Below are 459,560 nucleotides of genomic sequence, written 5' to 3' on the forward strand. Positions count from 1 at the left end.
GCTCGGGGGATATCGGTCGACGTGCGGTCGTTGTTCGCGGCGCCCACGGCTGCCGGACTGGCCGCGTCGGACGGCCGGGCCGAGGTGGCGGTGCCGGAGAACCGGATTCCGGAAAATGCCCTGACCATTTCTCCGGACATGCTCCCCCTGGCGGATCTGACTCGCGGGGAGATCGGCCGGATCGTGGCCCGGGTTCCCGGCGGAGCGGGCAACGTGGCGGATGTGTACCCGCTGGCTCCGCTGCAGGAAGGGATCCTCTTCCACCACCTGATGGGTGACGCCGGGGACGGGACCGATGTGTCCGGGGACGGGACCGATGTGTACGTGCTGCCGGTGCTGCTGGGGTTCGATTCCCGGCAGCGGCTCGACGGATTCGTGGACGCACTCCAGAAGGTCGTCGACCGGCACGACATCCTGCGGACCGCCGTCCTGTGGGAAGGACTCCGCGAACCGGTTCAGGTGGTGGTGCGCCGTGCCGCGATCCCGGTGGAAAGCGTCGATCTGCCCGAGGGGCCCGACGACGACGTGACCGGCCGGATGCTGGCCGCCTGTCCTGGATCGATGGACATCGGCCAGGCACCGCTGATCCGCGTATACACGGCGACCAACCCGGTGACCGGTCAGTGGCTCGCACTCGTTCAGGCCCATCACCTGATCTCGGACCACACCACCCTGGATGTGCTGCTGCAGGAGGTGCGCTCGTTCGTCACGGGCCGCGAGGACACCCTGCCTGCTCCTCTGCCCTTCCGGAACTTCGTTGCCCAGGCCCGCCTGCGGGTGGCGCAGGAGGAACACCAGAGGTACTTCTCCACCCTGCTGGGGGACGTGACCGAGCCGACCGCGCCGTTCGGCCTGCTCGACGTCCGCGGCGACGGCACCGGCGTGACGGAGTCCCGTCGCGTGATGGACGCGGAACTCGCGCGGCGACTGCGGGACCAGTCCCGCCGGCTGGGCGTGAGCCCGGCCACGGTCCTGCACGTGGTGTGGGCGCGGGTTCTGGCGGCCACCGCGGGCCGGGACGACGTCGTCTTCGGCACAGTCCTGTTCGGCCGCATGGCCGCGGGAAGCGGTGCGGACCGCGTTCTGGGCCTGTTCATCAACTCCCTGCCGGTACGGGTGCGGACGCACGGCGCGCAGGTGATGGACACGGTCCGGTCGGTGCAGAACCAGCTGGCGGACCTGCTCGTCCACGAACACGCCCCCTTGAAACTCGCCCGGCAGGCCAGCGGCATCAAGGCGGACACCCCGCTGTTCACCTCCCTCTTCAACTACCGGCACTCCAGGAGCTCTGAGCCGGAAACGGACAGCCGCCTCGACGGCATCGAGTTGCTCTACGACCAGGAGCGGACGAACTACCCGATCGGGCTGAGCGTCGACGACACCGGTGACGGTTTCACCCTCACCGTTCAGGTCGCCGAACCCGTCTCGGGCGCATCACTGTGCGCCATGGTCCACACCGCCGCCGAAGGTGTCGTCACCGCCCTGGAAACAGCACCACACCAGCGGATCAGCACGGTGGACGTCCTAGGTCCCGCGGAGCGGCACCGGATCCTGGCCGAATGGAACGACACCGCCCGCGACGTGCCTGCCGCGACGCTGCCGGGACTGTTCCAGGCCCAGGCCGCCCGCACCCCGGATGCGACCGCCCTCGTCTTCGAGGACGTGGAGCTGAGTTATACGGAACTCAACGCCCGCGCCAACCGCCTCGCCAGGCTGCTGATCGACCGCGGAGTGGGACCCGAGTCGCTGGTCGCAGTCATGCTGGTGCGCTCCATCGACCTGATCGTCGCCTCACTTGCAGTGACGAAGGCAGGCGGCGCCTACCTTCCCATCGACCCCGACTACCCAACCGACCGCATCACTTACATGCTCACTGATGCCGAGCCCCTCTTGGTGCTCACCAGTACGGATCTGGCCTCCCGTCTCACCGACGGCCACCCGCCGCATGTGGCCGTCGACGACCCCGGGACCACCACCGCACTTGAGGATTTCGACGACTCGGATCCCACGGACGCCGAGCGCCGTACCGCCCTGCTGCCCGCTCACCCCGCGTACGTCATCTACACGTCCGGCTCCACCGGGCGGCCGAAGGGCGTGGCCGTTACTCACCAGGGTCTGCCGAGCCTGGCCACCGTGCAGGCGGAGGAGTTCGGGATCGCAGCGGGTAGCCGGGTGTTGCAGTTCGCCTCGGCGAGTTTTGACGCGGCGGTCTGGGAGATGGTGATGGCTTTGTGCAATGGGGCGTGCCTCGTGTCGGCGGCGTCGCACGATCTGCTGCCGGGCCAGGCGCTCGTCCGTCTGGTCGCGGAGCGTTCGGTCACACACGCCACCCTGCCCCCGGCCGCACTGGCTCTCCTGGAACCGGACAGCCTGCCGTCGATCACGACCCTCATCACCGCCGGCGAAGCCCTGAACCAGAACTTGGTTGCCGATTGGGCCGGCAGCCGCAGTCTCATCAATGCCTACGGACCGACGGAATCCACCGTCTGCGCCACCACCACGGCCCCACTGTCCGCCCACGACCACGACACCCCGCCCATCGGCACACCCATAGCCAACAACCGGGTCTACGTACTGGACTCGGCTCTGCGGCCGGTTCCACCGGGGGTGGCGGGTGAGCTGTACCTCGTCGGCGCGAGCCTGGCCCGCGGCTACCACGCTCGGCCGGGGCTGACCGCTCAACGATTCGTCGCCAACCCCTTCACCCCGGGCGAGCGGATGTACCGCACCGGCGACCTCGCGAAATGGCGACCGGACGGTGTCCTGGACTTCGTGGGCCGTGCGGATGACCAGGTGAAGGTTCGTGGGTTCCGTATCGAGCTGGGTGAGGTCGAGGCCGCGTTGACCGCGCACCCGTCCGTGGCCCAAGCCGCGGTGATGGCGTGTGAGGACCGTCCGGGTGACAAGCGCCTGGTCGGCTACCTCGTCCCGGCGAGTGGTCCGGAGGGTGCGGACATCGCTGTCATACGTAGGCATCTGCGGAGTGTGCTGCCGGAGTACATGGTGCCGTCCGCGCTGGTGGTCCTGGACGAGCTGCCGCTGACGGTGAACGGCAAGCTGGACCGCAGGGCCCTGCCCGTTCCGGACTACCAGGCGGCGGACCGCGGCCGGGGGCCGGCCACGGTGCAGGAGGAGCTCCTGTGCTCGGTGTTCGCCGAGGTCCTGGGCCTGCCCACGGTCGGCGTGGACGACAACTTCTTCGAACTGGGCGGCCACTCACTCCTCGCGGTACAGCTGACCAACAGGATCCGTACGGCTCTGGGGGTGGAAGTTGCGATGCGGGCGCTGTTCGAGGCGCCGACCGTGGCCGGACTCGCGCAGCGGCTGACGGATTCGGGTGCGGCACGTCCCGCGCTGGTGGCGATGACACGGCCCGGAGCGCTACCGGTCTCGTACGCGCAACAACGCTTGTGGTTCCTGGGGGAGTTGGAGGGCCCGTCGGCGACCTACAACATTCCCGTGGCTCTGCGCCTGACCGGTGATGTGGACGTCGAGGCGTTGCGGTTGGCGTTGGGCGATGTGGTGGGCCGACACGAGGTGCTGCGGACGGTCTTCGCGTCCGATGAGGGCAGGCCGTATCAGCGGGTCCTTCCCTCGCCTGCCTCTTTTGATCTGCCGGTGGTCGGCGTCGAGGAGGAGGGTCTGGCGGGGGTGGTCGCCGAGCTGGCGGGTCATGCGTTTGATCTGGCGGCTGAGGTTCCGTTGCGGGCGTGGCTGCTGCGGGTGGGGCCGGGTGAGTGTGTGCTGGTGATGGTGGTGCACCACATTGCCGGTGACGGGTGGTCGATGGGGCCGCTGGCGCGGGATGTGTCGGTCGCGTACGCGGCCCGTGCCACCGGGCAGGCACCCGACTGGGAGCCGTTGGAGGTGCAGTACGCGGACTACACGCTGTGGCAGCGCGAGCTGCTCGGTGAGGAGAGTGACCCGGACAGTGTGCTGAACGAGCAACTGGCCTACTGGCGCAAGGCTTTGGACGGGGTGCCGCAGGAGCTGGTGCTGCCGTTCGACCGGCCGCGTCCGGCGGTGGCTTCGCATCGCGGGGGCCGGGTGGAGGTCCATGTACCGGGCGAGGTGCATGCCCGGGTCGCCGAACTGGCCCGCGCCCAGGGTGTGACGGTGTTCATGGTGCTCCAGGCGGCGCTGGCGGTTCTACTCTCCCGGGTGGGCGCGGGCAGCGACATCCCCGTGGGCACCCCGGTCGCCGGACGCACCGACGAGGCGCTGGACGACCTGGTCGGATTCTTCGTCAACACGCTGGTGATGCGCACCGACCTGTCCGGTGATCCCACGTTCGCCGGCCTGTTGGAGCAGGTCCGGGAGAACGGCCTGGCGGCGTTCGCGCATCAGGATGTGCCCTTCGAGCGGCTGGTCGAGGATCTGGCACCGGCCCGCTCGATGGCCCGGCACCCGCTGTTCCAGGTCATGCTCGCCTTGCAGAACACTGCCCAGGCGGTACTGGACCTGCCCGGCATCGACGCCGAACCGCTGCCCACCGGCGAACCGGCAGCCAAATTCGACCTGTTCTTCAGCCTGAGCGAAACCTTCCACACCAACACCAACACCAACACCAACACCAACACCGATACCGATACCGATACCGACTCCCGCGCCGAGACCAACGCCCCTACCGAGAAGGGAAAGCGCAGCAGCAATCGTCCGGCCGGTCTGCACGGCGGTGTCGACTACGCCCTCGACCTGTTCGACCGCGAAACGGTGGAGACGCTCGCCGAACGGTTCGTCCGCGTCCTGGACACCGTCACCAGGGCACCGCACCAGCGGGTCAGCGGCGTGGAGGTGCTGTCGGCGGAGGAGCGGCACCGGGTTGTGGCGGAGTGGAACGACACCGTCCAGGAGGTGCCCGGGGCGGCGCTGCCGGAGCTGTTCCAGGCCCGGGTCGCGAAGCATCCTGATTCGGTCGCGGTGGTCTTCGGTGGCGCTGAGGTGACTTACGCGGAGCTCGACGAGCGTGCCAACCGGCTTGCCCGGCTGCTGATTCGTCGCGGTATCGGTCCCGAGCGCATCGTCGGGCTGGCCGTGCCTCGCTCGGTGGACCTGATCGTCGGTCTGCTGGCGGTGCTGAAGTCGGGCGCGGGTTACCTGCCGATCGATCCGGAGTACCCGGCCGAGCGGATCGCCTTCATGCTGGCCGATGCCGTCCCCTCGCTGACGCTGACCACCACAGAGGTCGCCGGGCGCATGTCCACCGGGCCCGCGCTGTTGCTGGACGACCCTGCGGTTGTCGCCGAACTCGGCGCACTGCCGACCGATGCTCCGGGCGATGGGGAGCGGACCGGTCCGCTGCTGCCGGAGCATCCCGCGTACCTGATCTACACCTCCGGCTCGACCGGGCGTCCCAAGGGTGTGGTGATGTCCTGTGGCGCGCTGGTCAACCTGATGTCCTGGCACGCTTCCGCCATCCCCGCCGAGGCCGGTTCGCGGGTCGCTCAGTTCACCGCGCTCAGCTTCGACGTCTCCGCCCAGGAGATCCTCTCGACCCTCTTGGACGGCAAGACCCTCGTGATACCGGCCGAGGAGATCCGACGTGACCCGGAAGAGTTCGTGGCATGGCTGAGGGAGCAGAAGGCCACTGAGCTGTACGCCCCCAACATGATGGTGGACGCCCTTGGTGAGGCCCTGGCGGAGCAGGGCACGGACCTCCCGCAGCTCCGTCATGTTTCCCAGGCCGGCGAGGCACTTGTGCTCAGTGACCGGGTCCGTGACCTGTGCGGGGCGGGTGGGACGGTGCTGCACAACCACTACGGTCCGTCCGAGACCCATGTGGTCACCGCCCATACCCTGTCGGCGGACCGGGCGGCCTGGCCCGGGGGCAGCGCGCCGATCGGCCGTCCCGTGTGGAACACCCGGGTCTACGTCCTGGACCCGGCTCTGCGGCCGATGCCGGTGGGTGTCGCGGGCGAGTTGTACGTCTCCGGCGCCCAACTGGCCCGCGGCTACCACGCCCGGCCGGGGCTGACCGCGCAGCGGTTCGTCGCCAACCCCTTCGCCCCGGGCGAGCGGATGTACCGCACCGGCGACCTGGCCCGCTGGAACGCCGAGGGACAACTGGAGTATCTGGGACGTACGGACGGCCAGGTGAAGGTTCGTGGGTTCCGTGTCGAGCTGGGTGAGGTCGAGGCCGCGCTGAGCACACATCCGTCCGTGGCCCAGGCAGCGGTGATGGTTCGTGAGGACCGACCAGGTGACGAGCGCCTGGTCGGCTACCTCGTCCCCAACAGCGGCAGCACCAGCAGTGACGGCGAAACCGCCGGCGTCGACCTGGCCGCCCTGCGCGCCCATCTCGGCGCGATGCTGCCGGAATACATGGTGCCGTCCGCGCTGGTGGTCCTGGAGAGCCTGCCGCTGACGGCGAACGGGAAACTGAACCGACGGGAACTCCCGGCGCCGGACCACACCGTGTCCGTGCCGAGCCCGGAGCCCTCCTCGGTCCAGGAGGAAATCCTGTGCAGACTCTTCGCCGAAGAACTGAATGTGCCTCACATCGGAGTCGAGGACAACTTCTTCGAACGCGGTGGACATTCACTTCTGGCGGTCAAGCTGGTGCGTCGAATACGTACGGTCATGGGCGTCGATGTCTCCCTTCGGATGCTGATGGAAGCACCCAGCGTCGCAGGACTCGCACATCGGCTCAGTCTTCCCGAGATGACGGAATCCCTTCGTACGCTTCTTCCCATCAGGACACACGGGAGCAGGCCCCCCCTCTTCTGTGTCCACCCACGATCCGGGTTGAGCTGGTGCTTCGCACCCCTGGCCGGATTCGTACCGCCTGACATTCCCTTGTACGGCGTGCAGGCGCGGGATGTCGACGGTTCGGGCGAGTTTCCGGGATCCATCCGGGAAATGGCGGAGGAATACCTGAAAGAGCTGCGCACGGTGCAACCGTCCGGTCCGTATCATCTGCTGGGGTGGTCAATGGGGGGCCGCGTGGCGCAGGAGATGGCCGTGCAACTGCAGGAAGACGGCCAGCAAGTGGCACTCGTCATCATGGGAGGCTACGCGCCTGCGCCACTCGACACACTCGACTCGGACAAGACCGTCCGGGACGATCATGAGAGTGCGTCGGACGTGCTCGACGAGGCGCCCTCTCTCCGCGATCTCGCCGGACTTCCGGACTACTTCCGAAGCGAGATCTCAGACGAAGAGGCTGAAGTGCGGGCGAGAATCATCGCGAACAATACCCGCATCTATGTGAATCACTATCCTCGCGGATTCCGCGGCGATCTCCTCTTCATCTCGTCGGACGAACTCGAGGACGGTTGGGGCCGTGCGATGTGGCAGCCTTATACCTCCGGTCACATAAGCGAGTCGCGGTTGCCTTGTTCTCACGACGAAATGGCGGACCCTCCCATGCTCTCGCTGCTGTGGAATTCAATTGCTGATTGGCTGTCCCTACCTTCGAACTTCAAGTGACAGAAAGGACTGAATGATGACGAACCCTTTTGAGGACGAGGACGCCAACTATCTTGTTCTGAGGAACGAGGAGGGCCAGTTCTCGCTTTGGCCCACATTCGTCGACGTGCCGGACGGGTGGGAGCTGGTCTTCGGAGAGGCAGCGCGGCAGGCGTGCCTTGACTTCATCGAGGAGACCTGGACCGATATGCGCCCCAAGAGCTTGATAGACGCCATGAACGCCGACCGAGCGGGGAGACCGGCGTGACGGAGATCGCTGTGGCGGGGGAGGCGGTGGCATAGGCACCGCGTACGCCCCCGCCGTACCCTGACGGCGTCGGCGCGTACCCGCACCCGGGACGCGACCCTCTCACCCCAGGAGCAACGCCTCATGCTGCGCACCATGTTCAAGTCCAAGATCCACCGCGCCACGGTCACCCAGGCCGACCTGCACTACGTCGGATCCGTGACCATCGACGCCGATCTCCTCGACGCGGCCGATTTGCTGCCGGGCGAGCTGGTCCACATCGTCGACATCGACAACGGATCCCGCCTGGAGACGTACGTCATCGAGGGCGAGCGGGGGTCCGGTGTCATCGGTATCAACGGGGCCGCGGCGCACCTCGTGCACCCCGGAGACCTGGTGATCATCATCAGTTACGCTCAGGTCTCCGACGCCGAGGCCCGGTCGCTGAGGCCGCGGGTCGTGCATGTGGACGCCGGGAACCGGATCGTGGCCCTCGGAGCGGATCCGTCCGAGCCGGTGCCGGGCTCGGACCAGGAGCGCAGTCCCCAGGCCGTCCCGGCCTGAGCGCCATCCGCATCCGCATCCGCGAGGAGAGACCATGAGCGACACCGCGATCCGCGACGACCGGGCGGCCGGCCGCCTGGAGGCGTACGCCGGTGACGAAGTAGTCGGCCACATCGAGTACTTCGTCCTCGAAAGCCCGGGTCGCGCACTCGTCCCGGTCCACACGATCGTGGAGCCCGCCCATGAGGGCAAGGGCATCGCGGGCTCCCTCGCCCGCGAGCTGTACGCCATGTCGGCCCGCGAGGGAGTCCCGGTCGCCCCGCTCTGCCCGTACGTCGTCAAGTGGGCCGCACGCCACCCCGACGAGGCCCCGGCCGCCGACCCCGAGCTGCTGAGCGCGGCGAAGGCATGGCTGGCCGCCCACCCGGGCCGGTTCTGATGAGCCGGCTCGCCCTGCTGCACACCTCGCCCGTCCACATCCCCGTCTTCGACGCGCTCCGCGACGAGGACCACCCGGCCCTGGAGCTACGGCACTTCGTGTCCGAGGAGCTCCTGGAGCGGGCCCGGGCGGAAGGGCCGGAGGCGGTGGCCGACGAGGTGCGCGCGATGCTGGACCGGGCCGTCGCCGACGGGGCGGTCGCGGTCCTCTGCACCTGCTCCACCATCGGCGCGGTCGCCGAGGCCGCCGGCCCCGGTGTGTCCGTGCTCCGGGTGGACCGTCCGATGGCAGCCGCGGCGGTGGCGGCCGGCCCGCGTGTCGTCGTGCTCGCCACGGTGGAGAGCACCCTCGGCCCCACGGTTGCCCTCGTCGAGGAGGAGGCCGCCCGCGCGGGATCCCCGACCGCCGTACGCACCCTGCTGGCGGCCGACGCCTGGGACCACTTCAAGGCGGGAGACATGGACGCGTACGCCCGCGCAGTCGCGTCCGCGGCCGACAAGGTTACGGACGCCGACGCGATCGTGCTCGCCCAGGCCTCGATGACCCCGGCCCAGCACCTGACCACGACCGCCGTACCGGTGCTGTCCAGCCCGCGCCCCGGCCTGGCCGCGGGAGCGGTGGCGGCCGCCGGGGCGTAGGCCCACCTGGTCCCGCGTTCGTCCCGCGACGGGGTGAGTGGGCGCGCGGGGCACGGGTACGCGTGGGAGAAGTCCAGGGCCGACGTACCGACTGGCTGGAGGACGCCATGACGCATCCGTACCCCGACCCCGTGAAGCCGGGACCCACACCGGGCCCGGGCCCCGACCAACCCCAACCCTTCCCGGAACCGGACCCGGTCCCGTCCCCCAAACCCCAACCGGTCCCAGAACCGTCCCCGTCCCCGCTGCCTCAGCCCCCGGATCCGTCCCCGGCCCCATCCCCCGAGCCCCAGCCGGGCCCGCTGGGCTGAGACGCCAACAAAAGATCGGGTGGCCCGATGCGGAGAATCCGCATCGGGCCACCCGATCTTTCAGGGGCGCGGGGCCGTCACATCGTGCGGCTCCGCCGCGGGGGCGCGACCAGCCCCCACACACCCGCAGCCCGAATCCGAACCTCAGCCGGCAACCTCGGACCGGTCCCCGCCCCACAGCGTGTGGAACGACCCCTCCCGGTCGGTCCGCCGGTACGTGTGCGCACCGAAGAAGTCCCGCTGTCCCTGGGTGAGCGCCGCAGGCAACCGCTCCGCACGCAGCGCGTCGTAGTACGCCAGCGCCGCCGCGAACCCGGGCGTGGGCACCCCCTGCTGCACGGCGGAGACGAGCACGGCCCGCCAGTCGTCCTGCGCCGCCGCGATCTCCGTCGCGAACGTCTCGTCGGCCAGCAGGCTCGGCAGATCGGCGCGCGCGTCGTACGCGGCACGGATCCGGTCGAGGAAGGCCGCCCGGATGATGCACCCGCCACGCCAGATCGCGGAGACCGCGCCCAGGTCGACGTTCCAGTCGTACTCGGCGCTGCCGGCCGCGATCTCGTGGAAGCCCTGCGTGTAGGACACGATCTTCGACGCGTAGAGCGCCTGCTCCACCTGGTCGGCGAAGGCCGCGGCCTCGGCCTCGCTCAGCGCCGTGGCCTTGGGCCCGGCCAGGTCCCGCGAGGCCTCACGCAGCTCGGTGTGGCCCGACAGGGACCGCGCGAAGACGGCCTCGGCGATGCCCGACACGGGAACGCCCAGGTCGAGGGCGATCTGCACGGTCCACCGCCCCGTGCCCTTCTGCTCCGCCTGGTCCTGCACGACGTCCACGAAGGCCTTGCCCGTCGCCGCGTCCACGTGGGACAGGACCTCGGCGGTGATCTCGATCAGGTAGGAGTCGAGCCGCCCGGTGTTCCAGGTGCGGAAGATGTCGGCGATCTGCGCGGGGGAGTAGCCCGCCACGTCACGCAGCAGCTGGTACGCCTCGCCGATCAGCTGCATGTCGGCGTACTCGATGCCGTTGTGCACCATCTTCACGAAGTGTCCGGCACCGTCGGGACCGACGTGCGTGACACACGGGGCGCCGTCGGCGGCCTTCGCGGAGATCTTCTCCAGCATCGGGCCGAGCGACTCGTACGACTCCACCGGGCCACCGGGCATGATGCTCGGGCCGTGCAGCGCGCCCTCCTCGCCGCCGGAGATGCCCGCGCCGACGAAGTGGATGCCCTGCTCGCGCAGTTCGCGCTCCCGGCGCCGGGTGTCCGCGAAGTGGGCGTTGCCACCGTCGATGATCATGTCGCCGGGCTCCAGGAGCGGGGCGAACTCCTGGATCACCGCGTCGGTCGGCTCGCCGGCCTTCACCATGATCACAAGGCGGCGCGGGCGTTCCAGCGCGGCCACGAACTCCTTGGCGGTCTCCGTCGCGACAAAGGTGCCCTCGCTGCCGAACTCCTCCACCAGCGCGTGCGTACGCGCCGCCGTCCGGTTGTGCAGGGCGACCGCGTATCCGTTGCGCGCGAAGTTACGGGCGAGATTGCGCCCCATGACCGCGAGTCCCGTGACGCCGATCTGGGCTGAAGTGCTCATACGGTTGGCTCCTAGAGGTGCTGAATCGGTAGTGCCGGTCATGCCTGCCAGTTTGCCCCACCGACCATCCTGACTTGCAGGTTCGCCGACCGCACATCCTGACTTTCCGACGGTGTGTACGCAGCGGAGCGGCCCCCGCCTCAGTGCCCGGCCGAACTTCGCCGTCACATCTGCCCCGGGCATACGTGCCGACAGTCGTGAACGAGGGGCGATTCCTGGTCACTTGGCGGGATAGGGCGGCCGATTGCCCCCTTGTCACGGCCTGTTAGGAGCGTTTACTTTTGCCGCTCCTGACGCTTGTCGAGGGGGCACCTTCATGGCCGTACGCGGCCGGCACCGCCGGTATCAGCCGAACAGGATCAACCGCGCCTCACTCACCGTCACGGTGGGGGGCGCCGGGATGGCGATACCGCTCATCGGTACCGGCGTCGCGAACGCGGCAGACGTGGACACCTGGAACAAGGTGGCCGCCTGCGAGTCCACCAACAACTGGCAGATCAACACCGGCAACGGCTACTACGGCGGGCTGCAGTTCACCCAGTCCACCTGGGAGGCCTACGGCGGCAGGGCCTACGCGGCACGCGCCGACCTCGCCACCAAGGACCAGCAGATAGCCGTCGCCGAGAAGGTCCTGAAGGGCCAGGGTCCCGGCGCCTGGCCGACCTGCTCGGTGCGGGCCGGCCTCACCCGCGGCGGCGACACCCCCGACATCAACCCCTCGGGCAAGTCCGCCCAGCCTGCCAAGCGCACCGTCCGCGACGTACAGCCGCAGACCACGCCCCAGTCGCAGGCCGGCACCGCCGAGATGTACACCGTCGTCCGCGGCGACACGCTCTCCGGCATCGCGGGCTCCCGCGATGTCCAGGGCGGCTGGCGGCAGTTGTACGACGCCAACCGCAGGACGGTCGGCGCCGACCCGGACATGATCATTCCCGGTCAGCGGCTGAGCCTGAAGCCGACAGCGTCGCCGGGCACGGGATCCGCCTCCGACACGTCGGAGAAGACGGAGAAGAAGCCGAAGGAAAAGGCGAAGGCCAAGGCAAAGGTCGAGGAGAAGTCGGAGAAGAAGACCCACTCGACCACGCGCGGCCTCACCGCCCCGGTGAGCGCCGGTACGGGAACGCCGTACCACGCCGCGGGTTCCTCCTGGTCGAAGGGCTACCACACGGGCGTCGACTTCCCGGTGCCCACCGGTACGTCCGTCAAATCGGTCGGCGCGGGCAGCGTGGTGACCGCGGGCTGGGGCGGTTCCTTCGGCTACCAGGTGGTCATCCGGCACGGCGACGGCCGCTACACCCAGTACGCCCACCTGTCGGCGATCTCCGTGAAGGCCGGACAGAGCGTGGTGAGCGGCCAGCGCATCGGCCGCTCCGGTTCCACGGGCAACAGCACGGGCCCGCATCTGCACTTCGAGGTGCGGACGGGGCCCGGTTTCGGCAGCGACGTCGATCCTGTCGCCTATCTGCGTGCGGGTGGCGTCACGATTTGACGCTGGAGCGGATCACCACCGGGGCGGGGAGTAACGGCAGGAAGGGAAGGCCGTAGTACCCGCCGTTGGGCCAGGACGGTTCGTCGATGCCCTCGATGTCGTCCGGCGTGTCGCCGGACGGCGGGGGCCCGTTGGATCCGGGCGGCGGCAGGAGCGCGTCCTGCCGCGCCGAGGCGGAGGCGAACATCCCGGCGGGCGCGAGCGTCTCCTCCCGGGTGCGCGTCTCGTCCCGTACCCCCGCCGAGACCACCAGCCGCTCCGCCGGGACAAGCTGCTCCGGTAGTGCGCGGTCGGGCGGAACGGCGGCGGGCTCCTCGATACGGCTCGGCTCGGCAGCCGGGCCCGGCTGGGTCATGACGGTCGCGTCCGCCATCGCTCCGGCCACTGCCTGGACAGGCACGGATGCAGGTGCGGGGGCGGGCACGGACACCGGCGTCGTACGCTCCGAACCGCTGATGCGCTCCGTCGTGAGCAGGATCAGGCCGCCCGCGGCGACGACCCCGCAGCCCAGCGCGAGGGCGGTGCCCGTCTCGCCGTAGCGGAACGTCTCGCCGAACATCGTGATACCGACAGCGGCCGCCACGATGGGGTTGATGACCGTCAGCGTGGCCAGCGGTGCGGCGAGGCCTGCGCCTCGGTAGGAAGCCTGCGACAGGAGCATTCCGGCGGTCGCCAGGACACCGATCACGGCGAGGCTCGGCACATCGGCGAGCGAGACGCCGCCCGTCCAGTCGACCGCGACCGTCTTCGTGAACACCGACGACATACCGAAGGCGACACCCGCGGCGGTCGCGAGCAGCACGCTGCGCACGGCCGGGTGCCGGTGCACGGCTCGGGCGGCCATCATCAGGGCCACCACGGCGCCGCCGGTGACCAGGGCCACCACCACACGCTGGGTGCTGTTCAGGGACTGCGAATCGGCCGTACCGACCAGTGCGAGCAGACCGGCCAGGCCGACCGTCGCCATGATCGCGCCGCGCCATGCCGTCGCCCCGGCCCTGCGGCGTACGAAGACGGCAGCCATCGGCAGCGCGAAGACAATGGTCAGAGCGCCCAGCGGCTGGACCAGGCTGAGCGGTCCGTAGGCGAGCGCCACGACGTGCAGAAGCCCGCCGAGGGCGTTGAGGCCGACCGCGATCCACCAGACGAGCTGGCGCATGGGTGCGTACGTCGTGCCGGGCGTGTTCGCCGCGACCCGTTCCTGCACGATCGCCCCGCCGGCGTACGCGACGGCGGAGACGAGAGAGAGCAGCACAGACAGCACGAGTGCGTTCATGTGTCGCTCCTCCTCTGCATGTGACGGACGTTCTCCCGAAGGCGGGGAGTCCGGTGCGACGATCGGTCGGCTTCCATGGTTAATACGATCCCTTTTGAAAGCGCCCGTGTCGTCGTACCTGAGCAGTCATTGGGTCCTACTGCCGATGGAGTACGTCTTGGGCCTAGTCCTCCCCAGGTCGGGTGACACCGGGTACAACCCCCCTAGTGGCTCCGTTATGCCCCCTTGGTGTACTTGGTCTCCGTGAACCTCGATCCGGATCTCAATCGACTCGCCTCTCTCGAAGGTTTCTTCGCCCTGCGCACGGGACGGCCGTCGCTGCCGACCCTCACGGAGGCGTATGGGATACGGAGTGTCACCGAAGAGTCGGATCCGCTCACTTTCCGTGTTCGTAAGGTCGTGCGGCTGCTGGACGCGCCCGAGGCGCGCATCGGGGCCTCGGTGGCGCAGCAGGGACTCGCCGCCCGGCTGTGGTCGGTGGCCCTGGGGTCGGCAGCCCTCTACGGGCAGATTCCCGACCTCGACCCCCGGCTGCTGCGCTGGGACGCGGACGGCAGCGCGCCCGACGACCTGTGGCTGGCCGAGACACGCCCCCTGCCCGGCGACGCGGCCACCGTCCGGCGCGTCGTACAGGACGGCCATCTCGAACCCCTCGCGGCGGCGCTGCGGGCCCGGCAGCCCGTCTCCGCGGCACTGTTGCGGGGCAACGCGGCCTCCGCGCTCGCGGGCGCCGCACGCGAACTCGACCGCTGGGCCCGCGCCAACGGCCACCCCGAGGTGGGAGACCGGGCCCGCTCACTCGCCGCCGAGCTCCTCGACCACCCCGACCTGCGGGACACCGGCACCCTGAACGGCACGGCGTTCCGCCGGCGCAGCTGCTGCCTCTACTACCGGGTGCCCGGCGGCGGAGTGTGCGGCGACTGCTGCTTCGTACGTCCCCCGCGCCGACTCTGAGCACGGTGTCGCCGCGACTCCGAGCACCGTGCTGCCGCGACTCCCATCGTGCCGCGCTGTGAGGCGTGCCTTCCTCTGTGGTCTTCCCCAAGGGCCACTTCTGGGTGACCATGTGGGAACCAGCCGCTGAGACAGGGGGTTCCGGGTGCGTGTGGGACTGCTTTCCCGGGAGTACCCGCCGGATGTGTACGGCGGTGCGGGGGTACATGTCGAGTTCCTCGCCCGGGAGTTGAGGCCCCTCACCGACCTGGACGTGCACTGCTGGGGCGAGGGCGCCGCAGGCGGAGTCGTACGCCACCGGCCCTGGCCCACGCTCGACGGCGCGAACGACGCGCTGCGCACCTTCTCCGTCGACCTCGCCATCACCGCCGCTCTCGAAGGCCGCGAGCTCGTCCACTCGCACACCTGGTACGCCAACCTCGCGGGCCACATGGCGAAGCTGCTCTACGGCATTCCGCATGTGATGACCGCACACTCCCTGGAGCCGCTGCGCCCCTGGAAGGCCGAGCAGCTCGGCGGCGGCTACGCCCTCTCCAGCTGGGCCGAGCGCACCGCCATAGAAGCCGCGGACGCCGTGATCGCCGTCTCCACGGCCATGCGCGAGGACATCCTCGGCTGCTACACGTCCCTGGACCCGGCGAAGGTGCGCGTCCTGCACAACGGCATCGACACCTCCCTCTACCGGCCGGATCACGGCACGGACGTGATCGACCGCATCGGGCTCGACCTCAGCCGCCCCTACGTCCTGTTCGTCGGCCGCATCACCCGCCAGAAGGGCGTGCCCCATCTGCTGCGCGCGGTCCGGGACATCGACCCGGCCGCCCAGGTCGTCCTCTGCGCGGGAGCCCCCGACACACCGGAGATCGACCAGGAGTTCCGCGACCTCTTCCAGGAGCTCAGCGGTGTCCGCGAGGGCGTGCACTGGATCCCGCAGATGCTGCCGCGCCCGGACGTGATCCAACTCCTCACGCACGCCGCCGTGTTCGTCTGCCCCTCCGTGTACGAGCCCCTGGGCATCGTCAACCTGGAGGCGATGGCCTGCGGCACGGCCGTCGTGGCCTCGCGGGTGGGCGGGATTCCCGAGGTCGTCGCAGACGGCGAGACCGGCCTGCTGGTGTCCGTCGAGGACGACTTCGAGGCGCAGCTCGCGCGTGCCCTCGACTTGCTGCTCGCCGACCCGCAGGCAGCCCGGCGCATGGGCGAGGCGGGCCGGGAACGGGCGGTGCGGGAGTTCGGCTGGGACGCCGTGGCCCGGCGAACCGTCCAGCTGTACGAGGAAATCCTCAAACAGGGGTAGTCCGCGGGCGCGGATCGCCCTCTCACGGGGGTAGTCCTCTGGCAGGTGTAGTTCAAGAACGTGGCCCGAACCGGGCGGTAGAGGGGCGGCGGCATGCGACGCGGTGGACCTTCGGTACTGGGAATCGTACTGGCGGGCGGCGAGGGCAAGAGGCTGATGCCCCTGACCGCCGACCGGGCGAAACCCGCGGTGACTTTCGGCGGCACGTACCGCCTCGTGGACTTCGTACTCTCCAACCTCGTCAACGCCGACATCCTGCGCATCTGCGTCCTGACGCAGTACAAGTCGCACTCGCTCGACCGGCACATCACCACGACCTGGCGGATGTCCAGCCTGCTCGGCAACTATGTGACGCCGGTCCCGGCCCAGCAGCGGCTCGGCCCGCGCTGGTACCTGGGCAGCGCCGACGCGCTCCTGCAGTCGCTGAACCTCGTGCACGACGAACAGCCCGACTACATCGCGGTGTTCGGCGCCGACCACGTCTACCGCATGGACCCGCGGCAGATGCTGACCCAGCACATCGACAGCGGCGCGGGAGTGACCGTCGCGGGCATCCGCGTGCCCCGGAGCGAGTCGTCGGCCTTCGGCGTCATCTCTCCCGGGACGGACGGCCAGAGCGTCCGGGGCTTCCTGGAGAAGCCTGCCGACCCGCCGGGCCTCCCGGACGACCCGGAGTGCGTCTTCGCCTCCATGGGCAACTACATCTTCACCACCAAGACCCTGGTGGAGGCGTTGCACCGGGACGCCGAGGACGAGAACTCCGTGCACGACATGGGCGGCTCGATCCTGCCCACGCTCACCGACCGCGGCGAGGCCCAGCTGTACGACTTCAGCCAGAACCACGTGCCCGGTGAGACGGTCCGGGACCAGGGCTACTGGCGTGACGTCGGGACGCTCGACGCGTACTACGACGCCCACATGGACCTGATCGCCGAGCGGCCCGCATTCAACCTCTACAACCGCAGCTGGCCCATCTACACGCACTCCGGCCAGCTGTCGCCCGCCCGCTTCAACGCAGGCGGCATGGCGAGCGAGTCCATCATCAGCGCGGGCTGCCTGATCCGCGGCCAGGTCACCCGCTCGGTCCTCTCGCCGGGCGTCGTCGTCGACCCGGGCGCGGTCGTCCAGGGCTCGGTGCTCCACGACAACGTGCACATCGGACGGGGCGCGGTCGTGCGCGGCGCGGTCCTCGACAAGAACGTACAGGTGCCCCCGGGAGCCACGATCGGCGTCAACCCGGAGCGGGACCAGGAGCTCTACACGGTCTCCAAGGGCGGCGTGATCGGGCTCGGGAAGGGCCAGCACGTGTCGTAGCGGCCGGGCACGTTGGGCTGCCGGGGTGGCAATGGCGCGGCCCACCCCGGCAGGTCCGAGGTGATGGGCGTGCCGAGCGGTCTTATTAGTACGACCGCACGGTGATCGAGCCCGACACGGAGGACCTGCGTATGAGATGGACCGGACGCCCGCGCCCGCGTACGGCGGCGGTGATCGCTGCCGCCCTGCTCGGGCTGGTCGGCGGCCTCACCGCTCCCTCCGTTCGGGCCGCCGAGCCGGGGGAGGGCAGCCTCACCGAGCTGGTCAACCCGTTCATCGGCACCCAGAACGAGGGCAACACCTTCCCGGGCGCCGCCGTGCCCTTCGGCATGGTGCAGTTGTCCCCGGACACCGGGCACAACACCGGCTACGACTACTCGCAGCGCCACATCCGCGGCTTCTCCCTCGTCCACCTGTCCGGTGTCGGCTGTCGCCTGGGCGGGGATCTGCCCGTCCTGCCGACCACGGGTGACGTCACACAGACCGACTACGCGAAGTACGCCGCAGAGTTCGGCCACGACTCGGAGAAGGCGAGCCCCGGCCACTACAAGGTCGGCCTGAAGAGCGGCATCGACGCCGAACTGACCGCCACCGCGCGCACCGGTGTGCAGCGCTACACCTTTCCGGCCACGGACAAGGCGAACGTCCTCCTGAACGCCGGCCAGTCGCTGCACAAGACGGTCTCCGCGACGATCGAGATCCTCGACGACCGCACCGTACGCAGCTCGATCACCGGCAGCGGCTTCTGCCGCGCCACCGGGCCGTACACCGTCCACACCCTCACCCGCTTCGACCGGCCGTTCACCACGTCCGGCACCTGGCAGGGCGACACGGTCACCGAGGGCTCGAACCGCTCGGCCGGCCCGGGCCGCACCGGCGCGTACCTCCGCTTCGACACGACGAAGGACCGCACGGTCGAGGCGACCACCGCGCTGTCGTACGTGGACGCGCGCGGCGCCGCCGCGAACCTCCGCTCCGAAGGAGACCGTTCCTTCGACAGCGTCCGGGACTCGGCGCGGCGGGCCTGGGAGGACCGGCTCGACGACGTACGGGTGAGAGGCGGCGCAGACACGCAACGGCGCACCTTCTACTCCTCTCTCTACCGGTCCTTCCTCGCCCCGAACATCGGCAGCGACGCGGACGGCCGCTACACCGGCTGGGACGGGAAGGTCCACCGCGAGAAGGGCTTCACCTACTACCAGAACTGGTCGCTGTGGGACACGTACCGCACCCAGGCGCAGCTCCTGGCCCTGCTCGCGCCGCGCGAGTCGCGTGACATGGCACTCTCCGTCCTGAAGATCGACGAGGAGGGCGGCTGGCTGCCCAAGTGGGGCTACGGGACGATCGAGACCAACATCATGACCGGCGACCCGGTCACCCCGTTCCTCACCAACGCCTACCAGCAGGGACTGCTGGACGGGCACGAGGAGGAGACCTACCGGGCCCTGAAGAAGAACGCCGACGGGGTGCCGCCCGCCGGCTCGCCCGCGCTCGGGCGGGAGGGCAACAAGGAGTACATCGCCGACGGATTCGTGCCCCGCCTCAAGGGCCGCCCGCACGCCAAGCCCGGCGACTCGGACTACGACCACGGGGCGTCCGCGACGCTGGAGTACGCCCTGTCCGACGCCATGCTCGCCCAGATGGCACGGGACCTCGGGCACGAGGCGGACGCCGAGCGGTACGCCGCACGCGCGCAGAACTACCGCCGGATCTTCGACCCCTCGACCGGCTTCTTCCGGGCCCGGGACGGCTCGGGCGCCTTCACGGGCGCGGCCGATCCGGCCCGGACCGAGGGATTCCACGAGGGCACGTCCTGGCAGTACCAGTGGCTGGTTCCGCAGGACCTGCCCGGGATGATCGACCTGATCGGCGGAAGGCAGGCCGCGAACGAGCGACTCGACGCGTTCTTCGCGTACGACCAGTTGATGAAGGACCCCGCGAAGACCGCCCGCGAGGTGTGGGTCAACGGGCCGTACGCCTACTACAACGCCGACAAGTACAACCCCCAGAACGAGCCCGACCTGATCGCCCCCTACACCTATCTGTCGACCGGCACGCCCTGGAAGACCACCGACGTGGTGCACGCCGCGCTGACCCTCTTCACGGACGCGCCGACCGGCATGACCGGCAACGACGACCTGGGGACCATGTCCGCCTGGCACGTCCTGTCGTCGATCGGGATCTTCCCGGTGCAGCCCGGATTCGACACCTGGGGCCTGTCCACACCGGTCTTCGAACGGGTGGACATCACGCTCGACCGCCGCTACCACCCGATCGGCGCGCTGACCGTGACGGCCGGGCCGGACGTCTCCGACGGACGCCGTTACATCCGGTCGGTACGTGGTGACGGGGCCGCGCACGACCGTACGTACCTGACGACCGGTGAGCTGCGGGGCATCCGCGAACTGGCCTTCACCCTGGGCGGGAAACCGTCCGACTGGGGCACGGCCTCGGACGCCGCTCCGCCCGTCCTGAAGTGACATCGCCCACTGAGCCGACCCCATAGACCACAGGAGTCCCGCCACCGCCACCGGTGGCGGGACTTAATCTGCTGTTAACTGAGCGTAGCTTGATCGTACTTGACCGTAATCGCCTGCCCGGGATTGACTGCTTGCTCACCCGTCGTCGACGCGAGAGCCAAGCCCTTGACCTCTGACCTTCTCGCACCTCTCGACCTGGCGTTCTGGAACATCGAGTCCGCGGAGCACCCGATGCACCTCGGGGCCCTCGGCGTCTTCGCGGCCAACTCGCCCGCCGCGGCCGCGCACGCGGCCGACCTCCTCGCGGCCCGCGCGGCCGGCGTCCCCGGGCTGCGGATGCGGATCCGCGACATCTGGCAGCCGTTCGACCCGCGGCAGCCGCTGGCCTTCGCCTTCGGCGGCGCGACCCGCGAACCCGCGACCGACTTCGAACCTTTCGACCACATCCGGCTGCACGCACCCGTCGCGGACTTCCACGCCGCCGCGGGCGCGATCATGCAACGCCCCCTGGAGCGCGGAAAGCCCCCGTGGGAGGCCCATGTGGTGCCCGGCGTGGACGGCACCTCGTTCGCCGTGCTCTTCAAGTTCCACCACGCCCTGGCCGACGGACTGCGGGCACTGACGCTCGCCGCGGCCCTCATGGACCCCATGGACATGCCGACGCCCCGCCCCCGCCCCAAGGAGGCCTCGCGCGGCTTACTCCCCGACGTGCGCAAGCTGCCCGGACTCGTCCGCGGCACGCTCTCCGACGTGGGCCGGGCCCTCGACATCGGCGCCTCCGTCGCCCGCGCCACCTGGGGCGTACGCTCCTCCGCCGCCCTGGTTTCCGAGCCGACCGGCACCCGCCGGGTCGCCGGCGTGAACGTGGACCTCGACGAGATCCACAAGATCCGCAAGAGCGCGGGCGGCACCGTCAACGACGTACTGATCGCCGTCGTCGCCGGGGCCCTGCGCCGCTGGCTGGACGAGCGCGGCGACGGCAGCGAGGGCGTGGCGCCCCGCGCCCTCATCCCCGTCTCACGGCGCCGCCCGCGCACCGCCCACCCGCAGGGCAACCGGCTCTCCGGCTACTTGATACGGCTTCCCGTCGACGACCCGGACCCGCTCGGACGGCTCTCCACGGTCCGAACGGCCATGAACCGCAACAAGGACGCGGGCCCCAACCGGGGCGCGGGCGCCGTCGCCCTGCTCGCCGACCACGTGCCCGCGCTCGGCCACCGGCTCGGCGGGCCCGTCGTCGGCCAGGCCGCCCGGCTGCTCTTCGACATCCTCGTCACCAGCGTGCCGCTGCCCAGCCTCGGCATGAAGCTCGGCGGCTGCCCGCTCACGGAGGTCTATCCCCTCGCGCCGCTGGCCCGCGGCCAGTCCCTCGCGGTCGCGGTCTCCACCTTCCGCGGACGGGTCCACTACGGTCTCGTCGCCGACGCGGAGGCCGTGCCGGACCTCGACCGGTTCGCCAAGTCGCTCACCGCCGAGGTGGAGGAACTGCTCGCCGCCTGCACGCCCTGAGGCGCCGTTTCCGGGTCCCGTGGACCACCCGCCACGGGCCCGGAAGAGACCGGTGATCATCGCGGGTTTGGTGCCTTTGCCCTGTGCTCCGTAAAATTCCGCCTTCGAAAGCGATCGCGGTTCGAGCGCGGCGCGGAACCTTAGGAACGGCAACGGCGATGACGGTGACAGAGGACAGCCAGGCGGCCCCCGCCGTGGACACGGCAGAGGCTCCGGAGGGCTCGTACGGTCCCGGTATCGACCCGGAGCGGTTGGCCGTCTGCCTCAGCGTGCTCGACGAACTCGAGAAGATCGAGGTCGACCACCCCGACGCCATCGCCGTGCGCCGCGCCACCGCGGGCGTCTACCGCACGGTCAAGCAGCGCCGCCGCCAGGAGCGCCGGGCCGCCAAGACCGCCCACGACAAGGCGGTCACCGAGTCCACGGCCACCGGCTCCGCCCAGCGCATCGACGACGAGACCGAGGGCATCCTGCCGTCGTCGGTGACGGACGAGGGCCAGATCGCCGGGATACTCCAACGCCCCCGCTCCTGCTACATCTGCAAGGCGCGGTACGTCGAGGTCGACTACTTCTACCACCAGCTCTGCCAGAACTGCGCCGCCGAGAACCGCGCCCGCCGTGACGCCCGCGCGGACCTCACCGGCAAGCGGGCGCTGCTCACCGGCGGCCGGGCCAAGATCGGCATGTACATCGCCCTCCGGCTGCTCCGGGACGGCGCGCACACCACGATCACCACGCGCTTCCCGAACGACGCCATCCGCCGCTTCAAGGCCATGCCCGACAGCGACGAGTGGATCGGCCGCCTGAAGATCGTCGGCATCGACCTGCGCGACCCCGCCCAGGTCGTCGCGCTCGCCGACTCGGTCTCCGCCGAGGGCCCGCTCGACATCCTGATCAACAACGCCGCCCAGACCGTACGCCGCTCCCCGGGGGCCTACAGCGAGCTGCTCGCCGCCGAGTCGGGACCGCTGCCCGCCGGTGAACTGCCGCCCGCCGAGGTGATCGGCACGTTCGGCTCCGGAGCGGTGTCCGCGCTTCCGGTCGCCGGGGGTGGCGCGCTGACCGCCGACGACGTCACCGGCCTGGCTCTCGTCTCCGGCTCGGCGTCCCTGGAGCGGATCGCGGCCGGTACGGCCATCGACGCGGGCGGCCTGGTGCCCGACCTGCACGACACCAACAGCTGGATCCAGGCGGTCGAGGAGGTCACGCCGGTCGAGCTGCTTGAGGTGCAGCTCTGCAACTCCACCGCGCCGTTCATCCTCATCAGCCGGCTGCGGGCGGCGATGTCGGCCGCGGGGGCCGACCGTACGTACATCGTGAACGTCTCCGCCATGGAGGGCGTCTTCAACCGCGGCTACAAGGGCGCGGGCCACCCGCACACCAACATGGCCAAGGCCGCGCTCAACATGCTCACGCGCACCAGCGCCCAGGAGATGTTCGAGAAGGACCGCATCCTGATGACCGCCGTCGACACCGGGTGGATCACCGACGAGCGGCCGCATCCGGACAAGATGCGGCTCGCGGACGCGGGCTTTCACGCGCCGCTCGATCTGATCGACGGGGCGGCTCGGGTGTACGACCCGATCGTTCGGGGGGAGCAGGGCGAGGACCTGTACGGGGTGTTCTTGAAGGACTACGCGCCCGGCAAGTGGTAGGTGAAGGGGGCTTCGGAGGGGGCTCTTCGCGCAGTTCCCCGCGCCCCTTACGGGGCGCTCCGGCCGCCCGGGGTTTGTGAGCGTAGGCGGTCGTGCACGGCGTACGGGGTTGCCGCCGTGTGCGCTGCTCCTACCCTCGTGCCGCCGTCAACCAGTAGGTCCGTCCCCGTGATCCACTCCGCCGCGTCCGAGGCCAGCCAGACCACCGCGCGGGCGATGTCCTCCGGTTCGCCGATGCGGCCCAGTGGGAGGCCGGCCGCGAGTTCTTCCTCGGCCTGTTCCCATACGAAGCGGGCCATCTCGGTGCGGACGAGGCCGGGGGAGACGGAGTTGACCCGGACGCCGGGGGCCAGTTCGCCCGCGAGTTGCTGGGTCAGATGGAGCAGGGCTGCCTTGCTCGTGGAGTAGGCGCCGACGTTCGGTCCCACGTGTGTCGCGCCCTCGGTGCAGATGTTGATCACCGAGCCGCCGTGGTCGGCCATCCAGGCCCGCCACGCGTACTGGACCAGCCGGAGCGGTGCCTCGACGTTGACCGTGAACGCCTCGCGCCAGAGGTCCGGGTCGGCGTCCATGAGCGGGCCGTAGGGCTGGTTGGTCGCCGCGTTGTTCACCACGATGTCGATACGGCCGAACTCGTCCATCGCCAGCTCGGTCAGCTCCCGCAGATGGGCCGGGTCGGCGACGGTGCCTGCCAGCCCCACTGCACCCAGCTTCGCCGCGGCCCGGCGCACCCCCTCGGCGTCCCGGCCCGTGACACACACCCGTGCCCCCGCGGCCACCAGCCCCTCGGCGACGGCCAGCCCGATCCCGCGCGAGGCCCCGGTGATGACGGCGACCCTGCCCTGAAGTCCGTACGACGACGTCATCCGCGTACGGTCTCATGACGGACCGTCAGTCAACAGGCTTCGGTTGGACCGTCCTTGAGCGGTGGACGTGCGGCCGTCAGCCGACGGTCCTGGGGCGTGCGTGACGTGCCGCGACCAGCTCCAGCACCGTGCGCCAGTCCTCCAGGACCCCGGCGTCGAGGCCGGACGCCCACGAGGCCTCGTCCGCCTGCCGCAGGGTCTGGACGTCCTCCATGACCGGGTCGTCCTCCCACCCGTCCTTGTGGAGGCGTACGAGACGGGAGACGCGCTCGCCCAGCAGTGGGCGGACCGTGTCTGCCGCGTGGTCGGCGTGCCCCGCGACATCACCGGGCCGCAACAGCTGCCCGATGACATGCACCAGGCCCGCCACCTGGAGTTCCTTGTCGGCGGGGCGACTTCGACGCAGCAGCGCCGCGGTCTGCAGCGCGTGGTCGTGGAGATCGACCGGAGGGCCGCCGTGGCCGGCGGAGTTCCGGGAACCTCGGCAGGCGTGCAGCAGATCCATCAGCTCTTCGACACTGCGCAGCTCCATGCGCCAGTCCTCCCTGCGGGCGAGAAAGGCCGTTGCCACGCGTCAGCAGATCATGGCCAGCTTTCGACCGAACCAACGGGAACTGAACTGCGAGCCGTGTAGTGCCCGGATGCCCGGCGCCCGCCCGATCCGGACCCACCTTGCCCGCCCCGGGCCACGGTTCCCGGAGCGGGCAGTGCTGTCTCTCGGCGGGCTCCGCTCAGTGCCCTCGGTCGATCCACTCCTGAAGGTGCGGGGCCTCGGCGCCGACCGTCGTCGAGTCGCCGTGGCCCGTACGGACCGTCGTCTCCGGAGGCAGGGCGAGCAGCCGCGTCCGGATCGACTCGACGATCGTCGGGAAGTGGGAGAACGACCGGCCCGTCGCACCCGGCCCGCCCTGGAACAGGGTGTCCCCGGTGAAGACCGCGCCCAGCTCCGGGGCGTACAGGCACACGGCGCCCGGCGCGTGCCCCGGCGTGTGCAGGACGGTCAGCTCCACGCCCGCGACGGAGAGCTGCTGTCCGTCGGTGAGTTCGCCGTCCGGCAGGCGGTCCGGGTGGGTCTGCTTCCACAGGGGGAGGTCGTCCGGGTGGAGCAGGATCGGGGCGCCGGTGCGGGCCGCGAGGGCGGGGGCCGCGTCGATGTGGTCGTTGTGGGCGTGGGTGCAGACGATGGCCCGCAGTGTGCGGTCGCCGAGCGCCTCGGCGATGGCGTCGGCGTCGTGCGCCGCGTCGATCACCATCGCCTCGGAGTCGTCACCCACGATCCAGACGTTGTTGTCGACGTCCCAGGTGCCGCCGTCCAGGCTGAACGTGCCCGACGTGACCAGATGCTCGATACGGGCCGCCGTCACAGTTCCACCACCGAGCGCAGGACGTCGCCCTGGTGCATGCGGTCGAAGGCCTGCTCCACCGCGTCCAGTTCGATCGTCTCCGTCACGAAGGCCGCCAGGTCGAGGCGCCCCTGCTGGTGGAGGTCGATCAGCATCGGGAAGTCGCGCGAGGGCAGGCAGTCGCCGTACCAGGACGACTTGAGGGCGCCGCCGCGGCCGAAGACGTCCAGCAGGGGCAGCTCCAGCTTCATCTCAGGCGTCGGCACACCGACCAGGACCACCGTGCCCGCGAGGTCCCGGGCGTAGAACGCCTGCTTGTACGTCTCGGGGCGGCCCACCGCCTCGATGACGACATCGGCGCCGAAGCCGCCGGTCAGCTCGCGGATCGCCTCGACGGGGTCCGTCTCCTTGGAGTTGACCGTGTGGGTGGCGCCCATCGTGCGGGCCTTCTCCAGCTTCCGGTCGTCGATGTCGACGGCGATGATCCGCGCGGCACCGGCGAGGTTCGCACCGGCGATCGCCGCGTCCCCGACGCCGCCGCAGCCGATCACGGCCACCGAGTCACCACGGCCCACGTTGCCGGTGTTGATGGCGGCGCCGATGCCGGCCATCACACCGCAGCCGAGGAGGCCCGCGACCGCGGGGGACACCGACGGGTCGACCTTGGTGCACTGGCCGGCCGCGACCAGGGTCTTCTCGGCGAAGGCACCGATGCCCAGGGCGGGGGAGAGCTCCGTGCCGTCCTCCAGGGTCATCTTCTGCTTGGCGTTGTGGGTGTTGAAGCAGTACCAGGGGCGGCCGCGCAGACAGGCGCGGCACTGGCCGCACACCGCGCGCCAGTTGAGGACGACGAAGTCGCCGGGCGCCACATCGGTGACGCCCTCGCCGACCGCCTCCACCACACCGGCCGCCTCGTGGCCGAGGAGGAAGGGGTAGTCGTCGCTGATGCCGCCCTGCTTGTAGTGCAGGTCGGTATGACAGACCCCGCAGGCCTGCACCTTCACGACGGCCTCGCCGGGACCCGGGTCCGGGATGAGAATCGTCCGGATCTCCACCGGTTCGTTCTTACCGGGGGCGATGACACCGCGTACCTGCTGGGCGGCCATGTCGGGCTCCTTCGCGTGGACAATGGGGCGTTGATCATGTTGGCACAGGGCCGGTCGAGTGGATCCGTGCCTGTGGACAACCGAGTGAAACACGCTCGACCGGGGCCTGAACGGACCCTGAAAGACTTCAGACGGTTACACCTTGTTTTCAGCCCCATCGAGCGGGCGCCCGCTCATTTGGTTACCCTGTACGGGACGGACAGCTTATTTGGGTCCCACCCACACCCACGGTCCGTCCCGGGACAAGCCGGTCACCACGGCCTGCTCTCATACGAGTTGACTGGCGCCACCGCGTCCGAACGGCCTCTACTCAGACCCGAGCGGGCGTCAGGCGACCAGTAGCAGAGTGGTCCTGCACGCCCCGAGGGTGACCGACACAAAAGGAGTGCGCGGTGACACCGGAGAAGACGAATCTCGATCAGGGCCCCAAGGAACGTACGGAGCACGCAGGCCGGGCGGAGAAGCTCGGCAGCCTCGACGTCTGGGCCAGGTCCGCACCCATCCGCCTGGCGGGCTACGAGGACGACCTCGCGGAGCCCCACATCCTGCCCAGCGTGGACTGACCGCCCAGGTCCACGGCAGGACCCGCAGGACCCGCAGGATCGCTGATCGGCATGGGCGTGCAAGACTCACGTCCATGCTGATCAGAGAAGCCGCGGCCAGTGACTGGCCGCGGATCTGGCCTTTCTGGCACCGCATCGTCGCCGCCGCCGAGACCTACGCCTGGGACCCGGACACGTCCGAAGAGGACGCCCGCGCCCTGTGGATGGCTCGGGGCAAGCGCGTGTATGTCGCCGAGGACGCCACGGGAGCGGTGGTCGGCTCGGCCTACGTCACCCCCAACTACGGCGGCCCCGCCTCCCACATCGCCAACGCCGGTTTCATGGTCGACCCCGCCCACTCGGGCCGGGGCATCGGCCGGGCGCTGGCCAACCACGTCCTGGAAACGGCCAAGGCCGACGGCTACCGCGCGATGGTCTTCAACGCCGTCGTCGAAACCAACCCCGCCGTCAACCTCTGGCTCTCCCTGGGCTTCACGATCGTGGGCACGATCCCGGAGGCCTACGCCCACCCGACCAAGGGCAGGGTGGGCTTGCACGTGATGCACCGGGCTCTCTGACCGGTCGGGGGTACGGGGCCCCGACCAGCCACAGCCGACGCGCAGCCGACCTACGACCCTTCCCCCGAACCCTCCATCGGAGCCGTCCGCGTCCAAGGCCGCAGCTCCTCCAACTGCCCTGCCAACTCCAGCAACACCGCCTCACTCCCGGGCCGCCCGACCAGCTGGACAGCACCCGGAACCCCCGACGCCAGCGTGCCGAACGGCACAGCCATCGCCGGCCACCCCGTCAGATTCCACGGCGGCGTCAACGGCGAATAGTTCGTGTTGACCAGCACATTCCGCAGCCACCCCCGCCGGTGCCACTCCGCCGCCGCGGGCCCCCGCCGAGCAAGCGCGGGCGTGAGCAGCACCTCGTGCTCCGCGAAGAACGGCTCGAACCTCTCCCGCAACTGCTCCCGCCGCACCCCTCCCCGCACCGACCCCACGAACCGCCGCCCCAGGGCAGCGTGCACGCGGGTCCGCCGAGCGAGCAGCCGCGGATCGAGCCCCTCCGCATCCACCGCCGTACCCGCGGTCCAGTGCGCGAGCGAGGTCGTCCCCAGCCACACGGGATACGGCGGATCCGCCCGCCGGACCCGATGCCCGGCTCCCGCCAGCAACTCGCCCGCCTCACGGGCCGCGTCGGCGTAGGGCCGGCTGACGGTAACCCCCATCAGAGGGCTCCGCACGGAGACGGCGACCGTTCGGGTGACGGGATCCCCGGCCCGTACGACGTCGGTCGCGGCCACCGCCGAGCCCGCCGTCGCGGCCTCCGTCCCGGCCAGGACCGAGAACATCAACCGCGCGTCCTCGACCGTCGTCGCCAGGGGCCCGTTCTCGGACATCCCGAACCAGTCACCGTGGCCGATGCCCGCCGGGACGACACCGTGCCCCGGCTTCAGCCCGACCAGCCCGCAGTTGGCGGCGGGAATGCGCAGCGACCCCATGCCGTCGTTGCCGAGCGCGATGGGCACCATGCCGGCGGCGACCGCGGCCGCGCTCCCACCGGACGAGCCGCCCGCCGTGCGCGTGGTGTCCCACGGATTGCGGGCCGTGCCGTGCACGCCCTCCGTGGTGCCGAAGACGCAGAGTTCCGGGCAGTTCGTCAGACCCACCACGACCGCGCCCGCCGCCCGCAGCCGCGCCACGGTGACATGGTCCTCGTCGGCCGGAGTGTCCGGGCTCGCGGCTGTGCCGTTGCGGGTGGACTCGCCGCGTACGGCCAGATTGTCCTTGACCGCCACCGGCACGCCCGCGAGGGGGAGTTCGGCCAGGTCGGCGCGGGCCGCCACCTCGTCCGCCTCGGCGAGCGCCGCCGTCGCGCGCAGCGTGCGGAAGGCACCCACGCGGGCGTCGAGCAGCTCGATCCGGGCGAGGTGCTCGGCCACCACCTCGCGGGGCGTGACCCGCTTCTCGCGTACGGCGGCGGCGATCTCGGCGGCGGTCCGGCCGGCCCAGCTGGTCACGATGGCTCCTCGGGGCGTGCGATTACCGGTGAGTACTGATGGGGTACGTGGAGCACTGTGCCCCGGCGCGGGGCATCCCGTCGAGAGGCGCCGGGCTTGGACATTCGCTCCGGTCCTCTTGGACTTTTCGCGCCGAGGTTGTCGCACTGTTCGCGCGGAGTGGCAGGTCATCCGACCACTGGGTCAACTTGGCTGACTTCAGACCCCATTGACAGGCCCTGAAGCCAGCTCAATCATCACACCTCCGATGATTGGGAGGTGCCCGTGCGCACGGATGCCAGGAGTACGTATCCAAGACGGTCCCGGCTGGTCGGCGTCGTGGCGGCGCTGCTGCTGCTCGCGGCTCCGGTCCCGGTGGCCCAGGCGGCCGGCGGGGCTGAGAAGGCGGCCCCGGCGACCCCGGTCACCGTCCCCGCGCTGACCGACTGGGCGCCGGAATCAGGACAGTACGTCTACGGCCGCGGCACGCGTCTCGTGGCGGACGGCAAGGCCGAGCGCCGCGTCGCCGACACCCTCGCCGACGACCTGCGCGCGGCGGGCCACGGCAGCGTCCCCGTCGTCGGCGGGGGAGCGCGTACGGGAGACATCGTTGTCGATGTCGCGCCGAAGCGGGCCGCGCTCGGCAAGGAGGGGTACGAACTCCGTGCGGGCAAACGCCTGTCGGTGACGGGCGCCACCGAGACCGGCGCCTTCTACGGCACCCGGACCATCCTCCAACTCCTGGCCCAGGGCGACAGGTTGCCCGCCGGACGCACCGTCGACGTGCCGCAGTACGAGGAGCGCGGCGTCGGGGTCTGCGCCTGCTACATCCACATCACGACGGACTGGCTGGAGAACCTCGTACGCGACATGGCGTACAACAAGCTCAACCAGCTGCTGCTCGAACTGAAGGTGAAGAGCGACGCGCACCCCGAGGCCAACACCTGGGGCTACTACACCAAGGACGAGATACGTCGCCTCGTCGCTCTCGGCGAGAAGTACCATGTCACGATCATTCCGGAGATCAACTCCCCGGGGCACATGGACCCCTGGATCGAGAACCGCCCGGATCTCCAGCTCACCGACTCCGACGGCAACAAGCAGCCGTCCCGTCTCGACATCACGCGCCCCGAGGCCTTCGCCTACTACACGAGCCTGATGGACGAGTACGCGGAGGTCTTCAAGGGCGGCTCGTGGCACATGGGCGCCGACGAGTACATGCTCGGCTCCGACTTCGCCAAGTACCCGCAGGTCCTGGAGTACGCCCGGGCGAAGTACGGCGCGAACGCCACGCCTCAGGACGCGTTCATCGACTTCGTCAACCGGGTCCACGCCTACGCGGCGGACAAGGGCAAGAAGCTGCGCATCTGGAACGACGGGCTCACCGGCGCCAACACCGTGCCCGTCACGGCCGGGACGACGGTCGAGCACTGGCTGAACGTGGCGACGAAGCCCAGCCAACTCCGGTCCCAGGGCTACCCATTGATGAACGCGGCCTACGCCCTCTACCTCGTGCGCGGCGGCTTCCACTCGGACACCAAGGGCCTGTACGACCAGAGTTGGGACCCGCGCAGCTTCGAGGGCGAGAAGCTCGCCTCGCGCGAGGGCATCACCGGGGCGAAGATCAGCCTCTGGCCCGACAACGGGCGCGGCGAGACCGAGAACGAGGTCGCGGTCGACACGGATCCGGCACTGCGGCACGTCGCGCAGGCCACCTGGGGCAGCCCTCACCCGGACGCCACCTACGCGCAGTTCACCGCTCGCGCGGCGGCCGTGGGCCACGCGCCCGGATGGCGGGACCTCACCCGCGTACCGGTCGCGGACGGGACGTACACCTTCCGTGCAGGGAGCGCGACCGTGACGGCCGAGGTGAAGCGCACCCCGGACGGTTACGTGACCTTGAAGACCGCGAACGGCTGCCTCGAAGTACGCGGCGGCAAGCTCACCCTCAACGTGCCGCTCCAGCCCGGCGTCGAGGTGTCCCGGCAGACCTGCGACCCCGCGAACACCCTGCAGCGCTGGCAGTTGGCGCCCGTGCAGGACGGCGGCTACCGGCTCGTCAACGCGATCACGCAGATGGCCGTGCACGTGACCGACGACGGTCGGCTCGTGCAGTACCCGCCGGACCAACAGTCGCCCGCCGTATGGCAGTTGACCGCCGGATGACCCGTAAAGCCGACGCCCGCAGCCCCGTTGACCACCTGACCTGAGGAGTCCGACCCGCATGGCAGTCTCCAGACGTCTCTTCGTCACGGCCGCCGCCTCGCTCGTGGCGTCCAGCGGTACGTCCCCGGCGCTCGCGCCTTCCGCATCCGCCTCCGCGCCCACGGTCTCTGGCTCGGCCACCGCCTCGGCCGAAGAGCCGTGGTACCGGATCCCCGTGAGCTCCGACGACACCCCGGAGGAGCTGGTCCGCAAGGCCTCCCAAGTCCGGCCCACGGAACGGCAGATCGCCTGGCAGGCCCTCGAACGCACCGCCTTCCTGCACTTCGGTGTGAACACCTTCACCGGCCTCGAATGGGGCACGGGGGACGAGGACCCCGACGTCTTCCAGCCGGTCGGCCTCGACACCGACCAGTGGGCGCGCGCCCTGCGCGACGGCGGCTTCAAGCTCGCCATCCTCACCGTCAAGCACCACGACGGTTTCGTGCTCTACCAGTCCCGCTACACCAACCACTCGGTGGCGTCGAGCAGTTGGCAGGGCGGACAGGGTGACGTCCTGCGCTCGTTCGCCGACTCGATGCGGCGTCACGGTCTCAAGGTCGGGGTCTACATCTCACCGGCCGACGAGAACCAGTACCTGCACGGCGTGTACGCCAACGGCAGCGCCCGCTCCGAGCGCACCATCCCCACCCGCGTCCCGGGTGACGACCGCCCGGACGGGCCCACCTTCACGCTCCCGGCCACCGACTACGGCGCCCACATGCTCGACCAGCTCTACGAGGTCCTCACCGAGTACGGGCCCGTCGACGAGGTGTGGTTCGACGGCGCCCAGGGCCGTATCCCGCCGGACAAGGTCGAGAAGTACGACTGGGACAGCTGGTACACGCTGATCCGGACCCTCGTGCCGGACGCCACGGTCGCGGTGTCCGGACCCGACGTGCGCTGGGTCGGCAACGAGGGCGGATTCGCCCGCGAGAACGAGTGGAGCGTCGTCCCCGTCCAGGAGAAGGACAACGGGCGCATGGACTTCGCGCTCTCGTACGACGCACCCGACATGGGCGGCCGGGACGCCCTGGTCGCCGCCCAGCCCGTGGCCGACTACCTCCAGTGGTGGCCGGCCGAGGCAGACGTCTCCATCCGCGACGGCTGGTTCTACCACGCCGACCAACAGCCCAAGTCCGTACAGCAGTTGATGGACATCTACTTCGGCTCGGTGGGCCGCAACTCGGTACTCCTGCTCAACATCCCCCCGGACAAGCAGGGCCTCCTCCCGGCCGCCGACGTCACCCGCCTACGGGAGTTCCGCGAACGAATCGACCGCGAACTGCCGGAGGACCTGGCCCGCGGCGCCCGGGTCACCACCTCCCCGGGCACGATCACGGTCGACCTAGGCCGGACCCGCGAGGTGAACCGCATTCGCCTCGCCGAGGACATCCGGCACGGGCAACAGGTGGAGGGCTTCGTGGTCGAGGCCCAGTCAGGCGGGGCCTGGACACGGGTGGCCGAAGCGGGCACGCTCGGCGCGAGCCGCATCCTGCTTTTGCCGACTCCCGTACGGGCAAGGCACTGGCGAGTACGGGTGACACGCTCGCGCCGACCGGCACACCTGGCCCAGTTCGAGCTGCACCGCTCGCGCCCTTAATTAGGAGTGCTGGGCTGGCCCCGCGCCCCTTTCAAGGGGCGCGGGGAACTGCGCACCCAGCCACTCCAACCCGCAGGCAGAACACACCCCCGCCCTAACCCCCTCCCGCTCAAGCCCGGCAGGGCCCCGTACTCTCCCGGGAAATCAACCGCGGCACCGGCACCCGCACAGCCCGCGCCGGCCCCCCGTCCAGCAGCGAGGTCAGCTCCTTCGCGGCCGTCCGGCCGAACTCCACCGTGTCGCGGGAGAGCGCCGACAGCCACGGCTTGACCATGCGGCACAGCGCCGAGTCCTCCCAGGCGACGACCGAGACGTCACCCGGCACCGAGAAGCCCAGCTCCGTCGCCGCGGCGACTCCGGCGACGGCCATCACGTCGTTGTCATAGATCAGCGCGGTTGGCCGCGAACCGCCCTCCACAACGCCGTCCTCCACCGTGCCGCCCGCTGGAATCTCGCCCTCCAGGACCCCGCCTTGCAGGACCCGCCGCGTGACGGCGGCCCCCTCCGCGTCCGAGTAGTCCGTGGTCACCGAGCGCACCTCGGCGAGTCCGCGCCGATCGGCCTCGGCGCGCAGCGTACGGATGCGGCGCTCGGTGTGTGCGAGGCCGGGCAGGCCCGCGATGTGCACGATCCGGCGGTGCCCCAGCGCGGACAGCTCGTCCACGACGGCGGCCATGGCGCCCGCGTCGTCCGCCCAGACGGTGGACAGACCCGGGTGCCGCGCGTCCGGCGCCCCGCCGATGACCACCGCGGGCAGTCCCAGTTCGTCCAGCAGGTCCGGGCGCGCGTCGTCCGTCCGGGGGTCGACGACCAGCACCCCGTCCACACGGTGCTCCGCCCACCAGCGCCGGTACACCGCGCACTCGTCGTCGACGTCCTCGACCACCTGGAAGAGCAGGCCGAGATGACGCTCCGCCAGGACCTCCTGGATGCCGGAGATGAGCTGCAGGAAGAACGAGTCCACGCCCAGGGTGTCCGCGGGCCTGGCCAGGACGAGACCGACCGTCGCCGCACCTTCGCCGGACAGTTGGCGCGCCGCCGTGCTGGGCCGCCAGCCCAGTTGCTCGGCGACCCGGCGCACCCGGTCACGGGTGATCTCGGAGACCCCCGGCCGGTCGTTGAGCGCGAAGGAGACCGCGCTCTCGGAGACCCCGGCGCGCTGCGCGATGTCCTTCATCGTCGGCCGGCGCGCGGGAGACCGCTTGGCTGGCAACCTTGCTCCCCATTTCATGAAGCCGTGCTCAATGAAGCCCTGCTCAATGGGGCTCCGCACTAATGCGCTTGAGTCAGGTCACTCTAAAGCGCATTAGTGATCGGTTGCAAGAGGCGATGCACAAGCTTGTGACCTGGTCTTATGTGCAGCTAATGAATTTAGCGGGGCGGAATCCATTGACTTCCCCACCGGGATGGATGCAAGGTCTGCCCGTCACCCCTGACCCACACCGTCGCAAAGGAGCCCGGTCACCGTGCGCATGCCCCGCAGAGCACTCGCCGCCGCTGTCGTCGCCCTAGCCCTGCCGCTCAGCGCCTGCGGCTCGGGAGGTGACGAGGGCGGTTCCACGGACGCCTCTGGCAAGGTCGAGGGCGACATCACCTTCCAGACCTGGAACCTGAGGGCCAACTTCAAGCCGTACTTCGAGGGCCTGATCGCCGACTTCGAGAAGAAGTACCCCGGCACGAACGTGAAGTGGGTCGACCAGCCCGCCGAGGGTTACGCCGACAAGATCAGCGCGGACGCGGCCGGCGGCACCCTGCCCGACGTCGTGAACGTCTCGCCGGACCTCGTCGCCCCGCTCGCCAAGGCGGGCCTCGCGCTCGACCTCGACAAGTCCGCCGCGAAGTACAAGAAGGAGTACCTGCCGGGCGCCTGGGCCAGCCACGAGATACCGGGCATGGAGGGCACGTACGCCTTCCCCTGGTATCTGAACACCGGCCCGCTGTTCTACAACAAGTCGCTGTTCAAGGAGGCCGGCCTGGACGCCTCGAAGCCGCCGAAGACGTACGACGAACTCTTCGACGACGCCCTGGAGCTGGCGGACAAGAGCGACGGCAAGGTCGCCACCCTCGCGAACGTGCCCACCATCGAGGACTTCGGCCGCTACGGCGTCGAGCTGATGAACAAGGAGGGCACCGCCTTCGCGTTCAACGACGCCAAGGGGGTCGAACTCCTCACCAAGTACAAGGAGTTGTACGACGCCAAGGCGCTCGACTCGCAGGCGCTGACCGCGACCCCGGAGTCGTCCGGCAAGAAGTTCCTGACCGAGGCCGTCGCCATGAACCCGGGCAGCGCCCTGGACCTCGGCAACTTCAAGAAGCAGGCGCCGAACCTCTACAAGAACATCGGCATCACCGACCAGATCACCAGCACCGGCAAGGTCAACATGTACGTGATGGGTGTGATGGTCAACGCCCAGACCAAGCGGACGCCCGCCGCGGTCGCCTTCGCGCACTTCGTCACCGACGCGCAGAACCAGATGTCGTTCGCCAAGAAGGTCGCGATCTTCCCGAGCACCGCCGGTTCGCTGGACGACCCGTACTTCACGAAGGAGGACGGCACGGACGAGACCCGCGTCCGGATCGCCGCCGCCAAGTCCCTGAAGAACGCGGTCAATTACACCCCGGTCCTGTTCAGCGAGCAGATGAAGACCGAGCTGCGGAACTCCGTCGCCAAGGCGCTCCAGGGCAAGGTGAGCCCCCAGGAAGCCCTCGACAACGCTGTCAAGGCGTGCGACCGGCTGCTCAAGCAGCAGGGCTGACCGGCATGGCGAGTTCCTCCAGCACCGCTTCCTCCGGCACCGCCCCTCACCGTGCCGTCACCACGCGGGTGCGGCGCCAACTGCCCACCAGTCCCTGGCTGTTCGCCGCCCCGGGGCTGCTGGTCGTCGGCATCTTCATCCTGTACCCGTTCGTCTCGACGCTGGTCAACGCCTTCACGGACCGCCGGACCCTGATCCCCGGCGAGTTCGTGGGCCTGGCCAACTTCCGGGAGCTGCTGCACGACGAGATGTTCTGGATCGGCCTGCGCAACAGCACGCTGTACGTCCTCGGGGTGGTCCCCGCGCTCGTGCTGCTGCCCCTGCTGCTCGCACTCCTGGTCCAGAAGAACATCCCCGGCATCGCCTTCTTCCGGTCGGCCTTCTACACCCCGGTCGTGGCGTCCATCGTCGTGGTGGGACTCATCTGGGTGTGGCTGCTCGACGAACGCGGCCTGGTGAACTCGCTGTTGGAGACGATCGGCGTCGGCAGGGTCGGCTTCCTCAGCGACCAGTGGCTGCTCCTGCTGAGCGCCATGGCCGTCACGGTCTGGAAGGGCCTCGGCTACTACATGATCATTTATCTGGCCGCGCTCGCCAACGTGCCGCGCGAGCTGCACGAGGCCGCGTCGGTGGACGGCGCGGGCGCGTTCCGCCGCTTCCTCACGGTCACCGTGCCCGCCGTCCGCTCCACGATGGTGCTGGTCGGCGCGCTCTCCTCGGTCGCCGCCTTCAAGGTGTTCTCCGAGGTCTATCTGATGGCCGGCCCGGACGGCGGCCCGGCGGGCGAGGACACCACACTCGTGATGCTCGTGCAGCGCACCGGCACCGGCCTGACCGGCCGGGTCGGCTACGCCTCCGCCATCTCGGTCGTCGTCTTCGTCGTCACCGTCGCGCTGATGCTGCTCGTGCTGCGCGCCGACCGGAAGGAGGACGCGTGAGCATCGCAGAGAAGGTGCGCGAGGAACCGGCCGTCACCGAGGCGGCGCCCCGCCGCAAGCGCGTCACCGACGAGCACGGCCGAAGCGTCCGGGTGTGGGAACTCGCCCTGCGCTACCTGCTGTTGATCGCCGTCCTCGCGCTGACCGTCGGGCCGTTCGTGTGGCAGCTGTCCACCTCGCTGAAGGGCCCGACCGAGGACATCTTCAGCTCGCCGCCCAAGTTCCTGCCGAGTGACCCGACCCTGCACAACTACGAACGGGTCGCCGAGACCATCCCCGTATGGGACTACGCGTTCAACTCGCTGAAGGTCGCCACCACCAACGTCGTGACGAACTGCGTCGGTTCGGCGCTCGCGGGCTACGCACTCGCCCGGCTGCGCTACCGCGGACGCAAGGTGACCACGCTTGTGTTCATCCTCGCGATGCTCGTGCCCGTGGAGGGCATCATCATCGCCCAGTTCACGACCATGCGTGAGCTCGGTCTGAACAACACCCTCATCGGGGTCGTCCTGCCCGGCTGCATCGGCGCGATGAACGTCCTGCTGATGCGCAACGCGTTCCTCAACCTCCCCTACGAGATCGAGGAGGCGGCCTACGTGGACGGGGCGAACGTCTGGCAGCGGTTCCTGCGGATCGCCCTGCCCTCGGTGAAGGGCACCCTCGCCGTCGTCGCGATCTTCGCCTTCATGGGCGCCTGGGACGACTTCCTGTGGCCGCTCATCGTGCTCAGCGACCCGGACAAGTTCACCCTGACCATCGGCCTCAACTACCTGCACGGCACCTTCGCCAACGACGAACGGCTCGTCGCCGCGGGCACGATCATCGCCGTGGCACCGCTGATCGCCCTCTTCGCCTGCCTCCAGCGGTACTTCTTCCGCGGTGTCGGCGAGGGCGCGGTCAAGGGCTGAGCCCTCGGCAACCACGGGCTCGCCCGCCCACACCACCACGGGCTCAGCCGCCCACGCCGACCCCGGGCTGAGCCGCCCGCAAGACCCACACACACCCCCACGTACGCACCCCAGAACCAGGACTCCTGCATGCCGCCTTCTGTCGTGCGCTTCGGCGTCAACTACACCCCGAGTGAAGGGTGGTTCCACCACTGGCTGGACTTCGACCTCGACTCCGTACGGGCCGACCTCGACTCCATCGCCGCACTCGGCCTGGACCACATCCGGGTCTTCCCGATCTGGCCCTACTTCCAGCCGAACCGTTCGCTGATCCGCCCGCGGGCCGTCGAGCAGCTCGTCGCCCTCGCGGACGCGGCGGCCGAGCGCGGCCTCGACGTCAACGTCGACGGTCTGCAAGGGCACTTGTCCAGCTTCGACTTCCTGCCCGCGTGGACGCAGACCTGGCACCGGCGCAGTCTGTTCACCGACCCCGAGGTCGTCGAGGGGCAGGCGGAGTATCTGCGGACCCTCGCGGCGGCACTCGCGGACCGGCCCAACTTCATCGGCATGACCGTCGGCAACGAGGTCAACCAGTTCTCGGCGGGCCCCCATCCCGACCCCGACCGGGCGGAGCCGGCCCAGATCGACGCCTGGCTGGAGCGGATGCTCACCGCCTGCGAGAAGGGCGCGCCGGGCAAACTGCATCTGCACGCGGAGTACGACGCGGCCTGGTACCAGGACGACATGCCGTTCACCCCGGCCCAGGCCGCCCGGCGCGGCGCGGTGACCGCCGTCCACTCGTGGGTCTTCAACGGCACGGCCCAGCGGCACGGACGTACCGGAGTCGCGACCGAACACCACGCCGCCTATCTGATCGAGCTGTCCAAGGCCTGGGCCGACGACCCGTCCCGCCCGGTCTGGCTCCAGGAGGTCGGCGCCCCGGCGCCGCTGGTCCCCGCCGAGCACGCCGCCGCCTTCACCGCGGCGACCGTCGCGAACGCGCTCGACTGCACCGACCTGTGGGGCATCACCTGGTGGTGCTCCCACGACGTGTCCCGCGATCTCGCCGACTTCCCCGAACTCGAATACGGGCTCGGCCTGTTGACCAACGACCGCCGCCCCAAGGACAGTGCACGGGCGCTGGCCCGCACGGCCCGCGAGCACACCTACGCCCCCAAGACCCGTACCACCGCGCTCGTCGTCCCCGACGACCCCGCCGGCCGCTCGCTCTGCGCGCCCGGCGGGCCCGTCTTCGAGGCGTTCTTCCGGCTCACCGCGGACGGCGCCCGCCCGGCCACCGTGCTCGCCTCACGCGCGGACGACGAGGAACACCTCGCCGCCCGTGGCATCACCGAAGTCGTCACACCCGATCAGGTTCCGTAGTCCCCCACAAGAACTCCCACAAGGAGGCACTTGCTCGTGAACCCCACCAGACGCACCGTCCTGCTCGCCGCCGGTACCGGGGCGGCAGCCGCGCTGCTCCCGGTCTCGTCCGCCACCGCCGGGCCGAGGGCCGCCGCGGCACTCCAGCCGTACGCGTCCTACTGGTACCCGGACTCGTTCCCCTCGGGCACCCCGGGCGCCGGCATCACCTGGCGCAGCCTGAAGGCATGGCGTGCCGCCGACGACACCGACCTGGCGTTCAACGCGGCGTCCGTGCCGCTCGCCACGCGCTTCACCCCGACACCGGCGAACACGACGGCCCGCTCGGGCCAGGCCCGTATCCAGTCCCTGGTCTCCTTCGGCCCGACCGCGAGCAACCCCTCGCAGGGCGCGGCCAACGCCGACTACTACGCCCTCACCCACTGGTCGTACGTCGACGAGCTGATCTTCTGGGGTGGCTCCTCCGGCGAGGGCCTGATCCTCGCCCCGAACGCGCCGATCGTGGACGCCGCACACCGGCACGGCGTGCCCGTCCTCGGCAATGTCTTCCTGCCGCCCACCGCGTTCGGCGGACAACTGCAGTGGACCCGTGACCTGGTGCAGAAGGACGCGTCCGGGCACTATCCGCTGGCCGCGCAGCTCGTGGCGGTCGCGGAGGCGTACGGGTTCGACGGCTGGTTCATCAACGCTGAGACCAGTGGCGGGAACGCCGCCCTGGCCACCGACATGCTCGGCTTCCTCACCGAGCTCAAGACGCTCGGATCGGCGAAGGGGCAGCGCGTCACCTGGTACGACTCCATGACCGTGAGCGGCTCGGTGAGCTGGCAGGGCGCCCTCAACAACCAGAACAGGGTGTTCTTCCAGGCCGCCGACTCGATGTTCGTCGACTTCCGCTGGTCGTCGAGCAGTCTCGCCTCCTCGGGCACGACGGCCCAGCAACTCGGCCGCAGCCGCTACGAGTTGTGGGCCGGTGTCGATGTGGAGGCCAACGGCTGGAACCGCTCCGTGAACTGGGACGCCATGGTGCCCAGCGGCTCGGCCCATGTCGTCTCGGTGGGCTTCTACCGGCCCGAGTGGACCCGCAACCACCTGCCCGCCGGGCGCACCCCCGGCGACTTCCACGCCGCCGACGACCGCTTCTGGACCGGACGCTCGCTCGATCCGGCGAAGCCCGACGCCACCGACACCTGGCGGGCCCCCGCCGTCTCCGTCGCCGACCGCTCGACGGTGACCTCGGTCCCCTTCGCGAGCACCTTCAACACCGGGCACGGACTGCGCTGGTACGAGGAGGGCAAGGTCACCTCGACCGCCGCCTGGAACCATCTCGGCCTCCAGGACCGGCTGCCCTCCCGGCGCTGGGTCGTGCGCACGACGGGCGCGCGTCCCGCCGTCACCTTCGACTTCGCGGACGCCTGGAGCGGCGGCAGCAGCGTCCTGGTCGCCGGAGCCCTCGACGCCCCCGCCACCCTGGACCTCTACGCGACCAGGCTCCCCATCGGCGAGGACACGGTCGTCGAACTGACCCACCGTGCCGAATCGGGGAGCGTGACGGTCGAACTGGCCGTCGCCACCGCCGAGCCGTCGGCCGCGGGCCAGCCGTACGCGTACACGTACTTCCCGGTCACCGTGGGCAGCGGCTGGGGGACCTCGACCGTACGGCTGACCGGTCTTCCGGCGGGCGGCACGGTGCACGGCCTCGGTGTCCGGCTCACCGGGGGCGGTGGCGCGGTGAAGTGGCGGCTCGGCGGTATAGCCGTACGGAACCAGGCCGCCCAGAGCCCCTCCGTCCCGGCCGACCTGGCCATCACCGGCGCCACTGGAGGCGACCTGCGCTTCGCGTGGCGGGCCGTCCCCGGTGACATACGCCACTACACGCTGCACCGGGTCCTGCCCGACGGCACCCGGCGGTTCCTCGGCGGCACCGCCCAGCGGGCCTTCTTCGTCGGCGGATTGACACCCGAGGGCGGTGAGTCCACGGCGAGGTTCGAACTGCGGGCCGTGGGGGAGCTTTACACCGCGTCGGCCCCCGCTACCGTCACACACACCTGGTGACCGCCGACCAGGTGGTCACCATCGAAAGCCGGTGTTGACCACCGACACCGAGCAGCAACCCGCACAACGGAGTTACGGAGCACCTCACATGCATGACGACCGCAGCCTGGTCGAAGCCCGCCTCAAGCGTGTGCTCGACGAGCGCATACGACCCGCCGTGTACCCCGAGTCGGTACCCCTGGAAGTGGCGGTGTGGAACGCGCCCGGCGAGCCCGTGCCGGTCGACGAAGGGCTGTCCGCCCCGGTCGAACTGATCGAGGCGGGCGCGCGGTGGGGTGCTCCGTGGGGCACCAGCTGGTTCCGGGTGACCGGGACCGTGCCCCAGGAATGGGCCGGGAAGACCGTCGAGGCGATCCTCGACCTCGGCTTCGACGAGAACATGCCCGGCTTCCAGTGCGAGGGCCTCGTCTACCGGCCCGACGGCACGCCGGTGAAGGGCCTGAACCCGCGCAACCAGTGGGTGCGGATCGGCGCCCCGGTCGAGGGTGGCGAGGAGGTGCGGCTGCACGTCGAGGCCGCGTCCAACCCCGTCATCCTCGACTACCACCCCTTCCAGCCCACGCAGTTGGGCGACAAGGAGACCGCGGGCAGCGAACCGCAGTACAAGCTGGAGCGGATGGACCTCGCCGTCCTCGACGAGTCGGTGTGGCAGCTGGTCATCGACCTGGAGGTGCTCGGCGAGCTGATGGCCGAGCTGCCGGTGGAGTCCGCCCGACGCTGGGACATCCTCCGGGCCGTGGAGAAGGCCCTCGACGCCGTCGACCTGCAGAACGTGGGCGGCACGGCGGCAGCGGCCCGCACGTACCTCGAAGGGGTGCTGTCCGCCCCCGCCGTCCCCTCCGCCCACCGCATCAGCGCCATCGGCCATGCCCACATCGACTCGGCGTGGCTGTGGCCGCTGCGCGAGACCGTACGCAAGGTCGCCCGGACCACCTCCAACATGACGGCCCTGCTGGAGGACGAGCCCGACTTCGTCTTCGCCATGTCGCAGGCCCAGCAGTGGGCCTGGGTGAAGGAGCACCGGCCCGAGGTGTGGGCGAAGGTGAAGAAGGCCGTCGCCGACGGGCGGTTCGTGCCGGCCGGCGGCATGTGGGTCGAGTCGGACACCAACATGCCGGGCTCGGAGGCGATGGCCCGTCAGTTCGTGCACGGCAAACGGTTCTTCCTCGACGAGTTCGGCGTCGAGAACGAGGAGGCGTGGCTGCCCGACACCTTCGGCTTCGCCGCCGGACTGCCGCAGATCATCAAGGCGGCGGGCTCCAAGTGGCTGCTCACGCAGAAGATCTCGTGGTCCCAGACCAACAAGTTCCCGCACCACACCTTCCAGTGGGAGGGCATCGACGGCACGCGGATCTTCACGCACTTCCCGCCCGTGGACACGTACAACTGCTCCATGAAGGGCAGCGAGATCGCCCACGCGGCGAAGAACTTCAAGGACAAGGGCGTCGCCCGGCACTCCCTCGCGCCGACCGGCTGGGGCGACGGAGGCGGTGGCACGACCCGCGAGATGGTCGCCAAGGCGGCCCGGCTGCGGGACCTCGAAGGCTCGGCGACCGTCGTCTGGGAGACCCCGGAGAAGTTCTTCGAGAAGGCGGAGGCCGAGTACCCCAACGCCCCTGTGTGGGTGGGTGAGTTGTACCTGGAGCTGCACCGCGCCACGCTCACCAGCCAGGCCAAGACCAAGCAGGGCAACCGCCGCAGCGAACACCTCCTGCGCGAGGCCGAGTTGTGGGCGGCGACCGCGGCCGTCCGGACCAAATTCACGTACCCGTACGAGGAGTTGGACCGGCTCTGGAAGACGGTGCTGCTCCACCAGTTCCACGACATCCTGCCGGGCTCGTCCATCGCGTGGGTGCACCGTGAGGCCCGTAAGACGTACGAGGCGGTCGCCGAGGAGCTGAAAGGCATCATCGGCGCCGCCCAGCGCGCGCTGGCCGGTGAGGGCACGACCGCCCTCGCCTTCAACTCGGCGCCCCACATCCGCGACGGGGTGCCCGCCGGCGGAGCGCGGACCCCGGCCGTCGGCGGCGAGTGCACGCTGGTGCCTCGCACGGACGGCGGCTATGTGATCGAGAACGGACGGCTGCGGATCGAGATCGACGAGCGCGGACTCGTGGTCTCCGCGTTCGACCTCGCCGCGGACCGCGAGACCCTCGCGCCCGGCAAGGCGGCCAACCTGCTCCAGATCCACCCCGACTTCCCCAACATGTGGGACGCCTGGGACGTCGACGAGTTCTACCGGAACACGGTCACCGACCTGGTCGACGCCGACGAGGTCGCCCCCGGTGACGACGGCGTCTCGGTCCGGATCGTACGGACCTTCGGGGCGTCGAAGGTCACGCAGGTGCTGTCGCTCGCGCCGGGGGAGTGGCGGCTCGACATCGCCACCGAGGTCGACTGGCACGAGACGGAGAAGTTCCTGAAGCTGGCCTTCCCGCTCGACGTGCACGCCGAGCGGTACGCCTCCGAGACGCAGTTCGGGCACTTCTTCCGGCCGACGCACACCAACACGTCCTGGGAGTCCGCCAAGTTCGAGGCCTGCAACCACCGGTTCGTCCACATGGAGGAGCCCGGCTGGGGTGTGGCGGTCGTCAACGACTCGACGTACGGCCATGACGTGACGCGGGCCGTGCGCGACGACGGTGGTACGACCACCACGGTCCGCGTCTCGCTGCTGCGTGCCCCGCGCTTCCCCGACCCCGAGACCGACCAGGGCGTCCACCGTTTCCGGCACGCGCTGGTGCCCGGTGCCGCGATCGGCGACGCGGTGCGCGAGGGCTGGCGGATCAACCTGCCGGAGCGGAAGGTCGTGGGCGGGGCCTCGGAGGTCGCGCCCCTGGTGGCCGTCGCCCAGGACGCGGTCGTGGTGACCGCGGTGAAGCTCGCCGACGACGGCAGCGGTGATGTGATCGTCCGCTTCCACGAGTCCCGCGGTGGCCGCAGCCGGGCCACCCTCACGGCGGGCTTCGATGTCGAGGCCGTCACGGTGACGGACCTGCTGGAACGGCCGCTGGCCGACGCGGTCGCCCCGGAGCGGGATGGCAACAGGCTCACGCTGAAGCTCCGGCCGTTCGAGCTGGTGACGCTGCGACTCAAGCGAGCCTGAGGTTCCTTTCAGGGTGCGGGTGGGCTGTGGTTGCTCGCGCAGTTCCCCGCGCCCTTAAAAGCGAAGACCGAGACGCGGCCCCGTCTTTGAGGGGCGCGACAAGCGCCCACCGGCCCGCAGGTAAGTCACATCGGACCCGGTTCCAGCCCCTAAGGCTGGAGCTGGGTCCGAAGCCACTGCTCCACCTCACCCACATGCGCAGCCGCAGCCGCCCGGGCGGTCTCGGGATCGCGGGCGACCAGCGCACGGTGGATGGCCGCATGCTCCCGCCGGGTGCGCTCGAACGCGCCCTCCTCCTGGTACCCGCGCCAGACCCGGGCGCGGAACGTGCGCGACGAGAGTCCCTCCAGGATGGCCGCCATCGTGTCGTTGCCCGCGGCGACACCGATCGCGCGGTGGAACGCCAGGTCGTGGGAGAGGATCTCCTCCGGATCGTCCGTCGCGTTCATGGCCGTCAAGTGCTTCTCGACCTCGGCCAGTTGGTCGGCGGTGATCCGTGCGGCGGCGAGCGCGGTCGCCGTCGACTCCAGGATGCGCCGCACTTCGAGGAGCTCGACCAGCCCCGGGCCCCGGGAGAGGTCCGCGACCACGCCGAAGGTCTCCAGCAGGTCGCCGGCCTCCAGTTGCGTGACGTAGATCCCGGACCCGTGACGGGCCTCCAGGACGCCCAGGACCGTGAGGGCCCGGATCGCCTCGCGCATCGAGCTGCGCGAGATGCCCAGCTGTGACGCCAGATCCCGCTCGGTCGGCAGCCGCGCGCCGGGCTCCAGACGGCCCTCGCCGATCATCGCCTTGATCTGGTCAATGGCGCGCTGCGTCACGCTCTCCTTCTGCGGGGCCGCCGTCGTCCCCTGGGGCAGGCTCTCGTCCACGCCATGTCCTCCTGTTGCCGGGTGCGCCGCAGTCTAACCACTGAGGTGGTCCGACCACTACGCATGAAAACCAGGGAAAATTGCGGTCCAGGGGTGTTGTCAGGGGGAAGTGGTCTGATAAATATGCGTGGCACCTGCTCGATCACGCTCAACGAGGAGCCGATACATGGCCGGCAGAACAGTGCGGTACCGGAACGGTCGAAACACCTCACGGGCGATACGTGCGGCGGCCGTTGCCGCCTGCGCCACGCTCGTACTCGCGGCATGCGGCAGCACCAAGGACAACGTCGCCTCCAAGGGCGACGGCGGAGGCGACGGCAGCGGCAAGGTCGGCGTGATCCTGCCCCTGCTGACCTCGCCGTTCTGGCAGTCCTACAACGACTACGTGCCCAAGATGGCGAAGACCGAGGACGTCGACGCCCTCAAGACCGTCAACTCCAACAGCGACCCGACGCAGCAGATCACGGACATCAACAACCAGCTCAACCAGGGTGTGAAGGGCCTCGTCGTGGCCCCCCTGGACAGCGCCGCGATCTCCGCCGGCCTCGACCAGGCCGAGCGCAAGGGCGTGCCCGTGGTCGCCGTGGACGTGGCGCCCGAGAAGGGCAAGGTCGCGATGGTCGTACGCGCCAACAACGTCGCGTACGGGGAGAAGGCCTGCGAGTACCTCGGCAAGCAGATCCCCTCCGGCAAGGTCGTGCAGATCATGGGCGACCTGGCCTCGGTCAACGGCCGGGACCGCTCCGAGGCCTTCCGGGCCTGCGTCAAGGAGAAGTTCCCGAAGCTGAAGGTCCTGGAGATCCCCGCGAAGTGGGAGTCCGACACGGCGGCCTCCAAGCTGGACACGCTCCTCAACGCCAACCCGGACATCAAGGGCATCTACATGCAGGCGGGCGGCGTCTACCTCGCGCCCACGCTGCAGACCCTGAAGTCCAAGGGGCTGCTGAAGACGGTCGGCCAGAAGGGCCACATCGCGATCGTCTCGAACGACGGCATCCCGCAGGAGTACGACGCCATCCGCAAGGGCCAGATCGACGCCACCGTCTCGCAGCCGGCCGACCTCTACGCCAAGTACGGCATGTACTACATCAAGGCCGCGATGGAGGGGAAGACCTTCAAGCCCGGCCCGACCGACCACGACTCCGAGATCGTCAAGCTGCCCAGCGGCATCCTCGAGGACCAGCTGCCCGCGCCGCTGGTGACCAAGGAGAACGTCGACGACCCCGAGCTGTGGGGCAACACGGTCAAATGAGCACACCACTCGTTGAGGCGCGGGGCATAGCCAAGCGGTACGGCCCCACGGTCGCCCTCGCCGACGGACAGCTGACCGTGCACGCGGGCGAGTCCCATGCCCTCGTCGGCCGCAACGGCGCGGGCAAGTCCACCCTCGTCACCGTACTCACCGGCCTCCAGGCCCCCGACGAGGGCACGGTCAGCTTCGACGGCGAGCCCGCGCCCGCCCTCACCGACCGGGACGCCTGGCGCCGCAAGGTGGCCTGCGTCTACCAGAAGCCCACCGTGGTCCCCGAGCTGACGGTCGCCGAGAACCTCTTCATCAACCGGCAGCCGCAGGGCCGCGGCGGCTTCATCAGCTGGCGCCGCCTGAAGACCGAGGCCGCCGAGGTCCTCGACACCTGGGACGTCCACGTCGACCCGGACGCGCGGACCGCCGACCTCAAGGTCGAGGACCGCCAAATGGTGGAGATCGCCCGGGCGTTGAGCTTCGGCGCCCGGTTCATCGTCCTCGACGAACCGACCGCCCAGCTCGACAACCGGGAGATCGAGCGCCTCTTCACCCGCATGCGCGCGCTCCAGGAGTCCGGCGTCACGTTCCTGTTCATCTCGCACCACCTCCAGGAGGTGTACGAGGTGTGCCAGACCGTGACGGTCCTGCGCGACGCCCGCTGGATCACCACGGCCCCCGTGGCCGAGCTGCCGCGGGCGGCCCTGGTCGAGGCCATGGCGGGGGAGTCCATCGCCGCCGTGGAGGAGAAGGCCTCCCGCGGCGACGTGGACGCGGGCGCGCCCGTCGTCCTCGAAGCACACGGGCTCACCTCGGAGTCGTACGAGAGCATCGACCTCACCGTCCGCGGTGGTGAGGTCGTCGGTCTCGCCGGATCCAGCGGCAGCGGCAAGATCGAACTGGCCGAGTCCTTCGCGGGGCTGCACACGCCGACCGGCGGCACCGCCCAACTGGACGGCAGGCAGCTGCCGTTCGGCGATGTGACGGCCGCGCTGCGTGCCGGAGTCGGGTGTGTCCCGCGCGACCGGCACGGGCAGGGGCTCGTCTTCGGCATGACCGTCGGCGACAACGCCACGATGAGCGTCCTGGACCGCCTCGGCCGGTACGGATTCGTCGGCACCGACCGCAAGCGGGGCTTCGCCGACGAGCTGATCGACCGCCTCGACATCCACACCGAGGGGCCCGACCAGCCCGTGTCCGACCTCTCCGGCGGCAACGCGCAGAAGGTCGTCATGGCCCGGGCCCTCGCGTCCGACCCCCGGCTGCTGGTCCTGATCAACCCCACCGCGGGCGTCGACGTGAAGTCCAAGGAGTCCCTGCTCTCCCGTATGGACTCGGCCCGGGACGACGGCACCGCCGTCCTCGTCGTCTCCGACGAACTCGACGACCTGCGCCGCTGCGACCGCGTCCTCGTCCTCTTCCACGGCCGCGTCGTCGCCGAGCACCCGGCGGGCTGGCGCGACCACGAGCTGATCGCCTCCATCGAAGGAGTGGACCACCATGGCTGACACGAAGGCCCCGTCGGCCTCGGCCTCCACCCCCCTACGGCCACTCAAGAGCAAGGCCGACGCCAAGGCCGTACTCCTGCGCAGGGCGCGCGAACTCGCCCTCGTACCGGCCCTGTTGCTGCTGCTCGTGCTCGGTGCGTTCGTCAACGACGCCTTCCTCACCGAGCAGAACATCATCTCCATCCTGGGCGCCTCGGCCGCCCTCGCGATGGTGGTCCTCGCCGAGTCGCTCGTGCTCATCACCGGCAAGTTCGACCTGTCGCTGGAGTCGGTCGTCGGCATCGCGCCCGCCGTCGGCGCGCTGTTGCTGCTGCCCGCCGCGCAGTCGGGCTGGGGCACGGAACTGCCCGCCCCAGTCGCCCTGCTCGCGATCCTCGTGGTGGGCGCGATCATCGGCGGCTTCAACGGCATCCTCGTGGTGAAGCTCAAGCTCAACGCGTTCATCGTGACGCTGGCGATGCTGATCATCCTGCGCGGTCTGCTGGTCGGCGCGACCGAGGGCAAGACGCTGTTCGGGATGCCCGACGCCTTCTACACCCTGGCCACCACCACCTTCCTGACCGTGCCGATCTCGGTGTGGCTGGCGGCGGCGTCGTTCGGCGTCGCCGGGTTCTTCCTCAAGTACCACCGCCTGGGGCGCGCGCTGTACGCGATCGGCGGCAACGCGGACGCGGCGCGCGCGGCCGGCATCCGGGTCGAGCGCGTGATGCTCGGCGTGTTCGTCGTCGCCGGGACGCTCGCCGCGGTCGGCGGGCTGATGCAGACCGGCTACGTCGGCGCGATCAACGCCAACCAGGGTCAGAACATGATCTTCACGGTGTTCGCGGCGGCGGTCATCGGCGGCATCAGTCTCGACGGTGGCAAGGGCACGATGTTCGGTGCCCTTACGGGCGTCCTGCTTCTTGGGGTGGTCCAGAACTTGCTCACTCTTGCCCAGGTTCCGTCCTTCTGGATCCAGGCCATTTACGGGGGAATCATCCTGGTTGCCCTGATGATCGCCCGTGTTACCACCGGCCGTGCACAGGACTAGGCGTGGTGTGCACCGCGGGTCCGTTGTGGCTGAGCGCGCAGTTCCCCGCGCCCCTTGAGGGGCGCGCCCTGGGTGCACCGGGCTTCGGTAGTCCGCCTCCTCGTCCCTGACCGAAAGGCACTTCTGTGTCCTCATCCGCCGCCTCCCGCATCACCGCGGTCGACACCTACGACATTCGTTTCCCCACCTCGCGTGAGCTCGACGGCTCCGACGCGATGAATCCGGACCCCGACTACTCGGCCGCGTACGTCGTGCTGCGTACGGACAGCGACGACACGGCCGGTGGCCTGGAGGGGCACGGGTTCACCTTCACCATCGGGCGGGGCAACGACGTCCAGGTCGCCGCGATCGAGGCGCTGCGCCCGCACATCCTGGGCCGGCCGGTGGACGAACTGTGCGCGGATCCCGGCGCGTTGAGCCGGGACCTGATCGGGGACAGCCAACTGCGGTGGCTCGGGCCCGAGAAGGGCGTGATGCACATGGCGATCGGCGCCGTCGTCAACGCCGTCTGGGACCTGGCCGCCAAGCGCGCGGAGAAGCCGCTGTGGCAGCTGCTCGCCGACGCCACGCCCGAATGGCTCGTGTCCCAGGTGGACTTCCGCTACATCGCGGACGTCCTCACCCCCGAGGACGCGCTCCGCCTGCTGAACGAGGGCCGGGAAGGCGTGACGGAACGTGTCGCGCTGCTGAAGGAGCGCGGCTTCCCCGGCTACACGACCTCGCCCGGCTGGCTCGGCTACTCCGACGAGAAGCTGACCCGGCTGGCCCGCCAGGCCGTCGCCGACGGCTTCACCCAGATCAAGCTGAAGGTCGGCGCGGACCTCGCGGACGACGTACGCCGCTGCCGGGTGGCCCGTTCCGTCGTCGGCCCCGACATCCGTGTCGCCATCGACGCCAACCAGCGCTGGAACGTCGACGAGGCCATCGAGTGGACCAAGGCGCTCGCCGAGTTCGACCCGTACTGGATCGAGGAGCCGACCAGTCCCGACGACGTCCTCGGCCACGCCGCGATCCGCAAGGCGATCGCCCCGGTCAAGGTCGCCACCGGCGAGCACGTACAGAACCGGATCATCTTCAAGCAGCTGCTCCAGGCGGGCTCCATCGACGTCCTGCAGATCGACGCGGCCCGAGTCGGCGGAGTCAACGAGAACCTCGCGATCCTGCTCCTGGCGGCCAAGTTCGGCGTGCCGGTCTGCCCGCACGCCGGCGGCGTCGGCCTGTGCGAACTGGTCCAGCACCTCTCGATGTTCGACTACGTGGCACTGTCCGGAACGACCGAGGACCGCGTGATCGAATACGTCGATCATCTGCACGCCCACTTCCTCGACCCTGTGGTGATCAGAGAGGGTCACTACATGGCACCCACCTCACCGGGCTTCTCGGCGACCATGCGGCCGGAGTCCATCGCGGAGTTCACGTTCCCCGGCGGCACCTTCTGGGCCGCCGACCTCGACCGGCAGAAGGAGCAGGCGGCATGAGCGACTTCGAGGGCCTCAAGGCCCTGGTGACGGGCGGCGCCTCCGGCATCGGCCGCGCCACCGCGGAACTCCTCGCCTCCCGCGGCGCCCAGGTCGCCGTCCTCGACCTGGACCCCACCAGCGTCGAGAAGCCCCTGCTCGGCTACGAGGCGGACGTCACCGACGACGACTCCGTACGCCGGGCCGTCACCGCTGCGGTCGCCGACCTGGGCGGTCTCGACGTGCTGATCAACAACGCGGGCATCGGCGCCCAGGGCACCGTCGAGGACAACGACGACGAGGTCTGGCACCGCGTGCTGGACGTCAACGTCGTCGGCATGGTCCGCACCGCCCGCGCGGCCCTGCCGCACCTGCGGAAGTCCTCGCACGCGGCCATCGTGAACACCTGCTCCATCGCGGCCACCGCGGGCCTCCCGATGCGCGCCCTGTACTCCGCGTCCAAGGGTGCCGTCCTGTCGCTGACCCTCGCCATGGCCGCCGACCACGTCCGCGAGGGCATCCGCGTCAACTGCGTGAACCCCGGCACGGTCGACACCCCCTGGGTCGGCCGCCTCCTGGACGCCGCGACGGACCCGGCCGCCGAACGGGCCGCGCTGGAGGCCCGCCAGCCCACCGGCCGCCTCGTCACCGCGTCCGAAGTCGCGGGCGCCGTCGCCTACTTGGCGAGCCCGCTGTCCGGCGCCACCACCGGCACCGCGCTCGCCGTCGACGGCGGAATGCAGGGGCTGCGACTGCGTCCGGCGGGCCAGTGAGCGGGGCAGCGAGCGAGCCGGTGAACCGACTCGGCCGCAGCAACGTCGAGATCACCGCCCTCGCCCTCGGCGCCGCCGGCATCGGCAACCTCTTCACGGAGGTCCCCGACCAGCAGGCGTACGAGACCGTGGGCGCCGCCTGGGACGCGGGCGTCCGGTACTTCGACACCGCGCCCCACTACGGCATCGGCCTCTCCGAACGCCGCCTGGGCGCCGCCCTGAGCGAGCGCCCCCGGTCGGCGTACACCATCTCGACCAAGGTGGGCCGCCGTCTGGAGCCCAGCGACGCGGGCGGCGACGACCTCGCCAACGGTTTCGCCGTGCCCGCCACACACCGCCGTGTTTGGGACTTCAGCGCGGACGGCGTACGCCGCAGCCTGGACGCCAGCCTGGAACGGCTCGGCCTCGACCGGGTCGACGTCGTCTACCTCCACGACCCGGACGACCACGCCGAACAGGCCTTCCGGGAGGGCTATCCGGCGCTGGAGAAACTCCGCGCGGAGGGCGTGGTGGGCGCGATCGGCGCGGGCATGAACCAGGCCGAGCTGCTCACCCGCTTCATCCTCGACACCGACGTCGACGTGGTGCTGTGCGCCGGGCGCTACACCCTCCTCGACCAGGGCGCGCTGACCGACCTGCTGCCGGCCGCGCAGGAGCGCGGGACCTCGGTCGTCATCGGTGGCGCCTTCAACTCCGGTCTGCTGGCCGACCCGAGGCCGGGAGCGACGTACAACTACACGGCCGCACCGCCCGAGATGCTGGAGCGCGCCCTCGCTCTCAACGCCATGGCCGACCGGCACGGCACCACCCTGCGCGCCGCCGCCCTGGCCTTCTGCGCCGCCCATCCGGCCGTCGCGGGCGTCCTCGTGGGAGCCAAGTCGCCGCACGAAGTCCGCGACTGCGCCGAGCAGTTCGCGACGCCCGTGCCCGCCGCCTTCTGGCAGGAGGTGCGGGACGCGGACCTCCTGCCCGCCGACGCCCCCGTACCCGGCGAGAACGCGTCGGAGCCGAAGGAGCCGAAGGAGCCGTCATGAGAGTGGCCCTGCACACCAAGGTCCGCGCCGACCGCATCACCGAGTACGACGCCGCCCACCGCGAGGTCCCCGAGAAGCTCACGGACGCGATCCGCGCCGCCGGAGCCACCTCCTGGACGATCTGGCGCAGCGGCACCGACCTCTTCCACCTCCTGGAGTGCGAGGACTACCCCCGACTCCTCGCCGAACTGGAGCAACTGCCCATCAACGTCGCCTGGCAGGCCCGGATGGCGGAGCTCCTCGACGTGGTGCACGACTACTCGGCCGAGGGCTCCGGGGCGGAGCTGCCGGTCGTATGGGAGCTGCCATGACCGCCGCACGCACGGGCGTCGTCGACGCCCACCATCACGTCTGGGACCTCTCCGTTCGGGACCAGGACTGGATCACCGGCCCCGAACTGGCGCCCCTGAGAAGGAACTTCACCGTCGAGGACCTGGAACCGGAGGCGCGTGCCGTCGGAGTCACCCGGACCGTCCTCGTGCAGACGGTCACGGTGGCGGAGGAGACCCCGGAGTTTCTGGCCCTCGCGGAGGCACACGACCTGATCGGCGGAGTCGTCGGCTGGACCGACCTCACCCGCCCCGACGTGGCCGACGAACTGGCCCGGCTGCGCGAACTGCCGGGTGGCCGCCACCTCAAGGGCATCCGCCACCAGGTCCAGGGCGAACCGGACCCCGAGTGGCTCCTGCGCGAGGACGTACGCCGGGGACTGGCGGCGGTCGCCGAGGCGGGCCTGGTCTACGACCTGGTGGTCCTCCCGAGCCAACTCCCGGCCTGCGCGAGGGCGGCGGAGCTCCACCCCGAACTCACCTTCGTCCTGGACCACTTGGGCAAACCCCCGATCGCCGCGGGCGAGCCGGAGCCCTGGGCCACCGGCATCCACGCCCTCGCCGCCCTGCCGAACACCGTCTGCAAGCTCTCCGGAATGGTCACGGAGGCGGACCCGAAGGGCTGGAAGGTGGGCGATCTGACCCGCTACTCGGACACCGTGCTGGAAGCCTTCGGCCCCGGCCGGCTCATGTTCGGCTCCGACTGGCCGGTGTGCCTGCTCGTCGCCTCGTACACCGAAGTGGCGGACATCGCGGGCCAGTTGACCGGGAAACTCAGCGAGAACGAACAGAAGGAGATCTTCGCGGCGACCGCTACCCGCGTCTACGGGATCTGACGCACAGTGCGGATCTACTTCTACGACTGCTGGACCACCACGTCGAGCCGCGTCGGCGGTAGGAATTCCCGTACGTACGTCCGCTCCCAGCAGGCGCCCGTCGCCCGCAATTCCTGCCAGGTCGTGTACCGGTAGCGGAAGAGGCGGGCCCGGACGTACCGGGGCGGTGCGTCCGGCGGGAACGGGGAGCTGCGCAGGAGACGCAGGGTGTCCCGGTCGTTCTCCAGCAGCCGCTCCACCAGCGCGCCGAACCACGGTTCGGCGTAGGCGGGGGAGAGCGCGGCGAACCACATCATCCAGTCGAGCCGCAGGTGGTACGGGGCGAACTGACGCGGCCAGCGCCGCGGATCGCCGGGCTTGCCCCTGAACTCGTACTCCCGCCAGTCGGAGTCCTCGTGGGGTACGGCGTCGGCCGTGCCCTCGACCACCACCTCGTACCGGATACGGCTGACGCTGCCGAACGCCCCGTAGGTGTTCACCAGGTGGAGGGGGTCGAAGGAGCGGTTCATGACCTGGCGGCGGGAGATCATGTTGCGGACCGGTCGGTAGCTCAGTGTCACGAGCAGCGCGGCGACCGCGAGGACCACGACCTCGTACCAGAGCGGGGCGCCGGGGACGTCCGGGGCCGTGCCCGGGAGCTCCAGTGCCGAGAGTGCCAGCACGATCGTGATCCAGTTCAGCCAGGAGAAGTTGCCGGACAGGATCAGCCACAGCTGGGTGAGGATCATCAGGGCTGCGGCGGCCGTGGCGACGGGCTGAGGCGTGAACAGCAGGACGGGCACGACGAGTTGGGTGAAGTGGTTGGCGGCCACCTCGACCCGGTGCAGCGGCTTCGGCAGATGGTGGAAGAACCAGCTCAGCGGGCCCGGCATCGGCTGGGTCTCGTGGTGGTGGTCGAGGCAGGTCAGCTTGCGCCAGCACGCGTCACCGCGCATCTTGATCAGCCCCGCGCCGAACTCGACGCGGAACAGGATCCAGCGCAGCAGGAAGAGCACCACGACCGGCGGCGCGACCTCGTCGTTGCCCAGGAAGATGGCGAGGAAGCCGGTCTCCAGGAGCAGGGACTCCCAGCCGAACGAGTACCAGGTCTGGCCGACGTTCACGATCGACAGATACATGAGCCAGGGCACCAGCCAGAGCAGCATGCCGCCCCAGAGCGGCAGCAGACCGTCCAGCCCGGCGACGAGCGCCACCGACACCGCACAGCCGGTCCACGCCCAGGCCGCGAAGAAGCGGTCGGAACAGCGGAGATGGAACACGCTCGGCGACCGCCGGAACGGCACCCGCGCCACGAACCGGGACACCGGCAGCATCCCGCGCTCGCCGATCAGCGCTCGGAACTGCAGCGCCGCGCCCAGGAACGCGACGAGATAGATCACGGCCAGAGCCTTCTGGAGGACCAGCTGGCTCATCCAGTACTCGGGGGCTGTGAACCACTCCACGGAGGCCGCTCCCTTCCCTTCCATTGTGACGCTGTGTGACTCTCTCCGGCTTGCGGGGTTCCCGGGACCGACGCAGACAATGGGGGACATATTGCCCGGGCTGGACCGGGACGGACGGGAGAACGTGGTGCGCATACCCACCAGAACCCTCGTCACGGCCTGCGTGCTCTCCGCGGCGCTCCTCACCGGGGGCTGCGGCGGCGACGGGGACAAGGCGTCCGACTCCGCCACCTCCGGCGGAGAGGTCTTCCTCCAGCCGGTCGCGGACCAGGGCCCGGACCCCTTCACCGACTCCACGGCCACCACGACCGCGACCCCGCCGCCCGTCACCCGTACACCCCAGTCCACGCCCACCGGAAACGCCACGGCCACGACGGAGGGCGTCCGGTCCGTCTCCGGCGGCACCCCGGGCCTCTACGGCGGCACCCGGCGCGTCGGCAGCTGTGACGTCGACCGGCAGATCCGCTTCCTCACCGCCGACCAGGTCAAGGCGCGCGCCTTCGCACAGGCCGCGGGCATCGCCCAGGCAGGCATCCCCGATTATCTGCGCCGGCTGACCTCAGTCGTGCTGCGCGCCGACACCAGGGTCACGAACCACGGCTTCCGGGACGGGCGCGCGACCGAATACCAGGCCGTGCTCCAGACGGGCACCGCCGTCCTCGTCGACAACCGGGGCGTACCGCGTGTCCGCTGCGCGTGCGGGAACCCCCTCAAGCCGCCGGTCGCCCTCCAGGGAACCCCCGGGCACAACGGCCGCCCGTGGTCCGGCTACGAGCCGACCAAGGTCGTCGTGGTCACTCCGGCTCCGAAGGTGATCGTCAACATCACGATCATCAACATCCAGAACAACACCTGGATCGAGCGGCGGATCGGCGACCACCACGGCGACGAGGACCGCATCGTGCCCGCACCCGTCGTCGACCCGCACAGCCCCCGCCCGGACGGATCCTCGCCGTCGCCGGACGAGTCGTCGTCCGACCGGCCGTCGCCCGACGGGTCGTCGTCGGAAAGCTCCTCGGAGAGCTCGGAGAGCTCCTCGGAGAGCGCCGAGGACTCCGCGAGCGCCTGCGTGACAGCGACCGTGACCATCACCCCCGGCACCGCCGAGGACACTCCGACGGACGACTCCACGGACACCACGTCCCCGGACCCCTCGGACTGCCCCACGATCACCGAGACGGCCACCCCGGACCCCTCCGACGGCCTGGTGTCACCCCCGGACGGCACGGACACGGGCACGCCGCCCGACGTGGACGTCCCCGACTAGGCCGGGCCGTGCGCAACCTGCCGTGCATCCGTCGTCCGAGCGGTCCCCGGGGGCGTCCCACGGGTCGAAGAATCGCCCAAATCCTGGCAAGGTGGGCCCATGGTTGATCGGGGAGCGAGCGCCCTGTCACTCCCGGACGACTGGCCCGCCCACCCGGACCCGATCCTGGCGCTCAACCGCATGGGCAGCTTCGACTGGGACCTGGACGCCGGAACCTTTCAGATGGACGCCCTGGCCCACGAGATCTTCGACGTGCGCCCCGACGAGTTCGACGGCCGCCCCGAATCGCTGAGCCCCCGGGTGCCACCGACCGAGGGCCGCCGCCTGGACGCCCACGTCTCCCAGGCCATCAAGGACGGCAGCGAGAACTACGGGGCGTACTTCCGGGTCCGCCGCCGTGACGGCACCCTGCGCTGGACCCACACCCAGGGCTACATCCGCCGTGACGAGACGGGCCGTCCGCGCCGCATCATCGGCATCGTCCGCGACGCCACGGAGGAACTGGGCGAGGCCGAGGCCCGCCGCGAGCAGGCCGCCCAGGACGAGGCCCGCCGCCAGCAGACGAACGTCGTGCAGATCACCACCGCGGCCCTCGCGCACGCCCACACCGTCCAGGACGTCATCGACGTCCTCAAGGACACCCACGGGGTCACCCATCTGGGCGCCAAGAGCCTCGTCATGGGCCTGGTCGAGGCCGGCCGCATCCGGCTCGTCGCCGAGGGCCCCGCGGGCAGCTTCGTACCGGGCACGCTGGTCACCCGTATCGACGAGCAGTACCCGATGAGCGAGGTCGTGCGCACGCTCGCCCCGCGCTTCATCGAGTCGCCGGAGGAGTTCGCCGAGTCGTACCCGCTGCTCTGGCCGCACATCACCGATCTGGAGATCACCTCGGCCGCCTATCTGCCGCTCATCGCCCAGGCCAGGCCCATCGGCGCCATCGGACTGCTCTACAACGACCGGCAGGGCTTCTCGTCGGAGGACCGCAACGTCCTGGTCGCGCTGGGCAGCAGCATCGCGCAGAGCCTCCAGCGGGCCATGTTCTACGAGCAGGAGAAGGATCTCGCCCAGGGCCTCCAGCAGGCCATGCTGCCGCGCTCCATCCCCAGCGTCCCCGGCGCCGACATCGCGGTCCGCTACCGCTCCGGCTCCCTCGGCCGGGACATCGGCGGCGACTGGTACGACGTGATCCCGCTGCCCGGCGGTCGTGTCGGGGCCGTCATCGGCGACGTCCAGGGCCACGACACGCACGCCGCCGCCGTCATGGGCCAGCTGCGCATCGTCCTGCGCGCCTACGCGGCCGAGGGCCACACCCCCGCCACCGTCATGGCCCGTGCCTCCGTCTTCCTGCACGAACTCGACACCGAGCGCTTTGCGACCTGCCTGTACGCGGAGGTCGACCTGTCCACCGGTGTGATGCAGGTCGTCCGGGCGGGCCACATCGACCCGCTCGTCCGTGACACCGACGGCAGCTGCCGCAGACTGCCCGTCGAAGGAGGCCTGCCACTCGGCCTCTCCGCCCTGTTCGGGCGCCTCGAATACCCGGTCAACACCCTCGAACTCGACCCCGGCCAGACCCTGCTGCTGTGCACCGACGGCCTCGTCGAACAGCCCGGGATCGACCTCGACGACGGCATGCAGACCCTGCGCGCGCTCATCTCCACGGGCCCCGACGACGTACGCGACCTCGCGGACCGGCTCATCGACGTCGCCGAGGAACGCGGCGGCGAGGACGACGTGGCGCTGCTCCTGATGCGACGCCTCGGCCTCGACGCGCAGCGCCCCGGAGGCCGGCTCCAGCAGCACGTCGGACCCGGCGACCCGGAGGCGCTCGCCGAGGCGCGGCACATGATCCGTGCGGCCGTACGGGCCTGGGGCGCGCGTGAGAAGGCCGACGAGATCGAGCTGATCGCGGACGAGCTGATCACCAACGCCCTGATGCACACGGAGGGCTCCGCCATCGTGACGTTGCGTGTCCTCACCGGGCTCGACCGGCGACTCCGTGTGGAGGTCGAGGACGCGTCGAGCGCGTTGCCGCGGCGGCGGGAGGCCGGGGAGTCCGGGGTCTCCGGGCGGGGGCTGCTGCTGGTGGACCGGCTCGCGGACGTGTGGGGCGTGGAGGCGCGGGGCGGTGGCAAGTGCGTGTGGTGCGAGTTCCTTGTGCCTGACCGGGAGTGAGTGGGTCCGGGGGCTAGCGGGTGCGGTGTGGCGTGCGGGGCGCGGGGGCTTGTCGCTCGGTTCCCCGCGCCCCTGACGGGGCGGTGGTGGCACCCTGGGATCTATGCCGGAGCTTCCCGAGGTCGAAGCCTTGAAGGACTTCTTGGTCGATCATCTGGTCGGTCACGAGATCGTGCGGGTGCTGCCCGTCGCGATCAGTGTGCTGAAGACGTACGAGCCGCCGTTGAGCGCCCTCGAAGGGCGGGAGGTCGTCGCCGTGCACCGGCACGGGAAGTTTCTGGACCTGGAGACGGACGGCGGGCCGCGCTTCGTGACGCATCTGGCACGGGCGGGGTGGCTGCACTGGAAGGACCGGCTCCCGGACGGGCCCCCGAGGCCCGGCAAGGGCCCGCTGGCGATGCGCGTCGCCCTGGAGACCGGCGAGGGCTTCGACCTCACCGAGGCGGGCACCCAGAAGCGGCTGGCCGTGTACGTCGTACGGGATCCGGGTGAGGTCCCGGGTGTCGCCCGGCTAGGCCCGGACCCACTGGCCGACGATTTCGACGAGGCCCGTTTCGCGAAGCTCCTGCACGGAGAGCGGCGGCAACTGAAGGGCGCCCTGCGCGACCAGAGCCTGATCGCGGGAGTGGGGAACGCCTACAGCGACGAGATCCTGCACGCCGCGAAGATGTCGCCCTTCAAGCTCGCCTCGTCCCTCACGCCGGAGGAGACGGGGCGGCTGTACGAGGCCCTGCGGACGACGCTCGCCGAAGCCGTCGAGCGCTCCCACGGAATCGCCGCGGGCCGGCTGAAGGCCGAGAAGAAGAGCGGCCTGCGGGTCCACGGCCGCACCGGACAGCCCTGCCCGGTCTGTGGCGACACCATCCGCGAGGTCTCCTTCAGCGACTCGTCCCTCCAGTACTGCCCGACCTGCCAGACGGGCGGCAAGCCCCTAGCGGACCGCAGGATGTCGAAGTTCCTGAAGTGACCCACGGTGGGCCGTGACCGGCCGTCAGGCGCCCGTGCAGGGGCCGTCGGGACCCGCTTACGGGCCCGTCGGACACCTCCGCCTCAGGGGGCCTTGAGTGTCACCAGGGCCTTCCCGTCCGGGTTGCGCACCTCGTACCGGACGACCTCCTCGGGATGCATCGCCGCCGCGCCCTGCATGGGATCGGACGGCTTGCTCTCGACGGCATCGCCGGTCTTCTCGGGCACGGTCCAGCTGAGTACGACCTGCTCCGATTCGTCGCGGCCGATGGCCACGAGCTGACAGCGCAGGAGACTCGGAGCGTTCTTGACCTTCAGGTCCACTTCGCTGCCCCAGGCGCGGTTCAGGGTGGTGACCTCGGCCCATACGCCCGACGACGGGTCGGTCGCCGCGACAGTCTCGCCGCCGGAGGACTCGTCCCCGGTGAAGACCGCGACCGCGGGGCCGCCCACGGCGAAAGCCACGGCCGCGGCGACCGCGTACAGCCAGCGCCTGCGTCCGCTGCGGCGTGTCGCGGCGACATCGTCCAGGAGCCGGTCCAGCAGGGCCGGCCCGGCCTGCGTCATGGGATGCACCGCACGTGGCGTCGCTTGGGCGTATGCCCGCAACGACCGTGTGGTGGCTGCCAGTTCATGTATCTGAACCGCACACTGGGGACACTCCGTGAGGTGGTCCTCGAAGCGGAAGGCATCCGCCTCGTCCAGCACGCCGAGCGCATATGCGCCGACGTCGCGGTGGCGTTCCAGCGACCTCATACCAAATCCTCGGTGCCGATGGGGTGTGTGTGCGGGGAGTAGTTGCTTGCCCACCGGTACGCAGGAGACCGCCGAATCACTCAAGTCCCGCAGGAAACGAACCAAGAGATTCGGAGCGGACGGGCCCGCGGATTGGTCGAGGTTCAGAAAAAACTGGTCAGGGTAGTTAGGGACGGAAGTCTGTCGGAAAATCGCTCAGAAAAGATGGATCGCCAGGTGCCCCAGCGGCAGCCCCAGCTGCCAGGCGGGTGTCCAGACCTTGGGACCGTCGTCCTCCCCGATGACCGGACCGCCGCCCGGCACCGCGTCCAGGTCCGGCGCGAGCAGCTCGGTCTCCTCCAGCCAGCGCCAGGCCGCCGTCGCCAGGTCCAGGTCCGGCGCCGGACCGCCCGCGTCGATCGCCTCGGCGGCGAGTCCGGCCATGCGCTCGCGCACCCAGTCCTGCCACGGCTGGTCGTACGCCGTCAGCGACAGCCACGTCTCCAGCTGTGAGACGACCCGGATGCCGGAGAGCTCACCGCTCGTGTCCGACAGGAAGATGGTGAGCGCCAGGGCGTCGCGCCCGGCGCGGAACTCGAAGGACGTCGGCGGCATCAGGTCGCCCGTCCGCAGCAGTTCGTCGGCGATGTACTCGGCGTACAACCACGCCATGGGGACGGTGAGTTCACCACCGCCCGCGCCGTCCGTGCTCTCTTGACCTCTGTGCAGCATCCCTTCCTGCCTTCCTCCGGTGCGTGCGCGTCGCCCGACCCCGGGCCCCAGTCCGGAACACGGATGAAGACAGCTGATTGCTCAACCATGGTCCTCGGCAAGGCGCTTTACGGAGGCTTGACCTAGCCTCCGGTTTCACCGCAGGTCGGCCGCGTATCCCGGAAGAACCCGGCGCAGGGCGCGCAGCGCGTAGTACGCGCGAGATTTCACGGTACCGGGCGGAATACCCAGGGCCTCGGCGGCCTCCGCCACACTCGCCCCCCGGAAATACACCTGCACCAGGACTTCACGGTGCTCCGGAGTGAGTGTCTTCACAGCCTCTCGCACATCGAGGGTCGCCACCGAGCGTTCCGCGTGATCGGCCGCGACCCGTGCGCTCTCCAGTACGGCGTCGCCGACCTCGGCGGGGCGCGCCTGACGGGCCCGCCGCGCGTCTATGGCCAGCCGCCGGCCCACCGTCAGCAGCCAGGGGCGTACTGACTCGAAGTCGTCGGCGCGCAGCGCCTCGGGATGCTGCCAGGCGCGTACGAACGTCTCCTGCACCAGATCCTCGGCACGCTGGCGGTCTCCGTCGGAGAGCCTCAGCATCAGGGCGAAGAGCGGTGCGCCGTGCTCCCGCTGCAATTCGGCCAGCTCGTGCTCGGCGGTCGTCCTGCTGGTCATGGTCGTGGCGGCCGTCATGGCCGTATGCCAGCGCAGGGCGACCCGCCGGGACAGGCCACGGACACGGCTCGTCGGCAGACGGTCGAACCCGTCGACGAACGGTACGACGAACGGTCAACCGGGACGGAAGGCTCCGCCTCCGCATCTCGGTTCGCCCCAATGGCCCCGTCCTGGAACCCCGTTCGGGCCAGTGGCGGTGGCGCCTTCTTGACTCCCGTCGGCACTCTTGTCTGGACACGTATCGGTTCGTACGCAAATACGACCGCATGGAGTGGTATTGAGCCGCAGGGGAGCGAGGCCGAGAATGGCGAGGACACCACGCACCCGACAGGCGGCAACGGTCCTCGCGGTCCTGTGCTGCGCCGCCGTTGTCGCGAGCTGTCAAGGGCAGGACGGGCCGAAACGCCCAGGGAGCCCGGTCGGGGGCGGATCGTCGGCGCAGGGCTTCACCCTCGTCGCCTCCGGTGACGTCCTCCCGCACAGCTCGATCATCGACCGGGCGCAGGCCGACGCGGGCGGGTACGGCTACGACTTCCGCCCCATGCTGTCGGGGGTCAAACCCGTCGTGGCCCGCGCCGACCTGGCGATCTGTCACATGGAGACGGTGTACGGAGCGGACGGCCACTACACCGGCTACCCCACCTTCAAGTCCCCGCCACAGGTGGCCCAGGCCCTCGCCGCGACCGGCTACGACGCCTGCTCGACCGCCTCCAACCACACCCTGGACGACGGCGCCGCCGGTATCCACCGCACCCTCGACGCCCTCGACCGGGCCGGGGTGCGGCACGCCGGGTCCGCCCGCAGCGCCGCCGAGGCGGACGCGCCCACGATCATGCAGACGGGCACCGCCAAGGTCGCCCACCTCGCCTACACCTACGGCACGAACGGCTTCCCGCTCCCGGCCGGCGAACCCTGGGCCGTCAACCTCATCGACCCCGACCGGATCGTCACGGACGCCCGGGCCGCCCGGAAGGCCGGCGCCGACGTCGTGGTCGTGTCCCTGCACTGGGGCACCGAATGGCAGGACGAGCCCGACGCCCAGCAGCTGGAACTGAGCGAGCGGCTCACCGGGGCCCGCACGGACGGCCGCCCCGACATCGACCTGATCCTCGGCACCCACGCCCACGTCCCCCAGGCGTACGAGAAGGTCAACGGCACCTGGGTGATCTACGGGATGGGCGACCAGATCGCCGGCAGCATGACCAACCACGGCGGCGCCCAGGACCCCCGCGGCAACGAGAGCACCATCGGCCGCTTCACCTTCGCGCCGCCGGAGAGGTCCGGCGACCGCTGGCGGGTGGAGAAGGCCGAATTCGTACCCCAGTGGTTCGACGTCGGCTCGGGCCGCGTGGTCGACCTCAACAGCGCGATCGGCCAAGGAGCGGACGTGACGGCCGTACGGGACCGGATCCGCCGCGTCGTCCTCAGCCGGGGCGCGGCCGCCGACGGCCTCGTCATGGGGAAGCCGGCGAAGTAGGTGAAGTAGCGGGGCGCGTTGAAGCGCCTCGCGGGCGTGCACGCCCGGGGAGCGCGTTCCGTACCCCCGGCGCTCGCCCCGATGGCACCGCCCGGCGCTCTACGGCACCACCGTCACCGGCCACCGCCCCGCCTTCACCAGGCGGATCGCGACGGAACCGACGATCCGGTGGCCCGCCTGCTCGGAGGCGCCCACGACGACGGCGTCCGCCTTCAGCTGGTCCGCCGCCGAGACGAGCCCGTTGTACGGGTCGCCGCGGAAGGTGTGGAACTCCCAGCGCACATCGAATATGCCCTTGACCTGCTCGGTCCCCTCCCGGATCTGCTGGATCAGATCCTCGGCGATCTGGTCGGTCGTCTCGGCGACCGGAACGCCGAGCGCGGCCCCGGCCGCCATCACCGGCTGGATGTAGACCAGAGCGAGCAGCGCCCGCTGGCGCCGGGCCAGCCCCGCGGCGTAGGCGGCGGCGCGCAGCGACGAGTCGGAGCCGTCCACGCCGACCACGATGACCTTGGGCCCGTCGGTGCCCCGTTCGAACTGGTGGGGGTGCTGTTCCGTCACGGCGCAGAGGCTATCGGAACAGCCCGCTGCCGCAGTCGCCCGGGATCGCGACCGGCCGCGCTCGACAGGCGGCCCGGCCCCGCTCTTCCTACAGTCGAGAGCATGAGTGCCGGCGCCCGGGCGGAAGCCCCGAGGGACCCGAGAGACACGACAGGTCCGATACGCCCGTCGCGGGACGGTCTCCTCAGCAAGGTGCCCGAGGGATTCGCGGTCTTCTTCGCCGCCCTCGGGCTGCTCTGTCTGGTGCTGGCGTTCATCCCGCCGCTGCGCCGGCTGCTGCGCCCGGTCGTCCATGTGCTGAACCTGGTCGTGGTCCCGGTCAGCGCGAACCTCGCGTACGCCGTCTTCCTGTTCCTCCTGGCCGCCGCCATCGCGGCCCGCAAGAAGATCGCCTGGTGGCTGGTAGTCGTCTATCTCGGACTGCTGGTCCTCGCCGACGTGCTGGGCACCGCGATGGGCCAGTACGCCGACTCCGTCCCCTCGCTCGTGGTCTGCGCCCTCGCACTCGCCCTGCTGATCGTGGCCCGGCGGGAGTTCTACGCGGACTCGCGCAGGGCCGCCGTGCGCCGGGCCCTCGGCGTGCTGCTCGCCGGGCTGGTCGTGGCGATCCTCGTCGGCTGGGGGCTCGTCGAACTCTTCCCCGGCACACTGCCGCGCGGCCAGCGGCTGCTGTGGGCCGCCGACCGGGTCTGCGGCGGACTGATCTCGGGCGGCGCCTTCGACGGGCGGCCACCCCGCCCGCTGTTCTTCTTCCTCGGCCTGTTCGGCGCGCTCGCCCTGCTGAACGCGGCGGCCACCCTCTTCCGCTCCCAGCGCATGGAGGCGGCCCTGCACGGCGACGAGGAGCGCCGCATCCGCGCCCTGCTGAAGGCGTACGGGGCGGACGACTCGCTCGGCTACTTCGCGACCCGCCGCGACAAGGCCGTCGTCTTCTCGCCCAGCGGCAAGGCCGCCGTCACCTACCGCGTCGAGGCCGGCGTGTGCCTCGCCAGTGGTGACCCCGTCGGCGACCGCGAGGCCTGGCAGCACGCCATCGGCGCCTGGCTCGACGTGGCCCGCCGCTACGCCTGGGCGCCCGCCGTCATGGGCGCCTCCGAGGAGGGCGCGAAGGCGTACGCACGCTCCGGGCTCGGCGCTCTGCAACTCGGCGACGAGGCGATCCTGCACGTCGCCGCCTTCGACCTCGACGGCCGCGACATGCGGGTGGCCCGACAGGCGGTGGGCCGCGTCCGCCGCACCGGCGCCACCTGCCGCGTCCGCAGACACTCCACCCTCACCGACGAGGAGATGGAGGAGATCGTGAACAGGGCGGACGCCTGGCGGGACACCGAGACCGAGCGCGGCTTCTCCATGGCCCTGGACCGGCTCGGCGACCCCGAGGACGGCGACTGCCTCCTCGTCGAGGCCCTCGATTCCGACGGCAAGCTGCTGGCGCTGCTGTCCCTCGTGCCCTGGGGCCGCGACGGCGTCTCGCTCGACCTGATGCGCCGGGACCGCAGCGCACCCAACGGCGTCATGGAGTTCATGGTCGCCGAGCTGTGCGCGGTGGCCGGAAAGCTCGGCGTACGCCGGATCTCCCTCAACTTCGCCGTGTTCCGCTCGGTCTTCGAGGAGGGCGCCCGCATCGGCGCCGGACCGGTCCTCAGACTCTGGCGCCGCCTGCTGCTGTTCTTCTCCAAGTGGTGGCAGCTGGAGGCCCTCTACCGGTCCAACGCCAAGTACCACCCCGAGTGGTATCCGCGCTTCATCTGTTACGGAGACACCGCGGCCCTCGCCCGGATCGGACTGGCCTCGGGCATCGCGGAGGGCTTCGTCTCCGTACCGTCGCTGCGCACGCTCTGGGGCAGGGGGCACGCGAAGGGCGGGCCGAAACCGGCGAGCACCGAGGGTCTGCCGTCGCTGTCGGCACTCGGCCTCGACGGAGGGGACGGGGCCGAGGCCGCCGATCCGACCGCGGGACTGCCCGAACAGGTCCGCATCCGGCACCGCAAACTCGACCGGCTCCGCGCCGACGGCATCGACCCCTACCCGGTCGGCATCCCGCCCCGCACCCACACCCTCGCCGAGGTCCGCGAGGGGCAGCACGTGACGGTCGCGGGCCGCGTCATGCTCGTACGCGACTTCGGAGGCATCGTCTTCGCCGTCCTGCGCGACTGGTCCGGCGACTTCCAGCTCGCCCTCACCCGCAAGGACGCCGGGCCCGCGCTCGACCGGTTCCGCAAGGACGTCGACATCGGCGACCACATCACCGTCACCGGCCTCACCGGTGTCAGCGACAAGGGGCAGCCCACGGTGTTCGTGAGCTCCTGGCAGCTCATCGGCAAGTGTCTGCGCCCCCTGCCGGACAAGCGGCGCGGTCTCGCCGACCCGGAGGCCAAGGTGCGCCGCCGCTACCTCGACCTGGTCGCGAGCCCGGACACCCGGGACGTCGTACGCGCCAGGTCCACCGCCGTCCAGGCGCTGCGGCAGGGCCTTCTGGAGCGCGGCTATCTGGAGGTCGAGACACCGATGCTCCAGCAGATCCACGGCGGCGCCAACGCCCGGCCCTTCACCACCCACATCAACGCCTACGACCTCGACCTCTATCTGCGGATCGCTCCCGAGCTGTATCTGAAGCGGCTGTGCGTCGGCGGCATGGAGAAGGTCTTCGAGATGGGCCGCACCTTCCGCAACGAGGGAGTCTCCTACAAGCACAACCCCGAGTTCACGATGCTGGAGGCCTACCAGGCCTTCGCCGACTACGACGTGATGCTCGACCTCACCCGCGAACTGATCCAGGGCGCGGCGACAGCGGCCTTCGGCTCGCCGATCGCCCGCAAGGACGGCACCGAGTACGACATCTCCGGAACCTGGCCCGTCAGGACGGTCTACGGGGCGATCTCCGAGGCTCTGGGGGAGGAGATCGACGCCGACACACCCCTGGAGTCCCTGCACCGGCTGTGCGACCGGGCGGACGTCCCGTACACCGCCGAACACGGCCGCGGCGATGTCGTCCTGGAGATGTACGAGCGGCTGGTCGAGGAGAAGACCGAGCTGCCGACCTTCTACAAGGACTTCCCGACCGACGTCTCCCCGCTCACCCGGCAGCACCGCGTGGACCCGCGGCTCGCCGAGCGCTGGGACCTCGTGGCCTTCGGCACCGAGCTGGGGACCGCCTACTCCGAGTTGACCGACCCGGTCGAGCAGCGCCGGCGGCTCACCGCGCAGTCGCTGCTCGCCGCCGGGGGAGACCCGGAGGCGATGGAGCTGGACGAGGACTTCCTCGACGCCCTGGAGTACGCCATGCCGCCCACCGGAGGGCTCGGTATCGGCGTCGACCGGCTCGTCATGTTCCTCACCGGGCTCACCATCCGAGAGACGCTGCCCTTCCCGCTCGTACGACGCCGTTGAGCCGTTCCCGGCGCCCGGGAGCTGCTCTCAACGGGTGCTTTCGTGCGTCCGCATCGGTGGACATGTGCTGCGGCACACGTCGGCCGGGCGACTGATTACTCATGAATAAGGATCAGTTCCTCTCGCGGCGCCGGGCGTTGCTCGCCGGTGCCGCCGTGCTGGGAGCGGCGGGCGCGGCCGGCACCGTACAGGTGCTCACCGCCGACCCGGGCTCCCCGGTCCGGTCCTCCGCCGCTCCCGCCGCCGGCGCCCAGGCGAAGCGCGCGGCCCTGAGACCCTCCGCCTACCGTCTTCAGCCCATCGCCGGATACGGGCCGGTCCGCGGCACGGCCGCGCGGACCCTCGTACGGCACCAGCCGTTCCTGCGTATGTCGGGGCGCGGCAAGACCATGGTGCTGACCTTCGACGACGGGCCCGACCCCCGCTTCACCCCGCAGATCCTGCGCACGCTCAAGGCCCACAAGGTGCGCGCCATGTTCTTCGTGTGCGGGGAGATGGCCGCGGGCCACAAGGACCTGCTGCGCCGGATGGCCGACGAGGGACACGTGGTGGGCAACCACACCTGGTCCCATCCGCTGCTGACCCGGCTGACCCGGGCCGAGATCCGCTCCCAGATGGAGCGCACCTGCGATGTCATCGAGGAGGGCACCGGAGAGCGGCCGGGCTGGTTCCGTGCGCCGTACGGGGCCTGGAACCGGGCCGCCTTCCAGATCGGCGCCGAACTCGGCATGGAGCCGCTCGCCTGGACCGTCGACACCCTCGACTGGACATCGCCGGGGGCCGAGGCGATCGAGAGCCGGGTCGTCAAGGGCGCGGCCCCGGGCGTCGTGGTCCTCGGACATGACGCGGGCGGGGACCGTACGCAGAGTGTGACGGCGCTGCGCGACTATCTGCCCCGGCTGCTGGACTCGGGCTATCACATCATCGTGCCCCGACGGCAGTCCGTGTAGACGTCGGCACACATAGGCTTCGGCAGTCCACAAAGAGCCGCGGAGTTCCACGGAACCGAAAGGGTTCCGTGGAACTCCGCTGGATTTCCCGGGATTTCCCGGGATTTCGGCCGTCCGGCCGGGGAACGCTCAGCGAACCTCGATCAGGCGGGCGAACACGACGACGTTCCCGTCGTAGCCGTTCTGCTTGGAGAAACCGCCCCCGCAGGTGATGACACGAATTTCGGGGGTTCCGGTGTTCCCGTAGACACGGTCTCCGGGGAAGTTGTTCTTCTCGAAGACCTCGATGCCGTAGATCTCGAACACGGCGGTCTTTCCGTCCTTGCGCAGGACCTCCACGCGATGTCCCTTTTTGAGGGCCCCGAGTCCGTAGAAGACGGCGGGACCCTGCCGGTTGTCGACGTGCCCGACCATGACGGCCGTGCCCTTCTCGCCGGGCGAGACCGCGCCCGAGAACCAGCCCGCGAGGTTCGGGTCCTCCGGCGGCGGCGCGTCCACCCAGCCCTCCATGTCGAGGCCCACGGGTGTGGCGGGGGCGTCGACCCGGATGGCCGGGATCCTGATGCGGTCGGCCACGGAGAACGGCAGGGGCGCCGGAGCGCCGCCCGTGCGGGTCGTGTCGCCGGTGACGTGGTTGTCCGCGGCGGCGGCCGTCGCGGGTTGTGGGGGCCCGACGTCGAACTCTCCCGAACCATTCCGAATGAGAGCGAGGCCGGTCAGCAGGACAAGCGCTATCACGCCCCAAGGAGCGCGCTTCTTGGGGCGCTCCTCCTCTTCCGCCAGCTCGGACACGAACATTCGCAATCCCCTCTCGACGTGGCCGTCGCCACGTCCGTCGCGCATACGAGAACGCTAAGCGCAGCGCGCGCACAGGGCGACGGGAGAAGCGCGAACGGGTGGTGGAGCCGGCTGCCGTGAGCCATCCGAGTTGCCATCGTCAGGAAATTTCTGACGGTCCGTGACCTGCGGCAATATCCGATTGTGTTCCTTTCTGTCGGCGTGTCCTCTCACCGGTACGGAGCATTCTCGAAATGCGGCCCTGTGCACGGCAACTGAGGGTCTGTCTGGGAGGCGTTTTCTCGCCGATCGACTCGGGGACGGTTCCCGGGGCGCCTTCCGCGGAGGATCACATGCGTACCAATCGTGCCCTGGCGGTCTCTGCGGTGGCGTTCGCCGCCGTCGGACTCGCCGCTCCCACGGCCGCGGCCTGGGACAACCCGAGCAACATCACCGCGATGCCCAGCGTCATCGCCCGCGGCGGCCAGCTGTCGGTCACCGTGGACGGCTGCCCGAACGGCGGCTCCATGACGTCGACGGCGTTCCCACAGGCCAGACTCTCGCCGGTCAGCGGCAACAACGAGACCTCGAAGGGGACCGCCACCATCAACAGCTCGGCCAACCCGGGCTCGTACGACATCACGGTCCACTGCAGCGGCAAGACCCTCACCAAGCCGCAGGCCTTCACCGTCATCGGTGGTGTCCGAGGCGGTCTCGGCGGCAGCAGCTCCACCGGTGCCACCCCGACCGACATCGCGATCGGCGGCGGCCTCGTCGGCCTCGCCCTCATCGGCGGCGGGGTGTTCTGGATGCGCCGCCGCTCCGAGAACAAGATCTGAGCGTGAACAGCCCTTCGCCCCGGACCCTCAAGGGTTCCGGGGCGAAGGGCTGTCCGGTGCGTCCGGGGTGTGCGGCGCGTCAGCCGCCGTGCTCGCCGGTGCGCCGCCGCGACCAGTAGTACGCCGCGCCGACCGAGCCCGCGATGAGCGCGGCGCCGAGGCCGATCTCGCTCAGGTCGAAGCCGCCCGCGCTGCCGCCGACGCCCGCCTTGACGCCCCGGTGGACGGGGGTGTGCGTCGGGTCGTCCGGACGGCCGGTGGCGATGGTGAGGTCCGTGTGGCCGGACTCGTTGCCGCACTGGAACGTCACCTCGTACACCGCGCCGGGCTTGGCGTCCCAGTCGACGGTGGCCGTGGCGGAGCCCTGTCCCTTGGGGATCGTCACCGTGTCGAAGACGCCCGAGGAGACCTTGGTGTCCGACTTGCAGCCGTTGACGGACAGCGAGACGCGCCCGCCCGCGGCGATGGTCGTGGGCGAGACGTTGAAGCCGAACGAGGTGATGTTGCGCTCCTCCCCGTCGTCCCGGGCGGCGGCCACGGGTGCGGTGAGGGTCAGGGCGGTCATGCCCAGCAGTGCGGCCGAAGCGACGCGTATCGCGCGCATGGTGAGTCCTCCGGGTCCCCGAGGCGCAGCCGCGGACCTTTTCCGCTGCGCCGTACATGCACCTCGATGATCGAAACGCTAGGAAGGTGCGGGCGTCGGCGCGATCGCAGTCGCGCGAATGGGGCAACCGTGTGGGCCGAACCGGGTATCGGATGCGTGCGGTTGGGGGACGGGCGCGGCGTGGCGTCCGTCCCCCGGTGAAGCGGGCTCGTAGGGGTCCGTCACTCACCGGCCTTCGGGAAGAGCGTGAGGAACGGATCGGCCGTCGCCGTGATCCCGCGGCTGTAGGGAGCGTCGAAGTCCCAGATCAGGAAGAGCAGGAAGGCGATCAGGGCGGCGAACAGGCCCGCCAGGATCACCTCGCGCAGGGTGCGGCGGATCTGCAGCGCGAAGATCAGCCCGACGGTGACCACGGCTCCGGTGATCAGACCGAACCACACGACGCCCGGCATGGTCGGGGCCGTCGACTCGGCGCGGGCCGTGCGCGCGTTGTCCGCGGCGGTGACCTGGTCGAGGAGCGGCTGGTAGGCCTGGGCCTCGAAGTCCGTCCGCGGCTCGTAGTCGGTGACGTCGTTGCGGATCCTGGCCAGCAGCTTCGTCCCCTCGTCGGTGACTTTGCCGTCGTCGGCCATGGCCTTCCACTCGGTGGTGACGACGTGGCCGACATAGACGTTGACGTCGTCCCGGATGCGGTCGCGCACGTCGGGCGGGTACACCCGGACGCGTTCGGAGATCTCGTGCAGTGCGTACGCCTCGTTCTGGACGTGATCCTGGGCGACGCCGCGCGCCTCCCAGACACCGGCGATGGCCAGGCCGAGCACGATGGCGTACACCACGCCGATCATCATCGTCATGTACTCGATCACGTCCGGAGTCTCGGACGGATCGTCGTCGTCGGCGGCGGTGTGGTGCCGCACGACGGTGACGATGAGGACGACGACGCTGGCCGCCGCCATCGCGAGGGCGAGAACAAGCCATTCCGACAAAGGATTCCTCCAGGGGTCATCGCGGGCGCAGCGCGGCGACGGCGAACACCGCGGGCGCGGTGATGAGCAGGGTGAGCGAGACCAGGGACGGGCCGCCGCGGGGAGGCGCCTTGCGCGGCCTGGTGCGGTACGGCGGGTAACTCACCGGAGTCGGCGAGGGGCTGGGACGCACGGTGGGGGTCGGCGTCGGTGTCGGAGTGGGCTTCGGAGTCGGCACGGGTGCCGCCGGGCGCGGTACGACGGGGGCCGGCCGTGGTGGGGCGGGCGCCGGCGGTGCCACGGTCGGCGGGTCAGGTGCAGGCCGCGGTGGGGGAGGCGGCGGGTCGGGCGTCGGTGTGGGCGTCGGAGTCGGTTTGGGCGGCGGCTTCGGCGGAGGGGACGGTTCCGGAGTCGGGCACGGCGGGGTCGGTGTGGGTGTCGGGGTCGGTGTCGGCGTGGGGCAGGTCCCCGCGACGGCCACCGCCACCGTGCCGTTGCCGCCGGGCCCCGTGGCCGCGTACGCGCAGGAGTCGGCCGCCGCGGGAGCGGGCGCGCCGCCTGCGATCCAGGTCAGCGCGAGCAGCATCAGCAGGCGTATGACGAGGGCGCATCCGGTCCGTGGCTGAGTTCGTAGTGGTCCAGGCACGACGGCGATCATCGGTCCCCACGCGCTCGCGCGCGCGAGAGTGCGCCCAGGTTGCCCCGAAGGAGGGACAAGGGGCTCGCGCGCTTGCCGTCACGCGCCGCAAAACGGCCTCCCGCGCCCCACCAAAAGCAGGCTTCCCGGGCGTTACCAGAAAGAAATTTGTGCGCGCTTTGAACACTCACCGCACTCCCACCCGTACCTAGGGCCATACGCGGTGTGGATCAGCGCCGCAACACCTAAGCAGACAGCGGGAGTTACCAATGAAGACCTCCTGGCGGAGCGCCTCACTCGTAGCGTCAGCTGCGGCAGTGCTGGTGCTGACGACGGCGTGCGGTCAGGACAAGGCGGACACTTCGACCGGCAGCCAGAACGTGGGCGCGGCTCCCGCGGCCAATGGTTACGGTTCCGCGGGAGCCGCGGCCAGCCCGAGCACCGGCACCAACACCGGTGCCGGCGCCCAGACGCAGAGCGCCGGACAGCTTGCCGTGGCGGACACCGACAAGCTCGGTGAGGTTGTCACGGACAGCGCGGGCATGACGCTCTACCGCTTCGACAAGGACACGGCCGAGCCGCCGAAGTCGAACTGTGACGGCGACTGCGCCACTGCCTGGCCTCCGGTTCCGGCTTCGGGCGCCACCGCGCCGATCGGCGTTGACAAGACCCTGCTCGGCGAGGTCACCCGTACCGACGGTTCCAAGCAGCTGACCTACGAGGGCTGGCCGCTGTACCGCTTCGCGAAGGACACCAAGGCCGGTGACACCAAGGGCCAGGGTGTGGGCGGCACTTGGTACGCGACGGCCCCCGACGGCAAGAAGGCCTCCGGTGGCGGAGAGGCCGCGGCCGGCGGCAGCGCGGAAGCCGCGGACCTGCCGGGTCTGTCGACCCGTAACGACCCCGAGCTCGGTGAGGTCGTCGTCGACAAGAACGGCATGACCGTCTACCGGTTCGAGAAGGACGTCCCCTGGCCGATGAAGTCGAACTGTGTCGGCGAGTGCCTGGAGAAGTGGCCGGTCGTCGCGCCGGTCGACGCCGCCGACACCAAGGGCATCGACAACAAGAACGACGGCCGGCGCGGATACGTCGTCAACAACCGCCCGGACGGCCTGAAGCAGCAGAGCATCGACTGCTGGCCGCTCTACACCTTCGCGGGCGACAAGAAGCCCGGTGACACCAACGGCCAGGGCGTCGGCGGCACGTGGTACGCCATCTCCCCGGAGGGCAAGCCGCTCGGCAAGCCGAAGTAGCCCGGCCGAAGCAACCAAGCAGAGTTGTGAACGCACAGAGAACGTGAACGCACAGAGAACGAGAGTGCCGAAAGTTCGGAAAACGTGTGCACAACCACCGGTTCGCCCCCTCCGCACCGCGCGGAGGGGGCGAAGCGGCTTTTTCACATCCGGCCGGACCCGGTCGCGTGAACGGTTTTCCACACGCTTCTTCGTAACGCTGCGCAGTTTCTCCGGAACTCTTTGGAATGCTTCGGTGCGTTTTCGTAAGGCAGTCAATTCGGCACGTGCCGGAGGCAGTGACCTGGAACGGACGGTCAATTTCCGTTTCCACTCGCTCCTTTGGCGGGCGATCAGTAGCCTCAGCTCGAACACCGGATCGTCTACGCCTTGGAGAGATAGATGGAGCGTCCCGCCTGGGCCCCGCGTGGCATCGACATCTCGGTGCCCAGCGTGAGCCGCGTCTACGACTACTACCTGGGCGGATCGCACAATTTCGAGGTCGACCGGGAAGCCGCGCGCCGGGCCATGGAGTTCATGCCGGGACTTCCCAAGATCATGCAGGCGAACCGCGCGTTCCTGCGCCGAGCCGTGCGCTTCGCGGCCGACGAGGGCATCGACCAGTTCCTCGACATCGGTTCGGGCATCCCCACCTTCGGCAACGTCCACGAGGTGGCTCAGAGTGCCCGCCCCGGCGCACGCGTCATGTACGTCGACCACGACCCGGTCGCCGTCGCGCACAGCACGGCCGTACTGGCCGGCAACGAGGACGCGGACGTGGTCACCGCCGACCTCCGCAAGCCCCGGGAGATCCTGGCGAGTCCTCAGGTTCAGCGCCTGATAGACCTGAATCAGCCAGTCGCACTCCTTCTCGTTGCCATACTTCACTTCGTGGAGGACACGGACGACCCGTACGGGGCGGTGGCAGAGCTGAGGGACGCGCTAGCGCCCGGCAGCCTGTTCGTCGTCTCGCACGCCTCGTACGAGGGACTCCCGCTCTCCCAGGAGCGGGCCGAGGGCGCCGTCGACGTCTACAAGGACATCCGCAACCCGCTGATCATGCGCTCGCGCGAGGACGTCGCGCGGTTCTTCGAGGGGTACGACATGGTGGAACCCGGACTGGTGCCGATGGCGAAATGGCGGCCCGACTCGGCGTCCGAGGACGAGGATCCTTATTCCTACTCGGGTTTCGCGGGCGTGGGGCGCAAGGCGTGACCGCCGAGCCGGACGGGCCGGAGGACAGACTGCGCAGGTTCGCGACGATCTGGAGCCGGGCCGTGTTCCCGGCGACCGCGACATCGCTGACCCGGCCGGAGTTCGAGCAGCGCCTGGTGCCGCTCGCCCGGCGGCTCAGTGACGCGCTGCGGGCCAGGACGTTCGAGGCGGCCGAGGGCCAGGCCGTCGGTGCCGCGCTCATCGACGCGCACTGCACCGAACCCGAGGCGCTCAGCCGCACACTCGACTGCGTCGACGCCTACCTGGTGCTCTACTGCGGCGGCGACGGGTCCCAGGAGGCCCTGCGCACCCGCTCCGCGCGCCTGCAGCACGCCATGGCCGCCGGGTTCGCGCACGCGCTGCGTGAACGGACGCTGGCCGAGCAGGAGTCCATCGCACGCGCCGCCCTCCAGGCCCAGGGCGTCGTGGCCGACGCGCTGCACGCCACCGAGGCACGCTTCCGCGCGGTCTTCGAGGGCGCCGCGATAGGCATCGGCGTCGCCGACCTCGACGGCAACATCCTTCAGGTGAACAACGCCCTGCTGCGGATGTTCGGCGGCACCGAGCAGTTGATGCGCGGCCGTAACGTCACCGAGTGGACCCACCCCGAGGACGCCCCCCAGGTGTGGCGGCTCTACGAGGAGTTGGTGCGCGGCGACCGCGAGCACTACCACGTGGAGAAGGCCTTCTACCGCCCCGACGGAACGGTTCTGTGGACCAACCTGACCGTCTCCCTGCTGCGTGACGCGGACGGCCGGCCCCAGTTCCAGCTCGCACTCATGGAGGACACCACCGAGCGGCGGCTGCTCAATCTGCGGCTGCGGTACGAGGCCACGCACGACGCGCTCACCGGACTGCCCAACCGGACGCTGTTCTTCGAGCGGCTCGACAAGGCGCTCGCGGCGGGCGACGGCATGCGCTTCGGTCTCTGCTACCTCGACCTCGACGGCTTCAAGACCATCAACGACAGCCTCGGGCACGCGGCCGGCGACCGGCTGCTCGTCGAGGTCGCCGACCGGCTGCAGTCCTGCGCGACCGCGCCCGGTGAGATGGTCGCCCGGCTCGGCGGCGACGAGTTCGTCGCCCTGACGACCGGGCCCGACACCGAGAGCGAGGTCGACGCGCTCGCCGACCGCATCATGAACGCCCTGATCACACCGGTGCGCATCGACGGCAGGGAACTGACCGTCCGCGGCAGCATCGGCATAGTCGAGGGCCCGGCGGGCGAGCGCGGCCCGGCCGAGGTGCTGCGCAGCGCCGACATCACGATGTACCGCGCCAAGTCGGCGGGCGGCAACCGCTACGAACTCGCCGACCCCGAGGCCGACGCCCGTGCCATCACCCGGCACGGGCTCACCACGGCGCTGCCCGCGGCCCTGGACCGCAACGAGTTCTTCATCGAGTACCAGCCGCTCGTCCACCTCGGCGACGGCAGTGTGCGCGGTGCGGAGGCGCTCGTGCGCTGGCTGCATCCGCAGCACGGTGTGCTCGGGCCCGACCGGTTCATCCCGCTCGCCGAGCACACCGGCCTGATCGTGCCGCTCGGCCGCTGGGTCCTGGAGCAGTCGGTCCGCCAGGCCCGCGAGTGGCAGGAACGTCACGCCGAGGCGGGTCCGCTGCGCATCAACGTGAACCTCTCGCCGTGCCAGCTGACCCATCCCGGCCTGGTCGCCGACACCGTCGACATCCTGGAGCGCATCGGGCTCGACCCGTCCTCGCTCTGCCTGGAGGTCACCGAGTCCGCCCTGATCGGCGCCGACGACGACCTGCTGAAGCCGCTGCGCCGGCTCGCCGAGATGGGCGTCGACATCGCCCTCGACGACTTCGGCACGGGCTATTCGAACCTCGCCAACCTGCGTCGCCTCCCGGTGAGCATCCTCAAGCTGGACCGTTCCTTCACCCAGGGCATGCAGCAGTTCCCCGCGGATCCCGTCGACCTCAAGATCGTCGAAGGGATCGTTACTCTGGCCCACAGCCTGGACCTCGCGGTCACGGTCGAGGGCGTCGAAACTGCCGCCCAGGCCGAACAACTCCGCATACTCGGCTGCGACACGGCCCAGGGCTGGTACTACGCCCGCCCGGGCCCCCCGGACCGCCTCCACGAACTGGCGCTGGTGGACGCGACGGGCTGAGCGGGACCGCTCCGCGGGGGCTCCGTTTTGGGGTGCGGGGTGCGGGCGTGCTGTGGCCGGCCGCGCAGTTCCCCGCGCCCCTGAAAAACGGGGCTGCGCCCCTGGCTTTTGCCTTCCAGGGGCGCGCACCTACACCCAACACCCCACGGCAACCTCCACCCCCTCAGGGGCGCGAGGAACCGCGCACTGAGCTGAAACGAACCCGCACCCAACACCCACGCTGACCCCCACCCACCTAGGGGCGCGAGGAACTGCGCGACCAGCCGAAACCGACCCGCACCCCCGAACGCCGCTCCACCAAAACGGAGCCACCCCGCACCCCGGCGGAGCCTCACCGCTCCAACAACATCCGCTGAAGCTCCCGAGCCGCCCGAGGCGGAGCCACATCACTGCGATGCGCCAACGCGATGGTCCGAGCCAGCCCGGGCCGCGCAAGCGGCGTCACCCGCAACCCCCGCCCGGTCCGCGCAGCGACCATCCGCGGCACCACAGCCACCCCCAGCCCCGCCCGGACAAACCCCAACACCGCGTCCATCTCCCCACCCTCCACCGCGAAATCCGGCTCGAACCCCGCGGAGCGACACGCGGCGACGGTCAGCTCCCGCAGGTCGTACCCGTGCCGGAACATCACCAGCCGCTCACCCTCCAGGTCGGAAACCCGCACGGACCGCCGCCCACCCCCCGGCGCCGAAGCCTCCGGCGACGACACCACCACCAGGTCCTCCCGCAGTACCTCCACCGTGGTCAGCGCGGGCGACGGCGTGGGCAGCGGCAGCACGACGAGAGCGAGATCGAGCGCCCCGCGCGCAAGCTCCCGTACGAGATCGTGCGAGCCCCCCTCCTCGATCAGCAGCCGGATGCCGGGATACCGGTCGTGGAAGGCACGCAGCACATCCGGCAGCAGACCCGTGCACAGGCTCGGCGTCGCCCCCAGCCGGACCCGCCCGCTGCGCAGCTGGGCCAGCTCCTGGACCTCGTGCCGGGCCGTGTCCGCGTCGGCCAGGATGCGGCGGGCCAGCGGCAGCAGCGCCTCGCCCGCGTCCGTGAGCGTGATGTTCCCGCGCGCCCGGAGGAAGAGATCGGCGCCCAACTCCCGCTCCAGCGCCTTGATCTGCTGGGAGAGCGACGGCTGAGCGACATGGACCAGATCGGCGGCCCGGGTGAAGTGCCGGGTCTCGGCGACGGCCACGAAGTACTGGAGCTGCTGGAACTGCATCCCTCAAGAATACGCCCACGATAGCCAGGGCCTATCGAAACGAGCCGGACCATGTCTTGGACCGATCGGCACTCCCGGCCCTAGCGTGCGTTCCATGGCTCTGGCAACGCGGACGGAACGAAAACCGTCCATGACGCGCACCATGTGGGACTCGTCCGTCGGCAAGAAGACCGTGATGGCCGTCAGCGGCCTGATCATGCTGGGGTACCTGGTCGTCCACATGCTGGGCAACCTGAAGATCTTCTTCGGGTCGGACGAGTTCAACCACTACGCGCACTGGCTGCGCACCATCGGCGAGCCCTTCCTGCACTACGAGTGGGCGCTGTGGATCATCCGCGTGGTCCTGGTCGCCGCCGTCGTCGCCCACGCCGTCTCCGCGTACCAGCTCAGCCGCCGCGACATCAAAGCGCGCCCCACCAAGTACGTACACAAGAAGCCCCGGGCCAGCTACGCCACCCGCACCATGCGCTGGGGCGGGATCATCCTCGGCCTGTTCATCGTCTGGCACATCCTCGACCTGACGACCGGCACCGTGCACCCGGGCGGCTTCCAGCACGGACACCCGTACCAGAACGTGATCGACACCTTCTCCACCTGGTATGGCAACGCCATCTACATCGTCGCGATGCTCGCGCTCGGCCTGCACGTACAGCACGGCTTCTGGAGCGCGGCACAGACTCTCGGCGTGGGCAGCCGCACCCGCGACCGGGCCTTCAAGACCATCGCCAACGTGCTCGCGGTGGTGCTGACGGCGGGCTTCATCGCCGTACCCGTGGGCGTGATGACCGGAGTGGTGAGCTGACATGACCGCTGAATTCGCCGAGTACACGACCGGAGAGCCGGTCGTCGACACCAAGGCCCCCGAGGGACCGGTCGGTGAGCGCTGGGACACCCGCCGCTTCGAGGCCAAGCTGGTCAACCCCGCCAACCGCCGCAAGCACACCGTGATAGTTGTCGGCACGGGTCTGGCGGGCGGCTCCGCCGGCGCCACGCTCGCCGAACAGGGTTACCACGTCGTGCAGTTCTGCTACCAGGACTCCCCGCGCCGCGCCCACTCGATCGCCGCGCAGGGCGGCATCAACGCCGCCAAGAACTACCGCAACGACGGCGACTCGATCCACCGGCTGTTCTACGACACCGTCAAGGGCGGCGACTTCAGGGCGCGCGAGTCCAACGTCCACCGCCTGGCGCAGATCTCCGTCGAGATCATCGACCAGTGCGTCGCTCAGGGCGTGCCCTTCGCCCGCGAGTACGGCGGCCTCCTCGACACCCGTTCCTTCGGCGGCGTCCAGGTGTCCCGCACCTTCTACGCCCGCGGCCAGACGGGCCAGCAACTCCTGCTCGGCGCCTATCAGGCGCTGTCCCGGCAGATCGCCGCCGGGAACATCGAGATGCATCCGCGTACCGAGATGCTCGACCTGATCGTGGTCGACGGACGGGCGCGCGGCATCGTCGCCCGCGATCTGATCACCGGGAAGATCGATACGTACTACGCGGACGCCGTCGTGCTCGCGAGCGGCGGTTACGGCAACGTCTTCTACCTCTCCACGAACGCCATGAACTCCAACGCCACCGCGATCTGGCGGGCCCACCGGCGCGGCGCCTACTTCGCCAACCCGTGCTTCACCCAGATCCACCCCACCTGCATTCCGCGCACCGGCGAGCACCAGTCCAAGCTCACGCTGATGAGCGAGTCGCTGCGCAACGACGGCCGGATCTGGGTCCCGAAGGCGAAGGGCGACGACCGCCCCGCGAACGAGATCCCCGAGGCCGAGCGCGACTACTACCTGGAGCGCATCTACCCCTCCTTCGGCAACCTCGTCCCGCGCGACATCGCCTCCCGCGCCGCGAAGAACGTCTGCGACGAGGGCAGGGGAGTGGGCCCCGGCGGCCAGGGCGTGTACCTCGACTTCGCCGACGCCATCGGGCGTATGGGCCGCAAGGCGGTCGAGGCCAAGTACGGCAACCTCTTCGACATGTACCAGCGGATCACCGACGAGGATCCGTACGAGGTGCCGATGCGGATCTACCCCGCCGTGCACTACACGATGGGCGGCCTTTGGGTCGACTACGACCTCCAGACCACCGTCCCGGGCCTGTTCGCGATCGGCGAGGCCAACTTCTCGGACCACGGCGCGAACCGGCTCGGCGCGTCCGCGCTGATGCAGGGCCTCGCCGACGGCTACTTCGTCCTCCCGTCGACCATCAACGACTACCTCGCCCGCAACCCGCACCACGAGGAGGTGGATGACGAACACCCCGTCGTCCAGGAGGTGTTGGCCGACACCGAGGACCGGCTGCGGCTGCTCCTCGCCGTCGACGGCGACCGCACCCCCGACTCCTTCCACCGCGAACTCGGCGAGCTGATGTGGGAGTTCTGCGGAATGGCGCGTACGGACTCGGGGCTGCGCAAGGCCCTGGAGCGCATCCCGCAGATCCGCGAGGAGTTCTGGCGGCGCATCAAGGTCCCCGGCACCGGTGAGGAGTTCAACCAGTCGCTGGAGAAGGCCAACCGCATCGTCGACTACCTGGAGCTCGCCGAGCTGATGTGCCTCGACGCGCTGCACCGCGACGAGTCCTGCGGCGGCCACTTCCGCGAGGAGTCCCAGACCCCGGACGGCGAGGCGGAGCGCCGGGACGAGGAGTTCTCGTACGCGGCCGCCTGGGAGTTCACCGAGACGGGCTCTTCCCCCGTGCTCCACAAGGAAGAGCTGACCTTCGAGTACGTCCACCCCACCCAGCGGAGCTACGCATGAAGCTCACCCTGCGCGTCTGGCGGCAGCGCAACGCCGACGCCGACGGAGCGATGTCCACGTACGAAGTGGACGACATCTCGGCAGACATGTCCTTCCTGGAGATGCTGGACACCCTCAACGAGGAGCTCATCCTCAAGGGCGAGGACCCCGTCGCCTTCGACCACGACTGCCGCGAGGGCATCTGCGGTGCGTGCTCGCTCGTCATCAACGGCGACGCGCACGGGCCGGAACGCACGACCTCCTGCCAGCTGCACATGCGGTCCTTCGAGGACGGCGACACGATCGACATCGAGCCGTGGCGCGCCTCCGCCTTCCCGGTCGTCAAGGACCTGGTCGTCGACCGGTCCGCCTTCGACCGGATCATCCAGGCCGGCGGCTACGTCACCGCCCCGACCGGCGCCGCACCCGAGGCCCACGCCACGCCCGTGCCGAAGCCGGACGCCGATTTCGCCTTCGAGCACGCCGAATGCATCGGCTGCGGGGCATGTGTGGCGGCCTGCCCGAACGGCGCGGCGATGCTCTTCACCTCGGCGAAGATCAACCACCTGAACGTGCTGCCGCAGGGCGCGCCGGAGCGGGAGACCCGGGTGCTGGACATGGTGGCGCAGATGGACGAGGAGGGATTCGGCGGGTGCACGCTCGCCGGGGAGTGCGCGACGGCCTGCCCGAAGGGAATTCCACTGGTATCCATCACGGGCATGAACAAGGAGTGGCTGCGGGCCACCCGGAAGGCCGGAAAGCGGTAGCGCTCCGCCGGCGCGTCGCTATTCGGCTGCGGGGCGTGGGGGCTGGTCACGCAGTTCCCCGCGCCCATTTCGTGCGCGGCCGGCCGCGGTTCTTTCGGGGCGCGGTTCGCCGCGGTCTTACGGGGGCTTTAGTGGGCGTTCGCCTAAGGTGCGGACGGGCGGGCCGGAGTGTATTCAACCTCGGCCCTGCCGGGCACCCCTGGCATTCAACAAGCTCACACCCGGTCTCTCTCCGGGGGTTACTCGCCGGTCAGCCGGCGTCGGAAGAACAGGAGCGCACGGACCGTTCGTTTCGGTCCGCCGCGCCGCTCCGCCGAACCGGCCCGTGACCAGGAGAGTGCCATGACCGGCGTTTCCACGCTCGACAGCCCCCCACTGTCGACGGCCCCCACCCGCTACACCGTCACCCTCGCCCGCGACGAGGCGGACGTCCGCGCCGCCCAGCGGCTGCGTCACGATGTCTTCGCCGGGGAGATGGGCGCACTGCTCTCCTCCTCGCAGCCGGGCCTCGACGTCGACGCCTTCGACGCGTACTGCGACCACCTGCTCGTACGCGACACCACGACCGGGCAGGTGGTCGGCACGTACCGGCTGCTGCCGCCCGACCGCGCGGCGATCGCCGGACGGCTCTACTCGGAGGGTGAGTTCGACCTCGGACCGCTGGCCGGGATCCGCTCCGGGCTCGTCGAGGTCGGCCGCTCCTGCGTCCACCCCGACCACCGCGACGGCGCGGTCATCGGTCTCATATGGGCCGGGATCGCCCGCTACATGGTCGACGGCGGCCACGAGTGGCTGGCCGGCTGCTGCTCCATCCCGCTCGCCGACGGCGGCACGCTCGCCGCGGGCACCTGGGACCGGGTGCGGGACAAGCACCTGGCGCCCGAGGAGTACCGGATACGTCCGCTGCTGCCGTGGAGCGCTGAGGGCGTCACCCGCCCCGTCCGCACCGAGCTGCCCCCGCTGCTGCGCGGCTACCTCCGCCTCGGCGCCTGGGTCTGCGCGGAACCGGCCCACGACCCCGACTTCGGCGTCGCCGACCTGTACGTGCTGCTGTCGATGCGCCGGGTCAACCCGCGCTACCTGCGGCACTTCCTGTCGCTCGTGCCGGCGTGATCACCGTGTCCCGCATGGGTGCGATGGGTGCCACGGGTGTGTCTCGTGTGGCCGTGAAGCTCCGCCCGCGCCGGGGCGGCACCACGACGCTCGTGAGCCCGGGCGTGAGCACTCCGGTGTTCCCGGGCACGGGCCTCGGGAAGGTGCCGCGACCTCGGCGCGGCGGGGTGCGCGTCGGGGCAGGGGAACGTCCTGGCGGGGCCGGGGAACGTCCGGTCGCGGGGCCCTCGGCACCCGCCCCGGTGAGCGCGTGGCTGCCCAGCGCCCCGTGCTCCCGGGTCTGTGTGGAGTCCGTCGGGTCGCCGGCCGCCGTGCCGCGCGCCCTGGTGCGGCTGGCCGCGCTCCTGGCCGTGCTCCTCTTCGGGATCGTGCTGATCCCGGTCGTGGGGCGGCTCGCCGCCGTGTGGCGCGACCGGCTCACCCGGACGTGGTGCCGGACGATCGTGCGCGCCACGGGCGTCCGGCTGCGGATCACCGGGGCGGCCCCGCCCGGCGGCGGACTGCTCCTCGTGGCCAACCACATCTCCTGGCTGGACATCCCCCTGCTCGCCGCCGTCCGCCCCGCCCGGATGCTCGCCAAGGCGGAGATCAGGCAGTGGCCCGTGGCCGGCGTGCTCACCGCGAGCAGCGGCGCGCTGTTCATCCAGCGTGACCGTCTGCGCGCGCTGCCGAGGACGGTCGAACGGATCGCGGACTCCCTGCGCGGCGGATCGGCCGTCGTGGTCTTCCCGGAAGGGAGCACCTGGTGCGGCCGAGCCCAGGGCCGCTTCCGCAGAGCCGCCTTCCAGGCCGCCCTGGACGCCGGCGTGCCCGTCCAGCCGGTGCACCTCCACTACCGGTTCGACGGGGGAGCGGCGACCACCGCGCCCGCGTTCGTCGGGAGCGACTCGCTGCTCACCTCGGTCTGGCGGGTCCTGTCGGCCCGCGCCCTCGTGGCCGAGGTACGCGTCGAGCCGGTGCTCGGGGCGGGCAGCGCGCCCGACCGGCGAACGCTTGCCCTCGCCGCCGAGACCGCCACCAATGGGGCTGCCACCAATGGGGCGGCCGACACCGGGACGGCCGTCGTCGAGACCGCCGACGCCCACCGGAGGAGCGCCGAAGCCCGCCGGAGGAGCACCGACGCCCACGGAATGAGCGCGAACTCGGAGGCGTATGCACATCTCTGACGTACCGTCACAGCCGCGGGGTACCGTCCCCGCATGTATCCCGGAGCGTACGACCCCGCCAGGCCGGCCGTCGTCACCGCGGACGGCGGCCGGACCCTCACCTACGGCCAACTCGAAGATCGTTCCCTGCGCCTCGCGGACCACCTGCGGACCGCCGGACTGCGCCCGGGCGACCATCTGGCGCTCCTCTCCGACAACGACCCACGCGTCCTGGAGGTCTACTGGGCGGCCGTCCGCTCCGGCCTCTACCTCACCGTCGTCAACCATCACCTGACCGCCGACGAGGCCGCGTACATCGTCCGCGACTGCGGTGCGAGCGCACTCGTCGTCTCCGGACCGCTCACCGAACTCGGGGAGCGAATACGGCAGTTGGTGCCCGGCCCGGCCGCGCACCTGGGCTTCGACGACGGCTCGTACGAGCGGGCGCTTGCCGCCGCCTCCCCCGAACCCCCGGACCACCAGCCCCGCGGCGCCGACATGCTCTACTCCTCCGGCACCACCGGCCGCCCCAAGGGCATCGCACCGGCGCTCCCCGAGGGTGACGTCCGCGAGGTGATGACGATGTACCAGTTGCTCTTCCAGCCCATGTACGGCTTCGGCGAGGACACCGTCTACCTCTGCCCGGCCCCGCTCTACCACGCCGCGCCCCTCCGCTTCAGCCATGTCGTCACGGCGACCGGCGGCACGATCGTTCTCATGAACTCCTTCGATCCACAAGGGGCGTTGGAGGCGATCGAGCGCCACCGGGTGACGCACAGCCAGTGGGTGCCCACCATGTTCGTACGGATGCTGAAGCTGCCGCGCGAGGTGCGGGAGGCGTACGACGTGTCGTCGCTGAAGGTCGCCATCCACGCCGCCGCGCCCTGCCCCGTCGAGGTCAAATGGCGGATGATGGCCTGGTGGGGTTCCGTCCTGTACGAGTACTACGCGGCGACGGAGGCCAACGGGATCACGTTCATCGGGCCCGAGGAGTGGCTGCGCAAACCGGGTTCCGTGGGCCGCGGCGGACTCCTCGGCGAGCTGCGCATCTGCGGCGAGGACGGCAAGGTGCTGCCGGTCGGAGAGACCGGAACCGTGTACTTCGAGCGTGAGGAACTCCCGTTCAGGTACCACAACGACGACGCGCGCACCCGTGAGGCGCAGCACCCCGAGCACCCCAACTGGACGACCACCGGCGACATCGGACACGTCGACGAGGACGGCTACCTCTTCCTCACCGACCGCAGGGCCTTCACGATCATCTCCGGCGGCGTGAACATCTACCCGCAGGAGATCGAGGACTGTCTGACCCTGCACCCCAAGGTCACCGACGTCGCGGTCGTCGGTGTCCCGGACGCGGAGATGGGCGAGGCGGTCAAGGCGGTCGTCCAGCCCGCCCCCGGCGCGGCCCCCGGCCCCGAACTCGAACGCGAGCTCCTCGACTTCGTCCGCGACCGCATCGCCCACTACAAGTCGCCCCGCAGCGTGGACTTCACGGACGCGCTGCCGCGCACGCCCACGGGCAAACTGGCCAAGTCCCATCTCAGGAAGGCCTATTGGGACTGAGAGGCCTCGGTGCCCAGCGCACGGGCGAGGTACGGAGCCGTGGTGCTCGACTCCGCCCGTGCGACCTCCGCCGGAGGCCCCGCCGCCACGATCCGGCCGCCCGCGTCGCCGCCGCCCGGCCCCAGGTCGATCACCCAGTCCGCACCCGCCACCACCGCCATGTCGTGCTCCACGACCACGACGCTGTGCCCGCCGTCCACCAGACCGTGCAACTGCCGCATCAGGACCTCGACATCGGCCGGGTGCAGACCGGTCGTCGGCTCGTCGAGCAGATAGAGCGTGTGACCCCTGCGTACGCGCTGGAGTTCGCTCGCCAGCTTGATGCGCTGCGCCTCGCCGCCGGACAGCTCGGTCGCCGGCTGCCCGAGCCGCAGATAGCCGAGCCCGACATCGAGGAGGGTGGCGAGGCTGCGCGCGACGGCCGGAGTGTCCGCGAAGAACTCCGCCGCGGCCTCGACCGTCAGGTCCAGCACCTGCGCGATGTTCCGTTCCCTGTATGTGACTTCGAGCGTCTCGGGGTTGTAGCGCGCCCCGCCGCAGTCCGGGCACGGGGCATAGGTGCTCGGCAGGAAGAGCAGCTCGACGCTGACGAACCCCTCGCCCTGACAGGTCTCGCAGCGCCCGCCCGCCACGTTGAACGAGAACCGCCCCACCCCGTAACCGCGCCGGTGCGCCTCCTCCGTGGCCGCGAAGACCTTCCGCACGACGTCGAACAGCCCCGTGTACGTCGCCAGATTCGAGCGGGGCGTACGGCCGATGGGCTTCTGGTCGACAGCGACCAGCCGTCCCACGCCCGGAAGTTCCTCCGTGATCTCCCCGATGAGCGTGGACTTGCCCGAGCCGGAAACACCGGTGACCGCGGTGAGCACGCCGAGCGGGAACTCGGCGGTCACCCCGCGCAGGTTGTGCCGTGTCACCGGGCCGACCTTCAACTGGCCGCGCGGCGCCCGGACTTTACGTACCGGAGCGGGGGAGCGGTCGAAGAGGAACCGGGCCGTCGCCGACTCCGCGACACTCTCCAGCTCCGCCACCGGGCCGCTGTGCAACACCTCTCCGCCGTGCTCGCCCGCCTTCGGCCCCACGTCGACGAGCCAGTCGGCGCCACGCATGACATCGAGATGGTGCTCCACGACGAACACCGAGTTGCCGGACGCCTTCAGCCGGTCGAGGACGGTGAGCAGCGCCTCCGTGTCCGCCGGGTGCAGTCCGGCGGACGGCTCGTCGAGGACGTACACGACCCCGAAGAGACCGGAACGCAACTGCGTGGCCAGACGCAGCCGTTGAAGCTCACCCGCCGACAGCGTCGGGGTGGCGCGGTCGAGGCTGAGATAGCCGAGGCCCAGCTCGGTGACGGGGCCGATACGCGCGAGCAGATCCTCGGTGAGGACGCGGGAGGTCTCCGAATCGCCATGTCCGGTGAGGGAGTCGGCCAGTTCGACGAGCGGCAGCGCGGCCAGCTCCGCGATGTTCCGGCCCGCGAACGTCACCGCGAGCGCCTCGGCCCGCAGCCGCCTACCACCGCACACCGGACAGGGCGCGGCCTCCAGAAACCGCTCGGCCTTCGCCCGCAGCGTCTGACTCTTGGAGTCCGAGAAGGTCTTCATGACATAGCGCCGAGCGCTCATGTACGTGCCCTGGTACGGGCGTTGGATCCGCTCGGCGTCCCGCACCGGATGCACGGTCACGACCGGCTGCTCGTCCGTGAACAGGATCCACTCGCGCTGCTCGGCGGGCAGCTCGCGCCACGGCCGGTCCACGTCGTACCCCAGCGCGTCGAGGACATCGCGCAGGTTCTTGCCCTGCCATGCGCCCGGCCACGCGGCGATCGCACCCTCGCGGATCGACAGTGACGGGTCGGGCACCAGCGACTCCTCGGTCGTACGGTGCACCCGGCCGAGCCCGTGACACTCCGGGCAGGCCCCGGCGGCCGTGTTCGACGAGAAGGAGTCCGAGTCGAGACGCTCGGCCCCCGGCGGGTAGTCGCCCGCGCGCGAGAACAGCATCCGCAGCGAGTTGGAGAGGTTGGTGACCGTGCCCACCGAGGAGCGCGAGGTCGGCGTCGACCGCCGCTGCTGCAACGACACCGCCGGCGGCAGCCCGCTGATGTCCCCGACCTTCGGCGCCCCCACCTGATGGATCAGGCGCCGCGCGTACGGGGCCACCGACTCGAAGTACCGCCGCTGCGCCTCCGCGTAGATCGTCCCGAAGGCGAGCGAGGACTTCCCGGACCCGGACACCCCCGTGAAGACCGCCAGCACATCCCGCGGAACATCGACATCGACCCCCTTGAGATTGTGCTCACGGGCACCACGCACACGGACGTACGGGTCGTGGGGGCTGTGCATGTGACGGACTCCGGCTGGCTAGAGGCAAGGGACACGATACAAGGGGGGACTGTTCCATCTGTGCTCTCGCCTGCAGTGATGCGCCCATCGAATGTTGAGGAAAACGCGGTCCGCATGCTGGTCACATCGGCCGGATTCGGCGGTGCGCGGGCGACATCGAGCCGGGACCATATGGGTCTGGTACCGGAAGCGTCGCAGAGGGTCGCCATCGCACTTCAGGCTGCCTTCTCGGGGGAGGGCGTTGTGGTGGGTATCTCTACGCAGGAACGACGAGAGCGTTATTTCCAGGCCATTTCGATCCATTCCCCGACGCCGGAAGAGACGACCCCCGACAAGCCTCGGGCCGAATCGGTCGAGAACGAGAATCGAGCCTCGCGCACAGAGGTGACCAGACGACTGTGCGCAGCCGCCCACGCCCGCCCCGACCGGGTGGAGCCGATCCGGACAGGATGGAGACACCTTCGGACCCACGGTTTCGGGCTCAACTCGGTGCGCGCCCTGCGGAACAACGAGCGACCCCGGTGGCAGCACCCGGAACCGACCTGTCCGCCGCTGGGCGAACCCCTCGCCAAATGGGCGATCGGGAAGGTACTCCTGTCCCGAATACGCGTGGTGCCCTCCTTCGGATTTGATCTCGGGCCTGTGCTCGCGCATTGTCTTGCGGCGCGTAGACAATGGCGCGTTCGTCGTGCAGTACTCACTGTTGTGCTGAGTTGGATCGCCTACCAGTTTCCGCTCGGCGTCGGTGTATGGGCGCTTACAGCTGGTCTCGCGTTGGTGGTTGCCCTGCCTACGAGGCGGAATTCGTGGCGCTCTGTGCGGCGACGTCGTTGGGCAGGGCGGGCCTGGGTAGCGGCGCTCCTACTGTTGCTGCTTCCACTGCTGGTGACAGTGTTACGTCCGACTAGCCGGATCGGCTCGGAGACCTTCTGGGCGGCCGAGTTCGCCACGCTCGCATTCGTTGTTGTGCGGATAGCGGACCGGCTCGTCGCGATCGGCTATGCCTTGATGTGCGACCTGGACCGGCGTAATCCATGGACTGGGCCGCGAAACCGCAGCCGAATCGCCGTGATCGAACGGGCACAGGAACACAATGCCCTCCCGTATGAGCTCTACGCGACACGCTGGCGTTTCATCGGAGCCGGCAAGTCTCCATGGGGCCGGTCGACCGTCAGCATCAAGCTGCAGGGTGAGAAGGACGACGAGGACGAAACGGTCCGCAAGGAATTCGAGGCATTCGACACCGAAGAGCTCCTCGCCGCTGTGAGCGAAGACCTGGAGGACCTGCGCCTCGGCGAGCCGCCCTTCCACCCGCTCCGCTGCGAGGTCGAGGACGTGTGGGGTGTGCCGGACCGGCGATGGGCGCGTCTGTCGAAAAGTCCCGGCGCCAACGGTCCGAGCGAGGAGGACGACTGGGGACAGGCGCAGGACGTGACTGTGTCCGGGCTCGAAATCCGACGGTATCTGTGCGCGCAGGTGCGTACTTGGTCGGGGCAACTGGTCGTCACAGTTCTGGGGTCTGCGGTGATCGAAGGACAGGAACTGCACTTCGTCGTGCGGCCGCATGTGCTGTCGCCCCTGTTCGAAGAGGTCGAAGAGGCGGTGGACCCGGACCTGCTCCGTCGGATCACCACCTTCGCCTTGGTTCCGCTGCAGGCGCTGGCGGACCTCCTGGCTCTAGGCCTCGCTGGCTGGCGCTTTCTGAGGTGGTGGACGCGTGAACACCAGGAGGTGACGTCGGACGAACCGTTGTCGACGGTTCCGAAGAGGCCGATGCCGACAAGCCTGCGAGAGCGCTATTCGCCCGTGTATACGAGAGATATGCACGTGTCCGAGGACGCTGTGCGACATGTGGCGATCGTCCAGTCGTCCATGTTCGCCACAGTTGAGGAATTCCTTGAGAACAAGGGTGTCGACGTCACGGAATTCCAGCGGCAGGTACAGAAGATCATGACGGTCATCCACGCCGGCGACAACAACATCATCCAAGCCGTCACCGCTGGGAGGGATGTGCAGGACGTGCGCCAGGGGCAGGACGAGTCTCAAGACCGGCAGCCGAGCCGACAGGACGACCGAGAGCAGAGCGACAAGGAATCGACGAAGGGTGATGTGAAATGAACCGTTTCCGGCGCGAGGGCGGCTGGAGGAGCAAGAAGGACCGTTCACAGGTGTCCTCGAACGTGAGGGCTGGGGACAACAACGTCATCCAGGCACTGAGTGCTGGAAGGGACATGAGCGGAGTCAGTCAGACCACGTCAGCACCTGCGGGGAATTCCGCGGTGGAGGAAGTTCGTTCCAGTCTCGACGAGTTCCGGGTCGCCCTCGAACGGCTGGACGCGAGCGACAACCGTGATGCCGGCCTGCGTGCGGTCGACAGGATCGAGCGCAGCCTCGAAGACCCGGCCGGGCGGCGCGACACCATTGAAGGCGCGGCCGACACGATCGCCGTCATGGGCCGATCGGTCGGTGCTCTGGCCGGGGCGGCCACAGCGGTGCACCAGGCCGTGGCGGCACTTTTGTCCTGACGCCGGCCCGACCGTGCGCTAGGCGCCCGGAAATCCGCCTAGCCCCGCAACCCGGGCCAACCGCCGATACGAGTCCACCAGTGCCTCCCGGTCGTACGTGCTGGTCGTGACCAGCACCTCGTCCGCCGAGGTCTCCTTGATCACCGTCTCCAGCTCGTGGGCGACCTGCTCCTCCGTCCCGACGACATGGCCGGAGAGACCGGATTCGTAGAACCCGCGCTCCCTGTCCGTCATCGTCAGAGATTCGACGCGCTCGGCCGGCGGCAGTGGCGGAAACGTGCCGTGCGTGCGCGAGTACGCCATCGACCAGGCCTCCGGGACCAGGAGCCGCCGAGCCTCCTCCGGGGTCTCCGCGACGGCGACCGTGCCGGAGATGACCACGTACGGCTCCGACGCCCAGGCGGACGGCCGGAACGTCTCGCGGTAGTGGTCGATGCCGCGGCGCATCTTGTCGCGGTTCCTGAGGTCGCCGATCACCATGGGGAGGCCGGACCGGGCGGCGATCGTGGCGCCCTCGCCCATGGCCAGCACGAACGGCGGCACGGTCAGGCCCTCGGCGGGGCGGGCGTGCACACCGGTCGGGGACGTGCCGCGGAACCAGCCGAGCAGTTCGTCGAGCTGCGCCGCGAAGTCGTCGGCCACGTCCTTGTCCCGGCCCAGCGCCTTCCGTACGCCGTCCGTGAACCCGACGGAACGGCCTAGGCCCATGTCGATGCGCCCGGGGAACAGGGACTCCAGGACGCCGAACTGCTCGGCCACGACCAGGGGTTGGTGGTTGGGCAGCATCACTCCGCCCGTGCCCACCCGGATCGAGCTGGTCGCGGCGGCGACCGCGGCGGCAAGGACCGTCGGCGCTGAACCGGCCACACCGGGCACGCCGTGGTGCTCCGAGACCCAGATCCGGTGGTAGCCGAGCCCCTCCAGCTCCCGCGCCATCCCGACGGTGTCGCGCAGCGCCTCGGGGGCGTCGTGTCCCTCCCGGGTGCGCGAGCGGTCGAGCACGGAGAACCGTGTCGATCCAAGACGAGAGCCCAGGTCCGGGTCTCGTCGGGCTTCTTGATCCTGCTCGCTCACCATGGTCTCTCCGCTGGAAGAACTGGGCTCTGTTCTCTCAACAGTCGTCCCGCTGTTTTCTTCCGCGCCCGCCGGGACGGGCGATCAGGATGATGGGAAAAAGATGGTGTGAATGATGGCCTATTGAGGGATCCCACCCCTTCAGTATTCCGCCGGGACGCACCTAACGTTGCGCCCACGTAAACGGCCTGGCCGTCGGTCGCTCGCCACTTTCCCGCTCACTCTCGGGGTCTCGCGAGAGCCGCGTTCCAGCGCCGACGGCTGTCTGAAGGGAGAACGCGATGGCACCGACGGAGCTGCTCATCGGAAGCCGGTGGCAAGCGTCGACAGGGCCGGGACTGACGCGGGAGGTCAGGTCCCCCTTCGACGGTTCGACCGTCGGAACCGTGGCACTCGCCGGCCCCGAGGACGTCGACGTGGCCCTGGCCGCGGCGGTACGGGGTGCCGCGGTGTGGCGGCGCACACCCGCCCACGAGCGGATGACCATCCTGCTGCGGGCCGCCGAGCTGGCCGACGAACGGGCCGACAGGATCGCGCGGACCATCAGCGCGGAGTCCGGCAAGACCATCACCGAGGCCACCGGTGAGGCATCGCGCTCCGGAGACCTCATCCGTCTCGCGGCCTTCGAGGGGACCCAGCTCTACGGCGAGACGCTGCCCCTGGACGCGAACCGTGGCACCGGCTTCGACAAGGTGGGCTTCACGCTGCGCCAGCCCTGCGGTGTCGTGGTGGCCATCACGCCGTTCAACTACCCGGCCCTCCTCGTCCTGCACAAACTGGCACCGGCTCTCGCGGCGGGCAACGCCGTCGTCCTCAAGCCGGCCACCTCGACCCCGCTGACCGCGCTGGAACTCGCCTCGTGCTTCGTCGACGCCGGGATCCCCGAGGGCGTGCTCTCGGTGCTCGTCGGATCCGGCGGGGTGCTGGGGGACGCGCTGGTCACCGACCCCCGGGTACGGAAGATCTCCTTCACAGGGTCCACCGCCACCGGCGAGCACATCGCGCGGGTCGCCGGCGTGAAGAAGCTCTCCCTCGAACTGGGCGCCTCCTGCCCGGTCGTGGTCCTGCCGGACGCGGATCTCGAACTCGCCGCGAGCGCGGTCGCGTTGGGCGGTTATGTGAACGCCGGGCAGGTGTGCATCTCCGTCCAGCGGGTGATCACCCACCCCTCGGTGACCTCCGACTTCCTCGACGCACTCGTCCCCAAGGTCAAGGCCATCAGGACCGGCGACCCGTCGTCCCCCGAGACGACGATGGGCGCGCTGATCACGACCGCCGAGGCGGAGCGGGTCGAGCGGGCCATCGCCCAGGCCGCCACCGACGGCGCCCGGATCCTGACCGGCGGCGAGCGCGACGGAGCCGTCGTGAGCCCCGCCGTCGTGGCCGACGTGGACCCCGACTCCCCGTTCAGCCAGCAGGAGTTGTTCGGACCCGCCGTCGCCGTCAGCTCGGCCGCGGACTGGGAGTCCGCGATCGCCCAGGCCAACGGCACGGCGTACGGCCTGGGGGCGGGCGTGTTCACCTCCGACGTGGCCGGCGCGATCCGGGCCGTACGGGAGATCGACGCGGGCTCGGTGCACATCAACTGGACACCGCTGTGGCGCGCCGACCTGATGCCGTACGGCGGACTGAAGGGCAGCGGCTACGGCAAGGAAGGCCCGCGCGCGGCGGTCAGTGAGATGACCGAGGTGAAGACCATCGTGCTGCACGGCCGTCCCTGGTGAGTTCGCGGCCCTCCGAATCCCCTCCCCATCTGAACTTTCTGAAGATCCACGCCGCCCGAGAGCCGTGGGCATCTCCCCAACAGGAGCCCGACCATGACTGACCCGACGACCCGGCGCACCGTGCGCCTGACGGTGGCCCAGGCACTCGTCACCTATCTCTCCCGCCAGTACTCGGTGGCCGACGGCGAGCGACGCCGTCTGATACCCGCCGCCCTCGGCATCTTCGGCCACGGCAACGTGGCAGGACTCGGCCAGGCGCTGGACCAGCTCAGCGACGAACTCCCCTTCGTCCAGGGCCGCAACGAGCAGGCACTCGTCCACATCGCGACGGCCTACGCCAAGGCGTCCACCCGGCATGCCACCCTGGCGGTCACCGCCTCCATCGGCCCGGGCGCGCTCAACATGATCACCGGCGCCGGCCTCGCGACCGTCAACCGGCTGCCCGTCCTGCTGCTGCCCGGCGACACCTACGCGACCCGCCACCAGGGCCCCGTACTCCAGCAGTTGCAGCACCCCATTGAGGCGGACACCTCCGTCAACGACGCCTTCCGGCCCGTCTCCCGGTTCTTCGACCGCATCACCAGGCCCGAGCAGCTGCTCACCGCGCTGCCCGCGGCGATGCGCGCCCTCACCGACGTGGACACCGGCGCGGTCGTCGTCTCCCTGCCGCAGGACATCCAGTCCCACGCGTACGACTACCCGGTGGAGTTCTTCGCCGAGCGTGACTGGCCGATCCGGCGCCCCGCGGCGGACGCCGACGAGGTCGCCGCGGTGGCGCGGCTGCTCGCCGAGGCGGAGAAGCCGCTGATCATCGCCGGTGGCGGTGTCGTGTACTCCGGTGCCACCGAGGAGCTGGAGGCGCTGGCCGACGCGGCGGGGATCCCCGTGGCGGAGACGTTCGCGGGCAAGGGAGCGGTCCAGCGCCGGGCCTGGTGGCAACTGGGCGGCATCGGCCTGGAAGGCACCCCGGCCGTCAACACCCTGGCCCGGGAAGCCGACTTCGTGTTGACCGTGGGCTCACGACTGACGGACTTCTCCACGGCCTCACAGTCGATCTTCCAGAACCCGGACGTGCGGTTCGCCGCCGTCAACGTCAACGTGCACGACGTGAGCCGCCTGGGCGCCACCGGGATCGTGGCCGACGCCAAGCGGGCCCTCGCCGCACTCACGGAGGCGGTCCGCGCGAACGGCACCACCACCTCCCCGGCCTGGCAGGACAAGGCACGTGCCCTGCACGAGACGTGGTGGACGCAGCGCGCCGCGGCCCTCGACCCCGACACACCCTTCGACCTCTCGGCCGAACCGGCAGACTCGGACGTCGTACGCGACACCGACGCGGTGCTCACCCAGGGCCAGTTGATCGGCCTGCTCCAGGAGCACGCACAGGACGGCGACACGATCACCGCCGCCGCCGGTGGTCCGCCCGGCGATCTGCAGAAGGTGTGGGACGCCACCGAAGGCCGCCGCGCCCACCTGGAGTTCGGCTTCTCCTGCATGGGCTACGAACTGCCCGCGGCGATCGGCGTACGGTTCGCGATCCCCGACCCGGCCCGCCGGGTGCTGTCCCTGCTGGGCGACGGCACGTTCCTCATGGCACCGACCGAACTGGTCACCGCGGCCCAGGAGAAGCTCCCGCTCACCATCGTGATCCCGGAGAACCACGGGTACCAGGTCATCCACCGCCTCCAAATGGTGCGCAACGGACGGGAGTTCGGCAACGAGTTCCGCTACCGCGAAGGCGGCCTGCAGCTGGCGGAGACCGGCGGCGACACCAAGCCGGCCCGCCTGGAGGGCGACTACCTCAAGGTCGACCTCGTCCAGACCGCGACGGGACTCGGCGCCCGCGCCATCCGTGCCACCACCGCCGCCGAGGTGCGCACCGCACTGGCCGACACCCGCGATCACGCGGGCCCCGTCGTCCTCGTCGTACCCGTGATCCCGCACGCGGACCTGCCCGGCTCGGGCGTGTGGTGGGACGTGGCACCCGCCGAGGTGTCCGAGCAGGAGTCGGTCGCCCAGCTGCGCCGCGAGTACGAAGAGGGCCTGACGTCCCAGAGGTGGTACGGATGAACCGCTCCCCGCTGGACCACGGCCGACTGCGCGCCCGGCTCGCCGCGGGAGAGCTCACCCTGGGCACCTTCGTGGGAACGGCCTCTTCGGTGACGGCCGAGGTGTGTGCGGCCTCGGGCGCCGACTGGCTGCTCCTCGACCTCGAACACGGCGCCGGGGGAGAGGAACAGGCCCGCACGACCGTCCCGGTGGCGGCGGCCTACGGAGTCCCCACCGTCGTACGCGTCGAGTCCGCGGCCCGGATCCGCATCGGCCGCGTACTCGACCTGGGCGTCGCCGGGGTCATGCTGCCGCGCCTCGACACGGCGGCCGAAGTCCGGGAAGCCCTACGGCACTTGAGGTACCCGCCCGCGGGCGACCGGGGCGTGGCCACGTACAACCGGGCCTGTCGTTTCGGGCTCGACTCCGCCGCCCTGGACCGGGAGGGCGAGATCCTCGGTGTGGTCCAGATCGAGTCGGCGAGCGCCCTGGCGGAGGTCGAGACGATCGCGGTCCTGGACGGTGTCGACGTGCTGTTCGTCGGCCCCCGCGACCTCAGCCACGACCTCGGCGTGCCGGGCGACTTCGCGGCCCCGGTCTACCGCGAGGCCCTGGAACGCGTACGCAAGGCCGCCGCCGCACACGGCAAGGCGTGCGGACTGCTCGTACCCGACGGCGCGGCGGCTGCCGCCAAACGCGCCGAGGGCTGGACGTTCATCGCCATCGGATCCGACTCGACCCTGCTCGCAGCCGCCCTGTCCGCCGCGCTCGGCGAAGCCCGGCCGGGGCCCCGGGACCACCAGGAGACACAGTCATGACCACAACCCCCTCGGGAGCCGCACGCGAGATCGGCGTCGGCCTGATCAGCGTCGGCTGGATGGGCAAGCTGCACAGCCGCGCCTACCAGGCACTGCCCTCCGTCTACCCCGAGCTGGGCCTCAAGCCCCGGCTCGTCCACGCGGCGGACACGGCCGAGGACCGCGCGGCCTACGCCCGTGACGTGCTCGGCTACGAGAAGGCCGGCACCGACTACCGCGCCGTACTGGACGACCCGGACGTCGAGGTCGTGTCGATCTGCGCGCCGAACGTGCTGCACCACGAGATAGGCATCGCCGCCGCCAAGGCGGGCAAGCCCTTCTGGATCGAGAAGCCCGTCGGACGCGGCGCCGAGGAGACCGCCGAGGTCGCCGCGGCGGCCCGCGCGGCCGGCGTCGTCACCTCCATCGGCTACAACTACCGGCACGCCCCCGCCGTGGAGCGGGCCCGCGAGCTGATCGCCGAGGGCCGCCTGGGCCGTATCACCAACGTGCGCGCCACCTTCTTCTCCGGCTACGCATCCGAGCCCAAGGGCGCCCTGTCCTGGCGCTTCAAGCGGGACCTGGCCGGACACGGCGCGCTCGGCGACCTGATGAGCCACGTCGTGGACCTCGTCAGCTATGTCGTCGCCCCGATCAGCGAGGTCTCCGCGCTCACCAGCACCGTCTACACCGAGCGCCCGATCCTCCCGATGGGCTCGGGCACGCACTTCGCCGTCATCGAGGACGGCGAGATGGCACAGGTCGAGAACGACGACTACGCCGCCGCCCTCGTCCGCTTCCACGGTGACGCCGTCGGCACACTGGAGGCCTCCCGCACCATCGTCGGCCCGCAGTGCGGCATCGGCTTCGAGATCTACGGCACCGACGGCTCGCTCACCTGGAACTTCGAGCGAATGAACGAGCTGCGCGTCGCCCTGGACCGCAGCGGCCCGAACCAGGGGTACACCACCGTGCTCGGCAACGGCCACATGGGCGACTACGCCAGCTTCCAGCCCGGACCCGGCAACAGCATGGGCTACGACGACCTGAAGGTCATCGAGGCGAAGAAGTTCCTCGCCGCCGTCGCAGGCATCGAGCACCACAACTCCACGATCGAGGACGCGCATGCCGTCGCCGAGGTGATCTCCGCTGCTGCCGCCTCCGCCGGGAGCGGCACCTGGGAGCCGGTGCCGGATGTCGCCGGGGCGACCTTCGGTCACCAGGCACGGAGCTGATCGCGTGGACGGTCATGTCGTAGTGGCCCTCGGCCCGGTCGACCCGGACACCGTCGTCGGCGTCCTCGGCGACCGGGTCACCTTCGTCACCCACCCCACGCCCGACGACCTCGCGGTCGCGGAGGGCGCCATCGTCCGCGCCGACCGGATCGTCGACGAGGACTTCCTCGTACGAGCCCCGCGGCTGCGCGTCATCGCCCGCACCGGAGTCGGTGTGGACCTCGTCGACGTGGCCGCGGCGACCGCCCGGGGCATCCCCGTGGTCATCACCCCGCAGAGCGGCTCGCGGGCCGTGGCCGAGGGCGTCGTCGCCATGACCCTGCACCTGGTCAAACGGCTGCGCCCGCTCACCGACCTGGTGCGCGAGGGCCGTTGGGCCGAGCGGAACGCCCTGCCCGTCGGCGACCTCGACGGCGCCACCATGGGCATCGTCGGCCACGGCCGCATCGGCCGCCGGGTCGGTGAACTCGCCTCCGCCTTCGGGATGCGGACCCTGGCGTACGACCCGTACAGCCCGCCCCCGCCCGAGGTCGCCTGCGCCGATCTCGGTGAACTGGCCGAAGTGAGCGACGTACTGACCCTGCACGTCCCGCTCACCGAGAGCACGCACCACCTGGTCGGCGAGGAACTGCTGTCCCGGGTGAAGCCGGGGACGTTCCTCGTCAACTGCGGGCGGGGCGGCCTGCTCGACCCGGACGCAACCCTGATCGCCCTGGAACTCGGCCGGCTGTCCGGTGTCGGACTGGACGTCTTCGATCCCGAACCAGCCGTGCACCACCCGCTGTTCGACCACCCCGACGTCGTCCTCACCCCGCATCTGATGGGCATGACGAACAGGGCCATGGCCCTGACCTTCATCGACGCCGCCCGCGGTGTCGCGGACGTGCTGGCGGGCCGTCCGCCGGCCGCGGTCGCCAACCCCGACTGGAACCACCGAAAGGCCACGGCATGAACACTCAAGCGCACCGGATCGCTGGAGCGCCCATTTCGTGGGGCGTGTGCGAAGTACCCGGCTGGGGCTACCAGTTGACGCCCGAGCGCGTCCTGAAGGAGATGCGCGAGGTGGGTCTCGCCGCCACCGAGATCGGGCCCGAGGGCTTCCTGCCCGGCGAGCCGCAGGCCATGGCGCAGGTCCTCGACCACCACGACCTCCAGGCCGTCGGCGGCTTCACCCCGCTCCTGCTGCACGTGCCCGGGCACGACCCGCTGCCCGAGGTCGAGACGCTCCTGGAGAGCTACGCCGCCTCCAAGGCCGACGTCCTCGTCCTGTCGGCCGTCACCGGGCTCGACGGCTACGACTCCCGGCCCGAACTCGACGCCGACGGCTGGAGGTTGCTCCTGTCCAACCTCGACCGGCTGTCCGCGCTGGCCGCGGAACGCGGCGTACGGGCCGTGCTGCACCCGCACGTCGGCACGATGATCGAGAACGGCGACGAGGTCCAGCGCGTGCTGGAGCACTCCGCGATCTCCCTCTGCCTGGACACCGGTCATCTGCTCATCGGCGGCACCGACCCCGCCGAACTCACCCGGCAGGCACCCGAGCGGATCGCCCACACCCACATGAAGGACGTGAACGCCGCCCTCGCCGCCAAGGTCCAGTCGGGCCGCCTCACCTACACCGAGGCCGTCCGGGAGGGCATGTACCGCCCGCTCGGCGCCGGCGACGTGGACGTCCGGGCCATCGTGACCCACCTCGGGGCCCGCGGCTACGACGGCTGGTACGTCCTGGAACAGGACACCATCCTCACCGAGGAGCCCGCGGGCCGAGGGCCCCTGGACGACGTATGGGCGAGCGCGGAACACCTGCGCTCGGTACTGGGAGAGGCTCAACAATGATGTGTTTTTGATGGGTTCCAGGGAATTGACTTTCGGATTCGAATCAACCGGGACCCGGTTGATTCGAATGCGGCTCGGATTTATCTTCTGTTCGCCGTATCGACGTGGATGAGAATCATCGGAATGGCCTCGCAGAGGAATGGTCTTGATGGAGGTCCGGACGGGTTCTCTGAAACAGTTACGAAGAGGAAACAGGTATGACTACTGAAGACCTGCTGGCCACCTGTTGGACCACCGCGGGCGATGCCGCACCCGGGCAGCCCGACCAGCGCAGCCCACTGACGCTGCGGGAACGGGTGGAGGCGGCCGGCTCCGCCGGATACAAGGGCTTCGGCCTGCTGCATGCGGATCTGGTGGAGGCCGAGCGCGCGTACGGACTGTCCGGCATCCGGTCCCTCTTCGAGGACAACGGACTCGTCCACCTGGAACTGGAGCTCCTGGTCGACTGGTGGGCCGACGGACCACGGCGTGCCGCGTCGGACGCCGTCCGCCTGGATCTTCTGCGGACCGCCGAGGCGCTCGGCGCGAGCCATCTCAAGATCGGGCCGGACGTCGAGGACCGACCGTGGGAACTCGACCACTGGGCCGAGGAGTTCGCCGCGCTGGCGGCTCAGGCCGACGGAGCGGGCGCCCGGCTCGCGATCGAGTTCCTGCCCTGGTCCAACCTCAAGACCGTGCACGACGGCCTGCGGCTGGTCGAGACCGCCGGGCATCCCGCGGGCGGCCTCATCATCGACGTCTGGCACACCGAGCGCGCCCACACGCCACCGGCCGATCTGGCGTCCGTACCCGCTTCGCGCATCGTGGGTGTGGAGCTCAACGACGCGGACAGCGAGGTGATCGGCACCCTCTTCGAGGACACGGTCCGGCGCCGGCGCCTGTGCGGCGAGGGCTCCTTCGACCTGACGGGGATCATCTCCGCGCTCCGCACGGCCGGCTGGACCGGTCCATGGGGGGTGGAGATCCTCTCCGACGCGCACCGCGCGCTTCCCGTGCGCGAGGCCGCCGAAGCGGCGTACCGCACCGCCGCGGCGGTACTGAAGTAACTGCGCAGGGGAGCGGGCGGGGATGGCACGTGTGGTTTATGGGGCTCGATCGCATGAGGATTTGATAACGAAAAGGGCAGGCAACTACCCGCGACATTTCACGTGTATATGACACGGGAAATGGCTCATCAGGGAAATGCTCTGACCTTTCCCTTGATGGATAAATGATGTCTTTGCGTATGTTGACGCTGAGGTGCAACTGGGGCTTGTATCCCGTCATAGGCAACAGCCGTGTTAACGGTATGTGACCGGAGGGTCTACTCGGTCGGTCACCCGTTCCTTTCCCCAGTCGCACAGTGAGGTGCCGGAAAGATGAACCGCACAATCCTTCCCCGTTCCCGCAGAATCGTCCCCATAGTGGCCGTGGCCTCCGCGGCGGCTCTCGTCCTCGCCGGTTGCTCCAGTGACTCCGGTGGCAAGAAGGCCGAGGAGGACACGGGTGCCGTCTCGGCCGGCAAGGCCAACACTCCCCGCATGAAGGTCGCGATGATCACCCACGCGGCCCCCGGCGACACCTTCTGGGACACGATCCGCAAGGGGGCGCAGGCCGCCGCCGCGAAGGACAACGTCGAGCTGATCTACTCCAGCAGCCCCGACGGTGCCAAGCAGGCCAACCTCGTGCAGAACGCGATCGACCAGAAGGTCGACGGCATCGCGGTCACCCTGGCCAAGCCCGACGCCATGAAGTCCACGGTCGCCAAGGCCAAGAAGGCCGGCATCCCGGTCGTCGGCTTCAACGGAGGCGTGGACGACTGGAAGGGCCAGGGACTGCTGGAGTACTTCGGCCAGGACGAGTACGTCGCCGGTGAGGCCTTCGGCCGGAAGCTCAACGACGAGGGAGCCAAGCACAACATCTGCGTGATCATGGAGCAGGGACACGTTGCTCTGGAAGCGCGCTGCAAGGGTGTCAAGGAAGGCTTCAAGGGCAAGACGGACGTCCTCTACGTGAACGGCACGAACATGCCGTCCGTGAAGTCGACGATCACCGCCAAGCTCAAGCAGGACAGCTCGATCGACTACGTGGTCACGCTCGGCGCCCCCTTCGCCATGACGGCCGTGCAGTCGCTGGGTGACGCGGGCAGCAAGGCCAAGCTGGCGACCTTCGACCTCAACAAGGACCTCATCGGAGCCATCGAAGACGGCGACATCCAGTTCGCCGTGGACCAGCAGCCCTACCTTCAGGGCTACTTGTCCGTCGACTCGCTGTGGCTCTACAAGACCAACGGCAACTTCAGCGGCGGTGGCCAGGAGCCGGTGCTGACCGGTCCCGCGTTCGTCGACAAGTCGAACGTCGAGGCCATCGCGAAGTTCGCCGCGAAGGGCACGCGGTGATCCCCATGTCCCAGGCAACGGCACCGGCGACGAGCTCCTCGTCGCCGGCTCCGCCGGCCGCCCCCAAGGACGGCCGGACCTCCGAACGGTCCCTGGCCCGCAGGCTGGCGGCCCGCCCCGAGATCGGCGCACTGATCGCGGCGATCGCGGTGTACGTGTTCTTCTTCGCGGTCGCCTCCCCGTTCCGCGAGGCCAGTTCGCTGGCCAACGTGCTCTACGAGTCGTCGGTGATGGGCATCATGGCCCTCCCGGTGGCGCTGTTGATGATCGGCGGGGAGTTCGACCTGTCCGCCGGTGTGGCCGTGACGACCTCCGCTCTGACAGCCAGCATGTGGAGCTTCCAGCTCTCCATGAACGTGTGGACCGGCATCATCGTCGCCCTCGTCGTCTCCCTGGCGATCGGGGCATTCAACGGCTATCTGCTGGTCAGGACAGGGCTGCCGTCCTTCCTGATCACGCTCGGCACGTTCCTGATCCTGCAAGGCGCCAACCTCGCCATCACCAAGGTCTTCACCGGGAACGTCGCCACCGACTCGATCAGTGACATGGACGGTTTCGACCAGGCCAAGAAGGTCTTCGCGTCCGAGATCAGCATCGGCGGCGTCGATGTGAAGATCACCGTCTTCTACTGGCTGGTCTTCGCCGCGGCCGCCACCTGGCTGCTGCTGCGCACCAAGTTCGGGAACTGGATCTTCGCGACCGGCGGCAGCAAGGAATCGGCCCGTGCGGTGGGTGTGCCGGTCACCTTCACCAAGATCGCCCTGTTCATGGGGGTGGGGGCGGGTGCCTGGTTCGTCGGGATGCACATCCTGTTCTCGTTCAACACCGTCCAGTCCGGCGAGGGTGTGGGCAACGAGTTCCTGTACATCATCGCCGCGGTGATCGGCGGCTGCCTGCTCACCGGCGGCTACGGCTCGGCGATCGGCCCGGTGATCGGCGCCTTCATCTTCGGCATGGTCTCCCAGGGCATCGTCTACGCCAACTGGAACCCCGACTGGTTCAAGGCCTTCCTCGGCGTCATGCTCCTGCTCGCCGCCCTCGTCAATCTGTGGGTCCGCAGCCAGGCCACCCGGAGGTGAACTGACCCGATGACAACCAACGAAGTCTCACTCAACGGGACACACACGACGACCGCGTCCGACACCGCCGAGCCCATCGTGCAGCTGAAGGGCGCGGGCAAGGCCTACGGCAACGTCCGCGCCCTGCACACCGTGGACCTGGCCGTCTACCCCAGCCAGGTGACCTGCGTGCTGGGCGACAACGGCGCCGGCAAGTCCACACTGATCAAAATCATCTCCGGGCTGCACCAGCACACCGAGGGCGAGTTCCTCATCGACGGCCAGGCCGTCCACCTCAACACCCCACGCGAAGCCCTCGACAAGGGCATCGCCACCGTCTACCAAGACCTCGCCACCGTCCCGCTGATGCCGGTCTGGCGGAACTTCTTCCTCGGCTCCGAGATGACCAAGGGCCCCTGGCCCATCCGCCGCCTCGACATCGCCAAGATGAAGCAGACTGCGGACCAGGAACTGCGCAACATGGGCATCATCCTGGACGACCTCGACCAGCCCATCGGCACCCTCTCCGGCGGCCAGCGCCAGTCGGTCGCCATCGCCCGCGCCGTCTACTTCGGCGCCCGCGTCCTCATCCTCGACGAGCCCACCGCGGCCCTCGGCGTCAAGCAGTCCGGTGTGGTGCTGAAGTACATCGCGGCGGCCCGGGACCGGGGGCTGGGGGTCATCTTCATCACCCACAACCCGCACCACGCCTACATGGTCGGCGACCACTTCAGCGTCCTGCGCCTGGGCACCATGGAACTCTCCGCCGCCCGCGCCGACGTCACCCTCGAAGAACTCACCAACCACATGGCAGGCGGCGCCGAACTCGCCGCACTCAAACACGAACTCGCCCAGGTCCGCGGCGTCGACGTCGAAGAACTCCCCGAAGCCGAAGAGCTTCAGGTCGGCGTGCCGCACGGCAACTGACCCCCACCCATGGAAGAGACACTGCACACATGTCACCTCAGGGAGCACTCGGCGTAGCCGTCATCGGCACGGGCAAGATGGGAGCCGATCATGTGCGACGGCTCCATCACGTCATCAGCGGCGCGCGGGTGACCGCCGTCGTCGACATCGAGGCGGAGCGATGCAAGGCCCTCGCCGACGAGATCGAAGGGTGCACGGCGTACGAGGAACCCTCGGCCGCCATGGCAGCCCAGGACGTGGACGCCGTACTGATCGCCTCACCCGGGCCCGCCCACGAGGCGGCTCTGCTCGAAGCCCTCGGCCATGACCTGACGGTTCTGTGCGAGAAGCCGCTGACCCCTGACGCGGCCTCCGCGCTACGGGTCCTGGAGGCGGAACAGCGGCTCGGTCACCGTCGCGTACAGGTGGGCTTCATGCGCCGGTACGACACCGAGTACGTGAAGCTCAAGAGGCTGCTCGACGGCGGGGAGCTGGGCAGGGCCCTGATGATGCACCACCGGCACCGCAATCCCTCGATGCCGTCGTGGTTCACGAACGAGATGCTCATCAACGACTCGGTCGTACACGAGATGGACGTGACCCGCTGGCTCCTCGATCAGGAGATCACCGCGGTCACGGTACTCAAGCCGACTCCGTCCTCACTGGCGCCCGAAGGCATGAGTGACCCTCAACTCGTCCTGTTCGAGACCGAGTCGGGGGCTCTCGCCGACGTCGAGATCTTCGGCCACTGCGGCTACGGATATCAGGTGTGGGCCGAAGCCGTCTGCGAGCGGGGCGTGGTGGGCATCGGTGACGAGCACGGACCACGGCTCAGCGCCGACGGCCGGTGGGGCGGCCGTGTCACGCCCGACTACATCGAGCGGTTCGAGGACGCGTACGACCGGCAGGTGCGGGCATGGGTGGACGCCACCCGGCGCGGCGAGGTCACCGGGCCCGGCGTCTGGGACGGCTACGCGGCAGCTGCGGTCTGCGAGGCGGGCGTACGGGCCCAACGGGAGGGCCGACGCGTCGAGGTCGAGCTGATCGAACGGCCCGACCTCTATCGGTAGACCGTAGACCTGCAGACATATGGATAGCGCAACGGGAAGCAGAACGGGAGTGGGCGGTGCCGAAACGGCACCGCCCACTCCCGTTCTGCTTCCGTTCCTCTCAGTCCGTGCTCACACCGTGCTCGGAAGGACCGTCCGTGGCCGAGGCTGGAACCCGGCCCCCTGGTAGCAGTCGTCGATGAGCCGCATCGTGGCGACCGCGTCGTCGGCGTCCAGGCGAAGGGGTGTGCCCCGGCGCAGATGGGCCGCGAACGATTCGAGCTGGTAGGTGTACGAGGACCGGCGGCCGAGCATCTCGGTGCGCTCGCCCGTGGCCGTGCGGACCAGGACCCGGTCGTCCAGGTGCGGTTGGACGAAGTTCACCGCGGTGGCTTCGCCGAGTGAACCCACGATCCGGCAGCTGAACTGCCACTCGTTGTGGGCCATGTGGCAGCGGGCGGTACCGGTGGCACCGCCCGGGAACTCCAGGTCCGCGTCCAGCCACTCGTCCACTCCGGGCGTGCCCGGACGTTCGCCGCCGCGCGCCGCGACGAGCCGCGGTGCGCCGCCCGCCCAGGGAGCGAGCACCCGCTGGGCGTGCAGGCTGTAGCAGCCCAGGTCCATGAGCGCGCCGCCCGCCAGCGGGAGCGACCAGCGCACGTCGGTGTCCTCGGGCGCCGGCATGAGCATCGTGGTCTCCACATGCCGGAGTTCGCCCAGTTCCCCGCTGTCCAGCAGTTCGTGCAGGCGCCGGGTGACCGGGTGGAACAGGTAGTGGAAGCCCTCCATGAAGGCCGTGCCCGCCTTCGTGACGGCGTCCCGGACCTCGATGGCCTCCTCTGTGCTGCTCGCGGAGGGCTTCTCCGTCAGCACGTGCTTGTCAGCGGCGAGCGCGGCGAGGTTCCAGGGCCCGTGCAGGCCGTTGGCGAGGGGGTTGTACACGACCTCGACCTCGGGGTCGGCGATCACGTCGGCGTACGAGTCAAGGACCCGCTCGACATCGTGCTCGGCGGCGAATGTTTCGGCGCGGGCCCGGTCGCGGGCGGCCACCGCGACGAGGCGGTGGCCGGTCACACGAGCGGGGCCGACGATCGAGAGCTCGGCGATCCGGGCCGCGCCCAGAACACCGATCCGTAGCGGTTCGTCCGTCATGCCTTGCGTACCTCTTCCAGTCGTACGGGCCGGTGCTCCTGCAGCGACAGCGTGCACGCCTCGGCGATCCAGCTGGCTTCGAGAGCGTCGGCCACGGTGCAGGGGGAGGGGCGGGAGCCCGCCACGACCTCGGTGAACGCGCTGAGCTCGGCGCGGTAGGCGTCCGCGAAGCGGTCCATGAAGAAGTGGTGCGGGGGACCGGCCGGGAAGGTGACCCCCGGCTCGACGGACCGCAGCGGCAGCTTGTCCTCCAGGCCCACGGCGATGCTGTCCTTCATGCCGTGCACCTCCAGGCGGACGTCGTAACCGCGGGCGTTGTGCCGGGAGTTGGAGATGACGCCGATCGTGCCGTCGTCGAAGGTCAGCAGCGCGGAGGCGGTGTCGACGTCGCCCGCCGCCGCGATGTAGTCCGCGCCCCGGTTGCCGCCGGTCGCGTACACCTCGACGACCTCGCGGCCGGTGACCCAGCGCACGATGTCGAAGTCGTGCACGCTGCAGTCGCGGAAGATGCCGCCGGAGACGGCCACGTACGCGGCGGGCGGCGGGGCGGGGTCCAGGGTGGTGGACCGTACGGTGTGCAGCAGTCCGAGTTCGCCGTTCACCACGGCCTGGCGCGCGGCGACGCAGCCGGCGTCGAAGCGCCGGTTGTAGCCGATGTGCACCTCGACCCCGCCGTTCTCCACCGCACGAAGTACGTCGAGGCTCTCCTCGACGCCGCGGGCCACGGGCTTCTCGCAGAAGACCGGGATGCCCGCCTTGACGGCGGCGAGAATGAGCTCGGGGTGCGCGTCGGTCGCGGCGGCGATCACCACTCCGTCCACGCCGGCGGCCAGCACCGCGTCCGGTGAGTCCACCGCCGTGGCCCCGAACCGCTCCGCGGCGGAGGCGGCGGCCGCGGCCACCGGATCGGTGACCACCAGCGAGTCCACCGCTTCGAGTCCTGCCAGGGTTTCCGCGTGGAACGCGCCGATCCGGCCCAGCCCCATGATGCCAATACGCATGTGAATCGTGCTCCTTCAGCCCAGGGGGCGGTTCAGTCGAGTCCGCCGAAGACGATCTGGTCCCAGTCGATGACCGAGCCGGTCACCACACCGCTGCGGTCGGAGAGCAGGAAGACGACGAAATCGGCGATCTCGTCGACCTGCCCGATCTTGCCCATCGGCTGGGACGCGGCGGCCTTCTCCAGCCAGTCGTCGCCCGCACCGTGGAAGGCACGCTGGGTGGCGTCCTCGCCCTCGGTGTCGGTCCAGCCGATGTTGAGTCCGTTGATACGGACACGGTCCCAGCGGTGCGCGTGGGCCGCGTTGCGGGTCAGCCCGGCGAGCCCGGCCTTCGCCGCGACGTACGGGGCGAGGAAGGGCTGGCCGCCGTGCTGGGCGCTGGAGATGACGTTGACGACCGTGCCGGGGCCCTTGCGCGCCACCATGTCCGCCACCGCCGCCTGCATCGAGAAGAACGGCGCCCGCAGATTGATCGCGATGTGCGCGTCGAACAGCTCCGGCGTGGTGTCCAGGAGCGAACCACGTGACGTCAGCCCCGCCGCGTTGACCAGGCAGTCGACACGCCCGTACGCGTCCACGGTCTGTACGACGCTGTCGCGCGCCTGAGCGGCGTCCGACAGGTCCGCGCGTATGAAGCGGGCGCCGGTGACCGCGGCGAGTTTCTCGCCGACGTCGGCCCGGCGTCCGGTGAAGACGACGGTCGCGCCTTCGCGTACGGCCGCCCGGACGATTCCCGCGCCGACGCCCTGGCTGCCGCCGTTGACGAGGACGACCTTGTCCTCAAGCAGTCCCATGAGTGCGTTGTTCTCCTTCAGCTCCGGCGGCGCTTGGCGCCCGCCTGTAGTTCCTGGCGGAGCCGGGCCGGGGCCCAGCCCTCGGCGACTGCCTGCCAGAGGGTGTCCGCCTGGGAGGGCGGAGCGAGACCGTCGACCGGCGGGTCGAGGTCCAGGTTGGTGGGGAAGGGGTAGCCCTCGGCCGTCGCGGCGACCACGCGGCGCAGCCAGCTCTCCGGGACGCCCTCCTCCTTGCGGCGCAGCAGCACCGGGAACAGGGCCACAGCCATGGCCTCCCGGTCCACGGACTCCATGGCGCGGCCGAAGGCGGAGGAGATCTGCAGCAGGTTGGCCATGCGCTTGATGTCCGCCGAGCGGTTGTGTCCGGCGGCGTGGAAGAGCGCGGGGTTGAAGAACACCGCGTCGCCCTTCTCCAGCGGGAGCTGGACGTGATGCTCCTCGAAGTACGCGATGAACTCCGGGCGCCGCCAGGCCAGATAGCCGGGCTCGTACTTCTGAGAGTGCGGCAGGTACAGCGTGGGCCCGGACTCGACGGGCATGTCGCAGTGCGCGACCGCGCCCTGGAGCGTCAGCACGGGGGAGAGACGGTGGACGTGCGCGGGGTACGCGGCGGCGACGTCGTTGCTCAGGAAGCCCAGGTGGTAGTCGCGGTGCACGCTCTGCGCGGCGCCACCCGGGTTGACCACGTTGATCTGCGAGGTCACCTGGTAGCCGGGGCCGAGCCAGGCCTCGGCGGCCAGGGCCAGCATGTCGTTGGCGTAGTAGTCCGCGAACACCTCCGGCGCCCGCACGGCCACCTTGTCCAGGGCGTTCCACACCCGGTCGTTGGCGCCGGGCTTTGCGAAGTGGTCGCCGCGGGCCGTGCCGCTCGAACGTTCCTCCTCGATCAGCGCGTTGAAGGCGCCCGAGGCCGCGTCCACGACGGCCGGGTCCGTGAACGCGCCCTTGAGGACCACGACTCCGGGCCCGTCCAGCAGGGCCCGCACCAGTTCGGCCTGCACCTCCCGGCGCCCCTGCGGAGTGACCGCGAGATCGCGGATCCGATCACTGACGTAAACCAGGACGTTCTGTTCGATCCGCTCGGCCGTGGGATACGCCTGCGGCTCGGTGCTCTGCTCGACCAGCGAGCGGAACGCGTCGAGATCGCAGTCCTCGTCGCTCAGCCAAGTCGGTGCTCCCGCCTCCTTGGGGGACATCCCGGGTCCTTTCGCCATGCGTGCTTTTCTGCCAGTCTTGTGAACCAGAGCCCGTCATTCAATCCGCAGAGACCCATCAAAAGTCCATCATTGAGCTTTCGGGGACCGCCATGCGACATCCGTATCCGATCAGAGAGATCGCCCGCCAGGCCGGTCTGAGCGAAGCCACGGTCGACCGGGTCCTCAACGACCGGGGCGGCGTACGGGAAAGCACCGTCATGGAGGTGCGCCAGGCCATCAAGGATCTGGACCGTCAGCGCACCCAGGTACGCATCGGCGGACGCACGTTCATGATCGACATCGTGATGCAGACGCCGGAGCGGTTCTCCACCGCCGTACGGGACGCCCTGGAGGCCGAACTGCCGTCCCTGCACCCCGCCGTGGTGCGATCACGCTTCCACTTCCGGGAGGCCTGTCCCGCCTCGGACCTGATCGCGACCATGGACAAGATCGCGAAACGCGGTTCGCAGGGCGTGATCCTCAAGGCCCCCGACCTGCCGGAGATCGGCGCGGCCGTCAGCCGGCTGGTCGCGACGGGCATCCCCGTCGTCACGCTGGTCAGCGACCTGCCCAGCAGTGCGCGCATGGCGTACGTGGGAATCGACAACCGGGCCGCGGGCGCCACCGCCGCCTACCTCATCGGGCAGTGGCTCGGCGACCGGCCCGGCAACGTGCTCGCCACGATCAGCCGGGGCTCCTTCCGTGGTGAGGAGGAGCGCGAGATGGGCTTCCGCAGCGCGATGCGGATCGCGCAGCCCGGGCGTTCCCTGGTGGAGGTCACCGACAGCGACGGCCTGGACGCCACCCAGCGGGACCTCGTCCTGGAGGCCCTCAAGCGGGACGAGGACGTCATCGCCGTCTACTCCGCCGGTGGCGGCAATGCCGCGACCCTCGACGCGTTCGACACCCTCGGCCGGGAGTGCGCGGTCTTCATCGCCCACGACCTGGACCACGACAACACCCGCTTCCTGCGCGACCGTCGCCTCTCCGCCGTCCTCCACCACGACCTGCGCCAGGACATGCGCCGAGCCTGCCAAACCATCATGAGAGCCCACAAGGCCCTCCCGGACGAGGGTCCCTTCCTGCCGTCGGCGATCCAGGTGGTGACTCCTTACAACATGCCGCCGGGGGTGCCGTTGGCGGAGTACGCGGGCTGAGGCCTTTTCTTCGCCCCCGCCGCCCCTACCCATTCCCGTCCCTGCCTCAGGGGCTCCGCCCCCGAACCCCCGTATCGCGCTGCCGCGCTCGTCCTCAAACGCCGGACGGGCTGGGTGGGTGGGGGTTGGCGTGGGTGGGTGGGTTGACCGGGGGTGGGCGGAAGATCGGCCTGAACGGCCTTGTCCTCAAGCGCCGGACGGGCTGGGTGGGACGGGGCTGGCGGGGTGGGTGGGGTGACCGGGGGTGGGCGGAAGATCGGCCTGAACGGTCTCGTCCTCAAACGCCGGACGGGCTGAGATGTGCCTGGGCTGGGCTGTAGAGGTTCAGCTCAGCCCTCGAAGTCTTCAGCTCGGCCCTGCAAGTCTTCAGCGCAGCCCCCGAAGTCTTCAGCGCAGCCCTCGAAGTCCTCAGCTCGGCCCCGAATTCTTCAGCCCGGGCCGCGAATTCTTCAGCCCCTCCGGCGTTTGAGGAGCGGGGGTTCGGGGGCGGAGCCCCCGAGTAAGGGACGGGAATGGGTAGGGGCGGCGGGGGCGAAAAAACCCGCGAGCCCCCGGGATGCCAACACAAAGAAGACCCCGCCGTCTGTATATGCAGACGGTGTCCCTAATATGGAACGCCGCCGCACGCCACCCACACCCGTAAAGATCAAGAGGCCAACGTGCAAGCGCTGATAGCCGGCCCCCCAACCCCCGGCGCCGCACTCCTCCTCCTGGCCGCAGGCATAGCCTCCGGCCTGGCCGGCTCGATAGCAGGCCTGGCCTCCCTGTTCAGCTACCCCGCCCTCCTGGCCGCAGGCCTCCCACCCGTGGCGGCCAACGTCACCAACACGGTCGCCCTCTTCTCCAACACGGTCGGATCCGCGGTCGGCTCCCGCGAGGAACTACGAGGTCAACGCACCCGACTCGTCCCCCTGGCCATCACGGCGGCCCTGGGCGGCGCGACAGGCGCGGCCCTTCTCCTCGGCACCCCGTCGAAGACGTTCGAACTGGTCGTGCCGTGGCTCATAGCCCTCGGCTCGGTCCTGATCCTGGCCCGCGAACCCCTGCGTCGACTCACCGCAAGACTCAGCCCCGGCCAGGACTCCCTGCCGAAGCTCCCACTGGCCTGCGCAGTCCTGCTGGTCGGCCTGTACGGCGGCTACTTCGGCGCAGCGGCGGGCGTCCTCATGCTGGCCGTCCTCTCCCTGTCCACGACGGAACCCCTGAGGGTGACCAACGCGGTCAAGAACATCGCCACCGGCGCGGCCAACGTCACCGCGGCCGTCGCCTACGCGTTCCTGGCCCCGGTCGACTGGAGCGCGGCCCTCACGCTCGGCCTGGGCTGCTTCGCGGGCGCCTGGATGGGACCGGCCGTCGTACGCCGCCTGCCCGAGGCCCCACTCCGCATAGCGATCGCCCTCGCCGGCCTCGGACTCGCATGGAGCCTGTGGCACGAGGCAACCACATCCTGAACGCCGACCAAGCCGACCAAGCCGACCAAGCCGAATACGCAGCCCACGCAGCCCAAGCCGACCACGCAGACCGCACCGACACGGTGCGGTGCGTATGCCCGGACGTGGCCGTTTGTTTACCTTCTGGGGGTGGTTTCGCTCCTGATACCTGACAACGCTGTCAGTTCGCACCATCAGCCCCGGAGGAACAGTGAACGTCTCCCTTGGCGTGTGGGCGCTGTCTGTCGCAGTGCTCTGCGCGCTCATCGCCGTGGACTTCTTCATCGGCCGCAAACCCCATGAGGTCTCCCTCAAGGAGGCAGGCATCTGGAGCGCGGTCTGGGTCGCCCTCGCGGTGGCGTTCGGGATCGGACTGCTGGTGGTCTACGGAGGCGGGCCCGCGGGCGAGTTCTTCGCCGGATACATCACGGAGAAGTCGCTCAGCGTCGACAACCTCTTCGTCTTCGTCCTGATCATGGCGAAGTTCTCGGTGCCGGCCCAGTACCAGCAGCGCGTGCTGATGGTCGGCGTGCTGGTGGCACTCGTCCTGCGCACGATCTTCATCGCCGCCGGCGCCGCGATCATCTCGACGTTCTCCTGGGTCTTCTACATCTTCGGCGCGTTCCTGATCTGGACCGCGTGGAAGCTCGTCCAGGACGCCCGAAAGGGCCACGGGGACGAGGAGTACGAGGAGAACAAGCTGCTCAAGGCGGTCGAGCGGCGCTTCGGCGTGGCCGACCGCTACCACGGCACCAAACTGTGGATCGAGCAGAACGGCAAGCGGGTGATGACCCCGATGCTGGTGGTCATGCTGGCGATCGGTTCCACGGACGTCCTGTTCGCCCTGGACTCCATCCCGGCCATCTACGGCCTCACCGAGGAGCCGTACATCGTCTTCACCGCGAACGCCTTCGCGCTGATGGGCCTGCGGCAGCTGTACTTCCTGATCGGCGGCCTGCTCAAGAGGCTCGTCCATCTCTCGTACGGGCTGTCGATCATCCTCGGCTTCATCGGCGTCAAACTGGTGCTGCACGCCCTGCATGAGTCGGGGGTGCACGTCCCGGAGATCAGCATCCCGTTCTCGCTCGGCTTCATCGTCCTGGTGCTCGGGGTGACGACCTTCACCAGCCTGCGGGCCTCGAAGAAGCAGCAGGCGGAGACGGACTCGGAGACGGAGTCCGTGCCGTAGAGAGCGGCGCCCTAGGGTTGGCCGGGTGACGAACACCAGCAGGCCACGCCCCGGATCCGACGCGCGCGGCGGTGCCGGCGGGCGCGGGCCCCTCGCCGTATTCGACCTCGACGGCACCCTCGCCGACACCGCGCACCGGCAGAAGTTCCTGGAGCGCAAGCCGCGCGACTGGGACGCCTTCTTCGCGGCGGCGCCGGACGATCCGCCGCTCGCGGAGGGCGTCGCCCTCGCGCTGGAGCACGCGCGGGAGTGCGAGATCCTCTATCTGACCGGGCGGCCCGAGCGCTGCCGCAAGGACACGGAGGCCTGGCTCGCCGCCCAGGGCCTGCCCGAGGGCCGCATCCGGATGCGGCGCAACGACGACCGCAGGCCCGCTCGGCGCACCAAGCTGGAGATCCTCCGCGAGCTGGCCCGGAACCGTGAGATCCGGGTGCTCGTGGACGACGACGAGCTCGTGTGCGAGGACGCCGAGCGGGCCGGCTTCACCGTCGTACGGGCGCGCTGGGCGGCCGCGTCCGAGGCGTTGAAGGTGGCGCAGGAGCGGGAGGGGCGGACCTGAGGGGTCCGCGCCCCCGCTCGCCGCGGCGGTGGGGATCCGCAGAGGTCAGCCCGCGTCCTCCAGGCGGAAGCCGACCTTCAGGCCGACCTGGTAGTGCTTGATCTGCCCGTCCTCGATCTGGCCGCGGACCTGGGTGACCTCGAACCAGTCGAGGTTGCGCAGGGTCTGCGAAGCCCGGGAGATGCCGTTGCGGATCGCCTCGTCGACGCCCTCGTGCGAGCTGCCGACGATTTCGGTGATCCGGTAGGTGTGGTCGGACATGCGGGTGCTCCTCTCCGCCGTGGCCCGTGTGCCACGCGTCATTCCACGGTGCCGCACGAGGCGGGGGACCGCGAGATGTAGGCCCGAGGGACATGGGTCCGTACGGGTTCCCGGCCGGTGCTGGTCACCGGGCCGTGCTCAGCGACAGCGCGAACCTCCCCTGCGGGTCGGTCCACCAGTGCGTGAGGTCGAGTCCGGCCGCCGCCAGTTCCGTCCGTACGCCGTCCTCGCGGAACTTCGCCGACACCTCGGTGCGCATCTCCTCGCCCTCCGCGAAGTCCACGGCGAGGTCGAGCGCGGGGATCTTCACGGTCAGCGCCGAACGGGCGCGCAGCCGCATCTCGATCCACTCCCGCTCGGCGTCCCAGAGGGCGACATGGGTGAACTGGTCGGGGTCGAAGTCGGCGCCGAGTTCGCGGTCGACCACGGTCAGCACGTTCTTGTTGAACTCGGCCGTCACCCCGGCCGCGTCGTCGTAGGCGGCGACGAGGACCGACTCGTCCTTGACCAGGTCGGTGCCGAGCAGCAGGGCGTCGCCGGGCGACAGCAGGGAGCGTACGGATGCCAGGAACGCGGCGCGTTCGGCGGGCAGCAGATTGCCGATCGTGCCGCCCAGGAACGCGACGAGCCGCGGACCGGGCGTGTCGGGCAGCACGAGCCCACCGGTGAAGTCGGCGATCAGCGCGTGCACATCGAGCGAGGGACGCTCCGCGATCAGCGCCTGCCCGGCCTGGGTGAGCGCGCTCTCGCTCACGTCGACCGGCACGTACGTGTGCAGGTCGGGCATGGCGTCGAGCAGGTGACGGGTCTTGTCGGAAGACCCGGAGCCCAGCTCGACGAGCGTGCGCGCGCCGGTCGCCGCGGCGATCTCGGCGGCCCGGGCGACGAGGATCTCGCGCTCGGCCCGCGTCGGGTAGTACTCCGGCAGTTCGGTGATCTTCTCGAAGAGCTCGCTGCCGTGCGCGTCGTAGAACCACTTCGGCGGGAGCGTCTTGGGCGTGCGGGTCAGGCCGTGCAGGACGTCGGCGCGCAGGGCGGCGTCGGTGGCGTCCTCGGGCAGGGTGCGGGTGACGAGGAACGGACTCACGTACTGGGCTCCTTGGGTGCGGCGGATGCCATGTGTTCTTCCACGTCCTTGAGCGGGGTGAGCAGGACGTCCGTGCGGCTCGCGGCCAGCAGCGTGCGGTCCGGCACCTCCTGCCAGTGCGGATCGTCGTCGTACGGCTCGGACGCCACGACCGTGCGCCGGCCGGGCTCGGTCAGATACCAGAGCGTGTCGCCCCAGGCGGTGGCGGCGATCACCTCGCCGTCGGTGAGCAGGAGGTTGAGCCGTGAACCGGGGGCCGCCGCCGCGACGTCGAGGACCGTGTCGGCGAGCGCCTGGCCCTCCTCGTCGCCGCCGCGCAGCCGGTTCAGGACCAGCGCCCAGACGAGCGCCGAGTCGCAGCGCGCCTCCATCGACAGCAGGTCCTCGGCCGGCAGTGTCCGGGCGAGCGGGGCGAGCGAGCGCGGCCAGCCGGCGACCGCGCCGTTGTGGCTGAACAGCCAGGTGCCCGCGGCGAACGGTGCCGCCGCGGCCTCCCCGTCCGCGCTGGCCACGGTCGCGTCGCGCACCGCGGCGAGCAGCGCGCCCGAGCGCACCACCCGTGCGAGGTCGGCGAACGAACGGTCGCCCCAGATCGGCCCGGTACGCCGGTAGCGCGCCGGCACCGGATCGCCCTCGGCATACCAACCGACTCCGAAACCATCGGCGTTGACGGTCCCGTGCTGTTGCCGCCGTGGCTCCCACGACTGCCGGAAGAGGCTGTGCGGCGGATCCACGAGAAGCCGTCCGAGCCGCTCCTCAGGGCCCAGGAACGCGAGATGACGGCACATCAGACGGTCTCCGGATCGGCGTCCCGGGCGGTACGGAACCCGGAGAAGATCTGCCGGCGGATCGGATAGTCCCAGTTGCGGAACGTCCCCCGGCAGGCCACGGAGTCGACCGCGAACGAACCACCGCGAAGCACCTTGTACTCGGGCCCGAAGAAGACCTCCGAGTACTCCTTGTACGGGAAGGCCGCGAAGCCCGGGTAGGGGAGCAGATCGCTGGACGTCCACTCCCACACGTCACCGATCAACTGCCGTACGCCGAGCGGGGACTGGCCCTCCGGGTAACTGCCGGCGGGGGCCGGCCGCAGATGGCGCTGGCCGAGGTTGGCGTGCTCGGGCGTCGGGTCCTCGTCGCCCCACGGGTAGCGCGTGGAGCGGTCGGCCACCGGGTCGTGACGGGCCGCCTTCTCCCACTCCGCCTCGGTCGGCAGCCGCCGGCCCGCCCAGCGGGCGTACGCGTCGGCCTCGTACCAACTGACGTGCAGCACGGGCTCGTTCGCCGGTACGAGCTCGGTGACGCCGAAGCGCCGCCGCAGCCACTGCCCGCCCTCCCGGCGCCAGAACAGCGGCGCCTCTATGGAGTGGGTCCGGATGTGGGACCAGCCGGCGGGCGTCCACCAGCGCTGGTCGGTGTAGCCCCCGTCCGCCATGAACGCCTGGTACGCGCCGTTGGTGACCGGAGTCGTGTCGATGTGGAACGGCGGCACGAGCCGCTGGTGCGCGGGCCGTTCGTTGTCCAGCGCCCAGGGCTCGGTGGACGTGCCCATCGTGAACGGGCCACCGGGGACCAGCACTTCGGCCGGTCCGTTGAACGCCGGGTCGGGCATGGGGTCCGGCGCCGTCAGTGCCGCCGGTCCTCTGCGCAGCTGATGGGTGATCAGCATCGTCTCGTCGTGCTGCTGTTCGTGCTGGGCGATCATGCCGAAGGCGAAGCCCGCCTCGGTGAGCTGTATGCCCGTGCCCTGGAACGAGGCGCTCTCCAGGACGTCCAGCGCCCGGCCGCGCACCTCGGCCGCGTAGTGGCGGGCCTCGGCGGGCGGCAGCAGCGGCAGCGAGGGCCGCTCGGAGCGCGGGTGCTCGAACGCGTCGTAGATGCCGTCTATCTCGGGCCGCATCGCGTCACGGCCGGCGACCGTCCGCAGCAGCCACAGCTCCTCCTGGTTGCCGATGTGCGCGAGGTCCCACACCAGCGGCGACATCAACGGTGAGTGCTGGGCGGTCAGTTCGGGATCCTCCACACAGGAGGTCAGGAGCGCGGTGCGGTCACGGGCCGTGGTGAGCGCCGCCAGCGCGCGCTCCCTGAGCGTCTCCGGATCGGTGGGGGAGGAGTGGGTGTCGGGGTCGGTCATGTGCGGATGTCCTTCCCGGGGAGCAGGTGTTGCGTGCTCCGGAGGTCCGTGCCGTTGAACAGGTGGTCAGTGCCGTCGGCGTGGTCGAGGATGTCGTCGGCGGGGCAGCGGCCCCGGGCCACATAGCGGTCGGTGAACTCCGCGACCGCCTCCTGCACCTCGGGGCTCGCGCCGATCCGGGGCAGGGCGTCGGCGGCTGCCGCGAAACAGGTGACGGCGGCCTCGCGCAGCTCGGGGTCGGTCAGGCCTGCGCGGGCGGCGGCCGTCCACAGCGGGTTCCGCGGCGCGGGCAGCGAGCCGGCCCGCTCGGCGAGCGGCTTGACCGTCCGGTACGCGGTCTCGGCGGCCTCCGCGTCGTCGAACAGTGCTGCCGTCACGGCGAGCGGCACGATCCAGCCGTTCTCGCCCGACTGCGCGTCGATCATGCGCAGCTCCAGATGGCCGCGCGGGCGCACCGGCGGGAACAGGGTCGTCTGGTGGTAGTCGAGGTCCTCCCGGTCGGGCGGTGCGTCGGACCGGGTCCACGCACGGAAACTCAGCCCCTCCGGAACGTCCCAGGGGCCGCTGGGCGCCCGGACGCACATCACCGGCGCGTCCAGGACGTGCCGGGCCCAGGCCGTCCGCGGATCGCCGTCGAGGGGCGGGGCACTGGTGCGGCCCGGATCCATCGCGGCCCACAGGGACTGCCGGGTGGAACGCCAGCCCGTGGGCTGCCCACAGGCCATCGGGGAATTGGCGAACGCGGCCACCAGGACAGCGCCGAGCTGATGCGCGAGCCACCAGCGCCGACCGTGCCCGAGCGGGCCCGGCTCCTCGTACCCGGCGTCCAGACAGACCTGGACGGAGGCGGAGGTGCACATCATGGCGCGGCCCTCGGGGCCCGTGCGGTCGAGGTAGGTCTCCATGGCGTCGTAGCGCGGGTCATGGAGGAAGCGGGTGGGCGGGTTCCAGGGATCCTGGCCGAGGCCGCTGAGGGCCAGGTCCGCCTCGCGCAGTACCGCGCGTACGGCGTCGAGGTCGGCGGACACGGACCCCACGCACTCCATCAGGGAGGCGGCGGGAGCGGAGCTGAGCTCCAGCTGACCACCCGGTTCGACGGTGAGCGCCGAACTCAGGGGCAGGGCCCGCAGTGCGGCGTAGGCCGCTTCGAGACGTTCTGGTGGTACGGGGAGTCGCGGGGAACGCGACTCGTGGACGAGCCATTCGAGTTCCACACCGAGGAATCGGGGCGGGCCGGTCTTGAAGCAGATGCCGCGGACCAGCGCCTCCACTTCGGCCTCGGTGACGGCGGAGCGCCGGGGCTCCGTACAGTCACTCACCGAATCGGACATGTCGGGATCCTCCTGAGATTCCATCCATGCCGCCGGCCCGGCGTCGGATGGACCGGGCCGACAGTCGCTCGTCCCACCCAAGACCCTTACGGCTCCTCGCACAAGGGTGCGTATCGTCGCTTTTGGGGCCGGGAAACTCTGTTGCGGCGCTATACCAGGATCGCTCACCATGCGTTCATGAGCACGACGGGGGATGCGACGGGGGAGTCGGGGGAGATCGCGCGGGACGCGATCATGGCGCGTACAGGGGTGGCGCCATGAGCGCCCGCCTGCGCGGGATCGCGCGGCAGACGGAGGAGATCGTCGCGGCGGGTTCGTACCGCGCGAACGACGGACGCACGGTGTCGATCGCCGCGGCGGTGGCCGCCGCACGGCAGGGCACGCGGATGTACGGGCCCGGGCCCGTGGAGATACCGCCGACCAGTCCTACGGACGCGTCGCCGACCGGCCCGGTGAAGACGTTCTTCGAGGTCACGGGCGAGAGCAGCCTGGAGGCGGCGCTCCGGCTGACCGGCCCGGTGGCGGTCCTGAACTTCGCCTCGGCCCGGAACCCCGGCGGGGGCTATCTGAACGGCGCGCAGGCCCAGGAAGAGGCCCTGTGCCGGGCCTCCGCGCTGTACACGTGCGTGATGGAGGCCAGGGAGTTCTACGACCACCACCGGGCACACCGCGACCCCTTCTACACCGATCGGGTGATCCACTCACCCGCCGTCCCGGTCTTCCGCGACGACCGGGGACAGCTCCTGGACGAGCCGTACACCGCCGGATTCCTGACCGCAGCCGCGCCCAACGCCGGAGTGATCCTGCGCACGGCCCCGGAGCGCGCGCCCGAGCTGCCGGGCGCCCTCGCGTCACGGGCCGAGCGGGTGCTGGAAACGGCCGCGGCGCACGGCTACCGACGGCTGGTGCTCGGAGCCTGGGGCTGCGGCGTCTTCCAGAACGACCCGGCGCAGGTGGCGGGCGCCTTCCGCGCCCTGCTCACGGACGGCGGCCGGTTCGCCGGCTCCTTCGAGCACATCGTGTTCGGAGTCCTCGACCGTACGAAGGGTGCGGTGGTCCTGAGCGCCTTCGAGCGGGCGTTCCGGGAGGTGCCGGAGGCAGAGGTGCCGGAGGCAGAGGTGCCGGAGGCAGAGGTGCCGGGGACAGAGGCCCTGGAGGCGAAGGCGGCTCAGCGCCAGCCGTAGCGCTCCCGCAGCCGGTGCACCACCGAGTTGAACCGCATCCGGTCCAGCGCGCACGCCTCCCGCCGCATCCCCTTCTCGTGCAGCCGCAGCACCCGGTCCGTGTCCACCCAGGAGTCGCGCCCCGACCGGTCCCACGGCCCGCTGCCGATCGGCACCCACTCCCGGTCGCCGTCGTGCCGCTTGCTCGACAGCTGCACGGCGAGAAACGTCCCGGCGGCCTCACGGGCGACGACCAGCACCGGCCGGTCCTTGCCCCGCCCATCGTTCTCTTCATAGGGCACCCAGGTCCACACGATCTCGCCCGGGTCCGGGTCGCCGTCGTGCGCGGGCGAGTACTCGGTACGCACCTGACCCACTCGACGCGGATCCGCTTCGACGGTGGCGGCGGGCCCGGAGCGCCCGGGAACATCTTGCTCGGCAGAGGCAGTCACGCGGCACACGGTAGCCCGCGCCCCTTTGTGGACAGGAGCGCGGGCCGCTGTTTTTCAGGGGCGCGGGGCAGTGACATCATGCGGCTCCGCCGCGTGGGCGCGCTCAGCCACGCACAACCCGCACCCGGCCACCCGCCGTTCTACGACTCCCCGTCCACCGGAACCTTCTGCGAAGGAGGAGCGGCCGGCGGCGTCGCGAACCCGTTCACCGCCGAACCGTCCTTACCGGCCTGCCCGTTCTGATCCTGACCCATCGACGACAGCAACTGCCGAGCCAGCCCCAACCCCGTACCACCCATCGTCAACGCCTTGGCGAACATGTCGGACATCCCATCGGCCCCGTTGAGCAACACCATGTGCTCGACGTTCCCGAACGCGCCGGCCCCCGCCCGCACGATCTCCGGCCAGTTCTCGGCGAGTTGCTGCGCGACCACGGCCTCCTGGTTCTCCGCCAGCGCGGCGGCCCGCGCCTTGATGGCCTCGGCCTCCGCGAGCCCCTTCGCCCGCGCGGACTCGGCGATCGCAAGACCCTTGGCCTGCTGGGCGGCGGCCTCGGCCTCACCGGTGGCCCGGGTCGCCGTCGCGGCGGCGGCGCCACGCGCCTTGGTCGCCTCGGCCTCGGCACCCGCGGCCGTCGTGACCCGGGTCGCCTCGGCCGCTGCCGCGAGTTCGGTCTCCTTCGCCTTGGCCTGCGCCGCGGAGATCCGGACATCGCGCTCGGCCTCGGCCAGCGTGCGCTTCTCGTACGCCTTCGCGTCCGCGGGCTTGCGGACGTCCGCCTGGAGCTGCTGCTCACGGCGGTGCGCCTCCAGCTCGGCGACACGCGTCTCCTGGACCACGACCTCCTGCCGCGCCGCCGCGTCGGCGAGCGGTCCGGCCTGCCGGGCCTTGGCGGAGGCGTTGTCGCGCTCCGCCTGGTATCCGGCCTGGAGGATCTCGCTGTCCCGGGTCGCCTCCGACATCCGCGCGGCGGCCTGCTGTTCGGCCTCGGTGGCCCGCCGGTTGGCCTCGGCCTGCGCGATCCGGGCGTCCCGCTGCACGGCGGCCGCGTGCGGCATGGCCAGGTTCTTGATGTAGCCCGTCGGATCCTCGATCTCGTGGATCTGCAGCGAGTCGACGATCAGTCCCAGCTTCTCCATCTCCGTACCGCAGGCGGCCCGGGTCTGCCCGGTGAGCTTCTCGCGGTCGCGGATCATGTCCTCGACGGTCAACCCGCCGACGATGGACCGCAGATGACCGGCGAACACGTTGTGCACCCGCTCCGACATCAGTTTCTGCTGGTCGAGGAAGCGGCGGCCCGCGTTGGCGATCGACACGAAGTCGTCGCCCACCTTGAAGATGACCACGCCCCGCACCTTGAGCGGAATGCCCTGGTGGGTCACGCAGTCCACGGACAGCTCGGTCTCGTTGAGGTCGAGCGAGAGTTTGCGCACCGCCTGGACGCCTGGCAGCACGAGCGTGCCGCGCCCGGTGACGATCCGGAATCCCATGCCCTCCTCGAGGCCTTCGGTGCGGTGCTTCGAACCGGAGATGATCAGTGCTTCGTTGGGCTCCGCGACACGCCACATGAGCTTGAAGATCACCACGATGAATATGAGCGCGAGGACCGCTGCCCCCGCCACGACGCCGACAACCATCGGCATACGCCCCCTGTTGGATGGTGCCCTTTCGGCACCGAACGAACGGAGTGTGCGCCCGCTCGGGCCCGGGGGTACAGACGCTGACGAGTCTTTGGCGCATCCTTGACGAGCACGACACGCTCACATGGCACGACGAGCGCGACACGCTCACATGGCACAGCGGCTCACGGCCGGCTCAACCGTCGTACGCCGCCGACACGTACACCGTCCGCGGCGGCAGGTACTCCACCACCATCACCACCGTGCCCGTCTCGATGCGGTCCTTCGGCGAGGCGGGATACGCGAGGAAGTGCTCGGCGCCACCGCGGACCCGGACGATCACCTCGCCGACGAGTCCCGGCCCGATCGTGCCGGTCACCCGTCCCATGAGGCCCACCATCGACGCGTCGTCCATGGTCCCCAGACTACGGGCCGGTGGGCGCCCCGAAATCAGGTACGGCGCCGTCCACTTCACCGCTCGGCCGGTGCTCGTACCACCGCTGGTCCGCCTCCAACTGCGCGGCCAGCGACACGAGGAGCGGCTCGCTGTTCGCGGGACCCAGCAGCTGCGCGCCCACCGGCAGCGAACCGTCGACGAACCCCGCGGGGACGTTGACACCGGGCCAGCCCAGCACGTTCCACGGCCAGGCGTACGGACAGGCGGCGATCATGGCCCGGTCCGTCCCGAAGCCGCTCAGATCGTGCAGGGCGCCGATGCGCGGCGGGGGAGCGGCGGTCGTCGGCGCGAGCACCACGTCGTACGTGTCGAAGAGCGAGCCGATGCGCCGGTGCAGCCTCGCCTCGGCGCGCCGGGCCAGCCGCAGCGGGACCCCGCCGAGCAGCCGGCCCAGCCGGGCGGCCTCCAGGGTGCGCCGGTCGAGCAGGTGCGGATGGGGCGTCTCGCGGACCCGTTCGGCGATCCCGGCCGTGGCGCGTGGGACGAAGGCCAGCCCGATCTGCCCGTACGGCGGATCGGCCTCCTCCACCTCGTGGCCGAGCGCGGTCAGCCGCTCCGCGAGCGCGAGGACCCGGGCCCGCACGTCGGGCCGCAGCCGGGCGGGCAGCGCCGTGAACGGCGGCTTCAGCGAGAGCGCGATGCGCAGCCTGCCCGGGTCCCGGCCCACCGCGTCCGACACGCGCAGCGCGGACGGGCGGTGCATATCGCGCTCGTGGCTGCCGCTCGCCGCGTCCAGCAGCAGCGCGGCGTCCTCGACCGTACGGGCGAGTGTGCCGTTGACCGTGATGCCGTGGAAGGACTCCGCGCGCGGCCAGGTCGAGATGCGGCCGCGCTGCGGTTTGATGCCGATCAGATGCGTCCAGGAGGCCGGGATCCGCACCGAGCCCGCGCCGTCCGAGCCCAGCGCGGCGGGCACCAGTCCGGCCGCGACCGCTGCCGCCGAGCCACCGGACGAACCGCCCGGCGTGTGCCCGGTGTGCCACGGGTTGCGGGTCTCACCGAAGGCAGGCCCCTCGGTGAAGGGCCACTGGCCGAACTCGCAGGTGTTGGTCTTGCCGACGACCACGGCCCCGGCCGCCCGCAGCCGCCGCACCGCCTCGCCGTCCTCGGCCACCGGCGGGAACTCCCCGCGGCAGCCGAACGCGGTCGGCTCGCCCGCCACGTCCATGTCGTCCTTGACAGCCACCGGCACCCCGAGCAGCGGTCGGCGTTCGCCCGCCGCCAGCTCCTTGTCCGCGGCGTCGGCCTCGGCGAGCGCGGCCTCGGCACGCACCAGCCGGAAGGCGTTCAGGGTGCCCTGAGAGGCCTCGATCCGGGCGAGGGCCTCCTCGACGAGCGTCCGCGAGGACACCGTTCCCTCGGCCAGGGCGCGGGCACACTCCGCGAGACCCGGGGCAGGGTCGGGGGTCACGGGAGTCATACGGCCACCTCCGGGAGCGCGTTGTCTACTGAACGGTAACGTCACGGCGGGCTGAGCGGTACGGGAAGGACAACTTCCCTCGCGGGGGCGGCGATCCGTCCGTCCATGGCACCGCTTCACCGGTCGGACGGCACATCGGGCCTTGACTTCGAGAGTGCTCCAAGATCTACCGTCGCGACAGTCGGTGACGATCCGACGGTGAGCCCAGGGTGACGGAGACGGACATGCGGGTCGGCGTACACATCAACCGGTTCAACCACCCCCGGGGCGCGGCGGCGCTCGGTCCCGAGCTGGCCGCCGCGGGCGCCGCCGCCGAGGCGGCGGGCGTGAGCTGGATGTCGGTCATGGACCACTACTTCCAGATGGAGTTCAACGGCGGCGCCGAGAGCGACATGCTGGAGGCCTACACGACCCTCGGCTTCCTCGCGGCCCACACCTCCACGGTCCAGCTCGGCACACTGGTGACCGGTGTGACGTACCGCCATCCAGGATTGCTCGCCAAGATCGCCACCACGCTCGACGTCCTGTCCGGCGGCCGGGCCACCCTGGGCATCGGGGCGGCCTGGTACGGCCGCGAGCACGAGGGCCTGGGCGTGCCGTTCCCGCCGCTCGCGGAGCGTTTCGAGCGCCTTGAGGAGACCCTGCGGATCTGCCTGCAGATGTGGGACCCACAGGCCGACGGGCCCTTCGAGGGCAAGCACTACCGGCTCGCCGAGACCCTGTGCGTACCGGCGCCGGTGAGCACTCCGCGTCCGCGGATCATGATCGGCGGGGGCGGCGAGAAGAAGACCCTCCGGCTGGTCGCCCAGTACGGGGACGCCTGCAACCTCTTCGCCTCGACCCCGGAGGAGGTCGCGCACAAGCTGGACGTCCTGCGCGGTCACTGCGACGCCGTGGGGCGCGAGTACGCCGACATCCACAAGACGCTCACCCACTCGGGCGACCCGCGGGGCGAGGCCGAACTCGACGCCTTCACCCGGGAGTTGGAGGGCTACGCCAAGCTCGGCATCGAGACGGTGATCCTCGGCCCGCGCGTGGACGAGCCGGCGGAGTGGATCGAGCAGAGGGTGGCCCCGGTGGTCGGGCGACTGGCCGAACTCGGCTGAACCGCAAGGGTTTTGGCGCGGCCGGAACACCGTGCTCGGCCCGCGGGGATTCGGGCGAGGCCTGACCCGTACGGCTTCGGCGAGGCCTGATCGTAGGGCCTCGGGCGTGCCGCCTACGCGGGCTGGCGGCGCGCCAGTGCGACGAACTGCTCCAGCACCCGGGCCACCCCGTCCTCGTCGTTCGATGCGGTGTGGAACCGCGCCGCCCTCCGGACTGACGGATCGGCGTTGGCCATGGCGTACGAGCGGCCCACCGCCCGCAGCATGGGCAGGTCGTTGGGCATGTCGCCGAACGCGGCGATGTCCTCGGGACGTATGCCGAGCCCGGCGCTCCAGGCGGTCAGCGCGCTGGCCTTGGTGACCCCCGGTGCGCTGAACTCCACGAGCGCGAGCCCCGTGGAGTGCGTGGTCTCGGCGTCAGTGCCCGCGCCGGCATGAGCCTGCGTATGGAAGTCGCGCAACGACAGCGTCGGATGATGCGCCAGGATCTTGAGGACCGGACGGTCGGGGTCCCTCGCCAGCAACTCCTCGGCGCTACCGATCAGTTCGACCTCGGACTCCCCGTACGACCAGGCGGGGTACGCCGGTTCGTGGCCGAAGACCGTCTCGTACTCGAAGGCGAAGGACACGCCCGGTACCGCCGCGCGCACCCGTGCCACGAGCGGGGCCACCGAGGCGGCCGGGAACGGTGACAGTCGTACGGGCGTGCCGTCGGGTGCGTACACGGCGGCGCCGTTCGCCGTCACGGCGAAGTGCCGGCCGATGTCGCGGTGCAGGGCGGGAAGGCCGCGCGGGGGACGGCCGGTGACGAGGGCGAGGCGGATTCCCGCCGCCCCGGCCGCCGCGAGCGCGTCCGCCGTCCGCCCGGAGAGGGTCCCGTCGCTGCGCAGCAGTGTCCCGTCCAGGTCGGTGGCCACGAGCTTCGGCGGCGTGGCGGGGCTGGGGGCCGGGTCGGGCGTCGTCGTCATCGTGAACCGGTGCCTTCCGGGCCGGATCGAGGGCCCGGCCGGGCCGTGGGGGCCGGTGGTGCCGGGAGGCGGCCACCGGACGGACGTACGGGAGGGGGCCGGAACCAGGTCGGTTCCGGCCCCCTCCCGTCCTCGCGGCGAGCCGCGGGAGTGTCTGTCGTCGTCAGGCGGCGGCGACGGCGGTGCCGGCCTCGCCGTGGATGCGGCCGATGACCTCGGTCAGCTGGGCGGCGACCTCGGTGTCGTCGGCCGGGTGGGTCTCGGCGAAGCGGACCACGGAGCCGGGGATGGAGAGCTTGATGTCCTCGAGGACCTTGGCGCCGGCGATGCCCGCGGCCTTGCGGGTCTCGTCCTGTGCCCAGACGCCGCCGAACTGGCCGTAGGCGGTGCCGACGACGGCGAGGGGCTTGTCCTTCAGGGCGCTCGCGCCGTACGGGCGGGACAGCCAGTCGATGGCGTTCTTCAGGACGGCCGGGATGGTGCCGTTGTACTCGGGCGAGAAGAGCAGCAGGGCGTCGGCGGAGGCCGCGGCCTCGCGCAGCCGGGCGGCGGCGGCCGGGACGTTGCCCTCCACGTCGATGTCCTCGTTGTAGAAGGGGATCTCGGCGAGGCCCTCGAACAGGTTGATCTCCGCGCCCTCGGGGGCGAGCTTGACGGAGGCCTCGGCGAGCTGGCGGTTGTGGGAGCCGGCGCGGAGGCTGCCGACGAGCGCGAGGATGCGAACAGACATGGGGAACTCCAAGGGGGGTGAAACATTGCCGTTACGATCCGGACCGGGGTCCGTTTAAAGTTGTAGCAGCTAAACGGACCACGGTCCAGTTTTCTTCCCGGGGCGATACGCTGTGTTCATGTCCGCCTCCCTGCCGCCCCTGCCGAAGCCTCAGGAATCGACCGGCGAGCCCGTCCTGCTGGAGCTCGGCTCCGCCGAGGACGAGCCCTGCCTGCGCGCCGACGCGGCGCGGAACCGGGCCCGGCTGCTGGAGGCGGCCACACGGCTGATCGAGGAGCACGGAGTGGCCGGCGTCACGATGGAGGCGGTGGCCGTCGCCGCCTCGGTGGGCAAAGGGACGGTCTTCCGCCGCTTCGGCGACCGCACCGGCCTGCTGACGGCCCTGCTCGACCACTCCGCGAAACAGCTCCAGGCGGCCTTCCTCAGCGGGCCGCCGCCGCTGGGCCCCGGGGCGCCGCCCGCCGACCGGCTGCGGGCGTTCGGCCAGGCCGTCCTGCGTCAGGCGACCGACCACCTGGAGCTCCAGCTGGCGGCCCAGCCGGAAGCGGCCCGCCGCTACTCCATCCCGCCTACGCGTTTTCTGTCCGGTCACGTCACCCTGCTGCTGCGGCAGGCGGTGCCCGACGCCGACTGCGCCCTCCTCGCCCAGGCACTGATGGGCTATCTCGACCCCGCCCTGATCCACCACCTGACCAAGGAGTGCGGGATGCCGATGGAGCGCCTGGAAGCGGGATGGATCGACCTGGTCGCGCGCGTGACGCGTACGGAACTGCCCCAGTAGGCCCGGGAATTGGGCCGCGCACGCCCTGAGGTCGCCGCGCCGGACGTCCGGCACACGGGGCGCCCCCGGCCCCGAGGCCCTCCCCGGCTTCTGCAAAGATGCCGTACGTCATGGTGCAGATACCGAAAACATCCGCCCCTACGTCGCCCGCGCCGCACTCCGTGCCCACGAGTGCCGATGTGGCCCGCCTGGCGGGGGTCTCGCGCGCGACCGTCTCCTACGTCCTGAACAACACCAGCGCCGTACGGATCAGCGAGCCCACCCGTCGCCGTGTCCACCAGGCGGCCAAGGAGCTCGGGTACGTCCCGCACGCCGCGGCCCGCAGTCTGCGCGCCGGGCACAGCCGCATGGTCCTGATGCCCGCGCCCGACGTGCCCGTGGGCCCGCTCTACAGCCAGTTCTTCAACGAACTCCAGTGGGCCCTGAGCCGCCTCGACTACACCGTCGTGCAGTACGGCAGTGTCGGCCTCCAGGGCGACGAGGCGGCCCGCGCCTGGGCCGAACTGCGCCCGGTCGCCGTGCTCGTGCCCGGCAGCGGACTCGGTGCGGAGGGCGTGGCCGTCCTCAAGCGCTCCGGCGCCCGGGCCGTCGTCACCCTCGGCCCCGACCGGGTCGAGGGCGCGCACGCCCTGATCATGGACCACCACGAGGTCGGCCGGAGCGCGGGCGCCCATCTGCGGGCCCGCGGCCACCGCCGCGTCGGAGTCGTGGTGCCCGAGGACCCCGGCCTGGAGATCTTCTCCAAGCCCCGCTTCGAAGGCGTACGGCAGGCCCTCAGCGGCACGGACGCGTCCGTGACCGAGGTGTCGCTCGCCTACGACGAGGAGGCCGCGTCCCAACTCGCCGCGCGCTGGCGCTCCTTGGGCCTGGACGCCGTGTTCGCGTACAACGACGAGTACGCGATGCTGCTGATGCGCGCCCTTCAGGATGAAGGCATCGGCATCCCGGGGGACACTGCTGTCATCGGCGCCGACGATCTGATGCTCGGCCGGCTGCTGCGCCCGAGGCTGAGCACCGTCCACATCGACCTGCCGTCCGGACGCGAGCTCGCCGAGCTGGTCGACCGCGCGGTGCGGGAGCCCGGTGCCCCGCCGGAGGCGCACGAGGTGCTGGGAGCGACGGTCGTGCACCGCGAATCGAGCTGAACACCTGGGAGGCGCGTCATGCGGACCACGGTCGGCATCATCGGCGGAGGCCCGGCAGGGCTCCTGCTGGCCCGGCTGCTGCACCGGACGGGGATCGACTGCGTCGTCCTGGAGAGCAGGACCCGCACGTACGTCGAGCAGCGCCAGCGCGCCGGGATGCTGGAACAGGGCACCGTGGACGCGCTGCGCGAGTGCGGCGCCGCCGACCGGCTGGAGGCCGAGGGGCTGATCCACAACGGCATCGAGCTGCGCTTCGACCGCGAGCGGCACCGCATCGACTTTCCCGTGCTCACCGGCGGTCGCACGGTCACGATCTACGCCCAGACGGAGATCGTGAAGGACCTCGTGGAACTCCAACTCGCCGACGGACCACCGCTGTTGTTCGAGGCGGAGGCCCTCGCCGTCGAGAACGCGGTCGAGGAGCCGGGCGGCGGCGCACCTCTCGTGCGCTTTGTGCACGACGGCCGCGAACAGACCCTCACCTGTGACTACGTGGTCGGCTGCGACGGCTTCCACGGCATCGCCCGCGACGCCTTCCCGGCCGCCGTCAGCCGCACGTACGAGCACGAGTACCCCTACTCCTGGCTCGGGATCCTGGCCGATGTGGCGCCCTCCTGCGAGGAGTTGATCTACGCGCGCGGCCCGGGAGGCTTCGCGCTGCACAGCATGCGCTCGACGTCGGTGTCACGGCTGTATCTGCAGGTCCCGAACGGCACGGACGCCGACGACTGGCCCGACGAACGCATCTGGGACGAGCTCGACGCACGCTTCGCGATCGACGGCGACTGGCGGCTGGAGCGCGGCCCGATCACCTCCAAGTCGGTGACCGGGATGCGGAGTTACGTCCACGAGCCGATGCGCCACGGACGGCTCTTCCTCGCCGGGGACGCCGCACACATCGTGCCGCCGACAGGCGCCAAGGGACTGAACCTGGCCGTGTCCGACGTCCGGGTCCTGGCCCGCGCCTTCGCCGAGCTCCACCGCTCGGGTTCGACCCAACTCCTCGACTCCTACTCGGAGTTGTGCCTCGAACGGGTCTGGCAGGCGACCCGTTTCTCGTACGACATGACTAAGATGTTGCACGCTCAACCAGATGGGGATGCCTTCGAGGACCGGCTGCAGCATGCGCGACTGCGGCGGATCGCGGCATCCCGCCCCGCGGCTGCCGAACTGGCCGCTAACTACACGGGACTTCCGCTCGCGGCCACCGTTCGCGCTGTGGGTCCCACCGGTGTCCACTGACCGATCGGAGAGCCGTCATGCCGCTGCTCGACCCGGAGAACTGGCAGTCCCACAACCTGGCGGGCGGTGAGTACGCCGTCACGGAGCCCGCGACCGGCGACCCGCTCGGCACCGTCACGCTCGCCTCCGCCGAGGACGTCGCGGCAGCCGCCGGGGCCGCCCGCGCGGCCCAGGCCGAGTGGGCCCGCGCCCCGCACTTCGTCCGCGCCGCCGTCCTGCGCAAGGCCGGCGACCTGTTCACCGAGCACGCCGACGAGCTGCGCGACTGGATCGTGCGCGAGTCCGGCTCCATACCAGGCAAGGCCGACTTCGAACTGCATGTCGCGGCCCAGGAGTGCTACGAGGCGGCGGCACTCGCGTCGCGTCCGGCAGGGCAGGTCCTGCCGTCCGAGGCCGCCCGGCTGTCGTACACACGGCGCATCCCGGTCGGCGTCGTGGGAGTCATTTCCCCCTTCAACGCCCCGCTGATCCTTTCGATCCGCTCGGTGGCCCCGGCGCTTGCGCTCGGCAACGGCGTCGTACTGAAGCCGGACCCGCGCACCGCGGTCTGCGGCGGCCTCGCGCTCGCCGCGGTCTTCGCCGAGGCGGGCCTTCCGGAGGGGCTGTTGCAGGTGCTGCCCGGAGGACCGGAAGCCGGGCAGGCGCTGGTCGCCGACCCGCAGGTGCCGGTGATCTCCTTCACGGGCTCAACCGCCGCCGGGCGAGCGGTGGGTGAGGCCGCGGGGCGCCATCTCAAGCGCGTACACCTGGAGTTGGGCGGCAACTCCGCGCTGATCGTGCTGGAGGACGCCGACATCGACGCGGTGATCTCCACGGCGGCCTGGGGCTCGTTCTTCCACCAGGGCCAGATCTGCATGACCACCGGCCGCCACCTCGTCCACGCCTCGCTGTACGAGGAGTACATCGAGCGGCTCGCCGCGAAGGCCGACTCACTGGCCGTCGGAGACCCGCACCGGGAGCAGGTGCACCTCGGGCCGATCATTGACGACGCCCAGCTCGCCAAGATCCACGGCCTGGTGGAGTCCAGCACCGCACGCGGCGCCAAGCTGGCGGCGGGCGGCACCCATGACCGGCTGTTCTACCGTCCGACGGTCCTCGCCGGGGTCGACGACTCGACCCCCGCGTACGCCGAGGAGGTCTTCGGCCCGGTCGCGCCGGTGCGCTCCTTCAGCACCGCCGACGAGGCCGCCGCCCTCGCCTCCGACGGGCCGTACGGCCTCTCGCTGGGCATCGTCACCCGGGACACCGCGCGTGGCCTCGACCTCGCCGAGCGCGTCCCCACCGGGATCGTCCACATCAACGACCAGACCGTCAACGACGAGGCCGTCGCGCCCTTCGGCGGCATCGCCGCCTCCGGCACCGGCGCCAGGTTCGGCGGCGAGGCCAATCTGGAGGCCTTCACCGACCTGCGCTGGACGACGGTGCGAGGGGATGTGGCGGGCTACCCCTTCTAGGGGCGCCGACGAGGTATTGGGACCACGAGGTACTGGGACCGCTGGCGGCACAGGCGGATCACTGGGCGTGCCGGCGGTCCTGGCGGATCACTGGGCCTGCTGGCCCTGCTCCGCGATGGACTTGCGGACCTCGTCCATGTCCAGCTTCCGGGCCTGTCCGATGACGTCCTCGAGGGCGGCCTCGGGCAGCGCCCCGGGCTGGGCGAAGACGGCCACCTGGTCGCGGACGATCATCAGCGTCGGGATCGACTGGATGTTGAAGGCCGCGGCCAGCTCGGGCTGCGCCTCGGTGTCCACCTTGCCGAAGACCAGGTCGGGGTTGGACTCCGCCGCCTTCTCGTAGACCGGGGCGAACTGGCGGCACGGGCCGCACCAGGACGCCCAGAAGTCGATCAGGACGAATTCGTTGTCCGTGACCAGCTGGTCGAAGTTGTCCTTGGTGAGCTCCACGGTGCTGCTCATGGCGTTGAATCCCTCTTCCTGGGGTCGGGGCCTTGCCGATGTCCACAACGGCGTCGATCAGTGGCGTATTCCGCGCACGTACCCGTGTGGCCACGGCCCACACCAAGGACCAGACTGGCCCCATGACGGAATCGGAATCCATCGCGTACGACGTCGTGGTGCTCGGGGCCGGGCCCGTGGGGGAGAACGTCGCCGACCGCGCCCGCGCGGCAGGCCTCTCCACCGCGATCGTGGAGAGCGAGCTGATCGGCGGCGAGTGCTCCTACTGGGCGTGCATGCCCAGCAAGGCCCTGTTGCGCTCGGTCCTCGCCCGTGCGGACGCACGCCGCGTGCCGGGCCTCAGCCAGGCCGTGCAGGGCCCCCTCGACGTCGGCGCGGTCCTCGCCCATCGTGACGAATACACCTCGCACTGGAAGGACGACGGCCAGGTCCGGTGGCTCGACGGCATCGGCGCCGACATCTACCGAGGCCACGGACGGCTCGCCGGAACACGCAAGGTCACGGTCGACGGCCCCGACGGGGAACGGCACGTCCTGACCGCCCGGCACGCCGTGGCGGTCAGCACCGGCACCCGTGCCGTCGTGCCCGACCTGCCGGGAATCGCCGAGGTCAAGCCCTGGACCAGCCGCGAAGCCACCAGCGCGCACGCCGTGCCGGGCCGCCTCGTGGTCGTCGGCGGCGGGGTCGTCGGCGTGGAGATGGCCACCGCCTGGCAGGCCTTCGGCTCGAAGGTCACGGTCCTCGTCCGCGGCAAGGGCCTGCTGCCCCGTATGGAGCCCTTCGCCGGGGAAATGGTCGCCGAGGCGCTGACGGAGGCGGGCGCGGACGTGCGTACGGGCACGTCGGTCGAGGCGGTGACCCGGGAAGGCGCGACGGTCGTGGTCACCACGTCCGCGGGCGACCGCATCGAGGCCGACGAGATCCTCTTCGCCACCGGCCGCGCCCCGCGCACCGACGACCTCGGACTCGAGACGGTCGGCCTGAACCCCGGCTCCTGGCTGTCGGTCGACGACAGCTGCCGGGTGACGGGCAGCGACTGGCTCTACGCGGTCGGCGATGTCAACCATCGCGCCCTCCTCACCCACCAGGGCAAGTACCAGGCCCGTATCGCGGGCGCCGCCATCGCGGCCCGCGCGGCCGGTGTCCCGCTCCTGGAGACCGACCCCTGGGGCGCCCACTCGGCGACCGCCGACCACGCGGCCGTTCCGCAGGTCGTCTTCACCGACCCGGAGGCCGCCGCCGTCGGCCTCTCCCTAGCCGAGGCCGAACAAGCAGGTCACCGGGTCCGCGCGGTCGACGTCGACCTCTCCTCGGTCGCCGGCGCCGGCCTCTACGGAGACGGCTACCGCGGCCGCGCCCGCATGATCGTGGACCTCGACACCGAGACCCTCCGTGGCGTCACCTTCGTCGGCCCCGGCGTCGGCGAGATGCTCCACTCCGCGACGATCGCCGTCGCCGGCGAGGTCCCGGTGAGCCGACTGTGGCACGCGGTGCCGGCGTATCCGACGGTGAGCGAGGTGTGGCTGCGGCTGCTGGAGGCGTATCGGGACGCGTGATCGCTCCGCCGCTGCGCTACGCCGGGGTGACGGGCCTCAGCTCTCCTCGGGCAACTGGAAGCCGAGGTCCGTGGCCGCCTGCCCAGGCGTCGGATGGGACCAGCGTTCCAGCATCGCCTGGTTCGAGGAGAGGGAGCGCAGTTCGGCGCGGTCCAGGTAGAGGGTGCCGTTCAGGTGGTCCGTCTCGTGCTGGACGATACGGGCGGGCCAGCCCGTGAACACCTCGTCCACCGGGCGGCCGTTCTCGTCCTGGGCCAGCAGCCGCACCTCGGCGGGCCGGGCCACCACCGCCTGCCAGCCCGGCACGCTCAGACAGCCCTCGAAGAACGCGGCGCGGGCCGGACCCACCGGCTCGTACACCGGGTTGACCAGCACCCGGAAGGGCAGGGGCACCCGGCCGCGCGCCTCGCGGATCTCGTCCGGCACCGGCGCCGGGTCCTCGACGACCGCGAGGCGCAGCGGTACGCCGACCTGGGGCGCGGCCAGCCCGACGCCCGGTGCCGCGTGCATCGTGTCGCGCAGGGCCGCGACGAAGCGGGCGAGGAGCGTCGGATCCAGCTGGCCGTCGAAGGGCTCGGCCGCGCGCCGCAGCACCGGATCACCGGCGGCGACGATCGGCAACGGGCCCGTACGGGAGAGCAGTTCCTCCACCTGATCGCTGAGGGACGAGGGCGCGGGGTCACTGGTGGAAGCCATCGCGCCAGGATGCCAAGCGGGATGCCGGGGTGCGAGGCGGCTCTCTGAAGGGGAGTAGAGGGTGTCGCGTCTCACTCGACTCCGGATCCTCCTCTGGTTCCCTCCTCGGACCCGCCTGATCCCTGCCCCGGGTGCCTACCCCGCGGCCTCCAGCAACGCCGTCACGCTCTCCCGGGCGCGCGCGACCCGCGACCGTACGGTCCCGACCGGGCAGCCCACCGCCGACGCGGCGTCCGCGTACGGCAGGCCCGCCAGCTGCGTCAGGACGAACGCCTCGCGCCGTGGGGCGTCCAGGGTCTCCAGGAGGTCGAGGAGGGCCACGCCCTCGTCGAAGCCGGGCAGCCCGCGCGGCTGAGCGCGCTCGGCGGCCGTCTGCCAGTCGCCGGTGTCGGACAGCCGCGGCCGGGTCGCCGCCGTGCGGAACCGGTCGGCCACCGTGCGGCGGGCGATCGCGAGCAGCCAACTGCGGGCGCTGGAGCGGGCGGAGAACCCCGGCAGGGCGGTCAGCGCCCGGAGGAACGTTTCCTGGGTGAGGTCGTCGGCGCCGTGCACATCGCCGCTGAGATGAGCGACGAAACGCCATACGTCCCGGTGGGTGGCCCGCACGAACCGCTCGACCGCGTCGGGGTCGCCGGCCCCGGCGGCCAGGGCCCAGCGGGTGATCCGTTCGTCGTCGTGTGCCTGAAGCAGGGCAGAAGCCATCGCAAGTGGTCCTTCGGTGAAGGGAAGCGCGGAGTGAGGAGAGCGGCGTACGGCCGGCGCGACCCGTAGATGTGCGCGTGGAGGCACGCGCGTGTGGGCCTCGCGTGGACCAAAGGGCCATCGCACGCGCGCGTGGGCCTACGACAACGGCACGCGCGCGTGGCTCCGTACGACGCCTGGGCGCAGTACGAGAGGGACCAGGATCGGGTCCACGAGGAGGACCGGGACCCGCCCTACGACGAGGACCGGGATCCGGCGGGCCTACGACGAGGACCGGGACCCGGCCTACGAGTAGGACCGGGACCGGCCTGTGCGAAGGACCGGAACTGCTCTCCGAGGGGGACCGGGACTTGGTCGCCGAGCACGCGAGCCGTTCGCCGACGGCAGGCACGTGGCACGTACGCCGCGGTTCCGCCCGTCACCGGTGGCGGGACGGACGGTCAGCGGGCGGCCGGTGCGACCGGCGGACCCCTCCGCGCGACGGCGTACTCCAGCAGAACTCCGCGCAGCCGGCGCACCGGGACGTACACGGGCGTCCGTACGGGCCCGGCCTGCCGCATGGCCGCCGACACCCGCAACGCCAGCAACGCCCGCCGCAGCGGCTCGAACAGCGAGGTCCCGAGCAGTCGGCCGGTCCGGTACGCGACCGCCCGCGCCGTGCGGAACGCGGCCTCCTCGCCGCGCCACAGCCACACACCGCAGACGAGCGCGGCGAGCAGGTGGGCCGCGAGCATGCGGACGTCACCACCCATGAGCAGGGTGTCCGTCGGCTCGGGGCCCATCGGGTGCGTGTGCGTGTGGCCCGCGTCCATGGAGGTCGTGGACGTGAAGGCGTCCGACGAGCGCACCTGCTGGGCAAGTCCGAACAACTGGTGCAGCCCGAGCTGTGCCACGACCGTGGCCCCGGTCACCAGCCCGGCGCCGCGCTGGCGCCCGGTGAGCCACCACGCGGTGGCCGTCGTCGCGGCGAACGCGTATCCGACGGCCCACCACGGCAGACCCGCCCCGGACATCAGCGTGTGCCCCAGGCCCGCCGTCACCACGCACACGGCCGCGAACACGGCGGCACGCGCGAGGCGGAAGGCGATCCCGGAGGTCATGGCGAGCATCGTGCCAGTCCAGGGCCGCCCGGATGACCGGAGCCCCGAATTGCGCCTCACGATGTGACCCACACCACGCGAACCTCCGGGAACTCGACGGCCCCGCCCACCGACTACTGCACCGCAACGGCCGAGCACGGCCCGTCGTCCCCTGCCCCACCGGAGAAGCCCGCCGATGACCACCGCTCCCACGACCGAGACGGACGAGTCCCCGCAAGCCGTCGCCCCTTCCCCGAAACGCGGCCTCTGGTCGCCGCTGCGCCCCCTGGTCCTGCGGCTGCACTTCTACGCCGGAGTGCTCGTCGCCCCGTTCCTGCTGGTCGCCGCCACGACCGGATTCCTGTACGCGGCGTCGTTCCAGGCCGAGAAGATCCTGTACTCGCACGAGATGACGGTCCCTGTCGGCGACGAGAAGCTGCCGATATCCGAGCAGGTCACGGCCGCCCGCAAGGCGCACCCGGAGGGCACGGTCTCCGCCGTACGCCCCTCGCCGAAGGACGACGAGACCACCAGGGTGATGCTGTCCGGCGTCCCGGGCATCGGCGAAACCCACACCCTCGCGGTGTTCGTCGACCCGTACACCGCCAAGGTGCGCGGCTCGCTCGAACAGTACGGATCCACCGGCGCACTGCCGCTGCGCACCTGGATCGACGAGTTCCACGCCAACCTGCAACTCGGCCAGAACGGCCGGCTCTACAGCGAACTCGCCGCCAGCTGGCTGTGGGTGATAGCGGGCGGCGGTCTGGTGCTCTGGTTCAGCCGCCGACGTACGCAGCGCAAGATACGCGGCACCACCGGCCGCCGACGCACGCTCGGTCTGCACGGCACGGTCGGCGTCTGGGCGGCCCTCGGCTTCTTCTTCCTGGCGGCGACGGGACTGACCTGGTCGACGTACGCCGGCGCGCACATCGACGAACTGCGCACCTCGCTCCATCAGGCCACCCCCGCGGTGTCGGCGGCTGCGGGCGGCGAGCACTCCGGCCACGGTTCCGCCTCGGCCGAGGAGGACGTCGAGCACGGCGTCGGCCTCGACAAGGTGCTGGCGTCCGCGCGGGCGGAGGGCCTGGGCGACCCGGTGGAGATCGTCCCGCCCGCCGACGCCGAGTCCGGCTACGTGGTGAGGCAGGTCCAGCGCAGCTGGCCCACCAAGCAGGACGCGGTCGCCGTCGACCCGTCGAACGGCGAGGTCACCGACACGGTCCGCTTCGCCGACTACCCGGTCCTCGCGAAACTGACCCGCTGGGGCATCGACGCCCACACCGGAGTCCTCTTCGGCCTCGCCAACCAGCTCGTACTCATGGCCCTGGCCCTCAGCCTGATCCTCCTCATCCTCTGGGGCTACCGAATGTGGTGGCAACGAGGCCGAGCCTCCGCCTTTGGCCGCCCCATCCCCCGCGGCGCCTGGCAACACGTCCCTGCCTACATCCTCGTCCCCCTGATGGCAGCAATAGCCGTCCTCGGCTACTTCGTCCCCCTCCTGGGCATCCCCCTGGCCGCCTTCATCGCCATCGACATAGTGCTGGGCGAGATAGCCCACCGCCGCGGGAAACGGACGTACGCGTCGGCCAAGTAGCCAAGTTGAGGCAGAGCAGAGAAAGAGGCCGAGCCCCGGCACCTCGGGCGCGTCACGTCAGTGACAACCCTTGGTGCCTGGGGGCTCGGCCTCCTGCTTCGCGGTGCGCGTCTCTAGGCGCGACCGCTTCTCCGAGTACTCACAAGGACTCGAACTCGCCCGCGAGGGCCGAGGCTAGGCGGATGTGGGGCTCGGCCTCGTCGGTTCGGCCCTGGCGTTGGAGGGTGCGGCCGAGCATCAGGCGGGCGTAGTGCTCGACGGGGTCGCGCTCGATGAGTAGCCGCAACTGGGTTTCCGCGCGGCCCAGTTGGGCCGAGTGGTAGTACGCGCGGGCCAGCAGCAGTCGCGGGCCCACCTGCTCCGGCACCTCCTCGACCAGGCCGTCGAGGATGCGCGCCGAGGCGGCGTATTCCTTGGCGTCGAAGAACATCTGGGCGCGCTCCCAGCGCTCCGCGGACGTCCCGTGGTCGTAGTACGTCGTGTCCACTTCCGACCTCCTTCGACGGGCAGAACGACGTTGATTCGTTGAATATTCCACGACCTCCGTGCGTGCCCTGGGGTGGCTGTCGGTGGTGCTATATCCGGGCCAGTTCGGCGTTTGCGCGCTCGGTGACGAGTGTCAGTACGCGGCCTGCCGTGGCCAGGTCCTCGGTGGGGATGTCCGCGTAGATCCGGGCGGAGATCTGGTTGGTCTCGGCGGTGACCCGGTCGTACAGGTCCCGGCCGACGGGTGTGAGTCGCAGCCCGGAATCGTCCGACGGGGCTTCTTCGACCAGCTTCGCTGCCACCAACTCGTCGATGGTGGTCTGTACTGCCGACTCCTCGATCTTCAGTGAGCCGGTCACGTCGGCGACCACTTTGTCGCGTGCGATGGGGGCGTCCGCGATCGCGACGACCCTGAGGGTCACCGACTGGTTGAACGTGTTTCCCGTGCGCGTCAGGACGCGCTCCAGGACGGCACGTCCCGCGTAGTGGGCCAGGGCGATGACACGGCCGTTGACGGTGGGTGTGGTGGGGGTGGTGGGTGTGGCGGTGGTCATGACTGCTCCGTCTCGTTCTCGGTCGGCGGGTCGAGCGGTACGTCAAGCAGGGTCGCCAGCTCGCGGCTGAAGGCCTTCGTGCGTGGGCCGTCAAGGCCTCCGAGCGGCGTCAGTAGTTGTTCCAACAGTCCGTGCACGATCCCGATCGCGCGGCGGGTGACCTCGCGACCCTGATCGGTGAGCGTCAGCTGCACCGCGCGGGGATCGGCGGGGTCCCGCGTGCGCTCGACGAGGCCGGCCGCCTCCAGGGCGCGGGCGAGCTTCGACACGTACAGCGGTTCGAGCCCTGTGTGGTCGGCGAGTTGCCGCTGGCTGGGGCGGAGTCCGGTCCGGTGCATGCCGTAAAGCGACGCCACCAGCGAGTACTGCGCGTGGGTCAGGCCGAGCGGTGCCACCGCCCGGTCAACGGCGACCCGCCATTTCATCGACAGGCGCCACACCAGGAAGCCGGGCGTCGCGCCCTCGGGATTCGTGCTCACGAGAGATACAGTACATAGACATTATGTACATGGCTAGTATGTTCGCCGCGGGAGGCCGTCGCCGTCGACCGGCGGGTGGTTGGCCTGACGGAGTGTCCTTCGCGGGGCTAAGTTGTGGGCCATGAGCAATCTTGATCGCGAGGCAGTTCCCGCTCTGTGCGGTGGCCGGGGTTTCGTGGTGGCGGAGCCGGTGCGTGAACTCCTCAGTCCCCGCCGGGTCAAGCTCGGCGAGTCCAGCGAAGTCCGCCGTCTGCTGCCCAACCTGGGCCGGCGCATGGTGGGCGCCTGGTGCTTCGTCGATCACTACGGCCCCGACGACATCGCCGAAGAGCCCGGTATGCAGGTCCCGCCGCATCCGCACATGGGTCTGCAGACCGTCAGCTGGCTCCACGAGGGCGAGGTCCTGCACCGCGACTCAACCGGCAGCCTCCAGACGATCCGGCCGCGCGAGCTGGGCCTGATGACGTCCGGCCGGGCCATCAGCCATTCGGAGGAGAGCCCCAAGTCGCACGCCCGCTTCCTCCATGGCGCGCAACTGTGGGTCGCGCTCCCCGACGGCGACCGCCACACCGACCCGCTGTTCGAGCACCACGCCGAACTGCCCGTCGTCACCGCACCCGGCATCGAGGCCACGCTCATCCTCGGCAGCGTCGACGGAGCGGCCTCGCCCGGGACGACGTACACCCCGATCGTCGGCGCCGACCTGGCCCTCGCCCAGGGCGCCGACGTACGCCTCCCGTTGGAGCCGGACTTCGAGTACGCCGTGCTCTCCATGTCCGGCGAGGCCCACGTCGACGGCGTACCGCTGCTGCCCGGTTCCATGCTCTACCTCGGCTGCGGGCGCTCCGAACTCCCCCTCCGCGCCGAGTCGGACGCGGGCCTCATGCTCCTCGGAGGTGAGCCGTTCGAGGAGGAGCTCATCATGTGGTGGAACTTCATCGGCCGCTCCCAGGAGGAGATCACCCAGGCCCGCGCGGACTGGATGACCGGGGCGCGGTTCGGCGAGGTGAAGGGGTACGACGGGGCAGCGCTGCCCGCTCCCGAACTGCCGCCCGTGCCGCTCAAACCACGGGGAAGGGTGCGCTGACCGACAGAGCTCAGTGGTGGCCCGGTGGGAATGGCGAACCTGATCGACAGCATGCCGTCCGTGCCGGTGCTGCCGCGGCGGACGGCTCCGTGCGGTGCGGGCGCTGTTCTCGTGTGCAGCTCGGCGTCAACAGCGACCCGAACCTCACGCCAACAGCGACCCCAACCTCACGTACGTGGGCTCCCTGGTGACCTTGCTGTGGCGGCGTATCGTGCGCGACCACGACACTGATGTCTGATCGGACATGACCCACCTGGCAGTCGGAGGGCGAGCGGATGACCGTCATCGCGTGGATCGTCGAAGGCACCTGGCCCGCCTGCGTGGACGCCGTCCGCACCCATGCCCCCGAGGACGCCGAGATCGTTCTGCTCCATGTGAGCGGCCACGAGATCCCGGGCATCGCGCACGGTGCCTTCGCCGGTCTGCTCGGCCGCGGCCACCCCGAACGCGACCCCGGCACCCGCCTGGAACACCTCGCCGCCACCTCCGCCAACCAGCTCCTCCAGAACGCCGCCGACCGACTCGGCCGCCCCTGCACCCGCATAGAGCGCACCGGCCGCGTCGAGCAGGAGGTCGTGGTCGCCGCGCAGGGCGCGGAGTTGCTCATCGTCGCGCGCGACGGCGACCGCAGCCGCCTCGGCCCCAGAAGCCTGGGCCCGGCCAGCCGCTTCGTCGTCGACCACGCCCCCTGCCCGGTACTGCTTGTGTGGCCCGAGCCGGCACCCGACCTCGCCGGCACGCCCATGCCGCCACCCCCACCCGAGCCTGGAGGCGATGGGCGCTAGAGCGGAAGGCGCCCCGGCGGTCCCCGCCGGTCGGGGGCTGGGGCTTCAGCTCGTCACCGACGTGGTCGCGACGCTGTGCCACTGCGGTTTCCGCGTGCGCGGCCTGCGGCGGCTGCGGATCGAGACGCTGTCGGACAACGCCGCGATGCTGCGATGTCGCGATGCCGCCCTCCGCCGAGCGCGACGGTTTCGTCCGCGAGGGCATGCTGCGCTCATCCGCCTGGGTGCTGGGCGAGTTCCTGGACGAGGTACTGCTCGGCCTCCTCGTCCAGGACCGGAAGCCGGACTCGCAGGGCCGGGCCTTTCGCCCCCGGACCGACCGGACCGACCGGGCCCATCGGACTGACCGGGCCGGACCACACCGCACCGCCCGCACCGGACGCCGACGTACGGCAACCGGCGGCGCGTCTGCGACCCGGCGCATCGTCGCCTCCGGCGTCCCCGGCCTCCGGCGCGACGGCGGTTCAGGCAGGCGTGAGGATTCCCGTGAGGACGATGTCGAGTGCCGCGTTGAGGCTGTCGGGCAGGTCGAAGGGTGGCGGCTCTTCCCTGATCCAGCGCAGGACGGTCGTGAAGTAGCAGGCTGCGAGCAGGGCGCCCGCCTGGTCGGAATCGACCTCGGGCCGGATCTCGCCGCGCTGCTTGCCTTCCTCGACGATCTTCGTGAGTTCGATTTCCAGTGACGGGTCCTGGAACAGCCGGCCGAACCGTGCGGAGGCGCTCATGAGGACCGTGGTCTCCCCGCGGGAGGCGACGTTCAGCTCGGCCATCTCCCGTAGGTAGCGCCTGAGGCGCTCGCCGACCGGCAGGACCTCGGCGTGCTCCTGGCCGAGGATCGCCGCGACCGACGCCCGCCGACGGACGCCCCACTCCTCCAGGAAGCCGACCTTCTGCGAGTAGTGGTTGAAGACGGTGGCCCGGGCGACGTCGGCGGTGTCGGCGATCTCGTCCATGGTCGTCGCCTCGAACCCCTGGGTGACGAACAGCCCGACCGCCGCTTCGTACAGCTGATCACGTACCTGGCGGCGCTTCCGCTCCCGGCGCCCGGGGGCCGGTGTCTCGCTCGCGGGGACGGCTCCTGCGTCCGGGATCTTCATGGCCTCCAGTACAGCACAGCGCCGCACGCCTCTTGACCGTATCCGCGAGTGACTCTAGATTTTCGGTCATAGATGGACTCCAGTCCATCATTGGATTTCAATCTCGCGATGCTGCGGGACGTGGAAAGGAGGCAGCGTGGCTTCCGTAATTCCCCTGGCGGGCCGTGCGGACGTCGGCGCCGGCTGTCATGTGTGGCTCCCGGACCGGGGCGGCTGGGGCATGAGCAATGCCGGGCTGGTCGTCGGCCGGGGCGAGGCCCTGCTCGTCGACACCCTCTACGACCTGCGGCTGACCCGCGCGATGCTCGATGCGCTGGCTCCGGTGACCGCCGCCGCCCCCATCTCGACCGTGGTCAATACCCACGGCAACGGCGATCACTGGTTCGGCAATCAGCTCGTGGCCCAGGCCGAGATCATCGCGGCCCGCGGGTCACTGGCCGACATGCGGCAGGTGGGCCCGTCCGAGATGCGGCAGCTGTCGGCCGCCCAGGGACTCACCGGGCGGTTCGCCCGCAGGATCTTCGGCGCCTTCGACCACACGGACATCGAGCCCGTCCTGCCCGGCCGGGTCTTCGACGGCGAACTCGTCCTGGACGTCGGCGGTACGGAGGTCCGGCTGGTGGACGTGGGCCCTGCGCACAGCTCCGGCGACACCATCGTCCATGTGCCGCGGGCGGGGGTCGTCTACACCGGCGACATCGTGTTCGCCGGTGCCGCTCCCGTCGTGTGGCACGGCCCGTTCGCCAACTGGCTCGCCGCCTGCGACCTGCTCCTCGGTCTCGACGCCCACACCATCGTGCCCGGGCACGGACCGGTCACCACCAAGAAGGCCGTCCGGGACATCCGCGACTACCTCGAATTCGTCCACGAGCAGGCCACCACCCGGTTCACCGCCGGACTGCCCGCCATGGACGCCGCACGCGACATCCGCCTCGGGCGATTCGCCGGGCTGGACGAGAGCGAACGCCTCGCCGTCAACGTGCACACCGTCTACCGGGAACTCGACCCCTCCCTGCCCCCGCTCGACGGCCCCGGCCTGTTCGGGCGCATGGCCGAACTCGCCTGCCCGCACCCCGGTTTCTGATTCCTGAGCCTTTCGATCCGCCGGTCATTCCCCGGACCACGGACCGGCCACCTATCAGCCATTGCCCGGCCATTCGCCGGCCCGCCCACCGGCCGTCCACCGGCCCACCCACCGGTCATTCCCCGGACCGACCAGAGGAGGAGACATGGTCTCCAGACCCGCCTACGAACCACCCACCGGACCGGCCCACGAACCACCCACCGTGCTGGCCGACGGCCCGCCGGCACGGCACACGGGCACGATCATCGCCGGCTGTCTCGCGGTGTGCCTGGCCCAGATCGGACTGGTGCTGCCCGCCGCGATCAACGGCGTCATCCAGCGCTCCCTGCAGACATCCGGCGCGGAACTGACGTGGATCAGCGACGCGTTCCTGGTTCCGGCCGCCGTGCTCGCGCTGACCTTCGGCGTTCTCGGCGACCTGTACGGACGCAAGAAGCTGCTGGTGGGTGGTGCACTGCTGGCCGCCGTCGGCTACGCGGTCTCCGCGACCTCCGACTCCGCGGCCCAGCTGATCACCGGCCAGGCCCTCTCCGGCATCGGCGCCGCCGCGCTCTTCCCCGCCTCACTCGCCGTGATCACCGCGAGCACACCGACACCCGCAGCCCGGGCCCGCGCCCTCGCCTCGTGGACCACGGCCCTGTCGCTCGGCGCGCTCATCGCCCCGCTGCTCTCCGGCGCTGTCGTCGAACACACCTCCTTCCGCTGGGCGTTCGCCGCCACCGGGGTGCTCGCGCTCGCGGCGGCGGCAGCGGCCTGGCTGCTGACCGGCGAGTCCAGTGCCCCCGAAGGCCGTTCGCTGGACTGGCCGGGGCAGATAACCATCGGCCTGGCCCTGCTGGCCCTGCTGTACGGCATCATCCAGGGCCCCTCGGACGGCTGGGGGTCGGCGCCCGTCGTCCTCTCCCTCGTCGCCGCGGCGGTTCTGCTGGCGGCCTTCATCCGCGTGGAGAACAGCAGCGCCTCGCCGATGCTGCGCCTGGAACTGTTCCGTATCCCGGCCTTCGCCGCCTCGGCCGCGATGGCGGTCATCGGGATGTTCGGCTTCCTGGGAGGCGCGTACGACCTGAGCATCCGGCTGGGCGTGATCCAGCACCAGAGCCCGCTGCAGTCGGCGGTTCCCTTCCTGGTGATCCAGGGCATCACCCCCTTCATCTGGCCGCTGCTGGTCCGGCTGCTGCACAGCGTCGGCCCCGGTCCGATGCTCGTCACCGGCTTCATGTCGTTGGCCGTCGCCCAGCTGTGGCTGCGGGAGGTGCCGATCCACGAGACCGGCTTGGTGCCCCTGCTCGGCCCGCTGGTTCTCAACGGCGTCGGCTTCGGACTGGTCGTCGCCGCCATCACCGCGGCCGCCGTCAACGTCGTACCGCCCAGTCTCACCGGCATGGCCAGCGCCACCACCAGCCTGGTCCGCGACCTCGGTCAGACCCTCGGCCCAGCCATCGTCGGTGCGGTCGCCCTGGGCCTGGCGACCGGCCGGCTGACGGACGGTCTCGCCGGGGCGGGACTCACACCCGCCGAGCACGGGACCGCCAACGCCGTCCTCGAAGCGGGCGGCCCGATCGCCCTGCACACCGCCGAACTCGGCCCGCTCAGCGCGAAACTCGCCCCGTTCACCGAACGGGCGCTGGCCGACGGCTACAACGCGGGACTCGTCCTGACCGCCGTCGCCTGCGTGGTCGCCGCCGCGATCGCCGCCGTCTTCCTGGGAGTCAGGTCCAGTGGCGGCGATGCGGGCCCGAAGCCCGAGGCGCGGACAGCCGAGCCCGAGGGGGTCCGGCCGTGAAGTACGCGACCTTCCTCCACGACGGACAGCAGCGTTCGGGAGTCGTGACCGGCGACCGGATCCACCCCTTCGCCCCTGGCATCGGCCTGCTGGAGCTCATCCAGGCGGGCGAGAGCGAACTGCGGGCCGCCGGCGACCGGGCCCTCACCGGGTCAGGGCCCCTGGCGCTCGGCGAGATCCGGCTGCTGCCGCCGCTCCAGCCGCCGACCGTACGGGATTTCATGACCTTCGAAGGGCATGTGGCCGCAGTGGCCCGGGGATTCGGCGACACCGTGCCCGAGGAGTGGTACGCCCAGCCGGCGTTCTACTTCACCAACCCGTACGCCATGATCGGCGCCTACGACGACGTCCCCGTTCCGCCGGGCTGCCGGCGCTTCGACTTCGAACTGGAGGTCGCCGCTGTCATCGGACGGGCCGGGCGGGATCTGAGTCCCGGGCAGGCCCGGGAGCACATCATCGGCTACACGATCCTCAACGACTGGTCCGCCCGCGATCTGCAGGGCCCGGAGATGAAGGTCAAACTCGGCCCGGCCAAGGGCAAGGACACCGCCACCACCCTCGGACCCTGGCTGGTCACCGCCGACGAACTCGATCCGCATCGCGACCCCGAAGGCTTCCTGGATCTCGAACTCACCGTCGATGTCAACGGCGTGACCATCGGTCAGGACACCCTCGCCAACATGGCCTGGACCTTCGAGGAGATGGTCGCGTACGCCTCCCGAGGCACCTGGGTCAGGCCCGGCGACGTCCTCGGCTCCGGGACCTGCGGCAACGGAGGGTGCCTGGCCGAGCGCTGGGGCCGGGCCGGCACATTCGAACCGCCGCCCCTGGAGCCCGGCGACACCGTCACCATCACGGCCCAGGGCCTGGGCACCGTCAGCAACACGGTCGTCGGAGGAGTGGCACCCTTGCCCATCGCCACGGCGCGCCGCAGGCTGTGAAACCGCGTGGACAGGGGTGGCGGCACGGGCGGGGATCAGAGCTCCCGCACCCGATATCGGCCCCCTGATCTCGGCGCATCCGACATCGGCACACCCGATCTGGGCACGCCCGACATCAGCACACCCGATCTCGGCGGCTCGCTCACGTGCGGACCCAGCGGTGGTACGCGTCCAGGTCGACGTTGCTGCCGCAGATGATGGTCGCCACGTGGCGGCCGGCGAAGCGGTCACGGTCTTCCAGGACGGCCGCGATGCCGAGGGCCGCTGAGGGTTCGACGACCAGGCCCGCGCGCTCCAGGAGCAACCGCATGCCCGTGACGATGGACTCCTCGCGGACCAGGACGGCGTCGTCGGCCACGGCGAGGAGGTCGTCCAGGACCGCGGGAATGGGGTGCCGCCCGGCGACGCCGTCGGCGATGGTGTCGGTCGAGTCGGTGGAGACGACCCGGCGTCCGTGCCAGGAGCGGGTCATCGCGGGTGCGCCGAGGGGCTGTACGCAGATCACCTCGACGTCCGGCGAAAGGGTCTGCAGGACGTAACCCACTCCGGTGGCCATCGCGCCGCCGCCCAGGGCGATCAGGACCGCGTCGAAGGAGGAGGCCGCGCCGGCCAGTTCCAGGCCGATGGTCGCCGCGCCCTCGCAGGTCTCGATGTCGAGGCTGTCCTCGACCAGCCGGACGCCACGCCGTCGCGCGATGCTCACGGCCCGTTCGCGGGCCATCTCGAAGTCGCCGTCGACCAGCTCCAACTCCGCACCCAGCGCGCGGATCCGATCGAGTTTGGCGGCGGGCGCCTTGTGTGACGCCACGACCGTCACGTCGAGGCCGCGGCGGCGACCGGACCAGGCGAGCGCCTGGCCGAGGTTTCCGGCACTGGCGCACACCGCGGCCGTACCGCCCTGGCCGGTCAGCAGGCCGGCGACGAGTTCCGTACCGCGGGCCTTGAAGCTGCGCACCGGATTCGCCGTCTCCAGCTTGATGCTCACCGTGCAGCCGAGCTCGCGCCCCAACGCGTCGCACTCGTACAGCGGAGTGTCCAGGAAGATCGGGTCGATGTTCCGACCGGCCGCGCGGATCCGGGCGAGATCGAGACGCGTCGCGAGCATGACCAGCAACGTACCCCCTCTGAGTCGCCCCTGGTCGAGACCAACAGCCCTACGCCGCCTGTGACTTCGTATGTTGCGGTCGGCCGCGGCCCTTTGTCCCGTACCTGGAAAAAGTATCGAGATCATGAGTGAAAGGGGTTACGGAGCTCAACAAAGCTCGCTAACTTCCTTGAAATGAACCGGTCATAGAGCCGCAACCGGTCATGACGGCGCGACGGCGCGCGCCTGTGCACTGCTTGGCAGCCCGGTGAGGGCTGCCGTCATCCCACCCCACTTTGGGAGACCTCTGTGCGCAACAAACCGCTCGGAAACAGACGTATCCGCTACCTGCTGACCGCCGTGGCCTGCGCCATCGGCTGCCTGCTGCCCCTGCCCCAGGCCGCCGCCCGCCCGGCGGATCCGGCCGCCGGGACCAAGGCGGCGGCCGTCGAGTACCAGCAGGTCACACTCGCCAAGGGTGTGGCCGAGACGGGCGAGCCGATGACCCTGGCGGTGCTGCCGGACCGCTCGGTCCTGCACACCTCCCGTGACGGCACGGTCCGGCTCACGAACGCCGCGGGCACCACCGCCGTCGCGGGCAAGCTGGATGTGTACAGCCACGACGAGGAAGGCCTGCAAGGCGTCGCCGTGGACCCCGGCTTCGCGTCCAACCGGTCCGTCTACCTCTACTACGCCCCCAAGCTCAGCACTCCGGCCGGTGACGCCCCGGCCGACGGCACGGCCTCCGACTTCGCCCCCTTCGACGGGGTCAACCGGCTGTCCCGGTTCGTGCTGAAGACCGACGGCACCCTGGACCTCGGCAGCGAGAAGAAGATCCTCGACGTGCCTGCCTCCCGTGGCATCTGCTGCCACGTGGGCGGCGACATCGATTTCGACGCGGCCGGAAACCTGTACCTGTCCACCGGCGACGACACCAACCCGTTCGCCTCCGACAGCTACACCCCGATCGACGAGCGCCCCACCCGCAACCCCGCCTTCGACGCCCAGCGTTCCTCGGCCAACACCAACGACCTGCGCGGCAAGGTCCTGCGGATCAAGGTCAACGCCGACGGGTCGTACGCGATCCCGAGCGGCAACCTCTTCGCGCCCGGCACCGCGAAAACCCGTCCCGAGATCTACGCGATGGGCTTCCGCAACCCCTTCCGCATGAGCGTCGACAAGCCCACGGGCATCGTCTACCTCGGCGACTACGGCCCCGACGCAGGCACCGCCAGCCCCACGCGCGGCCCCGGCGGGCAGGTGGAGTTCAACCGGATCACCAAGGCAGGCAACTACGGCTGGCCGTACTGCACCGGCGACAACGACGCCTACATCGACTACAACTTCGCCACCGGCGCCTCCGGGTCCGCCTTCAACTGCTCGGCGCCCACGAACAGTTCGCCGAACAACACCGGCCTCACCGGCCTGCCTCCCGTCCAGCCCGCCTGGATCCCCTACGACGGCGGATCCGTACCGGAGTTCGGCAACGGCTCGGAGTCCCCGATGGGCGGCCCGGTCTACCGCTACGACGCCACCTCCACCTCCGAGGTGAAGTTCCCGCAGGAGTACGACGGCGACTACTTCGCCGGGGAGTTCGGCCGCCGCTGGATCAAGCGCATCGAGTCCGGCACCGACGGCACCGTGCAGTCCATCAACGCCTTCCCCTGGAGCGGCACCCAGGTGATGGACATGGCCTTCGGCCCCGACGGCGCCCTGTACGTCCTCGACTACGGCACCGGCTACTTCAGCGGCGACGAGAACTCCGCCCTGTACCGCATCGAGCACGTCACCGACGGGCTCGCCCCGACCGCACAGGCGAAGGCCGACGTCACCTCGGGCAAGGCGCCCCTGGCCGTCTCGTTCTCCTCGGCCGGCAGCACCGACCCGGACGGCGACGCCCTGAGCCACGCCTGGACCTTCGGCGACGGCGCCACCTCCACCGCCGCCAACCCCTCCCACACCTATACGGCCAACGGCCAGTACACAGCCACGCTGAAAGTCACGGACACGACCGGCAAGTCCGCGACGGCCTCCGTGCAGATCACGGTGGGGAACACCGCGCCCACGGTGAAGCTCGACCTGCCCCTGGACGGAAGCATCCACGACTTCGGCGACGCGATCCCGTTCAAGGTGACGGTGACGGACCCCGAGGACGGCACGATCGACTGCTCCAAGGTGAAGGTCACCTTCATCGTCGGGCACGACAGCCACGGCCATCCGCAGACCTCGACCACCGGCTGCAACGGCACACTGCAGACGCTGGCGGACGGAGAGCACGACCCCAACGCCAACATCTTCGGCGTGATCGACGCCGAGTACACCGACAAGGGCGCCGGCGGACAGCCCGCGCTGACCTCGCACGACCAGCACGTCGTCCAGCCCAGCCACCGGCAGGGCGAGCACTACGGCAACTCCGCCGGCGTCGACGTCATCTCCCACGCTCCCGCCCACGGCGGGAAGACCGTCGGCAACATCGAGAACGGCGACTGGATCTCCTTCCAGCCGTACGCCCTCGGCAACGCGACACAGTTCACCGCCCGGGTCTCCTCCGCGGGCGCCGGCGGCACCATCGAGGTCCGCGCCGGATCCCCGACCGGCACCCTGCTCGGCACGGCGACCGTGCCGGTGACCGGCGGCTGGGAGACCTTCCAGGACGTGACCGCGGGCCTGAGCAACCGGCCCACCGGCTCCACCTCCCTCCACCTCGTCTTCAAGGGCGGCAGCGGCGCGCTCTTCGACGTGGACGAGTTCTCCTTCACCACCTCCGGCGACACCACCCGCTCGGGTGAGGTGAGGGGCGTGAACGGCAAGTGCCTGGACGTGGACAACGCCCAGACGGCTGACGGCACCAAGGTGCAGATCTGGACGTGCAACACCTCTGCCGCCCAGAAGTGGACGGTCCCCGGTGACGGCACCCTGCGGGTTCTGGGCAAGTGCCTGGACGTGTCCGAGGGGGCCTCTGCGGACGGTACGAGGATCCAGTTGTGGACCTGCAACGGTTCGGGTGCGCAGACGTGGGCGGCCCAGTCCGACGGCACGGTCCGCAATCCGCAGTCCGGCAAGTGCCTGGACGCCTCGGGCGGCACCTGGAACGACGGAACCGCAGTCCATCTGTGGACCTGCCACGCCAACGCCAACCAGAAATGGACCCTGCCGTAGGAGGGAGGAGACCGACCATGCGTACTTACCTGAAAGCGGCCCTCGGCCTGTTCGTGGGCGCCACACTCTGTCTGACCCCGCAGGCCACGGCGCTGCCCGGAGCGGCGGGCCGGCCGGCCACCGGTTCCGTGACCGCCGAAGCACGGCCACTCGCGGCGGCCGACCCGGCGTACAAGATCCTCGTCTTCTCCAAGACGGCGGGCTTCCGCCACTCCTCGATCGACGAGGGCATCACGGCCCTGCGCGGCCTGGGCACCGCGAACAACTTCACCGTGGACGCGACCGAGGACGCGGGGACCTTCACGACCGGCAACCTGGCCCAGTACAAGTCCGTCGTCTTTCTGTCGACGACGGGTGACGTGCTGAACGCCGCCCAGCAGACGGCCTTCGAGAGTTACGTCCAGGGCGGCGGCGGATACGTCGGCATCCACGCCGCCGCCGACACCGAGTACGACTGGCCCTTCTACGAGGGCCTGGCAGGCGCGCTCTTCCACTCGCATCCGGCCATCCAGTCCGCCACGGTGGAGGTGGAGGACCGGGCGCACGACGCAACCGCCCACTTGGGCAGCAGTTGGCAGCGCACCGACGAGTGGTACAACTACCGCACCAACCCGCGTACCACCGCCCGAGTTCTGGCCTCGCTCGACGAGTCCAGCTACTCCGGCGGGAACATGTCCGGCGACCACCCGATCGCCTGGTGCAAGGACTACCAGGGCGGCCGGGCCTTCTACACCGGCGGCGGGCACACCGAAGAGTCGTACGCCGAGCCCGCCTTCCGGCGGCACCTCCTCGGCGGCATCCGCTGGGCCGCCGGGATGACCGACGCCGACTGCCGTCCGGAGACCGGCTACACACCCCTGTTCGACGGCTCGTCCACCAGCGGCTGGAAGCAGGCCGGCCCCGGGCAGTTCAGCCTCGCGGACGGCACCCTCACCTCCGTGGGCGGGATGGGGTTGTTCTGGTACAACGCCCAGGAATTCACCGGCGATTACTCCCTCAAGCTCGACTGGCGGATGGCCGGGGACGACAACTCCGGTGTCTTCATCGGCTTTCCGGCCTCCGACGATCCGTGGACGGCGGTGAACAACGGCTACGAGATCCAGATCGACGCCACCGACGCCGCCGACCGCACGACGGGCTCCGTCTACGGCTTCAAGTCGGCGGACATCGCCGCACGGGACGCGGCGCTGAATCCGCCGGGGGAGTGGAACACCTACGAACTCCGGGTCACCGGCGAGCGGTTGGAGATCTTTCTCAACGGCCGGAAGGTCAACGACTTCACCAACACCGATCCCGTACGGAGCCTGCGGCAGGGGCACATCGGCATCCAGAACCACGGCGACGGCGACGACGTGTCCTTCCGCAACATCCGCGTCAAGCACGCCGGCGGCCAGGAGCCAGGACCCCGCTCGGGTGAGGTGAAGGGCGTGAACGGCAAGTGCCTGGACGTGGACAACGCCCAGACGGCCGACGGTACGAAGGTGCAGATCTGGACGTGCAACACCTCTGCCGCCCAGAAGTGGACGGTCTCCGCCGACGGCACTGTGCGGGCTCTGGGGAAGTGTCTGGACGTGTCCGAGGGGGCCTCCGCGGACGGTACGAGGATCCAGCTGTGGACCTGCAACGGTTCGGGTGCGCAGACGTGGGCGGCCCATTCCGACGGCACGGTCCGCAATCCGCAGTCCGGCAAGTGCCTGGACGCCTCGGGCGGCACCTGGAACGACGGAACCCCGGTCCATCTGTGGACCTGCCACGCCAACGCCAACCAGAAATGGACCCTGCCCTGACGAACCGACCGACCGGCACGGTGGCCTGAACCAGCCGCCTTCCCCATGACTTCGCCCCGCTCACCGGTGTGAGCGGGGCGAAGTCGTTGTGCACTGCCAGGTCCTCCCGTTTAGCCGCACGCACGAGGCCAACCGCCTCAACTCCCGTGCCGGCCCCGGCTCTTGGGTGGCCCCTGGTGCACCGGACGGGCCGTCACGTCCCTTCTGCCGGTTTTCCGCCGGCAGATGCCCCGCCCTTCGCGGGCGGCGAACGCGTGAAGTTCGTAGATCCCTCGCGGAGAAAGTGACCGTTCCGGCGCCCGAGTCCGGCTCCTATGCCCGGATTGCGGGTGGAGGAAACTATGAATCTGAGAATCCAGTGAACATCCTGTGACCACATCCGTATCAAGGGAGAGCTTCGCCCACACCGGAAGTCCCGCCGGTTCCGAGGATGTTCAGAGAGGCCTGATGAGACGCAACACGCGGAAGAAGTCGAAGACCACCGTTCGGGTGGTGGGCGCTGCGGCGGCACTGGCCATGGGGGCCGGCGGACTCGTCGCGGCCAACATCTACGCCTCTGCCGATGAAACCGGCGCAGCGAAGGGCACGGCCCAGAACCAGGCGTTGGCGGCCGGAACCTCCACGATCGACTGCCCCGACGTCGGCCAGCAGTTGAAGGCGGTGCCCGACAAGGCCCGAACCCAGGTCGACAGGGAGCTTGCCCTGCTCGACAAGCAGGTGTCCGAGGCCTACCAGCGCCTCTCCACCTCCCAGCAGGCGATCCAGCAGGACGCCAACTTCGCGCAGAACGCGATCGTGAACCCGCTGAAGGACAAGCGGAAGGCCACGATCGACCGGATCGTCATCGCCATCGGCCGTGTGGGCACCAAGCCGCAGGGCCTTGAGGCGCTGGCGCCCTGTACGTTGCGCTCCACGGGCAACCAGCCCGCCGCCGGTCAGCCCTCGGGCCAGCCCGCCTCCGGTCAGCCGGCTTCGGGTCAGCCCGCTTCAGGAGCGCCGGCCGCCGGCCAGCCCGCCGCGGGCAACGGGCCCGTCGCCGCCGACTTCGTGGACATCACCAAGGTCAAGGCCAACGTGAGCACGCCGCGCAAGTCGTCGAAGGCGTCCAAGGGCACCTTCGTCACCAAGTGCGGGGTGAACGCCAACAAGCTGTACAACAGCGACAACGTCATCGTCGCCCCCGGTGTCACCAACGGCGCCCACCACGTGCACGACTACGTGGGCAGCCAGGACAACGACGCCTTCACCAGCGACCAGGACTTCCTCAAGGCCAACACCAGCTGCAAGAACAAGGGCGACAAGTCGTCCTACTACTGGCCGGTGCTGCGCCTCCAGGACGGCACCAAGGAATTCGACGCCGACCGGCTGGGCGGTGGGGCCGAGGGCAACACCGGCCGCATCCTGACCGCCAAGCAGGCCACGCTGGACTTCGTGGGCAGCCCGCGCGGCAAGGTCGTGGCGATGCCGCAGCTCCTGCGCATCATCACCGGTGACGCCAAGGCGTTCACGAACGGCCCGGGCAACGCCAACGCCTCCTGGAGCTGCACGGGCTTCGAGAACAAGGTGCAGCTGAAGGACAAGTACCCCCTCTGCCCGTCGGGCCGGGACGTGGTGCGCACCTTCAAGTTCCAGAGCTGCTGGGACGGCACCAACATCGACAGCGCCAACCACCGTACGCACGTGGCCTTCGCGGACGCCCAGGGCAACTGCCCGGCCGGCTTCAAGGCCATCCCGCAGCTGGTCCAGCGGCTCGTGTACGACGTGGACGCGCCCAGCCTGAAGGACAACGGGAAGACCCGGCCGTTCTTCTCCCTGGACGGGTTCCCCGAGCAGGCGCACAAGCCGATCACGGACCACGGTGACTTCATCAACGTGTTCGACAAGAAGGTGCAGAACAAGATGGTCCAGTGCATCAACTCCGGACGCAGGTGCAGCTGACCCCGGACAGCGGTCCAGTCGGCGGTAGGTAAGTAGAAGTAGAAGTAGGTAGGGGTGGGCGTCGTGCCAACGGCGTCCACCCCGCCGCGTTCGCGCCCACCCCGGCGTGTTCGGGCCACCGCTTCCAGGGCGCCGAGCGGGTCTACCGCCTAGGCTTCCGGTCGGCACCGGAACCGGCACCGACCCCAGGAGCGCGCACCGTGTTCGACCCCGCACCCGAGCACCCGTACCCCGACGGCCACCAGCCGGACGGGACGCCGACGCCGCACGCGCTGCTCGAACCGGTCCTCGGCCTCCTGGGGTCCTGGCACGGCCGGGGCCAGGGCGAGTACCCGACGCTCACCAGCGACTTCGCGTACGCGCAGGAGGTGACCTTCAGTCATGACGGCCGCCCCTTCCTGCGTTACGAGGCCAGGGCCTGGCTCCTCGACGCCGACGACGCCCCGCTGCGCCCGTCGGCCCGGGAGAGCGGCTGGTGGCGACTGCAGCCCGACGGCCGGGTGGAGGCACTCATCACCCAGCCCACCGGCATCGCCGAGATCATGGTCGGCCACGCGGCCGACAAGACGGTCGACCTCTCCACCCACCAGGTGGCTCTCGCCCCCACCGCCAAGAAGGTCGACGCCACCCGCCGCCGTTACACCCTGACCGACGACGACACGCTCACGTTCGACCACGACCTGGAAGCGGTCGGCCAGTCCTTGCAGCACCACCTCTCGGCGCTGCTGCACCGCAAGGCCGACGACGGCTCCGGCCGGCGGTTCACCGGGCGTTGAGCAGGAGTGACGCCCCCGAGCCGAACCGACCCCGGAGATCGAGGAAGACCATGACCAGCATCGCCATCATCGGAGCCGGCCCCGGACTGGGAGCGGCCGTCGCGCGGCGCTTCGGGCGCGAAGGGTTCGGCGTCGCGCTCATCGCCCGCGACCACGAGCGGACGAACGCCCTCGCCGCCGAACTGGGCCGAGAGGGCGTCACGGCCCGGGGCTTCGCCGCCGACGTACGGGACCCGAAGGCCCTCGCCGCCGCCCTCGACGCGGCGAACGCGACGCTGGGGCCGGTCGAGGTCCTGCAGTACAGCCCTGTCCCGCACCGGGACTTCATGCTGCCGGTCCTGGACACCACCCACGCCGACCTCACCGGCCCGGTGGAGTTCTCCGTCTACGGGCCCGTCGTCGCCGTACAGCAGGTGCTCCCCGGTATGCGCGCCCTGGGCCGCGGCACGGTCCTCTTCGTCAACGGCGGCACCGCGGTCGTCCCCCACCCCGACCGCGCCGGTACGTCCATCGCCTTCGCCGCGGAGAGCGCGTACGGCCATCTGCTGCACGACGCGCTCGGCGGCGAGGGCATCCATGTCGCCCAGCTGATCGTCCCCGGCGCGATCATCGCCGGACACCACAGGAAGGACCCGGCCGTGCTCGCGGACACCTTGTGGGGGATCCACCAGGACCGGCACGGGTTCCGGCACTACGCCGACGACCTCGACTCCTGACCGACAGGTCGGCGACCCGGGCGGCGTACTCCGCGGCTCAGGCGGCGGACTCCGCCGGGCGGGGGACGAGCCGCATCGTGGTGGAGTTCGCCTCGGGGCCGGTGATGGCCTTGATGATGTTCGCGGCGTAGTGGCCGTACTTGGCGCGGTAGGCGGCGTCGACCTGGTCGTTGAGGGCGGGATCGGCGTCGACGAAGGTCACGTCCTTGTCCACGCCGCCGCCCTGGATACGGCCCTGCAGTCGGGCACGGGTGCCCCGGTACCAGGCGGCCGTCGGCCCGTTGACGGACCGTACGCAGAGGTCGTCGCCGACGCGGACGACCCAGATGGTCCGCCAGCTGCCCGGCGATCCGTCGCGCCGCAGGGAGACGACGCGCAGCTCCTCGGCGTGCTCGATCCGGGCGAGTTCGTCATTCGGCCAAGTCGTCATCGACGGTCTCCTTGTCGCCACCGGTGTGCCGCCTTCGGATCCAGACTTACCGCCGCGATCGGCACCGGCAACAGCACGGCGCTCAAGTGGCTGACGGTGTGCCGACGAGTGTCGCGGATGGTGAGGGTGATCGCGCGGGCGAGGCGCTGTTCGCCCTGGTCGTCGAGCGGGGCGGGCGCCCGCGGGCGGAGGGGGACGGCCGGGTGCGGCCAACGTCCCTGACTCCAGGGGGAGTTCACGCTGCACCGCTCTGGCGCGCGTGCGATCACTTGGGCTACCGTCGGTAACACCCTGCCGTCGCAGCGGCATCTTTGGCGTCTCCCGCCCCCTCCGCACCTCCTCCGGAAGGCACCCCATGGAGAATTCAGCAGCCACGGCTGCCATCACGCGCCGCCGTGCCCTGACGGTGGCGGGCGGCACGCTCGCCGGCGCCGCCCTGGCCCAGTCGGCCGGATCCGCCTTCGCCGCCTCGGCGTCGGACGCGGACGCGATCGTCGTCGGCGGAGGGCTCGCCGGGCTGGTCGCCACGGCGGAACTGGCCGCGGCGGGCCGCAAGGTACTGCTCCTGGACCAGGAACCGGAGTCGAACCTCGGCGGACAGGCGTTCTGGTCCTTCGGCGGTCTGTTCCTCGTCAACTCCGACGAGCAGAGACTCATGGGCATCAAGGACACCAAGGAGCTGGCCTGGCAGGACTGGCTGGGCACGGCCGGCTTCGACCGCGGCATCACCGACCCGAAGGGCCAGGACCACTGGGCCTACAAGTGGGCCGAGGCGTACGTGGACTTCGCCTCCGGTGAGAAGCGCTCCTGGCTCGCCGGCCTCGGGGTGCAGTGGTTCCCGATCGTCGGCTGGGCCGAGCGGGGCGGCGGTCTCGCGGACGGACACGGCAACTCCGTGCCTCGCTTCCACGTCACCTGGGGCACGGGACCGGCGGTCGTCGAGCCGTTCGAGAAGAAGGTGCGCGCCGCGGTCGAGGCCAACAAGGTGACCTTCAAGTTCCGGCACCGCGTCGACGCTCTCGTGACCACGGGCGGCGCCGTCACCGGCGTACGCGGCGCGATCCTGGAGCCGAGCAGCGCCGCCCGCGGCAAGCCCAGCTCCCGTACGGTCGTCGGCGAGTTCGAGCTGCGTGCCCCGGTCGTGATCGTCACCTCCGGCGGTATCGGCGCCAACCACGAACTCGTACGCCAGAACTGGCCGGCCCGGCTCGGAACCCCGCCGAAGACCATGATCACCGGCGTGCCCGCCCACGTGGACGGCCGCATGCTCGCGATCACCGAGAAGGCGGGCGGCCGGATCGTCAACCCGGACCGCATGTGGCACTACACCGAGGGCCTCAGGAACTACGACCCGATCTGGCCGGGCCACGGCATCCGCATCCTGCCAGGCCCGTCGTCCATGTGGTTCGACGCCACCGGCAAGCGCTTCAGCGCACCCGACATGCCCGGCTACGACACGCTCCACACGCTCAAGTCGATCACCGACACCGGGTACGACTACTCCTGGTTCGTGACCACCCAGAAGATCATCGCCAAGGAGTTCGCGCTCTCCGGCTCCGAGCAGAACCCGGACCTCACCGAGAAGAACATCTGGATGCTCCTCTCGCGCATCTGGCAGACCCCGGAGCCGATCGAGAAGTTCAAGAAGAACGGCGTGGACTTCGTCGTCGCCACGACACTGTCCGAACTCGTCCGCGGGATGAACAAGTTGACCGGGGACGGCCTGATCGACCTGAACGACCTCCAGCGGCAGATCGACGCCCGCGACCGGGAGATGGACAACCCCTACTCCAAGGACGCCCAGGTCATGGGCATCCGCAACGCCCTCTCCTACCCGGGGGACACCCTCAGCCGCACGGCCGCCGCCCACAAGATCATGGACAGCAGTGCCGGGCCGCTGATTGCCGTGCGCCTCAACATCCTCACCCGCAAGACCCTCGGCGGCCTCCAGACCGACCTCTCCGGCCGCGTCCTGAACGCGGCCGGAGAAGCAGTACCGGGTCTGTACGCGGCCGGAGAGGTGTCGGGATTCGGCGGAGGCGGCGTCCACGGATACCGCTCCCTGGAGGGCACGTTCCTCGGCGGCTGCCTGTTCTCCGGCCGCACGGCGGGACGGGCCGCGGCAGCGGCGACCGGTTCCTGAGACTCACCTCGACGCGGTGCCGATGTGGCGCCGAACGCGGTGCCGAGTGATGTGGTGCCGGCGCGGAGATCAGTCCCGCGCCGGCGCCTGGAGCTTCGCGAGCGTCAGTACCTCGCCGCCGATTCCCCATCCGCCGTCGGTGACCTCCTCGACCAGTACGAGGGTGGTGGCGCGGGCGCGTTCGCCGTAGATCTCGACGTAGAGCTCGGTGGTGCGGGTGATGATCTGCTCCTTCTGCTTCTCGGTGAGGGTGTCGGCGGGCACCTTGAAGTTCGCGAACGGCATGTTCGATCTCATTCCTGTGATTGCTAATGATTGCTAATGATTGCTGGTGATTGCTGACTGCTGTTGGTGGAGCCGGTGGGGCGGCCGTCAGACGATGCCGCCGTTGGCCCGGACGACCTGTCCGTTGATCCAGCGGCCGGCCGGGGAGACGAGGAACGCGACCGTCTCGGCGATGTCTGAAGGGGTGCCGAGGCGCTCCAGCGGAGGCTGCGCGGCCAGCCGGGCGATGGTCTCCTCGTCCTTGCCGTCGAGGAACAAATCGGTCGCGGTGGGACCGGGGGCGACGGCGTTCACCGTCACGTCCCGGCCGCGCAGCTCGCGGGCGAGGATCATCGTCAGCGCCTCCACCGCCCCCTTGCTCGCGCTGTAGGCCCCGTACGTGGGAAACGCGAGACCGACGACGGACGTGGAGAAGGTGATGATCGTGCCGCCCGGCCGGATCCGCCGGGCGGCCTGCTGGGCGACGACGAACGTGCCGCGGATGTTGGTGCGGTGCAGCGCGTCCAGCTCCGCCAGGTCCAGGTCGACGACGGCCGCCGTGTGGGCCCGGCCCGCCGCGTGGACGACCACGTCGACCCCGCCGTACGTGGACTCGGCCAGGTCGAACAGCGCGGACATGTCGTTCTCGTCGGCGACGTCCCCGCGTACGGCGATGGCCCGGCCGCCGGCCGCGGTGACCTCCTTGACCGCGGCTTCGGCGAGGTCCGCGTTGCCCGAGTAGCCGGCCACGACCGCGAACCCGTCGGACGCCAGGCGTGCCACGGCCCGGCGGCCGATTCCGCGTGAGCCACCGGTGACGACGGCGACGCGGGGGTGGGCATTCGGAATGGGCATGATGGCGATGGCTCCTTGCTGAGGTGCTGAGGTGCTGAGGTGCTGAGGTATCGGTGAGCGCTGTTCCGCGACCGTTTCTGCGGGGCGCCCCGAGACCCACCATCGGCGGCTCTTCCCGCGTTAACCAGGGCTGTCTCCACCCTGGGGTCGGCATCCCCTGGCTCCGGACACGTACGCGAGTGAGGATGGTGGGGTGACCTTTCCCGAACTGGCGGCATTCCTGAGGTCCCGGCGCGACCGTGTGAAGCCGGGTGATGTGGGGCTGCCGGTCGGCCCCCGCAGGCGCGTACCGGGACTGCGCCGCGAGGAGGTCGCCCAGCTGGCCGGCCTGTCGGCGGACTACTACACCGAACTGGAGCAGGGGCGCGGCGCCCAGCCCTCGGAGCAGACCCTGGCCGCTCTCGCCCGCGCTCTGCGACTGGCCGGCGACGAGCGCGACCACCTCTACCACCTCGCGGACCGGCGAGTACCCCCGGCCGCGCACGGCCCCGCCGCCCATGTCCAGCCGGCGCTCCTCCGTCTCCTCGACCAGCTCACCGGTACACCCGCGCAGGTCATCACCGACCTCCACGAGACGCTGGTCCAGAACGAGGCGGCGGCTGCGCTGATCGGCCGCCCTCCGGCCGTCCGCGGACCTGCGGCCAGCTTCGTCTACCGCTGGTTCACCGACCCCGCGGCCCGCTCCCTCTATCCGGCCCCGGACCATCCCCGCCAGTCCCGGGCCTTCGTGGCGGACCTGCAGGTGGTCGCCGCCCGACGGGGCCGCGACGCCGAGGTGACGCGAATGATCCGCGAACTACGCCTGCGCAGTACGGAGTTCACCGAGCTGTGGGACACCCACGACGTGGGCCTGCGCAGGAACGACCACAAACGCATCGTCCACCCCGGGCTCGGCGTCATCGAGGTCGAATGCCTCACCCTCTTCAGCGAGGACGGCCGCCAGCGCCTCCTCTGGTTCACGGCCCCGCCGGGCAGCCATGCCGCCGAGCAACTGCGGCTCCTGTCCGTCATCGGCACCCAGGACATGACGGAACCGGCCCCCCTCCGGCCGTGAACCAAACTCGTGGCGACGCGCGCCCCAACCCTTCAACTGCCTTGCGGCGAACGACGTAATGTGACCGGTCATGAAAGATTCGGTTCGGTTCATGAGGGGCTCAGGGGTATGGGGGACGGCGGCTCGTTAGGCGACCTCGTGGTCGCGGCGCGGGACCGGGCGTTCGTCGGGCGGGCGGCGGAACGGGCGATGTTCCGGTCCGCGTTGGCGGGGGACCCGCACGGTTCTCCGGTGCTGTACCTGCACGGGCCCGGCGGAATCGGCAAGTCCACGCTGCTCAGGCGGTTCGCACTCGAAGCGCGGGAGGCGGGACGGCTGGTCGTCGAGATCGACGGCCGTACGGTTCCGGCGACGCCCGACGACTTCGAGCGGGCCGCGGGAAAGGCGATCGGCGAGCCCGGATCGGTGCTCCTGGTCGATGCCTTCGAGCACTGCCAGGGCCTGGAGCACTGGTTGTGGGAACACTTCCTGCCGCGGCTGCCGCTGGGCACGCTCGCGGTGGTCGCCGGGCGCTCGGCCCCCGATCCGCGCTGGGTCGCCGACCCGGGATGGGCCGACCTGATGCACGTCGTACCGCTCCGGAACCTGGCCCGGGGCGACGCCGCCACCTTCCTGCGGGTACGCGGCGTCCCGGACGGGGCGCACCACGCGCTGCTGTCCTTCACCGGCGGCAATCCGCTGGCCCTGTCCCTGGCCGCGGCGGTCGTCGTGCGGCAGGACGCGGACGGTACGGCCAGGGCGGCCGACTGGGCACCCGGCCGGGACGTGATCGCGACACTGCTGCCCCGGCTCGTCGGCGATCCGCCGAGCCCCGCACACCGCACCGCGCTGGAGGTCTGCGCCCAGGCCGACGTCACCTCCGAGGCCCTCCTGCGGGCGATGATGGGCGAGCGCGCCCCTGAACTGTTCGCCTGGCTGCGCACCCAGCCCTTCATCGAATCCACCGCGGCAGGGCTCTTCCCGCACGACGTGGTGCGCGAGGTACTGGCAGCCGACCTGCGCTGGCGCGACCCGGACGGATTCGCCGCCCTGCGCCGACGGATGTACGAGTATCTGCTCGGCCGTGTCAGGGAGGCGTCCGCCGCGCAGATGCTCCCGGCGATGCAGGCGCTGGTGTACCTGCACCGGACCCTCGGCCATCTCGCGAAGGCCTTCGAGTGGGACTCCTACGGCCAGGTGCGGGAACTCCCCTGCACTCCCGCCGACGAGAAACGCGTGGTGGAACTGGTCCACGAGACGGAGGGCCCCGAGTCCGCCGCGCTCGCCCGGCTCTGGCTGGACCGGCAGCCGGAAGCGTTCGTCGTCTACCGGTCGACCAGTACCGATGACATCGTTGCCTTCTCCGCCTGGCTGCAACTCACCGAGCTGGAGGGCCAGGACGTCGATCCGGTGGTGGCCGCCGCCTGGGCCCATGTGCGTACGGCCGAGCCGCTGCGAGCGGGGGAGCGCGTGGCCGTAGCGCGTTTTCATGTGAACCCGCAGGCGTACCAGCGTCCTTCGGCCGCCATGAACCTGGTCCAGTGGCGTGTGATCGGGGAGATAGTCCGGTCCGACGATCTCGCGTGGTCGTTCGTCGTGATGCGGGACGACGGCTTCTGGGACGACTATCTCGAACGCAGCGACATGCTGCCGACCGACGCCAGACCCGTCGTCGGCGACCACGGATACCGGCTGTTCGCCCACGACTGGCGTACCCGGCCCGCCCTGGCCTGGATGGTGGAGAAGAACAAGGCCCTGCTGGCCGGTGCCGGGATCGATGTCGATACCGGCACCCATCTCGTCGACGCCACCTGTGAGTTGGCGCCTTCGGCCTCGCGCGGGACGCCGCGGGAAGGCACGGACCATGTCGTGCTGTCCCGGCGGGAGTTCGACACCGCGGTACGGGACGCCCTGCGCGCCCTGTGGTGGCCCAACGAGCTCGCGGCCAACCCCCTCAGCCGCAGCCGCCTCGTCGCGGCGCACGGCCAGAGCCTCCACGACGTCCTGCTGAGCGCCATCGACACCGTCCTGGCGGAGCGCGGCGGGGAGAAACGACACCGCGTCGTCACGACCACGTACAGCAAGGCCGCGCCCACCCAGGAAGCGGTGGCCAGACGACTCGGCATGTCCTTCAGCACCTATCGCCGCCACCTGACGGCCGCGGTGAAGCGCGTCAGCGATGTGCTGTGGAGCCATGAACTGAGCGGAGAACCGCTGGCGCCCGCCGCCCGCGACCAGACGCCGGACCAGCGCGACGGGCCGCCGCCCGACGCCCCGGGCCCGGGTTGACCGGGCACGGCCCGCGTCCGCTCGCCCCGGGCCGCCTCATCCAGTGGCGCGGACCGGATGCCGTGCCGGACGCCCGGCCAGCAGCCGAAGGCACGCCACCGGACGGTCCCGTACCGGACGGCGGGCGACCGAGGCGCCGCGGGCCGTCACCGATGCCAGTCGCTGGTGGTGCAGGTCGAGGATGAAACGCATCAGCCGCCGGTGCTCCTCGGAGCAGTGCTCCAGGAGCACGGTGGCCTCGTGGAGCGTGGTGCGCGCGGCCTCGACGGTGGCGGCGACCAGCGCGCGGACTCCGGGCAGGTCGCGGCCCTTCTCGAGGTCGGCGCGCGTGATGCCGTGCCGGTCGAGATCGCTGAGGGGCAGATACAGCCGCCCGCCGCGCAGGTCCTCCGACAGGTCGGTGAGGATGTCCGTGCGCTGCGCGGCGTCGGCGAACAGCCGGCAGGAGGCGGCGAACTCGGCGCTCCCGCCCCCGAGATGGGCCAGCCCCGACGTGATCATCAGGAACGGCCAGGTGAGCTGCTCCACATAGCGCTGGTAGTCGGCCTCGGTCTCGAACCCGCCGAAGTCGAGGTCGATCCGCGCGCCCTCCAGGTACGAGTCGACCCAGCGGCGCGGCAGTTCACGCTCCGCCGCGGTGTGCAGGAACGCCCGCAGCAGGGGATGCGTGGCGTCTCCCGTACTCAGTGCCGTACGCACCTGCTCGGCCCACGCGTCGTAGTGCCGTGTGCGTTCCTGGACCGTTCCCCGGTCGCAGACGTCGTCGGTGAACGCCGCGAACGCGTACCCGGCCAGCACATGGGGCTGATGGGAGGCGGGCACCAGCAGGCGCACCGCCAGATAGCCGGCCGGCTCGCGCCGCTGCATGAAACGCGCGACCTTCATGTAGTCGTCACGCAGAGCGCCCTGGTGCGCTCCTGCCGATTCCAGACAACTCCGCCAGGTCCGCACGTACGTCTCCCACGCGATGGTTCCTTTTTATAACTAAAGAACGCGCAGGCTATCAGTCACGGTTTCCGAGCTGCTCACCGGCGGCGGCGCAGGGTGAACGCAGCGCCCGCCGTGATCAGCAGTCCGGCCGCCCCTCCCGCGACGAGAGGCAGGGCCAGTGCCTGGCTGTCGTCGTCGGAGTCGGGCGAGGAGACTGCCTCGCCGGCCGCGTCGGTCACGGTGACCGACGGTTCCACGGGCGCACTGGTGGCCTCGGCCGAGGACTCCGCCGGTGTGGGAGTAGCCGCGGCCTTGGTGGGGGCGGCCTTCGTCGGTGTCGCCGCGGGCTTCTCCGTCGCGGACCCGCCTGCCCCGGCGCCCGCGTTCTCCTTCGCCGCGGGGAAGACCACGTCCGAGCAGGAGTAGTACGTGTCCGGCGTGCTCGTGTTCTGCCAGATCGTGTAGAGGAGATGGCGTCCGGTGCGGTCGGACGGCAGCTTGGCCTTGATCCGGTAGGCGCCGTTCACGAGCGCCGGGTCGGTCGCCGTGGCGAAGGGCTGCGACGGCAGGTCGGACCAGGTGAGGGGCTTCGTCGGGTCGTAGCCCTCCTTGGTCAGGAACAGCTTGAACGAACCCGTGTGCGGAATCGTCGACCGGTAGGTGAGCGTCATGTTCGCCCCGCCGGTCAGTCTGGTCGACGGCCAGTCTGCGCGGGCCAGGTCCAGGCCCCGGTAGGCGGCGATCCCTCCGCTGCACAGCTTGCCGTCGGGGACGACCTGGCGGTCCCGGCCGTTGACGCCCGCGAGACGCAGATTGTCGAAGGCCGCGATGCCGGAGGAGGCAGCCGCCCGGCACGCCGCCGACTGCGCCTGCTGCGCTCCGGGGGAGCAGGCCACCACCCGGCTCACGGGGTCCGTCGGCGCACCGTGCGCGGCGGCGGGCCCGGCGGCCCACACCGCGAGCAGGAGCGGTGCCGTCCCGAGGAGGGCGGCGGTGCGGTGTGCGGTCATGGGTCGGGTCCTCCTAGCACGGCAGACGGGTCGGGCCCGCTGCCCCTGAAGTACGCGGATCACACGAAGCCCGTTCAACGCCCCCCGTACGGGGGATCAATACGCGCCACCCGGCGCCCTCCCGGCTGGAATGGACCCGTGACCGCGCCCCCGGACGACTGCCTCGCGCGCAACGAGTGGATCTGCGGCGAATACCTCACCACCCGCCGCCACATCCTCCTCGACGCGGTCGGCCAGCACCTCCAACTGACGGCGCTCTCCGTCCTCATCGGGCTTGCCCTCGCTGTACCGCTGGCCGTGCTGGCGCGCCGCTGGGGCTGGGCGGCGGGCCCGGTGCTCGCCCTGACGACGATCCTCTACACGATCCCCTCGCTCGCCATGTTCTCGCTGCTCCTGCCGGTCTACGGACTGTCGGCGGCCCTCGTCGTCGCCGGTCTCGTCCTGTACTCGCTGACCCTGCTCGTACGGAACATCCTGGCCGGACTGCGCGCCGTGCCCGAGGAGACCCGGCAGGCGGCCCGCGGCATGGGATACGGACCCATCCGGCTGCTGCTCACCGTGGAACTGCCGCTCGCCCTGCCCGCCGCCATGGCCGGGCTGCGGATCGCCACCGTCTCGGCGGTGTCGCTGGCCACGGTCGGCGCGATCGTCGGCTACGGAGGGCTCGGCAACCTCATCTACTCGGGCATGAACACCTTCTTCAAGGCGCAGGTCCTCACCGCGTCCGTGCTGTGCGTCGTCATCGCCGTCGCCGCCGATCTGCTGCTGCTCGGTGTGCAGTGGCTGATCACCCCGTGGACCCGGGCGGCCAGGGCGTGAACACACTGGCCGACGCCTGGGACTGGCTCACCGACTCCGCGAACTGGGCGGGCGACGCCGGCGTCTGGCACCGGCTCGCCCAGCACCTCGTGCTGACCGTGGTCTGCCTCGTCATCAGCTGTCTGATCGCGCTGCCGGTCGCCCTCGTCCTCGGCCACCTCGGCAAGGGCGGCGCACTCGCCGTCAACATCTCCAACGTCGGCCGCGCGATCCCCACCTTCGCCGTCCTGGTCCTGCTGCTCCTCACCCCCATCGGCAAGTGGGGCGAGGGCCCGACGGTCGTCGCGCTCGTCCTGTTCGCCGTGCCACCGCTCCTCACCAACGCGTACGTCGGAATGCGCGAGGTCGACCGTGACGTCGTGCGGGCCTCGCGCGGGATGGGGGATGACCGGGCGGCAGATGCTGTGGCAGGTCGAGGTGCCGCTCGCGATGCCGATGATCCTCAACGGGGTGCGCATCGCGGCCGTCCAGCTCGTCGCCACCGCCACGATCGCCGCGCTCGCGGGCGGCGGCGGCCTCGGACGGATCATCACCGCCGGGTTCAACCTCGCGAGTACGCCCCAGGTCGTCGCCGGAGCCGTCCTCGTGGCCGTCTTCGCGCTGCTCGTCGAAGGGGTCTTCGAGGTGGCCGAGCGACTGGGACCCAAGAGGGGCGCCCGATGAGACGGCGTGCAGCCCTCGCGGGCCTGCTCCTGCTGACCGGCTGCGCCTCCGGTCCGTCGCTGGAGACTCAGGGCGAGGTCACCGAGCCGCCCGGCGACAGCAAGCATCTGACCATCGGCTCGGCCGGCTTCACCGAGAGCGATCTGCTCGCCACCATGTACGGGCTGCTGCTGAACGAGGCCGGCTACAAGACGTCGACGCTCACCGTCACCAACCGCGAACTGTACGAACCCGCCCTGGAGTCGGGGCAGATCGACGTCGTCGCCGAGTACGCGGCGACCTTCGCCGACTGGCTCAACGCCAAGACCAACGGCGCGGACGCCCCGGCCGTCGGCTCACCCGACCTGAAGGCCACGATGACCGCGCTGCGCAAGCTCGCCACCCCGCGCGGACTCACCGTCCTCGATCCCGGCCGGGCGGTCGACCAGAACGCCTTCGCCGTGACCGGAGAGTACGCCCGGCAGCACGACCTCAAGACCCTGAGCGACCTCGGCAGGTCCGGCCTTGAGGTGCGGCTCGCGGCGGGCGACGAGTGCGTACAACGCCCTTACTGCCAACCGGGGTTGAAGAAGACGTACGGCATCGACATCACCGGAGTGGACCCGAAGGGCGTCGGTACTACGCAGGCGAAACGGGCCGTGCAGAACGGCCAGGACCAGATGGTGCTCACCACCACGACGGACGCGACGCTCGACGAGTTCGGACTCGTCCTGCTCGCGGACGACAAGCATCTGCAGAACGCCGACTACATCGTGCCCGTCGTGAACCGCTCCCGAGCGGGCAGCAGGGGCGTGACCGGGGCGCTGGACAGGCTCAACGACGTACTCACGACCGCCGATCTGGCGTCCATGAACCAGCAGGTCGACAGCTGGCGACGGCTGCCGGAGGACGTGGGGCGTACGTACCTGGAGGACAAGGGCCTCCTCAAGTGACAGGTCTGTGACGTCGGTGACCGTACTGGAGCGGTGGCTCGGGTTCCCGCGCCGGGCGCCCGTCGGTACAGGTACTTCATGGGGGACAAAAACGGGGGAAGCCGCCGGGAGTGGCGGGAGAGAGTGTGGGAGACGATCGAGGGGGCGGGCACCGACCTCGATCCGCAGGGGCTGATGGACCTGGTGGAGCCCGAACTGCGGGACGCGTACGTGCAGTTCGGCCGGTCGTTTCCCGAGGAGCAGCTGCAGCTGCAGTCGCTCCACGGCGAAGCGCAGCGCGCCTTCGAGGAGAAGACCAGGCAGTCGCTGCGCACCACGGTTCAGAGAGTGCTGAGGAACGTCCTGCGTGACCAGCGGCTGGCGGATCCGGAGCCCGATAAGCATCTGGCCGCCTATCTGGGACGGGAGATCCTGCGCATCCGGGTCCGCCTCGACCAGGACGGCGAACTGGCCGTCAACCGCGGTCTCAACAGCGGGTTCGCGCTGGGGATGGTCCTGCTGGTCGTGCCGTTGCTGGTGGGCGAGAAGCTGCTCGGCCTCTGCGACGTCTCGCTGAAGTGCACCGACCGATGGAGCCTGCTGGGCGCGCTCGTGTGCGGGGGAGCGGGCGCGTTCGGGGCCGTACTCAGTGTCCTGACCCGGCTGCGCAACAGCGGCGACCAGCTGATGCGCCGACCGGCCAACGGGTCGAGGGAAGTGGTCCCGCCCGGCCAGCAGGCCCGCGCCATGCGGCGCGGCGGGGTCCATCGGGTCTTCCTCGGCTGGCTGCTCGCGATCGCCGTCTACCTGTTGCTCGGCAGCGGTCTCGTCACCGTGATCGAGATACCGGCCGGCATCACCGACGTCTGCGCCTCGGAGGGCCGCGCGGACTCGGCGGGCACCGCCTTCTGGGGGTTCTGGGGCGCGGTCGGCTTCCTGGCCGGGTTCAACGAGCGCTGGGCGTACGGACTGGTCGGGCGGGGGGCCACCTCGCGCAAGGGCAGCGGCTAGGCGCGGGCTCAAGAGGAGCGGCTAGTCGTCCGCCCAAGGGCAGCGGCTAGGGGTCAGCCCAAGGGCAGGGGGCAGGCGCCCGTCCAAGGGCAGAGCTAGGCGTCCGCCACCGAGTCGAACTCCACCTGGTCCCGCGCCACGCCCAGGGCGTCCGCGTCCACCGACCGCCGTAGCGCCTCGTGCAGCTTCGCGGGGGTCAGTACGCCGAGGAACCGCGCGCCCTCCAGCACGGCCACCCACCCGGCGTCGTGCTGGAGCATCACACCGAAGGCCTGTTTCAGCGGGGCGCCCACCGGCACCCAGGAGTTCATGTGGTGGGCGAGGTCGCCGACCGTGCCGCCCGCGGCGAGCTCGTCGACGCCGACCCAGCCGTGCAGCTCGTCGCCGGAGTCCAGGACGACGGCCCAGCGGGCGCCCTCCGCGTTAAGCCGGGCGGCGGCCCGCTCGGCCGGCTCGTCGAGGCGCGCGACCGGCGGCTGCTCCAGGTCGTCGGGCTCGATCTCGGTCACCGACAGCCGCTTCAGACCCCGGTCGGCGCCCACGAACTCGGCCACGTACGGAGTCGCCGGAGTGCCCAGCACCGCCCCGGGCGTGTCGAACTGCTCGATGCGACCCTGCCCGTACACCGCGATGCGGTCGCCGAGCCGGACGGCCTCCTCGATGTCGTGCGTGACCAGCAGCACCGTCTTGCGCACGGCGGCTTGCATCCGCAGGAACTCGTCCTGCAACTGCTCCCGCACCACGGGGTCGACCGCGCCGAACGGCTCGTCCATCAGCAACACGGGCGGGTCGGCGGCGAGGGCCCGCGCCACGCCGACACGCTGGCGCTGACCGCCCGACAGCTGGTCCGGATAGCGCGAGCCGAACGTCTTCGGGTCCAGACCGACCAGGTCGAGCAGCTCGGCGGCCCGCGCCCGGGCCTTCGCCTTCTTCCAGCCCACGAGCGTCGGCACGGTCGCCGTGTTGTCGAGGACCGTGCGGTGCGGGAAGAGGCCCACCTGCTGGATGACGTACCCGATCCGGCGCCTGAGCTTCACGGGGTCCACCGCGGCGATGTCCTCGCCGTCCACGAGGATCCGGCCGGACGTCGGCTCGATGAGGCGGTTCACCATCATCATGGTCGTCGTCTTGCCGCAGCCGGACGGGCCCACGAGCGTGACGAGTTCGCCCTCGGACACCTCGAACGAGAGGCCGTCCACGGCCGTCGTGCCGTCCGGGTAGCGCTTGGTGACCTGTTCGAACCGGATCATGACTTCACGCTAACCGCGTCCGTCACTCTCCGCTCACCAGCACCACCTCAAGGGTGCGCGGACCGTGCACCCCCTCGACCCGGTCGAGCTCGATGTCACTCGTGGCGGAGGGACCCGAGATCCAGGTCAGCGGGCGGGCCGGGTCGAGGCGTTCCAGACCCTGGGGCACGGAGGACACGACCTGGTCCGGGACGCGTACGACACAGATGTGGTGGTCCGGGACCAGGGTGATCCGGCGGCGGCCCTGGTCCAGGCCGCCGTCCAGGACGATCGTGCCGGTCTCGGCGATGGCGACCGCGCACGCGGTGACGACGCTGTCGACGCGGTCCAGTTCGGCCGGGGTGCTGTCGAGCCGGTCCGGAACCCGCGTCACGTCGGTGGCCGCGAGCCACTCCGGGTCCAGGCCCGTCGGTACGACGACCGACGTCGAACCCCGCTCGGCCAGCAGCCGGGCGATCGTCGCCGCCAGCTCATCGGCCGCGCAGCGGTGCACCTGCGCCCGGTAGTCCGCCAGGTTCTCCGCCAGCAGATCCACCGTCTGCTCGACACTCCGGTTCCCGTGCTCGCGCAGATACCCGCGCTCGAAGGCCTGGTCGTACGGCGTGTCGTGCCGTGGCACGTCCGCCAGCGCGCGCCGCACCCGGGCCAGGATCAGATCCCTGCTGCTCACTTCGTGCCCCCTCCGTCCTTGTTCCCGCCGTGCGTCCGCTGCCACCAGTCGCGGAACGGCTCCGCCGGAACCGTAGGCAGCGCCCGTGTCTCGCTCCACGCCTTGCCGGGACCGGGCAGCGTCCGCGGATGGAAGCGGCGGGTCCGGGACGCGAACCGCTGGCCGGTGCGCAGCGCGCCCGGGTGACCGAAGGCCCACCGCGCCGCGCGCATGGCCGCCCGCTCGGCGGCGTGCCCCTTCGCGGGCTTGAGTACGACCTTGGCGCCGTCCCGGGTCACGACACCGCCCTCGACGACCCGCTCCCGCAGATGCACCAGCACCTCCGGGATGTCGATGGCCACCGGACAGACGTCGTAGCAGGCACCGCACAGCGAGGAGGCGTACGGCAGTGAGGCGTCGATTTCGCTCTGCGTGCCCCGGAGTTGGGGGCTGAGGATCGCGCCGATCGGGCCCGGGTAGACCGAGCCGTACGCGTGGCCGCCCGCCCGCTCGTACACCGGGCAGACGTTGAGGCACGCCGAGCAGCGGATGCAGCGCAGGGCCTGGCGGCCGACCTCGTCGGCGAGCGTGTCGGTGCGGCCGTTGTCGATGAGGACCAGATGGAAGGTCTGAGGACCGTCCTCGTCCGTCGTGCCCGTCCAGGTGGAGGTGTACGGGTTCATGCGCTCGGCCGTGGAGGAGCGGGGGAGCGTCTGGAGGAAGACCTCCAGGTCCTGCCAGGTCGGCACGATCTTCTCGATGCCGACGACCGAGATCAGCGTCTCGGGGAGGGTCAGGCACATCCGGCCGTTGCCCTCGGACTCCACGACGACCAGCGTGCCGGTCTCGGCGACCATGAAGTTGGCGCCGGAGACACCGACCTTGGCGCGCAGGAACTTCTCGCGCAGGTGCACGCGCGCGGCCTCGGCCAGTTCGGCGGGCGTGTCGGTCAGGCCCTCCGGCGCCGGGCGGCCCCACTCGCTCATCTCGCGCGCGAAGATGTCACGGATCTCGCCGCGGTTGCGGTGGATGGCCGGCACGAGGATGTGGGAGGGCCGGTCCTTGCCCAACTGCACGATGAGTTCGGCGAGATCGGTCTCGTAGGCGTTGATGCCCTCGGCTTCGAGAGCCTCGTTGAGGCCGATCTCCTGCGTGGCCATCGACTTGACCTTGACGACCTCGCTCTCGCCGGTCGCCTTGACGAGGTACGTGACGATCCGGTTGGCCTCGTCCGCGTCGGCGGCCCAGTGCACGGTGCCGCCGGCCGCCGTGACCGACTCCTCCAACTGCACCAGATACCGGTCGAGATGACGGAGTGTGTGGTCCTTGATCTGCTTGCCGGCCTCGCGCAGCTCGGCCCAGTCGGAGACCTCCGCGACCGCGTTCGCGCGCTTGGCGCGGATGGTGTGGGTGGCGTGGCGCAGATTGCCGCGCAGGGTCTGGTTGTGGACGGCCTCGTGCGCGGCCTTCGGGAAGGACGGCATCCCGACGAAAGTCCCACCGCTCATGCGGTCGGCTCCTCTCCGCTGGTGTGGTTCATGTCAGCGGCTCCTCCTCCGTGCTCGCCAGGATCTCCGCGATGTGCACCGGACGCATGTCCGTCCTGAGCCGGGTCATGGTGCCGCCGATGTGCATGAGGCAGGAGTTGTCGGCGGCGCACAGCACATCGGCGCCCGTCGACTCGGCGTTGCGCACCTTGTCGGCACCCATCGCCGCCGATACATCGGAGTTCTTGACGGCGAACGTGCCGCCGAAGCCGCAGCATTCGTCCGCGCCGGGCAGCTCTTTGAGCTCAAGTCCCTTGACGGACTGGAGCAGTCGGCGCGGCCGGTCGCCGAGCCCGAGGCTCCGCAGCCCGTGACAGGTGGGGTGGTACGTGACGGTGTGCGGGTAGTACGCGCCCACGTCCGTCACCCCGAGCACGTCCACCAGGAACTCGGTGAGCTCGTACGTCTTCGGTACGACCGGCGCGAGCGTGGCCGCCAGGGTGTCCCCGCGGCCCTCGGCCCGCGCCCGCTCGCCCATCCGCGGATACAGCTCCCGCACCATCGCGCCGCACGACCCGGACGGGGTCACGATCGCTTCGTACCCACCGAATACATCGGAGAAATGCCGGGCCATCGGCTCGGCCTGGTGACGGTAGCCGGTGTTGTAGTGCGCCTGCCCGCAGCACGTCTGCGCCATCGGGAAGTCGACGTCCACGCCCAGCCTGGTCAGCAGTTTCACCACGGCACGGCCGGTGTCCGGGTAGAGCGTGTCGTTGACACAGGTCAGGAACAGAGCGACACGCATCGCGGCTCCTTGGGGTCGATCATCGGATGAGTGCAGGGTACGCGGCGCCGGCTTTGCTGGGAATGAGGTTGCCCTCCGCGCGGGGTGCCGTTTCCCGGCCGGCGATTCCTGGAAGTGTCGTTCGGGGCTGCGGGTTGTTCGTGGCTGGGTGCGCAGTTCCCCGTGCCCCTAGGGGGCGCCTGTGCTGGGGCGGGGATACAGGTCATCGGCCTGCCAGGCGAGCCTCGGCGGCCTCCCACACCGACGTGGTGCCCCGGGGGGCGTAACGGGTCAACTGCTGGGTGCGGGCCAGTAGTTCGCGCATCGACGCGCGGTCGTCGACCAGGCCGTGGGTGCGGGCCTGGACGAGGACGTTGCCCAGGGCTGCTGCTTCCGCCGGGCCCGCCACCACAGGCAGGCCGCAGGCGTCGGCCGTCAGCTGGCACAGCAGCGCGTTGCGGGTGCCGCCGCCGACGATGTGTACGACGTCGACCGGGTGGTCGGCCAGTTCCTGGGCCTGGGTGATCGCCCGGCGGTGGGCCAGGGCGAGCGAGTCGAGGATGCAGCGCGTGATCTCGGCGGGCGACTCGGGCACGGGCTGCCCCGACTCCCGGCACGCATCGGCGATCCGGGCCGGCATCCGCCCTGGAGCGAGGAAGGCGGCGTCCCCGGCGTCCACGACGGACCGCAGCGCCGGTACCTCGGCGGCGGCCGACAGGAGGTCCCCCAGGTCGGAGTCCCCCCATTCCCGTACGCACTCCTGGAGCAGCCAGAGCCCCATGATGTTCCGGAGATAGCGGACCGTGCCGTCCAGGCCCAGCTCGTTGGTGAAGTTGGCCGCGCGGCTCGCCTCGGTGAGGACCGGGGTCTCCAGCTCAAGGCCCGCCAGGGACCAGGTGCCGGTGCAGATGTAGGCGAAGCGCTCGCCGCCTACCGCCGGAACCGCGGCCACCGCGGAGGCGGTGTCGTGCGAGCCGACCGTCGTCACCGGCACCGGACCGGTCAGCCCCGTCTCGTCCAGCACGCTCTGCCGGAGCAGCCCCGCCGGATCTCCGGGCCGCCGCAGCGGCGCGAACAGCGTCAGGTCGATGCCGAGGCGTTCCGCGAGGTCGTACGACCAGTCGCGGGTGCGCGGGTCGACCAGCTGGGTGGTGGAGGCGTTGGTGAGCTCGGTGCCGGGCTCGCCCGTGAGCCAGTACGTCAGCAGGTCGGGGATGAGCAACAGGCGGCTCGCGTAGGCCAGTTGGGACGACGAGCGGGCGGCCACCAGTTGGTACAGCGTGTTGAAGGGCGCGTACTGGAGCCCGGTCGCCGCGTACAGGTCGGCGGCGGGCACGGTGGCCCACACCTTCTCCGCGACGCCCTGGGTGCGGGCGTCGCGGTAGTGCACGGGGTTGCCGAGGAGCGCCCCGTCGGCGTCCAGCAGGCCGTAGTCCACGGCCCAGCTGTCGATGCCGACGGAGTCGACCTGCCCTGCCGCGCGCAGCCCGTCGAGGACGCCCGCGTACAGCGCGAGGATGTCCCAGCGCAGCCCTTCGGGCGTCCGCACCGGCCGGTTCGGGAAGCGGTGCGCCTCCGTCAGCTCCAGCGAGTCGGGGCCCACGCGGCCGACCATGACGCGCCCGCTGGACGCGCCGAGGTCGACCGCGGCGTACGACTTCACAGCCGCCTCCTGAGTTTCACTGTCGCTTCCTGAGTCACGTGCGTCACCGGAGGAACGCGGCGGCGACACCGGCGTCGACCGGGACGTGCAGACCGGTAGTGTGCGTGAGGTCGCCGCCCGTCAGGGCGAACACGGCGTTCGCCACGTGCTCGGGCAGTACCTCGCGCTTGAGGATGGTCCGCTGGGCGTAGAACTCGCCGAGCTTCTCCTCCTCGATGCCGTACGTGGCCGCGCGCTGAGCACCCCAGCCGCCCGCGAAGATCCCGGAGCCGCGCACGACCCCGTCGGGGTTGATGCCGTTGACCCGGATCCCGTGCTCACCCAACTCGGCGGCCAGCAGCCGCACTTGATGGGCCTGGTCGGCCTTGGTGGCCGAGTACGCGATGTTGTTCGGACCGGCGAAGACGGCGTTCTTGGACGCGATGTAGATGACGTCACCGCCGAGCCCCTGCGCGATCATCACCCGGGCCGCCTCGCGCGAGACGAGGAAGGAGCCGCGGGCCATGATGTCGTGCTGGAGGTCCCAGTCCTTCGCCGTGGTCTCCAGGAGCGGCTTGGAGATGGAGATACCGGCGTTGTTCACGACCAGGTCGACACCGCCGAAGGCGAGCACCGCCGCCTTGAAGGCCTCGGCGATCTGCTCCTCGGAGGTCACGTCGACGGTGACGGCGACGGCCTTGTCGGGCCCGCCGAGCGCGGTGGCGACATCGGCCGCGTTCTCCGCGTTCAGGTCCGCGATCACGACACACGCGCCCTCGGCGACCAGCCGCTCGGCGATCGCCTTGCCGATACCGCTGCCCGCACCCGTCACCAGCGCCACCCGCGTGGCGAGCGGCTTGGGCTTCGGCATCCGCTGGAGCTTGGCCTCCTCAAGGGCCCAGTACTCGATGCGGAACTTCTCCGACTCCTCGATCGGCGCGTACGTCGAGACGGCCTCGGCCCCGCGCATCACGTTGATCGCGTTGACGTAGAACTCGCCGGCCACGCGCGCGGTCTGCTTGTCCTTGCCGAAGCTGAACATGCCGACCCCGGGGACGAGCACGATCGCCGGGTCGGCGCCGCGCATCGCGGGGGAGTCGGGCAGGGCATGCCGCTGGTAGTAGGCGGCGTACTCCTCGCGGTACTCGGCGTGCAGCTCCTTCAGCCGGGCGATCGCCTCGTCCGGTTCGACGGTCGGCGGCAGATCGAGGACGAGCGGCCGGACCTTCGTACGGAGGAAGTGGTCGGGGCAGGACGTGCCGAGCGCGGCGAGCCGCGGGTGCTCGGCGCTCGCGAGGAAGTCGAGCACGACCTCGGAGTCGGTGAAGTGGCCGACCTGCGGACGGTCCTGCGAGGCCAGCGACCGGATCACGGGCGCGAGAGCGGCGGCCCGCTCCCGGCGCTCGACGCCGCCGAGAGCCGCGTACCCCTCGACGACGGGACCGAAGGGCTCGTCCTTCCCGCGCTCGGCGAGGAACGTCTCGGCGGTACGGATGATGTGCAGCGAGTTCCGCTCGCACTCCTCGGCCGTGTCGCCCCAGGCGGTGATGCCGTGCCCGCCCAGAACGCAGCCGATGGCCTGCGGGTTCGCCTCCTTGACGGCGGCGATGTCCAGGCCGAGCTGGAACCCGGGCCGGCGCCACGGCACCCACACCACGCTGTCCCCGAAACACTCGGCGGTCAGCTTCTCCCCGTCGGCCGCGCAGGCGAGCGCGATCCCGGAGTCGGGATGCAGATGATCCACATGCGCCGCGTCCACCAGCCCGTGCATGGCCGTGTCGATCGAGGGAGCCGCCCCGCCCTTCCCGTGCAGGCAGTAGTCGAACGCGGCCACCATCTCGTCCTCGCGCTCGACCCCCGGATACACGTCCTTGAGCGCCAGCAGCCGGTCGATCCGCAACACCGCGAGCCCGGATTCGGTGAGGGTCCCCAGGTCGCCCCCCGATCCCTTGACCCACATCAGCTCGACGTCCCCACCGGTCACAGGATCGGTGTCGGTGCCCTTCGCGGACGTGTTCCCGCCCGCGTAGTTCGTGTTCCGCGGATCAGAGCCAAGCCGATTGGACCGAGCGAGCAGAGCGGCGGCTTCGGGATGGGGTGCCATGTTCCTAGTCCTTAAAGAGTGTGTGTATGTGCGCTTGAGCCCCGTAGGGACGCGGGGCGCCCTTCTGTCGCACGGGGCGAGGGTCGTGCCCCTTCAGGGGCGCGGGGAACTGCGCGACCAGCCGAGGACGACCCGCAGTCAGCCACCGACCTGCAGCCCTGCGGGGAGTGGGCCGGTCAAGCCCAGTGCAGCGGCTACGCTCCCCACCCCGCCTGCTGTCCACCAACCCGCTCCGCAGCGATCTTCTCGGCCCACCCGGAGCGGCGGTACGCCGCGATCGGGTCCGCGTCCAACCCCAGCTCCTCACGGACCTCGGCCACCAACGGCCGCACATCCGTGTTGTACGCGTCCATGACGACAGCGTTCGCGGCCAGCACATCCCCCGACCGCTGGGCGACGACAAGAGCCTCGCGGTCCACCAGGAGCGCCTTCGCCGTGGCCTCCTGCACATTCATCACCGACCGGATGATCGCCGGGATCTTCGCCTCGATGTTGTGGCACTGGTCGAGCATGAACGCCACATCCGGACTGAACCCACCCCCGCGAATCACCTCGTACATGATCCGGAACAGCTGGAAGGGATCGGCGGCCCCGACCATCAGGTCGTCATCGGCGTAGAACCGCGAGTTGAAGTCGAACGCCCCGAGCTTCCCCTCGCGCAGCAGCGTCGCGACGATGAACTCGATGTTGGTCCCGGGAGCGTGGTGCCCGGTGTCGACGACGACCTGCGCCTTGGGCCCGAGCTTCAGGCAGTGGGCGTAGGCCGTGCCCCAGTCCGGCACGTCCGTCGTATAGAAGGCGGGCTCGAAGAACTTGTACTCGAGCAGCATCCGCTGGTCGTCGCCGAGCCGCTCGTACACCCGGGCGAGCCCCTCGGCGAGCCGGTCCTGGCGCTCGCGGATGTCGTCCTGGCCGGGATAGTTCGTACCGTCCGCGAACCACAGCTTCAGGTCCTTCGAACCCGTGGCGTCCATGATGTCGATGCATTCGAGCAGGTGGTCGAGCGCCTTGCGGCGGACCGCCGCGTCCGGGTGGCAGATGCTGCCCAGCTTGTAGTCGTCGTCCTGGAAGGTGTTGGAGTTGATCGCGCCGAGCTTCAGGCCGCGCTCCTCGGCGTGCTTCGCGAGCGCCGCGTAGTCCTCGACCCTGTCCCAAGGAATGTGCAGCGCCACGGTCGGCGCGGCGCCCGTGAACTCGTGCACCTTCGCGGCGTCGTCCAGCTTTTCGAAAGGATCGCGCGGGACTCCTGGCTGCGCGAACACCTTGAAGCGGGTTCCCGAGTTCCCGTACGCCCATGACGGCGTCTCTACTGCCTGGGTCTTGAGGGCGGCCTTCACCGCGGCAAGCTCGGTCACTTCAGGGCTCCTGTGACTTCGGTTGTGGCTTCGGGTCCGAAGGGCTTCAGCGCGGCTTCCGCACGACGTGCAGCGCGAGGTCCAGTCTGAAACGATTCAGAACGCTGAAGCTATGAGCAGCCCGAAAGGCTGTCAACCCCTCCGGCGAATACCTCTCTCCGTGACTCGGTTGTGACCTTTGGCTATCGAAAATTTCGGCCTTTACCCATTGACGTGACCTGGGCTACCTGCCTAACGTCCCGGCAACCTAGTTGAAACCTTTCACGACGTCGTGAGGCCGCATCGCCCGCGTCGTTGAGGAGCCCTCATGACCCACCGGTCCGACGCGGGTCCGGCCCCCGTGCTGGCACTGAAGGACATCTCGAAGTCCTTCGGCGCCGTACGCGCCCTGCGGGACGTGTCCCTCGAACTCTTCCCCGGCGAGGTCCACGCACTCGCCGGCGAGAACGGCGCGGGCAAGTCGACCCTCATCAAGACGCTCGCCGGCGTGCACCGACCGGACGCCGGTCAGGTGCTCCTGGACGGCGAGCCCACCGTCTTCCACGGTCCCGCCGACGCCCGGGACGCGGGCATCGCGGTGATCTACCAGGAGCCCACGCTCTTCCCCGACCTGTCGATCGCCGAGAACATCTTCATGGGCCGTCAGCCGCGGCGCGCGCTCGGCCGGATCGACCACAAGGCCACGCACGCGTCGACCCTGGCCCTGATGAAGCGCCTCGGCGTCGAGCTCGACCCCGACCGCCCGGCGCGCGGCCTGTCCATCGCCGACCAGCAGATCGTCGAGATAGCCAAGGCACTCTCCTTCGACGCCCGCGTCCTGATCATGGACGAGCCGACCGCCGCCCTCACCGGCAGCGAGGTGGCCCGTCTGTTCGGAGTCGTGCGCACCCTGCGCGAGCAGGGCTCGGCCGTGCTGTTCATCTCGCACCGCCTGGAGGAGATCTTCCGGATCTGCCAGCAGGTGACGACCCTGCGCGACGGCGCCCTGATCTCCAGCGAGCCGATCGACGGCATGACCGAGGACGACCTCGTACGCCGCATGGTCGGCCGTGATCTCGACGAGCTCTACCCCAAGCAGGACGTCGACGCGGGCGAAGTCGCCCTGAGCGTACGGCGGCTGACCCGTGAGGGCGTCTTCACCGATGTCTCCTTCGACGTCCGCCGCGGCGAGATAGTCGGCCTCGCCGGACTCGTCGGCGCCGGGCGCACGGAGGTCGCCCGGGCCGTCTTCGGCGTCGACCGCTGGGACGCCGGAGAGGTCGAGATCGACGGCAGGAAGCTGACGAACGGGGCGCCCTCCACGGCCATGGCCGCCGGGCTCGCCCTCGTCCCCGAGGACCGCCGCGCCCAGGGCCTGGTGATGGACATGTCCATCGAGCGCAACATCGGCCTCACCGGCCTGCGTACGACCGTCAGGGCAGGCCTGATGGACCCGCGCGCCGAGCGCAGCCGCTCCCTCGACTGGGCCGTCAAGCTCCAGGTCAAGTACGCGCGGATCGCCGACACCGTCAACACCCTGTCGGGCGGCAACCAGCAGAAGGTCGTCCTCGCCAAGTGGCTCGCCACCGGCCCGAAGGTGCTGATCGTCGACGAGCCGACCCGAGGCATCGACGTCGGTACGAAGGCCGAAGTGCACCGGCTGCTCAGCCAGTTGGCCGCCGACGGGGTCGCCGTCCTGATGATCTCCTCCGACCTGCCCGAGATCCTCGGCATGGCCGACCGGGTCCTCGTGATGCACGAGGGCCGGCTCACCGCCGAGATCCCACGCTCCGACGCCACCGAGGAAACCGTGATGGCCGCAGCCACCGGGAGGGCAGCCGCGTGACGGTCACCGCTCCCAATCCCGCCCCCGCCGCCGAGGTGCCCAAGTCCAGCGGCACCCGGCTGGTGGACCGCGTCTTCAAAATGCGCGAACTCGCCATCCTGGTCGTCTTCCTGGTGATGATCGTCATCACCCAGATCGGCAACAGCGACTTCCTGTCCGAGCAGGGCATCAAGGACCTCCTGCTGAACGCGACCATCCTCGTACTGGTCGCCACCGGCCAGTCGCTGGTCGTCATCACCCGCAACGTCGACCTGTCGGTCGGCTCCACGCTCGGCATCAGCGCCTTCGCCGCGGGCACCTACCTCCAGGGAGGCGGCAACTCCGTCGTCGCCGTGGCCCTCGCGGTCCTGCTCGGCATCGGCTGCGGACTGGTCAACGGACTGCTCGTCAGCCTCGGCCAGGTGCCCGCCCTCGTCGTCACCCTCGGCACGCTCTACATCATCCGCGGCATCGACTCCATCTGGGTCGGCTCCCGGCAGATCACCGCGGCGGGCCTGCCCGACGGGTTCATCGACTTCGGCTCCGGCGGCCTCTCCGCCGTGCCGTGGCTGGCGATGATCGCGCTGGTGGTGCTGATCGCGACGGCGTACTACCTCAAGCACTTCGGCAGCGGACGCGAGCTGTACGCGCTCGGCTCCAACCCGGAGGCCGCCCGCCTCGCCGGCATCCCCGTACGCAAGCGGATCCTGGCCGCCTACACCTTCTGCGGGGCCCTCGCGGGACTCGCGGGCGCGCTGTACCTCGCCCGGTTCGGCAACGTCGACTCCGGCACCGGCAACGGCTACGAACTCACCGTCGTCAGCGCGGTCGTGGTCGGCGGCGTCGTCTTCACCGGCGGCTCCGGCAGCGTCTACGGGGCGGCCCTCGGCGCGCTCCTCCTGACCTCCATCAACAGCGTGCTGCCCGCCCTCGGCGTCAGCTCGGTCTGGGTGCTCGCCATCAACGGCATCCTGCTCATCCTCGCCATCGCGGTCGACCGGATCGTCGCCCTGCGCGTGGCGACCGCCCTGAAGAAGAGGAACGCCCGCCATGGCTGACTCCGCTCTCGCGCGCGCCGTCCGCTGGGACACGGTCGTCGGCGCCCTCCTCATCGTCGTCCTGCTGCTGTCCTTCGGAACCGTGGACGGCTTCGGCAACGCCCTCAACCTGTCGTTCCTCATAGGCAACACGCTGCCCATCGCGCTGATCGCGCTGCCGATGACCCTGCTCGTGGTCTCCGGCGAGATCGACCTCTCGGTCGCCTCCACGGCCGGGCTGTCCGGCGCGGTGATGGGCGCCCTGTGGAACGAGGGCATGACGATCGAGACGATCATCCCGATCTGTCTGCTCCTCGGCGTGGTGTGCGGGCTGATCAACGGGCTGCTGGTGACACGGCTCGGACTGCCGTCCCTCGCCGTCACCATCGGTACCCTCGCCGCCTACCGGGGCATCGCGCAGATCGTCCTCGGGTCGGACGCGGTGACCGACTTCCCCACCCAGTACCTGGACTTCGCGTCCGGACGCATCGGCGACACCTTCATCCCGTACGCCTTCCTGCCCTTCCTCGTGCTGCTCGCGATCGCCGTGGTCGCGCTGCACGCCACACCGTTCGGACGCTCGCTGTTCGCGATCGGCGCCAATGAGGAGGCCGCGCGGTTCGCCGGCATCCGCGTCAAGCGGCAGAAGCTGATCCTGTTCACCCTGACCGGTCTCATGGCCTCGCTGACCGGCATCTTCTGGGCGCTGCACTACGCCAGCGCCCGCTACGACAACGCCACCGGGCTCGAACTCTCCGTCGTGGCGGCCGTGTTGCTGGGCGGCATCGACTTCGACGGCGGCAAGGGCACGCTCGGCGGCGCGATCGCGGGAGTCTTCCTGCTCGGCGCGCTGCAGAACGTGATGAGCCTCCAGGACGTCTCCGCCCAGTCGCAGATCGTCGTCACCGGCGTTCTGCTCGTCCTCTCCGTGCTCGGCCCCCGGGTCGCACGGCAGATCTCCGTAGCGAGGGCGGGCCGCAGAGCCGCCTCCGCACCCACCACCTCGTAACTCCTGTCGAAAGGCTCTGCCACCATGTCTTCCACCAAGCTCCGTCGGGCCTGCGCGGCCCTGGCCGCCGTCACCTCCCTCGCCCTGGCAGGGACCGCCTGCGGTGGCGGTACCTCCAAGGACGACGTCAAGGAAGAGGGCGCGTCGAACGCCGCGGCCGGCAAGGCCGACCCGAACGCGGCCACCAAGAAGGGGCTGACCGTCGGCTTCCTGCCCAAGGCGGTCAACAACCCGTACTTCACCTCCGCCGACAAGGGCGGCGAGAAGGCCCTCACCGAACTGGGCTCGAAGTACAAGGAGGTCGGCACCAGCAGCGCCACGGACACCGCGGGCCAGGTGAGCTACGTCAACACGCTCACCCAGCAGCAGGTCGACGCGATGGCCGTCTCCGCGCAGGACCCGGGCGCCCTGTGCACCGCGCTCAAGCAGGCCATGAAGAACGGCGTCAAGGTCGTCACATACGACTCCGACACCAAGGCCGACTGCCGCAACGCCTTCGTCTCCCAGGCCAGCGCCGAGGCCCTCGGCCGTACCGAGGTCCAGCTCCTCGCCGAGCAGATCGGCTACAAGGGCGAGATCGCGATCCTGTCCGCCGCGCAGACCGCGACGAACCAGAACACCTGGATCGACTTCATGAAGGACGAGCTCAAGGACCCCAAGTACAAGGACATGAAGCTGGTCAAGGTCGCGTACGGCAACGACGACGCCCAGCAGTCCTTCCAGCAGACCCAGGGCCTGCTCCAGGAGAACCCGAAGCTGGCCGGGATCATCTCCCCGACCACCGTCGGCATCAAGGCGGCCGCGCAGTACCTGTCGGGCTCGAAGTACAAGGGCAAGGTCAAGCTCACCGGCCTCGGCACCCCGAACGACATGCGCAAGTACGTGAAGAACGGCACCGTCGAGGCCTTCGAGCTGTGGGACCCGGCGAAGCTCGGCGAGCTGGCCGCGCGTACCGCCGTCGCGCTGTCGTCCGGTCAGATCACGGGCAAGGAGGGCGAGACCTTCAAGGCCGGTGACATGGGCAGCTTCACCATCGGCAAGGACGGCGTGATCGACCTCGGCAAGCCGACCGTCTTCGACAAGAAGAACATCGACCAGTACGACTTCTGATCCGCCCTCACCCCGGGAGTTGCCCTTCATGCAGCGCGTCTGTTTCCTGCTCAAGGTCCGCGAGGACCGGCTCGACGAGTACCGCGAGAGACATGCCGCCGTGTGGCCCGAGATGCTCGAAGCACTCTCGGCCACCGGCTGGCACAACTACTCGCTCTTCCTTCGCGAGGACGGCCTGCTGGTCGGCTACTTGGAGACCGAGGACTTCGCAGCCGCGCAGGCAGGCATGGAGGCCGCCGAGGTCAACGCCCGTTGGCAGGCCGAGATGGCGCCGTTCTTCGAATCGCTGGACGGCGCCAGGCCCGACGAGGCCATGAAACCCCTCACCGAGGTGTTCCACCTCGCCTGATCCACCGTTCTCGTCCCCGCTTGCCCCGCTCTTCCCGTTCCCCTGCTCTTCCCCTCGCTCGTTCTCCTCGTCCCCGCACGTTCAAGGAGCCCCGAACATGAAGAGACGCACCCTGCTGGCGACCGCCCTGCTCGGCAGCGTGGCGGTTCCCGGCATCGCCGGTACCGCCCGGGCCGCCGACCCAGGTCCCTCGGTCACCCAGACCGGTAACACCACGCTCGACGGCCAGGCCATCTTCTTCGTCTCCTACGACGGCCTCGTCAACAACAACTCGTTCCAGAAGAACGGCCTGCTGACCTACAAGGGCTACCAGTACGCCGTCTGGTACACCGCCGACCGCAACGCCGTCGTCGGCCGTCGCGTCCTCGGCGCGAGCACCTGGTCCACCGTCAAGGTCGGCCACACCCTGCGGTACAACGACTCCCACAACGTCATCTCGATGGGCGTCTCCAAGGTCGACGGCCGCCTCCACCTCAACATGGACTCCCACAGCGACGGCTTCACCTACGTGAAGTCGGTGGCCGGGCTCATGGACAACCCCGCCGGGCTGAGCTGGACCGCGAGCCGCTTCGGAGCGCCGCAGTCCACCCTCGACGGGCTCGCGCTCACCTCGCAGTTCACGTACCCGCAGTTCATCTCCACGCCCGACGGAAAGCTCCAGCTGAGCTACCGGGTCGCGGTCTCCGGCAACGGCCGCAACGCCCTGGCCGAGTACGACGGCACGTCCTGGACCAATCTCGGCGAGTGGACCAGCTCCACCGGCACGTACACCAGCGAGCACGGGACCAGCACCGTCCGGAACATGTACCTGCACGGCATCGACTACGACAAGAACGGCAGGCTGCACTCCTTCTTCACCTGGCGCGAGCAGAACGGCGCCGTGATGTGCAACGGCGGCGGCATCACCAACCACGACACCGGCTACGTGTACTCGGACGACCGCGGTCGCACCTGGCGCAACAACGCCGGCACGGTGGTCGGCACCACGGGCGGCTCCGACAAGGTCGCCGTCACCGACAGCGGGCTGGTGATCGACGCGATCAACCCGGACCACTCCCTGATGAACCAGGAGAGCCAGTTCACCGACTCGGCGGGCCGTCCGCACGCGATCATCAGCTACGTACCGGGCCGCTTCGGTCAGTGCACCACCAACTACGTCGCCGACCGGACGGCCAACGGCCGTGCCTTCCACGTCCGCAAGACGTCCACGGGCACCTGGCGCAAGACCGAGATCCCGGTCCCTCTGAACTCCAGCCAGCGCACCAAACTGGTCCTGGACAAGTACGACAACGCGTACGCGATCCTGCCCTTCGGACGGATCGTCGCCGCGTCGGCCGCCTCCGGGCACACGGACTGGACGACACTGTTCGACGGCAGCGGCCTCAACGCCTTCGGTGAGGTCGTGGTCGACGAGACCCGGATCGCCCAGGACGGCGTGCTCTCGGTCCTCTACCAGGTGAAGTCCACCGGTACGACGCCATCGGCGCTCCATGTCGTGGACTTCAAGCTGCCTGCATGACGGAGTCCGTTCCACGTGGGCACGCGGGTAATGTGACTGCGTGCCCACCACTCCCCGTTCCCCGGAGGTAACCGCCTGATGGCCCAGTCGGTGGGTATCAAGGACGTCGCACGAGTCGCCGGAGTCTCCGTCGGCACGGTCTCGAACGTCATCAACCGCCCGGACACGGTCGCCTCCGAGACCCGCGCCCGCGTGCTCTCCGCCATCGACCGGCTCGGTTACGTCCGCAGCGAGTCGGCCCGGCAGCTGCGCGCCGGACGCAGCCGGATCATGGGCCTGCTAGTCCTCGACATGGGCAACCCCTTCTTCGTGGACGTGGCCCGTGGCGCCGAACGGGCCGCCCGCGAGGCCGGGCTCGGCGTGATGGTCTGCAACAGCGCGCAGAGCGCCGGTGAGGAGGCCGACTATCTGTCGCTCTTCGCCGAGCAGCGGGTGCGGGGCGTCCTGTTGACCCCCGCCGACGCGACCGGGCGCAACATCGAGGCGTTCCGCCGCCACGGCATCCCCTTCGTGCTCGTCGACCGCGTCGCCGAGGGCACCACGGAGTGCTCGGTGTCGGTCGACGACGTGGCGGGCGGCGCCCTGGCCGTACGGCATCTCATCGATGCGGGCCACCGCTCCATCGCGTACGTGAGTGGGCCGCCCGGACTGAACCAGGTCCGGGACCGCCGCACGGGCGCCCTGAACGCGCTGGGCGAGGCGGGGCTCGGTCCGGAGTGCCTGCGCGAGCTGCCCACCGAGCGGCTCGACGTGGCCGCGGGCCGCGACGCGGGCGCCCGCCTCCTCGGCCTCGGCGACCGCCCGACCGCCGTGTTCTGCGCGAACGACCTGCTCGCCCTCGGCGTCCTGCAGGCCATGTTCGCGGCCGGGGTGAGTGTCCCGGACGACCTGGCGATCGTCGGTTACGACGACATCGAGTTCGCGGCAGCCGCGGCCGTCCCGCTGACCTCCGTACGGCAGCCCGCCGTGACTATGGGCGCGCTCGCCGCCTCGCTCCTCCTGGAGGAGACCGAGGCCGAGACGGCACCCACCCCGCACGAGCACCAGCGCGTGGTGCTCCAGCCGGAGCTGGTGGTGCGGCGCTCCAGCCTCCCGCCGCGCTGAGCGGTCGTTCAGTACGTAGGTGGTTCCCGGCCTGATCGGCCGGTCAGTACGATTTTCTTGATCCCCGGGCTCGGCTCGCCGCAGAACTTGTGCTGAACTGGTTCGCGGTCAGGAATCCGTCCGTCTCGGGAGCCCCTTTTGAGCGCCAGCTACCGTCAGCCCGGTGTCGTCCTCAGTGACCGCCGCTTCACCGTGCCCCTCGATCACGACAACCCCTCCGGGGAGACGATCGAGCTGTACGCGCGTGAAGTGGTCGGCAGCGACAAGGCGGACAAGGACCTGCCCTGGCTGGTGTACCTCCAGGGTGGCCCCGGCTTCGGGGCGAATCGTTTCGTCGGTAAGCAGGCCTGGCTCGGCCGCGCTCTGGAGGACTACCGCGTCCTGCTGCTCGACCAGCGCGGCACCGGCAGCTCCACGCCCGCCAACCGGCAGACCCTCCCGCTGCGCGGCGGCCCCCGCGAACAGGCCGACTACCTCGCGCTGTTCCGCGCCGACTCCATCGTTCGCGACTGCGAGGCGATCCGCCCGGCCGTCACCGGCGGCGCTCCCTGGGCCGTCCTCGGCCAGAGCTTCGGCGGCTTCTGCGCGGTCCACTACCTCTCCACCGCGCCCGAGGGCCTCAGCACCGCCCTGATCACCGGCGGCCTGCCCACCCTCGACGGCCACGCCGACGACGTCTACCGGGCCGCCTACCCGCGCATCGAGCGCAAGGTCGCCGCCCATTACGCGCGTTACCCCCAGGACGTCGAGCGCGCCCGGCGCATCGCCGAGCACCTGCTGCGGCACGAGCCCGTCCTGAACGGCGGTTACCGCCTCACCGTCGAGGCCTTCCAGTCCCTCGGCATCCTCCTCGGCGGCAGCGAGGGCAGCCACCGCCTGCACTACCTCCTGGAGAACGCCTTCGTCCGCACCGCCCAGGGCCCGGCCCTCTCGGACGCGTTCCAGGAGGACGTCCAGTCCCTCCTCTCGTACGCCGGACACCCGCTGTACGCACTGGTCCACGAGGCCTGCTACGCCCAGGGCGACCGCCCCACCGCCTGGTCCGCCGAGCGGGTCCGCGCCGACTTCCCGCAGTTCGACGCCGCCAAGACCCTCGCGGGCGACGGTCCGGTCCTGTTCACCGGCGAGTCCGTCCACCCCTGGACCTTCGACTGCGACCCGGCCCTGCGCCCCCTCCGCGAAACGGCCGACCTCCTCGCCGAACGCACCGACTGGCCCTCGCTTTACGACCCCGACCGCCTCGCCGCCAACGAGGTCCCCGTCGCCGCGGCCGTCTACCACGACGACATGTACGTCGACACCGACCACGCCCTGAGCACGGCCCGCACGATCCGCGGCCTGCGCACGTACGTGACGAACGAGTTCGAGCACGACGGCGTACGGGCGGGTGGCCCACGGGTACTGGACCGTCTGATCGACCTGGCGCGAGACGAGGCCTGACACTGGCGCGTCTCGCCATTTGAGGGCGCGTGGCTTCTTGTTCCTTCAGGGGCGCGGGGAACTGCGCGCCCAGCCACATGCGGCGCGCAGACTTCCAACGAGGTCCTCACTTAAACGCATAACCTACGACCATGACCGAGCCGACGAACAACCAGCTCAAGCCCATGCCCGAGGACTGGAAGCGCGCGCTTGCCGTCGTCGCCCACCCCGACGACCTGGAATACGGCTGCTCCGCGGCGATCGCGTCGTGGACGGACGGCGGTCGCGAGGTCACCTACGTCCTCGCAACGCGGGGAGAGGCGGGGATCGACACCCTGGAGCCGGAGAAATGCGGCCCGCTGCGTGAGCAGGAGCAGCGGGCCAGCGCCGCCGTCGTGGGCGTCACCGAGGTGGAGTTCCTCGACCACAAGGACGGCGTCGTCGAATACGGCACCGCCCTCAGGCGGGACATCGCCGCGGCGATCCGCAGGCACCGCCCCGAGCTGGTGATCACCCTCAACCACCGCGACACCTGGGGCGGGGTCGCCTGGAACACACCCGACCATGTCGCCGTGGGCCGGGCCACCCTGGACGCGGCCGGGGACGCGGGCAACCGCTGGATCTTCCCGGAGCTGGGCCTGGAGCCCTGGAACGGAGTGCGCTGGGTCGCTGTTGCGGGCTCCAACGCCCCCACACACGCCGTGGACGCGACCCCGGGCATGGAGCGCGCGGTGCTCTCCCTGCTCGAACACCGCACCTACATCGAGGTGTTGACGGACGAGGACCCCGAGACGTACGTACGCTCATTCCTCACCGGCTACGCGCAGTCCACGGGCGAACGCTTCGGCGGGAAGCCCGCGGTCGCCTTCGAACTCTTCAGCCGCTGAGGTCTCTGTCCGGCTCAGGCGGCCACCGGCTCGCGCATCGTGCGCAGCGGGCCCACGATGCGTCCGTCCGGCAGGAGTTCGCCGGTGTCGTCGAAGACGATGGTGCCGTTGCACAGCAGGTTCCAGCCCTGTTCCGGATGGGCGGACACGATGACCGCGTCGTGGTGGTGGGGGCTGTCGGCGGTGGGGCACGTGGGCCAGTGGGTGCACATGACGTCTCTCCGGGGTCTGTGAAGGGGCTCTTTCCTCCGTGATAGCGGAGTTTGTTTTCAGCTGTATTAGAGACGCCTCCGGCGCCGAGAACTCATCGGTGAGTTCGTTGCCCGCAAGGGAGTTGGATGTCCGGGAGGGAATCGGACGGCCGTGGGTCGAACGGCCGTCCGGGCGTCGGTGATCGGTACGGGCGTGCGCTGCGTAGGGTGGGGGACATGCAAGACGAAACCGGCACCGCAGCACCCGTCCCCACCGAGCTGAAGGCGGACTGCGCCCAGTGCTTCGGGCTGTGCTGTGTGGCGCTGCCCTTCTCCGCCTCGGCGGACTTCGCGATCGACAAGGCGGCCGGAAGCCCCTGCCGGAACCTCCGGACGGACAACCGCTGCGGCATCCACACGGAGCTGCGGCAGCGCGGCTTCAACGGCTGCACGGTCTACGACTGCTTCGGCGCGGGCCAGAAGGTCTCGCAGGTCACCTTCGGAGGCACGGACTGGCGCTCGGGCTCCGGGGAGCGGGCCCGGCTCATGTTCGACGTGTTCCCGGTCGTACGCCAGCTCCACGAGCTTCTCCGGTACCTCACGGAGGCGTTGGAACTGCCCGCCGCCCGCCCGATCCACCCCGAACTGCGCCGCGAGCTCGACAGGGCCGAGGCGCTCACCCGCAAGGCCCCGGAAGAGCTCGCCGAGCTGGACGTGTCGCCGGTCCGTCAGGACGTCAACGTCCTGTTGCTGCGCGCCAGTGAGCTGGCGCGTGCCGGTCTCGGCCGGGGCAGGAAGAAGGAGCGCCGGGGCGCCGACCTCATGGGCGCTCGCCTCAAGGGCGCCGACCTGAGGGGTGCCAACCTCCGCGGCGCCTTCCTCATCGCCGCCGATCTGACGGGCGCCGATCTGCGGAGCGCGGACCTGATCGGCGCGGACCTGCGCGACACGGATCTCACGGACGCCGATCTGACCGGCGCGCTCTTCCTCACCCAGCCGCAGGTCAACGCGGCGAAGGGCAGCGCCGGCACCAGGCTTCCGGCGTCAGTCACCCGCCCCGGTCACTGGACACCGTGAGACCGAGGACGGCTCGGACACCGCCGGGGTCTCCGGACGCGCGGGAGCTGCGGGGGAGCGGCGGTCGAGGTGCAGGGTCAGGCCCTCAGGCATCAGCGTGAGCCGCTCGGCGACCCGCAGCCGGTACGCCGGATCCGGCCGCAGCTCGTAGCGGCGCAGCAGCAGCCCCAGCACCAGCGTCGCCTCGTGCAGCGCGAACTGCCGCCCGATGCACGCCCGCGCACCGGTGCCGAACGGCTTGAAGGTGTGCGCGGGCCGGGCTCGTACAGCCGTGGGCTCGAAGCGGTCGGGATCGAATCCCTCCGCGTCCGCGCCCCACACCTCGGGGTCGCGGTGCAGCAGGGGGATCAGGACCAGGGCCCATGCCCCCCGGCGCATCGGATGGACACCGCCGAGGACCGTGTCCTCCTTGGCCTCACGGGCGTACGCCGGCGCGGTCGGCCACAGGCGCAGCGACTCGTCGAGCACGCGGCGTACGTAGCGGAGCCTGGCGACCTGCTCGTAGGCGGGCTGGGCTGTGTCGCCCCAGACACGGTCGATCTCCGCGCGGGCGCGGGCGGCGATGTCGGGGTGCTGCGCGAGGTAGTGCAGGGCGAAGGAGAGCGCGCCGGACGTCGTCTCGTGGCCCGCGATCAGGAAGGTGATGACCTGGCGGCGGATGTTCTCCGGCGTGAGGCGTTCGCCCGTCTCGGGATGTGCCGTGTCCAGCATCCGGTCCAGCAGGTCGCCTTCCCCGGCGGGCCCGTTGATGCGGGCCTCGACCACGTCGTCGACCGTGCGGTTGAGGTACGCCACGTCGGCGTCGTTGCGGCGGGTGGCTGAGCGCATCAGCACCGGGGCCAGCGGCACGGGGACCACGTTGAGCCGCTGCGCGTACATCAGGGCGCCGACCATGGCCGTGACGAAGGGGTGCGGCCGGGTGCGCTCGAACGAGCCGAAGTCGTGGCCGAAGCCGGTGCGGGCGATCGTCTCGAGCGTCAGCTTGGTCATGTCGCCGGGCACGTCGACGGCCCGGCCCGCCGCCTGATCGCCGTCCCAGCGGTCCGTCAGCCGGCCCGTCACCTCCAGCATCATCGCGTGGTAGCTCTCCATCGCGTCGCGGCTGAAGCCGGGCGCCAGCACGTCGTGCGCCAACTGCCAGTTGGGCTCGTGGTTGTACGCGGTGAACAGGCCGTCCCCGGCGACCGGCCGGAGGTTGGCGACGCCCAGCCCCACGTGCTTGGCGAACCGCGACTCGTCCGCCATCTCGCCCGAGAGCTTGGCGCCCCACACGAAGACGATCTCCTTGCCGAACCCCTTGCGCCGGAAGATCGGACCGAGCTGTCGCCCGACGCGCAGCGAATCCTGCAACGGGGTGCGGAGGTTGACGCCGACGACATCGCCGACCAACGGCACGCGGTGCGGCGGACGCGGGATGCGGCGCAGCTCGGGCCAGCCCAGCTCGGCACTGCGGAACCCCTTCGGCAGCGTGCTCCTCGTCGTCCCCGTCATCACGCCATCTCCCTTGTGCCGACCGCCGGTTGAGCTTGCTGTGCACGGCTTGTTGTACGCGGATTCAACAGCGACTGTCAGTGTGATCCCGCTGTTGAACCGACGTCAAGTAAGGTGCGGACATGGCCGCCAACGAGGGGGAGCGCACACGCCGTCGGCTCAGCACCGAGGAGCGCCGTGAGCAGTTGCTCTCGGTCGGCGCGCGGCTGTTCTCGGAGAGCCCGTACGAGGACGTGTGGATCGAGCAGGTCGCCGAACTCGCGGGCGTCTCACGCGGGTTGCTGTACCACTACTTCCCGACCAAGCGGGACTTCTTCGCGGCCGTCGTTGAGCGCGAGAGCAAGCGGATGCTGCGGGTCACCGCCGCCGTGCCCGGAGTGCCGGTGCGTGAACAGATCGACGCGGGACTCGACACCTTCCTGGAGTACGTCCAGGCGCACGCGCACGGCTTCCGCGCCTTCCATCGCGCCGAGGCTGCGGGGGACCAGGCCGTGCGCAGGGTGTACCGCGAGACGCTCGCCGCGCAGCAGCGGCAGATCCTGGAGGCGCTCGCGGCGGACCCGGAGACCGCCTGGACCGAGGAGGACCTGCCGACGCTGCGGATCGCCGTGCGGGGCTGGCTCGCCTTCATGGCGGCGGCCTGTCTGGAGTGGCTCAAGGAGCCCGGTCTGTCCCGGGATCAGGTGCGCGACCTGTGCGCACGGGCGCTGTTGGGTGCCATCACTCCGTGAATTCCCCGTCACCAAGGTGTGACGACCGGTGCCACGTGGTTGGCGTACACCCCGATCTTCGATAGGTTAGGCAAGGCTTACCTAAGGGAGGTTTGGGATGGGTGACCGTCACAGCTGGACGGCCGCGCCGGCCACGGCACAGCGTGCCCGCTCGGTGCTCGCCGCGGCATGGTCCTGCGCGGTGACCGCGGAGGGCGGTCGGGAGGAGTTCATCGGCGTGCACACCGTCGCCGAGGACGGCCGGGTGCTGCTGCACCTGCCGGACGACAGTACGCTCGCGGCGTCCGCGATCTGCGCGCCGCGCGGAGAGCCGTCCGCCGTCCTCGAGTTCGCCGATGTGGCGCCCGTCCCCGTACGGCACCGGATCCGCGCCAGGCTCTGGATGGCCGGTTGGTTCGCGCCCGAGGAAGGGCACTTGGCGTTCCACACCACGCGCGCCGTGCTCCGCGAGCCCGGCGGGGCGGTCGTCGTCGACCTCGACGAGTTCGCCATCGCCGAACCCGACCCGCTGGCCCTCGCGGAGGCGCAGCTGCTGACGCACCTCGCCGACGCCCACCCGGACGCGGTCGAGCGGCTGACCCGTCTCGTCGAACCGGACAGCCTGCACGGCGCCGTGCGCGTACAGCCGCTCGCCGTCGACCGGCACGGACTGACGCTGCGCATCGAGCGTGCGCGAGGCCACGGCGACGTACGGCTGCCCTTCCACCGGCCCGCCGACAACGTCGGACAGCTCACCGAGCGCATGCACGTCCTGCTCACGCAGGCGAGCAGCGCGAGTTGCCCGCGTGCGCTCCAGCGGCAGCGCACGGAGGGCGACGGCTGAGGTGAACACTCCGGCCGCGGGCCGGAGTCCGGTTCACCACTCGCCGTCCACGACGGGCTTGCCCGGCGCGTCTCCCAGCGGCTTGACCTGCTGGGGCGACGGCGGTTGCCACGGCGTGTGGTCGTCGCCGAGCCAGTCGCCGACCGGCTTGACCTCGCCGAGCGCGTCCGTGGGATCGAGGTCCGCGGCGTCCTGGTCGTAGTAGTCGAACCAGGGCAGTCCGGCCCGGGTGTAGGCCGCGCGGTCGACGGGCGACGGCGGGGGAGCCTCACCCGTGATGCGGCGCCACTCGGGCGGCGTCACGAGGTGGACGAAGACACGGCCGGCCGCCGTGGTGGCCCAGTCCGACAGCGGACGGTCGTCCTTGTAGACCTCCTGGCGCATCGAACCGCCGACGCCGAGACCCATCGCCGCCGCGGCGCGCGGCGCACTGCCCGCCGCAGCCGGAGCCGGAGCCGGAGCGCCCCACTGGGGTGCGGAACCGGGCGCCATGGGCATCGCCGCGCCGTAGCCGGCCGCCTCCGCGCTCCTGCGGCGCTGCTCCGCCGCCTCCGCCAGCCGGCGCTGCTCCTCACGCCAGGCGTGCAGCGCGGTGTCGTTCAGCGGGAACGACTGCAGCTGTACGCCGCCCCACACCTCCTCGCCGGTGACCTGGCCCTCGACCGTGGCACCGAGACCGAGCGGGACCGCCACGAACTGACGGACCGTGCCCTTCCCGGAGTTGATGCCGTCGAGCCACGGCTGCCGGGGCAGGACCACGTAGTTCTGCGGATTCCGCGTGGGCCGGGGGCTCCACGGCTTGCCGGAGACCGCGCACACCTTCCCGACGCCCACCTGGAGAGCGGCCGGTTCCGACGTACCGCCGAAGCTCAGCCACATCGCCTCGCGCAGATACACCGGCAGCATCACCCCGCCGCGCGCCAGCCACTCGGCGGGCACCGTCTGCGGGTAGTCCTCCACGCGCCGCAGCGGGAACTCGCCGAGCCCCGGGGGCAGGGGATGCGTGCCCGTCTCGGGCAGGCGCAGGGTACGGATGAACCGGACCTGCACACCGCCCGCCAGCCGCAGTGAGTTCCCGTCGATCCGCACGGTGCCGTCGGCCATCCGTAACTCCCTTTGTCGTCATGTGGACATGTCGTTCCGCAGTCGCCGTGTACGTCCAGTATCGGGACGTCGTACGGCGATCAGCACGTCACGTAGTACGACGTGAGGGGGCGGTACGGTTCCGCCGGGCGGAGCGCAGCCGTCGGCGGAGGCGGTCCAGGCGGGGCATCCGCTCGCGCTGTTCCCGCGTGCAGCGGTCCAGTTCCTCCAGGAGCCGGCGCGAGCGGTGCTCCATGTCGAGTTCGTCGAGTATCCGGGTGACCTCGGTGAGGGCGGCGCCGTGCAACTGCCACTGCCGGGCGTCCCGCTGGACCTCCTCCAGGAGGAGCTGGCTCAGCTTGTCGCGGGTGGCGGTCGCGGCGACGAGTTCGGAGGCGAGCCGGGATTCCGCCGACTCGGCGCTGCGACTGACATCGGTGGTGACCAGGACGGCGAAACTGACCACGGCGTCACCGACCTCCGCCAGCAACTGCTCCAGGGTCGCCCCGATCTCCGCCTCGAACAGCGGCTCCGGCGCACGCTCCTTGGCGAGGTCCGTCAGGGTGCGCGCGAGGACACGCAGCACCACCGTGCAGATCTCCAGCGTGTCGAGGCCGGTACGCAGCACGACCCGGTGCAGCAGCCCCTCCCGTACACGCGGATTGAGCCGCAGGCTGTCCTCGGCCTGTTTGAGGGCCGCGTCCACCTCGACGATGTCGTGGTCGAGCTCCCGTGCCTCGTGGAGCCGGGCCGCCGCGACCGCCACCGGAGTGCGGCCGGCGGCCTCCTCGCCGACGCGCAGCAGCAACTGCCGCATCCGGCGCGCCAGATCCTCGATGGACTCGCCTGCCGCGCCGACCCACACCGGGGGAGCGAACAGCAGATTGCAGCCGAACCCCACCACAGCGCCGATCAGCGTCTCCAGGATCCGCGCCCAGGCCGTGTCGCCGACCCGGGTGACCCCGAGGACCAGCATGGCGCTGATCGCCACCTCGGGCACGAACTCGCTGACCCGCACGAGGTGCCCGACGGCCAGCGAGGCGAGGATGAGCAGCCCCAGACTCCACCAGGTCAGCCCCACCAGCGCGCTGAAGACGATGGCGACGAGGACGCCCGCCACCACGGAGTTGACGCGCCGTATGCCGGTCGTGAGGGTGGCGTAGAGCGTCACCTGGACGACGAGGAGCGCGGTCAGGGGAGCGGTGAGAGGGGCTGCCTCCGGACTGAACCGCAGCGCCACCACGTACGCGATCGTCGCGGCCGCCGCGGAACGGACCGTCTGGACGATCACCGGCTCCTGGCGCCACTTCCCGATCCTGGCCCTGCCCGCGGCCCACGCCTCACGTACATCTCGCATCCTTGGGCACTTCCCGTTCCACAGCCGCACCGAACTCGTCCAGACGGCGCAGCTCACCCGAGACGACGGCAAGGAGGCACAGGCCGAGCGGCCAGCATGACACGGCCGACAACGCGTTGACCACGGCCGTTCGTGTCCCGCCCGCGTCGCACCCGGCGGCTGTCCGGCGACCCGTCAGGCGTACAGCCGGTCCAGGATGGCCGACAGATGGCCGGTCGCGCGGGCGATCTGCTCTTCCAGGGTGAGGCTCTCCTCGAAGCGGGACCCGGAGTCGAGCTGTTTCTTGCCGCGTACGTAGAGGGAGCAGGCGAGGTCGGCGCACATGTAGATGCCGACCGAGTTGCCCTCGCGGCCGGCCGTGCCCGCCTTGCGGGCCGTCATCAGGGAGACGCCGTTGCCCGGGTGGGTCGTCAGACAGACCGAGCACATGCTGCGGTGAAGGAAGCCGCGTTGCCCGGAGGGGAAACGCAGGGTCACGCCGGTGAGCCGGCCGGCCCGCTCGGTCACCAGGTAGCTGCGGTCGGGTGCTCCGGGATCTCGCCAACCGAGGAAGTCCAGGTCGTCCCACGGTCGTTCGGCCAGATCGCGCGGTATCGCCAGCCGTTTGGCCTCGCCCTTGGAGCAGTTGACAAATGAGTTGCGGATGTCCTGCTCGGAGAGTGGTCTCATCGTGAAGGGTTCTCCTGGTGCGTCGGTGGCCGGCCGGGGAAACCTAGGGGTACTAGGTTCTGGCCTAGGGTAAGTAGCCGTGTCGAGGGAGATCCAGTGAATTTCGGGGGCATTCGCTCACCGCGGGCGCGGGCTCTCCGTCATGTCGCGGCGCTGTCGTCGGGGCCCGCCCTCGATCCGGCACTGCGGGTGACCCTGAATCTGCACCCGGACCGCCTGGTGCGCGGGCGCCCGATCCTGGAGGCGCTGGCCGAGGACGGCACGTACCACTCGCAGTTCGTCACGGGCACGAGCAACGGCGGGCTGACGGCACATCCGGGCGGCGACCGATGGCGCTGGGAGAGCCGGATGTTCGGCGGGGCGTACGACGCGGCGGCCCCGCACGAGCGGCCGGTGTACGGCGCGCTGAACTTCCGGCACCAAGTGGTCGGTGCCGCACCGCGATTCGGCTCAGCGCACTTCCGGCTGACCTCGGACGCGCTGTGGCGCGCCACGTTCTGCTATCCGGACAGCTCCGTCGATCCGACGGCGTTCGGGGTCGCCGACGGGATGTCCCTCATCGGCCTGGCCGAGGCGGACGACCGGGACGCCCTCGACGACTACATCGAGGCGCAGGTGCACGGACTGGTCGCCCTGGACCGGGACATGGAGGCGCTGGTCCTGGACGCCTGCTACCGCGGCACTCCGGTCGAGGCCGCGGCCCGGCGGCTGCCCTGCCCGGTCGAATGGCACCCCGGGTACCGGCTCTCCGTCGAGGAGTTGGGCCGCCACCCGGACTTCCGCGGTCCGCGGTACGTCGAGTTGGGGGCGCGGATCGCCGAGGACGGGCACCTCGACCCGCGGGTCATCGGCGACGCCGTCCGTACGGGGCGTCACGACCCGCAGGACCTGAAGAAGGTGTGGCACTGCCTGGCCAGGTTCGGGGCGCCCGCCGGACAGGCCGCCCCGGCCGGCGAGTCGGCGGACCGGGCGGTCGGCCAGGCGTTCGCTAGTCGAGGGGAGCGGCCGACGGTGGCCAGGCGCCGGGGGTGAGTACGCCCAAGGCGTAGGCGCGGGCGACCAGTTCCGTGCGGTTGGCCGCGTTCCAGCGGCGGGTCAGGCGGCGCAGGTGGTAGTTGACGCCGTCCACGGTGAGGCCGGTCTCGCGGGCGGCGTGCGCGGTGGTCGCGCCGCCCGCGAGCAGGGCCAGGATGCGGGCCTCGGCCCCAGTGGCCGGCGGCTCGGCGGGAGCGGGCGTCGGTGTGTCCGGCTCCTGTTCGCCGAGCACCCGCAGCAGGACGAGCAGATTGGTGGTCGCGTCGATGGTGTCGCTGACCGGGTCGGCGGTGAGCTCCCCGTACCGCTCGGTGCCGCCGGGGGCACGCCAGCGGACCGAGATCTGGTAGCGCGAGCGGTGCCGCAGGCGCAGTGCCTCCGCGATGCGCTCCACCTGCGTCGCCTGCTGGGGCTGGAACAGATCCAGTACGTCCCGGCCGCGGAGGCCGCCCGGAGTCGCGCCCCATTCCGCCGCCATCGCCGGGTTGGCCAGGACGATCGTCCCGTAGACGTCGCACACCGCGATCGGCATCGGGATGCGGTCGAAGAGAGTCATGGCCCGGTTGCGCCAGACCACCGCGGACTCGGGAGGTACGTCGGGCATGGTCAGGCGTCGTCGTCGCTGTCGTCGTCGTCCTCGACCGTGTGCGAGTCCGCGTTGGACAGGCGCAGCGCGAGGGTGCGCAGGAGTTCCGTGCTCTTGATTTCGGTGCGGCCCGTGTCGTGGACCTCGGCGAGTTCCGAGAACAGGAAGGCGAAGGCGCCGACCAGGGAGATCGCCGCGGGCATCAGGGCGTCGATGACGGCCTGACCCGCCTCGGCCGGGGTCGCGTCGCCGGGGACCTCGACCGACGGGAACACCTCGGTCACCAGCCTGCCGAGCTGTGCCTCTCCGGCGTCTATGTCGACCTCGACGTCCTCGTTGAGCCTGCGCACCATTTCCTGGGTCTCGGTCAGGACGCCGATGGCTCGCAGGATGATCTCGCTCTGTTCCATGTGGGGAGCCTATGCGCTCCGCTTATTCGGCGGGGGAGACGGCTGGGCGTTGTGTGTTGGGTGCGGGTCTGCTGTGGCTGGGTGCGCAGTTCCCCGCGCCCCTGGGTGGGAAGGGGCACCCGGAGTTGTAAGGGGCGCCCCCAGTTGCAAGGGCCGACGCGCAGAAAGCGCTACACGATCATGTAGCCCTGTGGCGCGAACGGGCGCGCGGGCTGGTCGAAGCTGGGACGGCCGTGACCTCCGTACCACGAAAGGCAGTTGTCGCGTCATGACCCCCACCGTGTCGCATCCGCAGGTCGTCGGGACCCTTGATGGTGTTCCCGTTGTTGATATCTCCGCCGTTGGACCCGGCCGCACCCCACTGCAGCAGGTCATGGAGTTGAGCCGGGCCCACGGTCCGGTGCTCGTGCGGCGGCTGCACGGGCGGGACACCCTGTTCGTGAGTGACCTTGAACTGGTGACCGAGCTCGCCGACGAGACGCGGTTCGCCAAGCATGTCGGGCCCGCTCTGGAGAACGTGCGGGAGTTCGCCGCGGACGGGCTCTTCACGGCGTACAACGACGAGCCGAACTGGGCCAAGGCGCACGACATCCTGATGCCCGCCTTCGCGCTCGGGTCGATGCGGACGTATCACCCGATGATGCTGAAGGTGGCGCGCAGGCTGATCGACTCGTGGGACCGCGGGGCTCGTGACGGGGCTCCGGTGAACGTTCCCGACGACATGACGCGGATGACGCTCGACACCATCGGTCTTGCCGGTTTCGGCTACGACTTCGGGTCCTTCGAGCGGGACGAGCCGCACCCGTTCGTCGAGGCCATGGTCCGGTGCCTGGAGTGGAGCATGACCAGGCTGAGCCGCCTCCCCGGCCAGGACCACTCCGCGGCGGACGCTGCCTTCCAGGGCGACTCCGACTACCTGGCGCAGGTGGTCGACGACGTGATCGAGGCCCGGGTCTCCGAAGGAGAGGGCACTGCCGAGGACCTGCTCGGGCTCATGCTCTCCGCCGAGCACCCCGTCGACGGCACCAAGCTGGACACCGCCAACATCCGCAACCAGGTGATCACCTTCCTGATCGCGGGCCACGAGACCACGTCCGGCGCCATGTCGTTCGCGCTCCACTACCTCGCCAAGCACCCCGCCGTCCTCCAGCTCGTACAGCGCGAGGTGGACGCGCTGTGGGGCGACACGGCCGACCCCGAGCCGACGTTCGACGAGGTCGGGCAGCTCGCGTACACCCGGCAGGTGCTCAACGAGGCGCTCCGGCTGTGGCCGACGGCCGCCGTGTTCGGCCGGCACGCACGGGAGGACACGCTCCTCGGCGGGCAGATCCCGCTGAGCGCCGGGCAGGGCGTCATGGTGCTCGCCCCGATGCTGCACCGGCAGCCTGTGTGGGGCGACAACCCCGAGCTGTTCGACCCCTCGCGCTTCACACCGGAGGCGGAGGCCGCGCGCTCCCCGCACGCGTTCAAGCCGTTCGGCACCGGCGAACGCGCCTGTATCGGGCGGCAGTTCGCGTTGCACGAGGCGACCATGCTGCTGGCGATGATCGTCCACCGCTACCGGCTGCACGACCACGCCGACTACCGGCTCACGGTCAAGGAGACGCTGACGCTGAAGCCCGACGGCTTCACGCTCACGCTCACACCGCGCACGACGGCCGACAGGGAGCACGCCCAACTCCCGGGCGCCGCACGGCAACAGGAGACCCCGGCCGACGAGAAGACGCTGCCCGCACGGGTACGCCACGGCACCCGGGCGCTCTTCCTGCACGGCAGCAACTACGGGACCTGCCGCGAATTCGCCGCACAACTGGCCGACGAGGCAGCCGTGTTGGGGTGTGAGAGCGAGGTGGCGGCGCTGGACGCGTACGCCGACGGGCTGCCCACCGACCGCCCCGTCGTCATCACCGCGGCCTCCTACAACGGCCGGCCCACCGACGACGCCACCGCCTTCGCCGCCTGGCTGGACGAGGCCCCGGCCGCCGCCGACCTGACGTACGCCGTCCTGGGTGTCGGCGACCGCAACTGGGCCGCCACCTACCAGCACTTCCCGACCCGCATCGACGACCGGCTGGCCGAACTGGGCGGCACCCGGCTCCTGGACCGCACGGCCGCCGACGCCTCGGGCGACCTCGGCGGGACCGTCCGCGCCTTCACCGCCAGGCTGCGCACGGCCCTGCTGGAGAAGTACGGCGACCCGGACGCCACGGACGCCACCGCACCGGACGACGCGGAGACGGCCTACGAGGTCCGTACGCTGACCGGCGGCCCCTTCGACGCGCTCGCCGCCCGGCACGATCTCGTCCCGATGACGGTCACCGATGCCTATGACCTCACCGCTCCCGGCCACCCGCGCACGAAGCGCTTCGTGCGGCTCGCCCTGCCCGACGGCGCGACCTACCGCACGGGCGACCACCTCACCGTGCTGCCCGTCAACGCTCCGGAACTCGTCGAGAGGGCCGCGGCTGCTCTTGGCGTGGACCTCGACTCCGTGCTCGACATCCGGGCGAGCCGCCCGCGCCGCGACGGAATCGCCGTGGACCGGCCGTTGACGGTACGTCAACTGCTCTCCCATCACGTGGAGTTGCAGGACCGCCCCACCGCCGACCGGTTGGTGGTACTCGCCGCCGCGAACCCGTGCCCGCCCGAACGGGCTGCCCTCGCCGACGTCCAGGACTCCGACCCGCGGACTCTGATCGAGCTAGTCGAGGCGTACCCCGCGCTGCGCGGAGCGCTGGACTGGCCGCTGCTGCTCGAAGAGATCCTCACGCCTCTGCGCCCCCGCACCTACTCGATCTCGTCCTCGCCCGCCACCGACCCCTCCCACGCCGACCTGATGGTCTCGCTGCTGGAGGCGCCGGCCCGCTCGGGCAACGGCGTCTACACGGGGACCGGCTCCGGGCACCTGGGCGCGGTCAAGCCGGGCGACACCGTGCTGGCCCGGGTCCAACCGTGCCGGGAGGCCTTCCGTATCGACCACTCGGCGCCGGTCGTCATGGTGGCGGCGGGAACGGGCCTCGCCCCCTTCCGCGGAGCCATCGCGGACCGCGCCGCGACGAACGCTCAACTGGCCCCCGCTCTCTGCTACTTCGGCTGCGACGCCCCGGACGCCGACTTTCTGCACGCCGAGGAACTCCGCGCCGCCGAGGGAGCCGGAGCCGTCTCCCTGCGCCCCGCCTTCAGCACGGCCCCCGTCGACGGCGTCGCCTTCGTCCAGCACCGGATCGCCGCAGAGGCGGACGAGGTGTGGGACCTGCTGAACTCAGGCGCCCGCGTGTATGTCTGCGGCGACGGTTCACGGATGGCACCCGGGGTGCGCGACGCCTTCCGTACCCTGTATCGGGACCGTACGCGGGGCGCCGACGACGCGGCCTGCGAGCGGTGGCTCGACGAGCTGATCGCGGCGGGCCGCTACGTGGAGGACGTCTACGCGGCCGGGTGAGCCGCGCGGCGGCGGATCGCCGACCGGGCAGCGCAACACCGAGCGGCACAAGGACGAGCGACGCGACGACGAGGACGGGGTGGGGCGGAATGTCGGAGGAGCGGGCCGGACGGATCCTGGAGGCGGCCGGGTTTCCGCCCGGCAGCCTCGCCGGCTGCCGTCCGATGAGCGGCGGGACGTACAACACCGTCGAGGAACTCCGCCTCACCGACGGCAGCCGGTACATGCTGAAGATCCCGCCCCCGCCGACCGTCCCCGGCATGAGCCACGAGCGCGAACTCCTCGTCTCGGAGGCGGAGTTCTACCGCGCCGCCGCCACGGTCGACGTGCCCGCACCGCGAGTCGTGCACGTGAGTCTCGACGCGTCCGAAGGCTGCCATCTTCTGATGACGGCCTGCCCGGGTGACGGCTGGGACGACTCCTACTCGGATGCCGAAGAGGCCGGTCTGCGGCGGGAGTTGGGGCGGCACGTGGCCCGCCTCCACCAGGTGATCGGCCCCGGCTTCGGCTACCCGTCCGGGGCTCTCGGCCCCCTGTCCGCCGACTGGCGTACGGCCTTCACCGCCATCTACGACGCCGTCCTGGACGACGCCCGCCGGTACGAGGCCTGGCTGCCGCGCCCGGTGGACGAGGTGGCCCGCGCGGCCAAGACGGCGTACGACGCCCTGGACGAGGTCACGGACCCGCGCCTGGTGCACTTCGATCTGTGGCGGGGGAACATTCTGCTCGACCGACCGGAAGGCGGCGGCGAGCCCAGGATCGGCGGACTGATCGACGGCGAGCGCATGTTCTGGGGAGACCCGCTCGCGGACTTCGTCTCCCTGGCACTCCTCGGTGACATCAGGAAGGACCACGACTTCCTGACGGGATATCAAGAGAGGGGCGGACGGGCCGAGTTCACCCACTCGGCCCGTCAGCGCCTCGCCCTCTACCGCAGCTATCTCTACCTGATCATGCTCATCGAGACCGTCCCGCGGGGCGCCGGGGACGAGCAGGTCGCCTGGGTCAGGGAACGCGTCGCCCCGGAACTCACCGCGGCCCTGGACGAACTCGGCCAGTAGCCCTGGGACTTGGTTAGCTGGCCTCGGGCTCGGTCAGCGAGGCTGGGACTGGCTCGGCCGGTGAGCCTCAGGCCGCCTTCCGTGCCCTCCCGCCGTGCTCCCGGATGATCTCCGCGTACCGTTGCCCGCTGCCCTTCACCGTGCGCCGCTGCGTCTGGTAGTCGACGTGCACGAGCCCGAAACGCTTGTCGTAGCCGTACGCCCACTCGAAGTTGTCCAGCAGCGACCAGGCGAAGTAGCCCGCCAGGGGAGCCCCCTTGCGGACGGCCGATGCGCAGGCCGCCAGGTGCTGTTCGAGGTACAGGGTGCGCTCGGGGTCGTCGACCGTACCGTCGGCGCGGACGACGTCCGGGTAGGCGGAGCCGTTCTCGGTGACGTACAGCCGCCGGGCGCCGTAGTCGTCGGTGAGGCGCAGCAGCAGGCTCTCGATGCCGGACGCGTCGACCTCCCAGTCCATGCCCGTGCGCGGCACGCCCGGCCGACGGACCGACTGGGCGAAGGGGGCCGGCCCGTCGGGGTCGTCGGTGACGGCCGAGGGGAAGTAGTAGTTGAGGCCCAGCCAGTCCAGGGGCTGGGCGATGGTCTCCAAGTCGCCCGCCCGCTCGGGGAGTTCGACCCCGTACACCTCGCGCATGTCGGCCGGGAAGCCGCGGCCGTGGACCGGGTCGAGCCACCAGCGGTTGGTGTGGCCGTCCAGGCGCCGGGCCGCCGCGATGTCCTCGGGGCGGTCGGTGGCGGGCTCGATGCTGGAGAGGTTGTTGACGATGCCGACCTCGGCGCCGGGAGCGGCGGCCCGGATCGCCTGGGTGGCGAGGCCGTGGCCCAGCAGCAGGTGGTACGAGGTGCGGACGGCCGCCGTGAGGTCCGTGAGGCCGGGAGCCATCCGCCCCTCCAGATGGCCGATCCACGCGGAGCACAGCGGCTCGTTGAGGGTCGTCCAGTGCTTGACCCGGTCACCGAGGCGCTCGGCGACGGCCGTCGCGTACGCCGCAAGGTGGTACGCCGTGTCGCGCTCGGGCCAGCCGCCCCGGTCCTGGAGGACCTGTGGCAGGTCCCAGTGGTAGAGGGTCACCGACGGCGTGATCCCCGCCTCCAGCAGACCGTCGACCAGCGAGTCGTAGAAGTCGAGGCCCTTGGCGTTCACCGGGCCGTCGCCGCCCGGCACGACGCGCGGCCAGGCCACCGACAGCCGGTACGCGTTGGTGCCCAGCTCCTTCATCAGGGCGATGTCCTCGCGCCACCGGTGGTAGTGGTCGCAGGCGACGTCCCCGTGGTCGTCGCCGTCCACCTTTCCCGGCGTGTGCGAGAAGGTGTCCCAGATGGAGGGCGAGCGGCCGTCCTCGGCGACGGCACCCTCGATCTGGTACGCCGACGTGGCCGTCCCCCACACGAAGTCCTGGGGGAGCGCGGCGAGATCGATGGTCACAGAAGTCCTTTCGGAGGAAGGGGAGTTGGAGCGCAGGGAGGAGTCGGTCACTTCACGGCCCCGGCGGTGAGCCCGGCGACCAGATAGCGCTGGAGCAGCAGGAACCCGGCGACCACGGGGACGCTCACGACGAGCGAGGCGGCCATGACCTGGTTCCAGTACACGTCGTTCTGCGTGGCGTAGCCCTTGAGGCCGACGGCGAGCGTGCGGGTGGTGTCGTTGGTCATCACCGACGCGAACAGCACTTCGCCCCACGCGGTCATGAACGCGTACACCGCGACCGCGACGATCCCGGGGACTGCGGCGGGCACGACGACCCGGAAGAGGGCGCCGAGCGGCCCGCAGCCGTCCACCATCGCCGCCTCGTCCAGGTCCCGCGGCACCGACTCGAAGTAGCCGATCAGCATCCAGATCGAGAACGGCAGCGAGAACGTCAGATAGGTCAGGATCAGGCCGATCCGCGAGCCGAAGAGCGCGATGCCGGTGGTGTTGCCGATGTTCACGTAGATCAGGAACAGCGGGAGCAGGAAGAGGATCCCGGGGAACATCTGGGTGGACAGCACGGTCACGGTGAACAGGCGTTTCCCGCGGAAGCGGTAGCGGCTCACCCCGTACGCGGCGAAGATCGCGATCACCACCGAGAAGACCGTCGCCGCGCCCGCCACGATCAGCGAGTTGACGAAGTACTTCGCCAGCGGAACGGTCGACCAGATGTCGATGTACGGGCGGATCGTCAGCCCGCTCGGCACCCAGCGGAACTTCCCCGACACGTCCTGCAGCGGTTTCAGCGAGCTGGACAGCATCACGTACACCGGAAGCAGGACGAAGCCGGTCAGCAGGGTGAGGAAGATCCGGCGCGACCAGAGGAAGGACCGCGGCGCGGCCATCGGTGACCGTGGCGCCGACGGCGTCCGCTTGGAAGGTGACTGCTTGGGCAGTGACTCCTTGGACAGTGCCTGGCTAGACATCGGCGGCCCTCCGTCCGCGCGAGGTCAGGACGAGGTAGATGCCGGTCACGACCAGCAGGAACAGCAGCAGCATCACGGACATCGCCGATCCCGTCCCGAAGTTCCATGTGACGAACGACGACTGGTAGATGTGGATCGAGATCAGGTCCGCCGCCTCCGGTGCCGCCTGGCCGAACAGCACGTACGGCGTGTTGAAGTCGTTGAACGTCCACAGGAAGAGCACCAGTACGAGCACCTGGTTGACCGGGCGCAGCGAGGGCAGCGTGATGCGGCGGATCTGCTGGACCATGCCGGCCCCGTCGATCGCCGCCGCCTCGTACAGCTCCTTGGGGATGTTCTGCAGGCCCGCCATCACGATGAGGAAGGCGAACGGCCAGCCCTTCCACACCGACACGACGAGCAGCGCGACGAAGCTGTTGTCGCCTATCAGCCAGAAGGACGGGCTGTCGGTGAGGCCCAGCTGGTCGTGCAGCACGTGGTTCACCAGGCCGTTGTCGCGCTGGAACATGAACGCCCAGGTGATGACGGCCGCGTACACCGGGAGCGCGTACGGGATGAGGAAGATCGCGCGCAGGAAGCCACGGCCGCGGAACGTCTCCTGCATGTAGACCGCGGCCGTCGTGCCGAGCAGCCAGCACAGCCCGACGGACAGCACGGTGAAGGCGCAGGTCACGAAGAAGGAGTGGAGCAGCGCCTCACCGACGGGCGCGTCGAAGTCCACGGACAGGCTGTAGTTGTCGAACCCCGCCCAGGGCGCGGCGCCCCAGTCGCGGATGTAGAACTGCGTGAGCTCCTTGAAGCTCATCACGATGCCGATGACCATCGGCACCAGATGGACGAGGAGTTCGAGCAGCAGGGCGGGCAGGAGGAGCAGATACGGCAGGGCGATACGGCGTACGCGCCCGGTGCGGCGGCGCGGGGTGGGCCCCGTCGCACCGGGCAACGCCTCTTCCCCGACCGCGGGTTGAGCGGTCACGGTCATCGAGCGCTCACTTCTTCGGCATCTGCTGCTGAGCCTCGGAGAGCTTCTCCTTGACCGAGGCGGTCGTGATCGGCCGGCCGGCCGCCGCGTCCGCGAACAGCTCCTTCACGGCCGTGCCGACCGCCGTCTCGAACTGCGACTCGTTGGGCACCTGCGGCAGCGGGGCGGCGCTCTTGGCGAGCGTGTCCCTGATCACCTTCAGCGCGGGCGTGTTGAACGCGGGATCGTCCTGGGCGGCCTTGACCGGCGGGATGGACCCGTACGTCTTGTTGAGCGTCTTCTGTTCGGCGTCGCTCGTCATGAACTTCACGAACTTCGTGGCGCCGTCGATGTTGTCGGTGTTCTTGAAGACGGCCAGGTTGATGCCCGCCACCATCGAGTTGACGGCGGTGCCCGACCCCGGGCTGCCGGACTGGACCGGCACCGGCGCGACACCCCAGTCGTCGTCGCTCATGCCGTGCGCCTTGAGCGTGGTCGCGGCGGTCTGCCACATCACCATCGCCGTCTTGTCCTTGGCGAAGTCCTGCAGCGACTGGTTCTGCGCGTACTCGGCGTTGCCGGGCGCGACGACCTTGTCCTTGCCCATCAGATCGACGTACTGCTTGACCGCCGCGACGGCCCCGTCGGAGGTGAAGTCGGGCTTTCCGTCGGCGTCGAAGAAGTCGGCGCCGTGCTGCTTGCCGAGGACGAAGACGTGGTGGATGTTCTCCGACGGGTTCGAACCCTCGGCGGCCAGCGCCCACTTGCCGTCCTTGGAGATCTTCTTCCCGTCGGCGACCAGCTCGTCCCACGTGGCGGGCGGCCCGGATATCCCGGCGTCCGCGAACATCTTCTTGTTGTAGTAGAGCGCGTACGCCATCGAGTACAGCGGCACCGCCGCCGGATCCGAGCCGGTGGCCCCCGCCGAGCCGAGCGCCGACTCGACGAACCGGTCCTTGCCGCCGATCTTGTCGAAGTTCTTGGCGTCCCAGGGCAGCAGAGCCCCCGTCGCCTGGAGCGAGGCCGACCAGGTGTTGCCGATGTTGAGGACGTCCGGGCCCTGGCCCGAAGTGGTCGCGGCGAGAATGCGGTTGAGGAGGTCGGACCAGGGGACGACCTCCAGCTTGACCTTGATGCCGGTGTCCTTCTCGAACTTCTTCAGCTCGGGCGTGAGGATCTTTTTGTCGGCCTCGATGCTCGGGCCCTGGTTGGAGGCCCAGTAGGTGAGCGTCTTCGGCGAGTCGTTGGACCCGCCTTCCGTCGACGAGCCACCGCCGCAGGCGGTCACGGCGGCCAGCAGTGAGACGGTGACCGCGCTCGCGGCCGCGGCTCGGGTTCTGCGCATGACGTCTGGCGTCCCTTCCCGGAGGGAGATGCGCAAGGGCGCCGCGTTCACTTCCCGAACGCCCTCACGGCTTAATTTAGAACGTGAGTTAAGACCCGGAAGAAACTCGCGTCAAGGGATGACGCAGCGGTATCTTGCAGGTCGGGGGACGGCGGGAAGGAACCACATGGCGGGGCGGAACGGTCGTACGGTGCGTGACCTGCGGCGGGGCAATCGAACAGCGGTGCTGCGGCGGCTCTACTTCGAAGGACCGATGAGCCGCTTCGAGCTCGGTCCGGCCACCGGACTGAGTTCCGGTTCCATCAGCAATGTCGTTGCCGAGCTCGTCGGCGACGGTCTGGTGGAGGAGGCGGGCAGCGTCGATTCCGACGGCGGGCGCCCGCGCACTCTGCTGCGGGTCGCCCCCGCCAGCGGCCACATGATCGGCGTGGACGTCGGCGAGACCCGCGTACGTGTCGAGCTCTTCGACCTCACCCTCACCGAACTCGCCCGCACGGAACGGCCCTTGGAGCATCAGGGCTACGACGTCGACGTCATCGTCGGCCACATCCGCGACGGCATCGCGGAGGTCCTCGCCGCCGCCGAGATCGCCCCCGAGCAGCTGCTGGGCGTCGGCATCGGAGTGCCCGGCATAGTGGAGCGCACTCCGGCCGAGGGCGCCGTGGTGCACGGCCAGACCATCGGCTGGCCGGCCGTCCCGCTGGAGTCCCTGCTCCGCACCGCCTGCGGGCTCCCGGACTCCGTCCCGTACTTCACCGACAACGGCGCCAAGACGCTCGGCCAGGCGGAGATGTGGTTCGGCGCCGGACGCGGCGCGGACAACGCGGTCGTGGTCCTCTTCGGCTCCGGCGTCGGCGCCAGCCTCGTCACGGACGACGTGGAGCGCGGCCGGGCCGTGGAGTGGGGGCATCTGACCGTACGGGTCAGGGGGCGCCGCTGCCGGTGCGGTGCGCTCGGCTGCCTGGAGGCCTACGCGGGTGCCGAAGCCCTCCTGGAGCGCTGGGAGGAGGCGGGCGGACAGCCGCCGAAGCGGGTCGACGAGGAGACCGCCCTCACCGCGATGCTCGCCGCGGCCTATCCGGCCGACGGCTCGGCGGCCGACACGACGGCGCTCGCCGTGCTGGAGGAGACGGCCGAATACCTGGGTGCGGGCCTGTCCGACCTGATCAACCTCTTCCAGCCCGAGCGCATCCTGATCGGCGGCTGGGCCGGACTCCAGCTGGGCTCCCGCTTCCTGCCCGCCGTCCGCGAACACGCCGTCTCGTACGCGCTGCGCTACCCCGCCGAGCGGGTCACCATCGAGCTCGGCGCCCTCGGCCCCGACGCCGTCACGGTCGGCGCCGCGATCCTCCCGCTCGCCGACTTCTTCGCACACGGTGGACGACGCCCCGGCCCCGAACCGGGCGACAACCAGCTCCCGGCCTGGCGCGCGGCCATGGAGGAACGCGCTCCGCATTGACGCCTTCCGGGGGTTTCACCGGCCGCGTCGGCAGGTACCCGCACCAGGGCCGACGCGGAGGTCCGGCGGAGTTCCGTCCGACGACGAATTCCGTCCGACGATGGATTCAGTCCGGCGAGGAGTTCCGTCCGGCCAGGAATGACACCGACGAGGAGGGGAGCGCGCCGTGAGCGACGACCGGACGAAGAGGGCGGGGGAGGACGCGGGTCCCGTCCCCCGGGACATGCCGGACCAGCAGGCCCAGGAGGGCGGGGACCGCTGGGACGTCACGCCCGCCGACCCCACGCGGCGCGAGGGCTCCGACGAGGACGCGCCGGAGCCGGAGCCGGACACCGACGTTCCCGACACCGACGAGGCGGGGACGCGACGGCGGGGTGACGAGGACTCCGGCAGCACCGTGCACCCCGAACACCCGGGGCCGGAGGAGTCCCCGGCCTGAGCCGAGGTCTCGGCCGGGCCGTTCGATCTCCGCGGAGTCGTCGTCCGTGGCCGGTCGCGCCCGCGCGGTCGCGGTCAGGTGCAGAGGTGCAGGTGCAGGTGCTCAGGCGAAGGCGTTCACGCCGGTGAGCTCCGCGGAGAGGGTCCACAGGCGGGCCGCCGACGCCGGGTCGACGGCGTAGTCACGTACGCCGATGCGTTCGCCGTCGGCCGGGGCGGGCTCGGAGATGTCGCAGTCCTCGCAGTAGACGCCGCCCATGCCGGACAACTGGGGCGAGGTCGCCGCCCACACCTGGGTGGCCGCACCCTGTTCGGGGGTCTTGAAGCCCGCCGGGTTCAGCGGGGTGCCGTTCTCGTCGATCCAGCCGCGCTCGACCATCTCCTCCTTGGGGAGGTGCCGCTGGAGCGGGGTGAGGATGCCGCCCGGGTGCAGTGAGAAGGCCCGTACGCCGGAGTCCTTGCCGAGGGCGTCGAGCTGTACGGCGAACAGGACGTTGGCGGTCTTCGCCTGCCCGTACGCCTGCCACTTGTCGTAGCCCTGCCGCCAGTGCGGGTCGTCCCAGCGGATGTCGGAGTAGTGGTGGCCGGCCGAGGAGACGGAGACGACACGGGCACCGCCCGGGGCGAGCGCCGGCCAGAGCCGGTTGACGAGGGCGAAGTGGCCCAGGTGGTTGGTCGCGAACTGGGCCTCCCAGCCCGGTCCGACGCGGGTCTCCGGGCAGGCCATGATCCCGGCGTTGTCGATGAGGATGTCGATGGTGCGGCCCGAGGCGAGGAAGCGCTCGGCGAAGGCACGGACGCTGTCCAGGTCACCGAGGTCGAGCTCGTCCACCTCGACACCGTCGAGGCCGGCGACCGCCTCCTCGGCGACCGACCTGCGCCGCGCCGGGACGACGACCCGGGCACCGGCCTTGGTGAGCGCGCGGGTCGTCTCCAGGCCGAGCCCCGAGTAGCCGCCGGTGACGATCGCCAGCTTCCCCGTGAGGTCGATGCCGTCGAGCACGTCGTCCGCGCTGCTCCGGAGGTCGAATCCCGAACCGATCTTGTGCTGTGCAGTGGTCATATAGCCGACGCTACGAATTGAAGCGCTCTCGAAGTCAAGCGTGGACCGGCGTGGCGCGAGGGAAGTGCGCGGAGACAGCGGAAAGGCCCCGACCGGACGGGGGAATCACGGTCGGGGCCGTCTGTGGGTGGCCACGGATGGCGGTCGCCTCTCGGCGGAGTGCTCCACAGGGCTTCAGCCGAACGATCTTCCCTGTGGGCGGAAGGTGAGGCCCGGGGACACTGTTCCATCCGCACCCACAGCTGATTTAACGGGAAACTACCGGCGAGTGTTCCCAGGTCCGCGCGGCGTGTTCCGTGACGTGTGTCACGACGAGGTTTCACGACGTCCTATGGGGTTTCACGGCGTCCTGTCCACGCCAGCAGCTCCTTGGCGGTCCAGGTGTTGACCACGCGCTCCGGAGGCACCCCGCACTCCTCGGCCCGTGCGCATCCGTACAGCTGCCAGTCGAGCTGCCCGGGCGCGTGGGCGTCGGTGTCCACGGAGAACAGCACACCCGCCTCGACCGCCCGGCGCAGCAGTCGGCGCGGTGGGTCGAGCCGCTCCGGGCGGCTGTTGATCTCGACCGCCGTGCCCGTCTCGGCACAGGCGGCGAAGACCTCGTCCGCGTCGAACTCCGACTCGGGCCGCCCGCGCCCCGTGACCAGCCGCCCAGTGCAGTGGCCCAGTACATCGGAGTGCGGATCGCGTACGGCGGCGACCATCCGGCGCGTCATCGCGCCCGCGTTCATCCTCAGCTTGGAGTGCACGGACACGACCACGAGATCGAGCCGGTCCAGCAGCTCCGGCTCCTGGTCGAGGGACCCGTCGTCGAGGATGTCGCACTCGATACCGGTGAGCAGCCGGAAGGGAGCCCAGCGCTCGTTGAGTTCCGCGACCAGGGCGAGCTGTTCCCGCAGCCGCTCAGGAGACAGCCCGCGCGCCACCGTGAGCCGCGGGGAGTGGTCGGTGAGCACCGCCCACTCGTGCCCGAGCCGCGCCGCCGTACGGCCCATCTCCTCGATGGGGCTGCCGCCGTCCGACCAGTCCGAGTGCAGATGACAGTCGCCGCGCAGCAGCGCCCGCAGCTCCTCGCCACCCTGGACGAGAGGGCCCGCGGCCTCCTGTTCCTGTTCCAGCTTCTCCAGGTAGCCCGGTGTCTGTCCGGCCAGCGCCTCGCGCACCACCTGCGCGGTCTTCGGCCCGATGCCCTTCAGCGACTCCAGCGACCCGTCGGCTGACCGCCGGGCCACCTCGTCGGCGGGCAGCCCCGTGACCACGCCCTCCGCCGTGCGGAACGCCTGTACGCGATAGGTGGGAGCCAGGGACCGCTCCAGCAGGAAGGCGATCCGGTCCAGGGCCTCGGCCGGGTCCATACCCCCAGCCTGGCGCAGCCCGCCGCCGCCCGCACGGCAGCCGACATGGCCTCGTTGTGCCACCATGAATTGCGACCTCGTACGGACGTCGGCCACGTCGGCGCCGCCGAGTGCCACGACGACCGACAGGCGCCGCCCGGGCAGGCTTATCGGCGGCACGCGTGTGGAACCGGTGGGATCATGACTGAAATCGCAAGCCCCCACATCTCGTACCCGCGGATCACGGTCCTGGGCGTCCAGCCCGGCGATCCGCCCTTCCGCATCGTGGAGATCGACGGCGCTGTCATCGGCGAGGCCAGGAGCTTCACGGACGTCCTGATGGCCGCCGCGGCGTACGGGATTCCGGTGCATGACGCCGATGACCCCGCGGTGGTGCGGTGGGTCGGTGGAGACAAGCTCACCTGGCATCTTCGGTAGGGCTCCGCGGGGAGCAGGGTCACGCTGCGGGCCGGTGAGGGCTGATCGCGCCCGCGCGGCGGAGCCGCGTGTGTCACACCCCCCTTCGAGAGCCCGTTGTGGGTGCCGTCCGCTGTTCGGGTGAATGCTCGGGGGAGCGCGCGGACCAGGGGTTTTCGCGCCGTGGTGAGCCGTCGCGGACTGGACGGCTTCGTGCATCGGCAGGCATCGGGAGGCGAGTGCGGCCGTGCATGGGCCCGCTCCCACGAGGGCACTTTGATCTTGGCGGTCACCGTGATCACGATCCGGCCAGGTTGCCCTGCGTGTATCCCTCCCTCGTACGACTGGAGTCGTCATGTTCCGTCGCCTCGCCCTGCCCGGGGCCCTGCTTGCCGCCGTCGCCGTCCTGGGCGCTGCTCCCGCCACGACGGCCGCGCCCACGGCACCCGCCGCGGGCTCCGTGTGCTTCTGGACCGGGGCCGGACAGCACGGCACGTCCTGGTGCTACACACCACCGGGCTATACGGACGTACCGGAGTCCTTGCACGACAAGGCGGCCTCGTTCCGCTCGGACGCGAACACCGCCGTGTACGCCATCGACTGGGCCCGTGACACCTGCTACTACCGGCTGATCCGGGCGCACGACCTGGCCGACAACTGGCCCTGGGGCGCCCGGCTCGACGGGGTGTCCGACACCACGATGGGCTGCGAGGTCGGCTGAGCCGTGCGACTGATGCGTGCGCTCGGCACCGCCGTCACCGTCGTACTGGCGCTGCTGGCGTTGATGTCACTGGGCGGGTGCGCCATGCCGACAGGCGCGGGACCGGACGCGCCCGCGCTGCCCAGGACCGAGCGGGAGCGTGACGACCTCATCAAGGCCGCTCAGCAGGTCCTCGTCGAACGGTGCCTGGCCGGGCGGGGGCTCTCCTCGAAAGGAGCCGTCGGCGAACGGCGGGAGGGCGGCACGGACGACGCCGCGGACCGGCGGCTGCAGGGCGTCCTCTTCGGCCGCGGCCGTACGGAACTGTCCGTCACCCTCGCCACCGGATACACCGTCAAGGCGCACACCGACGGCTGCCTCGCCGCCGCGCAGCGCGAGCTGTACGGGGACGAGCGGCGCTGGTTCCGCGCCCAGGTCGTCGTGAACAACCTCCGCGCGGAGGCCGCGCTGCGCATGAAGGACGACCCCGACTACCGCGCGGCGCAAGGCCGTTGGGCCCACTGCGCCACACCGGACCAGGGGCCTGGACCCGAGCGCCCCGACCCCGCCGTCGCCGCGCGCTGCGCACAGAAGAGCGGCCTCGACAAGGTGCGCGCCCGGCTGGAGCCGGCCCTGCTGGACCAGGTCCGCGCCGAGCGGCGCGACCAGTTGACCACCTACCGGCAGCTGCGCACCCGCGCACTGCACCGCGCGGCGGATCTGTACGCCGAGCGGACCGTTCCGGAGAACCGAGAGAAAGGCAGTTCCCCTTCGTGATCATCAAGCGCTTCGCCGTCTCCGCCGCCGCGGCCGTCCTCGCCCTGAGCGGCGGTCTGGCCCTGGCCTCGCCCGCCGGCGCCGCCAGCTGTCCGAGCGGTGAGTTCTGCGTCTGGGAGAACGCGAACTTCGCCGGTCAGCGAGCCAACTGGTCGGGCGACGACGGCTGGTGGGAGAGCTGGATCGCCGACACCGACTCCTCCTGGGCCAACCACGGCATCTCAGGACCCGGCATCAAGGACCACGTCCGGGTGTACGAGAACTCCGGGCAGGGCGGCGACATGACGATCTGCCTCTCACCCGGACAGGAGGTCGGTTACAACGGCGTGGCCAACGACCGCGGCGACTCGCACACCTGGGCCATGAACTGCTGACAGCCGCCCGCCGCGCGCCTTGCGGGTGACCTCAGGAGGGGAGCGGCACGCCCGAGAGATCGGGCGTGCCGCGTGAGGAACGTGGCGTACGGCGCACGTGGCGTACGGCCAACGGGTTGCGTGATGGGGCGCGTGACGAATGTGCGGTAAATGTCCGGGAACGGAAACAGCGACGGAGGAGAGCACAACGCCTGCCGGGGGCGGCGGGTCTGCTCCTGTGACCAGCCCAACTCATGGGCACAGCAAGGAAAAACGGGGTACCTCACATGTTCCGCACCGTCACGACCGTCACGCGCCCGACCAAGCGCGTCGCCCTCGCCCTCGGTTGCGCGGCCGTCCTCGGTCTCGGACTCGCTTCCACCGCACCGGCCTCCGCCGCACCCGCCGTGGACCCGAACGACCGCTACACCGCCGAGGAGATCCACACCTTCCTCGGGGACTTCTACGGCGACCACGGGCCCGGCGACTTCGCCCGGAAGTACGGCATCTCCGAGCACCTGAAGGAGAAGGTCGCGCAGAGCGAGGGCGTCGACATCCTGCTCTGCGCGCAGAACGAGCCGCGGTCCATCGACATCGGCCCGGTGAGCACGGCACAGTCCGCGGGCGTCGGCTACGCCACGGTGACCACGCACTGGGGCGAGCAGGGCCAGGACACGGCCACCTTCACGGCGTACGTCGGCCTGGACGCCACGCGGCCGATCCAGCTGCAGGACACCGACTGCGAGGCGACCGACTGACAAGCAGGTGCGGGCGTGCGGCCGACTCCCCGCGTCAGTCGGCCGTACGCCCGCACCCGCTGGTAGTGCTCCGGCACCTGCGGGATTGCTCCCGCGCCGGTCGGTCGCGCCGTCCGGTCAGCCGACGGTCCACTTCTGGTTGGCTCCGCCCGAGCACGTCCAGATCTGGAGCCGTGTGCCGTTGGCGGAGTTGTTGCCCGTCACATCCAGGCACTTGTTGGCCTGTGGATTCACGATGTCGCCTGCCGCGCTGACCACCCAGCGTTGATTGGCCCCGCCCCCGCAGTCCCAGAGCTGAACGGTCGAACCGTCCGCCGTGCCGTTGCCCGTGATGTCCAGGCACTTGCCCAGCGCCCGGATCGAGCCGTCGGAGGCCACGGTCCACTGCTGGGCGGCGCTGCTGTTGCAGTCGTAGAGCTGAACGGGCGTGCCGTTGGCGGAACTTGCCCCCGCCACGTCGACGCACTTGCCCGCGAGCCCCCTGATGGGCGCACCGCCACCGGAGCCGTCGCTCGTCGTCACCTTCACCTCGTCCACGACGAGCTGCTGCGGGAACGAGGTCGAGCCGTCCGGGTCGCCCGGCCAGTAGCCGCCCACGGCGAGGTTGAGGATCAGGAAGAACGGCTTGTTGAACACCCACTGCCTGCCGCCCAGATCGGCGGGGGTGCGCCGCTGGTAGACATTGCCGTCCACGGACCAGGTGACCGCGTCGGGGCTCCAGTCGATGGCGAAGGTGTGGAAGGCGTCCGCGAAGGCCTGGCCGCCGGGCAGCGAGTAGGCGGCGCCGATGCCGCCCGAGCCGGAGTAGCCGGGGCCGTGCAGGGTGCCGTGGACCGTCGAGGGCTCGAAGCCGACGTTCTCCATGATGTCGATCTCGCCCGAGTTGGGCCAGCCGACCTGCCCGATGTCGTTGCCGAGCATCCAGAAGGCGGGCCACATGCCCTGCCCGCGCGGGACCTTCAGCCGGGCCTCGACCCGGCCGTACGTCGTCGTGAACTTGCCCGCTGTGTTGAGGCGGGCCGAGGTGTACTCACAACGCCCGTACCAGCACTGGTAGTTGTTCGGGTTCTCGCGGCGGGCCTCGATGACCAGGTGGCCCTGGCCGTCGAGCTTCGCGTTGTTGTTGCCGGCTGTGTAGTACTGCCGCTCGTGGTTGTTGACGTTGTCGCCGGTCTCGATCTGCCATTTCGAGGAGTTGACGGCCGAACCGGCGGCGCCGTCGAAGGTGTCCGAGAACGTCACGGCCGCGGCGGCCTTCGGCTCGGGGGCCGCCTGCCCTGTGGCGGCCTGCCCCGCATCCGCCTGTGCGGGCATGACCGCGGCGGACGCGAGGAGTACGGCGGACAGGGTGGCGAGGAGGCATCTGCGGAGCAGGCGTGGGGAGTCCACGACTCTCCCTTCCGTACGGCGATCCCTGTGGGGGATGGGTGCCGACTGAGGTGGGGGGTGCGTGCTTCGACTCTTGATTTAAGAGGTGAGGTAAGGGGGCGTCAAGACTTTGGTACGTACCATTCCTTCACAACTTGACGTTCACCCTTACGACTTCACGCCCTCAGGCCCCCGTGCCCCCTCGCACCGGCCTGCGTGCGTTCACGCCTTCAAGCCTGCGAGTCCTCAAGCCTCCAGGCGCTCACGCCTCCGAGTTCTTGAGGCGGCGCTTGCGCGGATGCACCGCACGGTTCAGTCGACGGCCCAGGAGCAGGTAACCGACGAGCGCCCCGCTGGTGTTGAGGATGACGTCGTCGACGTCGAAGGCGCGCCCGGTGATCACCGCCCCCTGCACCAGCTCGACCAGCATCATCACGGCCGCTGTAAGGAGGAGCACTCGCAGGATCCCGCGCGCCTTGGGGACCAGGACGGGCAGCAGCACCCCGAAGGGGATGCCGAGGACGAGGTTGCCGCCGATCTGCTTGAAGGCGTCACGCAGTTCGGGCTGGTCCAGATAGGCGCGTAGGGAACGGCCGGGATGCAGGTTGCTGTGCGTCAGGGCCTCGGAGGCCGGCGAGGGCTGCAACGTGATCTGGGCCAGCGCGGCGGCGAAGGCCACCATCGCCGCGAAGGCGATGAGCATGACCAGGAACCGTACGACAAAGGGAAGTGGCCGTCGTTCGCCCGGAGCGGTCGCCGGGCGGGGGTCGGACTTGGAGCCGGGAGAGCGCGACTTCTTGGTGCGAGGGCTGGTCTTCTTCGTGCCGGAACCGGTCTTCTTGGTGCCGGAATGAGATGTGGAGCGAAGGCGTAGTGCGATGCGCGGGCGTGACACTGCGCGGGCCATGCAACCCTCCAGTTTTCAACTGTCGTCCGATGACAGGCGAGTACCCCCGAAGGGGTCGAAGATGCCGACGACATGTGTGCCGGGCCTGAGCCGCCGATCGCCCCGGCTCTGCTTTGCGCTGCCGGGGCGATCGGTGTGCTCGGGCTGGAGGGGCGACGGTGGCGTCGACGGGTGTGTGCGGACCGAGGCCCCGGGCCGGGGTCACGGACCGCGGCCCATGAACCGGGCCGGATACGTCACGGGCCGAGGCCCATGACCTGGGCCTGAGGAGTCACGGGCGGAGTCTCATGACCCGTACGTCACCTTCACCTCCTTGAAGCCCAGGGAGCCCAGCAGCCCCTTGAGCATGCCGGTGGTGTTCTCCTCGGCGCGGGCGGTCAGCTCGGTCTTCTTCGCGGCGTCACCGATGTGCCGGGCGGCGAGCCGCTGGACGGCCCGCTCGTCGTTCGGGTTGTCCGAGAAGACGTCGCCGAGCCGGTCGAGGAGACCGCGCTGCTTGGAGACGGCGTAGGACTGGTCGGGGTCGAGTGCGGGCTTGCCCAGGGCGGCGTGGGGGAGATTGAGCGTGGCCGAGGTGCGGTCCTTGTTGACCTTCACATCCTCGTCGCGGATCTTTCCGAGGTCGACGTAGGCGTCCACGGTGCCGGCGCCCACGTACAGGGTGCGGGTGCCGCGGACCGCGTCCGGCAGGTACTTGGTGTCCTTCTCAAGATCCACCACCACCTGGAAGTTGCCCGAGGCGGCGTCGTAACGGCTCATGTCCTGAATGGACTTGAGGAGCGTGGGTCCGGTCCGGTCGTGGGTTTCCTCGCGGAAAACGTCACGCAGCCCGGGCAGCAGGCTCAGCTGCAGCCCGGCACCGAGTATCACCAGAACCAGCACGACCGCGCTCAGGATCTTGGCCCATCCGGGCATGCGCTTCAGGGACGTCGTCATGTGGCCGTCCTCCTTCCTCCTTCCTAGTGCCCCCCAAATGACCGGCCAGACAGGCGTGTTGACCGAATGGTTGACCGCGTGAGGACCTCGGTGACTTCCTGGTGCGAGGGCTGTTGCCCGGGACGCACCACGAGCAACGGACGGTCGCGCAAGGTGTCTTCCGCCAATCCTGTTGTTTCCCGCCTCATCGGGACCTGAATGGCACGCTCCAGCTGATGTGGGACGGCAGGCCGGGGCGGGGCAGGCGACGGGCTGGGGGCTTCTCGGCGCGTTGGCCCTGGTAGAACAGTGACCGATGGGTACCCGGGAGCGCGAACGCAAGGTGTACCGGCCGCTGTGGCGGGCCGGTCTTGAGGTGATCCCGAACGCCGTGCCGGACGGCACGATGCCGTTCGTCCTCGGGTACGGCGCCGAGGACGTGACGGGCGGTTTCTCCCACCGGTACGACACCCCGCGGCTCGTCGAGCGACTCAACGCGGACTGGTACGACCTCGCCGTCTCCTCGGGCCTTCTCGACCACCGGCGCGAGTTCCTCGTCCAGCTTCCGCAGGGCACCCGGACGCACCGGGCCGCCCTGCGGAACATGCACGAGGGCAGCCACACCGCGCCGGCGGTCTGGACCCGGGTCCGGCTCCTGGAGCGCTGGGACATCATGGGCCGGGGCGCTGCATCGGCGTTCCTCGGCGTGCACGCGGGCCACGCGGGCTTCGCCATGATGGCCCTCGACACCAGCGTGTACGTCCATGCCTCGACGGGCGAGACCGGCGTCGACGTGCTCGCCGTGCGCCACCCGGACCGCTCGGAGAACATCCTGCGGTACCTGGAGTGGATCACGCTTCACGACAGTCCCTACGTCGACCGCGAGTTCAAGGAGCGGATCGCCGTCTGGCTCGCGGGCCGCCGAAGGAGCGCTGCCTGAACTCGACGAGCCGCGCGCGTTCGGCTGGATCACTGAGACGGCACGGCCCGCTGATCAGAGGTGGACCATGACGTGGTCGACGATGTCCTCCACGTACTCACCAGAGCCCGCTGGGCTCCCTTCCGGCAGCCCGGAGCAGGATGGCCCGCGTGGAACCCATCCCGTACTTGTCGGCCTCGCTGGAGAGTTCGGCCACGTCCAGGAGGAGCGGCCGGATGTCGAGGCCGGCGTCGCGGGCCTGCCCGCACAGATCGTTCAGGGCGACCATCATGTCCCGGGTGTCCTGGCCCTGATCCCCGACCGACATCTCCACCAGTCGCTGCCGGAAGCCTCGGGGCGTGGGCTCGAAGGGCAGCGCCGTCGCCCAGGCGAAATAGTGACACCGTTCCAGGAGCGCACGCAGGGCGGCCCGTACGTCCTCGTCGCCCTCCTCGTAGAGGGAGAGCACATCCCGCAGTGCCGCCTCGGCCTCCGGTCGGATCCCCGCCTCGTCCAGCGGACGCGGGCCCTCCCGCAGCTTCCGCATCCAGTCGGGGTCGGTGACATCCACCGGCCTCCTCGCGATGGGCTCGATGCACGCGTCGATCACCGCGACCCATTCATCGAGTTCCGCCAGTTCCGCTGGTTCCCCCATCGCGTCCTTCCCCCTCCGACCGACCATCGGCGGCATGCCGCAACCCGCCCTCCGCGGCGCGAGGATGGGGCCGTAGGAGCATAGGGCCGCCCCGTCCTTGCCCGGGCACGCGACCGGCCCGGCTCTTCGTGGGGGCAGCCCCGGGTGACGGATCCTCCCCGTCCCGCGGTGCCGTGTCGAGAACGGCGTCAAGTAGGTGCCGGGAGCTCTCGAGTTGGCTGATCGCCTCGGTGATGCGGGTGCGTTCGCGCCGCAACTCCCCTATGAAGGTGGGGCAGTCGGACGGCACCCTCAGTTCGTCCTTGTCGCGCACACAGTGCACGAGCCTGGCGATGACCGCGGTGGAGAGCCCGGCGGCGAGCATGGCCCGGATGTGGTGCACCGTCGCGACGTCCGCCTCGACGTACTGACGGTAGCCGTTGCCCAACCGGACCGGCCGGAGCAGGCCTTGCTCCTCGTAGTAGCGCAACAGCCTTCTGCTCACCCCGGTTTCATGGGCGAGGTCGCCGATTCGCATCCCGGCCTTCCCCTTGACCTTCACATGGATGTGACGCCTTAGCGTCCCTCAGTATCGCTGATCGTGAAGCAGGGGAGCCGGAGCATGTCAGGTGCAGTGATCATTGGTGCGGGACCGGGGATCGGGCAGGCGGTCGCCCGTCGGTTCGCCAGGGAGGGAATGCCGATCACGCTGATCGCCAGGAGCGGGCAGACGCTGCGCGCCGTGGCGGGCGAGGTCGCTCGCAACGCCGCTTCTCATGGCGTTCCGATCGTCACGCTGCAGGCCGACAGCACCGACCGGGCCGAGTTGGACGCGGCCCTCGACCGGGCCGTCGGCGAGCACGGCGTGCCGGAGGTCGCCGTGTACAACGCCGCGCTCGTCCGCGCGGACGAGCTGGGTGAGTTCTCGGTACGCGAACACATGGAGGCGTGGGCGGTCAATGTGGTCGGCGCGCTCAATGCCGCGGCACGACTCGCGCCGGCGATGGCGGCGCGCGGCCGTGGAACCTTCCTCGTCACGGGAGGCATGCCCGAGCCCAAGCCGCAGTACGTGAGTCTCTCCTTGGGCAAGGCGGGCGTCCGGACCCTGGTCGCGCTGCTCGATCAGCAGTACGGCCCTTCCGGGGTGCACGTGGCGAGCGTCACCGTGGACGGCCCGGTCGCTCCCGGCACCGACTTCGACCCCGACGACATCGCCGAGCACTACTGGCAGCTGCACACGCAGCCGCGCCACCTGTGGGACCGCGAGACGCTGCACGCCGGCCGCTCTTCAGGAGCCCGGTCATAAGGACTCCGAGGCCGCCTCGGGCTGCCCGAGGACCTCGTCCATGCTCGCCAGCGGAGGCAGCACGTCGTCGAGCCCGGTCACGTGCAGGATGCGCAGGGTCAGCGGATGGGTGCAGACCAGGTGCAGCCGCCCGCCCTGGGCGAGGACCCGGCGCCGGGCCCGGTACAGCAGGCGCAGGCCCGAGCAGTCGAAGAACTCGATGTGCCGCAGGTCGAGCACGACCCGCGCGGCCGGGTGTCCCGTGGCCGCGTCCAGGGCCGGGACGATGTCCAGCGCCGCGATGATGTCGATCTCTCCGTGGAACTCCAGCACGGTGTGCCCGCGGTCCTGGTGGACACGCAGATGAGGAGTGAACGGCGCGGACTCGCTGCGCACGACGACATCACCTCCAACAGGGTCACCGGGGGCCAGGGTGACGTCGTTCAGTGAGCGCGGACGCAGCCGTGAGCGGCTGACGGCCGCCAAACCGTTCCCCACTCAGCAAGTTACCCTCGATGGGGTGAATTTCAGCATGTTCGATTGACATATGTCTTCGATTTAAAGGACGTGTCGCCCGTCAGTTTCAGGACAGCGACTGCCACGCCTTCGACAGCGCCTGCCGGAACTGCACCGTCTGGTGCGCCGTGAGATCCCGGACCATGCGCTCCTCCAGCTCCCGCACGGGCTCGGCATGCCGAGCGAGCACATCGCGGCCAGACTCGGTGAGGAGAATCAGCAGCTCGCGGCGGTTGCGGGGATTGCGCTCGCGCCGTACGAGACCGCGGGTCTCCAGGGACCGGATCACATCGGCCACGGACTGCGCGGTGACGAACGAGTCGCGTGCGAGCTGCGCCGCGGACAGGCCGTCGTGCCGCTCCAGGACGGTGAGCGAGGTGTACTGCAGTGCGGTGATCCCCGTGGGCTTCAGCAACTCGTCGAGGCGGGACCGTACGACGAGTTCCACCTGCTTGACCATGTACAGGAGCGATGGGGGTGCCTTGGTGACGACCATGCGTTCAGCCTAGGGCATTGACAGGAAACCTGTCTGTAAAGAGACTGCGAACCAACAGGAATCCTGTTGGTTGAAATCTTGGCGATCGAGGCTGAGGAGTGGGCAATGACGACCACCTTCGAGAGCGGGCCCGGGCAGCTGTTCATCGGTGGACAGTGGCGCGAGGCGGCCGACGGAGCGCGTACGGACGTGTTCGATCCGTCCACCGGCCAGGTGGTCACGACGGTCGCGGAGGCCTCCGCCACCGACGTCGACACGGCTGTACGCGCCGCGCGGAAGGCGTTCGACAGCGGCCCGTGGGCCACGATGAGCGGCCGTGAGCGCGGCCGGGTGCTGCACCGCGTCGCCGAACTGATCCGGGAGAACGCGGACGAGATCGCGGCCCTGGAGAGTCTGGACGTCGGCAAGCCGATCACCCTGTGCCACGCGGTCGACGTGACGAACGCGGCCAACGACTACGAGTACTACGCCTCCCTCGCCTGGACCCTGGACGGCGCGACCCGGGACACCCCGCTCAACGGCCTCGCCTACACCAAGCCCGGCCCGATCGGTGTCGTCGCCGCGATCACGCCCTTCAACTTCCCGCTGATCCTCGCCGGATCGAAGATCGCCCCGGCACTCGCGGCGGGCAACACGGTCGTGCACAAGCCCGCCGAGGAGACCCCGCTCAGCGCCCTCTACATGGCCGGTCTGCTCCAGAGGGCGGGCGTCCCGGACGGTGTCTACAACGTCGTCACCGGCACGGGACCGATCGCGGGCGAGGCGCTCCTGCGCAACCCCGGCGTCGACAAGATCGCCTTCACCGGGTCCACCGCGGTCGGACGGCACGCGGCGAGCGTCGCCGGCGAGGGCCTGAAGTCGGTCACCATGGAGCTCGGCGGCAACGCGGCGCACATCGTCTTCGAGGACGCCGACGTCGAGAAGGCCATCGGCGCGGTCATCAAGGGCTTCGTCTTCAACACCGGCCAGTTCTGCATGGGCGGCCCGCGCCTGCTCGTCGCACGCCCCCTCTACAACACCGTGGTCGGCATCCTCGCCGACGCCGTCCCCGGCGTACCGGTCGGCGACCCCCGGGAGCCCGGGACCGTCGTCGGGCCGATGGCGGGGGAGCGGCACCTGAAGAAGGTCGAGGAGTACGTCGAACTGGCCCGCAAGGAGGGCGGTCGCATCGTCTGCGGCGGCGAGCGCCTCGACCTGAACGGCGGCTTCTACTACAAGCCCACCGTCATCGCGGGCCTGTCGAACGACTCCCGGGTGGTCCAGGAGGAGATCTTCGGCCCGGTCCTGACCGTGCAGCCCTTCGACTCCGAGGACGAGGCCGTCGAACTGGCCAACTCCACGCCGTACGGCTTGGCTTCGGGCCTGCAGACCACCGACCTCGCCCGTGCGCACCGCGTCGCAGACCGGCTCCAGGCGGGCATCGTGTGGGTCAACGACTGGGCGATGCTCGACCCCGCGGTGCCCTTCGGAGGGGTCAAGGCCTCCGGCTTCGGCCGCGAGTACGGGCCCGAGGCGCTCGCCTCCTACACCAAGGTCAAGTCCGTCGTCATCTCGTTCGACTGAGCGCCCCCGCGCAGCCAGCCCCACCCTCACCCAAGGGAGTTCGCAGCATGTCCACCACCACTCGCGCAGCCGTGGTCGAGTCCGGGGGAGCGCCCTTCACCCTCGCCGACGTGGAGCTCGACGAGCCCCGCGCCCATGAGGTCCTGGTACGGATCGTGGCCGCGGGCCTGTGTCACACCGACCTCGGGGTCGCGAGCGGCGGCCTGCCGTTCCCGCTGCCCGGCGTGCTGGGCCACGAGGGCGCCGGGATCGTCGAGGCCGTCGGCCCGGACGTCGTGGGCGTCGAGCCCGGCGACCATGTCGTGCTGTCCTTCACCTCCTGCGGCTCCTGCCGCAACTGCCGCGACGGCCACCCGGCGTACTGCGCCGCCTGGCTGCCGCTGAACCTCCTCGGCGGACGCCGCGCCGACGGCTCCGCCACCATCAGCCGTGACGGGACCCCGCTCGGCGGTCACTTCTTCGGCCAGTCCTCCTTCGCCGAGCGGGCGTTGGTGGACGAGCGCAGCCTCGTCAAGGTCGACAGGGACATCCCGCTGGAGTCCCTCGCACCGCTGGGCTGCGGCGTACAGACCGGCGTGGGCGCGGTCTGGAACGTCCTTGAGCCCCGTACGGGCGACACGATCGTGGTCCTGGGCGCCGGTGCGGTCGGTCTGTCGGCGGTGATGGCCGCGGCTCTGACGCCCGCGACCACCGTGATCGCCATCGACAAGGTCGTCGAACGGCTGGAACTGGCAAGGGAGTTGGGCGCCACCCACACCGTGAACGCCAACGAGGCGGACATCGTCGAGGCGGTCCAGCTGATCACGAGCGGGGCCGGGGCCGACGGGGTCGTCGAGACCACCGGCAACGTCATCGTCCTGCGCAAGGGGGTGGAAGCGCTCGCCGCGCGCGGTACGGCGGTGATCGTCGGCGCCCCGCCCTTCGGTTCCGAGGTCGCCCTGGACGTCAACGGAATGCTCGGCGGCAAGCGACTCGTGGGCCTCACCCTCGGCGACCAGGAGACCCAGACCGCGATCCCGGCCCTGGTCAAACTGGTCCGCGAGGGCCGCCTGCCACTGGAACGGCTGATCAGCACCTACGCCTTCGAGGACATCGGCCAGGCGGTCCAGGACATGGCAGCGGGCAAGACGATCAAGCCGGTACTGACGTTCGCCTGATATCCGGGCTTCACACAGGGCGCCCTTTCAGGGGCGCGGGGAACTGCGGGCCGGCCACAACCGGCCCGCAGCTCAGCACCACCTGTGGTACGCGCTCTACAAGGTGCTACCGAACCTGAAGAACAAGCTTCCCCACGGTCCGCCCGGTGTCCCCGAGCGCATGCGCCTTCGAGGCCTCGGCCAACGGAAACACCTCGGCGACCTCGGCACGCAGCCGCCCCGCAGCCACCAGCTCGGCAATCGCCCGCATCCCAGCCTGATCGGCCTCCACGAGCAGCTCGATCGCCCGCACCCCGAGCCCCTTCGCCTCCTCGGCGAGCGCCGGCGACCCGGACGGCAGGATCGACACCAGCAGCCCGCCCGGCCGCAGCGTCCTGAGGGACCGCGACCGATACTCGCCCCCGACCGTGTCCAGCACGACGTCGACGTCCCGCACGACCTCGGCGAAGTCGGTCTCCCGGTAGTCGACCGTCTCATCGACGCCCAGGCTCCGCAGGAACTCGTGCTTGCCCGCGCTGGCCGTACCGATCACATGGGCCCCACGCTCCTTGGCGATCTGTACGGCGAGATGCCCCACTCCGCCGGCCGCCGCGTGGATCAGCACCCGCTGCCCGGGCCGGACGTCCGCCGTGTCGACCAGCGCCTGCCAGGCGGTCAGTGCGGCCAGCGGAATCGCGCCCGCCTGCGTGTGGTCGACCTCGGCCGGCTTGTGCGCGAAGGCCCGCGCGGGACCGGTGACGTACTCGGCGTGCGCCCCTACGCCGTAGGGGTACGGCAGCATGCCGAAGACCTCGTCGCCCGGCTTGTGGAGGGTGACGCCGAGGCCGATCGCCTCGACCACGCCGGACACGTCCCAGCCGAGGACGAACGGCGGCTGCCCGAGGAAGTTGCCGTTCGCCCGGTGCTTCCAGTCGGTCGGGTTGAGACCCGCCGCGTGCACCCGGATCAGCACCTCGCTCGGCCCGGGCCTCGGGATCTCCAGCTCCACTTCCTTGAGGACCTCGGGACCGCCGAGGACGTCCTGACTGATCGCGCGCATCGTGTTCTCAGTGCTCATGCGCTCCAGCCTGCCGGGCCGCGGCAGCCGAGAAAATGGCATGATTGCCATTGTTCGATAGGATCGTGCCATGCTGCAGACGCAATGCGGGGAGCGCCCCGACCCCACCGAGACCTCACGGCGCGGGGAGTACGACGGATGCGTGGAGCGGGTCGTCGTCCTGGCCCTGGACGGGGTCTACCCCTTCGAACTCGGCATCCCGAACCGGGTCTTCGGCTCGGCCGAGGGCCGGTACGAGATCCTGACCTGCACGGTCGACGGGCAGCCGGTGCGCAGCAGCTCGGACTTCTCGATCACCGTCGAACACGGCCCCGAAGTGCTGCGTACGGCCGACACCGTCGTCATCCCGCCGTTCGCGCTGTCGCAGCTCAGCGATGATCTCCCCGAGGCGGTGACCGGCGCGCTGAGGGCCATCCGGCCGGACGCCAGGATCGTGTCCATCTGCACGGGTGCCTTCGTCCTGGCGGCGGCGGGGATGCTCGCCGGACGCCGGGCGACCACGCACTGGCAGCTGGCCCCGCTGTTCCGGAAGATGTTCCCGGACGTGGACCTGGACGCCGATGTGCTGTTCGTCGACGAGGACTCCCTCCTCACCTCGGCGGGAGCCGCGTCCGGTGTGGACGTCTGCCTGCACCTCGTGCGCAAGGACCACGGCAGCGAGCTGGCCAACCGTGTGGCCCGGTCCTGTGTGGTGCCGCCTTGGCGGGACGGCGGCCAGGCCCAGTACATCGAGCAGCCCGTGCCCGAGCCCTCGAACGCGGGCACCGCGGCCACCCGGCAGTGGGCCCTGGAACGCCTCGGCGAACCGCTGACCCTGGGCGATCTCGCCGCGCACGCCCGGATGAGCCTGCGTACGTTCGCCCGCCGGTTCAACGACGAGGTCGGGATGAGCCCCGGCCGCTGGCTCATCCAGCAACGCGTCGTCCGCGCACGGCAGTTGCTCGAAGCCAGCGATCTTCCGGTGGACCAGATCGCGGGCGAGGTCGGCTTCGCGACCGGCACCTCGCTCCGGCAGCATCTGCACGCGGCGATCGGCGTCTCGCCACAGGCCTACCGGCGTACGTTCCACGCGGCCCGGCAGAGCTGAAGGGCGACGAATTCCGCCTGAACGTCCTGAGGGGCTCGTGCGTCGGAGGAGGGATACGGCGAAACGGCAGGCAGGGGGCGCTATGCGGGGGATCAAGGCGGGCGGACTGGCGGTGGCGGGCATCGCGACGGTCGCGACACTCGTGACGGTGGTGGTGGAGAGCGAGAAGGGGCACACCGACGGAGGGCTCCTCGACGGCGGACCCGCGTCGGCCACCCCGTACAGCGGACCGCTGCGCGTGCCGCACAAGGAGTACGACGAGGACAGCCAGCGGGCGACCGAGGCGGAGTCGGGTGCGGCGGGGCTTGCCCTGGAGTGCGAGGGGGACATCCACTCGGGCGGGTTCGGGGGCAACTGGAGCAAGGGCGACGGCGGTTCGACCCCGGCGGAAGGGCTTCAGGCGTACTTCGACATCGAGCAGCCGAACGTCCCGAAGTCCGGCTACCGCGTGGAGCGCGACGACGGGGACCGCGTGCTGTTCTCGTACGACGTCGGGGGCCTGACCAAGGTGGCCGTCATCGTCGCCAAGGACCAGCCGAACCGGCCCGGTTGGGGGCCGGAGACGACGGCCTCGTGCGACCCGGCGGAGTTCCCCACGAGCTTCACCGACGACCAGGGCTACGAGGTCTGGACCGACGCGCGCGGCCATCGGCTTCCGGTCACCACCATCAGCAGTTCCCAGGGCTCGGAGCACTGCGACTGGCAGTCGGCCCACTTCCTCGAACTCGGGCAGGGCGCGAAGCGCGTGCTGTACGCCCGTGATCCCGAGGGCGTGCTGTCCGGGATGCTCACCGCTCCGTACGACGGCGACGTCACCCTGCCCGACGGCGCCCGCGACACCGGATACCGCCACGGCGAGCGGGAGTTGTGGCTGACGGCCGACAAGAAGAAGGCGTACGTCCGCACGCCGGACGGGTTGGAGGCGTGGCCGGCGGTGAAGAAGGGGATGGGCTGCGACTGACCTCCCGACCGGTGGCGTCCTACCGGCTCGCGTGCAGGGCCACGAGCAGGCGCCACACCTTGTGGGCGATCTCCTCAGGAGTGGCCTCGACGAGCCCGTGCAGCCAGTCGGCGAGAACGCCCGCGAAGGTCGCGGCGACGGCGGAGGCGATGAGAGGGGCCTCCGGCGCCCCGACGAGTTCACGCTCGGCGAGGCTGCGGGCCCGCAGGTCCTGGTGGAGTACGCGGCCGAGCGGTCCGCCGCCGCCCGGGCTCAACAGGGCGCGGTAGAGCGGGGCATGAGGGGACAGGCCCGCGAAGAACGTGAGCAGGGCGTCCGGCGCCGACCTGGGGTCGGGCCTGCCTCGCCAGGCGTGCAGGGCGTCCACGGCGTCCCGTACGACATCGGCGCAGGCGTCGACGGCCAGCGCCTCCAGGTCGGCGTAGTGCAGATAGAACGTGGCCCGGCCGACCCCGGCCGCGCGCACCAGCGCGGCGACACTGACCTCCGCGAGCGGCCGTCGGGCGCACTCGTCGAGGAGGGCCCGGCGCAGCTTGGCCCGGGTGCGCTCGGCCCTGGGGTCGGCCGTGGAGTCGGCCCTGGGTTCGGAGGTCACCGGGCGACGAGGACGGCGGCCAGGGCGAGCGCGCCGGGCAGGGCCTGCGCGAACAGGATGCGGCGGTTCGCTGTGACCGTGCCGTACACACCCGCGACGATCACGCACACCAGGAAGAAGACCTGTACGCGGAAGCCCGTCGGGTCGTCGGCGATGAGTCCCCAGACGAGGCCGGCCGCGAGGAAACCGTTGTAGAGCCCCTGGTTGGCGGCGAGCGCGGCGGTGGCCCGCGCCATCTCGGGGTCGAACCCGTGCAGCCCGCGCCCCGGCTTCTTCTCCCACAGGAACATCTCCAGAACCAGGATGTACGCGTGGAGGGCGGCGACGAGGCCGACCAGCACGTTCGCGAGTGTCTGCATGGGGAGGTGGGCTCCTTCAAGGGGGAACTTCCTGGGATTTCCTGGACAGGTGTCCACTATACATGGACACCTGTCCAGGAAATCCCACGTGCCGATTAGCGCTGTCCGGTGGCACTGTCAGACCCGGCGGCTACCGTCCTGTGCCATGAGTGACCACGATGATCAGGCAGTCGTCCGCAGGGCCCGTCCCGAGGACATCCCGGCGCTCGTCGCCTCCAGCGCTGCCCTGTTCGCCGAGGACGCGGGCACCAGGGACGCGACCGTCGACATCAACTGGCCTCTCGCGCAAGGTGCGGAGAGATTCGCCCAGGGCATCGACGATCCGGCCCGGCTGTCGCTCGTCGCCGAGCACGACGGGGGAGTCATAGGACACCTCGTGGGCACGGTCGCGGACGGCTCGGCCATGCGCCCGGTGAAGCTCGCCACCCTGCACAGCCTGTACGTCCGCCCGGCCCACCGCGGCACCCGGACGGGAGCGCGGCTCGTGGCGGCCTTCCTCGACTGGGCGCGGGAACAGGGCGCCCAGCTCGCGGAGGTGACGGCGTACGCGGCCAACGCGGACGCGATCCGCTTCTACGAGCGCAACGGCTTCGGACCGCACACGCTGACCCTCGGCCGGCCACTGTGACGGTCACTTGCGACAAGTCCCTGCGACGGTCACCTTCGGCCGGTCGCTGTGACGGTCACTCTCGGCCGGTCGCTGGGACGCTCACCGCGCTCGGGCGGCCCTCCGGAGTTTGAGCGCCCGCAGTGCCAGCTGCATCTCGAACTGGGTGGTGGGGTCGTGGAGCCGGTCGCCGAACAACTCGTCGAGCTGGCGCATGCGGTAACGGACCGTCTGCGGATGGACGGCGAGACGGGCGGCCACCTCGCTCGCGTTGTGGCCGCACTCCAGCCAGCTGAGGAGTGTCTCCGCGAGGCGCTCGCGCTGGGGCAGCCGGATGGTGTCCAGCGGGCGCAGATGCCGGTCGGCCATCGCCTCCACCAGCGCCTCGTCGCGGAACAGCATCAGCGTGGCCAGATGGTCCCGGCAGCGCACCATCTCCGTGTCCGGCAGTACGCCCCGCCGGGCCAGATCGAGCGCCTCGGCCGCCCACCGCAGCGACCGCGACCCCTCCTGGAGCGCCACGCTCGGCCCCATGACGGCCCGTAGGCCCTGCAGTGCACCGGCGACGGCGCGCGCCCTGCCCGGGCCCTCCGGATCGGGCACCACCAGCACGGCCGGGCGCACGTCGAACCGCGCCAGGAACTCCGGTGGCACGATGGGCGGTTGGGACGCACCGGTCTGCGCCCCGTGATCGATGACGACCACGGCCAGCGAGCGGGGCACGGGCCACTGCGCGGTGTGCGCGAGATCCGTGATGGCCGCGACCGACGCGGGCGGGTCCACGATCAGCAGATCGATCAACCGCGTACGGCGCTGCTGCAGTTCGCCGGCCGCGTGCAGCCGCGCCTCCGTGTACCCGGCCGTCGTCGCTGCCGCCATCTCGTCCAGGTGCAGGAACAACGCCTCACCGAACGCGGCCAGCACATGGCGAGGCAGCAGATCGGCGTCGACCAGCGCGTTGATCCGACGCCATGTCACCCGCGCACCGAGCCGCAGCGCCGACTGGAACGCGTCGAGACTGCGTCCCTCGTCCGCCTCGCCCCGGCCGATGCGCTGATACGTCGCGGTCACCGGCTCCCAGTCGGTGTCCGGCTTCGCCATCCGCTCCAGGAACCCCTGCAGTGCGTGCTCAACACCCTGATGCACGACCTGCATGTACGTGTCGTCCGTCGGCCGCGCGTACTCCGGGATCTCGGTTCTGATCGCCCGTACGACCTCTTCGGTGATGTCGTCGAAGAAGGGTCTGAGATGGTCGTGCAGACCCGAAGGGAACGCCTTGAACGGGCCCTGGGCGTCCTCGGCCCTCGCTGTGGCGTTCGTGGCCTCGATCTTCTCCAGCATGCGGAATCCGGTCACGCAGCGGCTCCTTCTGCGCACGGGAAGTGGGGCACGGTGACGATACCCGCAAGAATTCTGCCCAGCTTCATCGGAGACTGACAGACATGCACCGGGGGCTTGTCACTTCATGACAAGGGGAACCCTGGTGCTGGCCTTGGCCTCGGTCTTGGTCCTGGTCCTGGTTGTGATTCTGCTCCGCGTCACCACCCGCCGATGACGCCCGCGACGGCGCAGCGTCACCAGCGTCACGAACGCACCCGCGAGTACGCAGCACGCCGCGAGCCGGAGACCGAGGTCGTAGCCCTCCAGGAACGCGCCGCGCGGATCGGCGCCGGAACGCAGCTTGGCGCTTTCACGCCGGGTGAGGACCACGCCCACCAGGACCACCCCGAACACACCGGAGACCTCGCGCGCCGCGCTCACCAGACCGGTCGCCATCCCCATCCCGGTCTCCGGAACCCGGTCGAGACTGCGCACGGTCAGGGGAGTGGTGAACGCGGAACCCCAGCCGATCAGCAGCAGCCCCGGCTGCAGATCCCAGAAGCCGGCCCGCGCACCCGCCCCCGAGACGGACAGCAGACCGACCGCCACCATGCAGAGGCCACCCGCGATCGAGACATGCGCGCCCAACGCGCGGGCCGCCCGTTCGGCCACCGGCGTCCCCAGCAGCAGCGCCCCCGCCAGCGGCAGAAACGCGAGCCCCGCCCCGGTCGGCGAGAAGCCGAGCACCCGCTGGAGATAGAGCGCCGTGAAGAAGAACACCCCGTTGACGCCGATGCCCCACAGCACCTGCGCGACGATCCCGCCGGTGAGGAACCGGTCGCGCAGGAGCCCCAGTTCGACGAGTGGCCGCGCGGTCCGGGCCTCCACGACGACGAACACACAGGCGGTGACGGCCGAAACACCCAGACACAGCGGTACGGGCGCGGTGCCGAACCCGTGCTCCTGGCCGCGCACCAGACCGTAGGTGAGCAGATAGAGCGCGAGCACGGACAGCAGCACACCGGGCAGATCGAGACCACCGCGCCGAGGTGCGGTCCTGCCGGGCACGGCCGGCATCAGCAGCAGCGCGATCAGTCCGAACGGGACGTTGAGCGCGAACACCCAGCCCCACCCCCACCGTTGGGTGACGAAGCCGCCCACCACGGGTCCCAGCGCCAACGCCACGGCCAGCGCCGCCGTCCACAGACCCACGGCCGTCGCGCGCAGCCGCGCGGGCAGGTCGACGGCGATGACGGCGAGCGAGGCCGGGATGACCAGCGCAGCCCCGACCCCCTGCACGGTACGGGCCGCGATCAGCGTGCCCCCGCTGTCCGCGAGGGCTGCCGCCGCCGACGCCGCCGTGAAGACCAGGATCCCGGCGGCCAGCACGGGTCTGCGCCCCAGCAGATCGGTCAGCCGCCCGCCGGGCAGCAGCAGCGCGCCGAAACTGAGCACATAGCTGGCGGCCACCCATTCCAAGTCGGGCACCGTCAGGCCCAGTTCGCGCTGCACGGTCGGCAGGGCCACATTGATGACCGTGTTGTCGAGCGTCGTGATGAACCCGGTCAGTGTGAGCAGGGAGAACAGCGCGAACAGCCGTGCACGTCCCACAAGACGCTCCTTCCGCCGTCGCACGGATTGTCGGCGGGAGAGCGCCGCCCGGGCTCTGGCCCACGGCATGGAATCGACGGCACGCCTTTGTCAGCGAACTGACAGAAGGCGGAAGACGAACTGTCAGCACGTCGTCTAACCCACCCCTCGCCCGGAGGCGGAACCTGGGGCACCGCCCCAAGCGGACGCACCCGCCCCCTCGCATCCTTTGCTCCGCATTCCTCGCTCCGCATTCCCCGCTCTCGCTCAACTCGCGCTGCCGCCGACCCAGTTGGAGCCCCCATGACCTCCGTCCGGCCCGCCGAATCCGCCTCACTCACGGACCATCTGAGGCACTGGGCCAGACACCGGCCGCAGCAACGCGCCTTCAGCCACGTCGACTTCCCCGACAGCGCCCCCACCGGAGTGCACCGGGCCCTCGGATGGCGTGCCCTCGACGCCCGGGCCAGGGCCGTCGCCGACCGACTCGTCCAGGTCGCCTCCCCCGGCGAACGCGCCGCCCTCGTGCTGCCCCAGGGGCTCGACTACGCGGCCGGCTTCCTCGGCTGCCTGTACGCGCGCGTCATCGCCGTACCCCTCTTCGGTCCCCAACTCCCCGGCCACGAAGGGCGACTGGCTGCCGTCCTGGCCGACTGCGAACCGGCCTGTCTGCTCAGCGACTCCAAAACGGCCCGCGCGATGGGCGAGTTCATCCGCGAACGCGGCCTGGCGGAGGTCCCGGTCGTACCCGTCGACCAACTCCCCGTCCAGCGCGGCGGGTTCATCGATTCGGGCGAACCGTCGGGCGCTCCCGAGCCGGACGACATCGCGTACCTCCAGTACACCTCCGGCTCCACCCGTAGCCCGGCCGGCGTGATGATCAGCCACGCGAACGTCGTCGCCAACGCCCGCCAGGCCATCGACGCGTTCATCGCCGACCCGGACGCCGCCACGACGGTCGGCTGGCTGCCCCTCTTCCACGACATGGGCCTGGTCCTCAGCATCGCCGCGCCCGTCGTGGGCGGCTTCCCGTCCGTCCTCATGGACCCCTCCGCCTTCCTTCAGGACCCCGCCCGCTGGTTGCGCCTCCTCGGCTCGTACGAGGGCACGGTCAGCGCCGCCCCGAACTTCGCGTACGACTACTGCGTGGCCCGCACCGCCCCCGCGCTCGTCGACGAACTCCGCCTGGACCGCGTACGGGTGCTCATCAACGGCAGCGAACCGGTGCGCGCCGGGACGGTGGACCGCTTCCACACGACCTTCGCGCCCGCCGGGCTCGACCCGGCCGCGCACTGTCCGGCCTACGGCCTGGCCGAGGCCACCGTGTTCGTGACCGCGAGCTCCCGCGACGAACCGTCCTCGGCCGTCGCCTGCGACGCCGACGCACTCACGGAGGGGCGGATCGAGGAGACGTCGGACGAGTCGGCGGCCGTCCTCGTCCCGTGCGGGGCGCCCGTCGGGCAGGAGCTGCAGATCGTCGGCCGGGACGGCGCCGTGCTGCCACAAGGACGGGTCGGCGAGATCCAGTTGCGCGGACCCAACATCGGGCTCGGCTACTGGAAGCGCGCCGGACTCACGGCCGAGACCTTCGGCTTCGGCGCGGCCGAGGACTGGCTGCGCACCGGCGACCTCGGCGCCCTGCACGACGGGCGGCTTCTCGTCACCGGCCGCCTCAAGGACGTACTCATCGTCGACGGGCGCAACCACTACCCCCAGGACATCGAGGAGACCGTACAGACGGCCGTGGCCCTGATCCGCCGGGACCACCTCGCCGCGTTCGGGGTGACCCGGGCGGACGACGTGGGCGAGGATCTCATCGTGGTCGCGGAACACCGGCGCGACACCGATCCGACGCCGGAGGACACGCAGAACGCCGAACGGGTCGTGCGCGCCGCGATCTCCGCCCGTCACGGACTGCGCCTCGGCTCACTGCTGCTCGTACCGCCGGGCTCCGTCCCCCGCACGAGCAGCGGCAAGGTGTCCCGCGCGGCCACCCGGGCGAGCTTCCTCGACGGCGGGTTCGGGCCACGATGAGCGTCTCACGCAGGGAGATCCGCGAGCTGATCGCGGGCCGGCTCCAGGACTGGTACGGGGTCAGCTCCGTCCAACTCCCCGACGACAGGCCCCTGGCGGAGGCAGGACTCACCTCCCGGGACGCGGTGGCGCTGACAGCCGACCTGAGCGAACTGGCCGGAAGGCGCCTCCCGGACACGCTGCTGTGGGAGGCCCCGACGATCGACGCCCTGGTGAGACGCCTGGAGGCGACCGAGCCCCGTAAGGGGCGCGGGGCTGCGACACATACGGCTCCGCCGCGCGGGCGTGACCAGCCACAGCGGGCCGGGACCATCCAGACCGAGCCGATCCCCGTCGCCGTCATCGGCGTCGGAGCCCGCTTCCCAGGCGGCGTCACGTCCCCCGACACCTACTGGCAACTCCTCACCGAAGGCCGCGACGCGGTAGGCACACTTCCGCCCGGCCGCTGGGACCCCTTCGTCCGGGATCCGGAACGCCTTCCGGACGACGTGACCCGGCACGGCGCCTTCCTCGGCGGCCTCGACGACATCGCCGGCTTCGACGCCGAGTTCTTCGGCATCCCCGCCCACGAGGCGACCGCCATGGACCCCCAGCACCGCATGCTCCTCGAAGTCACCCGCGAGGCCCTCGACCACGCGGCCCTCGCCGCACCCACGCTCGCGGGCACCCGCACCGGAGTCTTCGTCGGCATCAGCGGCAACGAGTACGCGCACCTCACGACCGCCGACCTCCGTGCCGTGGACGCCTGGACGGCCACCGGCGCGTCCATGAGCATCGCCGCGGGCCGCCTCTCGTACGCCCTCGACCTGCGCGGCCCCAGCCTGTCAGTCGACACGGCGTGCTCGTCGTCGCTCGTCGCGGTGCACCACGCCGTACGAAGCCTGGTGACGGGCGAGAGCGACACGGCGCTCGCCGCCGGGGTGAACCTGCTTCTGACCCCCGCCGTCACCCTCGGTTTCCAGCGCGCGGGCGCCCTCGCCCCGGACGGCCGCTGCAAGGCCTTCGACGCCGCGGCCGACGGGATCGTACGCGGCGAGGGCTGCGGAGTCGTCGTACTGAAACGCCTCGCGGACGCCGAACGCGACGGCGACCGCGTCCTGGCGGTGATCCATGCGACGGTCGTCAACTCCGACGGCCGCTCCAACGGCCTGACCGCCCCCAATTCCGAGGCCCAGTGCGCCCTCCTCGCCGAGGCGCACACCGCCCCGACGACCGTGGACTACGTGGAGGCGCACGGCACGGGCACCGCCCTCGGCGACCCCATCGAGGCGAGCGCCCTCGGCGCCGTGCTCGGCCGCGAACGCTCCCTGGACCAGCCCCTCCTGATCGGCTCCGCCAAGACGAACCTCGGCCACCTGGAAGCTGCCGCCGGTATCGCGGGCCTGATCAAGACCGTGCTCGCCCTGCACCACGGCGAGATCCCCGCCCACCTGCACTTCAACCGCCCGGGCCCGCACGCCGACCTCGACGCGCTCGGCCTGCGTGTGGTCGGCTCGCCCGAACCCTGGCCCCGCTACTCGGGCACGGCCACCGCGGGCGTCTCGGCCTTCGGCTTCGGCGGTACGAACGCCCATGTCGTCCTCGCCGAACACCGCCGGGCCGCCCGGGCGAAGGGCCCCGCCGGCCGCCCCGCGCTGCTCCTGCTCGACGGGCCGACCAAGGAGCGCGTACGCGCCTACGCCGGTGAACTGGCCGCTTGGCTGGACACCCCCGACAGCCGGCGCGTACGCGACGCCGACCTCGCCCGCACCCTCGCGGGGCGCACCGGCCGTGGCCGCCATCGCGCCGCTCTCGTCACCCGCGACCGCACCGAGACCCTCACCGCACTCGGCCGCCTCGCGGCGGGCGAGCCCTCTCCGCGGCTGGTCACGGGGGAGGGGCGGCCGGGCGGGCCCGGACCCATGGTGTGGGTCTTCTCCGGCTACGGCTCCCAGTGGCCCGGCATGTGCAGCCAACTCCTCGCGACGGAACCGGTGTTCGCCGCCGCCGTCGACCGGCTGGAAGCCATCGTGCGCTACCACGCGGGGCTCTCCCTGCGCGCCGGACTCCGCCCCGACGCCGACCTCTCGACCCCGGCCACCGTCATGCCCGTGCTCTACGGCGTCCAGGTCGCCCTCGCCGAACTGTGGCGCTCCTACGGCCTCGAACCCGACGCCGTCATCGGCCACTCCCTGGGCGAGATCGCGGCGGCGGTCGTCTCGGGCGCGCTGGACGAGGCCACCGGCGCCCGGATCGTCGCCGTACGCTCCCGGCTGCTGGACCGGATGACCGGCGGAGCCATGGCAGTCGTGGAGCTGCCGGCGGCCGAAATCCCGCTGCTGGCAAGGGAGTTCGGCACGCTGGAAGTGGCCGTGCACTCCTCGCCCGCGCAGAGCGTGGTCACGGGCTCCGCCGAGGACGTGGCCGGGCTGGTCGCCCGGGTGACCGCGAACGGCGGCTTCGCCCGTTCGCTGGGCGTGTCGGGAGCGGGCCACTCGCCCGAAGTCGACCCGCTGCTCCCGGAGTTCGCGTGGGAACTGGGCGAGGTCCGGCACTCCGAGCCCCGCTGCCGCCGCTACTCCACCGCGCTCGGTGATCCCCGCGAGACCGCGCCCTGCGACACGGAGTACTGGGCGGCCAACCTGCGCAACCCCGTCCGCTTCGCACAGGCCGTGCGCGCAGCCGTCGAGGACGGCCACCGCGTCTTCGTCGAAGTCGCCCCGCACGCCACGCAGTTGCACCCGCTGACCGACACCCTGCGCGACGCCGGCGCCGACGACGCGCTGATCGTGCCCACGCTGCGGCGCGACACCGACGACGCGTTCACCTTCCGGACCTCGCTGGCCACGCTGCTCGTGCACGGCGTACGGGTGGCCCAGCCGCGGGAGGGCCTGCATCCCGAGGGCCGCATCGTGGACGTCCCGCCGCCCCGCTGGCGCCACCGCCGCTTCTGGGCGGGGGAGGAACCGGCCGATGAACCGTCCCGGGAGGCGCCTCTCGACCCGGCCGCCGGTCCTCTCGAACGGCTCCGGCTGTGCGTGGCCGCTGTCATGGGCTACAGCCCCGAACGCCTCGACCCCGACACCCCGTTGACCGACCTCGGGCTGGACTCCCTCACGGCCGTGCGGATACGGGCCGCCGTGGAGCGGGAGTTCGGCATCGAGGTGGAGCCGGGGGTGCTGCTCAGACGCGGGACGCTGAGGGGCGTGGCCGAGCTGCTGGAGACCGGGGGAGAGGCGGAGACGGTCGGTACTCCGGGACGGCAGGCGACGCCCGGCGATCCGAAAGAGCGGGGAACGGAGGTGAGTTCGGCCGCCGACGGGCCCGTACGAGGAGGTTCCGCGACCCGGCCCGACGCGCCGCCTCCTCTCCGGACGTTCCCGGGAACCGGCCCCGGCACCCCCCTCTTCCTGGCCCACGCGGCAGGCGGATCCGCCGATGTCTACGCCCGGCTGGCCCGGCGCCTGGACGGTGACCGGCCGGTGTACGGCTTCGACCGGCAGCCCGACCCCGACGATGTGCCGGGACGGGCCGAGGAGTTCGCCCGGAGGGTACGGGAAGCGCATCCCAAGGGCCCCTGGATCCTTGGCGGTTGGTCGTACGGCGGCCTGGTCGCCCAGGAGGCGGCCCGGCTGCTCACCCCGCACGGCAGGGTCCCCGCCCTCGTTCTGCTCGACTCGGTCCTGCCCCTGCCCACCAGTCTCACCGCGACCGACCTGGCCCTGCGGCACTTCCGGGACTTCGCCGCGTACGTGGAACGCACCTACGGCACCGCGCTCGACCTGCCGTACGACGAACTCGCCGGGCTCGACGACGCGGGACGGATCGACCTCGTCGTCAAGGTGCTGCGGGACACCGTCGAACTACCCGAAGCGGTCCTCGAACACCAGCGGACCTCCTATCTGGACCTGCGCAGCGGCGAGCGCCACCGGCCCGGCGGATACGCGGGCCGCACCCTGCTCTACCGGGCGAGCGAGCCCGCCCCGCACACCGTCCACGACCCCCGTTACGAACGCGGCGACGCGACGCTCGGCTGGGACGCGCACTGCGCCGACCTGACCGTCGTCCCGTTGCCCGGCCACCATCTGTCGCTGCTCGACCCCCCGGTCGTCGACACGCTGGCCGCACTGCTGACACGCGATCTGCGGGACTCCTGAAGGGACTTGCCCCATGACTCGTAAGCGGAGATGTGCCGCGCTCGCGGTGACAACGGCCCTGCTCGGCGCGGGAGTCGGGCTCAACGCCCCACCCGCGACCGCGGCTCCTCCCGCCGCCGCGGTGGCCGCGAGCGCCACGATCGTCGCCGAGCAGTGGCTCGACACCCGAACCGTCGACCTCACGGTCGCCTCCCCGGCGGTGGGTGCGTCCCTGCCCGTGCGGGTGGTCCTGCCGACCGGCTACGCCGCCCAGCCCGACCGTACCTGGCCCGTGCTCTACCTCCTCCAGGGCGCGCACGACGACTACACGTCCTGGACGAGGGAGACGGACGTCGTCGACTTCCTCGCCGGCCAGAACGTCATCACCGTGATGCCGTCGTCCGGCCCCACCGGCATCCCCACCGACTGGTGGAACTACGGCAGCGCCGGCGCACCGGACTACGAGGCGTTCCAGGTCGACGAGTTGATGGGGCTGCTGCAGCAGAAGTTCCGGGCGGGGACGAAACGTGCCGTCGCCGGTGTCTCCACCGGTGGCTACGGCGCCCTGGCCTTCGCCGCCCGGCACCCCGGGACGTTCACCGCGGCGGCCTCGTACAGCGGGATCCTGGACACCACGGCCTTCGGCATGCCCACCGTGCTCAACGCGATCGTCGCCCGGGAACAACTGCTGCCGCTGACGCTCTGGGGCAGCCCGCTGCTCAACCGGGACAACTGGAACCGGCACAACCCGTCCGCGCAGGCCGCCAACCTCAAGGGCACCAGCCTGTACATCTCCCAGGGCAGCGGCCTGGCGGGCGGTGACTTCGACAACCTCGAAGGCGCGGTGCTCGAAGGCGCGCTCTGGTCCCAGGCGCACCGGTTCACCGATCGGCTGGATGCCCTGGGTGTCCCGGCCCAGGTGCACTTCTACAACGGCGGAGCACACGCGTGGCCGTACTGGCGACAGGAGTTCAAGGCGTCGTGGCCCCTGCTCGCGGCGGGCCTCGGCCTGAGCTGACCCCCTGGCCCCAGCCGATCCCCTCAAGGAGGAACCACCATGGACGCCCTGGCCGAGGCAGTCGTCGCGGGAGCCGCCCGCAGCGAACTGGAGCACCTGCCCCCACCCGACCGCTTCACCGCCGCCCACCTGCGCGCGGAGGACGTCGACAGTTTCACCGGAGTCGCCGACAAGGACGTACGGAAATCCATCCACATCGGCGCGGTGCCGATGCCCGAACTCGCTCCGAACGAGGTGCTGGTGGCCGTCATGGCCAGCGGCATCAACTACAACACCGTCTGGTCGGCGATGTTCGAACCCATCCCGACCTTCACCTTCCTGAAGCACTTCGGCCGTCAGGACCGCTGGGCGGCCCGGCACGACCAGCCCTTCCACGTCATCGGCTCGGACGCCTCCGGCGTCGTCGTGCGCACGGGTTCGGGCGTGCGCAGATGGCGGGTCGGCGACTACGTCGTGGTGAGCCCCGTGTACGTCGACGAGGAGGACCCCGCGACCCACGCCGACGGCATGCTGGGCACGGGCATGCTGGCGTGGGGCTTCGAGACCAACTACGGAGGACTGGCCCACTACGCCGTGGCCAGGACCAGCCAACTCCTCCCCAAACCCGCCCACTTGACCTGGGAGGAGGCCGCCTCGAACCCGCTGTGCGCGGGCACGGCGTACCGCATGCTGGTCAGCGACCGGGGTGCCCGGATGACCCAGGGCGACGTGGTGCTGATCTGGGGAGCGGCGGGCGGCCTCGGCGCGTACGCGGTTCAACTCGTCCGCAACGGCGGGGGCATAGCCGTCGGCGTCGTCAGCAGCGAGCAGAAGGCGGAGTACGCCCGCCGGCTGGGCTGCCACCACGTGATCAACCGGGAGGAGATCGGCCTCAGCGGCAGCGAGCCGCCCGCCGATCCCGCCCTGGTCGGCAAGCGGCTCGGCAAGCTGATCCGGGCCGCGACCGGGGAGGACCCGCACATCGTCTTCGAGCACGTCGGCCGGGCCACCTTCGGCGTCTCCGTCTTCGTCGTCCGCCGCGGCGGGGCGGTGGTGACGTGCGGCTCCAGCACCGGCTACCAGCACGAGTTCGACAACCGGTACCTCTGGATGCGCCTCAAGCGCGTCATCGGCAGCCACGGCTCCAACCTCCACGAACAGGCCGCCGTCGGCCGCCTCCTCGACCTCGGCCACCTCACCCCCGCCCTCACCGAGACCTACCCCCTCACCGACACGGCCGAGGCGGCCCGCCTGGTCCAGAACAACGCCCACCTGGGCAAGGTGGGGGTGCTGGCGCTGGCTTCCGGGCCCGGGCTGGGGGTTGTGGATGCGGAGAGGCGGGAGCGCCTCACCGGGATGTGACCGCCATCAGGAAGGGGCGGGCTGCTCCTCGTGCTCCTGGGCCTTCGTCGGGACCCGCGGCTGCGGTGTCATGGAGAGCTTGTCGGGCTTGACCGTGACGATGGCCTGGGGGCGCGGGGGAGCGGACGTGAGGGTCAGCCGCCAGCGCTGGACGACGGTGGCCAGGACGATGAGGAGTTCGGTCCAGGCGAACTCCTCGCCTATGCACTTGCGCCGGCCGTCCCCGAAGGCGAGGAACGAGGAGCGGTTGATGCTCTTGGCGCGCTCAGGTTCCCAACGGCCCGGGTCGAAGGCCGCGGGGTCCGCATAGACCTCGGGGTCGTGCTGGTGGACGTACGGGCTGTATACGACGTCCGCGCCCTCGGGGATCGGGACTCCGTCGAGGACGACCGGCCGTGTGGTGGTTCGCGTGACGAGCCAAGCCGGTCCGTACATGCGCATGGCCTCCTTGAGGACACTGCGCATGTACGGCAGGGAGGCCAGGTCCTCCTGGCGCAGCGGGCGTTCGCCGCAGACGGCGTCGAGTTCGGCGTGCAGCTTCCGCTCGATGCCCGGGTTGCGGCTGATCTCGTACAGGGTCCACGCCAGGGTCGTCCCAGTGGTCTCGATCGCGCCCGTGAGAAGGGTGATCGCCTCGTCCTGGAGCTGCTGGCGGGAGAGAGGGCCTGTCTCGGGGTCGTCGGCGGTGAGGAGAGTGGAGAAGAGTCCGGTCTGCGACGCGGTGCCCTCGGCCTGCGCGCCGTCCTGATGGGCGGGGCAGCCGGGCGGCGGCGCGGGCTGCTCCGCGGACGCCAGCTGGGCCCGGTGGTGGTCGATGGCCTGGTCGATGAGGACTCGCAGCCGGGCGACCCGGCGCTCGTGCGCGCGGTTCGCGGGCAGAGGCAGTTTCGTCACCCAACCGGGCAGGATGGTCTGCCGGATCGTGCCACGCATGATCTCCGGCATGAGGCCCTGGAACTCCTGCTCGACATGTCCCGGCAGGCCCGAACCGAAGAGCGCCACGAGGAAGGTCGACAGCGTCAAGTCGTTCATGTCCTCGTACGTGTCACGCGCGACCCCCTCCGACCATGCCTCGGTCGCCGCCCGTACGTGGCTGATCATGACGTCGCCACGGGTGGCGATGTGCGACTTGTTGAACATGGGCTGCATCAGCCGCCGGTGCTTCATGTGCAGGTCGCCGTCGGCGATCGTGGCGAGGCCGTTGCCGAAGAACACCCGCAGCGCGTCGATGATCTTGCCGCCCTTTGCGAACGCGTCGACCTCCGTCACCAGCACCCGGCGGGTGACGGCCGGGTCGGTGACCACATAGGCGGCGGTGGGGCCTATCAGGATCTTCACGACGCTGCCCTGTTCGCGCAGCGCGTTCATGAACTCCAGGGGACGTCGGGCCAGTTGGTGTCCGTGTCCGATCAAGGGCAGGCGGCCGGGGGCGGTCGGGGCCGAGGCGGGGGGACCTGATACGCCGCTCATCGGTGGGTCTCCTCAAGATCAACTCGGGTGCTGTGATCATGACATGCATGCCCACGCGATCCGTGTCGTACCCGCCGTTTTCGTCACAGCACCCTCCGGTCGCGGCAATGAGTAAAGGGATTTGTCGACTGATTCGAGCTGGTCGGAGGGTCGCCAAAGCTTCACAGAAGTGGGCCGGTGAGGTTGATCTGAGGTAGATCAAACCCGATAAGGTTCCCTGAGGCGCGGCGAGTTGACGCGACAGCAATCGGTTGTCGCTCGCTGTCCACGCATGCCCGTCGCGGGGTGGATCACCGCGCGACGAGTGCTGCCCCGAGCTTCTCCCCCCTGTTCGATCGTGTTGCTTCGAAGGATGCAGATGGAACTTGCCACTCCGCCACCGGAGGCGCGGGCACCGGCCGCCTGGTACAGCTGGTGGCTGATGCCCCTGGCCTTAGGCGCTGGAACCGTCGCCGCCGCGGTCGCCGGACCCGACTCGACCCAGATACCCGCGATCGTCTCCGGCGTCGCGGCGACGGCTGCGAGCGCCATCTCCGTACGACTTCTCGTCCGCTCCCAGCTCCAGCTGCGCCGCAGCGCCGGCGAGTTCAGGAACGCGCAGGCCGAACACTCCCAGCAGTGGCAGCAGCACGTGGCCGGCCTGGAGCGCAAGTACGCGGCCGAACGGTCCACGTACGACGCCCAGTTGGCCGAGCAGGCCAAGGCCTACGAGTCGCGGATCGCCGAGCAGACGCGGGCCTGGCAGGAGCAGCTCGACCGGCAGCTCGCGGCCGTCGCCCAGCTCGCCGACCAGCAGCTGCCCGAGGCGCTGGAGCGGCTGCGGGCCGGTGACTCCATCGACGACGTGCTGCCCTCCGTCAACCAGTACGCCGAGGTCAGCGCCGACCTTCAGGCCCAACTGCGCAAGGTGCTCAGGACGGCGCTCATCGGCGTGGAGCAGGAGTTCAACCGCTCCACCTCCGCCGAGCAGGCCGTCATCAGCATCGGCAGCCGCATCCACGTACTGACCAGCAAGCTGCGCGGCCGGCTCCACGAGATGCAGGGCGAACACGGCAGGCTGCCCTCCGTCGCCCAGGGTCTGATGGAACTCGACCAGCAGCTCGGCCCGGCCGACTCGCTGGCCGCGAGCATTGGCGTGCTCGGCGGCTCGGACCGGCCCGGCCGCCAGTGGCAGGAGCCCCAGCGCCTGCTCAGCGTGGTGCGCGGTGGTATCGGCCGGATCAAGGACTTCGACCGCGTCCAGGTCCAGCATCTGCCCGAACTCGGCGTCGACGGCGGCATGGTGGACCACCTCACGCTGATCTTCGCCCACCTGCTCGACAACGCGGCACGCTACTCGCCGCCCACCGAGCCGGTGATCGTCTCCGGCAAGGAGGTGCCCAACGGTGTCGGCGTCGAGATCCAGGACTCCGGCAAGGGCCTGAACGAGGAGAAGAAGCAGGAGGCCCTCCAGTCGCTGGAGGGTGTGGCCCCCGGCCCCGGCCTCGGCGGGGTGTCCGAGGACGCCCACCTCGGTCTGCGCGTGGTGGGAGCCCTGGCCCGCCGGTACGGCATCAGGGTCACCTTCGCGGACTCTCCGTGGCTCGGCACCTCAGTGGTCATCGTGGTACCTCACAAGTACTTCAGCCAGTTGCCCGCCGCCGTCACGGCGCCGGCTCCTGTCGCTGAGGCTTCCGTCGCGCCGGGCACCGTTTCGGCCCCGGCCGAGGAACCGGCTCAGGCCGAGGAGCCGGAGGCGACCGGGGACACCACCCCCGGCGGTCTGCCCCGGCGCCGCAGGCGAGCCGAGTCCGAGAGGCCCAAGTCGGCCGCCCGGGAGGAAGAGTCCACCGCCACCGCCTCGCACGCGGTGCCGCCGGACGAGTCCTTCACCGGCCTGGCCGCCTTCGCCACGGCCGGACGTGAGCCGGCCGCCGGGCGTGAGCCGGCTGCCGGACACGAGCCGACCGCCGGACGTGAGTCCACAGAGCACCGCACTGAAGAGAGCGACTAGTCCACATGACGCAACAGGGAACCGACGTGAGCTGGGCGCTCCGCGATCTGGTGGAGAGCATCCAGGAGATCCGCTTCGCCCTCGTGGCCTCCAGCGACGGCAAGGCCATCACCTCCTACGGCGCCGACGACCCCGACGACGTGGACCGTTTCGCCGCAGTGGTGGCGGGCCTGCAGGCACTGGCCCAGCCCGTGGCCGAGCAGTTCCCCAAATACGCGGGGCAACTGCGCCTCGCGATGATCGAGGTCGACGGCGGTCACCTCTTCGTGGTGCGCGCCGGCGTGGAGACGTACCTCGGAGTACTCGCCAGGGAGGGGCTCGACCAGGGCCTGCTCGGCCACCAGATGAGGGACCTGGCCCGCAGGATGGGTGAGCTCCTCGGCACCACTCCGCGCCTGGAGGAGCACTCTGGATGAGTGGTCCCCGCCGACCCACGGACCCGTCCGGTCTCGAGCGCTACTACGTCCTCACGGGCGGTCGCAGCGGACCGGGCGGTTCGTCGTCGAGCCTTGACGTGGCGACCCTCATCACCTCCCGTGCCGCGGCCGTCCCCGGTCTGCAGCACGAGCACGAGGAGATCCTCCGGCGCTGCCGCGATCCGCTGTCGGTGGCCGAACTCGGCGCCCATCTCGGATTGCCCTTCAACATTCTCGCGGTGCTCTTGGCCGATCTGCTGGACGCAGGCCGCGTTGAAGCCCGTGACCCCATCCCGGCGTCGAACGCCGGTCGCGGGCCCGACCTCGCGCTCCTTGAGGAGGTACTCAGTGGACTTGAAAGGCTTTGACCATCCCGACCGGTACTCGGCGGACGGCACTCTGCCGGACGGTGCCCGCTCGGTGAAGGTGATGATCGCCGGCGGGTTCGGCACCGGTAAGACCACCATGGTCCGCTCGGTCAGCGACATCAAGCCGCTCACCACCGAGGAGACGCTGACCCAGGCCAGCGCCGACGTCGACAACCTGATCGGGGTGGCGGACAAGCAGGAAACCACCGTCAGCCTCGACTTCGGCAAGATCGGCATCAACGACCAGCTGGTGCTGTACCTGTTCGGCACTCCCGGCCAGGAGCGGTTCTGGTTCCTGTGGAACGGGTTGTTCAAGGGCGCGCTCGGGGCCGTGGTCCTGGTCGACACGCGTCGACTGGCCTCCAGCTTCCGGGCGATCGAGGAGATGGAGCGGCAGAACGTCCCGTTCGTGATCGCCCTCAACGTCTTCCCCGACTCCAAGGACCACCCGGTCGAGGAGATCCGCGACGCCCTGGACATCTCCCCGCACACCCCGATCGTGGCCTGCGACGCCCGCGACCGGGCCTCCAGCCGTGATGTGCTCATCGCGCTGATACGCCACCTCAAGGAACGCTCCGCAGTCGCTCTGGAGTCCCGATGACCGACCAGCCCTTAAACGGTCCCGACGCCCCGCGCGGCTGCCCGGTCGCGCACGGCGGGGGAGACGGGCTCACCCGTCTCTACGGGCCCGACGCGGCGACCGACCCGATCGGTATCTACTCGCGCCTGCGCAAGCAGCACGGGCCGGTCGCGCCGGTACTGCTGGAGGGCGACATCCCGGCGTGGCTGGTCCTCGGCTACCGGGAGAACCGGCGGGTGCTCGACAACCCCCGCCAGTTCAGCCGGGATTCGCGGATCTGGCGGGACTGGAAGGACGGGCGCGTCGAGAGCACCTCGCCACTGATCCCGATGCTGGGGTGGCGGCCCGACTGCGTCTCCCAGGACGGCGAACCGCACCGCAGGCTGCGCGGTGCGGTGACGGACAACCTGCAGGCCGTCTCGAGCCGTGGCATCCGCCGCCATGTCACACACTTCTCGAACAAACTGATCGACGTGTTCGCCGGGGCGGGCAGTGCCGACCTGGTTTCCGACTACTCCGAGTATCTGCCGATGCTCGTGCTGACCAGGGTGTTCGGGCTCGCGGAGAGCGAGGGGCGGCAACTGGCCGAGTCCACGGCGCTGGTCATGAAGGGCGGTGCCGAAGCACTCGTCCACAACGACCGCATCATGCAGATCCTCGGTGAACTGGCTGAGCGCAAGCGGGTGGAGCCGGGCTCGGACTTCACCACCGGGCTGCTGGAGCACCACGCCGACCTCGACGACGACGAGATACTCAACCATCTGCGTCTGGTACTGATCACCGCGAACGCCACCACCAGCAATCTGCTGGCCCGGGTGCTTCAACTGGTGCTCACCGACACCAACCGGCTATCCGGTCTGGTCAGCGGGCAGCTCAACATCTCCTCCGTCGTCGAGGAGGTCATGTGGAACACCCCGCCGCTGGCCGTCCTGCCGGGGCGGTTCGCCGCGGCCGACCTCGAACTGGGTGGGCACCGTATCCAGGAGGGCGACCTGCTCGTCCTCGGTCTGACCGCCGGAAACGCCGACCCGGAGATCCGGCCCGACGTCGGCATCTCCGTGCACGGCAACCAGTCGCACCTCGCGTTCAGCGGGGGGCCGCACGAGTGCCCCGGGCAGAACATCGGGCAGGCCATCATCGAGACGGCCGTCGACGTTCTGCTGCACCGGCTGCCGGGGCTGCGGCTCGCGGTGACGCCGGACGAGCTCACCTCCACGGCCTCCACGTGGGAGGCGCGACTCGACCGGCTTCCGGTGGAGTTCACGGCGTAGGCGCTCCGCCGGGTGGTGGTGGCCGCTGCCGTTTGTCGCCCCCGGTTGGTCCCGCCCACGCGGCGGAGCCGCACGATGTCACAGCCCCGCGCCCCTGAACGGGGGCGCGGGGAACCGTCTTTCAGACTGCCAGTAGGTCGTCCAGTGACCCCTGGCCCGCCAACTCGGCCCTGGCGGCCGGGGATTCCTTGTCCGCCGCGTAGCGGCCGGACGTAAGTGCCCACTCGTAGTTGCCGTTTATCCAGTGCTGGATGGCCTCGACGCCCATCCGGACCTTCTCGCGGTCGTCCTCGTCCAGGCCGAGTTCGTCGCACATCTGCGGTACCTGCGCCTCCAGTCGGAGGTACTCGGCAAGGCTGTCCGTGGTCATCTTGACGGCCTCGTCGGCGGCCTCCTGCCACCCGCAGCGCCGCTCGCGGTGCAGGACGGCTATCAGGTTGTGGCCGTCCCCTCGGCGTTTCTCGCGCTCGAAGGAGTGGATGTCGTTCATGAAGCCGATGGTGTCGGCGGCCAGGTCCCGCATCCTCTCCATCAGCGGATGTGCCTGCACCTCGGCGGGCACCTCGAAGCCGCGGCTGCGCTCACCGGCGTCGATGCTGTGATGGATACCGACCGTGCGGCGGCGGAACTCGGCGTACTCCTGAAGGTCGAGCGTTCCGGCCAGGCCGCGGGCGGCCAGGTCGACCTCCTCGGTGTGCGCCACGAGGAAACGGCCCCAGGAGGCCGCGAATCGCGTCCGCCATGTCAGAGACATGCCATCCGAAAGATGGGCCCAGACCTCCGCCCAGGCCACGGTGATCGGGCACGCCACACGAGGGGTGATGCCTGTCGGCCGCAAGGGGGTGGCGATGAGTTCCCGCGCGACCTCCGCTATGCGGTCGGCGCGATCCAGCCTACCTGAGTCGAACTGGTCGTCGAACAGAAAGGCCAGCGAGAACCAGTTCATCAGGACGACCATGTCGTCAGCCGAAGCGTAGGGATAGGTGCGGGCCGCCGCCTGGGGCAGATCCCAGGATCGGTACTCCTCGAATCCCGCCTGGCTGCGCACCAGGCCCTTGTCCCATACCCAGCGCAGATGGCGGGCGCGGGCGTACTCGAGATGTTCGCTGACGGGGGTGGTGAAGGGGAGGTCGAACCTGACGTCCTGCGGCATTCGCGTCCTCTCTTGAGACGATTCACAGAGCCCCCCATCCCTGTGGGCGGACGTCGAAATCGACGCCCGCTGGCTCGAACTGCGTTTCCCGAGACGAAAGTTGACTCGATTTACGCTACGAGGCTGCCCTGATCGTAAATGATCTATGCCACGACCTCGGTGACTTGACCGTGACCTGCGTTACACCACTCCGTGACCTCGACGATTTGTCGGTCTCCGTGGCCGAATGAGCGCGTTCGCCTCCGGCGCCGACGGGTCAGACGGGTCAGACAGGTCATGGGCGCGCGGCCGACTGATTCCCGCAGGAGGGGTACCCGGTCGCCGTGGAGCCGTGGGCGGAGCGCCGCTCGTGGTCGGTCGGTGTACGGAGGAAACATGGCACTGGTAGTGGCGGGCGTCGTGGTGTTGGACTGTGCCGAGCCCGAGAAACTCGCCGCGTTCTACAAGGAGTTCCTCGACGCGGAGCAGACGGACGCGTCGGCGAACCGTGTGGAGATCAGGGCAGCCGACGGATTTCGGATCGCGTTCCGGCGGGACGTGAACGCCACTCCGCCGAGCTGGCCGCGCCCCGAGAACTCGCTGCAGGCCCACATCGACTTCCACGTCGAGGATCTGGACGCGGCCGAGCGCAAGGTCATCGGGCTCGGCGGCCGGGCGCTGGAGGCCAAGGACCCGTCCGGTCCGTTCGAGGAGCGGGGGTTCGCCGACCCGGCCGGCCACTCGTTCACCGTACGCAGCAACCGGACGACCGCGCCCAAGCAGGGCTGAACGACCCAAGCAGGGCTGAACGAAGAGGACTTGAAGAGGGCTTGAGGGCTCAGCCCTTGTGCGCGCGCAGGGCCGCCAGGGCGCGGTCCGCGTGCGCGCTCATCTTGAACTCGCTGCGCACCACTTCCAGCACCTTCCGGTCCTCGGAGATCACGAAGGTGACCCGCTTCGTGGGTGCCAGCGAGAAGCCCCGCTTCACCCCGAACTGCTCGCGGATCAGCCCATCCGGGTCGGACAGCAGCGGGTACCCGAGGGTGTGCTTCCCGGCGAACTCCTGCTGACGCTCGACCGCGTCACCGCTGATCCCCACCGGACGGCCCCCGGCGGCGGTGAACTCGGCGGCCAGGTCGCGGAAGTGGCACGCCTCGGCGGTGCAGCCGGCGGACAGCGCCGCGGGATAGAAGAACAGCACGACCGGCCCCTCGACCAGCAGCTCGGAGAGCTTGCGCGAGGTGCCGGTCTCGTCGAGAAGCTCGAAGTCCTCGACGGTGTCGCCGACCTCTGTCTGGTTCTTCACGATCGCTCCCCTGACTGCCGGCCGGCTCCGGGCCGACTGCGTGGAGGCCAACCGTACTGGACGGTAAGGGGAGTCAGTCGCGGCCCCCCTTGTCGCTGGAGGGCCACACTCCGGTCGACCGCTCGATGGCCGTCGCCCCCGTACGGTCCACCGCGCTGCGGACGACCGCGAAGAGCGCGCCCTGGATGGCCGCGGCGAGCAGAACCTCGCCCCAACCGCGGTCCTTGTCCAGCGCGTCGGGAGCGTCCTCCTCGTGGCGTATCGCCTTCCAGGTCGCCTGGAAAGCCATCCCGGCGAGGGCTCCGCTCGCCCAGCCGAGCACGAACCCGAGGGGCTTGTAGACGAGTGGCAGCTTCTTCTTCTGCATCTGGGTCTCCTTCGGCTCGCGTTCCGGGGCTCACCATGGCGAGTGTCCAGTTCAGCGGCACCTACGCAAAGAGCCGGCGGATGCGTGGCGGCCCAGGCTCGGACGCACGGACCGGGCAGGCGCGGACGCACGGACGGTTCAGGGCCGACCCGCCGCCGGTACCTCCTCGCCCTCGCGCACCGGCCCCGGCGGACTCCCGTCCCCGAAGGGCCGCCCGCCCAGTTCCTCGCGGCCGTGCGAGGTGAGCCAGCCGGACAGGTCCGGCCCGAGCGGCACGATGCCGGTCGGGTTGATGCCCGTGTGGACCTGGTAGTAGTGCCGCTTGATGTGGTCGAAGTCGACCGTGTCCCCGAATCCGGGCGTCTGGTAGAGATCACGGGAGTACGCCCACAGAACCGGGTCCTCGGTCAGCTTCCAGCGGTTGCACTTGAAGTGGCCGTGATAGACGGCGTCGAAGCGGACCAGCGTGGTGAACAGCCGGATGTCCGCCTCCGTGATCGTGTCCCCGACCAGGTACCGCCGCCCCGCGAGCCGCTCCGACAGCAGCTCCAGCCGCCGGAACACGCCCTCGCAGGCCGCCGCGTACTCCTTCTGACCGGTGGCGAACCCGGCCCGGTACACCCCGTTGTTGACGTCCTCGTACACCTCCGCCATGACCTCGTCGATCTCGGCGCGGAGGTCCGCCGGGTAGAGGTCGGGCGCGCCTTCCCGGTGCAGGGCCGTCCACTCGGTGGCGAGGTCCAGGGTGAGCCGCTGGTAGTCGTTGGTCACCAGCCGGCCGGTCGGTACGTCCACGAGCGCGGGCACGCTGACGCCGCCCGGAGCGCCCGGCTCCCGGGCCTCGTACGCCTCGCCGAGATACTGGATGCCGAGTACGGGGTCCCGGCCGCCGGGGTCGAGGGTGAACCGCCAGCTCCGGTCGTCCTGGATCGGGTCGGCGATCGCCATCGACAGGGCGTCCTCCAGCCCCAGCAGCCGTCGGGAGATCACCGCGCGGCTCGCCCAGGGGCACGCCCGGCTGACGACCAGGCGGTAGCGCCCCGCCTCGACCGGCCAGCCGTCCCGGCCGTCCGCCGTGACGCGGTCCGTGAAGTGGCTCTTGGACCGCTTGAAGGACTTCTTGCCGTACGCCCTGTTGCCCTCGGTGTCGCTCATACCTGGTCCCTTCCGTGCGCCTGCTCTGGGGAGGGTTCCCCGAAAACCGCCGTCGCCCCGTGTGAGGGCCGGTGGGAGGGGCATTCGGCCGAGATGAGTCACAAGCCCTCCACACCGTCCGATCGCAGGACCCGGGTCACCGTGCTGGTGGCGCTGGCCGCGAACCTCGTGATCGCCGTGGCCAAGGCCGTGGGCGGGCTGATCGCGGGATCGCCCGCGCTGCTCTCGGAGGCCGCGCACTCGGTGGCCGACAGCCTGAACGAGGTCTTCCTCCTCGCCGCCCTGCGCCGCAGCAGGCGCCCCGCCGACAGCCGGCACCCGTTCGGCTACGGAAAGGAACGCTTCTTCTGGTCCCTGCTCGCCGCCGTCGGGATCTTCGTGATGGGCGGCTGCTTCTCCTTCTACCAGGGCGTCGACGCCCTCAGCAGCGGGAGCACGGAGACCCACGACGGTTATGTGGTCGGACTGGTCGTCCTCGTCGTCGCCCTGTTCGCCGAGGGCGCGTCCCTGCTACGGGCCCTCCACCAGGTACGTAAACAGGGGGGCCTCGCCGCCGGAGCCCGAGACCCTGCCCTGCGGACCGTCGTCGCGGAGGACGGCACCGCCGTGCTCGGGGTGACTTTCGCGATCGTCGGCATGGCCCTTCACATGGTCACCGGCCAGATCGTCTGGGAGGCGTCGGCCTCGCTCGCCATCGGGGCGCTGCTCGTGTACGTGGCGTACCGGCTGGGCCGTGACGCACGCGACCAGTTGATCGGCCAGGCCGCGGATGTGGAGTCGAGCAGTCGTATCCGCGCGCTGCTGGAGGCGCAGCCCGAGATCGACTCGGTGGAGTCCCTGCTGACCATGCAGCTAGGCCCCGACTCGACGCTCGTCGCCGCCCGGGTCGACCTGGTCCCCGGCCTGGACAGCGAGGAGGTCGAGCTCGTCGCCGTGCGCATCAAGCGGTCCGTCGCCCACACGATCCCGGAGGCCGACCAGATCTTCCTCGATGTGACGGACGCCGCCATCGCGCGCCGCGCCGCAGGGGCCGAGCACGCGGGTTCCCGCCCCGGTGCACACGTAGGCGGCCCCGCCGCGACGGGGGAACGCGGCGGGGCCTGAGCATCGGGTGCCCGGCGGTCCGGGAATCCATGCCAACTTTTTTCGAACGAGTTCCGGGAGCCGCCGCAGAGCCCCCGTCGGGACCAGGACGATGGGCCGCACCAGGACGCCGGGCCGTACGGGGACCGTGCCCCGTTACGGCCCACGGCCATGTGCGCTTCGGCCCAAGGTCATGTGCCCGCGCCGCTCACTCCCCGGCGGCCGGCTCCAGGACGAAGACCGGTATCTCGCGGTCGGTCTTCGTCTGGTAGTCGGCGTACGCCGGATACGCGGCGACGGCCCGCTCCCACCACTGGGCCTTCTCCTCGCCGGTCACTTCGCGTGCCGTCATGTCCTGGCGCGTCCCGCCGTCCTGGAGCTCCACGTGGGGATCGGCGACGACGTTGTGGTACCAGACGGGGTGCTTGGGCGCGCCGCCCAGCGAGGCGACGGCGGCGTAGGTGCCGTCGTGCTCCACGCGCATGAGCGGCGTCTTGCGGATCTTCCCGCTCTTGGCACCCACCGTGGTCAGCACGATCACGGGCAACCCCGTGTCCATCAACGTCGTTCCCTCGGTTCCGTTCGAGCTCTCGTACAACTCGACCTGATCACGTACCCACTTGGTGGGGCTGGGTTCGTACTCACCTTTGAGAGGCATGACATTCATCCCATCGATCGTCGTTCGTGCGACTCGTGCCGACTCCCGATTGAACACGGACACCCCAGGGTTTTCATCCCTCCCGCACGCCGCTCCCGCAGACCACTTCCGTAGACCGCTTTCGTCTGCCGGAGCGGTCCGTCACGACGGCGCCGCCAGCATGCGTACGGCCAGCGCCAGGATCACGGTGCTGGACACCAGTGCCGTCATCAGCCGCCCCCGCCGCCCTGTCAGAACCCGGCCGAGCAGCGCACCGCCGCCCGCGAGCAGCAGTTGCCAGCAGGCCGACGCGACGAAGGCGGCCAGGACGAACACCCCCTGTTCCAGGAGGCCGGCGGCAGCGCCGGCACTGCTGCCGAGGACCAGCGCCGCGAAGTACACGACGGTGGTGGGGTTCAGCATCGTGATGCCGAGCAGGGCCAGGTACGCACGGCCGGGGCTCACCGGCGTCCGGTCGGAGCGGGTGGCGAGCCGCTGCTCGCGGTACTGGCGGAGCGCGGCGACTCCGCTTCGTACGGCGAGGGAGACGAGCACGAGTCCCGAGGCCCAGCGCAGCGGTACGAGTACGGGCTGGAGGGCGGTGGCGAGCGCGGAGCCGCCGAGCGCGGCCACCAGGGCGTAGATCCCGTCGGCCGTCGCCACGCCGAGCGCGGCGCACACGCCGGTCCGCAGGGACGTACGGGCGGTGAGGGAGACGAGGTAGGTCGCGACCGCTCCGACGGGGATGGCGATGCCAAAGCCCGCGAGAAGCCCCGCGACGAGCGCGGCGGTCACGACCGCGGAAGCGAGAGCCTCCGCGGTCGGCCGGACTGCTGCTGGACCCGCACCGGACGAGCGGTGGCGAAGGTCGGCGGCAGAAGGGCTTCGGTCGTGGTCATGGGCAGATGGTGGCGCCGGGGCAGCCGCCCGGGCAACTCATTTGTCGGACCGCCCAGAACGGTCGGCCCGCCTAGAACGGGAAGTGCGCCTGCTGCGTCGCCAGCGTCACCCAGCGCGTGTTGCTGAACGCCTCGATGCCCCAGCGCCCGCCGAAGCGGCCGTATCCGCTGGCCTTGAACCCGCCGAAGGGGGCGTTCGGTTCGTCGGCGACGGACTGGTCGTTGATGTGCACGATGCCGGTACGGATCCGGCGGGCGACCTTCAGTCCGTGAGTGCCGTTCTCGGTGATGATCCCGCAGGTGAGCCCATGTTCCGTGGCGTTGGCGAAGGCGATCGCCTCGTCGTCCGTGCCGAAGGCGCTGATCACGGCGAGCGGGCCGAACGCCTCGCCGTGGTACAGGTCGGCGTCCTCGGGCAGGTCGGTCAGCACGGTCGCCGGATGCACGGCGCCCTCGGGGGCGGCGCCGCCGGTCAGCACGGTGGCGCCCTTGGCGACGGCGTCCTCGACGAGCGCGGCGACCCGGCGGGCGGCGTCCCCCGTGACGAGCGGGCCGACGACGGTGTGCGGGTCGGCCGGGTCACCGGACGCGAGCGACTCGGTCTTCGCAGTGAACTTGGCGGTGAACTCCTCGGCGAGGCTCTCGTGGACGAGGATCCGGTCGGCGGACATGCAGATCTGCCCGGAGTTCATGAAGACGGAGAAGACGGCGGCGTCGACCGCGTAGTCGACATCGGCGTCGTCGAGCACGATCACGGAGTTCTTGCCGCCGAGTTCCAGGACCGCGGGCTTCAGATGCCGGGCCGCGTGCACGCCGATGATGCGGCCGACGCCCGTGGAACCGGTGAAGTTGACGGCCCGTACGCGCTCGTCGGCGATCAGGGCCTCGGCGACGACGGCCGCGTCCTCGGGAGCGTTCGTGATCACGTTCAGGACGCCGTCGGGCAGACCCGCGTCGCGCAGGACGTCCGCGACGAACAGCCCGCAGGCGATCGGCGCGTCCTCGCTCGGCTTCATCACCACGGTGTTCCCCGCGGCGAGCGGCGCGGCGACCGCCCGGACGCCCAGGATGACCGGGGCGTTCCACGGCGAGAACGCGGCCACGACACCCACCGGTTCACGGACGGCGAGCCCCAGCGCGCCCTCCTCCTGCGCGCTCAGCACCTCGCCACGCGGCGCGGTCACCGCGGCGGCGGCCTCGCGGAGGATGTTCGCGGCAAGACCGACGTTGAACATGGCCCAGGGCCGGGTCCCGCCGACCTCGCCCGCCATGATCCGTACGGCCTCGTCGGTGCGGGCCTCCAGCAGGTCGGCGGCGGTGAGGAAGATCTTCCGCCGCTGGGCGGGCCCGAGCGCGGCCCAATCGGCGAAGGCCGCGTCGGCGGCGTCCACGGCGCGGGTGACGTCCTCGACGCCGGCCGCGGCGACCGTGGCATACACCTGTGAGCTGTAGGGATTCACGTCCTCGGCGGTGCGGCCGGAGGAAGCGGGCAGGTCCTTGCCGCCGATCAGCAGGTCACGATGGAGGGTCATGCGCGGCTCTTCCCGTCGTGCGAGGCGATGCGCCGCGCTCCGAGCGGGAGCACGCCGTGTTCGCCTGGTGAACAATTCTCCGTTGAATCTTCAATTGGAGTCTGCAACTCGGCGGGGCGGCAGTCAATGGCCGACGGTCCCGCCGTATCCCTCCACCAGCATCCGGGCCGCCCGCCCGGCCTGCTCGGCGGGCTTCGAGCCGCTCTGCTCGATACCGGCGGTGACCATGGCGCCCTCCGCCAGCAGGTACACCTGTTCGGCCAGGTCAGGGGGCAGTCCGGCGTCGCTCACGAGGCCGGTCAGGTAGTCCTTGAAGGCCCGCTTGTGGGCGCGGACCTGGGCGGTGACCCGCTCCGACGTCGCCCCGAGCTCCCCGTACGAGTTGATCCAGGCGCAGCCCCGGAAGTCGGGCTCGCGGAACCACTCGCCGAGCCAGTCGAAGACCGCGAGGACGCGCCGCCCGGGATCCTCGTGTCCGGCCACGTGGTCGGCCAGCCGCTGCCGCCAGCGGATGTCACGCCGCTCCAGGTAGGCCACGACCAACTGCTCCTTTGCGGGAAACAGCTGATAGAGCCGCTTGAGCGATACCCCCGACGCGCCGCGGATGTCGTCCATGCCCACGGTCTGTATGCCCCGTCCGTAGAACAGGGTTTCCGCCGCATCCAGGGCCTGTTCCCTGGCGATCGCGCTGTCCATGTACCGGCCCGCTCCTTGGCATCTTGACGGGAGAACCATCGTTCTCTACGTTAGCAGCCATGAGGGAGAACGCACGTTCTCTCGCTCATCGCACCGCCGTTGAGCTGCACGGCCATAGAGCAGCACGGCCGTAGAACTGCCCTGCCATCGAGAGGAAGCCGTCATGACCGACCGCCCGCCCCTGCCGCCCTTCACCCGTGAGACCGCGGCCCAGAAGGTCCAGGCGGCCGAGGACGCCTGGAACACCCGCGATCCGGAGAAGGTGTCGCTCGCCTACTCGCAGGACTCGGTCTGGCGAAACCGCGACACCTTCGTCACCGGCCGCGCCCAGATCGTGGACATGCTCACCGACAAGTGGGGGCGCGAGCAGGAGTACGCCCTGCGCAAGGACCTCTGGGCCTTCGACGGCAACCGCATCGCCGTCCGCTTCCAGTACGAGTGCCGTGACGCCGACGGCCAGTGGTGGCGCTCCTACGGCAACGAGCTGTGGGAGTTCGACGAGCACGGCCTGATGACCCGGCGCGAGGCCAGCATCAACGACGTACCGATCGAGGAGAAGGAACGCCGGATCCACGGCCCGCGTCCGGACGCGGAGCGAGGGGATTCCTTCCCCGTCCAGTAGGGGGCGGTGGCGGGCCGCAGGGCGCCAGTTCGGCGAGGCGGCGTTCAGTAGGGTTCCCGGGTGACTGAACAGGCCAGGAAGCCCTTCCTCTACGTCGTCGTCTGCGCCGCCGGAGTCGCCGAGGGGGTCGAGGAGTTGATCACCCTGGCGCAGGAGCGGAACTGGGAGGTCGGGGTCTTCGCGACCCCGATCGCGACCGGCTTCTTCGACACCGCGGCGATCGAGTTGCGGACCGGCAGGCCGATCCGGTCCGCATGGCGGGCCCCCGGCGACCCGCGCCCCTTCCCCGACCCGGACGCCGTCACCGTGGCGCCCGCGACCTTCAACACCATCAACAAATGGGCGGCCGGTATCTCCGACACCCTCGCCCTCGGCACGCTCTGCGAGGCATATGGGATGGGGGTGCCGATCTCCGTACTCCCCTGTGTGAGCAAGGCGTTGACGGCCCACCCCGCGTATCAGGACAGCCTGAAAAGGCTGCGCGGGATGGGAGTCCGGTTCGGCGAACACGCCTTCGGTAACCCGGCGGACCGGGGGTTCCGCTGGGAACAGGCCCTGGACCTCCTGGAGCGGTGACCCGGTCCCGGGCCGGGTGTCAGTGCCCCAGCTCCTCCCGCAACTCCGGCTGCAGCAGTTTCCGATGAGCCCGTACGAGGTCGTCGCACAGGTCCCAGATCCGCTCCACCGGAAGGGCCGCCGCCGTCGCGGGGTCGGCCATCGCGGCATGGCGGATGTGCCGCGGGTCGCCGTCCGTGGCCGCGCGGACGACCAGGTCGGTGACGGAGACGTACGCGCTGTTGAGCGCCGCGCACTGCGGGGGAAGTGAGCCGACGCGGGTCGGCTGGACTCCCAACGCGTCTACCAAGCAAGGCACTTCGACCACGGAATCGGCGGCCAGGTTGTCGATGAGCCCGCGGTTCGGGACGTTCCCGTAGATCGTGCGCGGGGTCCCCGTGACGACACTGTGGATGACCTGGGGCGCGTACTCCATCGTGCCCTCGACCGGCAGGGGAGCATCCGCGAGCAGGGCCCGGCGGGTGCGCTCGTAGTCGGCGGTGTTCTCCTCGATGATCTCCAAGTACGCGCCCACCGGCAGCCGGAGACGTTCGACCTCGGTGTCGTGGTGCAGATACCAGGGCACGTACTCGGCGGAGTGCTCGCTCGTCTCGGTGGGGTAGTGGCCCAGCCTGCGGTACATGTCGACCCGTACGCGGCGCAGGAGCCCGGGATCCTCGGCGATCGCGGCGTCGAGGAGCGGGTGGAGGTCGCGGCCGGCGCGTTCGAAACGCAGCACCCAGGCCTGGTGGTTCACGCCGGCGGCCAGATAGGAGACCTCCTCGAAGGGGACGCCCACCAGTTGTGAGAGGTCGTGCATCGTCCAGTACACCGAGTGGCACAGACCGGTCGTGCGCAGGGCCGGTGCGATCCGCGACAGGTACAGGACGTTCATCGCCATTGGGTTGGTGTAGTTCAACAGCAGGGCGTCCGGGCAGAGTTCGGCCATGTCCTCGGCCAGACCGCGCAGCACCGGGAAGGTGCGCAGGGCGCGGAAGATGCCTCCGATGCCGAGCGTGTCGCCGATGGTCTGGCGCACTCCGTAGCGGGCCGGGACGTTGAAGTCCGTGCGGGTGGCCTCGTTCATGCCGACCTGGACGGTGTTGACGACGAAGTCGGCGCCTTCGAGGGCGGCGCGCCGGTCGAGGTGTGCGGTGATCGTCGGTTTGGCACCGCGCTCGTCCGCGATGTGGCGGGCGGCTCCCTCCGCCGTGGCCAGCCGTTCCTCGTCGATGTCGTGCAGGGCGATCCGGGCGTGCCCCAGCTCGGGGAAGGCGAACAGATCGGCCAGGAGCCCTTGCGTGAACACCACGCTGCCGGCTCCCACGAAGGCGATCTTTACCTCGGTCATGTGCGGCTCTCCAGGTCGGTGTGGGCGCAGGCCTCGTGCCACGTCGGCTGCGCCGCGGTACCGCCGTGGCCGCGGGTCGAGAGCGAACCGCAGACGGCGGCCAGCGCAAGGGACGAGCGCAGGTCCAGCCCGCGCAGGGTCGCGGCGACGAAACCGGCGTCGAAGCTGTCGCCCGCACCCACGGCGTCGACAGGCTCCACCGGCACGGCCGGTACCCGCCGGACCCGTTCTCCGTCGTGGGCGAGCGCGCCCTCGGAGCCGTCCTTGACGACGACCAGCGGGACGATTCCCGCCAACGCGGCTGCCGCCGACTCCAGTTGGGTCTCGCCGGTGAGTGCGCGGGCCTCGGCGGCGTTCGGCAGCAGGATGTCGGTGAACTCCAGTACGGGGTCGAGCAGTTCGCGGTCCCATCTGCCGTCGGGATCGTCGTTGGTGTCGAGCGAGGCGCTCGCCCCGCAGGACCTGGCCCGGGCGAACACGGCTGCCAGGGAACGGGCCAGACGGGGCATCAGGAAGAAGGACCCCGCGTGCACGTGCCGGGTGTCGGCCAGCAGTTCCTCGGGCACGTCCTGCGCGCTCGTCGCCGCCAGACAGCCGGGCGAGGTGAGGATGGCACGGTCACCGTCCTTGTCGTTGAGCACCACCGTCAGGGGCGTGGGCAGGTGAGGGTCGACGGTGAGATGAGTGATGTCGACGCCGTGGTCGGTGAGCTCTCCGCGGACGAACGCGCCCGCGGGATCGTCCCCCACGCGCCCGGCGAAGGCCACCCGCAGCCCCAGCCGCGCCGCCCCGCACGCCATGATCGCCGCCGAGCCGCCGAGGACCAACGCGCCCCGCTCGACGAGCTGTTCACGCTGGCCGAAGGCCATCGCGCGGGGCACCGGACCCACCACGACATCGGGATTGACGTCACCGATCACCAGAAGGTCGAAGGAACGGGACAAGGCGGCTACCCCTTCAGTCCGCTGGATGTGAGCGACTGGACGAACGTCTTCTGCGCCAGCAGGAACGCCACCAGCACCGGCAGCACCGTGATGACGTTGCCCGCCATCACCGCGGACCACCGTGCGTGGTGCTGCCCCTGGAAGGTCGTCAGGCCCAACTGGAGCGTGTACTGGGTGTCGTGGTTGATCGCGATGAGCGGCCAGGACAGGTCGTTCCACGTCGTGAGGAATGTCAGCACCGCGACCGTCGCGAGAGCGGGCCGGGCCAACGGCATGACGATCGAGAAGAGCACGCGCAGCCGCGAACACCCGTCGATCCAGGCGGCCTCCTCGATCTCCCTCGGCAGCGTCAGGAAGAACTGCCGGAACAGGAACACGGCGAAGGGCGTCACCAGCGACGGCACGATCAGCGCACCCAGCGTGTCGATCAGACCGAGCCACTTCATCACCAGGAACGTCGGGATCATCGTCAGCTGGAAGGGGATGACCATGGTCGCCAGCATCAGCCCGAGCAGCACCCGCGACCCCGCGAACCGCATCCGCGCGAACGCGTAGCCGCCGAGCGACCCGAGCAGCAGATTCGACACCACGGCGACCGACGCGACGATCAGCGAGTTCGCGAACCAGCGCGGGAACATCGCGTTGCCCAGCACGTACCGGTAGCCACCCAGATCGATGCCGTCGGGCCACAGCGCCGGCGGAAACCGGTTGATCTCCGCGTTCGTCATCACCGAGCTCAGCAGCAGCCACACCAGCGGCAGCGCGAACGCCAGCGCCAGCGGGGCGAGGATCAGATGCCAGGGGCTCACCCTGCGCGAACTCGCCCCGCCCGCACTCGCCTTGAGCGCGGTTGCCTTGAGCGCACTCGTCGGACGCGTGCTCATCGGAGGGCCCCTTCCACGACGCGCCCCTGTCGGCGCCGGACGACACGCAGGGCCACCCCCGCGACCAGCAGGGCCAGCGCGAGGACGTACGCGGCGGCGGCCCCGTATCCGGCCGTGAACATCTGGAACGCCTGCTGCCAGACGAAGTACACGATCACGGTCGTCGAGCCGAGCGGGCCGCCCTTCGTCGTCACGTACACGAGGTCGAAGACCTGGAGCGCGGTGATCAGCTGCCACAGCAGCAGGAAGACCGTCACGGGAGTGAGGGCCGGGAGAGTGATGTGCCGCAGTACGCGCCAGCGGCCCGCCCCGTCGATGCGGGCGGCCTCGACGAGTTCGCGCGGTACGTCCTGCAGCGCGGCGAGATAGACGACCACGCAGAAGCCGACACCGCTCCACAGCGAGATCAGGACCAGCAGGTAGATGGCCTGGTCGGGGTCGGTGAGGAAGCCCTGCGGCGAGATGCCGAACTTGTGCAGCAGCGAGTTGGCCGCGCCGAACTCCGGATCGAGGATGAAGGAGAACAGCACGCCCTGCGCGGCGGCGGACACCACGAACGGGATGAAGAGCAGGGTCCGGTAGAGGCCGATGAAACGGATACGCCGGTTCAGGGCGAGCGCGAGCGCCAGACCGCCGAGCAGGCTCAGCGGCACGAACAGCGCCGAGTACAGCAGCGTATTGCCCACCGCCGTATGGAAGTTGGGGTCCTGGGACAGCGCCCGGTAGTTGTCGAGGCCCACCCAGCGGCCCGGCGTGACCAGGTCGTCGGCGCGGAACGACAGCAGCAGCGACCAGACGACCGGGACGATGCCCAGGCCCAGGATGACGAGTACCGACGGGGCGATGAACGCCCAGGCGGTGGCCGTCTCCCGCCGGACGCGCCGCCGCGCGCCGCGCCGTGAGACGGCCGGTGCCCGCGGCTGGGACTGCGGTGCGAGGGTGATGGCGCGGGGCAGTGATGTCATGCGGCCTTCCTCCCTTGGTACAGCGCGGGATCAGCACAGGTCGAGCGGGACCCACGAGGGATGCATGAGGCATCCACGAGGCGTCCGTGAGTGGTCAGCGCGGGATGAGCAGCGCCGCGTCGGCCTTGTCGGCGCACCGGCGCAACGCCTTGGCGGGGGAGTCCCGGCCGAGCAGCACGGAGACGATCGCCTCGCCGAGGGCCTGGGAGATCTGCGGGTACGCGGCATGGACGGGCCGGACCCGGGCGGAGTCCAGCGCGTCGGTGAACACCGAGAGTCCCGTGGTCTCCCGGGAGTGCTTCCGCCACTGCGGGCGCCGCTCCGTCGCGGAACCGAGGGGCAGGCTCCCGGCCCGGATGTCCCACCGGGCGTCCTGTTCCGGCCGCATCATCCACTGGACGAACTCCACGGCGGCCCGCGAGCGTGCGGAGCCGTTGTCGAAGACGGTCCAGGTGTCGGGGCCCGAGATCGTCACCGGCCGCCCGCTGTAGGACGGCAGCGGTACGACGTCGTAGTCCACCTCGGCGTCCAGGATGTCCGGCAGCTGCCAGGGCCCGGTCGCGACCATCGCCATCCGGCCGCCCAGGAACACCTGGTACATCTGCTCGCCGCCGGGCTTCGGATCGACGTACACGCTCTTGTCCTCGACGAGTCGGCGCAGCGTGTCGAGTGCTCGGACGCCCTGGCGGGCGAAGCCGATGCTCTTGCCGTCGTCGGCGACGACGTCCCCGCCCAGGTCCCAGATCATCGGCCACAGCCGCCAGACCGTGTCCTCGTCACCCGTGCCGGGCCAGCCCGTTCCGAAGACGCCCCGGCCGGAGTCGGTCAACTTCCGTGCCGTGTCGGTGAATTCGTCCCAGGTCCAGCCCGCCTCGGGAAAGGGGACACCGGCCTGCCGGAACAGCTTCCTGTTGTAGACGACGGCCAGCGAGTCGAGCAGCGCGGGCGCCGCCCGCACCTTGCCGTTGACGCTGACTGCTTCACGCACCGGCGCCCAGAAGCTGTTCCAGGGCGTGGGGCCGCCGCGCATCGCGTCGGTCAGGTCGACGACACGAGGGCTGCGGGCGATGCTGGCGAGGTCGGAGCCGAAGACGTACGCGATGTCCGGATACGAGCCGGCGGCCAGCGCGGCCGTCACCTTCTGCAGCATCGCGTCGGAGATGACCCCGCCGCCACCGGCGTCCACCCGGATCTTCGGATGCGTCCGGTTGAACTCCGTGACCAGCGCCTGTATCGCGTCCTTGGCCACGTCGACCTGGCCGTGCCACAGCTCCACGGTCACTTTCCCGTCGGCGCCCACGCCGTCGGACGCGCCTTGCGAACAGGCGCCCAGCAGCGGCGCGGCGGCGATCGCGGCAGCCCCTTTGAGCAGGCCGCGGCGTTCAACAGGGCACAGAACACCTCGGGTTCGAGCCATCGGGAGCCTCCGTCAGCGGGTCTTGCGGACGTAGTCGGCGCTGTCCGGCGTCGACACCTGCACATCCCGGCGCACGATGCTCAGCCGGTCGCCGAAGCCCGAACGGGCCTTCCTGAAACCGTCGTCGGTATACTCGATCACGACGACCCGGTCGTCGAACGCCTCGGCGTACTCACCGCATTCGTCGTACTCGCCGCACTCCTCCGCCACGGCGAAGTCGAGCCCCGTACGGCCTCGTTGACTGGCCAGCTCCACGGTGTTCTTCTGTCCGATGGCCAGGCCCCGGGAGTGCGCGTGGTCCGAGAGCAGCTTGATGAAGGCGGTCGCGTCGGCCGCGCTCAGCAGACCGCGGGAGCGGGTGAAGCTGTCGAAGTTGTCGGGCTCGACGGCGTCGTAGCCCTTGTCCGCGCAGCCGTCGATCCACTTGTTGATCCGGGCCGCGACGCGCTCGCGCTTGGCGGGCGTACCGATGTCGAGCAGGGCCTCGTCCCAGTCGCCGTCGACGACGACCTTGCCCTTCTTGTCGCGCAGCAGCAGATCGGCGGGCCAGTCGTCCCGTTCGTCCGGCTGGGCCTGGAAGGCGTTGACGTAACAGATGTTGTAGAGGCCGCGGGCGGGTTCGGCCTTGCGGTCGCGGGCGACGATTCGGACGCCGGAGGGCGGCGAATAGGCGCCGCCGATCTGGTAGTCGAAACCCGCGTGCACGGGGGGCAGCCGAACGGCCTTCGGGCTCGGCTTCGTGGACTCGTCCGGGCCCTTGCCGTCCGGATCCGACGTACAGGAAGCCAGGGCGGCGAGGATGATCAGGGCGGCGGCCACCCTGAACACTCCTACGCGGGCGTCACGCTTGACGGGCATGTCCGCTCCATCAATCGCGAGTACGTCCCCGCCTCGGACCCGGTGACGGTCCTGGCGACTTTGGCCGGACTGAGAACCTTGTCCGATACCGGCTGGGCGTACCTCTGCGTGCCGGGCCGGGGGCCTGGGCACGCCCTGGATCAAACCGTGCGAATTCTTTTGCGTCAAGTCTGCCACCGGGTGAGAGGTGGCTCCGCCGGGCGGGGGTGTGTTGTTGGGCGCGGGTGGGTCGGGGTTGCCCGCGCAGTTCCCCGCGCCCCCAAGAAGCCGGTCGCTGGGGCCCGCTGCCAACTGACCGCCGCAACCCCACCCCACCCCACTCAGGGGCGCGAGGAACCGCGCGGGCAACCCCTCCCACTCGCAGCCGACAACGGGCCTGAGCCACCGGCTCCTTAGGGGCGCGGGGAACTGCGCGGGCACCCCCGACCCACCCGCCCCTACAAGGCAGGCCACCCCACAGGCCCCCCGACCCGACCGCACGTTCTAGTGTTTGATCATGACCCGAGACCACGTAACCCTCGCCGTCCACGACCACGGCGGCAAGGGCACCCCGCTCCTGCTGCTGCACGGCGCCGGCCGGACTCTCGCGGACTGGGCCGCCGTCGCCCCGCTCCTCGCCCGCCACCACAGGGTGCTGGCCGTGGACCTGCGGGGCCACGGATTCTCGCCGGACGGCACGTGGCGCATCCCCGAGGTGCTCGCGGACATCGAGGCGGTCCTGGACTCGCACGGCATTCCCGGGGCGCTCCCCGTCGGCCACTCCCTCGGCGGGATGCTCGCCGTCCGGTACGCCCTGGACCACCCGGGAATCACTCCGGGTGCGGTGAACCTGGACGGATTCGGATGGGGCAGGCCCGGCCAGTACGTCGGTCTAGAACCGGCGTACGTCGAGGAACGGCTCACCCAGGTGCGGGAGTTGGCCGCGACGGTCGCGGGCCAGGTCGTTCCCCCGGGCGGCCTCAAGGACCTGCTCGCCCAGCAGCGGGGGATGTCTAAGCAACTGGGCATACCGTACGAGCTGTTGGAGGCGGGCATCCGGCGCTCGGTCCACGAACGCGCCGACGGGCAGCTGGAGTTGCGGCCCGGGCGCGAGCACGCCCTGGAGATGCTGGCCGAGATCGACTCGCTCGACCTCTTCGCGCTCTTCCGCCGCACGGACCGCCCCCTGCTGCTCGGCCGCGCCCTGCGGCCGGTCCCCTCGATCCCGGGCCTCGACTGGTTCGACGAACTGATGGCGGCCTACGCGGAGGGACTCGCCCGAGACCTCGCCGAACTGGCGGACAGCCGCCCCGAGGTGACCGTCGCCGACATCGACGGCACCCACGCGATGCTGCTGGAGAACCCGCGCCCGGTCGCCGACGCGATCCTGGGATTCGCAGCGGGGCTCTCCGTCGACTGACCGGGTGCTCGGCCATGGTGCCGTGCCGGCAGCGTCGGGCTACCGTTTGGTGAGGCCGACGCCAGTGCCTGTACGAGAACCGTGACGGACGCAAGGAGAGCCGTGAGCACCCCGCACAAGCCGCTCGTCATCCTGCAAGCCGACCCGCACCCCAAGGAACGCATCTTCACGCCGGACGCACTGGCCCGGCTCGACGACCGCTTCACCGTCGTGGAACCGGACACCGAGGAAGCCTTCGACAAGGCGCTGCCCGACGCGTTCGCCGTCGTCGGCCAGCCCGATCTCCCGGCCGAACGCCTCGCCCGGGCAGGGGAGTTGAGGGCCCTGCTCAACGTCGAGGGCAACTTCTTCCCGAACGTCGACTACGAAGGGTGCTTCCGGCGCGGCATCCACGTCCTGGGCTGCGGACCGGCCTACGCGCAAGCCGTCGCCGAGTACGCCCTCGGGCTCGCGCTCGACCTCGCGCGCGGCATCAGCCGCGAGGACCGCGCCTTCCGCGCCGGACGCGAACGGTACGTGTCCGACGGCAACACCGACGCCGTACTGCTGCGCGGCGCGGACGTAGGCCTGATCGGATTCGGGAACCTCGGCCGCAGCCTCCACCCGCTCCTGGCGCCCTTCCGACCCACCCTCCGCGTCTACGACCCGTGGCTGCCTGCCGCCGTCCTGCGGGAGCAGGGACTCGTCCCGGCCACCCTCGACGAGACCCTGAGCCGCAGCCGGTTCGTCTTCGTCCTCGCGACCGTCACGGACGACAGCCGCCATCTGCTCGGCGAGCGTGAGCTGGGGCTGCTGCCCGACGGGGCCCGGCTCGTGCTGGTCAGCAGAGCGCCCGTCGTGGACTTCCCGGCGCTGCTCGCGCGGGTCGCCGAGGGCAGGCTCCTCGCGGGCATCGACGTCTGGCCCGACGAACCCGTCGCCGCCGACGACCCGTCCCGCGAACTGGAGGGCCTGGTCCTCTCCGCCCATCGCGCGGGCGGCATCCCGGAGGCATTCCTGACCATCGGCGACATGGTCGTCGACGACCTGACCCTGCTGGCCCAGGGGCTGCCGCCCGCCCGGATGCAGACCGCCGCACGCGAACTCGTCGGCCGCTACCGCAACCGCCCCGTCACCTGAAGGGCCCCGGCCATGCCGTGCTTTCCCGGCGGCCACCCCGCCCCCGGGAAGGCCGGTCGGCCGACGTGCCCGGGAAACCCGCCCCTGTGAGGTGCATTTCAGTGAACATCCCCTGCGAGGGCCTTCTGTTCGACAACGACGGCGTGCTGGTCGACTCCGACCTGGGCGTCGACCAGGCATGGAGCCAGTGGGCCCGTGCCCGCGGTCTGGCCGCCGACCGGGTCACCGCGATGGTGCACGGCCGACGCTCAGCCGACACCGTCGCACTGCTCGTGCCCGACCCCGGGGAACGGCCCGCCGCCCTCGCCGAGATCGACCGCCTGGAGATCGAGGCGGCGGCCACCACGACCGCGCTGCCCGGCGCCCTCGACCTGCTGACGAGCCTGCCGCAGGGCAGCTGGGCCGTGGTGACCTCCGGAGTGAACGCGCTCGCCCGGGCCCGGATCGCCGCCGCGGGCCTGCCCCTGCCGCCCGTGCTCATCACCGCGGACGACGTCAGCCATGGCAAACCCGCTCCCGACGGCTACCTCGCGGCTGCCGGGAAACTGGGCACGGACCCGGCACGCACGGTCGTCTTCGAGGACAGCGCGGCCGGTGCCACGGCGGGGGCCGCGGCCGGGGCGTACGTCATCGGCGTCGGGCCGCGCGGCCTGGACACCGACGCCCCCGTCGTCGTACGGGATCTGCGCGGACTGACCTGGCACGACGGCGTACTCGACCTGGGCGCGGCGGAGTTGCTGCGCTCCTGAAGCGCGCGCCTGGTGGGGGCTTCAGTGGGGGCCCGCCGGTTCGAACTCCGTGCCGCACGGGCCCGCGCCCTCGCTCTCCCGCAGGGGGACCGGGGCCCCGCTCATCGTCAGGGTGGGGTAGTGGCGGCCGATGCGCTCGGCGGAGCGGCCGACGTAGTGGCCGATGTACGAGCGGCGGAAGCGGTCGGTGCTGTGGTTGGGCTGGGAGCCGTGCACCAGGCTGCCGTTGAAGAACAGCACGTCACCCGGCTCCATGTCGACCGGAACGGGGGCCAGTCCGGGCGGCGGCGGGACGTACTCGCGGGCGAACGACAGCCCCTCGTCGGCCTCTTCGGGGCAGAACACGTCCATGCGGTGGGTGCCCGGGACCACTTCGAGGCCGCCGTTCTCCCGGTCGATCAGATCGCAGGCGACCCAGGCGGCCACACAGGTGCCCGGCTCCACCCGCAGATAGAAGTTGTCCTGGTGCAGGGCCTGGCCACGGGCGCCCGGCGGCTTGAAGTAGAACATGCTCTGCGCGGCCAACACCTCTTCGCCCAGCAGCAGTTCGAGGATGACCCGCAGCCGGGGCTCGAGGAGGTGGCGCAGCGCCAGGTCGTTGATGCGGTGCGGGTTCATGACCCGGGGGTAGGCGTGCAGCGGGTCCGCCGGGCCCGTCGTCCCGGTCGCGCGGGGTTCGAAGTGACCGGGGACCGGACCGTCGGCGTGCAGTGCGGCGAACTCGGCGCACAGCGCGTCGATCTCGGCCGGGGCGAACAGCCCGCGTGCCACGGTGAAGCCGTCCTCCTCGAAGCGCCGCACGACGTCCCCGCCCGCGCCCCCTCCCGCGTCCGTTGTCGTGCCCTCGCCCGCCTCCGTCGTCGCGCCCCTGTCCGTGACTGTCATGCGACCGTCCCTTCGCGTCGGTGTCCTGCATGCCTCACGCTAGGCAGAAGCGCCTTCCGGGAGGATGTCTGTGCGTGCTGTCCAGTTGCCCGAGCCTGCTGCCCCGTCCCCGCCGCCCGGCCTGGTGACGGTCGGCCGCTTCGACCAGCACCCCGGCTACAGCGTCAGCCGGCCGGGCGGCGCCGACAGCTGGCTCATCATCTGGACCACCGGCGGCGAGGGCCGGCTCGCCCAGGGCGCCGCGGAGACGCGGGCGGCCCCGGGAGACCTCGTCGTCCTCGGCCCGGACCTGCCCCACCACTACACGGTCGCACCGGGCGCGAGGCACTGGGCGTTCTGGTGGGTGCACTGCCAGGCACGGCCGACCTGGACGGAGTGGCTGCGCCCGTACACGCTCGGGGACCGGCTGTACGCCGTCACACCGGTCCCGGACGGGGTGCGGGGACGACTGGATTCGGCGTTCCGGCGGATGCTCGCGGACGCCCGGTGGACCGGGGCGGGGGCCCCGCCCGAGGAAAGGCCGGAGGAAGAGCTCGACGGGGAGCCCGAGGACGTCCGGGTCGCCGTGGCCCACGGAACCGCCGCCCGCGAGCTCACCCACTGCTCCCTGGAATCCGTCGTCCTGCTCGCCACCGCCACGGCACGCGGGGAACCCGACCGGTCCGGCCTCGACGCACGGATCCGGCAGGCCGAGGCACTCATCGCGGCCGACCCGGGCGCCCCGCACACCGTGGAATCCTTGGCCGCGGGGGTCTCGCTCTCGCCCTCCCGCTTCGCGCACCTCTTCACCCAGCAGCTCGGCCGGTCCCCGATGCGGGCACTGCTGGCCGCCCGGCTGCTGCACGCCGCGCGACTGCTGGAAGCCACCGACCTGCCGGTGGAACGGGTCGCCGTCGCCTCCGGCTTCAGCAGCCCGTTCCACTTCAACCGCGTCTTCCGACAGCGCTACGGAGCCCCGCCCGGCGCGTACCGGGCCGGGCTCCGACGCTGACGACCGTCGCGGCCTAGTCGCGCGGCGGGCAGCGCTCGGCGGCGAAGGCCGCCAGCCAGGCCAGCGGGGCGTTCCAGTTGACCGTCACCTCGTTGGTGGAGTACGAGCCGATGTCGTCGATGTAGCAGGCCGCGGGGGAGCAGCCCGCCAGGTGCTCCTGCGCCACCGGATCCTGCAGACCGCTGTTGGGACCGCCCGCGAGGGAGCCCGCCGGCGGGTTCGGCAGCGAGGCGTCGTACTGGTTCGCCCAGAACCGGTGGTGCTGGTTTCGGGCGTACGTTTCGCCGTAGCCGGTGACATAGGAGAGGTCGAGGGTGTTGCGGCCCAGCAGGTAGTCCATCGACTCCAACACCCCGTCGCGGTAACGCTGTTGACCGGTGAGCGCGTAGGCCGTGGCCATCACGATCGCGTTGTTGGTGACCTGGCTGTTGGAGCCCCACACGTACCCGTTCGCGGGGATCGGCACCGCATAGCCCTGCCCCGCCATCATGGCGAGATGTCCGTCGGCCGCGGCCGTCACCGACGCGCGTACACGCCTGATGTCGGAGGCGGGCAGCCCGTTCGGCACGGTCGCCAGGGTCAGCCGGCCGAGCGCCGCGGTGTCGGCCCAGTTGAAGCCGGTCGGCGTGAGCGCGCTCGACGAGGTGTGCCAGGGCGAGGACGTGACCGCGTCCCGGTAGGCACGCTCCCCGGTCGCCGCGTACAGCTCGGTCGCCGCCCAGTAGAAGTCGTCCGTGACCTGGGTGTCGTTGTAGGGGCCGCCGCCCGTGCTGTCCGATTCCGGGGCGTAGATCGCCGGGTTGGCCTTCGCCGCGGCCCACGCCGTACGGGCCACGCTCAGACACCGCTTCGCGTACGTGGAGTCGTACGGCTTGAAGACCCGTGCGCACTGGGCCGCCGTGGCAGCGAGGTTGAGCGTGGCCGCGGTGGACGGGCGGTGCAACTCGCGGGGCTGGGAGTCGAGTTCGGGGCGGGTCGGGATGCCCGTCCAGGCCGCGTCGTGGATCTTGTGGAAGGCCATACCGGCGTACGGCTTGCCCTCCGGCACCTGCATCCGCATCAGGAAGTCGAGCTCCCAGCGGGCCTCGTCCAGCACGTCCGGGACGCGGTTGCCGCGCTCGGGTATCCGCAGGGTCGAGTCGCCGAGCGCGGACGCGTTGCCCGCCCGCTTGGCCCGCGCGAAGGAGTCGACGAGCGTCCAGGCGGAGATCCCGCCGTTGACGACGTACTTGCCGTGGTCGCCCGCGTCGTACCAGCCGCCCCGCACGTCCTGGGTGTAGTCGCACACCCCGGCCTGACAGGGCACGTTCGTGTCGCCCTGGTTCGGTGCGACTCCGAGGTGCGCGGCCGGGCGCGCGTAGGCGGGACCCACCAGCGAGGCCTCGATCGGCGTGCCGCTGCGCTGGTGGTAGAAGAACGCCATCGCGTCCGAGCGCAGGTTGTCGTAGAGGTCCGCGCGGATGTCGAAGGGCGCGCTGTTCTGCCCGTCCACGACCAGGACGAACCCCGAGCCCGCCTTGCGGTACGCGGAGAAGTCCGCGGTGTGGGTCGCCTCGCCCGAGGCCGTGTCCGCGCCGTGCACGACGGTCCGGCCGGAGGCGGCCACGGCGCCCGACGCCTTGCGCAACTGCCAGGCCAGCGGCTGGGTGGCCGCGGTGACCACCGTGGCCCGCTTGGGGCCGTCCGGCAGGTAGCCAGCCTGGTTGACCCGCACGGGCGTCGTCGCGGTGGCGGCCGGGTCCGCGGCGGTCGGCGGTGCGGCCGACGGTGATCCGGCGGACGACAGGCCGGTCGCGCCGGGGGCGAGGGCCATGCCGCCGGAGAGCAGGGCCGCCGTCAGCAGGGCGGCCGTCGTGCGTTTTCTCGTACGGCGTCTTGTGGGGCGGCGGTGCACGTGCGGGAACGTGAGCATGGAGCGCCTCCCGGTGCCTGGACTGGGTCCACGGATGCCGTCTCACGGGGACGACAGGACGGGTGGGAGCGCTCCCAAAACGGAGCATTGCATGGTCATGTCACAGCGTCAATGCTCCGCGCACGACCTGGCGGGGACGCGACGGCGGACCCGGTCGAGGCGGGCCGGGGGTGTGAGCCCGAGGCGGGCCGGGGCGTGCGCCCTCAGGCTCCGAACACCCGCAGTGAGAGCCAGAGGGCCACCACGGCCGGGATCAGGGTGGCGGGCACGGTGATCAGACCGAGCCGCGTGAACTCGCCGAGACCGACCTCGTGTTCGTGCTGATGCACGATGCGCCGCCACAGCAGCGTGGCCAGCGACCCGGCGTAGGTGAGGTTGGGGCCGATGTTCACCCCGAGCAGTACGGCGAGGACCGGTCCTGGACCCGCCACGGCTGCCAGGGGCAGCAGTACCAGGACGGCGGGCAGGTTGTTGATGAGGTTCGCCAGGACGGCGGCGAGGGCCGCGATGCCGAGCAGGGCGAGCAGGCTCGACGAATCGGGGACCAGGTGGCCGAGCACGTCCGCGAGGCCGTTGTCGACCACGGCACGCACCACGATCCCGAGCGCCAGGACGAAGGCGAGGAAGGCCGGTGAGGTGGCGCGCACGACGGCGAGCGGAGTGGTGTGCCCGCGGACCAGTGCCCGGACGGCCAGGACCAGCGCTCCGGCCAGCGCCGCCCAGGCCGGTTCGATGCCGAGCGCGGACGCCACGGCGAAGCCCGCGAGCGTGCAGCCGACCGTGACCAGGGCGAACACGGGCAGCTCGACGGGCTCGACGGTGGCCGGCTCCGGGGCGTGGACCTTGAGGTCGTCGGCGAAGAAGCGCCGGAAGACCAGATACTCGGCGGCGATCGCGACGGCCCACGCGGGCCCCATCAGCACGGCGAACCGGGTGAAGCTCAGACCGCTGGCAGTGAACGCCAGCAGATTGGTGAGGTTGGAGACGGGCAGCAGCAGCGAGGCCGTGTTCGACAGATGGGCGGTGGCGTACACGTGGGGCTTCGGGCGGGCGCCGAGCCGGGCCACGGTCGCGAACACCACCGGAGTGAGCAGGACGACCGTGGCGTCCAGGCTCAGCACGGCCGTGATCACCGAGGCGAGAAGGAAGTTGGCGGCCAGCAGTCGTTGCGGGCGCCCTTTTGACGTACGGGCCAGCCAGGCGCCGCACGCCTGGAAGAGCCCCTCGTCGTCGCAGAGCTTGGCGAGCACGAGCACCGCGGCCAGGAAGCCCACGACGGGCCCGAGCAGCTCGACCTCGGCGCGTGCGTGGTCGAGCGTGATCGCGCCGGCCGCGATCACCACGCCTGCGGCCGGGACCGCCACGGTGGCCTCAGGCAGGCCGAAGGGGCGGATAACGGCACAGGCCAGTACCGCCACGAGGAGAACGGCGGAAAGGGCTGTGGCGAGTGTGGAACTCAGGGTTTGTCCTTCGGGAGTGATTGTCGGTTTCGTTGAATCGAATCAGACGGACTGTTGCGGAGGCGAACGGGGGTCTGTCGAAGACCCCGCCGTCAAGCTCCTTCCCTGCGATCCTGGGTTGCATATTCCAACGAATTACCGGTGGCGACCTGCTTCTTCGCCGATGCCAAATCGGTACTTACTTCGGGTAACTTGAGAGTGTGCCATTCCGAATCGCATTGCTTCGGGCTTCTGTTGACGCTTTGTCTCTGCCAAAGACGTTGCTGGAAATGGAGGATTGGGAGCGTTCTCTTGTTCCGGAGCGGTTCGTTGTGCAAAGGTGCACCCGTCAGCGTGCAGGAAAGATTCCGTACCCCTTGGTATGGACTATTTCTGCGGGGGCTTTGGAGGAAGTGCACGTGAGCGACGCGACCCCGTCGAATTCCCCTATAGCCGGAAGCCTGTTCGATGCGACGGACGAACGGCTCACGGCAGACCTGAAGAGGGGCTCGGGCAAGACACCCGCCCAGTATCCCTCGGGGGAACTGCTCTCCCGGCACTGGGTGCCGGTCTTCTCGTACGCCAGACTGTGCACGAACGGTGCGCAGTACGCCGGAATGCTCACCACCGCCGCATTCACCCGCCTCTTCGGGGAGTCGGTTCGGCGCACCGGACCGAAGTCTGCGTGGCGACCGCAACTGCTGGTGGCGGTGCGCCGAATAGCGGGCGAATGGGACGCGGACAAACGCCGGGAGCTGCTCCGTCCCGAGTTGCGGTCCGACCCGAACGACAAGGAACGGGCGGCGGACCGGCTCCTTCCGCCGGAGAACAGGCGGCTCGTGTCCCGCGCGTTCCACCGGCTGCCGGAGTCCGCCCGCTGCGTTCTGTGGCATGCGGAGGTGGAGGCCGAGGATCTCGCGGTACCGGCCCGTCTGCTCGGCATCTCCGTCGAGGACGCCTCCGTCGCGCTGGACCGGGCGCGGGAACTGCTGCGCCAGAACTGCCTGGAGAACCATCGAGAACTCGCCCCCGACGAGGAGTGCCGCCGCTACAGCCGGCTGCTCGACGTCTCGCTCCGGCCCGGCGGCAGGATCTGCCCCGATCTGCAGGAGCACATGGCCGACTGCCCGCACTGCCAGTCCACGGCCGGCCAGTTGGACCAGTCGGGCGGCCGTCTCGCCGGCCTCCTGGCCGAGGGGGTGCTCGGCTGGGGGGCCCAGCCGTATCTCCACTCCAGGCCGGGACGCCGGGTCCGGGCGCAGGAGACGCAGGCGGGTCCCGTGGTGTCGGTGGCTCCGGGCATGGACGCGCATCCGGGCATGGGCTCCTACCCGGCGGCTCCGGGACCACAGCCGGGCACCGGCAATGGCGCAGGCGCAAGCACAGGCGCAGGAACAGGGCCCGGGACCGCTCCGGGTTTCGTCCCTCAGCCGGGCACCGGACATCCCCCGCAACACCGCTCTGACGCCGATCTCTACTCGGACACCGATTCCGTCTGGGGACCCAGTCCCCGGCAGGCTTTCGATGCCCCGGGCCCCGGGCCCCGCCCGGACCTCGCCCCTCACGCGGGAGCCGGCGCCCACCCAGCCGATGGTCCTAGCGCCGATCCCGGTCCGGGAACCGGGTCCCACCCGAATGTGAGCGGCCACGCGAGTACGGCCAACGCCTCGGGGGCGGGCTCCCACCGGGATACCGGTCGTCGTGCGGGCGCCGGCCTCCACAGCGCGGGTCCGCGCCACGCCGTACGGCTTCCCCCGCATGCGGACGCCCGCCCGGGCGAGCCCGGCAGGCGCTCCCCGCGCCGACGCAACCTCGCCCTGGCCATCCTGGCCGTGAGCGGCTGTGTACTCGTGCCACTGGCCCTGTGGTCCGGCGGGGACAGCACGGGGCAGCCCTCCTCCTCGGATGCCGGAACGGCGTCGCAGGAGCCGGACTCCAGGCCGACCAGGGTCGGCACCGGCGGCACGGAGACCGGCACCCTGAGCGGGCGGCTCCGCAACGTCGGGAGCGGCGACTGTGTCGGGATCGCCGACGGCAAGGCCACCGCGGGCGTGGAGGCCACCGTCGCCACCTGCAGCTCCTCGGAGCGGCAGCAGTGGGCTTACGAGAGTGACGGTCTGCTGCGCAGCCTGGCCGACAAGGACCTGTGCCTCGACTCCCGGCTTCCTTCTTCCGTCAGGCTGGGTCCGTGCGACGGCGAAAAGGACGAGGTGTCCGTCCGCTACGACCTCACCCTTGAGGGAAACCTGGTTCCCCTGGGGCGCCCGAAGCTCGCGCTGGCGCCGGTCTCGGGGGACGAGGAGACGGGCCTGGTCCTCAAGACCCGTAGCGAGGGCAAGGCCCAGCGCTGGGAGATCGACACCTCGGTGGACTCACTCCAGATGGAGTGGATCACGTCGTACACGAACAGCGACACGGCGAAGCCGACGCGCGATCCGGGCCCGGCGCCCACCCGCACGCCGCCCCCGCCACCGAAGCCCGCGCCTTCCCAGACGCCCCCACCGCCTCCGCCCCCGACGCCCGCCCCCGCTCCGAGCTGGGTGTGTTACGGCTACTACTGCTGGTACGACGGCGGGTCCGGCGGTGGCTATGGCGGAGGCAGCGGTTACGGAGGCGGTTACGGCGGCGGCTATGGAGGAGGCGGCTACGGCGGCGGATACGGGTACGGCGGGGGCGGTTACGGAGGCGGAGGCTACGGCGGCGGCCGGTGAGCCGGCGGTCCGTCAGGCCCCTTGAGGCTTCCGGCGTATCACTCCTCGACGAGCGTCAGCTCCGCCCAGATCGTCTTGCCCTCGGGGGTGTGGCGGCTGCCCCAGCGCTCGGTGAGCTGGGCGACCAGGAGCAGACCGCGGCCGCCCTCGTCGAAGATCTTGGCGCGGCGCAGATGCGGCGCGGTGTGGCTGGAGTCCGACACCTCCACGATCAGCGTGGTGGCGTCGTGGATCAGCCGTAGCCGGATCGGACGCTCGCCGTACCGGATGGCGTTGGTGACGAGTTCGCTCACGACCAGTTCGGTGGTGAAGCCCGCCTCGCTCAGGTCCCAGGTCTCCAGCTGCTGGACGACCTGTTTGCGGATCGGGGCGACGAGGGCCGGATCGGCGGGGATGTCCCAGGTCGCCACTTGCGAGGTGGGCAGACCCTTCGTCCGGGCGAGCAGCAGGGCCACGTCGTCGGAGGCGCCGGTCGGCGGGAGCAGCGACTGGAGGATGTCGTGGCAGGTCTCGTCGAGGGAGCCCGCGGTCCGGGCCAGTGCCCGGCACAGCACCGCTCGGCTCTCGTCCGGGTCGCGGTCGCGGCTCTCGATGAGGCCGTCGGTGTAGAGGGCGAGCACGGTGCCCTCGGGCAGCCGGAGTTCGACCGGCTCGAACGGCAGCCCGCCCAGGCCCAGCGGAGGCCCCGGCGGTACGTCGATCTCCTCGGGCGAGCCGCCGGGCCGGAGCATCAGCGGTGGCGGGTGGCCCGCCCGGGCGAGTGTGCAGACGCGGGTGACCGGGTCGTACACGGCGTACAGACAGGTGGCCCCCACCTCGCCGGTGGTTCCCTCGCCGGCCTCCGAGGAGAGCCGGACGACCAGGTCGTCGAGGTGGGTCAGCAACTCGTCCGGTGCCAGGTCGATATCGGCGAGCGTGCGCACGGCGGTCCGTAGCCGCCCCATCGTGGCGGAGGCCTGGACGCCGTGGCCGACGACGTCTCCGACGACCATGGCGACGCGCATCCCCGACAGCGGGATCACGTCGAACCAGTCGCCGCCGACCCCGGCCCGGGCGGCGGGCAGATAGCGCGAGGCCGCCTCGACGGCGGCCGTCCGGGGGAGTGTCCGGGGCAGCAGACTGCGCTGCAGGGCGATGGCGGTCTCGCGCTCGCGGGAGAAACGCCGGGCGTTGTCGATACAGACGGCCGCCCTGGCCGTGACCTCCTCGGCGAGCAGGACGTCGTCGGCGGTGAACGGGTCGGGGCGCTGGAACCGGGTGAAGACGGCGACGCCCAGCGTCGCACCGCGGGCCTGGATGGGAACGGACATCGTCGTGTGGATGCCGAGTTCCCTGACGCGCTCGCCGCGCGCCGGATCCCAGGCGAGCCAGTCCGCCAGTGTGCTCATGGGATCCGTGGCCACGATGGGCCGGCCGGCCACCAGGGAGTCGGCCTGCGGCGAGGAGGCAGGGTAGACGTCGATCTGGCCCAGCTTGACCACGGCCTCCGGATTGCCGGGGTGCACCGACCGGTGGGCGGCGCGGCGCAGGCTCACGGGAGCGGAGATCGGCCCGGTGTACGGCTCGCTGCCGTGTTCCGGCGGGTCCACGAGGTCGATGCTGACGAAGTCGGCGAGCGCGGGCACGCAGACATCGGCCAGCTCCTGGGCCGTACGGGTGACGTCGAGGGTGGAGCCGATGCGGATGCTCGCCTCGTTCACGATCTGGAGGCGCTCGCGGGCGAGGTACTGGTCGGTGAAGTCGTGGGCGGACAGACAGACGCCGACCACCCGGCCCTCGGTGTCGGTCAGCGGCGCCATCCGCGCCAGCCAGGCCAGCGCGCCGTCCGCGTTGCCGGTGCCCAGGGTCTGTACGTCCTGGTGCTGCCCGGTCAGGAGGACCTGGAGCATGGACGCCTCGAGCTCGTCGTTCTGCGGTCTGCCGCCGATCTCGGGGATGCGCAGCCCGCGGATACGTTCCTCCGGGAGGCCTATCGACTCGGCCATCACCGCGTTGACCCGCCGAAGCCGCAGCCTCTCGTCGAAGAGGGCGGTGGCACAGGGTGACTGCTCAAGGAACATGGCGGAGAGGGAATCGGCCTCCGTCCGCGGCTCGCCGTTCTCCAGCGGGGTGACGACGAGCCAGTCGCTGCGGTCGCCGAGTTCGGGTCTGCGCCGGTGCGCGAGCAGCCATACGTCCAGGGTCCGGCCGTCCCGGTGGCGCAGTGCGAGTGTGTCGTTCCAGCGGCGGTCGGCCGACGGGGGGAGCAGGGCTCCGTCGTCCGTGGCCAGCAGGTTCGCGGCGGGCCGGCCCACGACCTCGGCCGGGGCATGACCGAGCAGTCGCCGGGCGCCCTCGTTCCACTCGACGAGGATGCCGTCGCGGTCGATGACGGCCCGCGCGGTGGCGGTCTCGTCGAACGGGTACCCCGGGCTGTCGTCCGAGGCTTCGTCGGGGCTCCTCATCGCCGCCACTCCATTGCGCACACTCACAGTTAACAAGCGCGTCACTTCTGTTCCAGCCTAGTGCGTCGGGGTCTTCCGCACATGGCACAACGGCCCGCGCACCTGCCCTCTGACGGGCCCCTCCGCCACCGTGGGATTCAGGCCGATGTGACACCCGGGACGGGAAGCGCTTACCGGAGTCTTGACGGTCGCACATGTCGCACTGTCAGAATCTGTTTGTTCGCGAGCAGTTGTGAGCAAATGTGAGCCCTTACGAAAGGGAAACACCGTGACGGTGACTCGCAGGTCCGTACTGATCGCAGGCACAGCGGCTCCCGTGGTCCTCGCGAGCCCCTCCGACGCATGGACCGCCGAGGAAACCGCTCTACGGGCCCGGCCCGCCACCGGAGGACGGACCGTCCCGCTCCGCGACGGCTGGCGCTTCGCGCTCGTCGATCCGGCCGGCCTCACCGACCCCACCGGCGCCTACGCCCGGGCCGCCGAGCCCGACTATGACGACTCGGAGTGGCGGCGGATCGCCGTACCGCACGACTGGAGCAACGAGCTCAGCCCCACGACGGACCACGGCACGACCAGCGGCACCGGATTCTTTCCCGGCGGCCTCGGCTGGTACCGCATCGCCTTCACCCTCCCGAAGGCGTACGCGGACAAGCGGGTCTCCGTCGAGTTCGACGGCGTGTACATGGACTCGTCCGTGTACTGCAACGGGCAGCTCGTCGGCCAACACCCGTACGGCTACACGGGGTTCGCCCTCGATCTCACCGATCTGCTGCACACGGACGGCACCACCGCGAACGTCGTCGCGGTCGAGGTCCGCAACCGGCTTCCCAGCAGCCGCTGGTACTCGGGCAGCGGGATCCACCGCGAGGCCCGCCTCGTCGTCACCGACCCGGTGCACGTCCAGCGGTGGGGCACCCAGGTGACGACACCGGAGACCGGGAAGGACCGCGCGCTCGTACGGGCGCGGACAAGCGTCGTGAACGCGTCGGGCGAGGCGAGACGGGCGGAGGTGAGAACGGCGGTCGTCGACCCGGACGGCCGTACGGTGGCGCGCGGGACGTCCACCGTGACGGTCGACGCCGACCCCGCGACCGTCACACACGACCTCACCGTCCGACGCCCACGGATGTGGGACATCGACACACCGGCGCTCTACACCCTGAAGACCGAAGTCCGAGTCGACGGCCGCACCGTCGACACCTACGAAACCCCCTTCGGCATCCGGCACTTCACCATGGACGCCGACAACGGCCTGACCCTGAACGGCCGTTACCTCAAGCTCCGGGGCGTCAACCTCCACCACGACCTGGGCGCCCTCGGCGCGGCCGTCAACGCGGACGCCGTGGAACGCCAGTTGAAGATCATGCGGAGCATGGGGGTCAACGCCCTGCGCACCTCCCACAACCCGCCCGCCCCCGAGGTGATCGCGGCCTGTGAGCGGCTCGGCATCGTGATGATGGTGGAGGCCTTCGACTGCTGGCGGCGCGGCAAGAACCGGTACGACTACGGGCGCTTCTTCGACGCGCACAGCGACGCCGACATCGCCGAGATGGTCCTGGCCGCCCGCAACTCGCCCGCCGTCATCATGTGGTCCATCGGCAACGAGATTCCCGACTCGACCTCGACCGCCGGCCTGGCCATGGCCGACCGGCTCATCGACGACGTGCGCCGACTCGACCCGACCCGGCCGATCGTGATCGGCTCCGACAAGTACCGGAGCCTGCCCGCCGTCGGCTCGGCGGCCGATCTGATGCTCGCCAGGATCGACGGACTCGGCCTCAACTACAACACCGCCGCCTCGGTCGACGCCCTGCACGCCCGCTATCCGCGCCTCTTCCTCTTCGAGTCGGAGTCCTCGTCCGAGACCTCCACACGCGGTGAGTACCAGGAGCCGGAGCGCCTCAACACGGGCGAGAACCACACCCCCGGCCGGCGCGCGACCTCCTCGTACGACAACAACCTCGCCTCCTGGACGATGAGCGGCGAGTACGGGCTGAAGAAGGACCGGGACCGGAAGTGGTTCACGGGCGAGTTCCTGTGGTCGGGGATCGACTACCTCGGCGAGCCGACGCCGTACGACGTGTTCCCGGTCAAGGCGTCCTTCTTCGGCGCGGTCGACACGGCCGGCTTCCCGAAGGACATGTACTACCTCTTCAAGAGCCAGTGGACCGAGAAGCCCATGGTCCATCTGCTCCCGATGAACTGGACCGATCACCGCCCGGGGGAGGTGGTCGACGTCTGGGCGTACTCCAACGTCGACACCGTCGAGCTCTTCCTCGACGGAAAGTCCCTCGGCACAAGGAAGTTCGACGAGAAGAAGACCGCCGACGGGCGTACGTACCTGGAGACCACCGAGGCCACGGGCGACGACAAGACCGTCACCGGCGGTCCCTGGCCCGGGAGTTACACGAGCCCGAACGGCAGCGCGGGCAAGCTTCACCTCACCTGGAAGGTCCCGTTCGCCCCGGGCGAGCTGAAGGCGGTGGCCCGGCGGGACGGCAGGACCGTGGCCACCGACGTCCTGCGCACCGCCGGGACACCGCACGCGCTGCGCCTCACCTCCGACCGCAAGTCCCTTGCAGCCGACGGTCGTTCGCTCTGCTTCGTGACCGCCGAGGTGGTCGACGCCCATGGCGTGGTGGTGCCCAGTGCCGACCACTCCATCGCCTTCGACGTCGACGGCGGATCGCTGGCCGGGGTCGACAACGGGCGCGAGGAGAGCGCCGAGCGCTACCAGGCGAGCACCCGAACGGCCTTCCACGGCAAGGCCCTGGCGATCGTCCGCGCCGGCACCGAGGACGGAAGGCTCACGCTTCGGGCACGCTCGGCGGGCCTGCGGACGGCGACCATGACCGTCCGCGCCACGACCGCGCGCCCGAAAGTCCTCACCCCGGCGGCCGACTTCGCCCCCGACCCCGGACCGGGAGCCCCCAACTACCCTCTGGCGGACGCCAGTTACTCGGGCCGCCCCGACACCCTGCCCGCCGCGATGCTCGACGGCGACCCCGCCACCGGCTGGTCCAACGCGTTCCTCAAGGCCGCCACGGCTCTGCTACCAGCCTTCGACGGAGCCCGCGAGGAGGACTGGGTGTCCGTCGAGTGGGGCCGTGCCCGCACCTTCGACCGGATCGAGGTCTCCTTCACGGCCGACGCCACGCACTCCCTGCCCGCCTCGGTGGAGGTCGCGGCTTGGGACGGGCGCCGCTACCGGCCCGTGAAGGGAGCCGACGTCGACTGGGCCACCGCGTCCGACGCGCCGACGGTGATCACCTTCGACGCGGTACGCGGCAGCCGGCTCCGGCTCACCATGAGGAGCCGCCACCCGGGCGAGGTCCGGGGCGGCCTGCGGATCAGCCGTCTGGAGGTCCCGCCTCGCTGACCTGACGCCCACTCACCTGATGCTCCCTCATCTGCCTTTCCTCCGGCGGCTGTTCGACGGCCTGGTGCTCAGCGGCCTGCTGCTCAGAGGACGGGTTCTCAGCGATCGGGCGCTCGGCGGCCGGGTGTTCGTTTGGCCCGTGGGCCTCCCGGTACTCCTCTGCCGTCGGCTTCGCCACCTGGGTGCCTTCGCCGTACAGCGCGCGCGAGAGCCGGGCCCGCAGGCGCAGCATCGGCATCCGGCGGTTCGGGCTCGGCACACCGTTCTCGTCCTCCGCCGGGCCGAGTTCGAGCGGCCGGGGCTGCTCGTGCTGGGTGAGGGTGTGCAGTTCGGCGGGGGAGAGGGGCCGGTGCAGTTCGACGTACTCGCCGTGCGGGAGCCGTTTGATCACGCCGGTCTCCCGGCCGTGCAACACCAGCTCCCGGTCCCGGAGTTGGAGGCCCAGACAGATGCGCCGGGTCGCGACGAAGACGATGACCGGGACGACGAAGAGCGCGATCCGGACGGCCCAGGTGACCGTGTTGATCGACAGATGGAAGCGGGTGGCCACGATGTCGTTGCCGCCGCCCGCGAGCAGGATGAGGTAGATGCTGATCCACGCCGTGCCTATGGACGTACGGATCGGCCGGTTGCGCGGACGGTCCAGGAGATGGTGCTCACGCTTGTCACCGGTGATCCAGGATTCCAGGAACGGATAGACGCCGATGAAGATGAGCAGGAGCGGGAAGACGACGATCGGGATCAGCACGCCGAGGACCAGCGTGTGCCCGGCGATATTGATCTCCCAGCCGGGCATGATGCGTACCAGGCCCTCCGCGAAGCCCAGATACCAGTCCGGCTGAGCCCCCGTGGACACCTGGTCGGCGCGGTAAGGACCGTACGACCAGACCGGGTTGATCGACGCGACCGCCGAGATGAGCGCGATCACCCCGAACACCAGGAAGAAGAAGCCGCCCGCCTTCGCCATGTAGACGGGCATGAACGGCGCGCCCACGACGTTCCGTTCGGTCTTTCCGGGGCCGGGGAACTGGGTGTGCTTGTGGTAGACGACCAGGATCAGATGCGCGACCACCAGAGCCGCCATGATCCCGGGAATCACCAGAATGTGCAGCGAGTAGAAGCGCCCGATGATGTCGTGCCCGGGGAACTCGCCGCCGAAGAGGAAGAACGACAGATACGTTCCGACGATCGGCACGGACAGGATCGCGCCGTCCACGAACCGCATTCCGGTGCCGGACAGCAGATCGTCCGGCAGAGAGTAGCCGAAGAGACCCTCGAAGAGTCCGAGGAACAACAGGGTCCAGCCGAACAGCCAGTTGACCTCACGGGGCCTGCGGAACGAGCCCGTGAAGAAGTGCCGCATCATGTGCATGAGCATCCCGGCGATGAAGATCAGCGCCGCCCAGTGGTGGATCTGCCGGATCAGCAGACCGCCCCGCACGTCGAAGCTGATGTCCAGCGTGGACGCGTACGCCTCGGACATCCGGACGCCGTTCAGCGGGATGTAACTGCCGTGGTAGGTCACCTCGTTCATCGACGGGTGGAAGAACAGCGTCAGATAGACGCCGGTCAGGATCAGGATGACGAAGCTGTAGAGGCAGATCTCCCCGAGCAGGAACGACCAGTGGTCCGGGAAGACCTTGCGCAGGTATTTCTTGCCGAGGCTGTGGGTGCCGAGGCGGCCGTCGAACCAGTCGGCGACGCGCTGACCGGAGGACTCCTTCCCCGCCTGCCGTTCGGTCGTGGTCACGCGGCCCCCTCCTTCTCGTCGTCCTTCTCGTCCTTCTCGTTCTTCTCGGCCAGGTGCACGTGCGTGAGTTTTTCGGGGTTGGAGACGATGTAGAGGCCGGACACCCGGTCGCCCTCCGGGGTGAGGTCCATGACCATCACCGCGTACGGGGAGTCGCCCGCGAACAGCACCGCGGCGTCGTCGCCGTTGACGCGCCGGTATCGGATGTCCAGCGCCGGCACGCCGCCCCGTGAGGCGTAGGAGGCGATGAGGCGGATCGCCTTGTCCCGCCCGTGTATCGGCCGCAGCCCCGCCGGACGCCGTTTGCCGCCGCCGTCGGTCCACATCGTCACGTCCGGCGCGAGGATCTCCATCAGGGCGCCGATGTCTCCGCCGAGAGCGGCCTCGACGAACCGCTCGGTCGCCTCTCTTCGCACCCGCGGATGTGCCTCGTACAGCGGACGGCGGGCGTGCACGTGCCGGCGGGCGCGGTGCGCGAGCTGGCGGACGGCCGCGGGATTGCGGTCGATGACCTCGGCGATCTCGGCGTGGGCGTAGCCGAACACCTCGCCCAGGACGAACACCGCCCGCTCCAGCGGGGACAGCGACTCCAGGACGACGAGCATCGCCATCGACACGGACTCACCGCGCAGCACACGGTCGGCGGCGTCCGCGGACGCCGGCTCGGTCCCGGCGGACTCGGCCACCAGCGGCTCGGGCAGCCAGGGACCGACGTACGTCTCGCGTCGGCGGCTGATCACGGCCCGTCGTTTCAGCGCGTGGTTCACCGCTATGCGTACGAGATACGCGCGAGGGTTGCCTATCTCCTGGTCCGGCGCCCGGTCCCGGCTGCCGGACCAGGACAGCCAGGTGTCCTGGAGTACGTCCTCGGTGTCCGCGACGCCGCCGAGCATGTTGTAGACGATCGCGAACAACAGCTCGCGGTGGTCGATGAACAGCCGGGTCGCCGTGCTCAGTGCCTCGTCGGTCTCCGGTGCCGGACTCTCGGACATGCGTGTGCCTCCCGTTGCGCGCTCACCCATGCGAGGGCCGCGGGGGTCCGGAATGTGACAGACGGCGGCTGGAATGTGACGCAGGTCTCAGGCGGGCCGCTTCGGGTTCGTGGCGGTCGTATCCCCCCGGTACCGTTGGACATGGCACTTGACCTGCATGTATTTACGAGTAAGTACCCGCGCGGTACCGTGAGGGCATGCCTGCTCTCAACGTGGAATTCAGCGAGCGCGAGCTCGAGGATCTGCGGCAGATCGCCAAGGAGCGCGGTACGTCGATGAAGGCCCTGGTTCGTGAGGCGGCCGCGGCCGACATCGTGCGGCACCGAGCGCTGCAGGAAGGCGCGGACGTCTTCCGCCGGTTCTTCGCCGCGCACGCGGACGAGTTCGCCGCGGCCTTCCCCGACGACGAACCACCCACCAAGGGCGAGGGGCGGGCCGCCTGACTCATGGCACCCGTCATTCATATCGACGTGCCCTGGCTGCTCCAGCGCCATGAAGAGGTGCTGCCCGACCAGCCGACCGTCAACGACTTCTCGGTGCTCGTGGCAGCCGTGGCCCGGCACAGAGTGGACCCGCCCCGGCTCGGGGTGGACTCGGACCCGGCCTGGCGCGCCGCCGCGCTGCTGCACACCCTCGCCCTGCTGAAGCCGCTGCCGTCCGCCAACGCCCGGTTCGCCTGCGCGACGGCGGTCTCGTACATGTTCGTGAGCGGCGTCGGCATCGATCCGCCGTACGGGGCACTCGTGGACCTCGCCCGCGACCTGATCTCCGGCAAGGTGGACGTCTTCGCGGCGGCCGACCGACTGCGGTCCTGGCAGATCTGACCCACGCCGCGACAGGTTCGAGTCGCCCCGGACGTGACGACCCGCCCTCGGGGCCGCCGACCGAGGGCGGGAGGATCGGGGTCGGCGGCCGTTTCGCGCGGGAGAGCCGCCGTCCCGTGCGGGGCCCCCGAGAAGGGCCGTTACCAGTGGACTACGCCAAGTCGCGCGCGGGGAGCGTGCGAGAGGCACCGGCGCGGGCGCGCGCTTCACACGGGGCGCATGGCAACGATTGCCATTTCGAAATGCGGTACGGCCGAGGCGAGTTGCCCCAGGTGTGACTGACTTTCCTTCAATGCCGCGGATGTTGCTGAAGTAGCTCAAGTGCCTTGTTGGGTGTGAGAGTTTTGTGCAAGGGTGAACTTCCTCGTACATGTCCAATGGTCAGGTCTGATTCGCTGCTCGGGATTTCATCGTGCCGTGGGGCCCAAAAGGCTCGCGGCCGGCGGACGTCGAGTGGTCGAGATCCCGGCCGCTTTCCGTGCGTCAAGCCAAAAAGGTATGCACCAACCAGGAGCCCCTTTTCGGCGGTCACAACTTCTGTGTGACACCTTGTGCCTTGGAAGGAAACCGCTCAGTGCACACCCCCCACCCGCCTCGTCCCCCGTATCCGCCGGGCTCCGGTACCGCTCCCGGGGAATCCGACGAGAGCCTCGCCGCCCTCCTCAGAGCGCAGCCGGAGGGCGAGCTCACCCACTCCGTGGCGCTGCTGCTCGCGCGACACTGGCAGCCGACGCACGACTACGCGGTCATCTGCCTCGCTTCCTCGGCGAACGTCGCCTCCATGGTCACCGCCGCCGCCTTCCAGCAGGTGCTGGAACGCCTGCGGCGCGCCGGGTCCGCCGTGGCCCTGCGCCCCCAGCTCCTGGTGGCCGTGCGGGACATCATCAAGGCATGGTCCGCGGAGGACCGGATATCCGCGGTGCTGCCGGATCTCCGGAAACCCGCCGGGGGTCGCGGTATGCGCGCGACGAAGTCCATGACGCCGGAAAATCGCAAGCTCGCCGAGCGTTCTTTCCAGTCCCTCCCGGGACTCGCCCAGTGCGTGCTGTGGCACACCGAGGTCGAGGCCGAGCCCATATCCGTACCGGCCGGTCTGCTGGGTATGGATGCCGACACCGCGTCGGCAGCTCTGGAGCAGGCCCGGGAGAAATTCCGTGAGGGCTGTGTTCGGGCCCACCGTGAACTCGCGCCGAACAAAGACTGCCGCTACTACAACCGTCTCCTGGACGTTCCGATTCGCCGCGGGGGCGCGCTGCTCCCCGATGTGCAGCAGCATCTCCTGGAGTGCCGCTTCTGCCGTTACGCGGCCGAGCAACTCAGTCATTTCGAGGGCGGGTTGGGCGGTCTGCTCGCCGAGTCGATGCTCGGCTGGGGCGCCCGCCGCTATCTGGAGTCGCGGCCGAGCCGCGGTCACTCGGGTGCCCGTCCGGGCCGCAACAGCGGCAAACGCCCGGGCAGCGGCGACCGCCCCCGTCTGCTGTCCCAGCTCTCGCCCAGGCCGTCCCGGCAGGGGCGCCACTCCTCGCCGGGCTCCCGGCACTCGAAGGCGCTCCTCACCGGAGCGGGACTCGTCTCGGTGGCCCTGCTCGCCTCCGTCCTGGTCGCCAGCCTCTGGTCGTCGGACGACGGCGACGCGGATCCCTCGGCCTCCGCCGGCGCGTCCAGCAGCATCGTCCCCGGGGCGGGAGGGCAGACCCCGCCCGCCAGGTCCTCGTCCCCGCCCAACTCGGCGGGCCTGCCGACGCCTCCCGGACAGACCCGGCTGCGCAACCTCGCCGCGGACCTCTGCCTCGACATCAAGGACGGCAGGGCCAAGGCCGGTGTCGGCACCAAACTGGAGACGTGCTCCGCGGCCAGGACACAGAAGTGGTCGTACGAGGAGGACGGCCTCCTGCGCAGCGTCGCCGAACCCGAGCTGTGCCTGGACTCCCACGTGGACGCCGGCGTCGTAGTCCTCGGCCGCTGTGTCTCCGCGTCGGCCAAGCGCGGCGACGATGTGCGTTACGACCTCACCGTCCAGGGCGAGTTGCTGCCCCGCTGGCAGGAGGGGCTGGCCGTCGCCCCCTCCTCCACCGATCCGGACGCGGAGGTCGTGGTGAAGATCCGCGACAGGTCGGACGAACAGCGCTGGCTGACCGACGCGACGACGGCCAGCCCCGAGTCGCTGTCGATCGCCGGAACGGGTGCGCCGTCGTCCGGCCGCCCGGACGCCGACCCGACGTCCACCGAATCGGACTCCGTTTCGGGATCCGACTCCGACTCGGACTGCGTCGAGTCCCCCTGCGAGGTGGAGCCGTCGGCCGCGGAGAAGGACGCGGAGCCGGAGCCGACCACGACCGTGTCCGGGCCGTACACGGAGCGCCGCGCCGTCACCGTCGACGACTCCGCCCCGCGGCCCGTCGCACCGGTGCCTCTTCTGCTGGCGCAGACGGTCTCGAAACTGGGTCTCTGACCCGGCCTTGCTCCCGACCGGGTGCTAGGAGACGACGTCCCGGGGTGGTTCGCCCGCCAGGAAGTCGGTGACGTTCTGGACGGCGGCCAGCGCGATCCGTACGAGGGTCTCGCGGGTGACGCCGGCGACGTGCGGCGAGAGCACCACGTTCGGGGCCTTGAGCAGCCGTAGGGCCGGTGTGGGCGGTTCGGGGTCGAAGACGTCGATGCCCGCCCCGGCCAGGGCACCCGACTCCAGCGCGTCCGCGAGGGCGTCCTGGTCGATCAGCGCGCCCCGCGAGGTGTTGACGACGAACGCGGTCGGCCTGAGCAGCGCGAGCTTCCCGGCGTCCAGGAGATGCCGGGTCGTGTCGTTGAGCGGCGCGTGCAGCGTGACGTAGTCCGACGCGCGCAGCAGCTCGTCGAGGCCGACATGGCGGGCGCCGCCGAGCCGTGCCTCTGTCTCCGGGCCGACGGATCGCGGTCCGGCGTACAGGACGGTCATGTCGAAGGCGACCGCGCGGCGGGCGACCTCCTGGCCGATGTGGCCGAGTCCGATCACTCCGAGGGTCTTGCCGGACAGTTCGGTGATGGACCGCTGGAGCCGCGGCAGCGCCCAGTCGGCGTCGACGAGCGCGGTGTGCGCCGGGATCAGCTGCTTGGCGAGGGCGAGCATCAGGGCGAAGGTCTGCTCGGCGACGTTCTGCTTCTCGGCGCCACTGGAGCCGATGGTGCACACGGGGATGTTCCGGGCGCGGGCCGCATCGAGGTCCACGTAGTCGAAGCCGTGGCTCGCGCACTGGACCAGCTCCAACTCCGGCGCGGAGGCCAGGTGTTGGGCGGTCACGGGAGCGAGCCCGGTGAGGACGACGTGCGCCTCGCGCAGCGCGGCCGGGTCCTCGTCGGCCGACTCGACGACCGTGACGCGGGCCTCCTTCGGGAACAGCGTGGCGAGGCCGGCGCCGCCCGAACGGCCGCCCACGTGGGGCGAGATGACGACCAGGACGTTCTTGGCAGCGGCGGGGGAGTCGCCGGTCATGCGGTCTCCTCGGCGAGGTCGTCGGCGCTCACGGTCGCCGGGCCCGCGTGACCCGACAGCGCGAGGGTCAGGTCGAGTTCGGCGAGCAGACAGCGGATGACGTGCTCCACTCCCGCCTGGCCGTCGAGGCCGAGCCCATACGCGTACGGACGTCCGACGAGCACCGCCTCGGCGCCCAGCGCGAGTGCCTTGAAGATGTCGTCGCCCGTGCGGATCCCGCCGTCGAAGAGGACGGTCAGCCGGTCACCGGCGGCCTCGACGACCCGCGGCAGCGCGTCGGCGGCGCCGACGGAGCCGGCCACCTGACGGCCGCCGTGGTTGGAGACGACCACCCCGTCCATCCCGGCGGTGACGGCCCGGCGGGCGTCGTCCGGGTGCAGGATGCCCTTGAGGACGATGGGTCCGTCCCAGTTCTCGCGCAGGAACTCCAGGTCGGGCCAGGTCTTCGCGGGATCGGCGAACATCCCGACGAAGTGCATGACCGCCGCGTTCGGATCCTCTTCCACCGGCTTGGCCAGACCCGCCTGGAACGCCGGGTCGGAGAAGTAGTTGGCCGTGCCGATCCCGTGCAGGAACGGCAGGTACGCCTGGTCCAGGTCGCGTGGCCGCCAGGCGAGCAGCGGTGTGTCCAGCGTGACGAACAGCGTGCTGAATCCGGCCGCCTTCGCCCGGTTCAGGAAACTCTTCGTGACATCGCGGTCCTTCGCCCAGTACAGCTGGAACCAGCGCTCCGCGTCGCCCATCACCTCCGCGACCTGCTCCATCGGGGTGCTGGAGGCGGACGACAGGATGTACGGCACCCCCTGCGCCGCGGCGGCCCGGGCGGCGGCCGACTCGGCGTCCGGGTGCATGATCGACAGCACGCCGACGGGTGCGAGGGCGAGGGGAGCGGGCAGTGGGCGGCCCAGCACCTCGACGGACAGATCGCGTTCGTGCACATCGCGCAGCATGCGGGGCACGATCCGGCGCCGTTCGAGCGCGGCCCGGTTCGCGCGCGCCGTACTGCCGTTGCCCGCGCTGCCCGCCACATAGCCGAACGGGCCGGGTTCGAGCCGCTGCTCGGCCAGCTCCTCCAGCCGGGTCAGATCGGTGGGCAGCCGGGGCACCGCGCCCGTCATGCCGTTCAGATAGATCTCGTACTGGAAGTCCGCCCAGTGCTTCGTCATCCGTACGTCCCGCCTCTCGCCCTTGATCTCGCCGTCGAGACCGTGCCGTTCGCGCTGGAGACCGTGCCCTGTTTCCGCGGACACCACGCCGTTCCTGCGACGATCCTGACGAGCGGGACAAGATCCGTCCACCGTCGCCGCGAAGGTCACCGCGACGGCCGCTGCGAAGGTCGATACGAAGATCGCCGGGCGGGCCGGTCTCAGGCCGGGCTCAGGCCCGGCTTCAGCTCGGGAACGACACGCGTACGGCGACCAGTTCGCCGGCCGGGCCGAGCTCCGCCGACACGGGGAACCAGCCGTCGCCCTGGCCGGTCATGGTGCACAGCACGCGCGCGCCGCCGACCTCGACGGTTCCGGACTCGACCGCGGAGGCGCGGACCTCGCGCATGACCTGCCAGTGGTGGGAGTGCGGGCGGAAGTCCACCATCAGCCGCCGCCCCGGGGCGGCCTCCTTCCAGTCGAAGAGGGCACTGGCCCGGCGCATCGCTTCCGGCACGGTCAGCCCCGTCCAGCCCCTGACCCCGTCCTCGCCGGGCTCACCGAGCGCGGGCGCCCCGAACTCGGCGGCGGCCTCCTCCTCGGCGGCGCCCCAGAACGCGACGTCGGCCAGCCCGTCCACGGGCTCGTCGTGCTGCCAGGCGTTCAGCGCGTCGGCGTCCCCGAAGAGGAGCCGGGCCCAGTCGACCCGGATGTCGCCGAGTTCCACGATCTTGGCGGCGGGGGCCGGGTCCACCGGGATCACGATGCCGGCGCCCGACGCCAGCACCGGGAGGGCGCGGTCGCGGGGCAGACCGCCGAGCGCCACGACCGGCACCCCGTGCATCAGGAAGCAGCCGCCGCCCCGCCCCGCACACCGCCGGACCCGCTCCCGGTGCGGCACCCGCTCGCAGGCCTCCAGCCGGGCGTCGAAGCCGTGCTCCCGGCAGTGCGCGTCGAAGAGTTCACGCAGCCGCGCGACTCCGGACGCCGGGATGTCGTGGAGCATGCGGCCGGGCTGCCGGTCGAAGGAGTGGGCCGCGGTGTCGGCGTCGGGGCCGGTGATCGTGAAGTCGTTCGCTCCGCTCACATCGGCGGCGACCGCCGGATCATGGACGCCGAAAGCCCCCGGGTCCACCTCCGCCGGCGACCGCTCCCCGCTCCACATGCCCAGGTGGCCACCGTCGAGGACCACCAACTCGCCGGACGGACACGTGATCGCGCCCAGCTCGTAGATCTCTTCCATGGCGCGGCAGTCTACGAAGGCACCGCTCCTCGACGGCCCCGTGCCGGGCGGGCTGTCCGGATTTCGCCCTCCGAAGTGCTCAGAAGCCGTCAGAAGTCGTCACGGGCCCTCGGTGGCCAGTACCGGTCGGTTCTCGGCGGCCTCGCTGCCCGGTCCGGTGATCGGTGGTACCGGTACATCGACGGTACGGACCAGGCGAGCGCCCTCCGGCCCGTACACCGCCCGGGGTTCGGGGAAGAACCAAAGCAGCGACAGGAACAGCACGGCGGAGACGGCCAGGGAGATCGGCAGGCCGATGTCGACCCCGCCGGCCAGGTCACCGAGCGGGCCCACGAACTGGCCGGGGATGTTCGTGAAGAGGACGCCGATGACGGCGGAGACCCACCAGGCGGTCATCCCGCGCCAGTTCCAGCCGTGCGCGAACCAGTAACGGCCGCCCCGCTGGCGCCGGTTGAAGACCTGGAGCGCGTCGGGGTCGTACCAGCCACGCCGGGTGTAGAAGCCCAGCATCATCACGACCATCCACGGCGTCGTACACGTGATGATCATCGTGGCGAACGTCGAGATGCTCTGTACGAGGTCGAAGCCGAAGCGCCCGACGAAGATGAACGCGATGGACAGCACGCCGACCAGCACCGTCGCCTGCACCCGGGACAGCCGGGGGAACACGGACGAGAAGTCCAGCCCGGTCCCGTACAGCGCGGTCGTGCCCGTCGCCATGCCGCCGATCAGCGCGAGCAGACACACCGGCAGGAAGAACCAGCTCGGCGAGATCGCCAGCAGCCCGCCCACGAAGTTCGGGGCCGCGGGATCGACGTAATCCGGTGCCTTCGCCGCGATGATGCTCGCGGTCGCCAGGCCGAAAACGAACGGCAGCAGGGTCGCGATCTGCGACAGGAACGCGGCGCCGATCACCCTGCGCCGCGGAGTGCTCGCCGGGATGTAGCGCGACCAGTCGCCGAGGAACGCCCCGAAGGACACCGGGTTCGACAGCACGATCAGCGCGGAGCCGATGAACGACGGCCAGAACAGATCCTGCGTCGCCGCGTCGGCCGACGCCGTGAAGATCCCCGCGTACGAGGGGTCGAAGTCCCCGGCGAAGGCCACCGCGCCCAGCAGGAACAGCAGGGTCGCCGAGGTCACCGCGACCTTGTTCACGAACAGCATGAAACGGAACCCGTACACGCACACCGCGAGCACCAGAACGGCGAACAGCGCGTACGCGACGACGTACGACAGGTCGCTGCGGCTCAGTCCGAAGAGCCGGTGCGCACCGCCGACCAGGGCGTCGCCCGAGCTCCACACCGAGATGGAGAAGAACGCGACCGCGGTGAGCAGCGACAGGAACGAACCGACGACCCGGCCGTGCACGCCCAGGTGCGCGGAGGAGGAGACGGCGTTGTTCGTGCCGTTGACCGGCCCGAAGACCGCCATCGGACACAAAATCAGCGCACCCGCGATCACCCCGAGGAGCGTCGCCGCGAGCCCCTGCCAGAAGGAGAGGCCGAAGAGGATGGGGAAGGCCCCGAGTACGCAGGTGGAGAAGGTGTTGGCCCCGCCGAAGGCGAGCCGGAAGAGGTCGAGCGGGCTCGCGGAGCGGTCCGCGTCGGGGATCCGCTCGACGCCGTAGGGCTCGACCTCGGTGAGGGACGGGGGCTGCGTGGCGGGGGAGTTCTGGGACAAGGAGGGGCTCCAGCGAAGGACCGACATCCCGAGGGGCGTCCGGGCGGGGGAGCGCGTGGTGACGCGGCTGGCCGGACGGCGTGTCGCTGTCGCTTGGGTGCGCGGAGCGCGGGGAAGCCGTCCCTTGGTGCGGTGATCTGCCGAAGCTAAGGGCTGGGCCGAGGCCCGCACCAGTGGACGAACCATCCATGTTCGCGGTTGCCGGTGGACGAATGTGTTATCGGCTCTTGTCAGTTGCCGGTGGACGAACCGCACTGTCTCGCGGGCGGCCGCGTCCGTCAGGTGATCGCTGTCATCCGCCGTGGCTCACGGGCGCCAGAGCCGCGAATCCGCAGGCGAGCAGTGCGAGCACGGTCAGCCGTGCCCGGAGGCTGTTGACCACTTTGCGCATGAAGTCCTCCCGTTGACGTCGTTTCCCGGATCGGCTCAGGTGTCAGCCGTCGGTCGGAGTGTCCTCGGGGCCCGCGTCCTCGGCAATGGGTTCCGGCGCGTCGGGACCCTGCGCGCGAACCCGCTGTACGTGCTCCAGGGAGTCCCGCAACTCCGTGAGCCAGTCGTCCGCGTGGCGTTCGACGAGGCGGACGCACCAGGCGAGCGCGTCGCTGCGGCTGCGGGCGACACCGGCGGCGATCAGGGTGTCGAGGACCTGCCGCTGGGGCTGCCGCAGGCGGGTCATCACGGGCGCCGCGACATGCGTGAACAGGGCTCGCTCGCCGCCGCACTCCACACCCCACGAGACCTTCTTGCCGAAACGGTGCTCGGCCTCGCGGGCCACGCTGACCCGGGCGTCGCGGGTGCGCTCGCGGAACTCCTGGATCCGGGAGTCGACGGCCGCCTTCCGCTCGGCGTCCGAGGCGTTCTCGGTGAGCCGCGGTTCGGGAACGCGGCCGATGACGGTGATCTCCTCACGGTCGACCGTGACCTCGCCGAGGCTCTCGAAGAGGTCGTCGGGCAGACGGCCGGCGAACCAGCCGCGCAATTTCTCGTGCTGTTCGGCTGTAATCATGTAATGACGATTACTCGCTTGCGGTGCGGGCGCAAGGGGTCGGCACTCAGCTGGAAGCGGAATGTTTCAGGCCTATTGCTGAGCAGTACATATCCGGCCAGCGTGTCCAGTCGGTGACGCAGGGTCCGCTCAACTCCGGGGTCTGCGCGTTCGAATTCCGTAACTTCACGCCACTGATTCAATACGCAAGGTTACTGAAACGCGTGGGGTCGACGTGTGTTTCCGGCGCGGACTCGGCAGACTCGCGCTCGCCGCACCGGCACTCGACCGAGCCGGCGGCAACCAACCGAGCGGAAGGATGCACAAAATGCCGAACACCGCGCGCTGGGCAGCGACGATCACACTGACGGCCACCGCCGTCTGCGGACCCCTCACCGGGTCCGCGCTCGCCGCCACCCCCTCGCCGAACTCCCTCTACGCCCCCTCCTCCCTGGTGCTCACCATGGGCCACGGCGAGCTGAAGGCCGATACCGCCCCCGAACGCGCGGTCACCCTGACCTGTGCGCCGACCGCCTCGGGAACCCACCCGGCCGCGGCGTCGGCCTGCGCCGAACTCCGGGCGTCCGGCGGGGACTTCAGCACCCTGCCAGGAAGAACCGAAGCAATGTGCACCCGCGAATACGATCCCGTCGTCGTCACGGTCGACGGCGTCTGGCAGGGCAAGCGGGTGTCCTATGAACGCACCTTCTCCAACGAGTGCGTGAAGCGGGCCCACGGGTCGACCGTCTTCACGTTCTAAAGGGACCGGGGTCGCGCGGTTCGCCGATGTGCGTCGACGGAGGCCCGCGGATGCGGATGGGGAGTGCGGGTCCCCTCGCGGAGTGCCACGCGATCTCGCAACAGGGGCCGGCGGAGACGGAGTGGGGCCGTCTCCGCCGGCCCCGGCGTCATTTCCGGGACGGCCGCGACGTCAGTCCTGAGCCGAGTTCGGCCTCAGTCCTGAGCCGATCCGGGCGTCACGTCGAAGCGGTGATGCTCCAGGAGCCCACTTCGCGGTAGTCGGAGTCGGAGACGGCCGCCCCGTCGCCCGGCTTCAGCTCGTAGTGCTGGAGATTCCCACCCCAGTAGCGCAGGATCCGCCCCAGTTCCCGTGCGGCGTTTCCCTCCCAGGCGGTGTCACCCATGTCGACTTCGAGAACGAACTTCATGGCGAGGCTCTCCTGTTCCTGTTCCTGCGTCCCCGGTCTTCTTCCGGTCTGCTCTCCTTCAATCGTTTCATTGAAGTACTTCTTGAGACTTGGCCCGAGTTCGTGCCAGCTCAGGCTCACGGCCTACTCTGTAACCCTCAAATCGCGGTGAAACGGCAGGCTGGGGAGGCAGGGTGGGGGACCGACTGCGGGCCGTCGACCTCGCACGTGAGGCGGGCATCTCGACACAGCAGGTCCGCAACTACGTGGAGACGGGCATCCTGCCGCCCGTCCAGCGCACGGACAGCGGCTACCGGGTGTTCACGACCGCACATGCCGAAGCGCTCAAGGCCGGCCGCGCGCTGGCCGTCGGGCACGGCTGGCCGACGACCGGCGCGATCATGCGGGCCGTGCACGGCGGCGACCTGGAGACCGCGCTCGCCGTACTCGACGAGAGCCACGCCGAGCTCCACAGGGAGCGCACCGAACTCGCCGAGGTCATCCGGGCGCTGGACACGTTGATCACCCACGAGACCGAGCCGCCGGACCGGGACCGTGGCGGGATGCGCATCGGCGAAGTCGCCGACGCCATCGGGGTGCAGACGCCCGTACTGCGCCTGTGGGAGACGCGCGGCCTGCTGTGGCCGACGCGGGAGAAGGTCACCGGATACCGCCTCTACTCCGCCTCGGAGGCGCGGCTGGCCCAGATCGTGGCGCTTCTGAGGCGCGGTCACCATCCGTTCTCCACCATCGAGTCGGTCCTCGCCGAACTGCGCACCACCGGCAGCCCCGAGCGCGTACGGGCCGAACTCGCGGGCCGAGAACGCGAGTTGCACCTGCGGAGCCGGAGCCGACTGAAGGGCTCGGCCGCCCTCCACGCGTACCTCCAGGGGCTCGCGCAACAGACTACGAAAACGTTTTAAGCGTTCTCCGCAGGTCGGCAGGCGTACCGCACCAAGGCCAACTACCCGTCTGTGTCAGAAGTGTTGACCCTGGATTGGAAACGTTTTAATTTCCCCTCACCCAACAGCCAGAGGTGAGGAGGCTCCGTGGCCGCGGTGGTGCGGGAGCGTGCAGGTACGGAGGCGGTGACCCCATCCCGCCGCCGTCCGACCGGTGCGTTCAGGAGAAGAAAAGGTTTCCAGAGCAGCAGAGGCGGGAGCCGGAGAAACCGGGCGCTGTTCCTGCTGATGCTCCCCGGGCTCGGCTACTTCCTGCTGTTCCACTACGGCGCCCTGGCGGGCAACGTCATCGCGTTCAAGGACTACGTGCCCTTCGACGGCATCTGGGGCAGTCCTTGGGTGGGACTCGGCAACTTCCAACGGATGTTCCAGGACGCCGAGTTCTGGGACGCGGTCCTCAACACCCTCTGGATCGCGGTTCTCCAGATCGTCTTCTACTTCCCCGTACCGCTCGCCCTCGCCCTGCTCCTGCACACCCTGACCTGGACCACCGTCCGCCGCTTCGTGCAGTCGGTGGCGTACCTGCCGCACTTCATCTCATGGGTGATCGTGGTCGCCCTGTTCCAGCAGGTCCTCGGCGACACGGGGCTGGTGAACGGCTACCTCGGCGACGCGGGACTGAGCACCGTCGACATCATCGGCAACCCCGACGCCTTCAGACCGCTCACCGTCGCCCAGGTGATCTGGAAGGACGCCGGCTGGGGCACGATCATCTTCCTCGCCGCGCTCTCCCAGGTCGACGAGCAGCAGTACGAGGCCGCCGCCATCGACGGCGCCGGACCCTGGCGCCGCTTCTGGCACGTCACCCTGCCCGCGATCCGGCCGGTGATCGTCCTGCTGCTCATCATGCGGCTCGGCGACATCCTCTCCGTCGGGTTCGAGCAGATGCTGCTCCAGCGCGACGCGGTCGGCCCCGAGGCCGCCGAGATCATCGACACCTTCGTCTACTACCAGGGCATGGTCGGCGGCGACTACGGATTCGCGGCCGCCGCGGGCCTGTTCAAGGGCGTGATCGGCGCCCTGCTCGTCTACGCGGCCAACAAGGTCGCCCATCGCCTCGGCGAACAGGGGGTCTACAAGTGAGTGCTCAGACCCGGCCCGCCTGGATGGAGAAGCCCAGGCCCCTGACCCAGGCGGCGAAGGCCGTCGCGCTCGTGGCCGTCGTCCTCCTGGTCTGTGTGCCGTTCCTGGTGATCCTCTCGACCTCGCTCGCCTCGCCCGAGGAGGTCGTCGACAACGGCGGCTGGGTGCTGTGGCCCACCGAACCGACCATCCAGGCGTACCGCGACATCCTCGACGGCGGCATCGTCACCCACGCCCTCGGCGTCAGCGCGGGCGTGACCGTCGTCGGCACCCTGTTCAGCCTCTTCTGCACGGTCACACTCGCCTACGCCCTGTCCCGCCCCGGAGTCTTCGGCGGCCGGCCCGTGCTGCTCCTCGTCCTGTTCACGTTCCTCTTCCCGCCCGGCATGATCCCCAGCTTCCTGCTGGTCAAGGAGCTGGGCCTGCTGGACTCGTACGGGTCGCTGATCTTCCCCGTGCTCATCAACGTGTTCAACCTCGTGGTGCTGCGCGGCTTCTTCCAGTCGATACCGGATGAGCTGTACGAGGCCGCGCGGCTGGACGGGGCGGGGGACTGGCGGGTGCTGTGGTCCGTCGTGCTGCCGCTGTCCAAGGCCGCGCTCGCCGTCGTTGGTCTCTTCTACGCGGTGGCCTACTGGAACTCCTGGTTCTATGCCTCGCTGTATCTGGAGAGCGACCACTGGCCTCTTCAACAGGTGCTGCGCACGTATGTGGTGGCCGGGTCGGGGCTCACGGACACCGCGACCAGTGAGGGCACGGTGAATGCTCCGCAGACCGTGCAGATGGCTGTGCTGGTGATCGCCACGGTGCCGATTCTTTTGATCTATCCGTTCCTGCAGAAGTACTTCACGAAGGGTGTGCTCACAGGAGCCATCAAGAGTTGAGCGCCTTTCCTCCAGAGCTGGGAGAGAACACCTATGTCCAGTACACCGCTGTCCCGTCGTGCCCTGATGCGTACCGCTGCCGTGGGTGCTGTCGCGATTGCCGCTCCGGTCGGCCTGACCGGGTGTTCCACGGAGTCGGGGGGCGACGGGGTGTCCAACGCGGGCAAGAAGCTTGCCCCTTGGCCCGCGTACAAGGCCTTCGCGGGGCCGAAGCCGGATCTTGCGCCCACCGCTGAGGGGGTTCAGCCCGGGTACACCTCCTACCCGGCCGACCTCGCCCGGTCGGTGTCCCGGACGCCGGGCGACGGGTCCACCGTCAAGGTGATGTCGGTGTCGTTCGGTACGCCGCCGAAGCCGGCCTCGGCCAACAAGTTCTGGCAGGCCGTGGAGAAGGCGCTCGGGGTGAAGATCGAGTACACGGTCATCTCGCAGACCGACTACCAGAAGAAGATGGCCACCGTGATGGCGGGCGATCCGGGTGAACTCCCGGACATCATCAACATCTTCTCCGGGTTCGCGCTGCCCCGTGAGGCCCAGTTCGTGCAACGGCGTGCGGAGGACCTCACGCCCTTCCTCTCCGGGGACGCGGTCGAGGACTATCCGAACCTCGCGAACATCCCGACGCACGCCTGGCGCGACATGGGCCGGATCGGCGGACGTATATACGGCATTCCGCTGGAGCGCCCGCTGCCCGGATCGACCCTGTGGCTCAACGAGGAGTACTTCGAGGACGCCGGGATGAAGGAGGGGTGGACCGACCAGGACTTCGCGGCGGTCGCCAAGAAGGGCACGGGCGGGAAGAAGTACGCGCTGGGGGCCGCGGTCGGATCCGTGTTCGGGGACGGGTTCCACTCGGCGGCGCACGGTGTGCACGCCCGGGGCTGGTCGGTGAAGGACGACGGTACGTTCCTGCCGGTCGTGGCCGACGAGCGGTACAAGCAGATGCTCGACTTCCAGCTCGGACTGCGCAAGGCGGGCTCCTACCACCCGGACGCCACCTCCATCTCGCAGATCGACATGATCGCCCTCTACTACAACGGGACGGTCGGCTCGCTGCAGGACGGATTCGGCGGCTACCTCCCCAAGTTCCTGGAGAAGGGCCGCAAGTACACGCCCGCGCCCGCTCTGCCGTACAGCGTGGGCGGTACGCCCGGTGGGATCGTCGGGGCACGCCGCTCGTTCGGCTACACGGTCGTCAAGAAGGCGAAGAAGGAGCGAGTGCAGTTGTTGCTGCGCATCCTCGACTACCTCGCGGCGCCGTTCGGCAGCAGGGAGTGGGAACTCGTGCATTACGGCGTGGAGGGCACCCACTTCACCCGGGCCAAGGACGGATCGCCCGAGCCCAACGCGCTCGGCCAGGTCGAGAACAACACCAACCTGCCGCTGAAGTACCTCGCCGAAGGACCCCAGGCACTGTTCGTGCCCGGAATGCCCGACGCCGTGAAGGCCCTGCACGCCTGGCAGGTCAAGACCGTTCCGAACGCGGTCCGCAATGCCTCGTACGGGCTCCAGTCCAGGACGTACACCGCCCAGGGCACCACCCTCGAAACGCTCCTCAAGGACACCGCCACCGGGATCATCGCGGGACGCACTCCGCTGTCCGAATGGGACGCCACCGTCAAGACCTGGCGGCAGCGGGGTGGCGACAGAATGGCCGAGGAGTTCGCCAAGGACTACGCCGCCAACAACTGACGCGGCAGGTCGGGCGGTTGTGAGGGGAGACACGGGGAGATGGGCAACGACATGGCAGAGGCGGAGCCGACGGCGAAGCGACGCGTCACCATTCGCGAGGTCGCCGAGCGGGCAGGCGTGTCCATGGCCACCGTCTCGCGTGTGCTCAGCGGCAACCACCCCGTGCCCGCGTCCACCCGGGCCCGTGTGCTGCGCGCCTCCCGCGACCTCGACTACGTGGCCAACGCGCACGCCCGCGCCCTGGTCGGCGGCGGCCGCAAGATGGTCGCCGTCGTCCTGCGGCAGGTCACCAGCCCCTTCTACGCACAGGTCGCCGAGGGCGTCGAGGCCGAGGCGGCCTCCCGCGGCTGGCTGTGCCTGGTCGGCACCACCGGCGGGGATCCGCAACGCGAGCTGGAATTCGTGCAGTTGATGCGCGAGGAGGGTGCCCGGCTGGTCATCCTCGTCGGCGGGGTCGTCGAGGACGACGCCTACCGGGAGCGCGTCGCGCACTACGCCCAGGCCCTCGACTCGGCCGGCGCGCGCCTCGTGCTGTGCGGACGGCCCGCGCCCGACCCCGACATCCCCGCCCTCGTCGTCGAGTTCGACAACGAGGCCGGCGCGCACGCCATCACCGGCCATCTCCTCTCGGCGGGCCACCGCGGGATAGTGTTCCTCGGCGGACTGCCCGGCAACACGGCCCTGGACGCGCGCGTCGCCGGATACCGCGCGGCGCTCGCCGAGCACGGCCTGCCGCCCGAGGCCGCCCACGTCGTCGACTGCGGCCTCGGCCGGGCGGCGGGCCATCGCGCGATGACCCAACTCCTCAAGGAGACACCGGACTTCACCGCCGTCTTCGCCGGGGACGACATGGTCGCCGCCGGAGCCCTGCGGGCCATCACCGAAGCCGGGCTGCGCGTACCCCACGACATCTCCGTCGTCGGCTACAACGACATCCCGCTCGCCGAGGACTTCAACCCGCCGCTCACCACCGTGCGCACCCCCGCCGAGGAACTCGGCCGGGCCGCCGTACGCATCGCCCTGCGCGACCCCGAGCACGCCGCGGGCGCCCACCATCTGCTCGGCACCCACATCGTCGTGCGCGACAGCGTCCAGCCGCCCCCGCAGGCGCCGCGCGACGCAGCGCCCGACCACCCCCACTGACGGAGGACCCACCCCCGTATGACCGCGCCGCATGTGTCGCTCACCGACCCGACGCACTCGTCCTTCCTGCCGCCCCCCGATTCCGTACGCTCACCCATCACCGGCTGGACCCGCGCGCACTGGGAGGCGATGGCCGACCGGCTCCTGGACGGCCTGCTCCCTTATGCGTCAAGGGAGTCGGCCCAGTACCGGTTGCCCGGCCGGCCCGGCCACGCCGGATCCTGGTCCGACGGCCTGGAGGGGTACGCCCGCTCGTTCCTGCTCGCCGCCTGCCGCATCGCGGGCTCCGGCGGGCGCGTCCCGCCGGAACTGATCGAGCGGTACGCGGCCGGACTCGCCGCCGGTACCGACCCGGAGGGCGCCGAGCGTTGGCCGCCCATCGCCGACCGGGCCCAGCCCATGGTCGAGGCCGCCTCGATCGCGATCGCCCTGCACGAGACCAGACCGTGGATCTGGGACCGGCTCGACGACGCCGTACGCCAGCGGGTGGCCGCCTGGCTCGGCGGCTTCGTCGGCGCCCGGGCCAACGACTCCAACTGGCGGCTCTTCCAGGTCGTCACCGAGGAGTTCCTCGCCTCCGTGGGCGCCCCGCACAGCCGCGCCGAGATCGACGGCGGCCTGGCGCGGCTGGAGGACTGGTACCGGGGCGACGGCTGGTACACCGACGGCGACGGCCGCAAGTTCGACTACTACAACGGCTGGGCCCTGCACCTGTACCCGATCCTGTGGGCGCGCATCGCCGGACCCCGCGCGGACGCCTCGCTGACGGAGGTCCACCGGGCCCGCCTGCGCGCGTTCCTCGGCACCCACCAGTACTTCTTCGGCTCGGACGGCGCACCCGTCCACCAGGGCCGCTCCCTCACCTACCGCTACGCGACGGCCGCCCCGCTGTGGGCAGGAGCGCTCACCGACGCGACCCCGCTGCCGCCCGGACGCACCCGCCGTCTGGCCTCGGGCGCCCTCAAGCACTTCACCGAGCACGGGGTGCCCGACGAACGGGGACTGCTGAGCCTGGGCTGGTACCGGCCCTTCCTCCCGGTCACCCAGCGGTACTCGGGTCCCGCCTCGCCGTACTGGGCGAGCAAGGCGTTCCTCGGGCTGCTGCTGCCCGCCGACCATCCCGTCTGGACGGCTCCCGAGGAACCGGGCCCCGTGGACACGGCGGACGCGTATCTGGCGCTGCCCGCTCCCGGCTGGCTGCTCCACTCGACCGCCGCCGACGGGATCGTACGACTCGTCAACCACGGCAGCGACCGCCTCCCACCGCCGCCCGCCGAGGCCGAGGACAGCCCGCACTACGCGAAGTTCGCGTATTCCAGTGCCACGGCACCCGACACCCCGGCGGACACCCCCACGGACGGTCCCGCGACCGGGCCCGACAGCCACCTCGCCCTGCTCACGGCGGACGGGACGGCGGTCTCCAGGCGTGGCCGGATCCATCCCCTCGGCGCGGAGGGCCGCCGAGCGGCGTCCTGGCACCGGGCGGTTCTGCCGGGCTCCGACGAGGAGCACCGCATCGAGACGACCAGCGTGGTCCACGGCCCCTGGGAGATCCGGGTCCACCGCGTCGAAGCACCGCCGGGAGCCGTCGTACGCGAAGGGGGCTGGGCCCTGGCCGACGACAGCGGGCCGTTGACCGAGGCCGCGGGGCCCGGTTGGGCGCTGGCGCGCCGGGAGGCGGACGGCCTCACGAGCGCGGTCGTGGCGCTGTACGGGTGGGAGGAGTCCGGGGCCGACGGCCCGGCGCACGGCGTTGTCGCACAGGTCCGTGGCGCCAACGCCTACGGCGAGTACTCCGCCACACCTTGCCTGCGGCTGCCCGCCCACCCGGGGAGTCCGTATCTCCTGGTCACGCTCGTCGTACTGAGCGCCGACCCGGCGCGGCCCTGCGACCCCGAGGTGCTGCGCGCGCGGGCCGGTACACGTGTCACCGAGGCGGGAGCTGTGGTGGTGCGCTTCCCGGACGGGACGGAGGAGGAAGTGCCGGCAGTGGCGGGAAGCGGCTGAGGAGCCCCGAGGCGCGTAACAGCCGGTGTATGCGGGGCTGGTCGGAGACGAGGCGCAGGGAGCCGCCCCGCTCCTTCGCCCGGCGGTCGGCCCTGCACAGCACCCGCAGCCCGGAGCAGTCGAAGAAGGTGACCCGGCGGAGGTCGACCAGGACCTGGGGCGCCCGGCCCGCGGTCACGGCGTCCAGGTGCTCGGCCAGGTCGCCGGCCGTCGCCATGTCGATCTCGCCCAGCACCTCGACGACGGTGAAGCCGCCGCTCGCGTAGCTGTGGGCGTACGGACTCGCCGTGGGCACTTCGGACTCCGCGGTGCCGCACTCGGGCAGCCCGGGGGCCTGGTCTTGGGATTCCGGCGACATGTCGTCTCCACCTCTGCAGGGGAGGGCGTATTCGATCTCGGTAGCTACCCCGCCCGCGGCGGAACCATCCATGCCACATCGTCCGCAAGATCTAGTTCACTCGACCCAGTGAATTTCAGCTGCAACAGTTGACTTTTGGTCTTTGTGTTTACTCAACATGCCCTGTGCAAGGGGGTGTTGCGGACGTAGGGTCGCCGTGCTGCCCCGGTCGCGGGCCGCAGCCACGGGCCGCATGTCTGCCCGTTGTCCGCACGAACGTTCACCAGTCGTGTTCGTGCGACTGGCCATGAACTGTCTGACCAAGGAGGGTTGGCGGTGGGAACGCCGGTACGCACTCCGTCGGGCGGGCCGCCGCTGCTGACCGAGTGCGGGCTCATGGAACCGGTGCAGGAGATGGAGTTCACCGCTCATTTCTCCCGCGCGGACGGGGAGCTCGCCGCCGAGGAGGCCGCCGCGGCGGTGACGCGGGTGATCGACGCTCCGCTGTCCTTCGTCACCCCGGTCCTCGACGCCGGCCGCTCCGCGAGCAAGTGCCTGCTGGCGCGCAGCGCCGCCGACACCTGCCGGATCGTGCTCACCGCGGACCTCACCGGCATCACCGTGGCCGCCACCGACGACGTCAAGGTCTCGCTGGACTCCTGCGACCAGGTCGGCGCCAAGAACCTGCCGCTGCTCGCCGTCGTCGACGGACTGAAGGTGCACCACGGGCCGGACGGCCATGTCTGGGTGGTGTGGAAGGGCTCCTGGCGTCGAGTGGACGCCACCTCCGACGGGCACGGCGACGACACCCCGGACGGCTCCGCCCACCCTTAATGCATATGATGCGCAAGTGCGCGACTACTGCATAAGAACGGCGACCCCCGACGACCTCGACGGCGCGCGGTCCGTGATGCTCGACACCGTCTACCGGGACTTCGGCACCGGGTACGTACCGCGCTGGCACCGCGACATCATCGACCTGCACTCCTTCTACCTCGCACCCGAGCGGCACACCTTGCTGGTCGCGGTCGACGAGCGGGACGGCACGGTGGCCGCGACCGCCGCACTCGACTCCCGGGGCCCGGCGCACCCGCCCAACCCGCGCCACCTCGCCGAGCGCTACCCCTCCGGGGACACCGCCCAACTGCGCCGCGTGTACACGCGACCCGATCACAGGCGACAGGGCCTGGCCCGGCGGCTGGTCGGCGAACTCCTCGACTTCGCGGCGGCGGACGGCGGCTACCGCGCCGCCTATCTGCACACCGACCCGGCGGTACCCGGCGCCGAGGCGTTCTGGCGGTCCCTCGGCAAGGTGGTCCACGACGAGCGCGAGGAACCGGACGGCGGGCAGCGGATCGTGCACTTCGAAGTCCCCCTGCCCTGACGGACCCCGTGGGCTGACGGACCCCCTTGCCCTGACGGGCGCGCAGCCCCGACGGACTCGCTGCCCTGACGGACCCACTGTGCGTGCGTCGTCCCCCCCCCACGAATTTCCCCCGAATCTCTCCCCCCCCACGAAGAAAGAGACCATGCGCTTTCTGCCGCGCCGTCGCCGGTTCGTCGCCGGCCTGCTGCTCGCCCCTCTGCTCACCGGCTGCTTCGCCTCGGAGGGCGGGGAGGAGTCCTCCGGCAGCGGCGGGGGTGGCTCCCGGCTAAGGGTCGCGCTCGCCTTCCCGCCCGCCGAGAACTTCAACCCGTACGGGGCCGATGCCACGCTCCTCAGCCGGCTCGGCGTCACCGAGGGCCTGACCCGCCTCGACGCCAACGGCGCCGCCACCCCTGCGCTGGCCGAGTCGTGGAGCCGTGAGAACGACCGCAGTTGGCTGTTCACCCTGCGGGATGCGGCCTTCCAGGACGGCACCGAGGTCACCCCGAAGGCCGTCGCCGAGGCCCTCACCCGCGCCGCGGGCGCCGAGCCCGTGACCGCCGCCCTGTCCGGCGTCGAACTCACCGCCGAGGCCGCGGGCGACCGACGCGTCCGGGTGACCACCGCCGAGCCCGACCCCGCACTGCCGCTGCGGCTGTCGAGCCCCGGCCTGGTGGTCCTCTCCGCCAAGGCGTACGCCGACAAGGACGCCGTCAGCCCGGTCGGTACCGCAACCGGACCCTTCGAACTCACCAAGGTCAGCGGCACCACCGCGGCCGCCCTGGACCGCTTCGAGGACTACTGGGGTGGCCGCGCCCAGGTCTCCGGCGTCGACGCGCGGTTCATAGCCGACGGCACGGCCCGTACGAACGCGCTGCGCACCGGCGGTGTCGACGTCGCCGAAGCCGTGCCGGTCTCGCAGGTGACCTCCCTCGACGAGGTGACCCGCCGCGAGACGGCCACCACCCGCACCACGAGCCTGCTGCTCAACACCGAGAAGGGTGCCTTCAAGGACCCGAAGGCACGGGCCGCCGCCCGCGAGGCGATCAACACCTCGGCCCTCGCCAAGGGCGTCTACGAAGGGCACGCCGACCCCGGCGTCGGCATCTACGGACCCGCCCTGACCTGGGCGGCCGACAAGCGCGTCAAGCCGACCGGGAGGGCCGGAGCGGCAGCTGCCGACGGCACGTCGGTCACCGTTGCCACGTACGACAACCGGCCCGAGCTGCCCGAGGTCGCCCAGGTGCTCAAGCAGCAGCTGGAGAAGGCCGGGTTCAAGGTGAAGCTGGAGGTGCGCGAGTACTCGCGGCTCGAAAGCGACGCGCTGGCCGGGAAGTTCGACGCGTTCGTGTCCGCCCGTAACACCATGCTCGACACCGGCGACCCCGTCTCGATCCTCGCCAGCGACTACACCTGCAAGGGCAGTTACAACCTGGCGCTGCTGTGCGACAAGCAGGTCGACAAGGCCGTCGCCGAGGCCGAGACGGTCACCGACACCGCGAAGCGGCAGGACGCGGCGATGACCGCCGAAGCGGCGATCCTCGGCACGGACGCCGTCGTGCCGCTGGTCCACCAGCGGATCATCACCGGCGTCGGCGCCGCTGTCAGCGGTGTGCAGCTCGACCCGTACGAGCGCGGACTCGTCGGCGTCGGCACGCGGCGCTGACGGGCGGCGGTACACGTGCTCAAGGCCGTCGTACGCGGCGGGGCGCCGGTGCTGCTCTGGCGCGCCGCCCTCGTCGCCGCCCTGCTGTGCGGTGTGGGGCTGCTGCCCTGGCTGTCGCGCACGGACCCGGCGCTCACCGTGCTCAAGGCGCGGTCCGCCGAACGCGCCCCGACGCCCGAGGTACTGGACGCGATCCGCGCGCAACTCGGCCTGGATGCCGGGCCGTTGAAGCTGCTCGGGGACTGGTTCGGCGGGCTGCTGCACGGTGACGCGGGCCGGTCGTGGATCTCCGGTGCGGAGGTCACACCGTCGGTGCTCCAGGCGCTCGGGGTCTCGCTCCTGCTGATGGGCGGCTCGTTGGCCGTCGCGGTGATCACGGCGGGGGCGGTGTGCGCCCGAACGTTGCGGCTCGGTGCGGGGCGGCGCCTGGACGGCCGGCGCTCGGCGGGCACCGGATCGGCGCTCCTGTCCACGCTGCCCGACTTCCTGACCGCCTCGGTGCTCGCCGCCGTCGTCGGCGTGCAGCTCGGCTGGCTGCCCGCGCTCGGCTGGTACGGGCCCCAGTGGATGGTGCTGCCCGCGCTCTCGCTCGGCCTGCCCGCGGGCGCGCTGCTCGGGCGGATGCTCGACGACCTGCTGCCGGGCGCGTTCGCCGAGCAGTGGGCGCTGGCAGCCGCCGCGCGAGGCGTCCCCGGCCGGAGCATCGCCCGGCAGGCGGTACGCCGCTGTGTGCCCGGACTGCTCCCGAACTTCGGCCTGTTCGTCGTCGGCCTGACCGGCGGCGCGGTCGCCGTGGAGCAGGTCTTCGACATCCCCGGGCTCGGACGGCTGACCCTCCAGGCCGCGGTGGCGCAGGACCTGCCCGTCCTCCAGGCGGGCACCCTCGCACTCGTCCTGCTGGCGGCGATCGCGGGAGGGGCGGCCCGGCTCACGGCGCGGCTCCTGATCGGCCCGGCCCTGCGCGACGGCGCGCTCTCCTCGCTGCACCGCCCGACACCGCCCCGCCCAACGACCCTGCCCCTGCTGTACGGCGGCCTGCTGCTCGCGGTCGTCGCGCTGGGCCTCGCCCGCGATCCACTGCGGCTGGACACCAACACCCGCCTCCAATCCCCTTCCTGGGCGCACCCGTTCGGCACGGACGGGCTCGGACGCGATGTGCTGGCCCGGGTCGGCCACGGGGCGCTGAGCACCCTGGCCCTGGCCCTCGCAGTGAGCGTGGCCGCGCTCGTGCTGGGCGTCCTGCTGGGCCTGCTGCCACGGGTTTCCGGGCCGCTGGTCGACACGGTCAACGCCGTACCGCCGGTCCTCGCGGCCCTCCTCGTCACGGGCGTCGCGGGCAGCGGCCCGTCCACCCCGGCCCTCGCGGTGACCGCCGTCGCCTGGGCCCCGCTCGCGGCCCACACCTCGGCACTGCTCCAACAGGAGCGCGCCACCACACACTTGACGGCCACCCGCGGCCTGGGCGCGGGCCCGCTCCAACTGCTCCGCCACGAACTCCTCCCGGCGGTCCTGCCTCCGGTCGTACGCCACGCACTGCTCCGCCTGCCGGGCGTAGCCCTGGCCCTCGCGGCCCTGGGCTTCCTCGGCCTGGGCGCGCAACCGCCGTCCCCGGAGTGGGGCCTGCTCCTCTCCGAGAACCAGCCGTACGCGGAGCGGGCCCCCTGGGCGGTACTGGCTCCCGCCACCGCACTCGCCCTGCTGGGGGCGGTGGCCGTCACGGGCGGGGGCGGGGTGCGGTGGCCCCGACGCGTACGGCGCCGGGGCGCTGGTGAGAACGAGTCGGTGGCGGGGCCAGGGGAAGAGGTGGCGGAGCGGAAGGCGGCGGGTGAGCCGGTGGCCGCAAGTTCGGCGGAGGCTGCGCAGCTGACCCCGACCGACGAGGCTCCTCCGGCAGGCCCGGTGTACTCCGTGGATCGGGGGGCTTCGACAGGGGCGGCCGGTGCCGCGAGCGCTGGGCGCCGCACAGGCTCGGCGGGTGCGGGAGGCCCGCTCAACACGTATGGCGCACCCGGCGCACCCACGGCACCGGCCTCACCTGGACCGTCCGCCCGCCCGGCCGGAGGCGTGAGGCCTGATGTCTGAACCATCGCCACCGCAGGCGGCACCCGGGAAAAGCGCCCCCACCCACCGCCCCCGCCGAAGAGTCCTTTCCTCGCTGCGGACCTTCGCCGCGCTCCCTCCGCTGCTCCGGCTGCTGATCCTCACCCAGCTCGCGTTCAACATCGGGTTCTACGCGGTGCTGCCGTTCCTCGCGGAGCACCTCGGGACGGCGATCGGCATGGCGGGCTGGATGGTCGGGCTGGTGCTGGGGCTGCGGACCTTCAGTCAGCAGGGGCTGTTCGTGGTGGGCGGGGCGCTGGCGGACCGGTACGGCGTACGGCCGGTGGTGCTCGCCGGCTGTGTGCTGCGGATCGCCGGATTCGGCTGGCTCGGTTTCGCCGAGGCGAGCTGGGCGGTCGTCGGAGCCGTCCTCCTGATCGGCTTCGCCGCCGCGCTGTTCTCGCCGGCCGTCGAGTCGGAGGTGGCCCGGCAGGCGGTGTGCCGGGAGGAGGCGGGGGAGGGCCCGCGCACCCACGTACTCGCCCTGTTCACCGTGGCGGGCCAGGCGGGCGCGTTCCTCGGGCCGTTCATCGGCGCGCTGCTGCTGGCCGTGGACTTCCGCGCCGTCTGTATCGCCGGCGCCGGAGTCTTCGTACTCGTCCTGGCCGGGCACGCGTGGCTGCTGCCGCAGCACATCCCCGGCCGGGCACGCGTGCAAAGCCGTGGTGGAGTGCGGCGGCTGGTGCGCAACCGTGGCTTCCTCGCGCTCTGCTGCGCGTACGGGGCCTATCTGCTGGCGTACAACCAGCTGTACCAGCTCCTCCCCGTCGAGGTGGAGCGTGCGGCGGGCTCGCAGGCGCCGCTGGCCTGGCTGTTCGCGCTCTCCTCGCTGCTGGTGGTGACGGCCCAACTGCCCCTCACCCGCTGGGCGGGGGACCGGCTCGACCTGCGCCGGTCCATGGCGGCGGGGCTGCTGCTCATCGCGGCCGGGTTCGCGGTGGTCGCCGTGGCGAGGCCAGCCGCGTGGACGGGAACAGTGGGGCTCCTGCCCGCGGCCGGTTACGTCGTCCTGCTCACCCTCGGCCAGATGCTCGTCGCGCCCGCCGCCCGGGCCTGGGTGCCCGACCTCGCAGACGACGGCAGACTCGGCCTCTACACGGGCGCGCTGTCGTCGGTCTCCGGCCTGATCGTCCTGGTCGGCAGCGCGGCCACCGGCTCCCTCCTGGACACGGGCCTGCCCCCGGCCGTGCCGTGGTTCGTCCTCGCCGTGCTCCCCGTGGCGGCGATCGCCCTGCTGCCCAGGCGTCGAGGTGCCGAGCCGCCGACGTGAACGGCCTGAGCGGGTGACCGTAGGCAGACATGAAAGAGGGGCCGCCGTCTCCCTGCAGACGGTGGCCCCTCAGCTTCGGGAGGGTCACATGTGGACGACCGGCGCGGCTTCCGCGTCCTGCTCGGGAACCCCACGGCGGTAGAGGAGGAAGGCGATCACCGTGCCCACGGCGAAGAAGCCCGCGGACCACCAGAAGGCGGTGGTGTAGCTCTCGATCGTCGACTGGGCCTGGACCAGCTTGTTCGTGGCGTCCTTGCCGGACAGGTAGCTGGTGGCGGCGCTCGCGGCGAGCGTGTTCAGCAGAGCCGTACCGATGGAACCGCCCACCTGCTGCATCGCGTTGACCGTCGCCGAGGCGACACCGGCGTCCTCCGGCGCGATCCCGCTCGTGGCCAGGGCCATCGCGGGCGGCATCACGATGCCGAGTCCCGCGCCGATCAGGAGCAGCTGCGGCAGCACGTCGGTCGAGTAGCTGGAGTCGACTCCGATGCCGGTCAGCCAGGCCATGCCGACCGCGGCGATCGCGAAGCCCGCCGGGATGACGACCTTCGGCCCGATGCGCGGCACCAGCTTCGTGGTGGAGACCTGGGCCATGATCATCAGGGCCGCCATCATCGGCAGGAAGGCCACACCGGTCTTGGTCGGGCTGAAGCCCAGGTTCAGCTGCAGGTAGTAGGTGAGGAAGAGGAACACGCCGAACATGCCCGCACCGGTCACGAGCACGGCGAGGAACGAGGCTCCGCGGCTGCGGTCCAGCAGGACACGCATCGGCAGCAGCGGGTGCGCGGCACGGGTCTGCCACCAGGCGAACACCGTCAGGAGCAGGCCGCCGGCGATCAGGAAGCCCCAGGTCTGCGGCGAACTCCAATCGTGCGTCTCGGCGTTGGAGAAGCCGTAGACGAGGGCGAAGAGACCGGAGGAGACCAGCAGCGCGCCCGGCAGGTCCAGCTTGGAGCTCGCGGCGTCACGGTGGTTGCTCAGCAGCATCCAGCCGCCGACCAGGGCGATCACGGCGAAGATGATGTTGACGTACAGGGTCCAGCGCCAGTCCAGTGCGTCGGTCAGGACACCACCGAGCAGCAGTCCGAGCGCACCGCCCGCACCGGCGATGGCGCCGTACACGCTGAACGCCTTGGCGCGCTCCTTGGCGTCGGTGAAGGTCGTGTTCAGGAGCGAGAGCGCGGCGGGTGCGAGGAGTGCGGCGAAGACACCCTGGAGGGCGCGCGCGGTGACCAGCATTCCGAAGCTGTTCGCGGCTCCGCCGAGCACCGAGGCTCCGGCGAATCCCGCGACACCGATGAGGAAGACGGGCTTTCGCCCGAAGAGGTCGGCCAGCCGGCCGCCCAGCAGAAGCAGTGAGGCGAACGCCAGTGCGTACGCGGTGACGATCCACTGGCGGTTGCCGTCGGTGAAGCCGAGGTCCGCCTGTGCCGACGGGAGGGCGATGTTCACGATGGTCGCGTCCAGCACCACCATCAGCTGGGCGATCGCGATGATCGAGAGGATCCACCACCGCTTCGCCGACGACGGCGCGTCGGCCTTGTCGGGTGTGCCCTTACGGGCACCTTCGGAAAGAGTCTCAGTCTGGGACATCGGAGCATCACTCCAGGGAAGGTCGCTCGGGATGACGGCTACGTAAACGAAACCGTTTCGTACGCCTTGAGGCTAGACCACTTTTATCGAAACGGCAAAGTTTCGCTACTGAGAGAGGGCTCACATGCGCAGGGGCATGTTCGAGGTCGACGGGGCCGAGCTGTACCACGAGGTGCGCGGCGAGGGGCCCGCACTGCTGCTGATCAGCGGCGCAGGGGGCGATGCCGGGTATTTCACGGGCATCGCCGACGAGCTGGCGGACGCCTTCACCGTGATCACGTACGACCGGCGGGGCAACTCCCGCAGCACGGGCCGGGGCGACGCGCCCATGGATCTGTCCGAGCAGGCCGCCGACGCCCGCGCGCTCATCGACGGCCTGGCTGGCGGCCGGGCCCTGGTGTTCGGCAACAGTGGCGGCGCGATCATCGGCCTGACGCTGGCCGCCCGCCATCCGGAATCGGTCGCCGGGCTGATCGCCCACGAGCCGCCCGCCGTGAACGTCCTGCCCGACGGCGACCCCGCACGCGACTTCTTCGCCGAGGTGGCCGAGGCGTACGCGCGGGGCGGCGCCCCGGCGGCGGGCCGCCTCTTCGCGCAGACCGTGCGCGGCGAGGGTACGTACCTGTGGCCGGAGGACCTCTGGAAGAGGTTCCTCGGCAATGGTGACCACCTCTTCGGCCGGGAGTGGCCGGGCTTCGCCGCCTTCGTGCCGGACGAGGTCGCACTCTCCGCGGCCCCCTTCCCGATCGTCCTCGGGGCCGGCTCAGCGGACCGCGGCACGTACTACGCGCGGCCCTCGATCGAGATCGCCCGCAGGATCGGGGTGCCCTGGGTGGAGTTCCCCGGCATCCACATGGAGTTCCTGCCGCGCCCCGCGGGCTTCGCGGCGGCCGTACGGGTCCTGGCGACGCAGATGTGGACCCGGGGCGGTGAGGTGCCCCAGGACTGGCTCGGGTGAGGTCGTGGCCGTCTGTTGCTGTTCCTCCGTTGTCCATTCCTTGACTGGCATATAACCGCGGAGGCATATTGGAGTCATGTCCGACGCCTCCCTCTGGGCCGCACTCGCCGACCCGCACCGGCGGGCCATCGTCGCTCTCCTCCTGGAGCGGCCGAGGCCCGTCGGTGAGATCGTCGAGGCGTGCGGCCTGAGCCAGCCGAGCACCTCCAAGCATCTGAGGGTGCTGCGGGACGCCGGCCTGGTGCGCGTACGACAGGACGCGCAGCGCCGCGTCTACGCGCTCGACCCGGCGCCGATCGCGGAGCTCGACGCCTGGCTGGCCCCGTACCGCAAACTCTGGAGCGCGAGCCTGGACGCGCTGGGCCGACGCCTGGACGAGACGGCGACGGCGGCAGCAGCGGCACCGGGGGAGCCGTCGGACGAAGAGGACACAGACACGTCAACCCCCTCCTCGAAGGACTGAGCCACCATGTCCACGGAACGCACCGGTACCTACCTCACCCTTGACGACGGCCGCCCCGCCGTCCGCTTCACCCGCACCTACGACCACCCCGTCGACCGGGTCTGGGAGTTCGTCACCGAGCCCGGGGAGCTGGCCCACTGGTTCCCCTCCAGCGTCGAGATCGAGCTGCGTGAGGGCGGCACGATCAGGTTCGGCGACGACCCGAACATGGACGACTCCACCGGGCGGGTCCTCGCGGTCGATGCGCCCCGGCACCTCTCCTTCAGCTGGGGCGGCGACGAACTGCACTTCGATCTGGAGGAGCTGGACGAGAAGCGCACCCGCTTCACCCTCACCAACGTCCTGGAGGCCGAGAACACGGCCGCTCGCAACGGCGCCGGCTGGGAGGTGTGCCTCTCCGCCCTCGACGAGCACACCAGGGGAGCCTCCACCGGCGGCCCGCACGCGGGTGCCGGTGCGCCCTGGCAGGACGTGTACCGGGCGTACGTCGAGGCCGGCGTCCCCTCCGGAGCCGAGGTCCCGGGACAGGACGCCTGACGTCGGCCCCGCCGCGTCCGGCTACTGCATCTGCCGTCGCACCAGTTCGTGCAGCCGCCCGCCCGTGTCCGCCAACAGCTGGGCGGGCGGGCCCTGTTGGGCGACCCGGCCGTCCTCCATCACGATGACGCGGTCCGCGTCCATGACGGTGGACAGACGGTGCGCGATCACCACACGCGTGGCGTTGAGGGCGCGGGTGCTCTCGATGACCGTGCGCTGGGTCTCGTTGTCGAGGGCGCTGGTCGCCTCGTCGAAGAAGAGGATGCGCGGGCGCCGGATCAACGCCTGGGCGATCATCAGCCGTTGACGCTGGCCGCCGGAGACGGCGCCGCTGCCGGAGACGATGGTGTGCAGGCCCATCGGCATCCGCTTGATGTCCTCGGCGAGACCGGCCATCTCGGCGGCCGCCATCGCCTCCTCGGGTGTGTAGGGCTCGGTGCCGCAGATGACGTCCAGGATCGACCCGGTGAAGGGCTGCGCGTGCTGGAGCACCACACCGCACTGACGGCGTACGGCCGACTGGTCGAGGGCCGCCAGGTCCTGGCCGTCGTACAGGACGCTGCCCGAGACCGGCTTGTCGAAGCCGATGAGCAGGCGCAGCAGGGTGGACTTGCCGCAGCCGCTGGGGCCGACGACCGCCACGAACTCGCCCGGCCGGATCGCGAAGGACACGTCGTCGAGGACGAGCGGACCGTCCTCGGTGTACCGGAAGGAGAGCTTCTTCGCCTCCATGGCTCCGGACAGCTCGGCGGGGCGCGTACTCGCCACCCGCACCTCGGGCGTCGCGTCCAGGACCGGCCTGATCTCCTCGAACATCGGCAGCGCGGAGACCATCGACACAAAGGCCCCCGTCACCTGGGTGACCGAGGTCAGCAGCATCGTCATCGAGGTGTTGAACGTCAGGAACGCGGCGGCCGACAGCGAACCGCGCGCCGGGCCCGCCAGCAACATGAACATGATGAGCGAGCAGAGCGGCAGATACACCGCGCCCAGCACCGTCGTGAGGTTCTTGATCCGGCCCACGCGCTGCTGGAGTTCACGGCTGCGCGCGAACTCGCCCGCCCAGGCCGCGTACGCGTAGTTCTCCGCCGCCGCGACCCGCAGCTTGGGCAGACCGCGCAGGGTCTGGAACGCCTGGTTGTTGAGCTTGTTGCTCAGTACGACCAGTCGGCGCTGCCAGCGCACCTGCCACAGGCCCAGCCCGAGGAAGACCCCGGCGATCACGACGAGCATGCCGATCGCGGCGAGCGCCATCGGGACGCTGTACCAGAAGAGCAGCGCGAGGTTCATCGCGCCGACCGTCACCGACTGGACCACCACCGGGCCGACACCCGCCATCAGCCGGCGGATCGCGCTGATTCCCATGGCCGCACTGGCAAGTTCACCGGTGGAGCGGGAAGTGAAGAACTTCGTCGGCAGCCGCAACAGCCTGTCCCACACGGCCGGTTGGAGCGTGGCCTCGATCCGGCCCTCCAGCCGCAGCATGGTGAGGTTCTGCATCAGCATGAAGGCCGCCGACACCACACTGGCGATCATGATGGCCAGGCAGAACTGGACGATCAGGCTCTCCTGGGCCTTCGGCACGAACTCGCCGAGCACCTTGCCGGTCGCGATCGGCACCAGCGCGCCGAGCGCCACCGTCACCAGACCGCTGAGCGCGAGGTTGCGCATGTCCCCGCCGGTGCCCTGGAGGCTGAACCGCAGCAGCCGCAGCGGGCTCAGCCGGCGTTCGGGCAGCGGCCGGTAGAACATGACGGCCCGCGCTTCGAACTCCGCCGCGTTGGCCTTCTCGACCGGTGTCTCACGACCGCTCGACGGATGCACCGCCACATATCCGCCGCGCCGCCACAGCAGCGCGGCCGGGGCGCCGGACGCGACCCGGTGCCCGACGAGCGGGCCGATGTTGTCGCGCCACCAACGCCCGTCGAGGCGTACGGCACGCACCCGGACCCGGGAGGCCAGCGCGATCCGTTCGACGGGGTCGAGCCGGTCGCTCTCCGCGCCGCCCTGCGCCGGGTCCGCGAGCGTGATCCCGGCCGCGCGGGCGACCAGCCGGCAGGCCGCGTACGTGGCATCGGCGTCCGCCGCGCCCGGACCCGAGCCCGAGCGCTTGGACATGGAGGCGATGAGCGTCCGGTCGGCCTGCGCGCGGACCGCCTCGCCCGCCTTGATGCCCGCGGCCGTGCGGGTCTCGTGTGTGCGCTCCAGCTGCTCGATCCAGCGGTCGAGGGTGGCCAGCAGCCGGTACTGCTGGTCGACCATCGCCTGCCACATCGCGGGGTCCACCAGCAGGTCCGCCGCGGCCTCCGCCCCGTACAGGGAGCCGTACTGCACACTGCCCGGCGGCACCTGCATCCACAGCACGTCGTCGTCCGTGAGCGCCGCGTCCCGCTCGGTCACCAGGGGCGCCTCGAAGAGGATGGCGAGGCCACGCCCGACACCGAGCGAGAGGGCGTACTCCAGCGGGCTGGTGGCCGGGGGGACGTACTGGGGGTTGCCGTACGCGTCGTACGTCCAGGTCTCGGTCTGCGGCGGCTGGTACAGCTCGCGCAGCGCGATCCGGCGCAGTACGCACTCGCGCAGCGGCCTGCCGACCAGGGTGTGCTGGGGTCCCGCGACCGGGCCGAGCAGCAGCGAGCCCGCTTCCAGGCGGCCGAGGTGGTGCCAGTGGCCCTGCTGGGCGGCATCGACCGCGAACAGGTCCATGGCACCGGACACGACCAGCCACAGCACGTGCGGCCCTTCGAGATCCAGACGGGTGAGGCCGGAGCCGTCGACCGGGGTGCCCATGCCGCCGAGCGCGCCGAGCACGTAGTCGCCCTCGGTGGCGGGCTGTTGGTGCTGCTCGTGCGCTTGATACTGCTGGTTCTGGCTATGGTTCTGCTGGTTCTGTGGGTACGCGGATGTCATCTCATCGCTCCCTGACCAGCTCGGCGTACGCGCCGCCGGCCGCCACCAGGGCGTCGTGACGCCCGCGTTCCACGATCGTGCCGTGCTGGAGCACCACGATCTCGTCGCTGTCGCGCACGGTGCTGAGCCGGTGCGCGATCACCACACAGGCGCAGCCGCGCTTGCGCAGGTTGTCCATGACGAGCTGCTCGGTCTCCGCGTCCAGGGCGCTCGTCACCTCGTCGAGCACGAGGATGCTGGGCCTGCGCACCAACGCCCGCGCGATCTCCAGGCGTTGACGCTGACCGCCGGAGAAGTTCCGCCCGTCCTGCTCGACCCGGCTCTGGATGCCGCCCGGGCGGCGCATCACCACGTCGTACAGGGCGGCGTCCTCCAGCGCGGCGACCACGGCCTCGTCCGGGACCGACGGGTCCCACAGCGCGATGTTGTCGCGGACCGAGCCCTCGAAGAGGAACACGTCCTGGTCGACGAAGGAGACGGAGGCCGCGAGCGCGCCGCGCGGGATGTCCTCCAGGCGCTGGTCGTCGATACGGATCACGCCCTCCCAGGGCGCGTAGAGCCCCGAGATCAGCCTGGACACCGTCGACTTGCCGCTGCCCGAGCCGCCGACCAGGGCGACCTGCTGGCCCGGGCCGACCGTCAGCGAGAAGCCGGAGAGCAGTGGCTTGTCGAGCGGGCTGTAGCCGAACGTGATGTTCTCCAGCTCCACATGGCCGTGCAGCCTGCGCGTGCTGTCGCCCCCGCCGCGGCGCGAGTAGAGCGGGTCGGCCGCGAAGTTCTCGACGTCCTTCAGGCGGGCCACGTCGGCCGCGAAGTCCTGGATGCGGCCCGCGACGCCGTTGAGCCGGGTGATCGGCGCGGTGAAGCGGGTCACCAGCGCCTGGAACGCGACCAGCAGACCGACGGATATGTGCCCCTCCACGGCCCGCATACCGCCGATCCACAGGATCAGCGCGCTGTTGAGCGTCGCGAGCGTCGGCGCGACCACACCCAGCCAGGCACTGGGCACACCGAGCCGCTGCTGCTCCTCCAGCGTGGTGGCGTGCTGTCCGGCCCACTTGCGGAAGTAGCCCTCCTCGCCGCCGGTCGCCTTCATCGTCTCGATCAACTGCAGGCCTGTGTACGCCGTGTTGGTCAGCCGCGCGCTGTCGGCGCGCAGCTTGGCCGTACGTGTCGCACGCAGCCTGATCACCACGCGCATCGCCACGATGTTGAGCAGGGCGACCCCGATGCCCACGGCCGTGAGCTGAGGATCGTACGTGTAGAGCAGCACGGCGTAGAGGACGACGACCACGGCGTCCACGCCCGCCGCCGCCAGGTCCCGGGCCAGCGTCTCGGCCACCGCGTCGTTGGACTGGAGACGCTGCACCAGGTCGGCCGGGCTGCGCTGGGAGAAGAAGGTGACCGGCAGCCGCATCAGATGCCGGAGGAACTTCGCGCTGCTGAGCGTGGACGAGATGATGCGGCCGCGCAGCAGGTTCGTCTGCTGCAGCCAGGTCAGCACGACCGTCAGCAGCACCGTCGCGCCCATCGACGAGAACAGCACCCCGAGCAGCGAGGTCTGCCCGCCGATCAGGAACATGTCGATGTACGTACGGCTGAGCGCGGGCACCGCCGCGCCGACCGCGACCAGCAGCAGGCTCGCCAGGACGGCGGCGGGCATCGTGCCCGACGTGCCGCGCAGCCGGGCCGGCATGGCGCCCATGACGCCGGGCTTGCGGCCGCCCTTCTTGAAGTCGGGGCCCGGCTCCAGGACCAGCACGACACCGGTGAAGCTGGTGTCGAAGTCCTCCATGGGCACGAAACGACGGCCCTTGCCGGGGTCGTTGATGTGCACACCGCGCCGGCCGAAGCGGCGCCCCATGCCGTCGTAGACGACGTAGTGGTTGAACTCCCAGAACAGGATCGCCGGAGCCCGCACCTCGGCGAGCGCGACCGTGTCCATCTGCATGCCCTTGGCGGTCAGGCCGTAACTCCGCGCCGCCTTCAGGAGGTTGCTGGCCCGGGAGCCGTCCCGTGAGACGCCGCAGGCGATGCGCAGCTCCTCCAGCGGGATGTGCCGTCCGTAGTGCCCGAGCACCATCGCGAGCGAGGCGGCGCCGCACTCCACGGCCTCCATCTGGAGGACGGTGGGCGTACGCACGGTCTTGACCCGGCCCTTGGGAACCACGCGCTTGGGCGGCGTGGCCTTGCGGCGGCCCCGTACGGGCGGCGGCAGTTGTGACCCCCGGCCGGCCGCGGTCGTGGTCTCGTCGGTCGCGCTCACGGCAGCAGCCAATCGATCGGGCGCTGGTCCTCCAGGCGGATCGAGCCGGAGGCCACGGACATGGAGCTCAGCCGGAACGGCGGACCGTCCGCCGAGGACCACTTGTAGCCGGACTTGGTGTCCGACGAACGGTCGAGCCGGACGAGGACGGCCACCGGCCTGCCCTTCTTCGTGAACTGCTCGCCCAGCTGGCTGTCACCGAGGAAGGCGGCGATCTGCTGCTCCGACTGGGCGGCGCGGTCGACCGACTTCACATGGCCGCGCAGCACCCCGTACTGCTGGGTCGGCGCGGACTGGACGGTGAGGTCGACGGCGGCGTCCGAGGGAATCGTGGCGGCGTTCTCGGCGGGCACGTACACCGTCGCGTACAGCGGGTCGTCGGCGTCGGCGACCTTCTCCACGGCGGCCACGTTCGTGCCCGTGCTGATGATCGCGCCGATTGTGGCGGCGAGCCCGGTGACCCGGCCCGCGGCGACACTGCGTACGACCGTCTCGCCCTTCGCCGTACGGACCTTGAGGACCGGGGCGTTCGCGGCGATCCGCTGGCCCTGCTCGGCGACGACCGCGGTGACCTGGCCGGAGACGGGGCTCTGCAGGAGGTAACTGCCCTGCCCGTGCGTGAGGATGGCGGGCGCGCTCACCGTGGACGCCACGGAGCCCGTCACGGCCCAGACCGACGCGGCCGCCATGACGACCACCGTCACGAACAGCACGAGCCAGCCCTGGGGGCGGGCGAAGCGCACCGGGAGGTCGAGCTCCTCCGGCGACTGCAGCTTGGCGAGGGCCTGTTGGCGGAACTGCACGGTCTTCCCTCACCTGCGAGAAATGAGATCCGAACTTCCGAAATACGACATCCGTGAGTCCCGGAACCGGTAAGCGGTTCCGGGACTCACGGCACGCTATGCGATCACAGAGTGATCAGATGCCGGCGACCAGGCCGGTGACCGGGGCGGTGTTCAGGCCGGTCGCGCCCTCAACGGTGCCCACGACGGTGTCGACCAGGCCGGAAACCGGGGCGATGCCGTCGACGATGCCCGTGACGGTGCCGAGCGCGTTGACCGAGAGGCCACCGGAGACGTTGTCGAGCTCAGCGTCGGAGATCTCGACGGTGGCAACCTGGGGGGTGGAGTTCATGATGGAACTTCCCTTCCTATTGATATTCACAAGGGGGGAGCGGCCCCCTCTGGGGACAGATGGACGGCCGCGACCGCAGGCGTCCGGAAACCGGAACCGGAAACCGTCGAACGACCCCCGCGGTGCAATGGATCAAAGCACGCTGCCGCGCCACTCATCCAATCAACGACCCATGTGATCAGGGCATTTGAGAGCCGGATCGACTCAACGGTGCAGGCGTGCGCACGTCTCGGTGGCGACTTCTTCACATGCCTCCGGGGTGATTCACATTTCGGCAACACAGGGTGTGAGTCCGAATCGGGCACACCTCGCCAAAGACGCGGCACGCGACGCTCCACTGTGTGGATTCGTCGCGTGCCGTGACCCGGGTGCGTATTCGATGTGCAGATTTGCTGAAGCCGGGATTCCGCTCCCTGGCTCCAACGGGCTGTTACCGCGTGGTGGCGGAGTGCAAGCCGATGGCCTCTGTTACGGGAGTGGCGTCCCCGGGCTACGGGAGTGGCGTCAGCCGAGCTTCTTCAGGAGCTCGGCGGCGAGCGGCGCGGAGGAGGCGGGGTTCTGGCCCGTGACGAGGTTGCGGTCGACGACCACGTACGGCGCCCACGGCTCGCCCTCCTGGAAATCGGCGCCGGCCTCCACCAGCCGGTCCTGGAGCAGCCACTTGGCCTTGTCGGCGAAACCGGCCTGGGTCTCCTCGGTGTTGGTGAAGCCGGTCAGCCGGTAGCCCGCGAAGGCGTTGCCGCCGTCCTCCTTCGTGGCGGCCAGCAGCGCGGCCGGGGCGTGGCACACGACACCGAGCGGCTTGCCGGACTCCAGGGCGAGAGTGAGGAGCCGTCCCGAGTCGGCGTTGACGGCGAGGTCCTCCATGGGGCCGTGGCCGCCGGGGTAGAAGACGGCCGCGTACTCGTCCAGGTCCACGTCCTCCACACGGATGGGGTGCTGGAGCTCGGCGAACGAGCCGAGCGCGGCGGCGACCTCGGCGGCGCCCTCCTCGCCGCCGTTGAACTCGGGAGCCAGGCTGCCCCGGTCCACGGTCGGCACGACGCCGCCCGGGGTGGCCACGACGACCTCGTACCCCGCGGCCTTGAACGCCTTGTACGGGGCGACGGCCTCCTCGGCCCAGAAGCCGGTGGGGTGCTTGGTGCCGTCGGCGAGGGTCCAGAAGTCGGTACCGGTCACTACGAAAAGAATCTTTGCCATGCCTCGAAGGTAGGCCGACGGGACACCGAGATCCAATAGGGGATCCATTGGAGGGCATCGGATTTCCAATGGCATCACGGGAATAGACCCGAATGGCCGTCGGTGCGCCCGAATGTCGTCCTTTCGTCACCCGCAACTGAAATGGGCGGCGGATCCCGGCCGGGGAACGGATCCGGGCCCGGAAATGGACGGCTCCGGGCCCGGCAGCGGACCGCGAATCAGCCGAGCAGCGCGTACACCGCGCTCGCGCGGGCCGCGATCTCCTCCGTGCCCTCGGCGGTCATCGTGATGTCGGCGAAGGCCGTCCGGCGGCCCAGTTTCGTCACGACCGCCTCGATCAGGACGTCCGCGTCCAGGACCGCACGCTGGAACGACGTGGACTGCTGGACCGTGGTCATCGGCCCGTACGTGCCGCGCGCCGCCGACACCGCGATCACCGTCGCCGTGTCCGCCGCGGCCATCAGGGCCTGCCCCGACAGCGAACCGCCCTCCCGGGCCAGCCGATCGGACCAGGGCAGTCGCAGCAGCGCCCGACGGTCTCCCAACTCCTCGACCGATAGGCCGAGTTCGAGAACCCAGGGAGCGAAGTTCGCCGAGAGGATCTTGTCCGCATCAGCGGTGGTCAGCGTCATGCGGGCATTGTTCCCCGGCATCGGCGACGGGTCACCCGGGACAGCCGAATCATGCTTTCGCAAAGGAAGTTGAGGAAAGACGTTGAACGCCACACGCACCGCTTGCGTACCTACAGCCATCCAGGCGCCCGCAGTCAGCTGCCAGACGGCGGCTCGGACCCCCCAGTCCCCAGGAGGTCAAGAAGTTGAGTCACAAGCGGATACCCAAGCGCAAGGCCGTCATAGCCGCAGGAAGCGTGGTGGCGCTCGGCGCGGCGGCACTCATCCTGCCCAACGCGATGGCGTCCCAGACCGATGCGACGGAAGGTGCCGCCCCCAGAACGGTGAAGGCCGCGGAGGCGTCCGACCTCGCCTCGCAGCTGGCCGAACTGCTCGGTGAAGCCTATGCCGGTGCGTACTACGACTCGGGCAAGCAGCAGCTCATCATCAACGTCGTGGGCGACGACAACAACATCATCGTCCAGGCGGAGGAGGCAGGCGCCGTCGTCCAGCAGGTCGACAACAGCACGAAGGAACTCACGGCGGCCTCGCAGACGCTGAAGGCCGACGCGACCATCCCCGGCACCTCGTGGGCCGTCGACCCCCGGACGAACAAGATCCAGGTCACCGCCGACAGCACCGTCACGGGCGCAAAGTGGGACCAGCTCGAGTCGACCGTCCAGACCCTCGGTTCGGGCATGGCGACCATCAAGAAGTCCGCCGGCACGTTCAAGACGTTCGTCGAGGGCGGCGATGCCATCTTCGGCGGCGGCGCACGCTGCTCGCTCGGCTTCAACGTCGTCGCCGACGACGGCTCCCCGGCCTTCCTGACCGCGGGTCACTGCGGTGTCGCCGCGGCCGAGTGGTCGGACTCCGAGGCAGGCGCACCGATCGGCACGGTCGAGGCCGCCACGTTCCCCGGTGACGGCGACTTCGCCCTCGTCAAGTACGACGACCCGGCGACCGAGGCACCCAGCACGGTGAACACCGGCCAGCAGTCGGTGGAGATCACCCAGGCCGCGGAGGCCGCTGTCGGCCAGGCCGTCATCCGGATGGGCAGCACCACCGGTCTGAACGACGGTGAGGTCACCGGCCTCAACGCCACCGTGAACTACCCGGAGGGCACGGTCACCGGGCTCATCCAGACCAACGTCTGCGCCGAGCCCGGCGACAGCGGCGGCTCCCTGTTCACCGCGGACGGCAGCGCGATCGGCCTGACCTCCGGCGGCAGCGGCGACTGCACCGTCGGCGGCGAGACGTTCTTCCAGCCGGTGACCACCGCGCTGGCCGCCGTTGGCGCGACGCTCGGCGCGGGCGACGCGGGTGCCGGCGCAGGCGCCGGCGAGGAGGCCGGTGCCGGTGAGGAAGCCGGTGCTGGTGAAGAGGCCGGTGCCGGTGGCGACGCGGTCGGCGGCGAAGAGGTCGGCGGCGAGGAGCAGGTCGGCGGCGTCGAGGACCAGAACGGGCAGGTCGAGGACCAGAACGGACAGGTCAACGACCAGAACGGCAACGGCGTGGACGACGAGTCGGGTCTCACGAACCGCCAGTGATCTGAACGTACGTCGGTAGCGCTTCCCAGTTCAGTTGGTTCGGAGCGGCTCGGTCCCCCAGGGGGCCGGGCCGCTCCGTGCGTGGGGCCGACTGGGGAGGGGCTGTGTTGGGTGCGGGTTGTGGCGGCTGGGGTGCGCGGTTCCCCGCGCCCCTGAAGTGTGCGGCCCCGTTTACGGGGTGGGGCGGGCGCGGAGCAGTAGGAGTGCCACGTCGTCGACCCGTTGCTCTGCTGTTCCGCTGTGTTCCACGAGGGAGTCGGCGACCTCGTCGAGGGGGCGGTCGCCGATCTCGCTGAGGCGTTGGGCGAGGCCGGCCAGGGCGTCCTCGATGTCGACGCCGGGGGACTCGATGAGCCCGTCGGTGTAGAGGGCGAGCAGCGACCCGGGCGGCAGCGCGACGTCGGTGGTCGGGTAGGTGGCGGCCGGGTCGATACCGAGCAGTGGCCCGCCGGCCAGGTCCAGGACCCGTACCTTGCCGTCCGGCTTTCTCAGCAGGGGCGGCGGATGCCCCGCCCGGGCCATCACGACCTGCCCGTGCACCGGATCCAGACGCAGATAGACACAGCTCGCGAAGAGCTCCGTACCCAGGTCGATCACCAGCCGGTTGGTGCTGCTCATGACCTCCCCGGGCGGCTGGCCGACGGTCGTGTAGGCACGTACGGCGGTACGGATCTGGCCCATGAGGCCGGCCGCGGTGACGTTGTGGCCCTGCACGTCCCCGATCACCGCCGCTGCCAGACCGCCCGTGTCGCCCTCGCCGCCCGTCGGCAGGAGGTCGTAGAAGTCCCCGCCGATCTCCATGCCCTGGGTCGCGGGCAGATAGCGGGCAGCCGCCTCGATGCCGGGCAGGGACGGCAGCGAGTGCGGCAGCAGCGCGGCCTGCAGACCGTGCGCCAGCTGGTGCTTGGCGTCGTAGAGACGGGCCCGTTCCAGCGCCTGCGCGATCAGCCCGCTGAGGCTGGTCAGCACGGCGCGCTCGTCGGCCGGGAAGGGATGCGGGTCGGCGTAGGCGAGGACACAGGTGCCCACCGGCCGCCCGGACGCGATGAGCGGCAGGAACGCCCAGGCCGCCATGCCGTCGGGCGTGGCGTTTCGCGCCGGGTACAGGCGCTCCAACTGCTGACGCGAGTCGAAGAAGGTCGGCACACCGCTTCTCAGCGCGTGCGCCCCGGGTGTCTGGTCGGTCAGCGGCATCCCGTCGAAGCGCTCCACGACATGTGGATCCGGATAGCCGCGGTGCCCGAGGACGTGCAGCCGGCCCGCCTGGGAGCCGAGGAGCACCAGCGCCTGGCTGCCGACCGCGGGCGCGATCTCGTCCGCGACCAGCTGCACCACGTCCTGCACACCCACCGCCTCGGTGAGCGCTCCGGCCAGGCTCAGCACCTGCGAGATGGTCACGAGGCGCGTGCCGGTGTCGGCGTGCCGGAAGCCCGCAGGGCCCTCCCGCGCCACGGCCCGCGCCCGGGTGATGCGCAGGCTCAGCCCGTTCGTACTGGGATAGAGCCGGAACGACAGCCAGTCCGAGGGCGGCCGGAGCGCCACGAACGACGTCGCCTGCTGGCTGAGCAGCGCGGCCCGGTAGCGGTCCTCGTAGACCGGATCGTTGAGCCACGGCACGGTCGCCCACAGCTGGGTGCCGAGCAGCCCGCTGACCGGCAGGCCGAGCAGGTCGGCCGCCGCCGCGTTGGCGAAGCTGATCCGGCCGTGCAGATCGAGCGCGCAGAGCCCGTACGGCAGCCGCGCCACCATCCGCACCGCCTCCACCGCGCCGAGTGTTCCGGCCACGGTCGCCACTGACGCCGGGGCGATCAGATCGGGCTCGGGATGAATCGGCCGGCCCTCCTCGACGGCCCGCTCCAGGCGCAGCGCGAGCCGGTCACAGGCGGCGATGAGATGGTCCCGCTCCCGGTCGGACAGCTCCGGGGGGTGCGAGCCGGGCCAGGTCACGAAGACCGCCCCGTAGGTGGCCCGGTCGGTCGCCACCGGCAGCGCGGCCAGCGCGAACGGGTACGGCAGGACGACGGCGATCCGCGGATAGTGGCGGGCCATGTCCTCCTCACCGCTCACCCACACGAGCCGCCGGTCGCGCGCCGCCTCCGCCACCGGGATCGGCGCGCTCAGGCCCACCCGCTCCCAGGGCGCCGCGAAGGCCCTGGGCAGCCCGGCCATCACCGCCATCTCAAGGACCGGCTCGCCGGGGGTCAGCAGATACACCGCGCCCGAGTGCGCGTGCACGTCGTCCATGAGCGCGGCGAGCGTCAGCGACAGCAGCGGCCGGCCGACCGGCGGCGGGGCGGCGTCCCGTCCCTGCCCGGACACGTGCCAGTCGGACACGCCGACCACCTCCTCCCACGGACACGCGAAGGAGCCCAGGGCACAAGGCTCCCCCGGGAGGGCGGTTCCCGCACGGCGAGGGAGCCCCGAGTGCCTCGGTCACCGACCATGGCCGGTTCTTCACGCCCGGGACAGGAGAGAAGTGGGACGCGCCTGTCATTGGGCACACGCGCAGAGCACGAAGGAATCTGCAGGCGGAGGGCGGAAGGGACGGACGTGATCCGGGTGCTGTTGGTGCACGACGTGTGTCTGGTGCGGTCGGTCCTGGCGGAGTGGCTGCGCCGTGTGTCCGACTTGACGGTGTTCGACGCCGAGTGGCGCGGTGCGTCCGGGAGCGCCCGATCGCTGCGGCCCGACGTCTGCGCGGCGGATCTCGAACGCGTCGACTCGCACGAGATGCCGCCGCTCGGCGACCTGTGCGGGCGGGGCACGACGGACCCTCGCCTGCTGGTGCTGGCCACGGCGCGAAGACCCGGTCTCCTGCGGCGCGCGTTCGACGCCGGGGCGCTCGGCTACGTCGACAAGGAGGGCTCGCCGGAGCGGCTGGTCTCCGCGATACGGCGGGTGGCAGCGGGCGAACGCTTCGTCGACGACTCGCTCGGCTTCGGCTTCCTCAGGGCCGCCCGGATGCCGCTGACCAGCAGGGAGCTGAGTGTGCTGTCACTGGCCGCCGAGGGTGCCTCCATCTCGGAGATCGCCGGAAGCCTCCATCTGTCCAACGGGACCGTACGCAACTACATGGCGGCGATCACGCGGAAGACCGGCGCCCGCAACCGCGTCGACGCCATCCGGATCTCGCAGGGGGAGGGCTGGGTGTGACCACTCCGGTCGGTGAGCGGCCGGAGCGGCCGGGGTTCCGCTGCTCGGCGACCAGGCGCCGACCAGGTCGCGGTAGAGCGGGGACCGCTCCATCAGTTCCTCGTGGCTGCCGTACGCGGTCCGTCGGCCGTCCATGACCAGCACCCGGTCGGCGCGGAGGGCGGAGCTGATGCGGTGCGCCACGACCACGAGGGTGCCGCCCCGCCGGGCGAAGGCGCGCTCCACGCGCTCCTCGGCCGCCGCGTCCAGGTGACAGGTCGCCTCGTCGAGCAGGGCGAGTGAGGCCCGCGCGAGGTAGGCGCGGGTCAGCGCGATGAGCTGACGCTCACCTGAGGACAGCGCTCTCGGGTCGACCTCGGCCGTCGGCCCGCCCAGCCGGTCGAGCAGTGGGCTCAGCCCGAGGGCCTCGGCCGCGGCCAGCAGCTCCCGATCGGGCACGGGGGCCGACCGCAGCTGGCCGAGGTTCTCGGCGAACGTGCCCGTGAAGACGTACGCCTCCTGCGGGATCAGTACGCGGACGGGGTGCCCGGGGCGGTCGGGGGCGGGGAGGTCGGGCGCCGGGCGTATGTCGACGGAGCCCCCGGTCGGTGCGAGGAGCCCGGCCATGAGGGCGGTGAGCGTGGACTTGCCGATGCCGCTGGGGCCGACGATCGCCAGATGGGTGCCGTGGGGGACGGCCAGGTCGAGGCCGTCGATCACCGGCTCGCTGGCGGGGCCGTAGGCGAAGGTGAGGGAGGAGAGGGTGACGGCGGCGGGAGGGCCGGGCGGCGCGGAGCCCGCTGCGGATGTCGTGTCTGGACAGGGGGCAGGCGCGGGGGCGTCCGTGGGTGCCGGAGTGTCCGGTGCGAGCCGGCGGAGGACGACCGCCAGCCTGGAGCCGCTCGTGCCCAGGCCGTGGATCAGGTTCTGGAGGGCCGGGAGCAGGGACTGCGTGACATAGGCGAGGGCGCCCACCAACGCGCCGGGTGTGACCCCGTGGGTGAGGAGCCAGGGTGCGGTCGCGAGCAGGAGGACGATCGGGAGCTGTCCGCCGATCGCGAGGGCCACTACCCGCAGGACGCCCCAGCGGGCCAGGGACCGCGCGGCGAACTGCTCGGCCGCGATGCGTGTCCCCGCGTCGGCGGCGACTTCGTCCTCGGCACCGGCGGCCGTGATGTCCCTCAACCCCGGGCAGACCGCGCCCAGTTGGGCGGCGAGTTCCTCGTCGGCCACGAGGAACGCCTCCTGACGGCGGGTCAGTGGCCGCAGGGTCAGGGCGAACAGGGCCACACCGGCGGCGAGCGGCGGCGCCACTACGAGCAGCAGCGGCGGCGCGAGCGAGAAGAGGCCGATCAGGGCGCCGGCGGCGGTGAACACGAACGAGCGCGACACCATCACGAGTCCGGCGAAGGTGTCCCGGGCGATCTCCACCTGCTGGGTGAGCCGGGACAGTGCGCCCCGGTCCGCGTCCCGCACCCCCCGCTCGACCACGTGCCGCACGAGCCGGTCCCGCAACGGCTCGACCAGCGCGGCCACGGCCCCGTAGACCCGCCCGGTCCCGTACGCCCCGACGACCACGGCGACGGCGGCCGCCGCGAGCCAGCCGAGCCCGACGTTCACTCGACCGGCCAGGAACCCGGCGTCGAGGGCCCGCGCCAGCGCGTACCCGGTGAGGAAGGTCTGAGCCGTCTCCAGTACCGACCAGGCCGCGAGCCGCCCGACCACGCGCCGCCTGGCCCGCAGGAAACGGAGCCCGCGCCGGTGGACGCTGTTGTGCCTTTCCGAGGTGGTGGGGCCGGAGCGCCGGGCGCCAGGGGGCGGCTCGCCTCCGGGCGGCAGGTCGGCAGGCGGGTCGCCGATCACGGAATCCCCCCGTTCCGCTCGCCGTCAGGCGACGCGTCGCCCGTGCGGTCGGCCTCGTCGCTCGCATCGCTCCCGAACACGGCCCGGTACTCGGGCTGCGCCCACAACTCCGCGTGCCGCCCGACGTCTCGTACGCGCCCGCCGTCCAGCCAGGCCACCGAGTCCGCCCGTGCCGCGGTCGATGCCCGGTGGGCGACGACCAGGCGGCCGTACCCTGGCATGCGCCGGAAAAGCGCCTCCGTGACGTGGTGTTCCGTCACCGTGTCGAGGCTCGACAACGCGTCGTCCAGGATCAGCAGCCGCCCGCCGCGTGCGAACGCCCTTGCCAGACCGAGGCGTTGGGCCTCACCGCCCGACAGCGGAGCCGCGGCGCAGGGGGTCGCGTAACCGTGCGGGAGACGGCGTACGAAGTCGTCGGCGCGGGCGGTACGGGCGGCCTCCCGTATCCGGTCCGGGGGCGGTTGAGGGTGGCCGAAGCCGATCGTGTCCTCGATGGTCTCACCGAGCAGGGCGGGGCGTTCGAAGGCGTAACCGATCGCGCGCCGCAGTGTGGGTCGGTCCAGTTCGCGCAGCGGTACCCCGTCGAGGAGCACCTCGCCGGAGTCCGGGTCGGCCAGTCGCCCGGCGAGCGCGGCCAGCAGGGACTTGCCCGCACCCGAGCGCCCGACGACGGCCAGTGTGGTGCCGCCGGGCACGACGAGATCGACACCGTCCAGCACGGTACGGCCCCCGCGGTTCCGGGCGGTCACCGTGCGCAGCTCCAACTGCCCCTGTCCCGGCGGGAGATGGCACGTTCCGTACGTGGTCTCCGGCTCGTCCAGCACCTCACCGAGTCGGCGTGCCGAAGCCCGGGCCTCGATCAGCCCGCCGAGTCGGCCGACGAGCACGCCGACGCCGGTCGCCAGTACGGCGTACCGGGAGGCGGCGAGCAACTCACCGACGGAGAGCCGGTGTTGGGTGAGCAGCAGCCCGGCCGTGGCCAGCACCGCGATCTGCAGCAGCGGTGCCACCCCGACGGCCTGTGCGGCGGCACGCCCCTGGACTCGCCACATCCGGTGGCCCTCGCGGGACAGTTCGGGCAGTGGCCGCAGGATGCGCGCCACCTCCTTGTCGGCGGTACCGCCCGCCGCGATGGTGCGTGCGCCGCCGATCGCCTCCGCCAGCGCGCCCGCGATCCGCCCCTGTGCGTCCTGGTAACGCGCCACGCACCGCGAGGAGTTGCGGGCGAAGGCCCGGAGCACCGCCACGACGACGGGTACCCCGCCCAGGAACACGAGTGCCAGCCGGGGATCGATCAGCCAGAGCGCCACGACCGCCCCGAGCGGAGCGGCCAGCGCGGCGAAGAGGCCGGCGAGTGTGGCGGGGGCCGTTCCGGCCTGCGCTGCGTTGCCGACGAGGCGTGCGACGAGTTCACCCGGCCCGAACCGGTGCCCGGCCCGGGGACCGGCGCCCAGGACATGCCCCGTGAGCCGCTCGCGCAGCCACGCCGTGGCGCGGGCGTTCGTGGTCGCGCCCAGTACCGTCTCGCAGGCGTCGAGCACGGCGAGCACCAGTACCAGGGCGGTGCAGTACAGCACCCAGTTGGTGGCCCGGGACGGATCCGCCGAGGGATCCGCCAGCAGCGCGTCGAGCGCCCGGCCCAGCGCGGCTGGCAGCAGCAGGCCCGCCGCCGTCCCGGCCAGGGACAGGAAGGTGAGGGTCGCACAGCGGATGCCACTGTGCCGGGTCGCCGCCCGCAACAGCGCACCGCCGTGCGAGGCCCCGGGCGGCCCCTCCCCACTGGGGGTCGGGAACCGCCCGGAGCCGTGAGAACGCGGTGCTGTCAGAGACACAGGGTGACGCTGGCCGCGCTGATGCACGAGAGCAGGCTGAGGGTGCTGTTCGCGCCGCCGTCCGTCTGCTCGTCGGATTCCATCGTCTGCAGGTCGAGAAGTGCCATGGTGATGTCCTTTTCTCTGTGAAGTCGCCCTGTGGGGACGGGGTTTGGTGTCACGACTCCGCCGGACGGCGGAACCGCGTATCAGGGCCGCCGTGGAGGCGGCGGGAGGAACGGCAGATGGGCGAGGGCCTCGCCGTCGAGGGCGGCGCCGAGCGCCAGCAGGCACCCTGCCGTTCCGGTGCCCAGGTCCATGGAGAGGCGCATCATCTGGTGCCCGGGGAAGGCCAGTTGGCCCTGGTAGGGCATCGCGAACCAGCCGAGCCCGGCGATCTGCGCGGCCACCTGCCCGGGGTCGGCGCCGGTGCGGCTCAGGTGGAGGATCATGCCTGCCCGGCCCTGGAACAGCCCGGGCTGCGCGTAGAAGCGCGAGGTGGCGGCGGTCACGATCTGCGAGCGAGCTCGCTCGAACTCGTCCGAGCCGTGGGTGACTTGGCCGTACGTGACCAGGCCGTTCGCGACTTGGCCGTGCGTGACTTGGCCGTTCGCGCGCCGGCCGACCTCGCCCCGGCCGTACCCGTCTCCGCTGTCCTCGCTCCGGCCGCCCTCCGCATGCGCCAGGTAGTCGTCGATGACCAGGCCGATTCCGGCGCTGCCGTCGCCGACGTAGGGCATGGTGCGTCGGCCCTCGTCGACCTCCAGGCCGCCGCCGTGCTGGACGACGCAGCACTCCAGGTCCCGCCGCAGCGCCTCGGCGGCCGACGTCAGCAGCTCGGGATCACCGGTCGACTCGTACCGGCGCAGCAGGAACAGCGCGGGCCCGCTCGCGCCGCGGAGGAGTCCGGCCCGGCGCTTCTTAGGCCCGGGCTCGGCCAGCCGTTCCCGGAGGATGCGGGCCACCTCGGCCGCCCGCAGGTCCAGCTCCGGCTCCCCGGTCGTACGTGCCAGCCGGTCGAGCACCAGGCCGAGTCCGGCGAGCCCGCCCTTCAGGTCGGAGGACAGCTTCCGCCACTTCTCCTTGAGCACGGTGTCGACGAGGTCCAGCGCCCGCTGCCGGTGCCCGAGCAGGTCGAGGACGTACGCCACGCCCGCGAGACCGTCGTACAGGCCGAGCGGCGTTCCCGTCGGCACCGGGTCGGTGTGGTCGAGCAGCCAGCGCTCGCCCTCCTCGTACCGGTCCGCGCCGGTCTGGGCCAGGGCGTACAGCACGCCCGCCGCCCCGTAGGCGAGCCCGAGTCCGCCGCCGTCGGAGAACTGGGCGATGTCGCCGGGGAAGAGCCGGTCGTCGCGCTCCGGTGTGGCAGAGGCGAGGATCGCCTTGACCATCGAGTCGCGGCTGTACGGCCAGTCACCGGGGTCGGCGAGTGCGGCGTACGGCGAGGCGGTCGCGGGGGACGGCAGGACGGCCGCGGAGGACGGCGAAACGGTGGCGGAGGAAGACGGCGTCGCGGCGGCAGTGGACGTGGAAGTCGAATCGGCCGTGCGCGATGCCGGGCCCCGGGTGATCTCGGCGACCGCCTCGGCCAGGAACTCCCTTGGCACGTCCGGGAATTGGTCTGTGATGACCTCGGCGAGGTGCGCCGCCTTCGCGCGGTCCATCACGAACAGCGTGGTGACCGGCATGAACATCGCGAGCCGCAGACACGCCAGCGCGTACCGGTCCACGTCCGCGCCCGTCCGGTCTGGCGGTGCGAAGAACCCCGGGTGGGCGACGACTTGGCGACCGCCCTCCTCGATCGGCGCCGCCGCCTCGAAGTCGAGGAGCGCGACCGACTGTTCGTCGGGGGAGACCATGATGTTGAACATATGGAGGTCGTTGAAGGCGATGCCACGCGCGTGCACCGCCTCGACCGCCTCCTCGACCAGCCCGTGAACGCGCAGCGCCCAGGCCGTGTAGTCGGTCACGGCGGCGGGGTCCGGGTCGGCGGTGAGCAGCGGATGGCGTTCGGCGAAGAAGGAGTTGAGTGGCCGGCCCTCCAGGAAGTCCATGACGAGGAAGCGGTGCTCGCCGAGCGGGAACCAGTCGCGCACCTCGGGCACGACACTGAGTCCGGACACCCGCTCCAGGGCGTACTTCTCCCGGGCGAGCCGGGCCACGGCGTCCGCCCCGTCGGCGGCGAGCCCCGCGTGCGGCCGGCCCTCCTTGAGGACGACCTTGCTTCCGTCGCGGGTGTCGACCCCTGAATACACGCCACCGCCGTTGGAGAAGTGCAGCGCCTTCTCGATGCGGTACGGCAGTTCGCCGACCGTCGTCGTGTTCCGCGCGGCGAGCTGCGGTTCGAGGAACGCGGGCAGGGTCACCCACTCCGGCACCTGGAAGGAGGGCGCCCGCCGGTCCGGCACGAGCCGGCCCTCGCCGTCAGTCACCGCGGGCACCAGCCTCCCGCGCTCGTCGACGACGAACGACCGCGCGAACGCCCCGTAGCGCACATACAGCGGACCGTCGTTCCAGCGCAGGTCGGTGAGGATGTACGGCCCTTCGAGACCCTTCAGGAGCGCGCCCAACTCCTCCAGCACGACCTGGAGTTGGACCTCGTCCGCCGGATAGACGGTGACGAACTTGCCGCTCGTGTCGCGCGCCGCGTACTTGACGTTCCGCAGATGCAGCAGATGCGGACCCGGCACGAACTTGAAGGGGATCAGCCGAGGCACGCAGTAGTCCCAGACAGTCGCCGCGATGCGCTCCGCGTTCTCCCGGGTGGCCGAGGCGTGGATCTTCCAGCCCTGGACCGGGCCGGACCGTGGCCTGCCCTCCCCATCGACGGGGGTCATCGTCAGCCAGTCCCCCATGCGGGCCGCCCGCCACCCCTCGGGCACCGCCCGCCGTGCCGTCTCGTAGCCGGGCGCTTCGCCGCGCCCCTCTCCGGTCAGCCGGTCCGGTGTCTCGTAGAAGAACCTGTCGGCCAGCGCGTAGACCTCGTACCGCTCGTCCATCGCATTCCCCTCGACGGCTGCCGAGCCTTCCACCCAGTCGGGAGCCCGGACAGTCACGGCTGTCACGAGGTGACCGTGAGGAATGCACGGGTCGAGTCGCGTTCGGTCTCTTTCGGCCGGGAACGGTCTACGGGATCGTCGTGGACACCGACGGCACCTCCCTGGCCGTCGCGGACTCGGACGGGACGGTCCAGCTCTGGGACCTCGACGCCGGACGGGTGACACGCCACATCTGCGATGTGGTGGGGCTTTCGGTCGACCGGGACCGCTGGCGCAAACTGATCCCGGACGTTACCTCCCATACGACGTGCCCCTAGATATACGGATACATATGGACCGGCGGGGCCGCCCGGAGGCCCCGCTTCCGGGTCCCGCCGGACCCATGACCTGCCTCCGTACGGTCACAGGGGCTGCGCCGCAGTCCCGGAAGCGCTGTAATTGCGGACGTGGTCAGTGAGGGCGCTGCGGAACGCAGAACGAGAACGCTGCGTACCGAACTTGCCCTCAAGACGCTTCACGCGGACCTCGGGGCCCCCGAACGACTACGGAGCGTGCTCGAACAGGCACTGGTGTTCGGTGGCGCGACGCTCGCCACCGTCTACGCGCCGGGCGACAGCGGTGACCAACTGTGTCTGATCGAGGCGGCGGGCGTGCCCCGGTCCCTCTACGGGCTGCGCGACAGCTACCCGCTCTCCGGCGGCTCGCCCGCGGCGGACGCCTACCGGATCGGCCGGCCCCTGTGGCTCAGCGCCGAGGAGCTCGCCGTGCGTCCCGGTGCCCGCCCGATGCCCGCGGGGGACTTCTGGCTGGCCGCCCTGCCGCTGCCCCCGGACCCGCGCGGCGGCGGCTGTCTGGTCGCCGTGAACGAGAACCCGGGCGGCTTCGACACAGAGGACCGGGTCTGTCTCGAACTGCTCGCCGAGGCCGTCTCCTTCCCGCCCTCCACCGGATCCGCGGACTCCGAGGACCTGCCCAGCAGTTCCTTCAGCCTGGCCATGGACACCGGGCGCGTCGAGGTCGACGACGAGATGCTGGAGCTGTTCGGGCTCGCCCCCGACGAGTTCGACGGCAAGGTCGAGACCCTGCTGGGCATGACCGTGCCGGAGGACCTGCCCTCGCTGATGTCCGTGGTGGAGTCCGACCACATGTCCGTCGGCGAGCGCGAGCTGGAGTTCCGTATCCTCCAGCCCTCGGGCGACCAGCGGTGGCTCAGGCTGCGCGCGCGACTGCTGCCGGCCGCCGACGGACGCCCGTCCCGGCTGGTGGGCACCGTCGCGGACGCCTCCAAGCTGCGCTCCGGCGGCAACGAGGTCGCCCGCGTCCAGCGCCTCGCCGCGGCCCTCGCCACCGCGGGCACCGTCCACGACGTCAGCCAGGCCGTCGTCACCGCCCTGCGCCGGCCCCTCAAGGCGGACCGGATCGCCCTGGCCGAGCTGGAGGGCGACCGCCTCGTCGTCACCGTCCTGGACCCGCCCGAGCCGGAGGCCTGGCCCGAGGTCTGGCGCTCGGAGTGGCGCTCGGAGTGGCCCGACGCGCCCGTACGCACCATGCCGACCCTCGCGGCAGCCCTGCGCGACGGACGTGCGGCCATCTGGCCGGCCGGAACCCCGCTGGAGGCCACGCTCGCCGAGGTCGGCCCCGGCGGCCTCGCCATCCTCCCGCTGCCGGCCGGCAGCGGCCGAATGGCCGGCGCCTGCCTCATCGGCTGGGACACCCCGCACGACTTCGGCCCCGACGAGCGCGCCCTTCTCACCGCCTCCGCCGGTCTCGCGGGCCAGGCCCTCATGCGTGCCCACGCCTTCGACGCCGAACACGAACTCGTCGGAATGCTCCAGCGGACCCTCCTCCCGCGCAGACTGCCGCCCCTGCCGGGCGCGGAGGCCGTGGCCCGCTACCTGCCCACCACGGCGGGCCTGGAGGTCGGCGGCGACTGGTACGACGTGATCCCGCTGCCCGACAGCCATGTCGCCCTCGTCATCGGCGACGTCCAGGGGCACAACGCCCAGGCGGCCACCCTGATGGGCCAGATGCGCACCGCGCTACGCGCGTACGCCGTCGAGGGCCACCCGCCGGACGTGGTCGTCTCGCACGCCAACCGGCTGCTCATGGACATGGAGACCGACCTCTTCGCCACCTGCTGCTACGTCGACGTCGACATGGCGGAGGGCACGGCCTGGTGCGTACGCGCCGGACACCTGCCGCCCGTCCTGCGCCACCCGGACGGCACCACCGAGATCGTCGTCACCGAGGGCGGACCACCGCTCGGCGTCATCACCCAGGCCGACTTCCCGATGAGCCCGCTGCCGCTGCGGCCCGGCACCATCGTGGCCCTCACCACCGACGGCCTGGTCGAGTCCTCCGAGCTCGAGATGGAGGACGGCCTGAACCGGCTGGCCGACGAACTGTCCGCCGCCGACCCCGCCCACCTCGGACTCGTCGCCGACGCCCTGCTCGCGGGCGCCAACCGCAGCGACGACGTGGCCCTGCTCCTCATGCGCTACGACGGACTCGATCTGAGGCCGCTGCGCGAGAGCTGGACCGTGTGGCGCGTACCGGAAGCAGTCCGCCACGCCCGCCGCTTCACCCGGCGCACCCTGCGCGTCTGGGGTGTCATGGAGGAGTCCGACGCCATCCTCCTGGTCGTCTCCGAACTCGTCACCAACGCCCTCGTGCACACCGACGGCCAGGTCCGCCTCGACCTCACCCTCATCAACGATCGCCTGCGGATCGCCGTCGCCGACGCCTCGCCGCGTACGCCCATCAAGCCCACCAGCATCGGCTGGGAGGCCACGGGCGGCCGTGGCATCCTCCTGGTCGAGGCACTCTCCGCGACCTGGGGAACGGTCCCGGTCAGCGGCGGCAAACAGGTGTGGGCCGAGCTCGCCGTGACCGAGCCGCCCGTGACAGAACCGCCCGTCCTAGGCTGATCACGTGCGCCTCCTCCTGATGTCCGACACTCACCTCCCCAAGCGCGCCAAGGAACTCCCCGCGCCACTCCTCGCCGAACTCCCGCGCGCCGACGTCGTGATCCACGCCGGCGACTGGGTGGACACCGCCACCCTCGACCTCCTGGAGAGCCGCTCGAACCGGTTCATCGGTGTGTACGGCAACAACGACGGCCCCGAGCTGAGGACCCGCCTCCCCGAGATCGCCCGGGCGGACCTGGACGGCCTGCGCGTCGGAGTCGTCCACGAGACGGGCGCCGCCCAAGGCCGCGAGACGCGCTGCGCCGCCCGCTTCCCGGACCTCGACGTCCTGGTCTTCGGCCACAGCCACATCCCTTGGGACACCACGGCCCCGACCGGCCTGCGCCTCCTCAACCCGGGCTCGCCCACCGACCGCCGACGCCAGCCGCACTGCACGTACATGACGGTGTCGGTGAAGGACGGCGAGCTCGTCGACGTACGACTCCACCGGCTGCCGCCCCGACGATCGGCTGACGGCTGACGGCTGACGGCTGACGGCTGACGGCTGACGGCTGACGGCTGACGGCTCGGGCGGCGGACGGGCGGGCAGAAAATCAGTGGACGGTGCATGGTCCGGCGGATGGGATGGGTCGGCCGCTTCCCGGTCCGCATCCAGGAGTTGACCCTTGTCATCCGGTGACCCGCATGCCCACGACGACGTGACCATCGACGCCGACCTCGTCCGCCGTCTGCTCGCCGCCCAGTTCCCGCAGTGGGCTGAACTCCCGATCTCGCCGGTGCCCCGGTCAGGGATGGACAACGCGACGTTCCGGCTCGGCAACGTCCTGTCCGTACGGCTGCCCCGCTACCCGCGCTGGGTCGGGCAGGTCGAGCGGGAGCACCGCTGGCTGCCGCTGCTCGCCCCGCATCTGCCGCTGACGGTGTCCGAACCGCTCGCGGCGGGGGCGCCGGGGGAGGGCTACCCCTTCCCCTGGTCGGTCTACCGGTGGCTGGAGGGCGAGACGGCGACCACCGAGGGGCTCGCGGATCCGGTGCGAGCGGCCGGACAACTGGCCGAGTTCATCAGGGCGTTGCGGAAGATCGACGCCACCGACGGCCCTGGACCGCAGTGGAGCAACGCGTTTCGCGGGGTGCCCATGGGCGACGAACGCGACTCGCTGGCCGCCGACGCCCTGGTCCGGCCGAAGATCGCCAAGCTCAAGGGCGTGGTCGACACCGACGCGGTGACGGCTGTGTGGGACGCGGCGCTCGCGGCGCCCGCCTGGGACGGACCGCCGGTGTGGTTCCACGGCGACCTCGCTACCGGCAACCTGCTGTCCGTCGACGGCCACCTCAGCGCGGTCATCGACTTCGGCACGCTCGGCGTCGGCGACCCCGCCGTCGACGTGCTGCCCGCATGGAAGTTCCTGCCCGACACGGCACGCGGCACCTTCCGCGAGGCACTCGGCGACGACGACGCCACCTGGGCACGCGGACGCGGCTGGGCGCTCGCCGGATCACTGCCCGTACTCGACGACCCCTTCTTCCAGGAGGACCCGGCCCGAGTGACCACGGCCCTGCGCCACCTCGAAGCGATCATCGCCGACTTCCACGACGAGACCTGACACGCCGACTCCTGACACGACGACTGAGGCGCAGGGCGACCGGGGCCGCCGCGACGGCCGTGGCTCGTCACTGCTCCCGCGGGTGGATCTCCCCGGCCGTCGCCGTCAGTGGTGCGCCGCTGCCGCCCCAGCGCAGGGCGACGATCTCGGCGGCGACGGACACGGCCACCTCCTCGGGCGTACGTGCTCCGAGGTCGAGGCCGACCGGCGAGCGCAGCCGGGCCAGTTCGGCCTCGCCGAGTCCGCCGTCCCGCAGCCGTTTCATCCGGTCGTCGTGCGTACGACGGCTGCCCATGGCCCCGATGTACGCGGCCGGCCGGCGCAGCGCCTCCTCCAGGAGCGGCACGTCGAACTTGGGGTCGTGGGTGAGGACACAGATCACCGTGCGTTCGTCGGTCGGGGTGGCGTGCAGATAGCGGTGCGGCCATTCGACGACGACCTCCACGCCCGCCGGGAAGCGTTTCGGGGTGGCGAAGACGGGCCGGGCGTCGCACACGGTCACCCGGTAGCCGAGGAAGGCGCCGATGCGGGCCACGGCGGCCGCGTAGTCGATCGCCCCGAAGACCAGCATGCGCGGTGGGGGAGCGAAGGAGTGCAGGAAGACCGTCACGGCGTCCTCGCGCCGTTCGCCGCGCGGGCCGTAGTGCCGCTGTCCCGTGGCGCCCAGGGCCAGTTCGCCCCGCGCGTCGGCGGTCACCGCCACATCCAGGCCCGTCGTGCCGAGCGTGCCCGACACCTCGTCCTCCCAGACGGCGAGGGTCGCGCCGCGCCGAGCAGGGCCGTCGATCACCGTGGCCACGGTCACCGGGCGGCCTGCGGCGACCGACTCAACGACCGCCCCGAAGGACGGATCGAGGGCGGCGGTGACGGGCCGTACGAGGAGGGTGATCTCCCCGCCGCAGGTCAGACCGACGGCGAAGGCGTCCTCGTCGCTGTACCCGAAGGTTTCGAGCCGTGCCTCGCCGGACTCCACCACGTCCTGGGCCAGCTCGAACACCGCCCCCTCTACACAACCGCCGGACACGCTGCCCACGACCTCGTCACCGGGGCCGACGGCCATGGAGGCGCCCGGATCCCGTGGCGCGCTCCGGCTGACGGCGACGACCGTGGCGAGACCGAAGGGGGAGCCCTCCGCGTACCACCGGCCGAGCGCCGGGAGGATCTCACGCATCGCCCGCTCCTCTCACCACCGCCGCCAGACGTTCCAGCGCGGCCAGGCTGTGTCCCTCGACGAATGAGTCAACGCTCGGCAGCGCCGCCGCCATACCGGCGGCCAGGGGCGCGTAGCCGGGACGGGCCTTGCGCGGATTGGCCCAGATCACCCGGTGCGCCAGCCGGTGCAAGCGTCGCATCTGGGCCGCGAGCAGTTCGGGATCGCCACGCTCCCAGCCGTCCGACAGCACGACGACCACCGCGCCGCGCGCCATACCGCGCTGCCCCCACCGGTCGAGGAAGCCCCGCAGCAGTTCGCCGAGCCGGGTACCGCCCCGCCAGTCCGGCACGGCCGCCGCGACCGCGGCCATCGCGGCCTCGGGATCGCGGTGGGTCAGCTCACGGGTCACCCGGGTCAGCCGCGTACCGATCGTGAACACCTCCGTACGAGCCCGGCCGCCGTACGGCCCGGCATGCGCGGCGGCGTGTGCGAACCGCAGCAGCGCGTCCGCGTACGCGGACATCGAGCCGCTGACGTCCACCAGCAGCACCACCCGGCGCGGTCGCTCGGCCCGTGCCCGCATCCGGGGCGGCGCGGGCTCGCCGCCGCGCCGCAGCACCTCCCGCACAGTGCGTCGCGGATCGACGACCCCGCGTCTGGCGGGCCGCAGCCGGGCGGTACGCCGGAGCTCGCCCCGCAGCGCGAACGCGGCCAGCAGCCGCCGGAGTTGACCCCGTTCGGCATCGGTGAGCCCGGCGAAGTCCCGGTGCCGCAGCACCTCGGCGGCACTCGCGAGGACCGCCGTGGGCACGGCGTCCCGCTCGCCCTCGACCTGCGCACGGGGGGCGGGCCCGGCGTCCCGTACGGTCATCCGCAGCCGCGGCGGGGGAGCGGCCCGCATCGCCCGGGCCTCGGACGCCGAGCCCCCGAAGTAGGCGGCGAACACCCGGTCGTACCGCTCCAGATCGTCCCGGCTGCCGCACAGCGTGAGCCGCCCCGACCAGTACACGTCGGACCGCATCCCGGGCCGCAGTACGTCGAGCGCGCCGAGGAAGGCCTGTACGCGGTCGGGCCCCGCCTCGACCCCCGCGGCGCGCAGGGCACGGGCGAAGCCGACCAGGACGGCGGGCACGTCGACGGCCGCCCCGGCGCGCTCCTCGACGTCGGCCCCGCGCTCCGTCCCGGTCACCTCACGCCCCGCTCCCCGCACGTCTCACGCATCGCATGCGCCTCACGCGCCCCGCACCGCGAGCAGCGCCGTCAGATCGAGACCGCGGGCCCGCTCCAGGTCCTCCCGGTACTTCAGCACCGACCCCAGCGTGGCCACCGCCAGCTCCGCGTCGACCTCCGTGGCGCCGAGCGCGTCCAGTGCCTCCGCCCAGTCGATCGTCTCCGCGACCCCGGGCGGCTTCACCAGATCCTCCGCGCGCAGCGCCTGTACGAGGCCGGTCACCTGCTCGGCGAGCCGTGCCGTCACACCCGGCAACCGCCCTCGTACGATGGCGAGTTCGCGGGCGAAGCCGGGATGGTCGAACCAGTGGTAGAGGCAGCGCCGCTTCAGTGCGTCGTGCACTTCACGGGTCCGGTTCGAGGTGAGGACCACGACGGGCGGCGACTCGGCGCGCAGGGTGCCGAGTTCGGGGACGGTGACCGTGTACTCGGACAGCAGCTCCAGCAGGAACGCCTCGAACTCGTCGTCGGCACGGTCGATCTCGTCGACGAGCAGTACGCACGGCTGGGTCTCCAGGGCCCGCAGCAGCGGCCGGGCGACCAGGAACCGCCGCCCGTACAACTCGCCCTCAAGACGGTCCGCGTCGGTGACACCGGCCGCCTCGGCCGCCCGCAGATGCAGCAACTGGCGCGGGAAGTCCCAGTCGTACAGCGCCTGCGAGGCGTCGATGCCCTCGTAGCACTGGAGGCGGATCAGCGGAGCGTCCAGCGCGGCGGCGAGGGCCGACGCGAGCGAGGTCTTGCCCACACCCGCGTCGCCCTCGCAGAAGATCGGCCGACGCAGCTTCAGGGCGAGGAAGCACGCGACCGCGAGGCCGTCGTCGACGAGGTACCCGGTCTTCTCGAGCCGATCCCGGATGTCGCCGGGGCCTGTCGGCCAAGCCGCCTCGACACCGGAGGCCCCGCCACCGCCCGAGCCGCCGTGGGATGCCCCACGGTTGCCCGGCCGGTCGTCGGACGGCCCGCCGGCGCTCAAGTCGTCGTCGGGCCGCTCGCCCTGGCCCGAGCCCGGCCCGGAACCCCAGCCTGCACCCGGCCCCGGCCCTGTGCTCGGCCCCGACCCCGCTCCGTCCATGCCTGCGATCGGCTCCTCACCCCATCCCCGCGGCGGTCAGCACCGAGCGCCGCGTCAGCACCCGTGCCAGATGCGCCCGGTACTCGGGCGAGGCGGACGGATCGCCGGTCGGCCGGGTGCCCTCCGCCGCCGACCGCGCGGCCCCCGCGACGCCGTCCGGCCCCACCCCCACCAGCGCCTCCTCGGTCGCCGAGGCCCGCAGCGGAGTGGACCCCATGTTGCTGAGACCGATCCGCGCCTCGGCGATGTGCCCGTTGTCGCGCCGCACCAGTGCCGCGACGCCGACCACGGCCCAGGCCTGCGCCACCCGGCTGAACTTCTCGTAGTGGAAGCCCCAGCCTTCGGCCTTGTCCGTCATCGGGAGCCGCACCTCGACCAGCAACTCGTCCGGCCGCAACGAGGTCTGGAGGTAGTCGACGAAGAACTCCTTTGCGGGGATGGTCCGTTGGCCCCCGGGCCCCGCCGCGACCAGTTCCGCGTCCAGCGCGAGCGCCACCGCCGGCAGATCACCCGCGGGATCGGCATGGGCGAGCGAGCCGCCGAGGGTGCCCCGGTGGCGTATAGCTGGGTCGGCGACCGTCGCCGTGGCCGCCGCGAGAAGGCCCGCGTGACGGCGTACCAGCGGATCCGCGAGGACGTCGTGGTGCGTGGTCAGCGCGCCGATGACGAGCGTGCCGCCGTCCTCGCGCACACCGCGCAGCCCGGGTATCCGGCCCACGTCCACCACCAGTTCGGGGAAGGTGAGCCGCAGGCGCAACAGCGGGAGCAGGCTCTGCCCGCCCGCCAGTACCTTCGCGTCCTCGCCCGCGTCGCCGAGCGTCCGTACGGCTTCGTCGACGCTGGCGGGCCTGACGTACTCGAATGCCGGAGGAATCATGACCGGGTCTCCTCCCTGGCCTGGGCGGACTGCAGGGCCTCCCAGACCCGCCCCGGCGAGCAGGGCATCGCGATGTCCTGGACGCCCAGTGGCCGGAGCGCGTCCACGATCGCGTTGACGACGGCGGGCGTCGAGGCGATGGTCCCCGCCTCGCCAACTCCCTTCACCCCCAGGGGATTCGAGGTGGCGGGCGTCTCCGTACGACCGGTCGTGAACTCGGGCAGATCCACCGCGGAGGGCACCAGATAGTCGGCCATCGTGCCCGAGACCAGGTTGCCCTCGTCGTCGTACACCGCCTCCTCGTACAGCGCCTGAGCGATGCCCTGGGCGAGCCCGCCGTGCACCTGACCCTCGACGATCACAGGGTTGATGACCAGGCCGACGTCGTCGACGCAGACGTACGAACGGATCGACGTGCGCCCGGTCTCCGTGTCGACCTCGACCGCGCACAGGTGCGTGCCGTGCGGGTAGGAGAAGTTGTCCGGGTCGAGCAGGTGCTCGGCGTTGATCGTCGGTTCCATGCCGTCGGGCAGATCGTGCGAGGAGAACGTCTCGAAGGCGACCTCCTGGATCGTCTTCCGCGCCTCGGGCGACCCCTTCACCGAGAACGCGCCGTCCGTGAACTCCAGGTCGTGCTCGCTGGCCTCCAGCAGATGCGCGGCCACCTTCCGTGCCTTGTCGACGACCTTCTGGGCCGCGTGATGCACGGCCGAGCCTCCGACGACGAGCGACCGCGACCCGTACGTGTCCATGCCCTGCGGTGCCGACCTGGTGTCGCCGTGCACGACCTCGACGTCCTCGAAGGGCACCCCGAGCACGTCGGCGGCGATCTGGCTCCAGCAGGTCTCGTGCCCCTGCCCGTGCGGGCTGGTCCCGGTGATCACCTCGACCTTGCCGGTGGGCAGCATGCGGATGCTCGCCGCCTCCCAGCCGCCGGCCGCGTACCGCAGATCCCGCAGCACCCGGCTCGGCGCCAGCCCGCACATCTCGGTGTACGTGGACACCCCGATCCCGAGCCGCACGGAGTCGCCGCTCTCGTTCCGCTTGGCCTGCTCGGCGCGCAGTTCGTCGTACCCGAAGAGGGTGAGCGCCTTGTCGGTGGCGGCCTCGTAGTTGCCGCTGTCGTAGGTCAGTCCGGCGACCGACGTGTACGGGAACTCGTCGTGCCCGATCCAGTTCCGGCGCCGCAACTCCACCGGATCCAGGCCGAGTTCGACGGCCAGCTCGTCCATGATCCGCTCAATGGCGTACGTGGCCTCAGGGCGCCCGGCACCCCGGTACGCGTCCGTCGGCGTACGCGTCGTGAAGACACCCGTGCACGTGAAGTCGTACGCGTCCATCTTGTAGATCGCCGGATACATGAAGGCGCCCAGGATCGGGATGCCCGGCGTGACGAGCATCAGATAGGCGCCCATGTCGGCGAGCAGGTCGACCTTGAGACCGAGCAGCTTGCCCTCGCGGGTCGCGGCGATCTCGATGTCCTGGACCTGACCGCGTCCGTGGTGGGTGGCGAGGAAGCCCTCGGAGCGGGACTCGGTCCACTTGACCGGCCGCCCGAGGCGCCGCGCGATGTCGAGGGCGATGACCTCCTCGCCGTACACCTGGAGCTTGGAGCCGAAGCCGCCGCCGACGTCGGGGGCGACCACGCGCAGTTTGTGCTCGGGGACGCCGGTGACCATGGAGAGCATCACCCGCAGCACGTGCGGAACCTGGGTCGCCGAGTACACCGTGTACTCGCCGGACGCGGCGAGCGGGGTGACGACCACCGCGCGGGGTTCCATGGCGTTGGGGATGAGCCGCTGCTGGAGATAGCGGCGGCGCACGACGACGTCGGCGCGCTGTTTGACCGTCTCGTAGTTCTCGCCCGTGGCCAGCGGCCAGACGTAACAGCGGTTGGTTCCCTTGTCCGAGTGGACCAGGGGCGCGTCGTCGGCGAGAGCGGCCTCCAGGTCGAGCACCGGGGGCAGCGGCTCGTAGTCGACCTCGATCGCTTCGAGCGCGTCGGCGGCCGCGTACCGGTCGCGGGCCACGACCACCGCCACCGGGTCGCCCGCGTACCGCACCTCGTCGACCGCGACGGACGGGTGGTCCGGCAGCACGATGTCCTCGGTCACCGGCCACGCGCACGGCAGCGACGCCGTCCCCTCCGCGAGGTCGCGGCCGGTGAACGCGGCGATGACACCGGGCCGTTCGAGCGCGGGCGTCACGTCGACACGGTCGATGCGGGCGTGCGCCATCGGGCTGCGCAGGATGGCCAGATGCAGCAGTCCGTTGACGCTGATGTTGTCGGTCCAGTTCGTCTGACCGGTGACCAGCCGGGCGTCCTCCTTGCGGGCACGGGACCGGCCGACCTCGCGCTCGGTGATCTGCTCGCTCATGTCCTCGCCTCCTGGCCGGAAGTCGCGGAAGCCACATCCGCCTCGGGGGCCCCGGAAGCGGCCAGCACCGCACGCACGATGTTCTGATAGCCCGTGCACCGGCAGAGATTGCCTTCCAGCGCATGCCGTACGTCGTCCGCGCTCGGCTGCGGATTCTCGCGGAGCAGATCACGCGCGGCCATGATCATCCCTGGTGTGCAGTACCCGCACTGCAGGGCGTGGCGCTCGTGGAACGCCCTCTGCAGGGGATGCCACTCCCCGTTCGTGGCCAGCCCCTGGACGGTGGTCACTTCGCTCCCGTCGGCCTGGACCGTGAGCACGGAGCAACTCTTGACGGTCTCGCCGTCCAGGTCGACCGTGCAGGCCCCGCAGTTGGAGGTGTCGCAGCCAATCGGGGTGCCGGTCAGACCCAGCCGGTCACGCAGATAGTGGATCAGCAGAAGACGGGGTTCCACCTCGTCCTCGTACGTCGTGCCGTCCACCTTCACCGAGATGCGGGTCATGTGCCCTCCCAGGGAACCGTGCGAGGGAAATCAGCCACCGGACGTGATGGGCGTCACTCTAGGACCGTGTCCGGGGAGGGGCGAGTGCCGCGACAGGCTTTGTTGAGCGTTAATCCGTTGCTCGCGGATGCCAGGGCCTGATGGACTGAAAGGGATCAGCCGCGAGGCACAGTCGACCGGAGTCAAGGAGCAGCAATGCGCGCACCGTTCATGTCCACCCAGGAAGGAATCCCTCTCACTTCAAAGGACATGACAAGCGGTGCACACGCTGAACCTTGGAATTCTGGCGCACGTAGACGCCGGTAAGACCAGCCTGACCGAGCGGCTGCTGCACACCGTCGGGATCATCGACGAGATCGGCAGCGTCGACGACGGCAGCACCCAGACCGACTCCCTCGCGCTGGAACGACAGCGCGGCATCACCATCAAGTCGGCCGTCGTCTCGTTCGAGATCGACGACGTCACGGTCAATCTGATCGACACACCCGGCCACCCGGACTTCATCGCCGAGGTGGAGCGGGTGCTGAGCGTGCTCGACGGCGCGGTGCTCGTGATCTCGGCCGTGGAGGGCGTCCAGGCGCAGACGCGTGTCCTGATGCGGACGCTGCGACGGCTGCGCGTTCCCACGCTCGTCTTCGTCAACAAGATCGACCGCCGGGGCGCACGGGACGAGGCCGTACTCCGGGCCGTCGCCGAGCGCCTCACCCCGGCCGTGGTCCCGATGGGCCGGACGGTCGGACAGGGCACACCCCAGGCGCGTTTCGCCCCGGGGCTCGCTCCGGGCGCACTCGACGTACTGGCCGACCACGACGACCGGCTGCTCACCGCGTACGTCGAGGGCGGAGTGCCGGACACTCTGCTCCGCACGGCACTCGCGGACCAGACCGGGCGGGCCCTCGTGCACCCGGTGTTCTTCGGCTCCGCCATGACGGGCGCGGGCGTGGACGAGCTGATCACCGGCATCAGGGACCTGCTCCCCGCCGGCCGGAGCGACACCGAAGGACAGGTCTCCGGCACGGTGTTCAAGGTCGAGCGGGGCCGGGCGGGGGAGCGGGTCGCGTACGCGCGGATGTTCTCCGGGGCCGTCCGGACCCGGGACCGGGTGACCTTCGGGGACGACAAGGAGGGCAAGGTCACCGCGGTCCGTGTCTTCGAACGCGGCTCGGATGCTCAGGACGGACTGCTGTCCGCCGGCCGCATCGGCAAGCTGTGGGGCCTCGACGGCATCAGGATCGGCGACAGCATCGGTCTGGCGCGCCCGTCGTACGAGCACTTCTTCGCGCCGCCGACCCTCGAAACCGTCGTCGTGCCGAACCGTCCCGCCGACAAGGGCGCCCTGCACACCGCACTCACCCAGCTCGCCGAGCAGGACCCGCTGATCAACCTGCGTCTGGACGGGACGCGCCGGGAGATCTCCGTGTCCCTCTACGGCGAGGTGCAGAAGGAGGTCGTACAGGCGACCCTGGCCGACGAGTTCGGCCTCGACGTCGGCTTCCGCGAGACGACGACGATCTGTGTCGAGCGGCCCGTCGGCAGCGGCGCTGCGGTCGAGTTCAACGGCAAGGAACCCAACCCGTTCCTCGCCACGGTCGGGCTGCGTGTCGATCCGGCGCCGGTCGGCTCCGGCGTGGAGTTCCGGCTGGAGGTCGAGCTGGGGTCGATGCCGTACGCCTTCTTCAAGGCCGTCGAGGACACGGTGAGGGAGACCCTGGACCAGGGAATCCACGGCTGGCGGGTCCCGGACTGCACGGTCACCATGACGCACTCCGGCTACTCGCCCCGGCAGAGCCACGCGCACCAGGGCTTCGACAAGAGCATGTCGAGCACGGGGGCGGACTTCCGCGGCCTCACCCCGCTCGTCCTGATGGACGCGCTGCGAGAGGCCGGCAGCCAGGTGTACGAGCCGATGCACCGATTCCGCCTGGAGGCCCCGGTGGACTCGCTGGGCGCCCTGCTCCCGGTCCTCTCCGGGCTGCGGGCGGTGCCCCGGACGACGGAGACGCGGGGCACCTCATGTGTGCTGGAGGGTGCGATCCCGGCGGCCCAGGTCCATGGTCTCGAGCAACAGCTACCGGGTCTGACCAGTGGAGAGGGCGAGCTGGAGGCCGCGTTCGACCACTACGCGCCGCTCGCGCGAGGCACGGTTCGGGACCGGCCGCGTACCGATCACAACCCGCTCAACCGCAAGGAGTACCTGCTGAACGTGACGCGGCGAATCGGCGGATGATCGGCGAGTGACCGGCACAACTCCATTCCGGAAAAGGTGACTTACTCTCAAGTCAGGAGTCTTGACGGGCCGAAGAGGCACCCGCGACTGTTGTGCACATGTCGAAGTTGCGTGTGCATCTGCTCGGCGTCCTCGTACTCCTGACCGGTCTCCTGACGACCACCGGAGCTCAGCCCGCCTCAGCCCTCCCCGACGATCTGTGGTTCGACCCGGCCGCCGCCGCGACCCTCACGGTCCAGAACGGCCGCTTCACCGACGGCCTCGGCCGCGAGGTCGTGCTGCGCGGCTACAACGTCTCCGGCGAGACGAAACTCAAGGAGAACAACGGCCTTCCCTTCGCGTCGGTCGCGGACGCCAAGAAGTCCGCGACCGCGCTTCGGGCGCTCGGCGGCGGCAACTCCGTCCGCTTCCTGCTCTCCTGGGCCTACGCGGAGCCCACGCGCGGCCAGGTGGACCCGGCCTACCTGGCCGCCGCGACCGACCAGATACGCGCGTTCCTGGACGCCGGGATCCGCGTGTACCCCGACTTCCACCAGGACCTCTACTCCCGCTGGCTGTTCGACTCGGACAGCTGGTACACCGGCGACGGCGCCCCCAAGTGGGCCGTCGACCTCGGTGACTACCCCGACGAGTACTGCGGCATCTGCCCGTTCTGGGGCCAGAACATCACCTCCAACGCGGCGGTGACACAGGCGACTTACGACTTCTGGCACAACGAGTACGGGCTCCAGGACGCCTTCCTCGACACAGCCCAGAAGACGATGGCGTACGTGAAGCAGAACCTCACCGCGGCCCAGTTCGCGGGCGTCGTCGGCTTCGACCCGTGGAACGAGCCGCACGCGGGCACCTACGACTCGGGCCAGACCAGCCGGGCGTGGGAGAAGGACGTCCTGTGGCCGTTCTACGTCAAGTTCCGCGCCCGGATGGACGCGGCGGGCTGGCAGGCCAAGCCGGCCTTCGTCGAGCCGAACCTGTTCTGGAACGCCAACATCGACTTCCAGAAGCAGGAGGGCGGACTGCTCGACGCGACCCTCGGCTCGCGCTACGTCTTCAACACCCACTTCTACGACCAGAAGGCCATCTCCGGCGTCTTCATGTGGGGCAAGGCCGAGGACGGCCAGTACGTCGGCGACTTCGGCACCGTCCGCGACCGGGCCACGGCCACCGGGACGACGGCGATCATCAGCGAGTTCGGTCACCCGCTCACCGGCTCCGTCTCCGACAAGGCGCCCACGGTCTACAAGGCGATGTACCAGGCCCTCGACTCCCGCGTGAAGGGCGCCAACTGGTGGGCAAATCCCGCGAGTTCGGGACCCGTCCTGTCCGGCTCCCAGTGGCAGTGGGACATCTACAACGGCCGCCACCACGAGCTGATGAACGACAACCCGAACGAGGTGCAGACCGCGGGCGACGCCTGGAACGACGAGGACCTGTCCGCGGTACGCCTCGACGACTCCGGCAAGGCCGTACTGCGCCAGGACGCGCGGATGCTCGACCGCGTCTACCCCAGCGCCACGGCGGGCCGCTCCCTCGCCTTCACCTACGAGGACCGCTCACGGGACGGCTCCACGACACTGACGTGGAACCCCGTGCCGAGTTCCCTGCCGAACGTCGCCCAGCTGGTGGGCTCAGGGCAGTACGCGCTGCAGGTCTGGCGCTCCGACGGCAGCGCCGAGCCGACGGAACTGCATCTCCCGGCGTCCTTCCCGAACGCGTCGACCACGGTGGTCTCCGACCTCGGGACGGTGTTCGGTCCGCCCGCGTACACCCGCACCACGCCGATCGCCACGGCGGCCGAGCCGGGCGGCACCGGCAGTCGGCGGCTGCTCCTCACCGCGGCCGACTCGGGCACGCTGCACTACGCCCTGGTCACCAATGGCGCGACCGCCCCGTCTGCTTCGGTGCTGAGCGCGGCGCGTTCGGAGCTGTCCTCGTGGATGGCTTCGGAGTTCAGCTAGGGGCTCCGCCGGGGCCGGTGTGTCGTCTGCGGGTTCGTCGTGGCTGGTCGCGCCCACGCGGCGGAGCCGCAAAGTGTCACAGCCCCGCGCCCCTTTGGGGCGCGGGGCTGCCGGGCGGAGCAGGTCAGTCGGCGGCCGTCCCCGTCCAGTTGGCAGGCACGTGGGCCAGCCGGACGCGCTGGGGGTGGTCGCCGACCGGCACGGACACCGTCTTCTTGCCCGTGTTGAAGTCGATCGCCGTGACCTGGTCGGCGCCGCTCTCGGAGACCACGCAGGACTTGCCGTCACCGCTGACGGTCGCCCAGTAGGGCTTGGAGGCGGGGACGAGCGGGCCCTCCTGGAGGGTGGCGCGGTCGACCACGGTCGCGTAGTCGTCCATCGTGCCCGCGACGCACAGCTTCGTGCCGTCGGGCTTCATCGAGATGCCGTGGTGGCGTGAGTCGTTGACCCAGGTGGTGCGGTCGGTGCTGGTCGCCGGGTTCTTCGGCAGTGTCTTGGTGCGGGTGATCCGGTCCGTGGCGATGTCGTACTCGAAGAAGCCGTTGAAGAACGACACCTGGAAGTACAGCTTCGACTCGTCCGGGCTGAAGGCCGCCGGGCGGACCGCGTCGGAGTAGTCCGTGAGGCCGATCGCGTCGAGCCGCTCCCGCATGTCGATGACCTTGACCTGCTTGAACGTGGTCGCGTCGACGACCGTGATCTTCCGGTCGCCCTTCGTCCAGTCCAGCCATGGGGCGTCGGTCGCGGTGTTGACGTCGCCGATCGCCATGTTCCAGATCTGCTTGCCGTCGCTGGTGAAGATGTTCTCGTGCGGCTTGTCGCCCGTGGCGAACGAGCCCGCCTGTTTGCCCGTGTTGATGTCCAGCACGTGCACGGTGTTGGAGGTGGAGGCCGAGACGGCGACCCGGGTGCCGTCGGGGGAGACCGCCATGTGGTCGGCGCGGAAGCCCGACACGGGGAAGCGCCAGTTGATGCCGCCCGAGGCGAGGTCGATCGAGACCACGTCGGCGAAGCTCGGCCGGGAGACCACCATCGACCTGCCGTCGGGGGTGGAGTACATGTCGTCGACGAACTGGTCGTGACCCTCGCCCACGCTGTTGCGGATGGTCATGAAGGCGATCCACTTGATCGGGTCGGCGTTGATCTCCGCCATCCGCGCGTCCTTGTCCGGGATGACGTTGATCCGGCCGACCTTCGCGAAGTCGCCGCCGGACTTGATGACGTCGGCGGTGCCCTCCCAGTTGTTGCCGACGAACATCACCTCCCGCAGATCCGCGGAGGCGGTCGAGGCGCCGGTCGCGGTGGCCGGTGCGGTGACGGTCAGGGCGAGGGCGGCCGCGATGGACCACGCGTGCCGGGCTCTGAAGGCAGACATGACCGATCTCTCCTATGTGTGGGGAGCATGACAAGGCGAGGAATCTGAAAACGTGCGCGTTCAGATTGGACTTACTGGAAAGTAAGGAGCGGGGCCCGCTCACCACAAGACTCCGGACAGGACAAAATTGGCCGTCGGATCGATCAGGGAGGGTCAATGGCGGGCAGGCTCCGAACGCCGACCGGTCGTTACGGCGGCAAGACCGCCGAGGAGCGGAAGTCCGAGCGTCGCCGGAGATTCCTGGACGCCGGAATCCAGTTGTTCGGGGACGCCCCCGGCTACCGCGCCACGACCGTCTCCGCCCTGAGCGAGGCCGCCGGCCTGTCCACCCGCCAGTTCTACGAGGAGTTCCGCACCCTCGAAGACGTACTGGCCGCCCTCCACCTCCAGGTCAACGACTGGGCCGAGGAGGCAGCCCTGGCCGGTCTCGCCGAGGCGGACGGGGCACCGATCGAGGAACGCGCCACGGCGGCCTTCCGCGCCTATGCCGCCAACGTCACCGGCGATCCGCGCCGCCTGCGCATCACGTTCGTCGAGATCATCGGCGTCAGCCCGCGGCTCGAACGGCAACGGCTGGCCCGCCGTTCCCACTGGATCGACTTCGTCTGTGCCGAGGCCACGGCCGCCGCGGTCCGGGGCGAGGCGGTCCCCCGCGACTACCGGATCGCCGCCGCGGCGTTCATCGGCAGCGTCAACGGCCTGCTGCACGACTGGAGTTCGGGTTGGGTCGACGCGAGCCTCGACGAGGTGGTGGACGAACTCGTGGGGTTGCTTTTGGGGATCCTGCGCCCGGCGGGATGGCGTCCGGAGGGCTCGTAGATCCGGGCCCGTCGGGGGACCGGAGAGTTCCGTTTCGGCGCGCCCAAGTTCCGCTGTACGACTGCACGTTGACAGTAATCTCGGGCCCAACTATGAGAAGGTGTACGGCCTTCGCATGGCCGGATTTTTCTGGATTCTCCGTGTCCGGCAAGAGGGGTTCGTCCCGTGAAGGGGGTGCCTGATGCGTCATACGCTCAGCCCTGTACGACCAGTCCACGACTGTGCCGCAGCCTGTCCCGTACCGCTGTCGCCCCAGGCTCTGGCGCAGCTGTACGCCCGCTATCTCGAACTGCTCAAGCAGCGCCGCCTGCCCGGGAACATGACGTTCGAGGAGTACTACACCGTCTGGCGCGCCGGACGACGCGGCGAGAACCTCGTCGGCCTCGACGACGGAGCCCTCGACCCGGGCCCCAGCACCGACAAGCAGCTCATCACCCGCCCGTCGTCCCAACTCCGGGGAACCATCAGGACGTTGGTGCTGCTCGTCGACTTCCCCGACCAGCCGCACGAGGTCGACCACGGCCCCGGCCACTACGACAGCATGCTCTTCGGCCTCGACGAGTTCCCGACCGGCAGCATGCGCTCGTTCTACCGCGACGTCAGCGCCTTCGACACGTCACCGAGCACCGGCATCGACGTCCAGGGTGCTGTGCACGGCTGGTTCCGGATGCCGCAGCCGCTGTCCTTCTACGCCGACGGCAACTCCGGCATGAACGCCAACTTCCCGCGCAACTCACAGGGGTTGGCGCGGGACGCCGTACTGGCGGCCCGGGACGCCGGAGTCGACTTCACCTCCTTCGACGCGCTCGACGAAGGAGTCGTCACCGCCCTGTTCGTCATCCACGCCGGACGCGGCGCCGAGCAGACGACCCAGCGCGGCGACCTGTGGAGCCTCAAGTGGACGATCCCCGGTGGCGTCGACGTCGGTCCGGGCCTGTCCGCGCGCACCTTCCTGACCGTCCCCGAAGACAGCGCAGTCGGCGTCTGCGCCCACGAGTGGGGCCACCTCGCGGCACGCTGGGCCGACTACTACGACACCGGCCAGCAACAGCTGACCCGGTCGGCCGGACTCGGCAACTACTGCCTGATGGCGGGCGGTTCATGGGGCAACGGCGGGCTGACCCCGGTTTTTCCGACCGCCATGCTGCGCATGTTCCACGGCTGGATCGAGCCCCAGGTGGTGAACAAGACCACCCGGGACATCAGGCTGCGGCCCGCCGCGGAGGACGGCGAAGCGGTGTTCATCCAGAACCCCGCGACCATGACCGACAGCCAGTACATACTCGTCGAGTACCGTCGCCGCCGGGGCCAGGACGCCTTCCTGCCCGACGAGGGGATCGCCGTCTACGTCGTCGACGAATCGATCGACAACGTCAACGACGAACAGAACCTGGCCATCGAACTCCTCCAGGCGGACGGCCGCGGCGACCTCTCCCGGATGTTCGGCCGGGGCAACCGCGGTGACAGCGACGATCTGTACCCGTTCAAGGACAACACCACGGTCGGCGAGAAGACGGTTCCGCCGCTGAACCTGCCCCAGGGCACCTGGACCGGGGTCACCATCGAGACGGTGGGCACACCCGGGGCCGACGAGATGACGGTGCACGTCACGGTGGCGTAGGGGGTAGGGGGGAGGGGGTTGTAGCCGGGGCCGCAGCGCCCTGACCTGCGGGGCAGGGCGTTGGCGGCTGACGGTGCTTCAGCCTCCATTGGCCAGTCGGCCAGCCAGTCAGCCAGCCGACCGGCCGGTTCACTCCACGGCGGCGAGGACGGGACCCACCCCGTCCTCGTCCCGGAGCCGGTCGGCCACGTCGCCGCGCGCCGCGGCAGTGAGCACGGCTCCGGCCCGGGGGTACCCGCCCCCTGGCCGTCGAGCGCGCCGCTGCCTACCGGCGCCTCACCGAAGTCCACGCACAGCAGAACCTCGCGGACCACTCTGCTCGGCAGGCCACCAATGCGCACGGGTCCCCCCTCTCCTCCGGCAGGTTCGACTTGCACCTGACACCAACGTCAGGTTTTAGCGTGATGGGCGTCGGCGCTCGCCGAACATTCGCCCCACTGACCTCACGAGCGGCTGGTTCAGGCCGCGTGGAAAGGCAGAACGTCATGCGCGCAGTCCGCTATCACGAGTACGGCGGTGTGGAGACCCTGGTGGTCGAGCAGGCGCCGGACCCGCATCCCGGGCCCGGCGAGATCCGCGTCCGCGTCGCGGCGGCCGGCGTCAATCCCGTCGACTGGAAGGTGCGGTCCGGTGCGGTGCGCGAGGTGCTCCCCGTGGACCTGCCCGCGATTCCCGGGCGGGACGCCGTCGGTGTGGTCGACGAGACCGGTGAGGGCGTGCACGGAGTGAGCATCGGCGACCGTGTCTTCGGGCTGGGCGGCGTCACCGGCGCGACAGCGGAGCTGGCCGTGTTCTCGGCCTGGGCCCACGCGCCCACCACGTGGACCGACGAGGAGGCCGCCGGCGCCGGTCTGGCATCCGTGACCGCGATGGGCGGGCTGAAGGCGCTCGGTCCCCTGCGGGGGCGCACCCTTCTCGTCGAGGGCGCCGCCGGAGGCGTGGGCAGTGCCGCGGTCGAGATCGCGGTGGCTCAGGGCGCCACCGTGATCGGGACGGCCGGCGAGCGCAACCACGAGTTCCTCACCTCTCTCGGAGCCGTTCCCACCACCTACGGCACCGGCCTCGCGGAGCGCCTCGCCGCCCTGGCTCCGGACGGTGTCGACATCGCGCTCGACACCGCGGCCTCCGGATCCCTGGCCGAAATCGTCGCGATCGTCGGCGACCCCGTTCGTGTCTCGACGGTCGCCGACCACACCAACGCGCAGCGCCTGGGTGTGCACATCGCCAACGCGGAGAACGACTCCACGCTCCTCGCCGAAGCGGGCGAACTCGGCCGGCAAGGCCGCTACACACCGCGCATCGAGCGGTCCTACCCGCTCGAACGGATCGCGGAAGCGCACGCATACGCCGAGCGCGGACACACGCGGGGGAAGATCGTGGTCAGCGTCTGAGCCTGTCCCACAGCTCGGGGCTTCCAGCGGCTTCGGCTGCGGGAAGCCCCGCACCTCCGGATCACGGCTCGGTCCGTCATTGCCGGGCCAGCGACACCACCACAACGGCGGCCCCGCTGATGAGAGCCACGCCGAACAGCCACACCGAGAGCAGCCGTCGACGCAACACCCGGTACAACTCCTCGTACTCACCCCGCAGTTCAGCGCCCCGCTGGACCGTCCGCCGCCAGGAAAGCCGCGTCAGCGACACGTACTCCTCCGCGAATCGCTCCTCGACCTCGGCCCGCTGGCTGTCGGTGAGCCACTCGAACTGCCGGGTGAAGCGGCCCGCTTCGGCCCGCCCTTCACCCCGGGTGGCCTCGATCAGGAGATGACCCTCCAACTCGTTGATCAACGCCCCCGCATCGACCGGCCGTTCGTCCATCGCGGTCACCGCAGAACCCTCTCCGCCACAGGCAACTGGGCGCCCGCGGCACCAATTTCGGGATGGTGCAGGTCGAAGGCCGGGGACTCGGAACGGATGCGCGGCAGGACGACGAAGTTGTGCCGCGGCGGCGGGCAGGAGGTCGCCCACTCCAGCGAACGGCCGTAGCCCCACGGGTCGTCGGCCTCGACCTTCTCGCCGTACTTGGCCGTCTTCCAGACGTTGTAGAAGAACGGCAGCAGGGACAGACCGAGGACGAAGGAGAAGATGCTGGACACCGTATTGAGGACCGTCAGCCCTTCCACGGCCAGATAGTCGGGAATCCGGCGCTGCATTCCGTTCGTGCCCAGCCAGTGCTGGACGAGGAAGGTGCCGTGGAAGCCGATGAACAGCGTCCAGAAGGTGATCTTGCCGAGGCGTTCGTCGAGCATCTTGCCGGTGAACTTCGGCCACCAGAAGTGGAAGCCGGAGAACATCGCGAACACCACCGTGCCGAACACCACGTAGTGGAAGTGCGCCACCACGAAGTACGAGTCGGAGACGTGGAAGTCCATCGGCGGCGAGGCCAGGATGACACCGGTCAGACCACCGAAGGTGAAGGTGATCAGGAAGCCCGTCGCCCACAGCATCGGGGTCTCGAAACTCAGGGACCCCTTCCACATCGTGCCGATCCAGTTGAAGAACTTCACGCCTGTTGGGACGGCGATGAGGAACGTCATGAAGGAGAAGAACGGCAGGAGTACACCGCCGGTGACGTACATGTGGTGCGCCCACACCGTCACCGACAGGCCGGCGATGGCGATGGTGGCGCCGATCAGGCCCATGTAGCCGAACATCGGCTTGCGGGAGAAGACCGGGATGACCTCGCTGATGATGCCGAAGAACGGCAGCGCGATGATGTACACCTCTGGATGCCCGAAGAACCAGAACAGGTGTTGCCACAACAGGGCCCCACCATTTGCGGCATCGAAGATGTGTGCGCCGAATTTCCGATCCGCCTCCAGCGCGAACAGCGCGGCGGCGAGGACGGGGAAGGCGAGCAGCACGAGGACCGCGGTGAGCAGCACGTTCCACACGAAGATCGGCATGCGGAACATCGTCATGCCCGGGGCGCGCATGCAGATGATGGTGGTGATGAAGTTGACCGCGCCCAGGATGGTGCCGAAGCCGGAGAACGCCAGACCCATGATCCACATGTCGGCGCCGATGCCCGGCGAACGGACCGCGTCGGAGAGCGGGCTGTAGGCGAACCAGCCGAAGTCTGCCGCGCCCTGCGGGGTGAGGAACCCGCCGACCGCGATCAGCGAGCCGAACAGGTACAGCCAGTAGGCGAACATGTTCAGCCGGGGGAACGCCACGTCGGGCGCGCCGATCTGCAGCGGCATGATCCAGTTGGTGAAGCCCGCGAACAGCGGCGTCGCGAACATCAGCAGCATGATCGTGCCGTGCATCGTGAACGCCTGGTTGAACTGCTCGTTCGACATGATCTGCGTGCCGGGACGGGCCAGTTCGGCGCGCATGAACAGCGCCATCACGCCGCCGATGCAGAAGAACGCGAACGAGGTGACCAGGTACAACGTACCGATCGTCTTGTGGTCAGTGGTGGTCAGCCAGCGGACGGCGGCGAGGCCCCGGCGACGGCCCGCACGCGGGGGCGCGAGCGCCGCGGTGACAGTGTTGCTCTCCATACCCCGCCTGTGTCCGCGGCCCGGCCCGGCGTCACACTTGGGCGGAGCGACAAGGATCACCGCGTACAGGTGTGACGATCGAGGGACTGCCGGACACCTACGGAACATGAGCAACGACGAGACCTTCGCCGCTGCCTATCGCGAGCACTACTGGGCGGTCAGCCGGTACGTTGCGCGGCGACTGGACGGCCGGACGAGCGAAGTCGAGGAAGTGGTGGCGGAGGTCTTCGCCGTCGCCTGGCGACGCCGGTCCGACCTGCCCGCGTCCCCCCTTCCTTGGCTGTACGGAGTGGCCCGCAACTGCCTGTCCAACGCGGTACGCGGCTACGGACGTCGCCGGCGACTCGTCGACAAGCTCGGTCACGACGAGACCGCGCACGGCCGGCAGATCGTGGACAGCCCCGACTCGGAGCAGCCCGGCGCCTGGGTGCACGACGCGCTGGCCCGCCTTGCCCCCGCCGATCAGGAGGTTCTGCGGCTCACCACCTGGGAGGAACTCGGCATCGACGAGGTCGCCGTGGCCCTCGGCTGCGGCAGCAGGGCGGCGGCGATGCGGCTGCACCGCGCCCGCCGCCGGCTCAGAGCCGAGATCGACAGCATGCGCCCCGCCGTGGCCGCCGGTCCCACGACGCCTCGCCGCGACACCCCGAAGGAGCAGCGCCATGGCTGACGAACTCGAACTGCTGCGCCGCGCCAACCCGGTGCCGCCCGGCGACCCCCGCTTCGGCGACGGCCCGCTGGGCCACGAGGCCGAGCGCCGCCTCAACCAGTTCGTGGGACCGCCGGCCGACGAGCGCCCGAGGCCGGGCCGCTTCCTGCCCGGCCGTGGCAGCCTCGGTCGACTGCTGCGCGGCCCCCGCCCCCGCCGTACGCGTCTGGTGTGGGCCCTCGCGACGACCGCGGCCGTCGCCGTGACCTCCCTCGCGCTCCTCCTCGCGGGCCCGAGCACCACCCCCGCCGTGGCCGCGCCGCGCCCGCTGGTGGTCCGGGCGGACTCCACCCCCGTACCGCTGGACCGGCTGGCCGAGCGTGCGCGCGGGGCAGCCGCGGACGGTTCGTCCGGTCCCCGCAAGGGCACGCATGTGCAGTCGTGGAGCATGGGCATGTCGGAGGACAAGCCTCCGATCACGCTCCCCGTGGAGCGCATCGTGCGCTGGAACGCGGACGACAGCCACACGGAACTGGTCGTCGCGACCGACCCGCGCCACCCGGGCCGGCCGGTCCTCTCCGACGCGGACGGCGATCCGGGCCTCGTCGACGACGGTCACGTCATCAGCGAGCAGACCTTCCCACCGAGCTGGAGCGACGCCCCGCCCGAGTCGCCACCGCCGCATGACGCCGAGCGGCTGCGCGCCTATCTGCAGGAGGCGCAGCACACCGACACCCCGCTGACCACGCCCGAACTGCTGGACGCCACACGGCTGTTGCTCGACACCTGGACCCTCGGCACCCGTGAGGACGCGGCACTCGCCCGAGTCCTCGCGGACGCCGACGGACTGCGGTCCGTCGGCCAGGTGACCGATCGCCTGGGCCGGCACGGTCAGGCGTACCTGTACGACGGCACCGGCTACCGGCAGATGCTGATCATGGATCCGGTCACCGGTGCCGTCCTCGGCCTGGAGAGCACCGCCACGACCGCCGAGCCCGAGTACGGACTCAAGGCCGGTGACGTCATGGACTACAGCGCGTGGATTCGCTGATCAGGCGCCGGTCTGCCGCGTGGCCGCCTCGACGGTCTGGGCCAGCAGTGTGGCGATCGTCATCGGACCGACCCCGCCCGGTACGGGAGTGATCAGCGAGGCCCGCTCCCGTGCGCTGTCGAAGTCGACGTCGCCTATGTTGCCGGGGTTGTAACCGGCGTCGACGACTACCGCGCCCGGTTTGATGTCCTCGCCGCGGATCAGCCGGGGCCGCCCCACGGCGGCCACCACGATGTCCGCCTCCCGCACGGCCGCCGACAGGTCGGCCGTGCGCGAGTGGCAGTACGTCACCGTGGCGTCGCGGCCGAGCAGCAGCATCCCCACCGGCTTGCCGAGGATCGCGCTGCGGCCCACCACGACGGCCCGCTTACCGGCCGGGTCGACGTCGTACTCGTCCAGGAGCCGCATGATCCCGCCGGGCGTACACGACGCGAAGCCCGGCAGACCGAAGCTCATCGCCGAGAAGGACGCCAGCGTGACCCCGTCGACGTCCTTCTCCGGAGCGATCGCCTCGAACGCCGCGCGCTCGTCGATGTGGTGCCCCATCGGGTGCTGCAACAGGATGCCGTGCACGGTGGGGTCGGCGGACAGCTCGGTGAGCGTGCCGATCAGCTCGTCCGTCGTGGTCCCGGCGGGCAGAGCCACGTGCCGCGACTCGATACCCGCCTTGCGGGAACGGTTCTGCTTCATCCGTACGTACGTGACGGAGGCGGGGTCCTCGCCCACCAGCACGGTGGCGAGACAGGGCGCCACCCCCGTGCGTTCGGTGAGGTCGGCCGCCCGCTTGGCCGTCTCGTCGACGATCCGCCGGGCGAGACCGGTGCCGTCCATCAGCTGCGCCTGGGACATGAGCCACTCCTGAGCGTCGTAGAAGATGCCCAGGCGCGCGGCGAAGACGTGTGTGTCGGGCCGCTCCCCGGTGGTACTCCACCTCAGCGCCAGTCACGGCCTGCCACCACAGTACGCGTCGCCGGAGTGGCATTGTCGTCGAGCCGGGCCGTAGGCGTCTTCCTCCGGCCCGGCCGTCGGGTCCACGTACGGCTCACCGAGGCGGGATACGACGCGTTCGAGCGGCACGCGGCTTCCGAAGAGCATGGCGAGAACGGGCTGCTCTCAGTGCTGTCAGCAGGAGAGAAGCGGACACGCGCCGACCAGCTCCGGAAGCCGGTCGAGGCCGCAGAGGCCTCGCCGGACGCGACTGAGCCGAAAAGGTCCAGGTCAGACGGGTCGTGATCCGGACCCTCGGCATTCCCCTTACACCTCTTCGGCGTCCCATACCTGCAGCACCGTCTGGTCGACGATCTTCCCGTCGCGCAGCGACATCATCGAACTCATGAGCACCCTGACGCCGTCCGCGTACTGACAGGACTCGGTGAAGGCGACATGGTCGCCCTGGATCACACACTGCTCCATCTTGTGTGTCATGTCGCGGCTGTAGACGTCGTCGAGCATCTCGCGGATCTGCTCGCGGCCGTGCATGACCTTGGGGTGGCTGGGCTGGGTGTTGCGGTCGACGACGCGCATCTCCGCGTCGTCCGCGTACAGCGACAGGAGCGCCGACGCGTTCTGGCCTTCGATGCCCCGGCGCAGCGTTTCGGTGTTGAAGGCGGGGCTTGCCGCAGTGCCCATGGTGGACCTCCTTGTGGACCACTGGCGAAGGCCGCGGCCCGCTGCGGAGCGGGCCGTCGAGGGCCTCTCCCTTCTGAGACTCCTCCGGCACGGCGGCCACGGCAAGCGCAGGCGGACCGATGAGCCTGTCGGGTGAGGGGCCCGGTGCGGCCGTGTCCGTGGACGGCCCGCCACCGTTGCTGAAGGCATGATCTCAACACGACGTATCGTCGCCGCCGTTGGCCTCGCCGTCGGCGTCACGGGCCTTGCCGTACCGTCCGCGAGCGCTGCCACCACCCCGGAGACGGGAAAGGTGAACCCCATCGCGATGCTCGACTCGCTCGCCGTGAGCGACCTTCCCGCGGAGCACAAGGCCCAGATGCCGAGGGTCTCCGACCAGCTCGACAAGCTCAACGAGCTGAACGGCCTCTACCAGCTGGAGCAGCTCCACCAGGTGACCGACCTCGCGGCCCCCGCCATGGGACTGGTCGGGGCCGTCGAGTAGGGCCGTCGAGTACCGAACGGCCCGGTCCGTCGGCGCGCGTCTCGTGGGGAGGCGCGCGCCGACGTCGTTCCAGGCGAAACGGCGGTGGCCCCCGGATGCGCGCCGGGGCGGTCCGGGTGAGGCTGAGGGCATGTCGGAACATCCCGTAGTGGTCGTGCACCCGCCGCAGGAGGAAGGCGGCAGGCGCGTGACGGTCCACGGCGAGCCGATCGGCGTCGCCATGAACCTCCCGGACGTCGTCGAGTTCCTGCGCCGCGCGGGCCTGGAGTTCGACGAGAACGAGGTCGCCGTGTCACCGCTGATCGAGTGGCGTGGCGGAGGACCGTCCTACTGGGGGCCGGAGCCGCGCCGCCCCTGACGGCCGGGCGCAGGTGAGAGGGCGCATGTAGGGGCCCACGTCCTTCCTCGGTAGTACCTCGTCCATGGGGACTGCCGCCACGGGACCAGGACGAAGGCCTCCATGGGCACGATGTGTGAGGGCGCGGCGGCGCGGAGGCTGGTGGTACCAGGAATGAGGAGGCCGCCATGAACCGCCGGATCCGCATCCGTCCCACCCGCCGCACGACCACCGCGCGCGACACGACGATCGACCGCAGGACCCCCTCGGGCCGACTCCTGCCCTATTGATCGCCCCACTGACCGCGTCCTAATGACCACGCCTACTGACCGCGCCCTCCTGACTGCCGTACCGGCCACTGGCGGACGTCAGCAGATGGTCTGGGTGCTGTTGACCAGGGTGTTGTTGCGGAACGTGGTGTTGTCGCCGCAAGGGCTCTCCCTGATCGAGGAGTTGGTCACCCTCAGGTTCTGGACGGTGATGTCCGAGTTGTTGGGGAACTCCGAGCGGGCCGCCAGCCGGATCTCGCCGCCGCCCGTGACACTGCCGCTCTGGGCGGCGAGGTTCACGTTGTAGCAGTTCTCGATCAGGATCGCGTTGTTGCCGGTGTTGGAGATGGTCACCCGGTCGATGGTCGCGCCGCCGCTCTCGGAGACGCAGAAGACGCCCCGGCCACCGCCGCGCGCCACGACCTCGCCGACCCGCACATTGGTCGGGTACGCGCTGCCGATCCGGCCGTTGCGGTTGGCCATGCGGAAGGCCGCGTAACCCGTACCGGCGCCCGCGCCGTCCGCGTCGACCTTCGCGACCGTCGCATTGATGGTCTGGTTCAGCAGGAGACCGGACTCGCCCACATTGCGCGCGGTGACCGTGCCGATGGTGAGGCCGTCGACCCCGTACGTCTCCACGGCGTGGCTGCTCGCCCCGGAGACGTACACGTTGTCGATCCGGACGTTGCGTGTCCACTGGCTGGTGTCGCCGCGGTTGTCGATGCGTACGCCGAGACCGCGTGAGAGGCGCATGTCGATCTGGCCGAGCACGACGTTGGTGACGTTACGCATGAAGACGCCGTACAGCGGGGTGCCGGTGAGGTTCAGGTGCTGGACCTCGATGTCCCGGGCGCCGCGTGCGTACACCGGGGCCTGGTCGCCGGTGCCCGAACCGGTGACGTCGATGGTGCCGCACACGTCGAGCACGGTGTAGCTCGGCAGGGAGACCCGGGAACCTGCGCCGATGGCACCCGAGCCGCGCACCACGACCCGCTCCTTCGAAGTCCGGCCCGCCGTAAGGCTGTTGACGGCCGCCTGCATCGCGGCCCGCATGTCGGTACCGGTGTACGTGACACTGCTGCCGCGCCGGGCGGTCCAGGTGCTGTCGTTCAGCACGGCCTCGGCCTGGTACGAGCCCTCGCCGCACGCTGCCGCCGCCTGCTGCGGGGCCGCGCTCGCGGGGGCCGTCAGCAGGGCTGCGCCGGTGAGGAGAGCGGTGGCGCAACAAGCGGCGGTGACGCCGGCCCGCCTCCCGCGGGCACCGGCGGTCGTGGGGGGTTGGCTGGTCCTGGTGGTCCTGGTGGTCCTGGTGGTCCTGGTGGTCCTGCTGGTCTTGTGGGTGACGTGAGGTGCGGCTCTGCGTCCCATCTCGTCTTCTTCTCCTGTGTGGGGGTTCGCCGCCCGCGCGAATGCGTCGCAGCAAGCGTTTTCTATGGCGGGCGGTGAGTTTGGCAAGGGCTTTCTACGGCGTCAAGAGGCCGGTGTGACAAAGGAGTTGGTCACATCTCGCGGCGTACGAGGAAGGCCAGCAGCGCACGCAGATCGTCGGCCGCGTGCGGAGCCGTGGGGAGGCTGTCGAGGCAGGCGTGGACGTGGGCGATGTGACGGTGGGCCTCCGCCAGCGCGGCGCTCCGGCCGCTGGCCTCCTCGATCAGGGCCGCGGCCCGGCGGGCGGTCGCGTCGTCGAGCTCTTCGGCACCCTCCAGGAGGCGGGCGAGGGGGCGGACGGCGGCCGGGCTGTCGAGAGCCGCCAGGACCGGGAACGTCTTCTTGCGCCGACGCAGATCCGCGTGGACCGGCTTGCCCGTGACGGCGGGGTCTCCCCAGATGCCCAGGAGGTCGTCGATCACCTGGAAGGCCACGCCGAGATGACGGCCGGCGCGGTCGAGCGCGGTGACCGTCGTGGCCGGGGCTCCGGCGAGTACGGCACCCAGGGCGGCGGCGCAGCCCAGCAGCGCGCCGGTCTTGTGCTCGGCCATCGTCCGGTACTCGTCGGGGCCGACGGCCTCCGGGCCAGTCCAGGGGCGCGACTCGAAGAGCAGGTCGTCGGCCTGACCGCTCACCAGGTCGTTGAGTGCGGTGGACAGGTGACGGACGGCCGACGGGACATGGCTGCCGGGCGCGGACGCAAGGGTCTCCACGGCCAGGGCGAACAGGGCGTCCCCCGCGAGGACGGCAGGGCCCGTGCCGTACGTCTTCCAGACCGTGGGACGGCCACGCCGGGTCGCGTCGCCGTCCATGATGTCGTCGTGGAGCAGCGAGAAGGTGTGCACCAGCTCCACCGCGACGGCCGCGCTGACTCCGGCGCCCGCGGGTGCTCCGGCCGCCTCCGCGCCCAGGACGGCCAGGGCCTGCCGCAGCCCCTTGCCGCCCGCCGCGGCGGCGGGCGTGCCACCGGCCTCGCACCAGCCGAAGGAGTACGCCGCCATCTCGCCCACCCAGGGGTGCAGCCGCCCTACCGCCTCGGCCAGGGCGGGGCGGACCAACGCCCGGCTGCAGTCGAGGAGTTGAACGGCACGTTCGGCATCGGCGGCGGTGGTCGAGACAGGCGGATGCAGCGCGGAGGTCGTCATCGTCATCGCCCAACCTCCGTGCCTGCCAGGGTGGTTGCGGAGGTGTCGATCTCGGCAGCCGCAGCCGCAGCCGCAGCCGCAGCCGCAGCCGCAGCCGCAGCCGCATCTGCTTCGGAGGTGGTGGCCGTTGCGGCGGTGGCGGCCGGGGCGCCGGGAGTTGGCGGGCTGGTGGCCCCGGTGGCCGTGCCCGCCACTATCGGGTCGGAGGGGTGGGGGCTCGTCTCGTTCCCGGTCCCGACGCCCGCGTCCGGCACCGTGGCAGTCCGGACATCCGCATCCGTGCTGGTGTCCGTGCCCGCACCCGTGTCCGTGTCCGTATCGGCCACGATGCCGAACTCCGCCTGTGCACGAGCCACCATCTGCCGCGCGTGCCGCAGCCCGATGCGTTCCAACACCTGGGCGAGATCGGCCAGTTCGGCGGCGGTGTCGTCGAGGTCGTGGCCCAGGTGGGCGAGGGACTTGGCGAGGCCGAGACGGGAGAGTGCCTCCCCGCGGGGCTCGCTCATCGCCCGGAACTCCGCCAGCGCCTGGGTGTAGACGTCCCGGGCCTCCGCGTAACGCCCGGCCCGGTAAAGGACGTTGCCACGCATCTTGTGGTTGTACGCCAGTGCGCTCGACAGGTTCATCTCCCGGCAGGTCACCTCGGCCTCGGCGAGCAGGCCGAGCGCGCGTTCGGCATCCCCGTCGCGGACGGACACGATGTCGGCCAGACCGCGCAGTGCCCACGCGTGGCCGCGCCGGTCGTCGGCCCGCCCGGCGATCTCCGCGGCCTCCTCGAACATCGCGTACGCCGTGTCGTACGAGCCGGTGTTGCGGTGTATCTGCGCGATGCCCTCCAGGGCCCACACGGTGTGCCGTGCCTCGCCGCGCTTGCGTGCCTCGGCCAGGAGTTGCTCGTGCAGCGCACCGACCGCCTCGTAGTCGCCCTGGATGCGGCCCGTCTCCGCCATCCCGGCGAGCGAGTAGCCGCGTACGACGATGTCGCCGCCGCGCTCGCCGAACTCGGCCGCGAGCCCCAGGAGTCGCCAGGCGAGCGGGAACGCACCGCGCTGGCGTGCCAGCGTGCCGCCGCTCCACAGGGCCCATGCCATCGCCGCGATGTCCCCGGCGCCCCGGGCCGCGCGGTAACTCGCCTTCCACGCGCGGTCGGCGTCGCCCACCTGCCCGAGCCGCCGATGTGCCTCCGCGACCGCGAGACCCGAGCGCGCCACCTCTCCCGGCGCTCCGGCGCGCTCGGCGGCGCGCAACTGCTCGGTGCCCGCGGCCAGTACGTCGACCAGGGAGGAGTTCACGGACAGGGTGGTGAGCGCACCTTGGTACTCGGGTGCGAATGCCTTGCCGTACATGCGTGCCTTTCGGTCTGCCGATGCTCGGACGAGGTGGCGGCGGACCCGACTCCGCACGCGTATACACGGTGTGTATACGCAATGTGTATAGTGCCCTGTTTTCCGCCCCGGGCCATGTGTCCTGGGTCGACGGGTCACCGGCGCCGCCGCGCCACCTCGTTGTCGATCAAGACGTCGGTGTCGGCGGCGGGGTTGCCTCTGCGTCGTAGATCACAGTCGGGGTGGGGAGTGGCTGTGGTGCTTCCGAGTCTCCGGCCGGATTGCCGTGGTCGGCCCGGGGTGAACGGTTTCTTGGGGGTGATTCGACCGATTGATCCGAACTGCGTTCTCCTGGTGTCGGCGGGGAGATTCCTGAAACGTCTTGCGGTTGCGGAGACGTGAAATCCTGCCGGCGGTTCGGGGGAGGGGGCGGGTAAAAGGGAAATCCCCGTGAATGAGCCGGAGTGGCGTCCCGCGATGGAGCCAGATGTGTCGGGACTTGTTTCTCGACAGAACGCCACGCGCTGATCTTCGGAGTGGGACTTGACAGGGGCTTCTCGTGGTGACATGTGAATTTTACAGAGTGGCGTTGCGCTGCCGCCCGTGTTTCACGGTGGTGAATCATGGTGCTGCTTTTGGCGGACTTGCGGCGCTGTCGTCCGAGTAGCGTAGTGACTGATTGCAATTGGCCGGGTTTTCGGTTCTTGGGGACCGGTGGAGCCTGGCTGAATCGATTCCACGGCGTAGCGGGAGGTCGGCGCGTTGTTGACCGGTGGGTAACTCTGGCGCTAGCTTCCAACGGGTTGGTTTTCGCGCGGGAGTTTCCCCCGATGCCGTGTAAACGGTGTATGTCCGCGTGGGCCAATTCGTCGTCTCCAGGCACCCCCCCACCGTGCAGTCTCACCGATTATTTCGGAGAATCATGACGTCTGCTGTGCGCGCCGAGGACATGATCATTGGAATCACCCCGTTCGGTGAACCCGAAGCCAGGCTTGCCGCCGCCGTCAGCCGTGCGGGCGGCCTGGGCGTACTTGACCTGGGAGTGGGCGACCGCAGAGCCAGAGAGGCGCTGGCATCCCTCCGGCGCTGGGCGACCGGACCGTTCGGAGTGCGGGTCGGACCGCACTGCCGGATCGCTCCCGGAGAACTGGATCCCGGAGAACTCGACCCCGGGAAACTCGAACCCGGAGAATTCGCGCCCGGAAAGAAGAACGGAAAGCCGGGAAAGCGAGAGGGCGGTGGCCTCCATACCGTCGTCCTCGGCATGGATTCGCCCTGGCAGATCGACGAGGTCGCCGCGACGTACCGAGTCCTGGTGGAGGTCACGGACCTGGCGCAGGCTCTGGCGGCGGTCCGCGCCGGAGCGCACGGCCTGATCGCCCGCGGCAGCGAGAGCGGCGGCCGGACCGGGGAGCTCAGCACCTTCGTCCTGCTCCAGCACCTGCTCGCCGAACCCGGTGTGGACCTACCCGTCTGGGCCTGCGGCGGCATCGGCCCCCGTACGGCGGCGGCGGCCGTGGCCGGCGGGGCGGCCGGAGTGGTCCTGGACAGCCAACTGGCGCTGCTCGCCGAGGCGAGGCTTCCGGAGCCGGCGGCCGCGGCACTGCGGTCCATGGACGGCTCGGAGACCGTCGTGGTGGGCGGACACCGGGTGCTGCACCGCCGGGGCCCGGACGCCCCGCGCGTTCCGGTCGGCGATCCGCTGCTGGTGTCGGGGATGCTCGGCGCGCAGGACCCGCGTACCCAGCTCCTGCCGGTCGGTCAGGACGGCTTCCTCGCCGCCCGCTTCGCCGAGCGCTGGGGCGACGCCGCCCGGACGGTCCGCGCTCTGATTACCTCCGTACGGGACGCCGTACGCGACGACAGGCCGGCCGGGGCATTGCGTCCTGGCTCCCCGATGAGCAGGGCTCTCGGCACGCGTGTGCCCGTCGCCCAGGGGCCGATGACCCGGGTCAGCGACCAGGCGCGCTTCGCCGCCGCCGTCGCCGGGGACGGGGCCCTGCCGTTCATCGCGCTGGCTCTGGCGAGCGGCGAGCAGACGCGAACGGTCCTGGAGGAGACCCGCGCCGCCGTGGCGGGCCGGCCCTGGGGCGTCGGCGTGCTCGGCTTCGCACCCGAGGAGACCAGAAACGCCCAGCTCGAAGCCGTACGCGAGCTGCGGCCCACGCACGCGATCATCGCGGGCGGACGACCGTCCCAGGCCGAGGCGCTGGAGCGGGCCGGGATCAGCACCTTCCTGCACGTGCCCTCGCCGGGACTGCTCCGCCAGTTCCTCGACGCCGGAGCCCGCCGCTTCGTCTTCGAGGGCTCCGAATGCGGCGGCCACGTCGGACCGCGCGCGAGCTTCCCCCTGTGGGAGGCCCAACTCGCCGTACTGGAAGACTATTTGGACGGAGCGGACGCCGAAACGGCCGAACGCGTCGAGGTGTTCTTCGCGGGCGGCGTCCATGACGAGCGCTCGTCGGCGATGGTCGCCGCGCTCGCCGCTCCACTGACCGCGCGCGGGGCCGCAGTCGGCGTCCTCATGGGAACCGCCTACCTGTTCACCGACGAAGCGGTGGAGTGCGGAGCGGTCCGGCCGCTCTTCCAGCAACAGGTCATGGCCGCCACCCGCACCGCGCTCCTGGAGACCGCGCCCGGCCACGCCACCCGGTGTGTGCCCAGCCCGTTCAGCGAGAACTACCGGGAGTTCGAGGCGGAGCTGCGCGAGCGCGGTGTGGTCGAGCGGCGGATCTGGGAGGAACTGGAACGGCTCAACGTCGGGCGGCTGCGCATCGCCAGCAAGGGGATCGAGCGGGACGCCACCGGTGAACTGGCGGCCGTGGCCGAGGAACGCCAGCTCTCCGAAGGCATGTTCATGGCCGGGGAAGTGGCCGTCCTGCGCTCGGCGACCACGACGATCAACGCGCTGCACGGCTCGGTGACCACCGGCGCGGCGGGATTCCTCGCCGCCCGCGCGGCCCTGCTCCGGGAGCGCCTCGGGATGGACACGGCCGAGGAGCCCGTGGCGCCCGAGCCGCTGGACGTGGCCGTGGTCGGCATGGCCTGCATGTTCCCCCAGGCTCCCGACCTCGCCTCCTACTGGGCGAACATCCTCGGCGGCCACGACGGCGTCGGTGAGGTCCCCGCCGACCGCTGGGACCCCGCCGTGCACTACTCGGAGGACGCGGACGGCGCCACCCCGTCCAAGTGGGGCGGCTTCCTGCCGCGGATCCCCTTCGACCCGCTGCGCTACGGCATCCCGCCGACCTCCCTGGGCAACATCGAGCCCGTACAACTGCTGGCACTCGAAGCCGCGCGGCGGGCGCTGGAGGACGCCGGATACGGGGAGCGCGGCCGGGGCTTCGACCGGTCCAGGACCTCCGTGGTCTTCGGCGCCGAAGCGGGCAGCGACCTCTCCAACGCCGCCACCCTGCGAGCCGTCCTGCCCTCCTACTACGGGGAGGTTCCGGACGGCCTGGACGGGCAACTGCCCCGGCTCACCGAGGACTCCTTCCCCGGCATGCTCGCCAACGTCATCTCGGGGCGCATCGCCAACCGGCTGGACCTGGGCGGCGCCAACTACACCGTCGACGCGGCGTGCGCGTCGTCACTCGCCGCCGTCGACGTGGCGTGCAAGGAACTCGTCGGCGGTACGAGTGACGTCGTGCTGTGCGGGGGCGCCGACCTGCACAACGGCATCAACGACTACGTCCTCTTCTCCTCCGTGCACGCCCTCTCCCCGACGGGCCGGTCGCGGGCCTTCGACAGTTCGGCGGACGGGATAGCCCTGGGCGAGGGCATCGCCTGTGTCGTGCTCAAGCGGCTCGCGGACGCCGAACGCGACGGCGACCGGATCTACGGCGTGATCAAGGGAGTCGGCAGCTCCAGCGACGGCCGCTCGCTCGGACTGACCGCGCCCCGCCCCGAGGGCCAGCGCGCCGCGCTGGAGCGGGCCTACCGCAACGCGGGGATCTCACCGGCCGACGTCGGCCTGGTCGAGGCCCACGGCACCGGGACCGTGGTCGGGGACCGTACCGAACTGACCATCCTCAGCGAGGTGTTCACCGAAGCCGGGGCCAAGGCGGGCGGCTGCGCGCTCGGTTCGGTCAAGTCGCAGATCGGGCACACCAAGTGCGCCGCCGGTCTCGCCGGTCTGATCAAGACCGTGCTGTCCCTGTACACGGGAGTCAAGCCGCCCACCCTGCACATGAAGCGGCCGAACCCGGCCTGGCAGGAGGAGAGCAGCCCGTTTGTCTTTCACGCGAGGCCACGGCCCTGGGCGGCCCCGGCCGAGGAACGGGTCGCCGGGCTCAGCGCGTTCGGCTTCGGCGGGACCAACTTCCATGTGGTGCTCAGCGCCCACACGGCCGCCGAACCGCCCGCCCAGGGCCTGGACAGCTGGCCCGCCGAACTGTTCACCTTCCGCGGTACGGATCCTGCGGCGGCCCGGCGAGCCGTCGAGGACGTACTCAAGGCCGCCGGGACCGACGGCCGCCCATGGCGCCTGCGCGACCTCGCGCTGAGCGCGTCCCGACGTGCGGATGCCCGCCATGAACCGGTCCAAGTGGCCGTCGTCGCCACCGACGTCGACGGGCTGATCGGCCAGCTGCGCCGGGCTCTGGCGGGCGAGCACGATCCGGCCGCAGGCATCCACCTGGCGGAGGCCGGACGAGCGCCGGCCGACGGAAGCGAGCGGGCGGGAGCGGACGAGGGGCAGGTGCCGGCGGACGCCGGGCAGGCGCAGGGGGATGCGGCGTGGGCGGACGCGGAGTTGGCGGACGCGGAGTTGGCGCAGGGAGACGCGGCGTGGGCGGATGCGGGGCAGGCGCCGTCCGGTTCGCGTCGGCCGTCGGCGTCGGCCGACGGCAAGGTCGCGTTCCTCTTCCCGGGCCAGGGCAGCCAGCGGCCCGGGATGCTCGCGGACGTGTTCATCGCCTTTCCCGAGCTCCAGCACTATCTGCACCTCGGCCGCGACCACGCCGACGCGCTGTACCCGCCCGCCGCCTTCGACACGGCCGCCAGGGATCGCCAACGGGCCGGGATCACCGACACCCGGGTCGCCCAGCCCGCGCTGGGCATCGCCGGACTCGCCGCCAACGCGCTGCTCACCGAGGCCGGGGTGCGACCGGACATGGCCGCCGGGCACAGCTACGGCGAACTGGTCGCCCTCTGCGCGGCGGGCGCCATCGCACCGGAGGCGCTCCTTGAGCTGAGCGCCGAGCGGGCGGCGGCGATCCTCTCGGCCGTCGGCGAGGATCCGGGAACCATGGCGGCGGTCGCGGCCGGTGCCGAGGACGTCGCACGGGCCCTGCGCGAGACGGACGCCCCCAGCACGGTCGTCGTCGCCAACCACAACTCGCCCCGGCAGACGGTGATTTCCGGACCGACGGAGGCGATGGCCACCGCCGTGCGACTGCTGCGCGCGGCGGGATTCCGCGCCGAAGGCATCCCCGTCGCCTGTGCCTTCCACAGTCCGGTGGTGGCCGCAGGCGGAGAGCGGTTCGCCGAGGCACTCGCGAGCCGGACCGTGCGCCCGCCCGAGTTCCCGGTGTGGTCCAACCGCACGGCGGCCCCGTACGGCGACCACGCCGACGAGATCCGTGCGGAACTCGCCGCCCAGATCGGGGCTCCCGTCGGATTCGTCGCACAGATCGAGGCCATGTACGAGGCCGGGGCGAGGGTCTTCGTCGAGGCCGGCCCCGGCTCCGTACTCACCCGGCTGGTCGCACAGATCCTCGGCGACCGCCCGCACCGCACCGTCGCGTGCGAGCCGCGCCACGACAGCGGACTGCGCGGCTGGCTCGACGCGCTGGCCCAACTGGCCGTGGCGGGGCTGCCGGTACGCACCGGATGGCTGTTCCAGGGACGCGACGCCGTCGACGCGACCCGGACCCCGGAGCCCAAACGGCCCGGATGGACGGTCGACGGGCAACTGGTCCGTACGGCCGCCGGTGAACTCCTTCCCGGCGCCCTCGCGCCGGCCCGACGCGTTGTGGAGACGACAGTGACGACGAGCCACGCGAACCATGGAAACGGCGTTCCGGCCGACAGGGACGCGCTGATCGTCGAATACCTGCGTACCAGCCGGGAGATGGTGGCCGCCCAACGAGACGTGCTGCTGACCTACTTCGGCGCCACGGCGGGGGAGTGGATTCCCGCGCCCGGCGCGCCTGCCGCGCCCGCCACGGCCGCCGTGGTCGGCACCCACCAGCAGGCCGTACCGGCCGCCGAGCTTCCCGCGGCCCAACAGCCGGTTCTACGGCCGGAGATGGCAGCAGCGCCCGCCGGCGGCGAGACGCCCGCCACCGCGTCGGTCACGGCAGCCGCAACGGAGACGGTCACGACAGCAGCCGTCACGGAAGCGGACGTCCTGGCGGTCGTGCTGGAGATCATCAGCGAGCGCACCGGCTATCCCGTGGACATGATCGAGCCCGATCTCGACCTGGAGGCCGACCTCAGCATCGACTCCATCAAGCGGGCCGAGATCGCCGGTGAGTTGGCCAAGCGCCTGGGCGCCGGGGGCGGCGTGGACGTTGCCGGGCTGGACGACGCGGAGCTGGAGGACCTTGCGAAGGCCCGTACGGCCGCGTCGGTGACGGGCTGGCTCGCCGCGCGACTCGCGGGGCCCGCCGAACCGCCCGGCGGTACGGCTCCGGATACGACCCCGAGTACGCCTCTGCGTACGAGTGGAGGGCCGGAGGGGCCAGGGGACGGAAGGGCGGTCGGGCGGACCGAGACGCCGGAGCCGGTGGAAGCCACCGGGGAGGCCCCGAAACGCTTTCAGCTCCGGCCCGTCCTTCTGGAGCAGCAGGATGGCGACGGCTCGGGCGACCCGTCCGCCGTACTGGCCGGGATGCGGTTCGTCCTTCTCGGCGACGAGAGCGAGGACGTGTCCCGGGAGGTGCGCTCGCGGCTCGCGGAGCACGGAGCCGACGCCGTGGTCCTCGGCCCGGAGCACCTGCTCACCGAGGCGGACGGCCGGGTGGACGGCGTGCTGTACCTCGACTCCCTCGCCGCCGCCCCGGCACCGGTGCTGCCGCACGCCTTCCCGGTGTTCCAGTCCGCCCTGCGACGGGTGCCGCGCTGGCTGCTCGCCGCCCGGCCCGCCGACGGGGATTCCCGGGGCCTCCGGTCGGCAGGGCTGCACGGTCTGTTCCGTACGGTCGCACGCGAGTACCCGGAGACCGTCGCGCGGATCGTCGACCTCGACGACACCACGCCGGCCGCCGTCGCCGACGCGCTGATCGCCGAACTGCTCGCGCCCGACGTGGCCCCGGTCGTCCTGCGAACGGCAGCCGGTCGCCACGGACTTGACCTCGTGGAGACACCGCTGGGCGCCCTCGGCACCACCGGCGCCGGACCGGCGGGTGACGGAGCCGCCGAGGCCGCCGCCATCGGCCTCGACCGGGATTCCGTGGTGCTGCTGGTCGGCGGGGCCCGCGGTATCACGGCGACCTTCGCCGCGGCGCTCGCCGCGGCCTCCCGGTGCCGTGTCGAACTGCTCGGCAGGACGCCGGCGCCGACCGGACCCGAGGATGCGGCCATCGCCGCCGCCCCGGACCGCGCCGCGCTGCGTACGGCACTCGCCGCCCGCGCGGGCGGTGGCCTGACGCCCGCCGACATCAACCGCGAAGCCGAACTCGTCCTGGCCCAGCGGGAGATCACCGCCACCCTGGCGGAGCTCACGGCGCTCGGAAGCACGGCCCGCTACCACTGTGTGGACTTCCGGGAGCCGGACGCCGCGCTCCAGGCGGTGAAGGAGATCCACGCCGAACACGGCCGGCTCGACGGTGTCGTCTATGCGGCCGGAGTGATCGAGGACCGGCTGATCGCCGACAAGACCGCCGAGTCCTTCCAGCGCGTGTACGACACGAAGACGAGCGGCGCGGAGACCTTGCTGACAGCGCTGGAGGAGTTCCCGAACGGGCCCGCGTTCGCCGTCCTGTTCGGCAGCATCTCGGCAGTCCTCGGCAACCGCGGCCAGGTCGACTACGCGGCCGCCAACGACGCCCTGCAGAGCCTGGGCGCCGACTGGGCCGCCCGAACCGGTCACCGTGCCCTGACCGTGCACTGGGGACCGTGGGCACCCACCGGTGGTCACGCCGGAATGGTGACCCCGGAACTCGGACGCGAGTACGCCAGGCGCGGGATCAAGCTCATCGACCCCGAGGAGGGCACCGCGGCGCTGCTGCGTGAACTCGCCTGGGGCGACGAGTCGGCCGGAGCCGTCGTCTACACCGCGTCGGGCTGGTGACATGAACGACTTGGCCGACCTGACGGATCAGGCGGATCGGGCGGACCGGGCGGACCGGGATCAGCGGAATCAGCGGGATCGGCAGGATCAACTGAGGGGTCGTCAACTTCCTTCTTCCGTCGCCATCGTGGGGATGGCGGTGCTGCTGCCCGGTGCTGTCGACCTCGACGCGTACTGGCGGAACCTGCTGGCGGGCACGGACGCCATCACCGACGTACCCGACGGGCGGTGGGACGCCGACTACTACCGCCCCGACTCCGCGACCGGGCCGGCCGTCGCCGACCAGGTGTACTGCCGACGCGGCGGCTTCGTCGACGGGCTCGCCGACGTGGAGGTCACCCGGTTCGGGATCATGCCGAACTCGGTGCCCGGCACCGAACCCGACCAGCTCATCGCGCTGAACGTGGCCGCCGCCGCCCTCGCCGACGCGGGCGGCGAGGACCGGTTGCCCGACCGGCATCGCATCGGCGTGGTCCTCGGCCGGGGCGGCTACCTCACCCCCGGTCTGGTCCGCCTCGACCAGCGGGTCCGCACCGCCGGTCAACTCGTCCGTACGCTGGGCGAGTTGCTGCCCGATCTCGATGCGGGCCAACTCGACCGTGTCCGGGCGGCGTTCACCGAGCGCCTCGGGCCCGACAGCCCCGAGTCGGCCATCGGCCTGGTGCCCAACCTCGCGGCCTCGCGCGTCGCCAACCGTCTCGACCTGCGTGGCCCCGCCTACACCGTGGACGCCGCCTGCGCGTCGTCGCTGGTCGCCGTCGACCAGGCGGTAAGCGAACTCGCCTTCGGACGCTGCGACTTGATGCTCGCCGGGGGAGTGCACCACTGCCACGACATCACCCTGTGGAGCGTCTTCTCTCAGCTCCGCGCGCTCTCCCCGAGCCAGCGGATCCGCCCCTTCCACCGCGACGCCGACGGCATCCTGATCGGCGAGGGCACCGGTGTGGTGGTGCTCAAGCGGCTGGCCGACGCCGAACGCGACGGCGACCGGATCTACGCGGTCATCCGGGGCACCGGCGTGGCCAGCGACGGCCGCGCCGCCGGTCTCGTCAACCCCGACCCCGGCGGCCAGGCCCACGCGGTACGCCAGGCCTGGCAAGCGGCGGGGCTCGACCCCGCCCAGCCCGGATCGATCGGCCTCCTGGAGGCCCACGGCACCGCGACCCCGGCGGGCGACGCGGCCGAACTGGCCACCCTGGCCGAGGTGTTCGGCGCCGGTGCGGACGGTGACTCCGCGGTCATCGGCTCGGTGAAGTCGATGATTGGCCACACCATGCCCGCCGCCGGAGTGGCCGGCCTGGTGAAGGCAGCCCTCGCCCTCCACCACGGCATGCTCCTGCCGACCCTCCACTGCGACGACCCGCACCCCGCGCTCGCGGCCACCCGGTTCCGCCCGCTGGAGACGGCGACGCCCTGGGAGACCGGTCCCGGGCGGCCGGTGCGGCGCGCGGCCGTCAACGCGTTCGGCTTCGGCGGGATCAACGCGCATGTCGTGCTTGAACAGGCGCCTGGCGCAAGGGCCGTCGGGCCCGCGGCGACAGCTTCCCCGCTCTCGTCCGCGCCCCAGAACCCGTCCCCGTCTCGGTCCCTGTCCCCTTTACGGACCGCCGCCACCGCCACCGCTTCCGTCGCCGAGCCCGAGCAGGTGCTCCTGCTCGCAGCCGACAGCCCCGAGCGCCTCGCCGCTCTGCTGGAGGCCGACGACTCGGCCCTGCTCGCGGCCGGCCTTGACCCCGGCCGGACACATCCGGACGCGGGCCAGTCCCGGCTCGGCATCGTCGCCCCCACCGCCAAGCGCCTCGCCCTGGCCCGCCGGGCGGTCGCCAAGGGGCGCGCCTGGCACGGCCGCAGCGACCTCTGGTTCACGCCGACTCCGCTGCTCGGCGGCGGCGGTGCGGACGAGAACAAGACCGGCAAGCTGGCCTTCGTCTTCCCAGGACTCGAAGGCGACTTCGAACCCCAAGTCGACGATGTCGCCGCCCACTTCGGCCTTCCCCACGTCCCGGGGCCTACCCCGAACACCGAGGGGGCGGCCCGGGTCTCGGACGTGGGCCGCCACGGATTCGGTGTCGTCGGCGTCGGCCGGCTGCTCGACGGCGCGCTGCGCCGCATGGGCGTCGTCCCGGACGCGGTGGCCGGGCACAGTGTCGGCGAGTGGACGGCGATGGTGGCCGCGGGGATGTACGCCGGGGACGAGGTGAGCGACTTCATGGCGTCGTTCGACCCCGACGCGCTGACCGTCCCGGGCCTTTCCTTCGCCGCTCTAGGCGCCCCCGCCGGGCGCGTCCTGGAGGCCCTCGACGACGGGTGGACGGACGCCGGAATCGTCCTCTCCCACGACAACGCGCCGAACCAGTCGATGGTGTGCGGACCGCAGGACGCGGTGGAGGAGTTCGTACGCGCCTTCCGCGCCCGGGGCGTGCTCAGCCAGGTGCTGCCCTTCCGGTCCGGCTTCCACACACCGATGCTGAAGCCCTACCTCGCACCCATCGAGGAGGCGGCGAACCGCTTCCGGCTGCATCCGCCGACCGTGCCCCTGTGGTCGGGAACGACCGCGGCGCCCTTCCCCGCGGGCGAGGCCGCCATACGCGACCTCTTCGTCAGACACCTCCTGGAACCGGTCCGCTTCCAGCAGTTGATCGAGGCCATGTACGCGGCGGGCCATCGCGCCTTCGTCCAGGTCGGCACCGGGCAGCTCGGCTCACTCGTCGGAGACACGCTGAGCGGGCGCGATCACCTGGTCGTTGCGGCCAACTCGCCCCACCGCACCGGCCTCGCCCAGCTCCGCCGCGTGGCGACGGCACTGTGGACCGCGGGCGCGGCGATCGCTCCCGCGCTGCCGCCGTCGGTACGTTCCGCTGCTCCCTCCGCCCGCTCGGCGGGTGCCGTTGGCCCGACACGCCCTGCGCGGGTAGCCCGGCCGATCGTCCGCCTCGACCTCGGCGGGGCGCTCATCTCGCTCGACGGCCCGGCTCTCACAGAGTTGCGCAGCGAACTGTCGGCATCCCGGGCCGGGGCTTCGCCCAATCACCGTGTTCAGGCAGGGACGGGCACATCGGCCCCGAGCGAGGCCACCCCTACCGCGGTCGCCCCGGCCCGGTCGCCCCTGGACGCGCTCGCCGCGCGCATGCCCGTCGCCGCCGAACTGAGCGCGCTGTTGCGGGACACGGCCGACACGGCCGCCGCGCTGATCACGGCAGGCAGCCGCCACTCCAGCCCTGCCACGGCCACCCCACTTACCCGCGCGGTGCCACCTGCCCAGGTTCGCGGCCCGGCCCAGGCAACCGCTCCCGCCTCACCCCCCGCCCCCACACCCCCTACCGCCGGGCCACCCGCTGCCGGGCAACCCGGGCAGGAATGGCGCACCACCGTCCCCGTATCCCCGGAAGCTATGCCGTACCTCCTGGACCACTGCTTCTTCCCGCAGCGGCCCGGCTGGCCCGATGTGGCCGACCGTTGGCCGGTCGTCCCCGCGACCACGATCGTTCACCACATCATGGAGGCGGCGGAGCGCGCGGCCCCCGGCATGCGGGCGGTCGCCGTGCACGGGGCCCGGTTCGACCAGTGGCTCACCGCCACACCGGCCGTCGAGGTACCGGTCACCGCTGTCCCCGACGGCCCCGGCCGCCTCGCGGTCTCCTTCGGCCCCCGGGCCCGTGCGGTGGTCGAGCTCGCGGCCCGCCATCCCGTGACACCCCCGAACCCGTGGCGTACGGACCCCGGCTCCGAGCGAGCCCCCGACCACACCGCGGCCCAGCTCTACGACGAGCGCTGGATGTTCCACGGGCCCGCCTTCCAAGGGGTCACCGAACTCAGCGCGATCGGCGACAGTCACGTACGAGGGGTGATCACCACGCCGCCGGCCCCCGGCGCCCTGCTCGACAACGTGGGGCAGATCCTCGGCTACTGGATCATGGCGACGCGTACGGAACGGACCGTCGTGTTCCCCGTCCAGATGCGGCACATGCGGTTCTACGGGCCGCACCCACGCCCCGGGACCGACGTGGAATGCCTGGTGAGGATCACCTCCCTCACCGACACCGTGCTCGAAGCCGACGTCCAACTGGTCGTCGCGGGCGAGGTCTGGGCGGAGCTCACGGGCTGGCAGGATCGCCGCTTCGACAACGACCCGCAGACCAGGCCCGTGGAGCGGTTCCCTGAGCGCAACACCCTCTCCCAGGCGCGGCCAGGCGGCTGGTCTCTGCTCCACGAGCGCTGGCCCGACCTCGCCTCGCGTGACCTGATCATGCGCAACTCCCTTAGTGGAGCCGAGCGTTCGGAGTACGAGCGGCACGCTCCCCGGGGCCGCAGACAGTGGCTGCTCGGGCGGATCGCAGTCAAGGACGCCGTACGGCAGTGGCTGTGGGACCACGGCGAAGGGCCGGTCTTTCCGGCCGAGATCCGAGTGCGCAACGACGAGTCGGGTCGGCCGTACGTCACCGGGCTGCACGGCCGGACCCTGCCCCCGCTGGACGTCTCGCTGGCCCACCGCGCGGAGGCCGGGGTCGCGATCGTACGGCCGCACAGGCCCGAGCCGGGGCCGGGCATCGACATCGAAGAGGTCGTCGAGAGGGACGCGCAGACCCTCGCCTTCGCCCTCGGCGAGGACGAATTGAGACTGCTGAACGCGCGATGTGCCGCCACCGGCGAATCGGAGGCGCTGTGGTTCACCCGGTTCTGGGCGGCCAAGGAAGCGGTCGCCAAGGCGGAGGGCACCGGCTTCCGGGGACGCCCCCGGGACTTCACCGTGCTCGCGGCGACGGCCGGGGACGCCGGAGCCGCCGGAGACCGGCTGTTGGTCTCTGGTCGCCTCGAACGCGAGTACACCGTGCACTGCGAGCGGACCGGCAACCCGCCGGGACTGCCGGACAGGGACTACGTCGTGGCCTGGACGACCGGACCGACGGACCAAGACTCGACGGACCAAGAGGAGAGCGATCGATGAAGCCGAGCCAGCCGACCGGCGAGACCGCCGACGAACTCGTACCGATCGGCAACGAACTCGCTCCGACCGGCGACGAACCCGTGCGCGCGGACGAGGAGTCGGTCCTCGCCGATCTCACCGGCATGCTCGCGACCCTCCTGGACGAGTACGGCCTCGACGACGTCGAGGTCCGCATGGAGACCACGTTCAACCGCGATCTGGAACTGGAGAGCATCGACCTCGTGACCCTGGCGGGCCTTCTGGAGGAGCGGTACGGGGATCGGGTCAACTTCGCCGAGTTCCTGGCCGGTATGGAGTTCGACGAGATCATCGAGCTCACCGTCGGCAGGCTCGTCGAGCACGTCGTGCAGAGCCTCAAAGTGGCGGAGGCGGGCTGAGCCATGGCGATGGTCGAAACCGGCGACGTCCGGCTGCATGTCCAGCGGATGACGCCCAAGGGAGGGCGTCCCGTCACCGCGACCGCGGTTCTCGTCCACGGGCTGCTCACCGACAGCCTGGCCAGCTACTACTTCACGCTGGCGCCGGTGTTCGCGGTGTCCGGCATCGACGTGATCATGTACGACCTGCGCGGCCACGGCCGCAGCGAGCGCCCGGAGAGCGGCTACCGCCTCGACGACCACCTCGACGACCTGGAGGCGCTGCTCGACCGGCTGGAGGTGACTGGACCGGTCCAACTGGTCGGCAACTCCTTCGGCGGGTCCGTCGCCTTCGGTTACGCCGCCCGTCACCCGGAGCGGGCGGCCGGCGTCTCCCTGATCGAATCGGAACCGGCGACCGCGGGGTGGGCGGCGACCATGGACGGGGTGCTGCGGCAGGTGCTGACCGAGCTGGCGCACAACGAGGCCGCCGCGCTGGCCTGGATCACCGCCAACCGCAGCCAGAACACCGCCCGCCTGGCGAAGGGCGCGGCCCGCCTGGCCCGCGAGACCACCCTCGCCCGGGACATCCCGCTCAGCGAGGTGCTGACCGAGGACCGGATCCGGGCCGTACGCTGCCCGGTACTCGCCCTCTACGGTGGCGAGTCCGCCCTCGTCGAGCGGGCGCCGTGGCTGGAGTCGCTGCTGCCCGACTGCCGGACCGTCGTGGTGCCGGGTCATGAGCACTCCGTGCTCGTCGAGGCGCCCGGGGCGGTCGGCGAGTACATCCTCTCCATGATCGGCGAGGGGACGGGTGTGCAAGGCGTGGAGGAGCAGGGCTCTGCCGAGCGGAGTATGGCTGAGCGGGGCGTGGCCGAGCTGGGCGTGGCCGAGTTCGCGAGGGTCGAGGGCCGGTGAGCGGCTTCCTGTTCGTCGTACCGCCGCTGGTCGGCCACATCAACCCGACGGTGGGCGTCGCGGCGGAACTGACCGCGCGGGGACACCGGGTGGCCTGGGCCTCCGCGGATCCGGGGCTCGTCCGGCGGCTCGCGGGGGACGAGGCAGCGGTGTTCCCGTGCGCTGGACCGGTCCTGACAGGGGAAGACGGAGTGCGGCCTGCGGAGCTCCGGGGCCCGGAGGCGCTGAAGTTCCTGTGGGAACGGTTCCTGGTGCCGCTGGCCGAGGCGATGGCCCCCGGAGTGCGGGCGGCCATCGGGGAGTTCGGCCCCGATGTCGTCGTCGCCGACCAACAGGCCTTCGCCGGTGGGCTGGTCGCCGAGCGGCTGCGCGTGCCGTGGGCCACCTCGTCCACCACCTCCGCCGAGTTCACCTTCGCCGAAGCGCTGGCGGGCATGCCCAAGGTCGCGGACTGGCTCGACACGCTCCTCCACGAGCTGCGCGGCAGGATCGGCGATCCGTCGGGCACGGCCGATCCGCGGTTCTCGCCGCACTTGGTGCTCGCGTTCAGCACACCGGAGCTGGTCGGCTCAGGAGCAGGAGCAGGAGCAGGAGCAGGAGCAGGAGCAGGAGCAACGGGAGAGGTGGGGGCCGGGGCGGGTGACCGGATCCGCTGGGTCGGTCCCTCGATGGCGCCCCGGCCGGCCGCTGCCGACTTCCCCTGGACCTGGCTCGACCCCGCCCGCGCCACGGTGCTCGTGACCCTCGGCACCGCCAACACCGATGTCGGGGCCCGCTTCCTCGCCGAGTGCCGTGAGGCCCTGCGCAGTCGTGCGGACCGGGTACAGGCGGTGATCGTCGATCCCGCGAACGTCCTCGGCGCGCAAGCGGACCTGGACGACCTGAATGACATGGACGACCAGGACGACAAGGACGTACTGATCCGGTCCTCGGTCCCCCAACTCCCGCTCCTCGAACGGGTCGACGCGGTCGTCTGCCACGCGGGGCACAACACCGTGTGCGAGGCGCTGTGGCACGGCGTCCCTCTCGTGGTGGCCCCCATCCGCGACGACCAGCCCGTCGTGGCCGGGCAGGTCGTCGACGCGGGCGCGGGCATTCGGGTCCGGTTCGGCCGGGTCACCGCGCCCAAGCTCGGCGCGGCGATCGACGCCGTACTCCACGAACCTGGCTACCGCGCCGCCGCCGAGCGGATCCGTACCGCGTTCCGTGCCGCGGGTGGTGCCCGAGCGGCAGCAACTCACCTCGAAGAACTGGCCGGCGCCACGCCCTCCAAGGAGGCCCCATGAGCGACGCAGAGCACGAACCACAAGGGACGGGCGCCGAGCGGGCCCCGAGTAGCACCGAGCAGGTCACGGACAGCGAGCCGACGCCGAGTCGCGCCGAGCAGGTCGCCGCGCTGCGCCCCGCGTACCAGGCCGACCTGGCGCGCGGCCTGGACCGCTTCTTCGAAGCCCGGCGCGCCGACTGCCCGTGGTGCGGCTCGGAGCGGCTGAAGACGCGGCTGCGCACCACCGACCTGCTCCAGCACAAGCCGGGCCACTTCGTCCTCGACCGCTGCCAGGACTGCCGGCACACCTTCCAGAACCCCCGACTGAGCGCCGAGGGGCTGGAGTTCTACTACCGCGACTTCTACGACGGTCTGGGGGAGAAGCAGCTCGGCAACACCTTCGGGGGCCGGACCACGATGTACCGGCAGCGCGCGGAGTCCCTGCTGCCGTTCGCCGCGACACCCAAGAACTGGCTGGACGTCGGCACCGGCCACGGCCACTTCTGCGAGTCGGCCCGGACCGTATACCCCGGCACGACCTTCGACGGGCTCGACTTCACCGACGGCGCCGAACTCGCCGAGCGCGCGGGGCGGGGCTACCGCGGCAGCTTTCCCGACCTGGCACCGGAACTCGCCGGCCACTACGACGTGGTGAGCATGTTCCACTACCTGGAGCACAGCACGGAGCCCGGCCGCGAACTGGAGGCCGCGCACCGGGCGATACGCCCCGGCGGCCATCTGCTCATCGAGGTCCCCGACCCCGACAGCCGCTTCGCCCGTCTACTCGGCCGCTGGTGGCTGCCCTGGCTCCAGCCCCAGCACCTGCACCTCGTCCCGGTCGAGAACCTGCGGCGCAGACTGACCGACCTCGGCTTCACGGTGGTGGCGGAACAGCACGCCGAACCGCACGATCCGGTCGACCTCCTGGCCGGTACGTGGCTGGTCATCGACGCGGCGGCGCCACGCGAGGACCTGCCGTGGCTGCCGAAGCCGCCGAACCGCAGGCAGCGGACGCTGCGCACCACGATGGCGATCGCCGGAGTGCCCTTCCTGATCCTGGGCACCCTGCTGGACCGGTTCGTGATCAAACGCCTGTCGCACCGGCTGGGTCTGTCCAACGCCTATCGGCTCCTGGCGCGCCGCGACTGAAGTGGTTGAAGGGCGGCGTGCCTACATGCTCACGGCGCAGCCGTCCTCAACGACCCTCCAGGATCCCCCGCGCGAATGCCGCCTGGCCCACGTGCTGCAGGTCGTCGGAGAGGACGCTGACCAGGCGGGCGCCAAGGGTGACTGGCGGGGACCAGTTCTCGTCGACGATCCGGTCCAGGTCGTCGGCGCGCAGGTCGCGCAGGGCGGCCAGCGTCTGCTCGTGGACGGCGTCGTAGTAGCCGAGCAACAGGTCGCCCGAGTCGACCTGGACCTTGGCGACCTGCCGTGGGGTGTGGCCGTAGCCCGTGTCCCGGCCCGGCAGGCCCAGGACGAAGCGGTCCGGCCAGTCCTGCGACAGCCAGACCTGTTTCAGGCCGAAGGCGTCGGCGACATGGTCGTCCTGGACACGGGTGAGATGCCAGACCAGCCAACTGATCGAGTTGGTCCGGTCGTCGATGCGGGTGTTGAGGTCGCCGGGGGAGAGGCCGTCGACTGCGGCATGGACCTCTTCCCGGATGCGGCCGTACGCGTCGACGAGAATGTCCTTGGCGTGCATGGGCTCCTCCACGCTCTCCGCGGGTTCCGGTCTCTGCTCTCCGCCCAGTGTCCCCCGCGGACCCGCCGCGCGCGTCGCGCCGGTGGGAGGGCCGGTCAGTGCCAGCCGGAGTACGGCTCCTCGACGAGCTTGAACACCGGTTCGCGGCGGACCGGGTCCAACGCGGTGGTGAGCTGGACACGGTCGCCGGTACGGATCGCTATGAGCGGTCCCGAGACCCGGCCCCGGACGGTGAAACCCTCCGCCATCTCGACGAGCGACACATTGCGCGCGCCCGGAGTGTTGCGCTGGACGACAGTGGCGTGGCGGATGACGCCCAGGCCCGCGCTGCGCTCCGTGCGCAGGTCGCTGCCCTGGCAGACCGGGCAGAGCAGCCGGTGGAACATGGCGGTCCGGCACCAGCGGCAGCGCTGGTAGAGGAGCCCTTCCTCGGCGGCCGGGCCGCTCGTCGTCGTCTCCGGGTCGAGTACGCCCGTCGTGGTCCCGCTTCCTCGGTGGAACACGATGTCATCTCCCTGCGCTGGGCCGGAATCTGAAAAAGTGCGCGGAGCGCCGTGCACGACGTCAGAATATGGCACGCAGTGTCACGCGTAAAGGCACTCAGTTCCCTCAATCATTCGGGATCTCGACCAAGAGCCGTCTCGACCTCCTGGACGACCCGCCACATCGGCGCACCGCGCCTGGAGATGACGACGACCACGTCGTCATCTGCCGCCCTCTTCGCAGACTTGCCGGTCGGCCGCTGTACCGGTCCGACGGGGTCGGGGTCGGGGTCTGGGTCTGGGTCTGGGGCCGAACCGAAGACCTGCTGGACATGGGCGAGCGCGTGGTCCACCTCCGCGGTCGCGTCGCTCTGGCCGTCCGAACGCAGCCAGGACCGCAGCCCGTTGTTGTGCGCGGCGACCACGGCCGCGGCGATCACGTCGGCCCGCAGCGTCCCGTCCCGACGACCGGCGAAGCGCCCGCGCAGATACTCGGCGAGCGCGCGCTCGTACCGCCAGACCACCGACAGTTCGTACGTCCGCAGTCCCGGGACCTTCTTGGTCAGACGGTAGCGCTGGACGGAGAACGTGGGGTTCTCGGCGTACATGCGCAGTACGACGCGAGCGGCGTCGCAGACCCGGGCCACCGGGTCGTCCGCGCCCCCTTCTCCTTCCCCGCCCTCACCGCTGCTGTCGCCGAGGAAGTCGTTCATCTCGGCCAGGCAGCGCTCGTGGTCCGGGAAGACCACGTCCTCCTTGGACGGGAAGTACCGGAAGAAGGACCGCCGTCCGACCCCCGCGAGGGCCACGATCTCGTCGACGGTGGTCTGCTCGTACCCCCGCTCCAGGAACAGTTGGAACGCCGCCGCGACGAGGGAGTCCCGCATCGGCGGCTTCGGAGGTGTCACATCGGCCGCCTGGTCAGGGCGGGGTGCCTCGCTCATGGTGGGGAACCTAGCACCGGACGAGCCGCGGATGGCACTCGGTGTGCTCCGATCAGGGAACTGAGTGCCATGCCAGGCCAGGGCCGGGTGCGAGGCGGCCCGAGGCGCCGAGTAGGGTCCGGGCCTGTGCCCGGCCGTGAGGCCGGAGCGAACGCTGGTGCGGGTGTGACGGGGGTCGGAAACGGTGCGGCGCTGGATCAAGGTGTCGGTGGCGGCTGCGGTGGTGCTGGGTATCGGCGGCTACGTGGCCGAGCCGTACGCACAGGACTGGATGCTGGCCGGCAGCGCGTGCGGCGGGGCACTGCCCCGGGACGTCGTGGACCGGCTCACCCCGGACGACGCTCACCTGGAGAGCGAGGAGTCCCGGCAGACCGGCGCGCTGGGCTCGTACGGGTGCGACCTCACCATGAAGGGCGATGAGGTCGACGACTCACGGCTCATCAGCATGGAGGCGTACACCCGGCGCGACGACCGGGACCGGGAGTTCTTCCGGGCCTTTCCCGAGGAGGGGTTCTCCTCGCAGTCCGCGGTGCCCGAGGGGCTGCCCGGGTTCATCGACCGCCTCGGCGTCATCCAGCTCCTGATGCCCTGCCCGGACCTCCCGAAGGACGCCGAAGGGCGGCAGAGCAAGCTCCTGGTACGCACCTGGATGGGCCGCGACACGCTGTACGGGGTGCCGGGAGCTGCGTACCAGGCGGTCGTCGCACTCGCCAACTCGGCCTCGGACCGGCTGGGTTGCGGTGCCGAGCCGCTCAAGGCGCCGAAGGGCAACGCGGTGCCGCCCGCCCTCGGGGGCGAGCCCAAGAGCGTGCCGCTGACCCGGGCCAAGGGCACCGGCTGCGAGTGGGTGACCAGGGCGGGCCTGCCGGCGAGCGGCGACTGGCGCGTCGAGGCGGGCATGAACGACTCCGCGCCCACGGGTCAGTGCGACCTGAGCAGCGAGTCGGGCGACAACGGGAACGACAAGGGGATGTACTTCGTCGCCTGGTACGGCGACTGGAGCAACCGGCTCGTCTTCGAGGACAGCAACGGCGAGTTCCTGTCGACGACGGCCACCGCCCGCTGCGACGGCGAGGCCGCCAACTTCGCCCTCAGCGCCTCCGACGACATCCCCGGCGTCGACAAGGCCGCCGAGCAGCGGATGTTCAAGCAGTTCGCGCGGGACCAGGTGGACCGCCGCGGCTGTTCCGACCTTCGGTTCCGCTTCTGACCGCCGGCGGCTCGACCCGCCAGTAGTGCGCTAGTAGATCGTCATCCACAGCGCCCGTACGTACCAGTCGTCCACCAACTGCCGTATCGCGGCGGTGCGTTCGGCGGACACGTTCCGTTCCTCGGCCCATCCTTCGAGGACCGTGAACAGCTGGTGGCGGCCGTCCATGAGGTCGCCGCGCACCGGACCGGCGGCCTTGCGGTCCGCGATGTCTCCCATCGGCGGGCGGTCGTCGAGCTGCCGGGACGCGGGGCGGAACGTGCCGCGCGTGTGCTCGCGCACCGCCTTGTCGAAGGCGGCGAGGTCGGGGATCGTCCCGTTCCTGGCGTACGCGGCGCGGTACTTCATGAGGTTGCCGATGTGGCCGGACATGTCCTGGATGTCGTTGTCGGGCCAGTCCTGCGGGGTCGACTCGAAGCGCTTGTCGGTCGGGGGGCGGAAGTCGGGGTCGCCCCCCGAGTCGGTCAGCCGCTCCAGGTAGTACGCGAAGTGGGCGCGCTCGGCGTCGTAGAGGATCGCGAACGCCTCCGGATCCTTGGCGAGTTCCGCGACGAGGTACTCGATGTTCGCGTCGGCGTCCGCGTAGCTGTCGCTGTGCTCGAAGACCACGTGCGCCTCGCCCGGGGCCAGGAAGCGCCCGTACCGGGAGTAGCCGTCCGGGTCGAGCTGGGCCTCCTCGGCGGGCACCGCCGGGCGGTTCGCGTCGTCGTCGCTGATCGAGTCGTCGCGCCCCGAGTCCACCACGTACTCGGCCAGCATCCGCGCCACGCCCGGGGCGAGACCGTCGGGGATCTCCGCGCGATGGAAGACCGCGGCCACCGCGTAGGCGCCGCGTGCCTGCGCCAGGGTGTGCGGGGTACCCGAACTCTTCGCGCGGGTGGCCGCGTTCACGATCTCGCCGAGTACGCGGGCGCCGTCGTCGCACACCTTGTCGTGTGCCAGCAGCTTCCTGACCGAGCCGAGCCGTTCGAGGTCCTCGCCGGGGTCCAGGGCCCTCGTGGCGGCCGTCGCGTCGTCGGCGAGCGCCCGCTTCGAGGCGGGAAGCCGCCAACAGGGCTTCTCGTGCCCGGAGTCGGCGAGCGCGAGCGGAAGGGAGACCCCGGCCGCGAGAACGACCACGGCTCCGCCCACGACGGCCCAGCGGCGCTTCCGCGGTTGCCCCCGCAACGAGAGGCGCCTCGTCAACGATCCGAATCGGCCCTGAGGTCCGACGGACGTCTCCTCGCCGAGACCATCAACGCCACCACCAGCGCCACTGTCAACGCCACCGTCACTCCCGCTTCCCCCATCACGCATCCCGGCAGAGTAGCGAGCGTCCGCGGTCGCGAACGCGCCGGGTCCGCGGGTGGGCGGCTCAGTGGCCTTGGCGTGTGCTGTGGCTCTCCACCAGGGCCTGGGAGACGACGCGTACACCCCGGGCGATGTGGTTCAGCTGCGTGAGCTCGGCCGCGTACAGCTTGATCGTGTTCTCGATGACGGTCTCCGGCATGCCCAGGGCGGGCAGCTCGGCCCGGGCGCTGTGCAGCGCGGTGCGCACGACCCGGATCTCCTGCTGGAGCTGGATCTGCGCGTGACGAGCGAGCAGCACGGGCTGACGGATCAGCAGCGGATAGCTGGCGTAGCGGGAGGGCACCAGGTCGCGCAGCCACTTGGCGGCCGACCGTTCCCAGTCCCGGTTGCCGGGCGTCTTGACCTGACACGGCCAATCCGTGCTGATGGGGGAGTACGTCAGGGACATGGACATCGCTTCCGAGGTGGCCGGCGGGTGGTGAGGGTGGTTCTTGGCGGCCCCGGCCTAGGGGATGGACCGGGGCCGCCACGGGCGTGCGCGAGCGGTGCCCGTTCAATGCACCCGGGGCCGATGCGAGAAGGGAGCGCCGTTCCCGGGCTGACCAGGACCCCACCGGATCCCGATCAGCGAGAAGTATTCATATATACCGTCTGGTACGCAAGGGTATGTAAAAATTCATGTGGAGGTACGGCTGAATCGCCCCTTGCGGACGCCGGTCATCACATGTCGGAGAGGTCAGTCCTTGACGAAGAAGGTGTGCTCGTCCGCGACCTGTTCGTAGTCCTCCAGGCGGGCCTGTGTGCGCTCGGGATCGGCGTCGGTCATGGCCTGGAGCAGGGCCGCGGACAGCACGACGGGCGCCGCGTACGAGTCGAAGACGAGGCGTGATCCGGTGCCGGTGGCGAAGACGACGTCGGCCTCGTCGGCCAGTGGCCCCAGCCCCAGGTCGGTGACCAGGGCCACACTCAGCCCGGCCCGCCGGGCGACCCGCATGGCCATCAGCGTCTCGTGCGCGTGCCGGGGCATGGTGAAGGCCAGCACCCACGTGCCGCCCGCCTCGCGCGACTGGAGCAGGGCGTCGTAGGCGACACTGCCGCCCCGCGTCACCAGCCTGACGTCCGGGTGGATACGACGGGCGGCGTATGCGAAGTATTCGGCCAGCGAACCGGAGATCCGCAGCCCGAGGATGGTGAGCGGCGTCGACTGCGACAGCGCTCGGCCGGTCTCGATGACCTGCTCGGGGTCCGCGAAGTCGCGGCGCAGGTTCTCCAGGTTGTCGATCTCGGCGTCGACGGCCGCCTGCAGCTCGTTCGGCCGGGCCGCCTCCGCCTCCTCGGCGGCCTCGGGCGTGCTGGCGAGCTTGCTGAGCGCGATCGACTGGAGGCGCTCGCGCAGCGCGGGATAGCCGCTGAAGCCCACCGCCGTCGCGAAGCGGGTCACCGAGGGCTGGCTGACGCCCACCCGCTCCGCGAGATCAGTGATCGACAGGAACGCGGCCTCGGTGATGTGCTCGATCAGGTACTGGGCGATGCGGCGCTGTCCTGGAGAGAGCCGGGGGCCGTCGAACAGCGCCCGCAGCCGTGTGGTGGGAGCGGCCTCCGCCTCCGGGACCGGTTTCCCCGAGCTGATCGCAGACGCCTGCGCGCGGGCCTGCTGCGGCGATGGCACCGGTGCGCCTCCTTCGTGTCCCACTCAGGTTCAACATAACTCACAGGAAGGGGGGTCCGGCGGACAGTTGCGCGTGGTCAGAGGCCCGCGGTCCGGACGGTTTTCCGGGGTGCGCTGCGCCGTACTCGCCACGGTCCACTGTTGCGCAGGGTCGAGCCCCCGACTTCCAGGGGTGCGGGGCGTGACATTGTGCGGCTCGGCCGCGTGGGCGCGACCAGCCACGACGAACCCGCACCCCACCACCCACCGTCACGGAGGGACCCCGGCCCCTGGCATGATCGAGCCCATGGCTGAACGCGTAATCGCCGCATGCGACGGTGCATCGAAGGGAAACCCGGGCCCCGCCGGCTGGGCCTGGGTCATCGGCGACGGGACGGGCACGACTCCTACCGAGTGGGAGGCAGGACCGCTCGGCACGGCGACCAACAACGTCGCCGAACTGACCGCGCTGGAGCGGCTGTTGACGTTCGTGGCCCCGGATGTGCCGCTGGAGGTCCGGATGGACTCCCAGTACGCCATGAAGGCCGTCACGACCTGGCTCCCGGGCTGGAAGCGCAAGGGCTGGAAGACGGCGGCGGGCAAGCCGGTGGCCAACCAGGAACTCGTCGTACGGATCGACGAACTGCTCGACGGTCGCTCGGTCGAGTTCCGGTACGTGCCCGCGCACCAGGTCGACGGCGACCCGCTCAACGACTTCGCGGACCGCGCCGCGAGCCAGGCGGCCATCGTCCAGGAACCGGCGGGCAGCGAGCACGGCTCTCCGGAACCGCCGAAGTCGCCCGCGGCCAAGAAGACGGCCAAGAGCGCGGCGCCTGCGCGCAAGCGTGCCGCGTCCTCCCCCACCTCTTCCTCGTCGTCGTCCTCGCGCACGCTCAAGGCCAAGTTCCCCGGCCGCTGCCGCTGCGGCCGCTCGTACGCCGCGGGCGAGACCATCGCGAAGAACCCCGACGGATGGGGCCACCCGGAGTGCCGTACCGAGGCCTAGGACCTGCCCTCTGACCGGCGGTTTTCCCGCCCGGATGCGGAATCCGCCACCTGCGGTGACCCTTGATGCGTGGGGGTGAACTGATCAGGAGGATGTCTCATGTCCGTTATGGACAAGCTCAAGGGCATGCTGAAGGGCCACCCGGACCAGGCGAACAAGGGTGTCGACAAGGCCGGAGACTTCGTCGACGACAAGACCCAGAGCAAGTACAGCGGTCAGGTCGACAGCGCCCAGGACAGGCTCAAGGACCAGTTCGGTTCGAACCCGGACCAGGACCGGCCGCCGCAGTCCTGACACCGTCACACCGCGATCGCGCACGGCGGCGAGGGCTGCCTCGCCGCCGCAACGGGCCGGTCCCCTCTTGGGGGCCGGCCCCGTGGCGTTTGTCGCGTCAAGTGGTCAGTGCCCGCGAGGAGTTGACGGCGAGCAGGTGACCGTCGGGCCGGCCAGCATGCCTCCGGTGTAGAGGCTCTGGCCCCGGGGCATCCAGTACCCCAGCTTGGACACGACCGTCGTGCAGGCATCCGCGAGCCGGGCGTGGACGACGACCGTGGAGGGCCTGCCCGGCTGGAGGTCGGTGAGGGCGCAGTCCAGGGCATACATGCTGCGGGCGCTCGACGGATAGCGGCCGACGAGCGGATTGACGCAGCGCGGGTCGGCCGTCGTCAGCTCCACGCCCGAGGCCTCCTCGCCGATGAGCCCGAAGCGGGCGCTTCCGTCCCCCTCGTCGCTGTCGCGGGAGACGGTGTACGTCACCGTCGTGGTCGTGTTCGGCCGCAGTGCGTCCCGGTCGGCCTCGATGCGATGGGTGGCGACGGGCTTCGGCTCGGTGAGGGTCAGGGTGGCGCGGACCGTGCCCCGCAGGTCGACGCCGGCGGGCGACGAGCGGACGTGGACCGTGCCGCTGACCTCGTACGTGCCCGGACCGGGGCTCTCCCTGCCGCCCGGAAGCGGGCCGGTGGCCACGGTCCTGCCGTCGCGCCGCAGGGTCCAGGTGCCGGACGTCCGGCAGGTGTACCGGACGGAGGATCCGGCCCGCCCGCAGGTGGCCGGAGCCGACAGGGACGTACCGACGCCCCCGCCGCTCGCGCACAGACTGACGGAGGCCCGCTGCCCGCCCTCGCCCTTCAGGGTGCCCGCGGGGGCGCAGAGCATGGCAGGCGGGGGCGGCTCCGGTGCCAGGGTCCGGTGTGCGGCTCCCGCGGGCTGGCCCACGGCGGTCCAGCCCGCGGCGGCCAGTACCGCCGCCGCGGTCAGCACCAGGGTCGTCCTGCGAGGCGTGGGGTGGGACGGCATCGACTCCTCCTCCGGCTCCGGGGCGCCAACGGCCGGACGTACATCGGTCGCGTGCGCTCAGATGTGGTCGCATGCGGTCGAATGTGGACGCACGCGTCGAGGAGAGGATGCGGGAAGCGCCGACGGCCGGACCGTTCCCACGCCGGGCGGGACGGGTCAGGGCCGGTACGCGTCGCCCGGATGGGCCAGGTCGTAGGGGCGCAGGTAGGGGGTGGGGCGGTACGCCGTGTAGCGGGCCGGAGTCGTCGGATCGGCCTGCGCCGCACGTGAGTTGAGGGAGTCGGCGCCCGTGTCGCCCCATCGGCCCGTGTCGACCCGGTGCTCCAGCGTGTCCAGGGCGGCGACCTGTTCGGCGGGGCTGAACGTGCAGTGACCGGCGTTGTCGACGTACGCCTGGCGCAGCAGCGGGCGCGAACCGGCGGCCGTGGCGGCGCGCAGGTAGGCGCTCTCGGTCTGTACGGGGACGAGGGCGTCGCCGGTGGTGTGGATGGTGAGCTGAGGCTTCGTCAGCCGGCCGGTGAAGGTGCTGGTCCGGCTCATCCAGTCGACCGCGTTCTTGTCGGCCTTGACGCGCGGGGCGGTGTTGAGCGCCCTGAGGTCGGCCTTCAGGGAGCGCCCGGCCGCCTTGTAGAGGCCCTTGACCTCCTTGTACGCCGAGGACGTGCGCAGCAGCTTCGCGTAGTCGACGCCCGTGTTCCAGGACGAGTTGCCGCCCGCCAGCACCTCCGTGTCCTGGCGCCAGCTGAACGCCGCGGTCGCGAGGAGGCCCCGGACGGCCGTGTACTGGTTGGCCTGCTGGGCGTTCCAGCCGTCGGGAGCGGGGCGGGGCTGGGAGGGGTCGTTCCAGCCGGGGATGTTGTGCAGGGCCGCCGCGAGAGCGATCCGGGCACGGCCGTCCGCGGAGGTCTGGGCCTGCGTGACGACGCCGGCCAGGGTGGCGGCGGCGGTCGTGGCGGACGCCTGGTCCTGGAATCCGGCCAGCGGTATCGACGCGTCGGGCGCCAGGAGGGTCTTGAGGGCGAAGACCGGGTCGAGCGTGTTGTTCCAGTTGGCGACCCCGCCGTGGACCAGCCCGCAGACGGACAGCGATCCGTCGATCCGGTCGCTGTGCCGCTCGGCGATCCTCGTGGTCACGAACCCGCCGTACGACTGGCCCCAGGCGAGGGTCCGCCGGGCCGCCCCGAACCGCTCGGTGAACGCGTCGAGCGTCGCCAACTGGTCCGGTACCGCGTGCTCCACCGCCCAGCCCGTGGTGGCGTACGAGGAACCGACCAGCGCGTAGCCGTCCTTGAGGAGGAGCGCGCGGGTGGCGGGGTCGGTGACGTTCTGGGCCGGGTTGGGCGCGCCCGGCGGGCGGAAGCCGTGGCTGAACAGGAGCACCGTGCCGTTCCAGCCGGCGGGGACGTCCATGACGTACGTCGCGCCGGAGGCGAGTGTGCCCTCGACGTGGACGTCCTCTGCGGTGGCTGGATGGGCCGGGGCCGCGGTCGCCATCAACAGGACGGCGACCGAGAGGAGGAGTCGGCGATTCACGAGAGGATCCCTTCGGCGGTGGGGGGCATGACGGCACAACTGGGCCTGCCCTTACGGCCGTTGGCGCGACATGTGCACAGCGGGCTTCCTGTGACGGGGCGGGCACAGTGAAGCTAGGCATGATTGCGGCGGTGGTCAAGAATCTGCGCAACATGACTTCGCCCGGTAGTCGTGGGTGATGTGCGCGAACACCGTGCCCGCCTGCGTGCACACGGGTACTCGCCGAGGTCCGCCGGGACCTCGGCGAGCGTATGTGGGCCGCGCGGTCCGCGTACGGACCGCGCGGCCGCCCCCTCGGGCGGGGGCTATCCCGTGGGGCAGGTGTTCCGGTATTCGCTGATCTGCGTGTTGGGCGCGGGGGCCGGGCAGAGGAACTGCTCGTACCGCACGTCCTCGTCGACGAACCGCTTCAGCCAGGCGATGCTGTACTTCGCGATCGTCACGTTGGAGCCGAGCGCCACGTTGTGGTCGGCGCCCCGGAGCTCCAGGTACGCCTTCTCCGGCGCGGCGGTGAGGCTGTTGTAGAACACCTCCGCGTGCGAGGCGGGCGAGGCGATGGCGTCGTTCTCGGCGCCGATGATCATCGTCGGTACCCGGTCGGTCTGCCAGGTCTTGTCGTTGCTCCACGGCATGAGCGGCACGGCCGCCTTGAGCGAGGGGCGCGACTCGGACGCCTTGAGCGAGCCGCCCCCGCCCATCGAATGACCCATCACCGCAAGGCGGTTGGGGTCGATGCGGGTGCGCACGGAGCTGGACTGGACTAGGTAGTCCAGCGCGTTGAGCATCTGCGTGGCGCGGTCGTCGGGCTGGTCGAACCCCGAGTTGGTCTCCAGTGTCAGGACGACGAAGCCCTGCGACGCGAGGCGGGGGCCGTACCAGCTGATCAGCGCCTCAGGTGTCACGAAGCCGGGGCTGACGACGACGGCTCCGAACGTGCCCTGGCTGGTGTCGGTGGGGTAGTAGGCGGTGCCCGACTTGAAGGTCGGACCGTCGACGGTGGTCTGGGCCGTGGCGAAGGGACCGCGCTCGGCGGTGATGGACTGTTCGGTGGGGGCGGGACCCCGCTGGAAGTCTCCGGGCCCGGCCTGAGCCTCCTGGGGAAGGAGGCTCAGGCTCACCGCCAGTGCGGCGGCGCCGGAGAGAAGGCCTAGGCGTTTCGCTGCGCGGGTGCTGGCATGTCTCATGCGGCCAGAGCATGCTGACCGAAAGTCAGTACCGCTTCTGGCTCAACTGCTGAATTCCGTACGGAAGTTTGTCAGGGCAGCAAGGAGCGGCGCACTGACCTGCTGCGCAGCGCGAGCTGCACATCGAACCGGAACGCCGGGTCGTCGAGCCTGTCGCCGTACAGCGCGGCGAGTTGGCGCAGCCGGTTGCGGGCGGTCTGCGGATGGATGCCCAACGCGGCGGCGACCTCAGGGGCCGTCCGCCCGCCGGAGGTGAGCAGCGCGTCGAGCGTGTCCGTGAGCCGCTCCGCCTTGCCCGGCGGCAGGGTGCGCAACGGCTCAAGTACCTGGTCCGTCAGGAGAGTTCCGATCGGCGAGCCGTGCAGGAGGTGCAGCTCCGCGAGATGGTCCTCGGCCCTGAGCCGGCCCAGGCGCCGCCCCAGCCGGGCGCAGTGCAGCGAGACCCAGGCCTCGTTGAGCAGCACGCTCGGGCCCACCGCCACCTCCGTCCCCTCCAGAACGGTCAGCAGGCTGTCGTCCGGCGCCACCAGATGCAGCTCACCGCCCCGGCTCACCCGCAGTACGTCCTCGTGGACCGCGGTCAGATCGGCGGAGGCGGGGAGCACCGCGCACCGCACCCGCTCAGGGAGCGGCCAGGCGGCCCTGCGGGCGAGGTCGGGCAGCGGTTCCGCGAGCGGATCCCGGTTGCGCTCCAACAGCCGTGCGGCGAGCAGCCGCCGGGTGCGCAGCATCTCGTCGGCCGCCCCGGCCCGCGCCTCCTCGAAGCCCGCCACCGACCCCTCGGCCATCGCGTGGATGTGCGTGAGCACGGCCTCGCTCAGCGGGACGGCGATCTCGCCGGAGAACGCGGCCTCCCGGGCCACGTCCATATAGCGGCGGCACGCCACCCGGGCGCCGATCCGGTACGCGGCCTGCAGCCCGTCCATGCCGCGTCCGCTCAGATACTCCAGTCTGCCCAGCCGCTTGAAACGCGGCACGTAGTGCTGCTGCGGCGCGTCCGGCTCCTCCACCAGCTCCGTGAACTGCGTCGCGGCCAGCCGGACCGCCTCGGCGAGGTCATGGGCGACGGCGGAGCCGATCGGCTGCCGGTAGCCGCGCACCTCCCTGCGGATGGCCTGCACCATCTCCGTGGTGAGCTCCGGAAGTCTGGCCCGGAGGAGCGGGGCGAGCGCCGGGGGCAGGTCGTGCCACGGGCGCCTGGATAAGAGCGGATCGACAGCTGACACGTCCAACTCCCTTGCTTGGCCCTGTAGTCGAACTCCCTCCACCAGCCTGCGGCGGGGAGGTGCCCCAACCGTGCGACGCCGTGCGCGCTCGCGCCTGGCACGCCGAGAGCGCGCCTGTGCCGGCTCTCGACTTCGCTCGACCAGGGGGACCCCCATACCGCCGAAGGGCCCGCCCTCCGGGCGGACGACGGGAGTTGGCGACAGGGCCTAGCACGGGACAGTGAGTCGTCGTGGTCCGGAGTGTAAGCCGGGTGACACTTTCGCCGCCGGTCCGCGCGCGGAATCTGGCGTACGTCACACCGGTCCCGCAGGCTGCCCAGCCCCACGGGAATCCACGGGAGGCCCCTTGACCCCCACGCACGAACGGGCCGCGCGCACCAACACGCACGTACGAGCCGCGCGCACGAAGGACCCGCACCCTCAGTACGCCGCGCCGCTACCGGGCGAGATGCGGCGGACGCTGCTGCTGCACATGCCGGCCGCCGTCGACGAGATGGAGGAGGCCGTCCGCACCGGCCTGCCGCACTACACGCACATCGTCGACGGCACATACGGCTACTCGGTGCGCCAGATCATCGACCGCACGGTCAACTGCTTCATCTCGATCCACGACACCGGCCGGCACGGCCCGGCCGCCACCGCCGAGATCATCGCCCTGTACGAGCGCATCGGCGCTCGGCACGGCCGCCTGGGCTGCCCCCTCGACGCACTGCGGGACGCCCTGGACCTGGCTGGACGGGTGGCGTGCCGCCGGCTCATCAAGGACGCGTACCGCCTCCACTGGCCCGCGCCCCTGCTGGCGACGCTCACCGAGGACACCTTCACCCTGATCGGGACGGCCATCGCGGCGGCGACACGCGGCTACGCCGAGGAGAGCCACCGCGCCCCGCTCGACGTACAGCGGGACCGGCTGCGGGACGCCCTGATCGCCGAGCCCGACGACCGGGACCGGCCGCTCGCCGAGCTGGCGGCGGCGGCCGACTGGCGGCTGCCCGGCACGCTCGCCGTCCTCGCCCTGCCGCCGGGCGACCATCCGCAGACACACGTCCTGCCGCCCGAGGTGCTCGCCGACCGCAGCCCCGCCGCGCCCTATCTCATCCTGCCCAACCCCCGTACACCGGGCCCGCGTTGGCTTCCGAAGACAAAAGGGGCGGCCCTCGGACCCGTGGTGCCCGCGGACCGGGGCGCGGTGTCCCTGCGATGGGCGCGGCGCGGCCTGGACCTCGTCGAAAGCGGGACTCTGCCCGCAGGCACACCGCTGCGCTGCGTCGATCACGTGGCCGTCCTCACCGCGTTCCGGTCGGGGGACCTCCTCGAAGCCGCCGCGGCCGAGCTCCTCGGGCCGCTCCTCCAACTCCCGCCCCGCCGCCGCGAACCGCTCCTCGAAACCCTGCTGGTGTACCTGCGCTGCGGCGACAACGCAGTCCTCACGGCGGAACGCCTGCACGTCCACGAACAGACGGTCCGCTACCGCCTGCGCCAGATCACCCAGCTCACCGAAGGCAACTGCCCGGACCCCGAACGCCACTTGGAGACCATGCTCGTACTGACCCGGCTGCTGTCCCCGGGCGCCGCGGACGAGGGCGCTGGCGCGGGCAGATGGCGGGCCAGGGCCCGGGCCAGGGCTGGGGAGGCGGGCGACGCGGCGGCCCGAGCGCACCCGCCCGTCCGGCCGAAGCAGGCGTAGGCGTAGGCGCGGGCGCCGGGCCCGGATCCCGTGGATGAGTCCCGTGGATGCGGTCAGGTCAGCTCGGCGCGGCCCTTCGCGCCGTGCTCCCGCAGCCACTGCACGACCCCGTCCGCGTCGGTCGTCCGCGCGATGTCGAGGGGGGTCTTGTTGTCGTAGCCGACCCAGTCGAGATCGGCTCCCTGCGTCAACAGGTACTCGGCGGCGGCCAGTTGACCGCCGTGGCAGGCACCCCAGAACGCGCGGGTGACGGCGGACCGGCCCGGCGGTTCGGGGCTCTCGACGACCTCCTTCACCCGGTCGAGCAGACCGAGCGTCGCCGAGTCCATGAGCGTCGTGCACGCACCCAGTTCGACCAGCCGGTGCGCGGCCCGCCACTGGCCGAAGCCGCGGGCGTCGGCGAGCGGAGTGCCGCCGCCGATCACGGCACCGGTGGCCTCGATGTCGGCGCCGGCCTCGACGAGGGCGTCCAGTACGGGCACGTCGTTGCTGCTGGCCGCCCAGTGCAGCGGGGTCTCCGAATGGGCGCCCTCGAAGCGGGCGCCCGGGTCGGCGCCCGCCGCCACGAGGGCGGCGACGACGGCGGGACCGTTCGGGTAGTGGCCGGGCCAGTCCGCGGCGACGTGCAGCAGACTGAGCGTCCCGGCTCCGGCGCCGCGCCGCACGATCCGTGTGTCGGCGAGGCCGGGGTGTTCGGCGAGGCACTGCCGGAGCGTGGCCAGGTCACCGCCGCGGATGGCCTCGGTCACCGCGACGGCGAGCGGATCCTGCGAGTCGAGCGTCTCCATCTCACGCCTCCTGCCGAGGACGCCCTGTCGGGGGCGTCCTGCTCGGGATCGGAACGATGCGCCTGGGGTGAGCCTGCCAGAGACGGAGGTACGGCGTGACGCCGGGCCCTCGGAAGAGCCCGGCGCCGGCTCGTCAGGACGCGTCGATCCCGTTCGTGCACGCGGCCCCCGGCTCCGGGGTCTGCGCGCCCTGCACGTACTTCGTGAGGAACTGCTGGACCCGCGGATCGGACGCCTTGTCCACGGTCAGCTGCTTGCCCCAGGCCGACAGCATGATGGCCCCGGCCTGGTCCTTCACCGGACTCATCAGCGTGTACGGGGTCTTGGCGACCTTGTCGGCGAGCGTCTTCACATCGGCGTCGGCGGCCTTGTCGTTGTACGTCACCCAGACCGCGCCGTGCTCCAGCGAGTGCACCGCGTTCTCGTTCGGTATCGCCTTCGTGTAGACCGTGCCGTCACAGGTCATCCACGCCTGGTTGTGGTCGCCGCCGACCGGCGGGTTCATCGGGTAGGACACGGCCTTCGCGACATGGTTCTGCGTCAGCTTCTTCGCGTTCCAGGACTTCTCGCCCTTCACGGGCTTCTTCACGGCCGCCTGCTGCTGCTCGTCCTTGTCGTTCGCCTTGTTGATGCCGTAGGCGCCGAAGACGACAAGACCGGCGACGATGGCCGTGCAGATCGTGATCGTGAGGACGCGGTTTCTGCGCTCGCGGGCCTTCTCCGCCCGCCGCAGCTCCTCGACGCGCGCCTTGCGCGCCGCGGCGGCCGACTTCTTGCTGGTCCTGCTCATGGGAATGCGTTCCTTGTCCCCGCCGCGCCGGTTCCTTCGGGCGGCGGTGGGTGAGGGGTCGGACGGACGTCTGTGGTCTGGACGTCGGTCTAGATCCGCTGCACCTGGAGGACATGGAGATCGGGAGCGCCACGCGCGGGCGGCAGGACGGGAATGTGCGAGGCCACGACCGGGCGGGCCGCGACCGGCATACGCGGCAGCACCGCGGGCAGGGGCTGCGCACCCGCGGGCAGTACGGCCCGCGCCTCCCGGGTGGGCAGGCCGCAGCACCGGTCGTGCTCGGCGGGGGAGCCCAGCCGCTCCTGGGCGACGGAGACGGTGACGACGGGGTCGGCGACCGGAGCCGCCCGGCCGTGCGAGGGCACGTACCCCAGACACATCACCAGCGCCGCGAGCAGCACGGCGAGGGCAGGGCGCAGCACCGCGTCCCGCGTGACGCGGTGCGGTCGCCGGTGCGTCCTGCTGCTCATCACGGTGATGGTATGCGGTGCGCGCGACGGCGGTTCGCGGACCCCGAGGATCGGTCGGCCGCGCACCGCCGCTCGGCGGAGAACGTGCCTCCAGCAGTGGGCAGGCAGTTCCCATGAGCCGCCGGTAGACACTGTCTACTCGCGACTGGTAGACAGTGTCTATGACCGAACAGGAGGCGGGACTTCGAGCCCGATTGGTGTCCGTGGGCGTGGATCTGGTGACCCATGAGGGAGCGCAGGCGCTGACCCTGCGGGAGATCGCCCGCAGGGCGGGTGTCTCGCACGGCGCCCCGCGCCGCTACTTCCCGACCCACCTCGAACTGCTCTCCGCGATCGCACGCGAGGGCTTCGCCGAGCTGGGGGCCGAGGTCGCCGGGGAGCTGCGCGGCGGCAAGGGGCCGGCGGACGGTGAAGAACCGGCAGGCGGTGAAGAATCGGGCGGCGTCGAGGCGAGCCCGCGTGCCCAACTCGCCGCGCTGGCCCGGATCTACGTCGACTTCGCGCTGTCCCACCGCGGTATGTACGAGTTGATGTTCCGGCACGACCTGCTGGAGAGCAACAGCCTGGGTCTGCGCGAGACCAGCCTGCCGCTGTTCAACTCCCTTGTGGACCTGGTGAGTCGAGTACGCCCCGATGTGCGGGCACCGGACGTGGCGGGCGCGCTCTGGGCCAACCTGCACGGCATCGCCCAACTGTGGGGCTGGGGCAGTCTCCAGCTCGCGACAGGGGCCAACGGCGTCGAACCCCTCGTACGGGCCGCGCTGGACGCCCACCTCGGACCGGAGGCCCGGTGAACTCGGCGCGCGACCAGCGCCTCACGCTCACCGCGGGCATCACGGGGGCCGCGCTCGTCGCCCTCGACGGGACCGCGCTGACCGTCGCGCAGCCCAGCCTGCGGAGTGACCTCGACGCCTCGTTCGTCCAGATGCAGTGGACGAGCACCGGCTATCTCATCGCCGTCGCGAGCCTGCTCGTCTTCTCCGGACGGCTCGGTGACCGGTACGGACACCGACGGGTCTTCGCCCTCGGAATGCTGGGCTTCGCCGTCACCTCGGCGGCGATCGGCCTGGCACCGGACGTGGGCTGGGTCATCGGACTGCGTGTCGTACAGGGGGTCTTCGGCGCGCTGCTGCAACCGGCGACCCTGGGAATGCTGCGCGCCGCGTATCCGCCCGACCGCCTCGGGATGCCGATAGCCGTGCGCACCAGCGCCATCGGGGCCGCCGCCGCGCTCGGCCCGTTGGTCGGCGGGGCGCTGGCGACCCACTTCGGCTGGCGGTCGGTCTTCTTCCTGGGGCTCGTCCCGGCGCTCGCGGCGGTGGTGCTCGTCCTGGTGGCGCGGGTGCCGAGGGAGGCCTCGGACGTGCGCCTCGACCTGCCGGGCGCGTGCCTGCTGGGGGTGACGCTGGTGTGCCTGGTCCACACCCTGGTCGGTCTGCCGGACACCGGCTGGACGGCCGCGAGCGCGCTCGGACTCCTCTGCACCGCTGCCGCGTGCGCCGCCTTCGTCCGCCACGAACGGCGTACGGCAGGGCCGCTGGTGCCGCCCGACGTGTTCCGTTCGACCGCGATCACCTCGGCACTCGGTGTCCTGCTCACCGCGTCGGCGGTGCTGTTCGGCACGTTGTTCCTCAGTACGTACTACCTCCAGGACGTACTCGGCCTGGACCCCCTCCACGGCAGCCTGCACGCGCTGCCGCTCGCGGTGGCCATGGTGGTCGGCGCACCGGTCTCGGCCGTACTGCTGCGCCGGTGCGGTCCGCGCCGAACGACCGTGGCGGGCATGGCTGTTGTGGCCCTTGCCGCGTTTCTGATGTCCCGGCTCGACCAGACGTCGGGCTCCCTGGCGATCGGCGGCTGTTTCCTTCTGCTGGGGGCCGGCTTCGTCCCCGTGATGGTCACCGCGACCGCGGTCGTCGTACGGGAGGCGTCCGTGCGGTCGGCGGGCGTCTCCGGCGGACTCCAGCAGACCGCGATGAACATCGGCCCGGCCCTCGGGGTGGCCGTGGCCACGACGCTCGCACCGGCCGGCGCCTCCGCGAGGGGTACCGCACTGGTCGTCCTCGCCGCGGTCGCCGTACTCGGCGCGCTACTTGCGGCCGGACTCCCTGCCTCGGCAGGGGAAAGGCGCCCGGACCCCGCCGTGGGCCCGGGCGCCAGAAGCACGGCGGGTCACCCGTAGAACGGCCCCGGCGTACTCCATGTCGTCGTACCGAAGACGTTCGCGTCGTCAATGCTGATGTTGACGTTGCTGACCTTCAGCCCGTACTGGGTCGCTGTCATGCCTGACGGGCAATTCACCTCGACGGGAGGGAAGTTGACGAAGAAGTGCGGGCCGAACTCGCCCTCGTAGTTCCGGTGCGCGTACAGGATCCAGTTGCTGTCCGGCTCGTAGTACGTCGAGCCGAGGCGCTGCTGCTCGGTGCGGACGACGAAGCTCGTGCCGTGGTCGAAGCTACCGTCGGGACGGAGGCATCCGAAGGTACGGGCGGTGTCGGCGTGCGCCTGGAAGTAGTTCCCGGTGCTGTTCAGGCCGGCCAGATAGCCGGGCTGGTTGCGGACGTTGTGCAGGACGACGCCGAGCTTGAAGCCCCCGCAGCCCGCCGTCGGGTCGTAGTCGTGGTAGATCAACTGGCACTTGCGGTCGCCGAAGTAGGCGGTCGGATCCGGGTTGTAGGGCTGCGGCACCACGGTCCCGTAGAACTTCACGGTCGCCGAGACACCGCCCTCGGTGCCCGCCGGGATCTCCACGGTGGTCGTGGCATGGGCGGCGCCCGTGCCGGTCAGGACCAGAGCGAACCCGGCGAGCAACGCGACGAGCAGCCGTGCCGGATGTCTCAGCACACGCTTGTTCCCCATAGCTGACTTCCCCCCTGTGCATGTCATGCACATTCACGCGAACGGTGACCAGCGCACGCTAGCGGCACCACCGCCCCATGAGGGGACAAACAACGCAGTCCTCACAACCGGAACGCGCACGCGCGGCACTGGATCAGCGCGCGCCCAACTGGATCAAGGCGCGCCGAACTGGATCAGGGCGTGCGTCCCGCTCGTGCGCCACGCCTCCTCGCCCGCGTCCAGCTCCTCCAGCGTCGTCGCTGCGAGTCCGGTCACGACGTCCGACTTGAGCGTCCGCAGCGCGGCCACCGGACCCGGGAAGTACGCGGTGGCCTCGGCGAACGGTGTCGTGGCTGGCCAGTGGCGATCGCCCACGAGACGACGGTAGTTGAGGTCGCCCTTCAGCACGGTGAGCGTGGCGGACGCGAAGTCCTCCCGGAGGTCGGCCGGCATCCGCTCGTAGGGATGGGGCGCGCACGAGAACGGGTGGGTGCGCAGGATCAGCCGACCACCGCTGACAGCCTGCCGCAGCCGCTCGCCGATCTCCGCCGCGTGTCCGGACGCCCCGGTCATCCGGTCGAGAGAGGCCAGGGTGTCGGTGGTGGTCGCGTCGGAGACGTAGTACGGGTACGGCTTGAGGTGCAGGACGACGCCGGCCGCCCGCCGGGTGGTCAGGAGATGGTCGGCGAGGACGAGGTCGGGAAGCAGCTCGGGACCGGCGTTGTCGGCGACCAGACAGACCTTTCCGGGCTCGCCGGCCTCAAGGGCTTCCAGGAGCGCGGGGGAGTCGTCGACGACGAGGCCCGTCACGCGCTCGCCCAACCCACCGGCGCCCGCGGACAGTTGGAAGCCGAGATCGGCCCGGTTGCCCCAGAGGGAGGAGAGCAGGAGTGTGCGGTCCCGTTCCTCCGACGGGAGTTCGGGCAGGCGGTCCAGCGCGGCGAGCTCCTCGTCGACCTTGGCGCTCGTGAGTTCGGCGTTCTTGAAAGGGGCGAAGGGGTCGATGCCCTGCCAGGGGCCCGGTGTGAAGTGCCGCAGGGCGGCCAGGAGTTTGCGGTAGAAGAAGCTCTCCGCCCACAGGAACGGCACGTCCGGCCAGCGCTGCCCGTAGTAGGGCTCGTCCCGCCACCGCTCGGCGCCGGGCTCGCCGTCGTCGAGCCGCTCGATGACCCCCTTGGTGATCTCCTCCAGGAGGGAGTCCAGCGCGCGCTGCTGCTCGGGCGGATACGGAGTGGCCCGCCGTACGCGCTCGATGAGAGCAGGGTGCCGCTCGTCCAGCACGCTCCGGGCGAAGGAGCCGGGGGAGCTGACGATGACAGGGGCGTTATCGGGGTTCGGGCTGTGGCTGTTGGGGCTGGGGCGCGTCATGCCCCCAGTAAACCGTTCCGTCACACGGTGACGTCGGCTCCCTTTCCGGTGGGCAGCCAGCGGAAGCGGTCACGGATGTCGGCCGGAGCGTCGGCGAGTTCCGCCTCGATGGCGGCCCGGCCCTCCTGGAAGTGGCCCCAGCCCTCGTAGTGCACGGGCAGGACCGTGTGCGGCCGGAGTTCGCCGCACAGGCTGACGGCCTGCGCCGCGTTCATCGTGTAGCGGACCGGGCCCGTCAGCGGAAAGCGGACGCTGCCCAGATGCAGCAGGGCTGTCCCCACGTCCAGACGGCGGGCCACCTCCCGTACGCCGTCGTACAGGACCGTGTCGCCGGAGATCCACAGCACGCCGTGCCGCTGGCTCTCCCAGCGGAGTGCGAAGCCGATGACGTCCCCGGTGACCGGGCGGGACAGTGGCGGTCCGTGGCGGGCCGGCGTCGCCGTGACGTCGATCGTCGGGCGTCCGGGCGCCTCCAGCCGGGTGCTCGTCCAGGCCGCCAGCCCCCGCGCGTTGCCCCCGAGCCGACCTGCCCCGGACAGCGTGGTGAGTACCGTGCCGACGCCCGGCAGCAGGGCACGCCCCGCCGTGTCCAGGTTGTCGCCGTGGTGGTCGTGGGTCAGCAGCACAGCGTCGATCGGCGGCAGGTCAGTGACGGCGAGGGCGGGGCCCGTCAGCTTGCGGGAGGAGGTGCCCCAGCCGAACGCGTAGCGGTCGCCCGGCGGATCGAACGTCGGGTCGGTCAGCAGCCGCCAGCCGTCGGCCTCGATCAGCGTGGTCGGACCGCCGATGTGCGTGACACGGACCTCGGTCATGCGGTGACCCCCTCCCAGGGCATGCGGTGATCCCTGCTCTTCGGCTTCTTCCGGGTGGCCCGGGGCGGCCCCTGCGGTCGCCCCGGGCGTGCTGCCTGCCCTACTTGGCGTGCTCCACGGCCCAGGACAGGGCGTGGTCGGCGATCTCCTCCCAGCCGGGCGAGGCCGGCATGAGGTGCGGCTGCCCTGGATACACCTTGACCTCGGTGACGGTCTTCGACTTGTAGTGCTTGGCGTTGGACTGCTGGACCTTCGGTGGCATCAGATGGTCCTCCTCGCCGGAGAGGAACAGCAGCGGGGCGCGGTCGTCGTTGTGGTAGTTGACCCAGATGTCCTGGTGGCCGGGCTGGAGGTTGGCCAGCACGCTGTTCCACAGGATGCGGCCCGAGGCGGGGATCGCGTACCGCTCGTACAGCGCCCGGGACTCCTCCTCGGGGAACGTGTTGGTGAACGCGTAGTGCCACTGCTCGAAGGTGAGGCCGACCGCCTTGTGGTGGTTGGCGGGGTTCTTGAGCACGGGGAACGTGGACCTCACCTGGCTCGGCGGGATCACCCGCACGCCTTCTGTGGGTGCGGAGTTGATGGCCACGCCCGCCGCGCCGAAGCCGTGGTCGAGCAGGACCTGGGTGAAGGCCCCGCCCGCGGAGTGGCCGATCGGGACGGGCGGCCTGTCGAGTGCGCGGATCACGGTGGCGAGGCTCTCGACGATCCGGGGCGCGGTGATCGCCTCGATCGGCGCCGGGTCGGCGTTGAGGGACTCGACCTCCACCTCGAACCCGGGATAGGCGGGCGCGATCACGCGGTAGCCCTGCTTCTCGTAGCGGGCGATCCAGTGTTCCCAGCTGCGGGGCGTGACCCAGAAACCGTGGATCAGGACGACGGTGTCCGGCTTGCTCATGGGTTTTCCTTCCGGGAGGTCAACGGGTGGCGTGGTGGGCGGCCAGGATCTGGCGGACGACGACGGCCGGGCGGGACATCATCACGACATGCGAGGCGCCCTTGACCTCGACGACCCTGCTCCCCGCCCGCTGCGCCATGAAGCGCTGCACGGCCGGCGGGATGACCTTGTCGGCGGTCGGGATCACGTACCAGGACGGCAGCGACTTCCAGGCCGGTACGCCACTCGGGCCCGCCAGACCGCCGACGCTGCCCGGGCGTTGGGCGGCTGCCATCAGCCGTGTCTCGGAGCGCGGCAGATCGCCTGCGAACACCTCGCGGAACTTGGCCGGGTCGATATAGCCGTCGAGGCCGGGATCGCCGGGAGCCGCGTCGGTGGGCAGCGGGAACGGGCGGGTCACCAGGGCGCCGGGCAGCTCACTGCCGGGAAACTGCTCGGCCAGCTGCAGCGCGCTCTCGCCCTCGTCGGGGGCGAACGCGGCCACGTACACCAGCGCCTTGACGTTCGTGTGGCCGCGCCCGGCGTTGGTGACGACCTCGCCGCCGTAGGAGTGGCCGACCAGGATGACCGGGCCGGGGATCGTGTCGACGATGCTGGAGACGTACGCGGAGTCGCCGGCCAGGGTGCGCAGCGGGTTCGCGACGGCGATGACCGGGAAACCGGCGTCCTGCAGTCCGGCCATGGTCTTGTACCAGCCGGACGCGTCGGCGAACACGCCGTGGACGAGGACGACGGTCGGCTTGGCACCGCCCGCCGAGGGTCTGGCGTCGGCTGCCGACGCGGAGGGCAGCGCGCCGCCGAGGCCGAGTGCGCCGGTGCCGGCCGCGAGCAGGCCGCCGAGGACGCGGCGGCGGGGGTGACGGTCGGACGTCATGTGATGAGCTCCTTCTGGGTCGGGGCATGTCGGTGGCGGGGCATGCGGACGGAGCTTCGGGAGTGCGCCGAGGCGCCTCACCGGTTCGTCGGAGGTGCCTCAGGAGTGCGCGTCGCAGGTTCCTCAGGAGTGCTTCACGGGTGCCTGCGAGGTGCCTCAGGAATTGAGGAACTCCAGCAGGTCGGCGTTGAGTTGTTCCTTGTGGGTGTCGGTGATGCCGTGCGGCGCGCCCGGATAGACCTTGAGCGAGGCGTTCTTGATCCGCGCCGCCGAGGCCTTGCCGCCCACCTCGAAGGGCACGACCTGGTCGTCGTCGCCGTGGATGACGAGCGTGGGCACGTCGAAGGCGTCCAGGTCGGCACGGAAGTCGGTGGCGGAGAAGGCCGCGATGCACTCGTACGCGTTCCGGTGCCCGGACTGGAGCCCCTGGAGCCAGAACGCGTCGCGGGTGCCCTGGGAAGGACTGGCGCCGGGCCGGTTGCCGCCGAAGAACGGGCCGTCGGCCAGGTCGCGGTAGAGCTGTGAGCGGTCGGCGATCGAGCCGGCGCGGATCGCGTCGAACACCTCGCCCGGCACCCCGCCCGGGTTGTCGTCGGTCTTCAGCATGAACGGCGGTACGGCGGAGACGAGCACCAGCTGGGCGAGCCGGGCGGTGCCGTGCCGGCCGACGTAACGGGCCACCTCGCCGCCGCCGGTGGAGAACCCGACGAGCGTCGCGTCCCGCAGATCGAGCGTGTCGACGAGCGTGGCCAGGTCGTCGGCGTACGTGTTCATCTCGTTGCCGAGCCAGGTCTGGGTGGAGCGGCCGTGGCCACGGCGGTCGTGGGCGATGGCGCGGAAGCCGTTGGAGGCGAGGAACAGCTGTTGCGCCTCCCAGCTGTCCGCGCTCAGGGGCCACCCGTGGCTGAGCACGACCGGGCGGCCCTGGCCCCAGTCCTTGTAGTGGATCTGTGCGCCGTCGGAGGCGGTCACGTACGGCATGGGGGGTGCTCCCGTCTGTGGATTCGTTCCGACCGCCCGATCGTCCGGCGGGGCGGGCCGTCCTCGAACCACGTGGAGCGCGTAGTCGTGACCCCGGTCAGAGGTCCGGGGTGCGGGCGAGCTGTCGCCGGGACGTGACGTCGAGCTTCCGGAAGATCTTCCTGAGGTGGTAGTCGACGGTGCTCGCGCTGATGAACAGCTGGGCGGCGATCTCGGCGTTGGTCGCGCCCGACCTGGCGAGACGGGCGATCGTGAGCTCCTGCGGGGTCAGCGCGCCGGTCGTTCCGGCCGGACCGCGGTGGGGGTGCTCTCCGGTGGCTGCGAGTTCCTGGGCGGCGCGGGCGGCGTAGCCCATCGCACGCATGGCGTCGAACATCGCGACGGCCGTACGCAGTTGCTCACGGGCGTCCTTGCGGCGCTTGCGGCGGCGCAGCCACTCGCCGTACAGCAGATGGGCGACGGCGAGATCGGAACGGGCCCGCGTCTTCGACAGCAGGCCGATCGCCTCGCGGTACAGCGGCTCGGCGTCGGCGTCGGGGGCGAGCAGGGCCCGCGAGCGTGCCAGCAGGCCCAGGGCCCAGGGAGTGCCGGTCGCCGTCGCCCTGGACTTGAGGGTGCGCAGCGTCGCCGTGGCGAGGACGCGGTCGCCGCAGCGGATGGAGGCCTCGACCAGCCCGGGGAGCAGCCGGGAGTGGTACGCGAACAGGTCGTGCTCGATCAGCTCGTGGGTGATCGCGCGGGCCCGGGCGTAGTCACCGCTGCCGAGAGCCACGATCACCATGCCGATGCGGGCGATGGACTCGACCGCGCCGTTGCCCAGCCAGGTACCGGCCTCCATCGATCCGCGCAGCACGGCGTCGAGGTTCTCGGACTCGGCGTGCCAGGCGACCAGTTCGGGATGCCGGTAGAGCTCCCACATGTCGTCGGTGGCCCCGATCGCCGTGCGGATCAGGTTTCCCTGGGCATGCATGTCGTCGGCCGTCGCCAACTGGCCGAGGATGGTCTCGTGCATCACCGAGCAGTACAGGGCGCTGTCCAGTTGCAGCAGGGCGCCCGTCCTGCGGGCCACGTCCGCGGCCCGCTCCATGACCGCGCTCTGAGCCTGTTCGTCCCACAGCATCATCGAGAGCGTGACGGTGGGCAGATAGGCCGACAGCACCGACTCGTCCGAGGTCCGCGGGTCCACCAGCATCGCGTGTGCCCTCCGCATGTGGGGCACCGCGCGTTCGTAGCCGTCGGTGACCAGGACGGCGAAGGCGCGCAGTACGAGGTCGACGCCGTGTACGGGCTCGTCGCGGGGCAGCAGTTCGTCGACGGCCCGAGCTATCTCGGCCACCGTCGTGTCCCGGATGAGGTGTTCCGCGGTGATGGCACGGTCGACCGCCCTCAGCAGGGCCTCCCGGGCGAGATCCGGTGCCCCTTCGGCGAGGGCCCGCGCGGCCAGCAGACACAGCGCCGGGGCGGTGGCGAACGCACCGGCGTCACCCAGCAGGATGACCGCGTGGGCCCGCACCAGCAGCGCGCGGCCCCGGCCCACCTCACCGAGCAGCCCGACGTCGATCGAGTCGAGCAGCGACTCCGCCTGCAGCGGTGCCCCGGCCCGGAGCGCGGCCTCGGCCGCCGCGAGCAGCCGCCCGGCCCGGACGTCACCGTCCGGGGTCAGCTCGGTGGCCCGGGTCAGGAAGGTGGCACGCGCCGCGTAGCCGCCCCGGGCGCCCGCCCTGTCCGCCGCCCGTTCCACCTCCGCGGCGACGGTCTCGTCCGGGCCGATCGCGGACGCCGCGAGGTGCCAGGCCCGCCGGTCGGTGTCCGCCGGGCGGTCGGTGACCTCGGCCAGCGCCCGATGCGCGCGACGCCGCTCGACACTGGTGGCACCGCCGTACACCGCCGACCGCACCAGCGGATGCCGGAACTCGGCGGTGGCGCGCAGCACCACGAGGCCCGCCTTCTCGGCAGGTCCGCAGGCCTCGGCGTCGATACCTAGCCGCCGCGCCGCGTCCGTGAGGTATCCGAGGTCGCCGCCCGGTTCGGCCGACAGGAGCAGCAGCCAGCTCCGCGTGGGCTCCGGCAACTCACCGACCCGACGCAGGTAGTACGCCTCCAACGTGCCGCCCACCGGCAGAGGTTCGGGCAGTGCGAGAGAGCCCGAGAGCTGGTCGGCGGAGAGTTCCTGCCCGAGATCGGCCAGGGCAAGGGGATTCCCGGCGGTGGCTGCCACGATCCGCGCCGCGACCCGGGCGTCGAGCTGGCCGGGCACGGCCTCCCGCAGCAGCTCAAGCGCGAAGTGCTCCTCCAGGCCGGTGACGTCGACGGCGGCGGGCAGACCCGCGGGTACGTCGAATCCGGTCCGCGCGGCGAACAGCAGGCCGACGCCCTCCGCGTGCACCCGGCGGCCCACGAAGGCGAGTACGCCAAGGGACTCCTCGTCGAGCCACTGGGCGTCGTCGACGAGGGACAGTACGGGCCGCTGTTTCGCGGTCTCGGCGAGCAGGGTGAGCGTCGCGTGCCCCACCAGGAACCCGTCGGGCGGTGGTCCTTCGGCCAGTCCGCAGGCCACCCGCAGCGCCGTGTGCTGAGCCGCCGGGAGCACGCCGGGCTCCTTGAGCCCGTCCAGCAGGGGGACGAGCAGCCGGTGCAGCGCGGCGAACGGGAAACCCGACTCCGCCTCCACGCCCACCACCCGCAGCACCCGTAGACCGGCGGCCTCGGTCACCGCGTGCTCCAGCAGGACGGTCTTGCCGATACCGGCGTCGCCCCGCAGCACCACCACACCGCTGAGTCCTTCGCGCAACTCCCCGACGAGCAGGTCGAGTTGCTCGCGTTCCCGGGCGCGTCCCTTGAGGGTCATGTCGAACGATTGAACCAGTGCCACGGTCACGATGGACGACAATGGGCACTATCGACTGTTTCAGTTATGTGAACCGGTATATGTGCCGGGATTCAGCGATGCCGGATCTCAGCCGGGCCACTGTCAGCCCCAGCTCTGCGAGTACTGGTTGCGGTACCGCTTGCGCCCGCGTTCCGAGCGGATCCGGAGGGCCACCAGTGCGACCAGGCTGCCCGCGATCACGAACAGTCCGGGACCCAGGCTCCTGAAGTCCGCGACCCGCTCCAGCGCCGAGGCCAGGCTGTCGGTCTGCCCATCGGGCACCGTGTCCACCGATCCTCCCCCGGCCCCGGGCAGGACCGCGCCGCCGGGAGCGGTCGAGGACGTGCCGGGAGGGGCCGCCGCGCCCGCGCCGTTGTTGGCGCTGCCCGTGTTCCCCGTGCTCCCTGAGGAGGGCGCCGCCTGGCCCGAACCGGGCTCGGTCACCAGCTTCACACCGAGCGAGTCCAGCGCCTTGGTGACCGGCTGGAAGAACGTCGTACCGCCGCTCTGGCAGTCACCGTTGCCGCCCGAGGTGACGCCCATGGCCAGCCCGTCGGCGAACATCGGGCCTCCGCTGTCGCCGGGTTCGGCGCACACCGTGGTCTCGATGAGTCCGGTGACCGTGCCCTGCGGGTAGTTCACGGTGGCGTTCAGTCCGGTCACCTCACCGGACTGAAGACCGGTCGTGCTGCCGCTGCGGAACACCTTCTGTCCGACGGCGGCGTCGGCCGCTCCGATGATCCGTATGCCCTCGCCGTTGCCGACGGCCACGAGGTCGGCGCCACTGAGATCCACGCCCGGGCTGTACTGCACGAGCGAGAAGTCACCGCCCGGGAACGAGCCGGACACGGTCGCGCCGACCTGCTGGCTGCCCTGCTGGTCCGAGAACCACGTCGTGCCCACCGGGCCGCAGTGCCCGGCGGTGAGGATGAAGTTGGCCTGTCCGTTGGTCACGTTGAAACCCGCCGAACAGCGTCCGGCGCTCGCGAAGAGCGGCGAGGCGCCGTTCACCCGCGGGGTGAACGTGCCCTCGATGCGCTCCATCCGTACGGACTTGCCGACGCTCTTGGCGACCTTGGCCAGCCGGTCCCACTCGTCGGAGGAAACGGTGGTGTCGGCGCGGACCACCACCTGGTTGGAGGCGTAGTCCATCGCCCAGGAGGTGCCGGCCACCTTGGGAGCGTCCTTGAGAGTGTCGGTGGCGGAGCGCAGATCCTTCATGGCGTAGCGGACGACCTTGGGGACGGCACCAGCGCCACGCACGTCGGCCGCGGCCTCCTCGTCGGTCACCGCCACGACCGGGCGCCCCTTCGCGTCGATCCAGCTGCCCGCCGTACGCGACGTGCCCAGCTCGGCGACCAGTTTCTGGCCGGTCCGGGCGGCCAGGATCTCGGCGTTCGGCGCCTTCGGATCGTCCGGCGTCTCGCTCGCCACGGCATGCGAGACCATCAGCCCCCCGCACACCAATCCGCCGACTGCGGCGAACCGTGCGATCCGCTGAACGTTCCGTCGTGCATGCCTCATCCACGGCTCCCGTGCGACTGTCCTGACCCAGCGTCACTGCAATGGGTGCTCCCCGTGAGGTGAACGCCCTCCTTCAGTACGTGCCGCCCCACGGTCTGGTTCAGCGGCCCGGCCGAGTGTTCGGAGTCGGCCAGAACTCGCCTGTGGCCCCGGCCGTCCCACCGGAGGGGCACATCCACGGGGGTGGTGTGCCCCGCAGGGCGTTGTTGCCGAAACAGCAACGTCCCTCGCCCCCTCCCGGGACCGGCGCGATGATCGACAGCAGTACACCCCAGTCCGAGGAGGACCCATGTCGCAGGCCGCAGACCCGTTCACCCCGGCGGGCGCCCAGCATCGACTGGTGGATGTCCCCGGTGGCCGTATCCACCTCGTGGAACAGGGCACCGGCCCCCTTGTCCTGCTGGTCCACGGCTTTCCCGAGCTCTGGTACTCGTGGCGCCACCAGCTCCCCGCACTCGCCGAGGCGGGCTACCGCGCCGTCGCCATCGACGTACGCGGCTACGGGCGCTCGTCGGTGCCCGACGCCGTGGAGGCGTACCGCATCGGGGCGTACGTCGAGGACAACGTGGCCGTCGTCCGTGCCCTCGGCGAGGAGACCGCCGTGATCGTCGGCCACGACTGGGGCTCGACCATCGCCGCCGACTCCGCGCTGCTCAGGCCCGATGTCTTCACCGCGGTGGGACTGCTCGGCGTGCCGTACGCGCCGCGGGGCGGGATCCGCCCGTCCGACGCCTTCGCCATGATCGGCGGGGACGAGGAGTTCTACGTCCGCTACTTCCAGGAGCCCGGCCGGGCGGAGTCGGAGATGGAGCCGGATGTACGGGCGTGGCTGTCGGGGTTCTACGCCTCGCTGTCGGCCGACACCATGCCCGAGTCGGGGGACGGCAGCGTCTACTTCGTCCCGGCGGGCGGCAAGCTCTCCGACCGGTTCGTGAAGGACCGGCCGTCCTGGCTCTCGGACGAGGAACTCGACTTCTGTGTGGGCGAGTTCGAGCGCACCGGATTCACCGGCGCGCTCAACCGCTACCGCAACATGGACCAGGACTGGGAGGACCTCGCCGAGTGGGACGGCGCCCCGATCACCCAGCCGTCGCTCTTCGTCGCGGGCCAACTGGACGCGTCCATCGGCTGGTTGGCCAGTGCCATCGAGGCGTTCCCCACCACACTCCCCGGCCTGGTCTCCTCGCACCTCGTCGAGGGCAGCGGCCACTGGGTGCAGCAGGAACGCCCCGAGGAGGTCAACCGGCTGCTGACCACCTGGCTGCGCACCCTCAACGCGTAGCCGCGACCAGCCCCGCCTCGTACGCGATGATGACGAGCCGCACCCGGTCCCGGGCGTCCAGCTTGGCCAGCAGCCGGGTCACATACGTCTTCGCGGTGGCGACACTGATGGACAGCCGCGCGGCGATCTCGGTGTTGGACAGCCCGTTTCCGATGAGGGTCAGCACCTCGCGCTCGCGGTCGGTGATGCCCAGGGCCGTGCGCGGCGCGGGCGCGGCGGACCCGGGACGCTCCGCGAACTCCCTGATGAGACGGCGTGTCACACTCGGCGCGAGCAGCCCGTCTCCGGTGGCGACGACGCGGATCGCGTCGAGGATGTCGTCCAGGGCCATGTCCTTGACGAGGAATCCGGCCGCGCCCGCGCGCAGCGCCCCGTACAGATAGTCGTCATCGTCGAAGGTCGTCAGCATGATGACCTGGGCCCCGCCGGATCCCTCCGTGATCAGCCGGGTGGCCTCGATGCCGTCCATGCCGGGCATGCGGATGTCCATCACCACGACGTCGGGGTGCTCCGCCCCGGCCAGTTCGACCGCTTTGGCTCCGTTGCCCGCCTCGCCGACGACCTCCAGGCCGGGGGTCTCGGCGATCACCATGCGCAGGGCCGCGCGGACGAGGGGCTGGTCGTCGGCGAGGACGACCCGGACCGTCATCGCACACCCGCCGGTACGGGCAGCCGCGCCGCCACTCGGAAACCGCCCTCGGGGCGCGGCGCGGCCGAGAACTCCCCGTGCAGCAGGCCGACCCGCTCGCGCATGCCGAGCAGCCCGTAGCCGGTGGCCGCGGTGCGCCCGGGGCCGTTCCCGCTGTCGACGACCTCGATGGCCAGCTCCTCGTCCCGGCAGTCGACGGTCACCCGGCAGGACCGGGTGCCGGCATGGCGTACGACATTGGTGACGGCCTCCTGCACGATCCGGTACGCGGACATGTCGATCTCCGGGGGCAGCGTGTGCCGTTCGCCCTGCCAGCGGACCTCGACGCGGATGCCCGCGGCCGTCGTCCGCTCGGCGAGGCGGTCGATGTCGGCCAGACCGGGGGCGGGGGAGGGATCGAGCGGAGTCTCCTCGGGGTCCTGGCCCGGTTCGGCCCGGCGGAGCGCGCCGAGCATCCGGCGCAGGCCCGACAGCGTCTCCCGGCTCGCGTTCTCCACCTCGCCGAGCGCCTCCCGCGCCAGCTCGGGCCGGGTGTCGATGACCCGCCGCGCGGCACCGGCCTGGAGGGCGACGATGCCGATCGTGTGGGCGACCATGTCGTGCAACTCCCTTGCGATCCGTAGCCGTTCGGCGGTTACGGCCTGGGCGGCGGCCTGGGTGCGCAACCGTTCGGCGTGGACCCGGGACTGGCGCACCTGGTACCCGACGAGCCAGGCGATGACGACCACCAGCGCCATGAACGGCTCCGACGGCGTCCCGTCGTCCCGCCCGACCCCGAACAGCACGCGCGGAAGCAGGAATCCGGCCAGGACACCGAGCGTGACGGCAGCGGCGGAGAGCGAGACCCGGCGCGGCTCGACGGCCGTGAGGACCGCGAGGGCCACGCACACCGCCACGAACTGGATCCCGACGACCTCCGTCTGCTTCCAGGCCGGCGCGAGCAGGACCGTGCCCGCGAGGACCAGGGCGTAGGCCGGTCGCGGCCTGCGGTGCAGCAGCGCGCTGCCGGCCAGGACGAGGACGGTGGCCAGGGCGAGGAGTGCCTGGGCCGCGTACGAGTCGAGGCCGTGCCGTGGATACGCGTACGAGTACTCGTGGGCCGTCGGGAACACGACGTAGTCGACGACCGGGTACACCGTCGCCGCACACCAGATCACCGCCGTCCAGACGCCCGGCGGTATGCGCTTGAGCAGCGGAAGTCGTGGTGTGGCGGCCATACGCCGATCGTAACGACGCGATCCTGGCAGGGCATCGGACCGTGGGTGTACACCCGTGGTCGACACCGCCCCGCGCGATTGTCGTCGCCGGTCCGATGCCGAACCGCCGTGCTCCCGGGGACCGTTGGACCCGTGATCGAAGTCAACGAACTGACGAAGCTATACGGCGGCACCACGGCCGTCGACCACCTGAGTTTCACCGTGCGGCCCGGACACGTCACCGGGTTCCTCGGCCCGAACGGTGCCGGGAAGAGCACCACCCTGCGACTCGTACTCGGCCTGAACGACCCCACCAGCGGATCCGTCACCATCGACGGCCGCCGCTTCCGCGACCGCCCGCGCGGCCTGCGCCACGTCGGCGCGCTGCTCGACGCCCACGAGGTGCACGGCGGACGCAGCGCCCTGGCGCATCTGACCGTGCTGGCCCGCTCCAACCGCATCCCGCGCCGCCGGGTGGACGAGGTCCTGGAGGAGGTCGGTCTCGCGGGCGCGCGGCGGCGCCGGATCGGCGGGTTCTCGCTCGGGATGAAACAGCGGCTGGGCATCGCGGCAGCGCTGCTCGGTGAACCGCCTGTGCTGCTGTTCGACGAGCCCCTCAACGGGCTGGACCCGGAGGGGGTGAAGTGGCTCCGCGGCCTGTTCCACCGGCTGGCCGCCGAGGGCCGCACCGTGCTGGTCTCCAGCCATCTGATGTCCGAGATGGAGAACACCGCCGACCAACTCGTCGTCATCGGCCGCGGCACGCTCATCGCCGCCGAGAGCCTCACGGAGTTCGCGGCCCGAGGCACCCGTCCGACCGTGACCGTACGGACGCCTGACCCCGCGGCGCTGACGGCGCTGCTCACCGGGGCGGGAGCGGAAGTGCGCCAGGACGCCGACTCGCTGACGGTGACCGGCATGGACGCGGACCGGATCGGTGAACTCGCCCTCCGGAACCGGGTGCTCCTGCGCGAACTCACCACCCGGACCGCCTCGTTGGAGGAGGCCTTCATGGAACTGACCGCCGACAGCGTCGAATACCTCGCGGGAGAAGCCCGATGACCATCACCCCCGACGGAGCCGCCCCCGACAGGGCCGCTGCGACTGCGACTGCGACTGCGACTGCGACTGCCACGGCCCCGGCAACGGCCGTTGCCACGGCCAAGGTCGACCTTGTTCAGGTCTCCGAACCCCGCGCCCGGTTCCGCGACCTCGTCGCCGCCGAGTGGATCAAGCTGTGGTCGCTGCGCTCCAACACCTGGGCGTTCGTGATCGGCGCACTGGCGGTCATCGGGTTCAACGTAGGAACCGCCTGGGACACGTACCGCTACTGGACGGCGCAGGACGTGCGTTCCCGGGCCGGCTTCGTCCGGGACGGGATCCCGCTGTCGATCGCCTTCACCGCGAACGCCGCCATGATCCTTATGCTCGCCCTCAGTGCCATCGGGGCCACGGCGATCGTGGGCGAGTACAGGACCGGAATGATCCGCACGACGTTCACGGCCGTCCCTGCCCGGCGTTCGGTGATGGCGGCGAAGGTGTGTGTGGTCACGGCCGTCACGACGGTGTTCGGCGCGGTCGTCGCGGCGGCCTCGTTCGGTCTGACCCAGGCCGTCCTGTCCGCCCGGCACATCGGCGTCCCGATCGACCATCCCGGCGCGCTGCGCGTCGTCGTGGCCTCCGCGCTCCTCGCGCCGGTGTCCGCGCTCCTCGGTATGGCCCTCGGCACCCTGATCAGGCACAGCGCGGCCACCATGACCGCCAATGTGGTGATCCTGCTGTTGCTGCCCCTGGTCTTCAGCGCCGACCGCCACTGGGCGGCCGTCGTCGACCACGCCCTGCCGACCGGCGCGTGGATCCGCCTGGTCGACGCCGACCAGCAGGCGGTCGCGTACCCGTGGACGCTCACGGGCGCATGGACCGTCTACGGGGTCTGGGCCCTGGCCGCCGCCGCTGTCGCCGTGACCTCCGTGCAGCGGCGCGACCAGTGAACGCCCTGACCCGCGAGCCGCCTCATGCCTGGCGGCCCTGTACCTGCATCACCATGTCTACATGTCTACGTACGTGTCTCGTGATGTCTACGTACGTGTCTCGTGCAGGGCGGTGCGGGCGAGGTCGACGAAGTTCACGACCGACTCCCAGAACGGGCGGTAGCAGTCGCTGAACCGCTGCCCCGCTCCCTCCTCGCCCGCGATCATCGCGCGGAGCGCCCGCCAGTTGTCGCCGGTCGCGAGGCGGAGCCGGTCCGCGGCCGAGGCGGCCTCCGCCGACCCTTCCAGGTCCACCACCCAGACCCGCTGACGCAGCACGGCGTACTCGCCCTGAAGCCGTATCCGTAGTTCCTTGAGTGCGGCGAGCCGCTCGTCCGGGTCCTGGATCTGGTCGGCGTCGGTGACCTTCCAGTAGAGGTCGCCCATGCGCTGGGCCTGCTCGATGACGTCGACGTACGCCGAGCGGCGGGTCGCCCGGAGCCGGTCCGCCTGTACGGTCGCGGCGGCCGCGTCCGCCTGGATGCGGGCGGCCCGGTAGGTGCCGCGGCTGGTCACCCAGCTCGCGACCACGGCGGTCCCGGCCGTCAGCGCGGCCACCCAGAGTGTGCTGTCCCCCATGTCGAAGAGATCCTCAACCCTCAGGCGAGCCGGGCGAGTTCGTCGTCCGACAGGCTGATCGCGCCCGCGGCCACGTTCTCCACGAGGTGGTCCGGATCGCCGGTGCCCGGGATGGCCAGGACGTGCGGGCCGCGGTGCAGTGTCCAGGCCAGCCGGATCTGCGCGGGGCTCACGCCGTGGGCCCGGGCGATGTCGAGGACCTCGGCCTCGTGGGTGCCGTCGGCGCCCTTTCTGCCGCCCTCGCCGGCTATCGCGAAGAACGGCACGAAGGCGATGCCCTGTTCACCGCAGATCCGCAGGACGTCGTCGCCGACCTCGCTACGGGTGTCCAGGGCGTACCGGTTCTGGACGCAGACCACCGGGGCGATGGTCTGTGCCTCGGCGAGTTGCTCCGGGTCCACGTCGGACACCCCGAGGTGGCGGACGAGCCCCGCCTCGCGCAGTGCGGCCAGCGCGCCGAAGTGCTCGGCGATCGAATGGCGGCCGTGCGTCCGGAGGTTGACCACGTCGAGGTGGTCGCGGCCGAGCTGGCGCAGGTTCTCCTCCACCTGCCCACGCAACTGCTCGGGCCTGGCCCAGGGCAGCCACTCGCCCGACGGATCCCGCCCCGGCCCGACCTTGGTGACGATGACGAGGTCGTCCGGATACGGGGCCAGCGCCGAGTTGACCAACTCGTTGGCCGAGCGCAGCGACGAGAAGTAGAAGGCGGCGGTGTCGATGTGGTTGACGCCCAGTTCCACCGCGCGCCTGAGCACGCCGAGCGACCGGTCGCGGTCACTCGGCGTGCCCTGGTGGAAGGCGCCGCTTCCGGTCAGCCGCATGGTCCCGAAACCCAGCCGGTTGACCGTGAGGTCGCCGAGCCGCCACGTGCCCGCTGCCGCCGCGTTGATCTTCTCCGAGGTCATCGTCGGAGTCTTGCACGGAGGTTCGGACCATGGGGGCGGAGGGCGAAAAGTGATCTTCACGGGCCCTGCGGGCGTCGACCGTCGGCGTCGACGGTCGACGTCGAGCCGGAGACTCAGCCGGAGATTGCGGCGGAGACTCAGCCGGAAAATGAGGCGGAGACTCAGGCGGGGCGATCCGGTTCGCGCGTCCCCGTCAGATGCGCGAAGACGACGACATTGCTCCGGTAGCCGGTCCTCCGGTCGTACGCCCCGCCGCAGGTGATCAGCCGCAGCTCGGGACGCTTTCTGGCGCCGTACACCTCCTGGCTGGGGAACTGCTCCTTGTCGTACGTGCGGACGGCGTCCACCGTGTAGACGGCGGTGCGGCCGTCGGCGCGCCGGGCCTCGACCAGCCGGCCGGGCGTCAGTCCGCTCAGGCCGACGAAGACGGCGGGCCCGGTGGCGGTGTCGAGATGGCCGACCACCACGGCGGTGCCCGCCTCCCCGGGCGAGGGGCCGCCCTCGTACCAGCCGACCAGTTCGGGCTTGTCCACCGGCGGAGCGGTGAGCTGCCGCTTCCGGTCCAGGCGCAGGCCGATGACCGGGGCCTCCAGACCGAGATACGGGATCCTCAGGACCGTCGCCCTGGACCGCGGGAGCGGCCGGGGCGCCGGGGCGGGGCGGCGGACGGGAGGCGGTACACGGACGTGGTCGCGCCTGGGCTCGGGTGTCGCGGTGGCGGACGGACCCGGGGCGGGGGACCCCGGGGACGCCTTGGCGTCCCCGGGAGCCGGTGCCGGGGAGGGTGCGGCGGCCGGGTCCGGGGGCCGACCGTCGTCCTCGGCCCACCAGAGGCCGCCCATCACCAGCGAGAACGCCAGCACGGCCGTCCTCGTCAGACGGTAGGCGCGCGTCCGGTGCCAGGGCCTGGGCGCGCGCCTACGCGGCGCCATCGGGCCGGCGGCGCAGCATCCGGAAGTAGACGAAGCCCGACACACCGACAAGGCCCACCGCCGCCGCGGCTCCGAACGCCGACACGCTCGGTGGCTCGGCGAGACCGCCGCCGCCCGCCGGTACGCCTCCGTTGGGGCCGCCGGGTGCCACGCCCTCGGGTCCGCCGGCGGGCGGTGTCTTCTTGCAGTCGACCTTGAACACCTTGTGCTTGCCCGCGCCCTTGCCGTCCACGATCTGCCAGGTGAGCTTGTACTGGCCGTCGGGCAGGGCCAGCAGACCGGTCGTCCGGCCGGTGCCGGTGGGCAGCGCGAGCGTGCCGGTGAGCGTGGCGCTTCCCCGCTTCGCCGGCTGGGGCTCGATGATCCAGGTGACACCCTGCCCTCGGTCGAAGTTGAAGGCGGCGAGGTAGAACTGGCAGACCTTCGGGTTGTTGCGCTGGTCCGCGTCGGGCGTCGTATCCGCGTGGATCTTGACGTCACCGTTGTCGCCGGGGGCGGCGACCGCGGCCGGGGCTCCGAGGAGGGCGGTTCCGGCGAGGGTGAGCGCCGTGAGCGCGGCGGCTCCCGTGCGGGCGGTGCGGGCGGCGGGTTTGGTGCCTGGAGTGCGTACGGTGCCTGCAATGCGCGCGGTGCTTGCGGTGCGCACGGTGCTTGCGATGCCTGCGGTGCGGGGGAGTGGCGAGGCGGACATGCGAGATCCTCCGAGCGGGATGATTGTCGTACAAATCGGCTCTTTGTCTGACTCTCTTTCACATCCCGCGCCCGAAAGCTCGGCGCATCACTGACGAACCGTCAGAGATCGCTCGTCCGGCCCAGGGGCTCGCCGGACCGGACTCCGGTCGGCCCGGGCTCCCGCCCGGCCCGCCCGCGGCCTAGACTCGCCGCGTGGACAACACAGCGCTGGAGCGGCTCGGTGCCGGCAAGTACCTGCTGGTCACCAGCTATCGGAAGAACGGCACGCCGGTCGCGACCCCGGTGTGGGTTGTCCGTGACGGCGACACGCTCGGCGTCTGGACCGTCGCGGACTCGTGGAAGGTGAAGCGGATCCGCAACCGCGCCGACGTCCTCGTCGGCCCCTGCGACGTCCGCGGCAACCCGACCGGCGAGCAACTCCCCGCCACCGCCGAGGTCTGCGACCCGGACGTCACCGCGCACTATCGCGGTCTCATCGCCCGCAAATACGGCATCACCGGCCGCCTCGGCCTGCTCGGCAGCCGACTGCGCCGCGGGAAGAACGGGACGATCGGCATCCGGGTGTCACTGGTGCCGTAGCCAGACGTAGGCGACGGGCTGTACGGCGTTCCAGGCCTGGGTCAGCTCCGGGCCGACGGGGACGAAACCGGCTCCCCGGTAGCAGCGCAGAGCCCGGTCGTTGTCCGGGTGCACCCGCATGAACACGTCCGAGTGTCCGGAGCCGAGGGCCTCGCCGAGCAGGCCCCGGACCAGTACGCGCCCGAGGCCACGACCGCGGGCGTCGGGCGCCACGATGATCCGCGCCAGCTCCACCTCGTCCTCCTCGGCGTCGAACCACAACTCCCCGTACGCGACGGGCCGTTCGTCCTCGACGAGCAGACGAGCCGTCACATCCGTGTCCTGCTGCCATGCCGCGACGGTCTCTGCGGCCATGGGGAAATCCCCCCGCCCGCACCACATCGCGACCTCCGCGGCGGAGAGCGGCCAGTTCGCCACGGTCGTCGCGTGCGCGGTGCTGAAAGGAAGCAGATCCATGATGTGACTCCGTTTGTCCGGCGACGCGGCCCTTGACCGGACCGGGGGGATGCCTAGAGTGACCGGTAGTTGAACGGCAAACCGCTTTCGCGATGCCGGTGACGCGCCGGCCTCGACCGTCGCGGCCGGCCTCCCGATCCATTGTGTGAGGAGTGTTCGCACACATGTCGAGCCAGGAGAACCCCTTGGACCTGACGGAGATCGAGACCGAGAGGGCACGGATCCGGGACACCTACCTGGCCCCGGACAGGCAGCCCAGTTCGGCCCGGGGCGTACACCATGTCGCGCTGCTCTCCGGCGACGTCGAGAGGACGGTGCGTTTCTACCAGGAACTGCTGGAGTTCCCGCTCACGGAGATGTTCGAGAACCGCGACTACAAGGGCTCGACTCACTTCTTCTTCGACATCGGTCACGGCAACCTGCTCGCCTTCTTCGACTTCCCGGGCCTCGACCTCGGACCGTACGCGGAAGTCCTCGGCGGCCTCCACCACCTCGCCATCTCCGTCGAACCGGCGGCCTGGACCCGTCTGCGCGACCGGCTCGACGCGGCCGGGGTGGACTACCAGGAGGAGAGCGGCACTTCGGTCTACTTCCGCGACCCAGACGGAACCCGCGTCGAGCTGATCGCGGATCCGCTCGGCGAGATGTACGGCACGATCGTGCGGTGAGTCGGCACGGGTTCGTGGTGACCGGCACGAGCGTGGGGTGAGTCGCGAAGACGGCCTGCGGCGTCGGGCCGGAGGCCTACCGCACCGTCGATGACGGGGTCGGTGTCGGCGACGCACTGCCGGCCGGCGGAGTGAGAGCGACGACCGGCGCTCCCGGCTGGGGCGCGGGCGGCGTGACATCGCCGGCGGGCAGCTTCGGCGGGGTCGTCTCCTGGAAGAGGACCGAGTCGAAGTCGACCAGCCCGGTCTTCTCCAGGACGGATATGTGGTCCAGGACGGTGTCGTTGGCCTGGTCGGCCAGCTCACGGACCAGGCTGTTCTCGGTGGTGGCACGGATCTTCGCGACGGCGGGGAAGATCTGGCCGTGGGTGACCCGCAGGATGTTGGCGAGGTCCGTGTCGAACTGCTTGCCATGGTCCGCGGTCAGGGTCGCCACGAAACCCTGCTGCTGCGGGGACGCCTGGTTGGGCAGGGTGATCCCCAGCTGAGGAGCGATCAGCCGGCACTCGGCGTCGAGTGCGGCGTGGCCCGAGATCAGGTGCTCGCCCGCCGTCCTGACGGGCTGGGTCGTGCCCTTCGTCAGGGCCAGCTCGCCGGAGGGGAACTCCCACAGCCCGGCGGCGCGCACCTTGACGACGAAGTCACGGTCCGCCTCCGTGAGCGGGCCGGTCGCGGTGCGGGCGATGATGCGGGACGGGGAACTCGACGCGTTCTGCACCCCGAGCATCGCCGGATACGCGAGCGCGGCGAGGGTCACCGTCAGACTGCCGACGACGAAGACCGTTCCCGCCACGTTCCGGGACATACGCATGGTTCCTCCTGGCCCAGGACATCCGCCCCCGGAGTGGAGTGCTCCAGGGGCGCTGCTTTCGCCCCGCGATGAGCGGTGCGGATGCCAGGAGGTACGGCTTCGCCGGTTCAGGAGATCCTTTGGTCCGGGCAAAGACTGAGCCATGGAGGCCGGCCCCCGGACCGGCCGGCCATCACGAACTGTGGACTACGGCTTGCGGCCGACGCCGCCGAGGGCGATCACCTCGGACGGGATCGCGGCGGCGCCAGGGTCGGGCCGCCACTCGGCGAGCGGGACCACGCCGGGCTCCAGCAGCTCCAGGCCCTCGAAGAAACCGGCCAGTTGTTCCGGGCTGCGGAGGAAGTATGGGGCGGCGCCGCTCTCGTTGTAGCGCCGGGTGGCCTCGGCGTTGGCCTTGTGGGTGTCCACGCTGTCGTTGAACGCCAGGAAGCTGCCGGACGGCAGGGCCTCCATCAGCCGGGTCACGATGGACCGCGCCTCGTCGTAGTCGGCGATGTGCCCGCTGACCTGCATCAGGGTGAGCGCCACCGGCCGGGTCAGATCCAGCGTCGTGGCCGCCTCCCGCAGGATCGCGTCGGGATCGTGCAGATCCGCGTCGATGTAGTCCGTCACCCCCTGCGGGGTGCTGGTCAGCAGCGCCCGGGCGTGCGCGAGCACCAGCGGGTCGTTGTCGACGTAGACGATGCGTGCCTCGGGGGCCACCCGCTGGGCTATCTGATGCGTGTTGTCCACGGTGGGCAGCCCGGTGCCGATGTCCAGGAACTGCCGGACACCCGCTTCGCCCGCCAGATGACGCACGGCCCGGCCGAGGAAGGCGCGGGAGCCCCGGGCAAGTTCCTCGATGCCCGGGAAGAACTCACGGAACGCGTCGCCCACTTGATGGTCGACGGGGTAGTTGTCCTTCCCGCCCAGCCAGTAGTTCCAGATCCGGGCCGAATGCGGCACCGATGTGTCGATCTTCGACCACGGGCCCGCGGGTGCGGACGAATCGTGAGTCACTGAACAGCCTCCTCAGTACGCGCCGTCGCGAGTCTCACCACATAACGTAGAGCCGCCGCCCCGCCCGCCGGACGGGATCCGGCCAAGTGCCATGTGTCTTCCCCGCGTTCCTCAGCGGAACTCATGGACGAGCTGGATCTCTCCCACGATGTGGGCGTTGAGGTCGTCCAGCTCTTCGGCCGGAACCCACAGTTCGAGGATCGTGCGCCCGCCGGCCTGCTGGACGGGATACCGGCGCAGGAAATCCGACTCGACCTCGAAGCGCGTGACGAAGCCGGCGCCGTCGTGCTTCACGTTCCAGTCCCGCGCGATTCTGATCGCGTAGTCCTCGTTGAGGACCGGGTAGAAGATCGGCTGCTCGGGGAGACGGGGCGGCCAGGCGCGCCAGTCCAGTTCCCGGACCAGTTCCAGCTCCTTGGGACCGACCGGGCGCCAGAGGGTCGTCGTCGCGTGTCGGCTGGTCATGAGCGCTGCTCTCCGAACGTGGGAATCCGCCGAAACGGCTGGTCAGGAGATCGAACGATAGCGGCGCCGCCCGCCTGGAGGCACGTGGTTTCCTGGCCCCGCCGATCGTTCGCTCATCGAGCGGGAGGCGCGGAACGACGAGCGGTCACAGTAGGAAGAGCAGATGGACGGCGACCAGGACGTCCACGACCCCGCACCACTCGGCGAACGACCGGGCGACGACCTTGTCGAGCCTGAGATGGACGAAGTCCCAGACGCCGTGGAAGAACCAGCCTGCCGCGACCAGGTAGCGGCCCAGGTCTGGGTCGACCGCGAGACCGATCAGCGCGAGCGCACCGAACACCACCGCTCCCGCGGCCTGGACCCCGAAGGTCGCCCGCCCGTGCGGCGTTCCTCGTACGGCTCCCCAGACCAGGACCGCCAGCGCGATGGCGACGAGCGTGACGGGCTGCGAGACCACGTCCTGCGCCCCGAGAGCGACCATGGCTGCCACCCCGGCGCCGAGCACGGGCCAGGTCACGCGTGGGTTGCCGACCTGATGGATGATCACGTACAGCAGCGGGAGCAGAGGCAGGGCGTCCCCGAACGCGCCGACGGTGTCTGCGAGTTCGCCCGAGGCGTCGTCGGCCGTCGTGAGGATCACGAGCGCGACGGCCAGAGCTGTCGGCCAGCGCCGCTTGAGCATCTCGACGGGGTGCCGCCCGTTCGAAGCCGGGTGGCCGGACGCCGTGCCGGAAGTCGGGGTGGATGCCCTGCCGGTCGGGGCGGGTGCCGGGGCGTCGGTGGTCGCTTGCGGGATCGTGGTGGTGTGCGTGGCAGTCATGGCAACTCCAGGGCGTGAAGGGCTAGTTGTGGGAGTGGGCGGGCATCCGGTCAGCAGCCGTACTCGCTCCGGCGGCGGACCATGACCAGGAACATCAGCGGGAGCATCACGAGGTGTTCCAGGGCGATCATCGAGTCGGCGGCGATGACGTCGAGCCAGAGCAGCGGGAACAGCGCGAGCGCGGGCACGAACATCGCGCCGCACATCTCCAGCGTGCTCGCCCAGCCGTGGCCGCGCCTGCGCATCCAGACGGCCATGCCGACCGACATGTCGAACGCCATCTCCAGGGAGGCCAGTTCGGGATTCCGGCTCGCGGAGAGCTCGGTTCCGGCGAGTGCCAGGACGCCCCGAGTCGCCGCGCCGAGGACCAGCATCCCGACGACCATCGCGACCACCATCTCCAGGTAGTGGCGGGCGAAGCGCCGCTTGCCACCGTGCCGTTCTCCGCCGTGCCGCTCGGCCGGCGTCCGTCCGGAGTCGACCGGTGTCCGTCCCGAGTCGACCTGTACGGCGCCCTGAGTGTGCTTCGTCTGCCGCTGCTTCGGCTGGGTCTGCATGACGGGCTCTCTTTCCGTACCGGGTGGGTGTTGCGGGCGTCTCCAGACTGCGACTGGGCGAGAACCGCGCGTAGTGCCGAACCCGCATGCGGACGCGTGGAGTTGTCACGTCTCCGCATGACATCTGTCATTCCGGGACCGGCCGCACGGCAGCAACCGCGCCCGATCAGGCGGATTCGGGGACAATGGCCGGATGGGGGACGGGGCGAACGACCGTGGGGCGGGGCTGACGAGCTTCCGCCGTCATACATGGCTGACCGTGCCCGGCACGGCCGCGTGTGTGCAGCTCCTCTTTGTCGGGGAGTGGATCCTCGACGAGGACGTAGAAGTGTGGGCCCGGGGCCCGGCCGCCGTCGCCCTGGTGGTCGCGGTCGTGGCGAGCGTGGTGCTCCTCGGTCGGCGGCTCGCGCTGCTGCCGGTGGCCGGGACGCGCCCCGGCAGGCCGCCCATGGGGTGGCTGATCGCCGCGTGTGCGGCCGGTGCCGTGCTCGCGGTGTGTCCGCTGGCCGTGCGGAACTACGGGTTGTGGGCCGTCGCGCCCGCCATGGTGGTGGCGATCGTCGCGACCTACCTCGCACCGGGCAGCAAGCGGCTGCTCATCGCCTGCGCCGTGGTCCTCGCGTCGCTGCCCGGCGGCGTCGTCAGTCTGGTCGCCGGAGACGGGGAGCTGCTGTACGCCGCACTGTTCCCGCCGGGGCTGGTCGCGTTCACCGTCTGGGTGATGCTCGGGCCCCTGTGGGCCTGGGACACAGCGCGCCGACTGGACGAGGCACGGCGGCTGGAGGCGGAGATCGCGGTCAAGGACGAGCGCCTGCGGTTCGCCGCCGACCTGCACGACATCCAGGGCCACCATCTCCAAGTGATCGCGCTGAAGAGCGAGTTGGCGGCGCGGCTCGTCGAGGTGGACCCCGGTCGCGCCGCCGCGGAGATGAAGGAGGTGCGGCGGCTGGCCGCCGACGCCCTCGGTGACACCCGGGCCGTGGTGCAGGGCTACCGCCGCACGAGCCTGGACGACGAGATCACCAACGCGACCCGGGTGCTGGCCGCGGCCGAGATCGACGCCCGGATGACCGTCGAGCCCGCCACGGCCGTCACCGAACTGGCCGAGCCGGCCCGCCATCTCCTGGGCCTCGTGATGCGGGAGACCACCACCAACGTGCTCCGCCACAGCAGCGCACGGCACGCCGAGGTCGACTGCCGCGTCACCGGCGGCCTCGCCCGGCTGCGGGTGAGCAACGACGGCGCCGACGAGCACCCGCCCGGCACCAACGGCACCGGACTGGGCACACTCAGGGAGCGACTGCAGGCGGCCGGCGGCGAGTTGACCTGGGCCCACGACGGCGACCGCTTCGTGGTCGAGGCCGCGCTGCCGACGAAGACTACGAAGCCGACGAAGACTACGAAGCCGAAGCCGAAGCCGAAGCCGAAGCCGACGAGACCGGAGCCGGAGTCGACGAAGTCGAAGCCGACCAACGCCGGAAACGGAGCGGCACGTTGATCCGACTGCTGATCGCCGACGACGAGGACCTCCTCAGAGGCGCGCTGGCCGCCCTGCTCGGCCTGGAGCAGGACCTCGTCGTGGTCGCCGAGGCGTCCACGTCAACCGACGCGGTACGGCTGGCACGCGAGTTCCGCCCGGACATCGCGGTCCTCGATCTGGAGATGCCGCCCACCGACGGGCTGCGCGCCGCCGAGGAGATCCGGGCCGAACTCCCCACCCAGATAGTCCTGGTCACCCGGCACGCCCGCCCCGCCGTGCTGCGCCGCGCGCTCGCAGCCGGCATCCGCGGCTTCGTACCCAAGACGACCGCCGCCACCAGACTGGCCGAGATCATCCGCGACGTCGCCGCCGGCCGTCGGTATGTCGACCCCGACATCGCCGCCTCGGCGCTGACCGAGGACGACTGCCCCCTGACCGACCGCGAACTGGAGGTCCTGCGCGCCGCCCGCACCGGAGCGTCGGTCGTCGAGATCGCCGCGGCGGTCCATCTGGCCCCGGGCACGGTCCGCAACTACCTCTCCGCCGCCATGTCGAAACTGGGCGCGTCCACACGCCATGCCGCCGCACATCACGCCTGGGAAGAGGGCTGGATCTGAGCCCGCCGCTTCTCCACCGATCGCTTCTCCACCGATCGCTTCTCGGTCAGTGACACGGTGAACGGATGCGCGGGCGCCGTCAGGATGTCCTCGGCCGGCCCCTGCTCGACCACCTCCCCGGCGTCCAACACCGCGATCCTGGAAGCGAGTCGGGCGGTGTCCAGGTCGTGTGTGATCAGTACGAGGGACAGGTCGTCGCGGTCGCGCAGCAGCCCGGCGAGCAGGTCCAGGATTCCCCGGCGGGTGACGGTGTCGAGCCCGGAGGTGATCTCGTCGCACACCAGGACCCGCGGCCGGGCGAGCAGGGCCCGGGCCAGCGCCGCCCGTTGGAGCTCGCCACCGGAGAGCCGGGTAGGTGTGCGAGCCGCCAACTCGTCCGTCAGGCCAAGGCTGTTGAGCACCTCCGCCGCCTCGACCCATGCCACCCGAGGGGACAGCCCACGCAACCGAACCGCCGTACGGGCCACCTGGTCGAGCACCGGCCGCCGCTCGTCGAAGGAGGCACGCGCGTCCTGGAACACGTACTGCACGGCGGCCAGTTGACTGCGCGCACGGTCACGCAGACTCGGCGGCAGCACGACCCCGTCCAGCAGCACCTCTCCCTCGTACCTGCGATGGAGCCCGGCCAGACAGCGGGCGAGCGTCGTCTTTCCGCTGCCCGAGCGGCCGAGGACGGCGAGGCATTCGCCGGAACGCAGAGCGAGTTCCGGGGCGTGCAGCACCTCGACGTCACGGTGCCGGGCACGGAGATCACGGACCCGCAGCACGGTGTACGAGTCCGACGTTGCCGGGGTTTCGCCCCTCAACGTCGGCTGCTCCGCGAGGAGTTCACGTGTCCACGGATGCGAGGGCGCGAGCCACACCCGTTCCGTCGGCCCGGACTCCACGACCCGACCGTCCCGCATGACGAGTACCTCGTCGGCGAGCGCGCGTACGGTCTCCAGGTCGTGGCTGAGCAGGAGAACGCCGATGCCCCGCGCGGCGACCGCCGCCAGCCCGTCGACCACGCGTCGCTTCGTCAGCGCGTCCTGCCCGGTGGTGGGCTCGTCCGCGACGATGACCCGCGCGCCGAGGAGCAGGGCCTGAGCCAGGACGACTCGCTGCTGCTGGCCACCCGAGAGCTGATGCGGGAAGCGCCTCAACAGCCGTATTCCATCTGGGAGTTGAGCCATCTCCAAGGCACTCAGAACATGCTCCCGAGCCGAGGCCCGACGAACACGGCGAGGCAGTTCGCGCACCTGGCCCCGCGCGATGTCGTACAGCAGCGCGCCCACCCGTCGAGCGGGGTTGAGCACCGCCGCCGGATGCTGCGGGACGTATCCGACCAGGGCCTCGTCCACTCGTGCGGAGCCGTTCACCCGTACCGAGCCCTCCAACCGTACGGAGCCTTCCAGTCGTACGGAGCCCGTCACCCGCGCGCCCGGCGGGAACTCGCCGAGCAGCGCACGCCCTGTCGTCGTCTTGCCGCTGCCGGAGGCACCCACCAGCGCGGTCACCCGACCGGGCAGCACCCGCAGGCTCACCCCGTCGACGATGCGCCGCCCGCCGACCTCCACGGTCAGCCCCTCGATCTCCGCGACCGCGGTCGGCTCGCTCACGGACGAGACTCCTTCACACGAGTGCTGAGCAATGCGTCGAAGAGCAGATTGCACCCCATCGTCAGCGTCACGATCAGCAGCGCCGGGACCACCACGGCCCACGGCTGCACGAACAGACCTGTACGGTTGCGGTCCACCATCACCGCCCAGTCGGCCGCGTCCGGGGCCACCCCGATGCCCAGGAAGGCGGCCGTGGCCACCAGATAGAGGACACCTGTCAGCCGTACGCCCGCGTCGGCGGCGAGCGGCCGCAGGATCGACCGGCCGACATGCCCGACGGCGATGCGCCACCACGACTCGCCCTGCATCCGCAGTGCCTCCACCGCCGGTCGTGAGGCCACATCGGCCGCCGCGGCGCGCACGATGCGTGCCGCGTCCGGGATGTTGACGAGCGCCACCAGCAGCGCGAGCCCCGCCGCGCCGGGCGAGAACACCGACGCGACCAGCAGGATCATCAGCAGCGACGGCACGGCGAGGAGCACGTCCAGCGGTCGCATCAACACCTCCTCCAGCCAGGTCCGATGAGTGAGCGCGCTGATCAGCCCGACCGGCAGTGCCACCAGATACGCCAGCGCCGTAGCCGTGAGCGCCACGACCACCACGGGCCGGCCGCCGAACAGCACCTGCCGCCACACGTCACGCCCCACGAAGTCCGTGCCGAGCCAGTGCCCGCCGCCGAGCGTGAACGAGACGGCCCGCGGCCCGGGTTCACCCGCGAACAGCGGCCCGAACAGGGCGAGGACCAGCGGTACGCACACCACCGCGGCCCCGAGCGCGAAGCGCCCCGACGGCAGCCACTTCGGCCGCCCCCTCACGCGGCCACCTCCGCCCGTGGCGCGAACCGGTGGGCGACGAGATCGGCCCCCAGGTTCAGCACCACGGTGATCACTCCGAAGATCACCGCCAGCCCCTGCACCACCGGCACATCCCGCTCGGCGACGGCGTTCATCAGCACCGTCCCCAGTCCGGGAATCACGAACAGCGCCTCCACGACGATCACCCCGCACAACAACCAGTCGACGGTGCGGGCAAGTTGCTGGGCGGCGGGTGCCATCGCGTTCGGGAGCGCGTGCGCGTACCGCACCCGGGCGCCCGGGATCCCGTACCGGCGGGCCTGCGCGACGTACGGCGAGGCGAGCGCGTCGATCATCCCGGCGCGCACCAGCCGGGACAGCGAGCAGACGGGCCGGGACAGCAGGACGAGCACCGGCAGCACGAGTGCGGCCGGATGCCCGAGCAGATCCGTGCCGTAGCCGACGGCCGTCGGGGGCAGCCAGTCGAGCCGCAGCGCGAAGACCGTCACCAGCAGCACCCCGAACGCGAACTCCGGTACCGCGTACACCCCGAGCGTCACCGAACTGACCAGCCGGTCCACGAACCGCCCCTCGTACCGAGCGGCCAGCACCCCGAGCCCGACCCCGACCGGCACCAGCAACGCGACCGTGAGTCCGGCGAGGAGCAGAGTGGGACCGAAGGCGTCGGAGATGTACGAGGAGACGGGCCGCCCGGACGTCAACGAGTTCCCGAAGTCGGCGTGCAGCAGGCCGGTCGCCCAGTCGGCGAGCCGCTCGTACGCGGGCCGGTCCAGGTCCAGGGCCTCGCGGATGGCGGCGATCCGCGCCGGATCCGGCTGGTCACCGGCCAGGGCCACCGCCGCGTCGCCCGGCAACGCCTCCGTGAGCGCGAAGACCAGGACCACCACGGCCACGGTCTGCGCGCCACCGAGCAGCAGCCGCCGGGCGGCCCACGAGCCCAGTCCGCTCACGCCAGCCAGACCTTGTCGAACCGCGCCCAGTCGAGTGAGTTCGCGGGTGCGGTCCGCTCAACTCCCTTGACGGTACGGGCCGTTCCGATGATCCAGTCGGCGAACCCCCACACCAGAAAACCGCCCTCGGCGTACAGTCGGCGCTGCATCCGCCCGAACACGGCGGCGCGGTCCTTCTCGTCCTTCGTGGACTGCGCCTGGTGGTAGAGCGCGTCGAAGTCCTTGTGGTGCCACTTGGTGGCGTTGGTGGTGGAGTCGGTGAGCAGCCGCTGCGAGATGTGCGATTCGATGGGCATGGCCCCCGAGCGGTAGCAGCACAGGGTTCCGGAGTCGAGGATGTCCGCCCAGTACGAGTCCTTGCTGCCCATCTTCACCTCGACCGTGACTCCGGCCTTGGCGGCCTGGTCGCGGAAGATGCCGGCCGCCTCGGTGAACCCGGCCGCGACCGCCGACGTGTCCAGCGTGACCTTCAGCTTCTCCGCGCCCGCCTTCTTGAGGAGGGAACGGGCCCGGTCGAGGTCCTGCTCGCGCTGCGGCAGACCGTCCGCGTAGTACTCGTACCCCTTGCCGAACAGGTCGTTGCCGACCACACCCGCCCCGGACAGCGCGCCGTCGATCAGCTCCTGGCGGTCGGCGATCAGGAAGAACGCCTCCCGGACCCGCCTGTCGTCGAAGGGCGGCCGGTCCGTCTTCATGGCGAAGGCCTGCATGGCACTGTTCCGCAGCCGCACGATCTCGATCTGGCCCTTGCCCTCATGGGCGCGCGCGGTCGTCGGGTTCAGCTCGTGGGCGTACTCGACCTGCCCGCCGAGCAGCGCGTTCACCCGCGCCGACTCCTCGTTGGCGACGACGAACTCCACCTCGTCGAGGTGCGGGGCGCCGTCCCAGTAGGCGTCGTTGCGCCGGAAGACCGCAGAGCGGCCCGGCGCGAACGAGCCGAAGCGGAACGGCCCGGAGCCGACCGGCTTCTTGTCGAAGTCGGCGTCCGACGTCCCTTCGGGCACGATGTACGCGCCGAACGCGGCCAGCACATTGGGGAATTCGGCGGTCGGCCGCTTGAGAACGAACTCCACGGTCCGCTCGTCGACGGCCCGGCTCGCCTTCAGATCGATGGGTTCGAGGGACGCCTTTGCGCGGAACGCCTTCTCGGGATCGGCGATACGGCGGAAGCTGAACAGGACGTCCTCGGCGGTGACGGGCTTGCCGTCGTGGAAGTCCGCCTTGCGCAGGGTGACCTTCCAGCGGTCCAGGCCCGCGTTCGGTTCCCAGCCGGATGCCAGGCGCGGCTGGGCGGAGAGGTCGTCGCCGTAGTCGGCGAGCTTGTCGAAGAGGGCCTTGGCGCGGGCCACGTCGGCGAACAGGTTGGCCAGGTGCGGATCGAGCGTCTCGCTCGCACCGCCGCCCGCGAAGGCGGCCCGGAGCCGCCCGCCGCGCCGGGGCTTGCCGTCGCTCCCGCCGCCCGAGCCTGATCCGGAGTCGTTGTCCGAGCCGCCGCAGCCGACGAGCGCGAGGGCGCCCACACCGGAAGCGGCGGCGAGGAAGCCTCTACGACGGAGGCCGGGGTATTCACGCATGACGATGTCCTTGCTGTGTGAGGTGGATGAATCGGATGAGACAGGGATGCGTGTGAGGCAGTGATGCGTGGTGCGGTCAGGCGTCGAGCCGGGCCACCACGTGCAGCCGGTCGGCCTCGGCCGCCGTCCCGGGCAAGTCGCCCTCCTGCCACGGCGGTTCGGTACGCGGCCCCGGACCGTCGTGCAGCGCGAGCACCGTGAATCCGTGGGAGGTCAGGAAGTGCCGCAGTTCCAGCGGGAGGAGCAGCCGCCAGGCGGACCGCTGTTCGACGGGGGCCGAGTCGTTGTCGGCGGTCCATACGCGCGTACGCCGCAGGAGTTGCGCGGTGCGGTCGACGTACAGCGTGGTCGTCGACCGGTACGAAGTCCCCTGCCAGGCAAAGGCGTTGACCTTCGGTGTGTTCAGCAGATCGTCGCGGCCGAGGAAGTAGGCGCCGTTGCGCATCTCGGCGACGAGCAGCCCGCCGGGTGTCAGGCTCCGGCGACAGGAGGCGAGGAAGCCGTCGAGGTCGTCGTTGGTGTGGCAGTACAGCAGCGAACTGTCCAGGCACACCACGGCGTTGAAGACTCCGAGCGAGAAGTCCCGCAGATCGGCGCGCACGTACTCCGGGCCGGGGTGCCGGTCGCGGGCGTACGCCAGCATGGCCTCGGAGAGGTCGGCCCCGACGACCGTCCGCCCGGACGCGTGCAGTTGGGCCGCGTCCCGGCCGGTGCCGCAGCCCAGGTCGAGGACCCTCGGACCGGCCACGTACCGCCGCAGGCAGTCCTCGGCCCACCGCCCGGCCAGCCGCTCGGGATCGGGGAACCGGGCCTCGTACAGCTCCGGGTTGTCGGTCAGCAGATTGCCGCTCGTCATACCGTCGCCCCCACGGGCACGGGCCGTTCGGGCAGTGCCTTGAGGCGGCGCAGCCAGGTGACTCCGGCGGCCGACATCAGACCGAAGACCAGGCAGCAGGCCCACGGCAGCCAGGAAGCCCCCCGCTGGTCACCGGTGTCCATGGCCCAGCCGACGACCGTGTTGCCCACGGCCGCCGCGATCCCGGACACCATGTAGAAGATCCCGAAGTACGTGCCGGTCAGCTCTGCCCGCCCGAAGCCGGGGATCAGCTCCATCACGAAGGGCTGGGCGACCATGACACCGACGTAGAGGAACAGGACGCCGAGGAGCACGGGCACGGCGTGCCACAGCTCCGGCGGGGCCCCCGACACCAGCATCGGCGGCAGGAAGGCGAGGCCCATGAGGGCGAGCCCGGCACCGATGGCCTGATGGCCGCGATCCTTCAGGGCCCGGGTCAGACGCATCTGGAGGGCGAGATTGGCGAGCGTGCCTACGAGGAAGACGAGCCCGGCCGCGCCGTCCCAGCCGGTGGCCCGGCGGGCGCCGTCGGGCAGCAGCAGATACAGCTGGTTCTCCAGGGTGAACATGCCGACCATGGCGAGCGAGAAGGCCAGGAACGCGCGGTTGCCCACCACCTCACGCCAGTCCGCGAGCACACCGCCCGTGCTCTTCGGCACCGCCCGCGTCGGCAGCACGAGCGCCTGCGCCACGGTCAGCACCGCGAAGATCCCGGCTGCCGTGAGCGCGGAGGCCCGGAAGTCGAACAACAGCAGCACACTGCCGAGCAACGGCCCGATCAGCGCGCCCGTGGTCGCGAAGACGTTGAACAGCGCGAACGCCTCGGCCTTGCGCTCACCGGCCTCCTGCGCGAGGTAGGCCCGCACGGCCGGGTTGAACAGCGCCCCGGCGAGCCCGCTCAGCACGGACGCGGCGAGCAGCACGGCGACCCCGTCCCCGAGCGCGAACAGCGCGAAGCCGACGGTACGCACCGCGCACCCGGCGATGATCACGCCGCGCGCGCCGAGCCGGTCCGCGGCCGATCCGCCGATGAGGAACAGCCCCTGCTGGCTGAGGTTGCGCACCCCGAGCACGATCCCGACGACGGCCGACGACATGCCCAGGTCCTCGCCGAGATGCGTGGCCAGATAGGGGATGAGCAGGTAGAACCCCGTGTTGACGCCGAGTTGATTGACCAGGAGCAGCCGGATCGCGGGCGAGAAGCCACGTATCTCATGCAGCGTCTTCACGGCCCACCCGCCTCTCCCGTACGCCGAGCCCGGGCAGCTCACTTGCCCGTACGACGCCGTCGGCGCCTCCGATCCCGGTCCACGGGTCGTCGGCGAGCAGCAGATGCCCGTCGAGATCGGCCCAGCGGGCACGGTCGGCGAGATGCACGGCGGGCGCGAGGCCGAGAGTGCTGGCGGTGAGACAGCCGAGCATCAGCTCGGTGCCGCTGCCCTCGATCAACTCGGCGATCCGCAGCGCCTCGTACGGACCCCCGCACTTGGCGAGCTTGACGTTCACGCCGTGCACCCGGCCCGCGAGACGGCGTACGTCCTCGTACGTGACGGCGTCCTCGTCGGCGATCAGGGGGAGTGGCGAACGATCGGCGAGCCGCGCCAGAGCCTCCTGGTCACCGGGGGCGAGGGGCTGTTCGACGGCCTCGACACCCAACTCCGCGTAACGGGGGAGCAGTTGCAGGGCCTCGGCGGACGTCCAGGCGCCGTTGGGGTCGAGGAGCAGGCGGGCCCGGGGCGCGGCGGAGGCGATGGCTCGTACGCGGTCGAGGTCGTCCTCGGGGTTCGGGGCACCTGCCTTGACCTTGATGACGGTGAAGCCGCTGTCCGCGAGCGAGCGGGCCTGCGCGGCGGCGCGCTCGGCGGGGACGATCCCGATGGTGCGGGCGGTCCGGGCGCTCGGGGGACTCGGAGCACTCGGAGTGCCTGGAGTGCTCCGAGTGGTCCGGGCGCTCTTCGCGTCGAGCAGCCGGTGCACGGGGAGGCCGGACCGCTTGCCGCACAGGTCGAGCAGTGCCGCTTCGACGGCCGCGGTCACCGCCGGCGGCCTGTCGCCCGCGGGCCGGTCCCTCAGCGCGCTCTCGGGGTCGCCGAAACGGCCCAGAGCCAGACCGGCCTCCAACAACTGCCGTTCCAGTTCAGCGGTGTTGAGACCGTAGTAGACGCTGGTGACGGCCTCGCCGTGGCCGGTCAGGCCCTCGTGTTCGACCGTGAACCAGACGGCGTCGCGGGCGGTCATCGTCGAACGGGATATGCGCAGCGGCTCGGCGAGCGCGAGCCGCACGGTGCGCAGGGTGGCCTTCACGGGCTCCCTTCCAAGGGGGTGTGCAGGGGGTCGGTGACCGTGGCGCAGCGGACCCAGCCGGTGGCTTCGACGGCACGCGGATGCGGGATCTCGACGGGCCGGGTGGCGGCGCCGGCCGGGTCGAGGCCGTGCGCGGCCGTGAAGTCGTCGTCGTAGACCGTGCCGAGATAGCGGTGCGGCCCGTCGGGGAAGACGGTGGCGACCACGGCTCCGGGATGGACGCGGGCGGCCCATGCCGAGACGAGCGCGACCGCCCCGGTACTCCAGCCGCCGCTGACGAAACTCCCGCGCGCGAGCCGTCGACAGGCGTCCGCGGACTCGGCAGGGCCGACCCAGTGCACCTCGTCGAATGCCTCGTACGCCACATTGCGCGGATGGATGCTGCTCCCGAGGCCGCGCATCAGGCGGGGCCGTGCGGGCTGGCCGAAGATCGTGGAGCCGGTGGCGTCAACACCGATCAGACGCAGCCCCGGCCAGTGCCTGCGCAACGGGCCCACCACCCCGGCGCTGTGACCACCGGTGCCGACACTGCACACCAGTACGTCCAAGTGGTCGAGCTGAGTGGCGAGTTCGGCGGCGAGAGACGCGTACCCGGCGATGTTGTCCGGGTTGTTGTACTGATCGGGCCAGTACGCGTCCGGCAGCACCGCGAGCAGCGCCCGCAGCCGGGCCAGCCGTGCCGCCTGCCAGCCGCCCACGGCCGCCGGACGGTCGACGAGTTCGAGGCTGACCCCGTACGTGCGCAGCAACTGCCGCATGGACGGCTCCAGTTCGCTGTCGCCGACCAGCACGATGGGATGCCCGAGGGCCTGCCCGGCGAAGGCGAGACCGATTCCGAGCGTCCCCGAGGTGGACTCCACCACCGGGGCGCCGGGCCGCAGTTCACCCCGTTCCCGGGCGCCGAGCAGCATGGACACGGCGGCCCGAGCCTTCATGCCACCGGCGCCGAGCCCTTCGAGCTTGGCCCAGAAGCCGGGCTGGGGGCACGGCAGATCGGTGGTCACCCGGGCCAGCGGTGTGCGGCCGAGCAGGGCGAGGAGATCGGGGTTGGCGGCGAGGGGGCGCAGCGCGGCCGTCGTCACAGCGCGGCCTCCGTACAGCCGTCGAGGTGTCCGTAGCGGTGGATGACGCCGGGACCGCCGTCCAGCCAGAAGAAGGGGTACGGCTCCGCGCACACCGCGCTCACTCCGGCACCGAGGAAGCGCGGCAGGACGGCACTTCCCGTCTGCGCGAACATCACCAACTGCTTGTCGGTGCGCAGGGCATGTTCCCGCAACGATTCGAAGGACCCGTTGCCGAGCGTCATCCCGGACGCCAACACGGCATCACAGTGGTCGAGTTCAGCGAGCGCGTCCGTCACGATCGGCTCGCCCCACTCCGTCCGGCCGCCCTTGAGGTCGCACGGTATGTACGGGACACCACGTGAACGGAGTGCCTCCAGAAGGGAGTTGACGACGCCGACGACCAGCACGGTCTGTCCCGGCCGGACGTCCAGCAACTCGACTACGGCCTTCGCCCGTGCGCGGGACTTCTCCAGAGAGCTTCCGGCGGGCAGCGGCCGGGGGAGTGCCCCGTTCTCGGGCGTGTGCGGGGTGACGTGCATCAGATACGCGTCCAGCGCCGCCACCCTGACCGGTGTCAGCGGGTGCTCCAGCAGGCGTGCCACGTCCGCGCCGACACAGTCGTCCACCGCGGTCTCGGACAGCGCCCCCGGTTCGACCGCGCACGAGCCGACGGCCCGGTCGAGGCGCAGGCTGAGCACCTCGTTGCGGTAACCGCCGCGGCGCCCGTCATGACGTACGACCTGGCTGGTGGTGAACGCCACGGCGATACGCAGCGTGCGGGGGTCCGGGCCGAGCCGGCCGGTCAGGGCACGGCTCACCAGGTCGTCGTACGAGGCCGGGGCCGTGCTGTCCCTGACGGGGACAACTGCTGCCTCCGCACCGACCGCCGCGCTCATCGGGCACTCACCCGCGGCCGCAGCCCGGACAGCAGCGACTCGACACGAGTCCGTGCCCCGAGGCCCTCCGCGTCACCCGCCATCACATGACCGAGGTACTCGTTGTTGCTGCCGGCAGCCTTGACCGCCCGGCCCGGCTCGGCGAGCTGGACCTCCAACACGCCCTGGGCGCCCCGCACTTGATCGGATCCGTCGATCGTCTCCAGCGTCCCCGTGGCGTCCGGCACCAGGAAGCCGACGGCGGCGCTGCGCAGCCCGGTGTCGCTCCGGCGCAGGTCGGGGGCGCGGCCGAGGGCCACGTCGACGCAGGCCGCGGCCAGGTCGAGTCCGGTGACGTGCCGGATCAGCTCGGTGATGCGGTTTCCGGCCGGGCGGGGGTTGACCTCGACGAGGCGGGGACCGGCGGCGGTCAGCTTGATCTCGGTGTGGGCGACCACGGAGTCGAGGCCGAGCGCCTTGATGGCCTGCACCGCGGTGTCCTGGGCGGCCTCCGTGTCGCCGGGGGCGAGCGCGGCCGGGAACATATGGCCCGTCTCGATGAAGGCGGGCGCTCCGCCGACGCTCTTGTCGGTCACGCCCACCACATGGGTCGTACCGTCGAACGACACGGTCTCCACGCTGACCTCGGGCCCGTCGAGGAGTTCTTCGAGCAGGAGGACGGGTGCCCGGACCTGACCGCGGGCGTTCACCGGGAAGTCCGCGATGGCCCGACAGGCGTCCGCCAGCTCGCGCTCGTCGTCCACGCGCCGCACGAACATGCCCGCGCACAGGTCGACCGGCTTGACCACCAGCGGGAAGCCGAGTCGACGCGCGGCCTCCTCAGCCTCGGCCCGGTCGGCGCAGACGGCGAAACGAGGGCCGGGGACGCCGGCCTCGCCGAGGACGCGGCGGGTGGTGTCCTTGCGGCAGGCGTTCTCCACCGATTCCGGCGTGGGGCCGGGGAGCCCCAGCCGGGCGGCGATCCGGGCCACGGTCGGCAGATAGTAGTCGCAGGACGTGACCACTCCGTCGAAGCCGAGGGCCCCGTGCAGGCGCTCGATCTCCGGCAGCAGGGTGTCGACGTCGTTCGTGTCGGCGGTCAGTACATTTCGGGCCCCGAGCAGGGGGTGGGCCGTGCCCTCCGGGGCGGAGCGCAGGTAGTGGTGCAGATCGCGGGTGAGGAACGTGAACTCGTGCCCGCCCTCCCGGATCGCCCGTGGCAGCAGTCTGCTCATCGACCCGACCCAGCTCTCGACCACCAACAGATGAGCCACAACTCCCCTTTCGCGCAAGCCGGTTGAGGTTCAGGGCACGCCAGGGGCACCCCATGGCGGGGCGCGGACGGCGTGACCGACGCACACGTTATCGACAATCATTTTCATTGTCATCTGATTGCCTGTCCTTTGTTGCCGAGGCGGCAAAAATCCCCTGGACAGGGTCGGGCGGGCCGATCTAGCCTCGCCCGGTCCGAGTGATGGTGTGCCTACCGAATGAGGTGCGGGAGATGACGGTCCTGACGAGCGCGGCCACGTACGAAGGGCTGCGCACTCCAGCCACCACGACCTCCTCGGACCGAAGGAATCCCAGAAGTGGATCTTCCACGTAGCTTCACCATCCGCGAGAGCGGACACCGCATTCACAACCCGTTCACCAGCGAGAAGCTGGCCACCCTCGGCCGGGCCCTCGGCCTGGCACCCGGGACGAGCGTGCTCGACCTCGCCTGCGGCAGCGGCGAGATGCTGTGCACCTGGGCGCGCGACCACCAGGTGACCGGCACCGGAGTGGACATCAGCACCGAGTTCCTCGCCGCGGCGCATGCCCGCGCGACGGAGCTCGGGGTCACCGACCGCGTCGCCTTCCGGCACGGGGACGCGACCGGTCATGTCGCCGACGAACCCGTCGGCGTCGCGGCATGCCTCGGCGCCACCTGGATCGGTGACGGGGCGGCCGGCACCGTCGAGCTGCTCCGCCGGAGCCTCGCCCCCGGCGGGATCATGCTGATCGGCGAGCCGTACTGGCGCCGGGAGCCCCAGGACCAGGCGACCATCGAGGGCTGCTACGCCACCACGAGGGACGACTACCGCCCGCTCCCCGAGCTGCTCGAACTCTTCGGCAGGCTCGGCTGCGACGTGGTGGAGATGGTCCTCGCCGACCAGGACAGCTGGGACCGGTACGTGGCCGCGCAGTGGCTCAACACCCGGCGCTGGCTGGACGCGCATCCCGACGACGAGATGGCGGACGAGATGCGCGAGGACCTGGCGACCGGACCCGTACGCCATGTGCGCTACCAGCGTGAGTACCTGGGCTGGGGCGTGTTCGCACTGATGAACCGCTGACGGGTGCCGGGTGGGCTCCTCCGGCACGACGCGCTGACGTGCGACTCCGCCGGTACGACGCGCTGACGTGCGGAGGAGCCCACCCGGCTGACGGCTTCGACAGGCAGCGGTCCCGTCGAGAAGCCGACCTGATTCGGGGGGGCGCCCCGCCCAGGGAGGATCGGGGCGATCAACTCGGCGGGCCGCTGTTGAACTTCCGGGCGGGGGAACCCGTATCACTCCTCAGTACCGCCCGGAGGGAGAGCAGGTTGTCGACACCGTCCGACCCCCAACTGCCGCCGAACCGGTCGGCGCTGGAACCGACCCACGTCATGCGCCGCCGTCGGTCCGGAGCCCTGTCGGAGCTGGTGAGGCAGGTCCAGGAGCGGGAACGCGACCCGGACGACGGGTACGAATTCGTCGCGGTCCCACGGGAGTTCACTGCCGAACTGCCTCGGCCGGCGGAGGACGACACCCAGGAACTGCCGCCGTACATCACCGACTTCGACAGCGAAGACCACTACCAGGGCGACACACGCGGCCGTCAGGTCGCCCGCACGACGGCGCACGGACATTCGTCCTTGTTCCGCCGCACGGCGATCGCCATCGCCGCGGTGGCCGCCGCCCTGGCGGGATTCAGCGCGGCTCTCGTACTCACCTGGGACCGAGACGCCACCGACGACAAGGCCCAGGCGCCGCCGCCCCCGGCGGCGTCATCGGCCCCGGCACCGTCCCAGCCCGCCGCCGCTCCCGACCCCGACGGCGCCGGCACCCTCCGCGAGGGCGACAGCGGTCCGGAGGTCAGCGACCTCCAGGAACGACTCCTCCGCATCCCCAACGTCTACCAGGGCGGCACGGCCACCGGCCGCTACGACGCCACACTCACCGAGGCGGTGGCCCGTTTCCAACTCTGGTACGGAATCCGCGGCGACGAATCAGGCGTCTACGGCAACGACACCCGCAACGACCTGGAATCCCGCACGGCGTCCTAGAACGGTTGGCCGGCAGTCGGAACCTGGCCCACGGCTCCAACTGCCGGCCCGTCCACGTCAGATCCAGCCCTCCAACGACTTCATGAAGCCGTCGAAGTCGTCCCGGTGGATGGTGTGGCCCGCCTTGGCGACCGTGCGGACCTCGAAGTGGCTCTTTCGTAGGTGGGCGGCGTCCTCGGGGCCGATGAGGAAGCTCGGGTCGGCGAGTTGGACCAGTGAGGGGACCACCGGCTGGGCGGGGAGGAAGCCGAGCAGGGGGCGGTCGCCGAGGAAGTGGGCCGTGTCGGGGTCCCAGTCGGCGAGGGTGGCGAGTTCGGTGTCGATGTCGGCCTCGTCCCAGCGGGGGTTGAGCCGGGCGATGTGCTCGCGGGTGGCGTGCTTGCCCTCGACGAACGCGGCCGCGTTCACTCGTCCGTCTGGCGCGGATGTCGCCCAGACCGGGTCGCAGTACACCGCCCGGCACGGCCGCAGCCGGTCGACGGCCAGCGACAGCGCGAGTCCGCCCAGGGAGTGCCCGATGGCCACGTCGGCCCGCTCGGTCAGCGTGTCCACGAGGTCGCGGGCGAAGAGCGCGGGGCTGTACTCGCCGCGAGGCGACGCACCGTGCCCGCGCAGATCCACCGCCACCACCCGGTACCCGCGCTCGGCCAGCGCCGGTCCGACCCGCCGCCAGGTGCGGGAGTCGGACATGATGCCGTGGACGAGCACGGCGCTCTTGTCGCCGGATCCCCACGTACGGGTGTTGAGCTGCACGTTGATGCCCTTCTCGGTCCGAGTCCCAGGCCGCGGCCGGCGGCAGCCGTTCTCGCCACCGACTCACATCATCCGGCGGCCCGGGCCCGGGCCACGAACTCCCAGCCGCCGTGCGCCACTTCATACACCACGAACCCCGGCTCCACCCGCACGAATTCCGCCCCGCCCGGCGCCTTCACGGCTGAACGGCTCGCCGCGGGCACGTACACCTCGGCCGTCGAACCCACCGGCACCCGCACGGACAGACGTGTCGAACCGTCCACGACCGACCACGCCGCCGAGGCCTCGCCACGCACCGTGCGGACCGAGGTGCGGGCCCAGTTCACGCCCGTACGGCCGTCCGGGCGGACCGTGAAGGTCCGGTAGCCCGCGTCTCCGGGACGCAGCCCGGCCACGTTCTCGTACAGCCACTGCACGACCGTGCCCTGGAAGTAGTGGTCGCGGGAGCGCGAGTCGAGCGGCCACATCTCCCACATGGTGTCGGCGCCGTTGTCGAACCAGTAGCCCCAACTCGGGTACGTGCGCTGGGTGGCGATCGCGTGGGCCACCTCGGAATGCCCCTGCGCGGACAGCTGCCGCAACAGCACACTCGTGCCGAGCGCGCCGGTGTTGAGATGGTTGCCGCGCTGCTTGATGTCGGCGAGGAGCGAGTCGACGACCGTGGCCCGGGCGCCCGGCGGGACCAGCCCGAAGGCGAGCGGAATGCAGTTGTTGGTCTGGCGGTAGTCGGGGTCCTTCGCCGTGCGGTAGTGGCCGTCCGGGCCCAGGAAGGCCGCGTTGAACGCCTCCTTGAGCCCGGCGGCGGCCTTGCGATAGCGGTCCGCGACCTCGGCGTCGCGCAGCAGGTCCGCCAGCTCCGCCGTGCCCGTGAGCGCCCGGTGCAGATACGCCGTCGCGGTCAGCCGGGTGTCCTCGGGCGGGTTGCCGCCGTACCCCGGCGGCAGATAGTCGCCCAGCGCGGTCACCGCGAGCCCGTCCTTCAGCCGGGAGATCTCCCAGTCCAGATAGCGGGTCAGCGGCGCCCAGTGGTCGCGGGCCAGCCGCTCGTCCCCGTAGACGCGGTACATCTCCCGCAGCAGGAAGGGATACACCGTCGTCCACTCCGGCGACGGACCGAGGTCGCCATAGCCCCAGCCACCGCTCGGCACGATCACCGGCAGCTGCCCGTCGGTGTTCTGACTGTCCTTCAGGTCACCGAGCCACTTCGACAGGAAGCGGTGCACGCCGAGCGCGTACGTCATGACGGGCGCACCCAGCTGCGCGTCACCGGTCCAGCCGTTCTTCTCGTACATCGGCGTGTCCGTCGGAATGCCGTGCAGGTTGTTGAGGACCGTGCGCCGCATCGCCGCCTCCAACCGCTCGTAGAACGGCTCGGAACACGCGAAGGTACCCGTCTCCGCCACGCGCGTATGGATGACCCGGCCCAGTACCTGCGACGGCTTCGGCTTCGCGGGCAGTCCGCTGATCTGCACGTAACGGAAGCCCTTGTACGAGAACTTGGGCTCCCACACCTCGTCGGCGCCGCCGCCCGCGCACACGTACTCGTCGGTCTGGAACCGTCCCGGCACGTGCCCGGTCTCGGCGTGGACGCTCCCGTCGGACTTCAGTTTCTCCCCGTGGATCAGGCGCACGGTCGTCCCGGCGGCGGCCCGAACGGTCAACTGTGTCCAGCCGGCCGTCGTGCGGCCCATGTCGACGACGTACACGCCCTCGCTCAACTCCTCGACGGCGACCGGGCGTACGGTCTCGATGATCTCGATCGGATCGTGCGGCTGTGCGTGCAGGGTGCCCTTCGGGGCCGCCTGCCGCTTGACCTTCCGCCAGCCGCTGTCGTCGAATCCGGGGCGGGACCAGGCAGCTCCGGGCGACTTGCGAGCGTCGTAACTCTCGCCCGCGTAGAGGGAGTTGGAGAGGGTCGGGCCTTCGGTGATCCGCCACCGGTCGTCCGTGGCGATCGTGGTGCGGGAACCGTCCGGGTGGTCGATCTCCAACTGGCCGAGGAGCCGCGGCTCGCCGTGCCACGGAGGGAGATGCCAGTTCCACACGTTCGGTGTGGTCATGCCGAAGAAGCCGCGGCCGAGGGTCACCCCGATGGCGTTGGTGCCCCGACGGAGGTGGTCCGTCACGTCGTGCACCGCGTACAGCACGGTCTCGTCGTAGTCGGTGAAGCCCGGGTCGAGGACCTGGCGGCCGACACGTCTGCCGTTGATCTCGGCGTCGTAGTAGGCGAGGCCGCTGATGTAGAGCCGGGCGCGCGCCACGGGCTTCGGCACGGCGAACTCGCGTCGTAGCAGCGGAGCCGGCTGCTCGGTCGCCGCGATCGACACACCGTTGCCCCAAGGCCCCTGCCCGTACGCCGCGAGCACGGCCGCCTCGGGCCACCCGCTGTCGTCGAACTCCGGCCGCTGCCAGCCCTCTTGCTCAGTCTCGGCCGAGCGCCACCCCTCACCCGTGACCAGTTCGACCGTCTCCGATCCGGTCTCCACGATGAGCCGTACGAGCAGTCCTCCGGGATTGACGGAGGCGTTGCCGCGGTTCGTCGCCAGTGCGGCGACCACGATCGGCCCGGACCCGGCGGCCCGCACCTGCTCGGTGACGTCGACGAGATGGCCCTGGCGCCAGGCGTCGGTCTGCTCGGGCTGGTGTGCCACCCGCTCGCCGTCGAGATACAGGGTGAAGTCGTCGTCGGCCGTGGCGAGCAGCGTCGCCTTCCGGATCTCCGCGCCCGCGGCCGGTGTCAGCGCGCCGCGGAACCAACGGGGCCCGGCGGGCGCGCTGTTGGAGGTCGAACCGGGTGACCAGATCCAGGACGCACCGGTGAACCTCGGCGGCTCCGGTGCCGCGTCCGCGCCGATCCAGAACCCCTCCCAGGCATCCTTCGACAACGTTGTCTCCCACCAGCGCGGCGCGCTCCACGCCGACGGCCGGCCCTCGCCGTCCCAGACCCTGACGTGCCAGTGGTAGCGGGTGCGCGGATGGAGAGCCGGGCCGTCGTACATGATCCCGACCGTACGGTCCGACGTGACCCGCCCGGAGTCCCAGACCGTGCGCCGCCCCTGACGCAGACCCTTCTCGCTCAGCGCCACTCTCACCTGGTACGCGGTCTGTCGCGCTCCGCGCCCCTCGGCGGCCAACTCCCAGGTCAGTCTGGGCTTTTCGACCTCGGTGCCGAGCAGTGTCTCGGCGTACTCGACGGTCGTGCGCTCGATCCGCAGCCGGCCGGCGCCCGAGGCGTCGGCGGCCGTCCCCGCGGACGCGGTGGCGGTCTCGACGGCCCCGGAACCCAGAGCGGCTGAGGCGCCCGCTCCGGCGACGGAGGTGCGGAGGAAGGCGCGGCGGTTCCAACCCTTGGTCATCTGGGGCCCCTTGGTTGCGTACATGCGTGCACGGATGCGGGTGACGAAGCGGCGAGGGTGTTTGAAACGATTCATTCAGCTGTGAACGATCCTATGCAGAGCGGCTGTCGGGCTTCAAGAGGCGTGCACGGTGTGGCCGTCGGGGCCGCAGGGAGTGGTGAGGTCGGGCCGGAAGGCGCCGCCGTCCGCGTCCCCGCGCGGTGAAGTGGGTCGCGACCGACCGGAACGGCCCGGCGCGTGCCAGAATCACAGCGTGGATTGGGGGATCCTCGAACGAGACGACGAGCTGGATCAGCTGGCCGTCGCCGCGCGGGACGCGGCCGACGGAGCCGGGTCGGTGGCGCTCGTCTTCGGCGAGGCCGGCATCGGCAAGTCGAGCCTGGTGAAGGCCATGCCGGCCGTACTGCCGGAGAAGGCCCGCGTCCTGGTGGGGGAGTGCGACGACCTCGCCACGCGACGGCCGCTCGGCCCCTTCCGCGACCTCGTCGGCAGCGTCGGCGCGGAACTGGCCCGGGCTCTCACGACGGGCGGCGACCGGCCCCGGGTGTACGACGCCCTGCGGGCGGAGCTGACCGCCGCCCCGCACCCGGCCGTGCTCGTCGTCGAGGACGTGCACTGGGCCGACGAGGCATCCCTCGACGCCCTGCGGTTCCTGGTGCACCGGGTGGAACGCCTCCCGGCCCTCCTGGTCCTCACCTACCGCGACGACGAACTGGACCGCCGCCACCCTCTGCACCACCTCCTGGGCCAGGTCTCCCGGGCCGAACGTGTGCACCGCCTCCCGCTGTCCCGCCTCTCCGCGGGCGCCGTGCGGCAGCTGAGCGCGGTGAGCCGCCTGGACCCGGCGGAGGTGTACGAGGTGACCTCGGGCAACCCGTTCTTCGTCGCCGAGGTCGTGGCGGCCGGCGGCACCGGCGGGGTCCCGCCGACCGTGGTCGACGCCGTCCTCGCCCGGCTGCGCGGCCTGGACGACCGCACCCGCGACGCCCTGGAACAGCTCGCCGTGGTCCCGTCCGCCGTCGAACGGCCCCTGGTCGACGCGCTGTTCACGGACGGCGTCGCCGAGCTGGCCGCCGCCGAACAGCGCGGACTGCTCACCGTGACACCCGAACGGGCCGGATTCCGCCACGAGTTGATCCGCCGGGCCGTCGCCGACTCGCTGCCCGCCGCACGGCGCATCGAACTCAACCGCCATGTCCTCGCCGCGCTCGTCGCGAAAACCGGCTCCGACCCTGCCCGCGTCGTCCACCACGCGGCGGAAGCCGGCGACCAGGAGGCGATCGCACGCTACGGTCCCGACGCCGCCCGGGACGCCTCCGGCGCGGGCGCACACCGGGAGGCCGCCGCCCACCTGCGGCTCGTCCTGCGACAGCGCGACCGGTTCGAGGCCGCCGAACTGGCCGACCTGCTGGAGCGGTACGCCGTCGAGAGCTACACCATCGCCGACTCCGCGGCAGCCGTCGACGCCGAACGGGACGCGGTCGCGGTGCGCCGGTTCCTCGGCGACACCCGCGCGCTCGGCGCCGACCTGCGCTGGCTGTCCCGTATCCACTGGTGGGCGGGCAACGCCGACGAGGCACAGCGTGCCGCGCGCGAGGCCATCGCCGTACTGGAGGACGCGGGCGACGACCGGCTGCTCGCGCTCGCCCTCAGCAACACCTCGCAGCTTCACATGCTGTCCGAACGCACCGCCCTGGCCATCGACTTCGGCGAGCGCGCCATCGCCCTGGCCCGCCGCACCGGCGACGACGCGATCCTCGCGCACGCCCTCAACAATGTCGGCTCCGCCCGCTGGCGCGACGGCGACCCGCTGGGCCGCGCCCAGTTGGAGGAGAGCCTGAAGGTCGCGCTGGCCGCGGGCGAGGTCGAGCACGCCTGCCGCTCGTACGCCAACCTCATCTGGACCCTGCTCCAACGCCTCGAGTTCACCGAGGCCGACCGGTTCCTGGCACCCGGAATGGCGCTGGCGGACCGGGCGGAACACGTCGGCTTCCTCAGCTATCTCCATGTCGCGATGGCACTGCGCCGGTTCGCCGCCGCGGCCTGGGACGACGCCGAGCGGCACGCCGAGATCGGCGCCCACGACTTCGTGCCCGCCCGCTGCCCCGCGCTGACCGTGCTGGCCCGGGTCCGCGTCCGCCGCGGCCGCGACGGCGGGGAGGAACTGCTCGACGAGGCCTGGGAGATCGCCGTACGTACCCGCGAACTGCAGCGCACCGGGCCGGTCGCGGTCGCCCGGGCGGAGGCGGCCTGGCTCCGGGGCGATCACGCGGCGGTGGTCTCCGTCGCCGGTGAGGTCTTCGAGGAGGCCCGCCGCCTGTCCGCCATGCCGCACGTGGCCGAGCTCGGCTACTGGCTCACCAAGGCCGGCAGCCCCGTACCGGCGGACGGCTGGGACCATCCGTACGCACTCCAGGCCGCCGGACGCTGGCGCGAGGCCGCCGAGGTCTGGCGTGCGGCCGGCTGCCCGTACGAGGATGCCGCCGCCCTCGCCGAGAGCCCGGACCCGGACGACAAGCTCACCGCCCTCGCCGGTCTGGACGCGCTCGGCGCGGAACCCCTGGCTCGCCTGGTCCGCGGCGAACTGCGGCAGCTGGGTGTGCGCCACATTCCGCGCGGCCCGCTCGCCGCGACGCGGGACAACCCCGCGGGCCTCACCGAGCGCCAGCTCCAGGTCATGCGGCTGCTGGCCCAGGGGCTGACCAACCCCGAGATCGCCGAGCGGCTCGTGGTGTCGGTCCGTACGGTCGACAACCACGTCTCCGCCGTACTGGACAAGCTCGGTGCCCGCTCCCGGCGCCAGGCCACCGCCCGCGCCACGGAGCTGGGGCTGGTGCCCGGACGCGAGACCTAGGTAGCCGCCGAGGCCGAGCTGAGTGACCGGCACGGATATCTGCGCACGGACGACGGGACTAGAAACAGGCCCATGGAAGGGGCCCGGAAGCCGGGTCCCGGATCGGGGGATGCACATGTCCGTCACACCGGCACAGACGGCCCGGCAGGAACTCACCCAGTTCAAGGGCCAGTTGATCGGGCCGGACGACTCCGGCTACGACGAGGCCAGTCCCGTCTACAACGCGATGATCGAACGTCGGCCCGCCCTGGTGGCGCGCTGCACGAGCGCCGAGGACGTCACGCACGCCGTCGGCTTCGCCCGCGCCCACGGCCTGCCGCTCGCCGTACGCGGCGGCGGGCACCACGGCGCGGGACTCGGGACCTGCGACGACGGCGTGGTCGTCGACCTGTCCCCGCTCAAGGACATCCAGGTCGACCCCGAGGCCAGGACGGTACGCGTCGGCGGCGGCTGCGTCTGGGGAGAGGTGGACCAGGCCACCAACGCGCACGGTCTGGCCACCCCGAGCGGCATCATCTCCACGACCGGCGTCGGGGGCCTCACGCTCGGCGGCGGCCTCGGCCATCTCACCCGTAAGTGCGGGCTGGCCATCGACAACCTCCTGGAGGCCGAGCTCGTCCTTGCCGACGGCCGCCACGTGCGCGCGAGCGCCGACGAGAACCCGGACCTGTTCTGGGCGATCCGCGGTGGAGGCGGCAACTTCGGTGTCGTCACCTCGTTCCTGTTCCGGCTGCACGAGGTGAGCACGGTCGTGGCGGGTCCCACGTTCTGGCCGGTCGAACAGTGCGCCGAAGTACTCGCCGCCTACCGCGACTTCATCCCGCACGCGCCCCGCGAACTGAACGGCTTCTTCCTGATCGGCGCCGTCCCGCCCGCCCCGCCGTTCCCCGAGGAACTCCATGGGCGCAAGGCCTGCGGTGTCGTGTGGTGTTACGCCGGAGAGGACACGGACGCGGCAGCCCGCGCGATGGCCCCTCTGCTCGACGCCCTGCCGGAGCCGATGCTGCACGGTCCCGCGCCGATGCCGCACCCCATGATCCAGGGCGCCTTCGACGGCCTCTACCCGCCCGGCGACCAGTGGTACTGGCGTGCCGACTTCGTCAACGAGATCCCTGCCGAGGCGATCGACCTGCACGCCAAGTTCGGTGCCGAACTGCCGACCATGAAGTCGACCATGCACCTGTACCCGATCGACGGCGCCGTCCACGACCACGCGCCGACGGACACCGCCTGGAGCTACCGCGACGCACGCTGGGCCTCCGTCTTCGCGGGCGTGGACCCCGACCCGGCCAACGCCGACGACATCAAACGGTGGACCGTCGACTACTTCGAGGCCCTCCACCCGTACTCGGCGGGCGGCGCCTACGTGAACATGATGATGGACGAGGGCCAGGAGCGCGTACGGGCCAGCTACCGCGACAACTACGCCCGGCTGGCCCGGATCAAGGCCGAGTACGACCCGGGCAACCTGTTCCGGCTCAACCAGAACATCGAGCCGGCCGCGCGGCCCTGACCGACCGGACCGGGATGGGCCCTGGCGCCACGGGGGGCGTCAGGGCCCACGGCTCTCACACCAAGACTCGCGTTCGAGCGCTCACGCCTCAGGGATCGCGCTTCAGGACTTGCGCGCGACGCCCCCGTACACATCCGTCGACTCCGGAGTGGTGCCCGGCTCGGGGCGCCACAGGGGGCAGGAGACGATGCCGGGCTCCAGCAGTTCCAGACCGTCGTAGTAGACGGAGATCTCCCGCGGGCTGCGCAGCACGTACGGGACGGCGCCGGTGTCGTCGTAGCCCTCCTGGGCCCGCTTGAGCTCGGCGTCCGTGTCGGTGCTGTCGTAGTGCACGAAGTAGCTGCCCGACGGCAGGGCGGCCTGGAGACGGCGGACGATCGACTGGGCCTCCTCGTAGTCCTGGATGTGGCCCAGGATGCCCATCAGCATCAGCGCGACCGGCTGGCTGAAGTCCAGGATCTTGCCAGCGGCCTCGATGATCTGCTCGGGCTCGTGCAGGTCCGCGTCGATGTAGTCGGTGACGCCCTCGGGGGTGCTGGTGAGCAGCGCCTGGGCGTGCCGCAGCACCAGCGGGTCGTTGTCCACGTAGACGATCCGCGACTCGGGCGCCACGCGCTGGGCGACCTGGTGGGTGTTGTCGTACGTGGGCAGGCCCGTGCCGATGTCCAGGAACTGGCGGATGCCCAGCTCACCGGCGACGAACGTCACGGTACGGATCAGATAGCCGCGGGAGGCGCGGGCCATCGTCTCGATGTTCGGGGCGATCTCGCGGTAGGCGTCGCCCGCCTCCCGGTCGACCTCGTAGTTGTCCTTGCCGCCCATCCAGTAGTTCCAGATGCGGGCCGAATGCGGCACCGTGGTGTCGATCTTGGACAAAGCGTCCTGGTCGGGAGCGGACTGGCCGTCTGCCATGCGAGATCTCCTGCCGTGCGTCACGCGGTCTGCTTCTAACCTACCGTCAACTGCCCTTTGCATCGCCCCAGTTGGAGATCGGGAGCGGATGGTGCACGGATGGGAGGGCCGGGGCGGCCGATGTCCAGAGTGACGACCGGGACATGCTGGGAGAGGGTGCGGAACACCCGGCGGTAGGCGTCGGCCGCCTCGGCGCCCTCGGTGTCCGGGCGGCGTCCGGAGTCCGTCAGATGGAGCAGGGCGCCGTCCCGCTCGGCCACGGACTCGGCGAAGTCGAGCGCCTGGATCCAGGTCACCCGGGAGTGTCCGCGGCGCAGTGGCCCGTAGACGAGTTCGTGGACGATGCCGCCGTCGACCGCCAGTCGGCCCGGAGCGGCGAAGAGTTCGCGGTACGGACGGGTCGGGTCCACGTGGTGCAGCTGGCCCAGTGAGCGCCTGATCGTGAATCCGCCTCGGACCAGCTCGGCGAGCAGCCCGCTTCTGGCGATGTCGTCGGGGCCCTCGACGACCAGTGTCCGGCACCGGTCGACGGCCTCATGGAGCGTGCGCATACCACTCCCTCCAGGACGACCGACTTTCCCAGTGTGGCCGGACGACCCGCACGGCGGGAGTGCGCGTGCGGGTTGTCCGGTTGTGCGGCCGTAGTGGTGGATGGTTGTGCGGGCGTAGTGGTACCGCCCGGTCCGGGCGGGCGAGGGCGTCGGAGCGCGGGCTCGCGACGCGCGGGTTCAGCCGGGTCGGGCGACCAGGGGCGTCAGGCGATGAGGAAGTCGGCCTGGCCGGACTTCGCGCCCTCCAGGAACGAGATCATCTCGTCCCGGGTGTAGATCAGCGCGGGCCCGTCCGGGTCCTTGGACTGGCGGAACGCGACGCTGCCGTCGGGCAGTCGCTTGGCCTCGACGCAGCTGCCGCCGTTGGTGCCGCTCCAGGGCTTGTGCCAGCCCTCGGTGCCCAGATCGATGGCGGGCATTCCGCTGTGGATGGGGTCCATGGAAGTCATGGCTCACAACTCCTTACGCAGTTCAGCCAGGATGGCCCTGGTCCGAGCGACCGGCTCCGCCTGCACGGACATCCGGTCCATTACTTCGAGATACGTCACGACGTCGGCCGGCTGGTCGACGTAGACCGAGCCGACGAGGCTCTCGGTGTAGACGACATCGGGGAGTTCGGAGAAGCCGAAGCGGAAGTGGTGGAAGGGGCCGAACGCGCCCGGGTGGGCTCCCACGGAGTAGCGCAGTATCTGGATCCGGACCTTCGGCATGTCCAGGACCTCGTTCAGCCGGTCGATCTGGGCCCGCATCACCTCGGCCCCGCCCACCGGGCGGCGCAGCACCGTCTCGTCGAGGACGGCCCAGACGGCCGGTGCCTCGGACTTCGCGAGCAGGTCCTGGCGCTTGAGGCGCAGGGCGACACGGCGGTCGATGTCCTCCTTCGTCTCGTTGGGAAAGCCGATGTGCATGAGCGCGGCCGCGTAGTCGTGCGTCTGCAACAGGCCCGGGACGTAGTGGGGTTCGTAGAGACGGATGACGCTGGCTTCGCTCTCAAGGCTCACGTAGGCGCTGAACCAGTCGGGCAGCACATCGCGGTACGAGTACCACCAGCCGGGCTGGTTGGCCTCCCTGGCCAGCGAGAGGAAGTCCTCGACCTCGGACTCCGGGACTCCGTAGGTGTGCAGCAACTCCCTCACGTAGGGGATACGGAGGCCGACCTCGGCCTTTTCGATCCGGCGGACCGTCAGAGGAGTGACCTCGATGGCCCGCGCGGCGTCCTCGAAGGAGACTCCGGCCTGTTCTCGCAGATGCCGGAGCCGCTTGCCGAGAACCATCCGCAGGACGGTCGGTGCACTGCCGCCCGAGCGGTTGTCGCTCACGTCCTACCTCCCGGAACGGCCGTCACAGCGTGCAGTGTGCCACGAGGTCGCTGACACAGACAGAGCGATGAGGATCGTTCTGAAATTATCAGAACGCTTGTTGCGGGTTGTGTGTGTCGGCCATCATAGTGATCGAGTGACCTGCCGCACAGTCCGGCGGCGACGGCGCACAACAGCGCATCGCCTTCCCGGACTTGACGCCCCGGCAGGGAGGGCAGACCGCAGCACCGTGATGCGACACCTGGATGGCCACCGTGACCGACGGACAATCGAGGAGCCCGGGCAAGGGTCCCGCCGGGGCCAACAAGGCGCTGGCGGCTGCCCTCAGAGACGCCGGCTGCTCGTATGCCGCGCTCGCCCTTCGGGTCAATGAACTGGGGCGCAGACAGGGTGCGGACTCGAACTACGACAAGGCGTCGGTCACCCGCTGGCTGAACGGCCAGCAACCCAGGGGAAACACCCCCGAGTTGATCGCCGCCGTCCTGTCCGAGCGACTCGGCCACGCCGTCTCGCCGACGGACCTCGGCTTTCTGCCCGACCAGCAACGACCGGTCGTCGGCAGGGCACTCGTGTACCGCGAAGACCTGGCAGACACCTTGCACACCTTGGCCGAACTGGGTTCCACCGACATCTCCCGCCGCAGCCTCCTCGGCGCGGTCCCCTTCGTCGCCGGCGCACTGACGAACCCTCAGCGCGAATGGCTGCTCTGGCTGGTGGAGAACCCGGACGTGGCGCGGCTCACGCCGGTCACCGACGGCGGACCCGTCGAGCAGGTCCACGCCATGATCAGCATGTTCGACCAGATGGACAACCACTTCGGCGGCGGGGGAGTGCGCACCAGCATCGTGCACTACCTGTGCACCGAGGTCGTCCCCATGCTCCAGCGCCGTGGCACACCCCCGCACCAGCAGCGCCTGCTGTACGCGGCTGCCGCCCGCCTCGCCGCGATGGCCGGCTGGAGCTCGTACGACGCGGGGGAGTACGGGCTCGCACAGCGCTACATGACCCAGGCGCTGCGGCTCTGTGCCGAGGGCCGCGACCGGGTCCTGGGCGGGCAGATCCTGGCCGGTCTCTCCCACCTCGCCACCAACCTCGGCCGCCCGGACGAGGGCGTGGCTCTGGCGAGGGCCGGCATCGCGACCGCGAAGGACTCGGGCAGCCCGCTCGGCCTGATGCGCCTGTACGCCATGTCGGCGCGCGGACACGCGGCGCGGGGCCGCTCCGGTGAGACGGCCGAGGCGCTGAAGCTCGCGGAACAGCAGCTGGACGCGAGCCGGGGAGCCGCGCAGGAGTCCGTATGGGTGCGCTTCCTCGACCACCACTATCTGCAGGCCGAGTCCGCCCTGTGCTTCCGCGACCTCGGCCTGGCCGCGCAGGCGGAGCGCACGGCCGGTGAGTCGGTCGACGCCAACGCCGACCGGCGCAGGCGCCAGGCCATCAGCCGTTCCGTACTGGCGACCGCGCACCTCCAGCAGAACCGCCTCGACGAGGCGATCGGTACGGCGACCAAGGCCCTCGACACGCTCAGCGCGGTGCACAGCGAGCGGTCCATCCAGGCCCTGCGCGACTTCCGCAAGAGGCTGGAGCCGCGCAGCCACGAGCCGCTGGTCCAGGAATTCGAGCGCAGGTCCCGACCGGTGCTGGGGGCGGTGGCGTGATCATCGGCCCCGGCACGACCGGCCTGCCCGACGGCTTAGTAACCGTCGGGCGAGGGGGAGTTCTGGGCGCGGTCGACGGGCAGATTGGCCCCGGAGATCCCGCTCGACAAGTCCGACAGCAGGAACGCCACCACGCGCGCCACCTCCTGCGGCGCGACCGGCTCCCCGCCCGGCAGCTCGGCCGCCGCGAACGCGGCGAAGGCCTCGGGTTCCTCCCTGCGCATCCGGTCCCAGCGCCGGCCCGGGATCAGCATCGACCCCGGCGAGACGGCGTTCACCCGGATCCCGTCCGGGCCCAGCTCGCGGGCGAGCGAGGCGGCCAGATGGATCTGCGCGGACTTCGCGGTTCCGTACTGCGCGTTGGGTCCCGGCTTCCAGCCGGAGATCGACGAGATGACCACGACCGAGCCACCGCCCGCCGTACGCAGATACGGCACGGCGGCCCGTACCAGCCGCGCGGTGTGTCCGACGTTCAGCTCCCAGGTCGCGGCCCAGTCCCCGGCGTCCGACTGTTCGAGGCCGCGCCCGCGAGAACCGCCCGCACAGGCCACCACACCGTCCAGGCCGCCGAAACGACTCGCCGAGGCCGTGACGAACGCCTCCAGCCGCTTCGGTTCGGTGACGTCGAGGGCCCGGGTGAACAACCCGTCGGGCGCCGCGGCATCGACCGTGCCTCTCAGCGTCTCCAGGTCCCGAGCCGTACGGGCACACGTCGCGACCCGGGCGCCCTCGGCGGCCAGCAGCCGCACGATCTGCTCGCCGAGTCCTCGTGTGCCGCCGGTGACGAGCACGCGCTTGCCGCTCACGCCGGACCAGCCACGGGCACCCTGCCCGCTGTCGACCGCCCGGTCCTCGCTCACGTTGCTCACGCTTTCGAACATACATGCCACACCACTACGGGCCTGCAACCGGACAACCCCCGCACCCCCTGGTCCGCCGTCGCTCCGGCCGGTTGGCTGCACGGGCAGCCACCGAGACCGTCCCCCACCCGTGCTGCACTTGAAGGAGGCACGATGACGGCACCCAGGGCACACCGCTGTCGGCCGTCGCCCTCGCTGTCGCGCGGCGCGGAACATGACTCGCCCACCGGTCGGCCCTGGGCCGGTGAGAGCGCCCAGACCGCCCCGGTCGCGTCCGTGGTGGCTCCGGCCGCGCCCGTCCCCGTGAGCGCGGCCCGTGTCCTACGCGTCGTGGTCCCCGCGCAGCCCTCGCGCGCCTCGGGCGTACGCCGCATGGTCGCCGAGCAGCTGTCGTACCTGCGGTTGCCGGACGAGCAGCTCGACAACGCGGTCCTGGCCACCGACGAACTGTTCGCCAACGCCGTCAGGCACGGCAGCCCCGACGCCGGTGACATGGTCACCGTCAGCGTCGAGTGCACCGACCACGAAGTGCGGGTGACGGTCGCCGACCACTTGCCCGACCTGCCGCGCCACCGCACGGCGGACGACGCCGACGAGTCCGGACGCGGGCTCGCCATCGTGGCCGCGCTGGTCGACGACTGGGGCATCGCACCGCCCGACCCCGGCGAGACGGGGAAGCGGGTGTGGTTCTCATTGGAAATCCAGGGGGCGTCATGAGCGGTTCCGGCATGCCGGGCCACGTCGCGCACGACACGGCACGGGAGGGGCGTACGGGGGTCGCCCCCCTTCCGGGTCGCGACGGGCCCACGGAGCCGGCGGGTGCCCCGGGCGGTGACCCGGGGCACCCGTGCCGGGACGGGCACGCCGGGCGAGTGCACGACACGGCGGGGGAGGACGGGGCGGGGCGCAGCCACGACGACATACACGACGGGGTCGAGGAGGTGCGTCCGGTCGTCGTGCCGGCCCTCGCGGCGGCCCTCGCCCACGAGCTGGTCCGCAGGGCGGACGAGGACCAGAGAGTGACGCGGGCAGCGCACCGCAGTCCCACGCAGGTCGCGCGCCGCCGCATCACCGAGTGCCGCAGAGGAAACGCCGAAGCGCTGAAGACCATCGTCAAGCGTCACGCCTGGCCGACCGCCGACCTTGTCGGCGCGCCCGCCTCCACGGCGGCGCTGATGATCCTCCTGCACGCTCCCGACCTCGACTTCCAGCTCGCCTGCCGCGACCTGATCGCCCAGGCCACGGCGGACGGACGCTGCCCGGCGCCGCACCACGCGTACATCGCCGACCACTGCGCCGTCGAACTCGGCCAGCCGCAGTTCTACGGCACCCGTGTGGACCCCGCGACCTTCCGTCCGTATCCCGTCCGTCAGCCCCGGACGCTCGACGAGCGCCGCGAGGACGTCGGGCTGTGCCCGCTCGACGAGCAGATGCGGGCGCTGCGCCTCGGCGTCTGAGGCCGCGGCTGCGGTTTTGTGCGACGGCGAAGGCTGCGTTACGGCTCCAGTCGGAGCTGCCATTCCTGCTCCTGGTCGCCGGAGACCATGCCCTCCTCGCGCACGGTGAAGACGGAGGTGAGGGTCTCGTCGGCCCGCCGTACCGCCTCGGGGCTGCCCTGGAGGGTGACGGTCACGGGCGCGGAGAGTGGCGGCGCGGTCGGGGGTGTGACCCCGGCATCGACCGGTATGTCGTTGTCGAAAGCGGCCGTGTAGACCGTGGCGCCCCCGTTCCCGGGCATGTCCTCGGCCGTTCCGAAGGTGGATTCGAGGGTGTGGACGACCGCCCGCGCGTCGGCGGCCGTACCGCCGCTGAGCGTGAGTGTCAGAGCGAGATGCGTGCCAGGCGTCATGACGAGCCACCTTTTCTTGTGCGGATGCGCGCCGTCCCGTTCGTGTAGCCGGTCCTCCGGGTCACAAACGGCGGCTCGGCCCTGCGTGGGGCATGTCTCCATGACACCGCCATCCACCGGACCTCGCAGCCGCACCACCCGGGGACCGCGGGCCGTCGCCGGATTCCCGCTCGGCCTCCGGTCGGCTTCTGGTGGGCCTCCCGCCCGGTCAGGACGGTCGCAGCGGGGTGGTCTCCATGAGCCGGGCGGCCATCCGGCAGGCGGGGGCCTCGGTCTGTTCCGCGATGCGGTGGAAGGTGTCGTGGGCCGACCGGGCAGGCCAGGCGGCGGGCAGGTGCCGGGCGGGCAGCCGCGGGTCCGTGCGGATGATCTGGAGCCACTCGCTGGTCAGGCGCAACCTGGTCCCGAGAGGGTCCCCGGAGCCGGAGCCGGAGCCGGAGCCGGAGCCGGAGCCGGAGCCGGAGCCGGAGGCAGGGCCAGAGCCGGATTCGGAGCTGGAGCCGAGCCAGTCGGTCCAGCGTTTGTCGAAGTCGGCGTACCGGGCGCCGACGCCGTCCAGGTCCCAGGTGTCACGGATCATCAGGCCGATGTCGGTGGCGTCGTCGGCCGTGGCATGGAAGATCTTGACGTGGGCCGCGAGCCCGAGTTCGGAGACGAGCGCGGACACGTCGAAGTCGCCGGGCGCGATCCACAGCCCGCTGTAGAGGGGGCCGAAGCCCGACCAGGCCAGCCGGGAGCGCAGATCGTGCCGCTGGCGCTGCCAGGACTCGGGCAGTGAGAAGCCGAGCAGCGTCCAGGTGCCGTCCCAGTCGTCGTTGACGGCGCCGGTGTCCCAGAGCCGCTTCTTGCCGTTCCAGAGGATCTCCGTCGCCTGCGGGGTCAGGCCGAAGTACATGCGGCGCCCCTCCCGCTGACGCCGCAGCAGACCGCGGTTGACCATCCGGGTCAGCGTGGACCGCACCGCCTGCTCCCCGACCCCCGCGCGCGCCAGCACCTCGATGACGCTGCCGGAGTACACGCACAGCGGCCCCTGCTCCAGAACATGGCCGCCGAAGAAGGCGAACATCAGCGACTGGGGGCGCAGTTGCGGTCCTTCGGGGAAGTCCACGCGCGAGTCCATGGCCGCCTGAGGAGTCTCCTCGTGCACGTCCGAGGTCTCGTCGTGCATGCCCGAGGTCTCGTCGTGCACGTCCGAAAGGGTCCGGCCGCTCACCTTGCAACCTCCCTTGTCCGGGGTACTGACAGGGCGAACATAGGTGTGTAGATTGCGGCCGTCAAGAAAGTGCACAACGTCTGGACGGGTCGACTGGTCTCGACGAGGCAGCGGCGGCTACTCCCCGCTCCGCTGCCTCGCCGTCGGAAGTCCACGCGTCCGGCGGCCGTGGCTCCGGGAGTGCCCGGGGCCGAACCGGACATCGAGCCGGTTCGGCGTCCACTTCCGATGCGCTCCCGGAGTTCGCGGTTCCCCGCTCGACCTGCTCGATCCGTTCGATCCATTCGAACCCGAGCGGCCTGCTCGATCCGTTCGGCCCGGGCGATCCGCCGGGCCTGTCCGGTCATGGCGGGCCGACCGGGCGGGGTGTGCACACCACCACAGGTGTTTCCGTCAGGAGGAGCCCATGCAAAGGCGCATTCTCGGGCTAGCCATAGCCGTGGTCACGGTCGCAGGCGCGGCCGGATGCGGGTCCTCGTCCTCCTCGAGCGGCGCTTCGGCGCCCTCCGGCGGAGGCAGGACCACGGAGGTCAAGGTCGGCATCATTCCGATCGTCGATGTGGCACCGCTCTATCTGGGCGACAAGAAGGGCTTCTTCAGCAGCCGGGGCATCAAGCTGAAGATGGAGAGCGCCCAGGGCGGCGCGGCGATCATTCCCGGTGTGGTGAGCGGCCAGTTCCAGTTCGGCTTCAGCAACACCACCTCGCTGATGCTCGCCCAGACCAAGGGCGTACCGGTCAGGTCGGTGGTGAACGGCGCGGCCTCCAACGGCAAGGTCGGCGCCGACGTCACCGCCGTCGCGGTCAAGAAGGACAGCTCGATCAAGTCGGCCAAGGACCTCGCCGGAAAGACGGTGGCGGTCAACACCCTGCAGAACATCGGGGACACGACGGTCCGGGAGTCGGTCCGCAAGGACGGCGGCGACCCGTCCAAGGTCAAGTTCGTCGAGATACCGTTCGACCAGATGCCCGCCGCTCTGGACGGCGGCCAGGTGGACGCGGCCTGGATGGGCGAGCCCGCGACGACGATCGCCAAGGCACAGGGCGCCCGGGTCATCGCCTCGCCGTTCGCCGAGACCGACCCGAAGCTCACCGTGGCCACGTACTTCACCTCGGCCAAGGTGACGCAGGAGAACCCGGAGCTCGTGAAGAAGTTCAGCGAGGCGATGGCCGAGTCGCTGACCTACGCCTCCGAACACCCGGACGAGGCGCGCCAGATCCTCACCACCTACACCAAGATCAGCGGCGATGTGCTCGACAAGCTCATCCTGCCCAACTGGCCGGCGGAGGTCGACATGGCCTCCCTGGAGAAGCTGGCCGCCCTCGGCGAGGAGGACGGCATCTTCGGCGACAAGAAGCCCGACCTGAACGCGCTGTTCTCATGACCAGCCCCGGCCTCACCCCTGTACTGGCGGAGCCCGCCGGGACCGACCCCGGTCCCGGCGGGGCCGAGGCACCCGCCCCGGGCGGTCCGGTCCCGGTCGCGGTACTGCGCGGCCTCGCCGGTCTCGCCGGACTGGTCGCGGTGCTCGAAGTGCTGCCGCACACCGGCCTGGTGTCGGCCGACTATCTGCCGCCCGCCTCGGAAACCGTCCGCACCCTGGGAACCCTGCTCGCCGAACCGACGTTCTGGACCGCACTCGGCGACACCCTGACCGGATGGGGCCTGGGGCTGGCCGTCGCCGTCGTGGCGGGCGTCGCCGCCGGAGTCGTCATCGGCTCCGTGCCCGTACTGCGCGCGGTGACCGCCTCCACCATCGAGTTCCTGCGCCCCATCCCGTCCGTCGCCCTGATCCCCGTCGCAGTCCTGCTCTACGGCACCGACCTCAGGTCGAAACTGCTGCTCGTCGTGTACGCCTCCTTCTGGCAGGTGATCGTCCAGGTCCTGGCCGGAATGCAGGACGTCGACCCGGTCGCCGAGGACACCGCCCGCAGCTATCTGCTCGGCACCTGGGGCAGGGTCCGCCACGTCCTGTGGCCGACCGCGCTGCCGTACGTGATGACGGGGGTACGGCTGGCCGCCACCGTGGCGCTCATCCTCACCATCACCGCCGAACTCGTCATCGGCGCCCCCGGCCTCGGCCACGAGATCGCCGTCGCCCAGGTGTCCGGAGCCGTACCGGAGGTCTACGCCCTTGTCCTCGTGACCGGCCTGCTCGGCGTCGCCGTCAACCTGGCGGCACGGGCGGTCGAACGACGGGCACTGCACTGGCACCAGTCGGTACGCACGGAGGTGACCGCATGACCGCCCTCACCGTGGCCCGACGGAGCTTGCTGGTCCTGGGTCTGCCCGCCGTCCTCTTCACCGTGTGGTGGTTCGCCACCGCCGGCAGCACCGACTTCTACTTCCCGCCCCTGGCCACCATCCTGGACAGCTTCGGGAAGGTCTGGACGGTGGACCGGCTGCTGTCGGACGTCGTACCCAGCCTGCTGCGCCTCGCGGCCGGCTACCTCCTCGCCGTGGTCGTCGGAGTGGGGCTCGGCCTGGTCGTCGGCATGCGGCGGGCCGTACGGGACGTCCTGGAACCGGTCCTCGAACTCTTCCGGGCCATCCCGCCACCCGTGCTCATCCCGGTGATCATGCTGTTCGCCGGAATCGGCGACACCATGAAGGTGCTCGTCATCGTCAGCGGCTGCATGTGGCCGATCCTGCTCAACACCGTCGAAGGCGTCCGCGCGGTCGACGAGGTGCTCGGCGACACCTGCCGCTCCTACGGCATCACCGGCGTCGCGCGCCTGCGGCATCTGGTGCTGCGCGCGGCGAGCCCTCAGATCGTCACGGGCATGCGCCAGGCCCTCTCGATCGGGATCATTCTCATGGTCATCAGCGAGATGTTCGCCGCCAGCAACGGCCTGGGCTTCACCATCGTGCAGTTCCAGCGCTCCTTCGCCATCCCCGAGATGTGGAGCGGGGTTCTGCTGCTCGGCATCCTCGGCTTCCTCCTGTCGCTGCTCTTCCGGTTCGCCGAGAACCGAGTCCTGGCCTGGTACCACGGCCTGCGCCACGCGCAGCGCAATCCCTGACGCAATCCCTGATGCACCCTCCGACGAAATCCCTGACGCAACGCCTGACAAGGAGACGTCGATGCTCGACGTACAGGACCTGCAGAAGATCTACACCGGTCGGCACCGCAACGTCGAGGCGCTGCGCAACCTCACCTTCCACATAGCCGAGGGCGAACTGGTCTGCCTGGTCGGCCCATCCGGCTGCGGCAAGACCACCCTGCTCAAGTGCATGGCGGGCCTGCTTGCCCCCACCCGCGGCGAGGTGCGTCTCGACGGCCGCCCGGTCGCCGGACCGCCGCCCGGCATGGCGGTCGTCTTCCAGGAGTACGGCCGCTCCCTGTTCGCCTGGATGAACGTGCGCGACAACGTCGCCCTGCCCCTGCGCCGCAAGAAGCTCGGCAAGGCGCGCGAACGGGAGCTGGTGGACCACGCCCTGGAGGTGGTCGGCCTCTCCGACGCCCACGAGGCGTACCCCTGGCAGCTCTCGGGCGGCATGCAGCAGCGCGTCGCCATCGCACGCGCCGTCGCGTACGAGCCGAAGGTGCTGCTGATGGACGAGCCCTTCGCGGCGGTCGACGCGCAGACCCGCGCCGAACTGGAGGACCTGATCCGGAAGTTGTGGCACGAACTCGGCGTCACCGTCCTGTTCGTCACCCACGACATCGACGAGGCGGTCTACCTCGGCCAGCGCACCCTGATCCTCTCCAAGTCCCCGACCGTTGTGCAGGAGGACCTCACCATCGACCTCCCCGACGAGCGCGACCAGTTGCACACCCGCTCCAGCCCCCGCTTCGCCGAACTGCGCGCCCACGTCTACGAACAGATCCAACGGGCGAAGCACCACAGCGGAGACACGGCCCCGGACCCGGACCCGGCGGTCGCGGACCGCGCCATCGAGCCCGTCGTCCAGAAGCCCGTCCTCCAGAAGACCGAGTCCTGAGCGCCCGTCGGCGGGCGGCGAGCGGGGCGCCGCCTCCACGGCAGACGGCCACTCTCCGGCGCCGACGCCTCGCCAACGCCCCTTCGGTGATCACCCCGAAGCGGACGGCTCCGGCTCGACCAACCCCTCGCGGTAGGCGATCGCCACCGCCTCCGTGCGGCTGGCGGCGCCGAGCTTGGCGAGGATGTTGGAGACGTGCACGCTCGCCGTCTTCCCGCTGATGAAGAGCTCCTCGCCGATCTGGCGGTTGGTGCGGCCACGGGAGAGGAGCAGCAGGACGTCGTTCTCGCGTGCCGTCAGCAGCGGTACCCGGTCGGCCGTGGACGGGGTCTCCGCGAGGCGGCCCCGGCGGATCAGCCGCTCGACGTCGTCGAGCAGGGGCACGGCGCCCAGCCGGACGGCCGTGTCGCGCGCGGCACGCGCGTGCGCGGCGGCCTCGTCGCGCCGCTCCGCCACCAACAGGGTCTCCGCCAGGCGCAGTTGACAGCGGGCCTGCTCATAGACGTCCCCGTAGCCGAACGCCGCGACGGCCTTCTCCCAGGCCCCGACGCTCAGTTCGACGCCCGGTCCGTCGTCCGGCCGGGCACAGGCCCGCGCCCACTCCGCCTCGGCGCGCGCCAGCCACGCCAGCCCCTCGGGGCCCTGCGGCGTATCGTCCTCGCCCTTGTTCGCCGTGATCCGGGCCAGCTCCACCAGCTCCGTCCCGGTCTCCGTCCAGCGGTCGGCCCCCTCCTCGTCGCCGGTCCGCCGGGACTCCACGACCGCGTCCCCGATGGCGGTCAGTGCGAGGGCCGCGAGCCGTACGGCCACATGGGGCGTGGTGCCGGCGTCGTCGATGAGAGCGGTAAGCGTCGTACGGAACTGTTCGAGGGCCTCCTCCGCGTCGTGTCGCTGCACCGCGGCGTCGGTCAGGAGGAGGCCCGCGACGAGCGTGGCCATCCAGTCGAACGGCCCGTCGAGCAGGGCCCGGGCTCGCTCGACGGCATGCTGGTCACCGCGCGCCAGGGCCACGGACAGGGCGGGCCCGATCGCGTACCTGCCCGCCGTCGGCAGCCCGTCGAGCTCGGTCTCCGCGGCCCGGAGGCACTCGTCCCACTGGCCCAGGGTGTAGAGCATCAGGGAGCGCAGATAGCGCATCTCCACCGGGTACGGGGACGAGAGGAGCCCGGCACGGCCCGCGCGCTCCAGACCCTCGGTGAGCCAGGTCAGGCATTCGTCCAGGTCACCGGACTCGTGCGAGCCGATGGAGAGATTGAAGAGCGCGCGCATCTCGACGGAGGCGTTACCGGCGCGGCGGGCCAGCTCACGTGCCTCCCGCAGCCGGGCCCGTCCCTCGGGGGTACGCCGGCTGCGCCCTTCGAGGCTGACCAGGGAGATCAGCAGATCGGCCTGCGCGTCGGACACGTCGAGTTCCTCGGCGATGCGCACTGCCTTGCGGGCCACGCGGTGGGCGGCCTCGTCCTCGCCCATGTACGTCGCCGCCATGACATGCGTGGCCGCGGCCCACACCCAGGTGCGCGACGGAGGATCGGCGGGGATCATCGCGAGCGCCTCGTTGCTGTACGTGAACGCGGCGGCGAGGTTGTCGATGCGCATGAGGTTGCCCGCGAGCGTGTAGCGGACGCGGGCGGCCAGTTCGGAGTCCTCGTCGTCGCCGACCCTCGCGAGCGCGGACCGCGTCAGCGAGACGGCCCGGTGGGTCTCACCGGCGTGCGCGGCGGCGGCGGAGGCGCGCAGCGTCAGGGTGACCGTGTCGAAGCCGTCGGGCCGTGCGTCGTGCGGCACCGCCGACCACAGGTCGAGCGCGGCTTCCAGATGCCGCAGTTCCTCGGCGGGCGCCCGGACCCGGCCAGCGTGGTCGGCGGCCTCCAGCGACGCGGCCAGCGCGTCGGCCAGGTCGTGGCTCTCCCGGGAGTGGTGGGCGCGCTCCGCCGCGCTCTCGGCCCGGTGGCCGCGCCCGGCCAGCACTCCGGCGAACGCCCTGTGCAGCCGCACCCGTTCACCCGGCAGCAGATCGGCGTACACGGCCTCACGGATCAGGGCGTGCCGGAAGGAGTACGTGTCGTCGTCACCGGGGACGAGGAGTTGCCGTCCGACGGCCTCGCGCAGGGCCGACTCCAGCTCCTCCTCGGGCAGTTGGACGGTGTCGCGCAGCAGATCGTGCTCGACGCGGCGCCCCGCGACGGCTGCCGTGCGCAGCACCTGCTGGGCGGTCGCCGCGAGTTGCTCGAAGCGGATGAGCAGCACATCGGCCAGCCCGCTCGGCACGGCGGACGCCGCCCCGGGCATGGTCTCGGAGGTGGCGGCGAGCAACTCCTCCGCGTAGAACGCGTTGCCCTCGGCGCGCTCGACGATACGGCGGACGGTGGCATCGGGCACCGGGGCGGCCTGCTGGGCACGGACGAGACGCGCCACCTCGCCGTCGGGCATCGGCCGCAGTTCGAGCCGCTCCACGACGGGCAGCCGGACGAGCTCGGCGAGCAGGGGGCGCAGCGGGTGTCTGCGGTGCAGATCGTCGGCGCGGTACGAGGCGAACACCGCGAGCCGCTGACCGGGCGCACCACTCGCGACCGCGTCCCCTCCCCTTGAGCGGACCCGGGACTGGAGGATCCCCCGGCTGAGCAGGAAGCGCAGCAGGTCACGGGAGGACTGGTCGGCCCAGTGCAGGTCCTCCAGGACCAGCAGCAGCGGGGCGGTCTCGGCGAGATCGGTCAGCAGACTCGCCATGCCCTCGAACAACTGCAGCCGTCCGCCCGCGTCCCCCGCGCCACCGCTCCCGTCGCCGAGCAGCCGGTCCACCACGGGATGCGAGGCCAGGGCGGCGGAGAACCGCTCGTCGTCGGCGAGCACACCCACGATCTCGGTGAACGGCAGATAGGGCAGACCCACGTCACCGAGGTCCACACAGTGCCCCGTGACGACGGTCGTGCCGGCCTCGGCGGCATGCCCGGCGGCCTCGGCGAGCAGCCGGGTCTTGCCGACTCCCGCGTCCCCCGCGACGAGCACGGCACGCGCCTCACCGGCCCGGGCCCGGTCCAGGACTCGGGTCAGGCGGGCGAGTTCGTCCTCGCGGCCGATGAACGGCGTGGTGAAAGAGGTGGTCGGCACACATCCATCCTGGCACGCACCACCGACACAGCGACCGACAGTGGCCCCGGGCCGCCCTCAAGGCCGCGTCGGCAGCCTCAGCAGCTCGGTCAGGCGGCGCCGGGCGAGGACGTCCGCCTCCTCGAAGTGGTCGACCGACGCGCCGAGCCCGGACAGCCAGTCGGCGAGGGCCCGGCACAGCGTGGACTTTCCGACCCCGGGGCTGCTCCCGATGACGGAGATCAACTTCAGCGCAGGGTCTCCGCCCAGTTCGCCGGGACCCGTCCAGCGGGCCCGGGTGCGGGCTGGTCCGCCGGGTGGGAGGCCGGGGGAGCGAGCTCCGGACCGGACTCGTACAGCTCGGACGTCTTGAAGTTCCAGAACCAGCGCTCGCCCGGCTCGAAGCTGCGGATGATCGGATGGCCGGTGGTCCGGTGATGGGCGGTGGCGTGCTTGCCGGGGGAGTCGTCGCAGCAGCCCACATGACCGCACTGGGCGCACCGCCGCAGATGGAACCACCAGCCGTCCACCTGGTCGCATTCGGCGCAGCCCGCACCGCTCGGCGGTACGCCGGGGTCGATTCCGTCCGTGGTCATGAGGCCTCCTGAGGGGCGTCGGTTTCGGCGGCGGTGAGCGGGAGGAAGACCTGGAAGCGGGTGTCGCCGGGCTCGGAGTGGACCTCCAGATGACCGTGGTGCTTGTTCACGACGATCCGCCAGGAGATGTCGAGCCCCAGCCCGGTGCCCTCGCCGACCGGCTTCGTCGTGAAGAACGGGTCGAAGATCCTGCCGCGGATCTCCTCGGGCACGCCGGGCCCGGTGTCGCGGAACTCGACGAGCAGCTGGTCCCGTTCGAGCGCGGTGCGCACGGTCAGCACGCCCTCGCCGCCCATCGCGGAGGCCGCGTTGTCGATGAGGTTCGTCCACACCTGGTTCAACTCGCCCGGGTAGGCGGGGATCCTGGGCAGAGCACGGTCGTACTCCTTGACGATCCTGATGCCGGAGCCCATCTTCCCGGCGAGCATCATCAGCGTGCTGTCCAGCAGTTCGTGCACATCGGCGACCTGGTAGGGCGCACGGTCGAGCTGGGAGTACTGCTTGGCCGCGTTCACGAGATTCGAGACCCGGGTGGTGGAGTCCTCGATCTCGTTCATCAACAACTCGGTCTCCACCGTGTAGTTGAGCCACCTGATCGCGCCTTCGAGCGTCCCCTCGTCCACGGCCGCGGCGACCTGGTCCAGCCAGTCGGTGTCAAGACCGGCCTGGACGAACGTCGGCGCGAGCTGCCAGCCGCCCGCGATGCCGTGGTCGTCCAGCCAGTCGGCGAGCGCGTCCTCCCGGTCGGAGGCTTCGAGCGGACTCAAGGGCGTGGCCTTGGCGACCTGTTCGGCGGTGCGCTCCTGGATCTCGACGAGCGTCTCCAGGGCGGCGCGCGCGTACGGGCCCGTCGCGATCATGCCGAGTTTGTGCCGCATCCCGGCCACCCGGTCCCGCAGCGCGGACGTGGCCCGTACGGCCGCCGCGGCCGGGTTGTTGAGCTCGTGCGTCAGCCCGGCGGACAGCGAGCCGAGCGCCAGGAGCCGCTCGCGCTGCCCGATGGTCCGCTGGGTGTTCTGGCTGCCGAAGAACAGCCCCTCCAGCAGATGCACGGCCATCGGGAACCACTCCCGCAGGACCGCCGCGAACGTCTCGGCGGGCAGGATGAAGAACCGCGACGGCTCGGTCACCCGCAGGGAACCCTTGTAGCGGGCGTCGTCCGGGACGGCCAGATAGGCCTGCATGGCCCCCGCGTACACCCCGCGCTGGGAGGTGCGGCTGATCTCGACGTCGTCCTCGCCGACCCGCCGCGACATCACGAGCGTGCCTTCGAGGAGGACGAAGAAGCAGGTGGCCGGCTCGCCCTCCTCGTACACATAGCCGGGCTCGAACTTCTCGACGCGGCCTTCGCTGCACAGCCGCCCGAGCTGTTCCGGTTCCAGCTTCTCGAACAGGAACAGTGTGCTGAGTTCCGCCGCGTCGCACGGCATCGGCTGCCCGCTCACGACTGCTCCAGATACCTGTGGACGAGCATCACGGCCATGGCTCCCTCTCCGACGGCGGAGGCGACACGTTTCGCGGACTCGGCCCGGGCGTCACCCGCCACGAACACCCCGGGCACATTGGTCTCCAGGTGGTACGGCGCCCGGTCCAACTCCCAGTCCGGCGGCGGCTGCCCGCCGACGGCCAGGTCGGGTCCGGTGACGATGAACCCGCGCTCGTCCCTCAGCACGATGCCGTCCAGCCAGTCGGTCAGCGGGGCCGCGCCGATGAACACGAACACCCACTGCGCGTCGACGAGTTCGGTGTGCCCGCTCTCGATGTCGCGCAGCGTCAGCTGCTCCAGGTGGTCGGAGCCGTGCGCCGCCTCGACGACCGTCCCCGTACGGACGCTGATGTTCGGCGCACCCTCGATCTGTCCGATCAGGTAGTGCGACATCGACGAGGACAGGGAGGAACCGCGCACCAGCAGGGTGACCGACTTCGCGCCCCTGGACAGGTACATCGCCGCCTGGCCCGCGGAGTTCGCGCCGCCGACGATGTACACGTCGTGTCCCTGGCACGAGGCCGCCTCGGTCAGCGCCGATCCGTAGTACACCCCGCACCCGGTCAGGTCCGCCGTGCCCGGCGCCTGCAACTGCCGGTACGACACGCCGGTGGCCAGGATCACGCAGTGCGCGGCGATCGCGGAACCGTCCGAGAACCGCACGGTCCGCGAGGAGCCGTTGACCTCCAGACCGGTCACCTCGCGCGCGGTCAGGATCTCGGCGCCGAACTTCGACGCCTGACGCCGCGCCCGCTCGGTGAGCTGCGCCCCGGACACACCGTCCGGGAAGCCCAGGTAGTTCTCGATGCGTGAGCTCTGGCCGGCCTGTCCGCCGGTCGCGGAGCGCTCCACGAGCACGGTCCGCAGCCCTTCCGAGGCCCCGTACACGGCCGAGCCCAGCCCGGCGGGTCCGCCGCCGATGACGACGAGGTCGTA

389 protein-coding genes, 5 pseudogenes and 1 riboswitch (2 of these 395 cut by a window edge) are annotated in these 459,560 nt (G+C 70.8%); of the genes and pseudogenes, 201 read left to right on the forward strand and 193 right to left on the reverse strand.

Translation table 11 applies throughout. The features are described 5' to 3' along the window. From ACN20J_RS42800 to ACN20J_RS42820, 5 genes are all read left to right on the forward strand, one after another. A protein-coding gene (locus tag ACN20J_RS42800) for an amino acid adenylation domain-containing protein (protein ID WP_419668086.1) crosses the window boundary here: on the forward strand, positions 1-7,428 show its end. The gene continues 9,519 nt to the left of window position 1, outside the view; the window shows 7,428 of its 16,947 coding nt (coding positions 9,520-16,947); its start codon lies off the left edge, out of view; it ends in the stop codon at positions 7,426-7,428. A gap of 16 nt (positions 7,429-7,444) precedes the next feature. Further along, a complete protein-coding gene (locus tag ACN20J_RS42805; RefSeq protein ID WP_419669056.1) occupies positions 7,445-7,675 on the forward strand; it encodes an MbtH family protein in 231 nt (76 codons plus the stop codon). A 123-nt stretch (positions 7,676-7,798) separates the two neighbouring features. Then, complete coding sequence (gene panD / locus ACN20J_RS42810) at positions 7,799-8,218, forward strand: aspartate 1-decarboxylase (RefSeq protein WP_419668087.1); 420 nt, start codon at positions 7,799-7,801, stop codon at positions 8,216-8,218. Beyond that, a complete protein-coding gene (locus ACN20J_RS42815) occupies positions 8,157-8,597 on the forward strand; it encodes a GNAT family N-acetyltransferase (protein ID WP_419669057.1) in 441 nt (146 codons plus the stop codon). Before panD ends, ACN20J_RS42815 begins: the two co-directional genes overlap by 62 nt. After that, a complete protein-coding gene (locus ACN20J_RS42820; protein ID WP_419668088.1) occupies positions 8,597-9,235 on the forward strand; it encodes an aspartate/glutamate racemase family protein in 639 nt (212 codons plus the stop codon). Before ACN20J_RS42815 ends, ACN20J_RS42820 begins: the two co-directional genes overlap by 1 nt. Positions 9,236-9,690: 455 nt before the next feature. Here the strand turns inward: ACN20J_RS42820 and gndA are convergent, their stop codons facing one another. Further along, entirely contained in the window at positions 9,691-11,130 is a 1,440-nt protein-coding gene (gndA, locus tag ACN20J_RS42825) for an NADP-dependent phosphogluconate dehydrogenase (RefSeq protein ID WP_419668089.1), read from the reverse strand. 316 nt (positions 11,131-11,446) lie between these two features. Here gndA and ACN20J_RS42830 point away from each other — a divergent pair, with 316 nt between their 5' ends. Next, a complete protein-coding gene (locus ACN20J_RS42830) occupies positions 11,447-12,619 on the forward strand; it encodes a transglycosylase family protein (protein WP_419668090.1) in 1,173 nt (390 codons plus the stop codon). Here ACN20J_RS42830 and ACN20J_RS42835 read toward each other — a convergent pair. After that, positions 12,609-13,895, reverse strand: coding sequence for a DMT family transporter (locus tag ACN20J_RS42835; protein WP_419668091.1), 1,287 nt, complete (start codon positions 13,893-13,895; stop codon positions 12,609-12,611). The two genes, ACN20J_RS42830 and ACN20J_RS42835, sit on opposite strands and share 11 nt — an antisense overlap. Positions 13,896-14,138: 243 nt before the next feature. On the opposite strand from ACN20J_RS42835, the gene ACN20J_RS42840 reads away from it, so the two are divergent. The 6 genes from ACN20J_RS42840 (at position 14,139) to ACN20J_RS42865 (ending at position 23,104) form a co-directional block, all read left to right on the forward strand. Then, positions 14,139-14,849 (forward strand): (2Fe-2S)-binding protein, encoded by a 711-nt coding sequence (locus tag ACN20J_RS42840; protein ID WP_419668092.1) that lies wholly within the window; start codon positions 14,139-14,141, stop codon positions 14,847-14,849. Positions 14,850-14,994: 145 nt separating this feature from the next. Further along, the gene (glgA, locus tag ACN20J_RS42845) at positions 14,995-16,146 is read left to right on the forward strand and encodes a glycogen synthase (protein WP_190227582.1); all 1,152 of its coding nucleotides are present in this window, start codon (positions 14,995-14,997) and stop codon (positions 16,144-16,146) included. Positions 16,147-16,239: 93 nt separating this feature from the next. Next, positions 16,240-17,460: a glucose-1-phosphate adenylyltransferase gene (glgC, locus tag ACN20J_RS42850; RefSeq protein ID WP_189839342.1), complete on the forward strand. Its 1,221-nt coding sequence runs from the start codon at positions 16,240-16,242 to the stop codon at positions 17,458-17,460. Positions 17,461-17,591: 131 nt separating this feature from the next. After that, a complete protein-coding gene (locus tag ACN20J_RS42855; protein WP_190227583.1) occupies positions 17,592-19,940 on the forward strand; it encodes a GH92 family glycosyl hydrolase in 2,349 nt (782 codons plus the stop codon). 165 nt (positions 19,941-20,105) lie between these two features. Then, positions 20,106-21,449 carry a wax ester/triacylglycerol synthase family O-acyltransferase gene (locus ACN20J_RS42860; RefSeq protein ID WP_190227584.1) on the forward strand — a complete coding sequence of 448 codons (1,344 nt, stop codon included), beginning with the start codon at positions 20,106-20,108 and terminating at the stop codon, positions 21,447-21,449. Between the two features lie 158 nt (positions 21,450-21,607). Then, entirely contained in the window at positions 21,608-23,104 is a 1,497-nt protein-coding gene (locus tag ACN20J_RS42865; RefSeq protein ID WP_189839339.1) for an SDR family NAD(P)-dependent oxidoreductase, read from the forward strand. Between the two features lie 47 nt (positions 23,105-23,151). On the opposite strand, the gene ACN20J_RS42870 is transcribed toward ACN20J_RS42865, so the two are convergent. The 4 genes from ACN20J_RS42870 to ACN20J_RS42885 form a co-directional block, all read right to left on the reverse strand. Continuing rightward, a complete protein-coding gene (locus tag ACN20J_RS42870) occupies positions 23,152-23,970 on the reverse strand; it encodes an SDR family oxidoreductase (protein ID WP_257678072.1) in 819 nt (272 codons plus the stop codon). A gap of 76 nt (positions 23,971-24,046) precedes the next feature. Further along, positions 24,047-24,502 carry a hypothetical protein gene (locus tag ACN20J_RS42875; RefSeq protein ID WP_189839734.1) on the reverse strand — a complete coding sequence of 152 codons (456 nt, stop codon included), beginning with the start codon at positions 24,500-24,502 and terminating at the stop codon, positions 24,047-24,049. Between the two features lie 199 nt (positions 24,503-24,701). After that, positions 24,702-25,334, reverse strand: coding sequence for an MBL fold metallo-hydrolase (locus ACN20J_RS42880; RefSeq protein WP_190232531.1), 633 nt, complete (start codon positions 25,332-25,334; stop codon positions 24,702-24,704). Next, the gene (locus ACN20J_RS42885; protein ID WP_055617480.1) at positions 25,331-26,419 is read right to left on the reverse strand and encodes an S-(hydroxymethyl)mycothiol dehydrogenase; all 1,089 of its coding nucleotides are present in this window, start codon (positions 26,417-26,419) and stop codon (positions 25,331-25,333) included. Before ACN20J_RS42885 ends, ACN20J_RS42880 begins: the two co-directional genes overlap by 4 nt. A gap of 392 nt (positions 26,420-26,811) precedes the next feature. On the opposite strand from ACN20J_RS42885, the gene ACN20J_RS42890 reads away from it, so the two are divergent. Next, entirely contained in the window at positions 26,812-26,982 is a 171-nt protein-coding gene (locus tag ACN20J_RS42890) for a hypothetical protein (protein WP_189839336.1), read from the forward strand. Between the two features lie 74 nt (positions 26,983-27,056). Beyond that, positions 27,057-27,539, forward strand: coding sequence for a GNAT family N-acetyltransferase (locus ACN20J_RS42895; RefSeq protein ID WP_189839335.1), 483 nt, complete (start codon positions 27,057-27,059; stop codon positions 27,537-27,539). A gap of 50 nt (positions 27,540-27,589) precedes the next feature. Here the strand turns inward: ACN20J_RS42895 and ACN20J_RS42900 are convergent, their stop codons facing one another. Continuing rightward, positions 27,590-28,987 (reverse strand): amidase, encoded by a 1,398-nt coding sequence (locus tag ACN20J_RS42900; protein WP_189839334.1) that lies wholly within the window; start codon positions 28,985-28,987, stop codon positions 27,590-27,592. 264 nt (positions 28,988-29,251) lie between these two features. On the opposite strand from ACN20J_RS42900, the gene ACN20J_RS42905 reads away from it, so the two are divergent. Continuing rightward, positions 29,252-31,132 carry a family 20 glycosylhydrolase gene (locus ACN20J_RS42905; RefSeq protein ID WP_372505537.1) on the forward strand — a complete coding sequence of 627 codons (1,881 nt, stop codon included), beginning with the start codon at positions 29,252-29,254 and terminating at the stop codon, positions 31,130-31,132. Between the two features lie 58 nt (positions 31,133-31,190). Further along, a complete protein-coding gene (locus tag ACN20J_RS42910) occupies positions 31,191-32,771 on the forward strand; it encodes an alpha-L-fucosidase (protein ID WP_190232532.1) in 1,581 nt (526 codons plus the stop codon). 109 nt (positions 32,772-32,880) lie between these two features. Here the strand turns inward: ACN20J_RS42910 and ACN20J_RS42915 are convergent, their stop codons facing one another. Continuing rightward, a complete protein-coding gene (locus tag ACN20J_RS42915; protein ID WP_190232533.1) occupies positions 32,881-33,984 on the reverse strand; it encodes a LacI family DNA-binding transcriptional regulator in 1,104 nt (367 codons plus the stop codon). A 259-nt stretch (positions 33,985-34,243) separates the two neighbouring features. Between ACN20J_RS42915 and ACN20J_RS42920 the strand changes: the two genes are divergently transcribed. The 6 genes from ACN20J_RS42920 to ACN20J_RS42945 all read left to right on the forward strand — a co-directional run bounded on the left by ACN20J_RS42920 (position 34,244) and on the right by ACN20J_RS42945 (position 43,893). Beyond that, a complete protein-coding gene (locus ACN20J_RS42920; protein WP_361887188.1) occupies positions 34,244-35,527 on the forward strand; it encodes an ABC transporter substrate-binding protein in 1,284 nt (427 codons plus the stop codon). 5 nt (positions 35,528-35,532) lie between these two features. Continuing rightward, positions 35,533-36,465 carry a carbohydrate ABC transporter permease gene (locus ACN20J_RS42925; RefSeq protein WP_419668093.1) on the forward strand — a complete coding sequence of 311 codons (933 nt, stop codon included), beginning with the start codon at positions 35,533-35,535 and terminating at the stop codon, positions 36,463-36,465. Then, positions 36,462-37,373: a carbohydrate ABC transporter permease gene (locus tag ACN20J_RS42930; protein WP_372505536.1), complete on the forward strand. Its 912-nt coding sequence runs from the start codon at positions 36,462-36,464 to the stop codon at positions 37,371-37,373. Before ACN20J_RS42925 ends, ACN20J_RS42930 begins: the two co-directional genes overlap by 4 nt. Before the next feature lie 144 nt (positions 37,374-37,517). Continuing rightward, the gene (locus tag ACN20J_RS42935; RefSeq protein ID WP_189839729.1) at positions 37,518-38,735 is read left to right on the forward strand and encodes a glycoside hydrolase 5 family protein; all 1,218 of its coding nucleotides are present in this window, start codon (positions 37,518-37,520) and stop codon (positions 38,733-38,735) included. 36 nt (positions 38,736-38,771) lie between these two features. Continuing rightward, a complete protein-coding gene (locus ACN20J_RS42940; protein WP_419668094.1) occupies positions 38,772-40,787 on the forward strand; it encodes an endo-beta-N-acetylglucosaminidase in 2,016 nt (671 codons plus the stop codon). 88 nt (positions 40,788-40,875) lie between these two features. Then, positions 40,876-43,893, forward strand: coding sequence for an alpha-mannosidase (locus ACN20J_RS42945; RefSeq protein WP_419668095.1), 3,018 nt, complete (start codon positions 40,876-40,878; stop codon positions 43,891-43,893). Positions 43,894-44,042: 149 nt separating this feature from the next. Here the strand turns inward: ACN20J_RS42945 and ACN20J_RS42950 are convergent, their stop codons facing one another. Beyond that, the gene (locus ACN20J_RS42950) at positions 44,043-44,765 is read right to left on the reverse strand and encodes a FadR/GntR family transcriptional regulator (RefSeq protein ID WP_419668096.1); all 723 of its coding nucleotides are present in this window, start codon (positions 44,763-44,765) and stop codon (positions 44,043-44,045) included. Positions 44,766-44,931: 166 nt separating this feature from the next. On the opposite strand from ACN20J_RS42950, the gene ACN20J_RS42955 reads away from it, so the two are divergent. From ACN20J_RS42955 to ACN20J_RS42990, 8 genes are all read left to right on the forward strand, one after another. Continuing rightward, on the forward strand, positions 44,932-46,017 hold the full coding sequence (locus tag ACN20J_RS42955; RefSeq protein ID WP_055611022.1) for a sugar ABC transporter substrate-binding protein: 1,086 nt from the start codon (positions 44,932-44,934) through the stop codon (positions 46,015-46,017). After that, complete coding sequence (locus ACN20J_RS42960; protein ID WP_364192527.1) at positions 46,014-47,516, forward strand: sugar ABC transporter ATP-binding protein; 1,503 nt, start codon at positions 46,014-46,016, stop codon at positions 47,514-47,516. The genes ACN20J_RS42955 and ACN20J_RS42960 overlap by 4 nt, the downstream gene beginning before the upstream one ends. Further along, positions 47,509-48,546: an ABC transporter permease gene (locus ACN20J_RS42965; protein ID WP_359712617.1), complete on the forward strand. Its 1,038-nt coding sequence runs from the start codon at positions 47,509-47,511 to the stop codon at positions 48,544-48,546. The genes ACN20J_RS42960 and ACN20J_RS42965 overlap by 8 nt, the downstream gene beginning before the upstream one ends. A gap of 125 nt (positions 48,547-48,671) precedes the next feature. Then, the gene (locus ACN20J_RS42970) at positions 48,672-50,024 is read left to right on the forward strand and encodes an L-fuconate dehydratase (RefSeq protein ID WP_361918093.1); all 1,353 of its coding nucleotides are present in this window, start codon (positions 48,672-48,674) and stop codon (positions 50,022-50,024) included. Then, on the forward strand, positions 50,021-50,776 hold the full coding sequence (locus tag ACN20J_RS42975) for an SDR family NAD(P)-dependent oxidoreductase (protein ID WP_419668097.1): 756 nt from the start codon (positions 50,021-50,023) through the stop codon (positions 50,774-50,776). The genes ACN20J_RS42970 and ACN20J_RS42975 overlap by 4 nt, the downstream gene beginning before the upstream one ends. Before the next feature lie 20 nt (positions 50,777-50,796). Continuing rightward, complete coding sequence (locus ACN20J_RS42980) at positions 50,797-51,810, forward strand: aldo/keto reductase (RefSeq protein ID WP_419668098.1); 1,014 nt, start codon at positions 50,797-50,799, stop codon at positions 51,808-51,810. Then, positions 51,807-52,121 (forward strand): L-rhamnose mutarotase, encoded by a 315-nt coding sequence (locus ACN20J_RS42985; RefSeq protein ID WP_189839324.1) that lies wholly within the window; start codon positions 51,807-51,809, stop codon positions 52,119-52,121. The genes ACN20J_RS42980 and ACN20J_RS42985 overlap by 4 nt, the downstream gene beginning before the upstream one ends. After that, entirely contained in the window at positions 52,118-52,975 is an 858-nt protein-coding gene (locus tag ACN20J_RS42990; RefSeq protein ID WP_419668099.1) for an amidohydrolase family protein, read from the forward strand. The genes ACN20J_RS42985 and ACN20J_RS42990 overlap by 4 nt, the downstream gene beginning before the upstream one ends. A gap of 20 nt (positions 52,976-52,995) precedes the next feature. Here ACN20J_RS42990 and ACN20J_RS42995 read toward each other — a convergent pair whose 3' ends face one another. Next, positions 52,996-54,417 (reverse strand): lipase maturation factor family protein, encoded by a 1,422-nt coding sequence (locus ACN20J_RS42995; RefSeq protein WP_419668100.1) that lies wholly within the window; start codon positions 54,415-54,417, stop codon positions 52,996-52,998. 79 nt (positions 54,418-54,496) lie between these two features. On the opposite strand from ACN20J_RS42995, the gene ACN20J_RS43000 reads away from it, so the two are divergent. From ACN20J_RS43000 to ACN20J_RS43010, 3 genes are all read left to right on the forward strand, one after another. Next, on the forward strand, positions 54,497-55,684 hold the full coding sequence (locus ACN20J_RS43000) for a DUF6777 domain-containing protein (protein WP_419668101.1): 1,188 nt from the start codon (positions 54,497-54,499) through the stop codon (positions 55,682-55,684). Positions 55,685-55,783: 99 nt separating this feature from the next. Continuing rightward, a complete protein-coding gene (locus ACN20J_RS43005; RefSeq protein ID WP_190232543.1) occupies positions 55,784-57,859 on the forward strand; it encodes a SpoIIE family protein phosphatase in 2,076 nt (691 codons plus the stop codon). A 103-nt stretch (positions 57,860-57,962) separates the two neighbouring features. Beyond that, positions 57,963-58,826, forward strand: a complete 864-nt coding sequence (locus ACN20J_RS43010; protein WP_361885419.1) for an Fpg/Nei family DNA glycosylase — start codon at positions 57,963-57,965, stop codon at positions 58,824-58,826. Between the two features lie 83 nt (positions 58,827-58,909). On the opposite strand, the gene ACN20J_RS43015 is transcribed toward ACN20J_RS43010, so the two are convergent. The 3 genes from ACN20J_RS43015 to ACN20J_RS43025 all read right to left on the reverse strand — a co-directional run bounded on the left by ACN20J_RS43015 (position 58,910) and on the right by ACN20J_RS43025 (position 60,973). After that, on the reverse strand, positions 58,910-59,581 hold the full coding sequence (locus tag ACN20J_RS43015) for an anti-sigma factor family protein (protein ID WP_189839318.1): 672 nt from the start codon (positions 59,579-59,581) through the stop codon (positions 58,910-58,912). A gap of 195 nt (positions 59,582-59,776) precedes the next feature. Continuing rightward, a complete protein-coding gene (locus ACN20J_RS43020; protein WP_055617218.1) occupies positions 59,777-60,292 on the reverse strand; it encodes a hypothetical protein in 516 nt (171 codons plus the stop codon). Between the two features lie 135 nt (positions 60,293-60,427). Continuing rightward, on the reverse strand, positions 60,428-60,973 hold the full coding sequence (locus ACN20J_RS43025) for a sigma-70 family RNA polymerase sigma factor (protein ID WP_055617217.1): 546 nt from the start codon (positions 60,971-60,973) through the stop codon (positions 60,428-60,430). A 286-nt stretch (positions 60,974-61,259) separates the two neighbouring features. On the opposite strand from ACN20J_RS43025, the gene ACN20J_RS43030 reads away from it, so the two are divergent. Then, a complete protein-coding gene (locus tag ACN20J_RS43030; protein WP_361918112.1) occupies positions 61,260-62,432 on the forward strand; it encodes a CapA family protein in 1,173 nt (390 codons plus the stop codon). Positions 62,433-62,531: 99 nt separating this feature from the next. On the opposite strand, the gene ACN20J_RS43035 is transcribed toward ACN20J_RS43030, so the two are convergent. Continuing rightward, positions 62,532-62,993, reverse strand: coding sequence for a universal stress protein (locus ACN20J_RS43035; protein ID WP_361885428.1), 462 nt, complete (start codon positions 62,991-62,993; stop codon positions 62,532-62,534). Between the two features lie 102 nt (positions 62,994-63,095). Here ACN20J_RS43035 and lysX point away from each other — a divergent pair, with 102 nt between their 5' ends. Together lysX and ACN20J_RS43045 are read left to right on the forward strand one after the other, a co-directional pair. Next, the gene (gene lysX, locus ACN20J_RS43040; RefSeq protein WP_419668102.1) at positions 63,096-66,383 is read left to right on the forward strand and encodes a bifunctional lysylphosphatidylglycerol synthetase/lysine--tRNA ligase LysX; all 3,288 of its coding nucleotides are present in this window, start codon (positions 63,096-63,098) and stop codon (positions 66,381-66,383) included. A gap of 101 nt (positions 66,384-66,484) precedes the next feature. Next, on the forward strand, positions 66,485-67,333 hold the full coding sequence (locus ACN20J_RS43045; protein ID WP_419668103.1) for a polysaccharide deacetylase family protein: 849 nt from the start codon (positions 66,485-66,487) through the stop codon (positions 67,331-67,333). 129 nt (positions 67,334-67,462) lie between these two features. Here ACN20J_RS43045 and ACN20J_RS43050 read toward each other — a convergent pair whose 3' ends face one another. Continuing rightward, on the reverse strand, positions 67,463-68,131 hold the full coding sequence (locus ACN20J_RS43050; protein ID WP_189839728.1) for a class F sortase: 669 nt from the start codon (positions 68,129-68,131) through the stop codon (positions 67,463-67,465). A 332-nt stretch (positions 68,132-68,463) separates the two neighbouring features. Here ACN20J_RS43050 and ACN20J_RS43055 point away from each other — a divergent pair, with 332 nt between their 5' ends. Further along, positions 68,464-68,949, forward strand: a complete 486-nt coding sequence (locus ACN20J_RS43055; protein ID WP_189839313.1) for a hypothetical protein — start codon at positions 68,464-68,466, stop codon at positions 68,947-68,949. Positions 68,950-69,028: 79 nt separating this feature from the next. On the opposite strand, the gene ACN20J_RS43060 is transcribed toward ACN20J_RS43055, so the two are convergent. The 3 genes from ACN20J_RS43060 to ACN20J_RS43070 form a co-directional block, all read right to left on the reverse strand. Continuing rightward, positions 69,029-69,553, reverse strand: a complete 525-nt coding sequence (locus ACN20J_RS43060) for a hypothetical protein (protein WP_189839312.1) — start codon at positions 69,551-69,553, stop codon at positions 69,029-69,031. A 221-nt stretch (positions 69,554-69,774) separates the two neighbouring features. Next, positions 69,775-70,539 carry a DUF4239 domain-containing protein gene (locus tag ACN20J_RS43065; protein WP_079053514.1) on the reverse strand — a complete coding sequence of 255 codons (765 nt, stop codon included), beginning with the start codon at positions 70,537-70,539 and terminating at the stop codon, positions 69,775-69,777. Positions 70,540-70,555: 16 nt separating this feature from the next. Next, complete coding sequence (locus tag ACN20J_RS43070; RefSeq protein ID WP_267924759.1) at positions 70,556-70,684, reverse strand: hypothetical protein; 129 nt, start codon at positions 70,682-70,684, stop codon at positions 70,556-70,558. A 28-nt stretch (positions 70,685-70,712) separates the two neighbouring features. Here ACN20J_RS43070 and ACN20J_RS43075 point away from each other — a divergent pair, with 28 nt between their 5' ends. The 4 genes from ACN20J_RS43075 to ACN20J_RS43090 all read left to right on the forward strand — a co-directional run bounded on the left by ACN20J_RS43075 (position 70,713) and on the right by ACN20J_RS43090 (position 75,734). Then, a complete protein-coding gene (locus tag ACN20J_RS43075) occupies positions 70,713-71,144 on the forward strand; it encodes a hypothetical protein (RefSeq protein ID WP_419668104.1) in 432 nt (143 codons plus the stop codon). 280 nt (positions 71,145-71,424) lie between these two features. Next, positions 71,425-72,408, forward strand: a complete 984-nt coding sequence (locus ACN20J_RS43080; RefSeq protein WP_269653341.1) for an SCO0930 family lipoprotein — start codon at positions 71,425-71,427, stop codon at positions 72,406-72,408. Between the two features lie 381 nt (positions 72,409-72,789). Next, complete coding sequence (locus ACN20J_RS43085) at positions 72,790-73,602, forward strand: SAM-dependent methyltransferase (protein ID WP_189839309.1); 813 nt, start codon at positions 72,790-72,792, stop codon at positions 73,600-73,602. Next, a complete protein-coding gene (locus tag ACN20J_RS43090) occupies positions 73,599-75,734 on the forward strand; it encodes a putative bifunctional diguanylate cyclase/phosphodiesterase (protein WP_189839308.1) in 2,136 nt (711 codons plus the stop codon). The genes ACN20J_RS43085 and ACN20J_RS43090 overlap by 4 nt, the downstream gene beginning before the upstream one ends. A gap of 331 nt (positions 75,735-76,065) precedes the next feature. On the opposite strand, the gene ACN20J_RS43095 is transcribed toward ACN20J_RS43090, so the two are convergent. Further along, positions 76,066-76,950, reverse strand: a complete 885-nt coding sequence (locus ACN20J_RS43095; RefSeq protein WP_189839307.1) for a LysR family transcriptional regulator — start codon at positions 76,948-76,950, stop codon at positions 76,066-76,068. 130 nt (positions 76,951-77,080) lie between these two features. Between ACN20J_RS43095 and ACN20J_RS43100 the strand changes: the two genes are divergently transcribed. The 6 genes from ACN20J_RS43100 (at position 77,081) to ACN20J_RS43125 (ending at position 84,276) form a co-directional block, all read left to right on the forward strand. Then, a complete protein-coding gene (locus ACN20J_RS43100) occupies positions 77,081-77,752 on the forward strand; it encodes a succinate dehydrogenase (protein ID WP_364192597.1) in 672 nt (223 codons plus the stop codon). 1 nt (position 77,753) lies between these two features. Continuing rightward, on the forward strand, positions 77,754-79,706 hold the full coding sequence (locus ACN20J_RS43105; protein ID WP_190232552.1) for a fumarate reductase/succinate dehydrogenase flavoprotein subunit: 1,953 nt from the start codon (positions 77,754-77,756) through the stop codon (positions 79,704-79,706). Beyond that, positions 79,703-80,452 (forward strand): succinate dehydrogenase/fumarate reductase iron-sulfur subunit, encoded by a 750-nt coding sequence (locus tag ACN20J_RS43110; RefSeq protein WP_055611311.1) that lies wholly within the window; start codon positions 79,703-79,705, stop codon positions 80,450-80,452. Before ACN20J_RS43105 ends, ACN20J_RS43110 begins: the two co-directional genes overlap by 4 nt. A 342-nt stretch (positions 80,453-80,794) precedes the next feature. Then, positions 80,795-81,565, forward strand: coding sequence for a GNAT family N-acetyltransferase (locus ACN20J_RS43115; RefSeq protein WP_419668105.1), 771 nt, complete (start codon positions 80,795-80,797; stop codon positions 81,563-81,565). A 14-nt stretch (positions 81,566-81,579) separates the two neighbouring features. Next, complete coding sequence (locus tag ACN20J_RS43120; protein WP_419668106.1) at positions 81,580-82,731, forward strand: lysophospholipid acyltransferase family protein; 1,152 nt, start codon at positions 81,580-81,582, stop codon at positions 82,729-82,731. Positions 82,732-82,764: 33 nt separating this feature from the next. Beyond that, positions 82,765-84,276 (forward strand): acyl-CoA synthetase, encoded by a 1,512-nt coding sequence (locus ACN20J_RS43125; protein ID WP_419668107.1) that lies wholly within the window; start codon positions 82,765-82,767, stop codon positions 84,274-84,276. Here ACN20J_RS43125 and ACN20J_RS43130 read toward each other — a convergent pair. Beyond that, on the reverse strand, positions 84,264-86,621 hold the full coding sequence (locus ACN20J_RS43130) for an ATP-binding cassette domain-containing protein (RefSeq protein ID WP_419668108.1): 2,358 nt from the start codon (positions 86,619-86,621) through the stop codon (positions 84,264-84,266). The two genes, ACN20J_RS43125 and ACN20J_RS43130, sit on opposite strands and share 13 nt — an antisense overlap. A gap of 114 nt (positions 86,622-86,735) precedes the next feature. On the opposite strand from ACN20J_RS43130, the gene ACN20J_RS43135 reads away from it, so the two are divergent. Continuing rightward, on the forward strand, positions 86,736-88,739 hold the full coding sequence (locus tag ACN20J_RS43135; RefSeq protein ID WP_361995097.1) for a hypothetical protein: 2,004 nt from the start codon (positions 86,736-86,738) through the stop codon (positions 88,737-88,739). A gap of 50 nt (positions 88,740-88,789) precedes the next feature. After that, positions 88,790-89,146 carry a hypothetical protein gene (locus tag ACN20J_RS43140; RefSeq protein WP_361918135.1) on the forward strand — a complete coding sequence of 119 codons (357 nt, stop codon included), beginning with the start codon at positions 88,790-88,792 and terminating at the stop codon, positions 89,144-89,146. An 18-nt stretch (positions 89,147-89,164) separates the two neighbouring features. Here the strand turns inward: ACN20J_RS43140 and ACN20J_RS43145 are convergent, their stop codons facing one another. Then, the gene (locus ACN20J_RS43145) at positions 89,165-90,223 is read right to left on the reverse strand and encodes an LLM class flavin-dependent oxidoreductase (protein WP_419668109.1); all 1,059 of its coding nucleotides are present in this window, start codon (positions 90,221-90,223) and stop codon (positions 89,165-89,167) included. A 278-nt stretch (positions 90,224-90,501) separates the two neighbouring features. Here ACN20J_RS43145 and ACN20J_RS43150 point away from each other — a divergent pair, with 278 nt between their 5' ends. The 11 genes from ACN20J_RS43150 (at position 90,502) to ACN20J_RS43200 (ending at position 103,273) form a co-directional block, all read left to right on the forward strand. Further along, entirely contained in the window at positions 90,502-91,944 is a 1,443-nt protein-coding gene (locus tag ACN20J_RS43150; protein WP_189839301.1) for an aldehyde dehydrogenase family protein, read from the forward strand. A gap of 93 nt (positions 91,945-92,037) precedes the next feature. After that, the gene (gene iolD, locus ACN20J_RS43155; protein WP_419668110.1) at positions 92,038-94,014 is read left to right on the forward strand and encodes a 3D-(3,5/4)-trihydroxycyclohexane-1,2-dione acylhydrolase (decyclizing); all 1,977 of its coding nucleotides are present in this window, start codon (positions 92,038-92,040) and stop codon (positions 94,012-94,014) included. Next, entirely contained in the window at positions 94,011-94,811 is an 801-nt protein-coding gene (locus tag ACN20J_RS43160) for an HpcH/HpaI aldolase family protein (protein ID WP_419668111.1), read from the forward strand. Before iolD ends, ACN20J_RS43160 begins: the two co-directional genes overlap by 4 nt. Continuing rightward, entirely contained in the window at positions 94,808-96,025 is a 1,218-nt protein-coding gene (locus ACN20J_RS43165; protein WP_190232559.1) for a Gfo/Idh/MocA family protein, read from the forward strand. Before ACN20J_RS43160 ends, ACN20J_RS43165 begins: the two co-directional genes overlap by 4 nt. 4 nt (positions 96,026-96,029) lie before the next feature. Then, entirely contained in the window at positions 96,030-96,977 is a 948-nt protein-coding gene (locus ACN20J_RS43170) for an NAD(P)-dependent oxidoreductase (protein ID WP_419668112.1), read from the forward strand. Next, positions 96,974-97,861: a sugar phosphate isomerase/epimerase family protein gene (locus ACN20J_RS43175; protein WP_189839296.1), complete on the forward strand. Its 888-nt coding sequence runs from the start codon at positions 96,974-96,976 to the stop codon at positions 97,859-97,861. The genes ACN20J_RS43170 and ACN20J_RS43175 overlap by 4 nt, the downstream gene beginning before the upstream one ends. A 197-nt stretch (positions 97,862-98,058) precedes the next feature. After that, on the forward strand, positions 98,059-98,907 hold the full coding sequence (locus ACN20J_RS43180; protein ID WP_419668113.1) for a sugar phosphate isomerase/epimerase family protein: 849 nt from the start codon (positions 98,059-98,061) through the stop codon (positions 98,905-98,907). 312 nt (positions 98,908-99,219) lie between these two features. Beyond that, complete coding sequence (locus tag ACN20J_RS43185) at positions 99,220-100,239, forward strand: sugar ABC transporter substrate-binding protein (RefSeq protein WP_419668114.1); 1,020 nt, start codon at positions 99,220-99,222, stop codon at positions 100,237-100,239. A gap of 5 nt (positions 100,240-100,244) precedes the next feature. Then, complete coding sequence (locus ACN20J_RS43190) at positions 100,245-101,318, forward strand: ABC transporter permease (protein ID WP_257678071.1); 1,074 nt, start codon at positions 100,245-100,247, stop codon at positions 101,316-101,318. Positions 101,319-101,327: 9 nt separating this feature from the next. Then, complete coding sequence (locus tag ACN20J_RS43195) at positions 101,328-102,224, forward strand: ATP-binding cassette domain-containing protein (RefSeq protein WP_419668115.1); 897 nt, start codon at positions 101,328-101,330, stop codon at positions 102,222-102,224. 29 nt (positions 102,225-102,253) lie between these two features. Then, positions 102,254-103,273, forward strand: a complete 1,020-nt coding sequence (locus ACN20J_RS43200; protein ID WP_419668116.1) for a Gfo/Idh/MocA family protein — start codon at positions 102,254-102,256, stop codon at positions 103,271-103,273. 111 nt (positions 103,274-103,384) lie between these two features. Here the strand turns inward: ACN20J_RS43200 and ACN20J_RS43205 are convergent, their stop codons facing one another. The 4 genes from ACN20J_RS43205 to ACN20J_RS43220 are packed head-to-tail and all read right to left on the reverse strand — an operon-like array spanning position 103,385 to position 107,395. After that, positions 103,385-104,404: a Gfo/Idh/MocA family protein gene (locus ACN20J_RS43205; protein ID WP_189839291.1), complete on the reverse strand. Its 1,020-nt coding sequence runs from the start codon at positions 104,402-104,404 to the stop codon at positions 103,385-103,387. Continuing rightward, the gene (locus ACN20J_RS43210) at positions 104,401-105,405 is read right to left on the reverse strand and encodes a Gfo/Idh/MocA family protein (protein ID WP_419668117.1); all 1,005 of its coding nucleotides are present in this window, start codon (positions 105,403-105,405) and stop codon (positions 104,401-104,403) included. The genes ACN20J_RS43205 and ACN20J_RS43210 overlap by 4 nt, the downstream gene beginning before the upstream one ends. Positions 105,406-105,437: 32 nt before the next feature. Further along, positions 105,438-106,199: an SDR family oxidoreductase gene (locus ACN20J_RS43215; protein WP_419668118.1), complete on the reverse strand. Its 762-nt coding sequence runs from the start codon at positions 106,197-106,199 to the stop codon at positions 105,438-105,440. 17 nt (positions 106,200-106,216) lie between these two features. Further along, positions 106,217-107,395, reverse strand: a complete 1,179-nt coding sequence (locus ACN20J_RS43220) for a phytanoyl-CoA dioxygenase family protein (protein WP_419668119.1) — start codon at positions 107,393-107,395, stop codon at positions 106,217-106,219. A 110-nt stretch (positions 107,396-107,505) separates the two neighbouring features. Between ACN20J_RS43220 and ACN20J_RS43225 the strand changes: the two genes are divergently transcribed. The 4 genes from ACN20J_RS43225 to ACN20J_RS43240 all read left to right on the forward strand — a co-directional run bounded on the left by ACN20J_RS43225 (position 107,506) and on the right by ACN20J_RS43240 (position 111,730). Beyond that, the gene (locus tag ACN20J_RS43225) at positions 107,506-108,552 is read left to right on the forward strand and encodes a LacI family DNA-binding transcriptional regulator (protein WP_189839287.1); all 1,047 of its coding nucleotides are present in this window, start codon (positions 107,506-107,508) and stop codon (positions 108,550-108,552) included. A gap of 659 nt (positions 108,553-109,211) precedes the next feature. Beyond that, positions 109,212-110,003, forward strand: coding sequence for a sulfite exporter TauE/SafE family protein (locus ACN20J_RS43230; RefSeq protein WP_419668120.1), 792 nt, complete (start codon positions 109,212-109,214; stop codon positions 110,001-110,003). A gap of 190 nt (positions 110,004-110,193) precedes the next feature. Beyond that, positions 110,194-111,171, forward strand: a complete 978-nt coding sequence (locus ACN20J_RS43235) for a TerC family protein (protein ID WP_419668121.1) — start codon at positions 110,194-110,196, stop codon at positions 111,169-111,171. 25 nt (positions 111,172-111,196) lie between these two features. After that, positions 111,197-111,730, forward strand: coding sequence for a hypothetical protein (locus ACN20J_RS43240; protein WP_327397727.1), 534 nt, complete (start codon positions 111,197-111,199; stop codon positions 111,728-111,730). A 45-nt stretch (positions 111,731-111,775) separates the two neighbouring features. Here ACN20J_RS43240 and ACN20J_RS43245 read toward each other — a convergent pair whose 3' ends face one another. The 5 genes from ACN20J_RS43245 to egtA all read right to left on the reverse strand — a co-directional run bounded on the left by ACN20J_RS43245 (position 111,776) and on the right by egtA (position 116,543). Continuing rightward, entirely contained in the window at positions 111,776-111,991 is a 216-nt protein-coding gene (locus ACN20J_RS43245; RefSeq protein ID WP_189839283.1) for a dodecin, read from the reverse strand. Between the two features lie 124 nt (positions 111,992-112,115). After that, a complete protein-coding gene (gene egtD, locus ACN20J_RS43250; protein WP_419668122.1) occupies positions 112,116-113,078 on the reverse strand; it encodes an L-histidine N(alpha)-methyltransferase in 963 nt (320 codons plus the stop codon). After that, complete coding sequence (gene egtC / locus ACN20J_RS43255; RefSeq protein ID WP_419668123.1) at positions 113,075-113,866, reverse strand: ergothioneine biosynthesis protein EgtC; 792 nt, start codon at positions 113,864-113,866, stop codon at positions 113,075-113,077. Before egtC ends, egtD begins: the two co-directional genes overlap by 4 nt. Then, positions 113,866-115,212, reverse strand: coding sequence for an ergothioneine biosynthesis protein EgtB (gene egtB / locus ACN20J_RS43260; protein WP_419668124.1), 1,347 nt, complete (start codon positions 115,210-115,212; stop codon positions 113,866-113,868). Before egtB ends, egtC begins: the two co-directional genes overlap by 1 nt. Then, entirely contained in the window at positions 115,209-116,543 is a 1,335-nt protein-coding gene (gene egtA, locus ACN20J_RS43265; protein WP_189839279.1) for an ergothioneine biosynthesis glutamate--cysteine ligase EgtA, read from the reverse strand. Before egtA ends, egtB begins: the two co-directional genes overlap by 4 nt. A gap of 257 nt (positions 116,544-116,800) precedes the next feature. Between egtA and ACN20J_RS43270 the strand changes: the two genes are divergently transcribed. Then, a complete protein-coding gene (locus ACN20J_RS43270; RefSeq protein WP_419668125.1) occupies positions 116,801-117,727 on the forward strand; it encodes a TIGR02452 family protein in 927 nt (308 codons plus the stop codon). On the opposite strand, the gene ACN20J_RS43275 is transcribed toward ACN20J_RS43270, so the two are convergent. The 4 genes from ACN20J_RS43275 to ACN20J_RS43290 form a co-directional block, all read right to left on the reverse strand. Then, positions 117,712-118,158, reverse strand: a complete 447-nt coding sequence (locus tag ACN20J_RS43275; RefSeq protein WP_361914510.1) for a type II toxin-antitoxin system PemK/MazF family toxin — start codon at positions 118,156-118,158, stop codon at positions 117,712-117,714. The two genes, ACN20J_RS43270 and ACN20J_RS43275, sit on opposite strands and share 16 nt — an antisense overlap. A gap of 140 nt (positions 118,159-118,298) precedes the next feature. Next, positions 118,299-119,801, reverse strand: a complete 1,503-nt coding sequence (locus ACN20J_RS43280) for an SPFH domain-containing protein (RefSeq protein ID WP_190231975.1) — start codon at positions 119,799-119,801, stop codon at positions 118,299-118,301. Positions 119,802-119,973: 172 nt separating this feature from the next. After that, a complete protein-coding gene (locus ACN20J_RS43285; protein ID WP_189839275.1) occupies positions 119,974-120,192 on the reverse strand; it encodes a hypothetical protein in 219 nt (72 codons plus the stop codon). Between the two features lie 10 nt (positions 120,193-120,202). Beyond that, positions 120,203-121,654, reverse strand: a complete 1,452-nt coding sequence (locus ACN20J_RS43290; RefSeq protein WP_419668126.1) for an amidase — start codon at positions 121,652-121,654, stop codon at positions 120,203-120,205. A gap of 224 nt (positions 121,655-121,878) precedes the next feature. Here ACN20J_RS43290 and ACN20J_RS43295 point away from each other — a divergent pair, with 224 nt between their 5' ends. Continuing rightward, positions 121,879-122,760 (forward strand): LLM class F420-dependent oxidoreductase, encoded by an 882-nt coding sequence (locus ACN20J_RS43295; RefSeq protein WP_419669058.1) that lies wholly within the window; start codon positions 121,879-121,881, stop codon positions 122,758-122,760. Positions 122,761-122,873: 113 nt separating this feature from the next. On the opposite strand, the gene ACN20J_RS43300 is transcribed toward ACN20J_RS43295, so the two are convergent. Further along, complete coding sequence (locus tag ACN20J_RS43300; protein WP_419668127.1) at positions 122,874-123,728, reverse strand: HAD family hydrolase; 855 nt, start codon at positions 123,726-123,728, stop codon at positions 122,874-122,876. A 163-nt stretch (positions 123,729-123,891) separates the two neighbouring features. Then, the gene (locus tag ACN20J_RS43305) at positions 123,892-124,458 is read right to left on the reverse strand and encodes an NAD(P)H-dependent oxidoreductase (protein ID WP_189839273.1); all 567 of its coding nucleotides are present in this window, start codon (positions 124,456-124,458) and stop codon (positions 123,892-123,894) included. Positions 124,459-124,576: 118 nt separating this feature from the next. Between ACN20J_RS43305 and ACN20J_RS43310 the strand changes: the two genes are divergently transcribed. The 4 genes from ACN20J_RS43310 to ACN20J_RS43325 all read left to right on the forward strand — a co-directional run bounded on the left by ACN20J_RS43310 (position 124,577) and on the right by ACN20J_RS43325 (position 129,080). Beyond that, positions 124,577-125,239 (forward strand): TetR/AcrR family transcriptional regulator, encoded by a 663-nt coding sequence (locus ACN20J_RS43310; protein WP_189839272.1) that lies wholly within the window; start codon positions 124,577-124,579, stop codon positions 125,237-125,239. Between the two features lie 110 nt (positions 125,240-125,349). Further along, the gene (locus ACN20J_RS43315; protein ID WP_419668128.1) at positions 125,350-126,384 is read left to right on the forward strand and encodes a LacI family DNA-binding transcriptional regulator; all 1,035 of its coding nucleotides are present in this window, start codon (positions 125,350-125,352) and stop codon (positions 126,382-126,384) included. Between the two features lie 18 nt (positions 126,385-126,402). Continuing rightward, entirely contained in the window at positions 126,403-127,626 is a 1,224-nt protein-coding gene (locus ACN20J_RS43320; protein WP_190231979.1) for a 4-hydroxybenzoate 3-monooxygenase, read from the forward strand. Between the two features lie 17 nt (positions 127,627-127,643). Next, positions 127,644-129,080: a benzaldehyde dehydrogenase gene (locus ACN20J_RS43325; RefSeq protein ID WP_419668129.1), complete on the forward strand. Its 1,437-nt coding sequence runs from the start codon at positions 127,644-127,646 to the stop codon at positions 129,078-129,080. 87 nt (positions 129,081-129,167) lie between these two features. On the opposite strand, the gene trxA is transcribed toward ACN20J_RS43325, so the two are convergent. Next, positions 129,168-129,542, reverse strand: a complete 375-nt coding sequence (gene trxA, locus ACN20J_RS43330) for a thioredoxin (protein ID WP_189839268.1) — start codon at positions 129,540-129,542, stop codon at positions 129,168-129,170. Positions 129,543-129,664: 122 nt separating this feature from the next. Between trxA and ACN20J_RS43335 the strand changes: the two genes are divergently transcribed. Then, the gene (locus ACN20J_RS43335; RefSeq protein ID WP_419668130.1) at positions 129,665-131,098 is read left to right on the forward strand and encodes a dihydrolipoyl dehydrogenase family protein; all 1,434 of its coding nucleotides are present in this window, start codon (positions 129,665-129,667) and stop codon (positions 131,096-131,098) included. Between the two features lie 36 nt (positions 131,099-131,134). On the opposite strand, the gene ACN20J_RS43340 is transcribed toward ACN20J_RS43335, so the two are convergent. The 3 genes from ACN20J_RS43340 to ACN20J_RS43350 all read right to left on the reverse strand — a co-directional run bounded on the left by ACN20J_RS43340 (position 131,135) and on the right by ACN20J_RS43350 (position 133,596). Beyond that, complete coding sequence (locus ACN20J_RS43340; protein WP_419668131.1) at positions 131,135-131,794, reverse strand: peptide deformylase; 660 nt, start codon at positions 131,792-131,794, stop codon at positions 131,135-131,137. A 135-nt stretch (positions 131,795-131,929) separates the two neighbouring features. Continuing rightward, entirely contained in the window at positions 131,930-132,496 is a 567-nt protein-coding gene (locus tag ACN20J_RS43345; protein WP_189839265.1) for a sigma-70 family RNA polymerase sigma factor, read from the reverse strand. Between the two features lie 440 nt (positions 132,497-132,936). Beyond that, positions 132,937-133,596, reverse strand: a complete 660-nt coding sequence (locus ACN20J_RS43350; protein WP_419668132.1) for a hypothetical protein — start codon at positions 133,594-133,596, stop codon at positions 132,937-132,939. A 175-nt stretch (positions 133,597-133,771) separates the two neighbouring features. On the opposite strand from ACN20J_RS43350, the gene ACN20J_RS43355 reads away from it, so the two are divergent. Further along, the gene (locus ACN20J_RS43355) at positions 133,772-135,169 is read left to right on the forward strand and encodes a PepSY-associated TM helix domain-containing protein (RefSeq protein WP_189839263.1); all 1,398 of its coding nucleotides are present in this window, start codon (positions 133,772-133,774) and stop codon (positions 135,167-135,169) included. A gap of 139 nt (positions 135,170-135,308) precedes the next feature. Here the strand turns inward: ACN20J_RS43355 and ACN20J_RS43360 are convergent, their stop codons facing one another. The 3 genes from ACN20J_RS43360 to ACN20J_RS43370 all read right to left on the reverse strand — a co-directional run bounded on the left by ACN20J_RS43360 (position 135,309) and on the right by ACN20J_RS43370 (position 136,688). Further along, positions 135,309-135,656, reverse strand: a complete 348-nt coding sequence (locus ACN20J_RS43360; protein WP_189839262.1) for a tetratricopeptide repeat protein — start codon at positions 135,654-135,656, stop codon at positions 135,309-135,311. Positions 135,657-135,744: 88 nt separating this feature from the next. Further along, complete coding sequence (locus tag ACN20J_RS43365) at positions 135,745-136,209, reverse strand: MarR family winged helix-turn-helix transcriptional regulator (RefSeq protein ID WP_419668133.1); 465 nt, start codon at positions 136,207-136,209, stop codon at positions 135,745-135,747. After that, positions 136,206-136,688 (reverse strand): MarR family winged helix-turn-helix transcriptional regulator, encoded by a 483-nt coding sequence (locus ACN20J_RS43370; RefSeq protein ID WP_189839260.1) that lies wholly within the window; start codon positions 136,686-136,688, stop codon positions 136,206-136,208. The genes ACN20J_RS43365 and ACN20J_RS43370 overlap by 4 nt, the downstream gene beginning before the upstream one ends. A 121-nt stretch (positions 136,689-136,809) precedes the next feature. On the opposite strand from ACN20J_RS43370, the gene ACN20J_RS43375 reads away from it, so the two are divergent. From ACN20J_RS43375 to ACN20J_RS43385, 3 genes and pseudogenes are all read left to right on the forward strand, one after another. Beyond that, on the forward strand, positions 136,810-137,775 hold the full coding sequence (locus ACN20J_RS43375; RefSeq protein ID WP_055618731.1) for a pirin family protein: 966 nt from the start codon (positions 136,810-136,812) through the stop codon (positions 137,773-137,775). Between the two features lie 275 nt (positions 137,776-138,050). Continuing rightward, positions 138,051-138,560, forward strand: a complete 510-nt coding sequence (locus tag ACN20J_RS43380) for a universal stress protein (protein ID WP_361914479.1) — start codon at positions 138,051-138,053, stop codon at positions 138,558-138,560. A 55-nt stretch (positions 138,561-138,615) separates the two neighbouring features. Then, a pseudogene (locus ACN20J_RS43385) lies at positions 138,616-138,853 on the forward strand (GNAT family N-acetyltransferase); the annotation flags it as partial. A 171-nt stretch (positions 138,854-139,024) separates the two neighbouring features. Here the strand turns inward: ACN20J_RS43385 and ACN20J_RS43390 are convergent. Then, positions 139,025-139,657 carry a TetR/AcrR family transcriptional regulator gene (locus tag ACN20J_RS43390; protein ID WP_189839257.1) on the reverse strand — a complete coding sequence of 211 codons (633 nt, stop codon included), beginning with the start codon at positions 139,655-139,657 and terminating at the stop codon, positions 139,025-139,027. A 136-nt stretch (positions 139,658-139,793) separates the two neighbouring features. Between ACN20J_RS43390 and ACN20J_RS43395 the strand changes: the two genes are divergently transcribed. The 3 genes from ACN20J_RS43395 to ACN20J_RS43405 all read left to right on the forward strand — a co-directional run bounded on the left by ACN20J_RS43395 (position 139,794) and on the right by ACN20J_RS43405 (position 143,465). Further along, complete coding sequence (locus ACN20J_RS43395; protein ID WP_419668134.1) at positions 139,794-140,741, forward strand: MBL fold metallo-hydrolase; 948 nt, start codon at positions 139,794-139,796, stop codon at positions 140,739-140,741. 145 nt (positions 140,742-140,886) lie between these two features. After that, the gene (locus tag ACN20J_RS43400; RefSeq protein WP_419668135.1) at positions 140,887-142,524 is read left to right on the forward strand and encodes an MFS transporter; all 1,638 of its coding nucleotides are present in this window, start codon (positions 140,887-140,889) and stop codon (positions 142,522-142,524) included. Further along, entirely contained in the window at positions 142,521-143,465 is a 945-nt protein-coding gene (locus ACN20J_RS43405) for a fumarylacetoacetate hydrolase family protein (protein WP_419668136.1), read from the forward strand. Before ACN20J_RS43400 ends, ACN20J_RS43405 begins: the two co-directional genes overlap by 4 nt. 142 nt (positions 143,466-143,607) lie before the next feature. Here the strand turns inward: ACN20J_RS43405 and ACN20J_RS43410 are convergent, their stop codons facing one another. Then, a complete protein-coding gene (locus ACN20J_RS43410; RefSeq protein ID WP_419668137.1) occupies positions 143,608-144,570 on the reverse strand; it encodes a threonine ammonia-lyase in 963 nt (320 codons plus the stop codon). Between the two features lie 288 nt (positions 144,571-144,858). On the opposite strand from ACN20J_RS43410, the gene ACN20J_RS43415 reads away from it, so the two are divergent. The 5 genes from ACN20J_RS43415 to ACN20J_RS43435 all read left to right on the forward strand — a co-directional run bounded on the left by ACN20J_RS43415 (position 144,859) and on the right by ACN20J_RS43435 (position 152,925). Continuing rightward, positions 144,859-147,708, forward strand: a complete 2,850-nt coding sequence (locus ACN20J_RS43415) for a lectin (RefSeq protein ID WP_419668138.1) — start codon at positions 144,859-144,861, stop codon at positions 147,706-147,708. Between the two features lie 17 nt (positions 147,709-147,725). Beyond that, entirely contained in the window at positions 147,726-149,495 is a 1,770-nt protein-coding gene (locus ACN20J_RS43420; RefSeq protein WP_419668139.1) for a ThuA domain-containing protein, read from the forward strand. Positions 149,496-149,942: 447 nt separating this feature from the next. Continuing rightward, a complete protein-coding gene (locus tag ACN20J_RS43425; RefSeq protein ID WP_190231985.1) occupies positions 149,943-151,433 on the forward strand; it encodes a DUF1996 domain-containing protein in 1,491 nt (496 codons plus the stop codon). A 200-nt stretch (positions 151,434-151,633) separates the two neighbouring features. After that, a complete protein-coding gene (locus ACN20J_RS43430; protein WP_419668140.1) occupies positions 151,634-152,209 on the forward strand; it encodes an FABP family protein in 576 nt (191 codons plus the stop codon). A gap of 50 nt (positions 152,210-152,259) precedes the next feature. Continuing rightward, positions 152,260-152,925: an SDR family NAD(P)-dependent oxidoreductase gene (locus ACN20J_RS43435; RefSeq protein WP_419668141.1), complete on the forward strand. Its 666-nt coding sequence runs from the start codon at positions 152,260-152,262 to the stop codon at positions 152,923-152,925. A gap of 37 nt (positions 152,926-152,962) precedes the next feature. On the opposite strand, the gene ACN20J_RS43440 is transcribed toward ACN20J_RS43435, so the two are convergent. Continuing rightward, entirely contained in the window at positions 152,963-153,355 is a 393-nt protein-coding gene (locus ACN20J_RS43440) for a DUF2255 family protein (RefSeq protein WP_361885591.1), read from the reverse strand. 355 nt (positions 153,356-153,710) lie between these two features. Here ACN20J_RS43440 and ACN20J_RS43445 point away from each other — a divergent pair, with 355 nt between their 5' ends. Further along, entirely contained in the window at positions 153,711-155,498 is a 1,788-nt protein-coding gene (locus tag ACN20J_RS43445; protein WP_419668142.1) for an FAD-binding dehydrogenase, read from the forward strand. 69 nt (positions 155,499-155,567) lie between these two features. On the opposite strand, the gene ACN20J_RS43450 is transcribed toward ACN20J_RS43445, so the two are convergent. Both ACN20J_RS43450 and ACN20J_RS43455 read right to left on the reverse strand, forming a co-directional pair. Then, the gene (locus tag ACN20J_RS43450; protein ID WP_055616568.1) at positions 155,568-155,783 is read right to left on the reverse strand and encodes a tautomerase family protein; all 216 of its coding nucleotides are present in this window, start codon (positions 155,781-155,783) and stop codon (positions 155,568-155,570) included. 87 nt (positions 155,784-155,870) lie between these two features. Further along, complete coding sequence (locus tag ACN20J_RS43455) at positions 155,871-156,617, reverse strand: SDR family oxidoreductase (RefSeq protein ID WP_189844236.1); 747 nt, start codon at positions 156,615-156,617, stop codon at positions 155,871-155,873. A 193-nt stretch (positions 156,618-156,810) separates the two neighbouring features. Between ACN20J_RS43455 and ACN20J_RS43460 the strand changes: the two genes are divergently transcribed. Both ACN20J_RS43460 and ACN20J_RS43465 read left to right on the forward strand, forming a co-directional pair. After that, positions 156,811-157,671 (forward strand): helix-turn-helix transcriptional regulator, encoded by an 861-nt coding sequence (locus tag ACN20J_RS43460; protein WP_189844235.1) that lies wholly within the window; start codon positions 156,811-156,813, stop codon positions 157,669-157,671. A gap of 108 nt (positions 157,672-157,779) precedes the next feature. After that, positions 157,780-159,939: an ATP-binding protein gene (locus tag ACN20J_RS43465; RefSeq protein WP_419668143.1), complete on the forward strand. Its 2,160-nt coding sequence runs from the start codon at positions 157,780-157,782 to the stop codon at positions 159,937-159,939. A 36-nt stretch (positions 159,940-159,975) separates the two neighbouring features. On the opposite strand, the gene ACN20J_RS43470 is transcribed toward ACN20J_RS43465, so the two are convergent. Together ACN20J_RS43470 and ACN20J_RS43475 are read right to left on the reverse strand one after the other, a co-directional pair. After that, on the reverse strand, positions 159,976-160,890 hold the full coding sequence (locus ACN20J_RS43470) for a squalene/phytoene synthase family protein (RefSeq protein WP_361914442.1): 915 nt from the start codon (positions 160,888-160,890) through the stop codon (positions 159,976-159,978). A gap of 74 nt (positions 160,891-160,964) precedes the next feature. Beyond that, a complete protein-coding gene (locus tag ACN20J_RS43475; protein ID WP_419668144.1) occupies positions 160,965-161,879 on the reverse strand; it encodes a lytic polysaccharide monooxygenase in 915 nt (304 codons plus the stop codon). Between the two features lie 138 nt (positions 161,880-162,017). Here ACN20J_RS43475 and ACN20J_RS43480 point away from each other — a divergent pair, with 138 nt between their 5' ends. From ACN20J_RS43480 to ACN20J_RS43495, 4 genes and pseudogenes are all read left to right on the forward strand, one after another. Continuing rightward, positions 162,018-162,698 carry an ABC transporter permease gene (locus ACN20J_RS43480; protein WP_419668145.1) on the forward strand — a complete coding sequence of 227 codons (681 nt, stop codon included), beginning with the start codon at positions 162,018-162,020 and terminating at the stop codon, positions 162,696-162,698. Next, positions 162,695-163,361: pseudogene (locus tag ACN20J_RS43485) on the forward strand (ABC transporter permease). Before ACN20J_RS43480 ends, ACN20J_RS43485 begins: the two are co-directional and overlap by 4 nt. Further along, positions 163,358-164,293 (forward strand): ABC transporter substrate-binding protein, encoded by a 936-nt coding sequence (locus ACN20J_RS43490; RefSeq protein ID WP_419668146.1) that lies wholly within the window; start codon positions 163,358-163,360, stop codon positions 164,291-164,293. The pseudogene ACN20J_RS43485 and the gene ACN20J_RS43490 overlap by 4 nt, the downstream one beginning before the upstream one ends. Before the next feature lie 78 nt (positions 164,294-164,371). Beyond that, positions 164,372-165,283: a hypothetical protein gene (locus tag ACN20J_RS43495; protein ID WP_419668147.1), complete on the forward strand. Its 912-nt coding sequence runs from the start codon at positions 164,372-164,374 to the stop codon at positions 165,281-165,283. Between the two features lie 95 nt (positions 165,284-165,378). On the opposite strand, the gene ACN20J_RS43500 is transcribed toward ACN20J_RS43495, so the two are convergent. From ACN20J_RS43500 to rhaI, 7 genes are all read right to left on the reverse strand, one after another. Then, positions 165,379-166,533 carry a betaine/proline/choline family ABC transporter ATP-binding protein gene (locus ACN20J_RS43500; RefSeq protein ID WP_419668148.1) on the reverse strand — a complete coding sequence of 385 codons (1,155 nt, stop codon included), beginning with the start codon at positions 166,531-166,533 and terminating at the stop codon, positions 165,379-165,381. A gap of 22 nt (positions 166,534-166,555) precedes the next feature. After that, a complete protein-coding gene (locus tag ACN20J_RS43505; protein ID WP_419668149.1) occupies positions 166,556-167,203 on the reverse strand; it encodes a LutC/YkgG family protein in 648 nt (215 codons plus the stop codon). Then, positions 167,200-168,666, reverse strand: a complete 1,467-nt coding sequence (locus tag ACN20J_RS43510; RefSeq protein ID WP_189844261.1) for a LutB/LldF family L-lactate oxidation iron-sulfur protein — start codon at positions 168,664-168,666, stop codon at positions 167,200-167,202. The genes ACN20J_RS43505 and ACN20J_RS43510 overlap by 4 nt, the downstream gene beginning before the upstream one ends. 52 nt (positions 168,667-168,718) lie before the next feature. After that, positions 168,719-169,474 carry a (Fe-S)-binding protein gene (locus ACN20J_RS43515; RefSeq protein ID WP_189844225.1) on the reverse strand — a complete coding sequence of 252 codons (756 nt, stop codon included), beginning with the start codon at positions 169,472-169,474 and terminating at the stop codon, positions 168,719-168,721. Between the two features lie 202 nt (positions 169,475-169,676). Beyond that, positions 169,677-171,116 carry a rhamnulokinase gene (locus ACN20J_RS43520; RefSeq protein WP_419668150.1) on the reverse strand — a complete coding sequence of 480 codons (1,440 nt, stop codon included), beginning with the start codon at positions 171,114-171,116 and terminating at the stop codon, positions 169,677-169,679. A 43-nt stretch (positions 171,117-171,159) separates the two neighbouring features. Continuing rightward, positions 171,160-173,199 (reverse strand): bifunctional aldolase/short-chain dehydrogenase, encoded by a 2,040-nt coding sequence (locus ACN20J_RS43525; protein ID WP_189844223.1) that lies wholly within the window; start codon positions 173,197-173,199, stop codon positions 171,160-171,162. A gap of 194 nt (positions 173,200-173,393) precedes the next feature. Then, positions 173,394-174,554 (reverse strand): L-rhamnose isomerase, encoded by a 1,161-nt coding sequence (rhaI, locus tag ACN20J_RS43530; RefSeq protein WP_361992492.1) that lies wholly within the window; start codon positions 174,552-174,554, stop codon positions 173,394-173,396. A gap of 307 nt (positions 174,555-174,861) precedes the next feature. On the opposite strand from rhaI, the gene ACN20J_RS43535 reads away from it, so the two are divergent. The 9 genes from ACN20J_RS43535 to ACN20J_RS43575 all read left to right on the forward strand — a co-directional run bounded on the left by ACN20J_RS43535 (position 174,862) and on the right by ACN20J_RS43575 (position 184,792). Further along, positions 174,862-176,379: a sugar ABC transporter ATP-binding protein gene (locus tag ACN20J_RS43535; protein WP_189844221.1), complete on the forward strand. Its 1,518-nt coding sequence runs from the start codon at positions 174,862-174,864 to the stop codon at positions 176,377-176,379. Next, on the forward strand, positions 176,376-177,416 hold the full coding sequence (locus ACN20J_RS43540; protein ID WP_055616551.1) for an ABC transporter permease: 1,041 nt from the start codon (positions 176,376-176,378) through the stop codon (positions 177,414-177,416). The genes ACN20J_RS43535 and ACN20J_RS43540 overlap by 4 nt, the downstream gene beginning before the upstream one ends. Then, positions 177,409-178,404: an ABC transporter permease gene (locus ACN20J_RS43545; RefSeq protein WP_055616550.1), complete on the forward strand. Its 996-nt coding sequence runs from the start codon at positions 177,409-177,411 to the stop codon at positions 178,402-178,404. The genes ACN20J_RS43540 and ACN20J_RS43545 overlap by 8 nt, the downstream gene beginning before the upstream one ends. 24 nt (positions 178,405-178,428) lie before the next feature. Beyond that, positions 178,429-179,514 carry a rhamnose ABC transporter substrate-binding protein gene (gene rhaS, locus ACN20J_RS43550; protein ID WP_361885634.1) on the forward strand — a complete coding sequence of 362 codons (1,086 nt, stop codon included), beginning with the start codon at positions 178,429-178,431 and terminating at the stop codon, positions 179,512-179,514. Between the two features lie 28 nt (positions 179,515-179,542). Then, positions 179,543-179,863 carry an L-rhamnose mutarotase gene (locus tag ACN20J_RS43555; protein WP_189844217.1) on the forward strand — a complete coding sequence of 107 codons (321 nt, stop codon included), beginning with the start codon at positions 179,543-179,545 and terminating at the stop codon, positions 179,861-179,863. Between the two features lie 97 nt (positions 179,864-179,960). Next, positions 179,961-181,382: a BNR repeat-containing protein gene (locus ACN20J_RS43560; protein ID WP_419668151.1), complete on the forward strand. Its 1,422-nt coding sequence runs from the start codon at positions 179,961-179,963 to the stop codon at positions 181,380-181,382. Positions 181,383-181,460: 78 nt separating this feature from the next. Next, entirely contained in the window at positions 181,461-182,486 is a 1,026-nt protein-coding gene (locus tag ACN20J_RS43565; RefSeq protein ID WP_189844215.1) for a LacI family DNA-binding transcriptional regulator, read from the forward strand. Between the two features lie 138 nt (positions 182,487-182,624). Further along, positions 182,625-183,926 (forward strand): alpha/beta fold hydrolase, encoded by a 1,302-nt coding sequence (locus ACN20J_RS43570; RefSeq protein ID WP_364188443.1) that lies wholly within the window; start codon positions 182,625-182,627, stop codon positions 183,924-183,926. A 131-nt stretch (positions 183,927-184,057) separates the two neighbouring features. Next, positions 184,058-184,792 (forward strand): PIG-L deacetylase family protein, encoded by a 735-nt coding sequence (locus ACN20J_RS43575; protein ID WP_189844213.1) that lies wholly within the window; start codon positions 184,058-184,060, stop codon positions 184,790-184,792. 14 nt (positions 184,793-184,806) lie between these two features. On the opposite strand, the gene ACN20J_RS43580 is transcribed toward ACN20J_RS43575, so the two are convergent. Then, on the reverse strand, positions 184,807-185,004 hold the full coding sequence (locus ACN20J_RS43580) for a DUF5999 family protein (RefSeq protein WP_361885646.1): 198 nt from the start codon (positions 185,002-185,004) through the stop codon (positions 184,807-184,809). A 216-nt stretch (positions 185,005-185,220) separates the two neighbouring features. Here ACN20J_RS43580 and ACN20J_RS43585 point away from each other — a divergent pair, with 216 nt between their 5' ends. Next, positions 185,221-186,060 (forward strand): pentapeptide repeat-containing protein, encoded by an 840-nt coding sequence (locus ACN20J_RS43585; protein WP_419668152.1) that lies wholly within the window; start codon positions 185,221-185,223, stop codon positions 186,058-186,060. On the opposite strand, the gene ACN20J_RS43590 is transcribed toward ACN20J_RS43585, so the two are convergent. Next, complete coding sequence (locus ACN20J_RS43590) at positions 186,028-187,551, reverse strand: cytochrome P450 (RefSeq protein WP_419668153.1); 1,524 nt, start codon at positions 187,549-187,551, stop codon at positions 186,028-186,030. The genes ACN20J_RS43585 and ACN20J_RS43590 overlap by 33 nt on opposite strands. Before the next feature lie 122 nt (positions 187,552-187,673). Here ACN20J_RS43590 and ACN20J_RS43595 point away from each other — a divergent pair, with 122 nt between their 5' ends. Next, a complete protein-coding gene (locus ACN20J_RS43595) occupies positions 187,674-188,282 on the forward strand; it encodes a TetR/AcrR family transcriptional regulator (protein WP_189844210.1) in 609 nt (202 codons plus the stop codon). Positions 188,283-188,379: 97 nt separating this feature from the next. Continuing rightward, positions 188,380-189,105, forward strand: a complete 726-nt coding sequence (locus ACN20J_RS43600; RefSeq protein WP_189844209.1) for a DUF2470 domain-containing protein — start codon at positions 188,380-188,382, stop codon at positions 189,103-189,105. A gap of 33 nt (positions 189,106-189,138) precedes the next feature. On the opposite strand, the gene ACN20J_RS43605 is transcribed toward ACN20J_RS43600, so the two are convergent. From ACN20J_RS43605 to ACN20J_RS43615, 3 genes are all read right to left on the reverse strand, one after another. Next, on the reverse strand, positions 189,139-190,209 hold the full coding sequence (locus ACN20J_RS43605) for a hypothetical protein (protein WP_189844208.1): 1,071 nt from the start codon (positions 190,207-190,209) through the stop codon (positions 189,139-189,141). Between the two features lie 88 nt (positions 190,210-190,297). Next, complete coding sequence (locus ACN20J_RS43610; RefSeq protein WP_190232007.1) at positions 190,298-191,545, reverse strand: FUSC family protein; 1,248 nt, start codon at positions 191,543-191,545, stop codon at positions 190,298-190,300. 174 nt (positions 191,546-191,719) lie between these two features. Beyond that, positions 191,720-192,214 (reverse strand): FBP domain-containing protein, encoded by a 495-nt coding sequence (locus tag ACN20J_RS43615; RefSeq protein ID WP_419668154.1) that lies wholly within the window; start codon positions 192,212-192,214, stop codon positions 191,720-191,722. Between the two features lie 96 nt (positions 192,215-192,310). Between ACN20J_RS43615 and ACN20J_RS43620 the strand changes: the two genes are divergently transcribed. Continuing rightward, positions 192,311-193,246 carry a DUF3626 domain-containing protein gene (locus tag ACN20J_RS43620; RefSeq protein ID WP_419668155.1) on the forward strand — a complete coding sequence of 312 codons (936 nt, stop codon included), beginning with the start codon at positions 192,311-192,313 and terminating at the stop codon, positions 193,244-193,246. Here ACN20J_RS43620 and ACN20J_RS43625 read toward each other — a convergent pair. Together ACN20J_RS43625 and ACN20J_RS43630 are read right to left on the reverse strand one after the other, a co-directional pair. After that, positions 193,203-193,853, reverse strand: a complete 651-nt coding sequence (locus ACN20J_RS43625; RefSeq protein ID WP_419668156.1) for a PAS domain S-box protein — start codon at positions 193,851-193,853, stop codon at positions 193,203-193,205. The genes ACN20J_RS43620 and ACN20J_RS43625 overlap by 44 nt on opposite strands. Positions 193,854-193,855: 2 nt before the next feature. After that, on the reverse strand, positions 193,856-194,245 hold the full coding sequence (locus tag ACN20J_RS43630; protein ID WP_361992519.1) for a hypothetical protein: 390 nt from the start codon (positions 194,243-194,245) through the stop codon (positions 193,856-193,858). Positions 194,246-194,513: 268 nt separating this feature from the next. Here ACN20J_RS43630 and ACN20J_RS43635 point away from each other — a divergent pair, with 268 nt between their 5' ends. After that, positions 194,514-197,687 (forward strand): bifunctional cytochrome P450/NADPH--P450 reductase, encoded by a 3,174-nt coding sequence (locus ACN20J_RS43635; protein ID WP_419668157.1) that lies wholly within the window; start codon positions 194,514-194,516, stop codon positions 197,685-197,687. An 89-nt stretch (positions 197,688-197,776) separates the two neighbouring features. Continuing rightward, positions 197,777-198,748: a phosphotransferase family protein gene (locus ACN20J_RS43640; protein WP_419668158.1), complete on the forward strand. Its 972-nt coding sequence runs from the start codon at positions 197,777-197,779 to the stop codon at positions 198,746-198,748. A gap of 67 nt (positions 198,749-198,815) precedes the next feature. On the opposite strand, the gene ACN20J_RS43645 is transcribed toward ACN20J_RS43640, so the two are convergent. Genes ACN20J_RS43645 through ACN20J_RS43660 form a run of 4 tightly spaced genes read right to left on the reverse strand, consistent with a single transcriptional unit; the run spans position 198,816 to position 203,448 of the window. After that, positions 198,816-200,174, reverse strand: a complete 1,359-nt coding sequence (locus ACN20J_RS43645; RefSeq protein WP_189844200.1) for a GH1 family beta-glucosidase — start codon at positions 200,172-200,174, stop codon at positions 198,816-198,818. A gap of 47 nt (positions 200,175-200,221) precedes the next feature. Then, positions 200,222-201,142, reverse strand: a complete 921-nt coding sequence (locus tag ACN20J_RS43650) for a carbohydrate ABC transporter permease (RefSeq protein ID WP_189844199.1) — start codon at positions 201,140-201,142, stop codon at positions 200,222-200,224. Then, entirely contained in the window at positions 201,135-202,124 is a 990-nt protein-coding gene (locus ACN20J_RS43655) for a carbohydrate ABC transporter permease (RefSeq protein ID WP_189844198.1), read from the reverse strand. Before ACN20J_RS43655 ends, ACN20J_RS43650 begins: the two co-directional genes overlap by 8 nt. Before the next feature lie 7 nt (positions 202,125-202,131). After that, complete coding sequence (locus tag ACN20J_RS43660; RefSeq protein ID WP_419668159.1) at positions 202,132-203,448, reverse strand: ABC transporter substrate-binding protein; 1,317 nt, start codon at positions 203,446-203,448, stop codon at positions 202,132-202,134. 166 nt (positions 203,449-203,614) lie between these two features. On the opposite strand from ACN20J_RS43660, the gene ACN20J_RS43665 reads away from it, so the two are divergent. Together ACN20J_RS43665 and ACN20J_RS43670 are read left to right on the forward strand one after the other, a co-directional pair. Further along, complete coding sequence (locus tag ACN20J_RS43665; protein WP_189844196.1) at positions 203,615-204,907, forward strand: ROK family transcriptional regulator; 1,293 nt, start codon at positions 203,615-203,617, stop codon at positions 204,905-204,907. Positions 204,908-205,073: 166 nt separating this feature from the next. After that, the gene (locus ACN20J_RS43670; RefSeq protein ID WP_189844195.1) at positions 205,074-205,346 is read left to right on the forward strand and encodes a hypothetical protein; all 273 of its coding nucleotides are present in this window, start codon (positions 205,074-205,076) and stop codon (positions 205,344-205,346) included. Positions 205,347-205,448: 102 nt separating this feature from the next. Here ACN20J_RS43670 and ACN20J_RS43675 read toward each other — a convergent pair whose 3' ends face one another. Further along, positions 205,449-206,408, reverse strand: coding sequence for an SDR family NAD(P)-dependent oxidoreductase (locus ACN20J_RS43675; protein ID WP_361992533.1), 960 nt, complete (start codon positions 206,406-206,408; stop codon positions 205,449-205,451). Positions 206,409-206,737: 329 nt separating this feature from the next. Continuing rightward, positions 206,738-207,763: a PHP domain-containing protein gene (locus ACN20J_RS43680; RefSeq protein ID WP_190232095.1), complete on the reverse strand. Its 1,026-nt coding sequence runs from the start codon at positions 207,761-207,763 to the stop codon at positions 206,738-206,740. Positions 207,764-207,943: 180 nt separating this feature from the next. Between ACN20J_RS43680 and ACN20J_RS43685 the strand changes: the two genes are divergently transcribed. The 5 genes from ACN20J_RS43685 (at position 207,944) to ACN20J_RS43705 (ending at position 210,747) form a co-directional block, all read left to right on the forward strand. Then, positions 207,944-208,180, forward strand: coding sequence for a hypothetical protein (locus tag ACN20J_RS43685; RefSeq protein ID WP_055617312.1), 237 nt, complete (start codon positions 207,944-207,946; stop codon positions 208,178-208,180). Positions 208,181-208,514: 334 nt separating this feature from the next. Beyond that, a complete protein-coding gene (locus ACN20J_RS43690) occupies positions 208,515-208,880 on the forward strand; it encodes a hypothetical protein (RefSeq protein WP_189844193.1) in 366 nt (121 codons plus the stop codon). Between the two features lie 12 nt (positions 208,881-208,892). Continuing rightward, positions 208,893-209,636 (forward strand): hypothetical protein, encoded by a 744-nt coding sequence (locus ACN20J_RS43695; RefSeq protein ID WP_419669059.1) that lies wholly within the window; start codon positions 208,893-208,895, stop codon positions 209,634-209,636. 2 nt (positions 209,637-209,638) lie between these two features. Then, positions 209,639-210,010, forward strand: a complete 372-nt coding sequence (locus ACN20J_RS43700) for a peptidase inhibitor family I36 protein (RefSeq protein WP_189844258.1) — start codon at positions 209,639-209,641, stop codon at positions 210,008-210,010. Between the two features lie 266 nt (positions 210,011-210,276). Further along, the gene (locus tag ACN20J_RS43705) at positions 210,277-210,747 is read left to right on the forward strand and encodes a hypothetical protein (protein ID WP_189844192.1); all 471 of its coding nucleotides are present in this window, start codon (positions 210,277-210,279) and stop codon (positions 210,745-210,747) included. A 117-nt stretch (positions 210,748-210,864) separates the two neighbouring features. Here ACN20J_RS43705 and ACN20J_RS43710 read toward each other — a convergent pair whose 3' ends face one another. The 3 genes from ACN20J_RS43710 to ACN20J_RS43720 form a co-directional block, all read right to left on the reverse strand. Continuing rightward, positions 210,865-212,136 (reverse strand): ricin-type beta-trefoil lectin domain protein, encoded by a 1,272-nt coding sequence (locus ACN20J_RS43710; RefSeq protein ID WP_189844191.1) that lies wholly within the window; start codon positions 212,134-212,136, stop codon positions 210,865-210,867. 241 nt (positions 212,137-212,377) lie between these two features. Beyond that, on the reverse strand, positions 212,378-213,022 hold the full coding sequence (locus ACN20J_RS43715) for a VanZ family protein (RefSeq protein ID WP_361914364.1): 645 nt from the start codon (positions 213,020-213,022) through the stop codon (positions 212,378-212,380). A gap of 285 nt (positions 213,023-213,307) precedes the next feature. Beyond that, positions 213,308-213,958 (reverse strand): DUF4230 domain-containing protein, encoded by a 651-nt coding sequence (locus tag ACN20J_RS43720; protein WP_189844189.1) that lies wholly within the window; start codon positions 213,956-213,958, stop codon positions 213,308-213,310. A 295-nt stretch (positions 213,959-214,253) separates the two neighbouring features. Between ACN20J_RS43720 and ACN20J_RS43725 the strand changes: the two genes are divergently transcribed. Next, entirely contained in the window at positions 214,254-214,877 is a 624-nt protein-coding gene (locus ACN20J_RS43725) for a hypothetical protein (protein ID WP_189844188.1), read from the forward strand. 97 nt (positions 214,878-214,974) lie between these two features. On the opposite strand, the gene ACN20J_RS43730 is transcribed toward ACN20J_RS43725, so the two are convergent. After that, entirely contained in the window at positions 214,975-215,511 is a 537-nt protein-coding gene (locus ACN20J_RS43730) for a hypothetical protein (RefSeq protein WP_189844187.1), read from the reverse strand. Between the two features lie 160 nt (positions 215,512-215,671). After that, positions 215,672-216,028 (reverse strand): annotated as a pseudogene (locus ACN20J_RS43735) (MerR family transcriptional regulator); the annotation flags it as partial. A gap of 84 nt (positions 216,029-216,112) precedes the next feature. Between ACN20J_RS43735 and ACN20J_RS43740 the strand changes: the two are divergent. Further along, on the forward strand, positions 216,113-216,796 hold the full coding sequence (locus tag ACN20J_RS43740; protein WP_189844186.1) for an SDR family NAD(P)-dependent oxidoreductase: 684 nt from the start codon (positions 216,113-216,115) through the stop codon (positions 216,794-216,796). Here the strand turns inward: ACN20J_RS43740 and ACN20J_RS43745 are convergent. Both ACN20J_RS43745 and ACN20J_RS43750 read right to left on the reverse strand, forming a co-directional pair. Further along, a complete protein-coding gene (locus tag ACN20J_RS43745; protein WP_361914352.1) occupies positions 216,791-217,171 on the reverse strand; it encodes an anti-sigma factor antagonist in 381 nt (126 codons plus the stop codon). The two genes, ACN20J_RS43740 and ACN20J_RS43745, sit on opposite strands and share 6 nt — an antisense overlap. Positions 217,172-217,358: 187 nt before the next feature. Continuing rightward, entirely contained in the window at positions 217,359-217,787 is a 429-nt protein-coding gene (locus ACN20J_RS43750; RefSeq protein ID WP_189844184.1) for a MarR family winged helix-turn-helix transcriptional regulator, read from the reverse strand. 105 nt (positions 217,788-217,892) lie between these two features. On the opposite strand from ACN20J_RS43750, the gene ACN20J_RS43755 reads away from it, so the two are divergent. Both ACN20J_RS43755 and ACN20J_RS43760 read left to right on the forward strand, forming a co-directional pair. Then, on the forward strand, positions 217,893-219,350 hold the full coding sequence (locus ACN20J_RS43755) for an aldehyde dehydrogenase family protein (protein WP_190232025.1): 1,458 nt from the start codon (positions 217,893-217,895) through the stop codon (positions 219,348-219,350). Between the two features lie 47 nt (positions 219,351-219,397). Next, positions 219,398-220,507 carry an NAD(P)-dependent alcohol dehydrogenase gene (locus ACN20J_RS43760; protein WP_419668160.1) on the forward strand — a complete coding sequence of 370 codons (1,110 nt, stop codon included), beginning with the start codon at positions 219,398-219,400 and terminating at the stop codon, positions 220,505-220,507. A 106-nt stretch (positions 220,508-220,613) separates the two neighbouring features. Here ACN20J_RS43760 and ACN20J_RS43765 read toward each other — a convergent pair whose 3' ends face one another. Beyond that, positions 220,614-221,564: an NADP-dependent oxidoreductase gene (locus tag ACN20J_RS43765; RefSeq protein ID WP_419668161.1), complete on the reverse strand. Its 951-nt coding sequence runs from the start codon at positions 221,562-221,564 to the stop codon at positions 220,614-220,616. A gap of 70 nt (positions 221,565-221,634) precedes the next feature. On the opposite strand from ACN20J_RS43765, the gene ACN20J_RS43770 reads away from it, so the two are divergent. Both ACN20J_RS43770 and ACN20J_RS43775 read left to right on the forward strand, forming a co-directional pair. Then, positions 221,635-222,651 (forward strand): GlxA family transcriptional regulator, encoded by a 1,017-nt coding sequence (locus ACN20J_RS43770; RefSeq protein ID WP_419668162.1) that lies wholly within the window; start codon positions 221,635-221,637, stop codon positions 222,649-222,651. An 82-nt stretch (positions 222,652-222,733) separates the two neighbouring features. Next, positions 222,734-223,612: a hypothetical protein gene (locus tag ACN20J_RS43775; RefSeq protein WP_259334043.1), complete on the forward strand. Its 879-nt coding sequence runs from the start codon at positions 222,734-222,736 to the stop codon at positions 223,610-223,612. Positions 223,613-223,631: 19 nt separating this feature from the next. Here ACN20J_RS43775 and ACN20J_RS43780 read toward each other — a convergent pair whose 3' ends face one another. Further along, on the reverse strand, positions 223,632-224,207 hold the full coding sequence (locus ACN20J_RS43780; RefSeq protein WP_419668163.1) for a TetR/AcrR family transcriptional regulator: 576 nt from the start codon (positions 224,205-224,207) through the stop codon (positions 223,632-223,634). Next, on the reverse strand, positions 224,204-224,566 hold the full coding sequence (locus tag ACN20J_RS43785) for a DUF1304 domain-containing protein (RefSeq protein WP_055611707.1): 363 nt from the start codon (positions 224,564-224,566) through the stop codon (positions 224,204-224,206). The genes ACN20J_RS43780 and ACN20J_RS43785 overlap by 4 nt, the downstream gene beginning before the upstream one ends. Positions 224,567-224,711: 145 nt before the next feature. Between ACN20J_RS43785 and ACN20J_RS43790 the strand changes: the two genes are divergently transcribed. Continuing rightward, a complete protein-coding gene (locus ACN20J_RS43790) occupies positions 224,712-225,194 on the forward strand; it encodes a GNAT family N-acetyltransferase (RefSeq protein ID WP_361914335.1) in 483 nt (160 codons plus the stop codon). Between the two features lie 81 nt (positions 225,195-225,275). Here the strand turns inward: ACN20J_RS43790 and ACN20J_RS43795 are convergent, their stop codons facing one another. Together ACN20J_RS43795 and ACN20J_RS43800 are read right to left on the reverse strand one after the other, a co-directional pair. Then, positions 225,276-226,529 (reverse strand): PucR family transcriptional regulator, encoded by a 1,254-nt coding sequence (locus ACN20J_RS43795; protein ID WP_246575636.1) that lies wholly within the window; start codon positions 226,527-226,529, stop codon positions 225,276-225,278. 102 nt (positions 226,530-226,631) lie between these two features. Beyond that, positions 226,632-228,104 carry an MFS transporter gene (locus ACN20J_RS43800; RefSeq protein ID WP_419668164.1) on the reverse strand — a complete coding sequence of 491 codons (1,473 nt, stop codon included), beginning with the start codon at positions 228,102-228,104 and terminating at the stop codon, positions 226,632-226,634. 282 nt (positions 228,105-228,386) lie between these two features. Between ACN20J_RS43800 and ACN20J_RS43805 the strand changes: the two genes are divergently transcribed. The 4 genes from ACN20J_RS43805 to ccrA are packed head-to-tail and all read left to right on the forward strand — an operon-like array spanning position 228,387 to position 236,591. Next, positions 228,387-230,117, forward strand: coding sequence for a fatty acyl-AMP ligase (locus ACN20J_RS43805; RefSeq protein ID WP_419668165.1), 1,731 nt, complete (start codon positions 228,387-228,389; stop codon positions 230,115-230,117). Next, positions 230,114-234,253 (forward strand): alpha/beta fold hydrolase, encoded by a 4,140-nt coding sequence (locus ACN20J_RS43810; RefSeq protein ID WP_419668166.1) that lies wholly within the window; start codon positions 230,114-230,116, stop codon positions 234,251-234,253. Before ACN20J_RS43805 ends, ACN20J_RS43810 begins: the two co-directional genes overlap by 4 nt. 13 nt (positions 234,254-234,266) lie before the next feature. After that, the gene (locus ACN20J_RS43815; RefSeq protein WP_419668167.1) at positions 234,267-235,250 is read left to right on the forward strand and encodes an alpha/beta hydrolase; all 984 of its coding nucleotides are present in this window, start codon (positions 234,267-234,269) and stop codon (positions 235,248-235,250) included. Between the two features lie 39 nt (positions 235,251-235,289). Next, complete coding sequence (ccrA, locus tag ACN20J_RS43820) at positions 235,290-236,591, forward strand: crotonyl-CoA carboxylase/reductase (RefSeq protein ID WP_419668168.1); 1,302 nt, start codon at positions 235,290-235,292, stop codon at positions 236,589-236,591. Positions 236,592-236,597: 6 nt separating this feature from the next. Here the strand turns inward: ccrA and ACN20J_RS43825 are convergent, their stop codons facing one another. After that, positions 236,598-238,061: a cytochrome P450 gene (locus ACN20J_RS43825; RefSeq protein ID WP_419668169.1), complete on the reverse strand. Its 1,464-nt coding sequence runs from the start codon at positions 238,059-238,061 to the stop codon at positions 236,598-236,600. A 358-nt stretch (positions 238,062-238,419) separates the two neighbouring features. On the opposite strand from ACN20J_RS43825, the gene ACN20J_RS43830 reads away from it, so the two are divergent. From ACN20J_RS43830 to ACN20J_RS43850, 5 genes are read left to right on the forward strand one after another with little or no spacing between them, the layout of a single operon-like run. Next, complete coding sequence (locus ACN20J_RS43830; protein WP_419668170.1) at positions 238,420-240,054, forward strand: ATP-binding protein; 1,635 nt, start codon at positions 238,420-238,422, stop codon at positions 240,052-240,054. 5 nt (positions 240,055-240,059) lie between these two features. Next, on the forward strand, positions 240,060-240,470 hold the full coding sequence (locus ACN20J_RS43835) for a roadblock/LC7 domain-containing protein (RefSeq protein WP_055611716.1): 411 nt from the start codon (positions 240,060-240,062) through the stop codon (positions 240,468-240,470). Beyond that, on the forward strand, positions 240,467-240,838 hold the full coding sequence (locus tag ACN20J_RS43840) for a DUF742 domain-containing protein (RefSeq protein WP_189844169.1): 372 nt from the start codon (positions 240,467-240,469) through the stop codon (positions 240,836-240,838). The genes ACN20J_RS43835 and ACN20J_RS43840 overlap by 4 nt, the downstream gene beginning before the upstream one ends. Next, entirely contained in the window at positions 240,819-241,439 is a 621-nt protein-coding gene (locus tag ACN20J_RS43845; protein WP_189844168.1) for a GTP-binding protein, read from the forward strand. The genes ACN20J_RS43840 and ACN20J_RS43845 overlap by 20 nt, the downstream gene beginning before the upstream one ends. Next, positions 241,436-242,689 carry a cytochrome P450 gene (locus tag ACN20J_RS43850; RefSeq protein ID WP_189844167.1) on the forward strand — a complete coding sequence of 418 codons (1,254 nt, stop codon included), beginning with the start codon at positions 241,436-241,438 and terminating at the stop codon, positions 242,687-242,689. Before ACN20J_RS43845 ends, ACN20J_RS43850 begins: the two co-directional genes overlap by 4 nt. Before the next feature lie 121 nt (positions 242,690-242,810). Here ACN20J_RS43850 and ACN20J_RS43855 read toward each other — a convergent pair whose 3' ends face one another. Next, positions 242,811-243,842 carry a 7-epi-alpha-eudesmol synthase gene (locus ACN20J_RS43855; RefSeq protein WP_419668171.1) on the reverse strand — a complete coding sequence of 344 codons (1,032 nt, stop codon included), beginning with the start codon at positions 243,840-243,842 and terminating at the stop codon, positions 242,811-242,813. Between the two features lie 375 nt (positions 243,843-244,217). Between ACN20J_RS43855 and ACN20J_RS43860 the strand changes: the two genes are divergently transcribed. After that, a complete protein-coding gene (locus ACN20J_RS43860) occupies positions 244,218-244,610 on the forward strand; it encodes a VOC family protein (protein ID WP_189844165.1) in 393 nt (130 codons plus the stop codon). Between the two features lie 49 nt (positions 244,611-244,659). On the opposite strand, the gene ACN20J_RS43865 is transcribed toward ACN20J_RS43860, so the two are convergent. From ACN20J_RS43865 to ACN20J_RS43875, 3 genes are all read right to left on the reverse strand, one after another. Continuing rightward, positions 244,660-245,127, reverse strand: coding sequence for a peroxiredoxin (locus tag ACN20J_RS43865; protein WP_361885760.1), 468 nt, complete (start codon positions 245,125-245,127; stop codon positions 244,660-244,662). 73 nt (positions 245,128-245,200) lie between these two features. Continuing rightward, entirely contained in the window at positions 245,201-245,494 is a 294-nt protein-coding gene (locus ACN20J_RS43870) for a DUF4235 domain-containing protein (protein WP_189844164.1), read from the reverse strand. Positions 245,495-245,632: 138 nt separating this feature from the next. Next, entirely contained in the window at positions 245,633-246,649 is a 1,017-nt protein-coding gene (locus tag ACN20J_RS43875; protein ID WP_419668172.1) for a glutathione S-transferase family protein, read from the reverse strand. A gap of 93 nt (positions 246,650-246,742) precedes the next feature. On the opposite strand from ACN20J_RS43875, the gene ACN20J_RS43880 reads away from it, so the two are divergent. Then, the gene (locus ACN20J_RS43880; protein ID WP_361992594.1) at positions 246,743-247,753 is read left to right on the forward strand and encodes a cation diffusion facilitator family transporter; all 1,011 of its coding nucleotides are present in this window, start codon (positions 246,743-246,745) and stop codon (positions 247,751-247,753) included. 187 nt (positions 247,754-247,940) lie between these two features. Here the strand turns inward: ACN20J_RS43880 and ACN20J_RS43885 are convergent, their stop codons facing one another. The 4 genes from ACN20J_RS43885 to ACN20J_RS43900 all read right to left on the reverse strand — a co-directional run bounded on the left by ACN20J_RS43885 (position 247,941) and on the right by ACN20J_RS43900 (position 251,496). Beyond that, positions 247,941-248,390, reverse strand: a complete 450-nt coding sequence (locus ACN20J_RS43885) for a nitroreductase family deazaflavin-dependent oxidoreductase (protein WP_190232039.1) — start codon at positions 248,388-248,390, stop codon at positions 247,941-247,943. A 141-nt stretch (positions 248,391-248,531) separates the two neighbouring features. Continuing rightward, positions 248,532-249,164, reverse strand: a complete 633-nt coding sequence (locus ACN20J_RS43890) for a LysE/ArgO family amino acid transporter (RefSeq protein WP_419668173.1) — start codon at positions 249,162-249,164, stop codon at positions 248,532-248,534. 175 nt (positions 249,165-249,339) lie between these two features. Continuing rightward, positions 249,340-250,800, reverse strand: coding sequence for an aldehyde dehydrogenase family protein (locus ACN20J_RS43895; protein ID WP_419668174.1), 1,461 nt, complete (start codon positions 250,798-250,800; stop codon positions 249,340-249,342). A gap of 123 nt (positions 250,801-250,923) precedes the next feature. Continuing rightward, positions 250,924-251,496, reverse strand: coding sequence for a TetR/AcrR family transcriptional regulator (locus tag ACN20J_RS43900; RefSeq protein WP_361914296.1), 573 nt, complete (start codon positions 251,494-251,496; stop codon positions 250,924-250,926). 163 nt (positions 251,497-251,659) lie between these two features. Here ACN20J_RS43900 and ACN20J_RS43905 point away from each other — a divergent pair, with 163 nt between their 5' ends. Beyond that, positions 251,660-252,118, forward strand: coding sequence for a DUF1348 family protein (locus ACN20J_RS43905; protein WP_189844157.1), 459 nt, complete (start codon positions 251,660-251,662; stop codon positions 252,116-252,118). Between the two features lie 60 nt (positions 252,119-252,178). After that, positions 252,179-252,694, forward strand: coding sequence for a flavoprotein (locus ACN20J_RS43910; RefSeq protein ID WP_419668175.1), 516 nt, complete (start codon positions 252,179-252,181; stop codon positions 252,692-252,694). A 19-nt stretch (positions 252,695-252,713) separates the two neighbouring features. On the opposite strand, the gene ACN20J_RS43915 is transcribed toward ACN20J_RS43910, so the two are convergent. The 6 genes from ACN20J_RS43915 to ACN20J_RS43940 form a co-directional block, all read right to left on the reverse strand. Beyond that, a complete protein-coding gene (locus ACN20J_RS43915; RefSeq protein WP_419668176.1) occupies positions 252,714-254,024 on the reverse strand; it encodes an alpha-glucosidase/alpha-galactosidase in 1,311 nt (436 codons plus the stop codon). Beyond that, positions 254,021-254,968, reverse strand: coding sequence for a carbohydrate kinase family protein (locus ACN20J_RS43920; protein WP_419668177.1), 948 nt, complete (start codon positions 254,966-254,968; stop codon positions 254,021-254,023). The genes ACN20J_RS43915 and ACN20J_RS43920 overlap by 4 nt, the downstream gene beginning before the upstream one ends. Before the next feature lie 5 nt (positions 254,969-254,973). Beyond that, complete coding sequence (locus ACN20J_RS43925; RefSeq protein WP_246575637.1) at positions 254,974-255,852, reverse strand: carbohydrate ABC transporter permease; 879 nt, start codon at positions 255,850-255,852, stop codon at positions 254,974-254,976. Then, positions 255,849-256,817, reverse strand: a complete 969-nt coding sequence (locus ACN20J_RS43930) for a carbohydrate ABC transporter permease (protein WP_419668178.1) — start codon at positions 256,815-256,817, stop codon at positions 255,849-255,851. Before ACN20J_RS43930 ends, ACN20J_RS43925 begins: the two co-directional genes overlap by 4 nt. 94 nt (positions 256,818-256,911) lie before the next feature. Continuing rightward, on the reverse strand, positions 256,912-258,234 hold the full coding sequence (locus ACN20J_RS43935; protein ID WP_419668179.1) for an ABC transporter substrate-binding protein: 1,323 nt from the start codon (positions 258,232-258,234) through the stop codon (positions 256,912-256,914). Between the two features lie 12 nt (positions 258,235-258,246). Beyond that, complete coding sequence (locus tag ACN20J_RS43940) at positions 258,247-259,092, reverse strand: endo alpha-1,4 polygalactosaminidase (protein WP_419668180.1); 846 nt, start codon at positions 259,090-259,092, stop codon at positions 258,247-258,249. 496 nt (positions 259,093-259,588) lie between these two features. On the opposite strand from ACN20J_RS43940, the gene ACN20J_RS43945 reads away from it, so the two are divergent. The 3 genes from ACN20J_RS43945 (at position 259,589) to ACN20J_RS43955 (ending at position 262,359) form a co-directional block, all read left to right on the forward strand. Then, positions 259,589-260,491 (forward strand): alpha/beta fold hydrolase, encoded by a 903-nt coding sequence (locus ACN20J_RS43945; protein ID WP_419668181.1) that lies wholly within the window; start codon positions 259,589-259,591, stop codon positions 260,489-260,491. Positions 260,492-260,593: 102 nt separating this feature from the next. Then, positions 260,594-261,610 (forward strand): NAD(P)-dependent oxidoreductase, encoded by a 1,017-nt coding sequence (locus tag ACN20J_RS43950; protein WP_362294191.1) that lies wholly within the window; start codon positions 260,594-260,596, stop codon positions 261,608-261,610. 101 nt (positions 261,611-261,711) lie between these two features. Beyond that, positions 261,712-262,359, forward strand: a complete 648-nt coding sequence (locus ACN20J_RS43955) for an HAD-IA family hydrolase (protein WP_361067945.1) — start codon at positions 261,712-261,714, stop codon at positions 262,357-262,359. A gap of 21 nt (positions 262,360-262,380) precedes the next feature. On the opposite strand, the gene ACN20J_RS43960 is transcribed toward ACN20J_RS43955, so the two are convergent. Next, positions 262,381-263,244 (reverse strand): phytanoyl-CoA dioxygenase family protein, encoded by an 864-nt coding sequence (locus ACN20J_RS43960; RefSeq protein WP_419668182.1) that lies wholly within the window; start codon positions 263,242-263,244, stop codon positions 262,381-262,383. A 64-nt stretch (positions 263,245-263,308) separates the two neighbouring features. Between ACN20J_RS43960 and ACN20J_RS43965 the strand changes: the two genes are divergently transcribed. Continuing rightward, positions 263,309-264,235 (forward strand): helix-turn-helix domain-containing protein, encoded by a 927-nt coding sequence (locus ACN20J_RS43965; protein WP_419668183.1) that lies wholly within the window; start codon positions 263,309-263,311, stop codon positions 264,233-264,235. A gap of 13 nt (positions 264,236-264,248) precedes the next feature. Here ACN20J_RS43965 and ACN20J_RS43970 read toward each other — a convergent pair whose 3' ends face one another. Both ACN20J_RS43970 and ACN20J_RS43975 read right to left on the reverse strand, forming a co-directional pair. Next, on the reverse strand, positions 264,249-266,147 hold the full coding sequence (locus ACN20J_RS43970) for a glycoside hydrolase family 9 protein (RefSeq protein WP_419668184.1): 1,899 nt from the start codon (positions 266,145-266,147) through the stop codon (positions 264,249-264,251). Positions 266,148-266,350: 203 nt separating this feature from the next. After that, the gene (locus tag ACN20J_RS43975; protein WP_189844253.1) at positions 266,351-267,607 is read right to left on the reverse strand and encodes an SLC13 family permease; all 1,257 of its coding nucleotides are present in this window, start codon (positions 267,605-267,607) and stop codon (positions 266,351-266,353) included. Positions 267,608-268,005: 398 nt separating this feature from the next. Between ACN20J_RS43975 and ACN20J_RS43980 the strand changes: the two genes are divergently transcribed. Continuing rightward, the gene (locus ACN20J_RS43980; RefSeq protein WP_419668185.1) at positions 268,006-270,297 is read left to right on the forward strand and encodes a ricin-type beta-trefoil lectin domain protein; all 2,292 of its coding nucleotides are present in this window, start codon (positions 268,006-268,008) and stop codon (positions 270,295-270,297) included. 38 nt (positions 270,298-270,335) lie between these two features. Here the strand turns inward: ACN20J_RS43980 and ACN20J_RS43985 are convergent, their stop codons facing one another. Then, complete coding sequence (locus ACN20J_RS43985) at positions 270,336-272,741, reverse strand: SpoIIE family protein phosphatase (RefSeq protein WP_419668186.1); 2,406 nt, start codon at positions 272,739-272,741, stop codon at positions 270,336-270,338. A 268-nt stretch (positions 272,742-273,009) separates the two neighbouring features. Here ACN20J_RS43985 and ACN20J_RS43990 point away from each other — a divergent pair, with 268 nt between their 5' ends. Further along, a complete protein-coding gene (locus ACN20J_RS43990; RefSeq protein ID WP_419668187.1) occupies positions 273,010-276,120 on the forward strand; it encodes a glycoside hydrolase family 2 TIM barrel-domain containing protein in 3,111 nt (1,036 codons plus the stop codon). Here ACN20J_RS43990 and ACN20J_RS43995 read toward each other — a convergent pair. Both ACN20J_RS43995 and sigJ read right to left on the reverse strand, forming a co-directional pair. Continuing rightward, positions 276,092-277,870, reverse strand: a complete 1,779-nt coding sequence (locus ACN20J_RS43995; protein WP_419668188.1) for a cytochrome b — start codon at positions 277,868-277,870, stop codon at positions 276,092-276,094. The two genes, ACN20J_RS43990 and ACN20J_RS43995, sit on opposite strands and share 29 nt — an antisense overlap. Then, the gene (gene sigJ / locus ACN20J_RS44000; protein ID WP_419668189.1) at positions 277,867-278,862 is read right to left on the reverse strand and encodes an RNA polymerase sigma factor SigJ; all 996 of its coding nucleotides are present in this window, start codon (positions 278,860-278,862) and stop codon (positions 277,867-277,869) included. Before sigJ ends, ACN20J_RS43995 begins: the two co-directional genes overlap by 4 nt. A 197-nt stretch (positions 278,863-279,059) precedes the next feature. Here sigJ and ACN20J_RS44005 point away from each other — a divergent pair, with 197 nt between their 5' ends. The 3 genes from ACN20J_RS44005 (at position 279,060) to ACN20J_RS44015 (ending at position 282,138) form a co-directional block, all read left to right on the forward strand. After that, complete coding sequence (locus ACN20J_RS44005) at positions 279,060-279,305, forward strand: hypothetical protein (RefSeq protein ID WP_055617648.1); 246 nt, start codon at positions 279,060-279,062, stop codon at positions 279,303-279,305. Between the two features lie 3 nt (positions 279,306-279,308). Next, the gene (locus ACN20J_RS44010; RefSeq protein WP_055617647.1) at positions 279,309-279,686 is read left to right on the forward strand and encodes a hypothetical protein; all 378 of its coding nucleotides are present in this window, start codon (positions 279,309-279,311) and stop codon (positions 279,684-279,686) included. Positions 279,687-280,260: 574 nt separating this feature from the next. Beyond that, positions 280,261-282,138 (forward strand): RICIN domain-containing protein, encoded by a 1,878-nt coding sequence (locus ACN20J_RS44015; protein ID WP_419668190.1) that lies wholly within the window; start codon positions 280,261-280,263, stop codon positions 282,136-282,138. A 24-nt stretch (positions 282,139-282,162) separates the two neighbouring features. Here the strand turns inward: ACN20J_RS44015 and ACN20J_RS44020 are convergent, their stop codons facing one another. The 5 genes from ACN20J_RS44020 to ACN20J_RS44040 all read right to left on the reverse strand — a co-directional run bounded on the left by ACN20J_RS44020 (position 282,163) and on the right by ACN20J_RS44040 (position 288,232). After that, entirely contained in the window at positions 282,163-283,155 is a 993-nt protein-coding gene (locus tag ACN20J_RS44020) for a 2-hydroxyacid dehydrogenase (protein WP_419668191.1), read from the reverse strand. Beyond that, positions 283,152-284,321, reverse strand: coding sequence for a lactate 2-monooxygenase (locus ACN20J_RS44025; protein ID WP_190232102.1), 1,170 nt, complete (start codon positions 284,319-284,321; stop codon positions 283,152-283,154). Before ACN20J_RS44025 ends, ACN20J_RS44020 begins: the two co-directional genes overlap by 4 nt. Before the next feature lie 223 nt (positions 284,322-284,544). Continuing rightward, positions 284,545-285,543: a hypothetical protein gene (locus ACN20J_RS44030; RefSeq protein WP_189844137.1), complete on the reverse strand. Its 999-nt coding sequence runs from the start codon at positions 285,541-285,543 to the stop codon at positions 284,545-284,547. Positions 285,544-285,642: 99 nt separating this feature from the next. Further along, positions 285,643-287,253 (reverse strand): purine-cytosine permease family protein, encoded by a 1,611-nt coding sequence (locus ACN20J_RS44035; protein WP_419668192.1) that lies wholly within the window; start codon positions 287,251-287,253, stop codon positions 285,643-285,645. Between the two features lie 406 nt (positions 287,254-287,659). Beyond that, the gene (locus ACN20J_RS44040; protein WP_189844135.1) at positions 287,660-288,232 is read right to left on the reverse strand and encodes a hypothetical protein; all 573 of its coding nucleotides are present in this window, start codon (positions 288,230-288,232) and stop codon (positions 287,660-287,662) included. Positions 288,233-288,539: 307 nt separating this feature from the next. Between ACN20J_RS44040 and ACN20J_RS44045 the strand changes: the two genes are divergently transcribed. Further along, on the forward strand, positions 288,540-288,971 hold the full coding sequence (locus ACN20J_RS44045) for a protease inhibitor (protein WP_419668193.1): 432 nt from the start codon (positions 288,540-288,542) through the stop codon (positions 288,969-288,971). Between the two features lie 217 nt (positions 288,972-289,188). Here the strand turns inward: ACN20J_RS44045 and ACN20J_RS44050 are convergent, their stop codons facing one another. After that, a complete protein-coding gene (locus ACN20J_RS44050) occupies positions 289,189-289,380 on the reverse strand; it encodes a hypothetical protein (protein WP_190232063.1) in 192 nt (63 codons plus the stop codon). A gap of 173 nt (positions 289,381-289,553) precedes the next feature. Here ACN20J_RS44050 and ACN20J_RS44055 point away from each other — a divergent pair, with 173 nt between their 5' ends. The 6 genes from ACN20J_RS44055 to ACN20J_RS44080 all read left to right on the forward strand — a co-directional run bounded on the left by ACN20J_RS44055 (position 289,554) and on the right by ACN20J_RS44080 (position 297,130). Further along, entirely contained in the window at positions 289,554-290,282 is a 729-nt protein-coding gene (locus tag ACN20J_RS44055; protein ID WP_419668194.1) for a MerR family transcriptional regulator, read from the forward strand. Between the two features lie 267 nt (positions 290,283-290,549). Then, positions 290,550-291,404, forward strand: coding sequence for an ABC transporter permease (locus tag ACN20J_RS44060; protein WP_143634985.1), 855 nt, complete (start codon positions 290,550-290,552; stop codon positions 291,402-291,404). Beyond that, entirely contained in the window at positions 291,401-292,288 is an 888-nt protein-coding gene (locus ACN20J_RS44065; protein WP_189844132.1) for a carbohydrate ABC transporter permease, read from the forward strand. Before ACN20J_RS44060 ends, ACN20J_RS44065 begins: the two co-directional genes overlap by 4 nt. 33 nt (positions 292,289-292,321) lie before the next feature. Beyond that, positions 292,322-293,980 (forward strand): sugar ABC transporter substrate-binding protein, encoded by a 1,659-nt coding sequence (locus tag ACN20J_RS44070; protein ID WP_419668195.1) that lies wholly within the window; start codon positions 292,322-292,324, stop codon positions 293,978-293,980. Positions 293,981-294,019: 39 nt separating this feature from the next. Continuing rightward, positions 294,020-295,123: a LacI family DNA-binding transcriptional regulator gene (locus tag ACN20J_RS44075; protein ID WP_419668196.1), complete on the forward strand. Its 1,104-nt coding sequence runs from the start codon at positions 294,020-294,022 to the stop codon at positions 295,121-295,123. Between the two features lie 18 nt (positions 295,124-295,141). After that, positions 295,142-297,130 (forward strand): DUF2264 domain-containing protein, encoded by a 1,989-nt coding sequence (locus ACN20J_RS44080; protein ID WP_419668197.1) that lies wholly within the window; start codon positions 295,142-295,144, stop codon positions 297,128-297,130. Here the strand turns inward: ACN20J_RS44080 and ACN20J_RS44085 are convergent. Then, positions 297,051-297,488 carry an STAS domain-containing protein gene (locus ACN20J_RS44085; RefSeq protein WP_189844128.1) on the reverse strand — a complete coding sequence of 146 codons (438 nt, stop codon included), beginning with the start codon at positions 297,486-297,488 and terminating at the stop codon, positions 297,051-297,053. The two genes, ACN20J_RS44080 and ACN20J_RS44085, sit on opposite strands and share 80 nt — an antisense overlap. A gap of 315 nt (positions 297,489-297,803) precedes the next feature. On the opposite strand from ACN20J_RS44085, the gene ACN20J_RS44090 reads away from it, so the two are divergent. The 5 genes from ACN20J_RS44090 (at position 297,804) to ACN20J_RS44110 (ending at position 303,869) form a co-directional block, all read left to right on the forward strand. Further along, a complete protein-coding gene (locus ACN20J_RS44090) occupies positions 297,804-298,301 on the forward strand; it encodes a hypothetical protein (RefSeq protein ID WP_189844127.1) in 498 nt (165 codons plus the stop codon). A 16-nt stretch (positions 298,302-298,317) separates the two neighbouring features. Further along, positions 298,318-298,851 carry a GNAT family N-acetyltransferase gene (locus tag ACN20J_RS44095; protein WP_362294247.1) on the forward strand — a complete coding sequence of 178 codons (534 nt, stop codon included), beginning with the start codon at positions 298,318-298,320 and terminating at the stop codon, positions 298,849-298,851. Between the two features lie 145 nt (positions 298,852-298,996). Beyond that, positions 298,997-300,499 (forward strand): ABC transporter substrate-binding protein, encoded by a 1,503-nt coding sequence (locus ACN20J_RS44100; protein ID WP_419668198.1) that lies wholly within the window; start codon positions 298,997-298,999, stop codon positions 300,497-300,499. Positions 300,500-300,547: 48 nt separating this feature from the next. Further along, on the forward strand, positions 300,548-302,581 hold the full coding sequence (locus ACN20J_RS44105; RefSeq protein WP_419669060.1) for an ABC transporter permease subunit: 2,034 nt from the start codon (positions 300,548-300,550) through the stop codon (positions 302,579-302,581). Further along, positions 302,574-303,869, forward strand: a complete 1,296-nt coding sequence (locus tag ACN20J_RS44110; RefSeq protein WP_419668199.1) for an MDR family MFS transporter — start codon at positions 302,574-302,576, stop codon at positions 303,867-303,869. Before ACN20J_RS44105 ends, ACN20J_RS44110 begins: the two co-directional genes overlap by 8 nt. A gap of 84 nt (positions 303,870-303,953) precedes the next feature. Here ACN20J_RS44110 and ACN20J_RS44115 read toward each other — a convergent pair whose 3' ends face one another. Continuing rightward, positions 303,954-305,462 carry an MFS transporter gene (locus ACN20J_RS44115; RefSeq protein WP_189844123.1) on the reverse strand — a complete coding sequence of 503 codons (1,509 nt, stop codon included), beginning with the start codon at positions 305,460-305,462 and terminating at the stop codon, positions 303,954-303,956. Between the two features lie 124 nt (positions 305,463-305,586). Here ACN20J_RS44115 and ACN20J_RS44120 point away from each other — a divergent pair, with 124 nt between their 5' ends. From ACN20J_RS44120 to ACN20J_RS44130, 3 genes are all read left to right on the forward strand, one after another. Further along, the gene (locus ACN20J_RS44120; protein WP_419668200.1) at positions 305,587-306,420 is read left to right on the forward strand and encodes an alpha/beta fold hydrolase; all 834 of its coding nucleotides are present in this window, start codon (positions 305,587-305,589) and stop codon (positions 306,418-306,420) included. 76 nt (positions 306,421-306,496) lie between these two features. Beyond that, positions 306,497-306,883: an ArsR/SmtB family transcription factor gene (locus tag ACN20J_RS44125; RefSeq protein ID WP_419668201.1), complete on the forward strand. Its 387-nt coding sequence runs from the start codon at positions 306,497-306,499 to the stop codon at positions 306,881-306,883. Between the two features lie 6 nt (positions 306,884-306,889). Continuing rightward, positions 306,890-307,420, forward strand: a complete 531-nt coding sequence (locus tag ACN20J_RS44130; protein ID WP_419668202.1) for an SRPBCC family protein — start codon at positions 306,890-306,892, stop codon at positions 307,418-307,420. A 21-nt stretch (positions 307,421-307,441) separates the two neighbouring features. Here the strand turns inward: ACN20J_RS44130 and ACN20J_RS44135 are convergent, their stop codons facing one another. From ACN20J_RS44135 to ACN20J_RS44160, 6 genes are all read right to left on the reverse strand, one after another. Continuing rightward, complete coding sequence (locus tag ACN20J_RS44135) at positions 307,442-310,210, reverse strand: NHLP bacteriocin export ABC transporter permease/ATPase subunit (RefSeq protein WP_419669061.1); 2,769 nt, start codon at positions 310,208-310,210, stop codon at positions 307,442-307,444. A gap of 121 nt (positions 310,211-310,331) precedes the next feature. Further along, entirely contained in the window at positions 310,332-312,449 is a 2,118-nt protein-coding gene (locus tag ACN20J_RS44140; protein WP_246575645.1) for an NHLP family bacteriocin export ABC transporter peptidase/permease/ATPase subunit, read from the reverse strand. A 143-nt stretch (positions 312,450-312,592) separates the two neighbouring features. Then, positions 312,593-313,399, reverse strand: coding sequence for an HlyD family efflux transporter periplasmic adaptor subunit (locus tag ACN20J_RS44145; RefSeq protein ID WP_419668203.1), 807 nt, complete (start codon positions 313,397-313,399; stop codon positions 312,593-312,595). A gap of 115 nt (positions 313,400-313,514) precedes the next feature. Beyond that, positions 313,515-313,730 (reverse strand): type A2 lantipeptide, encoded by a 216-nt coding sequence (locus ACN20J_RS44150; RefSeq protein WP_189844118.1) that lies wholly within the window; start codon positions 313,728-313,730, stop codon positions 313,515-313,517. 504 nt (positions 313,731-314,234) lie between these two features. Beyond that, a complete protein-coding gene (locus tag ACN20J_RS44155; protein WP_190232075.1) occupies positions 314,235-314,930 on the reverse strand; it encodes a type 1 glutamine amidotransferase domain-containing protein in 696 nt (231 codons plus the stop codon). A 218-nt stretch (positions 314,931-315,148) separates the two neighbouring features. Then, positions 315,149-315,562: a PaaI family thioesterase gene (locus ACN20J_RS44160; protein WP_419668204.1), complete on the reverse strand. Its 414-nt coding sequence runs from the start codon at positions 315,560-315,562 to the stop codon at positions 315,149-315,151. Between the two features lie 185 nt (positions 315,563-315,747). Here ACN20J_RS44160 and ACN20J_RS44165 point away from each other — a divergent pair, with 185 nt between their 5' ends. Then, the gene (locus ACN20J_RS44165; RefSeq protein WP_190232077.1) at positions 315,748-317,091 is read left to right on the forward strand and encodes a S1 family peptidase; all 1,344 of its coding nucleotides are present in this window, start codon (positions 315,748-315,750) and stop codon (positions 317,089-317,091) included. Positions 317,092-317,262: 171 nt separating this feature from the next. Here the strand turns inward: ACN20J_RS44165 and ACN20J_RS44170 are convergent, their stop codons facing one another. Further along, positions 317,263-319,434 carry a SpoIIE family protein phosphatase gene (locus ACN20J_RS44170; RefSeq protein WP_419668205.1) on the reverse strand — a complete coding sequence of 724 codons (2,172 nt, stop codon included), beginning with the start codon at positions 319,432-319,434 and terminating at the stop codon, positions 317,263-317,265. A gap of 387 nt (positions 319,435-319,821) precedes the next feature. On the opposite strand from ACN20J_RS44170, the pseudogene ACN20J_RS44175 reads away from it, so the two are divergent. Then, positions 319,822-320,160: pseudogene (locus tag ACN20J_RS44175) on the forward strand (LuxR C-terminal-related transcriptional regulator); the annotation flags it as partial. Here the strand turns inward: ACN20J_RS44175 and ACN20J_RS44180 are convergent. From ACN20J_RS44180 to lanKC, 4 genes are all read right to left on the reverse strand, one after another. Then, positions 320,086-322,086: an ATP-binding cassette domain-containing protein gene (locus ACN20J_RS44180; protein WP_419668206.1), complete on the reverse strand. Its 2,001-nt coding sequence runs from the start codon at positions 322,084-322,086 to the stop codon at positions 320,086-320,088. The pseudogene ACN20J_RS44175 and the gene ACN20J_RS44180 overlap by 75 nt on opposite strands. Continuing rightward, on the reverse strand, positions 322,083-323,912 hold the full coding sequence (locus tag ACN20J_RS44185; protein ID WP_419669062.1) for an ABC transporter ATP-binding protein: 1,830 nt from the start codon (positions 323,910-323,912) through the stop codon (positions 322,083-322,085). The genes ACN20J_RS44180 and ACN20J_RS44185 overlap by 4 nt, the downstream gene beginning before the upstream one ends. Beyond that, positions 323,909-324,025 carry a SapB/AmfS family lanthipeptide gene (locus ACN20J_RS44190; protein WP_055617622.1) on the reverse strand — a complete coding sequence of 39 codons (117 nt, stop codon included), beginning with the start codon at positions 324,023-324,025 and terminating at the stop codon, positions 323,909-323,911. Before ACN20J_RS44190 ends, ACN20J_RS44185 begins: the two co-directional genes overlap by 4 nt. 81 nt (positions 324,026-324,106) lie before the next feature. Beyond that, positions 324,107-326,896, reverse strand: a complete 2,790-nt coding sequence (gene lanKC, locus ACN20J_RS44195; protein ID WP_419669063.1) for a class III lanthionine synthetase LanKC — start codon at positions 326,894-326,896, stop codon at positions 324,107-324,109. A gap of 140 nt (positions 326,897-327,036) precedes the next feature. Here lanKC and ACN20J_RS44200 point away from each other — a divergent pair, with 140 nt between their 5' ends. From ACN20J_RS44200 to ACN20J_RS44215, 4 genes are all read left to right on the forward strand, one after another. Next, the gene (locus ACN20J_RS44200) at positions 327,037-327,213 is read left to right on the forward strand and encodes a hypothetical protein (protein ID WP_361885886.1); all 177 of its coding nucleotides are present in this window, start codon (positions 327,037-327,039) and stop codon (positions 327,211-327,213) included. 120 nt (positions 327,214-327,333) lie between these two features. Then, positions 327,334-329,823, forward strand: a complete 2,490-nt coding sequence (locus tag ACN20J_RS44205) for a SpoIIE family protein phosphatase (RefSeq protein WP_419669064.1) — start codon at positions 327,334-327,336, stop codon at positions 329,821-329,823. Between the two features lie 4 nt (positions 329,824-329,827). Further along, the gene (locus ACN20J_RS44210; protein ID WP_419668207.1) at positions 329,828-330,343 is read left to right on the forward strand and encodes a metallophosphoesterase family protein; all 516 of its coding nucleotides are present in this window, start codon (positions 329,828-329,830) and stop codon (positions 330,341-330,343) included. A 145-nt stretch (positions 330,344-330,488) separates the two neighbouring features. Beyond that, positions 330,489-331,427 carry an aminoglycoside phosphotransferase family protein gene (locus ACN20J_RS44215; protein WP_419668208.1) on the forward strand — a complete coding sequence of 313 codons (939 nt, stop codon included), beginning with the start codon at positions 330,489-330,491 and terminating at the stop codon, positions 331,425-331,427. A gap of 67 nt (positions 331,428-331,494) precedes the next feature. Here the strand turns inward: ACN20J_RS44215 and ACN20J_RS44220 are convergent, their stop codons facing one another. Genes ACN20J_RS44220 through ACN20J_RS44245 form a run of 6 tightly spaced genes read right to left on the reverse strand, consistent with a single transcriptional unit; the run spans position 331,495 to position 338,643 of the window. Continuing rightward, positions 331,495-332,598 (reverse strand): XdhC family protein, encoded by a 1,104-nt coding sequence (locus ACN20J_RS44220; RefSeq protein ID WP_361885895.1) that lies wholly within the window; start codon positions 332,596-332,598, stop codon positions 331,495-331,497. Next, complete coding sequence (locus ACN20J_RS44225; protein ID WP_419668209.1) at positions 332,591-333,769, reverse strand: vWA domain-containing protein; 1,179 nt, start codon at positions 333,767-333,769, stop codon at positions 332,591-332,593. Before ACN20J_RS44225 ends, ACN20J_RS44220 begins: the two co-directional genes overlap by 8 nt. 42 nt (positions 333,770-333,811) lie before the next feature. Continuing rightward, the gene (locus tag ACN20J_RS44230; protein ID WP_419668210.1) at positions 333,812-334,885 is read right to left on the reverse strand and encodes an AAA family ATPase; all 1,074 of its coding nucleotides are present in this window, start codon (positions 334,883-334,885) and stop codon (positions 333,812-333,814) included. A gap of 16 nt (positions 334,886-334,901) precedes the next feature. After that, positions 334,902-335,762 (reverse strand): FAD binding domain-containing protein, encoded by an 861-nt coding sequence (locus ACN20J_RS44235; protein WP_361885901.1) that lies wholly within the window; start codon positions 335,760-335,762, stop codon positions 334,902-334,904. Beyond that, on the reverse strand, positions 335,759-338,140 hold the full coding sequence (locus tag ACN20J_RS44240) for a xanthine dehydrogenase family protein molybdopterin-binding subunit (RefSeq protein ID WP_189844108.1): 2,382 nt from the start codon (positions 338,138-338,140) through the stop codon (positions 335,759-335,761). The genes ACN20J_RS44235 and ACN20J_RS44240 overlap by 4 nt, the downstream gene beginning before the upstream one ends. Then, positions 338,137-338,643 carry a (2Fe-2S)-binding protein gene (locus tag ACN20J_RS44245; RefSeq protein WP_361914182.1) on the reverse strand — a complete coding sequence of 169 codons (507 nt, stop codon included), beginning with the start codon at positions 338,641-338,643 and terminating at the stop codon, positions 338,137-338,139. Before ACN20J_RS44245 ends, ACN20J_RS44240 begins: the two co-directional genes overlap by 4 nt. Positions 338,644-338,902: 259 nt before the next feature. Here ACN20J_RS44245 and ACN20J_RS44250 point away from each other — a divergent pair, with 259 nt between their 5' ends. After that, the gene (locus tag ACN20J_RS44250) at positions 338,903-340,870 is read left to right on the forward strand and encodes a GTP-binding protein (RefSeq protein WP_419668211.1); all 1,968 of its coding nucleotides are present in this window, start codon (positions 338,903-338,905) and stop codon (positions 340,868-340,870) included. 98 nt (positions 340,871-340,968) lie between these two features. After that, complete coding sequence (locus ACN20J_RS44255; protein ID WP_419668212.1) at positions 340,969-342,828, forward strand: cellulase family glycosylhydrolase; 1,860 nt, start codon at positions 340,969-340,971, stop codon at positions 342,826-342,828. 124 nt (positions 342,829-342,952) lie between these two features. On the opposite strand, the gene ACN20J_RS44260 is transcribed toward ACN20J_RS44255, so the two are convergent. Further along, positions 342,953-344,203, reverse strand: a complete 1,251-nt coding sequence (locus ACN20J_RS44260) for a YncE family protein (RefSeq protein WP_361885912.1) — start codon at positions 344,201-344,203, stop codon at positions 342,953-342,955. A 156-nt stretch (positions 344,204-344,359) separates the two neighbouring features. Between ACN20J_RS44260 and ACN20J_RS44265 the strand changes: the two genes are divergently transcribed. The 3 genes from ACN20J_RS44265 (at position 344,360) to ACN20J_RS44275 (ending at position 348,034) form a co-directional block, all read left to right on the forward strand. After that, a complete protein-coding gene (locus ACN20J_RS44265) occupies positions 344,360-345,022 on the forward strand; it encodes a TetR/AcrR family transcriptional regulator (RefSeq protein WP_419668213.1) in 663 nt (220 codons plus the stop codon). A gap of 181 nt (positions 345,023-345,203) precedes the next feature. Further along, positions 345,204-346,643, forward strand: a complete 1,440-nt coding sequence (locus ACN20J_RS44270; protein ID WP_213089926.1) for a M6 family metalloprotease domain-containing protein — start codon at positions 345,204-345,206, stop codon at positions 346,641-346,643. A 485-nt stretch (positions 346,644-347,128) separates the two neighbouring features. After that, complete coding sequence (locus ACN20J_RS44275; RefSeq protein ID WP_419668214.1) at positions 347,129-348,034, forward strand: NADP-dependent oxidoreductase; 906 nt, start codon at positions 347,129-347,131, stop codon at positions 348,032-348,034. A 76-nt stretch (positions 348,035-348,110) separates the two neighbouring features. Here ACN20J_RS44275 and ACN20J_RS44280 read toward each other — a convergent pair whose 3' ends face one another. Then, positions 348,111-348,458, reverse strand: coding sequence for a hypothetical protein (locus ACN20J_RS44280; RefSeq protein WP_189844243.1), 348 nt, complete (start codon positions 348,456-348,458; stop codon positions 348,111-348,113). 5 nt (positions 348,459-348,463) lie between these two features. Next, positions 348,464-350,146 carry a cytochrome c oxidase subunit I gene (ctaD, locus tag ACN20J_RS44285; protein ID WP_419668215.1) on the reverse strand — a complete coding sequence of 561 codons (1,683 nt, stop codon included), beginning with the start codon at positions 350,144-350,146 and terminating at the stop codon, positions 348,464-348,466. Positions 350,147-350,252: 106 nt separating this feature from the next. Here ctaD and ACN20J_RS44290 point away from each other — a divergent pair, with 106 nt between their 5' ends. Together ACN20J_RS44290 and ACN20J_RS44295 are read left to right on the forward strand one after the other, a co-directional pair. Next, positions 350,253-350,816 carry an RNA polymerase sigma factor gene (locus ACN20J_RS44290; protein WP_189842819.1) on the forward strand — a complete coding sequence of 188 codons (564 nt, stop codon included), beginning with the start codon at positions 350,253-350,255 and terminating at the stop codon, positions 350,814-350,816. Next, positions 350,809-351,846 carry a CU044_5270 family protein gene (locus ACN20J_RS44295; RefSeq protein WP_419668216.1) on the forward strand — a complete coding sequence of 346 codons (1,038 nt, stop codon included), beginning with the start codon at positions 350,809-350,811 and terminating at the stop codon, positions 351,844-351,846. The genes ACN20J_RS44290 and ACN20J_RS44295 overlap by 8 nt, the downstream gene beginning before the upstream one ends. Here the strand turns inward: ACN20J_RS44295 and ACN20J_RS44300 are convergent, their stop codons facing one another. Then, positions 351,847-352,695, reverse strand: coding sequence for a bifunctional 5,10-methylenetetrahydrofolate dehydrogenase/5,10-methenyltetrahydrofolate cyclohydrolase (locus tag ACN20J_RS44300; RefSeq protein ID WP_419668217.1), 849 nt, complete (start codon positions 352,693-352,695; stop codon positions 351,847-351,849). A 20-nt stretch (positions 352,696-352,715) separates the two neighbouring features. After that, positions 352,716-352,802, reverse strand: a riboswitch (ZMP/ZTP riboswitch). Between the two features lie 298 nt (positions 352,803-353,100). Further along, positions 353,101-353,475, reverse strand: coding sequence for a nuclear transport factor 2 family protein (locus ACN20J_RS44305; protein WP_189842816.1), 375 nt, complete (start codon positions 353,473-353,475; stop codon positions 353,101-353,103). A gap of 187 nt (positions 353,476-353,662) precedes the next feature. Here ACN20J_RS44305 and ACN20J_RS44310 point away from each other — a divergent pair, with 187 nt between their 5' ends. Both ACN20J_RS44310 and ACN20J_RS44315 read left to right on the forward strand, forming a co-directional pair. Further along, entirely contained in the window at positions 353,663-353,959 is a 297-nt protein-coding gene (locus ACN20J_RS44310; protein WP_189842815.1) for a hypothetical protein, read from the forward strand. 130 nt (positions 353,960-354,089) lie between these two features. After that, positions 354,090-354,317 (forward strand): hypothetical protein, encoded by a 228-nt coding sequence (locus ACN20J_RS44315; protein ID WP_189842814.1) that lies wholly within the window; start codon positions 354,090-354,092, stop codon positions 354,315-354,317. A gap of 347 nt (positions 354,318-354,664) precedes the next feature. Here the strand turns inward: ACN20J_RS44315 and ACN20J_RS44320 are convergent, their stop codons facing one another. The 3 genes and pseudogenes from ACN20J_RS44320 to ACN20J_RS44330 form a co-directional block, all read right to left on the reverse strand. After that, on the reverse strand, positions 354,665-355,933 hold the full coding sequence (locus ACN20J_RS44320; RefSeq protein ID WP_419668218.1) for a hypothetical protein: 1,269 nt from the start codon (positions 355,931-355,933) through the stop codon (positions 354,665-354,667). 131 nt (positions 355,934-356,064) lie between these two features. Further along, the gene (locus ACN20J_RS44325) at positions 356,065-357,144 is read right to left on the reverse strand and encodes a polyprenyl synthetase family protein (protein ID WP_419668219.1); all 1,080 of its coding nucleotides are present in this window, start codon (positions 357,142-357,144) and stop codon (positions 356,065-356,067) included. Positions 357,145-357,455: 311 nt separating this feature from the next. Then, positions 357,456-358,484, reverse strand: a pseudogene (locus ACN20J_RS44330) (tetratricopeptide repeat protein); the annotation flags it as partial. Between the two features lie 901 nt (positions 358,485-359,385). On the opposite strand from ACN20J_RS44330, the gene ACN20J_RS44335 reads away from it, so the two are divergent. From ACN20J_RS44335 to ACN20J_RS44360, 6 genes are all read left to right on the forward strand, one after another. Next, a complete protein-coding gene (locus tag ACN20J_RS44335) occupies positions 359,386-366,699 on the forward strand; it encodes an SDR family NAD(P)-dependent oxidoreductase (protein WP_419668220.1) in 7,314 nt (2,437 codons plus the stop codon). A 133-nt stretch (positions 366,700-366,832) separates the two neighbouring features. Next, complete coding sequence (locus ACN20J_RS44340; RefSeq protein WP_419669065.1) at positions 366,833-371,644, forward strand: beta-ketoacyl synthase N-terminal-like domain-containing protein; 4,812 nt, start codon at positions 366,833-366,835, stop codon at positions 371,642-371,644. Between the two features lie 122 nt (positions 371,645-371,766). Continuing rightward, positions 371,767-372,021: an acyl carrier protein gene (locus ACN20J_RS44345; RefSeq protein ID WP_055616670.1), complete on the forward strand. Its 255-nt coding sequence runs from the start codon at positions 371,767-371,769 to the stop codon at positions 372,019-372,021. Between the two features lie 3 nt (positions 372,022-372,024). Further along, on the forward strand, positions 372,025-372,918 hold the full coding sequence (locus tag ACN20J_RS44350; protein WP_419668221.1) for an alpha/beta fold hydrolase: 894 nt from the start codon (positions 372,025-372,027) through the stop codon (positions 372,916-372,918). Then, positions 372,915-374,204: a glycosyltransferase gene (locus ACN20J_RS44355; protein ID WP_419668222.1), complete on the forward strand. Its 1,290-nt coding sequence runs from the start codon at positions 372,915-372,917 to the stop codon at positions 374,202-374,204. The genes ACN20J_RS44350 and ACN20J_RS44355 overlap by 4 nt, the downstream gene beginning before the upstream one ends. After that, positions 374,201-375,334, forward strand: coding sequence for a class I SAM-dependent methyltransferase (locus tag ACN20J_RS44360; RefSeq protein WP_419668223.1), 1,134 nt, complete (start codon positions 374,201-374,203; stop codon positions 375,332-375,334). The genes ACN20J_RS44355 and ACN20J_RS44360 overlap by 4 nt, the downstream gene beginning before the upstream one ends. Positions 375,335-375,380: 46 nt before the next feature. Here ACN20J_RS44360 and ACN20J_RS44365 read toward each other — a convergent pair whose 3' ends face one another. The 3 genes from ACN20J_RS44365 to ACN20J_RS44375 all read right to left on the reverse strand — a co-directional run bounded on the left by ACN20J_RS44365 (position 375,381) and on the right by ACN20J_RS44375 (position 377,259). Beyond that, positions 375,381-375,890 (reverse strand): mycothiol transferase, encoded by a 510-nt coding sequence (locus ACN20J_RS44365; RefSeq protein ID WP_419668224.1) that lies wholly within the window; start codon positions 375,888-375,890, stop codon positions 375,381-375,383. Positions 375,891-375,985: 95 nt separating this feature from the next. Then, a complete protein-coding gene (locus ACN20J_RS44370) occupies positions 375,986-376,396 on the reverse strand; it encodes a Zn-ribbon domain-containing OB-fold protein (RefSeq protein WP_372505641.1) in 411 nt (136 codons plus the stop codon). A gap of 107 nt (positions 376,397-376,503) precedes the next feature. Further along, positions 376,504-377,259: a TetR family transcriptional regulator gene (locus ACN20J_RS44375; protein ID WP_419669066.1), complete on the reverse strand. Its 756-nt coding sequence runs from the start codon at positions 377,257-377,259 to the stop codon at positions 376,504-376,506. Between the two features lie 241 nt (positions 377,260-377,500). Between ACN20J_RS44375 and ACN20J_RS44380 the strand changes: the two genes are divergently transcribed. Further along, a complete protein-coding gene (locus ACN20J_RS44380) occupies positions 377,501-378,526 on the forward strand; it encodes a hypothetical protein (protein ID WP_419668225.1) in 1,026 nt (341 codons plus the stop codon). 30 nt (positions 378,527-378,556) lie between these two features. Here the strand turns inward: ACN20J_RS44380 and ACN20J_RS44385 are convergent, their stop codons facing one another. The 3 genes from ACN20J_RS44385 to ACN20J_RS44395 all read right to left on the reverse strand — a co-directional run bounded on the left by ACN20J_RS44385 (position 378,557) and on the right by ACN20J_RS44395 (position 381,485). After that, the gene (locus ACN20J_RS44385; RefSeq protein WP_419668226.1) at positions 378,557-379,693 is read right to left on the reverse strand and encodes a hypothetical protein; all 1,137 of its coding nucleotides are present in this window, start codon (positions 379,691-379,693) and stop codon (positions 378,557-378,559) included. A gap of 187 nt (positions 379,694-379,880) precedes the next feature. Then, complete coding sequence (locus ACN20J_RS44390) at positions 379,881-380,270, reverse strand: hypothetical protein (RefSeq protein ID WP_189842801.1); 390 nt, start codon at positions 380,268-380,270, stop codon at positions 379,881-379,883. Positions 380,271-380,552: 282 nt separating this feature from the next. Then, positions 380,553-381,485 carry a MurR/RpiR family transcriptional regulator gene (locus ACN20J_RS44395; protein WP_189842800.1) on the reverse strand — a complete coding sequence of 311 codons (933 nt, stop codon included), beginning with the start codon at positions 381,483-381,485 and terminating at the stop codon, positions 380,553-380,555. A gap of 274 nt (positions 381,486-381,759) precedes the next feature. Between ACN20J_RS44395 and ACN20J_RS44400 the strand changes: the two genes are divergently transcribed. Together ACN20J_RS44400 and ACN20J_RS44405 are read left to right on the forward strand one after the other, a co-directional pair. Next, on the forward strand, positions 381,760-382,470 hold the full coding sequence (locus tag ACN20J_RS44400) for a ribonuclease H family protein (protein WP_361989808.1): 711 nt from the start codon (positions 381,760-381,762) through the stop codon (positions 382,468-382,470). A 99-nt stretch (positions 382,471-382,569) separates the two neighbouring features. Further along, positions 382,570-382,764, forward strand: coding sequence for an antitoxin (locus ACN20J_RS44405; protein WP_189842798.1), 195 nt, complete (start codon positions 382,570-382,572; stop codon positions 382,762-382,764). A 105-nt stretch (positions 382,765-382,869) separates the two neighbouring features. On the opposite strand, the gene ACN20J_RS44410 is transcribed toward ACN20J_RS44405, so the two are convergent. The 4 genes from ACN20J_RS44410 to ACN20J_RS44425 all read right to left on the reverse strand — a co-directional run bounded on the left by ACN20J_RS44410 (position 382,870) and on the right by ACN20J_RS44425 (position 387,709). After that, a complete protein-coding gene (locus tag ACN20J_RS44410) occupies positions 382,870-383,766 on the reverse strand; it encodes a hypothetical protein (RefSeq protein ID WP_419668227.1) in 897 nt (298 codons plus the stop codon). Between the two features lie 156 nt (positions 383,767-383,922). After that, entirely contained in the window at positions 383,923-385,260 is a 1,338-nt protein-coding gene (locus ACN20J_RS44415) for an alpha/beta hydrolase family protein (RefSeq protein ID WP_419669067.1), read from the reverse strand. A gap of 344 nt (positions 385,261-385,604) precedes the next feature. Further along, complete coding sequence (locus ACN20J_RS44420; RefSeq protein ID WP_189842797.1) at positions 385,605-386,483, reverse strand: dienelactone hydrolase family protein; 879 nt, start codon at positions 386,481-386,483, stop codon at positions 385,605-385,607. Between the two features lie 71 nt (positions 386,484-386,554). Continuing rightward, entirely contained in the window at positions 386,555-387,709 is a 1,155-nt protein-coding gene (locus ACN20J_RS44425) for a helix-turn-helix domain-containing protein (protein WP_419668228.1), read from the reverse strand. Positions 387,710-388,055: 346 nt separating this feature from the next. Here ACN20J_RS44425 and ACN20J_RS44430 point away from each other — a divergent pair, with 346 nt between their 5' ends. After that, a complete protein-coding gene (locus tag ACN20J_RS44430) occupies positions 388,056-389,396 on the forward strand; it encodes a helix-turn-helix domain-containing protein (protein ID WP_190232491.1) in 1,341 nt (446 codons plus the stop codon). A gap of 53 nt (positions 389,397-389,449) precedes the next feature. Here the strand turns inward: ACN20J_RS44430 and ACN20J_RS44435 are convergent, their stop codons facing one another. From ACN20J_RS44435 to ACN20J_RS44445, 3 genes are all read right to left on the reverse strand, one after another. Then, a complete protein-coding gene (locus ACN20J_RS44435; RefSeq protein ID WP_190232492.1) occupies positions 389,450-390,184 on the reverse strand; it encodes an ankyrin repeat domain-containing protein in 735 nt (244 codons plus the stop codon). Positions 390,185-390,317: 133 nt separating this feature from the next. Then, positions 390,318-390,974: a DUF3105 domain-containing protein gene (locus ACN20J_RS44440; protein WP_189842793.1), complete on the reverse strand. Its 657-nt coding sequence runs from the start codon at positions 390,972-390,974 to the stop codon at positions 390,318-390,320. An 89-nt stretch (positions 390,975-391,063) separates the two neighbouring features. Beyond that, complete coding sequence (locus tag ACN20J_RS44445; protein ID WP_189842792.1) at positions 391,064-391,444, reverse strand: hypothetical protein; 381 nt, start codon at positions 391,442-391,444, stop codon at positions 391,064-391,066. A gap of 161 nt (positions 391,445-391,605) precedes the next feature. On the opposite strand from ACN20J_RS44445, the gene ACN20J_RS44450 reads away from it, so the two are divergent. Further along, entirely contained in the window at positions 391,606-392,238 is a 633-nt protein-coding gene (locus ACN20J_RS44450) for a TetR/AcrR family transcriptional regulator (RefSeq protein WP_419668229.1), read from the forward strand. Continuing rightward, a complete protein-coding gene (locus ACN20J_RS44455) occupies positions 392,235-393,626 on the forward strand; it encodes an MFS transporter (protein ID WP_419668230.1) in 1,392 nt (463 codons plus the stop codon). Before ACN20J_RS44450 ends, ACN20J_RS44455 begins: the two co-directional genes overlap by 4 nt. Here the strand turns inward: ACN20J_RS44455 and ACN20J_RS44460 are convergent. The 8 genes from ACN20J_RS44460 to ACN20J_RS44495 form a co-directional block, all read right to left on the reverse strand. After that, the gene (locus ACN20J_RS44460) at positions 393,617-394,303 is read right to left on the reverse strand and encodes a hypothetical protein (RefSeq protein WP_190232495.1); all 687 of its coding nucleotides are present in this window, start codon (positions 394,301-394,303) and stop codon (positions 393,617-393,619) included. The genes ACN20J_RS44455 and ACN20J_RS44460 overlap by 10 nt on opposite strands. Positions 394,304-394,456: 153 nt before the next feature. Continuing rightward, positions 394,457-395,650, reverse strand: coding sequence for a damage-control phosphatase ARMT1 family protein (locus tag ACN20J_RS44465; protein WP_419668231.1), 1,194 nt, complete (start codon positions 395,648-395,650; stop codon positions 394,457-394,459). 20 nt (positions 395,651-395,670) lie between these two features. Further along, entirely contained in the window at positions 395,671-396,462 is a 792-nt protein-coding gene (locus tag ACN20J_RS44470; RefSeq protein ID WP_419668232.1) for an MBL fold metallo-hydrolase, read from the reverse strand. Between the two features lie 100 nt (positions 396,463-396,562). Then, positions 396,563-397,360, reverse strand: a complete 798-nt coding sequence (locus tag ACN20J_RS44475) for an alpha/beta hydrolase (protein WP_419668233.1) — start codon at positions 397,358-397,360, stop codon at positions 396,563-396,565. A gap of 19 nt (positions 397,361-397,379) precedes the next feature. Beyond that, positions 397,380-398,234 (reverse strand): alpha/beta fold hydrolase, encoded by an 855-nt coding sequence (locus ACN20J_RS44480; RefSeq protein WP_419668234.1) that lies wholly within the window; start codon positions 398,232-398,234, stop codon positions 397,380-397,382. A gap of 156 nt (positions 398,235-398,390) precedes the next feature. Continuing rightward, positions 398,391-399,215 carry an alpha/beta fold hydrolase gene (locus ACN20J_RS44485; protein WP_189842784.1) on the reverse strand — a complete coding sequence of 275 codons (825 nt, stop codon included), beginning with the start codon at positions 399,213-399,215 and terminating at the stop codon, positions 398,391-398,393. A gap of 97 nt (positions 399,216-399,312) precedes the next feature. Then, positions 399,313-402,087: an AAA family ATPase gene (locus ACN20J_RS44490; protein ID WP_419668235.1), complete on the reverse strand. Its 2,775-nt coding sequence runs from the start codon at positions 402,085-402,087 to the stop codon at positions 399,313-399,315. 99 nt (positions 402,088-402,186) lie between these two features. Further along, positions 402,187-403,608, reverse strand: a complete 1,422-nt coding sequence (locus tag ACN20J_RS44495; protein ID WP_189842782.1) for a S1 family peptidase — start codon at positions 403,606-403,608, stop codon at positions 402,187-402,189. A 289-nt stretch (positions 403,609-403,897) separates the two neighbouring features. Between ACN20J_RS44495 and ACN20J_RS44500 the strand changes: the two genes are divergently transcribed. Beyond that, positions 403,898-404,890, forward strand: coding sequence for an alpha/beta fold hydrolase (locus ACN20J_RS44500; RefSeq protein WP_419668236.1), 993 nt, complete (start codon positions 403,898-403,900; stop codon positions 404,888-404,890). Here ACN20J_RS44500 and ACN20J_RS44505 read toward each other — a convergent pair. Then, entirely contained in the window at positions 404,880-405,539 is a 660-nt protein-coding gene (locus ACN20J_RS44505; protein WP_419668237.1) for a response regulator, read from the reverse strand. The two genes, ACN20J_RS44500 and ACN20J_RS44505, sit on opposite strands and share 11 nt — an antisense overlap. Beyond that, the gene (locus ACN20J_RS44510; RefSeq protein ID WP_419668238.1) at positions 405,536-406,756 is read right to left on the reverse strand and encodes a sensor histidine kinase; all 1,221 of its coding nucleotides are present in this window, start codon (positions 406,754-406,756) and stop codon (positions 405,536-405,538) included. Before ACN20J_RS44510 ends, ACN20J_RS44505 begins: the two co-directional genes overlap by 4 nt. A 132-nt stretch (positions 406,757-406,888) precedes the next feature. Here ACN20J_RS44510 and ACN20J_RS44515 point away from each other — a divergent pair, with 132 nt between their 5' ends. Next, complete coding sequence (locus tag ACN20J_RS44515; protein WP_419668239.1) at positions 406,889-407,797, forward strand: ABC transporter ATP-binding protein; 909 nt, start codon at positions 406,889-406,891, stop codon at positions 407,795-407,797. Next, positions 407,794-408,726: an ABC transporter permease gene (locus tag ACN20J_RS44520; protein ID WP_419668240.1), complete on the forward strand. Its 933-nt coding sequence runs from the start codon at positions 407,794-407,796 to the stop codon at positions 408,724-408,726. Before ACN20J_RS44515 ends, ACN20J_RS44520 begins: the two co-directional genes overlap by 4 nt. An 87-nt stretch (positions 408,727-408,813) precedes the next feature. On the opposite strand, the gene ACN20J_RS44525 is transcribed toward ACN20J_RS44520, so the two are convergent. The 4 genes from ACN20J_RS44525 to ACN20J_RS44540 form a co-directional block, all read right to left on the reverse strand. Next, on the reverse strand, positions 408,814-409,344 hold the full coding sequence (locus tag ACN20J_RS44525; protein WP_189842777.1) for a hypothetical protein: 531 nt from the start codon (positions 409,342-409,344) through the stop codon (positions 408,814-408,816). Positions 409,345-409,364: 20 nt separating this feature from the next. After that, on the reverse strand, positions 409,365-410,249 hold the full coding sequence (locus ACN20J_RS44530; RefSeq protein ID WP_361989842.1) for an oxidoreductase: 885 nt from the start codon (positions 410,247-410,249) through the stop codon (positions 409,365-409,367). Between the two features lie 161 nt (positions 410,250-410,410). Continuing rightward, positions 410,411-411,181: a class F sortase gene (locus ACN20J_RS44535; protein ID WP_419668241.1), complete on the reverse strand. Its 771-nt coding sequence runs from the start codon at positions 411,179-411,181 to the stop codon at positions 410,411-410,413. After that, positions 411,168-411,872, reverse strand: coding sequence for a hypothetical protein (locus ACN20J_RS44540; RefSeq protein ID WP_361989848.1), 705 nt, complete (start codon positions 411,870-411,872; stop codon positions 411,168-411,170). Before ACN20J_RS44540 ends, ACN20J_RS44535 begins: the two co-directional genes overlap by 14 nt. A gap of 194 nt (positions 411,873-412,066) precedes the next feature. Here ACN20J_RS44540 and ACN20J_RS44545 point away from each other — a divergent pair, with 194 nt between their 5' ends. After that, positions 412,067-412,453 carry a PPOX class F420-dependent oxidoreductase gene (locus ACN20J_RS44545; protein WP_189842774.1) on the forward strand — a complete coding sequence of 129 codons (387 nt, stop codon included), beginning with the start codon at positions 412,067-412,069 and terminating at the stop codon, positions 412,451-412,453. Here the strand turns inward: ACN20J_RS44545 and ACN20J_RS44550 are convergent. Continuing rightward, on the reverse strand, positions 412,439-412,909 hold the full coding sequence (locus tag ACN20J_RS44550; RefSeq protein WP_361989851.1) for a GNAT family N-acetyltransferase: 471 nt from the start codon (positions 412,907-412,909) through the stop codon (positions 412,439-412,441). The two genes, ACN20J_RS44545 and ACN20J_RS44550, sit on opposite strands and share 15 nt — an antisense overlap. Before the next feature lie 164 nt (positions 412,910-413,073). Between ACN20J_RS44550 and ACN20J_RS44555 the strand changes: the two genes are divergently transcribed. Beyond that, positions 413,074-413,577 (forward strand): VOC family protein, encoded by a 504-nt coding sequence (locus ACN20J_RS44555; RefSeq protein ID WP_189842772.1) that lies wholly within the window; start codon positions 413,074-413,076, stop codon positions 413,575-413,577. A 76-nt stretch (positions 413,578-413,653) separates the two neighbouring features. On the opposite strand, the gene ACN20J_RS44560 is transcribed toward ACN20J_RS44555, so the two are convergent. The 5 genes from ACN20J_RS44560 to ACN20J_RS44580 all read right to left on the reverse strand — a co-directional run bounded on the left by ACN20J_RS44560 (position 413,654) and on the right by ACN20J_RS44580 (position 417,232). Further along, complete coding sequence (locus ACN20J_RS44560; RefSeq protein WP_189842771.1) at positions 413,654-414,388, reverse strand: DUF4142 domain-containing protein; 735 nt, start codon at positions 414,386-414,388, stop codon at positions 413,654-413,656. A gap of 186 nt (positions 414,389-414,574) precedes the next feature. Next, positions 414,575-415,387, reverse strand: a complete 813-nt coding sequence (locus tag ACN20J_RS44565) for an SAM-dependent methyltransferase (RefSeq protein WP_189842770.1) — start codon at positions 415,385-415,387, stop codon at positions 414,575-414,577. Between the two features lie 111 nt (positions 415,388-415,498). Next, positions 415,499-415,852, reverse strand: a complete 354-nt coding sequence (locus ACN20J_RS44570; protein ID WP_189842769.1) for a hypothetical protein — start codon at positions 415,850-415,852, stop codon at positions 415,499-415,501. A gap of 145 nt (positions 415,853-415,997) precedes the next feature. Then, positions 415,998-416,675 carry a hypothetical protein gene (locus tag ACN20J_RS44575; protein WP_361989854.1) on the reverse strand — a complete coding sequence of 226 codons (678 nt, stop codon included), beginning with the start codon at positions 416,673-416,675 and terminating at the stop codon, positions 415,998-416,000. 50 nt (positions 416,676-416,725) lie between these two features. Beyond that, positions 416,726-417,232, reverse strand: a complete 507-nt coding sequence (locus ACN20J_RS44580; protein ID WP_361989857.1) for a hypothetical protein — start codon at positions 417,230-417,232, stop codon at positions 416,726-416,728. Between the two features lie 193 nt (positions 417,233-417,425). Between ACN20J_RS44580 and ACN20J_RS44585 the strand changes: the two genes are divergently transcribed. Then, on the forward strand, positions 417,426-418,730 hold the full coding sequence (locus ACN20J_RS44585; RefSeq protein WP_419668242.1) for a sensor histidine kinase: 1,305 nt from the start codon (positions 417,426-417,428) through the stop codon (positions 418,728-418,730). Then, positions 418,727-419,329, forward strand: a complete 603-nt coding sequence (locus ACN20J_RS44590; protein ID WP_055610870.1) for a response regulator transcription factor — start codon at positions 418,727-418,729, stop codon at positions 419,327-419,329. The genes ACN20J_RS44585 and ACN20J_RS44590 overlap by 4 nt, the downstream gene beginning before the upstream one ends. Here ACN20J_RS44590 and ACN20J_RS44595 read toward each other — a convergent pair. From ACN20J_RS44595 to ACN20J_RS44640, 10 genes are all read right to left on the reverse strand, one after another. Continuing rightward, on the reverse strand, positions 419,302-420,927 hold the full coding sequence (locus ACN20J_RS44595) for an ABC transporter ATP-binding protein (RefSeq protein WP_419668243.1): 1,626 nt from the start codon (positions 420,925-420,927) through the stop codon (positions 419,302-419,304). The genes ACN20J_RS44590 and ACN20J_RS44595 overlap by 28 nt on opposite strands. Continuing rightward, positions 420,924-421,742, reverse strand: coding sequence for an ABC transporter permease (locus tag ACN20J_RS44600; RefSeq protein WP_419668244.1), 819 nt, complete (start codon positions 421,740-421,742; stop codon positions 420,924-420,926). Before ACN20J_RS44600 ends, ACN20J_RS44595 begins: the two co-directional genes overlap by 4 nt. Continuing rightward, positions 421,739-422,692: an ABC transporter permease gene (locus ACN20J_RS44605; RefSeq protein ID WP_055610873.1), complete on the reverse strand. Its 954-nt coding sequence runs from the start codon at positions 422,690-422,692 to the stop codon at positions 421,739-421,741. Before ACN20J_RS44605 ends, ACN20J_RS44600 begins: the two co-directional genes overlap by 4 nt. Continuing rightward, positions 422,689-424,266 carry an ABC transporter substrate-binding protein gene (locus ACN20J_RS44610; protein WP_419668245.1) on the reverse strand — a complete coding sequence of 526 codons (1,578 nt, stop codon included), beginning with the start codon at positions 424,264-424,266 and terminating at the stop codon, positions 422,689-422,691. Before ACN20J_RS44610 ends, ACN20J_RS44605 begins: the two co-directional genes overlap by 4 nt. 76 nt (positions 424,267-424,342) lie before the next feature. After that, positions 424,343-425,122, reverse strand: a complete 780-nt coding sequence (locus ACN20J_RS44615; protein WP_419668246.1) for a class I SAM-dependent DNA methyltransferase — start codon at positions 425,120-425,122, stop codon at positions 424,343-424,345. Next, on the reverse strand, positions 425,119-426,351 hold the full coding sequence (locus ACN20J_RS44620; RefSeq protein ID WP_419668247.1) for an MFS transporter: 1,233 nt from the start codon (positions 426,349-426,351) through the stop codon (positions 425,119-425,121). The genes ACN20J_RS44615 and ACN20J_RS44620 overlap by 4 nt, the downstream gene beginning before the upstream one ends. Next, positions 426,335-427,426: a dipeptide epimerase gene (locus ACN20J_RS44625; protein ID WP_190232516.1), complete on the reverse strand. Its 1,092-nt coding sequence runs from the start codon at positions 427,424-427,426 to the stop codon at positions 426,335-426,337. Before ACN20J_RS44625 ends, ACN20J_RS44620 begins: the two co-directional genes overlap by 17 nt. Then, positions 427,423-428,508, reverse strand: coding sequence for a PLP-dependent cysteine synthase family protein (locus ACN20J_RS44630; protein WP_190232517.1), 1,086 nt, complete (start codon positions 428,506-428,508; stop codon positions 427,423-427,425). Before ACN20J_RS44630 ends, ACN20J_RS44625 begins: the two co-directional genes overlap by 4 nt. Next, entirely contained in the window at positions 428,505-429,386 is an 882-nt protein-coding gene (locus ACN20J_RS44635; RefSeq protein WP_190232518.1) for a Rossmann-like domain-containing protein, read from the reverse strand. The genes ACN20J_RS44630 and ACN20J_RS44635 overlap by 4 nt, the downstream gene beginning before the upstream one ends. Then, positions 429,383-430,639 (reverse strand): ATP-grasp domain-containing protein, encoded by a 1,257-nt coding sequence (locus ACN20J_RS44640; RefSeq protein WP_190232519.1) that lies wholly within the window; start codon positions 430,637-430,639, stop codon positions 429,383-429,385. Before ACN20J_RS44640 ends, ACN20J_RS44635 begins: the two co-directional genes overlap by 4 nt. 315 nt (positions 430,640-430,954) lie before the next feature. Here ACN20J_RS44640 and ACN20J_RS44645 point away from each other — a divergent pair, with 315 nt between their 5' ends. Both ACN20J_RS44645 and ACN20J_RS44650 read left to right on the forward strand, forming a co-directional pair. Continuing rightward, on the forward strand, positions 430,955-431,701 hold the full coding sequence (locus tag ACN20J_RS44645; protein WP_189842759.1) for an SAM-dependent methyltransferase: 747 nt from the start codon (positions 430,955-430,957) through the stop codon (positions 431,699-431,701). Between the two features lie 248 nt (positions 431,702-431,949). After that, positions 431,950-432,672 (forward strand): peptidoglycan-binding domain-containing protein, encoded by a 723-nt coding sequence (locus ACN20J_RS44650; RefSeq protein WP_190230119.1) that lies wholly within the window; start codon positions 431,950-431,952, stop codon positions 432,670-432,672. A 57-nt stretch (positions 432,673-432,729) separates the two neighbouring features. On the opposite strand, the gene ACN20J_RS44655 is transcribed toward ACN20J_RS44650, so the two are convergent. Then, a complete protein-coding gene (locus ACN20J_RS44655) occupies positions 432,730-433,425 on the reverse strand; it encodes an alpha/beta fold hydrolase (RefSeq protein WP_190230118.1) in 696 nt (231 codons plus the stop codon). A gap of 68 nt (positions 433,426-433,493) precedes the next feature. Beyond that, entirely contained in the window at positions 433,494-436,781 is a 3,288-nt protein-coding gene (locus ACN20J_RS44660) for a family 78 glycoside hydrolase catalytic domain (RefSeq protein WP_190230117.1), read from the reverse strand. Between the two features lie 253 nt (positions 436,782-437,034). Here ACN20J_RS44660 and ACN20J_RS44665 point away from each other — a divergent pair, with 253 nt between their 5' ends. Then, entirely contained in the window at positions 437,035-439,635 is a 2,601-nt protein-coding gene (locus ACN20J_RS44665; protein WP_419668248.1) for an ATP-binding protein, read from the forward strand. Positions 439,636-439,750: 115 nt separating this feature from the next. Beyond that, the gene (locus tag ACN20J_RS44670) at positions 439,751-441,148 is read left to right on the forward strand and encodes an FAD-binding oxidoreductase (RefSeq protein ID WP_419668249.1); all 1,398 of its coding nucleotides are present in this window, start codon (positions 439,751-439,753) and stop codon (positions 441,146-441,148) included. 102 nt (positions 441,149-441,250) lie between these two features. Here the strand turns inward: ACN20J_RS44670 and ACN20J_RS44675 are convergent, their stop codons facing one another. The 4 genes from ACN20J_RS44675 to ACN20J_RS44690 form a co-directional block, all read right to left on the reverse strand. Beyond that, positions 441,251-442,060, reverse strand: a complete 810-nt coding sequence (locus ACN20J_RS44675; protein ID WP_419668251.1) for an SAM-dependent methyltransferase — start codon at positions 442,058-442,060, stop codon at positions 441,251-441,253. A 35-nt stretch (positions 442,061-442,095) separates the two neighbouring features. Continuing rightward, on the reverse strand, positions 442,096-442,611 hold the full coding sequence (locus ACN20J_RS44680) for a hypothetical protein (RefSeq protein WP_189842752.1): 516 nt from the start codon (positions 442,609-442,611) through the stop codon (positions 442,096-442,098). A 203-nt stretch (positions 442,612-442,814) separates the two neighbouring features. Then, on the reverse strand, positions 442,815-443,060 hold the full coding sequence (locus ACN20J_RS44685; protein ID WP_189842751.1) for a DUF397 domain-containing protein: 246 nt from the start codon (positions 443,058-443,060) through the stop codon (positions 442,815-442,817). Between the two features lie 3 nt (positions 443,061-443,063). Next, a complete protein-coding gene (locus tag ACN20J_RS44690; RefSeq protein ID WP_189842841.1) occupies positions 443,064-443,885 on the reverse strand; it encodes a helix-turn-helix domain-containing protein in 822 nt (273 codons plus the stop codon). A 290-nt stretch (positions 443,886-444,175) separates the two neighbouring features. Between ACN20J_RS44690 and ACN20J_RS44695 the strand changes: the two genes are divergently transcribed. After that, a complete protein-coding gene (locus ACN20J_RS44695; RefSeq protein WP_189842750.1) occupies positions 444,176-445,588 on the forward strand; it encodes a hypothetical protein in 1,413 nt (470 codons plus the stop codon). A gap of 35 nt (positions 445,589-445,623) precedes the next feature. Here the strand turns inward: ACN20J_RS44695 and ACN20J_RS44700 are convergent, their stop codons facing one another. Beyond that, complete coding sequence (locus ACN20J_RS44700) at positions 445,624-446,448, reverse strand: SDR family NAD(P)-dependent oxidoreductase (protein WP_246575367.1); 825 nt, start codon at positions 446,446-446,448, stop codon at positions 445,624-445,626. Between the two features lie 153 nt (positions 446,449-446,601). Here ACN20J_RS44700 and ACN20J_RS44705 point away from each other — a divergent pair, with 153 nt between their 5' ends. Next, positions 446,602-447,165: an ATP-binding protein gene (locus tag ACN20J_RS44705; RefSeq protein ID WP_419668252.1), complete on the forward strand. Its 564-nt coding sequence runs from the start codon at positions 446,602-446,604 to the stop codon at positions 447,163-447,165. Next, the gene (locus tag ACN20J_RS44710) at positions 447,162-447,905 is read left to right on the forward strand and encodes a DUF6624 domain-containing protein (protein ID WP_307886974.1); all 744 of its coding nucleotides are present in this window, start codon (positions 447,162-447,164) and stop codon (positions 447,903-447,905) included. Before ACN20J_RS44705 ends, ACN20J_RS44710 begins: the two co-directional genes overlap by 4 nt. Positions 447,906-447,943: 38 nt before the next feature. Here ACN20J_RS44710 and ACN20J_RS44715 read toward each other — a convergent pair whose 3' ends face one another. Both ACN20J_RS44715 and ACN20J_RS44720 read right to left on the reverse strand, forming a co-directional pair. After that, positions 447,944-448,297, reverse strand: a complete 354-nt coding sequence (locus ACN20J_RS44715; protein ID WP_361886121.1) for a hypothetical protein — start codon at positions 448,295-448,297, stop codon at positions 447,944-447,946. Between the two features lie 208 nt (positions 448,298-448,505). Next, positions 448,506-449,417, reverse strand: a complete 912-nt coding sequence (locus tag ACN20J_RS44720) for a PaaX family transcriptional regulator C-terminal domain-containing protein (RefSeq protein ID WP_419669068.1) — start codon at positions 449,415-449,417, stop codon at positions 448,506-448,508. A 499-nt stretch (positions 449,418-449,916) separates the two neighbouring features. Here ACN20J_RS44720 and ACN20J_RS44725 point away from each other — a divergent pair, with 499 nt between their 5' ends. The 4 genes from ACN20J_RS44725 to ACN20J_RS44740 all read left to right on the forward strand — a co-directional run bounded on the left by ACN20J_RS44725 (position 449,917) and on the right by ACN20J_RS44740 (position 453,455). Then, positions 449,917-450,894, forward strand: coding sequence for an ABC transporter substrate-binding protein (locus ACN20J_RS44725; RefSeq protein ID WP_419668253.1), 978 nt, complete (start codon positions 449,917-449,919; stop codon positions 450,892-450,894). Further along, on the forward strand, positions 450,891-451,754 hold the full coding sequence (locus tag ACN20J_RS44730; RefSeq protein ID WP_419668254.1) for an ABC transporter permease: 864 nt from the start codon (positions 450,891-450,893) through the stop codon (positions 451,752-451,754). Before ACN20J_RS44725 ends, ACN20J_RS44730 begins: the two co-directional genes overlap by 4 nt. Next, positions 451,751-452,533, forward strand: a complete 783-nt coding sequence (locus ACN20J_RS44735) for an ABC transporter permease (RefSeq protein WP_419668255.1) — start codon at positions 451,751-451,753, stop codon at positions 452,531-452,533. Before ACN20J_RS44730 ends, ACN20J_RS44735 begins: the two co-directional genes overlap by 4 nt. Before the next feature lie 61 nt (positions 452,534-452,594). Next, entirely contained in the window at positions 452,595-453,455 is an 861-nt protein-coding gene (locus tag ACN20J_RS44740) for an ABC transporter ATP-binding protein (RefSeq protein WP_419668256.1), read from the forward strand. Positions 453,456-453,545: 90 nt separating this feature from the next. On the opposite strand, the gene ACN20J_RS44745 is transcribed toward ACN20J_RS44740, so the two are convergent. The 5 genes in view from ACN20J_RS44745 to ACN20J_RS44765 are tightly spaced (at most 57 nt apart) and all read right to left on the reverse strand, a layout consistent with a single transcriptional unit that may run on beyond the window. Further along, entirely contained in the window at positions 453,546-456,563 is a 3,018-nt protein-coding gene (locus ACN20J_RS44745) for a helix-turn-helix transcriptional regulator (RefSeq protein WP_419668257.1), read from the reverse strand. Positions 456,564-456,620: 57 nt separating this feature from the next. After that, positions 456,621-456,788, reverse strand: a complete 168-nt coding sequence (locus ACN20J_RS44750) for a hypothetical protein (protein ID WP_189842851.1) — start codon at positions 456,786-456,788, stop codon at positions 456,621-456,623. A gap of 2 nt (positions 456,789-456,790) precedes the next feature. Continuing rightward, positions 456,791-457,138, reverse strand: a complete 348-nt coding sequence (locus ACN20J_RS44755; protein ID WP_419668258.1) for a UBP-type zinc finger domain-containing protein — start codon at positions 457,136-457,138, stop codon at positions 456,791-456,793. Continuing rightward, positions 457,135-458,583, reverse strand: a complete 1,449-nt coding sequence (locus ACN20J_RS44760; protein ID WP_189842741.1) for an ATP-binding protein — start codon at positions 458,581-458,583, stop codon at positions 457,135-457,137. Before ACN20J_RS44760 ends, ACN20J_RS44755 begins: the two co-directional genes overlap by 4 nt. Continuing rightward, positions 458,580-459,560, reverse strand: the 3' portion of a protein-coding gene (locus ACN20J_RS44765) for an FAD-dependent oxidoreductase (RefSeq protein ID WP_189842740.1). Its footprint extends 696 nt past the window's final position; only the last 981 of its 1,677 coding nucleotides appear in the window; its start codon lies beyond the right edge, outside the window — the gene reads right to left on this strand; its stop codon occupies positions 458,580-458,582. Before ACN20J_RS44765 ends, ACN20J_RS44760 begins: the two co-directional genes overlap by 4 nt.

The sequence above is a fragment of the Streptomyces sp. 2-1 genome, from assembly GCF_048564895.1.
GTDB classification, from domain to species: Bacteria; Actinomycetota; Actinomycetes; order Streptomycetales; family Streptomycetaceae; genus Streptomyces; species Streptomyces phaeochromogenes.

Excerpts from the sequence above, each read along its gene's own strand:
- ACN20J_RS42805 (WP_419669056.1), top strand. The coding sequence starts at position 7,445 with ATGACGAACCCTTTTGAGGACGAGGACGCCAACTATCTTGTTCTGAGG.
- panD (WP_419668087.1), top strand. The coding sequence starts at position 7,799 with ATGCTGCGCACCATGTTCAAGTCCAAGATCCACCGCGCCACGGTCACC.
- ACN20J_RS42820 (WP_419668088.1), top strand. The coding sequence starts at position 8,597 with ATGAGCCGGCTCGCCCTGCTGCACACCTCGCCCGTCCACATCCCCGTC.
- gndA (WP_419668089.1), bottom strand. The coding sequence starts at position 11,130 with ATGAGCACTTCAGCCCAGATCGGCGTCACGGGACTCGCGGTCATGGGG.
- ACN20J_RS42830 (WP_419668090.1), top strand. The coding sequence starts at position 11,447 with ATGGCCGTACGCGGCCGGCACCGCCGGTATCAGCCGAACAGGATCAAC.
- ACN20J_RS42835 (WP_419668091.1), bottom strand. The coding sequence starts at position 13,895 with ATGAACGCACTCGTGCTGTCTGTGCTGCTCTCTCTCGTCTCCGCCGTC.
- glgC (WP_189839342.1), top strand. The coding sequence starts at position 16,240 with ATGCGACGCGGTGGACCTTCGGTACTGGGAATCGTACTGGCGGGCGGC.
- ACN20J_RS42855 (WP_190227583.1), top strand. The coding sequence starts at position 17,592 with ATGAGATGGACCGGACGCCCGCGCCCGCGTACGGCGGCGGTGATCGCT.
- ACN20J_RS42865 (WP_189839339.1), top strand. The coding sequence starts at position 21,608 with ATGACGGTGACAGAGGACAGCCAGGCGGCCCCCGCCGTGGACACGGCA.
- ACN20J_RS42870 (WP_257678072.1), bottom strand. The coding sequence starts at position 23,970 with ATGACGTCGTCGTACGGACTTCAGGGCAGGGTCGCCGTCATCACCGGG.
- ACN20J_RS42875 (WP_189839734.1), bottom strand. The coding sequence starts at position 24,502 with ATGGAGCTGCGCAGTGTCGAAGAGCTGATGGATCTGCTGCACGCCTGC.
- ACN20J_RS42885 (WP_055617480.1), bottom strand. The coding sequence starts at position 26,419 with ATGGCCGCCCAGCAGGTACGCGGTGTCATCGCCCCCGGTAAGAACGAA.
- ACN20J_RS42895 (WP_189839335.1), top strand. The coding sequence starts at position 27,057 with ATGCTGATCAGAGAAGCCGCGGCCAGTGACTGGCCGCGGATCTGGCCT.
- ACN20J_RS42910 (WP_190232532.1), top strand. The coding sequence starts at position 31,191 with ATGGCAGTCTCCAGACGTCTCTTCGTCACGGCCGCCGCCTCGCTCGTG.
- ACN20J_RS42920 (WP_361887188.1), top strand. The coding sequence starts at position 34,244 with ATGCCCCGCAGAGCACTCGCCGCCGCTGTCGTCGCCCTAGCCCTGCCG.
- ACN20J_RS42925 (WP_419668093.1), top strand. The coding sequence starts at position 35,533 with ATGGCGAGTTCCTCCAGCACCGCTTCCTCCGGCACCGCCCCTCACCGT.
- ACN20J_RS42945 (WP_419668095.1), top strand. The coding sequence starts at position 40,876 with ATGCATGACGACCGCAGCCTGGTCGAAGCCCGCCTCAAGCGTGTGCTC.
- ACN20J_RS42955 (WP_055611022.1), top strand. The coding sequence starts at position 44,932 with ATGGCCGGCAGAACAGTGCGGTACCGGAACGGTCGAAACACCTCACGG.
- ACN20J_RS42960 (WP_364192527.1), top strand. The coding sequence starts at position 46,014 with ATGAGCACACCACTCGTTGAGGCGCGGGGCATAGCCAAGCGGTACGGC.
- ACN20J_RS42965 (WP_359712617.1), top strand. The coding sequence starts at position 47,509 with ATGGCTGACACGAAGGCCCCGTCGGCCTCGGCCTCCACCCCCCTACGG.
- ACN20J_RS42975 (WP_419668097.1), top strand. The coding sequence starts at position 50,021 with ATGAGCGACTTCGAGGGCCTCAAGGCCCTGGTGACGGGCGGCGCCTCC.
- ACN20J_RS42985 (WP_189839324.1), top strand. The coding sequence starts at position 51,807 with ATGAGAGTGGCCCTGCACACCAAGGTCCGCGCCGACCGCATCACCGAG.
- ACN20J_RS42990 (WP_419668099.1), top strand. The coding sequence starts at position 52,118 with ATGACCGCCGCACGCACGGGCGTCGTCGACGCCCACCATCACGTCTGG.
- ACN20J_RS43000 (WP_419668101.1), top strand. The coding sequence starts at position 54,497 with ATGGGGGACATATTGCCCGGGCTGGACCGGGACGGACGGGAGAACGTG.
- ACN20J_RS43005 (WP_190232543.1), top strand. The coding sequence starts at position 55,784 with ATGGTTGATCGGGGAGCGAGCGCCCTGTCACTCCCGGACGACTGGCCC.
- ACN20J_RS43010 (WP_361885419.1), top strand. The coding sequence starts at position 57,963 with ATGCCGGAGCTTCCCGAGGTCGAAGCCTTGAAGGACTTCTTGGTCGAT.
- ACN20J_RS43015 (WP_189839318.1), bottom strand. The coding sequence starts at position 59,581 with ATGAGGTCGCTGGAACGCCACCGCGACGTCGGCGCATATGCGCTCGGC.
- ACN20J_RS43020 (WP_055617218.1), bottom strand. The coding sequence starts at position 60,292 with ATGCTGCACAGAGGTCAAGAGAGCACGGACGGCGCGGGCGGTGGTGAA.
- ACN20J_RS43025 (WP_055617217.1), bottom strand. The coding sequence starts at position 60,973 with ATGACGGCCGCCACGACCATGACCAGCAGGACGACCGCCGAGCACGAG.
- ACN20J_RS43030 (WP_361918112.1), top strand. The coding sequence starts at position 61,260 with ATGGCGAGGACACCACGCACCCGACAGGCGGCAACGGTCCTCGCGGTC.
- lysX (WP_419668102.1), top strand. The coding sequence starts at position 63,096 with ATGAGTGCCGGCGCCCGGGCGGAAGCCCCGAGGGACCCGAGAGACACG.
- ACN20J_RS43045 (WP_419668103.1), top strand. The coding sequence starts at position 66,485 with ATGAATAAGGATCAGTTCCTCTCGCGGCGCCGGGCGTTGCTCGCCGGT.
- ACN20J_RS43050 (WP_189839728.1), bottom strand. The coding sequence starts at position 68,131 with ATGTTCGTGTCCGAGCTGGCGGAAGAGGAGGAGCGCCCCAAGAAGCGC.
- ACN20J_RS43055 (WP_189839313.1), top strand. The coding sequence starts at position 68,464 with ATGCGTACCAATCGTGCCCTGGCGGTCTCTGCGGTGGCGTTCGCCGCC.
- ACN20J_RS43060 (WP_189839312.1), bottom strand. The coding sequence starts at position 69,553 with ATGCGCGCGATACGCGTCGCTTCGGCCGCACTGCTGGGCATGACCGCC.
- ACN20J_RS43080 (WP_269653341.1), top strand. The coding sequence starts at position 71,425 with ATGAAGACCTCCTGGCGGAGCGCCTCACTCGTAGCGTCAGCTGCGGCA.
- ACN20J_RS43085 (WP_189839309.1), top strand. The coding sequence starts at position 72,790 with ATGGAGCGTCCCGCCTGGGCCCCGCGTGGCATCGACATCTCGGTGCCC.
- ACN20J_RS43095 (WP_189839307.1), bottom strand. The coding sequence starts at position 76,950 with ATGCAGTTCCAGCAGCTCCAGTACTTCGTGGCCGTCGCCGAGACCCGG.
- ACN20J_RS43100 (WP_364192597.1), top strand. The coding sequence starts at position 77,081 with ATGACGCGCACCATGTGGGACTCGTCCGTCGGCAAGAAGACCGTGATG.
- ACN20J_RS43105 (WP_190232552.1), top strand. The coding sequence starts at position 77,754 with ATGACCGCTGAATTCGCCGAGTACACGACCGGAGAGCCGGTCGTCGAC.
- ACN20J_RS43110 (WP_055611311.1), top strand. The coding sequence starts at position 79,703 with ATGAAGCTCACCCTGCGCGTCTGGCGGCAGCGCAACGCCGACGCCGAC.
- ACN20J_RS43115 (WP_419668105.1), top strand. The coding sequence starts at position 80,795 with ATGACCGGCGTTTCCACGCTCGACAGCCCCCCACTGTCGACGGCCCCC.
- ACN20J_RS43120 (WP_419668106.1), top strand. The coding sequence starts at position 81,580 with ATGGGTGCGATGGGTGCCACGGGTGTGTCTCGTGTGGCCGTGAAGCTC.
- ACN20J_RS43125 (WP_419668107.1), top strand. The coding sequence starts at position 82,765 with ATGTATCCCGGAGCGTACGACCCCGCCAGGCCGGCCGTCGTCACCGCG.
- ACN20J_RS43130 (WP_419668108.1), bottom strand. The coding sequence starts at position 86,621 with ATGCACAGCCCCCACGACCCGTACGTCCGTGTGCGTGGTGCCCGTGAG.
- ACN20J_RS43135 (WP_361995097.1), top strand. The coding sequence starts at position 86,736 with ATGCTGGTCACATCGGCCGGATTCGGCGGTGCGCGGGCGACATCGAGC.
- ACN20J_RS43145 (WP_419668109.1), bottom strand. The coding sequence starts at position 90,223 with ATGGTGAGCGAGCAGGATCAAGAAGCCCGACGAGACCCGGACCTGGGC.
- ACN20J_RS43150 (WP_189839301.1), top strand. The coding sequence starts at position 90,502 with ATGGCACCGACGGAGCTGCTCATCGGAAGCCGGTGGCAAGCGTCGACA.
- iolD (WP_419668110.1), top strand. The coding sequence starts at position 92,038 with ATGACTGACCCGACGACCCGGCGCACCGTGCGCCTGACGGTGGCCCAG.
- ACN20J_RS43160 (WP_419668111.1), top strand. The coding sequence starts at position 94,011 with ATGAACCGCTCCCCGCTGGACCACGGCCGACTGCGCGCCCGGCTCGCC.
- ACN20J_RS43165 (WP_190232559.1), top strand. The coding sequence starts at position 94,808 with ATGACCACAACCCCCTCGGGAGCCGCACGCGAGATCGGCGTCGGCCTG.
- ACN20J_RS43175 (WP_189839296.1), top strand. The coding sequence starts at position 96,974 with ATGAACACTCAAGCGCACCGGATCGCTGGAGCGCCCATTTCGTGGGGC.
- ACN20J_RS43180 (WP_419668113.1), top strand. The coding sequence starts at position 98,059 with ATGACTACTGAAGACCTGCTGGCCACCTGTTGGACCACCGCGGGCGAT.
- ACN20J_RS43185 (WP_419668114.1), top strand. The coding sequence starts at position 99,220 with ATGAACCGCACAATCCTTCCCCGTTCCCGCAGAATCGTCCCCATAGTG.
- ACN20J_RS43190 (WP_257678071.1), top strand. The coding sequence starts at position 100,245 with ATGTCCCAGGCAACGGCACCGGCGACGAGCTCCTCGTCGCCGGCTCCG.
- ACN20J_RS43195 (WP_419668115.1), top strand. The coding sequence starts at position 101,328 with ATGACAACCAACGAAGTCTCACTCAACGGGACACACACGACGACCGCG.
- ACN20J_RS43200 (WP_419668116.1), top strand. The coding sequence starts at position 102,254 with ATGTCACCTCAGGGAGCACTCGGCGTAGCCGTCATCGGCACGGGCAAG.
- ACN20J_RS43205 (WP_189839291.1), bottom strand. The coding sequence starts at position 104,404 with ATGACGGACGAACCGCTACGGATCGGTGTTCTGGGCGCGGCCCGGATC.
- ACN20J_RS43210 (WP_419668117.1), bottom strand. The coding sequence starts at position 105,405 with ATGCGTATTGGCATCATGGGGCTGGGCCGGATCGGCGCGTTCCACGCG.
- ACN20J_RS43215 (WP_419668118.1), bottom strand. The coding sequence starts at position 106,199 with ATGGGACTGCTTGAGGACAAGGTCGTCCTCGTCAACGGCGGCAGCCAG.
- ACN20J_RS43220 (WP_419668119.1), bottom strand. The coding sequence starts at position 107,395 with ATGTCCCCCAAGGAGGCGGGAGCACCGACTTGGCTGAGCGACGAGGAC.
- ACN20J_RS43225 (WP_189839287.1), top strand. The coding sequence starts at position 107,506 with ATGCGACATCCGTATCCGATCAGAGAGATCGCCCGCCAGGCCGGTCTG.
- ACN20J_RS43245 (WP_189839283.1), bottom strand. The coding sequence starts at position 111,991 with ATGTCCGACCACACCTACCGGATCACCGAAATCGTCGGCAGCTCGCAC.
- egtC (WP_419668123.1), bottom strand. The coding sequence starts at position 113,866 with ATGTGCCGTCATCTCGCGTTCCTGGGCCCTGAGGAGCGGCTCGGACGG.
- egtB (WP_419668124.1), bottom strand. The coding sequence starts at position 115,212 with ATGACCGACCCCGACACCCACTCCTCCCCCACCGATCCGGAGACGCTC.
- egtA (WP_189839279.1), bottom strand. The coding sequence starts at position 116,543 with ATGTCCGATTCGGTGAGTGACTGTACGGAGCCCCGGCGCTCCGCCGTC.
- ACN20J_RS43270 (WP_419668125.1), top strand. The coding sequence starts at position 116,801 with ATGAGCGCCCGCCTGCGCGGGATCGCGCGGCAGACGGAGGAGATCGTC.
- ACN20J_RS43280 (WP_190231975.1), bottom strand. The coding sequence starts at position 119,801 with ATGCCGATGGTTGTCGGCGTCGTGGCGGGGGCAGCGGTCCTCGCGCTC.
- ACN20J_RS43285 (WP_189839275.1), bottom strand. The coding sequence starts at position 120,192 with ATGGACGACGCGTCGATGGTGGGCCTCATGGGACGGGTGACCGGCACG.
- ACN20J_RS43290 (WP_419668126.1), bottom strand. The coding sequence starts at position 121,654 with ATGACTCCCGTGACCCCCGACCCTGCCCCGGGTCTCGCGGAGTGTGCC.
- ACN20J_RS43295 (WP_419669058.1), top strand. The coding sequence starts at position 121,879 with ATGCGGGTCGGCGTACACATCAACCGGTTCAACCACCCCCGGGGCGCG.
- ACN20J_RS43300 (WP_419668127.1), bottom strand. The coding sequence starts at position 123,728 with ATGACGACGACGCCCGACCCGGCCCCCAGCCCCGCCACGCCGCCGAAG.
- ACN20J_RS43305 (WP_189839273.1), bottom strand. The coding sequence starts at position 124,458 with ATGTCTGTTCGCATCCTCGCGCTCGTCGGCAGCCTCCGCGCCGGCTCC.
- ACN20J_RS43310 (WP_189839272.1), top strand. The coding sequence starts at position 124,577 with ATGTCCGCCTCCCTGCCGCCCCTGCCGAAGCCTCAGGAATCGACCGGC.
- ACN20J_RS43315 (WP_419668128.1), top strand. The coding sequence starts at position 125,350 with ATGGTGCAGATACCGAAAACATCCGCCCCTACGTCGCCCGCGCCGCAC.
- ACN20J_RS43320 (WP_190231979.1), top strand. The coding sequence starts at position 126,403 with ATGCGGACCACGGTCGGCATCATCGGCGGAGGCCCGGCAGGGCTCCTG.
- ACN20J_RS43325 (WP_419668129.1), top strand. The coding sequence starts at position 127,644 with ATGCCGCTGCTCGACCCGGAGAACTGGCAGTCCCACAACCTGGCGGGC.
- trxA (WP_189839268.1), bottom strand. The coding sequence starts at position 129,542 with ATGAGCAGCACCGTGGAGCTCACCAAGGACAACTTCGACCAGCTGGTC.
- ACN20J_RS43335 (WP_419668130.1), top strand. The coding sequence starts at position 129,665 with ATGACGGAATCGGAATCCATCGCGTACGACGTCGTGGTGCTCGGGGCC.
- ACN20J_RS43340 (WP_419668131.1), bottom strand. The coding sequence starts at position 131,794 with ATGGCTTCCACCAGTGACCCCGCGCCCTCGTCCCTCAGCGATCAGGTG.
- ACN20J_RS43345 (WP_189839265.1), bottom strand. The coding sequence starts at position 132,496 with ATGGCTTCTGCCCTGCTTCAGGCACACGACGACGAACGGATCACCCGC.
- ACN20J_RS43350 (WP_419668132.1), bottom strand. The coding sequence starts at position 133,596 with ATGACCTCCGGGATCGCCTTCCGCCTCGCGCGTGCCGCCGTGTTCGCG.
- ACN20J_RS43355 (WP_189839263.1), top strand. The coding sequence starts at position 133,772 with ATGACCACCGCTCCCACGACCGAGACGGACGAGTCCCCGCAAGCCGTC.
- ACN20J_RS43365 (WP_419668133.1), bottom strand. The coding sequence starts at position 136,209 with ATGACCACCGCCACACCCACCACCCCCACCACACCCACCGTCAACGGC.
- ACN20J_RS43375 (WP_055618731.1), top strand. The coding sequence starts at position 136,810 with ATGAGCAATCTTGATCGCGAGGCAGTTCCCGCTCTGTGCGGTGGCCGG.
- ACN20J_RS43380 (WP_361914479.1), top strand. The coding sequence starts at position 138,051 with ATGACCGTCATCGCGTGGATCGTCGAAGGCACCTGGCCCGCCTGCGTG.
- ACN20J_RS43390 (WP_189839257.1), bottom strand. The coding sequence starts at position 139,657 with ATGAAGATCCCGGACGCAGGAGCCGTCCCCGCGAGCGAGACACCGGCC.
- ACN20J_RS43400 (WP_419668135.1), top strand. The coding sequence starts at position 140,887 with ATGGTCTCCAGACCCGCCTACGAACCACCCACCGGACCGGCCCACGAA.
- ACN20J_RS43410 (WP_419668137.1), bottom strand. The coding sequence starts at position 144,570 with ATGCTCGCGACGCGTCTCGATCTCGCCCGGATCCGCGCGGCCGGTCGG.
- ACN20J_RS43420 (WP_419668139.1), top strand. The coding sequence starts at position 147,726 with ATGCGTACTTACCTGAAAGCGGCCCTCGGCCTGTTCGTGGGCGCCACA.
- ACN20J_RS43425 (WP_190231985.1), top strand. The coding sequence starts at position 149,943 with ATGAGACGCAACACGCGGAAGAAGTCGAAGACCACCGTTCGGGTGGTG.
- ACN20J_RS43435 (WP_419668141.1), top strand. The coding sequence starts at position 152,260 with ATGACCAGCATCGCCATCATCGGAGCCGGCCCCGGACTGGGAGCGGCC.
- ACN20J_RS43440 (WP_361885591.1), bottom strand. The coding sequence starts at position 153,355 with ATGACGACTTGGCCGAATGACGAACTCGCCCGGATCGAGCACGCCGAG.
- ACN20J_RS43445 (WP_419668142.1), top strand. The coding sequence starts at position 153,711 with ATGGAGAATTCAGCAGCCACGGCTGCCATCACGCGCCGCCGTGCCCTG.
- ACN20J_RS43450 (WP_055616568.1), bottom strand. The coding sequence starts at position 155,783 with ATGCCGTTCGCGAACTTCAAGGTGCCCGCCGACACCCTCACCGAGAAG.
- ACN20J_RS43455 (WP_189844236.1), bottom strand. The coding sequence starts at position 156,617 with ATGCCCATTCCGAATGCCCACCCCCGCGTCGCCGTCGTCACCGGTGGC.
- ACN20J_RS43465 (WP_419668143.1), top strand. The coding sequence starts at position 157,780 with ATGGGGGACGGCGGCTCGTTAGGCGACCTCGTGGTCGCGGCGCGGGAC.
- ACN20J_RS43475 (WP_419668144.1), bottom strand. The coding sequence starts at position 161,879 with ATGACCGCACACCGCACCGCCGCCCTCCTCGGGACGGCACCGCTCCTG.
- ACN20J_RS43490 (WP_419668146.1), top strand. The coding sequence starts at position 163,358 with ATGAGACGGCGTGCAGCCCTCGCGGGCCTGCTCCTGCTGACCGGCTGC.
- ACN20J_RS43495 (WP_419668147.1), top strand. The coding sequence starts at position 164,372 with ATGGGGGACAAAAACGGGGGAAGCCGCCGGGAGTGGCGGGAGAGAGTG.
- ACN20J_RS43500 (WP_419668148.1), bottom strand. The coding sequence starts at position 166,533 with ATGATCCGGTTCGAACAGGTCACCAAGCGCTACCCGGACGGCACGACG.
- ACN20J_RS43510 (WP_189844261.1), bottom strand. The coding sequence starts at position 168,666 with ATGCCGTCCTTCCCGAAGGCCGCGCACGAGGCCGTCCACAACCAGACC.
- ACN20J_RS43515 (WP_189844225.1), bottom strand. The coding sequence starts at position 169,474 with ATGCGTGTCGCTCTGTTCCTGACCTGTGTCAACGACACGCTCTACCCG.
- ACN20J_RS43525 (WP_189844223.1), bottom strand. The coding sequence starts at position 173,199 with ATGGCACCCCATCCCGAAGCCGCCGCTCTGCTCGCTCGGTCCAATCGG.
- ACN20J_RS43535 (WP_189844221.1), top strand. The coding sequence starts at position 174,862 with ATGACCCACCGGTCCGACGCGGGTCCGGCCCCCGTGCTGGCACTGAAG.
- ACN20J_RS43545 (WP_055616550.1), top strand. The coding sequence starts at position 177,409 with ATGGCTGACTCCGCTCTCGCGCGCGCCGTCCGCTGGGACACGGTCGTC.
- rhaS (WP_361885634.1), top strand. The coding sequence starts at position 178,429 with ATGTCTTCCACCAAGCTCCGTCGGGCCTGCGCGGCCCTGGCCGCCGTC.
- ACN20J_RS43555 (WP_189844217.1), top strand. The coding sequence starts at position 179,543 with ATGCAGCGCGTCTGTTTCCTGCTCAAGGTCCGCGAGGACCGGCTCGAC.
- ACN20J_RS43560 (WP_419668151.1), top strand. The coding sequence starts at position 179,961 with ATGAAGAGACGCACCCTGCTGGCGACCGCCCTGCTCGGCAGCGTGGCG.
- ACN20J_RS43565 (WP_189844215.1), top strand. The coding sequence starts at position 181,461 with ATGGCCCAGTCGGTGGGTATCAAGGACGTCGCACGAGTCGCCGGAGTC.
- ACN20J_RS43575 (WP_189844213.1), top strand. The coding sequence starts at position 184,058 with ATGACCGAGCCGACGAACAACCAGCTCAAGCCCATGCCCGAGGACTGG.
- ACN20J_RS43580 (WP_361885646.1), bottom strand. The coding sequence starts at position 185,004 with ATGTGCACCCACTGGCCCACGTGCCCCACCGCCGACAGCCCCCACCAC.
- ACN20J_RS43585 (WP_419668152.1), top strand. The coding sequence starts at position 185,221 with ATGCAAGACGAAACCGGCACCGCAGCACCCGTCCCCACCGAGCTGAAG.
- ACN20J_RS43590 (WP_419668153.1), bottom strand. The coding sequence starts at position 187,551 with ATGACGGGGACGACGAGGAGCACGCTGCCGAAGGGGTTCCGCAGTGCC.
- ACN20J_RS43595 (WP_189844210.1), top strand. The coding sequence starts at position 187,674 with ATGGCCGCCAACGAGGGGGAGCGCACACGCCGTCGGCTCAGCACCGAG.
- ACN20J_RS43600 (WP_189844209.1), top strand. The coding sequence starts at position 188,380 with ATGGGTGACCGTCACAGCTGGACGGCCGCGCCGGCCACGGCACAGCGT.
- ACN20J_RS43605 (WP_189844208.1), bottom strand. The coding sequence starts at position 190,209 with ATGGCCGACGGCACCGTGCGGATCGACGGGAACTCACTGCGGCTGGCG.
- ACN20J_RS43610 (WP_190232007.1), bottom strand. The coding sequence starts at position 191,545 with ATGCGAGATGTACGTGAGGCGTGGGCCGCGGGCAGGGCCAGGATCGGG.
- ACN20J_RS43615 (WP_419668154.1), bottom strand. The coding sequence starts at position 192,214 with ATGAGACCACTCTCCGAGCAGGACATCCGCAACTCATTTGTCAACTGC.
- ACN20J_RS43625 (WP_419668156.1), bottom strand. The coding sequence starts at position 193,853 with ATGCCCGACGTACCTCCCGAGTCCGCGGTGGTCTGGCGCAACCGGGCC.
- ACN20J_RS43630 (WP_361992519.1), bottom strand. The coding sequence starts at position 194,245 with ATGGAACAGAGCGAGATCATCCTGCGAGCCATCGGCGTCCTGACCGAG.
- ACN20J_RS43635 (WP_419668157.1), top strand. The coding sequence starts at position 194,514 with ATGACCCCCACCGTGTCGCATCCGCAGGTCGTCGGGACCCTTGATGGT.
- ACN20J_RS43640 (WP_419668158.1), top strand. The coding sequence starts at position 197,777 with ATGTCGGAGGAGCGGGCCGGACGGATCCTGGAGGCGGCCGGGTTTCCG.
- ACN20J_RS43650 (WP_189844199.1), bottom strand. The coding sequence starts at position 201,142 with ATGTCTAGCCAGGCACTGTCCAAGGAGTCACTGCCCAAGCAGTCACCT.
- ACN20J_RS43655 (WP_189844198.1), bottom strand. The coding sequence starts at position 202,124 with ATGACCGTGACCGCTCAACCCGCGGTCGGGGAAGAGGCGTTGCCCGGT.
- ACN20J_RS43660 (WP_419668159.1), bottom strand. The coding sequence starts at position 203,448 with ATGCGCAGAACCCGAGCCGCGGCCGCGAGCGCGGTCACCGTCTCACTG.
- ACN20J_RS43665 (WP_189844196.1), top strand. The coding sequence starts at position 203,615 with ATGGCGGGGCGGAACGGTCGTACGGTGCGTGACCTGCGGCGGGGCAAT.
- ACN20J_RS43675 (WP_361992533.1), bottom strand. The coding sequence starts at position 206,408 with ATGACCACTGCACAGCACAAGATCGGTTCGGGATTCGACCTCCGGAGC.
- ACN20J_RS43680 (WP_190232095.1), bottom strand. The coding sequence starts at position 207,763 with ATGGACCCGGCCGAGGCCCTGGACCGGATCGCCTTCCTGCTGGAGCGG.
- ACN20J_RS43685 (WP_055617312.1), top strand. The coding sequence starts at position 207,944 with ATGACTGAAATCGCAAGCCCCCACATCTCGTACCCGCGGATCACGGTC.
- ACN20J_RS43690 (WP_189844193.1), top strand. The coding sequence starts at position 208,515 with ATGTTCCGTCGCCTCGCCCTGCCCGGGGCCCTGCTTGCCGCCGTCGCC.
- ACN20J_RS43695 (WP_419669059.1), top strand. The coding sequence starts at position 208,893 with ATGCGTGCGCTCGGCACCGCCGTCACCGTCGTACTGGCGCTGCTGGCG.
- ACN20J_RS43705 (WP_189844192.1), top strand. The coding sequence starts at position 210,277 with ATGTTCCGCACCGTCACGACCGTCACGCGCCCGACCAAGCGCGTCGCC.
- ACN20J_RS43715 (WP_361914364.1), bottom strand. The coding sequence starts at position 213,022 with ATGGCCCGCGCAGTGTCACGCCCGCGCATCGCACTACGCCTTCGCTCC.
- ACN20J_RS43720 (WP_189844189.1), bottom strand. The coding sequence starts at position 213,958 with ATGACGACGTCCCTGAAGCGCATGCCCGGATGGGCCAAGATCCTGAGC.
- ACN20J_RS43725 (WP_189844188.1), top strand. The coding sequence starts at position 214,254 with ATGGGTACCCGGGAGCGCGAACGCAAGGTGTACCGGCCGCTGTGGCGG.
- ACN20J_RS43730 (WP_189844187.1), bottom strand. The coding sequence starts at position 215,511 with ATGGGGGAACCAGCGGAACTGGCGGAACTCGATGAATGGGTCGCGGTG.
- ACN20J_RS43740 (WP_189844186.1), top strand. The coding sequence starts at position 216,113 with ATGTCAGGTGCAGTGATCATTGGTGCGGGACCGGGGATCGGGCAGGCG.
- ACN20J_RS43750 (WP_189844184.1), bottom strand. The coding sequence starts at position 217,787 with ATGGTCGTCACCAAGGCACCCCCATCGCTCCTGTACATGGTCAAGCAG.
- ACN20J_RS43755 (WP_190232025.1), top strand. The coding sequence starts at position 217,893 with ATGACGACCACCTTCGAGAGCGGGCCCGGGCAGCTGTTCATCGGTGGA.
- ACN20J_RS43760 (WP_419668160.1), top strand. The coding sequence starts at position 219,398 with ATGTCCACCACCACTCGCGCAGCCGTGGTCGAGTCCGGGGGAGCGCCC.
- ACN20J_RS43765 (WP_419668161.1), bottom strand. The coding sequence starts at position 221,564 with ATGAGCACTGAGAACACGATGCGCGCGATCAGTCAGGACGTCCTCGGC.
- ACN20J_RS43770 (WP_419668162.1), top strand. The coding sequence starts at position 221,635 with ATGCTGCAGACGCAATGCGGGGAGCGCCCCGACCCCACCGAGACCTCA.
- ACN20J_RS43775 (WP_259334043.1), top strand. The coding sequence starts at position 222,734 with ATGCGGGGGATCAAGGCGGGCGGACTGGCGGTGGCGGGCATCGCGACG.
- ACN20J_RS43785 (WP_055611707.1), bottom strand. The coding sequence starts at position 224,566 with ATGCAGACACTCGCGAACGTGCTGGTCGGCCTCGTCGCCGCCCTCCAC.
- ACN20J_RS43790 (WP_361914335.1), top strand. The coding sequence starts at position 224,712 with ATGAGTGACCACGATGATCAGGCAGTCGTCCGCAGGGCCCGTCCCGAG.
- ACN20J_RS43805 (WP_419668165.1), top strand. The coding sequence starts at position 228,387 with ATGACCTCCGTCCGGCCCGCCGAATCCGCCTCACTCACGGACCATCTG.
- ACN20J_RS43810 (WP_419668166.1), top strand. The coding sequence starts at position 230,114 with ATGAGCGTCTCACGCAGGGAGATCCGCGAGCTGATCGCGGGCCGGCTC.
- ACN20J_RS43815 (WP_419668167.1), top strand. The coding sequence starts at position 234,267 with ATGACTCGTAAGCGGAGATGTGCCGCGCTCGCGGTGACAACGGCCCTG.
- ccrA (WP_419668168.1), top strand. The coding sequence starts at position 235,290 with ATGGACGCCCTGGCCGAGGCAGTCGTCGCGGGAGCCGCCCGCAGCGAA.
- ACN20J_RS43825 (WP_419668169.1), bottom strand. The coding sequence starts at position 238,061 with ATGAGCGGCGTATCAGGTCCCCCCGCCTCGGCCCCGACCGCCCCCGGC.
- ACN20J_RS43830 (WP_419668170.1), top strand. The coding sequence starts at position 238,420 with ATGGAACTTGCCACTCCGCCACCGGAGGCGCGGGCACCGGCCGCCTGG.
- ACN20J_RS43835 (WP_055611716.1), top strand. The coding sequence starts at position 240,060 with ATGACGCAACAGGGAACCGACGTGAGCTGGGCGCTCCGCGATCTGGTG.
- ACN20J_RS43840 (WP_189844169.1), top strand. The coding sequence starts at position 240,467 with ATGAGTGGTCCCCGCCGACCCACGGACCCGTCCGGTCTCGAGCGCTAC.
- ACN20J_RS43850 (WP_189844167.1), top strand. The coding sequence starts at position 241,436 with ATGACCGACCAGCCCTTAAACGGTCCCGACGCCCCGCGCGGCTGCCCG.
- ACN20J_RS43855 (WP_419668171.1), bottom strand. The coding sequence starts at position 243,842 with ATGCCGCAGGACGTCAGGTTCGACCTCCCCTTCACCACCCCCGTCAGC.
- ACN20J_RS43860 (WP_189844165.1), top strand. The coding sequence starts at position 244,218 with ATGGCACTGGTAGTGGCGGGCGTCGTGGTGTTGGACTGTGCCGAGCCC.
- ACN20J_RS43870 (WP_189844164.1), bottom strand. The coding sequence starts at position 245,494 with ATGCAGAAGAAGAAGCTGCCACTCGTCTACAAGCCCCTCGGGTTCGTG.
- ACN20J_RS43875 (WP_419668172.1), bottom strand. The coding sequence starts at position 246,649 with ATGAGCGACACCGAGGGCAACAGGGCGTACGGCAAGAAGTCCTTCAAG.
- ACN20J_RS43880 (WP_361992594.1), top strand. The coding sequence starts at position 246,743 with ATGAGTCACAAGCCCTCCACACCGTCCGATCGCAGGACCCGGGTCACC.
- ACN20J_RS43885 (WP_190232039.1), bottom strand. The coding sequence starts at position 248,390 with ATGCCTCTCAAAGGTGAGTACGAACCCAGCCCCACCAAGTGGGTACGT.
- ACN20J_RS43895 (WP_419668174.1), bottom strand. The coding sequence starts at position 250,800 with ATGACCCTCCATCGTGACCTGCTGATCGGCGGCAAGGACCTGCCCGCT.
- ACN20J_RS43900 (WP_361914296.1), bottom strand. The coding sequence starts at position 251,496 with ATGGACAGCGCGATCGCCAGGGAACAGGCCCTGGATGCGGCGGAAACC.
- ACN20J_RS43905 (WP_189844157.1), top strand. The coding sequence starts at position 251,660 with ATGACCGACCGCCCGCCCCTGCCGCCCTTCACCCGTGAGACCGCGGCC.
- ACN20J_RS43915 (WP_419668176.1), bottom strand. The coding sequence starts at position 254,024 with ATGACCGAGGTAAAGATCGCCTTCGTGGGAGCCGGCAGCGTGGTGTTC.
- ACN20J_RS43925 (WP_246575637.1), bottom strand. The coding sequence starts at position 255,852 with ATGAGCACGCGTCCGACGAGTGCGCTCAAGGCAACCGCGCTCAAGGCG.
- ACN20J_RS43930 (WP_419668178.1), bottom strand. The coding sequence starts at position 256,817 with ATGACATCACTGCCCCGCGCCATCACCCTCGCACCGCAGTCCCAGCCG.
- ACN20J_RS43935 (WP_419668179.1), bottom strand. The coding sequence starts at position 258,234 with ATGGCTCGAACCCGAGGTGTTCTGTGCCCTGTTGAACGCCGCGGCCTG.
- ACN20J_RS43940 (WP_419668180.1), bottom strand. The coding sequence starts at position 259,092 with ATGCCCGTCAAGCGTGACGCCCGCGTAGGAGTGTTCAGGGTGGCCGCC.
- ACN20J_RS43945 (WP_419668181.1), top strand. The coding sequence starts at position 259,589 with ATGACCCGAGACCACGTAACCCTCGCCGTCCACGACCACGGCGGCAAG.
- ACN20J_RS43960 (WP_419668182.1), bottom strand. The coding sequence starts at position 263,244 with ATGACAGTCACGGACAGGGGCGCGACGACGGAGGCGGGCGAGGGCACG.
- ACN20J_RS43965 (WP_419668183.1), top strand. The coding sequence starts at position 263,309 with ATGTCTGTGCGTGCTGTCCAGTTGCCCGAGCCTGCTGCCCCGTCCCCG.
- ACN20J_RS43970 (WP_419668184.1), bottom strand. The coding sequence starts at position 266,147 with ATGCTCACGTTCCCGCACGTGCACCGCCGCCCCACAAGACGCCGTACG.
- ACN20J_RS43985 (WP_419668186.1), bottom strand. The coding sequence starts at position 272,741 with ATGAGGAGCCCCGACGAAGCCTCGGACGACAGCCCGGGGTACCCGTTC.
- sigJ (WP_419668189.1), bottom strand. The coding sequence starts at position 278,862 with ATGTCCGAGAGTCCGGCACCGGAGACCGACGAGGCACTGAGCACGGCG.
- ACN20J_RS44005 (WP_055617648.1), top strand. The coding sequence starts at position 279,060 with ATGCCTGCTCTCAACGTGGAATTCAGCGAGCGCGAGCTCGAGGATCTG.
- ACN20J_RS44010 (WP_055617647.1), top strand. The coding sequence starts at position 279,309 with ATGGCACCCGTCATTCATATCGACGTGCCCTGGCTGCTCCAGCGCCAT.
- ACN20J_RS44020 (WP_419668191.1), bottom strand. The coding sequence starts at position 283,155 with ATGACCGGCGACTCCCCCGCCGCTGCCAAGAACGTCCTGGTCGTCATC.
- ACN20J_RS44025 (WP_190232102.1), bottom strand. The coding sequence starts at position 284,321 with ATGACGAAGCACTGGGCGGACTTCCAGTACGAGATCTATCTGAACGGC.
- ACN20J_RS44030 (WP_189844137.1), bottom strand. The coding sequence starts at position 285,543 with ATGGAAGAGATCTACGAGCTGGGCGCGATCACGTGTCCGTCCGGCGAG.
- ACN20J_RS44035 (WP_419668192.1), bottom strand. The coding sequence starts at position 287,253 with ATGTCGGTCCTTCGCTGGAGCCCCTCCTTGTCCCAGAACTCCCCCGCC.
- ACN20J_RS44040 (WP_189844135.1), bottom strand. The coding sequence starts at position 288,232 with ATGATTACAGCCGAACAGCACGAGAAATTGCGCGGCTGGTTCGCCGGC.
- ACN20J_RS44045 (WP_419668193.1), top strand. The coding sequence starts at position 288,540 with ATGCCGAACACCGCGCGCTGGGCAGCGACGATCACACTGACGGCCACC.
- ACN20J_RS44050 (WP_190232063.1), bottom strand. The coding sequence starts at position 289,380 with ATGAAGTTCGTTCTCGAAGTCGACATGGGTGACACCGCCTGGGAGGGA.
- ACN20J_RS44060 (WP_143634985.1), top strand. The coding sequence starts at position 290,550 with ATGCTCCCCGGGCTCGGCTACTTCCTGCTGTTCCACTACGGCGCCCTG.
- ACN20J_RS44070 (WP_419668195.1), top strand. The coding sequence starts at position 292,322 with ATGTCCAGTACACCGCTGTCCCGTCGTGCCCTGATGCGTACCGCTGCC.
- ACN20J_RS44075 (WP_419668196.1), top strand. The coding sequence starts at position 294,020 with ATGGGCAACGACATGGCAGAGGCGGAGCCGACGGCGAAGCGACGCGTC.
- ACN20J_RS44080 (WP_419668197.1), top strand. The coding sequence starts at position 295,142 with ATGACCGCGCCGCATGTGTCGCTCACCGACCCGACGCACTCGTCCTTC.
- ACN20J_RS44085 (WP_189844128.1), bottom strand. The coding sequence starts at position 297,488 with ATGTCGCCGGAATCCCAAGACCAGGCCCCCGGGCTGCCCGAGTGCGGC.
- ACN20J_RS44100 (WP_419668198.1), top strand. The coding sequence starts at position 298,997 with ATGCGCTTTCTGCCGCGCCGTCGCCGGTTCGTCGCCGGCCTGCTGCTC.
- ACN20J_RS44110 (WP_419668199.1), top strand. The coding sequence starts at position 302,574 with ATGTCTGAACCATCGCCACCGCAGGCGGCACCCGGGAAAAGCGCCCCC.
- ACN20J_RS44115 (WP_189844123.1), bottom strand. The coding sequence starts at position 305,462 with ATGTCCCAGACTGAGACTCTTTCCGAAGGTGCCCGTAAGGGCACACCC.
- ACN20J_RS44120 (WP_419668200.1), top strand. The coding sequence starts at position 305,587 with ATGCGCAGGGGCATGTTCGAGGTCGACGGGGCCGAGCTGTACCACGAG.
- ACN20J_RS44125 (WP_419668201.1), top strand. The coding sequence starts at position 306,497 with ATGTCCGACGCCTCCCTCTGGGCCGCACTCGCCGACCCGCACCGGCGG.
- ACN20J_RS44130 (WP_419668202.1), top strand. The coding sequence starts at position 306,890 with ATGTCCACGGAACGCACCGGTACCTACCTCACCCTTGACGACGGCCGC.
- ACN20J_RS44135 (WP_419669061.1), bottom strand. The coding sequence starts at position 310,210 with ATGGGCACCCCGGTCGACGGCTCCGGCCTCACCCGTCTGGATCTCGAA.
- ACN20J_RS44140 (WP_246575645.1), bottom strand. The coding sequence starts at position 312,449 with ATGGAGGCCGTGGAGTGCGGCGCCGCCTCGCTCGCGATGGTGCTCGGG.
- ACN20J_RS44150 (WP_189844118.1), bottom strand. The coding sequence starts at position 313,730 with ATGAACTCCACCCCCCAGGTTGCCACCGTCGAGATCTCCGACGCTGAG.
- ACN20J_RS44155 (WP_190232075.1), bottom strand. The coding sequence starts at position 314,930 with ATGGCAAAGATTCTTTTCGTAGTGACCGGTACCGACTTCTGGACCCTC.
- ACN20J_RS44160 (WP_419668204.1), bottom strand. The coding sequence starts at position 315,562 with ATGACGCTGACCACCGCTGATGCGGACAAGATCCTCTCGGCGAACTTC.
- ACN20J_RS44190 (WP_055617622.1), bottom strand. The coding sequence starts at position 324,025 with ATGGCACTTCTCGACCTGCAGACGATGGAATCCGACGAGCAGACGGAC.
- lanKC (WP_419669063.1), bottom strand. The coding sequence starts at position 326,896 with ATGGACGAGCGGTACGAGGTCTACGCGCTGGCCGACAGGTTCTTCTAC.
- ACN20J_RS44220 (WP_361885895.1), bottom strand. The coding sequence starts at position 332,598 with ATGCGTGAGATCCTCCCGGCGCTCGGCCGGTGGTACGCGGAGGGCTCC.
- ACN20J_RS44230 (WP_419668210.1), bottom strand. The coding sequence starts at position 334,885 with ATGGACGGAGCGGGGTCGGGGCCGAGCACAGGGCCGGGGCCGGGTGCA.
- ACN20J_RS44235 (WP_361885901.1), bottom strand. The coding sequence starts at position 335,762 with ATGATTCCTCCGGCATTCGAGTACGTCAGGCCCGCCAGCGTCGACGAA.
- ACN20J_RS44240 (WP_189844108.1), bottom strand. The coding sequence starts at position 338,140 with ATGAGCGAGCAGATCACCGAGCGCGAGGTCGGCCGGTCCCGTGCCCGC.
- ACN20J_RS44245 (WP_361914182.1), bottom strand. The coding sequence starts at position 338,643 with ATGACCCGCATCTCGGTGAAGGTGGACGGCACGACGTACGAGGACGAG.
- ACN20J_RS44255 (WP_419668212.1), top strand. The coding sequence starts at position 340,969 with ATGTCGAAGTTGCGTGTGCATCTGCTCGGCGTCCTCGTACTCCTGACC.
- ACN20J_RS44260 (WP_361885912.1), bottom strand. The coding sequence starts at position 344,203 with ATGTCTGCCTTCAGAGCCCGGCACGCGTGGTCCATCGCGGCCGCCCTC.
- ACN20J_RS44265 (WP_419668213.1), top strand. The coding sequence starts at position 344,360 with ATGGCGGGCAGGCTCCGAACGCCGACCGGTCGTTACGGCGGCAAGACC.
- ACN20J_RS44270 (WP_213089926.1), top strand. The coding sequence starts at position 345,204 with ATGCGTCATACGCTCAGCCCTGTACGACCAGTCCACGACTGTGCCGCA.
- ACN20J_RS44275 (WP_419668214.1), top strand. The coding sequence starts at position 347,129 with ATGCGCGCAGTCCGCTATCACGAGTACGGCGGTGTGGAGACCCTGGTG.
- ACN20J_RS44280 (WP_189844243.1), bottom strand. The coding sequence starts at position 348,458 with ATGGACGAACGGCCGGTCGATGCGGGGGCGTTGATCAACGAGTTGGAG.
- ctaD (WP_419668215.1), bottom strand. The coding sequence starts at position 350,146 with ATGGAGAGCAACACTGTCACCGCGGCGCTCGCGCCCCCGCGTGCGGGC.
- ACN20J_RS44290 (WP_189842819.1), top strand. The coding sequence starts at position 350,253 with ATGAGCAACGACGAGACCTTCGCCGCTGCCTATCGCGAGCACTACTGG.
- ACN20J_RS44295 (WP_419668216.1), top strand. The coding sequence starts at position 350,809 with ATGGCTGACGAACTCGAACTGCTGCGCCGCGCCAACCCGGTGCCGCCC.
- ACN20J_RS44300 (WP_419668217.1), bottom strand. The coding sequence starts at position 352,695 with ATGTCCCAGGCGCAGCTGATGGACGGCACCGGTCTCGCCCGGCGGATC.
- ACN20J_RS44305 (WP_189842816.1), bottom strand. The coding sequence starts at position 353,475 with ATGGGCACTGCGGCAAGCCCCGCCTTCAACACCGAAACGCTGCGCCGG.
- ACN20J_RS44310 (WP_189842815.1), top strand. The coding sequence starts at position 353,663 with ATGATCTCAACACGACGTATCGTCGCCGCCGTTGGCCTCGCCGTCGGC.
- ACN20J_RS44315 (WP_189842814.1), top strand. The coding sequence starts at position 354,090 with ATGTCGGAACATCCCGTAGTGGTCGTGCACCCGCCGCAGGAGGAAGGC.
- ACN20J_RS44320 (WP_419668218.1), bottom strand. The coding sequence starts at position 355,933 with ATGGGACGCAGAGCCGCACCTCACGTCACCCACAAGACCAGCAGGACC.
- ACN20J_RS44325 (WP_419668219.1), bottom strand. The coding sequence starts at position 357,144 with ATGACGATGACGACCTCCGCGCTGCATCCGCCTGTCTCGACCACCGCC.
- ACN20J_RS44335 (WP_419668220.1), top strand. The coding sequence starts at position 359,386 with ATGACGTCTGCTGTGCGCGCCGAGGACATGATCATTGGAATCACCCCG.
- ACN20J_RS44340 (WP_419669065.1), top strand. The coding sequence starts at position 366,833 with ATGGCGGTGCTGCTGCCCGGTGCTGTCGACCTCGACGCGTACTGGCGG.
- ACN20J_RS44345 (WP_055616670.1), top strand. The coding sequence starts at position 371,767 with ATGCTCGCGACCCTCCTGGACGAGTACGGCCTCGACGACGTCGAGGTC.
- ACN20J_RS44350 (WP_419668221.1), top strand. The coding sequence starts at position 372,025 with ATGGCGATGGTCGAAACCGGCGACGTCCGGCTGCATGTCCAGCGGATG.
- ACN20J_RS44360 (WP_419668223.1), top strand. The coding sequence starts at position 374,201 with ATGAGCGACGCAGAGCACGAACCACAAGGGACGGGCGCCGAGCGGGCC.
- ACN20J_RS44365 (WP_419668224.1), bottom strand. The coding sequence starts at position 375,890 with ATGCACGCCAAGGACATTCTCGTCGACGCGTACGGCCGCATCCGGGAA.
- ACN20J_RS44375 (WP_419669066.1), bottom strand. The coding sequence starts at position 377,259 with ATGCGGGACTCCCTCGTCGCGGCGGCGTTCCAACTGTTCCTGGAGCGG.
- ACN20J_RS44390 (WP_189842801.1), bottom strand. The coding sequence starts at position 380,270 with ATGTCCATGTCCCTGACGTACTCCCCCATCAGCACGGATTGGCCGTGT.
- ACN20J_RS44400 (WP_361989808.1), top strand. The coding sequence starts at position 381,760 with ATGATCGAGCCCATGGCTGAACGCGTAATCGCCGCATGCGACGGTGCA.
- ACN20J_RS44405 (WP_189842798.1), top strand. The coding sequence starts at position 382,570 with ATGTCCGTTATGGACAAGCTCAAGGGCATGCTGAAGGGCCACCCGGAC.
- ACN20J_RS44410 (WP_419668227.1), bottom strand. The coding sequence starts at position 383,766 with ATGCCGTCCCACCCCACGCCTCGCAGGACGACCCTGGTGCTGACCGCG.
- ACN20J_RS44415 (WP_419669067.1), bottom strand. The coding sequence starts at position 385,260 with ATGGCGACCGCGGCCCCGGCCCATCCAGCCACCGCAGAGGACGTCCAC.
- ACN20J_RS44420 (WP_189842797.1), bottom strand. The coding sequence starts at position 386,483 with ATGAGACATGCCAGCACCCGCGCAGCGAAACGCCTAGGCCTTCTCTCC.
- ACN20J_RS44435 (WP_190232492.1), bottom strand. The coding sequence starts at position 390,184 with ATGGAGACGCTCGACTCGCAGGATCCGCTCGCCGTCGCGGTGACCGAG.
- ACN20J_RS44440 (WP_189842793.1), bottom strand. The coding sequence starts at position 390,974 with ATGAGCAGGACCAGCAAGAAGTCGGCCGCCGCGGCGCGCAAGGCGCGC.
- ACN20J_RS44445 (WP_189842792.1), bottom strand. The coding sequence starts at position 391,444 with ATGAGCAGCAGGACGCACCGGCGACCGCACCGCGTCACGCGGGACGCG.
- ACN20J_RS44450 (WP_419668229.1), top strand. The coding sequence starts at position 391,606 with ATGACCGAACAGGAGGCGGGACTTCGAGCCCGATTGGTGTCCGTGGGC.
- ACN20J_RS44460 (WP_190232495.1), bottom strand. The coding sequence starts at position 394,303 with ATGGGGAACAAGCGTGTGCTGAGACATCCGGCACGGCTGCTCGTCGCG.
- ACN20J_RS44465 (WP_419668231.1), bottom strand. The coding sequence starts at position 395,650 with ATGACGCGCCCCAGCCCCAACAGCCACAGCCCGAACCCCGATAACGCC.
- ACN20J_RS44470 (WP_419668232.1), bottom strand. The coding sequence starts at position 396,462 with ATGACCGAGGTCCGTGTCACGCACATCGGCGGTCCGACCACGCTGATC.
- ACN20J_RS44475 (WP_419668233.1), bottom strand. The coding sequence starts at position 397,360 with ATGAGCAAGCCGGACACCGTCGTCCTGATCCACGGTTTCTGGGTCACG.
- ACN20J_RS44480 (WP_419668234.1), bottom strand. The coding sequence starts at position 398,234 with ATGACGTCCGACCGTCACCCCCGCCGCCGCGTCCTCGGCGGCCTGCTC.
- ACN20J_RS44485 (WP_189842784.1), bottom strand. The coding sequence starts at position 399,215 with ATGCCGTACGTGACCGCCTCCGACGGCGCACAGATCCACTACAAGGAC.
- ACN20J_RS44495 (WP_189842782.1), bottom strand. The coding sequence starts at position 403,608 with ATGAGGCATGCACGACGGAACGTTCAGCGGATCGCACGGTTCGCCGCA.
- ACN20J_RS44500 (WP_419668236.1), top strand. The coding sequence starts at position 403,898 with ATGTCGCAGGCCGCAGACCCGTTCACCCCGGCGGGCGCCCAGCATCGA.
- ACN20J_RS44505 (WP_419668237.1), bottom strand. The coding sequence starts at position 405,539 with ATGACGGTCCGGGTCGTCCTCGCCGACGACCAGCCCCTCGTCCGCGCG.
- ACN20J_RS44510 (WP_419668238.1), bottom strand. The coding sequence starts at position 406,756 with ATGGCCGCCACACCACGACTTCCGCTGCTCAAGCGCATACCGCCGGGC.
- ACN20J_RS44520 (WP_419668240.1), top strand. The coding sequence starts at position 407,794 with ATGACCATCACCCCCGACGGAGCCGCCCCCGACAGGGCCGCTGCGACT.
- ACN20J_RS44525 (WP_189842777.1), bottom strand. The coding sequence starts at position 409,344 with ATGGGGGACAGCACACTCTGGGTGGCCGCGCTGACGGCCGGGACCGCC.
- ACN20J_RS44530 (WP_361989842.1), bottom strand. The coding sequence starts at position 410,249 with ATGACCTCGGAGAAGATCAACGCGGCGGCAGCGGGCACGTGGCGGCTC.
- ACN20J_RS44535 (WP_419668241.1), bottom strand. The coding sequence starts at position 411,181 with ATGGCGCCGCGTAGGCGCGCGCCCAGGCCCTGGCACCGGACGCGCGCC.
- ACN20J_RS44540 (WP_361989848.1), bottom strand. The coding sequence starts at position 411,872 with ATGTCCGCCTCGCCACTCCCCCGCACCGCAGGCATCGCAAGCACCGTG.
- ACN20J_RS44550 (WP_361989851.1), bottom strand. The coding sequence starts at position 412,909 with ATGGATCTGCTTCCTTTCAGCACCGCGCACGCGACGACCGTGGCGAAC.
- ACN20J_RS44555 (WP_189842772.1), top strand. The coding sequence starts at position 413,074 with ATGTCGAGCCAGGAGAACCCCTTGGACCTGACGGAGATCGAGACCGAG.
- ACN20J_RS44560 (WP_189842771.1), bottom strand. The coding sequence starts at position 414,388 with ATGCGTATGTCCCGGAACGTGGCGGGAACGGTCTTCGTCGTCGGCAGT.
- ACN20J_RS44570 (WP_189842769.1), bottom strand. The coding sequence starts at position 415,852 with ATGACCAGCCGACACGCGACGACGACCCTCTGGCGCCCGGTCGGTCCC.
- ACN20J_RS44575 (WP_361989854.1), bottom strand. The coding sequence starts at position 416,675 with ATGACTGCCACGCACACCACCACGATCCCGCAAGCGACCACCGACGCC.
- ACN20J_RS44580 (WP_361989857.1), bottom strand. The coding sequence starts at position 417,232 with ATGCAGACCCAGCCGAAGCAGCGGCAGACGAAGCACACTCAGGGCGCC.
- ACN20J_RS44585 (WP_419668242.1), top strand. The coding sequence starts at position 417,426 with ATGGGGGACGGGGCGAACGACCGTGGGGCGGGGCTGACGAGCTTCCGC.
- ACN20J_RS44610 (WP_419668245.1), bottom strand. The coding sequence starts at position 424,266 with ATGCGTGAATACCCCGGCCTCCGTCGTAGAGGCTTCCTCGCCGCCGCT.
- ACN20J_RS44615 (WP_419668246.1), bottom strand. The coding sequence starts at position 425,122 with ATGACGAGCGGCAATCTGCTGACCGACAACCCGGAGCTGTACGAGGCC.
- ACN20J_RS44635 (WP_190232518.1), bottom strand. The coding sequence starts at position 429,386 with ATGAGCGCGGCGGTCGGTGCGGAGGCAGCAGTTGTCCCCGTCAGGGAC.
- ACN20J_RS44660 (WP_190230117.1), bottom strand. The coding sequence starts at position 436,781 with ATGACCAAGGGTTGGAACCGCCGCGCCTTCCTCCGCACCTCCGTCGCC.
- ACN20J_RS44670 (WP_419668249.1), top strand. The coding sequence starts at position 439,751 with ATGTCCGTCACACCGGCACAGACGGCCCGGCAGGAACTCACCCAGTTC.
- ACN20J_RS44675 (WP_419668251.1), bottom strand. The coding sequence starts at position 442,060 with ATGGCAGACGGCCAGTCCGCTCCCGACCAGGACGCTTTGTCCAAGATC.
- ACN20J_RS44680 (WP_189842752.1), bottom strand. The coding sequence starts at position 442,611 with ATGCGCACGCTCCATGAGGCCGTCGACCGGTGCCGGACACTGGTCGTC.
- ACN20J_RS44685 (WP_189842751.1), bottom strand. The coding sequence starts at position 443,060 with ATGACTTCCATGGACCCCATCCACAGCGGAATGCCCGCCATCGATCTG.
- ACN20J_RS44690 (WP_189842841.1), bottom strand. The coding sequence starts at position 443,885 with ATGGTTCTCGGCAAGCGGCTCCGGCATCTGCGAGAACAGGCCGGAGTC.
- ACN20J_RS44695 (WP_189842750.1), top strand. The coding sequence starts at position 444,176 with ATGGCCACCGTGACCGACGGACAATCGAGGAGCCCGGGCAAGGGTCCC.
- ACN20J_RS44705 (WP_419668252.1), top strand. The coding sequence starts at position 446,602 with ATGACGGCACCCAGGGCACACCGCTGTCGGCCGTCGCCCTCGCTGTCG.
- ACN20J_RS44710 (WP_307886974.1), top strand. The coding sequence starts at position 447,162 with ATGAGCGGTTCCGGCATGCCGGGCCACGTCGCGCACGACACGGCACGG.
- ACN20J_RS44715 (WP_361886121.1), bottom strand. The coding sequence starts at position 448,297 with ATGACGCCTGGCACGCATCTCGCTCTGACACTCACGCTCAGCGGCGGT.
- ACN20J_RS44720 (WP_419669068.1), bottom strand. The coding sequence starts at position 449,417 with ATGGACTCGCGCGTGGACTTCCCCGAAGGACCGCAACTGCGCCCCCAG.
- ACN20J_RS44725 (WP_419668253.1), top strand. The coding sequence starts at position 449,917 with ATGCAAAGGCGCATTCTCGGGCTAGCCATAGCCGTGGTCACGGTCGCA.
- ACN20J_RS44730 (WP_419668254.1), top strand. The coding sequence starts at position 450,891 with ATGACCAGCCCCGGCCTCACCCCTGTACTGGCGGAGCCCGCCGGGACC.
- ACN20J_RS44735 (WP_419668255.1), top strand. The coding sequence starts at position 451,751 with ATGACCGCCCTCACCGTGGCCCGACGGAGCTTGCTGGTCCTGGGTCTG.
- ACN20J_RS44740 (WP_419668256.1), top strand. The coding sequence starts at position 452,595 with ATGCTCGACGTACAGGACCTGCAGAAGATCTACACCGGTCGGCACCGC.
- ACN20J_RS44755 (WP_419668258.1), bottom strand. The coding sequence starts at position 457,138 with ATGACCACGGACGGAATCGACCCCGGCGTACCGCCGAGCGGTGCGGGC.